Origin of the sequence: Williamsia sp. DF01-3 (assembly GCF_023051145.1) — a bacterium.
In the GTDB taxonomy this organism is placed as follows: Bacteria; Actinomycetota; Actinomycetes; order Mycobacteriales; family Mycobacteriaceae; genus Williamsia.
This window is the reverse complement of record NZ_JALKFS010000005.1, coordinates 2,812,127-3,273,499: the sequence shown is the minus strand read 5'-3', so window position 1 is coordinate 3,273,499 and position 461,373 is coordinate 2,812,127. Positions and strand designations below refer to the sequence as shown.

Below are 461,373 nucleotides of genomic sequence, written 5' to 3'. Positions count from 1 at the left end.
CCTGGGTGATCACCACCGCCCTGCTCGCCAACGCGGCGTCGACGCCGATCTGGGGCAAGCTGGCCGACATCTTCAGCAAGAAGATGCTTGTCCAGAGCGCGATCATCATCTTCGTGGTCGGCTCGATCATCGCCGGCTTGGCGCACAATGTGCCGATTCTCCTCGCGGCCCGCGTTGTGCAGGGAATCGGAATGGGTGGTCTCACCGCGCTCGTCGTCGCAATCATCGGCAGCATCGTGTCTCCCCGTGAGCGCGGCCGGTACTCCGGATACATGGGCGCCACCATGGCCGTCTCGATGTCCGGCGGGCCCATCCTGGGCGGCGTCATCGTCGACAGCCCGCTCGGCTGGCGCTGGTGCTTCTTCGTCTGCGTGCCACTGGCAGTGATCGCCCTGTTCCTGCTGCAGAAGACCCTCCGGATCAAGACCGAGCGCGCCGAGAACATCTCCATCGACTGGCTGGGAGCCACCTTGCTGACCGCAGGCGTTTCCGTGCTGTTGATCTGGGTCTCGTTCGCGGGTAAAGCCGGGTACTACGACTGGATCTCCCGAGAGTCCGCGATGTATGTCGGTGGCGGACTGCTTCTGCTGGTGGCCACCGTGCTGGTGGAATCGCGTGTCAAAGCGCCGATCATCCCGCTCAAGATCGTGACCGAGCGCACCACCGGACTCGCCATCATCGCGTCCATCGCAGTGGGACTGGGGATGTTCGGTTCGACGACGTTCCTGGGCCAGTACTTCCAGACCGCGCGCGGTTTCTCTCCGACCATCGCCGGCATGCTCTCGATTCCGCTTGTCATCGGGATGCTGATCGCCTCGGTGGGATCGGGTCAACTGATCAGCCGGTTCGGCAAGTGGAAGGTGTTCATGGTGACCGGTTCGGTTCTGCTCATCGTCGGCTTCGCTCTGCTGGGGACGATCGACCACGCGACCAACCTCTGGTGGGTGAGTATCTTCACCCTGATCGTCGGGCTCGGCACGGGCATGCTGATGCAGAACCTCGTGCTGGTGGTCCAGAACACGGTCAGCGTTCACAACATCGGGGCTGCCTCGAGCAACGTGGCGTTCTTCCGGACCTTCGGCGGCGCAATCGGCGTCTCGGTCCTCGGGTCGGTCCTGGCCACTCGCGTGGCGGACCTCTCGTCGGGCGGCCTTGCTCGGCTCGGGGTCTCAGGTGGCTCCTCCGGCGGCAGCCTCGACATCGACTCCCTGCCGGGCCCGGTCGCATCGATCATCCGCGCTGCCTACGGTGACGCAACAGGGCGGATCTTCCTGATCGCAGCTGCGGCAGCGGTGGTTGCGCTGATTGCGGTGTCGCTCCTGCCCAATCGGCCGCTGCGCCGGACGATCGATCTCGACTCGACACCCGACGGGACCGAATCCGAAACGCTCGGCGACTCCGAGTCGGCCGATCGGGACGACAACACCCGGGCCGCCGTCAAGGTCTGACACACCGTCCCGATCTGGGCCGAGGGATCCCGTGCACGATGCCGTGCGCGGGGTTCCGCTGTCTGATGGTGTCGAGCGGTGGAGCCCTGGGTACCCGGAGCAGATGAGCGAGACACAACCACTGACCGTGGTGGTCACCGGAGCGACGGGAAATGTGGGCACGAGCGTCATCGAAGCCCTCGGTTCCCGGTCCGAGGTGAGGTCCATCCGCGCGATCGCGCGCCGTCCGACCGACCTCACGTACCCGAAAACAGAGTTCCTCGTTGCCGATACGGGACAGGACGATCTGCGGCCCCTCTTTCGTGGCGCAGACGTTGTCATCCATCTCGCGTGGATCTTTCAACCCACCCATGATCCCGTTTCGACATGGGAGAACAACGTCGGCGGCGCGATCCGGGTGTTCGAGGCCGCTGCGGCCGAGGATGTGTCGGCTGTTGTGTACTCATCCTCGGTCGCCGCCTACTCGCCTGGTCCGAAAGACACCCCCGTCGATGAGAGCTGGCCGACCAACGGCTGGCCGGGTGCTGCCTACCCGCGCGAGAAGGCGTATCTCGAGCGATGGCTGGACGGCTACGAGCACAACAACCCCGAGATGCGAGTCGTGAGGATGCGGCCTGGTTTCATCTTCAAACGGGAGGCATCCACGGCGCAACGGCGTCTCTTCGTCGGGCCGTTCCTCCCGCGGCAGCTGGTCCGCAGCGCCTTGATCCCAGTGGTTCCGAGGACGCCGGGGCTGTCGTTCCAGGCGTTGCACAGCGCGGATGTGGGCGAGGCATTTGCCGAGGCGACCGTCCGGCCGGTCCGCGGGGCATTCAACCTCGCCACCGAGGAGAAGGTGGACGCCAAGTACCTGGCAAAGATGCTCGGGGCGCGTTCGATCCCGGCGCCGGCGCCGTTGCTGCGTGCGGGGGTATGGGCAGCGTGGCACGCCCATGTCATCCCCGCCTCACCTGGCCTGTTCGACACCGTCTTACGACTGCCCCTGATGGACATCACTCGCGCTCGACGAGAGCTCGGCTGGTCCCCGCGCTACACCGCGAAAGACGCGCTGGAGGAGTTCATCGAGGGGGTCCGGGAGGGTTCGGGGATGGATACCGAACCGTTGGCACCGGACGGGCCTGCCCGCAGGATCGCAGAACTCTCTCAGGGTGTCGGCAGGCGCGATCGGTGACGGCCGCAGTATGCGTTCGTGATCGGTGATCACAAGCGGAAGTGAACCCCCGGCGCGTAGATTGGGCCCCTGTCAGGGGGCATCATCGTGGTGATGGGTTGCGGCACGATGCCGCGCGTACTGCCGAACGGTATCGGCACGTCGATCGACGCCGACCGCGTCGAGTCCCTGGCTCTATCGCGACAGGAAATCCTTCAATGACTGCACTGAAATACGTGGATCTGCACGGCGACCATGTCGCATATCGGGACGAGGGGAGCGGTTCGGAGGTTCTCCTGCTGATCCACGGGATGGCAGGGAGTTCGGAGACGTGGAATGCGGTACTTCCGTCCCTTGCCGCGAGACACCGGGTCATCGCACCGGATCTGCCCGGTCATGGGCAATCGTCGAAACCGCGTGGCGACTATTCGCTGGGTGCGTTCGCCGCGTTCCTCCGTGACTTGCTGCGGGAATTGGGGATCGATCGGGTGACGGTGGTCGGGCAGTCTCTCGGTGGTGGGGTGGCCATGCAGTTCACCTATCAACATCCGGAGTATTGCGAGCGCCTGATCTTGATCGGCAGCGGTGGACTCGGGCCCGACGTCAACTGGACCCTGCGGGTGCTCTCGGCTCCTGGGGCCGAGTTCGTGCTCCCGGTGATTGCGCCGCAACCAGTTCTTCGGGCAGGCAACAAGATTCGCTCGTGGTTCGCGTCCGCCGGAGTGCACTCGCCGCGGGCGGACGAGACGTGGCGCGCATACTCTTCGCTCGGCGATCGCGAGACGCGGCAGGCGTTCCTGAGGACTCTGCGGTCGGTGGTGGACTACCGCGGTCAGGCTGTGAGCGCCCTGAACCGGTTGTACCTGAACTCAGCCCTGCCCACACTCCTCATCTGGGGCGATGCAGACAAGATCATTCCGGTGGCGCACGGCTACGCGGCCCACGAAGCGATTCCGGGCAGTCGACTCGAGGTTCTCAGCGGCGTCGGCCACTATCCCCACGCAGAAAGCCCCGATCAGGTCGTCGCTATCGTCGAAGACTTCCTCGCCGTACCGGAGGCCCGAACGCGCACGACGAGCTGATCACCAGCTCGGTTTGAGTCTGCCCGGTACCGCAATGACCTCCAAGGCTCGGGCCAGTGCCTTGAAGTCCCTGTCCGACAGCTCATCTCGCCATACCTGAACGCATCGCTCCGCGGATTCGCGGGCTGCGACCATGCACTCGCGACCGCGGTGAGTCAGTGTCACCAGTTGGGCGCGACGGTCGTTCGGGTCCGGGTGTTTGTCTAGATAACCACGCTCGACCAGATAGACGATCAATTGGGCCGCGGCCTGCTTGGTGATCTGCAACGCGGTGGCGAGATCGGCTGCGGTAGAGGCGTTGTCGGACAACTCCGCGAACACGAACCCATGAACGGGTCGTACGTCGGGGTAGCCCCGCTCGGCCAGTCCGGCCGAGATGTCATCCACCAATTGTGCGGACACTCGCAGCACGGCCGTCGCAGTTGCCCAGTCGGAATCGGTCACAGTCGAAGTATGACCCAGTGCGTCGAGGATGGACAGACAAGACGCTTGTCTATATGGTCAAGTGGCTTGTCTATTAATATTCAGGAGGAGAGCATGCCGATCATCCAACCCGACGACGCCGAGGTGTTCCCGGCCCACGGGAGCACCTTCCACTCGTATGTCAGTTCGCGGCGAGGGAGCGAAGAGCTCTGCGCCTGGAGGCTGACGGTTCCCGCCGGCCAGATCGGAGTGGCGCACAGACCCAGTCGGGAAGAGGTCCTTCTCGTGCTCGACGGGGAACTGATGGTCGGTTTGGGCGGCGTGCAGGAGTTGGCCGGCGACGACACGGTCATCGTGGTTCCGGCCGGGACCGAGGTGCGGATCGATGGTGGCGCCACCGAATCAACAGCATGGGTGACGACCACCCCCGGTCTGCAGGCGACCACTGCCGACGGTGCGGTCATCACGCCCCCCTGGGCTCAATGAGACGTCGAATTGCTCGACGGTCGTTGTGGTCCAGCTCCGCCGTGCCTGCCGATTGATGGTTCTGTGACGTGGACCCACGATCGCGGATAGTCTGTGGCGCAGTCGTCGGGCGATCGAGAGGCACTACCTGTCATGACGTTCGACGAACCATCCTCAACCCCCTCGCACCTCACACGTCGGCGGCTGCTGCAGGGAACTCTGGCCGGCGGTCTGGCAGTTGCCGTCGCGGGTGGCACCGGAACAGCCTGGGCCGCCCCACGGTCGTCGGACTGGGCGGCGCTCGCGGCATCGATCAGTGGCCAGGTGATCTTGCCCGCGCAACGCGCCGCATTCACGCAGGCCAAACAGATCTTCAACACGCGTTACGACGGATCGACTCCGGTGGCCGTCGTGGCGCCGAAAACTGTCGCCGATGTTCAGCGGTGTATGGCTTTTGCCGTGAAGCACAGGCTGCGGGTGGCCACTCGCAGCGGCGGGCATTCCTACACCGGTGCGTCAGCAGCGAGTGGGTTGTTGGTGGTGGATCTGCGCAGGCTCGACGGAGGAATCGGCTATGACGGTGGAAGCGGCCTGGCCACCGTCACGCCGGCGAGCACGCTGTATGCAGTGGCCGGCGGTCTTGCCCAGCAAGGCAGGTCGGTTCCTGTCGGAACATGCGCAACGGTCGGTGTCGCCGGCCTCACGCTCGGCGGAGGGCTCGGTGTCGACTCGCGGCTACACGGGCTCACCTGTGACTCCCTCGCGGCCGCGACGATGGTGTTGCCGAACGGGGAAGCCGTCACCGTTGCGCCAGGAGAACGGGACGACCTCTACTGGGCGCTGCGCGGCGGAGGTGGCGGGAACTTCGGGATCGTCACGTCGCTGACCTTCCGCACCACGCCATCGGTTGGCAAAGACGTTGTGACCATGAACTTTCCACCCGCGTCGTCGGCCACGGTGATAACGGGGTGGCGGCGCTGGCTTTCGGTCGCTGAACCGTCGGCGTGGGCGAACGTCAACATCGGTTCCGATCGACGGGGTGGCGTCACCTGTTCGGTGTTGCTCGTCTGCGCGTCCGGCGCGGGTCGCCGCATCGCGGCCGACATCTCGGCGGCCGTCGGGGTGGTGCCGAGTGGAAGCGACTACTCGACGCTTGATCCGATGGCGACGTTCCTGCGGCTGTCGGGCGGCGCGACCGCGCCGCGACATGGATTTGTCGCCGGGTCCGACATCCTCGCCCAGATCACCGACCCCATCGCTGCAGCGATCGTCACCGCGGTGCGGAACCGTTCCAGGTCCGGCGGTCCCGGGCTGGTGATCATCGACCCGCTCGACGGCGCGATCAGCGGGGTCGCTACCGGTGCCACAGCCTTCCCGTGGCGCACGCACGCGGCGAGCCTGCAGTGGTTCACCGACGTCGCCCCCGGTGCTTCGTATCTGTCGCCGACGTCGTGGGTGAAAAGTGCACACAGCACGATTGGCGTGGCGTCCTCGGGTGCCTATGTCAACTACATCGAATCCGGGGTCGCACCGTCGCGTTACTTCGGTGCCAATCTGCCGCGCCTGCGCTCTGTCCGTACCAAATATGACCCCGCGCGCACGATGTACTCGGGCCTCGACATCTGACGAGTTGAGCAGAGTTCGCAAATCGGACTCGGACCTACACCGCTGATTAATGGTGTGACCGGGCTGAGCTGGAGTTGATACCGTCGAACCTGTGACTGCCCCATGCTGACCCGCCTTCTGCGTACCTACATGGGCGCCTACCGTCGCGAACTGAGTGCGGTGGTGATCCTCCAATTCGTGGCCACCGCGGCAATGCTCTACCTGCCGACTCTCAATGCCGACATCATCGACAACGGTGTGGCACAAGGCGATACCGGCTACATCCTGCGGGTGGGGGCCGTGATGGTGGTCGTCTCGCTGATTCAGATCCTGGGATCGATCGTGTCGATGTACTTCGGTGCACGCGCGTCACTCGGTGCCGGCCGCGACATCCGGCACGACCTGCTGCACCGCGTCAACGCCTTCTCCGCGCGCGAGGTCGGCGCATTCGGGGCGCCGTCGTTGATCACGAGGACAACCAACGATGTTCAGCAGGTCCAGATGCTCGGCGTGATGGCCTGCACCATCTTGGTCACAGCGCCCATCATGTGTATCGGCGGCATCGTCCTCGGCATCGGGGTCGGGGGCCAACTCGCGTGGGTTCTCGTGGTTGCGGTCCCCATACTCGGGGTGACCATGGCGGTGATCATCTATCGGATGATGCCTGGTTTCCGGGCCATGCAGGAGCGCATCGACACGGTCAATCGCGTCCTGCGCGAGCAGATCACTGGGATCCGGGTGGTTCGTGCCTTCGTGCGGGAAACCCACGAACGCAGGCGATTCGCCGCCGCGAACGACGACCTGACCGATGCCGCACTGCGGGTCGGGCGTCTGATGGCACTGATGTTCCCGTCGGTGATGCTCATCAGCAACGTCACCATCGTCTTCATCATCTGGTTCGGCGGTCACCTCATCGAAGACGGTGACGTCCAGATCGGCGCACTCACCGCGATGATCGCCTACGTGATGCAGATCCTGATGGCGGTCATGATGGCCTCGTTCCTCGCGATGATGGCGCCGCGGGCATCGGTGTGCGCCGAGCGCATCTACGAGGTTCTCGACACCGAGACGTCGGTGGTCCCGCCCACCGATCCGAAGCCGCTCCGTACCTCGGCGGGCATCGTGGAGTTGCGCTCCGCGTGCTTCAGGTACCCAGGGGCAGACGAATCGGTGTTGCGCGACATCAGCTTCCGAACCGCGCCGGGCACCACCACGGCTGTTGTCGGGTCGACCGGCTCGGGTAAGACCACGTTGGTGGCGCTGCTGCCTCGTCTGATCGACGTCACCGATGGCGCCGTGCTCATCGGGGGCACCGACATACGTGAGCTCGACCCCGCCGTCTTGCGCGAATCAATCGGCCTCGTTCCCCAGAAGCCCTATCTGTTCTCGGGAACGATCGCGTCCAACCTGCGGTACGGCAAGAAGGACGCGACCGAAGCCGAGATGTGGGAGGCGCTGACCGTCGCGCAGGCCGCAGACTTCGTGCGGGACATGCCAGATCAGCTCGAGACCAAGGTTGCGCAGGGCGGGACGACGGTCTCGGGAGGGCAGCGTCAGCGGCTGGCGATCGCGCGCGCCCTCATCCGTAAACCGAGCATCTATCTGTTCGACGACTCGTTCTCGGCGTTGGACCTGAGCACGGACGCACGCCTGAGAGCAGCGCTCAAACCTGCCACCGGCGACGCCTGTGTCATCATCGTGGCCCAGCGGATCACCACCATCGCCGACGCAGACCAGATCGTGGTACTCGACCGCGGAACCGTCGCCGGCATCGGCACACACGAGCAATTGCTCGCCGACTGCCCCACGTACATCGAGATCGCCGAGTCCCAGCTCTCCGTGGAGGGACGGAGATGACCCGCCCCGGTGGCGGAGGCGGACCGTCGATGGGTGCGATGCCCGCTGAGAAGGCACGCGATTTCGGTCCGTCGGTGAAGCGGCTGATCGCCGTGCTGTCCGCCCATCGCATCGCGTTGTGGGCCGTGCTCCTCTGCGCTGTGGCGTCGGTGGTCCTCAACGCCGTGGGCCCGTTGTTGCTCGGCCATGCAACAGATCTGATCTTCTCCGGGGTGATCGCCGACCGCCTGCCCGCAGGCGAAACGAAGGCCGAGGCCGTGGAGGCGCTACGACAAGACGGCGACGGGACATTCGCCGACATGGTCGCAGCGATGGACCTGACGCCGGGCGTCGGAATCGATTTCGACGCCGTCGGCCGCGTGCTGATACTGGTTCTGGTGCTCTATGCGGGGTCATCGTTGCTCAGCTGGCTGATGGGGCGTCTGCTCAACGTCGTCACCCAGCGCACCGTGCAGGGGATGCGCTCGGATGTCGAGAACAAGATCCACCGTCTGCCGCTGAGCTACTTCGACGGCAATCAGCGGGGTGACCTACTGAGCCGGGTGACCAACGACCTCGACAACGTCTCGCAAAGTCTCCAGCAGACAATCGCCCAGTTGCTCAACTCGGTGTTGATGGTGCTCGCCATCCTCGTGATGATGCTGTGGATCTCACCGCTGCTGTCGCTGATCGCCATCGTCACGATCCCCGCCGCGGTGATGGTGACAACCCTTGTGGCAAAACGCTCCAAACCGCACTTCTTGGCGCAGTGGTCGAGCACCGGACGCCTCAACGGTCAGGTCGAGGAAGCGTTCACCGGACACGAGGTGATCAAGGCCTTCGGCATGCAGGACGACGTCGAGGCAAGATTCGACGACCGGAACGAGAAGCTCTACGAGTCGAGCTGGCGGGCCCAGTTCATCTCCGGGATCATCATGCCGGCGATTATGTTCCTGGGAAATCTGAACTACGTGGCAGTCGCTGTGGTCGGCGGCCTGCGGGTGGCCTCGGGTTCGCTGAGCCTTGGTGACGTCCAGGCCTTCATCCAGTACTCGCGACAGTTCACCCAGCCACTGACCCAGATCGGGTCGATGTTCAACCTCATGCAGAGCGGTGTCGCGTCTGCCGAACGCATCTTCGACATCCTCGACGCGGACGAGCAGGTACCCGATCCCTCCGACCCGATCAGCCCCGGAACGAGCAAGGGTCGCATCACGTTCGACGACGTCTCGTTCCGCTACGCCCCGGATCGGCCGCTGATCGAGCAACTGTCGCTGGTGGCCGAACCCGGGCACATGGTCGCGATCGTGGGGCCGACGGGAGCGGGCAAGACCACCCTGGTGAATCTGATCATGCGGTTCTATGACGTCGATTCGGGAACGATCAGTCTCGACGGCGTGGACACCTCGTTGATGACCCGGGATGACCTTCGCGAACGCACCGGGATGGTGCTGCAGGATTCCTGGTTGTTCGGCGGAACGATTCGCGACAACATCGCGTACGGCGATCCCGAAGCCGACGACGAGGCGATCATGGAGGCGGCGCGGGTCAGCCACGTCGACCATTTCGTGCGGATCTTGCCGGACGGATACGACACGGTCATCGATGAGGAGGGTGGCGGTGTCAGCGCAGGCGAAAAGCAGCTGATCACCATTGCGCGGGCGTTCCTGGCGCGGCCGACTCTGCTCATCCTCGACGAGGCGACCAGTTCGGTGGACACCAGGACCGAATTGCTGATCCAGAAGGCGATGGCCGCGTTGCGCTCCGATCGCACCAGTTTCGTGATCGCCCACCGACTTTCCACGGTCCGCGATGCCGACACCATCCTGGTGATGGAGGAGGGACAGATCGTCGAACAGGGCTCGCACGACCAACTCCTCGCGGCGCAGGGGGCGTACTACCGGCTGTACAACAGTCAGTTCGTCGGGCCCATGGATGCCGACGACATCGACAGTCCGCAGATGTCCAAGAGCTGATCGACGAATCAGACAGGGGGCTCGGTGTTCCGACCTGTCCTGCGTGCGAGTGCCCGAGAGACTTCCGCCTGAACGGGACTTCCGGGGCGGATCGGCCCGGCCGAGGATGTACTAGAGTCGCGGACGTGACCACTCGGGGGATGGTGACCGCAACTGTTGTCGCGGCGTGGATATGCATGATGATGGTCGGCGGATGTGCCAGGGGTGTTGATGGTCGAGCGGTGCCAGTCGCTGATCCCAGACCGGTCGGTTTCATCGAGTTCGCGGACGCCGGGTTCAGCATCACCGCGCCTCCGGGCTGGACGGTCCGAGACGATTCCGACGAACTCATCTATGGGGATGTCGCGCTCACGAAGAAGGGCGACGATGCGTCGATGATTCTCATCGGAGTGCTCGACGGGTCCATCTTTGCGTCCGCTCGGTCCGACAATCGCGTTGCCGCACAAGAACTCGGTTCGGGCATGGGGGAGTTCTTCTTCCCAGATTCGGGTACTCGTGTGGACCGCGAGGGCGGAACGCTGAGCGGTGCCCAGACCACCGGGGCCTTCGAGTTCTACCGCGTCGAGTTCGATGACCGGTCTCGATCAGATGCCGAAGTGTTCTCAGCCGTCGTCGAAAAGGCGGGCGAGCGTTGGTGGATGACCTGGTTGAGCAACAAGAATGCTGTGGACGTGGATGAAGCCCGCGAGCTGGCTGAATCCATCACCCCGATGTGATCAGGTCACCAAGACCTCTGGCCTGGCGGACGGAATGGTGATCGTAGCCCGCGTATGCAGGGTGTTGCCGGGATCGGCGATCGATTCGGCCACCCGGAACGTGGCTTCCCAACTCGACCTCGACAGTGTGTTCAGAACATATCCCCGTTGAGAGTTGCCGAACTTGACGTGCGGGGATGCCGCCTTCAGCTCGCGATCCCCCTCGTCACTATCAGAGCCGTCGGCTCCGGATGCGATTGACGTGCCGGCGATCTCGACGCCGACTGCGGGCGCGGGCCTTGTATAGGTGGTCTTGAGTTCGGACACCACGGACCGATGGATGTCGCCGACGATCGACACGAGATTCTCGACGCCCCGGGCTCTCACGCCGTCGAGGACGCGCTTGCGCGATGCCTCGTATCCGCTCCAGGCGTCCATGCTCACAGCACGGGATCCCCGCCGCGAGCGGGCGAGGTCTGCCATGGGTGTCTGGTGGGCCAGTACGTTCCATCGCGCTGTGCTGGAGCCGAGACCGTCGAGTATCCAGCGCTCCTGGACATCGCCGGTGATGGTGCGAGCGGGATCTGCGGTCAGTCTGTTCAGCGGGCCGTCGGTGTCCCCGTTGACCTGATCGCTTCGGTATTGGCGGGTGTCGAGCACGCTGAACTCGGCGAGGTTGCCGAACGTGAATCGGCGATAGATTCGGATGTCACCGCGCGTGGGATGAACGGTCGCCCGGACGGGTGTGTTCTCCCACCACGCCTTGAGTGCGCCCGCCCGCCGTGTCAAGAACTCCGGCAGAGGTGCGCTGTCCTCAGAAATGTCTGCGGCCCAGTTGTTCTCGATCTCGTGGTCGTCGAACGTGACGATGAACGGGGACGTGCGGTGTGCCGCTTGCAGATGAGGGTCGAGTTTGTACAGAGCGTATCGATCGCGATAGTCATCGAGGCTGTGTGCCTCGGAATGGCACGAGCTCGGCATGGCAGACGATCCGCGTCGCCCACCGTCCGCCGGTATCGGCTTCTCGTAGATGTAGTCCCCGAGGTGGAAGACGACATCTGGTGCAGCCGAGGCCATGTCCCCATAGGCGTTGAAGAATCCATCGGCCCAGGCCTGGCAGGATGCCCAGGCAAACGTCATGCCGGCCACATCGGCACTCGCCGCCGGTGCGGTCCGTGTCCTTCCCACGTCGGAGATGTGGCCGCCGGACCGGAAACGGTAGTAGTACTCGGTGGATGGCTCGAGGCCACGAACATCCACGTGCACGCTGTGCGCGTCGCGTGCAGTTGCGTTCACGGTGCCGCGTCGAACCACGTTTGCGAACTTGTTGTCCAGGGCGATCTCCCAGTCGACCGGCACATCGGACTCGGACATCCCTCCCCGCGGGGCCAGGGGTTCTGGAGCCAACCTGGTCCACAGGATCACCGCGTCGGAGAGTGGATCGCCAGAAGCGACGCCGAGGGCGAACACGTGATCGCCGCGAGCAGCGGGCGAGGGGAATGCGGTGGGGGAACTGACCAAACCGGGAGTGAAGGCAAGGGCACCGGCCACGCCTGCCCAGGTCAAGAACCTGCGACGGGTGGTCCCAGCCCGCAGAACCTTGTTCCGGTCGATCGACAGCTCGGGTGACGCCACAGGAGTACTCGACCAGGATCAACTGTCTGTCCGAGGTCCCCGAGGTGACGCCGACACGAAGGACACCTGACGTTGTGGTGGGCCGCCGAGGACTCTCGTTGTCGGGTTCGTCTGGATGGAAGGCCTGCCGACGTTCTCAGATGGCCGTTCAAACTCTGCCGTTCAGGCTTTAGGTGACCAGCCGATCTTCGGGCCGAGGTGGGTGGCCATGTCGGTGATGATCTGTAGATAGTCGGTCTCGTCGAACGAGAAGGGCAACGCGAACGCCACCTCGCCGGCTCTCTGGAAGCCGGCGTGGGCGAACAACCGTTCCGCTATTTCATCCGAGGTCCCGACGATGTCAGGGGCGAAGAGCATTCGGCGCGGGCCCTGAGGCGAGAGAGTCCGGTCGAACCGGGCATCGGCGTAGTCGCGGTATCTGCGTCGCTGCTCCGGGGTCGCCGAATCGGTCGGGATGACAACCAATCCCTGTGACACCCGGGCCTTTTCGGGGTTCGGGTGATGCGCGCGGTAGGCGTCGATGTGCTCAGCCTGTATCGCGGCGAAGTCGGTGGAGGATGTGCCCTCGGTGGTCACCACCGAGCTGGTCAGGTAGTTCAATCCTTGCTGTCCGGCCCAGATCGCCGAGGACATCATTCCGCCGTACCACAGGCGGTCGATCAGCCCGGGTGAATGTGGCTGGACGATTCTCGAGTACTGCTCGATGCCAACCGTGCCCTCGAAGTCACTCACCGGTACTCCGCGGATGTTGTCCATCAGCCGGATCACCCGGTCTTTGCTGAAGTTCTCCTGCGCATGGGTTTCGGGATAGAGCTTGTGTTTGAAGTCCTCGTACCGCATCGGGGTTCCCACCGAGACCCCAGGATTCAACCGGCCCCCGGACAGCAGATCCACCGTCGCCAGGTCTTCGGCGAGTCGCAAGGGATTCTCGAGTCCGAGTGGGATCACCGCCGTACCGAGTTCGATCCGGCTCGTGCGCTGGCTTGCCGCAGCCAGTACCGCGACGGGGGAGGAGATGCCGAACTGCAGGTGCCGGTGTCGAAGCCACACGCTGTCGAAGCCGAGTTCTTCCGCGACTTCGATGGTTCGCAGCAATTCCTCGTGGCCGGTTCCGGGATCAGCCGGATCAAACCGCCCGATGGTCAGAAAACCCATCTTGTGGAGTGGTTCGCCCTCACGTGGCACTGTCTGCCACCTTCTGGCCGCCTCGGGTGATCGCCGGGGGCGAAATGCCATGCAGGATCAGCTCGGTGGTCTGATCGACCCACTCATCGTCGAGGTCGTCGCCTGGTCGCATGATCAACCGGATGATCGTTGTCCCGCCGACGACTTCGAGTAATCGGTCGGGATCCGCGCCCGCCCGGACCTCACCTCGAGCCACAGCTTGCGCGAGACGCGTACGCATGGCGGCGAACACGCCGTCTTCGAACCGCCGCATGACGAGTTCGTTGAGTTGCGGGTCGGCCCCGATCTCGGCGAGAAGCCCTGGCAGGGCGGCCCGTGCAACCGGGTCGGTGAACATCCTCCGTGAACCGTCGATCATCGCCCGGATGTCCGTGGCGAGATCCCCGGATTCCGGGATGAGGGTTGTCCACGTTGCGGGAAACGCAGCCTCATGGACCAGGTGCGCCTTGCCCGACCAACGCCGGTACAGGGCGGTCTTGGTTGTACCGGCTCTCTCGGCAACCGCGGCAAGGGTCAGGGCGGGGTAACCGATGGTGACGAGCAGTTCTGCGGTGGCGGCCAGTATCGATTCGTCGATGCGGGGGTCACGTGGCCGTCCGGCGCCGGCGGTCTTGTCTTCCACTGTCTCGTCTGCTTTCATTACGCAACCGACCGTACCGTAATCTGCGTCACATTTCTGGTGGGGCGTACGAGTTTCCGGAGGGGCACCTTGGCCGCTGAACAACCACTTGCAGACATGAAACTCCAACGCTCGAGTCGTGATGTCACCACTCTTCCAGATCGACTGGCGTCCTGGCTGTGCACCGTGGTTCCCGGTGGCGCGAAGCCGCAGATCACGGTGGAGAGCGGGATCGATTCGAATGGGATGTCGTCGGAGACCATCGTGTTGAACGCGGTGTGGACCGACGGCGTCGAGCAGAAGAAGCAGCGGTGGGTGGCCCGGGTGACGCCGTCGGACGAAGACATCCCGGTGTTCCCCAGCTATCGCCTTGACCATCAGTTCGAGGTCATGCGTCTGGTGGGTGAACTGACGGACGTTCCCGTGCCCAGGGTGCATTGGATGGAGGCGACGGGGGACGTACTCGGAACGCCCTTCTTCCTGATGGATCACGTGGAAGGCGTGGTGCCCCCGGATGTGATGCCCTATACGTTCGGCGACAACTGGTTTCATGACGCCCCGGTCGAACGCCAACGGCACCTGCAGGATGCGACAGTCGCGGTTCTGGCGAAATTGCACTCCATTCCTCAGCCCGTGGAGACCTTTGCGTTCCTCGGCGACGGGTTGACGGGCGATACCGCGTTGCGGCGCAACGTCAACTGGTGCAAGTCCTGGTACGAATTCGCTGTGCCGGGCATCGGGCGCTCGTCGTTGCTCGATCGCGCATTCGTCTGGCTCGAAGAGAACTGGCCGGCACAAGCCGATGCGGCCGAACCGGTCTTGCTCTGGGGCGATGCCCGGCTGGGGAACACGGTGTACCGAGACTTCGAGCCCGTGGCCGTACTGGATTGGGAGATGACAGCACTCGGTCCACGTGAGCTCGACTTGGCATGGATGATCTTTGCGCACAAAGTGTTTCAGCACATTACGACGTCTCTCGGATTGCCGGGAATGCCGACGACGTTGCGCGAAGAAGATGTGCTGAGCACGTACACAGAGCTCACCGGGGTCGAGCTGGGTGACCTGACCTGGTTCTACGCGTATTCCGCAGTCATCTGGGGATGTGTGTTCATGAGAACGGGAGCTCGGCAGGTTCACTTCGGGGAGATCGAGATGCCGGAAGAAGTCGACGGCCTGTTCCATCATCGACAACTGCTCGCCGACCTCATCGGCGACAACACGAGGGATGCACTGTGATCGGGCCGCTGGACGAGTACCCCATCCACCAGGCGCCCCTACCGATCGGGTTGGTGGACGCGAGCGATCGCAACTTCTACGACCGGTGCTATCTGAACGCGCACGACAGGACCGGCGACATCTTCGTGATCACCGGGGCCGGGTATTACCCCAACCTCGACACCAAGGATGCCTTTGTCCTCGTGCGGCGCGGTGACGTACAGACCGCGGTCCACCTCGGTGAGGCCATCGACTCCGACCGGCTCAACCAGCGCGTCGGCAATTATCGGATCGAGGTCGTGGAGCCACTGCGGAGATTGCGTCTGATCTTGGAGGAGACCGAGGGCATCGCGATGGACATGACCTGGGAAGGGTCATTCGACGTCCTACAGGAGCAGCCTCACATCATGCGCACCGGCAATCGGATCACGTTGCAGGCTCAGCGTTTTGCTCAGGTCGGCACGTGGAGCGGAACTCTGACCATCGACGGAGAGGACATTGCTGTGGACCCGGAGAAATGGGTCGGGACCCGTGACCGCTCGTGGGGCATACGTCCGGTCGGGGAAGCCGAACCCGCCGGTAAACCGGCCGACCCGCCCTTCGACGGAATGTGGTGGCTCTATGTGCCGATGCGTTTCGACGACTTCGCCATCGTTCTCATCATCCAAGAGAACCCGGACGGTTACCGGATCCTCAACGACTGCACGCGGGTGTGGAAGGACGGCCGAGTCGAGCAACTGGGCTGGCCGCAGGTCGATATACGGTACGAGTCAGGAACCCGAACTCCCACCGGCGCAACCATCATGTGCACCACCCCAGATGGACAGCAGTTGCGGCTCGAGATCGAATCACGGCTGGCGGTACCGATCCACCTCGGCGGTGGATACGGCGGTGACCCGGACTGGACCCATGGGATGTGGAAAGGGGAGAAGTTCACCGAACGACGCACCTACGACGTCACCGACGAAAGCGTCGCGGGACGAATCATGTTCGGGGTGATCGATCACGTCGGGCGGGCGGTGTGTCACGGCCCTGGAGCGGACGGCTCGGAAGGTTTTGGCTTGTTCGAGCACGGAGCTCTCGGGCGTCACGACCGATCGGGCTTTGCCGACTGGTTTTCTGTGGCTCCGTGACCCGTTGGCCGTGGCGATTGTCGGGCCTCATCGGGACGGTGGGCCGCCGTCGTTGATCCGCCGTCCGATGGCGGCGAGTTGTCGTAGCTGGGCGCGAGTGAGCGGGTCGATGACCAGTCTGCGGACGTTCTCGGCGTAGCCCGGTGCTGTCTGCACCACTTTTTCCCACCCGGCGTCGGTGAGGACGGCGTTGGTGAACCGACCGTCTTCGGGGCAGGCGGAGCGGTACACCCACTGGCGTTGTTCAAGCCGTTTGACGACATGGGACAGGCGAGAAAGGGATCCGTTCGCCAACTCGGCCAGGGCGCTCATCCGGAGTGTTCGTCCGGGTGCTTCTGACAGTGCGGCCAGGACCTCGTACTCGAAGTGGGTCAACTGGGCATCGCGTAACAGCTGGGCGTCGAGTGCATGCGGGAGTCTGGACAGCAGAACAGCCACCTGCAGCCAGGCCTCCATCTCCTGCTCGTCGAGCCATCGTGTCGGCGGTCGGCCAGTCATGGAACGAGTGTAAACCCGCGCTGCGTACTTGATGCTTCAGTTGACGCTTCAATTATCGCCCCTCTAAGGTTCACTTGAAACATCAAGTGATTCACGAGTCGATCGAGGGTGATATGAACTATTCCATCGTGCGGAGTGTCGGAATTCTGCTGGCGCGCATCGGTATTGGGTCGGTGTTCCTGGCGCATGGACTCCAGAAACTGAACACCTATGGGTATGCCGGCACCAAGGCCAGCTTCCAGGGTATGGATGTGCCCATGGCGTCGGTGTCAGCATTTGTGGTCACGTGGCTCGAGATCCTCGGCGGAATCGCCCTCATCATCGGTGTGCTCACCCCGATCGTCGGTGCCCTGTTCGCGCTCGACATGCTCGGCACCTACTTCTTCGCGCACATCGACATGGGCCTCTGGGTGGTCGACGGCGGGTATGAACTGGTGTTGTCGCTGGGGATGGGATCGCTGCTCTTGGCGGTGGTCGGCGCGGGTCGTCTCAGCGTGGATGCCCTGCTGGCTCCGCGTGTTCGATGGCTGGCTGCAGGTTCGACACAACCACGCAACCCCGTGGCCGCGTCGAACTGATCGCGGTACACGCCACACGGGTGGTGACATGTCCGGTTTGCGTTTACGTTGCACGGGGTACTGACGGAGGATGCGTCGTGCCGGCTCAGGCCGCGCGTCCCCTAGTCGGGGCCAACAGTTAGGACCTTCCACGTAATGGCTGACCGCACATCTGAGCTCGGGGGCGATCGATCCGACGGTGACAGTGCGGACAGCGGGGGAGACCAGCGCACCCCGCTCATTGCGCCGCCTAGGCTGCGTACCGAAGATGATCGAGCTGCGACAAGACTCGAGCTGTTCTTCGACCTCGCGTACGTTTTGGTCATCCACCAGCTCGCGCTGGCGCTGAAGGACGATCTCGGGTGGCACGGTGTGGGGGTCTTCGCCGGTCTGTTCGCGGTCACCTGGTGGTCGTGGGTCACCACCACCCTGTATGCGAACAGATTCGACACGAACGACGTCCTCTACCGAGTGCTGAAGCTGGCTGCCACGTTCGCGGTCGCGGTCATGGCGGCGAGCGCGTCCGCGGCCGTCGGTGGCGACGGCACAGTGGCTTTCGCAGTCGGGTACATCGCCACCCGAGTGATCCTCGCCGGCCTCTACCTGCGGGCATGGCGACACATCAGCGAAGTCCGCGTCACGATCAACCTGTATTTCGCCGCGACGGTTGTCAGCGCTCTGATCTGGACGGTCTCATTGCTGACCCCGTCGCCGATCACCTACTGGCTCTGGGCGTTGGGGATCGCGATCGAAGCGATGGCGCCGTTCGCAGCCACCCGGTGGGGTCCTGACGTCCCACTGCACCTCGAACATCTGCCGGAACGCTTCGGTTTGTTCGTGATCCTGGTTCTCGGTGAATCGATCTCGGCCATCGTGCTCGGAATGCACGAGACCCATTGGGCGTGGTCGTCGCTCAGTGTTGCTGCTCTCGGCTTCACCATCGCGGCTGCCGTGTGGTGGATGTACTTCGACATCGGTGGCGCAGAGGCGAAGACCCTGCTGCAGGACGACGAGAGTGCGGTCGGAAGCGGCCGCGCCGATGGGTACATCTACGGGCATCTGCCGCTCACCCTCGGTGCTGCACTTCTCGGGGTCGGCATCGAACAGTACGTCTTGCACCCTGTAGGTGAACTGACGGCAACCGGGCGGTGGGTGCTGTGCGGTGGCCTGGCGCTGTTCATCAGCGGTGTCTGCTGCATCGTCGGCTGGAGTTCGAGCAACTGGAAATCCATCTTCCCGTGGCCGGCACTGGCCATCCCTGCCGTCATCATCGTCGGGTTCGTCGACAATGCCCTTCCCTTCGCGTCGGCCATCGTCCTGGCCGTCGGCGCGATCGTTGCGGTGGTCACCGGGACCGTCCGGCGGCGCAGAAGCACCATGGACACAACCGAGACATGACGGCTGCGATGCCGCTTCTCCCGTGAGGTGAAGCTGTTGTGAGTAGCCTTGTTCCGGTGGGGATTCTGACGCCGGTGGCGATTAAAATAGGTGCGGTCTCGTGGATGCCGAAATTGCTGCCGCAGATCGAGAAGTGGGACACCCGGCTGCAGCGGGTCAGCAATGGGCGGCTCAGTGCGCTCGACATCGCCGGTCTACCGAACATCACGTTGACCGTGCCGGGCCGGAAGTCGGGAGTCCCGCGATCCACACCGCTTCTCTGTGTGCCCCAGGACGGCGGCTGGCTGATCGCGGGCTCGTACTTCGGGGCCAAACAAATGCCGGTATGGGTTCTGAATCTCCGTGCCTGCGAGAAAGCCGAGATCGTCTATCGCCGCGAGACCATCCAGGTCTCGTGGCGCGAGGTGACCGGAGCCGAACGGGACCAGGCCTGGCAGAGGATGCTCGCGGTGTGGCCGAACTTCGCCGTCTATGAGAAGCGCACGGAGCGGACGATTCCCGTATTCTTCCTCTCGCCGCTCGCCTCCGGCTCGTAGGGCGGGGCACAGGAAGTCGACCGGTGGACATCGACGAGGTCGCCGACGAGCTGTACGGGCTCGACCCGGCCGAGTTCGTGGAAGCGCGCAAGGCTCGTGTCACACAGGCGCGCAAAGAAGGTGATCGCGAACTCGCGACCGCGATAGGCAAGATGCGCAAGCCGACTCTGGTCGCCTGGGTGGTGAACAACTTCGCTCGAGAAGAACCCGAGCAAGTGGAAGAACTACTCGAACTGGGCGAGGCCCTCCGCGACGCACAACGTCATCTGTCGGGCGACGACCTACGCGCACTGACCACTCAACGACAGCGCGTGATCCGGGCGATGGCGCGCCGAGCGGGTGAGTTGGCGGCAACACGGGGGCAGCAGGTGAGTGAGACGGCGGCCCGTGAGGTCGGGCAATCGCTGCACGCCGCACTGGCCGACCCGGAGATCGCCGATCTGGTACGGGCCGGACGCCTCGTCACCGCAGCGAGCTACAGCGGTATGGGTCCTGCGGGCATGACGGTGGTGGGCGGTAGATCGAAGCCGCCGACTTCTGGGAGGAAGCCGGACACCACGAAGCTGAAAGCCGACGCGCAAACCGAAGTGGACGCAGCCGAACGTGCTGAGCTCGAAGCTCGAGAAGCCGTCGGCACGGCCCAGGCCGACGCGCAAGAAGCCGCCGATCGGGTTGCCGAATTGGATTCGCGAATCGAAGACCTGCGCAGCCAGCTGGCACAGGCGGAGCAGGAACGGCAGTTCGCGCACAAGTCCGAACGTACCGCCGCGTCGAATGTGACTGCGGCAGAACACAAGGCCGAACAAGCGCAAGCGCGACTGGAGACCGCCCGCAAGAAACTCGCCGACATCTGATCGGTTGTCAGCGCACCGACTTTGCGGTCGCTGGACGTGCATCCGAGGCCATTCGCTGAGCGATCAGCGACGACCCCACACCGTGGATGACCAGACTGCCGATGATGGTGATGGTCATCGCGTAGAGGGTCTCCCCGGCGAAGTCGTCGTCGAGAGCGTTGAAGGCGAGAAGCCCGAACACGATCGACGCTGTCCCGCGGGGGCCGATTGCGCCGACGAGTAATCGGTCCGGCCGCGAGAGGTCGGACCCGGTGAGTGCGATGTAGACGGGCACGATTCGTACGACGGTCAAGGCGAGCAGCACGTACAGCACGATCAACCACTCGATCCCGAGCGACAGCAACAGCACCGACGTGCTCCCGAAGACAAACCACATCACCAGGCCGGCCAGAATGCCCACTTCGTCGAGCAGGCCCAATTGTTCGTCGCCCAGCTCTTGGTGATTTCGGGCCGCCCGGTAGGCGATGCCGCTGATGAATGCGGCCACAAAACCATTGCCGCCCAGGGTGACCGAGCACCCATAGGCGAGCAGTGGGATCATCACGATCCCGATCCTGAGTGACTGAGCTGTGGTGAGGTGTAGGCGCACAGCCGAATTGGTCAGCCACGCGCTGATCAGGCCCACGGCGGCGCCGGCCAGGATGGCGAATGCTGCCGCAGGAAACGCCGACTCGAGCGCTTCGATGGGCGTGGCGGCGTGCTCGTGGTCGCCGGCGAGCGTGAGAGCGAAGACGAAGATCGGTGCGACGATGCCGTCGTTGTATCCGCTCTCCACATTGATCACGTGGCGAACGCGCGTCGGAAGGCGTTTGTCACGCAAGATCGAGGACGCCGGCGAGAAGTCTGTGGGTACCACCACGCAGGCCACGATGAGCACCACGGCGACCGATAGATCTGGCAGGAGAAGGACTCCCAGCACCGTGGCGAGAATGAGCGAGAGAGGCAGGGCAATACAGAGCAGTCGTGCGGTGATGGCACGCTCACCTCCGAAGTAACCGCCTTTGACCTCAGTGGCATCGACGAACAGGAGCAGAGCCAGGATGAGTTCCACGGCTCGTTCGGCGATCACGGTGTTGAGTGTGTTGCCGATCTCGTTGCGAGTGCTGAAACCGATGGCGATGCCGGCGATGACCATCAGCAGGGGACCGGGTATCCGCCACCGTTCGAGCCGTCCGGCGAGAAGCGACCAGCCGATGATGACCACCATCGCGATGAGAATCGACGGCGTCATCGGGCGTTCCCATCAGGCTTCGGCACCTGAAAAGCGTAAATGCCTCAGCCCGGCGATGGGTGGGTCGCAACTTATTGATGTGCAGGTGCAGCTTGCGGCAGGTGTGGCCGGAGCTCACGCATGATTGCCTGCCGCGACTTTGCACCCACGATGCGCGCCCGCTCTTGGCCGTTGTGGAACAACACGAGCGTTGGCATACTCATGACCCGGTAACGCGCTGTCGTGACGGGATTTTCGTCGACATCCATCGCCACCACATCCACGACGTCCGCTTCGTCGACGGCGATGTGGTCGAGTACCGGCGCGATCATCCGACAGGGTGGGCACCAGTGGGCGGTGAATTCGACGAGCACAGGGCGGTCACCACCCAGGACGTCGCTGTCGAACGACGAATCCGATACGTGGACGAGGGGCATGATCAGTCCTCCAAAGGTGCAGACGGTTGATGCAGGGCTGTGGTCACAGTCGATTGACCTCGGCTACGAGGCGGTGGCGCGGATCGGCGTGGTCGCCACATTCACATCGCAGGACTGCGGTGATCCGGCCACCGCAGCCGCTGTGCCGGTAGACGACGTCGGGGAGCGCGCCGGACCCGAGGTGACGCTCGCCCCAATCGGACAGTGCGGACAGGACGGGCAGCAGATCGAGCCCCGCCTCCGTCAGCACGTACTCATCGCGAGATCGCCGCCGCGGTACCGAGTAGGGGCGGGTTGCGAGGATGCCGGCTTCGGTCAAACGGCGAAGGCGATCGGAGACCACCTGCCGGGGTGCGGTGGTGGCGCGCTGGATCTCGTCAAAACGTCGCAGACCCAGGGACACCTCCCGGACGATGAGCAGAGCCCAGCGATCACCCACGGTTCCGAGGACTGCTGCCACGCTGTCGATCATGGTTCACAGTCTAGACTATGAACCCAGCTGGAGATGAACTTCCGGCCCTGACTGGGTCAGGGCCGGAAGTGGGGTGTGAAAGACGGTCAGTTGCCGGCGAGTTTCGCCGAGTTCTGCGTGCAGTACGCGGGAACGGCGATGTTGATCAACGTTCGAGCCTTGTCTTCGCTGATGCCGGCATCCTCGGCCACCTTCTTTGTGGTGTCGGCGATGCTCGACCCGTTGGACAGTTCCGTGCAGGCCAGTTTGCCGGTCTCGATCTGCTTGGTGCGATCACCGAACGTCACATCCTGAGTCTTCAGAGCTTCGATGTAGCCGTCGTCCCGTAGATCCCCCGTGGCGTCCGAGACGTCACCGGCCACCTGCTTCGCGCTGTCCGTAGCTCGATCGGTGGCTTCCTGCACATCATCGCTGCTGCATGCGCCGGCGAACAACATGCAACCGATGAATGCCACCAGTGCCGCGAACTTCTTCATGTCTGCCTCATTTTTCCTTTGTGGGTGGTGCAAGAACGATAAAGGATCGCGGGGCGGGATCGATCCCGAACGGTTCGCGGCCGCACGCGTGGCCGCGCGATAGGAGACCCACCGCGCGGCACCCCACGTCACTTCTGTTGGTCGGCAACCTTGTTTGTCGCGTCCTTCGCATGCTCCTGCACGCCTTGGGCCGCAGATGTGCCCTCCTGCTTGACGGTGTCAGCAGCGTCGGTTGCTGTCTCCTTGACCGCTGCGGCCGCGTCCTGTGCCGGGCCCTGCAGATTCTGTGCGGCCTGCTTGGCCACCTCGGTGACCTCGTCTGTGAGGGGCTGAGCCTTCTCTTGGAGGGCCACTGCCGCCTGCTGCTCTTTCTCGCTGGCGGGGATGAGCGCAGACACCAGCAAGCCCGCGCCGAAGGCAATCAAGCCGGCGGCCAACGGGTTGCCCTGGGTCTGGGCCTTTGCCGCACCGGGTGCCGACTGCACGGCATCCTGAACGGTGCCGGACGCGGACTGAACCGCACCCGTCACCGACGATGCTGCCGAACTGGTTGTGGCCGAGGCATTCTGGGCGGAGTCCTGAGCCGAACCCATGACGCGCTCACGGACGCCGCTGAGCCGACCGGTCACGCGACCGACCTTTCGCTTGGCCATGGTGGCCGGATTGGCCTCGTACGCAAGGGTATCCACGTCTGAACTGAGCGCCGCGCGGGTGCGCTCGATCTCGGCACGAATCTGATCGGGGTCTGAACTGCTGGTCATGATCTCTCCTGGGGATGGGGCGTCAGTGCGCCGGGAATGTTCTTGACTGTGTCGGTGGTTTGCGGGAGTCCTTTGGCCTTGCGCAGTGCTGTCCGACCGAGGACGGCCAGAACACCGGCGATGATGGCCCAGATCAACATGACCACAAGGGCCGACCATGCGTGCCCGATCGCGTTGCCGAGCCCCCACCACAGGGCGATGGACAGGAACAGGAGTACGAAGTAGCCGGCCACCGCAGCGCCTGCCAGCATTCCTGAACCCTTGCCCACCCGGCTGGCGGTCTGAGTGGCTTCGGCTTTCGCGAGTGCGAGTTCCTGACGGACGAGAATGGACAGGTCTTCGCTCACATTCGAGAGCAGTTCGCCTATCGATGGCGGGTTTGTCTCGGCTCCCTCTCCGGCGTGTGCGCCGTACGGGGCGCTCATGGGTTCACGCCCGGGGCCGGCGGCTGCTGGTAGCCGGGCTGCTGCTGGTAACCCGGCTGTGCCTGGTAACCGGGCTGCGTTTGATATCCCGGCGCGACGGTGTACGGGGAGGCTCGGGTACGTAACCGGGCTGCGCAGGCGGCGCTGCATGCTGTCCGCTGCCGTAGCCGGCGACCGGGGGAGCTGCCTGGATCGGCGGGATGGGCGCGGTTTGCGTGTTGTCGGGGAGGTTCGCCGCACTGGGCGTTCCGCCCGCATTGGAGCCGCTGTCACTGTTGGCTGCGGTCAGTCCTCGACCGAGCCTCCCGGCCACGAGACCGGCACCTGCAGCCAAAGCCAAGAACATGCCGGGCTTGCGCCGGGCAAATCGGGTCACCTCGTCCAGGATCTGGCCGGGCTCCCTGTCGTCGAGCCACGATGCGACCGTCTGCGCGTGCTGGGCGGCCTGACGCGTGAGATCGGTTGCCATACCCTGATTCTCGGACTTGTCGGCCATCGATCCGAACTCGTCGGAGAGTGCCCGCAGACCACCGGCAACACGCTTCTGCTGCTCGGAAGCCTGCGTTGTCAGTTCGCCCTTGGTCTGGTGCAGCAGGTCTTTCGCCTGGGTCTTGGCCTCGCCGGCGACCTGCGACGCCTGATCGCCTGCGACCGATGCAACATGCTTACCGGCATCTGTCGCGCCACTTGCAACATCGCCTGCTTGCTGCTTGGCGACGTCCGCGGTTGACGTCTCACCAGAAGTCGGCGATGGCCCAGAACTCGGCGTCATCTGATCGTGGATGGGAATACCACTTGAAGATGTCATTGTGTGTCTCGCGTTCTCTCTAGTAAGTAGATGCAGAGATAGGCCGTCGGCTCCAACCTAAGGATCGATGTACCCAGATTTGCGAGCGTCAATCATCTGTCCGAAAGGCAACTTCTACGGAATCAGTCTGTTGCGCCATCTCTTCGAGATGAAACCGCGGCCTGGGTTCTGTCGTCTGAGGTAGGTGTCCAGTGTCGACACCCGAACCAGTCCGTGCTCGACTGCGAACAGGATCTAACGCTTTGACCATCCGTCACGATAGAAGGTGAATGAGGCTTCTCCGCGGGACCGAGCGTGGACAGCCTCGTCTGCCACAGCCATCTCGCAAACACCGTTGGGCTGTTGTTTTTCGCCTTGTGCGCTGGTGGTACACCCAGCCCTACGACTACGAATGGGCGCACACCTACGGTGAGTCGCGCACGTGGCTGTTGGTCACCCGTGTCTGCGCGATGATCTGCTGCCTCGTGTACGCGTTGTTCGGGGCACTCGTCATCTTGATCAACCCCTGCGGGTGCTTGTTGACCAACGGTCTTGTGCTGGCGGCAGCGATGGGCTTCGCGGTCTGTTCGGTCGCATGGTGGTTTGGTCCGTGGCCCCGCGAGAAGACCTCGGCATGGTTCGTCGTTTTCGTCGACGCGGCCATCACCACCTATTTGTTCGTCGGGGAGCCACTCGTGGCCCTTGCCCTGCTGAATCTGTTTGTGGTCCCGGGGATGTACGTGACTTTTGTTCACGGGCCCCGATTGATGTCCGCGCAGCTGGCCTACCTTTTTGTTGTCATCGTTGCCACGTACACGTACTCGGTGATGTCGCCTGGCACGTCCGTCCTGGTGGCCTCCGCGCTCGCACTCACCGCAATGTGCGCCGGACTCTCGACGAACATCCTCGCGCAGATCGCGCTCACATTCCTGCGTCGCGACGCGAAGGAGTCGTTCACGGACGCACTCACCGGCGTGTTGAACAGGCGTGGTCTGGCCGAGGCGTTGCAGCAGTCGCATGCTGTCTATCCGCCGTGGTCACCACTCACCGCGTTTGTGGTCGACATCGACAAGTTCAAATCGATCAACGACGCGCACGGCCACATCACCGGGGATGCCGTTCTGACGCGCACAGCGAACTGCCTTGCCGATTTGTGCCGGGGAGCTGACGCTCTCGCGAGAATCGGAGGCGACGAGTTCGCGATCTTCGCGCACCTCGATGCCAAGCAGGCCCAGGCCTTCGCCGAACGGATCCGGCAGAGTCTTGCGGGGGAGAAGGCACCGATTTCGTCTCCGTCAGCATCGGGACGGTCACGACGTTTGTGCCCTCGTGGCCCCCGCCGAACGGCGACATCGTCGATGTGATGGTCGGTAACGCCGACGCGGCGATGTACCGGGCCAAGAACGCAGGCGGCGGTCGGATCGTCGGTACGAACATGTGACTCGCTGGTGATCGCCCGGCGGGTAGGTCGCCGGGAATATACAGAACCGGGAGTTGCTGGGCGATCTGTTGACCTACCCTCGTTACCGACGAGTAACGCGCGCCGACAGCCGAGTGTGAACGATGAGCGTGGAGGTCGAGGTCTGATGGCATACATGGTGAGCGGTGGAACCGGCTTCCTTGGTCGGAACGTATTGCCAAAACTTCTCGAACGAGATCCCAAGTCTCAGGTCTATGTGCTGGTGCGCAAAGCTTCCGTCGAGCGGATGGAGCGGCTGGCAGCCACCTGGGTGGGCGGCGATCGGGTGGTTCCGATCGTCGGGGACCTCACCGCGCCGGGACTGGGCCTCGAGAAGCCGCCGCCGGCAGCAGATCACGTCCTGCATCTCGGTGCGGTGTACGACATGACCGCAAGCGCCGAGGAATCGAAGGCGGCCAATGTCGACGGCACCCGATCGATGATCGACCTGGCTCACGAACTCGACGCCACGTTCCACCACGTGTCCTCGGTGGCGGTGGCGGGCGACCATGCCGGAGTCTTCACCGAGGACGATTTCGACCTGGGGCAAGGGCTTCCCTCGCCGTACCACGAGACGAAGTTCATCGCCGAGCAGTTGGTTCGTCAATCACCGGGACTGAAGTGGCGGGTGTACCGGCCTGCAATCGTCGTCGGTAACTCGGAGACCGGCGAGATGGACAAGATCGACGGTCCGTACTACTTCTTCACCGCACTGAGAATGCTCAGCCGACTGCCGTCGTTTCTGCCCACCGCGGTACCTGACATCGGCACCACCAACATGGTGCCTGTCGACTACGTAGCCGCGGCGCTCGTGGAGCTCATGTTGCAGCCCGGCCTCGACGGGCGGGCCTTCCATCTGGTCAACCCGAAGCCCCAGTCGGTCCGCGAGGTCTACGGAGCACTGGCGCGTGCCGCAGGTGCGCCGATGGCGGTGGGCTCTGTACCGGCGCCGATCGCACGTCCGCTTCTCGGGCTCGGCGATCTACCGGGCGTGAAGATCGCGCGCGATCTCGTGCTCGACCAGATCGGGATACCGCCCGTGGTCATCGAACATCTCACGTTCCCCTCTCTGTTCGCCTCGGCGACCACAAGAGCTGCTCTGGCCGACAGTGGTCTGACAGTACCGAAGTTCGGATCGTATGCCGACAAGCTCTGGCGGTACTGGTACGACCACCTGGATCCGGATCTGGCCCGAAGGCCCAGTCCCGCAGGAGAACTCACAGACCGGGTCGTGATGATCACGGGTGCATCGTCGGGAATCGGTCTGGCCTCCGCGCACAAGATCGCCCAACGCGGAGCGACGGTCCTGCTCATCGCTCGCGGCGCAGAGGACCTACAGGCGGCAGTGGAAGACATTCGAGCAGAGGGAGGTTCGGCGTTCGGCTACCCGTGCGACATCACCGATCACGAATCGGTGGAGACCATGGTCAAGACGGCCCTCGACGAACACGACCACGTCGACTACCTCGTCAACAATGCCGGTCGTTCCATTCGGCGGAGCATCGCGCAGTCGACGGACCGGATGCATGATTTCGAACGAACCATGGCGGTCAACTACTTCGGGGCCGTTCGGTTGGTCCTCGCGCTGCTGCCATCGATGCGCGAACGTCGTTTCGGCCACATCGTGAACATCTCGTCCATCGGGGTGCAGAGCAAGGTGCCGCGGTTCTCGGCTTACGTCGCGAGCAAAGCGGCGCTTGATGCGTTCAGCGACGTGATCGCGTCGGAAACCCTGGACGACGGGATCACGTTCACCTCGATCCGGATGCCGTTGGTGCGGACTCCGATGATCGCGCCCACGACGATCTATCAATCGCTTCCTGTGGCCTCACCCGACGACGCGGCGAAGATGGTGGTCCGCGCGCTCGAGAAACGTCCCGACAGGATCGACACCCCGGTCGGTACCGCTGCCGAGTTCACCGGGTTGTTCGCGCCCCGCTTCAAACATCTCTTGTTGCATCAGGCCTACCGCCTGTTCCCGGACTCCGCCGCAGCCAAGGGTGCACCGGCGGATGACGGAGCCGCTTCGGCGGAGCCGTCGGCAGATCGTCAGGCGCGGTCGAGCCTGCCGGTCACCCCGCCGATCCCCAAGTCCGCGAAACGGATTGCGCGTCTCGTCCCCGGAATCTACTGGTAGGCGGTCAGCCCTCCATCCCTGTCATCCGAATGGTGATGTTGATCCGGCCCTGGGTCAGACCGCAACCGGATGGTGCGGTTTGCGGGTATATCTTCGTGACCCCGTGGTAGGCCAGCCGCGAAGGCCCCCGAAGACGAACAGATCGCCGGATTCGAGGTCGATGTCGGTGTACGGGCGAGTCCGGCTCTCGGTGTTCCCGAATCGGAATCGGCATGTGTCACCGATCGACAGGGAGACAACAGGCGCTCTGGAGAGCTCGTCCTTGTCCTGGTGCATTCCCATGCGAGCAGAGTCGTCGTAGTAATTGACGAGGGCGACGTCCGGCTCATAGGCCTCCCCGGACGGCGTGTGCTCGGCAGCGTCTGCGACTGCCTTGCGGCCGAGTCGGGCCATCCAGTCCGGGAAGTCGAGGACTCGCGCACCGTTGACATCGGTGGCCGTCCGACTGTACCGATACGGCTGCCAATGCCACCCGAGACACACCATCTGCACCGACATCTCACGACCACGCACCCGCGCCGCGCGGATGGGTACCGGTCCGGTCGCCCACTCGTTGAACTGCGCCACGAGCCACCGCTGCTGCTCGAGCGTCAACCAGGCCGGGATATGGACCGCGCCGGGTGCGAGCTCCCGGCGAGGCCGGTGGGGAAATCCCTCGCCGAGCAGGAGCTGATTCAATTGGTGGGCTCCTTTCAAGTCATTGCCGACGCCGGCCGGGCGGTACAAACGATTGTTCCGCCCCGAGGCGGATTCTGGCGATGAGCGGTTGACCGAGGTTCGGTTCGAACTGTGAACGCGTGTTCAGTAGCGTATTGGCATTCGGCAATTTGCCGACCGATGGTTGAGGAAGACGGGGAAGTCGTGCACGTCGAGGAGAAGTCTCCACGAGCTGTGACACCGCGGTGGAGTTTGCGCCGTGAGCTTGTTGTCACCGCCAGGCTCAACGCCGACAACGTCTGGGTCGCAAGCCTGCCGCCGGTGCTCTTCACGTTGACTGCCGCGCTGCGATTCGATCTCGATGCGATCGATCTGGCCGTCGCGATAGTCGCGAGTGTGCTGTGGTCGATGCTCTTCATCTATGTCTTCGACACCGCCAATCAAGCGGGCGGCTCCGAAGAAGACCATGCGAACAAGCCCTACCGCCCGATTCCGTCAGGCCTGGTCACGCCGGCGGGGATGTGGCGCAGGAACTACGCCGGCTCGGCCATCTTTGTCGGCCTCTCGGCAACGCTCGGTCTCACCACCTTTGTTGCCGCCGTCGTCTGGATAGCGACGGTGCAGATCACACACCGTTTCCTCAAGCCCCGGTTCTACATCTTGTGGAAGCCGGTCACGACGTGGGTAGGTGTGATCGCTCAGCTCGGGGGTTCGTGGGCGATAGCGCATTCACTGGACGCCACAGCCTGGTTCTGGATAGTCGCGTTGGCCACGATGTTCATCATCCCTCTCTCGATCGAAGATGTCCGGGACATGGGTGGTGACCGGATCATCGGACGGGTGACCCAGCCGCTGCTCTTCGGAGCCACCGCTGTGCGCACCTGGTTCGTGGTGATGATGGTGATCTGGCCGGCGGTCGGTTACCTGGTCCTGTTCCGCACCAGCGGAGGATCCGATGTCGCAGTCGCGATCGCCTCAGGCCTCATGGCGCTGTTGTGTTGGCCAACGGCCGTTCTCACCGCGATCCGCAACACTCGGTCACGGAACCGTCTGGCCTACAAGTTGTACAGCCTCGTCCACGTGGCGCTCACGATGTGCGCGGTGATCGTTCTGGCCTGAGCCCGCTTCGGCGGGATCGGCAGGAGGCCATGATGGTCGATTTACGGCACCGGTGGGATCGGTACTGGCATCATCAGACCTCGTGACGAAGACAGCATCACTCGTACGCATCGCAGCGGCCTACTCCATCGCCATCCTCGTGGCGGTCCTCTGGTTGGGATGGGGCCCGAAGACGGCATGGCTGTGGCTGGACACGTTGATTGCCGACGTTCTGGCGACCGTGGTCATCTTCGGGTTCAGCCGGTTCTATCGCAACTCCAGTTTTTACGACGCCTATTGGAGTGTCGTTCCGCCTCTCCTGATGATCTATTGGTGGGCCGGCGGCGATCTCGGCGTCGACGAGGTGCATTGCTGGTTGATCGCGATCGTGGTGACGCTCTGGGCAGTACGGCTGACGGCGAACTGGATTCACGGTTTTCCCGGCCTGCACCACGAGGACTGGCGGTACGGGATGCTGCGCGGTCAGGCCGGCCGATTCGAGTTCGTCACCGATCTTCTTGCCATCCACGTGATCCCCACCTTGCAGGTCTTCGCGGGAATGCTCCCGGTCTACATCGCCGTCACCCGTCCGGGTGACGACATCAGCTGGCTCACCGCGATCGCGTTCGTCGTGGGACTGGCCGCGGTGGGGCTCGAGCTCGTCGCCGACGCTCAGCTACATCGATTCGTTCGGGACGGAAGACCCGGAGAGGTGATGGACCGGGGTCTGTGGGGCTGGTCGAGACACCCGAACTACTTCGGGGAGTTCGGTTTCTGGTTTGCCTTGGCGCTGTTCGGGGTCGCTGTGTCGCCGTCTGATGCGTGGTGGTTGTTCCTGGGCGCCGCCGCAATGCTCGGGATGTTCTTGGGAGCCAGCATTCCGATGATGGAGAAGCGCAGTCTGGAACGCCGGGCGGGATACCAGGATGTGATCGACCGCGTACCGAGATTTGTCCCATGGCGTCCGCGACGGGTGACCGTGTGACACGCAAGCGAGTTGTCGTGGCCGGCCTCGGCGACAGCGGGGTGCTGACGGCGATTCACCTGGCGGGGCACGTCGATGTCGTGGGTATCTCGGTCAAACCTGGTCTCGTCAGCGGGCAGGAATTGGGAACGCGGTTGAGCCGACCGGACGACTGGTCTCGTGACTACTGGGTCTCCTTCGACCGCTTTCGGGGCCTCGATGGCGTTCGCACGGTCCACGGCACGATCACCGACGTCGACCTGGTGGCACGAAACCTGGCCGTGAGGAGTGCGGACGACTCGACGTCGATCGAATCGTATGACGCTCTGGTCATCTCGACAGGAGTCAGCAACGGATTCTGGCGTACACCCGTGATGCAGTCGCCCGACGAGGTCAGGGCCGGTCTGCTCGCAGCGCATGAACGGCTCGCTGCGGCACCATCTGTGATGGTGATCGGAGGCGGCGCGGCAGCTGTCAGCAGTGCGGCCAACGTGGCAGGCAGGTGGCCGGAGAAAAAGGTCAGCTTGTGGTACCCCGGCGAGAGAGCTCTTCCCCAACACCACATCCGAACCTGGCGCCGTGTTCGAGGCCGTTTGATGGACCTCGGAGTTCAGCTCCACCCTGGCCATCGTGCCGCCTTGGACGACGGGTTCGTCGGCGATGAGATCACTACGGGATCCGTCACGTGGACCACCGGGCAGGCTCCTGAGTCAGCTGACGCAGTGTTGTGGGCGGTCGGCCGCGTTCGTCCGAACACCGGCTGGCTGCCCGAAAGCGTGCTCGACGCTGAGGGATTCGTTCGCGTGAACGACCAGCTGCGAGTACCGGGGCACCCGGGTGTTTTCGCTGTGGGGGATGTGGCTGCAAGCGATCCCCTGCGTGGTTCGGCTCGGAACAGGGCCGACCGCCTCGTCGCTCGCAATGTTCGTGCGGAATTGGCGGGGCGTTCATTACGTGGTTACCGTCCGCGCAATCGGAGGTGGGGATCAGTCCTAGGCGTCCAACCGGACGGGCTCGAGGTGTTCACACCCTCAGGCCGCCCGTTTCGCTTCCCGGCCTGGTCGATCGACCGTGTGCTGCAACCGTGGATCGTCAGGCGTGGAATTTACGGGGGAGTGCGGGATCGTGACCCGGAAAGTTCCGGCGTCATCTCATGAATGGCCGTGTTGCATATAGCAAATCGGTCCGTCGCCATGAGGCGACGGACCGATTCGGGCGAACAATTGCGCTGCGGGCGCGAAGCCCGATCAGCGACTGATCAGGGCAGGCCGTTCAGGAAGAACTGGAGGACGTCGATGGCCCAGGGGTTGGTGTTGAGGAAAGTGTCGATGGCAGCGTCGAGCGACGTGTAGGTACTCATAGGACACATCTAAGCAAGAGTCTCCGAGACGCGCGACCGCTGCCCCGTCGACACGCCGGTTGGTCGGCGCGGTGCCCGCATGTCTCCCGCGTGTCCCGGGCCGAAATCCATTCACCGAGAACGCACCAGCTCCAAGATGGTGACCTCTGGCGGCGCGCCGACACGGGTTGGTGGCCCCCATGCTCCGGCGCCGCGTGTTGTGTACAAGGTGGTCTCGCCCACTCGGTCCAGGCCTTCTACGGACGGCTGTTGCAGCGGCACGAGGTAGCGGATCGGCCACATCTGACCTCCGTGGGTGTGACCGGAGAGCTGGAGATCGACACCCATGTCGGATGCCTCGAACGCCTGGCGCGGTTCGTGGGCCAGGAGTAGACCGAAGCGTTCGCGGTCCAGCCCGTCGAGTGCTCGGCCGAGGTCGGGCTCGTAGGGCTTCGGAGATGAGTAATCGTGGATGCCGATGATGTCGATGCGTGCGCCCCCTCGTTCGACCACGGCGTGCTCGTTGCGAAGCGTCCGGATGCCGAGCCTGTCCCACACGTCGAGCCACTGCCCCCCGTCGTCGGCATAGAACTCGTGGTTGCCACTGACGCCGTACACCCCGAGAGGCGCCGACAGCCGTTGGAGTGGTTGCAGGTCGCCGGCCACCTTCTCGACCGTTCCGTCGACGAGATCGCCCGCGATGGCAATGAGGTCTGGGCGTTCGGCATTCACTGTTTCCACCACGCGTGCGGTGAACTCGCCGCCGCGGGTGGGCCCCACGTGGAGATCGGAGATCAGAGCCACCCGCAATCCGTCGAACTCGTCGGGAAGCGCCGCGAGCGGCACGGTGACACGGACGACCTCAGGTCGTACCGCTTCGACCACTCCGTAGCTCGTCGTGGCAACGGCAGCTATCACCACTCCCACGGTGGCAATCCGGATCGCGCGAAGACGGGACGAATCGAACGACTCGCTCCGCGAGCCCCGAAGGCGCCGAACCATCCGCGCGACAAGGGATGCCAAGCCGATGATCGCAAGTCCGAGTACGAGGTAGAAGACCGTTCCCAGCCACACCCATCCGGCGAACCCGGGGGTGCGAGCCCACGACGGATCGAGCAGCTCGCCGCTGCCGACACCGATCATCGCCAGTACCCACAGCAGTCCGAGGAAGATGTCGACGATGATCGACCACGGGCGGGCAACGCCGGTGGCTCGGACAAGTCGCCGATGGAGCCAGTAGGACACCAGCGCCAGCAGTAGTGCGAAAACAAGAAACCGCGTCATGAATGCTCGGCGAGACAATCAGAGCGGGAGGCGGTGATCCGGGACGTCATTGTTCGAATTGTCGCAGACGGTTGACTGCATCCGAGACGCCCGAGGCGGTCAGCCCCGTCCGGCAGCAGCCCGCAACGGGGTGGGCGGGGCGTTGTCCACGAGATCATGGTTGACCCGATAGGCGGCCCGCATCCGATCCATGTCCTCGTCGCGCGCGAGATAGGCACTGCGGGTCAGCCGGTCAGGGTCCCCGGCCACGGCCAGCCGGACACGCGCGGCGACAGCCAGGAGTGGACCGACGCGACCCACGACGTGCTTGAGTCGCCCGTCGGGAATGTGCAACTCGTCGGCCGCGTCGTCGCCGATGAACACCCTCTGCAGCGATCGCATCAGCGTGGAGGCGGCCGCGTGGCGGATCCGTTGCGGTCCAGGCAACGCATTGGCGAGTTCTGGGATCAGATAGTCGTCGGTGAGTGCCACGACGAAGTCGCGGTCGTCTTCACCGGGCCCGGGTGAGGTCAACCGGTACAGTTCCTCGATCCGGATCTGATCGGACTCGCTGACCGGGTTGAGCCGCTCGTCCATCCCGACGACATGTCCGACGTATCTCCACAGGTGGTAGATGTCTGCGAGTTCGCGGTCTGTGAACCGAACGCCCAACTTGTGCATCGCATCGATGGCGATGTGGCCGAACTCGGCGAGCGTGAACGCCATGTAGGGCTGGGGGATGGGTACTCCCCATGCGGCCTGGTCCCACACCTCCAGATCCCGAAGAGCGCGGCGCACATGCGCATGGATCATCCGAACCCGCACGGTGTACGCAAAGCCGTCGCCGCCACGACGCATTCCCCCGGGTGTGATCACATTGCGCAGCCACTCGCCGACCTCGACCGATCGAATGGCCGGCTGAGATACGTACCGGCCTGTCAGTGCCAGCGGCTTCCCGGCGATGGTGTTACATGCACCTCGCACCAGAGATGCTGCCCCCAGCACGATTCCCAGCGCGGCGGTGTGACGTATCAGTGCATCTGCGGCATGGTCGAGCCGCTCATGGTCCACCCAGTCGGGTTCGGTGTCCAGGAATGTGAACAGATCCTGCAGAGACCGCGGGGCGTCCGGCATCGCCCGAACACCGTCGGCGAGTGCAGTCCACACCGCTTCGGTTGCCGAGGAGGCCGACGTCCCAGAGAAGTCGTCGTTCACGACGGCATCCGCCAGGTCGTCGCCCAGCCACATGGCCTCGAGCCATACCCGACCGGCGTCGCCGAATCGAGCTACCGCCACATCGGTATTCACCAGGTCATTCGGTGGAACTGAAGTCATGATCTCAGTCAAACACGAGGAATCCTCACTTACTATTCACTTTTGTGACCACCCAGAAGGCCCGTGCGACTCCGCCACATCGACGCGTGACGCCGCGACAGAAACGCGGGGTCGAGATGCGTGAGGCGCTGCTGGAGGGAACCGTCGAGCTTCTCCGGCGCGAGCCCGCGCGTCGACCGACAACCCAGCAACTGGCGCAGTTTGCACACGTCAGCATCGGTACGGTGTATCGCTACTTCGCGGATATGGACGCCATCATCGACGACCTACGAAAGACCGCGGTTCACGAGATCACCACAGAGCTGGCAACCGGCGTCGGTAGCGCGATGGACAAGGATCCGATGGATGCCATGGTGATCGTGGTGGAAACCCTCACTTCTGCGTTCGAGAGACACGCCCCTGTGCTCCGCGCTTCATTTGCCTCGGATGAGGCGGAGTTCGGTGACGCCTGGCGCGAGGTCGAGGGCCCTCTGATACCGCTGGCCCGTGTCCTCCCCGCCCGTCTGCGTCCCGACCTCGAGGGCGGGGCGCTCGACGACCTCGTCTTCCTCACGATGGGCGCGACCGCAAGCCTCTGTCTGCGCATCGCTCTACTGCGACCTGATCGATCAGACCGACAAAATCTGATCTCGACCGGCGCGCGAATGTTGCTCGCCGCTTTCGATCCCACCTGACACGTAATCGGAGACGTATTTTCACGGTCCGGCCCGGTCATCTGATGGTCGTGGAGAGGGCTGATGTCTTCGCAGCCACAGTTTTTCGGGAAGCGAATTCGACACAACACCGAATGCCCTCGACCTCAACGTCGATCTGTCCACTAGTGTCGAATCAGACATTTCGTTTTTCGGGAAAGGGAGTTCATGCCGCAAGGCTCTCTTCGCCACCGATTGGGTGTGGATCGACCTTCACCTCTCCTGAAACAACTCCCGTTCGTTGCGCTCTTTTCGGTGGCGGTGGTCCTCAGTGGGACCATCCCGACGCTGGTCGTCAGCGATGCGCGGGTGCTGGTGAGCGCTGTGGTGGTCACAGTGATCGCAACCGTTCTCGCAGTTGCCTTCTCCCGAGACGAGTCGTTGTACAGGTATGGCTTCATAGTTCCCACGCTCGATCTGTTCGCATGTGGCGCGCTTCGCTTCTCGACGGGAGAGAGCAGGTCGATCTTCGCTTCTCTGCTGATACTCCCGGTGATCTGGTTCGCCAGTTCAGAGGGCCGTCGATTCATCTTCTATTCGTTCCTGGGCGTGTGTGCGGCTCTTCTTGTGCCGTTTGCACTGGGCACGAGTGTGTCCGACAATCCCAACGAGTTGTGGCGCGGATTGTTCAGTGCGTTCGCATTCACATTCGCAGCGACCGTGGTGAACGAATTGTCGCGGTTGTCGAGAAAGAAACTGTCTGTCATCCAACGGCGAGAGCGTGCGACGACCAGTGAACTCGACCAGGCTTCGCGGGTTCAGCAGGCACTGTTGCCGAAGAGCGGAACACCACTACCGAGCTATCAGGTTGCGGGCGCATGCATTCCGTCCACCGCGATCGGAGGCGACTTCTTCGACTGGTATCCCATACGCGGGGGTCTGGGTTTCACTCTCGGGGACGTGATGGGCAAGGGTGTCGGTGCGGGCATCATCGCGGCGACAGCCCGGGCTGTCGTGCGAAGCGCCCGCAACGATGAGGACCCGGTTGTCGCTTTTACACGAACCGCAGATTGCCTTGCAACCGATCTGGGTGACACCGAATCGTTCGCAACCCTCTTCCACGCCAGGATTCGCGCCGAGGACGGCCGGATGCTCTACGCCGATGCCGGGCATGGACTGACACTGGTCGCTCGTGCCGACGGATCGTGGGAGCGACTCGGGTCTCATGACCTACCGCTCGGGCTCGGACTCGACGACGATTGGACGATGCAAGAACTGTTCCTCCAGCCGGGGGACATGGTGGTGTGCTTCAGCGACGGTGTTCTGGATCTGTACGACGGATCGATGGCCGCGGTCGACCACGTCGCAGCCGTTGCCGTGGCAGCATCGTCCGCCAGCGAAATCGTGGATGCGATCTCTGGTATGGCATCCCGGACGAACAATCCCGACGACGTGACCGTGGTGGCACTTGCCAGGCTCCCGGCACCGACGGGCCTGCCGACAGGGGACTCACACGCCTAGAGCCTGTTGGATCGTCGGCCACGAACGATGCAGATCGCCGTTCCAATAGCCCCAGGAATGCAGGCCTTCTCGGTAGTCGAACGTGATGTCTACGCCCGCCGCCTCGGCCTTGGTCTCGAAGGTACGGGTGCAGGCCAACGCAGCTGCCTCGAGAGCTCCGCCGACGGGTGAGGCAAGCCCCGCCACGCCCATCGACCAGTCCGGCACGCCGCTTCCGACCGCGACGTACAGCGGTTTGCCGCGCAGGGCACCGATATTCGCGCCTGGATCGTGGGCGAGCCACGCCTCGTTGTACGCCGGGCCCCACATGTTGGCCGGATTCCCGCCGCGAGTCATCACGCTTGCGGTGGTGGCATTCTGGGCGGCCTGGTCTCCGAGGTCGAGGCAGCCGCTGAAAAGCGCAGCGCCGCTGTAGAGATCAGGGTTCCGCACGGCCAGCATCAATGCGCCGGTGGCACCCATCGACAACCCTTCGATGGCATTGCGCCCGTTGCCCTCGAACGTCGAGTCGATGAGCGGGGGAAGTTCGCGGGTGAGGAATGTTTCCCACTTGTTCCTGCCCAGCGCGGGATCGTCCTGTTTCCAATCGGTGTAGTAACTGCCGGTGCCGCCGATGGGAAGCACGACGTTGACGTTCTTGTCTGCCATGAACTCCACGACGTCCGTGTACTGGGTCCATCCGCTCTGGCTGTAGCCCGAGTAGATACCGGCGTCGATGCCGTCGAGCATGTAGAGCGCCGGGCGTGGGGTAGCGGCTCTCGGCCGCGCCGGCAACAGCACATCAACACGAACGGTCCGGCGCATCATCGGCGAGTAGACGGTGAGCTTTGCTCGTTGAGGCGTCACCATCACCAACGTGTCGATGCGCGCAGGCGCCGCAAGGCCGTCAGCCATCGGTGCCGTCATCGCCGCAGGGGCTGCCGCAAGCTCACTTATGACACAGAAGATCACAATGGCCACAATGGCCGAAAACCGCCGTCTCACTTACTGATTCCCCCGTGCCGTCGATACTGGGCTCCCGACCCCGCGACAGTAAACCACGTGCCCAGGTCGACTGCCTGAAGGTCGCGACAACCGATCAACCGCACGGTGCAGCGATAAACGTCGGACAACAGATGTGCTCACATGAGCTGCATGGTGCAGAGCGGTTGCCTACGCTGGTTGAGCAGCCACTTCGGCTACCTCGACTCGAAGGTGAATCCAATGACGAATCGGCCAAACCCTCTGACGGTGTTTCTCGCCGACTCTCCTTCGGCTGAAGAGCCGGCGCGCGCTGTCGCACGCATTGCGCTCGGATCGGCCTTGGTGTTCGCGGGTATCGGACACCTGACGTTTGCGCGCCAGGACTTCCAAGCGCAGGTACCGGACTTCGTGCCATTCGGCCCGGACGTGACCGTTCTCGCATCAGGTGTGGTCGAGATCGCGTTGGGAACCTCGACCGTCTTCCTCAAACGCCGCCGAGCCGCTGTCGGTCTGGTGCTGGCCGCGTTCTTCGTCGCGGTGTTTCCGGGCAACCTGGCGCAGCTGATCAACCACCGTGATGCGTTCGGGCTCAACACCGACCAGGCCCGTGCCACACGTCTGCTCTTCCAGCCGGTGTTGATCGCGTGGGCGCTCTGGTCCACCGGAGCGTGGTCGGCGCTTCGCAGGCAGCGGGCGGGTCACCCCTCGTAGCTCGCCTACGTCCGACGGTGGACCGTCGATCCGTCAGCGATCGCTGTCACCCGCCCGCTGAAGCCTATGGAGCTGCCGGTGCCGAAGACGCTCCACTCATGGCCGGGGGTGTGGTCGTCGCCGAAGGAATGTCCAACGCAGGTACCTCGGTGCTCACTTGCGACTGTTCTGCAGTGGGCGTGGTGGTTGCAGGGCTGTCGGTGGGCGTGACGGTCCCAGTCGCCGCCGGCCCCGTCGCGGACGTCGGCCCGCTGGGCGCGGAGTCCGTCGCCGATGGGTCGGAGCTCGGATCAACGCTTTCGGGCGCGGTTGCCGTCTCAGGGATGTCGGACGGAAGCACCGATGGGGTTTGCGCCGCCAGCAATGCGGCGTCGGTGACCTTGGCCGATCCGTCCGGCACCGGTGAGCCCGAGGCGGTGACCACCTGGGTCTTGGCGGTGACAGGCGGGGTGCTGCGTAGCGCCTGCGTCACCTCTTCTCGCCCATCGCGGAGTCCGCGGCCCCAGTTCTCCCAGGTGTGCCCGCCGTAATTGGGTAGGACGACCACGTTGGCGCCGCTTTGTCTGGCCTGCATCTGCATCAAGATGGTCGACACCGCCGACAACATCTCCAAGGCGATGGCGCTGATCTGATCCTGCGGCGCCAGGTGGGCGAGTTCACCGGGTGTCAGCAAGCCGTTACCCGAGGAGATGATCAGGACCTGCCCGTTGTCCTTCAACTTGCTGACGTTCTTCGAAGGGTCGTTCTCGGTCCACTGCGCGCTGCCGGGGGACCCCACATGTTGAGGATGCCGTTTGTGTAGTTGGAGACCAACGTCTGAGACGCGAAGACACCGAGAGCGCCCAGCGGATTGTCGGTTTGGTAGTAACCCGACATCGCCTGCACGACTTTGAACTGCTCGGGGTGACGTTCGGCCAGGGTGACCGCCGGTCCGGCCGACATCGACAAGCCGATGATTGCGTTGTTGGACGGGCTCACGCCGAAGTTCTGTGCGAGATAAGCGGGCAATTCATCGGTCAGGAACGTTTCCTGCCTGATGGTGCTGTTCTGGTCGCCCGCGCCGCCGTTCCAGTCGGTGTAGAAGGAGGATGCGCCGCCCACGGGCATCACCAGCGTGGTGTCGGTGGTGTGGTCGTAGACGTCCGCGGCTCTCACGTCGGTTGTCCACGCCGAACGATCCTCGCGGGCCCGCATGCCGTCGAGCAGATACACGCCCTGGTCACTGCCCTGCGACGCGCGGATCTGGACCGTGACCCACTTGTTCTGCGACGGGGACCAGACCTGGCAGTTCTGGACGAAGCTGCCGGATGAGTCCCACGAACAGCCATCTCGCAGCACTTCTGGATGGCCGGTCAGCGCGGATGCGGACGTGAATGTGAACAAGAACGAACTCGCGGCCGTCAACCCGATACTGAGCACGGCCACAACGGCACTCATGACCAGCACGCGGGGCCTGCGACGCCCACCGGACCTGCCGGGCTGCTTGTCGGTCGAGTCGATTTCCCAAGCTGGAACGACATTGCCGCTGGGGATTGCAGGTGAGGGCATGCGGGGACTGGCTCCTTGATCTCGGTCCCCGACGACTGAGGCACTGTATTAGATGTCGTCTTCGGGCGGTGACGCGTTACCCGTCGAACGGAATCTTCTCTGGTGCCGCCAGTGCCGTCGCTCGACACTGGAGATTTGCCCACTATAGGGCCCAGCACGCCGACACAGGTCGTCGATCCGCAAATTCGTGCGCTGGATTGTTCGATGGCGTGGATGAGACACCACGAGGTCCGGTGCTCGCGGACGGCGTATCCGTTGCTACTCCGGATGCGTGCTGCCGTCGGGCGACGTTGAAACGGGCGGGTTTGTCACTCGATTTGGAGCGCGAGCGAACCCGGATTGCATATTTGTAATCACCCCGCGAAGGCCCGGCGACGACGCAGACATCACTGCAGGAAACGCCGCCCGTCGTCGAGCCGGTAGCCGGCCAAAGCTGCGAACCCAGTTGAACGACCTGTCGGCGCCTGCATTCCCTGCAATCGCCGAGGCATTGCGAATGCAGATCAATGATCGCGAAACTGGGTTCTTGGACGTGTATCACCCTTGCTGGTCGATCGGCGAGACGAGTAGACATGAGCTTTGGTGTCTCACAAGGATTCTCGTGGACATGATCGACGCAACTGTCATTCAACTGGTCGTGAACCCTGGCTCATCGCTGACTGTATGCGGCAGGGTCATGAGCCTGACGCGCTGGTTCGCGGACCCAGTCGCTAGCACAGCTCGTTACCAGAACGATGTTTCCGAACCTGCAAACACGCGTGAAGAGGTTCGGTAAATCACAGTTCGACCAGCATGACCGAATTGGCGATCTGGTAGCGGACTTTCTGTGTTTAAATTGCGCATCAGACGATTAGTGGGGAATTGCATTTGGTGAACGGCGAGACGGACTGGCAGCGGCCGCTGCGGGCGAACCAGTCCTGACGTCGAACAACCGGGTTTTGGGGTATGCAGTGCCACGGAAGGGATCCGTGAGTGTGAAGACGCGTGAAGATTGCGGGCGAGGTGGCTGTGCTGATACACCACACCCAGCTCAGAGCTGAAGTCGAGGACCGGGGTATGTCGGATACTCGCACCTGGAAGGATCCCAAACGCCACCTGTGGCCGCTTTGTCTACTCGTGCCTGCCGGGCCGTTCATCGCGTGCCTCCTGGCGAACACCGTGTCGGGGCTGCTCTGGGGTTTCGGTGGTTACCTGCTGCTCGTGGTCGTCCCTCTCCTCGACCTGATCCGCGGGCCCGACCGTGCCGGACCGCCGGATGATGCGGTGCGGACGCTGTCCGCGGACCGGTACTACCGGTGGTGCACCTACATCTTCGTCCCGCTCCAGTACGCGGGTCTGTTCTTCGGCTTCTGGTGCCTTGCCTTCGCGGACATGACCAGGGGTGAGCGCGTTGGCCTTTCGATCACACTGGGCATGAGTGCTGCAATCGGTATCAACGCCGCTCACGAGTTGGGCCACAAACGCGAGAAATTGGAGCAGAGCCTGGCCAAGATCGCGTTGGCGCAGTCGGTATACGGGCACTTCTACGTCGAACACAACGTCGGCCACCACGTCAAGGTCGCAACCCCTGCAGACCCGGCGAGCGCGCGATTCGGCGAGTCTTTGTTCGCGTTCTATCCCCGCGCGCTCTATGGAGGACTCGTCTCGGGTATCGAGCTCGAAACCGCTCGTCTACATCGTCAGGGCCACCGATTCTGGAACTGGCGCAACACAATTCTGCAGTCCTGGTCGGTGAGTGTCGCGATTGTCGTTGTCATCGTCGCAGCCTTCGGGTGGGCGATGCTGCCATATTTCGCGCTGCAGGCGGTCATTGGCATGCTTGTACTCGAAGCCGTGAACTACATCGAGCACTACGGATTGCTGCGAATGCCCACTCCGGACGGGAGATTGGGAAAGGTTCGTCCCGAGCACAGTTGGAATGGTGACCACCTCGTCAGCAACGTGGTCTTGCTCAACTTGCAACGGCACTCCGATCACCACGCGCGCGCCGGACGGCGGTACCAGGCCCTTCGTAGCTGCAGCGAGGCCCCTCAATTTCCTGCGGGCTACGCCATGATGGTGGTTCTGGCGTTCTTCCCGCCGCTGTGGCGGAAGGTGATGGATCCCCGCGTGCTCGGTCATTACAACGGCGACCTTTCCAAGGTGAATGTTCACCCGCCGAAGGCCGACAAAATCGAGCAGCGCTACGGCGCTGCGTTAGCCGGGAGTTCTGCCAGATGAGCGCAGTCAACGCGGTGCGCGGAACTGTCCGCTCAGGTCGGCGATTCGGACAACGTGGCGATGCACGTCATCAGCCTGTGGCTGAAGCAACGCACGTCCGCTTCGCCGACGAGGACGAAATCGCGCGGTGGGACGAACTGATCCTGCTGAGCCCAGACGAGGGCACCGTCTATCGCGGTCGCGCCAACATCGACGGCATGGCCTTACAGGGTGCCAGGCCCATCTATCTCATCGTGGGCGGTTACGCAGTGACGGCGTTCCAGGTGGACGTGCCGCTGGTGGGAGCGCTCTGGGTGCTTTTCGGACCACCTGTCCTCGACGTTCACGATCTGATCCGGTCTGGCCGCGCAGTTGCTGCGTTCGGGGCAGAGAACGGGATCACCGCGGTTCGGGTGCGTTCCCAACTGAAGGCGAATGCAGACGACGCCAAAATCCTTCGTGCCCAAGGTTTTATCCGGGTGCCGACGTGGTTGGACGACAGCACGGTCATCGTGGATCTACGCGGCTCCGAACTCGACGTGCAGGCTCGCTTCAAGAAGCGAGCGCGAAAGTCGATCCGTCGTGCAGCGCAGGAAGGTGTCACGGTCGAACGGGTCCCGGCCACCGACGAGAACTGCCGCATCCTGTACGAGATGCTCGACGCCACCAGCGGTGGCCGGTTCAGGATCCCCGGCCTCGAGACGTCGACTGCGCTGTTCCAGCAGTACGAAGCGTCGGGCGACGGTCAGCTGTTCCTGGCTCGGCACCAGGGCGAGGTGGTGGTCGGCGCATTCGTCTCGAAATTGGGCAAGAATGCGCTGTACCTGGGGGCGGGCTCGATTCGCAAGCGCCCTGGCGACCCGTTCCTGTGTGGACTGGGAGGTAGCCGCGCGGCGTACGCGCTGCAGTGGGAGATCATGCAATGGGCGCGGGAGCAGGGATGCGAGCGATATGACCTCGACGGGACACCGTCGACGTCGACCATTTCCGATCCATCTCACCCCCGCCACGGTGTGGGCCAGTTCAAGACCGCGTTCAGTGAACAAATCACCGACTACCTCGGCGCCTACCAGATAGCCGTTCGTCCCCGGCGGGCATGGACGCTGCGGCAACTCGAGATACTCACGTCACTGATCGACGAATCGCCACGGCTGAATCGGCTACGCGGTCGTCCGGTGCGTCCGAATCCGGACTACGTGTGGCTCGAGCATGGACCTGTCTGGAGCAGGTTACGTCGCCTGGGATGAGCTGCCGTTTCCCGGCCGTTCAACTCGAGTGTTGCTGCGCAACACTTTCGAGAACTTCGTGTGACGGTTTGGCGCAGGGGCGCAGCTGGAGCTGTGGGCCCATCGAGTATTGAGGGCATACTGACTCCCGTGTCTGCGCCCGTTCCCGCACCGGTTGTTCTCGTCCACGGGATTCGTGTCAGCGGGGCATCGTTGCACCGAATTGCTGCCGCGCTCCCCGACCGCGAAGTGGTGTTCCCGGATCTGCCCGGTCATGGCAGACGGGTGGGGGAGACGTTCACGCTCGCAAGTGCCGTTGACACGGTGGTCAAGGCCATCGAAAAGCTCGGGCCACCCGCGATCGTTGCAGGCATGTCGATGGGCGGCTACGTCTCGATGGCCGTCGCGGGCAGGCGTCCAGATCTGGTCAGTGGGTTGGTGGCGATGTGCGCGACCGCACAACCCAGTCCGTTCTATGCGGCCCCGTTTCGGGCGTTCGGGGCGGCGACCGCGTACCTACCCGAGCAGGCAGCGGCCATCAGCAGGTGGCTCACCCGAGCATCGGTCGGGCGCCGAGTCGCTGACGACATGGAAGTCGGTGGCCTCGCATTGGCATCGATCAAAGATGTTGTCGCCGAGGTCTCCCGTTTCGATGCTCTGGGCGAACTCGCGCGGTATCCAGGTCCGATCGAATTCATCAATGGCGGCTGGGACCAGTTTCGCGTCAATGAACGCCGCTTCGAAGCGATTTCGCCCCGTGCTCATCTGACCGTGATACCGCGCGCCAGTCATTTGTTCCCGCTCATCCAGCCGGATGTCACGGGCAGAGCGATCGCCACGTTTGCACGAGCGGTCGACGCAGGCGCCCTCAGATCCGTTTCAACGCCGGACGCGTTCCGGCGGACATCCGGTGGCGGCTGACGTGGCAGTGGTCAGGCGACTGTCGAAAAGCGTTGCTACACCGAATCTCTCACACGGAGCTAGCTGTGGGGGAGAGGTCGGCCCAGCGCTGTCCCCAGGGCATGGCTTGTTCGAGGTGTCCTGCGAGACGCAGGAGCATGGCTTCACCACCGAGCTGAGCGGTGAACTGCACACCCATCGGAATGCCTTGCGGGGTCCAGTGGAGTGGTAGCGACAGCGCGGGACGCCCGGTCAGGTTCGCCAATTGTGTGTAGGGCACCCAACTGAGGTTGTCCTGGATCATGTTGTCCACCAACGGGGCATGCCGCAGAAGGCCGGCTGTACGAGTTCTCAGAAGAGCGGCCGCCGCCATGCGCGCTGGGCGGGGAGTGTCGAACGCCCCGATGCGTGGCGGAGGCTCGGCCAGCGTTGGCGTCATCAGCAGGTCATGCTTGTCGAAGTACGCTGACAACTTTCGTACATGGTCGTGTCGGCGCATGACCGCATCGACGTACTCGACACCGCTGTGGGCTCGCCCCAGCGCGGCCATCACACGCGTGTCGACTTCGAAATCGGAGTCGCTGCAACCGGATCGGCGCTTGGCGTCGTCCATTTCCCAAGCCAGGTACACAAACCAGGTCAGCAGGAAGTCGCGGGCCAACGCCAGGTCGTCGAACGGCTGCCGGTCCAGGATCTCCACGTCGTGTCCGAGGTCGCCAAGAACTTTCGCGGTGGCGTCGACCGCCGCCACCGCTTCTGAATGGGGATCGGGATTGATGCCCGATGTGGAGCAGACGCCGATTCGTAGCCGTCCGGGATCGGCACCCACCTGTGAGAGGTAGGTGTCAGGCGGGACGGAAGGCAGGAACGGGCCGCTCGGCTCGCCCCCGGCGAGTACATCGAGCATCGCCGCAGTATCCCGTACCGAGCGGGAGACAACGCCTTGTGCGGCGGCGCCGTGCATTGCCTCACCGATGGCTGGACCCATGGGGAGGAGCCCGCGGCCCGGCTTGAGACCGACGAGTCCGCAGCAGGCGGCCGGGATCCGGATAGAGCCACCGCCGTCGTTGGCACCGGCGACCGGAACAATGCCGGCAGCAACAGCCGCGGCGGATCCGCCCGACGAACCTCCAGGTGTCCGGGTCAGATCCCATGGGTTGCGCGCGGGCCCGAACAGTTCGGGCTCGGTGATTCCCCTGGCGCCGAACTCGGGGGTGTTGGTCTTGCCGAAGATGACGAGTCCGGCGTCGAGCCATCGCTGGACCACGGTGGAATGCTCGCTCGCGAGAACGTTTGCGAGTGATCGCGAGCCGCTGCTGCTCGGAAGGCCACGATAGTCCTGAGCCAGGTCCTTGATCAGGAACGGGACGCCGCTGAATGGGCCCGCCCGTTCATCGACAACGTGATCTTCGGCCTGTGAGTTCATGAAGCGGACGATTGCGTTGATCTGAGGGTTCACCTCATGTGCCCGCTGCTGCGCGATATCGAGGAGCTCGCCGGCCGTCACGTCACCGTCTTTGACGAGTTGAGCGAGTCCGAGTGCATCGAAATCCTGATACTCATCAAAGCGCATACAGCGAACGATAGTTCCCCGCCGTCAAAGCCGTTCGGGTGGACCGGAGAGCGCTTTTCAAGAGTGGTCCAGCGACTTCTCGGGGGGCCAACGGTCGGTGATCATCTTGGTCATCTCGTCCACCCAGGTGTCGTCGAGGGCCGCGTCGCTTCGGATGAGAATGCGAAAGATCGCAGTGCCGGCGACCACCTCGGCGAGCATGGGCAGGTGGTCGTCGTCGCGGCGCTCTTGTCCGAACCGAGATTCGAATGCCGGGAGATTGCCGCCCAATCGCGCGATCATCATGGCGTGCAGCTCAGGATCGGCAACGGTGTCCGCGATCAGACCCGGTAGCGCCAACCGCACCTCCGGTCTGTCGAAGATGACCCGGACCGTCTCGACCAGACCCCGGATCTCCGCGCGGATGTCGCCGGAACCATCTGGCACGGGTATCGATTCGGCGTACAACACGGCTTCGTGAACGAGCTGTGCCTTGCCCGACCACCGGCGGTAGATGGCTGCAGTGGTGGTTCCGGCCCGCGCAGCGATCGCCGACAGTGACAACGCGGAGTAGCCGGTCTGGAGGATCAGTTCGCGTGTGGCAGCGATGATCGCGGCATCGATCCTGCCGTCACGCGGTCGCCCGGGTGTGGACTGCGCAGAGCTCTTGTTTTCACTGCGGCTTTCTGCTGTCATGGCTTCACCATAGTTCCAATACGGTACGCATCGTATTTGAGGAGAGCTAGTGCATCTGAGCCCGCTCGACGAGTTCCCCATTCACCAAACGCCCGCGCCTCTGACCTGGCCGGCTACGTCTGATCGAAATTTCTACGACCGGTCGTACTTCAACGTGCTCGACCGGGCAGGCCGTTTCATGGCACTGACCGGTATCGGCTATTACCCGCGACTCGGCGTCAAGGACGCCTACTTCGTCGTTCGTCGCGGCGACACCCAGACCGCGGTGCACCTCAGCGACGCCATCGACGACGATCGCCTTCATCAGAACGTCAACGGCTACCGCCTCGATGTCATCGAGCCGCTACAGCAGGTGCATCTGACGTTGGCACAGACCGAAGGTATTTCCGCCGATCTCACCTGGCGCGGGTTGTTTCCCGCCGCGCTCGAGGAGCCGCACCAGATGCTCACCGACAGGCGGGTGACCCTGCAGGCGTCTCGCTTTGCGCAGGTCGGTTCGTGGCAGGGCTGGATCGATGTCGATGGCGAACGACTGGAGGTCAGTCACGACAGCAGTGTGGCGAGCCGTGACCGCTCGTGGGGCATCCGACCTGTCGGCGAGGCCGAGCCGGCCGGACGGCCAGACGCTTCGTTCCGTGGAATGTGGTGGCTGTACCTGCCGTTGGCGTTCGACGACTACCAGCTGTTCTTGATCCTGCAGGAAGATCCCGACGGCCACCGCAGCCTGTACGACTGCACACGCAGGTGGCGAGACGGTCGTGTCGAGCAACTCGACGGAGTTCGGGTGAGCATTGACTACCAGCCCGGCACAAGGATTCCTCGGAGCGCTCATGTGGAGTTCATGAACCGCGCCGGAGACAGGATCGAGTTGGACGTCGAGTCAAAGTTGTTTGCGCCTATCGCTTTCGGGTCAGGCTACGGTGGCGACTCATCGTGGGCACACGGCAGCTGGAAGGGTGCACCATTCGCTGAACGCGTCGACTTCGACCTGACGGATCCAGAGGTGATGGCCCGGGCGCCATTCAGTCTCATTGACCATGTCGGGAAGGCCGTGTGTACCGAGGCTGACGGATCGGTTCGCGAGGGCGCGGGTTTGTTCGAGCACGGCGTCATCGGGCCGCACCACCCGTCGGGATTCTCCGACTGGACCGACGCGGCGAGCTAGGCGCCAGGTATGAAGATCATGACAGCGCTGTTCGGGCCAACCGATGCACTCGAACGGGCGCACGTGCTCAAGGAAGCCGGCGCATCAGGCGTGTTCACCTTCGAAGGACCGTTCGACGTCTTCACCCCGCTGGTGCTGGCATCGTCGGTGAAGAATCTCGACGTCATGTCGAATGTTGCGATTGCATTCCCTCGCAATCCGATTCAGCTCGCCCATCAGGCCAATGACCTCCAGCTGATCAGCGAAGGACGCTTCATCTTGGGTCTGGGCACGCAGGTTCGCGCGCAGATCGAGAAGCGTTATGGAGTCGAGTTCGATCATCCGGTCGCGCGGATGAAGGAATTGGTGGGGGCGCTGCGAGCCATCTTCGCCACGTGGAACGAGGGCGAACGACTCGACTTCCGCGGCGAGTACTACCGGCACACCTTGATGACGCCGACCTTTGTACCCGGCCCGAACCCGTTCGGTCCGCCGCCGATCTATCTCGGCGCGCTCGGACCCCGGTTGACCAGGGCCACTGCAGAAGTGGCCGATGGTTTGTTGGTGATGCCTTTCGGGTCGAAGCGGTTCCTCCACGAGTCGACACTGCCTGCGGTGCGCGAGGGATTGGCTGCTGCAGGCCGTAGTGAGAGCGACTTCGAGGTGGTGCCCGAGATCATCGTGTCGGTGGATACCGGCCGCGATGACGATCACGCCTCGACTCGAATGTTGCTGGCGTTCTACGGTTCCACACCGGCGTACCGGCCGGTCCTCGACGCCCACGGATGGGGCGATCTGCAGCCAGAACTGAACGCGATGTCCAAGCAGGGCCGCTGGCAAGAGATGGCCACGCTCATCGACGACGAAATACTGCACACCATTGCCGCATGTGGCACCCCATCTGAGGTGGCCGCGCACATCCGCGACCGGGTCGACGGTGTCTCCGACCGGATCTGCCTCTACCAACCGGGCCCCATCGAGGTCGACGCACTCGCGGAGATCGTGGATGAATTGGGGGGATCATCATGACGTTGACCGCGATCGAGTTCGACGAGGTCGTCGACGGCCGCTACGGCGGAAAAGCGGCCGGCCTCGCACAGTTGCGCCGGCTGGGACTTCCTGTGCCGGTGGGATTTGTCATCGCTGACGCTTCCGAGCAGATCGCCGCCGATGATGTGGCTGAACGCTTCTCCCAGATGGCTTCGGCCGGTGCGACTCCGGTGGCCGTGAGGTCCTCGGCAGTCGGCGAAGACGGCGACGACCAGTCCTTTGCGGGACAGTACGACACCGTGCTGGGAGTCGACTCCGTCGATGACTTTGCTGCGGCTGTTCACACGTGTGCGGCGTCGGTTCATTCCCGACGGGCGTCGTCGTACAGTGGACAGACCACGGCCACAATGCATCTGGTGGTGCAGCACATGGTCGATGCGCGAGCCGCAGGCGTCGTGTTCACCGCAGATCCGGCCACCGGCCGGCGCGACCTCATGGTGATCGATGCCATCGCCGGGCTCGGCGAAGCGCTTGTCGACGGGTCGGCGTCCCCAGACCACATCGTTTTGGATTCCGAGGGCAACCCCGCCGTTCGTGAGATTGGTGAGACGCCGGTCCTGTCGTCCGACGAAATCTCGGACATCCGGGCGGGCGCCCTGCGCGCTGTCCACCATTGGGCCAAACCGATGGATCTCGAGTGGGCCATAGACCAATCGGGGAAGCTCTGGTGGCTGCAGGCTCGTCCTATCACCACTCTGCCCGGCGATCTTGGCGAGATGGATTCACCACTCGCGGGTGCAGACCATGTGTACACCCGCTGCAACATCGGCGAGATGATGCCCGGGGCGTTCTGCCCGTTGACTGCTTCGGTCTCCGGTTTTGCCATCGACTACGCGATGCAGATGACGCAGGTGGTGGCGCGAGCGCAGCCGAAGTACGAGAAGCCGTGGCTGCAGGTCGGCTATTTTCAGGGGCACATGTTCTTGAACCTGACCGAGGGCACCGGTCTGAGCTCGGGGATCCTGGGCAATTCGCTCGAACAATTCTCCACCTCGATCTGCGGTCGGGTGGTTGACGAGTTGAAACCGAAACCACCAAAGCCGTTCTTGCGCAGACTGGTCAACACCGTGCGGCTCACCACGTACGCGTTGTCTGCCGGGCCCGCGATCCGGCGATTGAAGGAGCAGATCGCCGAGTTCGAGGTGCCGACCGGTGATGACCCTCGGCAGGTGTTGCGGCAGCTCGAACGCGGGGTGGAACAGTACTGCGACATCACCTTGACCCATGTGCGATCGTCGTCGCGCGCGGCGGTCGCCGCAAACGTCCTCGAGAGCGTTTTGATGCGACAAGCAGTCAAAGAAGGACGTAGCGAAGACGAGGGTCGCGCCGAGGCGACCAGGCTCATGGCGGCGCGTCCGATGTCGAGAGCGCGCTCATGTTGGAAGAGCTCGACTCGGTGGTACAGACCATCGCGGCCGACGACGTGGCTGCCACGAAGTTCTTGACGGGGGAGCCGGGTACCGCGGTCGGGGAGTTGCGCGCCACCGGCAGCGCAGCCGGGGTAGCGCTGGAGAAATTCCTGGAGCGCCACGGCCACCGTGGATACCGCGAGCTGTGCATGCGCGATGCCTCGTGGGCCGAGGACCCGGAAGGGCTGGGCGCGATGATGCAGGTGATGGTGCGTTCCGCGCTCGATCCGTCCGACCGCGGTTCGGCCAAGAGCCGGCCCGAAGTGCCCAGCGCAGCGTCCATCAGACTTCTCGCCAGGTTGGCGCAAGGAGGCGCACGAGGGCGCGAGGAGACCAAATCGAAGATGGCGCTGATGGCGCATTCACTCAAGCTGGGCTACCGGCATCTGGGTGAGGTGCTGGCCGCGGCCGGGCGACTGTCTGATTCGGATCTCGTGTTCTTCTTCGACCGGGCAGAACTGAACCGCGTCGTCGATTCCGCCGATAACGGCGATCTTGTGCATCGAGCGGTCAAGCGCCGGCAGGCGCTGGCATTCCAGGACTCGCTGGAGTTCGACGACGTGTCTGTCGGGCGGCCGATACCGCTCATCGTCCGGCCTCAGCGAGGTGTCACCGACAACGAGATCATCGGCCGGCCGGCGAGTCGTGGGACTGTCGAAGGCGTTGTGCGCGTCGCCAAATCGATCATCGAGGCGCGCGACGTGCAACGTGGAGAGATTTTGGTCGCACCGGTCACCGACGTCGGTTGGACGCCGTACTTCACCGTCATCGGTGCACTTGTCACCGATATCGGCAGCTCGGTGTCCCATGGTGCTGTGGTGGCGCGCGAATACGGTTTGCCGTGCGTCGTCAACACGTTGGTGGCCACGCAGACGTTGAAGACCGGTGATCGTGTTCGCGTGGATGGAGACCGAGGGGTGGTTACCCGTCTCGACCGCTCTTGAGCTGGTGGTCGCGGCACGCGGCGCACGCGAAGACCTGACCGACGATCAGCCTGACCTGCGTAGATCCGGGCGAAATTGCGCGTCAATGTTGCGCATCTGGGAGCAGTGAACGCCGCGGCGCCGGCATCGCTCGCCGGCGCCGCGGCGCGAAGTCAGGCGTCTGCAGACGACAGCACGTTGGCCACGAAGGCCTCGACGCGAACGCGCAGCCCCGTCACCGCCTCGGCCCGTATCGCGTCGAGATCGGTATGCCGGTGGAAGGCGGGTGGGAGCCGGCGGACGTTGCGTGAACAGCTGAAGTCCTCGCAGGCGAGGACACCGATCGTGTCGCCGCGGCGCCCAGCAGAACCCATCCGGCGCGTGGAGAACATGACCGCTGCGCTCGTCAGAGTGACATCGCGACACCATGTACACATGGCCCGTCGCTTGGGGACGGCCTCAGCCTGCGTCAACAGCAAGGTGATGACGTCGCCCTGATGTGGGACGCAGATGTAGCCACGACGGGGGATCTTGCGATCCCGCCATCCGTAGAAGTTGAGCGCCTCGAAATCGGTGTCGTCGAAGTCGGCCGGGAACGTGACCCGCTTGATCTCGCTGCGCGTCGCACCGCGAAATGAGTCGATGATCTGCTGATGGGTAAGAGGTTTCATGGTGGATCCGTCCGTGCAGGTACGGCCCCTGTTGGGACCTGCAGTGAGACCGCGTCCGGGACGCGGTGAGTCGATTCCCCGAAACATCGGGGCGAGGACATGACTGAGCTGCCGACCATCACGGTCGGCTGCGGGGCGCAGTCATCTCATAGAGGCGCGCGCGGCGCCAGTACCTGCTTCGACTCGACGGAACACGAAAACACCGTACCGGTTTCTCAGCGGTCGTTGCATCCCAATTTGCCGGCGCATCATCGGCCGACGCAGCGGGTAGTCGGTGGACTGCCGGCATCCGGTCTCGTACGGTTCGTGTATGCAAGCGGTAGCGACTCGGCAGCGCACTCAGCCGCCCCCGCCGTGGGTGGTGTTCGAGGACCTGGCCAATCCCGGCCGCGCTTCCCAGCGGCCGTGGTTGCATCTGCTCGACGACGAGACGCCACCGCGCGTTCTTGCCACCCAGCGCCCGACACTTGTTGTGTGGTCATCGATCTGGGCGAAGCGACCCGATGCAAATATCCAGTTCGACCTGACGGGAAGCGGCAGCGAGACGGCACTTCGATGGACTCTGCTGGTCGAACCACCCGCTCCAGATGACCGCCTGTTCCGGCACATGTGTCAGCGGATCGGGAAGCTCATCAATGCTGGTCTCCGCTATACCTATGGACACTGATGCTGGATGACGACAGCACGGCGGCGCAGAGCTAGTCGGGTGGTGCGTTGGTACCGGTGTCTCAATTCTGGTCTGCCCGAGGACCGCGCGTGGGGTCGCATTGTTCGATCCGTCCGGCAACCATCTCGACCCATTCGCCGATGATGCGGTCGTCTTGAATCGAAAGTGGTTGTAGGCCCAGGAAGTGCGGCATTGTCCGGTGCGCGAACAATGCGTTCATCGCGATTGTTGCGATGTTTTCGGCCCGCTCCCTCTCGATGCCGGGGACATTCCGTTGAACCCAGCTCGCCATGCCCGCGTACGACTGGTCAACAAGATCGGCCAGGGTGTCGGCCAGTTTGGCCGGTCGGTTACGAAGTTCGGAAGACACGATGCGCAGGAGTTGACTTTCTTCGTCGATGACCTCGAGCGTGTACCGGCCCATGACGGTGAGCTCGGAGCGGATGTCGGTGAGCCCCTCGAAGATATGCCCGATGTCGCGCAGCGCGCGCAGGCGGTCGAGTTGACGGTCGATTCCCGCTTCCAGGAGCTGTTCTTTGGACCGAAAGTGGTGGTAAAGCCCGCCTGAACCTGGCGTGAGGCCTGCTGCTTCCTCGATCTGGGCCACGCTCGTCGCACGGTAACCCTGTTCTCCGAAGAGGCGCATCGCTTCCTCGATCAATCGGTCGCGCGTTGCTGTGCTCATCACCCTCATTCCGTACGGTCACACGCCGTGTGGTCGCCCCGATAGCGTCAACGCCGTTGACACGCCCCAAGTGTGCACTTAGTGTAGCCAAGTGAGGTCCTAAGTAACCACTTAGGAGTCTGAGGAGGCGCATATGAATGCGGTTACCGATCCGTCAGCACTGCAGAGATGGAAGTGGCCAGACGGCACAACGTCGGTGCTGTCTCGGCCTTGGGATCACGGCCGCCGGCCCATTCATTTCGACGAACAGACTCAATCGTGGGTGATCAGTGGATACAACGCGGCCCGCGAGGTGTTGCTCGGCACTGGATGGAGCAGCGATCCGTTGGCTGCCGAGGTCAGTCGCCAGGCGTTGCGGGCCAATGGTCTTGAGGACGCGCCGCTCGCGCAGACCATGCTCTCCCTCGACCCACCCGACCACGGAAGGGCCCGCGGCGCACTTCGCGACGTCTTCACGCCGCGCTACATCGCGTCGATGAGTGACGGGATTGCGGCGATCGCCGCCGAAGTCATTGGTGATGTCGCGTCAGGGGTAACTTTCGACTTGATGTCGAGGATCGCCGAACCACTGCCTATCGCTGTCATTGCGGAGTGGTTGGCGCTCGAACCTCACGTTGCGCAGTTGATGTGGGACAAGACGAGTGAGTTGGTGCTCGGGTTGGAAGGGACAATCCTTCCTTCCGATGACGTGCCATCGATATCGGGGCTGACTGCGGTGCTGGCCGAGTTCCTGCCTGTGTGCGCCGAGCGCCGGCAACAGCCCGAGAATGATCTGCTCAGCTTGTTGGCCACCGACCCCCAACTCGAACTCGACGAAGTGGTGTCCAACGCGATTCTTCTCGCCGTCGCCGGTCACGAGACAACTGCAAAACTGTTGGGAACGAGTATGATTCGTCTTTGCGCCGGGGACGTCGGCGATAGGTTGATAGACACGCTCGACGACGTCGGCGCCGACCGGGTGATTGACGAACTACTCCGCCTGGACGGGACAGCCCAGATCGTCGTGCGCGCCGCGACCGGTCGCCGCGAGATTGACGGACACACAATTGAACCGGGTGCGCGGGTCATCGTCGCCATCGCGGCAGCCAACCGGGACCCAGAAGTGTTCGAGGCGCCGGACGAGTTCCGTCCCGACCGCGACAAGGGGCGGCCGCATCTAGCCCTCGGCTACGGCCGACATCGCTGTCTGGGTGCAGCATTGGCAAAGCTGGAACTGGCTATCGCCCTAAGGCAGTTGTGCGCTCGTCGACCACAGCTCGCCGGACCAGTGACCTGGCACGCCTCGGGAATCCTGCGCGGACCCACCCAGGTCCCCTTGGTCTTTACCGATAGGGCAGAACGATGAATGACGAAAGCTCCATCCCCGATGAAGAAATCCGATTTGGATCTGTGCAAGCCGGCAGAGTTCGCCGCACCGTCCCTGTCGTCGGTTTCGCTGCGCGCGCAGCCGGCGGACGAGTCGTGGCGGGCCTGCGCTCGCGTGCAGGAGACACCGAGGCCCTCGGCCGATTCCACGAGCGCACCGCTCAACGCTACGCAGACCTGCTCGGCCACTCAAAAGGCGTGTTGATGAAGGCAGGCCAACTCGTGTCGACCTACGACGTCGATCCCGACGTCGGTGGGCCGTTCGCCGCCTATCAGGCTGCGTTGCAGCGCCTTCAGTCCGACGCCCCGCCGATGGACGTCGCTACGGTCCGGGAAATCATCGAAGTTGATCTCGGTCGCCCGGTCGAAGAGTTGTTCGTCGAGTTCTCCCCGGAGCCGGTCGCTGCGGCGTCCATCGGACAGGTGCACCGGGCGCGGCTCGCCGATGGACGAGAGGTCGCGGTGAAAGTCCAGTACCCCGGTGTGGCCCGCGCGATCAGAGATGACCTCGCCAACACTGAATTGCTGGCCACGTTCCTCAAACTCGGGATGTCGTTGACACCGCGGGCGATGCGCACCGACCAGCGATCCGCTGCCGCTGAAGTGGCCGAGCGAATCGCTGACGAACTCGACTACCGCCTCGAAGCACGCAGCATCCGACGATTCGCCGACCTGTACCGCGGACACCCCTTCATCCGAGTGCCGGACGTGGTCGACAGTCATGTCGGCGATCTGGTGATAACCATGACTTTTCTCGATGGGGTGGGGTGGGCACAGGCCCGCACCGCCGACCAGGAATTGCGTAACCGCTGGGCTACGGCGATCGGCTATTTTGGTTTCGGGGCGTACCGCCACAGCAACCTGTTCAATGCAGACCCGCACCCGGGCAACTACCGATTCGGCAACGACGGGACAGTAGGTTTTGTCGACTTCGGTTGTGTCAAACAGTTCCCCGAGTGGGTTCGCCGCGGAATTGTCACAATGTTTCGGGCCACCTGCGAAGGCGACCGCCACGAGTTGTACCGCCTGATGATCGACAACGGCTTCATCACTGCCGACACGGATCTCGGTGTCGACGATGCCTTTCAGTGGTGGGCAATGATGGCCTCGAGCGTGAACACTGAACAGCCGCATACTTTCGTTCCGGCAGACAGCACCGGCTTAATGCAGTCCATGTTCGACGACGGGCCGATAGGTATTGCGGTACGCAAAATGCAGATTCCCAGCGATTTCGTCATGCTCGCCCGAATCAACCTGGGTATCAATGCAATTCTCAGCGAACTAGGAGCCACTCTCGACACCCGCGAGCAACTCGATTGCCTCGACGGTATCGGAACACCCAACACCGACGCCGGTCGTGCTCACGCCGACTGGGCCCGGCGCAGAGGACTACCGTTTGGTCTCACCCCTCGCTGAGCAACACACCGTTCTCAGCAGGCCTGCGCAAATGTAAGGCTGGTGTCGGACGCTCTTGCCTTTCTGGATTGGCGTTTGGTGCGGTGGTGCAGCCCGCGACCAGCACCAGCAGCGTCGGGATGGCTGGGGGATCGGCCGTCCCACGTCTCCACAGACAGTGACGCACCAGCGTGACCGGCTCCTACTTCTTGGTTGTATACCGGAGGAGCACCGCGCCGGATGGAAACGTCCGGTTCTCAGTCAGCTTTAACGAGATCCAGCTGTCCAAGGCTGGAAAGAACGGCAGCCCGCCGCCCACCGCGGCGGGGGTGACCACCATGTGGAACTCGTCAATGAGGCCGGCCCTGACCAACGGCGCGGCGAGCGTGGCACCGGCAACGTCGATCACCCCGTCGGTGTCCGCCTTCAGTCTTGCGGCGAAGTCGACGACATCGCCTCGCTCCAGTCTCGAGTTCCAGCCGACCGAACCGAGGGTGTTCGAGAACACCACTTTCGGCATCGCACGCCACAGCCGGGCGTACTCGGCCTCCACCGGCGACACGTCGGGGGCCTCGTCGGCGGTCGGCCAGTGGGCGGCCATTAGCTCGTACAGCTTTCGCCCGTACAACGACACCGCCGTGTTGCGGACCTGGTCGTTCCAGTACTGGTGCAGTTCGGCATCAGGGTCGCTCCACCCGATATCGCCGTTCCCGTCGGCGATGTAGCCGTCCACTGAGATATTCATGCCGTAAGTGAGTTTGCCCATGCGAGTTAGACCACCCCAAGGACCGAAACTCATCGGACTCGCAGTGGGGCCGGGTTCGGGTTTCGCGATTCGCCGCCTGACATCCGGAATTTGAAGGTAGGGAGGAGCGAGCAGATGTCGGAGCCCGCCGATCGATGGAGAAATCACTCATGACGCAACCAGAAGCGATGGCGGGCGGCGGGCAGTACAACGAGCACTCGACGGCGCAGTTGAGTGCCGCGGCACGAGCCTTTCCGCTGCTTCGCTCGGCAGCCGCAGTCGTGCCACCGACCTCCGACGGGTCGCTGACGATCGCTGACTACGGATGTTCAGAGGGACGCAATTCGCTGGCCCCCATGCGCGCCGCGATCGACGAAATGCGCCGCGTTCATCCGGCCGACATGCCGATCAGCGTGGTCCACACTGACCTCCCGCTGAACGATTTCAGCTCGTTGTTTGCCACTGTCGCAGACGATCCGGGCACCTACGCTGGTCCCGGTGTCTACACCAGCGCGGTCGGGAGGTCGTTCTACCGACATATACTCCCGCCGCGATCTGTCTCTCTGGGGTGGAGTTCGATTGCGCTGCATTGGCTCAGCGCAGCTCCGGGGCCGCTCGACGGCATGTGGTACACCGACGGGACGCAGTCGCAGCGTGACCGGTGGGCCCGGCGGGCGGGCGATGACTGGGCCCGGTTCCTCGACGCCAGAAGTCGTGAGTTGTTGCCGGGTGGACGCCTCGTCATCGTGGTCGGGTCGGCTGATTCGGCCGGCTACAGCGGGGCCGAAACCGTGATGACAACGCTCAGGCGCGTCGCCGACGACATGACCGAAACAGGACGCCTGCCCACGATGTCGCTAACTCCCATCCCGGCGTGGTACCGCACCACAGCCGAGTGGCATGCGCCATTCCCGCACGCCGCCTTCACACTTGATCATTTCGAAGAGGTAGTCCTGGGTGATCCGATTGCCGAGCAGAACGTGGAGGGCGACCGGGGGCAGTACGCCCGCGACGTTGCCGAGGCCATTCGGGTGTCGTTCGGCCCGTCATTGCTCGCGGCCATACCGCACGAGGACCGCGCGGCGATCGAGCACGAATTGTTCACCGAGCGGCTGACGGACGCCATCAACCAAGACACCACGGTCGGCTTCGACTGGCGGCTGGCGATCATGATGTTGAGCAGGCGTGACGCCGTCGGCGAATAGCGCGATCCATGCGGGACCAACCGAACTGCGCGTCGACGCAATCAGTGCCCACCGGGGCTACGCGACAGAACAACTATTGGCGCTCACCTAGGGAGCCTCACACGGTGAACGAAGCTGCTCGCGATTAAAGCCGTCGATATGGACCCTAAGGCACTGCACAGCCAGTAGCATTCGACGGAATTCGGGGATCTGTGTGTGTGGACGATGCGTCGCATTCGTCGCGCACTAGGGGGTTGATGAGGAAACGTCTACGCTTAGTTGCAATTTTGATGTTGGCAATCTGCTTTGTCGCTGCGTCGCCCGCCACGGCGACCGCCGCGCCGCTGCCAGTCAGCTACGACTTCAACACGGGGATCGTCGCCGAGTTGACCAACCCGAACGGCTCATTGCCCGGTACCAACGATTGGTCGTGCCGGCCAAGCCCGGCGCACCCGCGACCCGTGGTGTTGGTACACGGAGGATTTGCGAGCCAACAGGTCAATTGGGGAGTGTACGGCCCGCTGCTGAAGAACGAGGGGTACTGCGTTTACGGTTTGACATATGGCCAGATCGACAATGCGCCCTGGCCTCTGTCCGCAATAGGTGCTCTTGATCCCTTGGAAGACGATGCCGCCGAACTCTCGGTGTTCGTCGAACGCGTTCGCACGTCAACACGGGCTTCGGAAGTCGACATTATTTCCCATTCGCAGGGAAGCTTGGTGTCGGGATATTACGCGAAGTTCCTAGGGGGAAAAGACATCGTCGCCAACTTGGTTGCCCTTGGCGCGCTCTGGAACGGCACTGCTGGACCCGCGGGGGAAGACTATCTCCAGGAGATGCACGAACAGCTCGGACTATCAGGTGCGCTCTCGATTCCGTTGTGCCCGGCCTGTTTACAGGCAGTAGAGGGATCTGACTTCATCACGACACTGAATGCCGATGGCTCGCCGTATGTTTCAGGCGTCCGGTACACGAACATCGCCACGAAATACGACGAGCTCGTGATTCCGTACACGGCGGGTTTGACGCCTGGGCCCGCAGGCACAGCAGTGCACAACATCGTGGTCCAAGATGGGTGCGCGATCGACCGAACAGCGCACCGAGGCCTTGCGGCAACACGCCGGGTCGCAACATTTGTACTCAACGCTCTCGATGACGCTTCGCACCGTCCAGCGCCATGTGCGGTTGTCGAACCGAACTCCGGAGTCGGCTAACACCCTGTCCTCTGCGGATGACGCGCAGTATGGGCTGGCGGTCAGACGATGACCAGATTCCGCGACAGCGGTGTTCATGCCACGGTGGTACCGCTCGCCGAAACGTGGGCCAGCGAAGCGGTGTTCGGGGTGTGGAACAGTGCTTACGCGCGGGTGCCCAGCTGGAGTCGCGCAGCCCAACATATCGCCGAACATCCCAACTTCACCAAGATTCTCGAACGCCCGACCGAAGCGCATCGACAACGAAAACCGCCGACGTCGCCACGGCTTGGGTTGAGTGCTCCGATCGTCCGGTCTCGCCGTTCGCGCAGCAGTTCTGAACGGCGTGTCCGTCGCTGAATGTGGCGAAAAATTCCCATTACGCCAGTAACCTTCAGGCGCGCCCGCTGCTGCCAAGCGGGGTTCAGTCGAGCACACCGAGGCGATCGCGCAACCAATCGTCGATGTCGTTCAGAGCCGCCCGAGCCATCGACGTTGAGTGCCCGCTGAAGGCATGTGGTGAGGCAGGGTAGAGGCGTAGATCGACCTCGACGCCGGCGGCCGCGAGTCGTGTTGCCATAACCAAGTTGTCCTCCAAGAGGATGTCTTCGGTGCCGATCACGAGCATGACGGGCGGTAAGTCGTCGAGGTCAGCGAATGCGGGTGACAGATCTGGGTGGGTCCGGTCAGGTGCATCACCGGCGTACGCGCCGAGGAAGTACTCATCTGCGATCAACCTGCCCGCTGGTGTTTGTGCGGAAAGGTCGTATGTTCCACATTGGAGTACGCCTCCGCTGAAGACTTCGAGGCCACGGTCGCGGAATCGGAGAAGGGTTGCCATGGCCAAGGTCGCGCCGGCGGAGAAGCCGACCACTGCGAGGTTCGTTGTGCCGAAACGTGCTTGGGCATGCTCGGCCAGCCAGAGCGCGGCGGTTTCGCAGTCGTCAGCTGCGGCCGGCCATGGGTTCTCGGGCGCGAGGCGGTAGTCGACGCTCACCACAGCGACCCCGAGCGTCTCCACAAGTCGACGGTTGCGGATGTCGCCGCCGGCCGCTGAGCCCATGAAGAAGCCACCGGTGTGGATTTCGAGGATCACGCCGGAGGGCGGCCGTCCGGCGGGGCTGTGGATCCTCACGGGAACGGTTGCGCCATCGGCCGACACCTGCTCGAGGTGCGGCGGCGGTTCGCAGACCGCCGGGGCGGGTGCTTGCAACCGGAAAGCCCGCAACTCGTCGACGTTACGTGCGCCGCGGCCGGACTGTCGGCGGGCATAAAAGGCTCGCGACTCATCGGCCAGGGACCAGAGCTCAGGATCGATCATTGAAGATAAGTCGAACCGCACGAGTCAACAGTAGATCCATCGTTGGTTCTACCCGAAGGTCGGGCATGAATCACTAAGGAGTGTGCGAGACAACGATCGAATGGCCTCCTTAGCCCGCTGTCGAGGGGTCCTCGGTCGGGAGTGGAGTTGACTCGGGCATGTTGTTCGGTCACAGTCTGGCGCTGAGGCATCGTGCAAGCTTGCTGGTTTACTGGGTCCAAATCCGAGCGCCATCAGTACTTCTGTCCGCACCGGGTCGGACAGTCCGGCTCCGAAGGCTGCGAGCACGTCCCGGGTGATCGAGGTCTCCATTTCGCGAACACACCGCCTCACTGTTGACGGGCTTTTAGATCACGTCTGGGTTGTTGCCAGATTCAACGAAGTCGGTCCAGTGGGGAATGCGGACTGTTCTGGGGGAGAGGTGCCGACGACCGCCGCCGGTCATCTCGTTGTCGAGGTACTCAAGCAGATTGGCTCCGTAGTAGATGATGTCTGTTTGCCATACAGAGAACACCGGCGACCCGGAAGGTGAGGGAGCTGCAGGTGTCATGCGATGGGCGTAGATAGGTATGAGGCGCGGCCATTTCGCGAACTCTCGCCGCACCACGGCGGCAACATCGGCGGCGGTCGTCGGTCTGGGGCCCCACGAGGCGCCCCAGAACGGCGGATCCTGGTGCAGGGCGTCATAAATCAGTCCACTGACGGCCTGGTCGAGAAGTAAGCGCAGACATCTGTCGTCACCGTCTCGCCAATTGGGCCAGCGGTCACCGAGCGGCAACGCCGTCGCAAGCAAACTACGATGGTCAGGGTTGAAATCGACTCCGTAGTGTGCCGCGATCTCGTTGAACTCGGTGTCGGTGAGACCCGGACCGAGTTCAACTCCCGCTGTCCGGAGGATCCCCACTGCATGGTCTCCAACGCCTTTCGCCGCCCCCACGTGGCGAGTATCGCAGAGCGTTGCCCATCATGGCGTCACCTGGCGAGAAAAGTCTTCACGCTTTTGCTGATGTCGGTGGGCGGGCACGGCCCAATCAGCGCATAGTCATGCTTACTTGACATATAGTTCAGGTCTCGAATCCACCCGTTGTCCTGCAACGTGTTTCGTTAGAAAAGACGAAAGCCCGTGGTGTACCGACGGTGTAGGGGAGACCATCAAGTCCTCGGCGATTTGTTGAGTCGCCAGGCCTGCGGCGATGCGTTCTGCGACTTGTGCTCGCGTGGGTACAACCTCATCCCGGACTATGACAAGCCGTTCCGCCGGAATCACCCTTCTCCAACTATAGTGGTGATACTCTAACTTTAGTTAGAGAAGGGGGTTGACCATGCAGCTCAGCAAGCCGTTCGCCACGGTAACGCCGACGTTGGATGGCGACGTGCTCGCGGTCCTGGCGAGCGCGGAGGTCACGTTCACGATCAGCCAGGTCCAGCGCATCCTGAACACCGCGTCGGGGGAAGGTATCCGCAAGGTCCTCAACCGGCTCACCGCTCAGGGCGTGGTGCTGCACGACGAGGTGGGTCGGACCCACACATACCGCCTCAACACCGACCACCTTGCGGCCGAGCCGATCATTCGACTGTCGCGGCTGCACTCCACGTTCCTAAGACGCCTCGAACAGCACCTGGACGAGTGGGGGACCGCGCTGCGCTACGCCGCGGTGTTCGGGTCGGCCGCGACCGGGCGCATGAAGCTCGACAGCGACATCGACCTGTTCCTGGTGCGCGGGACCGACTCCGACGATGAGAGGTGGGAGCAGAGGCTGACCGAACTCGCCCGGCTGGTCACCGCGTGGACTGGAAACGACAGCCGCATCGTCGAGTACGCCGAGGATGAGTTCCGCGCCGCGGCCATCGCCGGTGAACCCCTGCTCGACGACGTGTCGAAGCAGGGACTGACTGTCGCGGGCACACGGGCCTGGCTCAATACCCAACTGCGCTCGGCGAGGAGGTCCTGATGGCGGGACAGCGGAACTGTGACTCCGTGGTCACCGCGGGGCGTATGTCCAAAGCGAACGAGTTCTTCGCCGCTGCGGAACGCCTCGGCGAGGAGATGCCCAACGCTGCCGGGGACCTCTACGTGGACGCCGGAATCGCCGCTTCGGACGTCATCTGTTGCATACGCCTCGGCGTGCACTCCAACACCGGTAGTCACAGCGAGGCCGTCGCCATGCTCAAGCGGGCGGACGGCGGATCTGAGCGTCACCTGAACGTCCTGCTCAACTTGAAGAACAAGGCTGCCTACACGCACCAGCACCTGACCGCTGTGGAGTTGAAGAAGATGAACCGCGCGGCCGAGCACTTGGTCGAGGCGGCCAAGCGTGCACTGGCCGCCCGCGGATAGTTCGCGGACCCCCGGCCACCAGTTCAACCCGCATCTGGGCGTGAAGGCGTCCGACCTCATCCCGGACTAGCCCTGAGCGCTGAGCGCTGCATTCCCACCGATCTCGGAGAGCCCGTAGGCGCTGCGGGCGTCGGTTGCCGCACACTCCAACTCCAAACGCGTCGTGGGGTACTGAACCTGCCCACCGGCCCATAGTCAATGCCAGTGTAATCGGTTGTCTACCGGCAACTTTCGACCACTACGCCCAGAAATAATCTCTCGGACTCGACGAGCCGATGCAAAATGGCGATCCGCCGCGGCGAAGATTGTTTCGCGATTCTGTTGCGCGTCGGCGCGTTCTTTGCGTCACGGCCGTCTCGACGCCGACAACGGTGAGTGACCGGACCTCTATCTCGGCCTGCGTACACGGGTCCTCTGGGTTGCCTCGGCCGACGAACGTGCCGACGACGCCCAGGACAAAGGCCAGGGGGATCGACACGAGACCGGGACTCGACAGCGGGAGCCACGCGAAATCCGCACCCGGAGAACATCGACGACGACGAACCCGAGACCGCCGGAGAAAGCACGATCAAGTTCAGACTTGGCGCTTCTCTGCGCAAACGTCCAGGAATGCCGTCCCCTGCTGGCGGCGCCGCTGAGCCGCAGCCTTGGCCTTACGCCTGTTGAGTTTTGCGCGCCGCCGCCAGCGATTGCCGCAGCGCTTCAGCGAGACGGTCGAGGTCGTTATCCGCTGTCGTCCAATTGGAGAAGGACACGCGTATCGCCGCTCGACCGTGCCATTCGGTTCCCGCGACCCACGCCTCTCCGCTGCGGCGCACGAGTTCTGCCACACGCCAAGTGCGCTCGTCGCTGTCGTCAGCGCGGATCAGGACCTGGTTGAGCACCACGTCGTTGCATACGGAGAAGCCGTCGGTGGCTTGCATCGTCTCGGCCAGGCGGCGGGCATGCTCGCAGCAGCGTTCGATCAGTTGTCGCAACCCCAGCCTGCCTAGCGAGGCGAGCGCTGCGTAGACAGGTACCGCGCGTGCACGCCGGGACATCTCGGGCACCAGGACGCCGGGCTCGCGCTCGCTACTCGTGGGCAGATAGCTGGTGTTGGCACCTAGTGCGGAGCGAGCAGCTTGGGGGTCGGCGACAATGGCCAGGCCGCAGTCGTAGGGGACGTTGAGCCACTTGTGTGCGTCGGTCGACCACGAATCGGCCAACTCGACACCTCGAACGAGTGCCGACAGTCGCGGCGATGCGCTAGCCCAAAGTCCGAATGCGCCGTCGACGTGAACCCAGCCGCCGTGCTTGTGGGTCGCCGCGACGATCTCTGACATTGGGTCGCACGCTCCGGAGTTCACGTTGCCGACCTGCGCGCACACGATGGCGGGGTCGGAGTCGGCGGCGAGCGCGTCGGCGAGCGCGTCGGCTCTCATCGCTCCTTGTGCGTCGACCGCCACGCGCTCGACGCGGCGCGATCCAAGACCGATCATCTGCAACGCCTGCAGTACGGAGGGATGGACCTCGTCGCCCACGAGTACGCGAACACGGGGCGCCTGGGCGAGCCCATCGGCCTCAACGTCCCAACCTTGCCGCGCCAAGAGAACGTGCCGTGCGGAAAGCAACCCGACGACGTTTCCCGCCGTGGCTCCGGTGACGAACCCGACCGCCGCGCGCGTGGGCAACCCAAGACCGTCGAGAACCCAGCGCTCGGTGACGGCATCGATCGCAGCGCCGGCCGGCGACGACATCCGGCTGTACGCGGTCTGGTCCCAGGTCGATACCAGCCAGTCGGCAGCCAGGGCCGCGGGTAGCGTTCCTCCGACGACGAGGCCGAAGTAGCGAGGGCCGGCGCACGCAATGGTTGCCGGACCGAGAGTGGCGGCCAATCGCTCGACTACCGTGACCGCATTCGTACCTTGGTCGGGCAACGGCCCGCTCAGTGCGTCGACGACCTCGTCATAGCTCGTACTCGCATCGACCGGCCGGTGTGGCATTCCCTGCAGGTATTCGGTCGCCAGTTCCAACGCCCTTGGCAGAGCCGCGTACACGTCGTCGGTTCCAACCGGGGCGGAATGCTGATCCATTGAAACCATCCTCGCTCTCGAGTTCGTGTCGTGCGAGCGTCGACCTCACCGATGCCGACCTGGCAGCGGATTCACTTATCGAAGCGACTCCAGTGGCCGTCAAGCCAACCCAGAATTGGCAATGGGTCAAGCCTGCCAGACGCCGCCGCAGTCCGCGATGTGTCCCTACCTGCGGCATGTCCAGTTTACTTGACATAATGTTTCTTATCGGCGTCGGCGTGAGGGAAGTTGAGACTGGTGGTGACCAGTTTCTCCTCGTTCGCTGCGTGTACCGATATGACGAGTTCGCTTCGCTGCACGCATGAAACCTTGCGCACCCTTAACGGCGCGCCTGTGGCCTGGCTTCGCCTCGAACTACCGCTCACGGTTTACAGCGCGGGCTCGATGCGAACCGCGGCGGCGTGCTGAATTCGTGTGGCCGAGCTTTGGGTTGGCCGCGCGTACTGCCCAAAGTCCTGCGTCTACGGTCGCCCAAGGCTGTGTGTGACGACATGCCTGGGTTCTCGCCTAGGTGGCACGGCCCTGCGGCACATCTAGGCAGGCGCCCGCTCCACTCGTTTCGTCACACGTGACGAAACACTAGGGCGCGGCGGGCGCGAGGCTACTCGTAGTCAGAGCCCTCCGCCTGAACCTCAAGATGTGCAAGCATGGCTTTTGCTGCTTCGAGCTCCTGGCTCAACTCGTCAATCCTTTTCTGGGCCGCCGTCCGTGCCGACTCGATCACTGCATTGACGGCTTGGATTGCGGCGTCGTCACCGAGCACCTGCATCGCTCGCGCCACCCGGTCTGAGGTGACCTCGGTGGCCTTGCCCTGCTTCTTGGTTCCGTGCGACAACGACACCGTCCACGCGGTGTCGCCAGCCGACGTGATGGTGACACTTACTGCGCTGGAAGGTTTAGGGCGTCGCACCGGTTTTGGCGGCGCAGGGTTCGGTTGCGCCGATGTTGGTTTCGCAGGTTCGGATGTCGTCTTTGCCTGCGATGCAATGGGTTTCGGTGCGGTCGACGCGCCTGATGGTCTGGGTGATGCGGGCGTCGCCTTGACCGGCCGCTGGCGCGCTGGTGTCGGTGTTGCTGCCGTCCGGGTCTTCAGCAGTTCATCGGCCTCGAACGGCAATTGGTCGTCGACACCTTTCGGCCGCACTGTCACCGTCGACCCGTCGACGGATATCACACGCGCTGATGCTCCCGCGGGCAGATCAAGCGATGGCATCGGATCACGGAGGTAGACGGTGACCCGCTTGCCGGCGGTAAGTGCCGTGGTCAGCGATGCCAGGTCCTCGGTACTCAGTCCGGTCTTTCCGCGCGCGTTCATCGTGACCATATTCGCACATGTGTGCGAATAATGCGACCATGGCAGCCGAGCGGAGTCCCAATCAGGTCATCGACCGGCGGCCGTCAGGCGACATGACCGATGGGCCGGCAAATCGACGGTGCTTGTCCGCTAAAATCCCGATGGCGAAAGACCCGTTCTACCGGAGAGGCGTTGTGATGACATCTATTGATCCGAGTCTCGCAAATGTGCGATACATCGTCACTGACGTGGATGCTGCGATCGCCTTCTATACCGAACACTTCGGCTTCACTCTGCGTTACAGCGCAGCTCCCGCATTCGCCGATGTGGTTCGAGGTCCCCTGCGTCTGTTGCTCTCCGGGCCGACGAGTTCCGGCGCACGCACCCAGCCGGACGGTGCAGTGCCTACCGCGGGCGGTTGGAACCGGATCCATCTGATCGTCGAAGATTTGGCCGCGGAAATCGACCGACTTCGAGCTGCCGACGTCCCATTTCGCAGTGACATCGTGAGCGGCCCGGGAGGTCAGCAAATTCTCGTCTCTGACCCCTCAGGCAATCTGGTCGAGCTGTTCCAGCCTGCGTGACTCAGACCTCCAGACTCGAAGTCACTGCTCCTCGAAGCAGCAGATAGCCAGGGTTTTCGCTCGCGGGCAGACGAGCCCGCGGAACGTCCACCGATGCCGGCGGCCGGCCGGCTGATCGCCGACCATGCGCCGGCACGTCGGTAGACACTGCCGTTCCTTGAGCTGAACGTGAGGCACGCCCTCACCGCTTCTCTAGCGCGGCACGTGCCGGGCCGGTGTACTCGCGGCCGGTACGTCTCACTCGCGCAATCGACGCTCCCTATCGCCATCGCTCCGGCTCGTCTGCTCGGAGAAACTGACTCCAGACCGCCTCGGTACGAGGCAGCCACGAGCGGGTCCTGATAGTTCTGGCCCGTTCCGAAGGACGGAGTGCTTCGATGACCGCCACCACGACGCCACCACAGGCACCAGCGTCTCTGAAGGCGCGGATGCAGACGTTCATCACGGACGAAGTGATCCCGGTCGAGATCGACGTCATCCGCAACAACCTGCGGGTAACCGACGACATGCGTCTCGACCTTCAGGAAAAAGCGCGAGCTGCAGGAGTTTTCGGTCCGCTGTCCTCGCGTGAACATGGTGGGTTGGATCTGAGTTTGACGGAAGTGATCGACGTGATGGAGGTGGCGGGCACCAGCCTCCTCGGTCCGATCTCGGTGAACTGCTCGGCACCGGACGACGGCAACATCCATCTCTTGGAGCACGCCGGAACACCGGAGCAGAAGGAGCGGTACCTCGCTCCCCTGGCGTCCGGCACGGTTCGATCGTCAATTGCGATGACAGAACCTGCGCCCGGCGCCGGCTCGGATCCGTCGATGCTCATGACTTCTGCGCTACAGACGTCGACCGGATGGATCATCAACGGAGACAAGCACTTCACCACCGGAGCAGATGGCGCGGCGTTTTTCATCTGTATTGCCGACACTGCGCACGGCGCCACGATGTTCATCGTCGATGCCGACAACCCCGGTGTCGAGGTCGTGGAACGGATGACCACGCTCGACCGATGTGTACCCGGCGGACACTGCATTGTTCGTTTCGCCGACTGCGAGGTCGGTGACGACGCGCGCCTCGGTGAGGTGGGTAGCGCGATGGTCTACGCGCAGGCCCGTCTTGCTCCCTCCCGTGTCATCTTCTGCGTCAATTGGCTGGGCGTCGCGATCCGGGCTCATCACCTGGCCTGCCGGCATGTGACCAAGAGGACCTCATTCGGATCACCGATTGCGGAGAGCGGCTTTGCACAGGCAATGATCGCGGACACCGAAATCGACATTGCGGCGAGCCAGGGGCTGATCCGGCGGGCGGCGGAAGTGATCGATGCTCAAGGGCCCGCTGCCTCTGATGCTCGTCATGCCGCGTCGGTGGCCAAAGCATTTGTGGCAGAGGCGGTGTGGCGCATCCTCGATCGTGCTGTCCAGCTGCACGGCGGGCTCGGCGTCTGTGAGGACCACCTGGTTGCCAGGTTCCTGGTGGAGGCCAGGGCATTTCGGATCTACGAGGGACCGACGGAGGTGCTGCGCTGGTCGATTGCCCGGCGTGCACTACGCCGGCTACCCAACTGACCAACATCGACTCCAGGAGAATAATGTCAACCAGCACCACAGTTCCTGTCGGCAGCTTCGGCGCGGCTTTCGGCGACATCGACTACGCCGATCCCGACTTCGAAGCGCTCCGATCACGCTCTGACGAGATCGTGCCCTTCGGCAAGCATGTGGGCACCACGATCACCGTACTGACCCCAGAACACGCCATAGTCGAAATTAGCGGCGAGGCATCGGGTATGAACCACATGGGTACCGTGCATGCGGGCGCGATCTACACGGCGGCGGATATCGCAGGCGCGGCCGCATTTGTCGGCGCCGCCGCGACCAAGCTGAACACAATCGAACGTCTCGTGCTCAAGTCCGCCACGGCGTCGTACCGCAAGCCTGCGATGGGTGTCCTGCGAACCGTCGCGACGGTCGACGAGCGCGAACTCAGGGTCATCACGTCGTCGGTCAGCACCGGCCGTCACGACATCTCGGCCAAAGCGGTGGTCTTGAACGCCGACGACGTCACCGTTGCGAAGTTCACGTTCGAGTACGTGTGCGATGTGGTGCACGGAGAGGTCGTCCGATGACGCAGACAACCGGGCGTCCGGACGCGTTCAAACAGCAGGAGTCGATCGTCGTCGAGCCGGTACCGGGCATCACGATCACCCTGCGTGTCTGGCCCACGACCGACGCGCAGGCACCCGTTGTCCTGATCATCCCCGCGATGGCGATGAAGGCCAAGCACTATGCGCCCTTGATCAAAGCACTCAACAAATCTGGCGTGCAGGTTGCCACCTGTGATCTCCGTGCGCAAGGTGAAGCGCGGCCGGCACTCGCGGACTGTCCCGACTTCGGTTACCGAGAGATGCTCGAAGAAGATCTCCCCGCGATCATCGACGCTGTTTGTCAGCGATTCGAGGCGACCCGGATACACCTCTTCGGACACAGCCTCGGTGGCCAGCTGGCTCTGCTGCGAACCGCTGCACAAGGCACGCAGGGCCCGGTCGCCTCTGTCACGATCATCGGGACCGGCACCGTCTTCTGGCGCGCATTCGGGCCTCGACGCTGGATCGAGGCGCTGTCGACCATCCAGTGGATCGGGCTGCTGGCTCGAGTCAAGGGATCCTGGCCGGGCGGGATCCTGATACCTGGTCCGATGGCCGGCGGAGTGATGATCGACTGGTCGCGGCATTCGTTGACCGCCCGTTACAGGCCGAAGGGCACCAAGCTGAACTACGACGAGCTCATCAGCAAGCTCGACCTCCCGGTGCTGGCCATCTCGCTGGACGACGACACCCTCGGGCCGAAATCGAACGTCGACTTCCTGGTGCGGAAGCTGTCTTCTGCCAAAGTAACTCGCTGGCACATCGAAGGCGACTCTTCGATCACCCATCGCGGTCACGTCGATTGGCTGGCCGATTCGCGACTGCTGGCGCCCGTGGTGCGACAGTGGATCGAGACCGGCGAGCTCGCCACACCCGGGCCCGTCGAATGAGCGAACTGTTCCTCGATGGGGTGACCAAGCGATTCGACGGGACGACGGTACTCGAGTCGATTGATCTGACCGTACCGAGCGGCGAGTTCATGGTGCTCCTGGGACCGAGCGGATGCGGCAAATCGACTCTGCTGCGCATCATCGCCGGTCTGGAGACACCGACCGAGGGAAGCGTGGTGATCGATGGCACCGATGTCACAGAAGTACCACCCCGAGAACGCAATCTGGCGATGGTGTTCCAGAGTTACGCGCTGTACCCACATCTGACGGTGGCAAAGAACATCGCTTTCCCCCTGCGTACCGCAAAAGTGGCCAAGCAAGAGGCAAAACAAACGGTCGACCGCGTGGCCGCTTCGCTGGGCCTGACGGAACTACTCGACCGGCGACCGGGACAGTTGTCGGGCGGTCAGCGACAGCGTGTCGCATTGGCACGGGCCATGGTTCGCGATCCGGGCGCGTTCCTGATGGATGAACCACTGTCGAATCTGGACGCCCGACTGCGTGCGGTCACCCGTACCGAGCTCATCGAACTGCACAAGCGCGTCAACAAGACCTTCCTGTACGTCACCCATGACCAGGTCGAGGCGATGACGATGGCTGACCGAATTGCGCTGCTGAACAAGGGGCGTGTCGAGCAGGTCGGTACTCCCGAGGAGCTGTACGACACCCCCCAGTCGGTGTTTGTCGCAGCTTTCCTCGGCGCCCCACCGATGAACCTCATAGACGTCGACATCGTGGCCCAAGCCGGTCGACTGGTTGCTCACGTCGGAAAATCGGTTGTGCCCCTCGGCATCGAGGCCACGCAGGCAGAGGTGAACACCGCTCGCTTGACCCTCGGTGTCCGGCCCGAGCGTCTCCGACTGGACGACCGCTTCGAGGGGCGCGTCCAGGACCCGGCCAGCAACGTGGTGCGACTTCCTGCCGTGGTGACGCTCACCGAAAATCTCGGTGGGGACGTCCTGCTGCACTGCTCGGTCAACTCGGTCGCGCTGTGCGCCCGGGTGTCTCGGATCGGCGGTGTTCGCGACCTCACCATCGGATCAGAGATCACTCTTGTCGCGGACAGCTCTGATCTTCATCTCTTCGATCCCGAAAACGGCCGGAGGCTGCAGTGGCAGCACCCGGCGGCACGACCCGTCCATCCTCAACTCTCTTTTACGTAGGAGCACTGCCGTGAAGGCCAGACTCAAGATCGCCGTGCCGTTGATCGCGTCACTGTTGACGCTCACCGGCTGTTTGTCGAGTACGTCGGACGAAACAGAAACCTCAGCCATTCCCGAATTGGCGGACGACCAGAAGGTCTCGATCGTCTTCGAGAGCTACAACTACGGACTGGCGGGTGCGTGGACGGACACGTTCAACAGCTTGCTCGCAGACTTCTCCAAAGAGCATCCGAACATCACCGTCACCCCGCAGAAGCCGGCTGGAAACAGCCCCAATCCGGCCACTGACACCATTTCCAGCATCCGCAATCAGATGACCGCCGGCAATCCCCCTGACGTTGCACAGCTGGGATTCTCCGATCTCGACTTCACGGTGAATCAACTCCAGGCAAAGTCGCTGGATCAATTGGTCGGCGAAGAGGCAGTGGACAAGAACTTCGAGGGCACCACGCATCCGTTCGCTCCGACTGCCCGAACCTTGAGCGACTGGGACGGCCAGACGTACGGCGTTCCGTTCGTCTTCTCGACGCCGGTGTTCTACTACAACGCAACACTTTTCCAGCAAGCCGGCCTGGACCCGAACAACCCGCCGCGTACCTGGGACGAAGTTGCGGTCGCTGCCAAGACCATTGCTGACAAGACGGGCAAGGGCGGTGCCTACATCGACTGCCTGACCAAGGCCGCAAAGGATTGGTGCTTCCAGAGTCTCGTGCGCTCGAACGGTGGCCGGGTGATCTCCGAGAACCGGGACGCGCTGACATTTGCCGATCCGGCTGCGGTCGAGGTGGTCAGCATGGCACAGCAGATGGTCAACTCGGGAGCCACTCCCAAGCTGACACAAAAGCAGGGTTATGAAGCATTTGCTCGCGGCGAGATGGGAATGCTACTGGAGACAAGCGCCATTCAGGATCAGTTTGTCAAGGGTGCCAAAGACAAATGGGACCTGCGATCCACGACGATGCCGAGCTTCGGCGACAAGCCCGTCGTGCCGACCAACTCCGGTGCGTCGCTGTTCATCTTCTCGCAGGACCCCGCCAAACAGCGTGCTTCGTGGGAGCTGATCAAGTTCCTCACCAGCGAACAGGCCTACGTCAAGATCTCCAGTGGCATCGGCTATCTCCCGCTGCGCACAGGTTTGATGGACGACCCGGCCGGGTTGCAGGAGTGGGCGGCCCAGAACCCGCTCCTCGAGCCGAACCTGGAGCAGCTGAAGTCGATGGAACCGTGGATCTCGATGCCCGGCAATGAATACCTGCAGATTCGGGACGGCGTGATGTCTGCCGTGGAGTCCGCGGTGTTCCAGGGTGCCGATCCGGCGACCGCCTTGACGGCCGCGCAGGAGCAGGCGAACACGCTTCTGCCGGTGTCATGACCGGGCCCGACCACACCGTCATCCAGCTCACCGACACGCATTTGAGCGGCGGCGGCGATCTGATGCACGGGATGATGGACACAACACGGAATCTGCGTAAGGTTCTCAACCACCTAGACGCGTGGGAAGGGTCGGTGGACGCGATCATCGTGTCCGGCGATCTCGCCGACGCAGGGTCTCCCGAGGCTTACCGAACGCTGCGGACGATGTTGGAGCCCACTGCGGCGAGGCTCGGCGCCACGCTGTGTTACGCGATGGGAAATCACGATGACCGCGCCGGGTTCCGCATCGGCCTGGACTTGAGTCGCAATGGGTCGACCGACCTCGGCGCGCCGTTCGATGCGGTCCATCACATCGGTGGACTGCGCATTGTGATACTCGACAGCACCACGCCGGGGCGTCATGACGGCAGTCTCGAGGATGTCCAGCTGGACTGGCTGGCAAAGGTATTGGAGGACAGGGCCCCGCGCGGAACGCTGCTGGTGATGCACCATCCGCCGGTTCGGTCGCCGGTCGCCACGGTCGACTTCCTTCGGCTGACGGATCCGAGCGCGCTCGAGTCGGTCATCGCCGGCTCGGATGTGCGGATGATCCTCTGCGGCCATGCGCACTACACCGGTGCCTCGGCGATATCGGGCATCCCGGTCTGGATCGGGCCGCCGCTGTCGTACCGCACCGATCCGGTACCGCCGCAGGGAAGGCACCGGGCGGGTGTCGGTTTCGGGTTCAGCCGAATCGACCTGTTCGGTGAATCTGCGGTTGCCACGTCCGTCGACGTCGTCGGCGTGGAGGATGTGTACAGCGAACCGCAGTCGGTGGCCCTCGAACGACTGTGGTCGCTCACCCCGAACGCGAACTGATCCACGATGTTCGTTCCGGTCCAGACACCGACGCCCGTACACAGTTCGACGACCACCCCGGTACCGCCTGTGCGGTCCCGGCGGTGGTCGCGGCTCACGCGGGGCGTCGTGCCCTATCTGTACCTCACCCCGGCGTTGATCCTCTTGGTGGTGTGGACCTACCGGCCGCTTGTCCAAGCGGTGCAGTTGTCCACCGTGTCATGGAACCTCCTTCCGGCAAGTCCCATGAAGTCGGTGGGCACCGACAATTACGAGCAGTTGTTCGAACTGCCGGCACTCGGTGATGCCGTGTGGCTGACGGTTGTACTCATCATCGGTCTGCTGCCGTTCACCGTGGTGGTTCCGGTCGTGATCGGGTTCGCGATGCGGGGTGTCTCGGTACGAAGCTCGCGGATCTACCAGGGGTTCATCTTCGCGCCCTTCCTGGTGGCGCCGGTAGCAGGGGCAGCAGTGTGGCGCTGGCTGCTCGATCCCAGTGGCGGAATCGTCAACAGGGTCTTGGGAACCGACCACAACTGGATCTACGACAAGAACACGGCGCAACTGGCGATCATCGTCATCACCGGATGGCACTTGATCGGATTCGCGGTGCTGGCAGTGGCCGCCGGTCTCGCCGGCATCAGCTCGGATTACGACGAGGCCGCACAGCTCGACGGAGCAACCCGGCTCCAGATCGGCCGGCGGATCACCCTGCCACTGCTGTCGCCGACTCTCGTGTTCCTCACTCTCATGACCATCCTGCTCAGCGCCCAGTGGAGTTTCCCGCTGATCGACACCCTGACCCAGGGTGGGCCGGCCGGTGCGACCACAAACATCTATTACCTCCTCTGGGACTACGGATTCCACTCATTCAATGCCGGCCTGAGCGCGGCGGCAGGCATCGTCCTGTTCCTCGGATTCGGCGTTGTCGCCGGCTTCTTGGTCTGGCTGTCGGAACGGATCACCTTCCATGACAACTGACAGCATGTTGAAGGCAGAGGACACGGCGGAGCCTGTCCGTCCTCCCCTGCCGACATCGCCCGCCTCGACCGTGGGCGCGGGGCGTGGTGTGCTCGCGCGCATCTGGGGGCACCTCACACTGGCGGTCATCGCACTCGCGTGTATGTTCCCGATCTACTGGCTGGTCGCGACGTCGCTCCGACGGCCCGGCGACGTCAGCTCTTTGACGCCACTGCCGTGGCCGCTGTCGGTCGAGAACTATTTCGACGCCGCCGACAAAGTCGATGTGACGAGGTTGATGCTCAACACTTTTGGTGTTGCGCTTGCATCTACCTGCGGCCAGCTTCTCATCGCCATCCTCGCGTCGTACGCGTTTGCGGTCTACCGGTTCAAGTTCCAGGGCCTGCTGTACCTGGCGTTCGTCGGCACGTGGTTGGTGCCTTACCAGGTCACCATGCTGCCGAATTACTTTCTGCTGAACCAGTTGGGGCTGCTCAACACGCTGTCCGGGGTGGTTGTCCCAACTCTCAGTTCAGCGCTCGCCGTCCTGATGATGCGCACGCACATGTCCGGGTTCCCGAAGGAACTGATCGAAGCGGCACGGATGGACGGACGGTCCTCGTGGTCGATCCTGTGGACAGTCGTGGTTCCGAACCTGCGCCCGGCGTTGGCGGCGCTGGCCATCTTGTTGTTCATCAACTCCTGGAACGAGTACTTCTGGCCCGCAGTGGTACTCCAATCCAGCAACGACGTCTTGCAACTCGGCCTGCGGAGTTTCATGGGCACCGAAGGCGATCAGTGGGGGCCGATGATGGCTCTGGCCGGTCTGGCCTGCCTGCCGATCTTCGTTCTCTATGTCATCCTGCAGCGCCACATCGTCAACGCCTTCGTGCGAAGCGGTCTCAAGTGAATCAGCTCCGGCGATAGCACTGCCCGATCGGTCCATGACAAAGAGCCCCGTCACCCCCGCCGGCGGCGGGCCCGCAGAAGACTGGAACGCGAGATGAGGACACTACAGAGCGCTTCTGCCACCGACATCGACAACTTGCTGCGCGCAGTGTGCGACTACAGCATCAACTATCTGGCCGACGACAACTCCGAGCGTGTGACGGCCCGCGCCGAGCTGGAGGCCTCCTTCGCCGGGCCACTACCGGACCAGGGTCTGGACCCGTGGTCCGTGCTCGGTGAGCTGTTCACCAAAGGTGAACCAGGACTGCTGCATTCAGGTGCTCCGACATTTCTCGGCTTTGTCATGGGAGGCGCATACCCGGTGGCCATAGCCACCGAATGGGTCACCTCTGTGTGGGATCAATGCGGCGCGCTCTACGCAACCAGTCCGACAGCGTCAGTTGTCGAGGAGACGGTGGCGCGGTGGCTGGTCGACATGTTCGGCCTACCGGAGGGCACATCGACCGGTATCACCTCCGGTTGCGCGATGGCCAACCTCAGCGGCTTGGCCGCCGCCCGCCACGCCGTGCTGGCCAGGGCCGGATGGGATGTGGAGCGCCACGGTCTGTTCGGTGCTCCGGTGCCCCGGGTGCTGGTCAGCCGGGGTTGCCACACGACCGTCTATCGGGCGCTTCGGCTTCTCGGCATGGCCGGGCAGATTCACCCCGTGGATGTGGACGATCAGGGCCGGATGTCGATTCCGGCACTGGAAGCGACTCTCGAGAACACAACCGGGCCCTTGATCGTCTGCGGTCAGGTGGGGAACGTCGACTCCGGATCGGTCGACCGGTTGGACACCATCACCGAACTGGCGCATGCACGGGACGGGTGGGTGCATCTCGATGCCGCCTTCGGAATGTGGGCGGCCGCGAGTGCTACTGCGCGACAACATGTCGAGGGTTTGGCGTCGGCCGATTCGTGGGCCACAGACGCTCACAAATGGCTCAACGTGCCCTACGACTGCGGTTTGGTCTTCTGCGCCGATCCCGAGGCCCATCGCGCCGCGCTGCGCACGACTGCCGACTATCTCACCGTCGCACCCGATGGTGCCCGTGATCCCGCCGACTACACACCTGATCTGTCTCGCCGTGCCCGCGGATTGGTGGTGTGGTCCACGTTGCGGCACCTCGGAACACGTGGTGTTGCCGAGCTGATCGATCGGTGCTGTTCGCTGGCAAGGCGATTGGCCGATCAGTTGGTACTCGTCGACGGGATCTCGATAGTCAATGACGTGGTACTGAATCAGGTGCTGGTCGTATTCGACACCGACGACCCTGACGATCCCTCGATTCGTCTCGACCACATCGTCGAAGCCCTGCAACGCGGCGGCACGGGCTGGGCAAGTCCCACCGTCTGGCGCGGCACCCCCACGTTGCGGCTGTCGGTGTGCAACTGGCAGACCACTGCCGAGGACGTAGACGCCTGCGCAGCGGCAATCATCACGGCATACACCGACACCACCGAAAGGCCTTTGGTTCCATGACCATTGCTCAACCTCCATCAACTGATCCCATAGTCACCTCGGACCCCGATCTGGGCGCAGTCGTCGCCACGTTATCCTGCGCCTTCGCCGACGATCCGGTCATCAAGTGGGCCATCCCGGAGGATGTCCCGGAGCGGGCGCGTTACCTGGATGCGTTCTTCGACATCACCACACGGCAGCTGCTCGACAACGGGGGTGCCGTCGCGGCGACGGCGTCCTATGACGGCGTGCTCGTCTGGTCGGGGACGGAGGCAACGAGCGAAGAGGACGACATCGCGGTCCTGGCCGAGTTGGAACAGGCATGCGGACCGTGCGGTCCCAAGGTCAGTACGCTCATGCAAACTCTTGATGCGCACCACCCCACTGATCTTCCGCTGCACGTTCACGCGTTGTACGCGGCGATCCGACCGGAAACCCGCGGTAGCGGAGCGCGCGAGATGTTGATCGGAGCCTTCCGTGAACTCCGTGTCACGCATGGTTTCGGGGTGTACGCCGAGGCTTCGTCGCTGCGCAGCCTCCGGCTGTGGGAACGTCTCGGATCGAAGCGAATCGGCGGCGAGATTACACTTCCCGGGGGCCCCAGCCTGTATCCCATCTTTCGGTCCGCGTAGGCAGGGACCCAGATGACCGACAATCACCTCGCACCGCAGGCCCCGCGAACCAAGACCGTGAGCAATGCGTATCTGCACCGGCTGCAGCGTCGGCACTTTCTGCTGTTCGACATCCTCCCGATCGTCGGAACCGTAGCGGCTCTGGCGTTCCTCTTCGTACACCCCCTCGGACTCACCGAGCTCGTCTTGTTCTTCTCGCTCTGGTTACTGACGGGACTGGGAATCACCGTTGGTTACCACCGGCTCTTCACTCATCGCACCTTCAAGGCGAAGCAATCGGTGATCACCGCGCTGGTGATCTTCGGATCCATGGCGGGTCAAGGCGGAGTCGTCTCGTGGGTCGCCCTGCATCGCCGACACCACGAATGCGGTGACCGGGACGGAGACCCCCACTCCCCCAACCTTTATGGTTCCGATGTCAAGGGACGTCTCCGAGGTCTGATGCACTCACACTTCCTGTGGATGCGCCGCCATGAGTATCCGAACGTGGTCCACTACGCGCCGGACCTCATCAAGAATCGTGCCCTTGTCCGCGTCGCGCGCCAGTACTACTACTGGGTTGCCCTGGGTCTCGTCTTGCCCGCCGTGATCGGCGGTGTGGTGTACCAGAGCTGGACCGGGGTGATCAGTGGGCTCCTGTGGGGTGGGTTGGTCCGGATGTTCGTCCTCGAGCACATCGTCTGGGCCATCAACTCCTTCCTGCACATGTTCGGTACACGGCCCTATGCGTCGAGGGAGAACAGCCGCAACGGAGGAGTGTTTGCCCTTGTGACGCTGGGCGAATCCTGGCACAACAACCACCACGCTTTCCCGGAGTCGGCTTCGTTCGGATTGGACTGGTACCGGCTGGACCCGGGTTACTGGCTCATCAGGTTGCTGGCAGCGTGCGGGCTCGTGTGGGATCTCGGCCTACCGTCCGACGAACGTAGGGCAGCAAAACGCATCACGGACAACACCTGTGACACCTCGACGAGTGGAGTGCCGGCATGAGTGACAAGAGTTCGAACACTCGCAGCGACGAAATTGTCAGTTGGTGCCAGGACTACGTCGGCAACATCTTGGGAGTGGCGGGCGACAGAGTGAATCCCGACGCGACCTTCGACCGGCTTGGCATCGACTCGGCCCTGGCGGTGTCTCTACTCATCGATGTCGAAGGACATTTCGGGGTCGAGGTTCCGCCAGAGGCGCTGTTCGACAATCCGACTCTCCGGGCAGTGGCCGGATACGTACACGAGAGGTCCGTGCGACTGTGATCGCTCGGGTCGACGAGATCGCCGGAGAGGAGCGGAAGTCCGCCGCCACGCGCGCCATTCGTCATCACTACGACGTCGGTGACGATTTCTACGGGCTCTGGCTGGATCCGTCGCTGTCGTACTCGTGCGCCATGCCCACCGACGCCGCGGACACACTCGATGTCGCGCAGCAACGCAAACTCCGATTCCACCTCGAGGCGGTGCGGGCCGACACGGCGCGTTCGATCCTCGATGTGGGATGCGGATGGGGCGCGATACTCGAGCAGGCGTCGGTGAAGTACGGCGCGACACGTGCGGTGGGCCTCACGTTGAGTGCGACGCAAACTCGGCACATTCGGGAGCTCGCCTTACGCGGCGTGGAAGTGCGCACCGAGAACTGGATGGACTTCGCGCCGGATGACCGTTTCGGCGGAATCATCTCCATCGGTGCGTTCGAACATTTCGCTCGGCCAGACGACACCCCCGCGGAGAAGATCGGGATATACCGCGAGTTCTTCTCCCGGTGCCGCACCTGGCTCAACAGTGACGGGACGTTGTCGCTGCAGACCATCGCTTACGCGAACATGTCCCGGAGCGACGCCAATTCGTTCATGCAACAGGAGATCTTTCCCGACGCCGACCTCCCGACGTTGACTGAGATAGTCAGCGCGGCCGACGGATTGTTCGAGGTGCAGTCGGTTGCCAACGGCCGACTCGACTACGCCTGGACCTGCGAACAGTGGGCTCAGCGGCTTCGCGCCCGTCGCGAGGAAGCCAACGCCCTCGTCGGTGAGGATGTGGTTGCTCGCTACGAGCGGTACCTGAAGATGTCCGCAATCGGCTTCCGGATGAACAAGATCTGTCTCCTGCGCCTGGTTCTACGGCCTTATGCCGGGGGCCACTTCGGCGGGTTGCCGAGATGACCGGCACCACATCATCGGTAGCTGGCGGAGGTCCGACCTCCGTCACTCCCCCCGGCGCCGTTCGGGACGTAGCACGGTTCAACCCGTTCAGCGCCGCGTTTCGCGACGATCCATATCGTCAGTACCGCACCCTTCAACAGCAAGCGGCACCGCACAGGACCCTGGGTATGTGGGTGCTGACCCGACATGCAGATGTCGAATCGGTGTTGACGGACCGGACGTTCAGCTCAGCGGTGATACCACAATTGGTGAATCGGCAAGCAGATCGTCTGTCGCAGTGCAACGTTGCGCGGATCGAGCGGCTGGGCGAGAAGTCGCTGGTGTTCACCGACAATCCGGACCACGCGCGGATACGCGGCCTGATCAATCAGGCGTTCAGCAGTAAAGCTGTCGCCTCGCTACGGCCGCGAATTGTCGGTGTCGCGCAGAAGTTGTTCGAGCAGACGCGGCACGACGGCATGGACATCATCGGTGACTATGCCGCACCTTTGCCCGTGACCGTGATGTGTGACTGGATGGACGTTCCGGAGAGCATTCGTGCACAGGTCGGGCCGTGGACTCGGGATATCCGGTTCCTGTTGGAACCAGGCCTGATGAGTGCCGCGGTCTTCAGTCGCGTGTGCGACGTGGTGGAGGAGTTCACCACTGCGTTCGACGACCTGGTGGCTCACCGCAAAGCGCACCCCGGCACGGACCTGATCAGCAATCTACTGGCCGCGAAGACCTCAGGGGGCGACGCCTTCGCATCCGAGGAGATCGTCTTTCTGTGCATCATGTGTTTTGTCGCCGGCAACGAGACCACCAAGTCACTGATCGGGAACGCTGTGCTGGCCCTGTTGCAGCACCCCGAGCAACGAAACCTGCTGACGTCGGACCGGTCCCTGGCAACCGCTGCGGTGGCAGAGACCCTCCGCTTTCAGAGCCCGCTACAGATGACCAAACGAGTCGCCACCCGCGGAGTCGAGATCAGCGGGAGCGAGGTGGAAGCCGGCGACCAGATACTGCTCTGTATCGGGGCTGCGAACAGAGACCCCGCTGTGTTCGAGAAGCCAGATGAGTTCGACTTGACCCGCACCGGTCAGCGTCACCTCGCGTTCGGTCACGGCATGCACGGCTGTCTCGGCGGCCTCCTCGCGCGGCTACAGGCAGAGGTTGCGATCGGCGTTCTCTTCGGCGATTCCGGACGGCGCCTGGAACTGGTGACCGAGCACGTCGACTGGCAGACAGACAGTTTGATCGTCCGCGGGCTCTCCCAGCTCCCGGTTCGACTGATCGATGAGGCGGCATGACCACGTCCGTGCTGTTGAGGGGCGCCGACGACTCCCCTGTCCATTTGATATGCGTCCCGCACGCCGGCGGAGGCGCGGCGTCCTTCAATCGATGGCTCGGCCTGTTCCCCACCACCATCGCAGTGGTGCGAACCCAACTCCCTGGCCGAGAGGATCGAGCGTCCGAGCCGCACTTTCGCCGGGTCGGCGAGGCGGTCAGTGCATTGGTCTCCGACATCTGTCTTCTCGACTCACGGTTTGCGCTGTACGGCCACAGCATGGGGGCACTGGTGGCGTTCGAATTGGCGCACGAGCTGTGTGCTGCCGGTGCCGCGCCTGTCCACCTGTTTGTGTCGGGACGTCGTGCACCTCATCGTTCCCCGAGTAGGACACCGATACATGACGCCTCAGAACCGGACTTGATCACAGCGCTGCGCACGATGGGGGGCATGGGTGATATCGAGGCAACGAGCCCCGAGTTCCGCCAGTACGTGCTGGCTCTGATCAGAGCCGACCTGGAACTGTCGGAGAAGTACACGTTCGGGCGCACAACAACACTGCCGTGTCCGATCACGGCCTTCTACGGGACAGGAGATCCGGTGGTTGACCCCGAGGAAGTTCGAGCTTGGGCAGCACACTCACACAATGCATTTCGATCGCATGAGTTCACAGGGGACCACTTTTTCCACCAGCAGCACCGCGACGCCATCGCTGCCCACATGGTCCGCGCGCTCGACAACGTGGTGCCCGCGAAGTGAATGTAGCGCAACGGTCCCTTACCGAATCGCCGACGTTGCCGCAGCTGCTGCGTGAACGTGCAGACTCTGATCCGGACAGGAAAGCGTATGTCTTCCTTGATGATTCGGGTGTCGAGACGGTGACGCTGACCTACGGGGCACTGTACCGGCAGGCCACGGAGGTGGCGTGGCGACTGCTGTCGTGCTGCCGACCCGGCGATCGCGCGGTTCTGGTGTTCCCTCAGGGTCCGGACTTCATCGTCGCCTACTTCGGGTGCCTGTACGCAGGAGTTGTCGCTGTGCCGGTTGTTCCGCCGGGAGCACACGGGCAGCGGACCACCACAGCGAACATCGTGCGGGACTGTGAACCCACGACTGTCCTCACCGTGAGCTCGATGCTGGAGCCGGCGCGGGCGCTGCCGGCGCTGATGGTGCAGGCGATCAGCTGGATCGTCGTCGACCAGATGCAACCTACAGGCATCGACTTCACCGACCAGATGGATGCCGAACTGGAGGCGCGGCGCCCCGCGATCGGCGACATCGCCTTTCTGCAGTACACCTCTGGCTCGACCTCAGACCCCAAAGGGGTGATGGTCACGCACGGCAATCTTGTCGCCAATCAACGGATGATCCAGGCGGCGTTCGGTCATGACGATCAGTCGACCGTGGTGGGGTGGGCGCCCTTCTTTCACGACCAGGGGCTGATCGGCAATGTCTTGCAGCCGCTCTACGTCGGCGCCACCAGCGTCCTGATGTCACCGTCCGCGTTCATCCGACGGCCACTGATGTGGCTGTCGGCGATCTCGCGTTATCGCGCGCACACGAGTGGAGGCCCGAACTTCGCCTTCGATCTGTGTGTTGCGCGGGCTACGGACGCCGTGGTCGCCGGACTCGACCTGAGCCACTGGAAAGTTGCCTTCAACGGAGCCGAGCCGATCCGCGACGACACCGTGCGACGATTCGCCGAACGATTCGAACCCGCGGGGTTCACCGAAGCCGCGTTCATGCCTTGTTACGGCCTGGCCGAGGCGACGCTTCTGGTGACGGCAGCGAGAAAGGGCAGGGGCTCTTGCCACATCGTGGTCGATCCCGCGGAGCGCAGTCGTAAACGCCTTGTGCCGGAGACGAATCACAGTCCCGAGCCATCGTCGCCCACCCTCGTCGGATCGGGAACGGTCTTGCTCCGAGAGGATGTTCGCATCATCGATCCAGATACCCGACGGCCGTGCCGCGCCGATCAGATCGGTGAGATCTGGGTTGCCGGAGACCATGTGGCACAGGGATACTGGCGTCGACCAGACGAGTCGGCGGCGACCTTTGCTGCCCACATCGACGGCTCGCCCGCTTCGAGGTACTTACGCACCGGCGATCTCGGCGCATTCATCGACGATGAACTCTTCGTTGTGGGACGCCTCAAAGACATGGTGATCATCCGCGGGACGAACTACTACCCTCACGACATCGAGCACACAGTACAGTCGGCACATCCGTCGGTCCGGCCTGGTGGTTGCGCTGCGTTCTCCACGGTACGAGACAGTGTGGAGAGCCTGGTGGTGGTAGCGGAGATCAGAGGTGAAGACCCGCTGCCCGAGTCGCGGTGTCACGACATCTCGTTCGCAATTCGAAGCGCGGTCACGCGCGAACACCAGGTGACCGTCAGCGATGTGCTCTTGGTGACGCCGGGACAACTCCACAAGACCACCAGCGGGAAGATCATGCGAGCCTCAGCTCGACGTCGCTACCTCGCAGGTGATTTCGAATGTGTACGGCCACAGACCTCAACACCCGATCCGCAGCGCATCGACTCGGACTCAGTAGTCCCAGAAAAGGACGGTAGAGATGGAAGCTCCAAACCCTGATTTCGAGCAGGCGGTGAGGGACGTCGTCCTCAGCATGCCCGCGGCCAAACATCTGGGTTTCGATTTCACCCGCATCGAACCCGGGGATGTCGAACTCGTGGCGCCCTACCGCCAGGAGCTGACCCAACACAACGGATTCTTTCAGGGTGGCGTCATCGGCTCACTGGCAGACTTCGCCGGCGGTTCGGCCGCCGGAACTCTGCTTGCACCCGGCTGGATCAACATGACGGTCGACTACACGATCAAGATCTTGGCACCGGCAAAAGGCGACAAACTGGTGGTCCATGGTCGAGTACTCAAGGCAGGCAGCACCATCACGGTGGCTGCCGCAGACGTGTTCACTTCAACCGCAGTCGGTGACACGTTATGTGCCACCGGGCTGGTGACCATGCGCAACATCCGACTGATGAAAAACTGACGCGAGCAATCTAGCTGTCGTCCTCGGGTTGATCACTGGGTTCGGGGCACCTCGGCGAGGAAGTCCGCAAGATGAGCTGAAATCGCCGCCGGCTGTTCCACGGTGCTGCTGTGACCGCAGTTGTCGATCACCTGCAGTCGGGCCGTCGGTATCGACGATGCGATGTGTTCGGACTCCGACGGTGGCGTGGCGGCGTCATCCGCACCGACGAGTACAAGCGTCGGTACGGCGATCGCGCCGATCTCGTGATCTACCGAGGCGCGTTCGGCAACCCCGTACACCGCCTTGCGCACGCTACTGCGTTTCCGTTGTCCCACCGCTTGTCGCCAGCGATCGAGCGATGCTTTGTTCCGCGGATCTCGGCGATACGACGGGCCGAACATGTGAGGCGCGACCATCGATGCGATCGGTCCGAATCCGATCAATTGCTGCGTCCACGCCAGTCGTTTGTACTCCCGGACTGTGCCGGGCGTTTCGGCGCGGGCGCTGGTGTCCAGCAGAGTGAGGGACAGAAGCATCTCGCCGTGGCGGGCGCCGAGGCGCAAACCGACAAATCCCCCCATCGAGAGCCCCACCCAGTGCACGGGCCCGATGTCGAGAGCCCGGAGCAGGCCCAGCGCATCCCTGGTGAGGGTTTCGATGTCGTACCCGTCGACTGTCGGGGGCGAAATTCCTTGCCCCCGCCAATCGAAGGCAACACACCTGTAGCGTCCCCGCAGCACCTCGACCTGCGCCTCGAACATCGTGCTGTCGAACAACAATCCGTGCGCAAACACGACTGTCTGCGCGCCGGGCACGCCCGCCGGCGCACCCGTGTCGTGGTACCCGATGGTTGTACCGCCCACCACCACCTCGGACATGGCTACTCCCTCGTCGAATGTGACTACAGGGACGGCCAGTAGGTCGCACACTGCGGCGGGAAGTGCACACCCGCACCGCGCAGGATGCTCACCCGGGTGTGGAATGCGGCACCGGTCATGACGTGATGCGCGATGTCCGCGGCGCGACGGTTGCGGGCGGACGCCAGATGCGTTCCGGCCGCCCAGGAATTGAACGCTCCCATGGCCGGGCCGCACCACACTTGGTAGTCCGCTGTTCGGGTCTCGTCCCCACCGATGCTCCATCCTGACGAGAGGCCGAGGTACCACCGGAACACCAGCGCCATCCGGCGACGCGGGTTGTTCTGGGCAGCCGCGATCTGGTTCGGGTCACGTTCGGTGAAGTAACGCACGCACTCGTCCCAGACCGATTCCAGCGGCCGGCGGAAGATGTCGCGTTCGAGCCCGTCGCGCACCTTCTGCGGGATCGCGTCGATCGAGTCGTAAGCGCGGTACGCGTCGTACAGCTGAGCGGCGCGGCCGGCGAACATGGTTCCTCGCCGCAGTACCTGCACCTGCACGCCCATCTCGAACATGTCCGAGGACGGGGCCATCACGCAATCGGCTGAACCCGCGGTTGCCAGAAGCTCTTTCGTGGCCGCGGAGGTACCCGCCTCCACGCTTGCCTGATTGATCGACCCGGTCACGACGTACGCCGCTCCAAGTCCGAAAGCCGCCGCGGCGGCCGCAGGCGTCCCGATGCCGCCCGCCGCCCCGATTCGAACATTCGCGGCGAGAGGCGATTCCCCGGCGATGCGGTCGCGCAACGCGATGATCTCAGGTAATGCCACCAGCAACGGCCGGCGATCGGTGTGACCACCCGAGTCCGCCTCGACGGTGACGTCATCGGCCATCGGTACCGTTGCGGCCAGGTGGGCCGACTCCGCGGTGATGTCACCCGATTCCATGAGCTGGCGCAGCAACGCGGCGGGCGCCGGCCGCAAGAAGGCCTCCGCCACCTCGAGCCGGGACACCTTCGCCACCACCCTGTGCCCCCGGACGATTTCCCCGTCGGGAGCGGATCTGAGCCCGAGAACTCGATAGCGGACCAGTTCCGCCGTCATGGACATGAACGCGGACGCCTCGACGCAGGTCACCCGATGGCGCAGGCACGCATCCACGATGGCGCGTTCGAGTGCGGGTTCGCTCGGACTGTGGATGACGTTGCAGGCAAACGGGGTATCGCGCAGTGTTGCTGTCAGCTCGGCCAGCGCCGCATCGACCTTCGCCGGTACGACGCCTGCAGCGCCGTAGGAGGCAAGGTATCCGGCTTTGGCAAGCGCGCTGACCAGATCGGGCGATGCGATTCCATTGGCCATCGCGCCGGCCATGTATCCGTATCGCACACCGTGAAAATGCTGGAAGGATCGATCGCCGAGACGGTCAGGCGTCAACGGCCCGACGGCAGCGAGCACTTCTGACCGAGCAGCGACTGCCTCGTCGGACGTCACCCGGATGTCTTCTCTGTCCCGGATCACCCAGCACGGTCGCGAGAGGTCTGACAATGCCGCTGTCGTCTGGGCGATCTCATCGGTCCCGGATGTTGTGGACGGCGCAACCATGTCAGATCCCTTCTCTGAGTTCAACCGAAATGTCGATGAGTTCGTAGATGCGCAAACCCGGTTTCCACAGCGACGCGTCTGCGACGACAACAACCGAGCCGGGCTGAGGGCGAATGTCTTTCACGTGGACCTCCAGCTCACAATGACCGTCGTCTGGGACGAACTGGCCGCGGTACTTCCAGTTGAAGGGCACGTTCACGGGAATGTGGAACTGGGGGTCACGCCATTGCCGGTGCATCCCGGCATCCACCATCCACTCTTGGATGCACTGAATCACCGACTCGACGCCGAGTGAACCCGGTATCACCGGGTCGAGGTAGAAATGGCAGTCGAAGAACCACTCGTCTGCCTCGATGTCGCGGGTCATGTGCAGATACCCCTTGCCGTACTGGCCACCCCCGTCGACCACATCGACTCCGTCGACCAGAGCCAACGCCCCCATGGAGCACAGCGGTTCGCGTCGGTCCCGACGTGCCGCCACATCTATGGTGCGTACCTGTGGTGCCGAGTCCAATGTCTCGAGCCAGTTCGGTCGATGGCGTCCTGCGTCGAGCCCGGTTTGATTGTCCAGGGCCGAATCGCTGAAGTACCCGAACATGGTCGTGCCGCTGTAGAACTCATCTCCGTCCATCCGAAGGGAGTAGTCGAAACTCTGCAGCGATGACCCAGGCATGAGCGTCGTCGACACGAGCGTCGAGCTCTGGTCGACCGTCTTTCCCCGGAGGTCCAGTCTGCGACTGACGGTGGCGGTTCCGCCGAGGTTTCGAAGTCGCAAGGTCTCAGTGGACCCGAGCGTGGGGCCGAGGTAGTAGCCCATCAGCAGAGCGGCCTGCAACGATGTCTCCATGTAGACGAAGTGCGGCACGGATCCGTTTGCAGTGTCCTCCAGGTACCACGCGTCGGCAGGCACGTCGTATTCGGTGCGATAGTCCGCACCGGCGTCCCAATTGCCTCGTGTGCCGGAGAACTCTGTGACCCGGTCAACCAGCAACAGCCCTCCGGTGGGCAGCCGAGTGGCCCGGTTGCCGGTGTAGCGCGAGAACTCGGGTCCGAACGCGATCCCCTGATCACCGCGGGCCAGATGCGCCATGTGGAACTCGCTCAACAGTGCCTGCCGGCCGGTTGTCGCCACGCGTCCGGTCCAGCCCTGCAGGTGACCGTTGGTACCGGGGCCCAATGCGACACCATCGCGAGGTATGAAGTCAACGGTGACATCGAAGCCGTTGTCCCGGGACGGCTCTGACCCAGAGATACTCACGCGCGCCCGTAGATGCGGAATCGGGACGAGATCGATCTCCACCACGCGCAATGACAATCGTTGTGAGGAAGGTGGATTCGGTGCAGTGCCGTGTGCCTGCGATTCGGCCACACAATCGGACATGCACAGATGCAGGCCAACGAACACACCGAAAACCTCGGCCGCGGACCGTGCGGCCGCAACGGGGTCACCGTTGTACCTCACTGTGAGGCCGCCGAAGTCGGCCCCGCGTGCCGACGACTCGAGACCTTCGATGCTCTGTACCTGTCCGTGGGACGCGACTGTCAACATGCTGTTCGCGGCGATGGTTCGGCCTGTTGCATGATCGGTGGCGGTTTGGCAGTGCGTCGGACCGAACACCTGCTCGATCCCGCCGCGGGTGAGTACATCGATGTCTTCAGAGGACAGCTCCCGTTTGGCGGATCGGGCCAGAGGTCGAAAACAACGCACAGCAGCGAGTTCGGCAGCGCGAGTGGTGGAGAACGTTTCTACGGTCTCGGGCCACCTCTTTTCACCCAGTTGTTTCGGTGCCGGGTTGAGGCCATCGTGCAGTGTCGCCCGTGCGACAGCCGACGCGGCAGCAATGGTGGCCTGGTGAGCACGGACAACGCTGTCTCGGACTGCGGCCAGCGGTGCCATCGTCCCCACCGGCACAGTTTCTCGCGGTGCGAGCAATTCGCGGGTCCGGTTGCCGGCGGATCTCGGCACGGCCTCCACCACGTCCGCGGGTCGGGCAGGTACGGGATTGAACACAATGCCGTCAAAGCGGATGTGTGCCATGTATCTTCCTGTCTTCGATGCGTGGTTCCGGGTGGTCAGTTCCACTGCCGGGCCGACTCAAGAAACATTGCTGAAAGGTCAGGCGCGGTGACCACCGAAACGTCGTTCCAGCGTTGCAAGACTGTGTTGTCTTGCGCGATCGCCACCGCATCAACAGTGGCCGACAACGCATCGCGCCTGAGATTGTCGGCGACGACGGTGAATGCCTCGCCGGTCGGCAGTTGGTGGTAGAAGTCAATGGAACCCACGCCCATCGGCAGGCACGCCGCTCCCAGCGCGCTGTGTGCGAGTACCGGTGGCACCTGCAGGATCAGGTCGGCTTGCACCGGATTGTGCAACATTCCCTGGTACGCTCCAAGCGCTACAACCGCTTCGGGTAGCGAGGCGGTGACCACCAATCGCGATTCGGACAACTCCAAGACCTCCGCGAGCCCACGAAGGGCCGGTCCGTGGAACTGCTGTCCCTCGTCGTAGATGAACTGAGCGTCCTTCCCGACGTGGCCCCAGTCGGGATCGACTGTGGTCATCGGCGGCTCGTTGTCGGCCAACAGGAGTTGAGCGACGTAATGAGGGATGAGGCGTTCGCCATCAACACTCGTGACCCGGACCGACAACGTGGTCGCGTCGCGCGTCGGCTCGGCATGTACCAGCAGCTGCGGGACCGTCGAACCCGACGGAAAGGAGACGCCATTGAGTACACGGAAGTCTCTGACCCCTCGGACGCATCGACCCGGCAACGCTCTCTCCGCCACGTTGATCATCGCGCCGAGTGCGAAAGTGGCAGGGAGTACCACCTTCTCGCCGATCCGGTGCGCCTCGATGATCGGGTGGCGCGCCAGATCCTCGATGACGCGGCGTGCGGTGAAGGCAACCGGATCCGGGGCGGATCCGGAAGCCAACGGACGCGTCGGCCCGATCAAGACCACTACATCGTCCCTGCGTTCTACCGAGAACTGCTCTGCGAAAGCCACTGCGCCTGCCCGTGGGTGGAGTAATTCGACCCCGTTGTCGCGGAAGTGCGCCCGTAACACGTCATCGACCATGCCGGCGTCCCACGCTCCCCAATCGATCGCGGTGACGTGACGTTCCGGGTGCCGACGCTTCGTGGCAACCGCGAATCGTCCAAGGGCTTCGTTGGCGGTGGCGTAATCACTCTGGCCCCGATTGCCGAAGAGCCCGGCCACGGACGTGAACAACACCAGGTGTTCGACGGGCGAGTCGTCGGCGGCTGAGTCCAAAGAGTCCATCAGTGCGTCGATCCCACGCAGTTTCGGAGTGAGGACCCGCGCGATCTCTGAATCTTCTTTCGACGCGATCAGTGAGTCGGCAAGGACGCCCGCACCGTGAATGATGCCCGTGACCGACTGCCTGTAGGGCGCAAGCGCAGTGCGCAGTGCGTCGGCGTCGGTCACATCGACGCTCAGGTATTGCCCACGTTCTCCCAGCGCGTTCAGAGTTTCGCGGATCTCGCGTCCCGCCCGTACGCCAGCGCAGCGAGAGTTGATGTCGCGGGGCGTCAGTCCACTTCCGGCCAACGCCCTGATCGCCGCACCTTGTAACGAGGCGTCGTCGACTCCTTGTGCCCAATCTGGGTCCGGTGAAGGATCGGTGCGCCCCAGAAGGATGAAGCGAGCTTCAGTGCGGGCGGCCAGTTCACGAACACAGAGGGCGGTCACGCCACGGGCTCCGCCGGACACCACCAGAAGATCGTTCGCGCCTACCGACATGTCGTGGAGCGGGTCCTCACCGACCGCAGACAACTCTGTGGCCGGGGCCCCGTGCCCGCTGGGAACCAGGGTGTGCCGCTCCCCCAGCTCACCGACACCCACCTCGAGGGTGTCGACCGCCGAATCGTGTGACTCGTCGATGATCGTCCGGGCGAACTGGTCCGGATCTACCAGTGGATTGACATCCACTGCGCGGCAGAACAGCTCGGGGCGTTCCGCTGCCAGTGTCTTCACTGCACCACCGATGCCGGCGGCCATTGCCGCCACCGGGTCGACATCGAGGTCGCCGAAGCCGAGGGCACCGTCGACGGTGGTGACTGCCAGCAACGCGGCGCGCCCGCCCGTCGGGATCAGTGCTTTGGAGGCTGCCTTGATGGCGAGGATCGAGTCGGAGAGGACTTGTTGAGCCTCCGAGATCGTTGTCGGCTCACCCAGGATCACCACGCAGAGGTCAGCCTGCGAGTCCGTCGGCTGATCCGTTGCAGTCTCGGACGAACCGGTGGTGCCGGAGTGCGCTTGTGAGCCCGTCACCCGCCAGCGCTGTGCTCGCAGTGCTTCGGACAGCGCGTCGACGAGCCGGGAGCTGACGTTCCCGACGATGAGCAGGGATGCGGTCGGATCAGTGGTGAATACGTCGACAGCGCGGTCGATCCGAGGCAGGGCCACGAGTTCGACCGGTGTTCGTTCGGCCGATGGAAGTTCGTCGGTCGAATCAGTCTGCTCTGAGGTCAGGGCGTGATCAGTGAGCCGCGGCGCCACCGCGGCCGGCGCTTTTGGGTAAGCATCACTCCCCTCGGAGATGACCTCGACGATTTGGTCGATCGTTCGAAGCTCACCGAGTTGCTCGGGGCCCAGACTCGGGAGGTGCGGGAACCGCTCCTGTACCGCTCCGAGCACCTGAACCCGTTTGATCGAGTCGACGCCCAGGTCGGACTCCAGATCCATCGTGCTGCCGATCATCTCGACCGGATACCCGGTCTTTTCGGCGATGACCTCCCGAAGGGCGGTGTGGAGATCGTCGGCAGCAGCCTCGTGTCCGTCCACTGCCGGCACGCTTGGGGCCGCGGAAGGCTCGGCGGCCGGCTCCGACAGATCTGAACCGGGTATCGAGGGCTCGGCCGGAGGCGTCGAGGTGGTGCTGACCGGTGCGGCATTGTCCTGACGAGCAGTGTGCGCGGCCGGGGCGTTCGACGTCTGATCGGACCGTGCCGACTCCGTGTCAACTGGTGCGGAGATGGCGGGCACCGGCGACGACTGAACGGTGACGGACCGCCGAGCGCGGGCCGGGACCGCAGTTGTCTCGGGCGACAGCCCTGCTTCGAGTTCGGCGAGCCCGACCAACACGTGTGCTGCTTGGGAATGGCTGTCGCTCAACGCCACCGACTGATTGCTGACCGCTTCGATCGCCCGGATCGATCCGTCGTCGAGGTTGCCGCGACGCAGCGCGTCAGCGAGGTCGCGAGCGATTCCGAGTTGGGCCCCCAGGAACTCGCGGTGGGTGTCGAGGTGCTGGTTCAATGCCGAGTTCAGGTGACCGTCATTCGGGTCCCCGGCGCGGGAAAGGTGTTGTGTCACTGTGAACTCCTCAGGACGTTCTGCGGGTGTGTGTGGTGTGGTCGTCGGATGTTCGTCGGCACCGAGCGGATTGGGCTGGACCGGATCGGGTCGAACGGGATCATCGATGTCGTCGGCGCCGACCGTGTTGATCCGATAGCCGTTGGCCAGTACGTCGGCGTACGCCTTACGACGGGTTTCCGGAACGTATTCCGGTGCTGAGATGGTGACCGCCATCGCCGACGTGCGCGGTGGGGCCGGCGGGTCGGCCTGATACCGATTGATGCCGGACAACGGCATCCCCAACACCGCCAGAGCGACCGCGGCCCGTTTGAGCCCGAGGTCTCCGTCTCCCATCGGTCCGATGTCGGTGGGAATCGCGATGACCTGATCACCCAGCGTGCGCCGAACCAGAGACGTGAGCACCTGTTTGGGTCCGAACTCGACGAAGGCCGTGCAGCCCGCGTCGCGCATTCCTCGGAGCACCGCCACGAACTCGACCGGGTGCATCAATTGGTCGACGAGGATGTCGGCGTTGCCTGCAGCATCGGGTCCGTAGACACGTTCGGGATCGTTTCCGTACACCGCGCCCTGGGGGGCACCAATGGTGACCGAGTCCACCGCCTCGCGGAACGTGCCGGTGGCGTGTGCGACGTACGGCGTATGGAACGCTGCCGACACCGGCAATGTCCTTGTGTTCCAGCCGAGCTCAGCGCATTGTTCGGCGAAATCCGCCACGGCGTCATTGCCACCACCGACCACCACTTGGTCAGGGGCGTTGTGATTGCACACGTAAACGTCGTCGGTGCGGTCGACCAGCTCGTCGACGTCGGAGCGCGAAGCGCGAACGGCCAGCATCGCTCCCCGGTCTGAGCCCGATTCTTTGGCCATCGCGGCGCCGCGAGCGCGCGCCAGCCGGAAGTAGTCCCCGGTCTCCAGTGCGCCGGACGCCCAGAGCGCGCCGAGCTCCCCGAAACTGTGTCCGCCGAACGCTTCGGCGGCGAAGCCCAGTTCTGACAGGAATCTGTACTGACCGACCGATACCGCACCGATCGCCGGTTGCGCATGCTCGGTGAGCTTGAGGAGCTCCTCCTGCTCGGCCCGTTCATCGTCGTCGAAGGCCGGAGGCGGGAACACGATGGAGCCGAGTCGGCGCTCCACACCTTCGAAAGCGGCGTTGGCGTCATCAAAGGCCCCTGCCACCGGCGGTAGGTTCATGGCCGAGGAGGCCGCCATGTTGACGTACTGGCTGCCCTGCCCAGAGAACAGTGCGCCCACCTTGAGGTCGGCCTGCGCCTGTCGGCGAAAGTATATGCCCTCTGGGTGATTCCAGGCCGGTGAGTCAGCGTCGCGCGCCAATGTCTCCAACGCGACCTCGATGAGCCGGCTGCGCTGCTCCTCGTCGACCCACACGAAGCCGATTCTGGCGTCGGTTGCCGGGATGGCGCCCCCATCGACCGGCGAACCGCTCTGGAGTTCCTCGATGAGCGCCGGCACATCCTGCGCGTGCCAGAGCGAAGCCGTCGGCGTCTGGTGCCAGGTCCGCACCCCGCTTCGGTCCGTATCGACTTCCTCGAGAACCATGTGAAAGTTCGTGCCGCCGAATCCCATTGCCGAGACCGCCGCCCTACGCACCGGGCGATGTGGATCGAGCACCCATGGACGGGTGAGACTGTTGACGTAGTAAGGCGCGCCATCTGTGATGACCGGGTTGGGACGACTCACGTTGATGGTGCCCGGCAGGATCTTGTGATGCAGACCCAGTGCCAGTTTGATCAGGCTGGCTGTACCGGCTGCGCCCTTGGTGTGCCCGATCTGCGATTTGACACTACCGAGCGCAGCAAACGCCTCCTCATCGGTGTTGGCACGCAGCATCTTTCCGAGTGCTGTGAGTTCGGTCTTGTCGCCGACTGCTGTACCGGTGGCGTGTGCCTCGAACAGTTCGACCGACGAAGGCTCGCAGCGGGCATCGTCGTACGCACGTTGGAGCGCCACTCGCTGGCCATCGGCGTGGGGAGCGTAGATGCTGTTGGATCGTCCGTCACTCGATGACCCGATTCCCTTGATGACCGCATAGACCTTGTTGCCGTCCCGACGTGCGTCCGACAGTCGACGCAGGGCAAGCATGCAGATGCCTTCACCGAGCAGCGTGCCGTCGGCGTTGTCGGAGAAGGGGCTGATCTGCCCGGTAGGCGACAGCGCGCCCACCTTGGAGAAACAGAGGTAGATGAAGATCGAATTCTCGGTGTCGACACCACCGGTGATCATCGTGTCTGCTCGGCCGTCGACCAGCTCCGCGATCGCGGTACGAATGGCTGCGAGCGAGGCGGCGCAGGCGGCATCGACGGTGCAGTTCATACCGCCGAGTCCGAACCTGTTCGCGATCCGCCCTGCGACGACGTTGGCGAGGAGGCCGGGAAACGAGTTCTCCTCCCACGGTGCGAAGGCGGCCACGTACTTTTCGGCAACGGCCTCGGTGTCGGCCTCGCTGAGGCCACAGCTACGAGCGGCCGCCTTGAGGACCGGTGTCGACAGCCGGGCGGCAAGAGGGTGCATCAGCGGTACCGGACCGGTGGTACCGATGACGACGCCGGTGCGGGAAGGGTCGTACCAGGAGGAATCCTGGGCGCCGGCGTCGCCGAGGAGGTCACGGACAACACCGAGACTCAGAGTCTGCATGGTGCTGGTCACCTCGAGCTGATTCGGTGGCATACCGAACTCGACGGGATCGAACTCGACGTCCGGGATGAACGCACCCCGATTGGAATAGGTCTTGTCGGGCGCAGTCCTGTCGGCGTCGTAGTAGTCCTCCAGGTCCCATCGCGACTGCGGCACCTCGGTGGTGCAGTCCGTCCCGTCGACGATGTTCTGCCAGTAGTCTCGGATGTTCTTGGCGCCGGGTAGCAGTGCTGACATGCCGACGATCGCGATCGGGGTGTCGGCCAGCCGCCGGTTCACATATTCGGTGTCGGGTACATCGGACGGCGGCGAATCGTTTCTGGGATTGCTCGATTCGGGGCCGTGGCCCGCCGTGTCGTGGGGTGATGCGAGTGTCACGTCTGTCTCCACTGGAGTTGGTGGTGCGAGGATCGATCGGGTCAGGCCGCGAGGTCCGTGTCCGCACGCCGTGCGATGGTTGCCGCGATGGATTGCGCAAAAGTGCTGTGTCCCAGCGCATTGGGGTGCAATCCGTCTGCCGACCAGAGGTCACTGCGCGCCCACTGCCGGTCGGCAGCGATGTCAAGCAGTACTGTTCCGGTCCGGTCGCACACGTCGGCCAGTACGGTGTTCGCGTACTGGAAGCGTTCGCGGAGCAGGTCGGCGAACGATGCGGGAACCGGCAGACGAGCCGGGATATCGGGGTAGGTGGCCGTGAACACGGTCGGTGATACAGCGCTCAATGTCTCGAAGATGGTGTTCACGTTGTCGCTGAATCGATTTCGATCGAAGTCGCTGACAAGATCGTTGACACCCACGATGACTCCGGTCAATGGTGCCCGCGCACTGAGTGCCCGATCGAGTTGGTCGCTGACCACAACGGTGGTGGTGGCGCCGTGCGCGCCAAGGTTGCAGACCTTGGCCGAGCGGAGGCCGAGTTGGCCGGCAAGTCGCGGAACCCATCCGCGGAAGCCGCCACCGGCATTCTCATCACCCCGGCCTTCGACGAAACTGTCGCCGATGGCACATAGCCCGTAGCCGCTCATGCCTGGACCAGGTGCCGATCGCCGACCGGCAGATCGACGGTCGCGTACAACTCTGCGAGATTGTCAGGCGCGAAGAACTCTTCACCCGGGTATCCACCGGCAATGAGACCGAAGAACTTCGTCGTGTAGTCAGGGCTCTTGCTCGCAGCCCGGAAGACCGAGTCGTAGTACGGGGTCAAGGAGAGCTCCGAGATGCTCTTGGTGAGTTCGTACGTTCCGGCACTCTGGGCGTCCCGGTCGGCTTGGTAGGAGGCGAGGGCGTCGTACAACGGGCGCTGGCCGCCCAGGCCTTCCACCAGGCGATGCGCGAGCATCTCGCCGTACTTGAAGGCGTCGGTGATACCCCAGCCCGTGAACGGGTCCTTGTGATAGCCGGCGTCGCCCACCAAGGCCCACCCCGGACCGAAGGAGGTGCGGCGGTAGTTGTCCGGGTAGGTCATCGGTCGCAACCGCTCCACCCGGGTGCCGTTGTCGCGGAGGCTCTCTCCGTATTTCGGATCGATGGCGTCCACGATCTCCTGGATGTTCGCGTCGGGGTCCTTACGGAACTCCTTGAGACGGTCGCGCTTGCGCATCACGGCAACAAGGTAGAGATCGTCATTCGTCGGCCATGCGGCGAACTGCTGTTCCCCGAAACCGGTGCGATGTTGCATACCCCAGTCGAGCCCGGAGTAGTACGAGTAGTAGACGAAGCACGCGCCGGCCGATTGGTCGTACTTCTGGGCGTCGACACGCTTGGCCACGGTGGAGTTCGCGCCGTCGGCTCCGACCACGAACGCGGCTCTGAACTCTTCGGTGGATCCACCGGCGCGGCTGCCGCGGATACCCACCACCTGATCACCTTCGAAGATCAGATCGCGCACGGTGAATCCCTCGATCATCTCGGCGCCGGCTTCGCGCGCGGCGTCGACGAGAATGGAGTCGAGCACAGTCCGGCGAGGGCAGTACACGGCGTCGATTCCGTCGATCGGGTCTGCCATTCCGCTCAGTGCGATGTCGGTGTAAGAGAAGTTCAGGTGCCGAATGGGCGGGCAGCCGCTGGCGATCACCCGGTCGAGCAATCCCCAATCCTGCAGTCGGGACAGCCCGGCCTGGTGGATGTAATGGGTGGAGACCGTGTCGCTCGGGAATGTTGCCCCGTCGACCGCGAGTACCTTGAGCCCACTGCGTGCCAACAGCATTGCCACCGACGATCCCGAAACCCGGGTGCCGACCACGATTACGTCGTACATGCGATTCTCCCTGCGATCAGTGCGATCTGATGTGTGATGACTTCAGTCTTCTGCGGAACGGATGAGGGCTCCAGGCCGTCATGCGTAGTCTCATCGGTCTATCGACGTAAGCTATTGCCAGCTAACAGGTTTCAGAATTCATCCGGCGTTCATGCTGCTACGAACTGGTTACACCCGGATTGCGTACAGCTCATCGACAAGATGCCGATGTGTGTCGATGATGTTGGTGCGCCTGAGTTTCAGCGATGAGGTCAGGAGGCCTTCTTGCACCGTGAAGTCACCTTCGACGATTCGGAACTCGCGAATGGACTCGGCACGCGACACCAGGCTGTTGGCATCGTCGATCGCCTGCTGCACAGCGTGGGTCAACCGTGTATCCCTGAGGTCGCCGGTGGCGTCCGTCGTTTCTTTTCGCCATCGCGCGTACTGGGCCTGATCCAGCGTCACCAGTGCGGTGACAAATGGTCGGCCGTCGCCGATGACGATGCAATTGCTCACCAACGGGTGCAGGCGGATCCTGTCCTCGAGTGGCGTGGGGGCGACGTTCTTTCCCCCGCTGGTCACCAGGATCTCCTTCTTGCGGCCCGTGATGACGAGATACCCGTCGGCGTCCAGCTCGCCGATGTCGCCGGTGTGGAGCCATCCCTCCGCGTCCACGGCGGTCTTGTCCGCGGCGGCGCCCCAGTACCCACGGCTGACGTTGGCTCCTCCCACCAGCACTTCGCCGTCGTCGGCGATCGCGACCGTCGTCCCTGGAATCGGGCGTCCCACAGTGCCGACCCGGTTGGTCGCGGGCTCGTTGACCGTCACTGCGGTGGCGGTCTCTGTCATGCCGTAGCAGTTGAGTAGTCGCACACCGAACCCCGCATAGAACGCAACTGTCGTCGCATCGAGCGATGCACCACCTGAGATGACGTTGGTCAGGCGACCGCCGAGCAATCCGGCAACGGGTTCGGCGGCTTCGAGTTCGGTCGACGTCAACGCCGTGTGACCACGCGCGATCGCTCCGGCCTCGTCTGCCGGGGTGAGGCCTTGCCGGGCGATCTTGCGGATCTTCTCCAGTGCGTACGGCACCAGGGCGAGAAAGCTCGGTGAAATCGCCGGGAGTTGCGGGATCAGCTCAGGGATGCTGCTGATGAAGTGGGTCTTGGTGCCGCCCAGCAAACCGGCGAACAAGATCGTCTGACCGAACACGTGCGACAGGGGCAGAGCCAGAGCTGTCACCGCGGTTGGATCGACGAACATGTCACCGGTCCTCAGCACGGTGTTCGACGCGGCTGCGAACATGTTGCGGTGGGAGATGACACATCCCTTTGCGGGACCCGTTGTGCCGCTCGTGTATACGATCATCGCGACGTCATCGGCCACACACGCTGCCAAGGTGTCCTCGATGTCGAGTGCGGACGCCGACGCGTCGATCAGATCGTCGAAGGTGATCGACGGTACTCCCCCTTCGACGAGTCGATCGCTGTCCGTGACGGTGTCGGCAATGCCCAGTACCGCCCCTGAATCGGCCAGAATGTGCGCGATCTGCTGGGCGGACGAGGTCGGGTACACCGGAACCACCACGGCTCCGAGCGCGAGAACAGCAAGGTCGGTCAGCACCCAGTCGAGGCTGGTTGTCGACAGGATCGCGACCCGATCACCCCGGCGCACACCACGCTGGGACAAGATCCCCGCACGCTGGCGAACCTCGTCGTCGGCCTGCGCGCCGGACAGCGCGGTTCCATCCGCACCCGAGACAAGTATTTGTCGTAAAGAATTGCTTCCGAACACCTTTCGAACCCGGTCGTACAGGTTCTCGTCGGCCAGGAGGTCAAGGCCGGTACCGCCGTGCGATATCTGCTTCATGAGAACAATGGTTGTTCGTGGCCTTCCGGCAGGGCAGTACGGGCGTCACTTTCCGACCGTGCCAGAGGTTTTGCCTATGGCAGTCAGTGAACGACAGCAATCCGGTGGCCCGGGCCGGCCGGAGATTGTGCCGGAACCCGCGACGACGACGTCCTGGACAACACGTTCTGCGACTTCGCATCTGGAGGATTGTTCTGTGACTGAGCTGCCAACGTACCGGCGCGCCTGGCTGTTTCGTCTTCGTCACATATCTCGTCGACGCATTCGACGAAGGCATCCACCGCGCTGTTCACCGTGGAAGCCGACCACACCATGTACAGGTCGATGGTGGGAATCGGGTCGATGAGTTTGACCGCCACGGAGGACGCACCCGCGGTGCCCATACCCACTGCCGCCGCCCGCGACAGCGATGCGAATGCGACATACGGTTTCACCGCAACCATGTGCGCTGTCCCACTCGGGTCGTCCGAGGTCTGCGCGATCGTCAGGGAGACCCCTGCCTCGGTCGCTGCCGCGACGATCACGTCATACATCGCGGGGCACTGTTCGCGAGCGAACAGCACGCACCGTTCGGCGGCCAGCTCCGCGCATTGCACGCTCGACCGGCCGGCCCACGGATGCGAGCGACCGACCACGGCCACGATGGGAACCTTGGACAACAGCAACCTGGCCCGCAATCCCGGCAGCTGCGGCCGGCCATAGACCAGGGCGACGTCGAGCGAACCGTCCTGGAGTCCGCCGAGTTGTGGTCCCGTGCGCTTCTCCCACAGCGACACTGCCATCCTGGGGTGCCGCTCGTTGAGCCTGGTCAGCGCCGCGGGCAAGACGTGTCTGCTCGCCGGGAAGTTGTAACCGATATTCAGGGATCCGACCTGGCCGGCGGCCGTCGACTTCGCGACATCGACAGCCTTTTCCATCTGTGCGACCACCACTCTGGCTTGCTTGGCGAACTCGACACCCGACGACGTCAACTGGACCTCGTGTGACGTGCGGACCACCAGCGTGACACCCAGTGACTTCTCCAGCTTTTGCAGTTGTGCACTGAGCGACGGCTGTGACAGATGCAGACGTGCGGCGGCCCGGCCGAAATGCAATTCTTCAGCGAGCGTGATGAATGACTTGAGATGTCGAAAATCCATTGCGCCCCCTTACCTGGACTCGCTCGGAAGACTAGCGAGGCCGGGTGACCCACGGTGAAACGTCAGGTGCCCCCTCGGTGTCGAAGGGACCAAGCCGACACGGGAACTGAGAGCCGTGTGCCCAGTCACCTGAGGCAGTACTCAGGGTGTGTCTTATTTCGTCCGCATATGGGTACAAATCGCAGGTGTCGAAAAATCATGAATCCGCACCCCTCGATCAGCGCCGGCCCGAAGGGGTCACCGATGCAACCGTGTCGGCCGTCGGCAAAGTATCCGAAGCGCTCGAATATGCCGATCGGGCGCGTGGGCACCTCTACTCGTTCCACCAGCTCACAGGTCACGCAGACCTCCTACTCGGTGAGGCGGTCGAGGCACTTCGCGATGCCGGTCACCATGAGCAGGCCGACCGACTGCAGGAAGACATGGTCGGTCGGAATGTGATCGAAGACAGGTGGACCTTCCAGATCGTCGAAGACTTCGACGACAACTACTGGTCGGAGTTTCGGAGGCACGACCAACAGATCAGGGATGAACTCCAGAGCGGTGTTCGACATGTGTTCGAGGCGGAGATGAAGCAGCGTCGGCGCACCCACGGCCGACGCCATCACGAAGAGAAGCCCTGACCAGCGAAACCATTATGTGGTCCCGGTCACAATGGCGGGTCATATCCGGTTCAAAAGGCCCGGCGTGGGGAACCACTTGTCCGCAGACACCCGCCGAGACTCACACCGAGTACTCGAATAGAAGTCACCAGAAGGAGTCTCTCAGATGAATGAGGACAGCAAGGCCGACCAGGCCCGCAAGGGCCTCTTCGACTCGGTCAAAGGCAAGGCCAAAGAGGTCGCCGGTGCCGTGACCGGCAACGACTCGCTGACTGCCGAAGGCCAACTCGAACAGACCCAGGCCCAGGAACGCAAAGAAGCCAACAGCGTCGAGGCGGTCGCGGATGCCGAGGCCGAGCAGGCGCGAGCGCAGGCCCAAAAAGCCCGGGCCGAGAGCGCTGAGGAGCGCATCGAGGTCAGCGCAGAGACGGCGGCAGCGGAGCGCGCCGCTCATGAGGCGCAGCAATCTCAGAAGCGTGCCGCAGAACAGCAGGAACAAAAGAAGGTGGCGGTCGAGCAGACCCAGGCCGAGCTCGACGCCCGTGCCAAGGAGCAGCAGGCAAGGGCCGAGGAGCGCGTCGAGCTCGCCGATGCTGCCGACGATGTGGTCGAGGCCGCCGATGAGCATCAGGAATCGGTGAAAGAGGCTTCTGACGCGCAGGCAGAGGCCGATCGAATCCGTCGGCAGGCCGACAGCCTCACCGATCAGGCAGACCTTTCCTAGAGCAACGCGCTCATCAGACCCAGGAGTACACCCATGAACGTCATCCAAGTTCCGTTCGCAGTACTGCGCGTGCAGTACAAGATCGCCCGATTCCCGTTGCAGTTGATCGAGGACCGGGTCGTCTCACGGCTCGACTCCGAAGCACCCGCACGCCTGCTCTACGAGCGCTCCCTCGGAGTGCTCGATGCCACGGTCGGCGGTCTGCTCGGAGATCCGGCCATCGAGAAGCGCGGTTCGGCCCTGACCGAGCGCAGTGAGAAGCTGGGTCGGGCGGCGCAGCTCGAAGAAGAGGCGACGCGCAAGCGTCAGCAGGCCGACGCTGAACTGAAGGCCAAGCGCGACAACGCGATCGACGAGCAGAAGCAGGCCCGCGAGAACAAGCAGCGCGAGATCAAAGAGGCCGAGCAAACAGCGGCCGAGCGCAAGCAGGCCGCAGAAGAGGCCGCCGAGGAAAGAACTGCCAAGGCGAAACAACAGGCCGACGAACTGGCCGCCAAACGCAAGCAGGCAGCCGAGGCCGCAAAACGCGATGAGCAGGCCAAGATCAAGGCCGCCGAAGACAAGGCGACCGCAGCTGCCAAGGCGAAGGCGCAGGACGCCGCCGAGAAGCGTGATGACGCCGCGAGCAAGCGTGCGCAAGCTGATCGTGTCGAGGAACTGGCCGACGCCGAGAAGTCGAAGCGGCAGGCAGAGCGCGCGAACAACAGCAAGAACTGAGAATGGGCCCGGGCTCACGGCGCAGGTCACCGAGTAGATGATCGAGGCGCATGAGCCCGAACCCGGCCAGAATCCTCGGCATACTCACAACTACATGACACTCGGGGACGTCGCAGAATTCCTGCGTGTACCGCTGAATGTCGACGACAATCCACTGACGCCAGAGCTCCTCGCCTCTGGCGTCAGTGTCGATTCGAGGCAGGTACGGCCGGGCGACATCTATGTGGCATTGCCTGGTGACAGATTCCACGGAATCGACTTCGTCGGCGAAGCTGCCAGACGGGGGCCGTCGCGGTGGTCAGCGATGTGCCCACATCGGTTTTGCCTGCGCTGGTGGTGGACAGACCGCGGGCGGTGCCCGGTCCACTTGCCTCGGCTGTATACGGAAACCCCTCACGTGACATGGACGTCTACGGCGTAACCGGCACGAACGGTAAGACGTCGGTTGCCTACCTGATCGATGCCGCACTCACCGGAGGCCATCGCACCACCGGGCTCATCACGGGTGTTGTTGTCCGGGGTCCGCGGTCAAACTGTCCCGGGCTCCTGACCACTCCCGAAGCGCCGTCACTGCAGGAGACGCTCGCATCGTTTCGTGATCAGGGCGTCGATGCGGTGGCGTTCGAGGCCTCGAGTCACGGCTTGGCGTATGGCAGGGTTGATGGCACGTACCTGCGCGCCGGCGTCTTCACCAACCTCTCCCCGGACCATCTCGACTTCCATCCGAACATGGACGAGTACTTCAGGGTCAAGGCTTCTCTCTTCCGCGCCGAGCGTTGCCGGTTGGGTGTGGTCAACATCGACGACGCATACGGCAGTCGACTCGCCGCCCAGATCGGTATCGAGATGGTCAGTGTGTCCACTGCCGATCCAGCAGCCGACTTCTTCGCGGCGGAGGTTCGAGCCCACGCGCTGGGAACCTCCTTCACCCTGCACAGCCCCTACGGCCGCTTCACTGTGAATCTGCAGCTGCTGGGATCCAAACAGGCAGACAATGCGTTGTCGGCGATCGCGGCGGTCGCGGCCACCGGGAACGACATCGTCTCCGCGATTCGTGGAGTCGAAGCACTCAGCGGCATACCGGGTCGGCTCGAACCCATCGATGCGGGACAGCCGTTCCTGGCGTTCGTCGACTACATGCACAACGCCGCAGGCCAGCGGACCGTCTTTCCATTCCTTCGGTCCTTGACCTCTCGGCGGGTCATCGCAGTGATCGGGGCGACCGGCAACCGAGACCCCGGAAAGCGGTTCCCACTCGGCTTCAACGCCGCCGGCATGGCAGACATCGTGATAGTCACCGACGAGAGTCCCCATTCGGAAGACCCTGCTGAGCTTCGCGCGCCCGTGGTCGCCGGAGCCCGGGCAGCTCGTGCCGCCCACGTCTTCGAACAACCGGGTCGCGCCGCGGCAATCGAACTCGCTGTCGACTTCGCGGAGAAGGGCGACGTTGTGGTGCTGGCCGGACGTGGTCACTCGCCCACCCTCGTCTCTGGTGAGCGGAATCAACCCTTCGACGACCGAGCGGTGGTACGAGAAGCGATTCTGCGCCGTACCTCACCGAGCACACAACTGCCGGCCGGATGAACCGGCCGGCAGCTGGCGGTGGATCACGACACTCTCAGTCCGGGATCGCGTCCTTCAGCTTGCCCATGACTCCTTTTTCGGTTCCCAATTGGGCGTTTTGAGGCGTGCCCTTCGAACCGTCGTACGTTGAGTACAGTTTCGGATCCGGCGGCGGTGCGGACGCCTTGTTTCCGAGCGGTTGGGGATCGGCGAGGAACCCCATCTGGTGAATGCCGTCCGGAGCAGTTCGATTCGCCCAGCCGCCGGTCGACGAGAACTCGCCGTCAGACAGATGCCAGAGGTCGGTGGCGTGCTCTGCGTGCTCTTCGTCGAGGAGCGCATCAGGAGCGACCACACTGGCCAGACCATCGGCCTGAAGTTCTTCGATCGCAGCCAGCCAGAGGTTCTGATGGTGTGTGTCGCGAGCCAGGTTGAACTTGAGCATGGCCTTCACGCCCGGGTCGTCAGTCATGTTGTAGAGACGTGCAGTTTGCAGCCGACCCTGCGACTCCGCGGTGACGTTGGCGCGGAAGTCGGCAAGCAGATTGCCGCTTGCGATGACGTAGCGGCCGTTCCAGGGGTAACCGTTGCTGTCGGCGGGAAGTGCACCGCCGCCGGCGACAATCGCCTGCTGCGGGTCCATTCCGCCCATCACAGCGGCGACAACGGGGTCGCCGCCGGCGGCCTTGCTGGACTCGGTGGCGGCGCACCCTCGAGAAGGCGCGCGACCATGACCGCCAACATCTCGACGTGGCCGATCTCCTCGGTGGCGATGTCCATGATCAGATCCTTGTACTTGCCCTCCATGCGGCAGTTCCAGCCCTGGAAGAGATACTGCATCGTCACTGTCATCTCACCGAACGCGCCGCCGATGAGTTCCTGGAGTTTGTGCGCGTAGACCGGGTCCGGCTTTTCGGGCTTGACATCGAATTGCAGGTAATCGGTGTGTTTGAACATGGGTCCTCTTTCAATCGGAATCTGGGGTTCCTGATTGCAAGGTCAGGTCTGGCAGGTCGATACAGATGTACCGTCCCCGACAAAACGCATGAAGCGTCCGGCGAACCCGACCTTGCGGCGATGCCCGGCCATGCGCTTTTCTGGACTCCGGGTTGCGTCGAACACCACCTGGCGGCCGTCTGCTGCGCAACCGGACACGACAACCGCTGCAATCGGCGATACCCGGCTTCAGATGCGGTCAAACCACCGATCTCCGCTACGACGAATGCGGCCATGTCGAGTCGGCGGCGGTACGGTGAACTGATCGTGAGCATGGTCTAAACCTGGCGTTGCTTGCCCGCACGTAGGTGGTCCGGGAACGATGCAGATGCCTGCGTCGAGTGAAACATCAACTTGGATCAACTATCTGCAATCTCCAACAGGCGGTGACGGCTCGATGTCGCGTCGGCAGACGGGGCCATCTGCGGCGGGGCGCAGAGAATCGACGACGTCCAACAGACACCTGCTCGACGGCCAGATGGCCCAAGGAGGCGACCATGACCAACCAAACCGACGGTGCACGAAGTGTTCATGCGGCCATCGCGGAGTTGGCCCGACAACTTCACGCCGGCGAACAACGCGATCTCCAGGAAGTGCTAGAAAACGTCGCCGAGGGTGCGGTGTCGAATGTGCCGGGTGCGGAGTATGCCGGCATCACCGTCACCACCAATCGGGACACCTTGACCACCCAGGTGGCCACGGATCCGATTGCCGAGCTGCACAACGATATACAAATCAAACACGGGCAGGGTCCGTGTTTGGTCGCCGCCTGGGACCAGCCCGTTGTTCGGGTGAACGACCTCACTTCCGAGACTCGTTGGCCGGCCTACGCGGCAGACGCGGTCGCGCTCACTCCCTTTCGTTCGCTCATGTCTTTTCGGCTATACACACACAGCGAGACGCTGGGTTCGTTGACGCTCTACTCGCGCGCCCCACTCGCGTTCACCGAAGAATCGGAGGAGATCGGTCAGGTCTACGCTGCACACGCCGCGGTGGCGTGGGCGGCGACCGAACGAGGTTCGCAGTTCATGAGTGCTCTGGCCAGTCGCGACATCATCGGCCAGGCAAAGGGCATGATCATGGAGCGTTTCGATATCGATGCCGTGCAAGCATTCGAGTTGCTGCGCAAATTGTCGCAGGACACCAACACTCCCCTTGCTCGATTGGCAGCTGATCTGGTCCACAAAGATCATCCGCCGAAGTAGGGAAGCCGACGCCCACACATAGGATCGAACAATGACCGACAACAAGAAGAAGCCAAAAGACAGCAAAGTCGAGGAGCCCAAGGGTGGGCGTCCAGGACCTGTCGACGAGGGAGGCTCGGGCGGCATGGCGACACGCGAGGTGACTCCCGAACTGGTCCATCGCGACGGCGAAGACAACGACGACTGACCCTCACGCAAGCAGCGGGTCCAGGGCGCCAATGGTTGGCATCCGCCGGAACCGTCACGATTGCTGTTGCCGCGCTTGGGCAGTGCCCTATTCCATCCGCGTGGATCGATCGGGTGGGTGATCGTCAAGTCCACTCAAACGGTGCCCGACGACGGCTAAGCTCAGGCGGCGGACACCGGGGAGAAGACTCGGTTGTGCCGTGGCAGACCCAGTGCAATAAGCGCTTTCCGGCGCTCACCGACACGTCGTTCACACAGCCCCGTGGACGACGTGCCACGTCGACCAACAACTGGAGTGATCATGTCCACAGACGCAATCGTTATCCTCAAACAGGACCACAAAGACATCAAGAAACTCTTCCGGGAATTCCGCGCCGCCGGTGAAGGCGCGACAAAGAAGAAGGGCGATATCGTCAACAAGATCATCGAGGCCCTCACCGTTCACACGTACATCGAGAACGAGGGCATGTACCCCGATGTGCGCAAGCGCGTGCCTGATGTCGAAGACGACATCCTCGAGTCCTACGAGGAGCACCACGTCGCGGACGTGTTGGTGATGGAACTCGCCGCCCTGAGCCCCGACAGCGAGCGGTTCGATGCCAAGACAACCGTACTGATCGAGAACGTCGAGCACCACATCGACGAAGAGGAATCAGAGTGGTTTCCGAAGGTCCGAGAGGCGTTGGGGCGCAAGGAACTTCAGGAGCTGGGCGAGCACCTGCTCGAGCTCAAGAAAAAGGCGCCGCGTAGTCCGGCGCAGCCTTCGGCTCTCAAGAAGACGATCGACGCCGTCATCAAGTAACGCGCCTTCGCGCCAACGGCTCCGGCCACCGACCGACAGGTCGGTGGCCGGAGCCTGTTTCAATCGGCGGCAGTGCGGCGCAGGGACCGCACGAGACGGGTGAGACGAGGGTGCTCTGCCAAGTCATCCACCAGCACCGCCTTGCCGTCCCCGTCGGCCAGCGGTACCGACCAGTTCGCGTACTGGCTCGAGTCGGTGCCCGGCTGGTTCTGGATGCGTCGCTCACCGACCGCGTCGGTGAGGGCAACACCGAGCAGCAGAGATGGGCTGCATGCGATGAGCGAGTGCAGGGCAGCCACCGTCTGCTCCTCATCTGCATCGGTTGGCAGCAACCCCCGCTCTCTGGCGACGTCGAGGATGGCCTCACGGTCGCGGGCATCGTTCGCTCGCTCGGTCGCCTCGTCCTGCTCCAGCAGGCCGAGTTCGGACCGAAGCCTGATGTGTTCTGCTGCGAGATATCCGGCAGTCGGCGGCAGGTCGTGCGTGGTGACCGAGGTCAGGCACAGACGCCGGTACTCTTCCGGGGGAACGGGCGCCTCCGGTCCGTGTTCGAACCAGAGAATGGATGTGCCGAGGACGCCACGTTCACTCAGGTAGTCCTGCACGATCGGTTCGAACACACCCAGGTCCTCGCCGATCACCACTGCTCCGGCCCGTTCGGCTTCGAGAACGAGAACTCCGATGAGTGCCTCGTAGTCGTAGTGCACGTACGCACCTGCTGCCGGCGACTCGCCTTCGGGAATCCACCACAGCCGGAACAAACCCAGGATGTGGTCGATGCGCAAACCTCCGGCACGTCGCAGGACTGTTCGGAGCATGTCGCGGAACGGGAGGTAGCCTTGTTCCGCCAACTTCCATGGGTGCCAAGGCGGTTGGTTCCACAACTGGCCCTGCTGATTGAACGCGTCAGGTGGGGCGCCAACCGACACACGAGGCGTCAGAGCGTCTCCGAGTGCCCAGACGTCGGCGCCGCCGTGCTGAACTCCCACCGCGAGGTCGTGGATGATGCCGATGTCCATACCGGCCGCTACCGCCGTTGTCTGTGCGGTGGCGAGTTGCTCGTCACAGATCCATTGCAGCCAACTGTAGAAGGCTATCCGGTCGGCCAGTTTGTCGCGGAGCTCGGCAACACGTTCCGGATCCCTCAGGGACTTACGCCATTTCGGACTGTCGGCACCGTATTTCTCGATGAGCGCGCACCATGTGGCGAACCCGAGTAGGCCTTCGCCTTCCTCCTCGAGGTAGCGGTCGAACTCGCCACGTCTGCGCGGGCTCAGTGGTACTGCGTGAATGGTCTCCAGCACTTCGAGTTTGGATCCTCGGGGGGGGGGGGGGGGGGGGGGGGGGGGGGGGGGGGGGGGGGGGGGGGGGGGGGGGGGGGGGGGGGGGGGGGGGGGGGGGGGGGGGCGGCCCGCCGCGCGGCGGCGGGGGGGGGGGGGGGGGGGGGGGGGGGGGGGGGGGGGGGGGGGGGGGGGGGGGGGGGGGGGGGGGGGGGGGGGGGGGGGGGGGGGGGGGGGGGGGGGGGGGGGGGGGGCCGGGCCCGGCCCCGGCGAGGGGGGGGGGGGGGGGGGGGAGACAGAACAAACCAACCCCCCCCCCCCCCCCCGCCGCCCCGGCCGAAAACACGGCGGCGGGGGGGGCGGGGGGGGGGGGGGGGGGGGGGCGGGGGGGGGGGGGGGGGGGGGGGGGGGGGGGGGGGGGGGGGGGGGGGGGGGGGGGGGGGGGCGGCCCCCGGGGGGGGGGGGGGGGGGGGGGGGGGCGGGGGGGGGGGGCGGGGGGGGGGGGGGGGCGGCCGGCCCTCCCCGGCTCGGTTCTCCTCCGCCCCCCCCCACAAAGCCGGGGGGGGGGGGGGGGGGGGCGCGCCCCGGGGGGGGGCCACCCAAAAAAAAAGAGCCGCGCCGGGGGGGGGGGGGGGGGGGAGAGAGAGAGAAACCCCCCCCCCCAAAAAAAAAAAAAAGGGGGGAGGAGGCCCCCGCCCCGCGGCCACAAAGGAAAGCGGGGGGGGGGGGGGGGCCCCCCCCGCGGCCCCCCCCCCCACACAGGGGGGGGAAAAAAAAAGAGGGGGGGGGGGGGGGGGGGGGGGGGGGGTTTTTTTTCCCCCCCCCCCCAAAGGGGGGGAAGCCCCACGGGGGGGGGCCAGTTTTCTCAACCGCCGGGCGAAACCCACCGCGCCGATGCTGCCAGGTTTCGCAGGTCCCCGCTCGCCCACCGGGGTGCCCTCAGCCGTCTCGTCGTGGTCGCTGCCGACGGTGTTCGCTTCAGTCGCGGTGTCGCGGGTCAAGTTGCTCCATAATCTTGTCCGGGCGCACGGGCAGGTCCCGCACGCGTACCCCTGTTGCATTGAAGACGGCGTTGGCGATGGCGGCGGCTGAACCGACGTTGCCGATCTCGCCGATGCCCTTGCTGCCCATGGGATTGATGTTGTCGTCCACCTCGTCGATCCAGACGGCCTCGATGTCTCGCACATCTGCGTGCGACGGCACGTGGTAGTCCGCGAGGTTCTCGTTCCCGAAACCGCCGTATTGCGCGTCCGGATGTCCTTCTTCCATCAGAGCCATCCCCAGGCCGAAGGTCATTCCGCCGATGAGTTGGGAGCGGGCCAGACGAGGGTTCAGGACCTTGCCGACCGCGAACACGCCGAGCATGCGATCAACTGTCACCTCGCCGGTGTCCACGTCGACCGCGACCTCCGCGAAGTGCGCACCGAACGCCTCACGATGGAGATCCGAGGCGGCTTCGACGTCGGCGGTGGTGTCGGCGAACTGCTCGACGGGGCGATCGACCGGCCCGCTCCCGATGTTCTCGCGCAGGCCTTCACACGCCTTGTGGACAGCAAATCCCCAGGAAGACGTTCCCGCCGACCCGCCGGCGCCCGGCGCCTTCGGGAGTGCACTGTCGCCCAGGTGAAGTCGAACCCTGTCCGCCAGCACTTGCAGTGCGTCGGCAGCGATCTGGGTCAGTACGGTGCGAGCGCCGGTCCCGATGTCGGACGCGGCCACCGACACGTCGAAACTGCCATCAGGTTGAGCGACCGCCAGTGCCGTACTCGGCGAGGTCATCGTCGGATATGAGGCCAGTGCCACACCCATCCCCACCAGTTTGCGTCCCCGCCGAATGCTGCCGGGTGTGGGGTCACGCCGCTCCCAACCGAATTGGTCCGCGCCCTTACGTAAGACCGACACCACGTTCCGGGAACTGAAAGCGGTCCCCGACGCCGGATCGACGTCGGGTTCGTTGCGGATACGCAAGTCGATCGGGTCGAGCCCCAGTTCATGAGCGAGTTCGTCCACCGCCGACTCGAGCGCGTAGATGCCGGGGGATTCGCCGGGTGCGCGCATCCACCGCGGGGTCGACACGTCCAGTGGTGCCACTTCGTGGGTGGTTCTGATGTGCTCGGTGTCGTAGATGTGGCGCGTCGCCTCGGCGGTCTGTTCCACGAACTCGACGATCTTCGATGTCTGTTGCACGGTGTCATGACAGACGACCTCGAGGTTGCCATTCCCATCGGCGCCGAGGGCGACCCGGGAAAACGTGGGCGTCCGGTAGCCGACAAAGGCAAACGTTGCCGATCGGGGAAGCACAACCCGGACCGGCCGGCCGACGAACCGGGCGGCCATGGCAGCAAGAACGGCGTTGGGCCTGGTGCTCCCCTTGCCGCCGAATCCTCCCCCGACATGCTCGGCGATGACGCGGACATTGTCGGGCTCGACATCGAACAGGGTCGCCAGATCGCCCTGCACACCCGAAGGTGCCTGCGTCGAGTCCCAGACGGTCAGGGCCTGTCCGTCGTCGATCTGTTCCCAGGTCGCAATGGTGGCGTGCGGCTCCATCGGTGCGTTGTGCATCGCGGGGGTGGAATACCAGTTGTCGACCACATGGTCTGCATCTGCGATGGCTGCCTCGGGATCCCCGCGGCGTGCCTCGGCAGGGAATCCCGCATTGACCTCGTCGGGCGCGTAACGAGCCGGGTGAGTGGCGTGCAGTACGTTGTCGAAACCCTCGGCCCGCTCGTAGTCGATGTCGAGCGACTCGGCGGCAGCGCGCGCCTGCTCGACGGAAATCGCGATGACTGCCGCCACGATCTGCCCCCGGTAGTGCACGTCCGGTCCCTGCAGGACATGGAGCTCGGCGTCCTCCGATTCACCCAGCCGCGGAGCGTTCCCATGCCACATCACGCCCAACACCCCCGGCATCTGCATGGCGGCGCCATCGTCCACGCCTATCACCCGGCCGACGTTGATCTCCGCGCCGACGTGCACGCAGTGGACGACCTGCTGACCAGGCGGCACTCGGTCGGCGGTGTAGTGCGCCGTGCCCCCCACCTTGTCCTGGGCTTCTATCCGAGCGTGCGCGGTTCCGAGTGAGGTCATCGCGATGCCTCCTGCTCATCGACCAGACCCATCAAGGCCTGTGTCACCACAGAGCGCACCAGCGGGATCTTGAAGCCGTTGGAGGACAACGGTTTCGCGTCGGAGAGTTCGGAGTCCACAGCGCGGGCGAACTCGGCGCGGCCGACGGCCTTCCCCCGCAGCTCCTCCTCCGCTCGCCGAGCGCGCCAGGGTTTGTGCGCCACTCCGCCCAGCGCGATCCGCACGTCGGCGACAACCCCGTCCTCGATGTCGAGGATTGCGGCAACCGACACGAGCGCAAACGCGAACGAGGCGCGATCGCGGACCTTGCGATAGGTCGAGAATTGCGCGGCTGGGTTGTCCGGGATGGTCAGCGAGGTGACCAGATCGTCTCGGTCCAAGATCGTGTCCAGCTGTGGCTGCTCGCCCGGCAGCCGGTAGAGGTCGTCGAAGCGAACCGAGCGCGGTCCGGCCGGTCCGAGTACATCGAGATCCGGCTCCAGGACGGCCATTGCCACGGCCATGTCCGAGGGATGCGTCGCGACGCATTTGTCGGACGCACCCAGGATCGCCATGTCGCGGTTGAGGCCGTTGACGGCCGAACATCCCGTACCCGGTTCGCGTTTGTTACACGCCTTACCCGGGTCCATGAAATAGGGGCACCGGGTGCGCTGGAAGAGATTTCCCCGGTGGTCGCCATGTTGCGGAGTTGTCCCGACGCGCCGGCCAGCAGCGCTTGCGACAGCACCGGATACCGCGACCGTACGAGCGGGTGGGCAGCGAGATCACTGTTGGGAACGTTGGCGCCGATGCGGAGTGCTCCGGTCTCGGTGATGGTCACGTCGTCGAGTGAGAGTCCCCCGATGTCGACCAAGGTGGTGGGCGCGACAACACCCAATTTCATGAGGTCGACGAGGTTGGTGCCACCGGCGAGTATTCGTGCCCCGGGATCGGACCCGAGACGCAGCATCGCCTCATCAGTGTTCTGAGGCGCCGTGTACTCGAAGGTTTTCATGATGCGTCCTGCTCGGCGAGAACGTCTCCGGCGACAGAGCGCACAGCGGCCAGAATGTTCACGTAGGCGCCACACCGGCAGATGTTGCCGCTCAACCGCTCGCGGATCTCGTCGTCGTCGAGCACACCGTCGTCCACGCCGGATGTCGGTGTCACCGCGCTGGGCCACCCGCGTTTGGCTTCGTCGAGCATGCCGACTGCCGAGCAGATCTGCCCGGGAGTGCAGTAGCCGCACTGGAAGCCGTCGTGGTCGACAAACGCCTGCTGCAGATCGGTTCCGGACTCGAGGTCGGCGATGCCCTCGATGGTGGTGATGCGACGGTTCTGTGCCGCCACGGCAAAGATCAGGCAGCTCACCACCCGGCGCTCATCGATCAGAACCGTGCAGGCTCCGCACTGACCACGATCGCAACCCTTCTTCGAGCCCGTCAGGGACAGGTTGTCGCGTAATGCATCCAAAAGTGTTGAGCGCGAATCGCATCGAACGTCGAGATCGCGTCCGTTGACGTTCAGGGTAATAGTTTCGAGCGAGGTGTCGGAGGAATGATGGCACGATGAGGGCTGGTCGTCCATTGGGGTGGTCTACCCACGCGCACCTGGGCATAAACAGTTCTCGAATGGCGCCGGCCTTCTCACTTGTCGGCGCGCGTATCCCGTCTCAACGGGTGGTCTGCGGGTACCTCGACGATGATGATCTTCAGTCCGTCCGGGTCGGCGATGTGCATCTCCACCAGTCCCCACGGCTCGATGCGGGCTTCGCGGAGGATCGCGACGCCCCGACCTTCCAACTCCGACCTCGTGCCGGCGATGTCGCGGACCTGCAACCACAGGACGCAGCCCGGCGACGGCTTGTCGCCTCCGCCCATGTGTGCCGCGACTTCGATGAGGGCGCTGCCCGCGTGGAAGACGACGCCGCCGGGGTACTCCCGTGCGATCGCCAGACCCAGCTGATCCCGGTAGAAGCGGAGAGCCGCTTCGGGGTCGGACGGCTGCACGATGACTCGACCGCTGAGTACCTCCATGGGTCATGTCTACCGGACCGTACCGGTCCCCGAATGGTGCATGCCCCGAAGGCGATGGACGGGGCTGGTATTGATGGAAGGGTGAGACAAACGGGCGACGCAACGTTGTGTTCGTCCGACCTGCTCGAACAACCCTGAGGAGTCCGACCATGGGACAACCGATTCCCGCCCCGGACCGACCGATTCCCGAACCGGGGACCGAGCCGCCCACACCCCCGGTGCCGTCGCCAGAACCCCCGCTTCCGACACCGGACCCGGTGCCGTCTCCTTCGCCGCAGCCGCCTAATCCCGACCCTTCCCCGGGCCCGACGATCATCTGAACGGCAGACCGGACCGTCGAGTCCGTACGTTGAGCCCGGTCAGCGGTAGACGGTGAGCGCCAGCGGTTCCAGGTCCAGATCGATGTGGTCGACCGGTCCGGTGACCTCGCCGTCGTGGGCGGTGAGGATCGGTCCCGTGTGGGACTCGATCACCAGATGATCGGCTTGGATCGCGCCGAGCACCCGAGTTCGCTCGACCGTGCCGAACAATGATGCGGCGATGGCAGTCGTCCGCCCGAGACGGCGGTCGGCCCGGAGGTATTGGACGTCGAGGACGCCGTCGGCAAGGCTCGATCGATTCGACGGGGTGAGCCCGCGGGGTCGGTATTCCCCGTTCCCGATGAAAATCGCCCAGACCGAGCGTCGCTTGCCGTTGATGACGAGATCAATCGGTTTGGTGCCGCGTAACGTCCGGAACAAGGCCACGGCGGCGGCGGGCCATTTGCCGATCCGGTGCTCCAAGCGCTCACGAAGCCGCACCATCTCCGGATATCCTCCCAGGCCCGCGGTGTTCAGGAACAGGCAGCCATTGATTCGTCCGACATCAACAGTGCCTGCCGAGCCGGCGACCACTGCCCTTGCGGTATCGGCGTACGTCTCGAGGCTCAGCGCGCGAGCAAAATGGTTCAGGGTGCCGGCCGGAAACACCGCGAGAGGGAGATCTCTGTCGATGGCGATCTGCGCCACGGTGGCAGCAGTTCCGTCTCCCCCGGCCACTCCCAGCGCCCGGGCGTGATCTGAAATCTGTTCGTCGAGTGGGTAATCGGGATCCCAGTGCACAATTTTCGCGTCAGGTAAGAGAGCGAGGATTCGAGTGTCTGCGCCTGCCGATGACCCGGATTCCGAATTGAGGACAACGGTCAGCCCCGCACCTCGCGGGAGCGCGGGAGCCGACCCGGGACCCGTCTGCGCAGCTGTGGTGGGGACCGCCGGCCACAAGCGCTGACCGGCCAGGGCGACACCGCCACCGATGGCCGCCCCGGCGATCACGTCACTCGGGTAGTGGACGCCGACATGCACCCGTGAGTACCCGACCGCGGCTGCCAGCGGGAACAGCACGGTAGCAGTCCGGGGGCGCTCGAGTGCTGCGCCGACGGCGAACGCTGCGGCTGAAGCGCTGTGTCCGCTGGGAAACGACGACGTCCACGGCATCCGAACCAGCGGATGCGGACGGGCGGGGTCCAACGTCGGTCTACGCCGCCCGATCAGCGGTTTGAGAACGGTGTTGGACACCAGACTGGCGCCGGCAAGTGAGCCGAGGCCGCGCAGACCTGCACGCCTCTGTCGTTTTCCGATCAGCGACATCACCACCGCGATGGTCATCCACAATTTACCGTGGTTGGCCGCCAGGGTGAGCTGTCGCAGAGCGGTGTCGGACCAACTGGGGGCGATCACCGTACGCCTTGCGTCTTTGGGTGAGAGCACCCTCGGAGTCTATGGCGCTGTCGGGCAATCGCAATGTTTTCGCCGGTTCCGTACTCAGGCGGTCAGCGCGGCAGGTCGGCCGAGTCGTCGTACCTGGGCAGGACTTCGTACACCACCAAGTCCTTTGGTGTCCCTTTTGCCCGAAACCGTCTGCGCCGCTTGATGTACTTGGACTGGTCGGTGGCTGCGAGTGTTGCCTCTGTGGCGAGCACCTCGCCGCCGGACGCCGCGTCGGCGACGCGGGCGGCAATGTTCACGTCGACGCCCAGGTAGTCGTCACCGACGTGGCGTGGCTCGCCGGTGTGCAGACCGGCACGCAACGCCGGACGATATCCGTCCAACGTGATGGCGCTGACGGCAAGGCCCGCCTCATGTGCGGCTTCGATCGCCTCGGCACCGTCGGCGAACACCGCCATCAGACCGTCACCGAGGTGCTTTGTGACGATGCCGCCCCGCCGCTTGATGACTGCCGCGCTGGCCTCGTTGACCTGACGCAGAAGTTCGAGGACCGCATCGTCACCCGCACTCAGCGCCCACGTCGAGAATCCGACGAGGTCGGTGAACAGGATGGTGACCGGGCCATCGGATCGTGGTTTCCCGCTGCGGCGGCGGGTCACGATCGCCTGCCACGACTCGACGGCTGCCAGTGCCAACTCGCGGGTTGCACTGGCCCGCTCTCCGCGCGCCTGCGCGATCAGACTGGCAACTCGTTCCGAGTGCCTGAGCCGAGCAGGGTCCACGTCGGGACTGGCACCGGGTACCGCCCGGCGTGCGGCACGGGCGACGCGGAGGACGTTGTCGTTGCTGTCGGCGCGAGACAAGAAGTCAGCAACCCGCCCTATGGACGGTCGCTGCCCTTGAGGGCGGTCGCTGCCGCGGTTGTTGGCCTTACTCACAGCTCGAAGTCTAGGTGCACCGGTGTCCTAGGCCGCCTTCACCTTTGACTCGCGCAATTCACGCAGAGCGGTTCTAAGACCGCGCCGAGCGCCTGTCTGGGCTTCGGAGGCGAAGCCGGATTGCATGCCTTCGCGGATGTTGAAACGAAGTTCCGAGGCCGTTTCCGGCGCGTCGTCCGCGCCGGCAGACAGCAGAGCATTGGGCAGCGCAAGTTTCGCGATGGTCCGGAAGGTCAGCATGTACTGGTGCCATAAGGTCCCGGTGGTGTACGGCAGGTCGTACTTGTCACAGAGCTCGCGGACCCGGACGCCGATCTCTTCGTACCGATTGCTCGGGAGGTCGGGGAACAGGTGGTGCTCGATCTGGTGACTGAGATTTCCGCTCATGAATCGCATCAGGGTTCCGGCCCTGAAGTTGGCGGACCCGAGCATTTGACGCAGGTACCACCGCGCCTGGTCCTCGTTTTCGTACTCCTGCACGGTGAACTTCTCGGCCCCGTCAGGGAAGTGACCACAGAAGATGACCGCATAGGTCCAGTAGTTGCGGATGAAGTTCGCGGTGACGTTGGCCGCGATCGTGTGTTTCCAGTTCGGTCCGCTCAACGCCGGGAAGATCAGATAGTCCTTGGCCGCCTGTTTGCCGACCTTGCGTCCGATCACCCGGAGGTCACGACCCACCTCGTGCAGGCTCTTCTCGCGTTTGCGAACCTTCTCGGTCTCGACATGATGTAGCGCGACGCCGTATTCGAAGAATGTGCCGAGAACGAGGTTGTACACCGGGTTTCCGATGTTCCACCACTCCCACGGTTGGTCACGGGTGACCCGAAGGATGCCGTAGCCCACGTCGTCATCCATCCCCACGATGTTCGTGTACTTGTGATGGATGAAGTTGTGTGAGTGCTTCCATTGACTGCTCGGGCACGTGGTGTCCCACTCCCACGACGATGAGTGGATTTCCGGGTCGTTCATCCAGTCCCATTGCCCGTGCATCACGTTGTGCCCGAGTTCCATGTTCTCGATGATTTTCGCCAAACCGAGCATCACGGTGCCCGCGGCCCACGCCGGCTTCTTGTTGCTCGCGAAGAGCATCGCCCGCCCACCGACTGCCAGTCCACGCTGGATGGCGATTGCGCGACGGATGTACCGAGCGTCGGCCTCCCCGCGAGACTCCTCGATGTCTCGCCGGATGGCGTCCAACTCCGCGCCCAGCGCGTCGACGTCGGCTTCAGTCAGGTGTGCGTATCGGTCGATATCGGTGATCGCCACTGGTGGGATACCTCCTGTTGATCCGGATGTGCAGGTCAGAGGTCGAGCGTGCATTCACCGGAGACCGTGCTGATGCACGTCTGGATCCGGTCTCCTTCTCGACGCTCATCTCCTGAGCGCAGATCCCGTACGTAGCCGCCGCTGAGCGGGACCACGCACGACTGGCAGATGCCCATTCGGCAGCCAAATGGCATCTGGATGTCCAGGCCTTCTCCGGCTTCGAGAAGAGTTGTCGCGCCGTCGATTTCGGCGGTCTTACCGGACTTGGCGAAGGTGACCGTGCCGCCCTCTCCGCCCTTGTCGGTGCGGGCGATCGCAAAACGCTCGATGTGGAGGTGGTCTGAACGGCCGGCTTCTTCCCAGACCTGTTCGGCAACGTCGAGCATTGCAACGGGACCGCAGGCCCAGACCTCGCGGTCACGCCAGTCGGGAACCAGCGGGGTGAGGTCGGCGAGGTCAACCTTGCCGTTCTCCCCCGTGAACTGCATCATCAGTTTGTAGTTCGGCGAATTCTTCTGCAGCGCAACGAGTTCGTCATGGAAGATGACACTCTCGCGGTCCGGTGCCGAGTGGACGTGGACGACGTCCGGCATGTCCCCTCTGTGCTGTAGCGCTCGCAACATCGCCATCACGGGTGTGACGCCGGAGCCGGCGGTGACGAACAGGATCTTCCGCGGCGGCGGATTGGGTAGCGAGAAGTCACCTTTGGGTGCTGCCAGGCGAATCACGGTGCCAGGCGAGACACCATCGACCAGATGGCTGGACAGGAAGCCATCAGGATTGGCCTTGATGGTCACCGAGATCACCTTGGCGCCACCGGCGATCGAGGTCAGCGAGTAGGAACGCCAGTGCCAACGGCCCTCGACCTGCAATCCGATGCCGACGTACTGCCCGGGGCTGTATCGGTGACTGAAACCCCAGCCGGTCTCTATGTCGACGGTGGCTGTGTCGTCGGTTTCCTTGCGAACGGCCACGATTCGACCACGCAGTTCCCGAGCCGACCACAACGGATTGAGCAGATGCAGGTAGTCGTCGGGCAACAGCGGTGTGGTGGCACGCGCCACCAGCCCCCGCAAAACGTTCACCTGGGGCTTGGTTGCATCGACCTCGGCCGCCGGTCGCTTGCTCCACTTCAGCAGGTCCACATGCACTCCGTTCGCAGGCACGGTGTCGTGGCGGAGGCTGAGAGCGAGATTGGCCGCGACGGTGCAATGTGATTCGAGTGTACACGTGTACACCGTGCAAACGGCCGTTTCGGATACCGGGCAGATATCCGAAACGGCCGTGTACGGGACTACGTGGAAGGGACTACGTGGTGGTGACTGCGTTCTTTTCGGCTGCGTCTGTGGACGCTCCTCCGTCGCCGCCTTCACGCCTGTTCGCAAGAATGCTGGAGATGGCGGCTGCACCGATGAATGCAACACCGACAAGGCCGGTGATGACCTCATTGATGTGGTATTCGATGCTGACGAACAAGATGACCGCCAGCGCGCCGATTGCCCAATGCGCACCGTGCTCAAGGTAACGATATTCGGACAGTGTTCCTGCTCGCACCAGGTAGACCGTGATGGAACGGACGAACATCGCACCGATGAAGCCGAGACCGAGAGCAATGATGATCGGATCCGCCGTGATCGCGAACGCACCGATGACACCGTCGAACGAGAACGAGGCGTCGAGGACCTCGAGGTAGAGGAACAGGAAGAAGCCGGCCTTGCCGGTTGCCTTCACCAGCTGGGACGGGCCACCATCTGCTGCCGCTTGGTGTTCCTCATCGAACTGCTCGGTGTGGAACAGCGATCCCAGGCCGTCGACCGCGATGTAGGTGATCATGCCGAGCACGCCGGCAACCATGATCGTGGACCGGTGCTCGTCGTCGGCGAGGAACTCGGCTACGAGGACCAGGGTGCCTCCGGCGATGACAACTGCCAGTTGGTCGAGCTTTCCGATCGTGGCCAGCGGCTTCTCGAGCCAGGACAGCCAGGTGATCTCACGATCCGCGAGGATGAAGTTGAGGAACAGCATGAAGAGGAACATGCCGCCGAATGCTGCGATCTGAGGATGCGCGGCGGTGAGTATCTCCTCGTAGGACTGCTGTCCCGAACCCTCCTCGGGGACGTTCATCGCCAGATCGAATGCATCGACGGGGTTGAGCCCCGCGGTGACCCAGACGATCACGAGCGGGAATGCCAGGCGCATACCGAAGACGGCGATGAGGATGCCGATGGTCAAGAAGATCTTCTGCCAGAACTCGCTCATCCGTTCCAGCACGGTGGCGTTGATGACCGCGTTGTCGAACGACAGCGACACCTCGAGAATGCCGAGGATCGCGCACAGCGCGAGCGCCGTCCAGCCGCCGTACAGGAACGCCACGACAAGCGAGACGAGCGTGACCACGATCGAGATCCCGAATACGCGGATGACCACGCGGACTCCTTCTTTTGTTACGTATGAACAGCGCTATCGCGGACCCGCTGGGGTTCCGCGATAGCGCTGGCGTTCAGATTCTGGCGTCGTTCTGGCCAGTCGAACTAGACGTTGACACCGTAGTCGCGTGCGATTCCGGCCAGACCGGAGGCGTACCCCTGGCCGATTGCCCGGAACTTCCACTCGGCCCCATTGCGGTACAGCTCGCCGAAGACCATTGCCGTCTCGGTGGACGCGTCCTCAGAGAGGTCGTAGCGGGCGAGTTCGGTTCCGTTGGCACGGTCGACAACGCGGATGTAGGCGTTGCGAACCTGGCCGAACGACTGCGAGCGGGCGTCGGCATCGTAGATGGAGACAGGGAAGATCACGGACTCGATGTTCGGGGGCATCGCAGCCAGATCGACGTTGATGACCTCGTCGTCACCCTCACCCTCACCGGTGGTGTTGTCACCGGTGTGCTCGATCGCACCGTCGGGCGAGCGCAGGTTGTTGAAGAACACGAAGTGCTGGTCCGAGACGACCTTCTTGTCGCCACCGGCGCCGATGGCGCTGGCATCGAGGTCGAAGTCCGTGCCGGTGGTGGAACGGATGTCCCAGCCGAGTCCGACCGCGACTGCGGTCAGGTTCGGAGCCTCCTTGGTCAACGAGACGTTTCCACCCTTGCTCAAGCTGACGCCCATGTCAGTAACCCTTTCGTGAGGTTGTTCCAAAACTTCGTAGAAGCAGACCACGATGAGCGGGTCCCTCCGGAGCCGCTCCTTGTGAGTAACCGTACGTGAAAGTGGACATCGGCGGGAGTGTGAGGACCATTCGCCGGAGCCGTTCGAATGACACGCCGGTGAGCACAACTGTCCTGGGATCGCGTTCGGCTCACCGGGTACCGGGCCCTGGTCCCAGTAGGATGCGGCTGTGGCCCGGGGCTGGTTTCGACGAGAGGACCGAAGCGTCGGTGGCAGGCCCACTGACGCCATCGACCGTGCGCGCAGCGACATGGTCAGTGCGTTTCTCCAGCTCGATCAGCGCTTGTCCATCATCACCGACGGGGTCGAAGCCGCGGCGGCACTCGGCATGTCGGCCGAACTGGTCCGGACGTTCGCTCCGGTTCGCGAGGCCTGTTACGAGACCATCAACGACTATCTGACAGTCAGCGGCCATGATGCGGACACCACAACTCTGGGCGATGTTCAGCGCACGATGGCCCGGATCGTCGAAGCGATCCAGCTTCTCGACCGGTTCTACGAACGTAACTCCACCCAGATCGAACACGCCCGGATCTCCTACGCAGCGGTCCCCGATGAAGCTGCCAGGGCCCGAACGCAGTCGGATCAACTGCTCACCCGGCTGAGCACGCTCCCCGCCGAACAACTCTCGTATTCGTCGGTCAAAACAGCTCGCGAACAACACGATCGAGCTCGATCGCAGCTGGAGGCGGCTCAACTCGATGTGTCGGGAGGGGGCGGTGACCGGGCCGGCTTGAGGAACAGGGCTGCCGCTCTGGTCGCCGCGACCGAGAAGTTGAGTCAGGCAGTCGACCGTGCTCCGACGAGGGTCGGCGAGGCCACCGCCGCGCTCGCCTCGGTCCGGACAAGGTTGTCTGCGGTACGAAACCGCAGCGCACGCATGCCCGAGGCGTACTCGGCACTGCTTCGGGAGTTCAGCGCGGCGTGTTCGAAGGACCTGATCGGCCACGACCAGCGCAGCGCTCGGGACATCGACGCGGCAGCAGTTGAAATCGACACCGCCGCAGAGGAAATGAAGTCCGATCCGGAAGCTGCCCTGGCGGCGATCACCCGCGCCCGTTCGGCTCTGGCAAACGCCGAGCAACTGGTGGACGGCGTCACCGATCGATTGAATGAACTTCGTGTGGTCCAGAAGGATCCGCCGGCTGCGGCCGGTAGGGTTCGCTTCCAGATCCGAGACGCCCAACTCCTGGCGGTGAATCTCGGACTGGTCGAACAGTGGGGCTCGGTCCTCGACGCCCAGGTCTTGCGCGTGGACCGGGCCGTTGCCACACTGACCGGGCGGCACCCCGACTACTGGGGCTATCTGGTGGACCTACGGGCCATCTCCGACTTCGTGACCGGAGTCGTGAACAAGATGAAGGACGAGGCGCGGCGTTCATGACCGAGAGAACACTCACCGACGGGACAGACAGCAGCCGTGGTGACGGGGCGCAGGCCCAAACTGGGCCGATCAAACAGATCGAGCATTTCGCCGATCTCGACCCGAATGAGCGAGAACGCCTGTTTCACCGGTTGCCCGAGCGAATCGATGTGGATGCGACCCCCGAACTCCTCAGCGTGGCCCTCGGTGCAACCCTGTACATCCCGGCCAATCGGGAGCGTCTGGCCGAGCTGATCCTCCGCCAGGCACGAAGTGGATCCACGTCCATGGTGATCGATCTCGAGGACGCGATCGCCGACCACGACGTGGAACTCGCGATGAGCAATCTTGCAACGGTGCTGGACGACCTGGCCCGTCGCGACGAACGGGTACCTATGCTGTTCGTCCGGGTGCGACGCGCCGAGCAGATCGATGAACTCGTCGGCAGACTCGCTGCAGGGGTCGGCGTGCTCTCCGGTTTTGTGCTGCCCAAGTTCACCGCAACCGATGGTGGTGACCACCTGGACCGGATCGGTGCCGCGAGCACACGGATCGGACGGGTGCTGTACGCGATGCCGATCATCGAGTCGACCTCGGTCCTGCATCTCGAGTCGCGGGCATACGCTCTGGAGACGATCCGCCAGGTACTGGCCCGGCACCGTGACAAGGTGCTCGCGGTGAGGATCGGTGGCACCGACATGTGTGGCGCGCTCGGGATCCGGCGTGACCCGGACCTGACCATCTATGACGTTCACCCGGTCGCCGAGGTCATCGGCTCGATCGTGAACGTGCTCGGGCGCGCCGATGGCACGGGGTTCACCATCACCGGACCGGTCTGGGAGTACTACAACACTCACGACAGGATGTTCCGCCCACTGTTGCGCCACACGCCTTTCGAGCAGATCGACGCAGTCCGATTCCGCACGCACCTCGTCAGCCGAGACCTCGACGGGCTGCTGCGTGAGCTGGTCCTCGATCGGGCGAACGGTCTGCAGGGAAAGACGGTGATCCATCCATCGCATGTGAACGTCGTCCACTCGATGAGTGCGGTGCCGCACGAGGAGTATGTCGATGCGGTGGCGGTGCTCGGGGTCGACGACGCGGGCGGGGTCGAGCCGTCGGCGTACCGGAACAAGATGAACGAACGGCGGCCCCACCGGAACTGGGCGGTCAAGACTTTGATCAGAGCGCAGATCTTCGGGGTGCTGCAACCGGAGGTCGGGGTCGTGGATCTGCTCACCTCGGTGGTCGACCGATGAACGTCCCGACGATCGGCGGCAACTCGACAACGTCTGAAACCCCCTACGCCACAACCAGATTTGGTCTGGACGCCACCCACGGGTCCGGGTACCGATCGTGGCGGGTCGAGAATCTGATCCGGCCTGGCCTCCGGCGCAATCCCCGGCGGGCACACCTCTGGGTGTCCACTGTCCTCGGCAAGCACATACCGGTCGCCCCGTCGAGCATCTTCTCCGCGGCAGACGATCTCGGCGATCTGGCCGTGCGGGCACTCGCGGATCGAGGGCAGCGAGACGGGCTCGTCTTCGGATTCGCGGAGACGGCCACCGGGCTCGGTCACGCAGTCGCTCGGCGGATCGACGCGACGATGTACCTACAATCGACGCGACGTCACGCGGCCGATGTGCCGGTCGCGGCGCGTTTCGAGGAAGGGCACTCGCACGCGACCGACCATCTCATCGTCCCCACCGATTCCGCGGTTCTCTCCACCGAACTTCCTGTTGTGCTCGTCGACGACGAGATCTCCACCGGGGCAACTGCTTTGGATGCGATCCGCTCGATGCAAGAAATTCACCCGCGGTCGCTGTATGTCGTCGCATCGCTGGTCGACATGCGAACGAGTGACGACATCGTGCGATGTGAGCAGCGCGCTGACGCGCTCGAGGCATCTGTCCACTTCGTCAGCCTTGCGCAAGGGGCGACGTCGATCCCGCCCGACCTGACCGATCGGGTGTTGCAACTCCCGGCACCCTCACCGCCCGCTGTGCGCGAGAGAGGCCACGTCGAGCGACTGGACGTGGCATGGCCATCTCACGTTCCCGACGGCGGACGGTACGGGTTCTCGAGGTCCGACTGGCCGCACTTCGATCGCGCGGTCACGGAGGTGGCGCAGCGAGTCGTCAGTCGCCTCGACGCCACCCGGCCGACAGTGGTCATCGGGCATGAGGAGCTGATGTACCTCCCCCAGCGGATCGCGGCCGAGTTGTCCGTGTGGAGCCAAGCCCCGGTCTTGAGTCAGACCACAACCCGTTCACCGGCCCACGTGATCGACGACCCCACCTACCCCCTGCGCCGGGGGTACCACTTCCAAGCTCCGGAGCCCGATGACGCTCGAGATAGGTATCTGTACAACGCAACTCACGACCACGACGGCGCCCGCGTCGTGATGATCGTCGATTCTCCCGCGGACACACCGGCATTGAGCGGGCCCGGAGGTCTGGTGGATGTGGTGAGCGCACGCGGCGACGACCTGCTCCTCGTCGTCGTCCCCGCGACCGACTACCGGTTGCTGTGTGCGGCGAGGACGGGCCGATGACAGAGCAGAGCGCCGTGACGTACCAAGAGCCCCTCGTCGGGCCCGATTTCGGCAGTTACGCCGCCGATGAGGTTCGGTGGCTGCTCAAAGACCTCTCGCACGTTCCGCTCGAGGGCGACGTCGCCCTCCGCGAGAAGAGGATTCAAGCGGGCGTGGCTCACTACGCGGAGTCTTTACCGGTGGAGTTCCAGCCGGACGCGGCATACCAGGAGTTGTTCCATCGAGTCCTGGCTGACAGTGCGCGACGATTGGCGGTAGCGGTCGGCGCGGTGACCGATCTGGTGCTGGCCGAACGAGGCTCTGACATCGTGCTGGTGTCGTTGGCCAGAGCCGGAACCCCGGTGGGAATACTCATGCGGCGCTGGGCGCAACGCCATGGTCTGGAGCTCCCTCACTATGCGGTCTCGATCGTGCGCGACCGGGGGATCGACGCGAACGCGATGAGATATCTGGCAACCCACCATGACCCTGCGTCCGTGGTGTTCGTCGACGGATGGACAGGGAAAGGAGCGATCGCACGCGAACTCGATGAAGCGCTGGCGCAGTTGGCCGCCGATGGTGGCCCTGTGTTCGACCCCGAGCTCGCTGTACTCGCCGACCCCGGCTCCTGCGTGCGCACCTTCGGAACGCGAGACGACTTCCTCATCGCCTCGGCGTGCCTCAATTCCACGGTCTCCGGGCTGGTTTCGCGCACCGTTCTGAACAACGAGCTCATCGGTCCCGCCGACTTCCACGGGGCGAAGTTCTATGCCGAACTCGCCGATCAGGACGTCTCAGAGGTGCTGCTCGACGCGGTTGCCCGCGAGTTCGATGCCGCCGCCGACGAAGCGGCGATCCGTCGGGCGGCGATCGAGGCATCTGATCGAACGCCGACCTGGTCGGGCTGGCAATCGGTAGAGGCCGTACGCGCGCACTACGGGATATCGTCGGTCAATTTCGTCAAACCAGGGGTGGGTGAGACAACGAGGGTCCTTCTCCGCCGGGTACCGTGGCGTGTTCTCGTCCGGACCCCGGACGACCCCGAACACGAACACATCCGAGTTCTCGCCGACGCACGCGACGTACCCGTCGAAGTGGTGCCTGACCTCGCGTACAGCTGCATGGGATTGGTGAAAGAACTCCGGTGACACCCACAAGCACCACGCCATCGACCACCGCGTCTCGACGCGCCCTGGTGACGCTGGATCTCGACCGCACCCTGATCTACTCGGCCCATGCGATCGCCGAGGGTGCCGGCCCGGGGGAAGATGCCGATGCGGCGCTGTCTGCAGCGCAGTGTGTGGAGATGTACCAGGGCCGTCCGCAGTCGTTCATGTCGACGATGTCGATGACCCTCCTCGGCGACCTGCACGCCGCCTCGGACGTGGTGCCGACCACCACCCGCACGATCGAGCAATATCGGCGGATCCGATTGCCGATCGGCGTTCCCCGCTTCGCCATCACCAGTAACGGCGGCAACATTCTCGTCGAAGGCCACCCCGACCCGGAATGGAGCAGGCGGGTTGCCTCTCTGCTGGACCGGCTCGCAGTGGGAGTGGACGAGGTGTTCGCCCGCCTCGCGCAGGATGCGGCCGACGCCCCATGGCTGCGGACCATGCGGATCGCCGACGGTCTGTTCTGTTACGTGGTGGTGGAGCTCGATCTCCTTCCGCCGCACGTTGTTCCGGCATGGGCGAGCTGGGCTGCAGAGCTGGGTTGGAACGTGTCCCGCCAGGGCCGCAAGGTGTACGTGATGCCCGACCCCGTGACCAAGCAACTGGCCATCGACGAGGTTCGGACGAGACTCGACTCGCCCCCTGACGTGACGTTCGCCGCAGGCGACGGGGTGCTCGATCAACCGATGCTCGTCGCAGCGGATGCGTCGATCCGCCCACGTCACGGCGAACTGGAAGAACTCGGCTGGGTTCATCCGAATGTCGCCGTCACCACAGGGCGCGGTCTGGCCGCGTCGGAAGAGATGTTGGTCTGGATGCTGGAGCAGACAGGCACAATGGGGGGCATTGGCGAATCGGACATCCGCGCGAGCGCGCTCCCGGCCCCCGGTATCGCGAAACAATCCACACCCAACGAAGGGCTCAGGCGATGACAACAACTCTGGTCAAAGGACAAAACGGGCCGCTGTCCGCACCGACGGTGGAGATCACGGTCGACCTTGCCACCGCCGGCGACCTATCCGCTCTGCTCGTCACCGACAGCGGCAAAGTCCGGACCGACGCAGACTTCGTCTTCTACAACCAGCCGTCGGGGCCGGGTGTCACCTTGCAGCCGGGCGCCGGGATCGGCACGTTGTCGATCTCGCTGGCTGCGGTGCCCGCCGACATCAGCCAGGTCCGAGCAGTGATAACGCTGGAGAACGGCACATTCGGCGCGGTCGCGCCGCCGGTCGCGCGGGTTACCGCGGGTGGACAGCCGCTGTACGAATACCGCATCGACGGCTTGTCGAGTGAGTCCATCGTCATCGCGCTCGAGGTGTACCGCCGCGGCGGCGACTGGAAGGTTCGCGCGGTCGGACAGGGTTACGCGGGAGGATTCGCCGCACTCGTGACCGATCACGGTGTGTCGGTGGACGATGCCCCGTCGCCCGCCGCAGCGCCGCCTCCTCCCCCGCCTTCTCAGCCGGTGCAGAACACCGCACCCCCGAGCTATACCCGCCAACCGACCCCGCAGAGCCCGCCGCAACAGAACTTCCCACCGCCCCAGCAGGCCGCCCCCCAGCAGCAGCCTGCATACAACCAGCAACCTGGGTATGCCGCACCCGCAGCGCCGGCGAGCGCCCGCCGGCAGGCCAGAGGTGAGTCTGAGCAAAGACCGCCCGGTCAGTCTCGCCAAGGGCCAGCGGGTGTCGCTGAACAAAGATGGCGGCGTGGCACTGACGAACATCCAGATGGGGCTGGGCTGGGACCCGGTGACCGTCAAGAAGATGTTCGGCAATCGCAGCGCCGACATCGATCTGGACGCGTCGGTGGTCATGTACGCCGATACACAGGTGGCCGACGTCGCCTACTACGGTCAGCTCACATCCAAGGACGGCTCGATCCGCCATCTCGGTGACAACCTCACAGGCGAGGGCGAAGGCGACGACGAGGTGATCACGGTGGATCTCACGCGGGTTCCGATCCACGTGAACGCCCTGATCTTCATCGTCACCTCGTACCAGGGGCAGACCTTCGAGCAGGTGCAGAACGCCTTCTGCCGTCTGGTCGACCAGACCAACAAGGCCGAATTGGCCAGGTACACACTGGCCGGTGGGATGCCTTACACCGGCGTGGTGATGGCCAAGGTGTTCCGCGAGGGTGGCACGTGGAAGCTGCAGGCGATCGGCGAGGGCATCACCGCCCGTCATGCCGGTGAAGCGCTTCCGCAGCTGCAGCGATTCCTCTCCAACGACTACATGAGATAGCACGCAAGGATCGAGGCGAGATGAGGAAGCTGGTCGCCGGCCAAAATGCGCCGATCGAGGTGTCGGACATCAGCTTTCGGGTGGCGGCCACCGGTGCGGACGTCGACCTCGTCGGCCTTGTCGTGGATTCCGACCTCCGAGTCCTCGATTCCGCTGATGTGGTGTTCTACAACCAGCCGGCGACAGTCGGGGTCCGGCTGGACGGCCCGCGGCTCACGGTCGACCTGGACGGCATCCGGAGTGGCGCAACCGTACTGTGCGCCGTCAGCGTGGAGCCGGCCCCGGGCTCGGGGGTGTATGCGGAACTGACCGGGCTAGCTGTAATGACCAGGGACGTTGTGAACGGTGTGGCACCAGTAAATAGGTGAGGACCTCCGGTATCGGTGTGGTTACCACAACTACAGCGACTACCAAGAGGTCCTCATGTCCCACGCTAATGCCTTGCTCGCTCCGAAGGGCAGATTGAAACTCGCAACAACTATCGTCGTAGACGGTTGGACGATCCGGCGAGCTGCCGAACGGTTTCAGTGCTCGCCCACCACCGCCAAGAAGTGGGCCGATCGGTACCGGGTCGGTGGCGAGAAGGCGATGGTCGACCGCTCCAGCCGCCCGCACCACAGCCCTGGACGTACCCCGAGCAAGACTGAACGGCGAATCATCAACCTGCGCTTCACACGCCGCTGGGGACCGCACCGCATCGCCTACCACCTGCACCTGCCCCGCAGCACCGTCGGCGCGGTCCTACGACGCTTCACGATGCCCTTGTTGCGGAATCTGGACCAGAACACCGGCCTGGCGGTCCGCCGACCGACACCGCGCCGATACGAGCACGACGCCCCGGGCGACCTGATCCACGTCGACATCAAAAAGCTGGGCAAGATTCCCCACGGCGGCGGACACCGCAAACTCGGACGCCAAGAAGGCAAGCGCAACAACAAACGACAGGGCCTGGGCTACGCATTCATCCACCACGCCGTCGACGACCACTCCCGGCTGGCCTACTCAGAGATCCTCGGCGACGAAAAGAAGGAGACCGCCTCAGCGTTTTGGATCCGCGCCAACGCCTACTTCAACCTTCACAACATCACCGTCAAACGAGTACTCACCGACAACGGATCCTGTTACCGCTCAACGCTATTCGCTCAAGCACTCGGCGAGACCATCAAGCACAAACGGACCCGCCCATACCGGCCGCAAACCAACGGTAAGGTTGAACGATTCAACCGAACACTCAACCAAGAATGGGCCTACGCCCACACCTACCTCTCCGACGAAGCCCGCGCCGCGACCTACCAACACTGGGTCCATGAATACAATCACCACAGACCACACACAGGCATCGACGGCAAATCACCCATCGACCGCATCACTGTGCACAACGTCCCCGGGAAGAACAGCTAGCCGACGGCGAGGTCCTGTTCGGCTTTGATGTCCGGCCGGCGCATGGCGAGACGGCGCTGCTCTGTTTCGAGCTCTACCAACGCGCCGGGCGCTGGCGGGTTCGTGCTCTGGGTCAGGGCTACAGTGGCGGGCTCGCCCAGTTGCTCACACGTCATGGCGTGGACGTCGACGATCCGCCGGAAGCGAAATCGAGCGCGCCGACACAGAATCCGAGTGCTGCTGCAGCACAACCTGATTCACGTGGCGAACTGGACCCGGCATCCGTGGTCTTGGGATCGGACTACACCGCAGCCATTGCCCGCGCGCAGGTGGTCTTCGAAGATGCGGCCCGGTCGGCAGCGGGATACGTTCAGGCTGAGGCATTTGCGATGGATCGTCTCGACCAGGAGCTGAGCGACGCGATCTCCGATCCGGCACAACGTAATTCGCCCGCAGCCTCACACCAGCGCGAACGGGCGCAACGTCGCTGCGACGAGCTGATCGCCGCTGCTCGACAGCGATTCGATGCCGATTCACAAGTCCTGATCGCCGAACTGGCAGCCCTCGATCCCCAATTGCCACCTGCGATGGCGTCGTGGACATCGCCGGCCTGGACACGGTTGAACGGACCACCTGCGAGCGGTGTGCGCATCGGCGAGTTCGCAGCTCCCGAACGTGGTGAGCTACGACTGCCGTTCTGCGTGCCGACACCCATCGCGCGCCCGATCTGGGTGCTGGACGGCGACCTGCCGGCTCTGTCCGCGGTCACGTCCTTGGTGTTGCGACTGGTCGTCGCTGCGCGGGCCGTACCGAGCTCCTCGACAACCGCGGCCAGGTCCGTGGCGGTCGATGTGTTCGACCTCACCGGTTCGCTTGCCCCGCTGTCGGATCTACTCACGCCGCTGCTCGGCTCCGCGGCAGTCACATCCGCGGACGTGATGGTCGATCGTCTGGGCGCCCTGGAGTCGTCTCTGGAACTGGCGCAGATGGCGTTGGAAGCCGGGGACGTCGCCGACGTCTACAACAGGGTTGTTGTCATCGCGGACCTTCCGTTCGGATGGGATGCGGCAACGATGGCCCGATTGCTGCGCATCATCGACAGAGGCGGCAGGCTGGGCTGGTCGTTTGTATTGTCGGGCGCGGTCGATGAGCATGACGCCGACCCGCTGGTCAGCATGATCGCCGACCGCACGCTGATGTTCCCGATGTCCGCGGACGCCACGGCGCACGACCCGTGGGTGGGTCTGCAATGGTCGGTGAGGCCCGAACAGATCGAGCCACAATCGCCGCAAGCGCGTCAGATCGTCGCCCGCCTCGCCGACCCGGCGCCGCAACCCGGAGCACGGCGACAGCTGTAGCGAAAACCAGCCGTCGGGGCCCGTCAGCGCCACCGCTCGGCTTCTTTGGCCAGAGCCACCAACTCGGCGCCCAGCTCGGCGAGTTCGGATCTGTCGGCCTCCTCGGCAACCGCCGTAGCAACGTCCTCGGCGGCGCACCTCAACCGGAACAACCGTTCGATCAGTTCATCGGCTTCGCCCGCGCTCAGAACCACTGCATCGGCCGGGATGGAAGAACCGGCGACCAGACTGCGTTGCTCGTATGCGCGTTGGCGGCATGACTGCTTGCAGTACTTGCGACGACGGCCCATGTCCGACTCGATGACCTCGCGGCCGCACCATGAGCAGGAGTTGCGGGTCCGGCTTCGTCTCGCCGTGGTGGACGAATGATCCATAGACGATGACGGTACCGGGCCGCAGACCCGAACTCGCGGAGCGACCGCGCCGTCTCGAGGACGTATTTCGCACGTGGTCCCGCAACGCGCGTAAGATGGATAGGTAATCCAACGAGAGGACAGTAGTTATGGCAGATCGAGTCCTACGCGGCAGCCGTCTCGGAGCGGTGAGCTACGAGACCGATCGCGATCATGACCTTGCTCCCCGGCGCATCGTCCAGTACCGCACCGACAATGGTGAGATCTTCGACGTCCCGTTCGCGGATGACGCCGAGATCCCGTCGACGTGGCCGTGCAAGAACGGTATGGAAGGCACCATTCTGGAAGGTGCCGAGCCCGAGGAGAAGAAGGTCAAGCCGCCGCGTACCCACTGGGACATGCTGCTCGAACGTCGGAGCGAAGAGGAGCTCGAGGTGTTGCTCGCCGAGCGCCTGGACCTGCTCAAAGCTCGTCGGCGGGGCGCCAGCTAGATCCGGTCAGTTCACGACATCGCCGCGGCACCTCACGGTGCCGCGGCGTTTTGTCATTTCCGGCGGAGCTTGGCCATCCGGTGGGCCAGTCCCCAGCGAGGGACCTTGAAGGCCGCCTCTCGGACGATGCTTCCGCTCATCTTCGACTCCCCCAGCTCGCGCTCGGTAAACGTGATGGGTACTTCGGCCACATCGAACCCGGCCTGGACCGTTCGCCACCCGAGGTCCACCTGGAAGCAGTAGCCGTGCGATTCGATCGACGACAGGTCGAGCGTTTCCAGCACATGGCGGCGGTACGCGCGGAATCCTCCGGTGATGTCTTTGATCTTGACCCCGAGCGCCAGCCTCGAGTAGACATTGCCACCCCGCGAGAGGATCTCGCGTCGCCGCGGCCAATTGACCACCGTTCCTCCCGGAACGTACCGAGACCCGATCACCAGGTCCGCACCCTCGTTGAGGCGGTCGAGCAATCGATGCAACTGCTCCGGAGCATGACTGCCATCGGCATCCATCTCCACCAAGACGGTGTAGTCGCGAGCCAGGCCCCACTTGAAGCCGGCGATGTAGGCGGCGCCGAGACCGTCTTTCACGGTGCGGTGCATCACGTGGATGCGGTCAGCGCCGTCGGTTGCCGCCAGCTTGTCGGCGAGTTCGCCGGTGCCGTCGGGACTGCTGTCGTCGACGATCAGGATGTGCACTGCGGGCTGCGCTGCGTGCACACGCTTGACGATCAACGGCAGGTTCTCGATCTCGTTGAACGTCGGGATGATCACCAGGGTGCCCGCCCCGTCGGCCCCGACCGGCCGCGCAGCCTGCGAGTTGTGCTCAGGCTCCGTCACCATGCTCCTCCTTTGACCATCCCCTGAACCTAATGCCTGGCGCCAGCAGGAACAAAAAGGCGCAGACGCCCAAGAGTACGGCCAATCGCTCGGGCCACGGCCCGATTTTCGTGGCGATGGTCTCGCCTGTGTGCAACGGAATCGTGCCCTCCAGGGTCGCGGGTTCGAAGAACCCGCTGCGTGAGCTGGTATGACCGTCGGGCGCGATGATCGCGCTCACACCGCTGGTTGCTGCCACCACCACGGCGCGCCCGTGCTCGACGGCCCGCAGCTGTGACATCGCCAACTGTTGGTAGGTCATCTGCGTGCGCCCGAAGGTGGCGTTGTTCGTCGGTACCGAGAGGAACTGGGCCCCCGATTGCACCGCCTTACGTGCCGAACGGTCGAACGCGATCTCCCAACACGTCGACACCCCCACGGTCACGCTCTGCCGACCGGTGGTCTCGACGGCGACAACACCTGGGCCGGTGCCCGCGCGGAAATTACCTGCCTGCTCGGCATACGAGGAGAAGAGGGTGAAGAAGCTTCGCCACGGCAGGTATTCGCCGAATGGCTGGATGATCTGCTTGTCATACCGGCCACGTATCTGGTCTCCGGAATCGCGCCGTCCGTCCCACACCAGCACGGTGTTCGTCGGGCGTCCGTCAGCGTTCCGGACGAGCGTGCCCACCAGGATCGGGGCGCCGACAGCTGCTGAGGCCGCCGTGATCTCTTCGGCTGCATCCTCATTCGCGGTGGGGTCGATGTCCGAGGCGTTCTCGGGCCACACCACGATGTCGGGACGGGCGGCGTCACCGGCGTCGACCGCGGCAGCCAGACGGAAGGTCTCGCGTACGTGGTTGTCCAGAACCGCCCGACGCTGATCGTTGAAGTCGAGGCCCAGCCGGGGGACGTTGCCCTGAATCGCGGCAACGGTGATCTCGTCGTCCGAACTGTTTCGGCCGTCCACAGAGGGCCACAGGGCGGCCGCGACAATCGGTGTGATGAGCGCGAGCACCAGGGCCGGCACCACGGTCTGCCATCTGACCGGCCGTCGGATCACCGCGCCGATCACTGCGGTCAGCGCTGCCCCCGTCAAAGCCACCGAGAACGACACCAGAGGTGCGCCCCCGATCGAGGCGAGCGACAGCATCGGCCCACCGACTTGGCCGAAAGCTGTACGACCCCAGGGAAACCCGCCAAATGGGAATGATGAACGTGCCCACTCGACGGTGACCCACATGATCGCGAACCACAACGGTGCCGCAGGCCAGGTGGTGGTACGGCAGGCGATCACGCCGAACAACCCGGTGTAGAGCGACATCACCACTGCCAACGCCACCCACGGGAGCGGCCCCACGTACACCCCGATCCACGGCAGCAGCGGGAGAAAGAACCCGAGGCCGAAGACGAATCCGTACCAGAATCCCTCGCGGAATCGAACAACGCCTCTGAGCGCGGCGGCCAGCAACGCCAGCGACAGGATGCCCAGGAACCAGAGATCGCGCGGCGGGAATGCGGCCCACATGAGCACTCCTCCGAGCGCACTGACGGCGGTGCGGATCACCCATGGCCGCTGCGTCGCGTCTCGGAGCCGGGCGATCGTTCCGCCCTCGGACTCCCCTGGCGCGATTGCCGTCGTCACAGCCCCGCCCGGTCGTAGATCGTCACGCCTGCCCTCACAGTACGAATGCACTCCGGGAGCCGGCTGCCTGCACTGAGGTCGGGAAGTGCAGGTACCCGCGACCGCGGGTCGGTGGACCAGCGGGCCACTGCCGGATCAGCCGATCCGGCAACCACCAGGTTGTCCACATCCCAGACGGCGTAGTCGGCGGGCGCGCCGGGAACGAGGGTTCCGGCCACACCGTCGCGGTGACCGCCGGCCCGCCACGCCCCTCGGGTGACCGCTGCAAAAGCTGCTCGGACGGAGATGGCGCTGGACGGGTTGTTGTGATGCGCGGCCGCAGCGATTGCCTCCCACGGACGCATCGAGGTCACCGGTGCATCCGAGCTGAAGGCGAGGCCGACGCCCGCCTTGGCCAACTGGGCGAAGTTGTTGAGTGAGCGGCCACGATCAGGGCCGAGCCGCTGCTCGTACAACTGGCCCGGGCCACCCCAGAGGGCGTCGAACAATGGCTGCATACTGGCGATGACGCCGCAGGCAGCAAGAGTGGTGGCCTGGTCACCGGTGATCATCTCCGCGTGCTCGATGCGGTGTCCCAATCGGGCCATCGCCGGACCGCCGAACTCCGCCGCCACTTCGCGGAACGCATTGACCACCACGTCCATCGCGCCATCGCCGATCACGTGGAAGCCCGACTGGATACCGGCAGTGGTGCAAGCACGTAGATGAGTGGTGACCGTGTCTTCGTCGAGGTAGCAGACGCCGTGGGTGTCGGCGTCGCTGTAGGGCTCTCGGAGCAGCGCGGTGTGCGACCCGATGGCCCCGTCGATGAAGAGGTCGCCACCGAGGCCGTGTGCGGCCGTCTCGGTCTGCAGAGCACGGGCGTGCTCGGAGTCGGTGACGGCTTCGCCCCAGTATCGACGGATCTCGACGGGGTGGTCGAGGTGGGCCAGTGACAGGAAGTCGTCGCGTCCGCTGATGTCCGGGCCGCCGTTCTCGTGGACCGCCACGATGCCGTGGGCGGCTGCATCGTCGAGAGCAGCACGCTGGGCGCGATGTCGGCCATTGGCGCTCAACAACATCCGGGCCGCGGCACGAACCCGGTGGTGGGCGTCGGCGGTCAGCGGTCCCTGCTCGTCATAACCGTGACTGCCGACCAAACCGTCGGCCCGAGCCCGCAGCGCAGTGGACACCACGGCCGAGTGTTCGTCGATGCGTGCCAAATACACCGGTCGATTGCCGACCACGGCATCCACTTCGGCTGTTGAGGGGCAGGTCAGATCCGGCCACGTCGATTCATCCCAACCCAGGCCCCAGATCAGGTCGGTGTCGGTGTGTTCGGCGGCGTACCGGCGGATCTGTTCGAGACAGTCGTCCCGGCTCACGGCGTCACTGAGGTCCAGGCCACGCAGAGCCAGACCGGCCGACGTCAAGTGCACGTGCGAGTCGACGAAGGCGGGCGCCACCAGTGCGCCGTCGAGATGGATCACCTGCGCGTCGGGGTGCAGGGTACGGCCGACATGATCCGAACCCACCCAGACGATGGTGCCGTTCGCAACTGCCATGGCTGTCGCGTCGGGGGCACTCGGGGTGTAGATATGGCCACCGATCAGCAATTGACTCTCCACGAGCGTCCAGTCTGCCTGTCGAACCGATCGTCAGTCGCTGCAGGTCCGTGAACAAGCTGCCGCCGCGGCCGGATCCGTTCCGATGGGCAAACGTTTCAGAGCTCGTTGTAGGGCTTGCGGAGTTCGGGACGTGCCGGGTCGAAGCCGGTGGTTCCCGTGGTTCCCGCACCGGAGCTATCGATGACCTGGCCGTCCACCACGGTGACTCCTGCCATGCCGCGCCCATACCGTGCGTAGTTCTTCTCCATGGCGCTGACCACCTTGCGTGTGCCCACGGCGATGACCATGGGCCGCAACAGAACGCGAATGGGCTTGAGTAGCAAGAGGATGCCGACGGCACTCGACACCAGGCCGGGGATGATCATGAGGATTGTCGCCGCGGCCAGCAGTGCGGTGTCGGCAACGGGTGCTGATGAGCTGGCCGGATCGACGGGGCTGCCACCTGCTGCGTTGCGTCCGGCGTCGCGCAGATTGGCGAGGGTCTTGGCACCCTGACGACGCAGCAACCAGAACCCGCCGATGACCGTTGCGACCACCAGTAGCAGTGTCCAGCCGAAGCCGATGGCGTAACAGAGTCCGACGAACGCGGCGATCTCGATCGCCACATAGAGCAAGAAGAGTGCGAACTTCATGATGTCAACCGTCCCGACTATCGGCATGTGCGTACACGGGGACAACGAACGAGATGCCCGATTTTCTCCCGACCCGTGGGATCGATGATCTCAACGGTGTTCACCAGCGCAAATCGACGCCGTTGAGATCAGGCGCCCTCGATGTCACCCTCGGTCTCCAGGTACACGCGGCGCAGTTCGTTGAGCATCTCCGCCGGCGGCGCAGACCACATCTGGCGTTGGGCCGCTTCCAGCAGTCGCTCGGCGATGCCGTGCAGCGCCCACGGGTTGGATTTGGTCATGAAGTCCTTGTTGGCCTCGTCGAGGACATAGGACTCCGTGAGCTGCTCGTACATCCAGTCGGCCATCACGTTGGTGGTGGCGTCGTAACCGAAGAGATAGTCCACGGTGGCGGCCATCTCGAAAGCGCCTTTGTACCCGTGCCGCTGCATTGCACCGATCCACCGTGGGTTGACGACTCTCGCACGAAAAACCCGTGTCGTCTCCTCGGACAGGGTGCGCGTGCGCACATTGTCGGGCGTGGTGCTGTCCCCGATATACGCCTCCGGGTCCTGTCCGGTCAGAGCGCGAACGGTTGCGACCATACCGCCGTGATACTGGAAGTAGTCGTCCGAATCGGCGATGTCGTGCTCGCGGGTGTCGGTGTTCTTGGCGGCCACCGCAATTCGCCGATACGCCGACCGCATGTCCTCGACGGCGGCGACACCGTCACGACCACGCCCGTACGCGTAACCTCCCCATGCCGTGTACACCTGCGCCAGGTCCTGGTCGGTGCGCCAATCCTTGGAATCGATCAACTGCAGCAATCCCGCGCCATAGGTGCCGGGCTTCGAGCCGAAGATCCGGGTCGTGGCCCGGTCGACGTCACCGTGCTCTGCGATGTCTGCCCGGGCGTGTGCGGCAACGAAGTTCACATCGTCGGGTTCATCAAGAGCGGCCACCATCCGGACCGCGTCGTCGAGGATGGTCACGACATGGGGGAAGGCATCGCGGAAGAATCCGGAGATGCGCACGGTGACGTCGATACGCGGTCGGCCGAGTTCGGCGGGCTCGATCAGGTCGAGGGCGGTGACCCGTCTCGAGGCTTCGTCCCAGATCGGCATCACCCCGAGGAGGGCGAGTACCTCCGCGATGTCGTCGCCCGATGTGCGCATGGCACTGGTCCCCCACACCGACAACCCGACCGACTTCGGGTACTCGCCATGGTCTTTGAGGTAACGCTCGAGTAGTGAGTCGGCCATGGCGCGGCCCGTCTCCCACGCGAGCTTGGACGGGACCGCCTTGGGGTCGACGGAATAGAAGTTTCGGCCGGTGGGAAGAACGTTGATCAAGCCGCGTAACGGCGATCCACTGGGACCGGCGGGGATGAAACCGCCGTCGAGAGCGTGCAGTATCCGCGGTATCTCCTGGTCGGTCTGGCGCAGCCGTGGAACGATCTCCGTTCCGGCGAACTCGAGGATCTGGGCAACCTCGCTGGGGTGCCCGGCGGCCACCTCCGCGACGGTTGTCATGTCCCAGTTGCTCTTCGCGCATGCGGCCACGAGTTCGCGTGCCTGGGCTTCGATGTCGTCGGTGGCACCGCGGCCTGCCGTGCCGTCCTCGACCAGACCGAGTGCCTCCCGTAGCCCGGGCAGGCTCTGTTTCCCGCCCCAGAGCTGACGTGCGCGCAGCATCGCCAGCACCAGATCCACTTCGACGTCATCGGTCGGCGGCTGGCCGAGGATGTGCAGGCCGTCGCGGATCTGTACGTCCTTGATCTCGCACAACCAGCCATCGACATGCAGCAGCATGTCGTCGAAGACGTCTTCCTCTGGTCGTTCGGACAGCCCCAGGTCGTGATCCATCTTCGCCGCCTGCAGCAGCGTCCAGATCTGCTGTCGAATCGCCGGCAACTTGCCCGGGTCGAGCGCGGAGATGTTGGCGTGCTCGTCCAGCAACTGCTCCAGACGTGCGATGTCTCCGTAACTCTCGGCTCGGGCCATCGGCGGGATCAGGTGGTCGACCAGCGTCGCATGGGCACGACGCTTGGCCTGGGTGCCCTCGCCAGGGTCGTTCACGAGGAACGGGTAGATCATCGGGAGGTCGCCCAGTGCCGCGTCGGTTCCACATGACGCTGACATCCCGAGCGTCTTGCCGGGCAGCCACTCGAGGTTGCCGTGTTTGCCGACGTGCACCACTGCGTCGGCACCGAACCCGTTCTCTGCGGCAACCCACCGATAGCAGGCCAGGTAGTGGTGGCTCGGTGGCAGGTCGGGATCGTGATAGATGGCAACGGGGTTCTCGCCGAATCCGCGTGGCGGCTGGACCATCAGGACGATGTTGCCGAATTGCATTGCCGCGATGACGATATCGCCTTCGGGATTCGCCGATCGGTCGACGAACAACTCGCCCGGAGCAGGCCCCCAGTGTTCGATCATCGATTCTTGCAGGTCGGCGGGCAACGTCGCGAACCACTCGCGGTAGTCCCTCGCCGACAGACGAATGGGATTGGCCGCCAATGCTTCCTCGGTGAGCCAATCGGGATCTTGTCCCCCCGCCGCGATCAGCGTGTGGATCAGCTTGTCCGAATCGTTCTCTGCCAAACCGGGTACGGCGCTGTCGCCGATTTCCGGACCGATGTCGTACCCGGCGGCACGCATGGCCTCGAGAAGCCGCAGCAGACTCTGGGGCGTGTCCAGGCCGACGGCATTGCCGATGCGGGCATGCTTGGTGGGATAGGCCGAGAGCATAACTGCGATACGTCGTTGTGCGGTAGGAATATGCCGTAACCGTCCGTGCCGCACTGCGATTCCCGCCACTCGCGCACAACGCTCGGCGTCGGGTCGGTACCAGGGCAGTCCGTCGTCGCCGATCTCCTTGAAGGAGAACGGGACCGTGATGATCCGGCCGTCGAATTCCGGGACCGCCACCTGCGTCGCCACGTCGAGCGGTGACATCCCGTCGTCGTTGGCCGCCCAGCTCTCACGAGACGAGGTCAGGCACAGGCCCTGCAGGATCGGCACGTCGAGCCGTGCGAGCTGCTCGATGTTCCAATTGTCGTCATCGCCACCGGCGGACGCCGTTGCCGGTGTGGCTCCTCCGGCCGCAAGGACGGTGACCACCAGCGCGTCGGCAACCGCCAGTTGTGCCAGCAGATCGTCGGGAGCAGTGCGTAGCGAGGCGCAGAAGATCGGCAGGGCACGGCCGCCCTTGTCCTCGATGGCATCACACAGGGCATGGATGTACGCCGTGTTCCCCGCAAGGTGCTGAGCCCGGTAGTACAGCACCGCGATGGTCGGCCGTCCGTCGGTGTCGGATGGCACCGAACGCTCGAGCAGTCCCCATTGCGCGGTCGCGACGGGACCCTGGAAGCCGTGTCCGGTCAGCAGGACGGTGTCGGACAGGAACGCGTGGAGGTTGGCGAGGTTGTCCGGCCCGCCTTGGGCGAGGTAGTTGTGCGCGTCGGCGGCAACACCGGGGGCAACCGTGGACAACGACATCAGGTCAGGATCTGGCAGCTGCTCGCCCGAGAGCACCACTGTGGGCAGCCCCGCGGCGAGAACGGCGTCGAGGCCTTCCTCCCACATCCGTCGGCCACCGAGGATCCGGACCACGACGAGATCGGCGCCGTCGAGCAGGACCGGCAGATCCTCGCTGACCAGTAGTCGCGATGGGTTGGCCAATCGGAAGTCCGCGCCACTGGCCTTGGCCGTCAGCAGATCGGTGTCCGAGGTGGACAGCAGCAGGATCACGGGTTCCTCCTTGCCGGGATCTCGCGCCCAGCGGGTTTATGTGGCGGTACGGCAACGAGGGTCTGACTCCGGGTCTCCCCGACACAGTGGCGCGACCGCGCCGGATTTCCACCGGCTTCCCCGTTGCGGGTCGGGCTCAGCCTATAGAAGCCGGTAGTCAAGTGACCACGTCTGGTCGTCGATGGGCCGGCCGCCGGTGACCTGCCGATCCGCCATCACCCCACGTACGGCCAGTACCGTGGACCCATGTCCCGTCCCGCCGATCGTTGTCCGGGCGTGTTCTCGGCGCATCCCGCAGCCGATGGTCATCTGGCGCGTATCCGACTTCCCGGCGGCCGGATAACCCCCGCCCAGTTGCAAGCTCTGGTCGTGGTGGCGGACGAGTTCGGGGACGGGCACATGGAACTCACCTCGCGCGGGAATCTGCAGCTACGCGGAATAGCGGACGTGGCAGGCGCTGCCGACATGATCGTCGACGCGGATCTCATCCCGACGCCGAGTCATGAACGGGTGCGCAATTTGCAACTGTCGGCGTTGAGTGGTCGCCGCGGCGGGCTACTCGACGGCCGACCGGTTCTCGACCGACTCGATGTCGCCCTTCGCGGGGACAACGTGTTGGCTGCACTGCCGGCTCGTTTTCTCTTCGGCGTCGACGACGGGCGCGGCGACGTGCTGGCCGAGGCACCCGACGTCGGCGTCGTCGCGGTCGACAGCGAGCATCTCGACCTCGTGGTCGCCGGAAACACCACCGGCCGGCAGGTCACAGCAGGTCGCGCGGCCGCGACGATGCTCGATGTGGCTCACGCGTTTCTCACCGACCGTGCGGACGAGTGGCGAGTACAGGACCTTGATGCTTCGCCGTCGATCACAGAATTGCTCGAAGGTCTTCCCCGAACTCGACCGCATACCCCGCCTACCCCGCCGTCGGAGCCGCTGGTGGGGTGGCTCGCGCAGGACGACGACCTCATCTCGTTGGGTTCGGTGGTGCCTCACGGTCGATTGTCTGCGCGCATCGCAGAGTTCCTTGCCGCCATCGAGCGCGACATCTACCTCACGCCGCGCAAGGAAATCCTCGTCTGTGATCTGACGGATGGAATGGCGGACACGGTGGTGCGGGTGCTGGCCCCCATGGGTCTGATCTTCGATGCAACGTCGCCGTGGACGCGGGTGAGCGCCTGCTCTGGATTGCCGGGATGCGACAAATCGCATGCCGATGTGCGCGGGGATCTCGAGCAATATCTGGCGATCGGCGACCAGTCCGTTGACAACCGCGAGCACTGGGTGGGCTGCGAACGCGGCTGTGGATCGCCGCACGCTGCTCACATCCGGGTGCAGGCGACCCCGGCGGGGTACGAACGCCGAGCGTTCTGATCGACCAACTATGGTGGCTTTCACCATGTACACCTACATCCGTGACGGCGCAGAGATCTACCGTCAGTCGTTTGCGACCATCCGCGCCGAGTCCGATCTGGCCGAGTTCGATGACGATCTGTCCCAGGTCGTCGTGCGGATGATTCATGCCTGCGGTCAGGTGGACCTCACCGACGATGTGCGCGCATCCCCGGGGCTCGTCACGGCGGCGCGCGGCGCGCTGGACGCCGGCGCCCCCGTGCTGTGCGACGCGAACATGGTTGCGTCCGGAGTCACCCGCAAACGTCTGCCTGCCGACAACGATGTGCTCTGCCTGCTGACCGACCCGGCGACGCCGCAGCTGGCGGTCGACCTGCAGACCACCAGAACCGCTGCATCGGTGGAATTGTGGCGGCCTCGACTGGAAGGCGCGGTTGTGGCCATCGGAAACGCGCCGACGGCTTTGTTCGCCCTGCTCGAACTGATCGATGCCGGCGGGCCTCGACCTGCCGCTGTGATCGGGGCCCCGGTGGGTTTCATCGGCGCCGCCGAGTCGTGTGCAGCGCTGGCCGAGCGAGACGGCATCGAATTCTTGACCGTGCTCGGCCGCCGCGGCGGCTCGGCCATCACGGCTGCAGCCATCAACGCGTTGGCATCGACGGTGGAGTGACATGGCAGTACAGGGAAAGCTCTGGGGCGTCGGGATCGGTCCGGGTGACAGTGAACTCGTGACGGTGAAGGCAGCCCGCATCATCGGTGACGCAGACGTTGTCGCCTATCACTGCGCTCGACACGGCAGGTCGATCGCGCGATCGGTGGCCGAACCTTATCTGCGCTCGGGCCAGGTCGAAGAAAAGTTGATGTACCCGGTGACCACGGAGACGACCGATCATCCCGGTGGGTACCGAGGGGCGCTCGACGACTTCTACACAGAGGCGGCCGAGGTTCTCGCGCAGCACCTTTCGGCCGGCCGCTCGGTGGCACTGCTGGCTGAAGGAGACCCTCTCTTCTACAGCTCGTACATGCACATGCACAAACGGTTGGCGAGCCGGTTCGAGACCGAGATCATCCCCGGTGTCACATCGGTCAGCGCATCGGCGGCGGCCACCGGATTGCCGCTCGTGGAGGCCGACGAGACGTTGACGGTGTTGCCCGGGACGCTGCCGAAGGACGAATTGGTGCGCCGCCTCGAGGACAGCGACGCCGTCGCGATCATGAAACTCGGGCGCACCTTCCCAGATGTTGTTGCGGCCCTTGAGGAGTCCGGACGTATCGATCACGCCTGGTATGTGGAACGTGCTTCGACGGGCGCACAGAAGGTCCTGCCCATACCTGATGTGGACATCACCTCTGTCCCCTATTTCTCGATGGTGGTGATACCAGGCCGGCTGAACAGCCCACCCCTGGCAGAACCGGCTGTCCAGGGCGAGGTGGTGGTGGTGGGTCTGGGGCCCGGCGCGGCGCGCTGGACCACGCCAGAGGTTCGGGCGGAGCTCGCAAGGGCCACCGACCTGGTGGGTTACAAGACGTACCTGAACCGCATCAACCCACGGCCTGGCCAGCGAATGCATGCCAGCGACAACCGCGTCGAATCCGAGCGGGCCTGCCTGGCCCTGGATCTCGCCAAGAACGGCGCCCGCGTTGTCGTGGTGTCGTCGGGCGATCCCGGCGTGTTCGCCATGGCGGCCGCGGTTGTCGAGGAGTCCGCCGACGACCAATGGCGCGATGTGCCGGTCCGAGTGGTTCCAGGGGTCACCGCAGCCAATGCCGTGGCGAGTCTCGCCGGTGCACCATTGGGCCATGACTATGCGGTGATCTCACTGTCGGACAGGCTCAAAGGGTGGGACGTCATCGTCGAGCGGGTACGGGCAGCGCTACGTGCCGATCTGGTGATCGCGATCTACAACCCCGGTTCCGCCAGCCGAAACTGGCAAGTCGCCGAGCTCAAAGGAATTCTGTTGCAACACAAATCGCTTTCGACGCCCGTGATTCTGGGGCGAGACGTGGGCGGACCGGAGCAGTCTGTTGCCATCACCACGGTCGCCGATTTCGATCCGGCTGCTGTCGACATGCGGACGCTGCTCATCGTGGGGTCGTCCACCACCACGGTGATCGAGCGGGCCGGCGGCCGGGCAGTGTTCACCAACCGACGTTACGACAGCACCCGCTGACGGACCCAGCGGGCCGCGTCCTCAGGCCTTTCCACAGCCGTACCGGTCAGGGTGACCGGTCGCTGCACCATGACGACCGGCAATTCGAGCTCGCGAGCCGCATCCAGTTTTGCCCGAACCAGATCTCCGCCGCTGTTCTTGGTGACGATCACGTCAATACGGTGCTCGCGCAGAAGCTTGCGCTCACCTTCGAGCGTGTACGGCCCGCGGTTGCGCAGGATCAAGTTCTGCGGCGGAGTCTTGCGCTCGGGTGGGTCGACAAGACGGATCAAAAACCAGGCGTTCTCGACGTGGGCGAACACATCAACATCCTGGCGACCTGTGGTGAGGAAGACCCGAAGACCCGGCTGTCGGTCGGCGTGCTCGGCGACTTTTGCGGCCGCACCGGCGATGTCCGGAACGTCCAGCCAATGGTCCCCGGCCTGCGGTTGCCATGGGGGCCGACGAAGCGACAGCAACGGCAGTCCCGCCGACATCGTCGCTGCCGCTGCGCTGGCGGAGATCTTCCGGGCAAAAGGATGCGTGGCATCGACCACACCTAGGCACTGTTGCTCGCGCAGCCAGGTCAGGAGCCCGTTCACTCCCCCGAAGCCGCCGATTCGAACCTCACCTCTCGGCAGCGCCGGGTTCTGGACGCGGCCGGCCAGCGAGGTGATGATCGGGATGCCGTCCCGATCGAGTATCTCTGCCAGAGCACGTGCTTCCGCGGTGCCCCCGAGAATGAGAACGGGGCCGCTCACGACGACACGTCGTCGTCACGGAGCTTGGTCATGCGAGCCGACGAGTACAGGTAGCTATCCGGAAAGTGTTCAGCAGCAAGTACTCTGCCCACAAAGATCACCGCGGTACGCCGGACATCCGCCTGTGCGAGGCGGCCAGGAAGTTCGCGTAGAGCGCATCGGATGATCTGCTGGTTGTCGCGGCTGGCAAAAGCAACCACCGCGACGGGGCAGTCGAATCCGTAGTGCGGCCCGAGCGCATCCGTGATCTGTTCGGCTTGATGCGCCGCCAGGTGAAGTGCCATCGTTACACCTGTTCGCGCCAGTTCCGCCAGTTGCTCGCCCTTCGGCATGTCCGTCGAGAGTGTCGACACGCGTGTGATCAACAGAGACTGACCGACGCCTGGAACCGTCAGTTCCTGACCCAGTGCGGCGGCCGCCGCGGAGAACGCCGGGACGCCGGGAACGATCTGGTAGGCCACGCCGTGTTGCTCGAGGAGCCGCACTTGTTCTGCGACAGCCGAATACAAGCTCGGGTCGCCGCTGTGCAAGCGCGCTACATCGTGACCGGACCTGTCCGCCGACACGATGTGCTCGATGATCTGGGACAACGGCATCTTTGCGGTGTTGATGAGGGTGGCGTCGGGTGGGCAGTGCTCCAGCATCTCGGCCGGGACGAGAGAGCCCGCGTAAAGGCATGTGCTGCATTGCGATAGGAGTGTCGCACCACGCAGGGTGATGAGATCGGCGGCTCCTGGTCCGGCGCCGATGAAGTAGACGGTCACTCGACGCTCCTGGGTTTGTCTGCGATCCACTGCGTCACAGGCAAAGTGGGACGCCATGTTGTCATCGTGCCGAGTTCTTCAGCATGGTCGATGTGGAAACGTCGTAGCGTTCCGCCCACCAGAGATCGCCATTTCACGAGCACTGCCTCTGATTCGATCGTCACGGCGTTGGCGACTATTCGGCCGCCGTCGAGAAGGGCTTCCCAGCAGCCATCGATGATGCCTGGTGCCGTGACTCCCCCGCCGATGAAGATCGTGTCCGGGTCGGGCGCCTGTTCGAAATCGTCGGGCGCTCTGCCGAGTACGGTCAGATTGCCGCTGACCCCCATGTCTGCCGCGTTCCGGGCGATTCGCCCGCGCCGCACCGGGTCGGATTCAAACGCTATCGCTGTGCAACTGGGATCGGTGCGCAACCACTCGATGGCGATGCTGCCCGCACCCGCGCCCACATCCCACATCAACTGGCGTGGGGCCGGGCGTAATGCGGTGACCGTCAGGGCACGAACGGCCTGTTTGGTGAGCTGTCCGTCGTTGGAGAAATCGGTGTCGGGAAGTCCTGCCTGACTGCTCACCGAAGGTCCCACACACTGCACGGCCACAAGGTTGAGTCGGTCGACGACCGGTGCTCCCCACGTTCGCGCAATTCCGGTGACATGCCGTTCGCGGTCTGACCCTAGTTGCTCGAGCACCGTGACTTGCGACCAGCCGAATCCATGCGTGGTCAGCAGTTCTGCGATGTGGGCCGGCGAGGTCTGGTCGCGACTCAGGATGAACAATCGTACGTTGTCGGTGACCGCCGAGAGGATCGAGTCCAATGGGCGGTCGACGATGCTGCGTACCGACGTGGTGGACAGGTCCCAGCCCAGTCTAGCGGCGGCGAGACTGGCGCTGGACACCGCCGGAATGATTCGGACGTGTTGCGCGCCAACTTGTTTGACGATGGATGCACCGACGCCGTGAAACATCGGGTCGCCTGAAGCGAGGATGTGGACCGGTTTCGGTTCTGCACCGGCGAGGACATCGTGAAGATGCCTGGACATGGGGCTCGTCCACGGACGCAATTCAGCCTGGACGGGTGCGAGAAGGTCGATCTGGCGGGCCGATCCATAAATGACGTGGGCGGACCGCAGTTCCCGCTGGGCTGCCACGGTGAGACCGTCCCAGCCATCGGCTCCGATCCCCACCACGACAAACCGCGGGTCGGTCATCGTGGCATCCGACGCCAGATGGCCCGAGGCAGCAAACGCATGACGAAGAACACGGGGCGTAGTGCAGCCGGTATCCATACCTCTGTTTTGCCGGCATGCAGAGCCTTGACCACGGCGTCAGCTACCTGAGGAGCTGTTCTCGACATCGGTGCGGGTTTGACGCCCGACTCCATCAGTTCTTTGGTCATGTTCCCGATGACGAATCCGGGGCGTGCCAGCAGTAGGCGAACACCGGTGCCGTGCAACGCGTCCGAGAGACCGGAAGCGAACCCGTCCAGTCCTGCCTTGGTCGATCCGTAGACGTAGTTCGCCCGACGGACCCGGACGCCGGCGGCCGAGGAGAAGACGATGAGGTCGCCGCGTCCCTGTGTCTTCATCGCTGCGGCCAGGGGGGTCATCACACTGATGTGCGCCAGGTAGTCGGTGTGGGCGATCTGCAGTGCGTGCTGGCTGTCCACCTCGGCGCGGGCCTGGTCGCCGAGGATGCCGAACGCGATGATCGCCACATCGATCCTGCCGAACTCGGCGACTATTTTCCTGATCAGCTCGTCGTGCTGCGCCGTGTCATTCGCATCGAACTCGATGGTGTGTACCTCAGCGGCGTTCTCACCAAGCATCCGTTCGCGCTGATCAGCCAAGTCATCGGACCGACGCGCGGCCAGGATCACTGTCGCTCCCCCGGCGAGACGGGCAGCGACCTCGACACCGATCTCGCTACGTCCTCCGAACAGAACCACCACTCGACGATTGCTCACCGGACGAGTATCCCAAATCGGACGCGGACTCTTGTCGGTCAGGCCTCTGAGCGGCTCGTGCTCAGGGATGACGTCAAGTTGACTATTCTCTGTAGATGTCCAAAACAGCAGCCGACCTCACCTCTGATGCGCTCGAGTTCCTGAGCGCACGCCATCTGGGAAGCCTGACCACCGTGCGGCAGGCCGGGACGCCCCACGTTGTTGCGGTCGGCTTCACCTACGACGAAGACGCCGAGGTCGTTCGCGTGATCACCTTCGAAGGAAGCCAGAAGGTACTCAACGTGGAGCGTGCGGGGTATGCGGCGGTCTTCCAGGTGGATGGCCCACGCTGGCTGACCCTCGAGGGCCCGGCGTCGGTGCACCGCGACCCCGACGCCGTCGCCGAAGGTGAACGCCGCTACGCGAATCGCTACAAGCAACCAAAGGTCAACCCCCGACGTGTTGTCGTTCAGATCGAAGTCAAGCGCGTACTCGGCTCACGAACCCTCCTCGGATCCACTGACTAGTTCATAACGCAAGGCCAGAACGCATTGGCTGCCAATACCTATCAGTCTGACGGATCGGGTTTCTTGGCGTCGTCGTCCCCGGTGGCCATTGACTCGTCAGCACTTTGTTGCTGGAGCTGCATGCGTTCTTGGCGTTCGTTGAGTGTTTGTTGGCGTTCGGCGATGATGTTCTGCCATGCCGCCTCGATGGTGTGGTCGGTGTGGTGGGCTCGGTTGATGCGTGGTTGTTGGTCGGGGTCGATGTATGTGGGTGGGATCCAGGCGACTCGGCCGGCGTCGGGGCCGTCGCGGAGCATGATGGTTTGCCATTGGTCTTCGCCGGGTCCGATCATCGCGTGATGCGGGATGCACGCCGGGGCCAGCTCGTCGATGTCGGTGTGTCCGCCGTCGGCCCAGGCGGTGGTGTGATGGATTTCGGTCCAGGAGATGGGGTTACGGCAGCCTGGGCTGGTGCAGCCTCGGTCTTTGGCGAACAACGCCATCCGTTGGCCTTGCTGGGCGGTGCGTTTGGCCCGGGCGAAGTAGAGAACGTCGGCGGAGTGGTTGGCGAACACCGCCAGCGACATATCTGCCTGGGCCGCGAGTTCCAGGGCATCTTTGACCGGCAGGTCAACCCCGGAGGCGGTGTGGGCGATGCCCGCGGCCTCATCAAGCTGTTGTTTGGTCATGGTGATGATGACCTGCACCGGCAACCCACGATGGGACGTACCGAGCAGCTTGTACTCCAGAATGGTCTTGAGGATCGCTTTGAATGCGTCGTGTTGACGTTGGGCGCGGGAACGGGTGTCGCGGCCGGCCGCGGCTTCGATGATCGCCGGGTCCATGCTCGGGTCGTCGACGGCACCCACGGGTGAGTTGGGATCATCAGGATTGTTCATACCCGGTGCTGCCCACACATCCATCACCGTCCGAAACAAAGCCAACGTCGCCGGGTCAAGGTTGCCACTGAGCTTGCTCATCATGTCCAACCCTTGGGGACCGTCCGACAAACCCCGGTTGCGTCTGCGGTCAGCGTCATCGGTCAACGATCCGTCCGGATCAACCCGAGCCAACACTTCCCGACCACACACTTCGAGCTCAGTCGGAGTCGACGTGCGGGCGTTGTCGGTCATCCAGGCATCGACCACGTCATACACTTCCGGTGCTGACTTGTGCGGAATGCGGTCGCGGACTTTGAGCATCACATCCATGTGCGCCAACCCAATCGCACCCTCGGCCAACGCTTCGGCCGCGGCCGGACATTTCGGGGGCAACGCCTCGCCCTGCATCGACAACAACTCACCGGCAGCATCAAGTGCTTTCAACCGTGACGAGGCATCGCCACGAGACACCCGCAGCTCACTCATCACAAACCGGTGCAACGTCGAATGACCAGCCTTACGGAACAAGCCGCGGTCGTTCACCTCCTGCAACCGCTTGAGGCCTTGAAAGGTCAGTGCCCGAACAACTTTCTCGTTCACCCGCACCAACTCAGCAACCTGCACATCATCGACATCATCCGACGACGCGCCAGCAATCCGCTGCAGCACCGCATCGAGATCGCGATACAACCCCACCAACGCCGGCATTGACGGTGGATCCACCGTCACCGAATCAGTCATCGACAAGCCCCCCAGCCCTCGAACCCCTTTCACCAAGTCTACCAACAGAATACGATAAAGTCGAACATGCGTTCGATACCAGGTTGGCGGGCAACACCGATCAAACGAGGAGTCGGAAAGTGGGCCGTCAGACCGACTTCAGCTCGTGAGGCCGCTGATTGAGTGATTCGCATCCGTCGGCCGTGACCACGACGATGTCTTCGATCCGTGCACCCCATCCTCCTGGGAAATAGATCCCGGGTTCGACGCTGAAGGCCATTCCGACCTGCAGCTCGATGTCGTTTCCCTCAACGATGTAGGGCTCTTCGTGGACTGACAGGCCGATTCCGTGACCGGTCCGATGGACGAACTTGTCGGCCAGTCCGGCCTCGGCCAGCACGTCGCGGGCCGCTGCATCGATCTGCTGGGCACTGACACCCGGCCGTACTGCCGCCACCGCTGCACGCTGGGCTTCTTCCAGTATCCGGTACTGACGGGCCATCTCCCCGGAAGGTTCTCCGACACAATAGGTTCGAGTGCAATCCGAGTTGTACCCGGGCTCGACTGGACCGCCGATGTCGACGACCACCACATCGCCGTCTTCGATCACCCGATCAGACACCTCGTGGTGGGGGTCGGCGCCGTTGGGGCCGGAGCCGACGATGATGAACTCGGCGCCGGTGTGGCCCTCGGCGACGATCGCGGCCTCGATGTCGGTGGCGACCTCGCGTTCTGTCCTTCCCGCCGAGAGCCATTCGCCGACGCGAGCATGAACACGATCGATCGCCGCACCCGCTCGGCGCAAAGCGTCGATCTCCGCGTCGTCTTTGATCATCCGTAACTGACGTAGAACGCCGGTGGCCAATTCGGGGCTCGAACCGAACCGAGCTGCCAACGGAACGGTGTGAAGTGCGGGCGCCGCATCAGAGACGCCATAGCGACCTGCACTCACACCTGCTGCTTCGACGGCAATGGCATACGGGTCCTGGCCGTCGACCCACTCGTGGACAACCAGGCCCAGCTCGCCGACCGCTGACTCCCGCAGGGCCGCGAGTTCCAGCCTCGGAACCACGACCTGCGGATCCCTGTCGGGACTGATCACCAACGCAGTGAGACGCTCGAACGTACTGGCGCGGGAACCGGTCAGGTACCGCAGATCGGGTCCGGGCGTGATGAACAGAGCAGACAATCCGGCTGAGGCCGTCAACTGCTGCGCGCGTTGCAGTCGGGACCGATACACCTCTGCTGAGAATCGCTCGTGAGCCATGCCCACCAGGCTAACGGGCCCTCGAAAAGGCTGTCCTCCCGGTGAGAGGTCGCTGAACGGGCGAAAACGGCCGGTTCGACGGAAAATGTACAGATGGGATCGAACGACGGCACTGTGAACAGTGGACGCGAGCCGCGCAGGCTCCGTGCTGTCCCGAGCGCGCAAATCGACCCGCAGTTCGCGACTCTGCACGGTTACAAGCGCGCATTTCGGATGGCGGGGAGCGGTCCGGCCGTCTTGTTGCTGCACGGAATCGGTGACAACTCGCTCGCCTGGGAGCCGGTGTTCGAGCAGCTGAGCGAGAAATACACGGTGATAGCACCCGACCTTCTGGGTCATGGACTGTCTGACCGGCCCCGAGCCGACTACTCGGTCTCGGCATTCGCGAACGGGATGCGTGATCTGCTCACGTACCTCGATATCGAACGCGTCACCGTGGTCGGACACTCGCTGGGCGGGGGCGTGGCCGGCCAATTCGCCTACCAATACCCGGAGATGGTGGAGCGGCTGGTTCTCGTCGGCACCGGTGGCGTCACCAAGGGGGTCAACCCAGCTCTTCGAGCGTTGTCGCTGCCCCTCTCCGAACTCGCCTTGGGCGTGATCTCTGTACCCGGAGTGTTCCCGACCTTCTCGACTGTCGCCCGGATGATGCAGAACCTGTTGCCCATGGCGATGTTCCGCGACAACACCGAGGTGGTCCGTGTTCTCGAGCGCATGCCGGAGAAGGGCTCGGCCGAGGTGTTCGCGCGGACTCTACGATCGGCTGTCGACTGGCGCGGCCAAGTGGTCACCATGCTCGACCGCTGTTACCTCAGCGCTGCCATCCCGACTTTGATCGTGTGGGGGTCCGACGACCAGGTGATCCCGGTGAGCCACGCCCATATGCTGCACAGTGCGATGCCTGACTCGCAGCTCGAGATATTCGAGAAGTCAGGCCATTTTCCGTTCCGCGACGAGCCTGCCCGGTTCGTCGATCTCTTCCTCCGATTCGTCTCGGCCACAAACCCTGCGTCGATCACTCGCAACGACGTGAAAGTGGCCCTGCGACAAGGCCCTCCGCCCAGGCCGCTGACGGGCGATCCTCATACGCGAATCGCAGTTCTCGACGCGATAGACAGCGACGAACGAAGCGCGACGTAGAACTGCCGCCGACCGTCGTCCGCGGACATCGTTCGGATCCACTGGGATCACCGGGACGCGCGATCACCACTCGGTGGATCTGGCATGGTTTACGGCATGAGCCAACCAGTGATGCTGCTAGACGGTGCGAGTCTGTGGTTCCGGGCTTTTCACGCTTTGCCGGAGAAGATGACCGCTCCTGACGGACGTCCGGTCAACGCCGTCCGCGGATTCCTCGACATGATCGCCGCCCTGGTCACGCGCGAGCATCCCCATCGATTGGTTGTGTGTCTGGACCTCTCGTGGCGACCCACATTTCGCACGGACCTCATCCCCTCGTACAAGGCGCACCGTGTCGCCGACGCGGCGGGAGACGGATCGGAAGAGGTGCCCGACACGCTGACACCCCAGGTCGACATGATCATGAACGTTCTCGCAGCAGCCGGGATCTCGACCGCCGGCGCAGAAGGCTGCGAGGCCGATGACGTGATCGGTACCCTTGCCCACACCGAAGCCGTGGATCCGGTGGTGGTGGTCAGTGGAGACCGAGACCTCCTGCAAGTGGTGGCAGACGACCCGGTTCCGGTGCGGGTTCTGTATGTGGGGCGCGGGCTCGCGAAGGCCGAGATGTACGGCCCTGCCGAAGTCGCCGAACGATACGACGTGCCGACTTCCGATCCGGGTTCGGCGTATGCCGAAATGGCGATCCTCCGGGGCGACCCATCCGACGGACTGCCCGGGGTGGCCGGAATCGGGGAGAAAACGGCGTCAAAACTGTTGCAGGCGTTCGGGACTCTGGACGAACTGGAGCGTGTCGCTGCCACGACCGCCGACAAGCGGATCTCCACCCGCCAGCGCACATCTCTCAAAGCTGCCGCCGACTATCTCAGCGCCGCTCGCACGGTGGTGTTCGTCCGAACCGACGCAGAGATAATCAGCAGCGGGGACGACCGGTTGCCCAGCGAGCCGGCAGATCCGGCCGCGTTGGCCGATCTGATCGAAGAGCTCGGCATCGGCTCGGCGGTCTCCCGACTCGGGAAAGCACTGGGTTGGCAGTTCCCCTGATCAACTAGCAACAGGCGAGCGACCGCAGGCGTCAGCCGGCGGTCGGCTGACCCACCTCGTACTTGCCGTCATCGTCGAGGAACGTGATCTTGACCTGCTGATTGGCGCCGCTCACCGTCACCGTGCAGGTGAAGCTGTCGCCCTTCTTGATCTCTTTGTCCTTGGGACACTTGACGTTTTCGACGCCCTCTGCCTGATAGTCGTTCTCCAGAACGGTTTTGACACCCTCCTGGGCCGCCTCCTGGCTGAGTACCTTCGTGACGGCGAATCCGGGTGCGAGAAACGCTGTGACGGCCAAGATCACCGCGATCAACGCCACCACGGACGCCCCGATGATGAGGGGCAGCTTCTTTCCCGACTTCGGCTGAGCCATCGCCGAGAACTGATCCGAGCCGCCGGGTCCCGGCTGTCCGTACTGGCCGGGCTGGCCGTACGGACCGGGTTGTCCGTACTGGCCCTGGGGCTGGCCGTAACCGGGCTGACCTTGAGGTTGGCCGTAATTGCCCGGCTGTCCCTGGGGTTGGCCGTAGTGGCCGCCCTGCTGCGGGTAGTTGGGCGGCTGATACTGGCCGGGCCCCTGCTGACCCGGGTTCTGCTGAGGCGGGTACTGCTGCGGTGGCTGTTGCTGACCCCACCCCTGCCCCGGTGGCGGGCCCTGTGTCGGTTGACCCCACGGGCCCGGTTGCTGACCCTGCTGCCATTGTTCAGGCGATCCGGGGTTGTTGGGGTCGTTGGGCCCGCTCATGTGTTCCCTCCGCTTGTCCGCACCGTGGAAACTCGCGGTGCCAGAATTACCGACCCCGAACATACCGCACACCCATCGAACGGTTCAGCAGACGCGACCGGCAAACGCAGAGGTAGACCGGCCGGAGCCCACGGTTCAGCCGAGTTCGACGGCCACCACACCTTTTCGGATACTGGCGATGGCTGCGGAAGCGGAACGGGTCAGACGCGACTGCCCGGATGTCTGCAGGCTTGCGGCGGTTCTGATCTGTTCGAGCAGGTCGATGACCTGGCGGCTCCATCGGACGAAATCACCGGCCGGAAGTGAAGTGCCGCGCTCCCCGGCCGCCGCGAGCACCTCGGTGAGCCCTCGACCCGATGCCCACAGATAGATTGCCGTGGCGAACCCGGCGTCCGGCTCCCGCGTGGGTTCCACGAGATGCTTCATCTCCAGGCGGGTCAGGTCATGCCAGGCCGAGTGGGTCCGGTGCAGCGCGTCGCGCACACTGACCACTCCGGTCACGAGCTCGGCGCCACCGTACGAGTCGCGCCGGGATTCGTAGACCACCGACGATGCGACAGCCGCGAGTTCGGACGGACCCAGCTCATCCCACAACCCGTCTCTGATGCACTGACAGATCAGCAGGTCGCTCTCGCTGTACACACGGCTCAGGGTGTCGCCTGCCGACGTGATGTTCAGCTCGTCCTCCGCCTCCGCCTTCTCGAGATAACCCAGTTCGATGAGCACCGCCACAATGCGGTTGAAGTTGATCGACAACGTCGAGGTTCGCTGCGCAACCGACTCTTCGAGCGCCGAGATCTCACGCGCAACCCGGTTTCGTCGTTCGGCCAACCGAAAGAGCTCGTCGTCTTGAGGTATCTGATGCGCTGGGTGATTGCGCAGTTCGCCACGCAGACGACTCAATTCACGGTCATCTGCCGCGCGGGCGCGCTTCGCTTGTTTACCGCGGGGCATGTCGATGCCCGACGACCGCAACGCGGACGCGAGGTCTCGCCGACCGCGCCCCGTACGCCTGTCGATCTGCTTGGCGAGCCGCATGTTGCCGAGCACCTGGGGCGGGTTCAGGAAGTCGCGGGGACCGACCCTGCCACACCAGGCGTCCTCGCAGATCACAAGGGGCTTGGGATCGCGAATGTCTGTCGCCGGTTCGAGAACCACCGCGAGCCCTCGGTGCCGGCCACCGTGCAGGCCGATGACCTGACCACGCTTGAGTGCGGACAGATCTTCGACCGTGCTCTGCTGCGAGGCCATCCGTGACTCGAACTTGAGCGAGCGCTCTCGAGACCGGATCTGCTCGCGCAGCCTGGTGTAACCCAGGAACCCGTCGATGCCTTCGTCGAGGCCGCGGCCATCGGCGCGGCCTTCCAGTTCGACCTCGATCTTGCGCAGTTGACGGCGCGCGGTGTCGATCTGCCGGGCTTGACCGACCACCGACTTGTCCGCCTGGAACTGTGCGAACGATCTATCCAGCAAATTCCGTGCACCGGCCAAGCCCAGCCGCCCGATCAGGTTCACGGCCATGTTGTATTCAGGCGCAAAAGAACTGCGCAGCGGGAACGTGCGGGCACCAGCCAGGCCTGCGACGCGCGTCGGTTCGAGATCGTCGGTCCACACGACCACCGCGTGGCCCTCGATGTCGATCCCTCGACGCCCGGCTCGTCCGGTCAGCTGGGTGTACTCTCCCGGCGTCAGGTCGACATGCGCCTCGCCGTTGAACTTGATCAACCGTTCCAAGACGACCGATCGTGCCGGCATGTTGATGCCCAAAGCCAGTGTCTCGGTGGCGAAGACAGCTTTGACGAGACCTTTGACGAACAATTCTTCGACGGCATGACGAAACGCGGGCAGCAGTCCGGCGTGGTGGGCGGCGAACCCTCGCGTGAGACCTTCGCGCCAGGCGGGCACACCGAGTATGTCCTGGTCGGCTGCCGAGAGTTCGGCAACGTACTTGTCGACGATGATGTCGACCTGCTTGGCCTGGTCGGGCTCGAGCAACCGGAGGCCTGAACGCAGGCACTGGCTCAGTGCACCCTCGCATCCTGCTCGCGAGAAGATGAAACTGATTGCGGGCAGCAGACCTTCACGATCGAGTCGCGCGATGAGGTCGGGCCGGGAAACCGGTCTCGGAACGCCCCCACGGCGCCCCTCACCACGTTGGGGTCCGCGCCGACCGCGTCCGCGTGGAGGAAAATCGTCGTCGCGTCGCGCCGCGAGTTCACGATGCCGGATGTAGCGGGTGAGTTCTGGATTGACCGCCGGCTTCTTGTTCGGTGCAGCGGCATCACGGTGATCGAACAGGTCGAAGAGTCGGTTGCCGACCAGCATGTGCTGACTGAGCGGCACGGGCCGATGTTCGTCGACGATCACCGTGGTGTCCCCACGGACGGTCTGGATCCACGCACCGAACTCTTCGGCGTTGCTGACCGTCGCCGACAGGCTCACCACGCGAACCGAGGGAGCGAGGTGCAGGATGACCTCCTCCCACACCGCGCCGCGAAAGCGGTCGGCCAAGAAGTGGACCTCATCCATCACCACATGCGAAAGACGGTCGAGCGCGGGCGAATTGGCGTAGATCATGTTCCGCAGCACCTCGGTGGTCATGACCACCACGGGTGCCGCGGAATTGATCGACGAATCGCCGGTGAGCAGACCGATGGACTCCGCACCGTGTGCCCGAACCAGATCCGCGTACTTCTGGTTGCTCAGCGCCTTGATGGGGGTGGTGTAAAAGCACTTGGTGCCGGCGGCCAGGGCGAGATGCACGGCGAACTCGCCGACGATCGTCTTGCCCGCGCCGGTGGGCGCGCACACCAGGACGCCGTGTCCGTCGGCGAGCGCCGAGCAGGCATCACGCTGGAACGGATCGAGGGCAAATGGCTGACGCCCCGCAAATGTGTCCAGCTCGAGTTGCGCCTCAGAGAGTGTCATCGAAGTGATCGGCTCCGCTCATCGAAGGGGCCGTCGACACCGGCGCGGGGCGCTCGACCGGGCCGGAAGCGGGTACCGATGCCGTCGGGCCGCCGATCGGTGAGGCCTCGTCATCACTGACGTCTCCCCATTCGGCTTCCTGACGTTTGGCCTTGCGGTAGTCGTGCAGATGCGCGATCTGGATCGCCATCTCGAGCAGGATCGTCAATGCGCCCGCCAAGGCGAGCATCGTGAACGGATCAGACCCCGGTGTGAAGAAGGCGGCGAACACGAACATGCCGAAGATCAGTCCGCGACGCCAGGCCTTGAGACGCTCGTAGCTGAGCACGCCGATCATGTTCAGGGCCACGATCAGCAACGGGAGTTCAAAACTCACCCCGAAGATGATCAGCAGATGCAGCAGGAAGTTGAAGTACTGGTCGCCGGCGAGCGCTGTGATCTGCACGTTGTCACCGATGGTCAGCAGGACCTCGAACGCCTTGGTCATGACGAGATAGGCAAGCACGGTTCCGGCGAGGAACAGCAGGGCCGCGCAGCTGACGAACGAGACCGCGTACTTGCGTTCCTTGTCGTGCATGCCCGGGGTGATGAACTCCCACAGTTGGTAGAACCAGATCGGGCACGCCATCACGAACCCGGCAGTCAGCGCCACCTTCAATCGCAGCATGAACTGGTCGAACGGGCCGGTCGCGAGAAGACGGCAGGCATCGTCGCCGGTGAGGTTGGCGCGTGACGATTCCGGCAGATTGCAATAGGGCTCCCGCAGGAGATCGCCGAGCGAGTCGATACCCAGGAAGCCATGGGAGTACCACACGAAACCGAGGATCGTGGTGAGTGCTATCGCGGCCACCGAGATCAGCAGCCGGGTCCGCAATTCACGCAGGTGATCCACCAACGACATCGTTCCGTCGGGGTTCACCTTGCGCTTGCGGCGCCGAGGGTCAAGAGGAATGCGCACGGTATGAACTATTCAGGTCAGTGAGAGGTGCGCCGAACAGAAAGCGACCTCTCCGGTCCGCAGTGTGGTCCATGAAGAGGTCGTCGTCCTGTGCCGGCCGTACGGCGGTGGAAACGCTCAGGCAGATCTGCGTTCGGATTCGGTGCCGGTGGCCGAAGCAGCGTCCGTTCCCGTGGTGATCTGTCGTGGGTCCGGGGTCGCGGCGGTCGTCGGGGGTGTCTCCGTGTCCGACTTGCCGTCGTTCTGCATCTCCTTGACCTCACTCTTGAAGATGCGCATCGACCTGCCCAGTCCGCGCGCGGCGTCAGGAAGCTTCTTTGATCCGAAAAGGATCAGAAAAACGACCACCACCAGGATGATGTGCCAAGGCTGTAATGCGTTCATGGTGCGGTTACCTCTCCCAATCGAGTATGTCTGCGATGCTACCCGGAAACCGGGCAGTCGACGTGTGAGTGCCGGCGCCTGGCTGTTGCTCAGCTGTACATCGCCAGCGTTGCAGCTGCCCTGGCCTGGATGTCCGTGGCCATCTCGTCGGCATTGAGCACCTTGATCTTGCCACCGAAACCGAGAACGAACCGGGTGAGCCATTCGGATGACCCGTACGTCATAGTCGCCAGCACCGGCTGATCCGAACCGGCGATCCCGTCAGGATCGACCGGCTCGATGAGGTAATAGTCGAGAACCCAGACCACCTCCGGATCGATCTCGATCACCGCCTGCGGCAACGTGGGGTCGGATTCGAAGAGCGCGAGCGTCTGGTCGGACTCCGCGGTCGCCGGTGGCCGAGCCACCTCGTCGAGTACCGATGCCTCGTCGATCCGGTCGAACCGGAACAACCGGATACCCCCGCTGGAACGGCACCAGCCCTCGAGGTATCCGCGACCGTCCACCGCCTGGATACGGATGGGGTCGACGACCCGCTCGGTGACCTCGTCGCGGGATGCGGAGTAGTACCGCAGCCGCACGGCATGACGCCGACGTACTGCATCCCGCACGGCGATCACCGCAGGTGACTCCGCCGGATCGGAGTCAGAGGTGGGTGTCTCGGTGACGGCTTCCCCTATCGGGGTACCCATCGCATTCTCGATCTTCGCGATCGCCCGCCGCGCAGCAGCAGCATCCACGACGCCCGATGCGTCGATCAGCGAGCGCAGGGCCACCAGCAGAGGTGCGGCTTCGGCGGCGGTGAGCTTGAGCGGTCGGTCGATGCCCGCTGAGAAGGTCACCTCGACGCTGTCCTCGGTGAACGACAGGTCGATGAGGTCGCCGGGCGAATACCCCGGCAGTCCGCACATCCACAGTTGATTGAGGTCGTCCATCACTTGCTTCGGCGTCGTACCCAGGTCACGAGCCGCTTCTGCAGCGCTGACCCCAGGGTTTGCCAAGAAGTACGGCACCATCACGAGCAGGCGGGTGAGCCGGCTGGTCCCCGAGCTCATGAGCTCACTCCCGCAAGGCTTTTCAGACCGTCGATCACCGTATTGCGTAGTTCGGGGGGATCGATCACCACCGCGTCGGTTCCCGCTGCGAGAACCTGGCGGGTCAATCCGTCCACCGACCTCATCTCGATCTGGAGGACGGATCCCTGTCGGCCGTTGTGATCGCCTGGCTCCTCGACCTTGGCCATCCGCCGCAGCCCGGCAGCGCGGTCCGCGGCGACCCACACATGGGCGGTGACCGCAGGACCCGAACGGTCGACGGCCGCACCCACGATGGCCCGCAGGTCCACGTCCCCGGGGCGGGCGACGTCGCCCGCCTTACCGAACGGGGTGACCGTTGCGATACGGGTCAACCGGAACGTGCGGGTCTGTCCGCGGTCGCGGTCATGGCCGACGAGGTACCACCGACCTTGATGGGTGACCACTCCCCACGGTTCAACCGTGCGGGTGACGTAGGGCGCGGTACGCGATGAGCGATGTTCGAACCGCACCGGCCGGCTCTCCTCGAGAGCGGCCAGCAACGTTCCGAGGACTTCTGGCGACCCGATCCCGCGAGGGGCACTCGAGTGAATCGACGTGGCGCCGGCGTCGAACGCGGATTCGGAATCCATCTGCACACCTGCGGCCCGCAACTTCATCAGAGCGCTGTTGCTGGTGGCCGCCAACTCCGGGGTGTCCCACAGCGCGGCGGCCAGCGCAACAGCGGCGGCCTCATCGGTGTCGAGGTCGATGTCGGGTAGCTCGTAGGATTCGCGGTTGATCCGGTAACCGTCGACCGGCGAGAACCCAGAACTGCGCCCCGTCTCCAGCGGGATGCCGAGATCACGCAATTCGGTCTTGTCCCGCTCGAACATCCGATTGAATGCCTCATCGGATTTGGAGTCCTGGTATCCGGCGACACTACTGCGGATCTGGTCGGCCGAGAGGTATTGCCGGGTGGCCAGCAGACAGATGACCAGGTTCATCAATCGTTCAACCTTATTGATCGCCACCCGGACAGCTTAGTGTCGGCCTCGCTACATGGAGGCAATCAGGCGATCGACGCGCTCATCGACATTGCGGAACGGGTCCTTGCAGAGCACCGTTCGCTGCGCTTGGTCGTTCAGTTTCAGATGCACCCAGTCGACGGTGAAGTCGCGGCCGGCCTTCTGCGCAGCCGCAATGAAGTCGCCACGAAGCTTGGCGCGCGTGGTCTGAGGCGGTGTGTCCACCGCCGCGGCGATGGCCTCGTCGGTGGTGACGCGCGCGGCCAGGCCCTTGCGCTGAAGCAGATCGAAGACGCCGCGACCTCGTTTGATGTCGTGGTACGCCAGGTCCAGCTGAGAGATCTTGGGATCGGACAGATCCATCGAGTAGCGGTCCTGGTAGCGCTGGAACAGCTTGCGTTTGATGACCCAGTCGACCTCGGTGTCCACCTTGGCGTAGTCCTGCTGCTCCACCGCATCGAGCATCCGGCCCCACAAGTCGACGACCTGGGTCATCTGCTGATCTGGCTTACGGGTGCGCAGGTGCTCGACGGCCCTCGCGTGGTACTCCCGCTGGATGTCGAGGGCACTGGCCTGGCGGCCGCCGGCCAGGCGAACCGGGCGACGCCCCGTGAGGTCGTGGGACACCTCGCGAATCGCCCGAATCGGGTTGTCCAAGGCGAAGTCACGGAAGGCGACGCCGGCCTCGATCATCTCGAGGACCAGGGCCGCCGACCCCACTTTGAGCATCGTCGTGGTCTCGGCCATGTTCGAATCGCCGACGATCACATGCAGCCGGCGATACTTCTCGGCGTCGGCGTGCGGTTCGTCGCGGGTGTTGATGATCGGCCGGCTGCGGGTGGTGGCCGATGACACGCCCTCCCAGATGTGCTCGGCGCGCTGCGACAGACAGAATGTGGCCGCCTTGGGCGTTTGCAAGACTTTGCCTGCGCCGCAGATCAATTGCCGGGTGACGAGGAACGGGAGCAGGACGTCCGAGATCTTCGAGAACTCACCGGCACGCACCACCAGGTAGTTCTCGTGGCAACCGTACGAGTTGCCTGCGGAGTCGGTGTTGTTCTTGAAGAGGTAGATGTCCCCACCGATACCCTCGTCGGCCAATCGACGTTCGGCGTCGATGAGCAGGTCTTCGAGTACGAGTTCGCCCGCACGGTCGTGCTCGATCAGTTGTTGCAGGTTGTCGCACTCGGCAGTGGCGTACTCGGGGTGCGAACCGACGTCGAGGTAGAGCCGTGCCCCGTTCTGCAGGAACACGTTCGATGAACGGCCCCACGACACCACTCGGCGGAACAGATACCGAGCGACTTCATCGGGGCTGAGCCGGCGGTGCCCATGAAAAGTACATGTGACACCGAATTCGGTTTCGATACCCATAATTCGTCGCTGCACGATTTCAACCCTACCGCCGAGTGTCCGAGTGGGTACGGATTCAGCTTTCGGTTCCATTGGAGCCACCGGCACCGGTCGCGCCGTCGGCGCCATCGGAGTCGGTGGAAGGACGTTCTGGCAACAGGTCCACCAAAGCGGTTCCGGTCAGCCGTCGGAACGCTCGTCGAGGCCGTCCGTGATCCAGAATTGCCACCTCGAGGTCGCCCGGTTCGAGCTTGCGCGGTTCGGCGGCGACTGTGGTGCTCGAGCCCGAGCCGGAGCTCGAACCGTTGGGCGCAGGCGGGGTTTCGAGCGCCTTGATCGCCGAAGCCAACGCGCCTCGTAGATCGGCATTCCCGTCGTAGGCGTCCTTCATGGACGCCGAGATCGCCTCGGTGGCGCCACCCATGACCAGGAACCGAGTCTCGTCGACGATGGATCCGTCATAGGTGATCCGGTACAGCTGGGACGGGCCCGGCTTCCCGGGCCGACTCACCTCGGCCACACACAGTTCGACCTCAAACGGTTTCGGCTGCTCGGTGAACACCGAACCGAGTGTGTTGGCGTAAGCGTTGGCGAGCGACAACCCACTCACGTCGGCACGGTCGTAGTTGTACCCACGCATGTCGGCGTGCTGGATGCCGGCCTTGCGCAGGCTCTCGAACTCGTTGTACTTGCCGACCGCGGCAAACCCGATGCGGTCATAGATCTCGCTGACCTTGCGCAGTGTGTTCGAGGGGTTCTCGGCGACGAAGAGAACTCCGTCGGCGTAGGTCAACGCGATGACGCTGCGGCCCCGGGCAATACCCTTGCGCGCCAGTTCGGACCGGTCGCGCATGATCTGCTCGGCGCTGGCGTAATACGGGAACGTCATGACTGCGTCCCTTCGACGGCGGAGCGACGGGTGATCACCGATCGCGCCGCCTCTTCGATCTGGGCGGCAGACACCTCACCTGCTCCTTCGGCGGTTACCACCGCGGCAGTCGGGTACAGCCCCCGGACCATGTCGGGACCACCGGTGGCGGAGTCGTCGTCGGCAGCGTCGTACAGCGATTCGACAGCGATCTCGAGAGCTTGGGGACCGGTCAGGTCATGTCGATACAGCTTCTTGATGGCCGACTTCGCGAACACCGAGCCCGACCCGATCGCCTGGAACCCGCCGTGTTCCTCGTGGCGGTCCCCTGCGACGTCGAACGAGAAGATGCGACCCGGCCGCTGTGGGTCGATCGCATCGGAGTCGTAACCGACGAGCAGAGGGATGGCTGCGAGTCCGGCCATGGCCGCCTGGAGGTTGGAGCGGACCATCGAGGCAAGTCGATTGACCTTGCCGTCGAGGGTGAGCGAGACGCCCTCGATCTTCTCGTAGTGCTCGAGTTCGACGGCGAAAAGACGGATCATCTCCACGGCGACACCCGCTGTGCCGGCGATGCCTGCCGCCGAGTAGTCGTCGGTGATGAACACCTTGCGCATGTCGCGACTGGCGATCATGTTGCCCGCGGTGGCTCGGCGGTCGCCTGCCAACACCACGCCACCCGGATACGCGATGGCGACGATGGTGGTTCCGTGCGGGATGTTCGCAGTTACCCCCTCGGGAAACCGATCGACCGGCAACAGGTCTGGCGCGTGGTTACGCAGGTAGTCGGAGAACGACGAGATGTCCTGGCCAAGTGACTGGATTCGATCGGTCACTGGCCGCCCTTCTGGACATAGGCGCGCACAAAGTCTTCGGCGTTCTCCTCGAGCACGTCATCGATCTCGTCGAGCAGGTCGTCGGTGTCGTCGGCCAGCTTCTCGCGACGCTCTTGACCCGCACCCGAATCCGAACCGGCATCGTTGTCGTCGTCGTTTCCGCCTGAACGCTTGGTTTGCTCCTGCGCCATCGCTGCCTCCTTCAGAACACGGCCCCGCCGGGGCCGTCCGTATATTCACACTACCGTTCAAAGCCGACACCGCTCGGGATATACGAGTCGTGCCAGATCCTCAATTCGTGAGCTGATCCACGAGTTCGGCGGCTGAGTTCACCGAATCGAGCAGTTCCCCGACATGCGCGCGACTGCCTCGCAGCGGCTCCAGGGTCGGGATGCGGACCAGGGACTCGCCACCCAGATCGAAGATGACCGAATCCCAGCTGGCGGCGGCTATGTCGGCGCCGAACCGCCTGAGACATTCACCGCGGAAGTACGCGCGGGTGTTCTCCGGTGGATTGCCGACGGCGTCCATCACCTGCTGCTCGGTGGTGAGCCGCTTCATCGAACCGCGCGCCACCAGTCGGTTGTACAGGCCTTTGTCGAGACGGACGTCGGAGTACTGCAGATCGACCAGCTGCAACCGGGGTGCCGACCAGGCCAGGCCCTCACGGTTGCGGAAGCCCTCCAGCAGGCGCAGTTTCGCCGGCCAGTCGAGCAGGTTTGCGCACTCCATCGGATCGCGTTCGAGCTTGTCCAGGACGTCGGCCCACGTGTCGAGAACGTCCCTGGCCCTGAGGTCATCGCTGTTGTTCTTGTCGTGGAAGGCGACACAGCGCTCGTGATAGATCCGCTGGATCGCCAGCGCGGTCATCTCTCGCCCATCGGCCAGCGCGACCGTGGTCTGCAGCGTGGGGTCGTGGCTGATGACGTGTACGGCGTGGACCGGGCGGGCCAGTTCGAGGTCACCCAGTTCGACACCGGCCTCGATCAGATCCAGCACGAGTGAGGCAGTGCCCACCTTGAGGTACGTCGCGGTCTCGGCAAGGTTGGCGTCGCCGATGATGACGTGCAGCCGGCGATAACGCTCGGGGTCGGCGTGCGGCTCGTCGCGGGTGTTGATGATGCCGCGCTTGAGGGTCGTCTCCAGACCCACCTCGACCTCGATGTAGTCGGCACGCTGGCTCAGCTGGAACCCGGCATCGTCACCGGACTGACCGATACCGACGCGGCCGGATCCGGTGATCACCTGTCGGGATGCGAAGAACGGGGTGAGTCCGGTGATCACCGAGGTGAAGGGCGTGGACCGGGCCATCAGATAGTTCTCATGGGTGCCGTAGGAGGCACCTTTTCCGTCGATGTTGTTCTTGTAGAGCTGCAGTTTCGGCGCCCCGGGAACGCTCGCGACATGTCGTGCTGCCGCTTCCATCACGCGCTCCCCCGCCTTGTCCCAGATGACGGCGTCGAGTGGATCGGTCACCTCGGGCGCCGAGTACTCGGGATGGGCGTGGTCGACGTAGAGCCGGGCGCCGTTGGTCAAGATCATGTTCGCTGCGCCGACCTCGTCGGCGTCGATGATGGGTGCCGGGCCCGAACTGCGACCGAGGTCGAAGCCGCGTGCATCGCGCAGCGGCGACTCCACCTCGTAGTCCCAGCGAGTGCGCTTGGCGCGGGGCACCCCGGCGGCCGCTGCATAGGCCAGTACCGCCTGCGTCGACGTCATGATCGGGTTGGCACCGGGATCGTTCGGAGCCGAGATTCCGTACTCGACTTCGGTTCCGATAATTCGCTGCATTCCCCGAGCGTAGCCGGGGGTGGCAGGGCCCATGCCGAGCGCTCCCGCCGAATTGTCCGGCCGTCCGATGACGAGCTGATGTACACAAGTTTTCGGGGGTCGCGAACCCGCTGTCGCGTGGGTAGGGTTTGCTCGGTGAAAGCACTGCGCCACTTCACCGTCCGCGCCCACCTCCCAGAGCCCCTTTCAGCCCTCGCCGAATTGTCGACCAACCTTCGATGGTCGTGGCACCCGGCCACCCAAGATCTGTTCGCATCGATCGATGCGGATCTGTGGGCGACCGGCAAGGATCCGGTGCGGCTGCTGGCCGATGTCGGACCGCAGCGGCTGTCCGCACTTGCTGCCGACGACGGTTTTCTTCGCCGCTTGGACGACTTGGCGTCCGATCTGCAGAACTATCTGAACCGACCTCGCTGGTTCCAGGAGCAGGTGGCCTCGGGCAATCGATTCCCTCGCTCGATCGCCTACTTCTCGATGGAGTTCGGTGTGTCGGAAGTGCTGCCGATCTACTCCGGTGGTCTCGGCATCCTCGCGGGCGACCACCTCAAAGCCGCCTCTGACCTGGGCTTGCCGCTGATCGGGGTAGGACTGCTCTACCGCTACGGATATTTCCGTCAGTCGCTGACGTCGGACGGATGGCAGACCGAGCGCTACCCGAATCTCGATCCCCAAGGCCTGCCTGTGCGAGCGGTGCTCGACGCCGAGGGCAATCCGGTGACGGTGCGGGTTCTGATGCCCGACAACCGCGTGTTGCACGCCAAGGTCTGGATTGCCGACGTGGGTCGAATCCCCCTACTGCTCCTGGATTCCGACATCCCCGACAACGACACGGATCTCCGGATGATCACCGACCGGCTCTACGGAGGCGATCAGGAACACCGGATCAACCAGGAAATCCTTGCCGGTGTCGGTGGAGTGCGCGCGGTGCGGGAGTACACCCGGATCAACGCCCTGCCCGACCCCGACGTCTTCCACATGAACGAGGGGCACGCGGGTTTCCTGGGCGCCGAGCGGATTCGTGAGCTGGTGGGTCCGGCCGGCGCCGGGCTCGACTTCGACACGGCCCTCACCGCGGTGCGTGCATCGACCGTGTTCACCACGCACACACCGGTTCCGGCCGGAATCGACCGGTTCCCGATCGACATGGTGCGCCGCTACTTCGGCGACGACGGCGGGCAGTCGACGTTGCTGCCCGGGATCGAGCTGGCGAGGATCCTCGAACTCGGCCGGGAGAAAGACCCGACCGTGTTCAACATGGCGCACATGGGTTTACGGCTGGGCCAGCGCACCAACGGTGTGTCCAAACTCCACGGGGCGGTCAGTCGCGAGATGTTCGGTCCACTGTGGCCAGGCTTCGACGCGGCCCAGGTACCCATCGGATCGGTGACCAACGGGGTACACGCACCCACGTGGTCGTCGCGGCGTTGGGCGGAATTGGCCACTGACGGCCAGTCAGGCGGTCTCACCGAGATCGACGCACTTGCCGCGATGAAAGATGTTCCGGCAGAGCAGATCTGGAAGACCAGAAATGAACTGCGCACCGAGTTGATCGCCGAGGTCCGCAGGCGCCTGCGCAAGTCGGGCCTCGAGCGCGGCTACTCGGCCGCCGAGCTGGGCTGGACTGCCGGCGTGTTCTCCGCGCGAGTGCTGACCATCGGTTTCGCCCGACGGGCGGCGACATACAAGCGGCTCACCCTGATGCTGCGCGACACCGATCGCCTCAAAGCGCTGTTGCTCGACAAAGAACGTCCGGTGCAACTGGTGGTGGCGGGCAAGGCCCATCCGGCCGACGAAGGCGGCAAGGCACTCATCCAGAAGATCGTTCGCTTCGCCGACGCCAACGATGTGCGGCACCGGATCGTGTTCTTGCCTGACTACGACATGTCGATGGCTCGATACCTGTACGGCGGATGCGATGTGTGGCTGAACAATCCGCTACGGCCGATGGAGGCGTGCGGTACCTCTGGCATGAAGTCGGCACTCAACGGTGGGTTGAACCTGTCCATCCTCGACGGATGGTGGGATGAGATGTCCGACAACGAGAACGGATGGGCCATCCCGACAGCGGACGGCGTCACCGACGAAGTCCGGCGCGACGATCTCGAGGCAGCCGCACTGTACGAGTTGCTCGAGAACGTGGTGGTGCCCAAGTTCTACGACGTGGGGCCAGACGGGGTTCCGACCCGATGGGTGGAGATGGTTCGCCACACGTTGCATACCCTGGGGCCACAGGTCCTGGCCTCGCGCATGGTCCGCGACTACGCCGAGCAGTTCTACGCGCCGGCGGCCATCTCTGGCCACGCGGTGTCGGACAACGACTTCGCCGGGGCCCGCGAACTGTCCGGATTCCGGGCGCAGGTGGACGAGGCCTGGCCTTCGGTGAGGGTGCGCCACGTCGACACAGCCGGTCTGCCCGACACTCCCCTGCTCGGCTCGACCATGACGATCACCGCCCATGTCGACCTCGCCGGTCTGAGTCCGGAACAGGTGCTGGTCCAGGCCGTGGTGGGTCGGGTCGATGAGGAGGAGAACTTGTCGGAGGTTGTCACCACGACGATGTCGGTGAGCTCCGGTGGCAATCTGTCCGACGATTCGACGATCTTCGAGGTCGCCGTGCCGCTTCCGATGACCGGACCGGTGGGATACACCGTACGAGTGATGCCCACCCATCCCTTGCTGACCAACACTGCCGAACTCGCGAAGGTGGCCTTCGCCGATTAGGCCGCAAGGCCGGCGTCGGCTGGAGAGACTTGGTCTTCAAGACAGGGACTTCTTCTTCAAGACCAGGCGGCGGTAGGTGAACCAGGCCAGGATCAACGCGATCACCGTCATCGCGCCGTAGGCGAGGGCGGCGTTGGCAACCGTCTGGTCCCAGATGGTCTCTTTTTGTGTGGACGGCGAGGACGGTGAGACAGCGCGCAGGTCAACGGCATTCGCGGCAGCGGCGTACCCCCACCGGGCCGGGAAGATCCACGACAACTGCTCGAGGCCGACCCGCCCGGCGAGGGGGAACAACCCGCCGCAGAAGACGAGTTGCACCATCACCACCACCACGAGTGGTGGCATCGTCTGTTCACTCGACCGGACCGCCGCCGAGATGGCGAGTCCGATCAGTGTGCTGACGCATCCCAAGAAGGCGATGGCGACGAACAATTCGAGGGCACCGGCGGTGAACAGGCCAGACCCGGGAGTCCCCTTGCCCGCGTACGTGATTGCGACCATCACCGCACACTGCAGCACGGAGACGACAAAGAAGACCACGACTTTCGCCAACAGGTAGGCGCCGGGGCGAAGGCCCACTGCCCGTTCCCGGACAAAGATGGCCCGCTCCCCGACCAGGTCACGCACAGTCAGAGCCGCGCCCATGAAGCTCGCCCCGACCACCAGCACGACCAGGATCTGGACTGTCTCACCAAGACTCGTACTGCTGTTCACATCGAAGCCCGCGGTGCCGGGGATCACCAGCGACAGGAGCCCGAGCACGATCGGCAGCAGCGCCAGAAACACCAGGTAACCGGTGTCTGCGAGGATCAGCCGAACCTGTCGTCGCGAGACCGTCGACGTCTGGCGCGTGACACTGGTCTGGGGCGGGCGTATCGGCGACCCGGCCCGCCGACTCGGTGGTCTGGCCGGCGGGCGTCGATTCCGGGCCCGATAGCGCTCATGAGCGGCGTCCGGTTGCTCTGCGACGTACGCGAAGATCTCAGCCCAGTCCTCTGTGCCCATCGCCGGGCCGACTGCCCCAGGACTGCCGCAATAGGCGGTCTTCCCGCCGGGAGCCAGCAACAGCACCTGGTCACACATCGACAGGTACGTCAAGGAGTGGGTCACCACGATCACGACACGTCCGGCGTCGGCCAGTCGGCGAAGAGTCGACATGACCTGACGGTCCAGCGCGGGGTCGAGCCCAGAGGTCGGCTCGTCGAGGATGAGCAGAGAAGGGCCGGTGAGCAACTCCATCGCCACCGACGCCCGTTTCCGTTGCCCGCCGGACAGCTTGTCCACCCTGGTGTCGAGGTGCTCGATGAGCTGCAGTTCGGCCAACACTCCGTGAATGACGTTGTCGCGGTCGGCCTTGCTCATGTCCGGTGGCAATCTGAGTTCAGCTGCGTAGCGAAGCGCCTGTCGCAAGGTGAGCCGTCGGTGTAGCACATCGTCCTGTGGCACCATTCCGATGCGCGTGCGCAGCGCCTCGTACTCGGCGTGCACACTGCGGCCTTCGAAGGTGACGGTTCCGGTGGACGGGTTCGCCCCGCCGGCGACGATCTTCGACACCGTCGATTTACCCGCCCCAGAAGGTCCGATGACGGCGGTGAGGCTCCCGGGCCCGGCCGCGAACTCGACTTCCTGGAGCAATTGTTTGCCGTCGATGTTCAGCCCGATCGCTTGCACGTGGAGACCGTCCGCGACCGCGGCCTGAGACTGTCCCCGGACAATCGTGCCGCCCTTGACCACGAAGTCGCTGTTTCCGATGGTGACCACGCTGCCCTCGGTGAGCAGCTGCCTGCTGATCCGCCGGCCGTCGACGTAGGTGCCGTTCACCGATCGCAGATCCTCGATGACCAGCCCCTGCGGCGTTGCGGTCAATTGGGCATGGCGACGCGAAGCGAGAACGTCACTGACGACGATGTCGTTGTCCGGGGTGCGGCCGATACTCATTCGCGCCGAAGCCCCGATATCGATGGCCTCTCGCCGCCCGGAGCCGGCCTGCGGGCTGATCTGGCCGTCCGGACTGATCCGGTAGACCGCCGACACGTTCTGATGCAGTGCCTGCAGGTGTGGCGCCGCTGAGGCCCCACTGAATCCTGGGGGTGCCGGACGCATCGGCGACGGATTCGCTCGAGGGGGCGGCTGGGCACCGCGGTGTGGAATCGGGGCCGACCGGTGCTGGGCCGGCCCAGCATGTCCGCCGGTCGCCGGGTGCATCACCGCGATGTCGACCAGAGGCCCGGACACGTTGTCACCCACACGAATTCGATGGTTGCCCGACAGCATCATGCCGGTCAACCGCACGCCGTCCGCGTAGAAACCGTTGGTGCTGCCCACATCGACTATTCGCCAGGCGTCACCCGACCACTCGATGGCCAGATGGTGGCGCGAGACCATGGGGTGGACGATGGGTATGTCATTGTCCGGGGTGCGCCCGATGGTGAGGCGGCCGGCCTGTCTCAGGCGCTGCTCGGTGCCGTCTACCCAAATGCGGAGCGGCGTAGGCGATGCGTTCATTAACGCATCACTGTAGACGGCCCCGACCGCGGCGCCGCGGTTCGTGCAGGCAAACAAGCATCCGCCGTCGGGAGACAGAAAAGCGGTGGGGACGAAGTCTCGACTTCGTCCCCACCGCTCTTGACTCTGCGTGAGGTGTTACAGGTACTGACCGGTGTTGGTCTCGGTGTCGATCGCCCGGCTCGCACCCGAGCTCTTGCCCGTGACCAGTGTGCGGATGTAGACGATCCGCTCACCCTTCTTGCCCGAGATCCTCGCCCAGTCGTCGGGGTTGGTGGTGTTCGGCAGGTCTTCGTTTTCAGCGAACTCGTCGAGGATGGAATCGAACAAGTGCTGGATCCGAAGGCCTCCCTGGCCCGTCTCCAACTGCGACTTGATGGCGTACTTCTTGGCGCGGTCCACCACGTTCTGGATCATGGCTCCGGAGTTGAAGTCCTTGAAGTACATGATCTCTTTGTCGCCATTGGCGTAAGTGACCTCCAGGAAGCGGTTGTCGTCACTCTCCGCGTACATTCTCTCGACGACACGCTCGATCATCGCCTTGACGCACGCGGCCCGGTCCCCGCCGAACTCGTTGATGTCGTCGGGGTGCACAGGCAGTGTCGGGACCAAGTACTTGGAGAAGATGTCTATCGCCGATTCGGCATCGGGACGCTCGATCTTGATCTTCACATCGAGGCGACCCGGACGCAGGATGGCCGGATCGATCATGTCCTCGCGGTTGGAGGCACCGATGACGATGACGTTCTCCAGCCCCTCCACACCGTCGATCTCGCTGAGCAACTGAGGAACGACTGTGGTCTCGACATCAGAGGAGACGCCGGAACCGCGGGTACGGAAGATCGAGTCCATCTCGTCGAAGAAGACGATGACCGGGGTGCCCTCGGACGCCTTCTCGCGAGCCCGCTGGAAGATCAGGCGGATGTGGCGTTCGGTCTCGCCGACGAACTTGTTGAGAAGCTCGGGACCCTTGATGTTCAGGAAGTACGACTTCGCCTCTTTGGCATCATCACCACGCGCCAGCGCGATCTTCTTGGCCAGCGAGTTGGCAACAGCCTTGGCGATGAGGGTCTTGCCGCAACCGGGAGGGCCGTAGAGCAGCACGCCCTTCGGCGGCCGCAGCGAGTACTCGCGGAAGAGGTCTTTGTGTAGGAACGGCAGTTCGACAGCGTCGCGGATCTGTTCGATCTGACGGCCGAGCCCACCGATGTCCTCGTACCCGACATCGGGCACCTCTTCCAGAACCAGGTCCTCGACCTCGGCCTTGGGAACCCGCTCGAAAGCGAAACCGGCTTTGGTGTCGATGAGCAGGGAGTCGCCGGGGCGCAGTTTGCGATTGCCCTCGACCTCCGAGAGCACACTCTCGCTCAGCGGTTCGGCCAGCCACACCACCCGTTCCTCGTCGGCATGACCGACGACAAGCGCTCGCTGGCCGTCCTCGAGGACCTCGCGCAGGGTGCTGATCTCACCCACGGAGTCGTAGGACCCGGCCTCGACGATCGTGAGGGCCTCGTTCAGACGCACGGTCTGACCGCGACGAAGCGTGTCGAGATCGATGTTGGGAGAGCACGTCAGTCGCATCTTGCGGCCCGAGGTGAAGACGTCCACCGTCGAGTCCTCGAAGATCTCGAGGAGTACGCCGTAGCCACTGGGCGGTTGGCCGAGCCGATCCACCTCTTCGCGCAGCGCGATGAGCTGTGCCCGGGCCTCTTTGAGGGTCTCGAGCAGCTTGGCGTTGCGCGTCGTGAGCGTGTCGACACGTGCCTGCATGTCGTCGTCTCCGACTTTGCCGTACGAGCCGCCTCCCCGCGTGGGGCCGGCCCCGGTGGCAGGGCGCGAAGATGATCCCCACTCGGCATCGGTCGCGGCCGAATCTTGTGGACCGCGACTCTGCCGAGGCTCGTCGTTGCTGGAATCCGTCATTTCTGACTCCTCTCCCCGAGTCGACTCTGCGCCACCACCACGTGGTGTCCGAGCGATCGACTCGTTACCCGAGGTTACCGGCGAATCGACCGGCTTGCCTCACGCCCCGCGGCACGTGGTGTTGTCGATGTGTTAATAGTGTGTCGCCGCAAGGTTTTCCGACGCTACACCAAGCAGGTCAGCCCTTGCTGGGACGCCGATGGGGCCTGGGCGGTGCGGTACCCTCCGCCAGGCGTCGGGTGGTCACCAGAAATGCGGTGTGACCTTGCATTTTGTGTCCGGGGCGGACGGCCAGACCGACCACGTTCCAATCGCGTACCAGTGACTCCCAGGCGCGCGGTTCGGTCCAGCACTGTTGCTCACGGATCGCTTCGACCACTCGGGACAATTGGGTCACCGTCGCCACATAAACGGTCAGCACCCCGCCCGGCTTCAGGGCTCGACGCACCGTGTCGAGCGTTTCCCACGGCGCCAGCATGTCCAGCACCACGCGGTCGACGTCGGCCGTCCCGGGGTGGTCGGACAGATCGGCCAGGGTCAGATCCCAGTTCGGCGGTGGTCCGCCGAAGAACTCGTTGACATTGCGGACCGCATGCTCGGCGTGGTCCTCGCGCACCTCGTAGGACAGGACCCGGCCGTGCTCGCCGACAGCGCGCAGCAGCGAGCAGGTCAGGGCGCCCGACCCCGCACCCGCCTCGAGAACGGTGCACCCGGGATGGACGTCGCCCTCCATCACGATCTGTGCCGCGTCCTTGGGGTAGATGACCTGGGCTCCACGAGGCATCGACAACACGTAATCGATGAGCAACGGGCGCAGCGCAAGGTACGGCGTCTGCGACGTGGACTTGACGACGATTCCCTCGTCCGACCCGATGAGGTCGTCATGCGCGATGGCGCCCTTGTGCGTGTGGAAGCTCTTGCCGGCTTCGAGCCGGACGGTGAACTTCCGGCCCTTGGCGTCGGAGAGCTGCACGCGGTCGCCGACGGCAAACGGACCTGTTGTTGACATGGGGCGGTGAGCCTTCCCTCGATGCGCGGATCTGAACCTGAGCGGCATCGGATACCCACGGACTCGAAATGATCGTTGTTGTCGTTGGTCAGGCATACCCTGCCAGGTGTGAGTCTCAGTACCGAATTGTGCCCCGACACGAGTGCAGCAGGCCAGCCGCCTCGAGGAGTGCCCACGCAGACCGGCACCACTGCCAAGGCGGTCCGGGCCCCGGCGCTCTCGCCCAGCCGTGCAGGTGACTACAAGCAGTGTCCGTTGCTCTATCGGTACCGGGCGATCGACCGACTTCCGGAGAGCCCGACCCAGGCCCAGGTCAAGGGCACCGTGGTGCATGCTGCTCTGGAGAACCTGTTCGACATGCCGGCTGGGCTGCGGGTGCCCGAGTCAGCCGAGCTACTCGTGGACGGCGCGTGGGGTGCCCTGTGCGAGGAGACACCCGAACTACGCGATCTGGTTCCCGATGACCAGGTCGACCGGTTCCTTGCCGACGCGCACAAACTCATCTCCACCTACTACACGCTGGAGAACCCCACCGCCTTCACACCGGAATCGTGTGAACTGCGTGTGGAGGTCGACCTGACCGAGGACGACGACGACCCCGAACGGGTGTTGTTGCGCGGCTTCGTCGACCGGATCGACGTCGCACCCGACGGCCGCGTACGTGTGGTCGACTACAAGACCGGGCGCTCCCCCGGCGAGAGTTTCGAATCACGCGCGCTGTTCCAGATGAAGTTCTACGCGCTGGCGATCTACCGGCTCCGCGGGATCGTTCCGGCCCGCCTCCAACTCCTCTACCTCGCAGATGGTCAGAGCCTGATCTACACGCCCGAGAAGGCCGAGCTCGATCGATTCGCCAGGACACTCACGGCGATCTGGAAGGCCATCCTGAAAGCCGGTGCAACAGGCGACTTCCCACCCAAGCGCAGTCGGATGTGTCAGTGGTGCGACCACAAGGCCCACTGCCCGGAGTTCGGTGGGACGCTACTGCCCTACCCCGGATGGCCGTCGTCGCCGGGTGAGACGAGCCATGCGGAGGCTGTGTCGGAGTAGGTGGTTGAATCACCCCTTGTGTCTGCGCAACCCGCCTACTTCATCCCTCTGGGCCATGACGGCGAATTCGATCGTTTCGAACCCACCGAACACACGGTCAGCGTGTGGGGTGCCGATCTGCAACACGGCGGCCCACCGACCGGATTGCTGACTCGAGCACTGCTGCGTCACGAGCCGGACGCGTCACATTCGTTCACACGCATCGCAATCGACATTCTCGGTCCGGTCGGGATGACCGAGAACCGGGTATCGACGACCGTGCTGCGGCCGGGTAGGCAGATCAGTCTGCTCGCGTCAGAACTGTCGGTGAAACAACCCGACGGCAGCTTTCGGATTGCCGCGCGAGCCACGGGATGGCGCCTTGCCACGGCCGACACCGCGACGGTGGAGCATGCCGTCACGCCGGCACTGACGCCGCTTCCGGACGAGCTCGAGGGATCGATCGGCCTGGCAGGCGTAGGGCCACTCGATGCTGCGGACTGGGGTTCTGTCGGGTTCGTGGGCACGCTGGAACATCGTCTGATCGACCGGGCCGCACACGGCCCTAGTCGCGCCTGGGTCCGTCCGACCCTGCCGCTCGTCGCCGGCGAGGAGACAACCGACCTCGAGAAGTTCTTCACGGTCCTCGACGTCGCGAACGGTGTGGGATCGCGACTGGCGATCGGCGACTGGACGTTCATGAACACCGACACCACCGTCCACCTCCATCGCGAGCCGGTCGGAGACTGGACGGGTATCTCCGCGGAGATGGCTGTGGGCCCGAACGGCTCCGGCGCGACGTTCGCCGATCTCTACGACACGGCTGGGCCCGTCGGGCGATCCGCGCAGACCGTACTCATCCGCCCGGTGTAGGGCGTCGCTCAGAAGCGGCAGGACCGGATGTCGGAGGCGAGGATCGCCTTGGCACCCAGTTCGGACAGCTCGTCCATCAGGTTCTGGTGCTGTTTGCGTGGTACCAGCGACCGGACGGCAACCCACTTGTCGTCGGCCATGGGAGCAACCGTGGGCGACTCGAGTCCAGGGGTGATCTTGATCGCCGCGTCGAGCAGACCCTTCGGGCAGTCGTAGTCGAGCATGACGTACCGCTGGCCGAAAACGACGCCCTGCACGCGGGCGATGAAGCGGTCGGCGGCCTTGGAGCGGTCGGCACCCGCCCGTTGCACCAGCACTCCCTCGGAGTCGCAGAGTGAGTCACCGAACGCGGTCAGATCGTGTTGCCGGAGTGTGCGACCGGACCCCACCACGTCCGCGATGGCGTCGGCGACGCCCAGCTGAATCGAGATCTCGACAGCGCCGTCGAGCCGGATGATGGTGGCCTCGATGCCCTTCGACGCGAGGTCACCGCGAACCAGGTTGGGATACGAGGTGGCAATGCGCTTGCCCGCAAGGTCGGCGACCGACCATTGCTGCTCGGTCGGCGCCGCGTAGCGGAACGTCGACGAACCGATGCCGAGAGCAAGGCGTTCTTCGACGTCCGCACCGGAGTCGAGTGCCAGATCCCGTCCGGTGAGACCGAGGTCCAGCTCGCCCGACCCGACGTAGATCGCGATGTCCTTGGGTCGCAGGAAGAAGAACTCCACCTCGTTCGCCGGATCGAGAACGGTGAGGTCTTTCGCATCCGAGCGGCGCCGGTAGCCGGCCTCACTGAGGATCTCGGCGGCGGACTCGGAAAGCGCCCCCTTGTTGGGAACGGCAACGCGCAGCATGGGTGGTCCTATCGGGGAACGGGCGATTCGGGAAGACGGCAGGGCCGTCTCACAGGTGTTTGTAGACGTCGTCGAGGGTCAGGCCGCGTTTGATCATCATCACCTGAAGCCAATAGAGCAACTGAGATATCTCTTCGGCGGTTGCCTCCGCACTCTCATGCTCGGCGGCGAGCCACACCTCGCCGGCTTCCTCGATGATCTTCTTGCCGAGGGCGTGCACTCCCTTGTCGAGAGCGGCAACCGTTCCGCTTCCCTCGGGACGGGTGGCGGCCCGATCGGTCAACTCGGCGAACAGCTCATCGAAGGTCTTCACGGTGCTCAAGTGTTCCATTGGACGCCGCAGCGAGGTCGTCGAGGGTCAGTCCGACGAGGCTCTCACGCAATGTGCGACGCGGACCACCTGGAACCGGTGCCTCCGACGGGATGACGATCACCGCGCAGCCGGCAGCGCTCGCCGCTTGTGACCCGGTCGGCGAATCCTCCACGGCCAGACACCGCGACGGGTCGACGCCGAGCAGCCGTGCCGCCTTCAGGTATGGGTCGGGTCGCGGCTTGCCGAGCGGCACCTCGTCGCCGCACACTGTCGCCTCGAACCGGTGTCTCCCGATCGTCTCGAGCGCCTCGTCGGTCAACTCGCGCTCGGTGTTGGTCACCAACGCCATCGCGATGCCCTGCTCACCGATGAGGTCGAGGGCCTCGCGAGCTCCCGGCATCCAGGGAATCCCGAGCTTGAACAGCGCCGACACCCGCGCGCGGAGCCAGGCAGCCCGGCCGGGATAGTCGCGTTCGCCGTCGGGCACGCCCGCGGCCACGAACACCTTGGTCAACGCGTCGGTCATCGAATTGCCGAGCGTCGATTGCCGGAGTGCATGGTCCATCTCGATGCCCAGGTCGGCAGCGAGGTCGGCCATCGCGACGTCCCACAGCTTTTCCGAGTCGAGCAGTGTGCCGTCCATGTCCCAGAAGACGGCGTCGGGTAGATCGCTCACCACGTCATCCTTCCCGACACCGGCCCAGGAAGAAAATCGTGCTGCTTGCGTAGGCTATCGCTCCGAGCCGGACCCCACCTTTGCTAACGCTTGCCGGCACTCCACGCATAGGGCAGCTCGGTGCCGTTGAGAACGAACGCCCCGACCGCCTGCGATTTGAAGATCGACGGATTGTGCGTGGAGATCGTCCGCGCATTGCGCCAGTGCCGATCCAGGCGCAGGCTCTCGGAGGTGATGGAAGCCCCGCCGACCTCGAAGAGCTGTGTCGTCGCGGCCAGGACCAGATCGATGACGGTCAGTTGGGCTTGTGCCGCAGCGAGTTCGGCGCGATCGAGCAACTCCGGATCCTGAGCGGTCGAACTGTCGGCAAGCACCTCGTCGAGGACGTCGGCAACTGCCAGCACCGCAGCGCGCGCAGTGAACGCGGCACTCGACAGCTTCCCGATGACCTGCTGCACCAGCGGATCCTCCCTGGGCAGATCCGCGGCGGCATGGGTGTACGAGCGGGTCCGATCGCGAACCCATGCCGCGGCGTCATCAGTGGCGCGCTGGGCGATACCTGCAAGCACGGCCAATTGCACCAGCTGCAGATACGACGTGGCGTAGGTCTTTCCCGCGCCACCGTATCCCGGCCCCAGGATGCGGTCTGGGCTCACCCCGACATTGTTGAATTCCGTTGTGCCGCTGGCCGTCAGCCTTTGTCCGAAGCCATCCCAGTCGTCATGCTGGGTGACACCGTCGGCGTGTGCGTCGACGAGCACCGACACACGTTCGCCGTCCTGGTCCGCGGCGACCAGGACGTGGTCTGAATACAGCGACCCGGTGCTGTAGTACTTCGTGCCGTTGAGCACCCACTGGTCGCCGTCGCGGGTCAGGCGCGTCTGATACCGGTCCACGGCACCCACGCCCGGCTCGGTGATCGCGTTGCCGACGAGAACACCACCGGCAGTCGCACGAAGCCAGTTGTCACGGGCGTCGCTAACCTCGGCGAGCCGCTGATCCTCGACGAAACTGAAGTGGACACGCAACGCCTGTGGAAGGTTCGATTCCGCCGCGGCGAGGTCGATGAGAAGCCGGAACTGTTGGCGCACAGTGGCCCCGAGCCCGCCGAACTCAACGGGCACCCGCAGCGCTCCGAAACCCAGTTCACGTAACCGGCCGACCTCTGCGTACGCCAACCTTCGATCCACCTCGCGCTCGGTCGCACCGGCGGCGATGCTTTCGAAAGCCGGACGAAAACGGTCGTCGAGTTCGGTGTCGGTGAAGGCTCCGGCAGCAGCAACAGTTGATGTCATGGCATGAAGTGTTGGCCACGACCGCGCCAGAAGCACCAGTTCGACTCACGCTGAATCGAACTGGTGCCCACCTGACGAGCTGCCGCCTACGTGTTGAAGTACTTCGCCTCGGGGTGGTGCAGCACAAAGGCATCCGTGGACTGCTCCGGGTGGAGCTGCAACTCGTCCGACAATTCGACGCCGATGCGGCCCGGGTCGAGCAGATCCATCATCTTGGCCCGATCCTCCAGATTCGGGCAGGCGCCGTAACCGAACGAGAAGCGCGCGCCCCGGTACTTGAGGTCGAAGAAGTCCTGCGGGTTGTCCGGATCCTCCGCGGCCATGGCGGTGTCACCGAAACGCAGTTCCTCGCGCACCCGCTGATGCCAGAACTCGGCGAGCGCCTCGGTCAGCTGCACACCGATGCCGTGCACCTCGAGGTAGTCGCGGTAGGCATCCTCGGCGAACAGCTTGTTGGCGAAATCGGCGATCGGCTGCCCCATGGTGACCAGCTGGAACGGCAGAACGTCCACCTCGCCGGTCTCGATCGCGTCGGCGCGCGACCGGATGAAATCTGCGATGCAGAGGAAACGCCCTCGCTGCTGCCGCGGGAACTCGAAGCTGTGCCGGATCGGTGCGTCCGGGCGCGGCTCGGTGAGCACATGCACCACGTCGCCCTCGCTGACGGCCGGGTAGAAACCGTAGACCACGGCGGCGTGCTGCAGGATGTTCTCCGTCGCCAGCCGGTCGATCCAGTACCGCAGACGAGGACGCCCGTCGGTCTCCACCAGATCTTCGTAGCTCGGCCCCTCACCGGCCCGGGCGCCGCGCAGACCCCACTGCCCCAGGAACAGGGCACGCTCGTCGAGCAACGACAGGTACTGAGCCACCGGCACACCCTTGACGATGCGTGACCCCCAGAACGGAGGCGTGGGTACCGGAAGCCCCGCGGCGACATCCGAACGCTCGGGCACCACCACCGGTTCTGCCTCGGCCTTACGCTTTTCGGCGATGCGCTTGGACCGGTCGTGGCGCTTCTTGCGTTCGGCGGTCTTCTCCGCCGCTGCCAGCGCCTCGGGACTGTCGGGTGCCGGGGCACCGCCACGCTTGGTCAGCATGATGTCGTCCATCAGCCGCAGGCCCTCGAAAGCGTCTCGCGCGTAATGCACGTCGCCCTCGTAGGTTTCACTGAGGTCGTTCTCCACATAGGAGCGGGTCAGTGCTGCACCGCCGAGCAGTACGGGGAACTTCTCGGCCAGACCCCGGCTGTTGAGCTCCTTGAGGTTGTCCTTCATCACCACCGTGGACTTCACCAGCAGGCCGGACATCCCGATGACGTCGGCGTTCTTGTCCTCGGCGGCCTCGATGATGTTCGCGATCGGCTGTTTGATGCCGATGTTCACCACTTCGTAGCCGTTGTTCGACAAGATGATGTCGACGAGATTCTTCCCGATGTCGTGCACATCGCCCTTGACCGTGGCCAGCACGATGCGGCCCTTGCCGTCTTCTCCCGTGGCCTCCATGTGTGGTTCCAGATGCGCCACAGCCATTTTCATGACCTCTGCGCTCTGAAGGACAAAGGGCAACTGCATCTGCCCGGACCCGAAGAGCTCACCGACCGTCTTCATGCCGGAGAGCAGCGTCTCGTTGATGATCTCGAGCGGCGGCACCTGCGTCATGGCTTCGTCGAGATCGTCGGTGAGGCCGGCTCGTTCGCCGTCGACGATCCGGCGTTCGAGACGCTCGAAGAGCGGTAGCTTTGCCAGTTCCTGCGCGCGGCTCTCCCGCGCCGACGCCGCCGAGACGCCCTCGAACAGCTGCATGAGCTTCTGCAGCGGGTCGTAGCCTTCCCGGCGCCGGTCGTAGACCAGGTCGAGGGCGATCTCCCGGTGGTCGTCGGGGATACGGGCCATCGGGAGGATCTTCGAAGCGTGAACGATGGCCGTGTCGAGACCTGCCTCCACACACTCGTGCAGGAACACCGAGTTGAGCACCTGACGGGCGGCGGCATTGAGTCCGAAGGACACATTCGAGATGCCGAGGGTGAAGTGGACGTCGGGATGACTCGCCTTGAGCCGGCGGATCGCCTCGATCGTCTCGATGCCGTCGCGTCGGACCTCTTCTTGACCTGTCGAGATGGGGAACGTGAGGGCATCGATGATGATGTCCTCTTCGTTGAGGCCCCAGTTCTCGGTGATGTCGGTGATGAGGCGCTCGGCGACCTTCACCTTCCAATCGGCGGTTCGGGCCTGGCCCTCTTCGTCGATGGTCAGCGCGACCACCGCGGCGCCGTGCTTCTTGACCAGCTTCATCGTGCGGGTGAACCGCGATTCGGGGCCGTCGCCGTCCTCGTAGTTCACCGAGTTCACCGCACAGCGTCCACCCAGGTGCTCCAGCCCGGCCTCGAGCACCTCGGGCTCGGTGGAGTCGAGCATGATCGGCAACGTCGAGGAGGTGGCAAGTCGGCTGGCGAGCGCGGACATGTCGGCGGCGCCGTCGCGGCCGACGTAGTCGACGTTGAGGTCGAGCATGTGTGCACCGTCGCGCGTCTGATCCTTCGCGATGTCGAGGCACTTCTGGTAGTCCCCGGCGAGCATCGCGTCGCGGAATGCCTTCGACCCGTTGGAGTTGGTGCGCTCACCGATCATCAGGATGCTGGCGTCTTGATGGAACGGCACCGAGCTGTACAACGACGAGATCTCGGCGGCATGTTCCGGATGTCGTTCGGCCTTGTCGGCGCCGCGTACCGCTTCGGCGACCTGACGGATGTGCTCGGGTGTGGTGCCACAGCACCCACCGACGAACGACAGTCCGTACTCCTCGACGAAACCCTTGAGTGCCTCGGCGAGTTCTTCCGGCGTGAGCGGGTACTCGGCACCGTCCTTGCCCAGGGTCGGCAGTCCGGCGTTGGGCATCACGGACACGGGCACCCGGGCATGCCGGGTGAGATACCGGAGGTGTTCGCTCATCTCGGCGGGACCGGTGGCGCAGTTCAGGCCGATCATGTCGATGCCCAGAGGCTCCAGCGAGGTGAGTGCGGCCCCGATCTCCGAGCCCAGCAGCATGGTGCCGGTGGTCTCCACGGTGACGTGGGTGATGATCGGGATCCGGCGGCCGAGTTCGTCCATCGCCTGCTGGGAACCGAGAACGGCGGCCTTCACCTGCAGGAGGTCCTGCGAGGTCTCGATCAGGATGGCGTCGGCACCGCCTTCGACCATTCCCAGCGCGCATTGCTGGTACGCATCGCGGATCGCCGCGAAGGTGGTGTGGCCCAGAGTGGGGAGTTTGGTACCCGGCCCGATCGATCCGAGAACAAAGCGAGGGATGCCGTCGGCGCTCGGTCCGACCTCGTCGGCGACCTCCCGGGCGAGCTTGGTGCCCTTGAAGGCCAACTCCCGGATGCGGTCGGCGATGTCGTAGTCGCCGAGGTTCGAGAGGTTGCAACCGAACGTGTTGGTCTCGACCGCATCCGCGCCTGCCTCGAAATAGGCTCGGTGGATCTCCCGCAGGACGTCCGGACGGGTGTCGTTGAGGATCTCGTTGCAACCCTCGAGTCCCAGGAAATCGTCCAATGTCAGGTCCGCTGCCTGCAACATTGTTCCCATGGCACCGTCACCGATCAGGACGCGTTTGTTCATCGCGGCGAGCAATTCGGTATCGAATGATGCTGAAGTTGCGGCAGACATGGTTAACAGGGTAGTTCGCTCTCCATCGGTGTTCGGTCGTAGGCTGGATCAGTGAACGCTGAGCAGAGCGCAAACCTTCCACGATTGCGCCGCCCCACGCTGGTTGCTGCCTTCGAAGGGTGGAACGATGCCGGTGATGCGGCCAGCGGAGCGGTCGAACATCTCGAACTCGTCTGGGATGCTGTTCCGCTCGCCGACATCGACTCCGACGACTACTACGACTTCCAGGTCAACAGGCCGACCATCAAACAGATCGACGGCGTGACCCGGCGAATCGATTGGCCGACAACATCGATCTCGTACTGTACGCCGCCGGGATCGCACCGGGACATCGTTCTGCTGCGCGGTATCGAGCCGAACATGCGCTGGCGAGGGTTCTGCGCCGAGATCCTCGACATCGCCCGCAACCTCGAGGTGGACACCGTGGTCATCCTGGCGGCACTGCTCGCCGATACGCCGCACACTCGTCCGGTCCCGGTCACCGGGGCGGCCTACAGCAGTGAATCGGCCAAGCAGTTCAAGCTCGAGGAAAGTCGGTATGAAGGGCCTACCGGGATCACCGGTGTGCTGCAGGACGAATGTGTGAAGGCGGGGATACCGGCCATCTCCTTCTGGGCCGCCGTTCCGCACTATGTGTCCACCCCACCCAACCCCAAGGCATCGGCAGCACTGCTCAGTCAGCTCGAGGAAGTGCTCGACGTCGAGGTCCCACTCGGCGAACTGCCGGAACAGGCAGAGGAATGGGAGCGCGCGGTCACCGAGATGACCGAGGACGACGAGGAGATCGCCGATTACGTCCGCGGCCTCGAAGAGCGCGGCGACGCCGAGGTCAGCGTGGACGAGACACTGTCGAAGATCGACGGCGATGCGCTGGCCGCCGAGTTCGAGCGCTATCTCCGCAGGCGCGGTCCGGGCGGCAGTTTCGGCGCCTGAGGGCGCGGAACCGACCTTGATCACCGCCCGCCGGGCGATGCGGTGAGTTCTCGACAATCGAGATGTAACGCGGCTGCAAGTAATGGTTCATCGAGTTCACGTTTAGTGACGGCATGTCCAGTACTCCGAAGTTCTTGCAGGGTGTCTTCTCGTTCACCGGTACCGGATTGACCAAGGCAGCGCCGTTGGATCCTTCCTTGACATATCAGGTGCCGGCCGGGATGACCGTTCAACCGCTGTATTTCCGGGGAGGGAACAGCAGTTCGGAACTCGTCTACGTGGCATTGCACCGTGACCAGCAGCCGATGAGATGGTTCCCGTTGGGAGCGAGGGCATCGGTGAACGTTCCGTTGCGCGTGGTGGAGGACGTGGATCCGGACAGCTTGCTCGAGCTCGTCTTCGCCGCGCCCGAGGGGTGCAGCGGCGACATCGTCGTCGACTTCGGATTCGTGGAGTTCTGATGGAACGCCTGGTGGTGGTCGGCAACGGGATGGCGGCGCGCGAACCGTGGAAGAGATACTCGAGCGCGGTGGGGGGACGCGATTCGAGATCACGATGATCGGCGACGAACCGTACGGAAACTACAACCGCATCATGCTCTCGCACGTACTCGCGGGTGAGAGTTCCATCGACGACGACGATCTGATGCTCAACCCGATGGCTTGGTACCGCGAGAACGACGTCAAGCTCTACGCCGGTGACCGCGCGGTCGCGCTCGATCGCTTCGCCAAGACCGTCACCTGCGAGAGCGGGCGCGAAATCGACTACGACACCTTGGTGATCGCGACCGGCAGCAACACCTTCTTCCCGAACATGGACGGTCTCCGAGCACCCGACGGACACCTCGCCCGCGGCGTGTTCGGGTTCCGCACCATCGAGGACACCAACGGCATGTTGCAGATGGCGTTGTCCAAGGACGACATGCGGGCAGTGGTGATCGGTGGCGGACTCCTCGGCCTCGAGGCGGCCTACGGACTGCGGACACAAGGCATCGACGTCGACGTGGTGCATTCCCCCGGTCACCTGATGAACCAGCAATTGGACGAACGCGGCGGCCGGGTACTGCGCAACAAGATCGAGGAGCTCGGTGTCGGCGTCCACACGTCCAAGCGCACCACGGCTGTGCTGCGCGACGACGAGGGCAGGGTGACCGGAGTCGGCTTCAACGACGACACCTCGCTGCCGGCCGACATGATCGTGGTGACTGCCGGCATCAGACCCAATGTCGAGTTCGCTCGTCTCGGCGGGCTGGTGGTCGAGCGCGGAATCGTCGTCGACGACCAGATGCGTTGTGAGGACGAAGGTTCTATCTACTCGGTCGGCGAATGCTGTCAGCACCGCGGCGAGGTATACGGTCTCGTCGCACCACTGTGGGAGCAGGCGGGTGTACTCGCAGACGTACTGACCGGAGCCGATCCCACAGCGGCTTACCACGGTTCGCGTCTGACGACCAAGCTGAAGGTGGCCGGAGTCGATGTCGCGGCCATGGGTGTGAAGGGTCCCGAACGCGACACCGACGAGTTCGTCCAGTTCTACGAACCTCGCAGCGGCACATACAAATCCGTTGTGGTGCGAGACAACAAGCTGATCGGCGCGATGTTGCTCGGCGACATCAGCAAGGTCAGCTTCCTCACCCAGGCCTTCGACGAGAAGGTGCCGCTGCCCGACGAGCGCATCAGCATGCTCTTCGACATGGGCACGCCCAGCGCGGCGACAGGTGCAGCCGAACTGGCCGACGAAGTACAGGTGTGCAACTGCAACGGCGTCACCAAAGGCGACATCGTGGCGTGCGTGCACGCCGGGGCGAAATCGGTCGGCGAAGTCGTTGCGAAGACACGCGCCGGAAAGGGTTGCGGCTCGTGCAAAGGCCTGGTCGCCGATGTTGTCGCCTGTGCCGCGGGTGGAGCGCTGGCCGAAGACCCGTCTGCGGACTGGTACGTACCTGCCATTCCGTTGAGCAAGCCCGAGCTGATCGAACAGATCCGGGAACGCAATCTGCGATCGGTGTCGGCGATTCTCGCCGAACTCGCACCCGACGGCGAAGACGTCACAGCCAAGATGCCACTGGCATCTCTGCTCCGGATCATCTGGGGCAACGAGTGGGAGGACGAACGCGGCGCGCTGTTCATCAATGACCGCGTGCATGCCAACATCCAGCGCGATGGCACCTTCTCGGTTGTGCCCCAGATGAAGGGCGGCGTCACCAATCCCACGCAGCTGCGCAAGATCGCCGATGTGGCCGACAAGTACGACATCCCGATGATCAAGGTGACCGGTGGTCAGCGGATCGACCTGCTCGGTATTCGCAAAGAAGACCTGCCCAAGGTCTGGGAAGACCTCGACATGCCCTCGGGATACGCCTACGGGAAGAGCTTCCGGACGGTGAAAACCTGTGTGGGAACCGATTTTTGCCGGTTCGGTCTCGACGATTCCACCGGCCTCGGGATTGCGATCGAGGAGCGCTACCAAGGGCTCGAGTCGCCCGCCAAGCTGAAACTGGCGGTCACGGGGTGCCCTCGCAACTGCGCCGAAGCTCTGTGTAAGGACTTCGGTGTGGTGGCTGTCGGCGATGGCCGTTGGGAGATCTATGTCGGCGGGGCTGCCGGTGCCCACATCCGTAAAGGTGATCTGCTCGCGACCGCGAACGGCGCCGAGGAGGTCATCCGCATCTGCGGCGTCTTCATCCAGTACTACCGCGAGACGGCCAAGTGGCTCGAACGGACCTACTCCTGGGTGCCCCGAATCGGCATCGAGGAGCTGCGGGCGATCCTGATCGACGATCGTGACGGCATCGTCGACGGATTGCTCGAACGTATCGGCATGTCCATCGCGGCCTACAGCGATCCGTGGAAGGAGCGGTTGGCGCCGAAGTCGCCGGCACAGTTCACTCCGGCCCTGCCGCTCATCAAGCTGCCTCTGGTGCCGGTCCGATGAGCGCGCCCGCATCCACGGTGGTGGGCCCACTGAGCGACATCACGGTCGGAGAGGGCCGCGCCTACGTGGTGGACGGCAGCCAGGTGGCCGTCTTCCGGATGTCGGACGGCACTGTGCGGGCGTTGGGCGCGGTCTGTCCGCACCGCGGCGGGCCGATCGCCGACGGCCAGACCGACTCGACGAAGGTGATGTGCCCGTTGCACCAGTACACCTTTTCGTTCGAGGACGGCAGATGCACCAACAGCGACGACATCGAAGCGCTACCGCACTACCGAGCAGAGGTCAGGGACGGGATGATCCACGTGTGGGCCTGATGGCCGTCGATCAGGTCTCTCGTGCGAACGAGGGCCCGGTCGGCAAGTCTGACGGCGCGGTCGAGGGGTTCCGGGCACGGTCGGGGTGGCGTCCGGGGGCGGGTCAGGAGATCCGCTCGATCGAGACGACCGGTGTGGTGATACGCCAGGTGCGCACATCGGGGTCGTCCGCGGCGCGCACCCAGAACTGCGCCGACTCCCCCACCCGGCACGACTTCACACCCAGGAGAGGGATGTCCTCGGAGTCGCGGCGCAATCGACTGACGGCCCAGTCCTCGTCGTCGGTGCCACCGACGCCGGGAGCCCGTAACAGGGTCATCTCACCGAAGTCCAGCAGATAGGTCGACGTGCGGGTCACCACGGTCCAGACGCCATCGTCGGTGCTGGGATCGATCTCTCGAACGTTGGCCACGAGAGAAACCTTACCGAAGCCGTCAGTGGGATTCGCTGTCGGTGAGAACAATTGGCGACCCTTCGGCCCCGGTGTCGGTGAGTGGGACACCGAGGAGAGCGTCAACGGCGGCGCCGAGATCCGCAGGCGCGGAGGCGACACTGCCCAGACCGTCGAGACTGTCGGCCGCCCAGGCATCGATTGCCGCGAGAGCCTTGGGGGTGTCGAGGTCGTCTGCGAGGTGCTGACGTAGTCGCTCGATCGTCGGGGCGGCGTCCGGTCCTGCGCCACGCTGCACGGCACGACGCCACCGGTCCAGGCGCGACGTCGCCTCCGCGAGCACGTCGTCGGTCCAGGCGCGGTCTGTGCGGTAGTGCCCGGCAAGCAGGCCCAGCCTGATCGCGGCTGGATCGACTTGTGCCGCCCGCAGTTTGGACACGAAAACGAGGTTGCCCCGCGACTTCGACATCTTCTCACCGTCGAGTCCGATCATTCCCGTGTGCACATAGTGTTTGGCGAATCGCCGCACACCGGTCAGCGCCTCTGCGTGCGCCGCGGAGAACTCGTGGTGCGGGAAGATCAGGTCGTTGCCCCCACCCTGCACATCGAACTCGGCACCGATCCGGTTCAAAGCTATTGCAGCACACTCGATGTGCCAACCCGGACGGCCTCGGCCATGCGGTGAGTCCCACGACGGTTCGGACTCGCGGGCGGCACGCCACACCAGGGCGTCGAGGGGGTCACGCTTGCCTGGACGATCGGGGTCACCGCCGCGTTCGACGAAGAACCGTTGCATCGTCTCGTGGTCGTAGCCCGATTCGTATCCGAATTGCTCTGTGGCGTCGGTCCGGAAGTAGATGTCCGGGTATTGCGGGTCGTCGACGATGTAGGCGGCGCCTGAGGCCAACAACTTGTCGACCACCTCGACCACCTCGCCGACAGACTCCACCGCACCGATGTAGTCGCGGGGAGGAAGCACCCGCAACGCGGCCATGTCTTCTCGGAACAGGTTGATCTCGCGTTGACCGAGATCCACCCAGTCGATCCCGTCGCGGTTCGCTCGTTCGAACAGGGGGTCGTCCACGTCGGTGATGTTCTGGACGTAGTGGACATCATGACCGAGGTCGCGCCACACGCGGTTGACGAGGTCGAAGGTCAGGTAGGTGGCTGCGTGACCCAGATGTGTTGCGTCATAAGGTGTGATGCCGCACACATACATGGTCGCCGTGGGGCCGGGGCTCACCGGCCGCACCTGACGGTCCGAGGTGTCATAGAGCCTTAGAGCCGGCCCTCTACCGGGTACTGGCGGAACGGCGGTGTCAGACCACGACTGCATGACAACACCTTAGGGCGGGGACGGGGGAAACCGATTTCAGGGCCGAACTTCCGCGCGGGTGGAGCGGGCTCGGCGCGGCGTCGGCGCTCAGAACGCCGGCCAGGGAATCGGCCTGGACCTGTTCGCGTCAGGCATCACCGGGTCACCGAGCATGATGGCCGCACGCATCGCGAGGGCCTCGATCTCGGCTGCGGTGATGAGCCCGCGGAGGTTCTCCCGAAGCGGTGAGGTTTCCTCTCGCAGCGCGTCGAGCAGGCCGCCGACGTCCTCGAGGAGGTGCGCCGGGATGTTGTCCCCTGCCCAGCCCCACAGGACCGTGCGGAGTTTGTCGTCGCTGTGTAGGCAGATGCCGTGATCGACGCCGTACACCTGACCGTCGAGGCCTTCGAGAACGTGCCCGCCCTTGCGGTCGGCGTTGTTGATCAGCACGTCGAGTACGGCCATCCGTTGCAGGCGCGGGTCGTCGGCATGCACGAGCACCACGTCCTCGCCCCGGGCATCGATGGCCGACAAGATCACTTTCCAGCCCTCCGGAACAAGGTCCGGCGAACAGAGGTCGACCACATCGAGCCGCGTGGGCAGTCCGTCGCTGGGCTCGGGGGTGTCGATCCAGCGCTGCACCATCCCGGGACCGAAGGGGCCGTCGCGTAGCAGCGTCACCGGGATCACCGACCATCCCAACGCCTCGGACACCAGATACGACGCGACCTCGCGGCCGGCCAGCGTGCCGTCGGGGAAGTCCCACAGCGGTTGTTCGCCCCGCACCGGCTTGTAGACGCAGCGGACCGAGGTCTCCCCGACCACTGCGTCGCACACGAGGGTGGCGTTGCTGGCGGACCGGATCTGCCCGATCAGTTCGAGGTCGCCCTCGGCGAGCACCTCGGCCACATCGACGGGTTTCTCACTGGGTGCTGCCACCGTGGACTACCGACTCGGCTCGTCGCCGGAGGCGGGCCCGGGCTCGTCGCCGGGTTCGTCGTCTTCGATGCCCTCAAGGAGATCTGGATCGATGAACTCGAGCGAGGGGCCGAACTCGGTGTCCCGGCGGTACCCGTTGGTGCGGACGCAGATGTGCCCGGCGTTGTCGAGCGGTTCGCCGCAGAGCGGGCAGGGTTCGCGTCCGGCAGAGATGACGCGGCTGGAGCGGGTCGCGAACTCACGCGCGGCGCCCGTGCTGAGGAACACGCGGACGGCATCGGGCCCGTCCTCGGTGTCGTCGAGCACCACACTCTCGTCGAACTCACCCTCGGTGATGGCCAAGAGCTCTACCACCACGGCCTCGGATTCCGAGTCCCAGCCGAGTCCCATCGTGCCGACCCGGAATTCGGCGTCGACCGGCATGACGAGGGGGCTGAGGTCTTCGACCCGGGACAGTTCTGCGGGCAGTGGCGTGCCGAAGCGGCGGTGCACTTCTTCGAGCAACGCGCCGATCCGGTCGGCGAGTATCTGGACCTGCTGCTTCTCGAGCATCACGCTGATCACGCGTGTCTCGTGGACAGCCTGCAGGTAGAAGGTCCGGTCGCCCGGTTGGCCCACCGTTCCGGCGATGAAACGGTCGGGACTACGGAAGACGTGTATCGCTCTGGCCATGGCACCTCCCTTTTCCGAGTTCGATTATCCCCATTTGATGGCGGTTCGCCCACGACACGAGGTCGCCGCTGGATGCGGCCCACGCGCCGTGGCGGTCAGGTGCCCGTCGAGCCACCCACCACCGCCTCGTCGGACTGTGGTTCGCCGGAGTCGGAGGGTTTCTGTTCCGCGGCTTCGCTCGGTTTCGGCGCACTCGGGATCGACGGCAGCGTAGAAGTGCAGTTCACCGCGTGTACGTACGGCCTGGCGAGGCTGTACCGGATCACACTCACCGACGCGGGTTCGACCACGATCCGCTGGAATGCGTCGAGATGCATGCCCATCGCGTCGGCCAGCACCGCTTTGATGACGTCGCCGTGCGTGCATGCGATCCACACACCGGCGCCGTCTTCGCCTGCGAATCTGGCGTCCAGTTCACGAACTGCCGCCACCGCACGCGACTGCACCTGCGCGAGCCCCTCCCCGCCCGGGAAGATGGCGGCGGACGGTTGTTGCTGGACCACGCGCCACAGCGGTTCGGACAGGAGCTCCTTGATCGGCCGCCCCGACCACTGACCGTAGTCGACCTCCACGAGCCTGTCCTCGACGATCTCGGGACAGCCGAAGTGTTCGACGAGTGGCGCCACCGTCTGTTCACAACGCTGCAGGGGTGATCGGACGACGGCGGCGAGTCCGCTGAGCCCGCCCAATCGTTCGATCAGCGCGGCGGCCTGGGTGCGGCCGTGATCGTCGAGGTTCACACCTTCGGTACGACCGGCCAGGACCCCGGATGTGTTGGCCGTCGATCGACCATGGCGAAGCAGAATGACCGTCACACGAATCAGCTTAGGCGGACGAGGGCACTGCGCCCGGTTGTGGACGCAGCGCCGAACAGGAACGGATCCTGTACAGGTGACTCAGGTGGCACTGATCGCCCCACCGGCGAGCAGGCCCATGACGACCAATCCGAGGATGATCCGGTAGGCGACAAACCAGTTCAGGGAATGGTTCGCGACGAACTTCAGCAGCCAGGCGATCGAGGCGAAGCCGATGACGAAGGCAACCAGGGTGGCGACCAGCAGCTGTGGCCCACTCGCCTGCATGCCGTCGCCACTCGGACTGAATGCATCCGGCAGGCTGAACAGCCCCGACGCGGTCACGGCCGGGATGGCCAGCAGGAAGGAGAAGCGCACCGCGGCCTCCCGCTCGAGGCCCAGGAACAGTCCGGCGCTCGAGGTGGCACCGGAACGCGAGACACCCGGGATCAGAGCCAGGCACTGCGCGAATCCCATGACAAGACCGTCGCGCCGGGTGAGTTGTTCGATCGGTCGTTTCTTGGCGCCGTACCGTTCGGCCAGAAAGATCACCAACGAGAAGACGATGAGCATGGTGGCGATCAGCCACAGGTTGCGTGCGCCGGTGCGGATCTGGTCTTTGAACAGGAAGCCGAGGACGCCGATCGGAATGGTGGCGATGATCACATACCAGCCGATCCGATAGTCGAGATCCCGGGCATCGGGGCGGCGCAGGCCCCGGAACCACGCCGCGATGATGCGGACGATGTCCCGGGCGAAATAGACCAGCACCGCGGCCTCGGTGCCGAGCTGGGTCACCGCGGTGAACGACGCGCCGGCATCGTCGCCGAACCACACCTCCGAGACGATGCGCAGGTGGCCGGATGACGATACGGGCAGGAATTCGGTCAGGCCTTGCACGGCACCCAGGACGATCGACTGGGCCCAGCTCATCGAGTCGGTCACGGCAGCCGATGCTACGGGACGTGCGGCCCCGCCCCTGTCGAGCGACGCGCACTCCCCCGGCCGTCCATGCCCCGGTCGTCAACGAGCAAGATGGTTCCCATGAATGTGCGCGGCAGAGGCCTGATCGTGGCAATGGTGGTCGCGGCACTCGTGGTGACGGGTTGCTCGGATTCGGAAGAGACCCCGGACGTCCCGACGATCACCCCGCAGACCCCGATCGCCGCACCCGCGGCAGATGGGTCGGAACGGCCCGCAGGTGTTGTCGTACCGGTACCCGGAGCCGGGACTGCACTGGCGTTCTGCCCGAGCACTTCCCAGCTCGCGCTGCTGTCCGACGACGGGCGGACGATTCTCTTCTACCCCACCGCCGGCCTGGCACCCGGGAGTGCGCCTGCTCGCACAGTCACGTTGCCCGACAGGGCATCCGGGTTCGGGACGTTCAGTGGCGGGAAGCTGCAGGTGCTTGTGGCCGACGCGATGTTGACCGTCGATTCGGCAGACGGCGCGATCACGACCACCGACGTGCCGGGCACCCCGTTGTCGTCGTTGTTGAGCTCGACCGGAGAGACCTTCATCGGTACCGAGGGCGGTGAGATTCTCCGTGTCGATGCCCAAGGCGCGGTCACGGGGACGATCGACGGACTCGTCCGGGCGGATGCACTCGCCGAACACGGTGGGCAGGTGGTTGTTCTCGACCGTGCGCAGTCGTCGGTGACCGAACTCGACTTGGCGGATGACGACCTCGGGGTCGCGATCCGTGCGGGCGACGGTGCGACAAATCTCACGGTGGATCACTTCGGGCGTTTCCTGACCACCGACACCCGCGGAGGCGAGTTGCTGGCGTTCAACGGCGACCCGTTGGTCAACAGGTTCCGCTATCCGGTGGCCTTCGGACCGTACGCCGTAGACTACGACGACACCCACAACCTGGCGTGGGTGAGCACCACCGGAAACAACAAGGTCACCGCCTACGAGTTGTCCACCGGGACCCCGGTTCAGCAACGCCAGTTCCAGACAGTCGGGCAGGCGAACTCGATGGTGGTGGACCCGAAGACGGGAACGGTGTATCTGCTCTCGGCCCGTGGTGAGGGTCTGCAGATCATCGGCCCCGACCAGCAGTGAGGTGACTTTCGATTGGCAGGTAAGCGCAACCGCGGATTTCCGCGGGAATGGGATATGTCGGCAGACGACTACGAATACGTCCCCCTGCGCCTCCCGCCCGACGTGACGCGGGTGACGGCATCGATGCAGCTGTCGATCCAGGCGGAGTTCGGGGGTGGGAGCTGTCGCGGGTGCGGTTGTATTCGGACGGTAGCCGCAAGGTCCTGCTCCGTCGGCGCCGGCCGCGGCTCGCGCCGACCGATCTTCCCGACACCGGGGTGAGCGCGTGATCGAGTCGCTGTATCGGCGGCTGTATCCGCTGCTCCTCGCACTGATGTTCCGTGTGCCGGCAGAGCGGATCCACCGCGTCGCAGCGGCGATCATCATCTTGGTCGGCCGGGTCAAGCCGCTCCGCCTCGTTGCCGGTCGGGTCTTGCTGACCCACGATCCGGTCCTGCGGTCGCGCGTCTTCGGCATCGACTTTCCCGCACCGCTCGGACTGGCGGCGGGATTCGACAAGAACGCGGAAGCGATCGACGCCTGGGGCGCACTCGGTTTCGGATTCGCCGAGATCGGTACGGTCACCGGTGCCGCTCAGCCCGGAAACCCGGGACCTCGGCTGTTCCGTCTGCCAGCCGACCGTGCGCTGATCAACAGGATGGGCTTCAACAATCATGGGGCGGGCGCGGCGGCCAACCTGCTCAGACAACGTAAGACGACAACGACGATGGTGCCCATCGGAGCCAACATCGGCAAGACCAAGGTTGTCGCGGCCGAAGATGCGGTGGAGGACTACCTCATCAGCGCTCGACTACTCGGACCGCTGGCGGACTTCCTCGTCGTGAACGTCAGTTCGCCGAACACGCCGGGCCTGAGGGATCTTCAGGCCGTGGCCTCCCTGCGTCCGCTGCTTGCCGCGGTACAGGAGTCGGTGGACATTCCGGTGCTGGTGAAGATCGCTCCCGACCTGGTCGACGACGACATCGACGACATCGCGGACCTGGCAGTCGAGTTGGGGCTGGCGGGAATCGTCTGCACCAACACCACCATCAGCCGGGACGGGTTGGCCACCCCCGCGCATGAGGTCGAGGCGATGGGCGCAGGCGGGTTGTCGGGCGCTCCGCTCGCAGACCGCTCGCTCGAGGTCCTACGCCGACTGCACGCCCGGGTGGGCGGCAAGTTGACGCTGGTCAGCGTCGGCGGCATCGAGACCGCGGATCAGGCCTGGGAGCGCATCCGGGCCGGTGCCTCGCTGATCCAGGGTTACACCGGCTTCATTTACGGTGGTCCGTTGTGGGCCAAGCACATTCATCAAGGACTGGCCGACAGGGTGCGCGCTGCCGGGTACACGTCGATCACCGAAGCGGTCGGCAGCGCGGCACCCCGGTCCGACTAGTCTCCGGCCGGCTGCTCGTACGTGCCGTGGATGACCGCACGTCCGATCGCGTGGCTGAACAGATTGAATCCGAGGTAGGCCGGCGTCGCACCATCGGGCAGTCCGAGGCTCTCGACATCCACTGCGTGCACAACGACGAAGTACCGGTGCGGGCCGTGTCCGGGCGGCGGGGCGGCGCCGATGAACCGCGGCGCCGAAGCGTCGTTGTTGAGGGTCACGGCTCCGGACGGGAGAGACCCCTCGGCGCCATCACCGACGCCGGCGTCGAGCGACGTGACCGACGCCGGGATGTCCGCGACTGCCCAATGCCAGAATCCCGACGCGGTGGGAGCATCCGGGTCGTAGACGGTGACCGCGAAGCTCTTGGTGTCCTCTGGGAAGCCGGACCAGCTGAGCTGAGGCGAGACGTCCTCGCCGCCGGCTCCCATGATCCCGGAGACCTGCGCCTTGCCGAGCGGTGCGCCGTCGGTGATGCTCTCGGACGTCAGGGTGAAACCGGGCAGGTGAGGTAGTGCGTCGTACGGGTTGTAACTCGACATGTCGTTCGCGTCCTTTCCGTAGGGGTCAATCCGTGAAGCGTGCGGGCCATCAACTGTGGAGCAAGAAGTGCTCGAGGACATCGGTACCGAACAGAACCGACTCCACCGGTACCCGCTCGTCGATCCCATGAAACAGCGCGGCGAAATCGAGGTCGGTCGGCAGTTTCAGCGGAGCGAAGCCGAAACACCGGATACCAAGGCGCGCAAAAGCTTTGGCATCGGTGCCGCCGGACAGCATGTACGGCACGGTGCGGCCTTCGGGATCGTGGGCCAAGATCGCGTCATTCATCGCATCGACGAGGTCACCGTCGAACGTGGTCTCGTACGAGTCGAGTTTCGTGACCCATTCCCTGGTGACCTGTGGCCCGATGAGGGCGTCGACCTCGGCTTCGAATGCAGCCTGGCGGCCAGGTAAGACCCGGCAGTCCACCACGGCGGTGGCTTTCTGCGGGATGACGTTTGCCTTGTACCCGGCATTGAGCATCGTGGGGTTGGCCGTGTCCCGCAGGGTTGCTCCGATGATCCTGGCGATCGAGCCGATCTTGAACAGGGCGGTTTCCAGATCCGGTGTGTCCGGGTGCAGTTCGAGCCCGGACTCCTCAGACACCGCGGCCAAGAACTGCGACACCGATTCGGTCATCACCAACGGGAACGTGTGCCTGCCCAACCTCGCAACAGCTTCGGACAAGATCGTGACGGCGTTGTCGTCGTGCAGAAACGATCCGTGGCCGGCTGTGGCGGTTGCCGTCAGCCGCATCCAGGCAATTCCCTTTTCCGCGGTCTCGACGAGATACAGGCGCTTTTGTCCGCCGTCGGGCCGGTCGACGGTGAGAGAGAAACCGCCGACCTCACCGACAGCTTCGGTGACCCCTTCGAAGAGATCGGGCCGGTGTTCCACCAGCCAGTGCGAACCCCACTTGCCACCGGCCTCTTCGTCGGCGAGAAAGGCGAACACGATGTCGCGAGGAGGAACGGTGCCGTCGCGTTTGAACTGCCGGGCAAGGGCCAAAGCCATTCCCACCATGTCTTTCATGTCGACCGCGCCCCTGCCCCAGATGTAGCCGTCCTCGACAGACCCGGAGAACGGATGGACGCTCCAATCAGCAGGCTCGGCCGGTACGACATCAAGATGGGTGTGCAGCAACAACTTGCCTCGGGTGGAGTCGCTGCCTGGCAGGGTTGCGAAGACGTTGCCCCGGCCGGGCTGGCCGGATTCGACATACTCGGTCCGGTAGCCCACGTCCTCGAGTTGCTGCTGCACCCAGCGGGCACATTCTTCCTCGCCCTTGGTGGTCTCGAGCTCACCGGTGTTGCTGGTGTCGAAGCGGATCAGCCTGCTGACCAGGCCGACAACTTCATCGGTTGCGGTGGGAGTGTCGGTGTCGGGGCTCACCTGCTCATTCCTATCATCCTGACGACGTTCGGACCGGGTGCTCAGCGGAGTCGACGACTCCAGCGTCAGGTCAGATGGTCGAAATCACCCCGCACCCAACCGATGTGGCGTTGCGCCGAGTGCTGGACCGCAGTGGCGGCGTCGGCGGCGATGAACTCGGCGAAGTTTCCGTACAGGCGATCAAATCGGAACCTCCCGAGGTCTCGGGCCAACCGGTCCACCACCGCCGCCGACAGTGGGATGCGGTTCGGATAGCTCCGCATGAAGGACACCGTGGCCCGGTCGGGATTGGGCAGCACGGTGTCTCCGGAAAGCAGCACACCGCGCCCTTGCGCTCCGTCGCCCCAATGCGCCACGGCACTGCCCGGAAAGTGCCCGCCCGGTTGCGCGAGTGTGACCCCCGGCAGGACTTCGAGGTCACCGCTCCACGATTCGATGACCGGATCTGCCCGGGCCAGCCACTCGAGATCGGCGTCGGCCACCAGGACCGGTACCCGCCCCAGTGCATGGCTCCACTCCACCTGGACGCCGAACATGTGCGGATGACTGGCCACGATGGCCACCACATCTCCCCGATTGCGTACCGCGGCAACCGATCGCTCATCGATGAAACCGAGGGGGTCCCACAACAGGTTTCCGGCCTGGGTGCACAGCAACTTGCTCCGCTGACCGATGCCGACACCCGGTACGGCGCGCAGCTCGTGGAGCCCGTGTTCGAGCTGATTGATCTCGACGTGATGACCTTCCGCCGTCAACTCGGCGAGAGAGGCCCACTGTTGCCCGCCTGGCGGTACGTATTGGCGTTCGTCGGCACAGATCCGGCATGTCTGTGGTCGCCCACTGCCGTGCTCCACGGCGCAGGTACGGCAGATCACCGTGTCCAGGTCCATGAGACAGATTGTTAGCACCTTGCCCGCATCGGTAGACGAGAATCGTCTCGAGATGGTCGTGTCCTGGGGATTTGGGTTGCGGGCCGGCAGTCGGCTAATGTTATCCGGCGCTGGCAGGTTGACTGCCGGCGTGACTGGTCCGAGTGGCGGAATGGCAGACGCGCTAGCTTGAGGTGCTAGTGCCCTATTAACGGGCGTGGGGGTTCAAGTCCCCCCTCGGACACACTTTGCCGGTACAGCGAGATGCTGCACCTGGTTGTCGATCAAAAAGCAGCTGTCGGTGCACTCGCGCACCGCCTACTGTGCTGGGCATGGATCAATCCGCGTTTTATGGCGTCGTGGCGGCCACCAATTTCACCCTGCTGGGCCTCTGGTGGGTCGCGGTCAAAGACCGCGACGATCTCACCGGCCGAGACGGCCGCGGCAGCAACATGGCGTATCTCGTCTCGCTGCAATTTGTCGTCGCCGCCGCGGTGTCGTTGTTTGCCCAGGTGGCCCCCGAGATCACCGCTGTGTGGCGCACCGGATTCTCGATCGCCGGACTCATCGGTGCAATCGGGATCGCGATGCTCGCGGTGCAGTTCCGCACCCACACCGACGCGAAGGTGATGCCGTGGGTGCTCGGCGGTGCGGGTGTGCCGCTGTACGTCTTGGTGTTTGTCGTCGCACTGTTCCCCGACGTCGTCGGTGCGATGAACCTCAGCCTGTCCCCCATTGAGGCCGAAGGACTGCTGCTGTCGATCATCGTGGTCCTCGGTGTGCAGGAAGCCTGGTTCGTCTCGATGACGCCTTCGCGGGCGCTGCCGCCGACGACATTGCCGAAGAGGCGAGGCCCACCGGCACCACTGTCCCCGGAGCCGCCGCAACCGGACGCTGACAGCCACGCGCTCGGCCGCGTCACAGGACCCATCGCGGGCGGTCAGTGTGGTCGACCGGGCGCACTACAATACTCGGGTGCACGCCGACCTCATCGATCCCGCCGACCTGGCGGTCTTCCACCGTGTCCTCGACCAGGTGACCGAACTCGACGCAGATCATCCTGATTCGATCACGGTGCAGCGGGCCGTGGCCTTGATGTTCAAGCGAGCCAAGCGGCGCCGCAAGAGACAGGCTCATCAGACCCGTCTCGACGCCGACCGGAAGGTGCTGGCGGCCACCGCGACCGGTTCGCCGGACCGCATCGACGACGAGACCGCCGGCCTACCGCTGACGGGTGCGCCCGGCAGCACCGCCGGAACGCTCATCCGCCCCCAGCCGTGCTACATCTGCAAGCAGGATTACACCCGGGTTGACGCGTTCCACCATCAACTCTGCCCACGATGCGCGGCCGCCAACCGCGACAAACGCAACCAGCACACCGACCTGAGCGGCCGCCGCGCACTTCTCACCGGCGGCAGGGCAAAGATCGGCATGTACATCGCGCTGATGCTGCTCCGCGACGGTGCCGACCTCACCATCACCACCCGGTTCCCCAAGGACGCGGCCCGGCGATTCGCCCGGCAGCCGGATGCGGACGAGTGGCTGCATCGCCTGAGCATCGTCGGTATCGACCTCCGCGATCCCGCACAGGTGACAGCGCTGGCGGATTCTGTTGCGGCGCAAGGACCCCTCGACATCCTCATCAACAACGCCGCACAGACGGTGCGGCGCACCGCCGGCGCGTACAGTTCGCTCGCCGACGCCGAACGAGCACCGCTCACCGGCCCCGCGGCAGCGGTACCGGTGCTGACCATGGGCGACAGCAGTGAGCTGCATCCACAGTCGCTCGCCTCAGGCGGCGATTCGGACTCGGCGGCCAAGACGCTCGCCTCCCTGGCCATGACCGCGGGATCTGCGGCTCCCGCACGCATCGCCGACGGAACCGCCATCGACGCGGGCGGATTGCTGCCCGATCTGGTCGACAGCAACAGCTGGGTGGAGACCGTCGACCAGGTGGACCCGCTGGAGTTGCTGGAAGTCCAGCTGTGCAACAGCGTGGCTCCATTCATCCTGCTGTCACGGCTCACCCCGGCCCTCCGTGCATCGACGGCACGACGCAAGTATGTGGTGAATGTGTCGGCGATGGAGGGCATCTTCTCGCGTGGGTACAAGGGGCCCGGTCATCCTCACACCAACATGGCGAAGGCGGCGCTGAACATGTTGACGCGCACGAGTGCCGGCGACCTCTACGAGGACGGGATCCTGGTGACCGCCGTCGACACCGGGTGGATCACCGACGAACGGCCGCACACAAGCAAGATCCGACTGGCAGAAGAGGGCTTCCGTGCTCCCCTCGACCTCGTCGACGGAGCGGCCCGGGTGTACGACCCTGTGGTGCAGGGCGAAGCCGGTATCGACCTGTACGGCTGTTTCCTCAAAGACTTCGAGCCGTACCCATGGTGACGTCGCGGCAAGACGCCGAAGGTCGTTTGGCTGAAGCCACTCTGGTGATCATCGGCGAGAGTTTGTCGTCGATGACGGAGATCCTGCGGGGTCTCGGAGACGAGCTGGCCAACACCAGGCCGGATCTGCCGGGCGCCAACAGTCCGTACGCCATCGTGTTCCACTGTGTCGGCGTGATCGAGCACTGGGCGGGCTCGGTGATCGCCGGCCTGAGGATCCCGCGGGACCGCGCCGCCGAGTTCACTGCCGCCGGTCGGGTCGATGACCTGATCACACGGGTCGATGATGTTCGTGCGCGTCTGCCCGAGTGGGTGGATATCGCACTACGCGAAGGGATCCGCGATCGGACTGTCACCGGTTCCACACGCCCCGAGGCCGCAACCGCCACCGCGGAGTGGGTGTTGACACACGTGGTGCGCGAGCTGGCCCAGCACCTCGGCCAGCTCGAACTCACACGCGACGTCCTTCGTCAGGCGTGAGACTTACCGACTTTGTATGCGGCACCGCCTAATTCGCGCTTTTTCATCGCCTGGATGGCGGCGTGGTGGCGGCGGGCGTGGTACGCCAGCGGGAAGTAGGTCAGTCGCTCGGGCAGCACCTTGTACGAACCACGGATCACGGCATGCATCCGCTCGAGGTCACGCTGCTCGCGGTCACTCCACGTGAGGCCGAGAATCTCGCGGACGCGTGGATCCATCACCCCGACCGTGGTCAGGTAGTTCAGGTTCTGAACCGGTGACATGGCGAACTTGGCGGCCTTCTTCGCCGCCGGTCGCAGTGCGGCCGGGACGGAGTCGGGAATCGGGGGCGCTTCGCGCATCTGGCCGATCAGCTCCAGCGCGACCTTGTGCGCGACCAGCTTGTTGTTGACGAAGTCTTCGTAGTACTCGCCGAACTCCTCGATCGTTGTCGGGTACCCCTTCATCGGCACCTGCACGATCTTGGCGATGCGACGATTGTCGCGGAAGATCTCCTGCTTCTCTTCGGCGTTGAACTCTCGACCGATCAGAAGTGGTCCGGCCTTGATGGTGGTGGGGTACGCGGTGGCGATGACCCATTGATACGCCTCGGGATTGAGTGCGCTGATGTGTTTGCCCTGCGAGTTCTTCATCTGCAGCGGCTGGTGCATCCGGCGCAGCCTCTTGCCTTCTTCGATCGCCTCCTGTCCGCCGTAGATCCAGCGGAGAACAGAATCCACCGACCGGATCGCGCGCCCGGCCGGGTCGGTGCGGAACACCGAATACTTGTCCACCACATCGCCGATCACAGGGAGCATCACCTGCATCACAAAGGCCGCGCCGTTGACCGGCAGGAACGTGAAATGTCCGGTCAACTCTGCAGTGATCGAGTCCGGCGGGATCAGCTCGATGTCGCCGTCGATGTTGTTGATCAGAGAATCTTCGCCCTCGCCGGGCGCAGCGATCCGGGGACGTGCCGGCGCGGCAGTGTTGGTGGAAACGGACTCGGCAATCGTCATCGGAAACCTTCCATCGGGAAACGCTCGTGATCAGATTAACACCAAAACGAGAACACGTGACAGTTCCCGAGCACATTCTCTGGACCATTCCGGTCATCCACTAGGGTCATCAGGTGGTTACAGTCCCCCTGATCTTCGATTGCGACACGGGTATCGACGACTCGCTGGCCCTGCTCTACCTGCTCGCCCATCCGGCCGCAGACCTGCGGGCTGTCCTGTCGACCGGGGGCAATGTGCCGACGGATGTGGTGTGTGGGAACAACCTGGCGTGGCTCGAACTGTGCGGCCGGGACGACATCGAGGTGTGTCTGGGAGCGTCAGGCCCACTCGCCGGCTCACTGATGACCACCGAGGACACCCACGGGCCGCTCGGGGTCGGTTACGCGCAGTTGCCGGCGCCCACGTCGTCCCCCTCGCACCGCGATGCGGCCGACGCCTGGATCGAACTCAGCGAAGAACACTCGGGTGACCTCGTCGGACTCGTCACCGGGCCCCTGACCAACCTTGCGCTGGCCATCCGACGCGACCCGGCCCTGCCGACCCGACTTCGGCGGCTGGTGATCATGGGCGGGACGTTCCATCACCCCGGTAACACAACGCCCACGTCCGAATGGAACATCGCCGTTGATCCGGAGGCAGCCAAGGAGGTGTTCGCGGCGTTCGGTATGGATGGTGCCCCACGGCCGATCATCTGCCCACTCGATCTCACCGAGACGATCCGGATGACGCCGGACCACCTGGGCCGCCTGGCCGCGCTTGCCGAGTCCAGTCCCGTCGAACAGCCAGGACCCGATGATGAACAGGGGGTCCGGTCGGTTGCGAGCAATGTCGTCATCCGGCATCTCGTCGACGCCGTCCGGTTCTACTTCGAGTTCCACGAGGCCCACGCCGAGGGGTACATCTGCCACATGCACGACCCGTTCGCGGCCGCTGTTGCGCTTGATCCTGCCGTCGCGCGTACCCGGCCTGCGTGCGTGGACGTGGAGACCGAGGGTTCTCTCACACGTGGAACGACCATTGCCGACGAACGGCAGTTCTGGGGTCGGGAGAACAACGCGGACATCGCCGACGCAACCGATCCCGAACTGTTCTTCGACGCGCTCATCGAACGCGTGGCGGCGTTTGCGGTGACGGTGCAGCAGCTACACGACTAGCCGTCGAACGCCTCGACGATCCTGGTCGCGGCCAGCGCCGGCGTCAGGGTGCCTGCCCGTACCTCTTCCTCGATACGGCCGCGGATACCCCGTACTGCCTCGCTCGAGTCCAGTCGGCGGAGCAACTGGTCGGTGACCATCGACCACATCCAGTTGACCTGCTGTTTGTTGCGCCGAGCCTGGAACTCCCCCGCTTGCTCGAGCACGTCCTTGTGCTTGAGGACCGTCTCCCAGAACTCCCGGACCCCGACATTCTCCATCGCACTCATGGTGAGCACCGGAGGCCGCCAGAGGGCGTCATGTGGCGACAGCAGTCGGAGCGCACCCTGGAGTTCTTTTGCGGCACTGCGTGCCTCGCGTTGGTGCTTGCCGTCGGCCTTGTTCACCACCACGATGTCGGCGAGTTCGAGCACGCCTTTCTTGATGCCCTGCAACGAATCTCCTGTGCGGGCGAGGGTGAGGAAGCAGAATACGTCGACCATGTTCGCGACGGTCACCTCCGACTGGCCGACACCGACGGTCTCCACCAGGACCACGTCGAAGCCCGCGGCCTCGAGCAGCACGATGGTCTCGCGAGTGGCCTTGGCGACACCGCCGAGCGTTCCCGATGTCGGTGACGGCCGAATGTAGGCGTTCGGGTTCACCGACAGCCGACCCATCCTGGTCTTGTCGCGAAGATGAGCACTAAATTTTTTTGGCGGACGGTATCGAGCGCGTGGATCGTGCCAACACCCTGTTTATGTGACTTGTAACAGACGGAGGACGCTTGCATTTGCGACGGAATCGGCCTCGTTGGACTTGCCAGCTTCCCGGCTGGTGATGCCAGGCTGCAAATGCCAATCGCTGGGACTCGAGGCTGGCGCACCAGAGGCCATCTTTGGCCTGCCCAGGCCGGTGGCCTCGTGTAGGCTTCAGGCCAAGTAGGCTTGGCTTGAGCAGGAATTAGGCAGGTGCTCTCTGCCAGTCAAAAATCAGCCTTAGCCCCTTGATCAATGGTGATGCAATAACACCTGCCTTGGTGCCTCAAGAACACTCAGCTATCTGTTTTTGAATTCTGGGCATGGGCACTGGCGTGCGGCTACAAATATGGAGTCAATAATGACTTAGACCAGCTGGTGGGCTAGCAAGCGGCACTGCGTCTTGACTCCTGGGCTCTACATGGAGTGCTCCTGGCTCACGATCTCATGATCCTGCCTTGCCTTGGCTGCTGGCCAGCATCACTGCAACCTCCAGCCTGCAAGTCAAGTGTTCCACCAAACAACATTAAGTTTACAGGCATGAGCAATCGTGTCCAGCCACTCTGCCTGGGCTCTCGTCAGGAGATTCTTCTAGGAACAGAGCCATCCCGGCAATCAGGTAGGATCAAGCAGTGACCAGCGATGGTACTCCAGCCATGATCAAGCGAGCTTGTGATCCTGCCCGCTATATTTGCTGCTGTTTTTTTTGAGACGGGCTCCTGTTTCTGGGCCTCGCGTGATATTAGTACAACCGCATCAATCAACTGCCTGTCCAGCCTCGCTGCTAATTTTTATAATCTAGTGGGTCTGCACTGGCTGTTGTGACACTGTCTGAGCACCTGGGATATTGCATTAACACAGTGCGCCGCGCCTGTCGTTCATTTGTGCCATCAAGTTGTTGTCCATGCCGCCCTTGTCGTCGGCGGCGGCGCGGGTGAGATTTGACAGCGCAGCCTCGACCGCGTCGGAATCCCGGTTCGCGCGAAGGGTTTTCAGCTTCTCGAGCTGCTCTCCGCGCACCTTGGAGTTCTCGACCTTGAGGACCTCGACCTCCTGGTCCTCGTCGACCTGGTATTTGTTGATGCCGATGACGGGCTGCTGACCCGAATCGATCCGCGCCTGGGTGCGGGCAGCCGCCTCCTCGATCCGGAGCTTCGGGATGCCCTCGTTGATGGCCTGGGCCATCCCGCCTGCCTCTTCGACCTCGGCGATGTGCGCGCGGGCCTTGTTGGCCAGCTCATGCGTGAGCCATTCCACGTAATTCGAGCCCGCCCATGGGTCGATCGGTCGGGTGGTACCCGACTCCTGCTGCAGCAGCAGCTGAGTGTTACGCGCGATGCGGGCCGAGAAGTCCGTGGGCAGCGCGAGGGCCTCGTCGAGTGCGTTGGTGTGCAGCGACTGGGTGTGGCCCTGCGTCGCGGCCATTGCCTCGATGCACGTCCTGGCCACGTTGTTGAATGCGTCCTGTGCCGTCAGCGACCAGCCCGATGTCTGCGAATGTGTGCGCAGTGACAGCGATTTGGCGTTCTTCGGATCGAACTTCGCGACCAGCTCACTCCAGATCAGGCGGGCGGCCCGGAGTTTGGCGACCTCCATGAAGAAGTTCATGCCGATGCCCCAGAAGAAGGACAGGCGCGGTGCGAACTTGTCCACGTCGAGGCCGGCTTCCATGCCCGCCCGGATGTACTCGACACCGTCGGCGAGGGTGTACGCCAGCTCGAGATCGGCTGTGGCCCCGGCCTCCTGGATGTGGTAGCCGGAAATGGAGATCGAGTTGAAGCGCGGCATCTTGGTGCTGGTGTACTCGAAGATGTTCGAGATGATGCGCATCGACGGTTTCGGCGGATAGATGTAGGTGTTGCGCACCATGAACTCTTTGAGGATGTCGTTCTGGATGGTCCCGGCCAGCTTCTCCGGGGGCACACCCTGTTCCTCCGCGGCCACCACGTACAGCGCCAGGATCGGGAGTACGGCGCCGTTCATGGTCATCGACACCGACACCGACCCCAGATCGATACCGTCGAACAACTGGCGCATGTCGAGGATGGAGTCGATCGCCACGCCCGCCATCCCGACATCACCGGCCACACGTGGATGGTCGGAGTCGTAACCGCGGTGGGTGGCCAGGTCGAAGGCGACCGACAGGCCCTTCTGGCCGGCAGCGAGATTGCGGCGGTAGAAGGCATTGGACTCTGCGGCGGTCGAGAATCCCGCGTACTGCCGGATGGTCCACGGCTGGTTCACGTACATCGTCGGGTACGGCCCGCGGAGATACGGAACGGCACCGGGCACGGTGTCCAGCGGATAGGGATGCTCGCCGTCGGTGGTGATGGCATCACGGTCCGAGCGGGTGTACAACGGGCGGACGTCGATCTGCTCGGGGGTGGTCCACGTGACCTGCTCGGTCGAATAGCCGTGTGCCCGAGCGAGATCGGCCACGAGTTGATCGCTGTCTCCCGGTGCGGCGACCGCAGCCTCTCCCGTCAATGGGACGTCGGCGAAACTGTTCGGCACCGACTGCCCGGACGGAGCGGTGGTCGACTTGTTCTGAGTACTGGTCATGTCAGCTCTCCGCCTCGATCGTGTCCAGCAGTTCTGTCAGCGTCGAGATCGCGTCGATCCCGATCTGCAGGTACCCGTCCGGCGCGTTCTGCTCATCAGTCCACGCCTTGGCCGGCCCGGCGAGCAGGACGGTGTTAAATCCGGCCTCGCGAGCGGCCGCGAGGGCGCCTGCGCCGTCGCTCTCGTAGCGCGGGTTGGCCGCGCACAGGACCGCGACAACCGGATCTCCGGACGTCGCCCTCGCGGCAGCGATGGCGTCGGCGGTCAGCGGTCCCGGATTGATCGACTCGATGCCGCCGCCGCCAGCAGGTTCGCGATGAACGTCGTACGGGCGTTGTGTTCGGCGACCGACCCGAGTGGGAGCAACATGGCGATCGGCCGTTTTCCGCGGGATGCGAGAAACGCATCGGAACGATCACGCAGACGCTCGAACGGCCGAGCGGTGCGGGCCAGATTCGGCGCTGCGGTCGGCAGGTCGACGAAGTCGGCCGAATCTGGTGTGGTGAGCGGCTTCTCGGCCAGGTTGGGGAACTCGTTGATGCCGGTGAGCGAGGTGGTCCGGTGGGCGACGGCCTCATCTCGGGCGGCCAGGGAGATGGAGACCTGCTCGCCGATCCACCCGTCGTCGAGGGCCTTCTGGTACCCGCCTTTGGCCTCGATCTCCTGGAACAGTGCCCACGCCGACGCAGCGAGGTCGTCGGTGAGCGACTCGACGAACCATGCACCACCCGCGGGGTCGAGCACTTTGGCCACGTTCGACTCCTCGATGAGGAGCAGCTGGGTGTTGCGTGCCATCCGGCGGGAGAAGCTCGGGCTGGTGGTTCGGTCTGCCGGTGGCAGGGCCACGTCGAAGGGCAGCACCGTGATCTGATCGGCACCGCCGACTCCGGCGCCGAAGGTGGCCGTGGTCACTCGCAACATGTTCACCCAGGGATCACGCTGACTCATCATGCTCAGCGCGGTCACCCCGTGGGTCACCGCTCCCCCGGCCTCAGGTGCTCCACTGACCTCGGCGACCCGTCCCCAGAGGCGGCGGATCGCGCGGAACTTGGCCACCGTTCCGAACTGGTCGTCGGTGGCCGACAGTGCGAACGTCAGCTGGTTCAGGGCCTTGTCGACAGCCAGTCCGGCCGCGGTGAGGGCCCTGAGGTACTCGACGCCGGCGGCGGTGACCAGGGCGAGTTCCTGCACGTCGGTGGCGCCACCGAGGGCGAAGTCGGTGCCATCCACACGGATTGACCGCACGGCCCCGCCGGCCGATGCCGCCACCCCGATCGCATCGGCGAGTGCAACCGCCGGACGCCCGGAGAACGCGGCAGTCAGAGGTGCTAGGCCATAGGAGCTGACCGTGCCGACCGTCGCGGAGTCCGGGAGGAGTGGCTGGAGGACCTGCGCGGCCTCGATGCCCGCGGCACCGGCGTCGAGTGTGACCGGAACCAGATCGAGGTAGACGCCGTCGAGAACGGCGGCGAGATCCTTCGGGGCGATGACAGAGTCACCGACCGTCAGCCACAGCCCGCTGGCCCCGTTGTTCAGCGCCTCGAGAATCGCCTGGTTCAGGGCCGCCGGATCCTGGGGCTCGCCGACCGGGTCGCCGAAGCGCTCGGTGACGCGCCACCCCATGTTGACGTCCCGGACGCGGTCGCTGCCTCGGACGAACGGGTAGGACCCGGGCAACCCTGGCTCGTCGAGTTCGTCACGCCGCGTGTAGAGCGGCTTGATGGTCAACGCATCCGGGGTGGTGGTCGACAAGAGCGCCTCTGGGGTGTCGCGCAGATCGGCGACGTCGACGCGCTTGGACTTCGCGAGCACCTGTGCGGCGGAGTCGGACCATTGCTGGTAACTGGACTCCAGGTCGTGGAGGTCTGGTCGGGTATCCGGCATTCGGCGTGAGCCCTTCGATCTGCTTGTGACGTCGTGATCTCTATCGCATCTTGAGGTGAATCGACACTATCCGATCAAACGCTCGGCCCGGTACGGGGAGTCGATGCCCGAACAGTGGCGTCGCGCACATCTTTGCGACTTTTTTCGCCCGTATCCTTGAGACCGTGAAATTCAGTGGCCGGCTCACCGGGCGAACCGCGGTGATCCGGGCGCTCGGCGGACTGGTGGTGGTGCTCGCCGTCCTGCTCGGCGCCTACCTGATCCCCTTGCCCTCGGTGGGCAGGCTCCGGGACTGGGCCGACTCGTTCGGGCCGAACTTCGTATGGATCTTCTTCATCGGCTATGCCGTCATCGCGATCGGACCCGTACCCCGCTCGGCGTTCACGGCAGCATCCGGTTTGCTGTTCGGTCCGCTGGTGGGTTTCGTCGGCGCGATGCTGGCCACCATATTCGCGGCTTTGATGGCTTTTGTACTGGTCAGACGCCTGGGACGAGAACGTATCCGGCCTTATCTACGCCACCCGGTTGCTCGGTCGGTGGAGCTGCGCATGGAACGCCGGGGATGGCTTGCGGTCGGATCACTCCGGCTGATCGCCGCGTTTCCGTTCTCTGTCACCAACTACGTCGCAGCTCTGTCTGCCATCAAGTTCGTGCCTTATGCGCTTGCCACGGTGATCGGTGTGGCACCTGGAACAGCAGCCGTGGTGATCCTCGGCAATGCGCTCGCGGGAGACGGCGATCCGATCATGCTGGCCTTGTCGGCGGGCCTGTTCAGCCTCGGCGTGTTCGGTCTGATCCTCGACACGAGGCTGTCGGTGAGGAAACCCACCGATGGCGATGTGGAGAACACCGTCAAGCCTGCAGATGAACTCTCGAACCGTGCTGGTTGAGCCAAGGTTGCCCCTGCGTCACGGGTGAGTCCACCGAGGGCCGCCCGACCGACAAGTCTGAGAGCGGAATTCCTTGAAGTAAAGGCTCCAGGCTTGATACCCTCCGATCAAGGTTATGTACTTGATAAACGGACGGGAAGCCCGATGTACGTCGTCACCATCGACCAACGGCACAGCCGACGAGAAGCCGACCGTGTACCCCACGCGCTGCAGTCGCTGACCCACATCCCGGTCATCCGCCCATTCGATCGAACCGCGGGAGACGAGTTCCAGGCAGTACTCGACGACCCCGCCGCAGTCGTCGACACCGTGCTCACCCTCGCCGAAGAAGGTGGGTGGAGTATCGGGGTCGGGATCGGCACCGTGGAACTCCCGTTGCCATCCATCACTCGCGCCGGGCGGGGACCCGCGTTCGAACGCGCACGCGACGCGGTCAATGCCGCGAAGACCAATCCTTACAGCGTCGCCGTCGTGGGGCCTGACCCCACGCCCTGCACATACGCCCAGACCGGGCTTCGATTGCTGGTCCGCACGGTCGCCGGACGATCGGATGCCGGACACGCCGCGGCTCGCCAGATGCGTTCGGGACAGACTCAGTCGGTGGCTGCTGCCACACTCGGGATCACCCCGCAGGCGCTGTCGCAGCGATTGCGTGCCGCGGACTGGTACATCGAGGAGGAGACGCGTTTGCTGGCCACACATCTACTGCAGTCGGCACATTCATGATCATCGCTGCGCTTGTCCTGCTCGGGGTCACCGTTGTGCTGCCGCTGATCCTTGCTGCAGCGCCGATCGGACATCGGACCGGTCCGAACCTCATCGCCGCAGTGGCCACGCCCCTGGCTCTCGGTGGGGTGGCAGTGCTCGCCCTGCTCGCGGACCGGGCCTCGGGCGCGGCCGCGGTGATCACCCACGGCCTCACCGTTCTGGCCGCGGTCACCGGCGGCACCCTGCTGGTTCGCGGCGCCTTGCTGCTCGGGGGTATAGAACCGTGGCAACTGGACACCCGGCCACCGGAACCGGAGACGGCCGGCTCCGGAGATGCACCGGAACCACCAGCGCCGACGCCACTGCGAGGAGGCCGCGTCATCGGATACCTGGAGCGAATCGCGGTGGTGGCAGCACTGGGTCTACGATGGCCCGAGGCGATAGCAATTGTGCTGGCGGTCAAGGGACTCGCTCGCTACCCGGAACTCCGCGAACCGGGCGCCGCCGAACAGTTCATCATCGGGACGTTGGCATCGGTGCTGTGGGCTGCCGCGGTGGCCGGCACCGGATATCTACTGCTGCACTGAGATCTTGGACTATTGCTCAACCCTGCCGGGGTCGATTGCCGGCGTCTGCCAGCCGGGTTGGTCCGAGGCCCCGGCCTGATCGATGCCCGGATCGGTGCGGGGACGGGCCAGCAGTGGATCGTCATCGACCGGCTTGCGGGCCACTGCCTCAGCCTCGGCCACGGCCTGGGCCACCTTGGGATCGGCTGCGGTTTCGAACCAGCTGGACATGTCTGTGTCGTCCGGCTGGGCGCTGCCGTCGTCGGCGGTCGGCTCGTAACGGAACACCCCGTCATCGGACTGGACACCAAATGATCTCGCGAATCCCTGTAGCGCCGAGCCGAAGTCACTCGGGACCACCCACACCTTGCTGGCTTCGCCCTTGGCCATCTCCGGTAGTTGCTGGAGATACTGGTAGGCCAGCAGTTCCGGGGTCGGTTTTGCGGCTTTGATCGCGGCAAAGACCTTCTGGATCGACTTGGCTTCACCTTCGGCACGGAGGTACGTGGCGGCGCGATCGCCTTGCGCCTGCAGGATCCGTGACTGCCGTTCGCCCTCCGCGGTCAGGATCGCCGCCGCCTTGGCGCCTTCGGCGTAGAGGATCTGACTCTGCTTGTTACCCTCGGCGGTCTTGATCGCCGATTCCCGCTGACCTTCTGCGGTCAGGATCGTTGCCCGCTTCTCGCGATCTGCCTTCATCTGTTTTTCCATCGACTCCTGGATGGACGGCGGAGGGAGGATGCTCTTGAGTTCGACCCGGGCGACGCGCAGACCCCATCGACTGGTGGCCTCATCGAGCACCCCACGCAGCTGAGCGTTGATGGAGTCCCGTGAGGTCAGGGTCTCTTCGAGCGTCATCCCACCGACGACGTTGCGCAGCGTCGTGGTGGCCAACTGTTCGACGCCGACGATGTAGTCGTTGATCTCGTACACCGCCGCCTGCGGCACCGTGACCTGGAAATACACCACGGTGTCGATCAGAACGGTCAGGTTGTCCTCGGTGATGACAGGTTGCGGGGCAAACGACACCACGCGTTCTCGCAGATCGATCCGGGCACGGATGCGGTCGACGAACGGCACCAACAATGTCAGCTGACCCGACACCGTCTTGGTGTAGCGGCCAAGGCGTTCGATCACCGCCGCCTCGGCCTGCGGGATGAGTGCGATGGACTTGACGAGGATCACCCCGACCACCAGCACGAGAACGGCGATGATGATGAGTCCGACTATCACTGCGTTCATCCTTTCCACACGACGGCGGTCGGACCGTCGATCTCGAGTACCGTCACCGATTCGCCCTCTGCGAAGTGGTCACCCGGGTGGCTGCGCGGGCCGACCAGACCTCGCCGCCGAACTTGACCTGTCCACCACGTTCGTCCACCGGTGTGATCACCAGGGCTTGTCGGCCCACGAGTGCTTCGGTGTTGGTGGCAAGGCGGGGGCGGGTGAACATGTGCCTGCGCGCGACCGGGCGTACGGCGAAGAGCAGGAGCAAGGACACCACTGCGAACACAACCCCGTCCACCCACAGCGGGGGTCGAGCACCGCGCTGACACCCGCCGCCGAGAGCGCACCACCGGCGAGCATGAGCAGGATCAGATCACCGCTGAGGGTCTCGGCACCGACCAGGATCAATCCCGCGACCAACCACAGGAGTGCGCCCATTTCTCCAGTCTGCCATGCTCACGACCGGTCGGTGCGGCTTAAGGATTCGATGGCGGTGACGAAGTCGATCAGCTCTTCCACCGCGCGGATGAGCGGCACCTCGATGTCCCGAAAACTCGAGACCGAACTGTTCACCTTCCGCCAGCCGTCACGTGGTGAACCCCAGCCCAGTTCGTTGCACACCCCTGTCTTCCAGTCGATCCCGCGCGGGATCTTCGGCCACGCACTGATGCCGACCGCTGCCGGTTTCACTGCCTCCCACACATCGATGTAGGGATGCCCGCAGACCAGGACATGCGGACCGACACGTTCGGTGAGCCGCGATTCCTTCGACCCGGCGACGAGGTGGTCGACCAGGACGCCCGCCCGCCGGGTCGGCCCGGGCTCGAATTCGGCGAGGGCTTCACCCAGATTGTCGAGGCCGTCGAGGCTGGCGACCACCACACCTTCCACCCGCAAGTCGTCGCCCCAGATGCGTTCCATCAACGCGGCGTCGTGTACGCCTTCGACGAACAACCTGCTGGCGCGGGCCACCCGGGCTCTCCTGCTGACCGGGGCAACGGAACCCGAGGCGGTGCGGGCCGGCGCCCCAGGCGCTTTTCGAACCGGTTTGATCAGGGTCACCGGCGACCCATCGATGAGGAATGCCGCGGGGCGCAATGCGAAGATCCGGGTGGACCCTCGCCGGTCTTCCAACCGCACGAACTCCCCGTCGTAACTGCGTTCGAAACCGACCACCGCGCCGCAGAATCCGCTGGCGGCGTCCTCGACGACCAGGTCCCGTTCGGCCGTCACCTCGGGAACCGCCGGGCGAGTGGACCGCCGGGGCTCGGAGAGTACATCGCGACCGTAACGATCCGGGACTCGGCGATGTGGTCCAGTGCTGTTCACCGCCACCACGTTAGGGCCCGTTCCGGGTGCATTCCGCCAGGCACGCCGCGTACCCGTTTTCGGCGCTAAAGTGGCCGGGTGAACGGGCAGAGCGTGGCTCGCAGAACAGCAACCAGGAAGCACGATGACTGACGCGGATTTCGACTACCCGACCGACACGCAGGGAGTGAGCAGCGCTCTGGGTGCGTGGGGTGCAGCCTGGCAGTCGGGCCGATGCTCCCCCGACGACCTACTCGACGTCCTCGGCTGGTGGAGCGCGCGACATCGCGTACTGGCTGCTGATGCCATTGCGGCGCAATCGCTTTCGCTCGACCCCCGAGGTGAGGAGAGCGACGCCCTGCTTCGGCTCGTTCGAGGTGGCAGCTCGGCGCAGGGACTGGCGGTACTGCTCGTGGCTCCCGGCGACATGCTCGGCTTACCGCCTCGCGGACCGATCACCAACGCAGCACTCGAGTCGGGTGAACTCCTTGTCGTCCCTGGAAGGTACGCCCTCGTCCCCCGCCGGCTCGACCGGTACACGATCGGCTGGGGTGTGCACACCGTCGAGACGGCGATGATCCCCGTCATCCATTCCCTCGGCGCCGTCGAATACGACCTACGGGAGGGTATCCGCTCTGCAGCCGACCTTCTGGACGGCTTGCGGATGCCGCGATCCACAGCAACGGACTCATCGACCGACCCCCGCAAGAAGGTCGCAGAACTGACCCGGTTGGCAGCTCAGCAGTTGCCTCCGGGGGTCAACGCGCGCGCCGAACGGATCCTCGAACAGGCGGCACATGTGGCGGCCATTCTCTCCGTGGCGCAGCAGGCGGCCCCGGATTTCGGCTACAGCGTCGGCGAACAGCACACCGGCGATTCAGCCCTCCGTGATCTCGCCCGCACCGTCCGGGTGGCCCGGATGAGTGCGACCAATGCGGTGATCTCAGAGTTGTTGTCGAACAACCGGGTCTGAGGTCAGGCCGGCCGTCGCACCGGCGCGCAACACCCCTGCGCACAGGGGGACCCGTTCTCGGTCATCCCCGGCCGAAACGGCACTTCACCGGCAAGCTGTTCGCTGATCAGCGAGACGATCATGGAGATGAACCGCGGATCGGTGCCGACGGTGGCGGCTCGCTCATACGTCAGCCCGAGTTCGTCGGCTTTGTCCTTGCCCTCGTTGTCCAGATCCCAGAGCACTTCGAGATGATCCGACACAAACCCGATCGGGCATACGATCACCGATGGGACACCCTGGGCGGCAACGTCTTCGAGATGGTCGCAGATATCGGGATCCAGCCACGGGATCTGGGGTGGTCCCGACCGCGACTGCCAGACCTGGTCGAACACGTCGAAACCCGCAGCGGCCGCGGCCAATCGGGACGCCTCGGCGACCTGCTTGCTGTAGAGCCTTCCCCCGTCCTCGGGCGGCCCGGCCGCCTTGTCGGCCGAGTCGGGGATCGAGTGGGCGGTGAAGATCAGCCGCACGTCATCACGTTCGTCTTCCGGTACACGTCCGAGCGCAACGCGGATCGCGTCGGCGCAAGCAGCTGTCATCGCCGGGTGATTCCAGAAATGGGGCAATTTGCGCAACACCATCGAATCCGCATCCGGCCCCAACGAGTCCAGGGCACGGGCGATGTCCTCGTCGTACTGTCGGCAGCCCGAATACCCACCCCACGCCGACGTCGGGAACACCAGCACCCGACGGTGCCCGTCCGAATGGATGCGCGCGAGGGTGTCCTCGATCATCGGGTGCCAGTTGCGGTTGCCGAAATAGACGGGTAGATCGATGTCCGACCGTGCGAGCTCGGCCTCCAACGAGGCGATCAGGTCGCGGTTGAGCGCATTGATCGGCGAGACACCACCGAAGTGGTAGTAGTGCTCGGCGACCTCGTCGAGCCGTTCCGGGGGCACACCCCTACCGCGCGTGACGTTCTCGAGGAACGGCCGAACGTCGGCGGGCTTGTCGGGCCCGCCGAAGGACAACACCAGAACAGCATCGAAGTCTGCGCTCATCCGGTGGACCTACATGTCTTCCGGGAACCAGGTGTTGTGGCTGGCCCCGCCGTCGACGTAGACGATCGACCCTGTTGTGCCCGGCAGCCAGTCCGACAGCAGCGCGCAGATCGACTTCGCCACAACGGTCGCGTCATCGACATCCCAGCCGATCGGGGACGCACCATCCCAGTACTCGTTGAGCTGGTTGAGCTTCTTCGCGTCGCCGGTGGCCGTACCCGCGATCGCTTTGGCGGCAAGGGTTTTGATGGGGCCTGCGGCCACCAGGTTGGAGCGGATGCGCTTGGCCTCGCCCACCTCACGCGCCACATACCGATTGACCGATTCGAGGGCGGCCTTGGCCACACCCATCCAGTTGTAGTACGGCATCGCCGTGCGCGGATCGAAGTCCATCCCCACGATCGAGCCACCCTCGTTCATCGCAGGCAACACTGCTCGCGCAAGTGCGGCATAACTCCAGGCCGACACCTGGAACGACTGCGCCGCATCGGGCCCGGGACCTTCCAGGAACGACTTGGCCTCCGGGCCCATCAGGGTCCTGGGCGCAAAGGCGATCGAGTGCAGCACACCGTCGATGCCCTCGGGCGCAAGCTCTTTGAGCCGGTCGGCCAGCGTGCCCAGGTGCTCCTCGTCGGTGATGTCGAGCTCGACGGCGGGAGGGACCTCCTTGGGGAGTCGCTGAGCGATCCGGTCGATCAGCCGCAGGCGGTCGAATCCGGTGATGATGACCCGCGCGCCCTGCTCCTGCGCCATTGCGGCCGCGTGGAACGCGATCGAGGAATCGGTGATGATCCCGGTGATCAGGATGGTCTTGCCGTCGAGAAGTCCGCTCACTGGTGCTCCCTTGCTTTGGATGTGGGCTGTTACAGGTCAGACGGTCAGTGGCCCATGCCCAGACCGCCGTCGACAGGGATCACGGCACCGGACACGTACGCCGAATCGTCGGACGCCAGCCAGCTCACCACGGCGGCCACTTCTTCAGGCCTGCCGACGCGCGCCGCGGGGATCAGCTTCACGGCCTGTTCCTTGTATTCGTCCGGCAGTTCGGCGGTCATGTCGGTGTCGATCAGTCCGGGCGCCACGACGTTGGCGGTGATCGATCGAGATCCGAGTTCACGGGTGAGCGATCGGGCCATTCCGATCAGTCCCGCCTTGGACGACGCGTAGTTGATCTGGCCGGGGGTCCCCATCATCGCCACCGCGGATCCCAGAAAGATGAAGCGGCCGAATCGCTTGCGCAGCATGGACCGGCACGCGGCCTTGGCGACGCGGAACGAACCGGTGAGGTTGGCGTCCACGACCCTCTCGAACTGCTCCTCGGTCATCCGCATCAGGAGGGTGTCGTCGGTGACGCCGGCGTTGGAGACCAGCACCTCCACCGGGCCCTGGTGTTCTTCGATCGCCGCGAAGGCCCGGGTGATCGATTCGGTGTCGGTGACGTCGCATTCGACGCCGAACAAACCCTCGGGCGCGCCCGAACCACGATGTGTGACGGCCACTTTGTGCCCGTCCGCGGCCAGCCGTTGCGCGATCGCCAATCCGATTCCACGGTTGCCCCCGGTCACCAGAACCGACCGGGACACCTGTTCGTTGCTGTCAGCCATGACGGTCAACCTATCGCCTTGTTGTCGGTGGAGGTGTACGTGGTCCCATCAGGGCAGGCGCCGGTTGATCGCCACGGCACTGCCGACCGCGAGGAGTACGAGCAGCGTGCCGGCGATCAGCCACGGGCGGGACGCGTCGCCGCGCCGGGTCTCGTAACCGATCTGGTCCTGGAGATTGCCGTAGACCTGGTTGAGTTCATCAAGGCTCGAGGCGGTGAAGAACTTACCCTCCGACAACTGCGCGATCTTGCGGAGCGAATCGTCGTCGACGGGCACCGGGATCCGGTCGCCTTCCAGTTCGACTGTGCCGCCGCGGGTTCCGAACGAAATGGTGTTGACCGGAATCCGGTCCTCTTTCGCCTTACGGGCCGCGGTAAAAGCTCCTCGCGGGTCGTCGGGGTCGTCGGGCACCGTTTCCTTGCCGTCCGACAGCAACACCACCTGCGCGGGCGGAGCACCCTTGTCGCCGCCGAGCACGGCATTGAGGGTCTTGATCTGCGTGACCGCGGCGAGGATACCTTCACCGGTGGCGGTCTTGTCGTCGAGGCGCAATTTGTCGATCGCGTCCTTGGTGGCGGCACGATCGGGTGTCGGCGACACCAGAGTGGTCGCCGTTCCGGCGTATGAGATCAACCCCAGGTTGATGCCCTCGGTGAGTTCGTCCGCGAACTTCTTACCGGCCTCTTGAGCAGCCTTGAGCCGCGACGGTGCCACGTCGGTTGCGTCCATCGATCGGGACACGTCGATGACAAGCATCACGGTGGCCTTGTTACGCGGCACTTTTCGGTCGGCCTGAGGACCGGCCATCGCCACCGTCAGCACGAGCAGGGCGATCACCATCAGCACGATCGGAATGTGCTGCGTCCGGTTGCGCGTTTGTGGGGCAACCGTGTTCAGCAGGTCCAGATTGGCGAACTTCAGGGCACGGTTCTGCCGTCGCCGCTGCATGTAGATGTATCCGGCCACCAAGGCGGCCACGACGAGGATGATCAGCAACCACCAGGGTGACGCGAAGTCGAGCCAACTCATCGGGTGGCCCCCGCGTTCATTCCCCGCCTCCGCTGCGCGATGAATCGCACGACGTCGGCGATCCAGTCGCGGTCGGTGCGAAGCGCCAATGTCGGTGCACCACACTGCCTCAACGCGCGCTGCACCGCCATCCGGTGGTCTTCGGCGGCTCTGGCGAAATCGGCCCGCACCTTGTCGGTGATCGTCAATTCGCGGATCTGCCCCGATTCGGCATCGCGTAGCACCACCTCACCCACCGCAGGCAATTCCATGTCGCGTGGATCGAGGACCTCGACACCGAGGACATCGTGGTGACCGGACACGGCCCGCAGTGGGCGGTCCCAGTTGAGCGGCCCGAGGAAGTCGCTGACCACCACGGCCAGACCCCGGCGTCGCTCGGGCCTGCGCAGGGCGTCGATTCCGGCGAACAGGTCGCCGCGCACACCGTCGTTCGCGCGGGTGGTGGTGGCAATGGTCTTGAGCGTGCTCAAAGCGTGCGCCCGGCCACCGCGGGCAGGGATTCGCACCACCTGATCGCCGGTGCACACCACCGCGCCCAACCGGTTGCCTCCGCCCAGAGTGAGGTGAGCGATGGCCGCGCAGGCCGCCACCGCCAGATCACGTTTGGTGGTGTTGACCGTGCCGAAATCCAGACTCGCCGACATGTCGACGACGAGCCAGGTCTCGAGTTCGCGATCGGCCACCATCTGCCGGACGTGAGCATGGGTTGTCCGGGCCGTCACCGACCAATCCATCCGGCGCACGTCGTCGCCGGGCTGGTACTCGCGAGCCTCCCCCGGCTCGGTCCCCGGTCCCGGGATGAGCCCGAGGTGTTCACCCTGCAGCACCCCGTCGAGCTTGCGGCGAACCACGATTTCCAGGGTCTTGAGTGCTGCGGTCAGCTTGGGGTCTTCGAGGGTGCCGGCGCCGAACGACGGGAGCGTGCTGTTATCCGCCATAGTGCGACTGGTTGCCCTGCGCCGGGTTGGCCTGCGCGGCAGCAGGTTTGGTCAGAGGACCGGGCCCCTGCGAGTACGCCGGCTGGCCTTGCTGTGGCGACTGCTGCGGCGGGGCCTGTCCACCCACGGTGGGCGGGGTGGACAGCGGCTGCGCGCTGACCTGGGGCAGACCGACCGTCTGCAACACCCGGGTGATGACGGCATCTGCATCCACCTCGTCAGCCAGCGCGTCGTAGCTCAGTACCAAACGGTGGCGGAGCACGTCGGGAATGAGCTCGACCACGTCCTGGGGAATCACGTAGTCGCGACCACGCACCAGCGCGAGTGCGCGCGAAGCCGCAACGATGCCCAGCGTGGCTCGGGGGGATGCGCCGTATGCCAGCCATCCCGCGACATCGTGCATGCCGAGTTCGGCCGGTCGCCGGGTCGCATTGATCACACGGACCACATAATCGACGAGGGCGTGATGCACAAAGACATTCGCTGCGGTGTTCTGCAGCCGGACCATCGTCTCCGCGTCGAGAACGCGGGATGCCTTGGGCGGGACGTTACCCATCCGGTAGACGATCTCGCGTTCTTCCTCCACCGCCGGGTAGTCGACCAGGATCTTGAACAGGAACCGGTCACGCTGTGCCTCGGGCAGCGGGTACACGCCCTCGTTCTCGATGGGGTTCTGCGTCGCCATCACCAGGAACGGGTCGGGCATCGGATAGGTGGTGCCGCCGATGGAGACATGCCGCTCGGCCATCACCTCCAAGAGCGCCGACTGCACCTTTGCGGGTGCACGGTTGATCTCGTCGGCCAGAAGGAAGTTGGCCACCACGGGTCCGAGTTCGGTGTCGAACTCCTCACGACCCTGGCGATAGATACGGGTACCGATGAGGTCGGTGGGCACCAGGTCGGGGGTGAACTGCACCCGCGAGAAGCTGCCACCGATGACGGTCGCGTACGTCTCGACCGCAAGGGTCTTTGCCACGCCCGGCACACCTTCGAGCAAGATGTGACCGCGGGCCAGGAGACCGACCAGGATGCGTTCGACCAGGCGGTCCTGACCGACGATGACCCTTTTGACCTCGAACATCGCCTTCTCGAGCAACGCGACGTCGGACTGCGTGAGCTTGAAATCCTCTGCCGAGGTCTTGCTGTCGTCCTGCGCTGAGGTCACCGATACCCTCCGGGGTCTGTTCGATCGTTGTACTGACTGCACCGAGGGTACTGGGCCGCCGGTGGAGCCAGCCACGTCCGGCATCTGCGGCGGGTCGACATACGGCCCCAGGCTGGATCGATCAGATCAGGCGAGCCGCACCACGTAGGGCATCGCTCCGCTGGTCCGCAACGGCGAGATCTTCACGACGTCACCCGACTGCGGGGCCTCGATCATCGTGTTGTCGCCGAGGTAGAGGGCGACGTGCTGGCTCGCGTTGGGCCCGTAGAAGATCATGTCGCCGCGCTGCATCTCCGAGAGCGGGAACTGTGGACCCGACGTGTATTGATAACCCGTGTAGTGCGGTAGCGAGATCCCGATGCCGGCGAATGCGTAGATCATCAGCCCGGAGCAGTCGAAGCCGACCTTGTTGTAGTCGCCGTACGAGTCGGCCACGCCACCGTCACGGATACCGAGGGTGGGACCGTTCGCGTCACCACCACCCCACGAATAACTCACACCCAGCTGCGACATCGCGCGGTTGACCACGATCTCCACCGCAGCGGGGCCTTCGGCGCCCGGGTCGACCGTCCCCGGTGACGGGGTCGTCGGCGTGGTGGGCTCGGTCGGGGTGGTGGGGTCCACCGGGGTGGTCGGATCGGTCGGGTCGACCGGGGTCGTCGGATCGACCGGAGTGGTCGGGGTCGTCGGGGTCGTCGGCTCATCGATGTCGGTGTGCGGCGGGGTCAGCGACCCGACCAGCGCGGCGAGCATCTGCTGGCTGGTGTTCAATGCCAGCTTGCCTGCTGCATCGGCCGCAGCACGCAACGCGGCCTGGTGCGCCTGGTCCTCGATCGCGGCCTGCTGATCGGGCAGGATCGATCCCGGCGTACCCGGCGAGATGACAGGTGTCGGCTGTCCTCGGAGCGCCTCGAGCTGCCGCTGCGCCTCGTCCCGATCGGCCTGCAGTTTCTGGCGCCGGGCGTTCTCGGCTTTGACTGCCTCCATCGCCTCGGTGATCGCGCTCTGCGCGTCGGCCTGGCGGGTCTCGGCGGTGGTGGCGGCGAACGAGGCCTGCTGTTCGGTGGCCTGCGCGGTGGCCGCACGGTTGGCCTCTTCGTTGCGAGCCTGCTGCAGCCGGGCGATCGTCTCCTGCTGATCTTTGCTCAGCTGATCGATGACCGAGGCGCGATCGAGGACCGCACCGGGATCTCCCGAGAGATAGGCAGCCATCGATCCCTGACTGTTGCCCTGGGTGTACAGACTCCGGATGAACCCGTCGAAGTCGGTCTCCGCGAGCGCAATTGCCCCGGCAGCGCCCTGTAGCGCCTCTTGGGCGCCACGCACGGCGATGGCAGCCAGTCGCTGCGCTTCCCTGGCGTTCTGGAGGTCGACGAGAGCGCGGTTGACCGCTTCGCGCTTCACCGCGACGTCGCCGTCCAGGTTGACCAGGTTCTGATTTGTATCGGCGATCTGATTGATCAGCGTGGCGATCTTGTCAGCACTGCTGGGTGGCTCGGCGACCGCTGTCCCTGCGGACAACTGCCCGAAACCCACTGCGACCGCCGCAACAAACGCGACTGCCACCGATGTTCGGGCACCACCACGCCGTCGGGTGGACACGGAAAAAGGTCGACGGCGTATGCCGAATGCAGTGCGTCGCCTCACAAAGAACTCCCTCGCAGATCTGACATTGCGCCGGTCGCCGCCGACCGGCGGCATACCTGGCCATCGCCACGATGGTGATCAACTTCCCCATTAGCACCACCGATGACATACGGAACCGTACGCCACAAGAACCCCGAAGGAAACAGCAGTCACAAATTACATTAGCGTCATTACCTGCGGAAACGCCGTGAACTCGGACAATGCCGAAGGTCACAAATTGGATATCGCAGAACTACAATTGTGTAGTTCTGGCGTCAATTCAAACGTCAGTGGCAGAAGAGCCGCCGGCGCGCGGCGTGGCCGACGACTCAGCGGCGGTGTGCACGGTCGCCGGATCGGCCTCGGTGGGAGTTCCCTTGCGCAACTGCAGCTTGCGGGCCACCACCGCGCCCACGGCGACCACGGCGATCAGCACGACCGTGACAACGGTCCACGGAACCTGGGTCTGCTCGGTCATCCGGTCCACCATCTGCTCGGCTGCGACGGGCGGATTCGAAATCGTCAGATTGTCTGTGGCCTGTTCCAATTGCACTCGGCTGAACTCGTCACTTGCCGAACCGACGTAATTGCCGCCGAGAACGATGACGGTGCCGCCTGTGTCCTGCTGCAATTCGGTGGCGATGTCGCGGTAGTACGTGATCCGGGGATACACCTTGTCCGTCACCACGAAATGCACGTCGTAGCCCTTGTCCTTCGCCTCGGCGACAACCTGCAGGATTCGCGGGGTCATCTCCGGTGGCGCCACGACTCCGTCATCGGCCAGTCCGGCCTGCAGCTCGGGCAGGTTCACATCCGGCGGGATGATGGTCAAGCTCGGCGTGGGTGCCACGTGTTCTCCGAATCTGTGGATCGGGGGCATTGCTGGCAGAAGCCAACCTACGGCTGCACATTACGACACAATTGGGGAGTCCCAGCATCACCGCGCCTGTCCGACACACCGGACATGCCCGGAACCGACCCGGCAGCTTTACCAGTACGCTCGTACTGCTAGAATCGTCGGTAGAGCGCATGCGGTGCAGCCCACTGCTTGCGTCCAGATCGGTGAAGTTGCCGACAACTATCCGGACCGGCGCAGCCCCCGCCGGCCGACAACACGAAGAGTGGAGCTGACGTAAAGCGATGAGTATCGATTCCTTTGGCGCCCGCGGCACGCTGACGGTCGGTGAGAACTCGTACGAGATCTTCCGTCTGAACGCTGTCGAGGGAACCGACAAACTCCCCTACTCCCTCAAAGTTCTCGCCGAGAACCTGCTTCGCACCGAGGACGGCGCGAACATCACCAAAGACCACATCACCGCGATCGCGAACTGGGACGCCACCGCCGACCCCAGCATCGAGATCCAGTTCACGCCTGCGCGCGTGATCATGCAGGACTTCACCGGCGTGCCGTGCATCGTCGACCTCGCCACCATGCGCGAGGCAGTCAAGGAGCTCGGCGGCGATCCGAACAAGGTGAACCCGCTCGCTCCGGCGGAGATGGTGATCGACCACTCGGTGATCATCGAGGCCTTCGGTAACGCCCAGGCCTTCGAGCGCAACGTGGACATCGAATACCAGCGCAACGGCGAGCGCTACCAGTTCCTGCGCTGGGGCCAGGGCGCGTTCGACGACTTCAAGGTCGTCCCGCCCGGCACCGGCATCGTGCACCAGGTCAACATCGAGCACCTCGCACGCTCGATCATGGTCCGGCCGAACGCCGACGGCGTACAGCAGGCCTACCCCGACACCTGCGTCGGCACCGACTCGCACACCACCATGGAGAACGGCCTCGGCGTTCTCGGCTGGGGCGTCGGTGGCATCGAGGCAGAGGCAGCCATGCTCGGCCAGCCCATCTCGATGCTCATCCCCCGCGTGGTCGGCTTCAAGCTGACCGGCGAGACGAAGCCGGGCGTGACCGCCACCGACGTGGTGCTCACCATCACCGAGATGCTGCGTAAGCACGGCGTGGTCGGCAAGTTCGTCGAGTTCTACGGCAAGGGTGTCTCGGCGGTCCCGCTGGCCAACCGCGCCACCATCGGCAACATGAGCCCGGAGTTCGGCTCCACGTGCGCGATGTTCCCGATCGACGAAGAGACCATGAAGTACCTGCGGCTCACCGGTCGTAGCGAGGAGCAGCTCGCGCTCGTCGAGGCCTACGCCAAAGAGCAGGGCATGTGGCTCGACGCAGACACCGAGCCGGTCTTCTCCGAGTACCTCGAACTCGACCTGAACGGCGTGGTTCCCTCGATCGCGGGACCGAAGCGTCCGCAGGACCGGATCGGACTGTGGGATGCCAAGACGGCATTCCGCAAGGACATCTACAACTACGTCGAGAACGGTGATTCGGCGCATCACACCCAGCTCGACGAGACGGTGGAAGAGAGCTTCCCGGCTTCTGACCCGGCCACTCTGCAATTCGCCGACGATGGCGCCGATCTGCCGCGCAGCCAACAGGAGATCCTCTCCGCGGCCAAGGGGGCAGAGGGACGGCCGACCAAGCCTGTCGAGGTGGAAACCGAGAACGGCAAGATGGTCCTCGACCACGGCATCGTGTCGATCGCCTCGATCACCAGCTGCACGAACACCTCGAACCCCTCGGTGATGCTCGGTGCCGGCCTCCTGGCCCGCAACGCCGTGGAAAAGGGTCTGACGTCCAAGCCGTGGGTGAAGACATCGATGGCCCCGGGTTCGCAGGTCGTCACCGGGTACTACGAAAAGGCCGGTCTCTGGCCGTACCTGGAGAAGCTCGGCTTCTTCCTGGTCGGCTACGGATGCACCACGTGTATCGGTAACTCCGGCCCGCTGCCCGAGGCGATCTCCAAGGCCATCAACGAGAACGACCTGACCGCCACCGCGGTGTTGTCGGGTAACCGCAACTTCGAGGGTCGCATCAACCCCGATGTGAAGATGAACTACCTGGCCTCGCCACCGTTGGTCATCGCTTACGCACTTGCGGGCACGATGGACTTCGACTTCGAGTCCGATCCCCTCGGCAACGACACCGACGGAAACCCCGTCTACCTCAGGGACATCTGGCCGTCGGGTGAGGAGATCGAGCAGACCATCACGGACTCGATCTCACCCGAGCAGTACGCATCCGATTACGCAGACGTCTTCAAGGGCGACGAGCGCTGGCAGAACCTGCCCACCCCGGACGGCAAGACGTTCGAGTGGGACGAGGACTCCACCTACGTGCGTAAGCCTCCGTACTTCGAGGGCATGCAGCGAGATCCCGAGCCCGTCACCGACATCAAGGGTGCACGTGTGTTGGCCAAGCTGGGCGATTCGGTCACCACCGACCACATCTCACCTGCATCCACCATCAAGCCGGGCACTCCTGCCGCCCAGTACCTGGACTCCAAAGGTGTTGAGCGTAAGGACTACAACTCGCTCGGTGCCCGACGCGGAAACCACGAGGTGATGATCCGGTCGACGTTCGGCAACATCCGTTTGCAGAACCAGCTGCTCGACGGTGTCTCCGGCGGCTACACCCGCGACTTCACCCAGGACGGTGCGCCGCAGTCGTTCATCTACGACGCTGCGCAGAACTACGCGGCCCAGAAAACCCCTCTGGTGGTGCTCGGCGGCAAGGAATACGGCACCGGATCGTCTCGTGACTGGGCGGCAAAGGGCACCTCGCTGCTCGGTGTGCGTGCGGTCATCACCGAGAGCTTCGAACGTATCCACCGGTCGAATCTCATTGGTATGGGCGTCATCCCGCTGCAGTTCCCCGAGGGTGAGTCACACGGCTCGCTCGGCCTGGACGGCACCGAAGTGTACGACATCAGCGGCATCGAAGAGCTCAACAACGGCGCCGTTCCGCAGACGGTGAAGGTGACGGCCACCAAGGACGACGGCAGCACCATCGAGTTCGATGCCAAGGTTCGCATCGACACGCCCGGTGAGGCAGAGTACTACCGTAACGGCGGCATCCTGCAGTACGTCCTGCGCAGCATGCTCAAGAGCTGACCAGAGGACTCCGCGGGTGCCCAAGGTAAGCCAAGACCACCTGGAAGCCCGGCGACGTCAGATCCTCGACGGTGCGCGCCGTTGTTTTGCCGAGTTCGGTTACGACGGCGCCACCGTGCGTCGGCTCGAGGAGGCAACCTCCTTGTCCCGGGGAGCGATTTTCCATCACTTCCGGGACAAGGAGGCGCTCTTCCTCGCGCTGGCGCACGAGGACGCCGAGCGAATGGCCGACGTGGCCGCGAACGAAGGTCTTGTCCAGGTGATGCGCGACATGCTCAACCATCCCGAGGAGTTCGATTGGCTGGGAACACGTCTGGAGATCGCCCGTAAGTTGCGCACCGACGCGGCGTTCCGTTCTGGCTGGAAGGAACGTTCCGCCGAGCTCGAGTCGGCCACACTGGCTCGCCTCGAGCGGCAGCGGACAGCCGGACGGTTGCGCGACGATCTGCCCACACGCGTTCTGGTGGCCTATCTCGATCTCATCCTCGACGGGCTCACCACCCGGCTGGCATCGGGTGCCGCGACCGACGATCTGCACGCGGTTCTCGACCTCGTGGAGGAATCGGTCCGCCGTACCCGCTGACGGCGCCGACCCTGGCCCCCGTCCATCGTGCCCCTGGCGCGGTGGACGGGGGCTTTGCGTGCCGCGTCCACGACATCTGTTACGCCGGCCTCATGACTCCTCCGGATAACTCCTCGGAAACCGCGAGGAATGTGATAGTTCTGGTTAACATATCGCGGCCGTTCGGGCCGCCTCGTGGATTCGCTGAGCCGGAGGTCCTTGATGTTCCCGGGCAATTTTGTCGCCACCACCCCTGACAAGGTCGCCGTTGTGCGACCGGCGACCGGTGAGTCGATCACCTACGCCGAGCTCGACAGGCGATCGACCCAAGTCGCCCACTACCTGCGTGACGACCTCGGCCTCGGCCGCGGCGACAACGTTTCCATCGTCTCCAACAACGACATCCGGGTGCTCGTGATCTATTGGGCGGCAGTGCGTTCGGGGATGTACGTCACCGCGATCAACAACCACCTCACACCCGACGAGGTCAACTACATCCTCGGCGACTGCAGCGCGGTCGCCCTGTTCGCCTCCGCCGAGGTGGCCGATGCGGTCAGCGCCGCGGATCAGGTGCCCGGAGTGACGCACCGAATCGCCTGGGGTGGCGACATACCGGGCTTCGAGTCGTTCGACGAGATCCTCGCCAACGCCTCCGACGAGCCCCTGACCGACCAGCCCCGCGGTCAGGACATGCTGTATTCGTCCGGTACCACCGGCCGGCCCAAGGGCATCAAGGTACCGCTGCAGGACGGGCAGGTGAACGAGATCCCCGACCCGTACACGGCGGTGTTCTCGCTGCTGTACGGGTTCGACCAGGACTGTGTGTACCTGTGCCCCGCTCCGCTGTATCACGCTGCGCCGCTGCGTTATTGCGGCATGGTCAACTCCGTCGGGGGCACGATCGTGCTGATGGACAAGTTCGACGCCGAAGGTGCGCTCGGCCTGATCGACGAGTACCGGGTCACCCACAGCCAGTGGGTGCCCACGATGTTCATCCGCATGCTCAAACTGCCCGAGGACGTCCGCGCCAAATACGACGTCAGCAGCATGAAGATCGCAATCCATGCGGCGGCGCCGTGTCCTCCCGAGGTCAAGCAGGCCATGATCAAGTGGTGGGGACCGGTGATCCACGAGTACTACGCCTCCACCGAGGGTGCCGGCGCCACATTCATCAACAGCGAGGAAGCCCTGACCCACCCCGGTTCGGTGGGCAAACCCCTGCTGGGAGTGGTCCGCATCTGCGACGACGACGGCAACGAACTGCCCACCGGCGAGATCGGCACGGTCTTCTGGGAACGCGACGAACTGCCGTTCGAGTATCACAATGATCCAGAGAAGACGAAGTCTGCGCAGCACCCCGAGCACCCGGCCTGGACAACAAGCGGCGATGTCGGTTACGTCGACGCGGAGGGTTTCCTCTATCTCACCGACCGTAAATCGTTCATGATCATCTCCGGCGGAGTGAACATCTACCCGCAGGAAGCCGAGAACGTCCTCATCGGCCACCCTGACGTCTTCGACGTCGGCGTGATCGGGGTGCCCGACCCAGATCTGGGTGAGGTCGCCAAGGCATGCGTCCAGCTCGAGCCGGGCGTGAACCCGTCCCCTGAGCTGGGTCGGCAGATGATCGACTTCGTGCGGGAACGCCTTGCGCATTACAAGGCACCCAAGTCGGTCGACTTCGTCGACGAACTCCCCCGCACGCCCACCGGAAAACTGGTGAAGCGCGAACTGCAGAAAAACTACGTCTGACGAAGGACCCGGAAGTGGTGGGTTTGTGCGGGCGCGACCTGGGCACATGCGCGCCCGAACCCACCATCTTCGGGGTTTGGGTCAGGCTAGTTCGATGAGCTCCTGGTACTCGGCGGACCAATGGTCCTCGGTACCGTCTGGCAGCAGGATCACCCGTTGCGGGTCGAGCGCTGCCGCGGCACCCGGGTCGTGGGTGACCAGCACCACCGCGCCCTTGTAGCTCCGCAGCGCGTCGAGCACCTGTTCCCGCGAGATCGGGTCGAGGTTGTTCGTCGGTTCGTCGAGTAGCAGGACATTCGCCGCCGACGAGACGAGCCCGGCGAGTGCCAACCTGGTCTTCTCGCCGCCGGAGAGTGTCCCCGCGGGCTGATCGAGCTGGGGCCCGGTGAACATGAACGCGCCGAGCAGGCCACGTAGATCTTGCTCGCCGGCGTCGGGCGCCGCATGACGGATGTTGTCCCACACGCTCGCGTTGTCGTCGAGGGTGTCGTGCTCCTGCGCGAAATAGCCGATCTTGAGTCCGTGGCCGGGTTCGAGTGTGCCGTGCTCGGCCTTCTCGGTGCCCGCCAGCAAACGCAGCAACGTGGTCTTGCCTGCGCCGTTGAGCCCGAGCACCACCACCCGGCTTCCGCGGTCGATGGCGAGGTCCACACCGGCGAAGATCTCCAGCGATCCGTACATCTTCGTCAGGCCCGACGCCATCAGCGGCGTCTTGCCGCAGGGTGCCGGCTCGGGGAACCGGATCTTCGCGGTCCGGTCGGCAACCCGCTCTTCATCGAGGTTGTCGAGCATGCGTTCGGCGCGCTTGAGCATGTTCTGGGCCGCAACGGCTTTGGTTGCCTTGGCGCCCATCTTGGCCGCCTGCACCCGCAGTGCGCCCGCCTTCTTCTCGGCGTTTGCACGTTCACGCTTGCGGCGCTGTTCGTCGGTCGCCCGCGCGTCGAGGTACTTCTTCCATCCCATGTTGTAGATGTCGGGCTCGCCGCGTACCGCGTCGAGGAACCACACCCGGTTCACCACGTCGGCGAGCAATTCCACATCGTGACTGATCACGATGAGTCCACCGTCGTGGTTCTGTAGGAAACCGCGTAGCCAGCCGATCGAGTCGGCGTCGAGGTGGTTGGTCGGTTCGTCGAGCAACAGGGTGGTGCCCGATTTGCCGCCGCTGCCGTCCGAGGCGGCGAACAGGATGCGGGCCAGCTCGATCCTTCGCCGCTGACCGCCGGACAACGTCTTGAGGGGCTGCGCCAGCACCCGGTCGGGAAGGCCGAGGCTGTTGCAGATGCGGGCCGCCTCGGATTCTGCGACGTAACCGCCGAGCGCCGAGAAACGGTCTTCCAGCTGTCCGTACCGATTGACAGCTTTGTCGAGCACCTTGTCGTCGACGGCCTCGGCCATCAGCGCCTGCTGTTTCTCGAGGTCGCGCAGCAGCGTGTCCAGACCCCGCGCGGAGAGGACACGGTCCTTGGCGATGACCTCCAGGTCACCTTCCCGGGGATCCTGAGGGAGATATCCGATCTCGCCGCTGTTGGTCACCGAACCGGCGTAGGGTTCGCCTTCGCCGGCCAGTATTCGCATCGTCGTGGTCTTGCCGGCGCCGTTTCGACCGACCAATCCGATGCGGTCACCGGGTTGCACCCGTAGCGCCGGACCAGGGGCGCTCAGTAGGGTGCGTACGCCCGCGCGTACCTCGAGGTCGGTTGCCGTGATCACGACGCGCCAGTGTACGCCAAAACGATACCGTGCCCTTATGAGCGAGGCGGGCGACGATCACCACGAAGGTCGTACATATGACGTGGCAGTCGTCGGTGCGGGTCCGGCCGGTCGGGCGGTCGCCGCACGATCGGCGGCCGCGGGCCTCGACACCGCAGTGGTCGATCCGGCACCGGACCGGGCCTGGCACGTCACCTACGGGGCGTGGTCAGACGAACTCCCCACCTGGGTCAGCGCGGAAATCATTGCCGCGCAATCGGACACGGTCGCCGTGTTCACCCCTGGCCGTCACTTGATCGATCGTGCGTACGTCACTCTGGACACCCGCGCTCTGCAGCAGAGCCTCGACATCTCGGCTGTGACGACCTTCGCAGACACGGCCACATCCGTGAGCGCCGACAACGTCAGCCTGCACGATGGCCGAAAAGTGACGGCACGCACAGTCATCGATGCGCGCGGTTTGCGGGCTCCACACGCGCCGGCGCAGTCGGCGTTCGGGATCTTTGTCGACAGTGAGATCGCAGCGCCCTATCTCGGCTCCGACAACGCTGTGCTGATGGACTGGCGAGGTGTCGAGCCCGGTCGAGCCCCCTCGTTCCTCTACGCGATCCCCGTGGCCGATGGCCGGGTGCTGCTGGAGGAGACCTGTCTCGCCGGCGCCCCGCCGGTGCCACTGATCGAACTCCAGGATCGACTACGGGGCCGCCTCGAACACATGGGGATCACCTGGCCGACCGTCGACACCGCGCCGACCGAGCGGGTGTACTTCGCGTTGTGTGGTGACAGCTCAGTGCCGCCATGGCGGTCCGATCCGCTCCTGTTCGGCGCAGCGGGCGGAATGATCCATCCGGCGACCGGGTACAGCGTTGCGGCATCGTTGTCGGCGGCCGACGCAGTGGTCGACGCCATGGCGAACGAACGTGATCCGAAGGCCGCGCTGTGGACCGCTCAGGCCCGCGCCGTCCATCGGTTGCGCCGTCGCGGCCTGTCCTCACTTCTCGGACTGGCCCCCACCGAGGTGGTCAGGTTCTTCGACGGGTTCTTCGAGATGTCGCTCGAACGCCAGCGGACATATCTCAGTTCGCGCGACGACCTCGCTGGGGTGGCCTTGTCGATGAGTCGCATGATCGGGCTCACCGACCGCACTCTCGCCCTGCGCATCATGCGCGGTGCTGTGCTTTCCCGCTCCTGACGTCGGTTCGCCGGCCGGCGATCCTACTTCTCAGTGATTGGGTTCGCGATGCAGCAGCATGCGTACCTCGACGTCGCTGCCCCGCAGTGACGACAGGAGCAGCTCCCTCACCCCGCTCACGGCAGCGCCGAGATCGTGGTCGTCGGCGGTCGGAGAAGCCGTCACCGTGATCTCGACGACAGGGGTCACGCCGTCGACGTAAGACCGAACCGCCGAGGAGCGAACATGACGATGCCGTTCGAGAGACCTGGCCGCCGCCCGGGCCACGTCGGCCACCGCGATGTCGATCTCGCCGACAAACGGTTCAGCCTGCGGTCGCACGGTCACCGACCGCAAGCGATTCGGCGAAATGTTGGCCAACAACAGCCACGCACCACCGATCCCCAGCAGGACGGTCGCGGCCAGCAGTGCCCAATCCCACCACGATTGTCCCGACGCCGAGTAGATCTGATCGGTGTCGACGTTGCCGACCGCATCGGTCACCGGTCCCACGCCCGCCCAGCGGAGCAGAGCGATCAGGCCGGCCGCGGCGAGAAGCACGCCGATCAGGCCCACCGCAAGGCGGTCAAGGGCGTTCAGGGTGCGTCGCATCAGGCTCCCTCTCGTCGATCGCGGTCATGTTCGGGTGGGAGACGCCACGAAGATCCACGCTCACGCGGGGCGGCCGGGCCAACGTTGCCGTCGATGCCTCGATGCGGTCGGAGAGGTCGCTCTCCGTCGGGGAGGAGACGAACACACGTACATGGGCGCGGCCCGACGTCACCTTGGTGGTGGCCGACACGGTGTTGTCATCGTCGAGTGCGATGGCGCTGAGCCGGCGGGCGACGTCGGTGTCTCGCGTCCACACACCGGTGGCCCGTAGTGGTCGGTGGGTGCGACGCCGAGGCCGTACGGCGGCATACATGAAGTAGAGCCCCACCAGGACGCACACGACGGCGACCGCGACCATCCACGGTCTCCACTCGGTTCCCGACACCCAGCGAGCGGAGTGTTCGATCCAAGCCTCGGACCGGTAGTGGCCTTGGACAACGGCATACTCCCGGCCGGCCACAACGGCGAATGCAAGCAGTCCGAGCCCCAGCACAGGCGCGAGCCATCCCGCAGTCGGAGAGCTTCGCGGCGGCCCACCCTCGGCCCTGGTGCGGCCGTGCGTCGGCGCCGCCTCCGTGCCCGTGTCCGGGCCGGGTTCGGCAGCGGACACGTGGGCCAGCTCCTCCCCCAGCAACATCCTCGATTGGACGACCTCGGTGACCTCGACATCCACTCGCGCCGGCCGGCGTCCGGTCAACCGGGTGACAACCTCGATGACGTGTTGCTGAACGCGCTCGGCGACGTCAACTGCCGGCATCGGCCAGCTCACCGCGATCTCCACGGTGATCGCCGGATGGCGCGGATCGGAATCAGCAAGGGCGCGAGGGAGATTGCGACCTGTGAGAGACCCCAACGTCACCGAGTACGGCACCACGCCGTCGACCTCGAGCGCCGCCTGGCGTGCGATTTGAGAGATCACGCGCGATTCGATCTGCAGGGAGCCTCGGTGCTCGGGCGCCGGTAGGTGGGAACCGCCGATGCGCTCGGCCGTTGCTGCCTCAGCCACGGCCCTTGCTCCGTAACAGTGCACCGAGGTCGATGCGGCCGTCACGATGGGCGCCGACGGCCACGCCGATGGCCGCGAACACCACCGCGACCATCAGACCGGAGAACCCTCCGGTGGTGACCGCCAAAGCGAACAGCAGGCCGACGAACAGCCCGATCACGGAATTGTTCATGATTGACTCGTTTCTGTGGAGGTACCCCGGCCGGTATCCGGAACTGCGACTCGAAAATCTTGGCGCGCAACAACATCCTCGACGACGACGGTGTAGCCGATCGCCCCCGGCGCGGCCGACACCGCGGCCGCACGGACGTTGCGGGCCACCCCCGCGACATCGACATCGAGGTAGGTGACCACATGGATTTCGACGCCGGAACGGCCGACTCGCACACCGTTCACCCGCCGGCCGGGCAGATGTGTGGCGATTTCGCCGAAGGTGCCCGCGTGCAGGTCTGCCACGCCGTCCACAGACAGCACCCGTTCACGGATGAGCACTGCGGAGGCCGCTGTGATCGTCACTGGACCCGGGGTGTCTGGCCGTCGAGCGCGGTGGTCGGGTCGTCGGTGTCGAGGTGGACGTCGTGCACGGTCACATTCACCTCGGTGACCTCCAGACCCGTCATCTTCTCGATCGCTTCGATCACGTTGGTCCGGATGGATTCGGCAAGCTGGTGAATCGCCACGCCGTAGTAGGCAACCAATCCGACATCGACTGCCGCCTGCTTCTCCCCGACTTCCACCGACACGCCCTGGGTGACGTCTGCACCGGTTCCCGGCAGGGTTTCACGCAACTTGCCGACCGCGCGCGCCGCGCCGCCGCCGAGGTCGTAGACGCCGTCGATCTCGCGAGTCGCGATTCCGGCGATCTTGGCCACCACGACATCGGCGATCGACGTCTTGCCCCCCGCGTCGCTCTGGTCGGGCCCATGGCCGTCGCTGTCACGGTGTTTGTCCACGGCAATGGTCGGCTCGTCATCCTGCCTGGAGGTCGTGGTGGTCATAAGGTGCTCCCTCGTCGGTTCGGTGTCCGGATGGCAGACCGGGTGATCTGGTCTCCCACCCCTTTGACGAGGTGAGAACCGCATGTTGCACGCACGACTTTCTGGCACGCTGAACAAATGGATGCGCGCGCCGAAGAATCATTGATTCGCGCGGCTGCCCTGGGCGATCGCCAGGCGTTCGACCAGCTGATGCGTTGCCATCTGACACCCGTCCTCCGGTACACGACCCGGCTGACCGGATCTCCGACAACAGCGGAGGACATCACTCAGGAGACGTTCCTCGCCGCGTGGCGCGGAATGGACCGGTTCGGTTTCCGGTCGAGCTTCCGCACATGGCTGTTCACCATCGCCTCGCGCAAGACGGTCGATCTCCAGCGACGGCAGACCGCGGTCGTGATTTCCGACAACACCTTCGAGGCGATGGAAGTGCGGACCCCCGGCCCAGCTGCTCGCACGGTTGAACACTCGTTTTTCGTCGCACTCCAGACCGAGCTCGGCAAGCTCGGCTACCAGGCGCGCGCATGCTGGTGGCTACGCGAGGTCGAAGGGCTGTCGCACGATGAGATCGCCACCGCGCTCACCATCTCGCGCGGCTCGGTGCGTGGACATCTGCAGCGTGCACGCTCACAGTTGGCCGAACGCCTCTCCGCGTGGCGACCCGACGGCTCCGATGTTCACAAAGCCCGATCACCCGGACGCATTCGACATCAGATCCCGCGACCGACGACGAAAGGAAGGCGAGATGACAGTCCAGCGCCCCGATGAAGCGGATACCTGGATCAGCGATGCCGCCGCCCACCTCGAGCACGGCGACGAGGGAATGGTCCTGGAACGGCTCGGGCCCAGGCTTCGGTCGGCCACGCGGTTGGGTGTCCCGATCGTCACCGATGAACCGGGCATCGAGATCAACGAGCGCGCGATCCGCCAGCTGCTTGCCCGCGCGATCGACCGATCGTGTCGGCGCGACGTCGCCGCGATCCACATCACCACCGACCACGGATCCGTCCGCAAGATTCACGTGCAGATGGTCGCCCGGTACGGCGATCGGATCGGCGCGATGAGCGAGCTGGTCCGTGATGCCGTCCGCAGCCAGCTGGGGTCACTTCGGATCGCGGTGGCCGACTGCGTCGACGTCACCTGGGTGGACGTCCAACCGGTTGACCCACCGAACCCGCCAGATCAGCCGCACTCCATCCCCGGGTGACGTCAGAGTCGGGGATCCACCGGCTCACTCTCCAGCGCCAGGATCGCGAAAACACACTCGTGGATGCGCCAGAGTGGCTCAGAGCGTGCCTGGCGGGCGAGGGCCTCACGCCCCAGTTGATACTCGCGCATCGCCATGGACCGCTTGTGCCGCAGATCGCGTGACCGGAGGTTCGGCAGATCATCCAGGTAGCTGGGACCGTAGACCATCCGCAGGTACTCGCGACCGCGGACCTTCACGCCCGGATCGATCAGCTTGCCGCCGACACGGGTGACGTTCCCGGCCGGTTTGACGACCATCCCTTCGGACCCGGCCGCGGTCAGATCCTCCCACCACCGAGCTCCTTCCAGACACGAGGTCTCCGAGCCGGTGTCGACCACGATGTGCCGCGTCGGCCGGAAGAGAACAGGGTTGGCCGCAGCGAGCCGCGCGGCCACCTCGAGGTGCCAACCGTGCGACGACCCGCCGTATTCGCTTGCCGCACTTGCCAGTACTTCGAACGGGGCGAGCGACACGGTGTCCGGCCGCGCGTCGACATCGACGTAGCGAAGATACGCATTGGTGTACGCCTCGACATCCGCACGCCGTTTCGTGTTCGCGTCGATCATGGTCTGGACATCCAGACCTCGGTCTGCGGCCCTCGCCAGTTCTGCGCCGAGTGCACGCAGCTCGGGGCCCGCCGCTGCCGCGACGGAGGCGAACTGGTCGCGGATCAGGCCTTCCCCCTTGACGTTCCATGGCAGCAACTCGGCATCGAGGATCAGCCAGTCGGAGTCGAGCTGATCGAACAACTCAGCGCACGCTCGCCGGATTCGGACGACCAGTTGCTCGGTGACCGATGGATCGAAGAAGCTGCGGCCTGTCCGGGTGTAGACGGCGCCACTGCCCTGTGTGACGCCGAACGCCTGCGCTGCTGCGGACTCGTCCTTCGCGACCACGATGATCGCCCGGGAACCCATGTGCTTTTCCTCGCAGACAACCTGTGAGACACCGCGTTGTGCGTACGACTCGAACGCTGCACGGGGGTCCTCCAGCAGATCGGCACGCCCGGGAGAAACCGGGGCCATCGTCGGCGGCAGGTACCGGATCCAGCGTGGATCAACCGCGTACCGCGACATCACCTCCAATGCGGTGGCGGCGTTGTCCTCTCGGACGGTGATCGGTGGCCCGAATCCGGTGTCGATGATCCGCTTACCCACCACGTCCGACAGGTTCAGTGTGGTTCGCACGCGGACGTCCGCGCGTGTGGTCCCGAAACCCATCGGTCGGCCGGGGTCGAAGTAGGTCTGCTCGGCGGGCACGGCCGTCAAGACCATCTCCGGGTAGTGCAGCGCCGTCAATCGACCCCCGAACACGCACCCGGTGTCCAGACACATCGTGTTGTTGATCCATGCCGCGTCCGGGACCGGGGTGTGGCCGTACACAACCCGAGCCGAGCCTCGATAGTCCGCTGCCCAATCGACCCGTACCGGGAAGCCCCAACGATCGGTCTCCCCGGTCGTCTCGCCGTACATCGCCTTGTCGCGGACGCGGCCCGATGCCCGCCCGTGGTACTTCTCTGCCAGTCCCGCGTGGGCGACGACGAGCCGGCCGTCGTCGAACACGTAGTGCGACACAAGGGAATCGAGGAAGTCGACAACCTCTCGGACGAACTCGGGAGGCTGCGCGTCGAGTTGCGTCATGGACTCCGCAAGACCGTGGGTCAGCGCAATCGGCTGCGCATCTCGGGCGCGGCCGCTGCGCTGACGAAGGACGCGGAGCAACTTGTCCTCGTGATTTCCGCGCACGCAGAACGCAATGCCGTCGCGAACCATCGACATGACCAGTCGCAGGACAGCCGGCGTGTCCGGGCCCCGGTCCACCAGATCCCCGACGAAGATCGCTGTTCGTCCGGGCTCGGGAGGTACGGCGCCGACAACGATGCCGTCCGTGTCGGTCTGCAGACGCCACCCGACCTTGCCGAGCAGTGTGGTCAACTCGGTGAAGCAGCCGTGGACGTCACCGATGATGTCGAACGGGCCGTGCCGATCGTTGAGGTTGCTGAACAAGGGGGTACGCACGATGGTCGCGGCATCGATGTCCGCAACACCATCGAGCTGATGGACGTGTCGAAACCCTTCTTTGCGCAAGCCCTTCCGATTGCGCTGCAGGTGCGCGTACTGGCGTTCGACAACGCCGACCGTGATGTCTGTTCGATCGTGGGCACGCCCCCGCAGCTCGTCCGGAGGGACGTCCAGGACGATGGCGACAGGTAAGACGTCATGGGCCCTTGCAAGCGCGACAAGCCGCTTACGGTCCTCGACGCGGACGCTGGTCGCATCGATCACGGTCAGGCGCCCGGCCGCCAATCGTTTGCCCGCAACCAACTCGAGCACCTCGAACGCGTCGCCGGTCGCCTCCTGTGACGTGGGGTCATCGGCGACCAGGCCTCGGAACCGATCGGACGACAACACCTCTGTCTCACGAAAGTTGTTGGCTGCGAACGTCGACTTGCCTGCGCCGGTGACTCCGATGAGCACCACGAGCGACAGTTCGGGGATCTCGAGTGCCGTCATCGCTGGGCCTCCGGTGTCTCTGCGTCGATCCGGCGGAAGACTGCCAGCTGACTCGATGAGCCCACATCCATGTCCATCTCTCCGATCGCGCTCACCGTCACCGAATACCGGTATTCGTCAGCTACGCGTTCACACCAGTGCTTGAACTCGGCGCAGGTGAACTCGAACCGGTGATCAGGATGGCGGAACTCGTTGCTGCCCAGCCCATAGAGAGGGTTGTAGTCGCGGTTGGGAGTCGTGACGATCACCGACGACGGAGCCATGGTCTCGAACACGGACGACTCGAGTGTGTCGAGGCGATCGGGCTCGACGTGCTCGATCACCTCCATCAGCACGACGGCATCAAATCCTCGGCACCGGTTGTCCGAGTACATCAGCGACGACTGCCACAGTTCTACCGCTGCGAACCTGGACAACGAGTCACTGGCCCGGCCAAGAGCGGCAACCGACACATCCACTCCTGCCAGTCGGCCGATGCCCGGCTCGGTGACGAGCTCCCGCAAGAGGCTGCCTTCACCGCATCCCGCGTCGAGGACCGACCGCGCGCCGACCCTACGAAGCGCGTCGACCACTGCGGTACGGCGCAGCTCCTGCATCGATGTGCGGCGTTTCGGCAGTGGTTCGTGCGACGCGCTGTCGGGTATCAGCCGTGCCAGCGCGTCGTTGGTGAGCGAATGCAGTCCCTTCAGGTACCGCCTTGTGATCTGTTCGCGCGCAGGATGATTCGCCAGCCAACGGGAGCCCAGCCGCAACAGCTTGTCGACCTCGTCCTCGCCGATGAAGTAGTGCTTGTCCGCCGCGAGCGCGGGGATCAGCACGTACATGTGCGACAGTGCGTCGCGCAGCGTGAACTCGCCACTCATCTGCAACTGCACAAACCGGGACGGGCCCCATTCATTCGGCCGCAACATGCTGGCAGTGGAAAGCACCGACCAGCCCAGTGGTTCGAAGAAGCCGTGGGTGAGATCGGCGCCGCCGGTGGTGGGCACCGAGCTCACCGTCACCTGCAGCTGCCACACCGTGTCGACCAGGTCAGGGCGGTGTGCACAGCGGCCACCGAGCGCATCCGACATCACCTTGGCCATCGCGACCATCAGTCGAGACGATCCCGCGTACGGCAGCGTGTTCACGTAGCGGTCAGCAGCCCCCAGCGTGGACCGTGACGGGTCTTCACCCCCGACGTGCAGAACCGCGCGGCATCGCGAGGTGTCGGCGACCGGGTAGAAGACAGTTGCGGTTCCACTGGAGGTGGCGAATTGCTGGACCCGGTCGGGGTGCTTGTGCAGCAGGAACCCGAGATCGGTCGCAGGAATGCGGTGATCAGACGATGATCCGGTCGTTTCGATGGTCAGCAACACTCTGAGAACAGTATCGGTGACCAAACCGATTTACGACGATCGGAACTCGGCGATCGACGTCATCTGCGTCGGCGGAGTTCGCGCCATCGCTCCACCATCGCCTCGACATCCAAGGTGCGGGCGATCACATAGGACGCCGGCCCGAGACTCGGTACGAGCCGATCTCGCCGGACCCGTCGATTGAAATCCTCGAGGACATGACGCACCGCCGACTCCTCACGCAGGGAGGCAAGCGACTCCGGAAACCCTTGGGCCTCCCGGCGCAGTTGAAGCGTCGGAGGCAACAGCGCCGAGCTGTCGAGGTTCTCTTCCTTGATCTTGCGCTTCGCCCACCATTCGGGGTCGTCGGCATCGCTGAGATCAAGCGGGCGGCCGGCACCGCGCAGGTTGTCGAACTCGCCGCGTTCTTGTGCTTCCCGGATCAGCCGATCGATCCGGGTCTCGAACGTTTCTGCCACTGCCCAGAAGGGTCAGACGGTGAAGCCGAGCGCCCGCAGCTGTTCGCGGCCGTCGTCGGTGATCTTGTCGGGACCCCACGGCGGCAGCCACACCCAGTTCAGTTCGATGTCGGTGCACAGCCCGGATGTCACCAGGACCGACCGGGTCTGATCCTCGATCACGTCGGTCAACGGGCAGGCCGCCGAGGTCAGTGTCATGTCGATCTTGGCGACCGCATCACTGGTGACGTCGAGTCCGTAGACCAGGCCGAGGTCGACCACATTGATGCCGAGTTCGGGGTCGACCACGTCGCGCATGGCCTCCTCGATGTCCTCGATCTTCGGCAGAGAGGTCTGAATTTCCTCAGGCGGCTTGGTCTCTGTCGGCGGGGCTTGATCGCTCATGCTGACTCCCTAGCGGAATTGTTGTTGTCGGCCGGTGCTTCTCTGTTGACCACCGTCTGTGCCAACGCGTCTTTGAATGCCATCCATCCCAGGAGCGCGCACTTGACGCGCGCCGGGTACTTGCTCACTCCGGCGAAGGCCACTCCGTCGCCGATGACCTCTTCGTCACCGTCGACAGTGCCCCGCGACGTCATCATCTGGTTGAACGCGTCGACGGTCGCCAGGGCTTCCTGGACGTTCTGGCCGACCAGCTGCTCGAAGAGCACCGACGTGGACGCCTGAGAGATCGAACATCCCTGGCCGTCGTACGAGACATCGGTGATCTTGTCTCCGTCGTCGGAGAGCTGTACGCGCAAGGTGACCTCGTCCCCGCACGTCGGGTTGACGTGGTGGACCTCGGCACCGAACGGGTCACGCAGACCTCGCCCCTGCGGATGTTTGTAGTGATCGAGGATCACTTCCTGATACATCTGCTCCATCCGCATCAGGCACCGACCCCGAAGAACTCCTTGGCACGGACGATCGCCTTGGCGAGCGCCTCGACCTCGTCGAGGGTGTTGTACGCGGCGAACGAAGCGCGCGCTGTCGCGGCGACCCCGAAACGCTTGTGCAGCGGCCACGCGCAATGGTGACCCACTCGGATCGCGACACCCTCGTCATCGAGGATCTGCCCGAGATCGTGTGCGTGGATGCCGTCGACCACAAAGGACACCGCACCTCCGCGCCGATCTGCGGTGGCCGGCCCGATAATGCGTACTCCGTCGATCTCCGCCAACGCCTTCAAGGCTGCTTCGGTCAGCGAAAGTTCGTGTGCCGCAACGGCCGCCATACCCAGTCCCTGCAGGTAGCGCACGGCGGCGCCCAAACCGATGACCTGAGAGGTCATCGGTACGCCCGCCTCGAACCGTTGGGGCGCCGGCGCGTAGGTCGAGACCTCCATCGTGACGGTCTCGATCATGGAGCCGCCGGTGATGAAGGGCGGTAGCTCGGCGAGCAACGCACGTTTGCCGAACAGCACACCGACCCCCGAGGGACCGAACATCTTGTGGCCGGAGAAGGCGGCGAAGTCCACGTCGAGCTCGGTGAAGTCCACCACCATGTGAGGAACCGACTGGCAGGCATCAAGAACCACGAGGGCACCGACAGCGCGAGCGCGACGAACCAGTTCCGGGACATCGGCGATGGCACCGGTGACGTTCGACTGATGGGTGAACGAGAGGACCTTGACCGAGTCGTCGAGCACCAGCGAGTCGAGGTCGATCCGGCCGTCGTCGGTGACGCCGTACCAGCGTAGCGTCGCCCCGGTCCGGCGGCAGAGTTCTTGCCACGGAACGAGGTTCGCGTGGTGCTCGAGTTCGGTGATCACCACGGTGTCGCCGGGTCCGAGTGGTTTGCCGCCCAGGACGCCCGCGCTCCGCTCGTCACCCAAGGTGTACGTCACCAGATTCAGCGACTCGGTGGCGTTCTTGGTGAAGACCAACTCGTCGAACTGGGCACCGACGAACTCGGCGATGATCGCGCGTGCGTTCTCGTACGCGTCGGTGGCCTCTTCGGCCAGTTGATGCGCACCACGGTGAACCGCAGCGTTACGGGTCACCAAGAACTCGCGCTCGGCGTCGAGGACCTGTACCGGTCGCTGGCTGGTGGCCCCCGAGTCGAGGTAGACGAGCGGCTTGTCGTCCCGCACGGTCCGTCCCAAGATCGGGAAGTCGGCACGAACCGCGGTCACGTCCAGCGCGGTGACCTCATGCGATGTCGGGGCTACAGCCTGATCGATGCTCGTCACGTCTGGCCTCCTGGAAGTTCGAACCTCAGGCGTTCGCAGCCTGGGTGAATCGGATGTATCCGTTTTCTTCGAGCTCGTCGGCGAGCTCGGGTCCGCCGGATTCGACGATCCGGCCACCGACGAACACATGCACGTGGTCGGGCTGGATGTAACGCAGGATCCGGGTGTAGTGGGTGATGAGCAGCACGCCACCGTTCTCGTTCGCCTTGAAGCGGTTCACGCCCTCGGAGACCACGCGCAATGCATCGACGTCGAGGCCTGAGTCGGTCTCGTCGAGGATGGCGATCTTCGGCTTGAGCAGCCCGAGCTGCAGGATCTCGTGGCGCTTCTTCTCACCACCGGAGAAGCCTTCGTTCACGCTGCGCTCGCCGAACGACGGATCGATCTCGAGTTCGGTCATGGCCTCTTTGGTCTCTTTGACCCAGTGACGCAACTTCGGTGCCTCACCACGTACGGCGGTGGCAGCGGTCCGCAGGAAGTTCGACATCGACACACCGGGAACCTCGACCGGGTACTGCATCGCGAGGAAAAGACCGGCCCGGGCGCGCTCGTCGACGGTCATCTCGAGCACGTCCTCACCGTCGAGGGTGATCGAACCCTCGGTGACCTCGTACTTCGGGTGGCCGGCGATCGCGTACGAGAGCGTCGATTTGCCCGACCCGTTGGGGCCCATGATGGCGTGGGTCTTGCCCGACTCCACGGTCAGGTTCACACCTTTGAGGATGGAGATCGGTTCGGCGTCGGTATCGGTCTGCTTCACGTTGACGTGCAGATCGCGGATTTCCAAAATGGCCACGGTTATCGAATTCCTTGCTGGTATGGGCTGAAGTGTTGGGCTGGGTGCGGCTCAGGCGCCTGCGACCTCGAGTTCGGCTTCCACAGCCGCCTCGAGACGCTCGCGCAGTTCCGGCACACCTATCTTGGCGATGACCTCACCGAAGAACCCACGGACCACCAGTCGGCGGGCCTGGTCCTCGGGAATGCCACGAGCCTGGAGGTAGAAGAGCTGCTCGTCGTCGAATCGGCCGGTGGCACTTGCGTGTCCGGCTCCGACGATCTCGCCGGTCTCGATCTCCAGGTTGGGGACGGAGTCGGCGCGGGCGCCGTCGGTGAGGATCAGATTGCGATTGAGTTCGAAGGTGTCGGTGCCCTCGGCCTCGGCTCGGATCAGCACGTCGCCGACCCACACGGTATGGGCTTCGCGGCTGCGGTCACCCGCCACGCCCTGCAACGCGCCCTTGTAGACGACGTTCGACCGGCAGTGCGGCTGCGAGTGGTCCACCAGCAGGTGCTGTTCGAGATGCTGTCCGGCGTCGGCGAAGTACAGGCCCCACAGCTCAGCGTCGCCGCCGGGACCGTCATAGTGCACCACCGGGCTCAACCGGATGAAGTCTCCGCCGAGGCTGATCGCGAAGTGCCGGAGCACCGCGTCACGTCCGAGCCTGGAATGGTGGGCTGCGACGTGGACCATGTCGTCGGCCCAGTCGTGGATGTTCACCACGGTCAGGTGCGCGCTGTCACCGATCACGAACTCGATGTTCTCGGCGTACGTGCCGCTGCCCCGCTGGTCGATGACCACCACGGCTTTGGCGAACGCACCGAGCCGGACCTGCACATGACCGAACGCGGTCTCGCCCTCGCCCGGGCCATCGATGGTGACCGTGATCGGTGAGGCGATCGCGGTCTCCTTGTCCACGGTTACGACGGTGGCTTCGGTGAACGACGAATACGCCTGTGCAGCAATGCGATCGAAGGGAACGCCACCCTGTCCGAGACGGGCGTCGTCGCGCCCTACGGTCTCGACGCGAGCTCCCTCCACCAGACCGTCCACGGTGACCGTGGCCTGTCCGGTCGGCTGCGCCGAGCCGTCGTGCAGTCCACGAAGGCGCCGGAAAGGCGTGAAACGCCAGGCCTCGTCCTTCGACCGCGGGATCTCGAATGCGTTGACGTCGAACGAGGTGAACTGCTCACCCTTGTTGACCGCCGGGCCCTGATTCTCGCCGGAGACAGCGCCGACCACACCAGTGGGAGAACTCATCCGACCGAACCCTCCATCTGTAGCTCGATCAGGCGGTTCAGCTCGAGGGCGTACTCCATGGGCAATTCCTTGGCGATGGGCTCGACGAACCCACGGACCACCATGGCCATGGCTTCGTCCTCGGTGAGGCCGCGGCTCATCAGGTAGAACAGCTGATCGTCGCTGACCTTCGAGACGGTCGCCTCGTGACCCATCGTGACGTCGTCCTCGCGGATGTCGACGTACGGGTAGGTGTCACTGCGCGAGATCTGGTCGACCAGCAACGCGTCGCATTTCACGGTCGACCGGCTGCCGTGCGCGCCCTTGTTGATCTGGACCAGCCCACGGTAGGATGCCCGGCCACCGCCACGGGCAACCGACTTGCTGACGATGTTCGACGACGTGTTCGGCGCGAGGTGCACCATCTTGGAACCGGTGTCCTGGTGCTGGCCCGGTCCGGCGAATGCCACGGACAGAACCTCGCCCTTGGCGTGCTCGCCGGTCATCCATACGGCCGGGTATTTCATGGTGACCTTCGAGCCGATGTTCCCGTCGACCCACTCCATGGTGGCGCCCGCCTCGGCCTTGGCCCGCTTGGTGACCAGGTTGTAGACGTTGTTCGACCAGTTCTGAATGGTGGTGTACCGGCAGCGACCACCCTTCTTCACGATGATCTCGACGACGGCCGAGTGCAGCGAGTCGGTCTTGTAGATCGGCGCGGTGCAGCCCTCGACGTAGTGCACGTATGCACCTTCGTCGACGATGATCAGGGTGCGCTCGAACTGACCCATGTTCTCGGTGTTGATGCGGAAGTAGGCCTGCAGCGGGATGTCGACGTGCACGCCCGGGGGGACGTAGATGAACGAGCCACCGGACCAGACGGCGGTGTTCAACGCGGAGAACTTGTTGTCTCCGGCCGGGATGACCGTTCCGAAGTACTCCTGGAACAGTTCGGGCTGCTCACGCAGGGCCGTGTCGGTGTCGAGGAACAGCACACCCTGGGCCTCGAGATCCTCACGGATCGAGTGGTAGACGACCTCGGACTCGTATTGCGCGGCCACACCCGAGACCAGACGCTGCTTCTCGGCCTCGGGGATGCCGAGCTTGTCGTACGTGTTCTTGATGTCCTCGGGCAGGTCGTCCCAGGTCGCTGCCTGCTTCTCGCTGGAGCGGACGAAGTACTTGATGTTCTCGAAGTCGATGCCGTCGAGGTTCGAGCCCCAGTTCGGCATGGGCTTGCGCTCGAAGATCGACAACGCCTTCAGACGTGCGGCGAGCATCCATTCGGGCTCGCTCTTCTTCGCCGAGATGTCGGCGACCACGGCTTCGGAGATGCCGCGCTTGGCGCTGGCGCCCGCAACGTCGGAATCCGCCCAGCCGTACCCGTACGCGCCGAACGAATCGATCGTCTCTTCCTGCGTCAGCACTGCCGCAGCGGCTGTTGCCTGTGTGGGTGTCGGGTCTGTGACCGTCATGAGTGACTCCTTCCGGAGGCTGCCGGTGCCGACGCGGGCTGGGCGTCGACCTGATTTGCCACCTGCGGATTCGCAAGCGGCACATGAGTGGTGCATGCGCAGTCGCCGTTGGCGATGGTCGCCAGACGCTGCACGTGTATACCGAGGACTTTGGTGAAGACCGCTGTTTCGGCCTCGCAGAACTCAGGGAACTCCGCTGCCACGTGTGCGACCGGGCAGTGGTGCTGGCAGATCTGCACACCATTACCAACGCGACGAGTGGTCGCAGAAAATCCCGCTTCGGTCAAAGCTTCGGCAATTTCTTGCGCGGTGCCCTCCCGATCGGCGGCAGAATCCCCCGCCACCGGCACTTCGGCAACGATCTGCTCGGCACGCTCGAGGGCGAAGTCCTCGACCGCTGCGTCGCCGCCGATCCGCCGCAGACGCCGCATCACAGCGCCGGCGAGGTCGTCGTAGGCGTGCTTGAGGCGACCACGACCTGCGGCGGTGAGCTGGAAATGCTTGGCAGGACGACCCCGGCCCCGTTGGGCGTAACGGGGGCTGCGGTCGCGACGACGTCGCCCGAGGCGATCATGGCGTCGAGATGACGGCGTACCGCGGTGGGAGTGATCCCGAGAGCTTCTGAGATGTGACCCGCCGTCACCGGGCCCTGCTCGAGGATGAGAGTGACCACTGCTGACCGGGTCTGTCCGTCGTGCGTGACCGGGACCGGGCTGTGCACGTCGTCCGCAATGTGGATTGCCGGCGCAGCGTCGATCGATGCCACGTCCGAGGCATGCGAGATTTCGTGAGCCGTTTTCACAACACAAGTGTTACCGAATTACGAGCCGATTTCCACCAAGGGTGCCCTTGCCTGGTCGAGCCGACCGTTCGGAGCCACTTTCTCCGACCATCCAGGCGGCGATGATCAACGAACTCGCAGGCCCGGGCCGGTGCCCATGAGCGACCACTACAGTCTCTGCTGTGCCGGAAACCACAGTCACCGAACCCGAGCCGAAGGCAACAGCGCCGGCCCGATCGACCCCTGTGCGCACCGGTTTCCGACGATCCCTCGATTACCTGGGGCTTCGGAACGGGGACGGCCCGCCTGACCGCGACGCCACCGGCGACTACGGGCTCACCGTTGCGCGACTGCACGGCGACGAGGGCGAGGTGGGTCCACTCAACCGCGAGGAGTCCAAGCGACTGCTGCGGATTCGTCTGTTCGGCGCAACCGGCGCGGTGCTGGTTCTGGTCGGCTCGCTGGGGACCGGTGCATTGCCGGTGCTGCAAAACCCTCTTGCCGGTGCTCGCGTTTTGTCGCTGCCGTCGCGAATGTGGCCCACAGCGCTGACCTTCTCTCTCGCCGGCACGGTGATCCTCGTGCTCGCGTGGCTTCTGCTAGGCCGATTTGCCGTCGGCCGAGTGGGCGGCGACGTCATGAAAGGGCATGCCCCGCCGCGCCGGATGACCCGCAGGCAAGCCGACCGCACGTTGCTGGTCTGGCTGATGCCGTTCGTCGTGGCCCCGCCGATGCTCAGCAAGGACGTCTACTCCTACCTCGCGCAGAGCGAGATCGCCGCCCGCGGCCTCGATCCCTACGTCGTCAGTCCCGCCGCCGGATTGGGCATCGACCATGTCTTCACCAGATCGGTCCCCAACCTGTGGCGCGAGACGCCTGCGCCCTACGGGCCGCTGTTCCTGTGGCTCGGCGACAACATCACCCACGTCACCGGCGAGTACATTCCCGCGGCGTTGGTGGCGCATCGGGCGCTCGCCCTGTTCGGGGTCGGCCTGATCGTGTGGGCGCTTCCGCGATTGGCCAAGCGGTGTGGGGTGTCGCCGGTGGCCGCGCTGTGGCTCGGCGCGATGAATCCGCTGCTCATCCTGCATCTGGTGGGTGGCATCCACAACGAAGCCCTGATGCTCGGGATGATGCTCGCGGGTATGGAACTGTGCTTCCGGGGACTCGACTCACCCGACCGGCTCCGAAGACCCGGTTCGGTGTGGCCCAGCCGGGCGGGGCTGCTGCTGATCGCGGGCGCTGTCGTGATCGCCGCCTCCTGCATGATCAAGATCGCGTCCATCCTGGCCTTCGGATTCGTAGGCATCGCGCTGGCCCGTCGGTGGGGTGCCACCCTTCCGGCGTTACGGCATGCGCCTCCCCGCGAGTACTGGCAGCGGTCCAGACGCAGTCTCGGAGCCTTGTCGGCGTCGGCCGCGTTCCTCGGCGTCATCCTGGTCGCGGTGATGGTGGCGATCTGTGTCGGCACCGGCCTCGGATTCGGATGGACCAAAACCCTTTCCACCGGTGATGTGGTGCGCTCGTGGATGTCCATGCCCACGTTCCTGTCGGTGACGACCGGACGGATCGGGGTCTTGCTCGGGCTGGGCGACCACACCCAGGCGATGCTCGATGTCGCGCGCCCGGCCGCCCAGGCGGTTGCTGCAGTCCTCGTCGTGCGCTGGCTCCTGGCGGCACTGGCCGGCCGATTGCACCCGGTCGGCGCACTGGGATTGGCGATGGGAACCGTCGTCCTTTTCTTCCCCTTCGTCCAGCCGTGGTACCTGCTGTGGGCCATCATCCCGCTCGCCGCATGGGCGACCGGGCGGTGGTTCCGGATCATCTCGGTGTCGATCTCGGCGATCATCTCCGTCGTGGTGTTGCCCACCGGGGCGGCACCCGCGGCTTCCAGCTGGCCGAGGCCATCGTCGCCGCGGTCCTGTTGGTGGCCGTTCTCACAGCCCTGTTCTTCGAAGAGATGCCCTGGCAGCGCCGGCGGCGCGCCAAAGTCGCCCAGGCGGCACCGGCCGCGGTCGACAACTGATCGCCGACGCCGCCGGTTTCGCCTCACCCGTGTACCGAGCCGGGCAAACGGGCGCTTACTCTTGGTGGTTGTGAGCAGCCCGTCGTCCGCCCCCGGTATCGCCGGCGTCGGAGTCGATGGACCCGCGCTGTCAGTCAAGGGACTCGTCAAACGCTTCGGTGATACCACTGCCGTGGGCGGCCTCGACCTCGAACTGCAGCGCGGCGAGATCCTGGCAATTCTCGGTCCGAATGGAGCGGGTAAGACCACCACCGTCGAGATCTGCGAGGGTTTTCAGGCCCCTGACGAGGGTGAGGTGAGTCTCCTCGGCCTGGACCCACTCGCCGACAACGACCAGGTGCGAAGCCGGATCGGTGTGATGCTCCAAGGTGGCGGAGCGTATCCGGGCGCCCGGGCCGGAGAGATGCTGCGCCTGTGCGCGTCGTACTCGGCGGACCCCATCGACACGGACTGGCTTCTGAAGAACCTCGGACTGGTCGACGCCCAGCGCACCTCCTACCGGCGACTGTCGGGTGGGCAGCAACAACGACTTGCCCTGGCCTGCGCGTTGGTGGGTCGTCCCGAAGTGGTGTTCCTCGACGAACCGACTGCCGGCATGGACGCCCACGCCCGGATCATGGTGTGGGAGCTGATCGATCGTCTGCGGGCCGACGGGGTCTCGGTGCTGATCACCACCCACCTGATGGATGAAGCCGAGGAGCTAGCCGACCAGGTGCTCATCATCGACCACGGTGTCGAGGTGGCCAAAGGCACGCCCGCCGAACTGACCAGCCGCGGCGCCGAGAACGAGCTGCGATTTCAAGCACCACGGGGACTGGACCTCACTCTGCTCAGAACTGTTCTGCCCGAAGAGTATTCGTGCACCGAGGTGACTCCCGGCGGTTACCTGGTGACCGGCCAGGTGACGCCGCAGGTGCTGGTCACCGTGACGTCGTGGTGCGCCAAGATCAATGTCCTCGCCACCGACCTGCGGGTCGAGACCAGGAGTCTGGAAGACGTGTTTCTCGAGCTGACCGGCCGGGGCATGCGCGGATGAGCACGCCGAATCGTTTCGCAGCCGGCACATTCAGCCCACGTCCGCGACCCGCCCCCATTCGTCAGATGATCGTGGCGCAGTCCCGGATCGAGCTGATGTTGCTGCTGCGCAACGGCGAGCAGCAACTCCTCACGATGTTCATCCCGATCACATTGCTGATCGGGTTATGTCTGCTGCCGATCGGTGACTTCGACGAATCTCGTACGGACACCTTCGTTCCCGCCATCATGACCGTGGCCGTGATGTCCACCGCATTCACCGGTCAGGCGATCGCGGTCGGATTCGACCGTCGGTACGGCGCACTGAAACGTCTGGGCGCCACGCCCCTCCCGCGATGGGGTGTCATAGTAGGCAAATCCGTCGCGGTGGCCATCGTGGTCAGCGGGCAGGCCGTCGTACTGGGTCTGATCGGTGCAGCACTGGGCTGGAGACCGTCGATCGGCGGGCTGTTGCTCGGCATCATCGCGATCGCGATCGGAACGCTGGCGTTCTCGGCGATGGGACTGCTGCTCGGAGGCACGCTCAAAGCCGAGGTGGTGCTGGCTCTGGCCAATCTGCTGTGGTTCGCGTTCATCGGCATCGGATCCATCGTGGTGATCGGGGACCGCGTTCCCGACGTCGTCGAATGGTTTGCGCGATGCACTCCGTCCGGAGCCCTCAGCGAGGCGCTACACCAGGCCACCGCGGGCTCTGTCGACGTGTTCGGACTCGCCGTCCTGGCGATCTGGGGCGCCGCGGCAGGCATCGCCGCCGTCCGGTATTTCCGCTTCACCTGATTGCCTCACCTGGACCCAGGTCACATTCGCCCTGCCCCTACCATCGAAGGCGTGTACCGCCTGTTTGTCCGGCTAGTCGACCGGCTCCCCCTCCCCTCGCTCCGCGTCCAGACCCTGCTGGCGTTGGCGGTGGTGCTCACCCAGGCGGGAATCGCGGTCACCGGATCGGTGGTTCGCGTGACGTCCTCAGGCTTGGGATGCCCGACGTGGCCCCAGTGCTTCCCGGGCAGCTTCACACCCACCGCGCACCCCGAGGTCGCCGCGATCCATCAGGCCGTCGAGTTCGGCAACCGGCTCCTGACGTTCGCGGTGGTGCTCACCGCCGCGTTGATCGTCATCGCGGTCACCAGGGCACGACGCAGGTACGAGGTTCGTGTGTACGCCTGGCTGATGCCGGCGTCCACCGTGGTCCAGGCCGTTGTCGGCGGCATCACCGTGCTCACCGGATTGCTGTGGTGGACGGTCGCCATCCACCTGCTGTTGTCGATGGCCATGGTGTGGCTGTCCGTACTCCTGCTCGAGAAGGTCCGCGAGCCAGACGACGTGCAAGCCGTCCCCGTGGTCCCGGCTGCCCTCCGGTGGCTCACCGTCCTGTCGGCTGTGGTGATGACCGGAGTTCTGATCGCCGGAACAATGGTGACCGGAGCCGGCCCGCACGCCGGTGACAAGAGCATCGACAAGCCGGTTCCCCGTCTGAAGATCGAGGTGACCACACTGGTCCACCTACACGCCGATCTCCTGATCGCCTACCTGTCGCTGCTCCTGGCGATCGGTTTCGCGCTGTTCGCCGTCGGCGCTCCGAGCAGGCTCAAACGCCGGCTCTATGTGGTGGTGGCCGTGGTCGCAGCACAGGCGGTCATCGGGATCACCCAATACCTCACCGACATCCCCGCGGCGCTGGTGGTCATGCACGTCGCTGGAGCAGGAGCCTGCGTTGCCGCAACAGCAGCTCTCTGGGTGGGAATGCGTCCCCGATCAACCGGGAATCCACTGACGGCATCGCCGGCCGAGCCACGAACGGCCGCAGCGGTCTGACGCCCCCTCCGGAAGGGGGCGGCTGCCGTGTCTAGGTGTTGGCCACCCAGCCCGCCATCTTGCGATAGTGCCCGGGACGGACATCGACCGCCGACGTGAGGTCGCGATCCCACTCGCCGATCTCGACCCCGTCGACCTGTTCCACGATCTGCTTTGCGGTCTCCATGTCCCGGACCACCTGATCGCCCAGGATTCCGCCCGCCCCGCCCACCAGCGTGATGCGGACGCCTGAGGCGCCGATCCCCTGCAGGACAGCGGTGGCCGAACCACCCTCGCGGGCCACGAACTTCGAAATAGCCGAGATGACACCCTTGTGGTCGCTCATGTGTCACAGCATATTGCGCACCGCGACAGGGCCGATCACCGGACACTCTGATGGGCTCGGTACAACTGGAGTCATGCATGCGATCCAGGTCAGTCAGCACGGTGGGCCCGAAGTGATGGATGTGGTCGAGACCGCAGACCCCGAACCCGGTCCTGGTGAGGTCCTGGTGCGCGTCGCGGCGATCGGCGTGAACTTCATCGACACGTACCAGCGGTCCGGCATGTATCCGATGACGCTGCCGTTCATCCCGGGCAGTGAAGGCGCCGGTGAGGTCGTGGCGGTCGGCCCCAATGTGGACTCGATATCGGTCGGCCAGCGGGTCGCGTGGTGCGATGCACCCTCGAGCTACGCCGAACTCGTTGTGGTGCCGGCAGCGCGCGCCGTGGCCGTACCCGACACCATCGCCGACGACGTCGCGGCGTCCGCTCTGCTGCAGGGGATCACTGCGCACTACCTGCTCGATGGTGCCGCCCACCCGCGCCCGGGCGACACCGTCCTCGTCCATGCCGGCGCAGGCGGCGTCGGCCTGGTGCTCACCCAGATGGCCAAGGCCAGAGGACTGCGGGTCATCACCACCGTGTCGAACGACGCGAAGGAGGACCTGTCCCGGCGGGCCGGGGCCGATGAGGTACTGCGATACGGGGACCACGTGGCCGAACAGGTACGCGACCTCACCGGTGGCGCAGGCGTGCCGATCGCCTACGACGGCGTGGGTGCCGACACGTTCGAGCAGAGCCTCGCCGCGACCGCAGTCCGGGGAATCGTTGTTCTCTTCGGAGCGGCCAGCGGACCGGTCCCACCCTTTGATCTGCAACGACTGAACGCCGCCGGGTCGTTGTCGGTCACCCGGCCGACCCTCAAGCACTTCATCTCCGACCCCGAAGAGTTGGCGTGGCGCGCCGGTGAGGTGATGAGCGGGATCGCCGACGGCACCGTCACCGTTCGGGTCGCGCACTCGTATCCACTGGCCGAGGCGAGGCAGGCGCACATCGATCTGGCCGCCCGCGCGACCACGGGGTCGGTTGTCCTGACGCCGCAGCCGAGCTGAAGCGCAGGCCGGTCATCCCTCGGGTGTGAACACCGGCGGATTCTGGGCCAGGTCGACGGTGCCGTACAGGTAGTCCGTGACGGTCTCCGTCTTGGTCTCGGCCGGTCGTGAACCCGACGCGGTCGTGCGGAAGGTCACCGACCACTCCATCTCGCCGTCCACCGACACTTCCTCGGGGTTGTCGTATCCCAGGCGGTAGTCGAGGGCAGGCAATTGCGCCGGCGCAGTCCATTTCGCCGAGCCCGGTTCGGCGTTGTAGGCGTACGTCCGCTGGCCGCAGTCCGGCTTGTCCGTTGCCGCGTCGACCTGCACGGACAGCGCGCACTCGTCGAGGTGCGCCTGAACTGCCGTGTTCACAGCGTTCTGTCCTTTGCCGCTGAGTTCAGCGGTCAGGTCCGGGAACGACCCGTAACTGGTCCCCGCCACCGGGAAGTCCTTTTCCTTGCCGTTCACGACCGCGAAGTTCTCGTCGGCACTGCCCCACTTCACGGGCCCGGGGAACACATACACCTTGGCCTCGCCGTCGACAGGAACACCGAAGGCGGTGAGCCCCGGGATGCCTCCGAGGCTGCTGATGTCCACTGCGACGACGCCCTCGTCCAGCCGCCAGGAATCCCCGGTCTTGTGCAGGACAAAACTCTCGTCGGCTTTACGGTCTCCGAATTGGTAGGTGGCCTGGACCGTGGCCATCTCGCCCATCTTCTGGACATCGACGATCGAGATGTCCGAGATCTTGGCGATCTCCTGCTGTTGTTTCAGGATGTCGTCGGTCAGCAGGAGTTCGGACGCGGGCGACTTGGACAGGTCCAGCGCCTTGGCTGCATCGCCGTCGGACAGCGCCGTGAGATACCCCTCCACCGCTGAGTCCGGATCACTGCTCGCGCCTCCCCGCCCAGCGCCACAATTAAAGCGACCACAACAGCCACAACGACGAGCACTGCGACCGCGACGAGACCGATGATCAGGGGCGTGCGGGATTTGCGGGGCTGGGGCGGGCCCCACTGTCCACCCGAGGCCGGGTAGGGCTGGTACGGGTTGTAGTTGGGATCATGCTGGCCGTAGAACTGGCCGCCCTGGCCGTTGTCCTGAGGCGGCTGCTGACCGTATTGCGATGGGCCGAACTGGGGCTGGCCGACCTGGGTCGGCTCCGAATAGGGCCGCCAGTCGTTGTTTCCGGGCCCCTGACCCTGCCCAGGCGGGTACGACATGTTTCCCCCAAATCACCTCGCACCGGCCAGTGGCCGGTGGTGCCCGTCAGAACAGGCTTGTCAGCGTCGGCAATCCGATCACCGAATCGATCGCCAGTCCGCAGAAGACTATCGCGAGATATTCGTTGGACTGCAAGAAGACCTTGAGCGGGGTGACTTCCTCGCCGCGCAGGGTGGCGCGGTAGAGCTTGTGGACCACGAAGATGAACCAGCCGCCTGCGGCGAGTGCCACGGCCGTGTAGATCCAGCCCGTGGCCAGGCACAACACCAGCGTGCTCAGCACCGTCGCCCAGGTGTAGAACAGCATCTGCCGGGTGACCTGGATCTCGGTGGCGATGACGGGGAGCATGGGCACACCCGCCGCCCGGTAGTCCTCCTTGTAGCGCATCGCGAGCGCCCAGGTGTGCGGTGGCGTCCAGAAGAAGATCACCATGAACAGCACAACGGGCTGCCAGCTCAGACTTCCGGTGACCGCAGCCCAGCCGACCAGGGTCGGCATGCAGCCGGCCGCTCCGCCCCACACCACGTTCTGCCACGTACGGCGCTTGAGCACCATCGTGTAGACGAAGACGTAGAACGCGATCGTCGCCATCACCAACAGGGCGCTGAGCAGGTTGGCCATCGTCGACAGCACCGCGAACGACGCCGCGCCCAGCACGATCCCGAAGATGAGTGCGCTTCTGGTGGACACCGCGTGGCGAGCGAGGGGCCGACGTTCGGTGCGCTTCATCTTCTGGTCGATGTCGGCGTCGACCACCATGTTGAGGGTGTTGGCGCTCGCCGCTCCGAGCCAGCCGCCCAGCAGGGTCCAGGCCATCAGGGCCAGGTCCACCCGACCACGATCGGCCAGCAGCATCACGGGGATGGTTGCCACGAGGAGCAACTCGATGACCCGTGGCTTGGTGAGGGCGAGATAGGCCAAGGCCGTTCCCGAGATCCTCCCGCGCATGCTGGTGGGGCGCTGCATGGGCGGAGCCTCACCACCACCTGACGCTGGGGAGGAGGCGAAACCGTGTCCGCTCACACGTTCCCCAATCCGCACTAGATCTCCTGACTCACTCATCTACTACAGGGAATGGTAGACGGCCGGTACCCCAGAACGGCAATCGAGGTCCGATCCGGCGCCTGACCTCGCCGGTCAGGCCCCGGAAGGTGAACCGCAGGATTATTCAGTCCCGTATCGCGCCATGGGACCGGGAGACGTCTAGGCTTGACGTGGGCTGTTCGCAGCCTGCCATGTACGGGAAGTCGAGCTTGGAGGAGTCCACACAATCGTGTCAGCAACAGATGAGATTCGCGCGCTAACACAGCCCTCACACCCTGCTGACTGGAGCGAGGTGGACACCAAAGCCGTTGACACAGTGCGCGTTCTGGCCGCAGACGCTGTTCAGAAATGCGGCAGTGGACACCCCGGAACAGCCATGAGCCTGGCGCCGCTGGCCTACACGCTGTTCCAGCGTGTGATGCGGCATGACCCCACGGATACGGACTGGATGGGCCGCGACCGCTTCATCCTGTCGTGCGGTCACTCGAGCCTGACGCTGTACATCCAGCTCTATCTAGGTGGATTCGGCCTCGAACTCGACGACCTGAAGGCGCTGCGCACCTACGAGTCCAAGACGCCCGGCCACCCCGAGTACCGCCACACGCGTGGCGTGGAGATGACCACCGGACCACTCGGTCAGGGACTGGCGTCGTCGGTCGGGATGGCGATGGCCGCCCGCTACGAGCGTGGTCTGTTCGACCCGGATGCACCGGTCGGCCAGAGCGCGTTCGACCACTACATCTACGTGATCGCGTCCGACGGCGACATCGAGGAGGGCGTCACCTCGGAGGCAAGCTCACTGGCAGGCACCCAACAGCTCGGCAACCTCATCGTGTTCTACGACAAGAACCACATCTCGATCGAGGACGACACCGACATCGCACTGTCCGAGGACGTCGCCGCGCGCTACGAGGCATACGGCTGGCACGTCCAGCACGTCGAGGGCGGCGAGAACGTGACCGCGATCGAGGAGGCCGTCGAAAAGGCGAAGGCTGTGATCGACAAACCGTCGATCATCGTGCTGCGCACCATCATCGGCTACCCCGCACCCAACAAGATGAACACCGGCAGCGCCCACGGCAGCGCGCTTGGCGATGATGAGGTCGCCGAGACCAAGAAACTCTTGGGGTTCGACCCCGACAAGACGTTCGAGGTCGCGGACGAGGTCATCGCACACACCCGGCAGCTGGTGGACCGCGGCGCCGAACGGCGCAAGGCCTGGGAGAAGTCGTTCGACGAGTGGGCCGAGGTGAACCCGGATCGCAAGGCTCTGCTCGACCGCCTCGTGGTCAACGGACTGCCGGACGGCTGGACCGACGCCCTCCCCAAGTGGGAGGTCGGCGACAAGGACGTGGCCACCCGATCAGCCTCGGGCAAGGTGCTCTCTGCGCTCGGACCCGTTCTGCCCGAACTGTGGGGTGGCTCTGCTGACCTCGCCGGCAGCAACAACACCACGATGGACGGAGCCGCATCCTTCGGCCCCAGCGGGATCAGCACCAAGAACTGGAGCGCGAACCCGTACGGGCGCACGCTGCACTTCGGCATCCGTGAGCACGCGATGGGCGCGATCCTGTCGGGCATCGTGCGGCACGGCCCCACTCGTGCATACGGCGGAACCTTCCTCCAGTTCGCCGACTACATGCGTCCGGCCGTGCGCCTGGCGGCACTGATGAAGACGGATCCGATCTACGTGTGGACCCACGACTCGATCGGACTCGGCGAAGACGGACCCACGCACCAGCCGATCGAGCATCTGGCGGCGCTTCGCGCGATTCCCGATCTCGACGTGGTGCGTCCCGGCGACGCCAACGAGACGGCGTACGCCTGGCAGGCCATCATGACCCGGCGGCACAATCCGGTCGGGCTGGCACTCACCCGGCAGAACATCCCGATCCTCGAGGGAACCTCGGCCGAGGGCGTGGCGAAGGGCGGATACGTCCTCGCGGACGCCGAAGGCGATCCTGAGGTCATCTTGATCGGCACCGGCTCCGAGGTGTACCTCGCTGTCGACGCGCAAAAGGCCCTGAAAGACAAGGGAATCAATGCCCGCGTGGTGTCGATGCCGTGCGTCGAGTGGTTCGACGAGCAGGACAGCAGCTACCGCGATTCGGTGCTGCCGCCCACGGTGAAGGCCCGAGTGGTGGTCGAAGCCGGCATCGCGATGCCGTGGTACCGCCTGGTCGGCGACGCCGGTGAGATCGTGTCCATCGAGCACTACGGCGCCTCGGCCGATTACAAGGTGCTCTACGAGAAGTTCGGTATCACCGCTGAGGCCGTCACCGCGGCCGCCGAGCGGTCGGTCGCGAAAACCAAATGAGATCTGCACAACAATTGAATTGGAGCGCAAAATGAGCGAACAGAACGCCAATCTTGCCGCACTGTCCCAGGCCGGGGTTTCGGTCTGGCTCGACGATCTCTCCCGCACCCGTATCCAGTCCGGCAACCTCGCCGAGCTGATCGCCACCAAGTCGGTGGTGGGTGTCACCACCAACCCGTCGATCTTCCAGGCGGCGTTGTCCAAGGGCGACGCCTATGACGACCAGGTCAACGAGTTGGCCGCACGAGGTGCCGATGTGGATGCCACCATCCGCACGGTCACCACGGACGACGTACGCAACGCGTGCGACGTTCTGGCCCCGCAGTACGAGGCGTCCAAGGGTGTCGACGGGCGGGTGTCGATCGAGGTCGATCCCCGCCTCGCCCACGATTCCGACCAGACTGTCGCCCAGGCAGTGGAACTGTGGAAGATCGTCGATCGCCCCAACCTGCTGATCAAGATCCCGGCGACCGAGGCGGGCATCCCGGCCATCACCAAGGTCATCGCCGAGGGCATCAGCGTGAACGTGACGCTGATCTTCTCGGTCGAACGCTACGAGCTGGTCATGGACGCCTACATCGAGGGTCTCGAGAAGGCGTCTGCCGCCGGCCACAACCTGTCCAAGATCCACTCGGTCGCGTCGTTCTTCGTCTCCCGGGTCGACACCGAGATCGACAAGCGACTCGATGCCATCGGCACCGACGAGGCCAAGGCACTCAAGGGCAAGGCCGGTCTGGCCAACGCGCGTCTCGCTTACGTTGCGTATCAGAAAGTGTTCGAGGATCAGCCGCGCTTTCGTGCACTGGCCGCGGCCGGCGCCAACGCCCAACGCCCGCTGTGGGCTTCGACGGGCGTGAAGGACCCGAGTCTGCCGGACACCCTCTACATCGGTGAGCTGGTGGCCCCGGGAACGGTGAACACCATGCCCGAGAAGACCATGGATGCCTTCGCCGACCACGGGAAGGTCAATCCGAACTCGATCATCGGGCAGGGTCCTGCGTCGCAAGAGGTGTTCGACGCGATCTCGGCGATCGGGATCGACCTCACCGACGTCTTTCTGACGCTGGAGAACGAGGGCGTGGAGAAGTTCGAGGTGGCGTGGGGGGAACTGCTCGACGCCACCGCAGAACAGTTGGCAGCCGGCTCGAAAGCCTGATCCGTTGGCCAAGGACGCAGCCGGGCAGTGGACGAATCCGCTGCGCGACGACCGTGACAAGCGTCTGCCCCGGATCGCCGGGCCCAGCAGTCTTGTCATCTTCGGCGTGACCGGCGATCTCGCGAAGCGCAAGTTGATGCCTGCGGTGTACGACCTCGCGAACCGGGGGCTTCTACCCCCCGGTTTCGCGCTGGTCGGCTTTGCCCGCCGGGACTGGGACCACGAGGATTTCTCGGAGGTGGTGCACGACGCAGTGCGTGCTCATTCCCGTACCCCGTTTCGCGAGGACGTCTGGGAACGGCTCAGCGAGGGCTTCCGGTTCGTCCAGGGCACATTCGACGACGACACGGCCTTCGAGAAGCTCCGGGACACCCTCGGTGAACTGGACGAGAAGCGAGGAACCGAGGGCAATCACGCCTTCTACCTGTCGATCCCGCCGGCGGCCTTCCCTGTGGTGTGCGAGCAGCTGTCGAAGTCGGGGCTCGCCGAACAGTCCGACGACCATTGGCGGCGTGTGGTCATCGAGAAGCCGTTCGGCCACGACCTGGAGAGTGCCAAAGAGCTGAACGCGGTGGTGAACACCGTTTTCCCCGAGCACTCGGTGTTCCGCATCGACCACTACCTCGGCAAAGAAACCGTGCAGAACATCCTGGCGCTGCGCTTTGCCAACCAGCTGTTCGATCCGGTGTGGAGCTCGCACTACGTGGACCACGTGCAGATCACGATGGCCGAGGACATCGGACTCGGAGGCCGGGCCGGCTACTACGACGGGATCGGCGCCGCCCGGGACGTGATCCAGAACCACCTGATCCAGCTGATGGCCCTGATCGCGATGGAAGAGCCCATCTCGTTCGAACCGCACGAGCTGCAGACCGAGAAGATCAAGGTCCTCTCGGCCACGCGCAACATCCTGCCGCTCGACGAGAACACCGCGCGCGGACAGTACGAAGCCGGCTGGCAGGGCAGCGAAGAGGTGCCGGGGCTCAAGGACGAGAAGGGCTTTGCCGCGGACTCGACCACCGAGACCTTCGCCGCCATCGCACTCGAGGTCGACAGCCGGCGGTGGGCAGGCGTGCCCTTCTACCTACGGACGGGAAAACGCCTGGGCCGCAGGGTCACCGAAATCGCCCTGGTGTTCAAGCGCGCCCCGCACCTGCCGTTCGATCAGACGATGACCGAAGAGCTCAGCCAGAACGCACTGGTGATCCGGGTACAGCCGGACGAGGGCATCACGTTACGTTTCGGCTCGAAGGTGCCGGGGTCGTCCATGGAGGTCCGAGACGTCAACATGGACTTCAGTTACGGGCAGGCGTTCACCGAGTCGTCCCCCGAGGCGTATGAGCGTTTGATCCTCGACGTCCTGCTCGGCGAGCCATCGCTGTTCCCGGTCAATGCCGAGGTCGAACTGTCCTGGAAGATCCTCGACCCGGTGCTCGAACACTGGGCGGCGAACGGAAAGCCCGACGGCTACGAATCGGGCACCTGGGGTCCGAAATCGGCCGAGGAGATGCTGGCCCGGCACGGACGGACCTGGCGACGTCCGTGATCGGTGTCGGGCAGATGGAGCAGCAGCGCTGCGAGGGCGACCAAGGAGTTGTAGTCATGCCGACGAAGGAGTTCCAGTCGTGATTGTCGAACTGCCCGATACCAGCACCACCGCGATCAGCAAGGAACTCATCAAGATCCGTGATGCCGGCGGTGCTTTCACGTCGGGCCGGGTGTTGACCCTGCTCGTCTGCTCGGACGAGGGCGAACCCACCGAAGGCGCGATCGACGCGGCCAACGAGGCCAGCCGCGAGCATCCTTGCCGGGTGATCGTGGTGTCGTGCGGCGACCGTCGGATGAAGTCGCGACTGGACGCACAGATCCGGGTCGGCGGCGACGCAGGCGCGTCGGAGGTGGTGGTGCTGCATCTCTACGGCGAATTGGCGAATCACGGTGAGAGCGTGGTCATCCCGTTCATGCTGCCGGACACGCCGGTGGTGACGTGGTGGCCGGGCCGGCCGCCCGAGAATCCTGCCGCCGATCCGATGGGGCAGCTCGGCAGGCGCCGGATCACCGACACCAACAAGGCTTCCGATGTGCCCACCGCTCTCGCCGAACGACTGAGAACGTACTCCCCCGGCGACTCGGACATCGCGTGGTCGCAGATCACCCCGTGGCGCGCCCTGCTCACCTCGGCGCTCGATCAACCGCCGCACAGTGCCGCGGTGTCGGCTGAGGTGGAAGGCCCCGCAGGATCTCCCGCGGTCGACCTGCTCGCCGGTTGGTTGCATGCCGTTCTGAAGGTGCCGGTGACCCGATCGGTCGGCAGCTTCAAGGTCACCCTCGAACGCGAGGCCGGACCGTTGGTGCTGTGCGTGGGTATGAGCAATCAGGCCATCATCTCCATTCCCGGTAAGCCCGACGGCAAGGTAGCCCTACCCGGACGTGACATCCGCGACTGCCTTGCAGAGGAACTGCGGCGCCTCGATCCGGACGAGATCTACCACCTCGCACTCCACGGCGTCGAGGGCCTGACCCGAGCGAAAGACAAGGTGCACGCATGAACGCCGATGCGCAGGTCATCCACTGTGCTGACAAGACCGCGCTGGTCGAGTCGGTGGCGGCGCGGTTCATCGCCACGGTCACCTCGGCGCAGGCGGCGCGCGGGAGTGCGTCGGTGGTGCTGACGGGCGGTAGCAATGGCATCGCATTGCTCGAGGCACTCGCGAAGGACTCCGGCGGCATCGACTGGTCCGCAGTGGACATCTACTGGGGTGACGAACGGTTCGTCACCGCCGACGACCCCGAACGGAACGCCGGGCAGGCTTACGACGCGCTACTGCATCACGTTCCGGTGCAACCGGATCGGGTGTTTGTCATGGCTGCGTCCGATGGCGAGTTCGGCGACGACATCGAAGCGGCAGCAGCCGACTATGCGGCAGCCTTGTCGTCGAAAGCCGGCGATGGCCATCTGGTGCCGGAGTTCGACGTCCACCTGGTCGGGATGGGCGGTGAGGGGCACATCAATTCGCTGTTCCCGCACACCGCCGCGACCGCTGAGACCGACGCGACCGTTGTCGCCGTCACCGATTCCCCCAAGCCGCCTCCGAAGCGGATCACACTGACGTTCCCGGCCGTGGCCAGGGCACGTGAGGTGTGGTTCCTCGTGTCCGGCGCCGAGAAGGCCGAGGCGGTCGCCGCCGGGGTCGGTGGGGCCGATCCTCTGGACTGGCCGTGTGCCGGTGCACACGGCACGGACGCAACCGTGTGGTTCGTCGATCCGGACGCGGCGTCCCAGCTCACCTGACGTGGGTCCGGGTACACCGGTAGTCGCGCACGGAGACGTCGGCACGTGGTGGCCGACCGAGTCGCAGCCCTAGCTCAGGGCGACCAGTTCGTGAAGGGTTGTCCCCGATCTCGTCACAGCGCCATCGGACGTGTGCACGGTGAGCTCGAAATCGGAGTAGAACCGAAAATATCCCGGGTGGCCGATGAGGCGATGAGCCAGCGGCCGCAGCGGGGCGCTACCCACGACCGGGATCCCCCGCACGATGTCCTCGGCGTGAATGACGTTGCGCACCTGCAGGGTCAGCTCCAATTCGCCGGGAACATGCAGGGTCACCGATGTCGGGTAGGTGCGGCCTGCGGCCTCGTCGAACGCCGGCGGTCCCTCGATCAGGTTCGTCTCCCCCGTGCTCAGGACCACCTCGTTGTCGCGCGCCAGCATGAGCGGGCTGATCACGTGGGAATCGAACCGCCGCTGCGTCATGACGGTGGCGTAGAGCAGCGAATAGTCCGCCGAGTACAGCCGGCCCCAGTGCCAGCGGTCGATGACCCTCTTCATGTCGCCGGTGCCCCAATTGTGGTCGGCGTACCCCTTGCCCAGGACGTCGAATACGTTGTCGCCGAGGCTGACCCGCCCCGTCACCGTCGCGCGTGGAGCACCGACCACCCAGCCGAACGACTCGGTGTCGGTGAAATGCGTCTCGCCGCTGCCAGGCATCCAGGGCCTCATCACGCTGTCGAAACGGAGATCCAGTTCGATTCCGCCGACCGCCGCGTGGACCAGATAACTCGGCAGAGGCGCCGAGACGGATTCGATGTGGGCCCGGTTGTCACCGATGGTCACATCCGCCCGGTCGGCGGTGAACGTTGCCTTCGATCGTGAATACCTCTTGGAGAACTGCTGCCGAGATCCATCGGGTGCATACAGCGTGATCTCCACCCAGGGACGCGCCCATGGCATGTCTTCCGGGCGGCGCTTGTTGAAGAACACCACGACCGAATACCCGTTGTCGAACGTGGCGTCGAAGTACCAGTGCTCGAAGGGCTTTCCGCGCGATGGGAGATGGACTCCGTTGTCGGACGGACGCACCACGGTGAGTTCACCGTCGCGACGGCCCGGACCGTTCCACGCCTCGACCACACTCAACGCCGCAACCCCCGACCGGTGTCGAACGTCGCTTCGCGACCTTCCATCTGCGCCGCGTGCCAGTTCTCACGGTGGCGCCGCATCAAACGTTCGTGGAACCGCGAGACCGGCGGACACACCCGGCGGGCGGTTTCGACCACCGTCACCAGAGGGAGGCGAACCACGATCCAGACGATCCCGGGCAAGGCGCTGGGCATGTCGTACCCGCGCCGCGTCCACGGCATCATGAACAGCGCCGAGTAGGCCGCGTAGATCCGGGCGTTGTACATCTCTCGAAGTCTACGTAGTCCGGAGTGTCCGTCCCGAGGCGCGAATGCCGCCGGGAACGATTCGATCAACTCGGCACCGTGTGGGCCGGAATCGTAACTGCGAGTGGCGTTTACCAACGCGAGCAGTCGAAGCGAATCAGCGATGGTCGAGGGGTACCACTGCGTTCGAACGCCCAGGAGGTGGCCGAGATAGCGCTGGTAGTGCAACAACACCCGGATCTCCCGGAGCGATGTCTGCACACCCACCATCCAGAGGGCCATCGCCGGGACCACGCTCCCACCGAGCAGCGTCAGCAACTGATACGACTGGCTGATCGGCACACCCCACCGCTCGGTGTCCCATTCGGGATGCTCGGCCACTGTTCGCCGGACCCACACGTGCATCACGCGAACCCGCATGGCTGTGGCACGGCCGGCCGATCCCGGCGTCAACAAGGCGTCGGGTTCGGACACGTCGATCCAGAAACGGGCCGTCTCGAGGAACCTACGCAGGGCGTTGTCCCCGGCGTACCCGCCCGCCAGCGACAGCGGGGTGGCCACAGCCGCTTCTGTGTACATCTCCAAGGTGATGCCGCCCGCCACACTGAACAGCGATGTGCCCCAGCGGCGCCAGATGGCCTCTCCTTCTGCGATCATCGCCGGGTCCACCCACTCGGGGACGGTCTCGAACTCCTCGAACAGCGCCTTCATCGCTGTCGGAGGATTGTCGATGGAATCGAGCCCCTCGGTCAGGGCCTTGTCGAGCAGGGCACGGGCAGCGGGCGCTCCGAGCTCGCCGTACACCTCGTCGACAAATCGTTCGGCCACCGGATCGCTGCGGAACATGTCTTCGGCGAATGTCCGGATCTGCTCTTCCGTGGGAAAGAGGTCGCGACCAGTTGTCTTGACAGCTACTCGACGGACGGTCCCGAGCCATCGGTTGTTCTGAGCCGCGCCGTACTTGACGGCCGTCGGGAAACCGGGGACGGGTACACGCTGGTCTGGCAGTGTCGCGGACACAGGTTCTCCTCGGGGGTAGAGCAAGAGTTGAGACTGTTTTGCGTAATCGTCTCACATCGTCCGGCTCATTTTCTGAATTCATGGACAAGCCGATGTCGAGAACCACCGAGCGACTCCGTCCCCGTAGTGAAACGGCCACAATGGGCCGTATCCACCAAGGAGAAGACGATGGCCAAGTACCTGTTGCTCAAGCACTACCGGGGTGGCCCGGCACCGCTGTTCGACACACCGATGGACCAGTGGAAGCCCGAGGAGGTGTCCGCCCACATGCAGTTCATGGAAGATTTCGCGACCCGCCTGCAACGCAACGGCGAGTTCGTGGACAGCCAGGCGTTGTCGATGGAGCGAACGTTCGTGCGATACGACGGTGAGGGTCGCCCGCCGGTCACCGACGGCCCGTTCGCGGAGACCAAGGACCTGATCGCCGGCTGGATGGCGATCGATGTCGACAGCTACGAGCGTGCTCTCGAGCTCGCTGCCGAATTGTCTGCGGCGCCTGGAGCGGGCGGCGAACCTCTTCGCGAGTGGCTGGAGGTGCGCCCCTTCCTCACCGCACCCACGGCGATCACGGAGTGACACGCGGTGGATGAGGCTCTCTTACGGAACCTCACGCCTGCTGTGATCGGCGTCCTCGTACGTCGCGGAGTCGACTTCGCGACGGCCGAGGACGCCGTGCAGGACGCACTGGTGGAGGCGATGAAGCTGTGGCCGACTGATCCTCCACGGGATCCGAAAGGCTGGCTGATCACGGTCGCCTGGCGTAAGTTCCTCGACTCGGTGCGGTCGGAAAAGGCTCGGCGTGACCGTGAGGTCCGTGCGGAGAACGAGCCGCCGCCCGGCCCTGGCCAGGTTGCCGACGACACACTCCACCTGTACTTCCTCTGCGCCCACCCGTCTCTCACGCCGGCGTCGGCCGTCGCGCTGACCCTGCGGGCGATCGGCGGCCTGAGTACCCGGCAGATCGCGCAGGCCTATCTTGTCCCCGAGGCAACGATGGCCCAACGGATCAGCCGAGCCAAACGAACCGTGTCAGACGTCCGCTTCGACCGGCCCGGTGATCTCGCGACGGTGCTCCGGGTGCTCTATCTGGTGTTCAACGAGGGTTATTCCGGTGACATCGACCTGGCCGGTGAGGCCATTCGACTGACACGTCAGCTCGATGCGATGGTGCGGCAGGAGGAGGTCTCCGGCCTTCTCGCGCTCATGCTGCTCCATCACGCCCGGCGGCCGGCACGTACCGGCCCCGACGGTGGCCTGGTGCCGCTCGCCGATCAGGATCGGGGCCTCTGGAACACCAGCATGATCGCCGAGGGTGTCGAGGTGCTCCAGAACGCACTCGCCCGCGACAATCTCGGCGAGTTCCAGGCGCAGGCCGCGATCGCTGCCCTGCACGCCGACGCCCGATCGGCCTCGGAAACCGACTGGGTGCAGATCGTGGAGTGGTACGACGAACTGGTGCGACTCACCGACAGCCCGATCGTTCGGCTCAATCGCGCCGTGGCGGTCGGTGAAGCCGACGGCCCGCGAGCCGGGCTGGCCGCCCTCGCCGGGCTCGACACCGCACTGCCCCGGTATACGGCTGTCTGCGCCTACCTGCACGAACGCGACGGCGACATCAAGACCGCGGCGCGACTGTATGCCGACGCTGCCCGACTAGCGCCCAGCATGCCTGAACGTGACCACCTCACGCGCCAAGCGGCACGATTGAACGCGGGCCTGCGCAACTGACGGACGCCCGGTCACGGCGGCCCCAGCCCGCCAGGCGAGCCGTCAGCCGCTGTTGCGCAGAGCGGTTGCGAGACCGTTCATCGTGAGCTGGATGCCGCGGCGGACCAGCTCGGAGTCGTCCCCGCCGCGGTAACGCCGCAGAAGCTCCACCTGGAGGTGATTCAGCGGCTCGAGGTACGGAAAACGGTTGAAGACCGACCGTTTGAGCGCTGGGTTGTCGGCCAGGAGATCGTCCGTCTTGGTGATCTTGAAGTACATGGCCGTTGTGCGTTCATGCTCGGCAGATATCATCCCGAAGACCTTGACGCGCAGGTCCTCATCGGGGACGAGTCGCGAATAACGTTCGGCCAGACCGAGATCCGACTTGGCCATCACCTGCGCCATGTTCGACATCACCGTTCGGAAGAACGGCCAGCGCTCGTAGTAGTCCGACAACGTCTCCAACCGGCTGCTGTCGTCCCCCACCCACTGCTCGAACGCCGAACCCGTGCCGTACCAGCCGGGCAGCATCACGCGCGCCTGCGACCACGACAGGACCCACGGGATGGCACGGAGGTCTGAGATCTTCTCTGTTTGTTTGCGAGACGCCGGGCGGCTGCCGATGTTGAGTGACCCGATCTCCGACAGGGGTGTCGAATTCACGAAATACTCGACAAATCCCGGTGTCTCGTGGACCAGTTCGCTGTACGCCTGGCGTGCCAGAGCCGCGAGTTCATCGAGCACCGCGTACGCCGCTTCCGCCTCCTCTCCAAGCCCCTCGGTGTCCAGGAGCGACGACTCGATCGTCGCGGCCAGCAAAGTCTCGAGGTTCCGCCGGGCGACAACGGGTTCGGCGTACTTGGCCGCGATCACCTCACCCTGCTCGGTGATACGCAGCGACCCCTGGACGGCGCCCGGCGGCTGAGCGAGGATCGCGTCGTAACTCGGCCCACCCCCGCGGCCGACGGTACCGCCCCGGCCGTGGAAGAGCCGCAACCGGATTCCGGCCTTCTCGGCAGCTTCGACGAGGTCGAGTTCGGCACGATATAGCGCCCAGTTCGCGGCGAGATACCCTCCGTCCTTGTTGGAGTCCGAGTACCCGAGCATGATCTCCTGCATGCCCTCCTGCTGTTCCACCAACGCGCGGTACAGCGGAACATCCAGTGCCGCAAGAAGAGTGGCCGCACCCTGCTGTAGATCCTCGATGGTCTCGAAGAGTGGGACGACCCGGACGGTCGACGTCGGAGGAGTCTTCGCATCACCGGGGTCGAACAGGCCTGCTTCCTTGAGCAGCACGATCGCCTCGAACAGATCGCTGACCGATGTGCACATGCTGATGACGTAGTTCGGAACGGCCTGTGGACCGAAAGCGGCGACCGCAGAGGCGGCGGCTCGAACGATCGCCAGTTCCTTGTCGGCGAGCTCCGACAGTGTGGCGCCGGGTCCGACCAGCGGTCGACGGTTGCTCAGTTCCGCCGTCAACAACTCGACCCGCTCGTGCTCGGACAACGACGTGTAGTCGTGGTGGACCCCGGCCCACGCGAGCAGTTCGGCCACCACCTCCTCGTGCATGTCCGAGTTCTGCCGCATGTCCAAGCCGGAAAGGTGGAACCCGAACGCGCGCACGGCTTCGCGAAGAGTCAGCAGTCGGTCATCGGCGAGTTCGTCGTCGCCGTTCGCGCGCAGTGATGCATCGATGATGTCGAGGTCCGCCAGCAACTGCTCGGCATCGGCGTACGTCTCGGCACCGTCTTTGGGGAAGCCCCCGTCGTTGACGGCCACAAATCGATCGTCGAACAACGAACCGGCGGTTGCAGCCAATCGACGCCGAATGGCCCGCAATGCCTGGCGATAGGGTTCGTCGGCGTCGGGGGTGCCCCGCTCCACGCCACCGAGCGCGAACACCTCGTCGTCGACCTCGGTCAGCCGCGACGTCAGGCTCAATTCCTGTGCCAGGGTGGTCAATTCGGATAGATGATGCGCCACAGCGGTTTCCGCGGCACGCCGGGTGGCCATGCCCACGATCTCACCGGTGACAAATGGATTCCCGTCGCGGTCTCCACCGATCCATGAGCCCATCCGAAGAATTGGATCGCCGGCGATGCCCGCAGTTGGATAGTGCTCTTGGAGCCATGCCCGTAGCTCGGCATTGACCCGGGGAATGACCTCGAAGAATCCGGCATCGTAATACCGCAGACCCACCTCGATCTCATCCTGGATCTGGAGACGCTCTAGTCGGATCAACGCGGTTTCCCACAGCGTGAGGATCTGCCGGTTCAGCGCGGTGTGCACCTCGTCGCGCTCTGCGGGTGTCAATTCCGTACGCCCGGCGAAGCGCATCAGATCAGTGATGCGACGCTGCACCTCGAAGACCGTGCGACGTCGGGTCTCGGTGGGGTGGGCGGTGATCACGGGCACCACGGTCGCATCTGCCAACGCAGATCCCACCTGCTCGTCGGTCAGACCCGCGGCAGACAGCTTGGAATATGTGGCGGCGAGACTCGAGTCCTGCGGAGGATCGCCGGCGCGCACGTGGATGGCGCGGCGACGCTCGCGATGAATGTCTTCGGCGAGGTTGGCGAGCAAGGCGAAATGGCTGAACGCCCGGATGACCGAGATCGCGTCCTGGACGTCGATGTCGCGGAAGAGCTCTTCGAGTTCGGTGCGGTCGATTTCGTCGCGGCGGATCCGGAACGACTCGACACGCGCTTTCTCGACCAGTTCGAAGGTCGCTTCGCCTGCATGTTTGCGCACGATCTGCCCGAGGATCCCGCCGAGCAACCGGATGTCCTCGCGGAGTGGTTCGGTGAGCTCGCGGTCGGTACTGCCGGCTTCCGGACGGGGCACGATGGGGCGCTTGTCAGTCACCGGTCAAGTATCTCTGGCCGGTCCGTGCTCGCGCATCTCGGACATGGCCCGTGTCGGCCGAAGTTACGAGAGTTTGATGTCCAGACCGATGCCGAGGATGAAGATCAGCCAGATGACGCCGACGAACACGGTGAGGCGGTCGAGATTTCGCTCCACAACACTGGAGCCGGACAAACTTGACTGCACACCGCCGCCGAACAGCGACGAGAGTCCGCCGCCCTTTCCGCGGTGCAGCAGGACCAACACGATCAACAAGACGCTGGTGACCACCAGTCCGATGTCCAGGGCAAGCTTCACGTGTCGTTTCCTATCAAAGAGTTGTACTGACGGCCGATGTTCAACTGTACCGGCCGCGTCCCCCATCCCAGAATTGTGCCCTTCTGGCGAACAAACCCGCAGGCCAGCACCGCCAAAAGGGCACAAAATCGGTTGGTCAGGGCAGCGGTCCCCCGGCGGCGATCGCCGACAGGGTGGCGAACTCGTCGGACTTCAGCGACGCGCCACCCACCAGGGCACCGTCGACGTCGGTCTGTCCGACGATCTCGCCGACGTTCTTGGCGTTCACAGATCCGCCGTAGAGGATGCGTACAGAGTCGGCGACCTTGGCGTCGGCCAGTTCGGCGAGCGTGGTGCGTAGCGCCGCGCACACCTCCTGGGCGTCGGCGGCACTGGCAACGCGGCCGGTACCGATGGCCCAGACGGGTTCGTACGCGATGACAACCTTGCTGATCTCGTCGGCGGACAGGCCCGCAAGCGATCCCTTGAGCTGCGCGATGTTGTAGTCGACGTGGTCGCCTGCCTCGCGCACCTCGAGGCCTTCGCCGACACAGACGATGGGGGTCAGCTCGTACTTGAGCGCTGCCTTGGTCTTCGCGAGGACCACGTCGTCGGTCTCCGCGTGCATCGTGCGCCGCTCGGAATGCCCGACCACCACGAACGTGCACCCGAGCTTGGCCAGGAATGCGCCGCTGATCTCACCGGTGTACGCACCCGAATCATGCGCGGAGAGGTCCTGCGCGCCATAGGTCAACAGCAACTTGTCGCCGTCGACGACGGTCTGGACACTGCGGATGTCGGTGAACGGCGGGATCACCGTGACGTCGACCTTGTCGAAGTACTTGGCGGGCAACGCGAATGCGATCTTCTGCACCAGCCCGATGGCCTCGAGGTGATTGAGGTTCATCTTCCAGTTGCCCGCGATCAGCGGCTTACGATTGGCCATCTCAGTTCTCCAACACCTTCAGTCCGGGCAACTCTTTGCCTTCGAGATACTCCAGAGACGCACCGCCGCCGGTCGAGATGTGCGAGAACCCGTCCTCGGGGAGACCGAGGGTTCGGACCGCCGCCGCGCTGTCGCCGCCGCCGACCACGGAGAACGCTCCCCCGCTGGTGGCTTCGATGATGGCCTGGGCCAGGCCCTTGGTGCCGGCGGCGAACTTCTCGAACTCGAAGACGCCGGCCGGACCATTCCAGAACACGGTCTTGGCCTCGTGCAACACCGCTGCGAAGCGCTTGACCGACTCGGGACCGATGTCCAATCCCATCCAGCCGCCCGGGATCTCTTCTGCCGACACGGTTTGGGCCTCGGCGTCGGCCGCGAACTTGTCGGCCACGACCACGTCCACCGGCAGGTGGATGACGTCTCCGAACCGCTCGAGCAAGGACTTGCAGACCTCGATCTGGTCTTCCTGCAGCAACGACGAACCGACCGACAGCCCACGTGCGGCGAGGAAGGTGAACGCCATACCTCCGCCGATCACCAGGGTGTCGACCTTGGGCGCCAGGGCCTCGATGACGCCGATCTTGTCCGACACCTTGGAGCCGCCGAGCACCACGGCGTAAGGCCGGGCGGTGTCGGTGGTCAGCTTGGCCAGAACCTCGACCTCGGCTGCGACCAGGCCACCGGCGTAGTGCGGCAACAGCTTTGCCACGTCGTACACCGATGCCTGCTCACGGTGCACCACACCGAATCCGTCGGAGACGAACGCACCCTCATCGCCGGTCAACTCCACCAGCGCCTTGGCGAGCTTCTCGCGCTCGGCTGCGTCCTTGGAGGTCTCGCGCGGATCGAACCGCACATTTTCGACCAACAGCACGTCGCCGTCGGTCAGACCTTCCGAGCGAGCCAGCGCGTCCCCGCCGACCACGTCACCGGCGAGCTGGACGTTACGGCCCAGCTCGGTGCCGAGACGCTCGGCGACCGGCGCGAGGGAGAACGCCGGGTCGGGCACCCCCTTCGGACGGCCCAGGTGCGCGGTCACGATGACCTTGGCACCTGCGTCGGACAGAGCCTTGATGGTCGGCGCCGACGCAACAATGCGTCCGGCGTCGGTGATCTTGCCGCCGTCGAGAGGCACGTTGAGGTCGGAACGGACCAGCACGGTCCTTCCTTCCACTCCGGTCTCGAGCAAATCGGCGAGGGTGGGAACCGAGGTGGTCACGGGTACGTCGTCTCCTGGCGCTGGAAGGACCGGATTACAGTGACTTGCCGACCAGGCCGATGAGGTCGACGAGGCGGTTGGAGTAGCCCCACTCGTTGTCGTACCACGACACGATCTTGACCTGGTCCTCGATCACCTTGGTCAGCGGCGCGTCGAAGATGCTCGAGTGCGGATCGGTGACGATGTCGGAGGACACGATCGGGTCGGTGCTGTACTTCAGGATGCCCTTGAGGGGGCCCTCGGCGGCAGCCTTCATCGCGGCGTTGATCTCGTCGACGCTTGCCGACTTCTTGAGGTTCGCGGTGAGGTCGGTGACCGAGCCGGTCGGGATGGGCACGCGGAGTGCGTAGCCATCGAGCTTGCCGAGCAGCTGCGGGAGCACGAGCCCGATCGCCTTGGCGGCACCGGTGCCGGTCGGGACCACGTTCAGAGCGGCAGCGCGCGCACGACGGAGGTCACTGTGCGGTCCGTCCTGGAGGTTCTGATCTTGCGTGTAGGCGTGGATCGTGGTCATCAGACCCTTGACGATGCCGAATTCGTCGTCGAGGACCTTGGCGATGGGGCCGAGACAGTTGGTGGTGCACGAAGCGTTGGAGATGATGTTCTGGCTGCCGTCGTACTTGTCGTCGTTGACGCCCATCACGATGGTGATGTCCTCGCCCTTTGCAGGCGCGGAGATGATGACCTTCTTGGCGCCGGCGTCCAGGTGGCCCTTCGCCTTGGCAGCATCGGTGAAGATTCCGGTGGACTCGACGACGACGTCGACACCGAGGTCACCCCACGGCAGCGCCGACGGGCCTTCGCGCAGCGACAGCGCCTTGATCTTCTGATCGCCGACGACGATGGTGTCGTCACCTTCGAGCGAGACGTCCTGCGGCAGGCGGCCCAGGATGGAGTCGTACTTGAGCAGATGAGCCAGGCTCGCGTTGTCGGTGAGGTCGTTGACGGCGACGATCTCGACGTCGGTGGTGCCCAACGCCTTTTGTGCTTCCACGGCACGGAAGAAGTTGCGGCCGATCCGGCCGAATCCGTTGACGCCTACCCGAACGGTCACTGTGAGCTCCTTAGCTATGCGGTGTGCTGGGCCATTGTGTGGCTCCCGCCTCTGCGGCAGTGATCAGCCTAGTCGGCCCCGAACAGCCAGGCACGCCCGGTCCTGGCACCGGGTGTGGTGGGACGCCGAAGCGCCCGGCCCCGCTCGTCAGTCGTCGTCGAGCAGGTCAGCGGTGACCGCCGACTCGGTGTCGGGGATGCCTTCGGTCCGTGCCTTTTTGTCGGCCATCGACAGCAGACGCCGGATACGGCCCGCCACAGCGTCTTTCGTCATCGGCGGATCGGCGAGCTGGCCCAGCTCCTCCAGCGATGCCTGCCGGTGGGTGATCCGGAGCTGTCCCGCCGAGATCAGGTGGTCCGGCACCTGGTCGCCGAGAATTTCGAGCGCGCGCTCCACCCGGGCGGCAGCCGCAACAGCGGCGCGCGCCGACCGACGCAGATTGGCGTCGTCGAAGTTGGCCAGGCGGTTGGCGGTGGCACGCACCTCGCGGCGCATCCGCCGCTCCTCCCAGGTGAGCCGGGTGTCCTGCGCTCCCATCCGGGTCAGCAACGCGCCGATGGCCTCGCCGTCGCGGATCACCACGCGGTCGGCGCCGCGGACCTCACGGGCCTTGGCGGTGACACCGAGCCGCCGAGCTGCACCCACCAGGGCCAGCGCGGCCTCCGGCCCGGGGCAGCTGACCTCCAGGGCCGAGGAACGGCCGGGCTCGGTCAACGATCCGTGCGCGAGAAATGCTCCGCGCCAAGCAGCTTCGGCATCACCGACGGTGCCGCCGACCACCTGGGCCGGTAGGCCGCGCACGGGCCTGCCACGCATGTCCAGCAGGCCGGTCTGACGGGCCAGAGCCTCGCCATCCTTGGTGACGCGAACGATGTACCGGGCGCTCTTGCGGATGCCGCCGGCACTGAGGACGTGGAACTCGGAGTTGTACCCGTAGAGGTCGAAGATCGCCTGGCGCAGCCGCCGTGCGACGTTGCCGAGGTCGACCTCGGCCTCCACCACCACACGTCCCGCGACGATGTGGAGTCCGCCCGCGAAACGCAGCAGAGCCGAGACCTCGGCCTTCCGGCTGCTCACCTGCGTGACCGCCAGACGACTCAATTCGTCTTTGACCGCGGATGTCATCGCCACCGGACGCCGTCTCCCTCTGTGGTTGTTGGAACTATCGATCTGTAACTGGCGGCTTCACTATCGCACAGGCCGGCGATGAGAGCCGCCACGCGAGCGGGGTCGTGGGTGTGGGTGCCAGGGACTGCCAGTTCGCCGTCGTGCAACGTGGCACCGAACTTCGCGGCAGCTCGTTCCACGTGCTCGCGTTCGCGACCGAACGGCACCGACGCCGAGTCGACGACCACGTGGTCGACCCGGAAATCGTCGGCGTGGGCGAGCAGGACGTGCAGGTGGCGTTCAACCGAAAAACCGGCCGTCTCACCGGGTTCGGGGGCGAGGTTGACGATCAGGATCTTGCGGGCCGCCGTCCGTTTGAGGGCAGCGAGCTGCTCGGGCACCAACACATGCGGGATCACGCTCGAGAACCAGGACCCCGGGCCGAGGACCACCAGATCGGCTCCGTCGATGGCGTCGACGGCCTCCCGGCACGCCGGCGGCTGGTGCGGCAGCAACCGGACCCGGCGCACCTTGCCCGGCGTGGTCGCGACCGCGACCTGACCGCGGATCGAATGGCTGATCCGCGGGTCGGCTTCGAGCCCGGACACATCGGCTTCGATGTCGAGGGCGGTGGCCGACATCGGCAACACCCTGCCCTGCACACCGAACAATGTGGTGATCATCTCCAGCGCCTTGACCGCGTCACCGGTTACCTCGGTGAGCCCGGCGAGCAACAGATTTCCGATCGGATGGCCGGCCAGAGCTCCGCGTCCGCCGAAACGGTGCTGCAACAGTGCGGCCCACTCCTCGGGTGGCTGCGCACCGGGGACCCCGCCGACATTCCGACCCTCTGGATCGGTGGCAGCGAGCAAGGCGGCAATGGCCATCCGGAGGTCACCGGGCGGCAGGACGCCGAGTTCAGACCGCAGACGTCCGGACGACCCGCCGTCGTCGGCGACCGTCACCACGGCGGTCACGTCGCCGCTCAACCGGCGCATGGCGGTGAGGGTGGCGTACAGACCATGCCCCCCACCCAGCGCGACGATCGAGGGGTCTCGGCCGGTCATTCGCGGCCCAGATCCCGATGGGCCACCCGTACCGCAAAAGCGGCCGCGCCATCGGCCGGGCACGACAATCGGGCGGCGATGGCCTCGCTCATCGCGACGCTTCGGTGTTTTCCACCGGTGCACCCGATGGCAACCGTCATGTACCTCTTGCCCTCGCGCCGGTATCCCGCACCGACCAGTCTCAAGATCTGCTCGTATTTCTCCAGGAACTCATCGGCGCCCTCTTGACCCAACACGTAGTCCCGCACCGGCTCCTCGAGACCGTTGTGGTCGCGGAGCTCGGGCACCCAGTGTGGATTGGGCAGGAAACGAACGTCGGCCACCATGTCCGCGTCGATCGGCAGCCCGTATTTGAACCCGAACGACTCGACCACCACGCTCACGTCCGCGACCGACGCGTTCGCATATGCGCCCTCGATGATCACCCGCAACCTGGCCACCGACAGGTTCGAGGTGTCGATGACAAGATCCGCGCGTTCCTTCACCGCAGCCAGCATCGCCCGCTCGGTCGCGATGGCCGAGATCAGAGTGCCGTTGCCTTGCAGAGGATGTCGGCGACGTACCTGCTCGAACCTCTGTACCAGCACCTGGTCTGACGCCTCGATGAACACCACTTTGGGATCGACACCGGTCAGGGCCAGTTCGGAGCGCAAGGCATCGAGGGCCGAGGCGTAGGAGTCGATCTGGATACGCATCACGATGGCCATCCGGGAGATGGCGGAGTCGTCGCGGCGGGCCACGTCCACCATCGACCTGATCAAGGTGTGCGGGACGTTGTCGACCACGTACCAGCCGGCGTCTTCGAGCAGGTTCGCAACAGTGCTGCTGCCGGCACCGGACAGTCCGGTGACCAGCAACACCTCGGTCAGCCCTGGGGCGCCGGTTGTGGTGCCGGCCTGCGATTCACTCACCTGGCGGATCCTGTCTGTTCACTGCCCTGATTATGTTCGACAAGTGCCTCTTGCACCGCTCGAGCGGTGGTCTGGCCGATCCCGGGGACCTCGGAGATCTGTTCGATGGTGGCCTGCCGGAGATTGGCCACCGACCCGAAGTGCGCGACGAGAGCGGCACGCCGGGTTGCTCCCAACCCGGGCACGCCGTCGAGTGCCGAGGCGGTCATCCGTTTGCTGCGCTTGCTGCGATGGAAGCTGATCGCGAACCGGTGCGCCTCATCGCGTACGCGCTGCAGCAGGAAGAGGGCTTCGCTGGTCCGGGGGAAGATGACCGGATCGTCGTCGCCGGGCACCCATACCTCTTCGAGCCGTTTGGCCAGACCGATCACCGCGACATCGGTGATGTTCAACTCGTCCAGGACCGCCGCGGCCGCATGCACCTGTGGCGCGCCGCCGTCCACGACAAACAGATTCGGTGGGTAGGCGAACTTGCGCGGGCGCCCCGTCTTCGGGTCGATCGCCGCTTCCGGCGCCATGTCTCCCCCGTTCGGATCCACCTCGACGACGCCGTTGGCCGCGATGCCCCCGCCGATCGCCGCGGTTGTCACCGGAGCCGCGGCCGCGACATCGGCACGGTGGCGCAGGAAGCGTCGGCGCGTGACCTCGGCAATCGACGCGACATCGTCGGACCGGCCGTCCCCGGCGGCCTCACGGATCGCGTAGTGCCGATAGTCGGACTTGCGTGGCAGGCCGTCTTCGAACACCACCAACGATGCAACCACGTCCGTGCCCTGCACGTGCGAGATGTCGATACATTCGATTCGCAGCGGCGCGGTGTCGAGGCCGAGGGTGTCCTGGATCTCGGTGAGGGCAGCCGACCGGGTCGTCAGGTCGCCCGCACGCTTGAGCTTGTGCTGGTTGAGGGCGTCGGCGGCGTTGCGCGCCAGGGTCTCCATCAGCGCCCGTTTGTCACCGCGTTGGGGGATGCGCAGGTCCACATTGCTCCCCCGCAGGCTCGAGAGCCACTCACGGACTTCGTCGACGTTCGGGGGCAGCGTCTGGACCAGCACCTCCCGGGGTACCGGGTCGGCCTTCGCGTGGCCCTCCTCCACGTCGATCGAGTCGGCTTGATCGACCTGCTCGCCGTAGAACTGCGTGAGGAACTGTCCGACCTGTTCGGCCATCTGGTCGTCGCCGGACTTCTCCACGATCCACCCCCGCTGACCACGGACGCGGCCACCACGAACATGGAAGACCTGCACCGACACCTCGAGCTGGTCGCCGTCCATGGCCACGAGATCGGCATCGGTGCCGTCTCCGAGCACCACGGCCTGCCGTTCGAGTGCCCGCCGCAGGGCCCCGATGTCGTCGCGCAGCCGGGCTGCGCGCTCGAAGTCCAGCTCCGCCGAGGCGCGTTCCATCTGGCCCTGGAGGTTGTTGATCATGCGATCGGTGCGCCCGGCGAGGAAGTCGCAGAAGTCCTCGACGATGGTTCGGTGTTCTTCTGCGCTGACGCGCCCGATGCACGGGGCCGCGCACTTGTCGATGTAACCCAGCAGACAAGGTCGGTCGATCTGCTTGTGCCGCTTGAACACTCCCGAGGAACACGTGCGCGCAGGAAATACCCGGGTGAGCAGATCGAGCGTCTCGCGAATCGCCCAGGCATGCGAATAGGGTCCGAAGTAGCGGACCCCCTTGCGACGTGGTCCGCGGTAGACGAACAACCGTGGGTATTCCTCGGCCATCGTGACGGCGAGCATCGGGTAGCTCTTGTCGTCGCGGTAGCGGACGTTGAAACGCGGATCGAACTCTTTGATCCAGTTGTATTCGAGTTGCAGTGCCTCGACTTCGGTGGACACCACGGTCCACTCGACCGACGCCGCCGTGGTCACCATCTGGCGCGTACGGGGGTGCAGTGAGGACAGGTCCGCGAAGTACGAGGTCAGTCGCGAACGAAGACTTTTCGCCTTGCCCACGTAGATCACCCGATGGTGGATGTCCCGGGATTTGTACACACCGGGCTCGGTGGGAATGCTCCCCGGAGCCGGGCGGTACGTAGACGGGTCAGGCACGATTCCAGGCTAGTACCCCGCGCCGACAAGTCCGCACACGCGGCCGCCGCCCCCGGTGAGGACCCGCGTTACCCAGGTCAGCGTTCAGGGTCGCGGGTGTATCGGTCGCGCAGAGCTCGGAACTCGTTCATGGCCGCGATCGCCTTCTCGCCGTCGTTGGCCTGGATGGCCAGAACCGGGACGTGTTCGTCGTCCGGGAGCTCCAGGCGTGCCCAGTTCGCACTGTCCGGATACCAGACACCACGCACGATGCTCCAGTCGAAGATGCGCTCCTGCAACAGGTTCCGAACCGCGACGCCCTCGGCCCCGACTCTGATGCGGGCGCGGGTCATGGTCAGGAGCGACCCACCGATCACACAACCGATCAACGCCATGGCGACCTGGTCGGAGGTGCGGAAATACGCCCCCGTATCCGAGACCCGCAACAGCGCTGCGATCACGATGAAGGCGATGATGATGGCCGCGGCAGCAACGATCGCGTAGCGCGGTGACTTCCGCGGTTTGTACACCAGCTGCCAACGATCCTCGCCCTGGCTGCCGGACGTGTTCGTGGTCACGGTCGAACGCAGTCTCATCGGACCTCGGCCGGGTTGTCGTCTCGGGCGAGTGTCCGCAAGGTCAGCGCCGACGCGATCGCCGCGGTGGCAGCCTGGGCGCCCTTGTCCTCTTTCGACTCGGGAAGTCCGGCGCGGTCGAGTGCCTGCTGTTCGTCCAGCGTGGTCAGCACCCCGTTGCCGACGGGGGTCGATTCGTCGAGTGACACCCGGGTCAGACCTGCGGTGACCGCATCGCAGACGTATTCGAAGTGAGGCGTCTCGCCCTTGATGACCACTCCGAGGGCCACGACGGCATCATGGGTACGTGCCAGCGCCTGCACGATGACGGGCAATTCGATGGCACCGGCCACTCGGATCACCGTCGGGGCATCGATCCCGGCCTTGGCCGCGGCCGTGGTGGCGCCGCTCAGCAGCGATTCGCAGATGGTCGAATGCCATTGCGAGGCAACGATCGCCAAGCGCAGACTGCTCGCGTCACCGAGTTCGAGTTCGGGTTCTCCGGCGCCGCTCATGCGGGGTTGCCTCCACTCACGTTGAAGGGGTGGCCCGGGTCGTCTTCGAGTCCGACCAGGTCGTGACCCATCCGGTCACGCTTGGTCCGCAGGTACCGCAGGTTCTCGGCGTTGGGACGCACGGGCATCGGCACTCGTTCGGTGACGTGCAGGCCGTAACCGTCGAGGCCCACCCGCTTCGCCGGGTTGTTCGTCAGCAACCGCATCGACGACACACCCAGATCGACGAGAATCTGTGCCCCCAGACCGTAGTCGCGAGAGTCGGCAGGCAGACCCAGCTCGAGGTTGGCGTCGACCGTGTCCGACCCGGCATCCTGCAGCTGATAGGCCTGCAGCTTGTGCAGCAGACCGATGCCGCGACCCTCGTGGCCCCGCATGTAGAGGACGATCCCCCGGCCTTCGTCGGCCACCATCTCCAGGGCGGCGTCGAGCTGGGGACCGCAATCACAACGCAGCGACCCGAAGACATCGCCGGTCAGACATTCGGAGTGGACGCGTACCAGCACGTCGTTGCCCTCACCGTCTGCGCCGGCGATGTCGCCCAGTACCAGCGCGACGTGTTCGACATCGTCGTAGATGCTGGTGTAACCGACGGCCCGGAAAGTGCCGTGCGCCGTCGGGATCCTGGCATCGGCCACCCGCACCACATGCTTCTCATGGCGACGCCGCCAGGCGATCAGGTCGGCGATGGAGATCAGCGCGAGGTCGTGTTCGTCGGCGAACACGCGCAGTTCCGGGGTCTGGGCCATCGCGCCCTCGTCCTTCTGGCTGACGATCTCGCAGATCACCCCGGCAGGCGACAGATCGGCCATCCGAGCCAGATCGACCGCGGCCTCGGTGTGGCCGGGGCGACGCAGCACGCCGCCCTCCTTGGCGCGCAGGGGAACCACGTGACCGGGCCTGGTGAAGTCCCCCGCCGTGCTCGCCGGGTCGGCCAGCAGGCGCATGGTGGCGGCGCGGTCCGATGCGCTGATGCCTGTTCCGATTCCCTCGCGGGCATCAACCGTCACTGTGTAGGCGGTGCCGTGCTTGTCCTGGTTCATCGAGTACATCGGCGGAAGCCCGAGGCGGTCACAGTCGGCACCGTCGAGTGGCACACACAGGTAACCCGAGGTGTAGCGGACCATGAAGGCCACGAGTTCGGGGGTGGCCTTCTCGGCCGCGAAGATCAGATCGCCTTCGTTCTCCCGGTCCTCGTCGTCCACGACGACAACGGCTTTTCCGGCAGCGATGTCGGCGATGGCGCGCTCCACCGTGTCGAACCTGGTGGTCTGGCGCAGGTCGTCGACCTCGTCCGTTGGACTGTTCATCGCTGTACTCCGATCGCGGCTAGCCGTTCGACGTATTTGGCGATCACGTCGACCTCCAGGTTAACGACCACCCCCGGGACGGCCGCACCCAGCGTCGTCAGATCGAGAGTGGTTGGGATGAGCGAGATCTCGAACCAGTCGGGTCCGATGGCCGAAACGGTCAGTGACACGCCGTCGACGGTGATCGAGCCCTTTTCGACGATGTAGCGGGCAACCGCTGTCGTGGTGCCGATCCGCACGACGGTCCAGTTCTCGGCCTGGTTCACGGTCTGGACGGTGCCGACACCGTCGACGTGCCCCTGCACGATGTGTCCGCCGAAACGGCCACCGGCAGGCATCGCACGCTCGAGGTTGACGGGGCTGCCGGGACTGACGGTGGCCAGTGAACTGCGACTGAGGGTCTCGGCCATCACATCGACGGTGAACTCCCCGCCGGGCCGCAGTTCGACCACGGTCAGACAGACGCCGTTGACGGCGATCGAGTCACCGTGACCGGCATCGCTGGTGACCAGCGGCCCGCGAACGGTGAACCGCGCCGCGTCGGACAGGTCTTCACGCTCGACGATACTGCCGCGTTCTTCGACGATTCCGGTGAACATCGCCAACTCCTCACATCGCTGCTGCGATCTCAGGGCGGCGTCGCACGTGCCGATCCATCGGACCGGCCGTGGTGTTCTCTTTCATCCGGACTATCACCGTCGGCTCCGGAATCTCACCGGAATCTGCTGACCCCGCATCGGTTGATGCGGGCGCTCGCGGGCTCCGCGGACGAACTGTCGCCCACGATCACCGCCGGTGGGGAATTGCACCCCGCCCCGAGAACTTCCACTTACGAAGTTAGCACATCCATCGATCCCGCTGACCAGCGAGAAGACCATGAAATGGCCGGTCAGCGGGTTGCGGTCAGGGTGAGCAGAACGTCGTCACCGAGTGTCTCCACACGATCGGTCGAAAATCGCCTCGCCTGTTGCAGGGTGGTGACGGTGTTGTCCGTGATGGCCGCGAGTCCCCCGCCGATCACCAGGGGGGCGACATACGCCTGCACCCGGTCGACCAGACCCGCCGCGAAGAACGCACCGAGCAACCGTGATCCGCCCTCGATCTGCACATTGCTCAGCTCGGCCAGGGCCTCCACCACGGCTGCCGGTTCGTGCTCACGAACGCGGATGGTGCGCGCTCGACCGTCGAACACCTTTGCCTGTGGCGGGATGGCCGACGATCCGACGACAACTCGCAGCGGCTGGTGTTCCCGGAGTGAGCCGTCGGGGTACCTCGCGGTGAGGCTCGGGTCGTCGGCCAGTACTGTGCCCGTGCCGACGACGATCGCGTCGATCTGCGCACGTTCGTCGTGCACACGCTCACGTGCGGCCGGACCCGTGATCCACTGACTCGAGCCGTCGGGCGCAGCGACCCGTCCGTCGACGGATGCGGCGAACTTGGCGGTCACCATCGGACGGCCGTGCTCCTGACGGAACAACCATTCGCGCAGTGGGCCGGCGGCAACCGTGTCGGCGCACACGCCGCCGTGGACCTCGATCCCCGCAGCCTCGAGTCGCTGATGTCCTCCCGTGGCAACGGGGTTGGGGTCGGCGACCGCGTAATGAACGACTCTGATGCCGGCGGCGATCAGTGCCTCAGAACACGGTCCGGTTCGCCCGGTGTGATTGCACGGCTCGAGGGTCACCACCGCGGTCCCACCCGCAGCTCTGTCTCCTGCCTGCCCGAGAGCGACCACCTCGGCGTGCGGGCCCCCGGCCTCCCTGGTGTGTCCGACCCCGGCGACGTTTCCGTCCGCGTCCAAGATCACCGCGCCGACCGGCGGGTTCGGCGTGCTCAGTCCGCGCGCACCGATCGATTCACTCATCGCGCGGTGCATCGCCGCTGAGACAGGTCCGGTCACGGGAGTCGCGGCGCTCGTCACTGTCGAGCGCTGAGCGCCTGTGCGCGAAGCGATTCGACGGCTTGTGCGGGGTCATCGGCCCCGTAGACCGCCGACCCTGCAACAAAACAATCGACACCGGCCGCGGCCGCTTGTTCGATGGTGTCCGCGTTGATGCCCCCGTCGATCTCGACGAGCACCCGCAATTCTCCGGAGTCAACGAGCTTTCGGATCCGCCGGACCTTGTCGAGCACGTCAGGGATGAACGACTGTCCGCCGAAACCGGGTTCGACACTCATCACCAGCAACGTGTCGAACTCTTTGAGGATCTCGAGGTACGGGTCGAGGGACGTGCCGGGTTTGATACTCAGACCTGCCTTCGCTCCGGCGGCCCGGATGTCGCGCCCCACGGCCACGGGATCGTCGGTGGCCTCCGCGTGAAAGGTGACGTTGTGTGCCCCCGCCTCGGCATAACCCGGGGCCCACCGCTTCGGGTCCTCGATCATCAAGTGGCAGTCGATCGGTATGTCCGTGCTCTTGAGCAGGCTTTGCACCACCGGTAGGCCGAGAGTGAGGTTCGGGACGAAGTGACCGTCCATCACATCGACGTGTAGCCAATCGGCACCGGTGACCGCATCTGCTTCGGCTCCGAGCCTGGCGAAGTCGGCGGACAGGATGGACGGCGCGATCATCGGCTGATTCGACATGCAGTCATCCTAATGTCGGGTCGAGACCCAACCCAACGGACCGGTCCGGACTGCTGCACACGCGTTTTGGCGCGAAGTATCCGCCGATCAGTTCTTGCGGAGCGCCGCGAAGAACATGGCGTCGGTGCCGTGCAGGTGAGGCCAGAGCTGCACGTACGGCCCTCCGGTCAGATCGTCGACGGGTACCAGGTCACGGGTGTCCAGTGCGGTCACCGGCAACTCGGCGACCGCCCAATCCGCCACCTCGCGGGTTTCGGCCGGGTGTGGTGAGCACGTGGAGTAGACCACCACACCACCCGGCCGCAGCTGGTCCACCGCCGACGCCAGCAACTGCTTCTGCAGCGCGACGAGATCGGGAACGTCACCTGGGTTGCGTCGCCACCGGGCCTCTGGCCGGCGCCGGAGGGCACCGAGGCCGGTGCACGGGGCGTCCACCAGTACACGGTCGAAACCGGACTCCAGGCCTGGGTCACGCCCGTCGCCGACGATCACGTCGACGGGTAGCTCCCGGGTTGCCTTACGGATCAATTCGGCGCGGTGCGGGGCCTTCTCGACCGCGGTGACCCGTGCACCGTCTATGTCGGCAAGAGCGCCGAGCAAAGCCGCCTTGCCACCGGGACCGGCGCACAGATCAAGCCATCGACCGGCGTCGTCGCCGTCGAGTGGAGCGATCGCCAGCGCGCGGGCCACCAGTTGACTGCCTTCGTCCTGGACGCCGGCCAGACCTTCACGGATCGGTTCGATGTCGCCGGGATCGCCGCTGTCGAGGTACACGCAGTAGGGCGAGTAGCGACCCACGTCACCTCCGGTGACGGCGGCGAGTTCGTCGGCGGTGATCATGCCCGGCCGGGCGACCAGATGGGTCGACGGGCGCTCGTCGTCCGCAGCCAGCGCGGCCTGCAGAGCACCCGCCGAACCACCGAGCGCGTCGGCGAACACCTCGGCGATCCAGCGCGGATGAGCGTACTGAAATGCCAGATGACCGACGACGTCTTCACTGATCGACGGTGCGAGCGCGTCCACCCACAGCTCTTCGGTGCGCTGAGAGATCTTGCGTAGCACTGCATTTGCGAAACCCACAGGTCCGTGACCGGCGCGGGACCGGACGAGATCCACCGACGTCGAGACGGCGGCATGCGCGCCGATCCGCGTCCGCAACAGTTGGTATGCACCCAACCGCAGCACATCGAGGACCACCCCGTCGATCTCCTCGACAGGCCTTTTCGCGACGTCGGAGATAATCTGGTCGAGCAACCCCACCGCACGGCTGGTGCCGTAGGTCAGTTCGGTGGCCAGGGCAGCGTCGCGGCCGGTGATCTTGCGGTCCCGCAGCATCTTCGGCAGTACCAGGTTGGCGTAGGCGTCGCGCTCGCGCACAGCGGCCAGCACCTCCACGGCAGCCTGCCGGGCCGGATCTATCGGGGTGTGTTCCTGATCGTCAACGGGGCGGTTCATGTGAGTGCCTGTCCATCGGTGAGCCTGGCCCCGCGCGCCCAGTCGGGACCGGCCATAGCTTTTTGCCTTGCGGCTGAACGGAATCCAGTCGAATCGGCACCGTCTTGGTACCCACGTACAGGGCCTTCTTCGTCACGGCCAGCTCGCCCGGGGCCGGCGCCACATCAACAGGATCGGTGACCATCGACGAACGTAACACCTTGACCCGCAGATCATCCAGCGTGGTCCAGGCGCCCGGGTGGGGTGTCATCGCCCGGATGTGCCGATCGGTCAGGTGCGCCGGTAGGTCCCAGCGAATGCGTGCGTCGTCGATGGTGATCTTCGGAGCCGTGCTGATGCCATCTGCCGGTTGCGGTTTGGCCTCGAGGTAGCCGTCCTCGATGCCGTCGAGGGTGGTCACCAGCAAGTGCGCCCCCGTCTCGGACAGCCGACCCAGCAGGTCGCCGGCGGTGTCGGTGTCGCGGATCCGTTCGGTCACCACGCCGAAGACCGGGCCGGTGTCCAGGCCCGCTTCGAGCCGAAAAGTGCTCGCTCCGGTCATCTCGTCGCCCGCAGCGATCGCCGCCTGCACCGGCGCAGCGCCACGCCACGACGGTAACAACGAGAAATGCAGATTGACCCAGCCGTGGGTGGGAAGATCCAGCAGCTCCGGCGGTACCAGTCCGCCGTAGGCCACCACCGGGGCGCACTCGGGCGCCCACGCTCGTAGTTGCTCGACAGCCTCGGGATCTTTGAGCCGTCGCGGTGTGATCACGGGGATGGCGTGCTCGTCGGCGAGGGCAGCCACCGGTGACCGGGTGATCTTCCGTCCCCGGCCCGCTGCTGCATCGGGCCGACTGATCACGCCCACGACCTCATGCCGGGGCGACTCGATCAATGCTTTGAGAGACGCAACCGCGGGTTCGGGCGTGCCTGCGAACACCACCCGCATGTAGTACCCCAATCTCCGAGTTCTGTCCGCGTGTTCGCGGCCGACCAACAGCCTAGTCACCCAGAAGCCCTAGCCGATGGTGGGCGGATCCATCTGCACCCTGATCGGCTGTGAATCGTGTTGTGCATTCCGGCCGACCTGAGCTGCATGAAGCGCAGCAGCCAGTTCTCGACCTTGAGATCTCTTACAGCGCAGCAGTATTCGCTGCGGGTCGGAGATCTCGTCGCGATTGAGACCAGAGGGCAACCGCACGCCGGCGGGTAGCTCCACCGGACCGAGCACCTCACCACCCGGCGGGAGGTGGACGGTTTCGGCAAAGGCGACGATGGCCGGACCGGCGCCGTCGATCGAGGCCATCGTGACCGCAGGCGGGAAGCCGAGTTCGGTCCGCTGCGCCACCTCGTTCTCGGCGAAGCCGACGGGGTCCCAACGGATCACCGACTGCACCGGGCCGAGTCCCGCGTCGGCGACGATCACCACTGCTCCCCCACGCCCGTGGGGACGTACGAGCATGGCGGCGGACAGCCAGCGGCGAACCGCCTCTTCGCCGGCTCGCAGTTCGGTGCGGTCGAGCTGCGCCCACGTGTCCAGCAGGATGGCGGCGCCGTAACCGTCTTCGGCAACGGGCTCGGCGCCCGGGGTACTGACCACAACACGGGGACCGCTGCCGATGCTGTCGACGATCTTGTCTCCGCCCGAGGTCAGGACGGGAACCCCCGGGAATGCGCGGCCCAGTTCTTCGGCCGTCCGGCGAGCCCCCGTCGTCAGCGCCCTCACCTTCGTGAAACCGCATTCTGTGCAACGGAAGTCGGCATCGGGATGACCACACCACCTGCAGCTCAACAAACCCACCGAGTTGCTGTCGGGCCCGGCACCATCGGTCGGCACCGGCCCGTCTGCCTGCATCGGTCCGTGGCATCGACGGCAACGTACATGCGAACGGCACCGTTCACAGGCCAGCGACGGTAGATAACCGCGCCTGGGCACGCTGAAGAGCACGGGGGCGTCGGCGGCCACGGCGGCGCGGGCCGCATCGAACGCGACGGCCGGGATTCGGGCCGAGCGAGCAAGCGGATCACGGGCCACCCGGTTGTCCTCGTCGGAGAGGGCCGAGATGCGGGGGGATCGTTCACGGACCACCGAACGTGACGCGGTGAGGTCGTGAGCCCAGCCGGCATCGACGAGGGCCTGTGTCTCGGCCGTACGAGCGACACCACCGAGGACCAGTGCGCATTTGTCGCTGTGCGACCGCAGGACCGCCACTTCGCGGGTATGGGGATACGGCGCACGGGGATCGCACAGGCTGTCGTCCCCGTCGTCCCACACGCAGATCAGTCCGAGGTCGGGAATCGGCGTGAACACTGCGCTCCGGGTGCCGATCACCACCGAGGCCTGCCCGCGCAGTGCTCGCAACCACCGCCGATACCGTGCCGAAGGGCCCAATCCCGCGGACAACGACACCACCCGGTCACCCAAGATCGGCTCGCACGCTGCTTCGAGCCGTACCAGATCGCGCTGGTCGGGCACCACGATGATGGCGCTGCGGCCGGCGATCACCGTGTGGCATGCGAGCTCGGCCAGTCGCCGGGGCCAGTCCTCCCCGGGCACCGCCTGCCATGCCGCCCGCGCGGCTTTGCCATCAGCGACAGCAGCAAGGTACGACTCTGCATGCTCGTATGGTTTCCATCCGTCTACATCGACGGTCGGGGGCCTGGGGGTGCCTGGCGGGGCACCCACGGTCTGCTCGGTGCGCGCATGGCGGGGCGGGATGGCCAGCCGCAGAACATCTGTCATGGTGCCCGCGTACCGATCGGCGACCGCCCGCGCCAACGTGGCCAACTCCGGGGTCAGAACCGGTTCCGGCGACACCACCCTCTCGAGCCACCCGAGCTTGCCGGGATGGTCGCTGGCCTCGATGCGGTCGAGTATGTACCCGTCGACGAGACGGCCGGAAAAACGCACCCGCACCCGGACACCCGGCTGGGCGTCCAGGTGCTGGGCATCTTGTACCTGGTAATCGAACGGCCGGTCCAGATGGGCCAGCCCGAGCATCGGCAGAACACGCGCGACCGGCAGTTCAGGTGCGAGCTGCCGCTCTGGTTTCACGCGCCGGCAGCAGCCTTCAGCTTGTCGGCCCGGTCGGTGTGCTCCCACGGCAGATCGATGTCGGTGCGACCGAAATGTCCGTAGGCGGCGGTCGGGGCGTAGATCGGCCGAAGCAGGTCGAGGTCGCGGATGATCGCGCCCGGACGCAGGTCGAACACCTCGGAGATGGCCGACTGGATCTTGGCAGGGTCGACGGTCTCTGTGCCGAAGGTCTCGACGAACAGGCCCACGGGGGCAGCCTTGCCGATGGCGTAGGCGACCTGCACCTCGATACGACCGGCCAGACCTGCCGCGATTGCGTTCTTGGCGACCCAGCGCATGGCGTATGCAGCACTGCGGTCGACCTTCGACGGGTCCTTGCCCGAGAAGGCGCCGCCACCGTGACGGGCCATGCCGCCGTAGGTGTCGACGATGATCTTGCGCCCGGTGAGTCCGGCGTCGCCCATGGGCCCGCCGAGGACGAACTTGCCGGTCGGGTTGACCAGCAGACGGACATCATCGGTGTTGAGGAACGGCAGATCGAGATCGGCGAACACCGAATCCAACACCTTGCTGCGGATGTCGGGGGTGAGGAGGTTCTCGAGGTCGATGTCGGCGGCGTGCTGGGTGGAGACCACCACGGTGTCGAGGCGAACCGGCTTGTCACCGTTGTACTCGATGGTGACCTGGGTCTTACCGTCCGGCCGCAGGTACGGCAGCACACCTTCTTTACGTACCTCGGTGAGGCGTCGGGCGAGACGGTGAGCAAGTGCGATCGGAACCGGCATGTACTCGGGGGTCTCGTTGGTCGCGTATCCGAACATCAGGCCCTGGTCGCCGGCGCCCTGGCGAGCGATCTCGTCCTCGGTGATGCCTTCCACGCGCGACTCGTACGCGTTGTCGACACCCTGGGCGATCTCCGGGGACTGCGCGCCGATGGCGACGTTGACACCGCAGGAGTTGCCGTCGAATCCCTTGGCCGACGAGTCGTAGCCGATCTCCAGGACCTTCTCGCGCACGATCTTGGGGATGTCGGCGTACGCCGTCGTGTTCACCTCACCCGCCACATGAACCTGACCGGTGGTGACCAGGGTCTCCACCGCAACCCGGGCACGCGGATCCTCGGTCAGCAGGGCGTCGAGGATCGAGTCGCTGATCGCGTCACAGATCTTGTCGGGATGGCCCTCGGTGACGGACTCGCTGGTGAACAAACGGGTATCGGTCATGTTTTCCTCTCGGAGGCGGTGGTCCTGAAGAGTTCGGTACGGTGCGCGACTACCCGCGGACCTCAAATTACACACGTGGGTCGAGCTACGGACATCGACCTTCTGCGCCAACACCATCTGTGCGTACAGCGTTGATCGCGTCAAGTATTCGGGTCGCCATGAGTGTTTTGGACCCGAGTGGCAGGGCAGTTTCTTCGCCCCCTGCGGCCAGGATCCAACCGGTGTTGTGGTCCATGCCGAATGCCTTGCCCTCGCCCACCGCGTTGACGACCAAGAGGTCGCATCCTTTGCGGGCCAGTTTTGCCCGGCCGTGGTCGAGAACCCCGTGCTGGAGGTCGCCGGTTTCGGCAGCAAAGCCGACGATGGCCGTCGACCGTGGGACCGAGCCACTGCGGCGAGCGGCGACCAGACCGGCGAGAATGTCCGGATTGGTGGTCAATTCGATGGGCGCCGGTCCGCTGTCTGACTTCTTGATCTTGGCGTCGGAGACCTGAACGGGCCGGAAATCGGCGACGGCCGCGGCCATGATCACCACGTCGGTCTCGGGAGCTCGCTTTCCTATCTCATCGGCCAGCTGCGCTGCGGTGGCGATGCGGATGATCTCCACTCCCGCGGGATCAGGCAGGTTCGAGGTGGCACCGGCGACCATGGTCACCTGAGCCCCTCGCTGGGCAGCGGCACGGGCGAGGGCGTACCCCTGCTTCCCGGAGCTGCGATTACCGAGGTAGCGGACGGGATCGAGGGGTTCGCGCGTGCCGCCGGCACTGATCAGGAACTTGACCCCGGCGAGGTCGTACGGGAGGGCGTCGGGACGATCGAGCAGCAGCTCACCCAGCAGCGATATCTCCTGCGGATCGGGCAGACGTCCGGCCCCGGTGTCGACACCGGTCAAACGGCCCGATGCGGGAGTCATCACGGTGGCGCCGTGCTCCCGGAGGGTGCTCACATTCGCTTGCGTGGCCGGGTGCTCCCACATCTCCGTGTGCATCGCCGGGACGAACAGGACCGGGCACCGCGCGGTCAACAACGTCGACGTCAACAGATCGTCGGCGCGTCCACTCGCAGCGCGAGCCATCAGATCGGCGGTCGCCGGCGCGACCAACACCAGGTCCGCTTCCTGACCGAGACGGACGTGAGGCACGCGCGGCACATCAGCGAACACCTCGGTGCTGACGGGGTTACCGCTGAGCGCCTCGAATGTTGCCGCACCGACGAACTTCAACGCCGATTCGGTGGGGATGACACGCACGTGATGTCCGGCCTCGGTGAAATGACGCACCACCGAGCCGACCTTGTACGCGGCTATGCCGCCACCGACCCCGATGACGATGTTCTTACGCGTCGTACCGACGTTCTCGCCCACGAACTCTCGCCTCCGGACCGGGTTGGGGAAGCTACTCGCCTTCGGTGTGCTCGAGAAGGTCCGCGTGGATCTCGCGCATGGCGATGGAGAGAGGCTTCTCCTGGAGGCCCGGCTCGACGAGGGGGCCGACGTACTCGAGGATGCCGTCACCGAGCTGGTTGTAGTAGTCGTTGATCTGACGCGCACGCTTGGCGGCGTAGATGACCAGCGCATACTTCGAAGAAGCGCGTTCCAGCAGCTCGTCGATCGGCGGGTTCGTGATGCCCAGGGGTGTGTCGTACGCGGTTGCGTCGACCTCGCCGATGAACTCGTCTGGGGTGGTCAAGCTGCTCACATTGCTCCTACGAATTATTCAAATGGGATTCAACCAGCAAGGATACCAAGTGCTTGGCCACCGAGTCGACTTCGTCGTTCACCACGACGTGGTCGAACTCGTCGGCACTGTCCAATTCGGCCCTCGCGGTCTGCAGTCGCCGCTCGATCACCTCGTCGGATTCGGTCCCCCGGCCGCGTAGCCGGGACACCAGTTCTTCCCAACTCGGCGGCGCCAAGAAAACTGTCACAGCCTCTGGTACCGCTGCCCTGATGTTGCGGGCTCCGGCCAGATCGACCTCGACAAGCGTGGGCCTACCCTGCTCCATCGCCTCGAACACCGGCCGCGAGGGTGTGCCCGAACGTTGCAGTCCCCCGTGGATCTCGGCCCACTCCAGCAGTTCGCCGTCGGCGATCAACCGGTCGAACTCACCCGGGGTGACAAAGAAATAGTCGCGTCCATCCACCTCACCGGCGCGCGGGGCGCGGGTGGTTGCGGAGACGCTGAACATCAGGTCGGGCAGCAGTTCGCGCAGCCGCCGGACCACGCTGGACTTTCCGACAGCAGAAGGGCCGGCCAAAACGAGAAGCCGGCCCCTCTGTCGTTGTTCTGGGCTCACTGAGCAGCACTCAGGCAAAGTCGAACTTGGCCAACAGCGCCTTCTTCTGGCGATCACCCAGCCCGCGCAGACGGCGGGTAGGAGCGATCTCGAGCTCGGTCATGATTTCCTGCGCCTTGACCTTGCCCACCTTGGGCAACGCCTCGAGCAGTGCCGACACCTTCATCTTGCCCAGGATCTCGTCGTTCTCGGCATCCTTGAGAACCTGCTGGAGATCGGTGCCGCCTCGCTTCAGGCGCTCCTTGAGCTCGGCACGGGCCCGGCGAGCGGCAGCTGCCTTCTCCAATGCAGCGGCGCGCTGCTCATCGGTCAACTGGGGAAGGGCCACGGTTCCTCCGATTTCGTCTGTGTGATTCTCTGCCCCGCGCCGGTGGCGTCAGGGCGTCCGCCTCTGTGGGGAGGCAGCGAAAGCGACCGTACCCACGCACGTCGCCTTTTGCGACCCCCACCCCGGCATTCCCCCACTAAAACGGGTGTTGTAAGCCTTTCGAACGAGCTTCCCCGCCGCCGCGCATCAGTGGCAGTTAAATCTGTCTAGTATCTGATTGATAGGGCGAATGTTGTTGCCCGACAACGGTATTCGAGACAATCAACGAAAATGCGACACTGCATGACGTAGGTCACATCCGTGGTGCAGCTGTGACGGGTGTTCCGCACAGGGATTTTTCGAAGTTTTTTGTCGGTGCGCGCGTGTCGGAGGGCCGTGTGACCTGTGCGAATGCCCACCCGGCCGCATCGATGGCCTCGTGAACCGCGTTCAGCGCCTCGTGTTAGATGTGGATCGCACACACTGACAATTCTCAGCCGGGACGGGGTTTCATCATCGTGACCAACCAACAGACTCCGCGAGAGAGTCTGCTGCCCGATCGGCTCCGGAACCTCTACGCACTGACCCTCGGTGACGGCATCCGCGATGAGGTGTCGACCGAGAACGTCCTGCTGCACGACGAACCGCACCGTCGTCTGCGCCGGTTCGGGAACGCCGAGCAGCTCCGTGCCGCTCGCCGCGCCGGGCACCCGCCGGTGGTACTCGTTCCACCCATTGCCGCGCCCGCCAGCTGCTACGACCTCGACCCAGATCACTCGTTGGTCAAGCATCTGCTCCAGACCGGACGCATCCCGTACGTGCTCGACATCGGCGAGATCCGGAGAAGCGACCGGCACCTCGGTTTCGAGGACTTCTTCGACGACATCGTCCCGCAGGCGGTCACCCGCGCGCAGAGCGATTTCTACGCCGCGGATCAGGACGTCTCGAGCCGCACCGACGGCCCCGGTCTGGTGGACCTGGTCGCGTGGAGTCTCGGCGGAACGATCAGCCTGCTCACCGTTGCTGCCGATCCCGCCCTGCCCGTCCGATCGGTCACAGCCGTGGGCACTCCCCTGGACTACGCGCTGGTGCCCCCCTATCCCCTCGTACGGCAGTTGACCCGGCCGACCAAGGGTCTGGCGGTCACCGGCATCCTCCGGCTGCTCGGAGGCATACCCGCGCCTCTGGTGCAGATCGGCTACCGCGGCACGGCATGGCAACGCGAGCTGAAGAAGCCGGCCTTCATCCTGTCCAATCTCGGTAACACCGAGAAACTCGCACGGATGGAGATCGTCAATCGCTTCCAGCGCGAGTTCCCCGGCTACCCGGGCCGTCTGGCCGAACAGATGTGGGAGTGCTTCATCTATCGGGGTGAACTGGCGACGGGTGTGCTCGATCTCGGAGGGCGCCGCATCGATCTGACGAGCATCAAGATCCCGGTCCAGCTGTTCGGGAGCCACCGCGACGCCATCGTGCCGTGGGCAGCTGCCCGGCACGGTGTCGACCTGCTGGAGGAATCATCACAGGTGCACTTCGACACCGTCGAGACGAGTCATCTGGGACTGATCGCCGGACCCGAAGCAGTGTCCGGCACGTGGCCGCGCATCGACGACTTTCTGGAGTCGTTGTCGGTGGACTCTGCACCGGCCGACGACGCCAGGCCCCACCGCGACGACCAGGCCGAGGCGGTGGAGCAAGAGGTCTCGGGCTAAGCCTGGTCCCCGAACGCCGCCTCGATCTCGTCCCGGGTGCGGCGCGCGGCATCGCGCAGTGCGGTCACGTCGGGACCGTGGCGCAGCACCGATCGAGAGCTGGCCGGCAGCACCCACCGCTGATCGGCGTCGGCGAACACACCGGGTAGATCGCTCGCCGCAGCTCCTTGGGCACCAAGGCCCGGGGCCAGGATCGGCGCCCCGAGCTCCCCCAGCTGCAGGCCGTGGTGCCGGGTCGCACCGACCACCAGTCCGACGGTCGCGCGACCATCGGAGTTCTCTGCCGCAGCCGCATCGACGATGCTCTGGGCCACCGTCAGGCCACCGTCGCCCCGGGCCAGCTGGAGCGACTCCCCCTCAGGGTTGGAGGTGCGGGCCAGCGCGAACACGGCCCTTCCCTCCGAGCGCGCGAGTTCGATGGCGGGGCTCAGCGATCCGAAGCCGAGGTAAGGCGAGACGGTCAGGGCATCGGCGCACAGCGGTGATGCCGGCTCGAGCCAAGCCCGTGCGTACGCGGCCATCGTCGATCCGATGTCGCCGCGTTTCCCGTCGGCGATGACCAGCGCGCCACCGGCCTGACAACCGCTGATCACGGACTCCAGAGCCGCGAAACCTGCCGAACCGAACGTCTCGAAAAACGCCACCTGGGGCTTGATCACCGCGACGGACCCGGCAAAGGCCTCGACACAGATGTCACCGAACGCACGGACGCCCGCAGCGTCGACCGACAGGCCCCACGCCTCGAGCAGTTCCGGGTGGGGATCGATACCCGCGCACAACCGGCCGCGGTCGGTGACCGCCGCCCGGTAGCGGTCGGCAAACGATGTGTCGCCGACCGCACCCGATCTCGCGTCCACCTACGCGCCCAGCATCGTCCGGTGCCGCTTCTGCAGCGACTGCACACCCATGGCCCCGCCCAACGCGGCTTCGATGCCCTGGATCGCCGCGCTCGCGCCCTGCACCGTGGTGATACACGGGATGTTCACCGACACAGCGGCACTGCGGATCTCATAACCGTCGATACGCGGGCCGGAGTTGCCGTAGGGGGTGTTGATCACCATACCGATCTCCCCCGCCCGGATCCGCTCGACCACGCTGACCTCGCCCTCGGGCAGATCGCTGTCAGAGTGCTTGTACACCTGGGTGCACTTGATTCCGTTGCGCCGCAACACATGCGCGGTGCCCTCGGTGGCCAGGATGTCGAACCCCAGATCAGCGAGCCGCTTGACCGGGAACACCAGAGCGCGCTTGTCCTTGTTGGCGACGGACACGAACACCTTGCCTGACACGGGCAGTGAACCGTAGGCGGCCGTCTGCGATTTGGCGAAGGCACGGCCGAAGTCCGCGTCGATACCCATCACCTCACCGGTCGACTTCATCTCCGGGCTGAGCAGAGAGTCGACACCGGTGCCGTCGGCTCGGCGGAACCGGTTGAAGGGCAGAACGGCTTCCTTCACCGACACCGGCGAGGTGTCGGGCAGTTCGGAGCCGTCCCCTTCGGCAGGCAACATGCCGTTGGCACGGAGCTCGGCGATGGTGGCGCCCAGCATCACCCGCGCACAGGCCTTGGCCAACTGGACCGCGGTGGCCTTGGACACGAACGGGACCGTTCGGCTGGCCCGCGGATTGGCCTCGAGGACGTACAGGATGTCGTCCTTGAGCGCGTACTGGACGTTGAGCAGACCACGGACACCGATGCCCTTGGCCAGCGCCTCGGTGGACTTGCGGACGTTCTCCAGGTCCGAGCGGCCGAGTGTGATGGGCGGCAACGCACATGCGGAGTCACCCGAGTGGATGCCTGCCTCTTCGATGTGTTCCATGACCCCGCCGATGTAGCAGTCGGTGCCGTCGTAGAGCGCGTCGACGTCGATCTCGATCGCGTCCTCCAGGAACCGGTCGACGAGAACGGGGTGCTCGGGCGTGATCTCGGTGGCCCGGGAGATGTAACTGGCGAGGGAATCCTCGTCGTACACGATCTCCATACCCCGCCCGCCGAGCACATACGAGGGCCTCACCAGCACCGGGTACCCGATGTCACCGGCGATGGCCTTGGCCTGATCGAACGTGGTCGCCATGCCGTACTTCGCAGCGGGCAGACCCGCCTCGCTGAGCACGTTGCCGAACTCACCGCGATCCTCGGCGAGATCGATCGCCGCCGGGCTGGTGCCCACGATCGGAACACCCGCAGCTTCGAGCCGATGGGCCAGACCCAGCGGGGTCTGCCCGCCGAGCTGCACGATGACGCCCTTGACGGTGCCCGACTCCGACTCGGAGTGGAACACCTCCAGCACGTCTTCGAAGGTCAATGGCTCGAAGTACAACCGGTCGGCGGTGTCGTAGTCGGTGGACACGGTCTCTGGGTTGCAGTTGACCATGACCGTCTCGTAACCCGCCTCCGACAGCGTCATGGCGGCGTGCACACACGAGTAGTCGAACTCGATGCCTTGACCGATCCGGTTGGGGCCGGACCCGAGGATCAGCACCTTCGGCCGCTCGCGTTGTGGCGCGACTTCACTCTGTGCGGCGGGATCGAGCTCATAGGTCGAATAATGGTACGGCGTGACCGCCTCGAACTCGGCGGCACAGGTGTCGACCGTCTTGTAGACCGGACGCACGCCCAGCGAGTGCCGTAGGTCGCGGATCGCGGTCTCGTCGTCCACGTCGTCGCGCAGCGCGGCGATCTGCCGGTCGGACAGCCCGTTGCTCTTGGCCTCGCGGAGCAGGTTCTCGTCCAGGGTGTCCGCCTCGCGGACCCGTTGACCGAGTTGGTGGACGGCTTCGATCTCGGCGAGGAACCACGGATCGATGGCGGTCGACTCGAACAACTGCTCCACGGTCGCGCCCATGCCGAATGCCTGCATCAGGCCGTACAACCGACCGTCCTTGGGCGTGCGGAGCCGTTCGAGCAGTTCGGGGAGCAACGGAGCCGGTTCGTCGGTCTCGGGTTCGGTCCAGAACCCGGCGGCCTTGGTCTCCAGCGAACGCATCACCTTTCCGAGTGCCTCGGCGAACGATCGGCCCAGCGACATGGCCTCACCCACCGACTTCATCGTGGTGGTGAGGGTGTCGTCGGCGCCGGGGAACTTCTCGAACGCGAACCGCGGCGCCTTCACCACGACGTAGTCGAGGGTGGGTTCGAAGCACGCCGGGGTCTTCTTGGTGATGTCGTTGAGGATCTCGTCGAGGCTGTAGCCGACCGCGAGCTTGGCCGCGATCTTGGCGATCGGGAACCCGGTCGCCTTCGACGCGAGCGCCGACGACCGCGACACCCGGGGATTCATCTCGATGACCACCATCCGGCCGTCGGCGGGATCCATCGCGAACTGGATGTTGCAGCCGCCCGTGGCGACACCGACCTCACGGATGATCTCGATGGAGAGGTCGCGCATCTTCTGGTACTCACGGTCGGTCAACGTCATCGCCGGCGCCACCGTGACCGAGTCACCGGTGTGGACGCCGACGGGATCGACGTTCTCGATGGAGCAGACCACCACGACGTTGTCGCGGTTGTCACGCATCAGCTCGAGCTCGTATTCCTTCCAGCCCAAGATCGACTCCTCGATCAGGACGTTGGCGCTCGGCGACGCCGCCAGCCCACCCCCGGCGATCCGGTTGAGGTCGTCGGCGTCATAAGCCATCCCCGAACCGAGCCCACCCATGGTGAACGAGGGGCGAACCACCACCGGGTAACCGAGGTCGGCCACCGTATCGTGGACCTCTTCCATGGTGAAACACACTCGGGAACGGGCGCTTTCGCCGCCGACCTTGGCAACGATGTCCTTGAACTTCTGCCGGTCCTCGCCGCGCTGGATGGCCTCGAAGTCGGCGCCGATGAGCTCGATGTCGTACTTGGCGAGGATGCCCTGGTCATGCAGATCCACTGCGGTGTTGAGCGCGGTCTGCCCGCCCAGCGTCGCGAGCACGGCGTCGATGGGATATCCGGCGTCACGCTCGGCCTCGATCACCTTCTCCACGTAGGCGGCGGTGATGGGCTCGACGTAGGTCGCGTCGGCGAACTCCGGATCGGTCATGATCGTCGCGGGGTTGGAATTGACCAGGCTCACCCGCAGGCCTTCGGCCTTGAGGACCCGGCAGGCCTGTGTGCCCGAATAGTCGAACTCGGAGGCCTGACCGATGACGATCGGTCCGGATCCGATGACCAGGACGTGCTTGAGGTCGGTACGGCGGGGCATCAGGCACGCGCTCCTTGCAGCAGAGAGACGAACTTCTCGAAGAGGTACGCGGCGTCGTGGGGTCCTGCCGCGGCCTCGGGGTGATATTGGACGGAAAACGCTCGGCCGTCGATGAGTTCGATGCCTTCCACCGTGCCGTCGTTGGCGCAGGTGTGGCTGATCCGGGCGCGCCCGAAGTCGCTGTCGAACTCTTCGCCGGCCTCACCCTCCAGGGCGAACCCGTGATTCTGGGCGGTGATCGACACGGCTCCGGTCGTATGGTCGACCACCGGGATGTTGATTCCGCGGTGGCCGAACTTCATCTTGTAGGTGCCCCGGCCGAGTGCGCGGCCCAGGATCTGGTTCCCGAAGCAGATGCCGAACAGCGGGATCCCGTCACCGAGCACGCTGCGGGTGAAGTCCACCGGGTGGTCGGCGGTCGCGGGGTCCCCCGGTCCGTTGGACAGGAACACGCCGTCCGGTTTGATGTCGGCGATGGCGTCGTACGAGGTGCCCGCCGGCAGTACGTGCACCCGCACACCGTGCTGGGCGAACATGCGCGGGGTGTTGGTCTTGATCCCCAGGTCGAGCGCCGCCACCGTGAACCGGGTTTCGCCCTCGGGTTCGACGACGTACCCGTCGGTGGTCGACACCTCACCGGCCAGATCGGCACCGGACATCTCAGGCGCCTCGACCACCCGTCGGAGCAGTTCGTCGGACCCGGCGAGCGCATCGCCGGAGAAGATCCCGGCCCGCATCGACCCGTGGTCGCGCAGGGTGCGCACGACAGTACGGGTGTCGATGCCGGCGATGCCGACGATGCCCTGGTTGATCAACTCGTCTTCCAAGCTGCCCGTGGCGCGCCAACTCGACACTCGTCGGCTCGGGTTGCGCACGGCGTACCCACTCACCCAGATCTTGCCGGTATCGTCGTGGGTGGCACTGGGATCGTCCGCGCCGTAACGACTTTCGCCGTCCTCGGTGTTCCATCCGGTGTTGCCGATCTGCGGCGCGGTGGCCACCACGATCTGCCGGTGGTAGCTGGGGTCGGTGAGTGTCTCCTGATATCCGGTCATCGCCGTGCAGAAAACTGCTTCTCCGAGCGTCTGGCCGAGCGCTCCGAAGCTCGTCCCGACGTAACGTTCACCGTTCTCGAGTACCAGCACCGCGGTGGTGGCCGGTTGTTGCTGTGTCACTGCTTCTTCTTTCCGTCCTGCTCGAGAGGTTTGACCCATTCTGGGTAGATGGTCTTGTCGTCGGCGCGAATGCCCGAATCGATCTCGGTTCCCGACGGGAGGAGCCAGCGGATGACGAGGACGCCGTCCGCGGTCATCACCTTGCCTGCCAGGCCCCGTTCGGTGCGGATCGCGGTGATCTGGTCGTCCGGTATCCAGATCGGGTTGGCACCGGTGCGGTCGATGAGGATCCCGGTGTCGAAGCGGCTGATCTCCGCGACGGCACGGTCCCCGTAGTCACCGACGGCCACCCGGTCCTGCCAGCTGGGCGCGATGGTCGATCCGACATACAACCCGGTGTGCGGGCCCAGCCGGCGTGGTCCGAGAGTGGCTGGCACCTCGGGGAACGCACCGAGGAGCAACTCCTGTCGGCGGCCACGGCCTCGCCAGCCGAGCAGCATCAGGCCGACAATGCCGCCCCAGGCGAGAACGACGATCAGGATCACCACAACACCGGTCATCGGGGCGCCCGGACCTTGCCGCCGTGGTTGGTCACCTCACCGCGCAACACCGTCGCGACCACAACGCCGGGCAGGGTGAGACCGTCGAACGGCGAGTTCTCCGAGAGGCTGGCCAGCGCACCGGATTCCACTGTCCATTCCGTCTCCGGATCGACCAGGGCCAGGTTCGCCGGTTCGCCGACCGCGATCGGGCGGCCGTGGTCGGACAGCCCGGTGATCTCCGCGGGCCGTTCGCTCATCACCTTGGCGACCCCGCGCCAGTCGAGAAGACCGGGTTCGACCATCGTCTGCACGACAATCGAGAAGGCGGTCTGCAGTCCGAGCATGCCCGGCCTCGCGTTGGCGAACTCGCAGCACTTCTCCTGCGCGGCGTGGGGCGCGTGGTCCGTGGCCACACAGTCGATAATCCCGTCGGCGAGAGCCTGCCGCAGGGCCGCCTTGTCGCGACCCTCACGAAGGGGCGGATTGACCTTGTTGACGGGGTCGTAGGTCTCCAGGCGGCTGTCATCGAGGAGCAAATGATGGGGTGTGACCTCAGCGGTGATCGAAATGCCCTGTCCACGAGCCCATTTGAGCAGTTCAACCGTACCCTCGGTCGATGCGTGGCAGATGTGCACCCGTGCGCCTGCGTCGCGGGCGAGCAGCGCGTCGCGCGCGACGATCGACTCCTCGGCCGCCCGTGGCCAGCCGGTGAGCCCGAGCCTGGCCGCGACGGCACCTTCGTGCGCGATGGCCCCCTCGGTGAGCCGCGGTTCCTCGGCGTGCTGGGCGATGAGTACGCCGAGACCCTTCGCGTACTCGAGCGCACGGCGCATGATCAGTGGATCGAAGACACACTTGCCGTCGTCGCTGAACATCCGCACCCCGCCGACGCCGGCGGCCATCGCGCCCATCTCGGCGAGCTGGGTGCCCCCGAGCCCGACCGTGACGGCGCCCACCGGATGGACATCCACGAGGCCCACCTCCTGGCCGCGACGCCAGACGAAATCGGTGATGACGGCACTGTCGGCGACCGGGTCGGTGTTGGCCATAGCGAACACCGCGGTGTAGCCACCCAAAGCCGCAGCCGCCGAACCGGTCTCGATGGTCTCGGTGTCTTCCCGGCCGGGTTCACGAAGGTGGGTGTGCATGTCGACGAAACCGGGCAGCAGCACAGCACCCGCTCCGTCGAGCACATCGGCCGCCGCATCAGGGTCGATCGAGGCGCCGATCTCGACGATCTCGCCGCCGTCGATCAGAATGTCCACGGCGTCGTCGCCGTATGGCCGCACATTGCGGATCAGGAGCTGCGCACTCATGCCACGCCGTCGCTCTCGGTTCCGACCAGCAACGTGAACAGCACCGCCATCCGCATATGCACTCCGTTCGAGACCTGTTGCAGCACAGTTGCTTTGGGTGAATCCGCCACAGAGAACCCGATCTCCATGCCACGCAGCATCGGGCCCGGGTGCAGCACCACGGCGTGGTCGGCGAGCAACGCCGACCGACGGTCGCTGAGCCCGTATCGAATGGAGTACTCACGCGCAGACGGGAAGAAACCACCGTTCATCCGCTCGGCCTGAACGCGCAGCAGCATGACCGCGTCGACGGCGGCGAGTTCGGCATCGAGACTGTGTGACACCTCGACGGGCCACGCCTCGACACCCACGGGCAGCAGCGTGGGCGGAGCGACGAGAACCACCTGCGCCCCGAGCATGGCCAGGAGGTGCGCGTTGGACCGGGCCACCCGCGAGTGCAGCACGTCGCCGACGATCGCGATCCTGCGGCCCTCGAGCGAGCCGAGCCGCTGCCGCAGCGTCAACGCATCGAGCAATGCCTGGGTCGGGTGTTCGTGGGTTCCGTCACCGGCGTTGATCACCGATGGTCCGGTGCCCTCTTCCCAGGTCCACTGCGCGATCTGATGAGCTGCACCCGATGCGGGATGTCGGACGATCAACGCGTCCGCCCCGGCTGCGCGAAGGGTCTTGGCCGTGTCGCGCAACGACTCCCCCTTGTTCGCCGAGGAGCTCGAGGCGCTGACGTTGATCACGTCGGCGCTCATCCACTTGCCCGCAACCTCGAAGGACACGCGGGTGCGGGTGGAGTTCTCGTAGAACACGGTCATGATGGTCCGGCCGCGCAACGTCGGTAGCTTCTTGATCTCGCGGCCCACCAGGGCCTGCTCGAACCGTTCGGCCTCGTCGAGGAGTTCGGTGGCCGACTCGCGGGTCAGGTCGGACACCGACAGCAGATGCCGCATCAGATGTTCCCGGTTCGCAGGATCACGCGGTCCACACCGTCGTGTTCGCGTAGATGCACCTGCACGTCTTCGGTACGGGCGGTCGGGATGTTCTTGCCCACGTAGTCCGCGCGCAGGGGCAGCTCCCGATGCCCGCGGTCGACGAGCACGGCCAGTTGCACCGCGGCAGGTCGGCCCAGATCGCGCAGGGCATCGAGCGCGGCGCGCACCGTACGACCCGAGTAGAGGACGTCGTCCACGAGGACAACCAGTGCACCGTCGACGCCGCCGGCCGGAACCGCGGTCGGTTCCAGGGCACGGTGCGGTTTCGCACGCAGATCGTCGCGGTACAGCGTGATGTCGAGGTACCCGACCGGCACGTGGACGCCGGCGAACTCGGCGATGTTCTCAGCGAGCCGGCGGGCGAGAAAGATACCGCGGGTGGGAATTCCGATGATGACCACTCGAGGCGCATCGGCGTCGTCCAATGCGGTCTTCTCGATGATCTGATGCGCTATGCGCGCTATGGTCCGTCCGACATCGGCGTCGTCGAGTAGCTCGCGACCCGTGTCGGTACCGTCGCCCTCGGGAGTCGGCACAGTAATCGGGACCTCCTTCTCCGCCTCTCTGGACGGATCGTTAAAGGATGTCGGTCACTGCCGTGGACACCGACATCACAATGCCTTCGTCCGGAACAGTTCGTGCATCAGGTTATCAGGCCGGGACCGCCGCACCGCGACGGCACCGGCCGGGGTCTCACGCGTCCTCGGACGGTGACTGCTGCCCCAGCGACGCACGTACCTGCGGCGCGAGGAGCACGATGCGGCCGAGCACACCGTTGACGAATCCGGGGGAATCGTCGGTCGATAGTTCCTTGGCCAATTCGACGGCTTCGTCGACGACAACGGCGGTCGGGACGTCGGTGGTGTTGAACAACTCCCAGGTGGCGAGCCGCAGGATCGCGCGATCCACGGCGGGAAGCCTCGGAAGCGTCCACTCACGCAGATGCGACTCGATCACCGAGTCGATCTGGCGGGCATCACCCGCGACACCCTCGATGATCTGAGCGGTGTAGTCGTGGATCTTGCCCACACTGTCGTCGCCGAGCGCGATCTCACGCCGCTGAGCGATCAGCTCGATCGGGGACTCGTTCTTGACCTCGGCCTCGAAGAGCAGGTCGACCGCACGTTTGCGGGCCTTGTGGCGGGTGCCGGATTTCTTGACCAATGTCACGAGTTGACGCGGCCGAGGTAGCTGCCGTCGCGCGAATCGACCTTCAGCTTGTCGCCTGTGTTGATGAACAACGGCACCTGGATCTCGGCACCGGTCTCCAGGGTCGCGGGCTTGGTGCCACCGGTGGAACGGTCGCCCTGGACGCCGGGATCGGTCTGGGACACCAGGAGTTCGACGGTGACCGGGAGCTCGATGTACAGCGGCACGCCTTCGTGCGTGGCCACCTGCACGGTCATGTTCTCGAGCATGAACTTGGCTCCGTCGCCCACGGTCTCCGGGCTGACGTTCAGCTGCTCGAAGGTCTGCCCGTCCATGAACACGTAGTCGCTGCCGTCGTTGTACAGGTACGTCATGTCGCGGCGGTCGACCGTCGCCGTCTCCACCTTGACCCCGGCGTTGAACGTCTTGTCGACGGTCTTCCCCGAGAGCACGTTCTTGATCTTGGTCCGCACGAAGGCAGGGCCCTTACCGGGCTTGACATGCTGGAACTCGAGGATCTGCCAGAGCTGACCCTCCATGTTGAGCACCAAGCCGTTTTTGAAATCCGAAGTGTTGGCCACGTCTGTTCTTCCTCTCACCCGCCCCGGGCATCTTGTTGCGCGACGTCCTGCTCGCGCCGGGGCGCACGGTCAGATGACGGTGAATGTCTTGTCGGTGGTGGTGAGCAGATCGGGTTCGCCGTCGCGGATCACGAGGGTGTCCTCGATCCGAACGCCACCTCGGCCCGGCAGATAGACGCCGGGTTCTACGGTCACCGCTGCACCGCAAGGTAGTGTACCCGTGCTCAGCTTCCCGATGGACGGCGCTTCGTGTATCTGCAGACCGACGCCGTGTCCGAGACCGTGCACATACTGCTCACCGAACCCCGCCGCGTCGATGATCGATCGGGCTGCCGCATCCACCTCGCCGGCGTCGACGCCAGGTGCCAGCGCCTCCCGACCAGCCTGCTGTGCCTGGGCCACCAGGTCATAGATCTCCCGTTGCCAGGACTCGGCCTTCTCCAAGACGTACGTGCGGGTCATGTCGGAGTGGTAACCACCGACCACCGCACCGAAGTCGATCTTGAGCAGGTCGCCCGCGCCGAGCACGGCATCGGTCGGCCGGTGGTGAGGCACGGCGGAATTCGCCCCGGTCGCCACGATCGTCTCGAACGACACGGCCTCGGCACCGCGCTCGAACATCGCCCATTCGAGTGCCCTTGCGACCTGACGTTCGGTTTTGCCCGGAACCACGAGGCCGTCACCGAGGATGTCGGCGAGGGCCAGGTCGGCCGTCTGGCAGGCGGTCCGGATCTGTTCGATCTCGTCGTCGTCCTTGACCATCCTGAGGTCCTCGACCAGCGCCCCCACCGGCTTCAGTGTCTCGGCGCCGGTGAGGATCGGCAGCAGTCGCTGATGTGTTTCGACGGTCACCACGTGTTTCTCGAACCCGATCCGGGCGCCGGACCCCACCAGGTACTCGGTGAGCGCGGAAGGGCAATCGCGGGCGATGATCGCGGTGAGGTCCGGGGCCTGTTCGGCGACTTGGGTGAGATACCGCCCGTCGGTACTGATCCGGTCATCACCGGATGCAGTCACCACAAGAGCGGCATTGGACCCGGTGAATCCGGACAGATAACGAACATTTACCAGGTCCGTGACAAGAATCGCATCGACGCCGGCCGCACTGAGTCCCGCTCGAAGGCGGTCCCGCCGCCCTGCGTGGGCCGCGTTCGCGGGATCTGCGGCCACTCGACTGATGGGGGCGGCGGTCTGCGCCGAGGTGTCGGATGTAGCGCTCATGGCGTACAGGCTAGTGCGACTTCGCCCCCCGGGGATGGTCAATGCATCCCCGCGTCCGGCGACGCCGACATCCGAAAACGTCGGTTTTGTGGGCCCTGCCACAAAAAGACGTGGCGCATCGGTACGCTGCTCACATGATTGCGTGGTTGCTTCGTGGCTTGGTGATGTCGGCGGTGCACATCGGTGCCCGGGTTCTGCTTGCTTTGGCGATCGTGCAATGGCCACTGGAAGCCACCTATTGGAAGACCATCGCCATCGCGTCCGTGGTCCTCGTGGCACTCATCTGGGGCGGAATCGACGGCCTGATCGACGGCCGTGCGCACGCCGACCCTGACGACTACGACGACCTGACCATGCGCTGGCTCAAGGCCGGCCTGCTCGCGGGGCTGATTGCCGCGATCGTCGGCTGGGTTCTCGGCAACTGGGTGTTGGCCGGAATGGGCCAGAACTCGCTGGCAATCGAGATTTTCGCAGGCGGCGCGTTCACCACGCTTCTGATCTTCGTGCCCGCGCTTGTCGGCGCCGCGCTGGGTCGGTACCTCACGCGTCGTCAGCATCGCAAGAACGAGGCGAACCGCGAACGTCAGGACGATAACCGCCGCGACCAGCGATACGCGGATGACGACGATTCCGCATACCAGCGCACCCAGCCAGTCGGCCTGAACAAGTAACCGGTCCAGCGGGTACCCGGCGTGGCCGAGCGGCCCGCCGTCAGGGCCGGCCGGTCGATCGGTCGCCTAGATGAAGATCGCCCCGCCGGACGGTTCATCTTTGGCGACGGTCGAGTACGCGGCCGCGAGCAGTGCGGGGTCGGGCGCTTCCAGACGGCCCGGTTTCGCCAGACCGTCGAGCACCACGAAACGTAGCATTCCGGACCGGTTCTTCTTGTCCCCCGCCATGCCTTCGAGCAGATCGGGAAGCGCGTCCGGGTCGTAGGCGACCGGCAGTCCGACACTTTCCAGAACCGCCTTGTGCCGGTCTGCGGTCGCGTCGTCGAGCCGTCCGGCCAGTCGGCCGAGTTCCGCAGCGAAGACGAGTCCGACCGACACCGCGGCACCGTGGCGCCAGCGGTACCGCTCCCGGCGTTCGATGGCGTGTCCCAGCGTGTGACCGTAGTTGAGGATCTCCCGGAGCGCGGACTCTCGCAGATCGGCCGCGACGACCTCTGCCTTGACCCGCACCGATCGCTCGATCAGCTCGGTCAGGATCGGCCCCGCGGGGTCGAGCGCGGCCTGGGGATCTGCCTCGATCAGGTCGAGGATCACCGGGTCGGCGATGAACCCGGTTTTGATCACCTCTGCCATGCCGGCCACGATCTCGTTGTGCGGCACGGTTTCCAGGGTTGCCGTGTCGATCAGGACCGCCCGCGGTTCGTGGAAGGAGCCGACCAGGTTCTTGCCGGCGTCGGTGTTGATCCCGGTCTTGCCGCCGACCGCGGCGTCGACCATGGCCAGCAACGTGGTGGGCACATGAACGATCGGGATGCCCCGCATCCAGGTGGCGGCGACAAAGCCGGCGAGGTCGGTGGCCGCTCCACCGCCGAGGCTGACCACGACGTCGTTGCGTTTCATGCCGATCCGGCCGAACACTTCCCAGCAGAACGCGGCGACGGAAAGGTCCTTGCCGTCCTCTGCATCGGGAATCTCGACCCGGTGCGCGTCGAAGTCGTTTTCTGCCAACGTCTTTCGGATCACTTCAGCGGTCTCGGCGAGCGTCGGCTGGTACAGGATGGCCACCGAGTCGGCACCGGCGACCGACTCGACGAGTTCGCCGAGCAGGCCCTTTCCGATGATCACCTCGTAAGGGCTCTCGCTGTTCACCGGCACCCGGATCGGTGTGGAGTCCGCGGTCATTGTCTCGCTTCCTGCGTGGTGAGTTGACTGATGATCTCGTCGGCCACGAGCCGTTGATGGGGCTGTGCGTCCACGACGATCGTTGCGATGTCTCGATAGACGGGGTCTCGTTCGGCGAGCAGATCGGCATAGACCTGTGCCGGATCGGGAGCCTGTAGCAGTGGACGCTTGGATCCCGAGACACGGGCGAAGCCCTGCGCCGCCGTCACGTGAAGGTAGATGACGTTGTGACCGGCGAGCCGTCGCCGAGTCGATTCGGAGAGCACCGCGCCCCCGCCCAGCGACACGACGCCCCGCTCACCGGCGAGCAGGTCCGCCACCACATCTTCTTCCAGAGCCCGGAACGCGGGCTCGCCGTCTCCCGAAAAGATCTCGGGAATCGTTCTGCCACTTCGCCGTTCGATCTCGCCGTCACTGTCGATCCAGGCGACACCGAGCAAGCGGGCCAGCTGCTGACCGACCGTTGTCTTGCCGGATCCCATGAAGCCGATCAGCACGGCCCGTGGCCCGGAAGTCACGGCTGCGGTAGATGCGCGGCGACGCGTTTGAGGTAGCCCGCCAGGTTGTCAGCGGTCTCGTGAGCCGAGTCGCCACCGAACTTCTCCAGCGCCGCCTGAGCGAGGACCAGTGCGACCATCGACTCGGCAACCACTCCTGCTGCGGGAACCGCACACACATCCGACCGCTGGTGGATCGCGGTGGCCTGCTCGCCGGTGGTCATGTCCATGGTGGACAGCGCCCGAGGCACCGTCGAGATCGGCTTCATCGCCGCCCGTACCCGGATGAACTCGCCGTTGCTCATGCCGCCCTCGAGGCCGCCGGCCCGGTTGGTCGACCGGACGGCACCATGGGGTCCGGGCACCATCTCGTCGTGAGCCGCGCTCCCCCGGCGACGGGCGGTTTCGAACCCGTCGCCCACCTCGACACCCTTGATGGCCTGGATGCCCATGAGTGCGCCGGCCAGACGGGAATCGAGTCTGCGGTCTCCGCTGACGTGTGAGCCAAGGCCGATCGGGACTCCGGTGGCGACCACCTCGACGACGCCGCCCAGGGTGTCGCCGTCTCGCTTGGCTGCCTCGATCTCTGCGATCATCGCGGCCTCGGCAGCGGTGGAGTACGCCCGCACGGGGCTGGCGTCGATCTGCGCGAGATCGGCGTGGGTGGGGGCTGCCCCGATGTACGGATCGGAGGCGCCGATGGAGATGACATGCGAGAGCACCTCGATGCCGAGCACCTGACGCAGGAAGTTGCGGGCAACCGTGCCGATCGCGACCCGGGCCGCTGTCTCACGTGCACTGGCCCGTTCCAGCACCGGCCGCGCGTCGGTGAATCCGTACTTGAGCATGCCCGCGTAGTCGGCATGGCCCGGACGTGGGCGGGTGAGCGGCTCGTTGCGGGCGATCCCCTCGAGTTCTTCGGCGGGCACCGGGTCGGCAGACATGACCGACTCCCACTTGGGCCACTCGGAGTTGGCGACCTCGATGGCGACGGGTCCACCCATGGTCACGCCGTGGCGCACACCGCCGATCATGGTGACCTTGTCGGCCTCGAACTTCATCCGCGCACCACGTCCGTAACCGAGACGGCGACGAGCCAGTTGGTCGGCGATCTCGGACGACGTCACCTCGACACCGGCAACCATTCCTTCCAGAACGGCAACCAATGCGGGCCCGTGGGATTCTCCGGCAGTACTCCAGCGCAACACAGTGGTCAATTGTTCCACGCGTCGCCCGCCAGGCCCTCACCAGATCCCACAGACGAGTGCCGTGGCCGCGCACAGCGCCGGGCCATGGGGCTGTGGCCGTCGATCTCCGGCGACCACCGCGGGCACCACGGTGAAGATGTGGGCCAGGACGATCACGGCCAGTACGGCTGCGACGGAGCCGGCCAGTGCGCCCACGGTGATGGCGAGCTTCACGTCCCCGCCCCCGCAGGCATGCAGCGAGAAGGCCACGAGGTAGATGCCGACGGCGACGACCAGACCCGGTGTGGCGGCGGGGTGAATCGCGACCGCCACGAAGGAGCCAACTGCAGCGGGCACGGTCAGTGCGTTCGGCAGCCGGCGCGTTCGGACATCGGACACGGACAAGGCCACGAACCAGATCGCGAGCACGGGCATCAGCATCTGCACAACGCCAACAATGGACGGTGTCACCGGCCGCGAGAGCTCCGATGAGCGCGGCCTGTGGACGGCTGCGCATCTGTGGACAGATCAGGCCAGTACCGCGGCCATCGCCTCTCGGGGTGCCGGTCGGCCCGTAAATTGTTCGACTTGGCCGTACGCCTGGTTCAGCAGCATCACCAGGCCACCGACAACTGCGCCACCCCGTTCGGCGACCGCGATTGCCAGTGGGGTGGGCCACGGACTGTAGATCACGTCGAAAAGGCGGGGCGCGGCGGCAGCGACATCGACGAGGGGTTCGGCGGCTGCCGCAGGGACGGTGTTGACCAGCACCGCGCACTCGCGCGAACGCCTTGCCAGTTCCGGCCCGGGTTCAAAAGCGATCACCTCGGTCCGCAGGCCGAACGCATCCGCGACGGCAATGGCTTCCTCGGCCCGCGCGGCGCTGCGTGCAACCACCGTCACGTGTCCCACGTGGACTCCCGCTAGTGCTGCGAGAACGGGCGCAGCGGTGCCACCGGCGCCGAGGACCACGGCAGACGCACCGCCGAGGTCGCCGACACCGAGTTCGGTCAACGCTGCCGCCGCCCCGTCGATGTCGGTGCAATCGGCCCGCCAGCCACCATCGGTCCTGACCAGGGTGTTGGCCGAACCGACCTTTGCTGCCCGCTCGGTCCGGGTCTGCGCCACGTCCAGGGCGGCCCGTTTGCCGGGCATGGTCACCGACAGACCGATGTACCGATCGTCGAGCCCGCTCACCAGAGCGGGTAGCTGTTCGGCCGTGCACTCGATACGTTCGTACGTCCAGTCGCTGAGGCCCAGGGCCCGGTACGCCGCCAGATGGAGGTCGGGCGAACGTGAATGGCTCACCGGCGACCCGAGGATCGCGGCGGCCCGACTAACCACAGTTCGTCTGCAGCACGCCGTTGTCGCAGGCCTGCTGCCGATTGCGCTTGTGCTGCTCGAAATCGTCGGTGAACAGGGTTGTGCCCTGCTGATCGATGGACACGAAATAGAGCCAATCGCCCACCGGCGGGTTCAGCGACGCCTCGAGTGCCGGCTGACCGACCGCACCGATCGGTGTGGGCGGCAGCCCCTTCTGCTGGTAGGTGTTCCACTTGGTGTCCGGGGTGAAGTCGTCGCCGGCGACGTCGATGTTCTGGATCGCCGAGGTGTAGTTCACCGTGGAGTCCATCTGCAGTGCCTGATTGTCGTCGAGCCGATTCACCACGACCCGGGCGACCTTGGGGTAGTCGTCGGCCCGGTTGACCTCGCGTTCGACGATCGAGGCGGTGACCAGCGTCTGATAGGGGGTCATGTTGCTCGACGTGGTGCCCGATTCCGGCAGGCCCCACTGCGCGAAAAGGGAGGCGCTGCGCGAGATCAGGTAGTTCAGCATCTGCACCGGGCTCAGATTCGGGTCGATCGCTTCCCACAGTGTCGGCGCGATGAGCCCCTCGATCCTGCGGTGGTCGCCGGCCAGCGCGGTGACCGCGTCGGTCGCCCATGCCGGGACACCCAGTTCCTGAGGTGTCGCGGTGGCTGCCGCCTGGGCCAATTCCTCGACGGTCAACCCTCTCTCCTGTCCATTCAGGGTGACCGAGGTGGCTTCGGCGACGCGAGCGAAAACCCCCGGCGTCGTCTTGCCGTCGATGCCTTCTTTGGTGTCGAGCTGCAGGCCCTCGGGAATGACCACCCGGCCCACCCGGTTGTCGTCGGTGAGCATGGAAACCGCTGTGCTGGCGGGGATCTCGGTGCGCAGCTTGTAAAAACCCGCCGAGATCGGCTTCCCGTCGGCAGCGGTGGTGAAGGCGCCCACACTGGCCACCACCTTGTTCTCCTTCAAGATCTCGCCGAACGCGGTGAGCGATGAGTCCGGCGGGATCTGCACCACCACATCCGACGTGCCCGCGGTGTTCGAGAAGTCCGAGTTGTCGGGTCCGCCGAACTGTCCGGCCAGCCGGAGTCCGGCATAGCCGATCCCGCCGACGAGAAGCACCATGAACGCCACCGCAGCAGCGATGACAACCCTTTTGCGTTTGCGGCGCCGTTCGGCTGCGGCACTGCGTTTGGGCGAGCGGTCCCGCGTGGGCAGTGCGGATCTGGGATCCGGGCGTCGTCGCGACGGGGCGGATGCCGGATCCACACCCGCAGCGGCCACGCGGTCGCGATCGGCGCGTTGACGCCTGTCGTAATCTTCACGACCGGGGTCCACATACGGACCGGTCGCATCGTGTGTTGCCAGGGGATCGTATGCACGGGGGTGGCGAGAGCCATGTGGATCGGGCGGAACCGGGTTCGGTGGCGGCGCGTCGAATGGCGCGTCCATCCGCGGGCCACTGCCCGGCGCGGATCCGGCGGGCGGCGGCGGGACCGGTGGACGGGTCGACCCGGGTGGAGCCCACGACGGATCGGGCGAAGGTCCGCGGCTGGGCCGCTGTTGACCGGTCGGCGGAGCGTCGGCTTCCCCTGGACGGATGGCGCGCGGCCCGTGACGCCCAGAACGATTGCCGCCACCGTCTCCGCCGCGGGTGAAGTACTTCAGCCGTTCCGGGTCGTAGTCCTGTGCCGAACGGCTGCGACGGTGACCGGGCGGTTGCTGCTGTTCCCGGCGGTCGCCGTGACCGCGGCCGGTGGCCCGTTCATCGGATCGATCGTCGCTCACCCGCGTCCTTCCTGACGGCCCGCCTGCATGTCTTGACGGTTTGCCTGTAAATCCAACCATCCCTGCAAGATCGCTGTGGCGGCCGCCTGGTCGACAACCGATTTCTGCGCCTTTGCCCGCACACCGGACGTGCGAAGGGCCTGCTGTGCGGTAACCGTCGAGAGGCGTTCGTCGCTGTAGAGCACAGGGATGGGTGAGATTCGGTCTGCCAGCGTGTTTCCGAACTCGGTCGCCAGTTTCGCAGCGTGGCCGTGCTCGTCACGCAGGGTTTTCGGTAGCCCGACGATGACCGCAACCGCCTCGTACTCCGCGATGATCTCTTCCAGCCGACGAAGGTCCCCGTCGCCGCCGGCAGTTCGCGCCACGGTCTCCACCGGAGTCGCGAGGATGCCATCGGGATCGCAGGACGCGACCCCGATCCGGACGCTCCCGACGTCGATGGCCACGCGCCGCCCCCGCGGCGTGAGCGTCATCGATTCGCGCCGACCAGGTCGCGCAGCCGAGACAACGCGGCATCGATGCCGGCGGCGTCGGTACCCGACCCCTGGGCGAGATCCGGCTTTCCGCCGCCGCGACCTGAGACCAAAGGCGCCAGATCCTTCACCAGGTCGCCGGCCTTGATACCCGCGTCACGGGCTGCAGCGGTGGTGGCGATCGCGAAGGGGACCTTGTCATCCGACGCCGAGAAGAGGGCGACGACCGCAGTGTCCGAGCCGACACGGCCACGCAGGTCGCCGGCGAGAGTCCGCAGGTCACCGGCGTTCATCCCGTCGAGTTTGCCGGAGACCACCAGCACGTCACCGACCCGGACCGCGTCGTCGATGAGTGATCCCACCGAGGCCTTCGCGGCGTCGGCGCGCATCTTCTCGATCTGCTTCTCCGCGTCGCGCAGTTTGCCGACCAAGGTCTCGACCCTGGCTGGGACCTGATCCGACGGCACCTTGAGGCTCGAGGCCAGACCGGCCAGCAACGCCCGCTCCTTGGCGAGGTAGCGGTAGGAATCAAGACCGACGTAGGCCTCGATCCGCCGCACACCCGACCCCACCGAGGACTCCCCCAGCAACGTGACCGGACCGACCTGAGCTGACGCACCGACGTGGGTGCCGCCGCACAGTTCCATCGAGAACGGCCCGCCGATCTCCACCACTCGCACCACGTCGCCGTAGTTCTCGCCGAAGAGTGCCATGGCACCCATCGCCTTGGCCTCGGGCAGGTTGGTCTCGAAGGTGTTCACCGGGTAATTGGCCTCGACCGCAGCGTTGGTGATCTCCTCGATCTCGCCGCGCTGGGCCTCGGTGACCGGGCCCTGCGCACTGAAGTCGAAACGGAGATAACCCGGTCGGTTCAGGGAACCGGCCTGGGTCGCCGTGGGCCCCAGGACCTGCCGGAGCGCTGCGTGCACGAGGTGGGTTCCGGAATGTCCCTGGGTGGCGCCGTGACGCCAGGCGGTATCCACCTGGGCGAGCACCACATCGCCTTCCGCGACCTCACCTTCCTCGACCACCGCCCGGTGCAGCCACACCGTCTTCCCGAGTTTTTGGACGTCCTTGACCTTGATCCGGAGTCCTGATGACGTCGTGATGCTACCGATGTCGGCGATCTGGCCACCGGATTCGGCATAGAGGGGGCTGCGGTCGAGAATGACCTCGACCGCTTGGCCCGCCGAAGCACTGCGAACCTTGCCTCCGTCGGCCACGAGTCCCAATACCGTTGCCTCAGAGACCAATTCATCGAAACCGGTGAAGACGGTGGGTCCGCGGTCGAGGAACTCCCGATAGACGCTGAGGTCGGCGTGGCCGGACTTACGTGCGGTGGCATCGGCTTTGGCGCGCTGACGCTGTTCCGCCATCAGTTCGGTGAAGCCCTGTTCGTCCACCGACAGTCCGGCCTCGGCGGCCATCTCCAAGGTGAGGTCGATCGGGAAGCCGTAGGTGTCGTGCAGCGCGAATGCATCTCGTCCACTGATCCGGGTGGCACCCGACGCCTTTGTCGTCGCCGCGGCGTCGTCGAACAACTTCGAGCCGGCGGTCAGGGTCTTGAGGAACGCGTCCTCTTCCCCGACGGCCAGGGACACGATGCGCGAACGCTGTTCGGCCAGTTCGGGATACGACGTCGACATCGTGTCGATGACTGCCTCGGTGAACTTTCCGACCGTGGCGCCGCCGGCACCCAGGAGACGGGCCGATCGCACGATGCGACGGAGGAGGCGGCGCAGGACGTACCCGCGGCCGTCGTTACCGGGTGTGATGCCGTCGGCGATGAGCATCACCGCGGTGCGCGCGTGGTCGGCGATCACCCGGAATCTGACATCGTCCTCGTGGTTGCCTGCGCCGTAGGTGCGGCCGGTCAACTGCTGTGCGATCCCGATGACGGGGGCGAGCAGGTCGGTCTCGTAGACGTTCTCCACCCCTTGCAGCAGGCACGCGACACGCTCGATGCCCATGCCGGTGTCGATGTTCTGCTTCGGCAGTGGCCCGAGGATCTCGTAGCCGTCCTTGCCCCCACCAGGTCCACGCTGGTTCTGCATGAACACCAGGTTCCAGATCTCGATGTAGCGGTCCTCGTCGGCTTCGGGTCCACCTTCGACTCCGTAGGCGGGCCCGCGGTCGTAGAAGATCTCCGAACAGGGTCCGCAGGGCCCCGGGACACCCATCGACCAGTAGTTGTCTTTCATCCCGCGGCGCTGGATGCGTTCGGCGGGTACGCCGATCTCGTCGCGCCAGATGGCCTCGGCCTCGTCGTCGTCGAGGTACACCGTCGGCCACAGCCGGACCGGGTCGATCCCGAATCCACCGTCGGCCACCGGGTTGGTGAGCAACGTCCACGCGAATGTGATGGCCTCGCGCTTGAAGTAGTCGCCGAACGAGAAGTTGCCCGCCATCTGGAAGAAGGTGTTGTGGCGGGTGGTGATGCCCACCTCTTCGATGTCGAGTGTCCGGACGCACTTCTGAATGCTGGTGGCCCGGGTGTACGGCGGGTTCTGCTCGCCGAGGAAGTAAGGCTTGAACGGCACCATGCCGGCGTTGACGAAGAGCAGGTTGGGGTCGTCGAGGATCAGTGACGCACTGGGTACCTCGGTGTGCCCGGCCTTGATGAAGTGATCCAGGAAGCGCTTCCTGATCTCATGCGTCTGCACTGGTTCAGTCCTTACTCATCGGGGCGTGCCGCTCGGCGTGTCGCCGGTAAACGGCCGTGTTCACACTACCGGTGTCGGCCCCGGAATCAGGTGTTGGAGCGGCCGCGGCCGCGAATGATGTTGCGGAGCCGTCCGAGACGTGGGCCGATCTCGCGTTCGTAGCCGTGATCGGTGGGTTCGTAGTAGTCGACGCCGACCAGTTCGTCCGGCGGGTATTGCTGCCCGACGACGCCGCCGGGTGCGTCGTGGGGGTAGCGGTAACCCACGGCATTGCCGAGTTTCGCCGCGCCGGCATAGTGCCCGTCACGCAGGTGCGCGGGCACCGCGCCTGCCCGGCCGCCCTCGACATCGGCGATCGCTGCGCCGATGGCCGCCACCACACCTGGGGATTTGGGGGCCGTCGCCAGGTGAATCGTCGCCTGCGCCAAAGCGAGCCGCGCCTCGGGCATCCCGATGAGTTGAACCGCCTGCGCCGCAGCGGTCGCCGTCTGCAGCGCCGTGGGGTCGGCCATCCCGATGTCCTCACTGGCGTGCACGACCAACCTGCGTGCGATGAACCGTGGGTCCTCGCCTGCCGTGATCATGCGGGCCAGGTAGTGCAGTGCGGCATCCACATCCGATCCGCGGATCGATTTGATGAATGCGCTGATCACGTCGTAGTGCTGGTCGCCATCACGGTCGTATCGAACGGCAGCGCGATCGACTGCTGACTCGACATGCGCGAGGGTGACCTTTGTCGGTGCGCGGGAGGTACCGCCGTCGGCCATCGAATCGGCAAGTGCCGCATCGGCTGCCGCCTCCAGTGCCGTGAGGCCGCGACGCGCGTCGCCCGCCGAGATCTTCTCCAGGTGGTCGAGGGCATCGTCGTCGATCGTGACCGCCCCGTCGTAGCCGCGAGGGTCCGATGCCGCCCGCTGTAGCAGCTTCCGGATGTCCGGCCCTTCCAGGGACCGCAGTTGCAGCACCAGGGACCGCGACAGCAACGGTGCCACCACGGAGAACGACGGGTTCTCGGTGGTGGCCGCAACGAGCAGCACGATTCGGTTCTCCACCGCATCGAGCAAGGCGTCCTGCTGCGTCTTGGAGAAGCGATGGACCTCGTCGATGAAGAGCACGGTTTGAGTGCCCGCGATCAGGCGGCGGCGCGCCGCATCGATCACCGCGCGGACTTCCTTGACCCCCGACGACAGGGCCGACAGTGCTTCGAACCGTCCGCCCGCTGCAGTGGAGATGAGCGAGGCCATTGTCGTCTTGCCGGTACCGGGTGGGCCGAACAGCAGTACCGATGCGGCCCCCGAACCATCGATCAGCCGGCGCAACGGAGATCCGCTCTCCAGCAGATGTTCCTGTCCGACAATCTCTTCCAGTGTCTGTGGTCGCATCCGCACGGCCAGGGGTGATCCCGCGGAGGCGCCGGGCAGACCCTTGGTGATCGTGTCGGGCGGCGCCTCGGGTGCGGCGAAGAGCCCACCCTGTTCGTCGGTCATGGCCAAGGCCGGATGTCGGTCATCTCGTGCGGCCCCGTCAGTGCAGCCAGGACGAGTCCAGCGCCTGGCCGACCGTGTCGGCGAACTGGGCAAGATTCGGTGCATCCGCCCGGCGAGCGGCGTCGGCGAGGCCGGCCCAGCGGTCGACGATCACCCGCGGGTCCGATGTGCTGATCGCGAGCCCGTGCGGCTCGTCGGAAGCACCGACGTCGGTGTCGTCGGCAGGCAACATCCAGACGGTGGAGAGCCATACCCACGCCAGCCGGGCGAGCACGGCCTTGCGGGCCAGCTCACGGTCGGACGCCAGGCTGGGCCAGATGCCCTGCACTTCCGAGCGCCACGCGTCCAGCATTGCCGTCTCGAGTTCGACTATGCGCGCGGCATTGTCGGCGGCGAGCCACGGTCGGAACGTCACCAACGCATAGGCGATGTCGAGCGAGGCGTCGCGGAAACCGCCCCATTCGTAGTCCATGAACTGGACGCCTTCATCGTTGATGAGGATGTTCTCCGGACCGACGTCAGAGGGGCTGAATGCGCGGTGTTCTCCTTCGCCGAACAACGCTCGGGCTTTGCCCAGGGCATCGAGCACTTCAGGGTCCACGGTCAGCCCGAATGTGTCTGCGATCACCCGCGGCGCGGCGCTGACCGCCGCCTCGAACTGCGCCCGGAGGGCATCGACGGCGATCCCCGCTGCACCTTGGCGGAGCAGCGCGGCAAAGTCGCCTTCGCCGCCCACGGTGGCAGCGTGCATGCGGCCGAGCGCCTGACCCCACGCGCTCACCGCGTTGCTGGTGGCGGCGCGGTCGTCACTGCCCAGCAGCTCGGTCATGGATCGTCCATCTCCGAGGTCGCTCAACACCAGAACACGAGCGGAGAGGTCGAATGCGATCAGTTGAGGACCCGGACGCGACTCCAGGGGCAGCGCGGTCGCGTATTTGTACGATGCAACCTCGCGAATGAATGCTTCGCTGGACTCGGCGTCGTCACCGTCGCCGAGGACCTTGATCACCAGGGTGCGGTCGCCGGAGAACGGATTCTGGGCAACCCGGACCCGCACCACCTCGGTACGACCGCTGCCACCGAGGTCCTCAGGATCGGCTAAGGACACCGCGGAGCCGGCCCGAGCTGCGAGAATACGCTCGGCTGCCTGCACCGCGCCGGTGATCTGGCTATCGGCAAGAACAGTCATCGCCTCCAACTTACCCAATGGTGGTCTTACCCGGGCCCACCCGACGAGACACGTCAGATTTGTGGCGACACATCGACGGAGACCTCGATCCTGCTCTTGCGTGATTCGGTGTAGATGACCCCGCGCAGGGGCGGCACGTCGTCGTAGTCCCTGCCCCAGGCCACCGTGACGTGACGTTCGTCGACCAATTTGTCGTTGGTGGGGTCGAATGCGATCCACGAGTCCCCGGGCAGCCAGACCGCGGCCCATGCGTGTGAGGCATCGGCACCGAAGATCCGTTCTTTTCCTGGTGGCGGGTCGGTGGCGAGGTAACCCGACACATACCGGGCAGCCAGACCCTGGGACCGCAGGCATGCGATCGCGACCCGCGCAAAGTCCTGGCATACGCCTTCGCGGCGCTCCATGACAGTGCCGACACGGGTGGAGATGGCCGTGGACCCCGAACGGTAGGTGAAGTCCTGAAAAATGCGCGTGGTGAGGGTGGTCACGGCTTCGAGGAGTGGTCTGCCCGGGATGAAGATGGCCGACGCGTAATCCCTCACCGCGGGCGTGATCTCCGGAGGGTCGAGGTCGAGGCGGAACTCGGCCGCCCTGGCGCCGGCCATCCCGGTCGGGCGGGCTGATTCCCAGGGGGCCTGCGCGGCAGACGATTGCAGCACATCGTCGTCGATCGGATCCACCTCGACAATCGATCGGCCGGTGACCTCGAGCCGCCGATGTGGGGTGCGGACATGGAAATAGCAGTCGTGGTTGCCGTATGTGTCGACACCAGTGGACCGGTCGGCGGGTTCGGGGTCGATCTCGACCTCGCTCGAGAGCACCCGCTGCCCGGGCATGTCACGGGGTTGCAGGTGTCCTCGTCCGTAAGAACTGGTGACCACGTCGTCGTAGTCGTAACGGGTGCGGTGCAGAACGGCGTACCGCCGACTCGGCGAGGCGCTCGCGGAGCTCTCCCCCGCCGGCGCTGGTGGCTCGAACTCGCCCTCCCGGTTCACAGTTGGTCCTCCGATCCGGCGCCCCAGAGCGGCTGCATCTCGACCGGGTAGGCGAAGCGGGTCCGGCCGAGGACGTCGGATATCTCACGCAATCCGGCGCCGAGAGTGCTCATCAGTTCGGCGAGTTCGACTCGACGACCACCGGCACCGATCGCGGCGAGATCCGCGGGGTCGACTCTGCGCAATTCGGTGACGAGGTCTTCGACCAGCCGCTCGGCAGCGGCGGACCGTACGTCGGTGGGCAGCGCCGTCAGATCGGCACGCAGAGTGTCCAATTGGTAGATCATCGCCCTGGGGTTGCCCTCGTCGAAGAGCAGCAGACCCGCGACCGGGCCCAGCCTGACGATGCCGCGGTTGCGGCGGCGATAGATGATCGCGGACTCGTTGGCAACGAGGTATGCCTCGAGCAGACCCTGCTCGGTGTCGGCGTCGTGCTGCTGGACCAGAACAGCGGACGTGAGCGCGGCCAGCATCTGAGCTCGTTCGATGCGCCGCCCGATGTCCATGAACAGCCAGCCCGCGTCATGGACCATCGATTCGGCCTGCAGCCCGGCCAGCGCCAGGAGCCCGTGCAGGATTTCCTCGTGCGCACGGCCGAGCTCGGACCCGTCGACGTCCAGTTCCTCGTTCGTCTCCGCGCCCGAACCGGACAAGATGGCCGGCGGACTGCCCAATTCTGCGATCGCTCTGTCGATCGCACCGAGCACCATCCATGTGCTGGTGGACATCTGATCCCGCACCGCGCGCGGAGTTGCTGCAGGCGTTCGACGGCAAAAGCCACCGAACCCGATGCCCTGCGCGAGCTGGTCATCGAGTGCATGCGCGCCGTGGCCGCCATCACCTCATCGGGCTCGGGCGGTCGGCTGCTGTCGAAGTCGGCGATACCCTCGGTGTCCTCGAGGGCGGCCTCGCTGCCGGTGGCCGCTGCGATCGCGGACAGGAACAACGGGATAGACGCCGTCCCCGACATCCACGGCCGGTAGCGATAGTCCTCGTAACGTTCCCTGGCCACCTTGACCATTCGGGTGGTCAGTTCTGCTCGTTCTCCGTATCGGCCGAACCAGAACAGATCCGACAGCACCCTCGGAGAGCTCACGACGGCACTGTCGGTCACCGGTCGGTGGGCGCGAGCAGATCGGCGGTCCACCTGGTCTCCGTCCGCCGTCATGACGGTTGCCACTCGGTCGTGGTGGTCCGGCGACTCGGGGACACGGGCCGTGGGCCCGGCCGGCTCGGTGGTGGTGACCCAGACGTCTTTTCCGGCAACCGAATCCCAGGAGGCTCCGGCAGTTCCATCGGCGAGCACGTGGCCCAGGCCGCCCGGCATCACGGCATAACCCGCACCCTGGGCAACGCTGAACACACGAAGGCCCACCGGCGCCGGACGCAGTCCCGCCCCGCCGGAGCCGGATTGCACAGCGGCCGGGGTGGCTGACGGGGCCACCGAATAGTCCTCGAGCCGACGCCCCGCCCACGGCCAGGGCTCGGCCTCGATCCGGGCGACCAATTCATCGCGCGCTGCGGAGGTCAGACCTGGCCCCGAGATCTCTTCTCCGGTGCGGAAATTGGAGATCTGCAGGTAGGCCACGTCGGCGACCATCTTGGACCGGTCGAGATCTGTTCCCGCCCAATATGTCTCGACAGAATCGAGAAGCAGGTCCTCGTCGAGCAGGTGTCGGCTGACAGCGTGCAACACGGTGTGCAACGCCGGGTTCTCGAGGACCCCCGCGCCCAGGTGGTTGACCACCGAGACCGTCCCGCGCGACACGGCCTCCACGAGCCCGGGAACCCCCAGCCGCGAATCGGTGCGCAGATCGAGCGGATCGCAATAGGCCGCGTCGACGCGCCGGAGGATCACGTCGAGCCGTTTGAACTTGCCCAGCGAACGCATGTACACACTGCCGCCGCGAACGACGAGGTCGGCTGCTTCCACAAGCGGGAAGCCCAGTGCGGAAGCCAGGTAGGCCTGGTCGAATGCGGTCTCGGACAACGAGCCCGGTGTCAGCACCGCCACCGTCGGGTCCTCGGTCCCCTGCGGCGCGTACTCGAACAGCGACAGGCGAAGGGTCGCCGAGAACGCTGTCAGCGGCCGGGGTACACATCGCTGGAACAACCGCGGGAATGCCCGCGACATCAGTCGTCGATCGGCGAGGGCGTATCCGACGCCAGAGGGGGCACCGGAGCGGTCGGCATACACGGTGTGCACCCCACCCGGGCCCCGCCCGACGTCGCAGGCGTGCAGGAACAATGAGTGCGGCCCAGCCTGAGGGAATCCCGCAGCCTTGCGGATGTACCCCGGGTGTCCATAGACCATTTCCGGTGGCACGATCCCGTCCGTGATCACCCGTTGGCCCGAATAGATGTCGGCGAGCAGGGCGTCGAGAACCCTGGAGCGCTGGGCGATCTTTCGGTCGAGTTCGGCCCACTGCGCGCCGTCGATGAGCAGCGGCACACAATCCAGCTCCCAGCGCCGCCGCCGGGTGGAATCACCGTCCGGGGCGTTGTACGTGATGCCGTCGTCGTCGACCAGTGTGCGTACGCGCCGTTCGGCCCGGTGCAGTCCCGACCGGCCAAGACGCGAATAACCGTCGACGAGCGGTTCCCACTGCCTACGCACGGCCCCCGAGGCATCGAGCAGTTCGTCGTACGGGCCTGGGGCCGAAGCCCCGGGGATCCGGGCGAGATCGAACAATCCGAACCGGTCAGACCGATATCGGTCCAGGACTCCGGTGGGTTCGACCTTGGGCGATGTCACCGCAGAACTGTACGTGTGCGCCCCAGGTCGGAGATCATCGGTACGCCCGGGCCGGTCGCCGCCGTGGCCCGCGATCGTGGGCGACGAGTGGCCCCGCTACTGCGTGTCACCGCTACGCGCGGACTTGCGCACGAGGGCCGACTTTCCGCGCCGTCGGCTGTGGGCCCGATGGATGAGGAGCACCGCGACTCCGGCAACCACGATCCCGATCAGGTTGATCACCAGCTGCGCGGTGGATTCGGCGGCGACCCGCCACTGCCCCAAGGTGGCGGCGACCACCGCATACCCGGCAGCGGGCACCGTCGTGACCGAGATGAAGACGCCGACCAGCGCCGCGGACTTCGAGGACACCAGTGACAACATGCCTGCGGCGCCGGCGAGCAGTGCGACCACCAGCGAGAACGGTCCGACCTGATAGATGAAGTCGAGCTGGTCGGCTGTGGTCACGTCGCGCATCGTCATCCAGCCGAGGCTCTGGGCGGCCAGGGCACCGAGCCCGGTCACCACCATGGCGAGCGGAAAACCCACCGCCAAGGCCACCACGGATCGCCGGGCCAGGGCGTATCGGCGGCGCACGATCGCCACGGCGATGCCGCCGAGTGGACCGAACTCGGGCCCGACGACCATCCCACCGACAACCGTGACGGGGGAATCGGTCACCACCCCGACGGCCGCGAGCAGACAGGCCAGGCACAGGAAAGCCAGGAACGTACCGCTCAGCGTCGAATCCTCGTTCGTGCGCTCGAGTAGTTCGTCCCACACCACCGCGTCCTCGGGATCTCCCGGGGCGTCGTGCTCAGCCCGATCGGCGGCCTCGGACAGCACCATGTCGAGCAGTTCGACGGTGATGGCACCTTCGGTCCGAAGCTCCAGTGCCCTGAGCTCTTTGAGCAGTTCGTTCGCGGCCTCACGGGTGACGTCGGCTTCGATCAGGTCTCCGGCCGGCTCCACTGCGACCCCGGGAATCCGGACCACGTGAGCGACCCCGACGTAGTCGCGCAAGGTCTCCACCACGGCATCAGACCGCTCGTGCGGGCTGATGATCCGGATGTGGAGCACAGGCCGGCTACGTTCAGGACTCGGCGGGTGTCGGTGACTTCACGGCCTGTTTGTCCTTGGGCGCCGGAGGTTTCGCGTCGATTCCCGACTCCTTGCGTTGGGCAGGCGTGATCGCGGCGGGCGCGTCGGTGAGCGGATCGATCCCACCCCCGGACTTCGGGAACGCGATGACGTCGCGGATCGACGGTTGCCCGGCGAGCAGTGCCGTGATCCGGTCCCATCCGAAAGCGATGCCGCCATGGGGCGGGGCTCCGTATGCGAAGGCGTCCAGCAGGAATCCGAACTTCTCCTGCGCTTCCTCGGCACCGATGCCCATGATCTGGAAGACGAGTTCCTGGACCTCGCGCCGGTGGATACGTATCGATCCACCACCGATCTCGTTGCCGTTGCAGACGATGTCGTAGGCGTAGGCCAACGCGGATCCGGGGTCGGATTCGAGCACCCCGAGCGATTCGGGCTTCGGAGAGGTGAAGGCGTGGTGCACAGCGGTCCATGCGCCCGAGCCGACGGCCACGTCACCGCTGGCGGTGGCATCGTCGGCCGGCTCGAACAGTGGCGCGTCCACCACCCACATGAACGCCCAGTCGCCGTCCTTGATCAGGCCGAGACGTTGGGCGATCTCGCCGCGCGCTGCACCGAGCAGTGCGCGCTGTGCCTTGGCGGGCCCGGCGGCGAAGAACACACAGTCGCCCGGGGTCGCGCCGACGTGGGCGACCAGACCGGCCCGCTCGTCCTCGGACAAGTTCTTGGCCACCGGCCCACCGAGCGAACCGTCTTCTTGGACAAGCACATACGCCAACCCTTTGGCGCCGCGCTGCTTCGCCCACTCCTGCCAGGCGTCGAGCTGTCGCCGTGGCTGGCTTGCGCCGCCCGGCATGACGACCGCACCCACGTAGGGAGCCTGGAACACCCGGAACGGAGTGTCCTTGAAGTAGTCGGTGCACTCCACCAGCTCGAGTCCGAATCGCAGGTCCGGTTTGTCGCTGCCGAACCGGCGCATCGCCTCGGCGTAGGTGATCCGCGGGATCGGCGTCGGGAGGTCATAGCCGATCAGCTTCCACAGCGCGACGAGGATCTGTTCTGCCACGGCGATCACATCGTCCTGCTCGACGAAGCTCATCTCGACGTCGAGCTGGGTGAACTCGGGCTGGCGGTCGGCGCGGAAATCCTCGTCGCGGTAGCAGCGGGCGATCTGGAAGTACCGCTCCATCCCGGCGACCATCAGCAGCTGCTTGAAGAGCTGGGGACTCTGCGGCAGCGCATAGAAGGTGCCGGGCTGCAACCGTGCCGGCACCAGGAAGTCGCGGGCGCCTTCGGGTGTGGATCGGGTCAACGTCGGGGTCTCGATCTCCACGAAGTCCTGATCGAGCAGGACCGTGCGCGCGGCGTTGTTCACCTTCGAACGGAGCCGCAGGGCCGCGCCCGGGCCTTCGCGGCGGAGATCGAGATACCTGTACTTCAGACGCGCTTCCTCGCCGGGGCTCTCGTCGAGTTGGAACGGCAGTGGCGCAGATTCGTTGAGCACAACGAGTTCGGTGGCATTGATCTCGATCGCGCCCGACTCCAGGTTCGGGTTCTCACTGCCCTCGGGCCGCTGCTCGACGAGTCCGGTGACCTGCACGCAATACTCTGCGCGGAGCCGGTGCGCCGGCGTGGCCACCGCCTCGTCACGGAAAACCACCTGTGCGAGCCCGGAGCTGTCGCGCAGATCGATGAAGATGACCCCGCCATGGTCGCGGCGTCGCGCCACCCAGCCGGTCAGCGTCACGGTCTGTCCGGCGTTCTCGGCCCGTAACGATCCGGCGAAATGGGTGCGGAGCACAGTGTTCCTCTCGATTGCGGTCAAACACTTCGGTGGCTGAAGGGTTTTGTATCGTGCAACATCCTACGGGCGCCGCATTCGAGAGAGAACGCACCTGCTCGTGCCATGCTTGGCGAATGACTTTCCAAGGTGGCGGCCCACTCGACACAGGCAACGTCTCCGGCGGCGGCGGAGGTCGTGGCCGACTCGCCCTCGGAGGCGGCGCGGGACTGATCGTCATCGTCGTGGCCGCTCTGCTCGGGATCGATCCGAACGCGATCGGCCTCGGTGGCGACGACACCGGTTCGAGTACGTCCTCGCAGCAGTCGGCGATCGACGAGCACATCCAGAGCTGCACCATCGAGAAGGCCAACGTCGACACCGTGTGCCGAATCGTTGCGACCACCAACAGTCTCGACCGCGTGTGGAGCAACATCATGCCGGGATACGAACCGCCGCAGACGAAGATCTTCTCCGGCAGCGTCGACACCGCCTGCGGGCCGGCCACCTCCGACGTCGGACCGTTCTACTGCCCCGGTGATCAGACCGCCTATTTCGACCCGACCTTCTTTGACGTACTGAGCGATCAGCTCGGTGGTAGCGACGGCCCGCTGGCACAGGAATACGTGGTCGCCCATGAGTACGGCCACCACATCGAGTACCTCACCGGGGCTCTGGAGAAGGGTCAGCGCATGGGTGCCGCCGGCCCGACGTCGGGATCGGTGCGGATCGAGCTGCAGGCCGATTGCCTGGCCGGCGTGTGGGCGTTCAACGCAGACAAGGGTCCGGACGCGATGCTGGCGCCGCTCACCCAGCAGCAGATCTCCGATGTGATCCAGACCGCGAAGGCAATCGGAGACGACGCCATCTCGGGCGACAGTTCCAATCCGGAAGGGTGGACACACGGTTCATCGGACCAGCGGGTGCGATGGTTCAACGTGGGATATGACCGCGGCGATGCAGCGGCATGCGACACCTTCGCGGCGGGCCGCCTGTGACCCGGGAGGCCACCGGGATCGACCGGATCGCGGAGGGATTCCTGGAACGGTCGTGCGCACTCAATCCCATCGAGGCCACGCATCTCGGTGTTGTCGGCCACGATCACCGGCTCACCGACTTCTCGCCTGCCGGTGAGGACGAGCGGGCCATCGCCAGGCGGGACACCATCGCGGCACTCGCGGCCGAGGCACTCGCCGACGATGTCGACCGGGTGACCGTGGCAACCATGACCGACCAGTTGAGCCGGTCGCTGGCCGTCGATGACGCCGGATTACGGACGGGTGAGGTGAACGTCATCGAATCGCCGTTGCAGGCGGTCCGCGACGTGTTCGACCTGATGTCCACCGACTCGCCCGCCGACCAGGACGTGTTCTTGGCCCGGCTGGATCAGGTCCCGAGCTGCGTGGAGACCATCATCGAAGGGATCCGGGCCCGCCTCTCGTCCGGACCCGCCCTGACCAGACGCCAGGTCGATTTGGTTGCGGCTCAAGCCGATACCGCCACCTCGTCGATATTCAGCAATGCGACGGCGATCGAGTCCACGGACCGCGTCGATCTGCTCGACGACCTGCGCGGACGAGTGGGTGCAGCGATGACGCGGCTGGCGGCCGTCCTACGCGACGACGTGCTGCCCCACACCACCGACGCCGATGGCGTGGGACGCGATCGCTACCGCCTGCATTCAGCGGAGTTCGTCGGTGCCGACATCGACGTCGACGACGCGTACGCGTGGGGCGTGGACCTGCTCGATTCCATTGTTGCCGAACAACAGACGCTGGCCGAGGTGATCGCGCCGGGAGCTGGGGTGAACGGCGCACTCGAGGCCCTCAATGCCGATCCGAGATACCAGATGACCGATCGGGATGCGTTCGTCGCCTGGATGCAGGAGTTGTCGGACCGGGCCACCGCCGAAGTGGGACGCGAACACTTCGACATCCCTGCCGATCTCACCGCACTGGAATGTCGCCTGGCACCGGCGGCCACCGGGATCATCTACTACACGACACCGAGCGAAGACCTCAGCAGGCCGGGGCGCATGTGGTGGTCGGTTCCACCCCAGCAGAAGGTCTTTCACACGTGGCAGGAGACCACCACCGTCTTCCACGAGGGCGTTCCAGGACATCACCTGCAGCTCGGTTCGGCGATGGTCAGTCCCGACCTCAACCGGTGGCGCAAACTGGCCTCGTTCACCTCCGGTCATGGAGAGGGCTGGGCCCTCTACGCAGAACGACTGATGGGGGAACTCGGCTGGCTCGAGGATCCGGGTGACCGGATGGGGATGCTCGACTCGCAGCGACTGCGCGCCGCCCGGGTTGTCGTGGACATCGGGGTGCACTGCGGTCTCACCGCGCCGGAGTCGGTGGGTGGAGGGACATGGGATGCCGACAAGGCGTGGACGTTCCTCACCTCGGCCGTCGCGATGGACCGCACCGTCCTCCGGTTCGAATTGGACCGTTACCTCGGCTGGCCCGGCCAGGCGCCGTCGTACGCGCTCGGACAACGGGTGTGGCAGCAGGCCCGCGACAACTACTTGCACCTCAACCCCGGCGGCTCACTCAAGGACTTCCACCGCAAGGCGCTGGCGCTCGGCGGGGTCAGTCTGGATGTGCTGCGGTCCGAACTGACCTGACCACCGATCGCGGCGCCGGCCGCCACCGACCGCGACCTTCCGCCGCTCGGAATGCCCGTTCGGCGGGTTACTCGGGCGGGTTCTCGGCGACCGGCAGACTCGGGGTGTGGGCCTGGCTCCCCCATGTGCGTCCGGTGAACGGTGCCGGTTCGGGGTCTCCGCTCACCGTGAAGGTGCAGGCGACCGACCCGGTCATGACCAGTGCGGTCAGCCCGGCCGCGCACCAGAGCCGGGCCCGACGGCTCATCGGCCTGCGGCCAGCTGCGAAGTCAGTTGCTGGACAACATCATCCAGCCCCAAGCGCTGCTGATTCCCGTTGCTCAGGTCCTTGAGCTCGACCTCGCCGGAAGCCAGTTCGTTCTCGCCGAGAACCAGTGCGAATCGCGCGCCCGATCGGTCCGCCGCCTTCATCGCTCCCTTGAGTCCGCGACCGCCGTAGGCGATGTCGACCCTGACCCCGGCCGCCCGGAGCCGACCGGCAACCTCGACGAGGGCATCTTTGGCGGCGTCACCGAGTGGCACCCCGAACACCTCGCACCGTGCGTCCGTTGCCGCGGCGATCCCTTCGGCCTCCAACGCCAGAACGGTACGGTCCACGCCGAGCCCATAACCGATACCGGACAGCTCCTGCTTGCCGCCCAACTGCTTCATCAAGCCGTCGTAGCGACCGCCGCCACCGATGCCCGACTGCGCACCGAGCCCGTCGTGAACGAACTCGAAGGTGGTCTTCGTGTAGTAGTCCAGGCCGCGGACCAGCCTCGGGTTCTTCTCATATGCCACGCCGAGGCGGTCCAGGTGTCCGATCACCGCATCGAAGTGTTCCCGGGCCGAGTCCGACAGGTAGTCGATCATCAGAGGGGCACCGGCCGTCGCCTCACGGATGTGCGGCCTCTTGTCGTCGAGCACCCGCAACGGGTTGATCTCCGCTCGGCGCCGCGTCTCTTCGTCCAGATCGAGTCCGAAGAGGAACTGCTGCAAGGCTTCCCGATACTGAGGCCGGCAGGTGTCATCACCGAGCGAGGTGATCTCGAGGCGAAAGCCGCTCAACCCCAGGGCGCGGAAGCCCTCGTCTGCGATCGCGATGACCTCCGCGTCGAGCGCCGGGTCGTCTATCCCGATCGCCTCGACACCCACCTGCTGCAACTGGCGGTACCGGCCCGTCTGAGGCTTCTCATAACGGAAGAACGGCCCTGCGTAGGACAGCTTCACCGGGAGTTGACCCCGATCGAGGCCGTGCTGGATCACCGCCCGCATCACGCCCGCGGTTCCTTCCGGACGCAACGTCACCGACCGGTCACCACGATCGGCGAACGTGTACATCTCTTTCGAGACCACGTCGGTGGATTCTCCGACGCCCCGGGCGAACAACGCGGTGTCCTCGAAGATCGGCAGCTCGATGTGTGAGTATCCGGCCAGTCGCGCCGCCCTGGTCAATGCGTCACGGACGGCGACGAACTGGGCCGATGACGGCGGAACGTAGTCTGGTACGCCCCGCGGCGCCTGGAATCCGGCATTCACAGTCCGTGACGTCCCTTCGATCGGTTGGTGGCCGGTCCATCCTGCCCGGGGTGGGACAGATCGGCCAAAAATGGGTTGCCGGCACGTTCGCGACCGATGGTCGTCTGCTCGCCGTGCCCTGGCAGGACCAACGTCTCGTCCGGCAACCCCAGCATCCGGTCGGCGATGGAATCGAGCAGTTGTTGGTGGTCTCCGCCCGGCAGGTCCGTGCGGCCGATGGAACCGGCAAAGAGCACGTCGCCCGCGAAGCAGACCGGAACAGTCCCCTCCGGGGTGTCCACGTCGATACCGAACAGCACCGAACCCTGCGTGTGACCCGGCGCGAGGTCCACCGAGAACGACAACCCCGCGACGTCCAGATCTTCGCGATCGGCGAGATCGATCACCTTCTCCGGCTCCCGGAAGACGGTGTCGCCGATCATCGCTCCGAGTGCCCGTCCGATTCCGGCCGCCGGGTCGGCGAGCATGTGCCTGTCAGCCGGATGGATGAATGCCGGAATGGCGTATTCGTCGCACAATTCGGTGGCGTTCCAGGTGTGATCGAGGTGCCCATGGGTCAGCAGCACTGCCACCGGGGTCAGTGAATGCTCGGCCAGCAGTTTGCGCACTCCTGGAGCGGAGTCCTGACCTGGGTCGATGATGATCGCCTCGCTACCGGGGGCGGGCGCCACCACATAGCAGTTGGTGGCGAACATGCCCGCGGGGAAGCCCGTGATCAGCATGGTCTGCACTCCTGGGTCGGGGAAGGTGTTCCTTCATCATCCCAGCACGGCAAAACATGATCGCCCCGGCCACGTGCCGAAGTCGGCGCGCCAACGCCGCACCCATATAACGTGCTCTCAGCATTTGCTGGCAGACTCGCACCGGATGCCCCGCGCCCGGGGTGCAGCGAGACGGACGATTTATACGGAGGATCTCTGCGGTGTCGAGCAACGAGCAACGACGGCAGGCGGCGAAACGCAAGCTGGAGCGGCGGTTGGAGCGGCAGCAGCAGGCCGCGCGCAAGCGCAAGATCATCATCATCTCGACGTCCGTGGTGCTGGTCGTCGCCGTCGCCGCGGTGGCGACCACGCTCATCGTGAAAAAGGTCGCCGACGACAACGAGAAGGCCCGCTGGACCGCGTGCAACTACGTCGAGGACACCGCCGACCCGTTCGAAGGCCTGCCGGACACCGTGCCGGCAGAGGTCCCGGCTGACCAGCAGCCCAAGTTCCAGCAGTTCCTCGGTGAGCTCAAAGCCGGTGCCGCCAAACAGCGTAAAGCGCCCATGCCCGGCGACAAGCAACTCAAAGAGGGCACGGTCGACGTCGTCTTCGACACCAGCCAGGGCGCAATCCCGGTTCAGCTGAACCGAAAGGACGCCCCCTGCAACGTCGGCGCGTTCGAGAGCCTCATCAAAGAGAACTACTTCGACAACACCTCCTGCCACCGGCTCACCAGCGATCAACTCAAGGTGCTCCAGTGCGGAGACCCCACCGCCACCGGTCGCGGTGGGCCCGGCTGGCAGAGTCCTGACGAATTACCGACGGGCTTCGCGCCGGCCGGCGAGGCCGACCCGACCACCGGAGCGCAACCGGTGACGTATCCCCGCGGCACCATCGCGGTGGCCAACAGCGGCACCAACCAGGAAACGGGCGCGGGAACCGGCGGAAGTCAGTTCTTCATGGTGATCCAGGACGGCGTACTGCCTGCCGATTACACGGTGATCGGCAAGGTCGAGGAGCCCGGCCTGCAGGTGCTGGACAAAGTGCTCGCCGGCGGCATCGTGCCCGGCTTGCGTCCGAACCAGTCCACCGGGTCGCTCGACGAGAACCCGTCAGATGGCAAACCTGTTCTCCCGGTGGACATCACCACCGCCACGATCGGAAGCTGAGAGCCACCTCGGCCGTCTCGACCCGGTGAGCGACCAGGGTCGACTACGCGGCCGAGGTGACCCGGTAGACGTCGTAGACGCCTTCGACATTGCGGACCACGTTGAGGACGTGGCCGAGATGCTTCGGGTCACCCATCTCGAAGGTGAACTTGCTGATGGCCACGCGATCACGTGATGTGGTCACCGACGCCGACAAGATGTTCACCCGCTCGTCTGCGAGGACGCGGGTGACGTCCGACAGCAGACGCGACCGGTCGAGGGCCTCGACCTGGATGGCGACGAGGAATACCGACGACGGCGACGGCGCCCATTTGACCTCGATGATCCGTTCGGACTGCTCGCGCAGTGCTCCGGCGTTGGTGCAATCGGTGCGATGCACGCTCACTCCCCCACCGCGGGTCACGAATCCCATGATCTCGTCGCCCGGAACGGGAGTGCAGCACTTCGCGAGTTTGGCCAGGACGCCGTCCGCGCCGGGGACCACCACACCGGCATCGCCCGTCTGGCGGGCCGGGGACGGCATCGTCGACGGGGTGGACCGTTCGGCGAGCTCTTCCTCGGCGTCTTCGAGTCCACCGAGCTGGGCCACCAGACGACTGACCACGTGGCGCGCGGAGACATGCCCCTCACCGACAGCGGCATAGAGCGCCGACACGTCCGTGAAACGCAGCTCATGGGCAATCGCGCCCATGGAATCGCTGTTCAGCAGCCGCTGAATCGGAAGTCCACCTCGCCGAACCTCTTTGGCGATGGCATCCTTGCCGGACTCGAGAGCTTCCTCTCGGCGTTCCTTCGCGAACCACTGCCGGATCTTCGCCTTGGCGCGCGGACTGACCACAAACGACTGCCAGTCCCGCGATGGCCCCGCGGTGGCAGCTTTCGAGGTGAAGACCTCTACGACTTCCCCGTTCTCGAGGGTGCGTTCGAGCGCGACGAGTCGACCGTTGACCCGCGCCCCGATACAGCGGTGGCCGACCTCGGTGTGGACCGCGTAGGCGAAGTCCACCGGTGTCGATCCGGTGGGGAGGGTGATCACGTCGCCCTTGGGTGTGAAGACGAAGATCTCCTTGACCGCGAGGTCGTACCGCAGCGATTCGAGGAACTCGCCGGGATCGGCAGCCTCTCTCTGCCAATCAAGCAACTGCCGCATCCACGCCATGTCGTCGATCTCGGCGGAGTCGGAACTGTGCTTGCCCTTCGTCTCCTTGTATCGCCAGTGGGCCGCGATCCCGAACTCCGCCGTGCGGTGCATGTCGCGGGTGCGGATCTGGACCTCGAGGGGCTTGCCCTCGGGACCGATGACGGTGGTGTGCAGCGACTGGTAGACCCCGAATCGAGGCTGGGCGATGTAGTCCTTGAAGCGGCCGGCCATCGGTTGCCAGAGTGAATGCACCACGCCCACAGCGGCATAGCAGTCCCGTAGGTCGTCGCACAGGATGCGCATACCCACGAGGTCGTGGATGTCGTCGAACTCGCGTCCCTTGACGATCATCTTCTGATAGATCGACCAGTAGTGCTTGGGCCGGCCCTCGACGGTCGCCGTGATGCGAGATCCGGTGAGCGCGTTGATGATGTCGGCACGAACCCTGGCCAGATAGGTGTCTCTGGAGGGGGCCCGGTCGGCGACGAGACGGACGATCTCCTCGTAACGCTTTGGGTGCAGGATGGCGAAGGCGAGGTCTTCGAGTTCCCACTTGACGGTCGCCATGCCCAGTCGATGAGCTAGTGGCGCAATGACTTCCAGGGTCTCGCGGGCTTTGCGCGCCTGCTTCTCCGGTGGCAGGAAGCGCATGGTGCGCATGTTGTGCAGGCGGTCGGCGACCTTGATCACCAGGACCCGCGGATCGCGGGCCATCGCGATGATCATCTTGCGGATGGTCTCGGCCTCGGCCGCGTTGCCGAGAGCGACCTTGTCGAGCTTGGTCACACCGTCGACGAGGTGGGCGACCTCTTGCCCGAAGTCCTCGGACAGCTGTTCCAGGGAGTACCCCGTGTCCTCGACGGTGTCGTGCAGCAGCGCCGCCACCAGTGTGGTGGTGTCCATTCCGAGGTCGGCGAGGATGGTGGCCACCGCGAGCGGGTGCGTGATGTACGGGTCGCCGGACTTGCGGAACTGCCCGCTGTGCTTGGCCTCCGCGGTGTCATAGGCGCGCTGGAGAACGGTGACGTCGGCTTTCGGGTAGCCATCGCGGTGAAGGGCGACAAGGGGCTCGAGCACCGGCCGGATCGAACTCTTGGTCGCGGTCATCCGTCGGGCCAGGCGAGCCCTGACACGGCGGGAGGCCGATGTCGAGACAGCACCGTTCGACCCTTTGACCGGGGCGACGTCCGCAGCCGGCGGTGCCTCGGGGGCGACGCTGTCGCCGGTCGGGGCCTGCGTCAGAGCACCAGGCGTCTCTTCGGCCATCGGTCACCTCCTGTGACGTGAAGGATCGAAAATTACCAGTCAGATCATGTCCATCAACCCTAGACCTCAGCCCGGAGCCAGGGCAGACAGCCCGATGTCACCGACCGCCTCGCCGATTGCCGCCCGTCCACCGAGCGCGCCGAGTTCCATCACCACGGCCACCGCGACCGGTATCGCCCCGGCTTGGCGCAGCAGCTTGATCGCGGCGATGACCGTTCCTCCGGTCGCGAGCACGTCGTCGACGATCAGTACCCGCATCCCCGTGAGGTCGAGGCCGTCGGCCGGGATCTCCAGGCAGGCGGATCCGTACTCGAGGGTGTACTCCTGCATCAGCACCGGCGGGGGCAGCTTGCCGGCCTTGCGGACCGCCAGCACCCCGGTGCCGAGCTCTAGCGCCACACCTGAACCCAACAGAAATCCCCGCGCGTCGATTCCCGCCACCAAATCGATCCGACCGGCGTCGCAGTCCGCGAGTGCGGCGATCACCGCACGAAGCCCGGCCGGATCGGCCAGCACGGGTGACAGATCTTTGAACTGGACTCCCGGCGACGGAAAATCGGCCACCTTGCGAGTGAGCCGCTCGATTGCCGACGAGGCCTCGCGAGCGGTGTGTGCCTCGCGGCCGGCCTGGGTGGGGCTGTCCATCTTCTCAAGTCCTCATCTGTTCGATTACCACCGGTCGACGTCGTGCGCCTCGGTGGGCCTGCGTGGTCTGTAGAACGCGGGTCAGGTGTCCGACAGCATCCAGCGATCAATGTTCCATCCCGTACCGACGCGAGCGTTCCCGGGCACCACGTTGTCCACATTGTCTCCCGAAAGCCGCGTTCGCGGCTCGACGAACAACGGGAGAGCCGGCATGTCCTGCCACAGCAACAACTCGATCTCGCGAAGGAGAGGGAGCTGACCCGCGGGCCGAACTGTCACCGCGAGCTGGTCGATCAGCGCCGAGACCCTCGCGTTCGAGTACTTCCCGATGTTGCTCGGATCGCTTCGATGGAAGGCGTAGGAATCCCGGATGGGATCGGCTGCGCCCGTTGCGGCGAATCCGTTGCCGGAAGCGGTGACCAAGGCATCCACGTCGGCGCCGAGACTCGCCGGACCGATGGTCTCGGAGGCGGCGTCGACCACCGTGATGCCGGCACGCTGGCAGCTGGCCGTGATGGCGGCCACCATCTGACCCCTGCGCATATCCGGTCCGAGATATCCGATGCGGACGGTCATGGGAGCGCCTGCCCCTGACTCGCGGGCTTCCCGTGCGGCACGCTCGGGGTCGGCCCGCAGATAGTCGCGACCGAACTCGGCGTCGAGTGCACCGGTGAGCAGGTCACCGGGCCCGAGCAGATGGTTGTTGGCGATGGGTGCCCCGCGGCCGAACTCACGGGCGAGACCGTCACGGGGCACGCACGCGGCGAACGCGCGGCGCGCTGCCGAGGTGGCGAACACACCGCGACCGGCCATGACGATCCGCTCGACCCCCAGCGAGGCCGGTGGCATCGGTCCAGCGGGTGGTGCCGCGGTGGTGCTGGACTGTCGGCGCGGCGCCGGGTCCACGGCGCTGTAGGTTCCGGCCCCGATGTCGAGCACGTCGACCTTCGAGTCACCTTTTCCGTCTGCGAAATCGTCACTCATCGCAGTGGACCGCGGCCACAGGGTCAGCTGTTGTTCACCGGCGGGTTGGCCCCACCATCGGTCGTTGGCCGACAGCACCAGTCCGCCGCCTCGGGTGTAGTCCTGCACCCGATAGGGGCCCAGTGCAGGGAAGTCTGCGGGTTCGAACTCGCCGGGTGTCATCGACAGACCCGTGTTCCAGATCCGGGCCATCTGTCCCAGGACGCGGCGGTCGCCTCGGCTGATGGGCCCGACGACGTCCGGCACACCCGACGCCCGGGCGACCACCTGAGGAGGGATCAGCGTTCCCGCCCCGAACAGTCCCTTCCAGTCGCGATAGGCGCGGCCTGGCCGGAACGTCACGGTCGCCGTCTTGGCGCCGGGGGCGCACTCGACGCGTTCGATGTCGCGATAGCCCGCGGTGGTGACGGGTTCGAATCCGGAGAAACGCCCGCTGTGGGCAGCCCACGCCAACGTCATCGCATCGCAGGTCAGCGGTACCCCGTCGGAATACACGGCCCGGGGATTGATCTGGTAGTTCACCGTCAGACGAGAAGGATCAACCGGCTGTGGCGTCGCGGTTCCGATGTCGGTGTCCGCGATGACGCGTCCATCGGGCCCGAGGTAGCTGAATCCGGGCAACACCCGCGCCAGAGCCATCTGTCCGCCGCCGATGCCACCGTTCAACGTCTCGGTGTTGTATGTGGTGACCGCACCGTCGATCAGGTAGTTCACCGAGAGTTCGGTGTCTTCTGAGCAACCCGCGACCACTGCCGTCCCACACACCATCGCCAGCGATGCGGCAAGCAGTGCGCGGGTTCTCATCACCGCACAGGTTAGCGTTTGCGGCGCCGCTTACCCGACGGACGCGCCCCTGCATGTGGGGCGCTTCCCGACCGCTGCGCTCGAACCGGCGCGGGGGCGGTCTTGGTCAACGTGGTGGTGCTACCGACTGCGGGTGCGACGTCATCGGTTGCCGGCACCGATCGACCCTCACGCTCGCTCCGACGGGCCAGCACCTTCCGGGTGTGGGAGCCGATGTCCTTACGCCGTTCTTTGAGCGTGGCGAGCAGCGGGGTCGCCAAGAAGATCGACGAGAACGTGCCGGTGACGACACCGACCATCTGGACCAGTCCGAGGTCCTTGAGGGTGCCCACTCCCAACACCCACACCGCGATGACCATCAGGGACAGCACCGGGAGTACCGAGATGACCGTGGTGTTGATCGATCGCATCAGGGTCTGGTTCACCGCGAGATTGGCCTGCTCGGCATAGGTGCGCCGGGTGGTGTGCAGCACCCCGCGGACGTTCTCTTCCACCTTGTCGAAGACCACTACGGTGTCGTAGAGAGAGAAGCCCAGGATCGCCAGGAAACCGATCACCGTCGCCGGTGTCACCTCGAAGCCGACAAGGGAGTAGATGCCCGCCGTGGTGGCGATGTCGAAGAACAGCGCAGCGATCGCTGCCACCGCCATCTCCTTGTCGAAACGGATGGCGATGTAGATCGTGACCAGCACCAGGAACACCGCCAGCGCGATCAGTGCCTTCTCGGTGATCTCCCCGCCCCAGGTGGAGCTGACGTCGGACGAACTCACGTCGTTGGGCGCGAGCCCGAACTCGTCCGACAACGCATCGGTGACCTTGATCAGCTGCTGTGCGTCGAGGGTCTCGGTCCGGATCTGCACGGTCTGACTTGCCCCCGACCCCGCGGTCTGGACCGATTGCGGATCCTCGCCCATGGCCTCGGAGTAGGTCGACTCGACCTCGCTCGTCGACACCTCACCGGTCTTGGGGAACGAAATCTGCGTTCCGCCCTCGAACTCGATCCCGAGCGTGAATCCGCGGATCCCGATACTCGCGAGCGAGATGAGCACAAGCGCGGTGGTGATCATGAACCACATGCGCCGGCGGCCGACGATCTCGAAGGCACCGGTACCCGTGTAGAGGCGGGACAGCAGCGACCGGTTGGTCGCGGCGGTGAAGTCGGCGTCGCTGGTGGGTGCCCGGCGGTCGGTGTCAGCCATTGCGCACTCCTCCCGAAGTCGTGGTGGGACGCTCGGCTGCCGCCTGGCGCCGCTCCTTCGCCACCTGGGTGACCCCGCCGAGACCGTTCACGCTCGGCTTGGACAGGAAGTTCGACCGGGATGCGTAGACCACCAACGGATAGGTCACGAGGAAGACCACCGCGACGTCCAGGATGGTCGTCAATCCCAAGGTGAACGCGAATCCCTTCACGTCACCGACGGCGAGGAAGTACAGCACACCGGCCGAGATCAGGCTGACCGCGTTGCCCGACCAAATGGTGCGCTTGGCTCGCGCCCAGCCGCGTGGAACAGCCGAGCGGAAGCTCCGGCCTTCACGCATCTCGTCCTTGATGCGCTCGAAGTAGACGACAAAGGAGTCCGCGGTCATGCCGATACCGATGATCAGACCGGCGATGCCGGCGAGATCGAGGGTGAAGTTGATGTACCTGCCGAGCAGGACCATGATCCCGTAGACCATGATCCCCGACAGGGTCAGCGACAGAACCGTCAGGATCCCGAGCATCCGGTAGTACGCCAAGGCGTAGATGAAAACCGCGATCAGACCGATCAGGCCTGCGATCAGACCGGCCTTGAGCGACGACCAGCCGAGGGTCGCGGACACCGTCTGGGCGTCAGATGCCTTGAACGACAGGGGCAACGACCCGTACTTGAGGACGTTGGCAAGATCTTTGGCCTCGGTCTGGGTGAAGTCGCCACTCACCTCGGTGGTGCCGTTGATGGCGCCGTTGATCTGCGGGGCGCTGACCACCTTGGAGTCCAGGGTGAAAGCTGTTGCCTTGCCGATGTTCTGGGCGGTGTAGCTCGACCAGAAGTCGCGGGCGCCACCCTTGTAGTCCAACCGCACGATCCATGCGCCTGCACCCTGGGTGGTCCCGGCCTCGGCCTTGTCGATGTCGCTGCCCTTGATGATCTGCGGTTCGAGCAGATACACCTGGGTGCCGTCCTCGGAGCAGGTCACCAGGAACTGCTCGGGATCGTCGTTGCCCTGCAACGGATCCGGCGCTGAGGGATCGCAGTTCATCTTTGCCATCTGTGCTCTGAGGGCATCCGTGTTCGCGTCCTTGGGCGCCTGCCGCAGTGCCTTGGCCTCTGCGATCGCCTGTTCGGACGTCTGTCCCTCGGGAGCGGGCGGAGCGTTGGGCTGGGGGGTGGCCGCCTGGACATCGGCGACGGGGCGCACATAGAGCAACGCGGTTTGCCCGAGGGTGCGGGCCTGTTTGCCGTCGTCACCGGGAACTGTGATCACCAGGTTGTCACCGTCGATGATCACCTCGGACCCGGAGACGCCGAGGCCGTTGACCCGCTGCTCGATGATCTGTTTGGCCTTGTCGAGCTGGTCCCGGCTCGGTGCGCTGCCGTCAGGGGTACGTGCGGTGAGGGTGACCCGCGTCCCGCCCTGGAGGTCGATACCGAGTTTCGGGGTCGCTTCTCTGCTGCCGGTGAAGAACACCAGCCCGTACACCACGATCATCAACAGGAAAAAGACGATCAACATCCGTGACGGAGGTACTTCACGGTTTGACGACGATGCCACGCTGCCTACGTCTCCTCAGTTGTCCTACGAACCCCGTGCAGACCGCAGGGGCGTCCGTCACGGTACGTGCTCCGACATCGACGATGTCGCGCACGTCCGTGTGACGCCCCCTCGGCCGGGAGAGCTCTATGACTTGTCTTGGTCTCCGCGAGACTTCTCGAGAGTGATCGAGTCGTCGTGATCGGCATAACTGTCCGCGGTGCCGTGGTCGGCAAAGCCGAAGTCGTCGTCGTCGGATTCGGTGTTGTCGATCAGCCCGACGCCGGGGTAGCTGTCGGCGAGGTCGTCGGCATGGACGACCTCACGGATCGCCAGCCGGTTCCAGCGAGTGACAACGCCATCGGCGGTCTCGAGGTCAACGGTTCCGTCGGCCAGCCCGGCAACAGTGCCGTAGACGCCCGAGGTGGTCTGGATACGTGCGCCGATCTGGAGCGAGTCTTGCATCTCCTGAGCCGCGGACATCGCCTTCTTCTGGCGACGAACGGACAGGATCATGAAGCCGACCAAGAAGACCAGCAGGATAGGAAATATCAATTCCATGGTGGTGTGTTCAGTCCTTGATTGTCATTCGTGCACACGAGCAGCGCTCGCCATCACACCCAGTGTGCCATCCCGGGCGTGCCGGACCCGAATTCGCCGCTGAGCTCCGGCTGAGAAATGTCAGATCGCGGCCGGGTCGTCGTCACCGAACAGCGACATCATGGCGGACCCGTCCTCGCGCACGCGCACACCGAACGAACCGTTCAGGGCGCCGGCAGGCGGCGTGAGACCGAGGTGGTGCCACGCAGCGGCGGTCGCGACCCTTCCCCGCGGGGTGCGGGCGATCATCCCGGCACGCACGAGAAATGGTTCGCACACCTCTTCCACCGTGGCCGGCTCCTCCCCGACCGCGACGGCCAAGGTGGACACTCCTACCGGTCCGCCGCCGAAGCCACGGACCAGAGCACCGAGAACAGCCCGGTCGAGCCGATCGAACCCGAGTTCGTCGACGTCGTAGACGGTCAGGGCAGCCCGGGCCACCGCGAGGTCGACGACGCCGTCCGCCCTTACTTCCGCGTAGTCGCGCACCCGCCGCAGGAGACGGTTGGCGATCCGGGGGGTACCGCGGGAGCGGGATGCGATCTCGGCACCGGCGTCCGGCTCCATCGTGATCCCCAGGATGCCCGCCGACCGGCTCAGGACACGCTCGAGTTCACTTTCCTCGTAGAACTCCATGTGTGCGGTGAAACCGAATCTGTCCCGCAGTGGGCCCGTCAGAGCGCCCGAACGCGTGGTGGCGCCGACCAAGGTGAACGGTGCGACGTCCAGCGGGATGGACGTGGCACCCGGCCCCTTGCCCACCACCACGTCGACGCGGAAATCCTCCATCGCGAGATACAGCATCTCCTCGGCGGGCCGAGCGATGCGGTGGATCTCGTCGATGAAGAGAACGTCTCCTTCGACCAGGTTCGACAGCATCGCGGCGAGGTCCCCGGCCCGCTCGAGCGCGGGGCCGGACGTGACCCGCAGGGCGGCACCCATCTCCCCCGCGATGATCATTGCCAACGAGGTCTTGCCCAGGCCCGGTGGACCCGACAGCAGAATGTGGTCGGGGGTGCCACCACGGCCGCGCGCCGCCTGCAGCACCAGCTCCAGCTGTTCGCACACCCTCGGCTGACCGATGAAGTCGCCGAGCGACTTGGGACGAAGGCTGTTGTCGAGGTCGCCGTCTGCCGTGATCCGGCCGGCGTTGACGGTTCGGTTGACCGGTTCCGGGTCGGTGATCGGGTAACCCGATTCGCCGATGCCGTCGAAGTCGTCGATGTCGTCGTGAGTCATCGGGTCTTACCCAACGACGCAAGCGAGGCACGCAGGACTGTCGCGGAGTCGGCGTTCGGCTGATCCGCCAGGACTGCGATCACCGCCTTCTCGGCGACGGGAGCCGCAAAGCCAAGGCCCACAAGCGCTTCGGCGACCTGGTCGCGCACCGACGAACTCGGCAGGCTCGACGCGTCGCCCCCTGTTGTGTGCGGTCGGTCGACTTTGTCCCGCAGTTCGACCACCAATCGCTCGGCGACACGCTTCCCGATGCCGGGAACGGTGATCAATGCCTTGGTGTCGCCGCCTGCCAGAGCCTCACGCAGGGCGTCGGGCTCGAGCACAGCCAGTGTGGCCATCGCCAGACGTGGTCCGACGCCGGTCACGGTCTGCAGAAGCGTGAACAGCGAACGGGCATCGGGCTCGGTGAACCCGTACAGGGTCATCGAGTCCTCGCGCACGATCATGGTGGTGAGCAGCGTCGCCTCCGAGCCACGCCGGACCGAACCGGCTGTGCTGGGGGTGACGAGAACCTGATATCCGACGCCTGCGCAGTCGATGACGACGTGATCGAGCGCCACGTCGACCACCGGTCCACGTACCGACGCGATCACCGTCCCGCCGCCTTCTTGGCCAGGGCGACCCGATCGCGATACGCCTTCTGCTGCGCCAGCGCGACCGCCTGGGCCTGCTCCATCCGTTCCTGGATCGGCCCACGCCAGCAGTGGCAGATCGCAAGGGCGAGTGCGTCCGCGGCATCGGCGGGCCGCGGTGCCTGCTGCATGCCGAGGATGCGGGTGACCATCGCCGTCACCTGGGCCTTGTCGGCCCGTCCACTTCCCGTCACCGCGGCCTTCACCTCGCTCGGTGTGTGAAATCGAACGGGTACCCCGCGCTGGGCCGCGGCCAGGGCGATCACGCCACCGGCCTGAGCGGTGCCCATCGCGGTGCTGACCTGGTGCTGGGCGAACACACGCTCGATCGCCACGACATCGGGCCGGTGGGTGTCGAGCCAGTGCTCGGCAGCGGTGTGAATGGCGAGCAAGCGATTCTCCAGTGCCATGTCGGGTGGGGTACGGATGACGTCGACATCGAGCGCGGTCACCGAGCGGCCCGTGCCCGACTGGATGAGCGCGATTCCGCACCTGGTCAGCCCGGGGTCCACACCCATCACCCGCATGCAAACCCGCTTTCGGCTACGACTCGAATCTGCTCGGCACGAACAGTTGTTCGATATCGTAACCGGCGGTCACGACGGTCTCAGGCATCAACACGCGCCACCGGTGATGTCACTCCGATTCGAGCTCGGCGAGCACCTCATCGCTGATGTCGACGTTGGAGTAGACCTCTTGCACGTCGTCGGAATCCTCGAGTGCGTCGATCAGCTTGAACACCTTGCGGGCGCCATCGGCGTCGACCGGTACCTCCACCGACGCTCGGAAGCTGGCCTCGGCGGATTCGTAGTCGATGCCCGCATCCTGCAGTGCCGTCCGGACCGCGACCAGATCTGTGGGTTCACTCACGATCTCGAAGGTGTCGCCCAGGTCGGTCACCTCTTCTGCGCCCGCTTCGAGGACCGCCATCAAGATGTCGTCCTCGCTCTGGCCGTTCTTCTCCAGGGTGACCACACCCTTGCGCGCGAACAGGTACGAGACCGAGCCGGGATCGGCCATGTTGCCGCCGTTGCGGGTCATGGCGGTGCGCACCTCGGTGGCGGCGCGGTTCCGGTTGTCGGTGAGGCACTCGATCAGGATCGCGACGCCGTTGGGGCCGTATCCCTCGTAGGTGATGTTCTGCCAATCGGCGCCGCCGGCTTCTTCGCCGCCACCACGTTTGCGGGCGCGCTCGATGTTGTCGTTGGGTACCGACGACTTCTTGGCCTTCTGAATGGCGTCGTACAACGTGGGGTTACCACTCGGATCTCCGCCACCCGTGCGCGCGGCGACCTCGATATTCTTGACCAGCTTGGCAAACATCTTGCCGCGCTTGGCATCGACCACCGCCTTCTTGTGCTTGGTGGTGGCCCATTTTGAGTGGCCGCTCATTCAGCAAGCCCCTTTCGTACTGCTCGGGTGTGTGGCGTCGAGAACTGCGGACCGATCCTACTCGCCACCGGCGGTGCGGCGACGAGGCTCACTGCTTTGCTTGCGCCGCCCTGACCATCCCGACGAAGTACTCGTGGACCCGCCGGTCCCCGGTGACCTCTGGATGAAAGGACGTCGCGAGCACATCGCCCTGCCGGACCGCGACGACACGGCCCGCGGCCGGGCCATCGGGAACCGTGCCCAGAATCTGGACCGATTCGCCGGCAGACTCGACCCAGGGAGCCCTGATGAAGACAGCGCGCATCGGTCCGCCATCGATCCCGTCGATGTCGAGGTCGGTCTCGAACGACGCGACCTGGCGACCGAATGCGTTGCGCCGCACTGTGATGTCGAGGGCGTCGAGATGCTGTGCGTCCGGTCTTGTGTCCAGGATGTCGCGCGCGAGCATGATCATCCCCGCACACGATCCGTAGGCGGGCAACCCATCGGCGAGAGCCTCGCGGAGCGGTTCGAGCAGCCCCAGCACCACGAGCAGCCGGCTCATCGTCGTGGATTCACCGCCCGGGATGATGATCCCGTCGATGGAGTCGAGTTCGGAGGCCCGGCGGATCGACACGGGTTCGGCGCCGATCTCGGCGAGGGCGGCGTGGTGTTCGCGGACATCGCCTTGCAGCGCGAGGATGCCGATCCGCACCGGCGTGCTCAACTCTCCCTCTTCGCGTGCTGGTCCGCAGGCAACTTTCGTCCGGTCCGCGCGAGACCTTCCTGGGTCACCGCCGCCACCATCACCCCGTTGCGGTCATAGATCCGGCCCTGGGTGAGGGCCCGGCCACCCCCGCCGACGGCGATGTCTGGTCGTACAAGAGCCACTCGTCGGCGCGGAACGGCCGTAGGAACCACATCGCGTGATCGAGCGAGGCGGACTGGGCGTCCTCGTCGGGGTGAGCCACCTTCGCCGAACCCAGCAACGTCATGTCGCTCATGTAGGCGAGTGTGCAGATGTGGAACACGGGCTCATCGGGGAGCTGATGGCGGTACCGGAACCAGACACGTTGCTGAGCGGCCAGATCGCGGCTACGGACGAGCTGGTCGTCCGGGACGATCCGGACGTCGAAGTTCTCCCACTCGCGAAAAGGTGACATCGCCTTGCGGTCCTGGGCGGTGAGGACGTCGACCAGATCTTCCGGATCAGGCACAGAAGGCATCTTGTCCTGATGCTCGAATCCCTGGTCCTGAACATGAAATGACGCGGACATCGTGAAGATCGCCATCCCGTCCTGCACCGCTGTCACCCGACGGGTGCAGAACGAACGGCCGTCGCGGATGCGGTCGACCAGATAAACGGTCGGCTCCTCGGGGTTGCCTCCGCGCAGGAAGTAGCCGTGCAACGAATGGACCACAAACCGAGCGTCGACCGTCTTCGTCGCCGACACCAGGGCCTGCCCGGCGACCTGCCCACCGAAGGTGCGCTGCAGGTGGCTCGGGTGGGCGAGCCCACGATAGATGTCTTTTTCTATCGTTTCGAGCTGCAGAATCTCTTCGATCGTCGCCATGAGGTGGCACCACCTTTCCGACGACGATTATGGCTCACCGGGGGCGCAGGCCCGTCACGGCTCCCCGCCGGCGGTCAGAGGTCGTCGATCGACACGATCCCGTCTTGGATCGCGCGGGCCACGAGTGCGGCTTTGGTCGGGGCAGGCCGACCGACTTCGTTGTATTTGACCCGGATCCGGGCGAGATGGGTGTTGACGGTGCCCAGTGAGATGAACAGCGATTGGGCAACCGCCGACTTGGAATCGAGGTTCAGCCACGCACGCAGTACCTCGATCTCGCGCTGCGACAGTTTGGGCGCGCGGTAAACGGTGGTTGCGCCGGTGTCGGCAGCCCCCTCTGGCCGCCCGCTGCGACCGTGACCCGACATGGGAACCGCAGGAGTCGCACAGATGACCCCGGGCTGCGAGTGCGGCGCCGCGCGACCGGGCAGAGGCATCGTGCGCTGCTTGAGACGAGCCAGCGCCTCCTCCCTGGTCATCCGGACCGGGGTCGCCGGCCGGTAACCGACCCGCGTGCGACTGGGAGCGCCAAAGGTGTTGTGCAGTACGGTCATCGGTGATTCTCCTGGTCTGGGGGGCCGGTTTTCTCCTGCCCTCTGTCGAGTGTCTAAACACTAAAACCGGCACACCGGACATGTCGATGGGTAGAACTACCCACCACATGAGCCCAGCTCAGGAAGGGTTTTGCGGAAGACTGACCATCAACTCACCACAGAGGCCGCCAGATCCGCTCACCGGCAGCCCAGCAGCGGCCCACGCTCTCGATTAGCCGATTAGCCGATCACGCCGTTGCGGCGTGCCTCGGCATCGATCAGCACCAGATCCTCGCGTGTCACCAATCGGGCGGCCACCGCATATTCGACCAGCTTGACCCGCCGGTTGCTGGCCAGTCGCCCCGAGCCACCGCGGACACCGGACACCCCGATCTGGTCGAACTTGTCACACACGTTGTCGAGTTTGCGGTTGAACTTGGTCAGCGACCAGCCGAGCCTGGCCGCTGCCTGCGCCGACGACGGGATCGAACTCGCGCCGGTTCCGTTGCGCCGCAACACCTCTTCGGCCAAGACAACGATCAGCAGCTTCTGACTCTCCGTCAGGGACACCACCCCGATGGTGGTTTCGCCGCTGCGTGCCGGCTCCTCCACCGGCGCAAGATTCAACGGCATTGCGCCTGAATGGATTTCGAGCTCGTACGTCGTGGGGCCTGCCGAGAACACCACAGCGGTCACGCCGAACACCAGCGGCACCCGGGCACCGGGAGCCAGCGTCGCCTGGAATCCGGCGTCACCCGCCACGACCCCTGCGGACAGATGCGACCCCACATTGGACAGCCACCACAACCCGTCTTCGTGGTGCAGCATGAGGAATCTGCGGTGCAGATAAGGGTTGTCGTCGATGTCGAGATCGGCCTCGCGGCCGATGTGGAACGGCTCGTCCGGACTGACCGCCACCCGCTCGCCGCAGAACTCCACGAAGGTCTCGGCGATCGTGCGTTTGACGCCTTCGGGCTGACCGGGTTCTCCCGCCGGATCGGTGATCGTCATCGCCGGATCACGACGCGGGGTCGGAGACGTCCGGAACCGCCTTCACGTCGGCGATCGCCACGGTGACATTGTCACGGCCACCGGCCTCCAGAGCGGCCGAGACCAGCGCCTGCGCGGCCGCTGTCGGGTCATCGAAGCCGGCCAGGATCGCGGCGATCGCGTCGTCAGCCAACTCACCGGTGAGACCATCGGAGCACACCAGGATCCGGTCATCTCGTTCCACCGGGAACGTGAAGAAGTCGGCCTCCTGCTCCATCCCGGCACCGAGTGCCCGGGTGATCACGTTGCGGCGTGGGTCGACTCGGGCCTGTGCGGCGGTCAGGAATCCCGCATCCACAAGCTCCTGCACCTGAGAGTGGTCGACGGTCACCTGGTCGAGCTTCGAGTGGGCAAAACGGTACGTCCGCGAATCCCCGATGTTCAACACCAGCCAATGCGGTCGCCCATCGCTGTCGACGAGCATCGCCCCGGTGACGGTGGTGCCGGCACGGCGACCCGAGTCGGAGTCGATGTTCTCGATCTGGCGGCGCGCCTCCCCCAACAGGTCCACCACCGAATCGCGTGTGCGGTTCACCCCTGTCACCGTTGTATCCGACAACGCCGACAGCGCCGCCTCACTGGCGAGCTCACCGCAATCATGACCGCCCATACCGTCGGCCACCAAGATCATCCCAGGGCCGACCAGAGCCGCGTCCTCATTGGTCTCACGCAGCAGGCCGACGTCGCTCACCACAGCCCAGCTCACCTCGACCTGTCCGAACTCGCCGACCCCACTGCGTGTCTCGTCCCGGACGGTCCCGGTAGCTTCCATCGTCATGTGCCCTCCGCGCTCACGCCCAGGATCGAGTACCGCGTCTGTTTCACGGTCGAGCTCCGCCTTCGGCTTCGTCTCCGATTCACGGTCGAGCTCCGCCTTCGGCTTCGTCTCCGATTCACGGTCGAGCTCCGCCTTCGGCTTCGTCTCCGATTCACGGTCGAGCTCCGCCTTCGGCTCCGTCTCCGATTCACGGTCGAGCTCCGCCTTCGGCTCCGTCTCCGATTCACGGTCGAGCTCCGCATCCTGGCTCATCTCGCCACCTCGAAACTGCACTGCCCGAGATGCACCACGGTGCCCGGACCCACCTCGTACGGATGTCCGGGTCGCATCGCGGTCACCGACTCGCCGGTGTCCAGAACCGATCGGACATCCGGGCCCGTACTGATCATCCACAATTTCCCGTCCGCCACGCTGAACTGGACCTGCGTGTCGTCCGAAGGTGGCGCCTCTATGGGGGTGACAACGATCTGTGGGCGACCCTGCGACCACTCGACGGCCGGCACCCCCAGGTATCCGGCACCGGACAGATCGGTGTAGCTGCCGTCGTCGAGTCGAAGCCGCAAACCGGCGCCGGCCCGTCGCAACGGCAGGGTGCGGGCGCCCGTGCTGGGGTCGATGCAATCGGTGACCGAATCTGCCGCCCCCTCGCCGAACCCGGCCACGCGTGCGTCGGGCGCCGTGATCACCTCGTACCCTGCCGAACCAACACTGCTCGCAGTCGTTGTGCCGGAAAGCTTCTCGTGGCAACCGCGACGGGGACGGCCCCTGTCGATCAATACCGACATCGCTCCGGCGAACAACAGGACGTTGCTCAGATGAAGTACGGCGGTGCGGGTCAGATGCCGCCAGAAACCGATCGGACGGCCCGGCCGGCCTGTGGTGATCGTGGTTCGCGCCAACACCTGGCCCGGGGTACGGATGCCGTTGGCCCGCGCGAGTGCCGACGAGATCCAGGTCGCAGCGGGCACCGCCACGCACACAACCAGGGCCACGTCGAGGCCGAAGACAAGACCGGTGACGAGCAGGGCTGCAACCGCAGCCAGCAGGATGGCGACATCAACGAGATAAGCGGCCACCCGCGAACCGTTGGAGGCGGGGATTCGACCCGCAACCAGGGCCTCACGCGGCGACCTCGGTACTGCGCCACCCCTGGTGACGAACATCTGCTGCCCACATTCGGGACAGCGGGCGGACGCGGACGGGATCTGGGTTCCGCAGCGGCCGCAGCCGAGCGGAATCGCTTCGAAATCAGCGGACGCGCTGGTCATCTCCGATTCCCCGCCCCCGCGTCCACGTCAATTCACCAGCCGCGCTCGGCAAGTCGATGGGGTTGTGGGATGTCGTCGACATTGATACCGACCATCGCCTCACCCAGTCCACGCGACACCTTCGCGAGCACATCGGGATCGTCGTAGAACGTCGTTGCCTGCACGATCGCGGCAGCGCGCTCCGCGGGATTGCCGGACTTGAAGATTCCCGATCCCACGAAGACGCCCTCGGCGCCCAACTGCATCATCATCGCCGCGTCCGCAGGGGTGGCGATGCCCCCGGCGGTGAACAGCGTGACGGGCAATTTGCCCAGCTCGGCAACTTCGACGACCAGGTCGTACGGCGCCTGCAGCTCCTTGGCGGCCACGAACAGTTCGTCCTTGGGCAATGAGGTCAGCCGCCGGATCTCGTCGCGGATCTTGCGCATGTGTGTGGTGGCGTTCGAGACGTCGCCCGTGCCCGCCTCACCCTTGGACCGGATCATCCCGGCGCCCTCGGTGAGCCTGCGGAGCGCCTCGCCCAGGTTGGTTGCACCGCACACGAACGGCACGGTGAACTGCCACTTGTCGATGTGGTTGGCGTAGTCGGCCGGGGTCAGCACCTCTGACTCGTCGATGTAGTCGACACCGAGGCTCTGGAGGATCTGGGCTTCGACAAAATGTCCGATGCGAGCCTTGGCCATCACCGGGATGGACACTGCCGAGATGATCCCGTCGATCATGTCGGGGTCGCTCATCCGCGAGACCCCGCCCTGTGCACGGATGTCGGCCGGTACCCGCTCGAGGGCCATGACTGCGACAGCGCCCGCGTCCTCGGCGATCTTGGCCTGCTCGGCTGTCACGACGTCCATGATCACGCCGCCCTTGAGCATCTCGGCCATGCCACGCTTGACCCGCGCGGTACCGGTGCGGCACTTTCCGCTGGCACCGATGAACCTGGATCTGGGGCACTGCTCACGTCTATAGCTCCTGTGGTCTAGTCGATTGCTGAGCTTCCAGTCTAGGCTTTCTCGGCGCCGCGTGGTCCGGCGGCATGACACGCCCCTTTTCGACGTCGGGCGGGCAGGTCAGACGGGCGCTCGCTCGACGATCTCGAAGTACAGCGGGGTCGGTGCGGTGCCACCCAGGTGCAGCCATCGCACCGGTCGCCGATTGCGGAGGGCCAGGGTGTCGCGAACGGCATCGTTGTGGAACCGGCGGGCGATCATCACGCGGGTCTCGGCGTCGGCAAGCTCGGTGACCAGCTGCGATCGCAGCGACGAGAGGTCGATCTGGGCCAGCGCCGCCGACACGACGTTCTCGGCGGATTCACGATCCGGCCGCGCCGAACCCTCCGCTCGATCGGCGGCGATGATCAGTTCCCGGCCCTCCGGCCCGAGGCCGGCCCCGATGGATCGGGCCACCACCGCCCGGCGGGCAAGCGCGGCGTCGAGCGCCTGCCAGCACAGGTCCACCCGCACGTGGAGTCGGTCGAGCCGGTTGGCGGTTTTGTAGGCCCAGCCCAGACCGAGCAACACCAGCACCGTGATGACGCCCAGGATCAGGACGGTCAGGGCGGAGATGGTCATGAAGTCCTCTCAGAAGGGGTCAATCGGAGACGACGACCTTGCCGGCCCCGACGACGACGGTGTCGTACACACGCAGGATCTGGTCGGCGACCTCGGACCAGTCGTAGCGGGCGGCACGATCGCGTGCACGGCGGACCATCGCGGCCCGGCCGTCGTCATCACCGAGAACGGAGATGATCCCCTGAGCGAGTTGGTCGGCGTCCCCCACCTCGACCAGCACACCGGCCTGCCCGTCGTCGAGCACCCGCCGGAACGCGTCCAGCTTGCTCGCCACCACGGCGGTACCGGCGGCCATGGCTTCCACGAGCACGATGCCGAAACTCTCACCGCCGAGGTTGGGAGCGCAGTACACGTCCGCGGAACGCAGGGCGCGGGCTTTGACGTCGTCATCGACCTGGCCGAGGAATACGAGGTGGTCGGCAAGGTCGCCGGCTTTGCCCCGCAACGTTCGCTGGTGACCTCCGCCGACGACCAGGACACGCACGTCCGGGAAGCGTGCCACCACAGCGGGCAGTGCCCTGATCAACACGTCGACACCCTTGCGTGGTTCGTCGAATCGACCGAGGAACAGCACGGTTCTACCGGGGTGCGGATACCCGTCAAGCGGTTGGGCCCCGGCGAACATGGCCGTGTGAACCCCGTTCGGGATCTCCACCGCGTCCGAACCCAGAGATTCCATCTGCCAACGTCGGGCGAGTTCGGAGACGGCGATCTTACCGGCGATGCGTTCGTGGTAGGGACGAAGGATTCCCTGAAAGATGCTGAGTATCAACGACTTCGTCGTGGATGTGTGAAAAGTGGTGACGATCGGGCCCTGAGCGACCATCAGCGACAACATCGAGACACTCGGCGAGTTCGGCTCGTGCACATGGAGGACGTCGAACTTCTCGTCCCGAAGCCAGGATCGCAATTTGTGATAGGCCTTGGGGCCGAAGGCGATCCGGGCGACCGATCCGTTGTACGGAATGGCCAGCGCCTCACCGACCGACACCACATAGCCGGGCAGTTTCTTGTCGTGTCCGGCGGGCGCGAGAACGCTCACCGTGTGTCCACGATCGATGAAGACCTGCGCCAGTTCCATGACGTGGGCCTGCACACCGCCCGGGATGTCGAACGAGTACGGGCAGATCATGCCGATCTTCATCCCGCGGCGCCCTCGACATCCTCGTTGCTCCGGGAGGTGTCGGCCCCCTTGATGCGCTCACGGCGCTCATCGGACCAATCGGCCTCCCAGAGCGGTTGCAGCATGTGCCAGTCCTGCGGATGGGCGGCGATGTTGGTCTCGAACACCGTTGCCAGCGCCTGCGTTGCCGCCTCCACTCCCCCGGACGTGTCGATCGGTCCGGTGAGCGATATCTGCGAGGTGTCCGGGCCGGTGTACCAGTGGTGCACCCCGACGAGGGCGGCGCCGGTGTCGATGGCGAGCTTCGCCGGGCCCGCGGGCATCCGCGTCGGCTCGCCGAAGAACTGAACGGGGACACCGTGTCGGGCCAGGTCCCGCTCGCCGAGGAGACACACCACCCCGCCGCTGCGCAGCCGCTTGGCCAGCTGGCCGTACGGGGGTTGTTCGCCACCGCTGAGCGGGAAGATCTCGAATCCGAGGGTCTCGCGATATCGCACGAAACGTTCGAAGAGCGAATCCGGTTTCAGCCGTTCCGCCACCGTGGAGAAGTCCCCGATGTTCTGCACGAGCCACACCCCGGCCATGTCCCAGTTGCCGCTATGGGGCAACGCGAACACCACGCCCTTGCCCTTCGCAAGGGCTTCGTCCAGCAGTCGTCGATCCGGTGGGGGAGGTCGACCCGCGACGCGGCCGCCTGAAAATCCATGGCGGGCAGCCGAAATGCCTCGCGCCAGTAGCGGGCGTAGGACCGCATGGCATCCCGCATGAGGTCGTCGGGTACCTCCGCGGGTGCACAGCCGACCACCCTGGCGAGGTTCTTGCGCAGCTGGGCCGGTCCGCCACCCCGGCCGCCGACGTAGCCTCCCGCGCTGTCGAACACCGTGCGCGCGACACCCTCGGGCAGGCGCCGCACGAGCGACCACCCCGCCGCGTACCCCAGGTCGGCAATACGCTCGCCGGCCGTCGTCACGACTCCGGTCCGTCCTCGACCTGGGTCGCCCCACCGGCGGGGGAGCGGCGATCGGCTGCAGATCGGTGGCTCCGGGCGACTTGTAGACCGACCACATCCGCTGGAACACCGTGATGATGCTGCCGACCGCGAGAAGCCACATCGCGATGTGGATGGCCCACGACAGCCCGATACCGGTGAGGCCCGCGCCGACGAGGACGATGACGAGGCGGTCCGGACGTTCGATGAGGCCGCCGTCACCGTTCAGTCCGCTGGCCTCGGCACGTGCCTTCGCGTACGAGATGACCTGCGAGGTGACCAGGCAGATCATGGTTGCCACGAACAGCCACTGGTGCGGCTTCTCCACCAGGCACCACCAGCCGAGGCCGGCGAAGATCGCGCCGTCGGCAAGCCGATCACACGTCGAGTCGAGCACCGCACCGAACTTGGTGCCGCCACCGCGTGCCCGCGCCATCGCGCCGTCGAGCATGTCGAACATCACGAACAGCCAGATCACCAGGGTGCCGACGAACAGGTGACCCATCGGGAACAGCGTTACCGCTGCCGCGATGGTCGCCACCGTTCCGATGACGGTCATCGCATCGGGCGTCAGGCCTGTCTTGATCAGGGCCCGCCCCAAGGGCAGGGTGACCTTGGACACCGAGGCGCGACCCAGGACGCTCAGCATGGATCGTTCACGCTCTTTTTGGTCATGTTCCGTCCTCGAGTCGTCGCCAGGCGTCGGCGAGCAGAGTCCTGGTGTCGCGCAGCAGCTGCGGCATCACCTTTGTCTCCCCGACCACCGTGATGAAATTGGCGTCGCCACCCCAGCGCGGAACCACATGCTGGTGCAGGTGTTCGGCCAGCGAACCACCGGCTGCGGCACCGAGATTGAGTCCGACGTTGAACGCGTCCGGATTGGAGACCGCTTTGATCGCGCGAATCATCTTCTGCGTGAACACCATCAGTTCACGGCTCTCGACCTCTGTGAGGTCTTCGAGGTCGGCGACCTGCCGGTACGGCACGATCATCGTGTGCCCGGGGTTGTAGGGATAGAGGTTGAGCACCGCGTAGACCGATTCACCTCGGGCGACCATCAGCCCGGCCTCGTCCGACATCCGAGGGATGTCGAGGAATGGGTGGACGGACTTGGCGGACGTGGTGTCGTCGCCGTCCGGGTCCACACCCGATCGCGGGGCAGCCGTGATGTACGACATCCGGTGCGGGCTCCACAGCCGCTGAAGCCGGTCCGGGTCGCCCGGCCCCTGGTCGCGGATGACGCCGGGGTTGTCGGTGTGGGTCACCGGGCCTCCCCGGCAGCGTCGGCGGCAGGCGTCGCGACCAGTTCGGCGGTCGGGGACTCGTTGCGACGCTGGGCGACCCAGTCGGCGATCAGGGTGACCGCGTCTGCGACCGGAACCCCGTTGACCTGTGTGCCGTCACGGAAACGGAAACTGACGGCGCCGGCCTCCACGTCACGTTCGCCAGCCAGCAACATGAACGGCACCTTGCCGGTTGTGTGATTGCGGATCTTCTTCTGCATCCGGTCGTCCGAACCGTCGACCTCGGCACGAACGCCGAGCGACCGCAGCTGTGCCACAACGCCGTCGAGATGGGGAACGAACGCGTCCGCGACCGGGATCCCGACAACCTGTACCGGGGACAGCCACGCCGGGAAGGCACCGGCGTAGTGCTCGGTGAGCACACCGAAGAACCGCTCGATAGAGCCGAACAACGCTCGGTGGATCATCACCGGCCGGTGCTTGGACCCGTCGGCACCGGTGTACTCCATCTCGAATCGCTCCGGCAGATTGAAGTCGAGCTGAATGGTCGACATCTGCCAGTTTCGGCCCAGTGCGTCCTTGACCTGCACCGAGATCTTCGGACCATAGAACGCGGCGCCACCGGGATCGGGCACCAACCGCAGACCGGATGCCTCGCCGACCTCGGCGAGGGTGGCCGTCGCCTCTTCCCAGACCTCGTCCGAACCCACGGACTTCTTCGGATCCCTGGTCGACAGTTCGAGGTAGAAATCGTCGAGGCCGTAGTCCTTGAGCAGCCCGAGTACGAAGTTCAGGGTGGTGGTGAGCTCGGCCCGCATCTGTTCGCGCGTGCAGTAGATGTGCGCGTCGTCCTGAGTCATCCCGCGAACCCTGGTGAGGCCGTGGATGACTCCTGACTTCTCGTACCGGTACACCGACCCGAACTCGAAGAGCCGCAGTGGCAACTCCCGATAGGAGCGGCCTCGCGCATTGAAGATCAGGTTGTGCATCGGGCAGTTCATCGGCTTGAGGTAGTAGTCCTGGCCGGGCTTGCGCACCTCGCCGTCGTCGTCCAGTTCGGCGTCGAGGTGCATGGCCGGAAACATGCCATCGCGGTACCAGTCGAGGTGACCGGAGATCTCGTACAGGTTGCTCTTGGTGATGTGCGGGGTGTTCACGAACTCGTAGCCCTCGGCGATGTGCCGCTGACGGGAGTAGTCCTCGAGCTCCTTGCGGATGATGCCGCCCTTGGGATGGAACACGGGCAGCCCCGAGCCCAGCGCGTCGGGGAAGCTGAACAGATCGAGTTCGGCACCGAGCTTTCGGTGGTCGCGGCGTTCGGCCTCGGCCAGCAACTCGAGGTAGGCGTCCATCGCCTCGGCCGATTCCCAGGCCGTGCCGTAGATGCGCTGCAGGTCCGCGTTGTCCTGGTCGCCGCGCCAGTATGCCGCCGAACTACGGGTCAGCTTGAACGCGGTGATGTACTTCGTGGTGGGCACGTGCGGACCCCGGCAGAGATCGCCCCAGATCCGTTCGCCGGTGCGAGGATTGAGGTTGTCGTAGGCGGTGAGTTCGCCGCCCCCGACCTCCATCACCTCGGGGTCGTCGGCCGAACCCTTGTCGTCGACCAATTCGAGCTTGTAAGGTTCCCCGGCCAATTCGGCCTTCGCCTCGTCGACCGACTCGTACACGCGCCTGGAGAAGCGCTGACCGGACTTGATGATCTGCTTCATCTTCTTCTCGAGCGCGGTCAGGTCGTCGGGCGTGAACGGGTCCTCGACATCGAAGTCGTAGTAGAAACCGTTCTCGATCGGCGGTCCGATCCCGAGTTTCGCCTTGGGGTCCAGATCCTGAACCGCCTGCGCCAGCACATGTGCAGCCGAGTGCCTGATGACGCTGCGTCCGTCTTCGGTGTTGGCCGCGACCGGCTCGACCACGGTGTCGCTCGTGGGCGACCACGACAGGTCGCGAAGCGTCCCTTCCGCGTCGCGGACCACGACGATCGCCTCCGGCCCCTTGTTGGGATGACCGCTGTCGCGCAGAGCCGCCCCCGCAGTGGTCCCGGCCGCCACCGTGATCGTGGCGGGGGGCGTGGCGGCGGCGTTCTCGGGCACCAGGAAACTCCTTGTCGAGGCAGACCACTCGACCGGCACGGCCGAGCTGGCGTATCAGTCCATGATCGTAGTGCCCGACGGACCCACGACCCCCTACCGGTCGCCGAGACGTTCGGGCCCGGTTACAGAATCGGGCTCTTCAGCCACGACCAATCGAGACCGATCCAGCCGGCCGCCATCTCGAGGGCGCCGAGGAGCCAGAGCGTCAGGAGCACGATGGCGCAGGTCAGGATGGCGAACGCCGCCTGGACCGTCCAGTGCTGCTTCTTGATCCAGTCCATCCATGCGTCGTACTTGCTGCGCGCGAAATGGAGCAGGCGGCGCGCCCAGTCGAACTCGGACGCGAGGATGCCCAGACCGGCGAACACGATCAGCCATCCGGGACCGGGGTACGGGATCGCCGCGATGCCCACGAGAAGTACGCCCGTTCCGACCACACCGACACAACAGCGGTAGATGAGATTCAGGCGGCGCTGCTCCCGAATCTGGTCACGCTTGTTGCCGATCGCGGAGAGTATCCCGCCCTGGGGCCGTTCTTCGTCGACATCGACTTTCGCGTCATCAGGCATGACGTTCCTTTGTCCGAAATTGACCGTTTGCAAACCTTTTCCGGCAACTCTACGGAAGTCGGCAACACGGGAGATGCAACAGGACTGCGCACGAACGTCAGTCGATTGAACGGGAGATGAAGTGGTCCCGGCTGGGATCGAACCAGCGACCTTCCCGGTGTGAACGGGACGCTCTTCCACTGAGCCACGGGACCTGACGTCTACCCCGGCTGAACCGGGGTCTGCGACCGAAAGACATTAACACGCACACCCCGCCGGAACCCAAATCACATCCACTCGATTCACCCCGGGTGTCGCCGCCGCACGTTACCTGGGGATCGTTCTGCAACCGACCGTTTGACCAGCGGATTTGTTGCTTTGCGGGTACGTCCGATAATGTTCACGTTCGCACCCAGAGCAGCAGTTTTCAGGGTGCATGCGGATGTAGCGCAGCTGGTAGCGCATCACCTTGCCAAGGTGAGGGTCGCGGGTTCGAATCCCGTCATCCGCTCGGAGCACGATATTTCCACCGTGGCGGTGTGGCCGAGTGGTGAGGCAACGGCCTGCAAAGCCGTGCACACGGGTTCGATTCCCGTCGCCGCCTCCAGATCAGTTCGACAACTGAACACAATCTCGCGCGATTAGCTCAGCGGGAGAGCGCTTCCCTGACACGGAAGAGGTCACAGGTTCAATCCCTGTATCGCGCACCACCTGCACCACAGAATGACCCGGCAACCCCGGGTCATTCTCATGTGACGGGTACGGACGGATTGTTCATCACATCGAGTCACAGGAATTCCATGAACGACACTCTCGACCGCGACGTCTTGCAGTACACCCTCAACTGGGCGAGCACCAATGGGTACACGGTCAGCGGAAGCCAGATCCTGATCGAGTTGCTGCCGATCAGCCGTGAGTACAGCAACATCGACGAACGGGAACGGGCCCTGCACGCCGCTGCGCAGCAAATCGTGTCCGGCCAGGCGGAGCTGGCCACCAGCTCACGCTGAGAGGCCGCGCGCCGCTGAGCGGCTCGCGTGACGCCCGTGTTGAGATGATCGTCGTGAGCGGTCCCGAAATACTGGTGAACTTCACCGACGATCCCACCGACGCCGACCAATTGGCGGAGGTCGCGGCCGCGACCTTCCCACTGGCCTGCCCGCCGGATCTGAGCGCCGACGACGTCGCGCACTTCATCGCGACCACATTGTCGGGCCAGCACTTCGGCACATATCTCAGCGAGCCCGATCACCACGTCCTGAAGGCAACGGACAGCGCCTCCGGTGCCATCGTGGGCTACGCACTCCTCATCGACTCCGAACCCGAGGACACCGACGTCCTGGCGGCCATTCCGGAACGTCCGCTGACGATGGTGTCGAAGTTGTACGTGCTACCCGGCTTTCACGGCGGAGCGGTGTCCGCGGCGTTGATGTCGGCAGCGCTCGCGCACGCCGCGGAGCAGGGCAGCGCGCGCATCTGGCTCGGCGTGAACGAGCAGAACCGCCGAGCACAACGGTTCTACGAGAAGATGGGTTTCACGATCGTGGGGCGCAAGTCATTTGTCGTCGGCGGCAAGCGCTGCAACGATTACGTGCTGGCGCGCACTCCCCCGCCGACGTCCGATCTGCATTGACCCTGACGGGCTACGCCGATTCCGCGAAGCGTGACAGTGCGAGCAGACGCGATGTCGCACGGAGGTACTTCTTGCGGTAGCCGCCGGCGAGCATCTCCTCGGTGAAGATCTCGTCCAGCTTCGAACCCGAGACCATGAGCGGGGTTCCGGCGTCGTAGAGGCGGTCGGCCAACACCACGAGCCGCAACGCGACCGTCTGATCCGCCGCGGGATGCACACCTTCCACGCACGCCAGGGTGACGCCCTCCACGAGCGCCTTGTACTTGGACGGATGCAGCTTGGCCAGGTGTGCGCAGAGTTCGTCGAAGTTGTCCAAGGTGGCGCCAGGAGTGCTCTCGGCCAGGTTCTCGAGCTCTGCGTCGCTGTGGGGTGGCGGGGCCGGCGGCAGGTCGCGGTGCCGGTAGTCGGGGCCGTCGACACGGATGGCCTCGAACACCGCCGCCAACTTCTTGATCTCTCGCAAGAAGTCCTGCGCGGCGAAACGCCCCTCGCCGAGTTGCCCCGGCAGGGTGTTGGACGTCGCGACGATGGAGACGCCCTTGGCCGACAGTTCGGTCAGCAGTCGCGACACCAGCATGGTGTCGCCCGGGTCGTCGAGCTCGAACTCGTCGATACACAGCACGGAGTGGTCCGAGAGCCGCTCGAGGGCATTGGCGAAGCCGAGAGCTCCGACGACGTGGGTGACCTCCACGAACGTCGCGAACGCCTTGGGTCCCGGCATCGCGTGATAGATCGACGCGAGGAGGTGGGTCTTGCCGACGCCGAAGCCGCCGTCAAGATAGAGGCCCAGCCCTTGCTGCGGCGCGGACTTGCGACTGAAGAGGCCACGCTTGCCCCCTTTGCCTTGGTCGCGCGTTCGACGAAGCTGCGCGCGGCCTTGACCGCCTCGGCCTGGCTCGGCTCGTTGGGGTCGGGAATGTACGAGTCGAAACTGACCTCGTCGAACATCGAGGGGGCACCATCTCATCGACGAGGGCCTCGGGCGCGACCTGCGGAGTGCGGTCACTCAAACGTGCTGGCATGCGCCGAGCCTAGCGACGTGACGAGAATGGCTGTGTGTACCCACTGCGCAAAGCGACCCAGCTCACAACCGGCGACCTCGACGACAAGGCGCTCGCCGCCCTCTACGCCTATCCGGAGGGTCAGACGGGCGTTGCCCGGGTACGCGCCAACATGATCGCGTCGATCGATGGGATGGCAACGGTCGCAGGGCGATCCGGAGCCCTGGGGTCGTCGGGTGACCAGCGGTTGTTCTCGGTTCTGCGGGCACTGGCCGACGTCATCGTGGTGGGTGCCCGCACCGCTGTCACCGAGGGATACGGGCCGGTTCGGCCACACCCTTTGCTCGGAGAGCTGCGCACGGCCGAGGGCCGGCCGGCGGCCGCGGCGCTCGCCCTGGTGAGCAACACGCTCACCATTCCGGTTCCCGGAGAGGGTGATTTCACTCTCGCACCGAGCACCATCGTCCTCACCTGCCGTTCGGCCCCCGCAGGCGCTCGCGCTCAGCTGCGCGACGCCGGGGCGACCGTCGTCGACTGCGGCGACGAGGAAGTCGATCCGGCACAGGCGATCGGGTACCTTGCCGACCGCGGCCTGACGCAGATCTTGTGCGAGGGCGGGCCGGCCCTGCTCGGTTCGCTGCTCGACAGAGATCTGGTCGACGAGCTCTGCGTGACGGTCAGCCCCAGCGTCACTGCGGGTGGCGGCAAGCACATGACGGCCGGTTCGGACGCGGTACGTGGAATGCGACGTGCCCACGTCCTCGCCGACGACGAGGACTACCTGTACCTGCGCTGGGTGCGCGATCAGGAGTGATGTCGTTCGCCAGTACCCTCGCCGATATGCAGCGCGCTCTTGTGACCACAGACGACCGCACCGGCCGGATGTGGTCGCTCAGCCGCCCGGATCGTTCAGCCCGTCGACGCTCACTGCGCCTGCTGGCGGCAGCGATGGTGGCGGTGGGCATCCTCACCGGATGTACGGCCGGTCCCGATCCCGGGCCCGATCTGGTCATCGAAGAGAACAACGGCGGAGGGCAGGCCCCGACGACCACGCCGCCGCCACCGAGCCTCGAAGTCCCCAAACAGGATCTGGCATGGCGAGAGTGCGGCGACGATCTGCAGGAGCGGTTTCCCGGGACCGATCTCCCACCGGGCATCACGTTCGAGTGCGGCAATTTCGAGAACTCGGTGACTCCGGGCACCCAGAGCATCGACACCGTGACGGTCTCGGCTGTCCGAGCACGGTCGGCCGACACGCCCGCCGACGCTGCTCCGCTGGTGCTGACCTCCGGCACCGACATACCGTCCACCCGCACACTGCTCAGCTTGGCGCAGGGTGGCGGTCGCAACCTGTTGTCGGCGCATCCCGTGGTCGCTGTCGACCGGCGAGGGACCGGCGCGTCGACGCCGCTCGACTGTATGACGAACCTGGAACGAAACACGCTCCTGAACAACGGCTTCAGCACCTCATCCGCTGACTACCCGGCGCGCGTGGAACGACTGGCCGCCGCGGGGACGTCGGCGTCGGACGGTTGTACGGAAATCCTGAGCCCGCACCAGGTGCAATTCACCGGCAACAATGCGGCAGCCGATCTCGAGAAGCTGCGCACGGTATGGCAGGTGGACCGGATCGGTATCGCAGGCGTCGGGGAAGGCGCAGCTGTGGCACTGGCCTACGCAGGGCTCTACACCGACCACCTGGCCCGGCTCATCCTCGACACGCCGGCGCCGTACTCGACCAACGCCCAGACCACCGGGCAACAGATCGCCGAGGGCACCGGCGCTGCACTCGGCTTGTTCGCCGATCAGTGCCGGGCCATCAGCTGCTCCCTCGGCGCCGACCCCGGCGTCGTCATCGCCGGCCTGCTCGACCGGGCGCGTACCGGCGGCCTCGACGGGATCGCCGATACCGACGTCCTGGCGGCACTGACCACCACCATCGCGCTCGCGCCCGGCGACCGGGCCACCGTCATCACCACAGCCGCCGACATGCTCAGTGCAGCCGACGGCGGCGCTCTCGGCACCCTGCGCACGGCGATAGCTCAGGCCAGGGCCCTGCGTGGCACCGACGGTCAGCTGTTGTCGCAGTGCAACGACACCTCTGAACCCGTCGGGCGCAACCAGATCGACGGGCTGATCGCCGAATGGGGTCGGCAATATCCACTGACCGGTGCCGGCACGGCACTGGGCCTCCTGCGGTGCAACGGCTTCCCCGCCGGCGCCGCCCCTCCGACCATCGGCGAGATCCCCGTGCCGGTGCTGATGTTCACCGGCTCCGGCGACACCATCAACGGGCCCACCGCGTCCGACGGCATCAACGGCGCCTTGATCGGCGCCGGTGCCACGTCATCGATTCTCTCGTGGGAAGGCCTCGGCTACTCGGTGCTGGCGCACTCGGACTGTGCCGGGGAAGCGGCCATCGCCTACGCCCGCTCGGGTGAACCACCCGCTCCCGGTGCGTGTCCGGCCTGACCGGATCAACGGGACCGGCATCTGTTCGTGGTGTCGGGCACGGCGCGGGGCCGCTGCCGTAGTACGGTGCGGCAGTGTCGATCAATGACCCTTCCACCGGAGACCACCAGAAAACTTCCGCTGACGTCGGCCGGGAGCACGGGAAGCGACCCGGGTACGGCCTGGTCAACCGCACGGGAACGGCCGAACGCGTCCTGTTCCCGGGTGTCGACGTAGGCCGCATCATCTCGATGGTGCTCTGGCCCGTCGCAATCCTCATGGTGTTTCAGCGCACGGTGATCCTGGGCGTGGACGGCGACCGCACAGACGACTTCTCGCCGGTATATCGCGCCGCGCTGGCGTTCCTGCGCAACGAGCCGATCTACACCGAGAACTACAACACGGTCGACCCTCACTACCTGTACCCGCCGTCGGGAACGCTGCTGATGGCTCCGCTGGGCTACATCGACCCCGAGCGAGCGCGATGGCTGTTCATCTTCGTCTCCGCCGCCGTGCTCGTACTGTGCGCGTATCTGATCACCCGCATGTTCGGGTACTCGGTCCGGTCGTGGGTGATGCCCGTTGTGCTGTTCGTCTTCTTCCTGTCCGAGACGGTGTCGCACACTCTGATCTTCGTGAACTTCAACGCCTTCGTGTTGCTCGGTGAGCTGCTGTTCATGATGTTGGCGCTCAAGCGGAAAGACCTGTGGGCGGGTGTCCCTCTCGGTCTCACCCTCGCGGTCAAGCCAGTTCTTGCCGTGCTGCTGTTGCTCCCTCTGCTCAACCGTCAGTGGAAGGTGTTCGTGGGTGCGATCGGGGTCCCGCTCCTGCTGACCGCGCTTGCGTGGCCGCTGTCCGCCGACCCCCGGTCTTTCGTGAGCCGCACCGCGCCGTACCTCTTCGAGGCGCGCGACTACTACAACAGTTCGATCGTCGGCAATGCCGCCTACTTCGGCGTGCAGACCTGGCTCGTGGTGTTGTTGCGGATCGCCTTTGTCCTGATGGCCGCCTTCAGCCTGTGGTTCCTGTACCGCTACTACCGCACCATCGACGAACTTCTGTGGATGAGCACTTCGGCCGGTGTACTGCTGTGCACGTCGTGGCTGGTCGGCTCGCTGGGCCAGGGCTACTACTCGATGTTGCTGTTCCCGCTGCTGATGACGGTGTTCATGCGGGGCTCGGCCATTCGGACTTGGCCGGCCTGGCTCGGTGTCTACGGGTGCTTCACATTCGACGGGTTCTACTCGGATCGCTGGGAGGCGTTCGGGCGGGCGATCGAGTACAACAAGGTGACCTGGGGCTGGTCACTGCTCATGATCGCGGTGTTCTGCGCGCTGCTGTTCCGGTATCTGGATCTTCGCAAGTCCGGGGATCACGAGATCCCCGGAACCCGAACGCGGCCCGCAGCCGCCGTCGGCGCATGAACTGAACCCGAATACCAAGCCGCGGACAGCGATTGACTGCTCGAGGGCGGCGACTTCTCAGGGCAGAGCGGTGATGAGCTTGTCGACGTCGACGCGCGGGCCGGTGAAGAACGGGGTCTCCTCGCGCACGTGCATCCGCGCCTCGGTGGCGCGTAGATCGCGCATCAGGTCGACGATCCGATGCAGCTCGGGCGCTTCGAACGCCAACAACCACTCGTAGTCGCCGAGGGCAAACGACGACACGGTGTTCGCCCGGACGTCCTTGTATCCGCGTGCCTGCTTGCCGTGATCGGCGAGCATGGTGCGTCGTTCGGCATCGGGCAGCAGGTACCACTCGTACGAGCGGACGAACGGGTACACGCAGATGTACTTGCCCGGTTCCTCACCCGCGAGGAACGCCGGGATGTGGCTCTTGTTGAACTCTGCGGGCCTGTGCAGCGCCACGTTGCTCCACACTGCGTTGCTGGCACGGCCGAGGATGGTGGTCCGGCGGAAATCGGCGTAGGCGGCCTGGATCTGCTCGACCTCTTCCGAATGCCACCAGATCATGAAGTCTGCGTCGGCCCGCAGACCCGAGACGTCGTACACACCGCGAACCACAACACCTTTGGCTTCGAGCGAGTCGAAGAACTGGCGGGCGTCGCTGATCGCCTCGTCCCGATCGTCGCCCAGCTCGCCCGGCCGAACCGAGAAGACCGAGAACATGAGGTAACGAACAGTGGCGTTGAGTTCTGCATAGTCCAGGCGCGTCATGGTTCCCATCCTGCCATTGCCAGGACAACGCGATGTCAGCGCAGGTGCGTGCTCCGAGGCCCACCAACAGCCAGATCGGCGACGAGTTGCCGGGCCGCCCTGTCTGCACGACCGACACATGCGGGTACCCCCACACCGTCGAAAGTGGCACCGGCGAGCACCAGACCCGGCGGACGACTGCGGTCGACCTCTGCGACCAGGGACGCGTGACCGGGCGCGTATCGAGGCAGTCCGCCGGGCCACCGCTGGACCACGGCGTCCCGCGGTCCGACACGCACTTCTCCCCCGCCGGCCAGAGCGATGACCGTTGCGAGATCCGCCACCGCCCAGTCGATCAGCTGGTCGTCCTCGATGTTCTCGAGATCGGTGCCGTAACGACCGAACGACACCCTCACCAACACCGCGTCCTCGGCGAGATGATTCCATTTGCGCGTACTGAAGGTGAAAGCTTTTGCGTGCACCAGTGATTCGTCACTGGCGACGAGCACCCCCGAGAGCTGGGGCAAGTCGACACCCGCTTCGAGCGCCAGCGACACCACCGCCGAACCCGACAGGTCGACCCGCGTCAGCGGCTCGGCGACCTCGGGAACGGTTGCGCACACGCGGGCCAGGACGGGAGCCGGCAACGCAGCCACCACACCGTCGTAGCGGGCGTCGTCGACCATCCAGCCGGAGCCCGCTCGGATCAGCTGTCGGATTGCCACGCCGGTATGGATCCCTGCGGCACACCGATGGCCGAGTTCGTCGACCAGCTGGCGGTATCCCCCGGCCAAGGCGCCGAACACCGGACCAGAACCACCTGATGCGGCCAGGAGGCCGGTCACCGCCGCGGTCAGGCTGGGAGCACCGGCGTCGAGTCGCGCCGCCAGGGCGGGAACCACGGCCCGCACTCCCAGGTCGTCGGCACGCGCCGAATACACACCGCCGAGCATCGGGTCGACACTGCGATCCACGATCGACCGGCCGAATCGGTCCCCTATCAGGGCCCCGATCGACATGTCCCGTCCTGCTTGCCAATCGAGAGGTCGCTGAGGCTCATCGGCCATGCGCGCAAGGTCGTCCGCCTCGGCGAGGTGGCGTACGGCGTCCGGACCACCGGGGATTCCCATCACCGTCGGACGGGCCATTGCCTTGAGGGTGGAGCCGCTGAGGACATTGGGGCCGAGAACACCGGGATGGACGAGTGACGGGGTCAAGCCGAGTTCGTCCACCAGAGCGGCGACTTCCGGGCGGCGCACCAGGAATGCCTCGGCGCCGACGTCCACATGGTGCCCGTCGAGTTCGGCTGTCCGCAACGTGCCACCGAGGACGGGCGATGCTTCGAAGAGATCGATCACCGCGGCTGGCCCGAGTAGCGTCCGCAACCGGTACGCCGCGGTCAGTCCCGAGATTCCGCCACCGAGCACCGCGACACTGGTCACAGCGAGTGCACCAACTCCACCACCCGGGTCAACACGGTCGGGTCGGTGGCGGGCAGAACCCCGTGACCGAGGTTGAAGATGTGGCCCAGTGCCCCCCTGCCACCGCTCGATCAGCTTCGGCGGCGATGCGGCGGACCTCTTGTTCCACCACCGGCCACGGCGCGAACAGCACCGCCGGATCGAGGTTTCCCTGTAGAGCCCGGCCCGGCCCGATCCGGCGCGCTGCATCGTCGAGCGGGATCCGCCAGTCGACCCCGACCACGTCGGCGCCGGCGGTTCCCATGTCGTGGAGCAACTCGCCGGTGCCAACCCCGAAATGGATCCGGGGAACACCGTACGACGCCAGTTCGGCGAAGACACGCGAAGAATGGGGTCGGGCAAAGGCGTTGTAGTCCGCCACCGAGAGCGCGCCTGCCCACGAGTCGAACAACTGGAAGGCGTCGACTCCGGCATCGAGCTGGACCTTCAGGAAGGCGATCGTGATGTCGGCGAGCTTGCCGACCAGTTCGTGCCAGATGGCCGGCTGCCCGTACATCAGGGCCTTGGTGTTCTCGTAGTTGCGGCTGGGGCCGCCTTCGATCAGGTACGACGCCAAGGTGAACGGGGCGCCCGCAAAACCGATCAGTGCGGTCTCGCCCAGCTCGACCTTCAACAGTTTCACCGCGGCCGAGACCGCACCGACCGCGTCGGCTGTCAGCAAGGGAAGGGCGCGGACATCGGCGTGCGTGCGGATGGGGTGCGCGATCACCGGACCCACCCCGGAGACGATGTCGAGGTCGACCCCGGCCGCCTTGAGTGGAACCACGATGTCGGAGAACAGGATTGCCGCGTCGACACCGTGCCTGCGAACCGGCTGCATGGTGATCTCACAGACCAGTTCGGGATCGAAGCAGGATTCGAGCATCCCGCGCCCGACCCTGATCTCCCGGTACTCGGGCAGTGAGCGGCCGGCCTGCCGCATGAACCACACCGGTCGGCGGTCGGGCTGTTGCCCACGAGCGGCCGCGACCAGCGGCGAAAGGGCGCGGGCATGTTGTTGAGTCATCACCTGACATGCTGCCATGCACTGCGCCCAGGACTCCAAGGACTACCGAATAGGGGCCGATCAAGCCATCGGCGCGCCTACCGTCGGTCCGCCCGGCTTGGACCTACGGTCGACGGGTGACCACATCCGAAGCCTCGAGCGAGCCTGCAGTTTTCCGCAGCGCCATCGAATCGATGCATGCGGCCAAGGTGCGGTCGGAGATCGAGCTCGGCAGCATTCGCCCACCTCAGCGGCTGGCGCCTTTCAGCTATGCAGTGGGCGCCGAGGTGACCCAGCCCGACGACGGCGAGATCGCCACGGACTCCGACGGCAGCGCTTTCGGCCGGCTGATCCTGCTCTACGATCCCGACGGACACGAGGCCTGGAACGGCACCATGCGATTGGTGGCCTTCATCCAGGCAGAGGTCGAAGCCGTCCTCGCCGCCGACCCACTGCTCCCGGAAGTCGCGTGGAGCTGGCTCACCGAGGCGCTGGCGAAACCCACCATCGAGATCACGGCCCTCGGCGGCACGGTCACCTCCACCTCATCGGTGCGGTACGGCGACATCTCCGGACCACCGCGAGCTCATCAACTGGAACTCCGCGCCTCCTGGACAGCGACCAACAGTGACCTCGACGGGCACGTCGAGGCTTTCTGCGAGGTGCTGTCGCTCGCGGCCGGGCTGCCGCCGACAGGCGTCACGCAGCTCGGCTTCACCAAAGCGTGACCCGGGACGCCGATGACCGATCCCACGAGCACTGACCCGACGGCCCACTCCGGCCCGGGCGATCAGTCATCCGGCGAGCCGGAAGTGACGGACGGCGGCACCACGGACGAGCCCGACCATCCCGAACCGATCCCGCTGACAGAACCGGCGGATGGCGTTCCGCCTGTCTTGTCCACCCCAGCCGAGTTCGCCGAGGCCGGCCGACTGCTGTCCGAGGGCACAGGTCCGGTGGCACTCGACACCGAACGCGCCTCCGGCTTCCGCTACTCGGGGCGGGCATACCTCATCCAGATCAAACGAGCCGGAAGCGGATCCTTCCTCATCGATCCCATCGATCACCCTGAGGCGCTGACCCCGGTGATCGAGGCACTCGACGGCCCCGAATGGATCCTCCACGCAGCCGATCAGGACCTGCCATGCCTGCGCGAGCTCGGATTCCGCTGTGCTCGGCTCTTCGACACCGAACTGGCCGGCCGGTTGCTCGGGATCGCCCGGGTCAACCTCGCGGCGATGGTCGAGCACTTCTTGGGGCTGGGCCTGGTGAAGGGACACGGAGCGGCAGACTGGTCGAGGCGTCCCCTGCCGGCCGACTGGCTCAACTATGCCGCGCTCGACGTGGAGGTCCTGATCGAACTGCGTGAGGCGGCTGCGGCCGCTCTGGTCGATGCGGGCAAGGAGACCTGGGCCGAACAGGAGTTCGCCGCCATACTGGCCCGACCGGATCCACCGCCCCGCACCGACAGGTGGCGACGCGTTTCCCGTATCCACACCATCAAGTCGCCGCGCATCCTCGCAGCCGTCCAGCAGCTCTGGAATGCCCGCGAAGAGATCGCCCGGCGTCGCGATGTGGCTCCCGGCCGCATCCTTCCCGACTCGGCCATCATCGCCGCTGCCACCGCGGACCCGAAGTCACTCGACGAACTGTACAGAGTGCCGGTATTCGGCGGCCCTCGCCAACGTCGCCAGGCCGCCCGCTGGCTGTCGGCGCTCGATGCCGCGCGCCGACTGACCGACAAGGAACTGCCGTCGCGTCGTCCGGCAACGGTGGGTCTACCGCCTGTCAACCGATGGGAGAGCAAGGATCCCGAGGCTGCTGCCCGGTTGGCAGGGATTCGGGCCGGCCTCACCGACCTCTCCGAACAGTTCTCGGTACCGGTCGAGAACCTGCTGCTCCCCGAACTGGTTCGCCAGCTGTCCTGGGAGGGAGTCGACCCGCCCACCGTGCAGGCAGTCGAGCAACGGCTGGCCGCGGGTGGCGCACGTCCATGGCAGATCGAGCTGACGGCACCGGTGATCAGCGAAGCACTGGGTCGTCCCCTCGAGGACAAGGATGCCGACGGGCCGTCAATCGACAACGACTGACGGCGAACCCGTCACCGACCGGATTCGCGTGTGCCCGAACTGTTCTCGCTACGTACATCGTCGGAGCCCGCAAAGCCGGAGTCCAGATCGTTCTCGTCCGACGACGACAGCTGCGGTTGCATCCGGGAGACCATCGCAGTGATCGCCCGGGCAACGTCCTGAGCCGTGAGTCCGAGCTCATCGAGCAGCTGCCCACGCGAGGCAGGCGTCAGGAACTCCTGAGCGATACCGACATCACGGACCGGTGTCGAGATCCCCTTGGCCCGAAGGTTTTCCGAGACCGATGACCCGACACCACCATGCACTCCACCGTCTTCCACGGTGATCACCAGACGGTGCTCGATGGCGAGTTCGGAAATGGACTCGGGCACCGGCAGCACCCAGCGAGGGTCGATCACCGTGGTACCGATCCCCTGTTGCGCCAGCCTGGCGGCAGTGTCCATGGCCAATGAGGCGAACGGACCCACCGCGACGATCAGGACGTCTTCGGACTCACCGTGACCCGGCCGGTGCAGCACATCGGTGCCGTCGGCGAGTCGCTCGATTGCCCGGATGTCCTCGGGCACGGCACCTTTCGGAAAACGCAGCGCCGTGGGGCCGTCGTTGATGTCGAGCGCCTCGGCGAGCTCCTCACGCAGCCGCACCGAATCGCGGGGCGCGGCGACCCTCATGCCCGGCACGATGGACATCAGGGACAGGTCCCACATTCCGTTGTGGCTGGGGCCATCCGGACCGGTGACGCCGGCGCGGTCGAGCACGAGGGTCACCGGCTGGCCGAGCAGGGCAACGTCCATCAGCAACTGGTCGAACGCACGGTTGAGAAACGTGGAGTAGATGGCGACAACCGGGTGCATCCCACCGAGCGCAAGCCCCGCCGCCGAGGTGAGGGCATGCTGTTCGGCGATGCCCACGTCGAACATCCGGTCCGGGAAACGCTCACCGAAAGCGGCCAGCCCGGTGGGCCCGGCCATCGCCGCGGTGATGGCGACGATGTCACGACGCTGACCCCCGGCCTCGACCAGGGCAGCCGAGAAGACCGACGTCCAGTCCGGAGCCGACACCGAGGTCGCCTTGCCGGTGGCCGGATCGATGATCCCGGTGGAGTGCATCTGGTCCGCGATGTCGTTCTCGGCGTGGTGATAACCCATGCCCTTGCGGGTCACGGTGTGGACGATGACCGGTCCGCCGAATGCCTTCGCCTGGCGCAGCGCGTTTTCGAGCGCATCCTGGTCATGGCCGTCGACCGGCCCGACGTACTTGAGGCCGAGATCGGTGAACATGGCCTGGGGTGTGAGCGCATCTTTGATACCGGTCTTGAGACCGTGCAGAGCGGAGTACGCCAGTTGCCCGAAAAACGGCAGACGCAACACTGCACGGCGGCCTTCGTCGAGCACCCGCTCGTATGCGGGCTGTAGCCGCAGTCCGGACAGATGTTGGGCGAAACCGCCGATGGTCGGCGCGTACGAACGACCGTTGTCGTTGACGATGATGACCATCTTGCGATCGCCGGCCGCGATGTTGTTGAGTGCTTCCCAGCACATCCCCCCGGTGAGCGCACCGTCTCCGACGATCGGCACCACGTGCCGGTCCTGACCGGTCAGTGCAAACGCCTTGGACAGTCCGTCTGCGTACGACAATGCCGCAGACGCGTGCGATGACTCGATCCAGTCGTGCTCGCTCTCGGCTCGCTCCTGGTAGCCGGTCAGCCCGCCCCGCTGACGCAGGGTGTCGAATGCACCTTTGCGACCGGTGACGATCTTGTGCACGTAACACTGATGACCGGTGTCGAAGAGCAGCGCGTCCTGGGGCGAGTCGAACACCCGGTGCAGCGCCAAGGTCAGCTCCACGACTCCGAGATTCGGTCCGAGGTGGCCGCCGGTCGCCGACACCTTCGCGATGAGGAACTGCCGGATGTCCTGAGCCAGTTCCTGGGTCTGCTCGAGGGAGAGCTCGCGCAGGTCGGCGGGTGAATCGACCGAATCCAGCACGCTCATCCCAGGTCCTTTCATGGCAATGGGCAACGGTGAGAGGTTCGAGACCGTCGCTGCGCCGCCGGGCTGTGGCGGTGCGTGGTCACCCAGTCTACGGACGTATGCCGCTGCGGGCTCGTACCGCAGCCGACTGTGGCGAGGACCGCAGTAGCGCGATCGCTTCGATGTGGTGGGTCAGCGGGAACGCGTCGAAACCGCGCAACCAGTGCACCTCGTAGCCGCCGCGTCGATAGTCCGCCAGGTCGCGGGCGAAGGTGGCCGGATCGCAGCCGACGGCGATGATCGCCGAGGGCGCTGCGGCGACGATCTTGTCCACCACTTCCCTGCCCGCGCCCGCGCGTGGCGGGTCGGCGACGACAACGGTCGGGGCGGGCAGATCCGCCACTGTCCGGGTAACGCTGGAGTGGTGGAAGTGCACGCGCGGGTCGTCGGCGAACGTCTCGGATCCGGCAGCGATCGCCTGTGGGTCCGTCTCCACGACATGGACGGTCACCACCGCGCTAGTGTTGTCGCACTCGTCGACGATCGCGCCTGCCAGTGTTCCGGCTCCCCCGTACAGATCCCAGGCGATCACGGACCGACCCAGGTCGGCCTGCCGGAGCAGCTCTCGGACCGTGTTCGCGTAGCCGGCTGCCGCCAGACGGTGGGCCTGCCAGAAGCCCGACACCGGCAAGAGCCACGTCCGGTTCCCGACCGTGCGCTGAACCGATTCGGTGCCCGAGACGATTTCCTCGATCCGCGGCGCGGCGCGTTTCGAGCGTGACCGCTGCGCCTGACCACGTCGATCGTTTGCCCGGGTCCGCCGCTTCGCGGGTCCACCGCGTTCAGCCTCCGGCGGCGCGATCTGCGAGATGTGCCGCTGTTCGTCGTCACCGATCGTGATGAACAGTTCGGCCCCGGGTGTCAGGCCGGTGTACTCGTCGAGCCCACCGAGCATGCCGGTGACCGGCTGCGCACAGTCCAGTCGTGGGACCACCGCATGCGATCCGAAGGCCGCCAGGCCCGGCCTGCCGTCGTCGTCGACGAACAGCCGTTGCCTGATCCGCCATCCTGTCTCCGGTTCGGATCCGGCATGCGGGTCGAGCGAGGTGACCTCGCCTTCCCAGGTGACCCCACCCATCCTGGACAGCAATTCGGTGAGCACGGATGACTTCAGCTCGCGCGCATGGCTTCCGGTGGTATGAGACAGATCACAGCATCCTGCGCCGCCACCGGGGGCTCCCGCCGGGCAGGCCGGGTTTATGCGGTGATCGGACGAGGTGAGTATGTCCACCACCTCGGCGCGACAAAACCCTTTGCCACGATCCTCGGTGACCTGGACCCGCAACCGTTCTCCAGGCAGCGCGTGCCGGACGAAGACAACCCTGCCTTCATGGCGGCCGACACAGACGCCGCCGTGACCCAGCCGGTCGACGGTGATGTCGAATTCTGTTCCCAGCCAACCGGTGTCGTGGCCTTCTCTGCTCTCGGGGCCGCTCACTCGGGTCCCCGCCCGGTGCGTTCACCGGGTGTGGAGCCGACGCCGCGCCGGGTGTCGCCCGGGGCGATGTAGACCCGGTCGCGTTTACGGCGGTCCGACGAGCTGAGCTGCCACGGAACCGACGTCACCATCACACCCGGTTCGAACAGCAGACGACCCTTGAGGCGCAGGGCCGACTGGTTGTGCAAGATCTGCTCCCACCAATGTCCCACCACGTACTCCGGGATGAACACCGTCACCACATCGCGCGGCGACTCACGCCGCAGTCGGCGCACGTACTCGATGACCGGCCGGGTGACCTCTCGATACGGCGAGGCGATCACCTTGAGCGGCACGGTGATGTCGCTGTCTTCCCACTGCGCCACCAGTTTCCGGGTGTCGCGGTCGTCGACGTTCACGGTGACGGCTTCGAGGGTGTCCGGACGGGTGGCCCTGGCAAACGCTATTGCCCGGCGGGTCGGCAGGTGCAGCGTGGAGACGAGCACGATCGAATGGGTGCGGCTCGGCAACACCGCCTCGTAGTCGGAATTGTCCAATTCGGCCTGCACCGAGGCGTAGTGCCGGTGGATCAGCTTCATCAGGCCGAAGATCGCGACCATCGCCACGATGGCGATCCATGCTCCGGCAAGGAATTTCGTCACCAGCACGATCATCAGGACCGAGCCGGTCATCACCAGACCGATGCTGTTGATCACCCGCGAGCGCAGCATCCGCGACCTTGCGCTGGGATCCTTCTCGGTCTTGAGGTGCCGCGTCCAGTGCCGGACCATGCCGATCTGGCTGAGGGTGAACGACACGAACACCCCGACGATGTAGAGCTGGATCAACGCGGTCACCTCAGCGCCGAAGGCGACGATGAACGCGATCGCCGCCGCAGCGAGGAAGAGGATTCCGTTCGAGAAGGCAAGCCGGTCACCACGGGTGTGGAGTTGCCGCGGGAGGTAGCGATCTTGTGCCAGAACCGAACCGAGGACGGGGAAACCGTTGAACGCCGTGTTCGCCGCGAGTACCAGGATCAGTGCGGTGACGATGGTCACGAAGTAGAAGCCGGGCGTGAACCCGCCGAACACGGCGTGTCCGATCTGAGCGATCAAGGACTTCTGTTCGTACCCGTCGGGGGCGCCGATGAGGTCTTTCGCCGGATCCGATACGTACTTCACACCGATCTGCTTGGCCAGCAGGATCATGCCCATCAAAAGGACGATGGAGATGCCGCCGAGCAGCAGCAGGGTGGTGGCCGCATTGCGGGACTTGGGCTTCTTGAACGCGGGTACCCCGTTGCTGATCGCCTCCACCCCGGTCAGCGCCGCGCAGCCCGACGAGAATGCCCTGGCGATGAGGAACACGAACGCGATACCGACGAGGTGACTCTGCTCGGCCTTGATCTCGTAGCCTGCGGTCTCGGCGGTGAGGTCATCACCGAACACGAGGACCCGCAGGAAACCCCAGCCGAGCATCGCCACCATCCCGAAGATGAAGGCGTAGGTGGGAATTGCGAACGCAGTGCCCGATTCTCGGAGTCCGCGCAGGTTGATCGACGTCAGCAGAACGATCGCCACCACGCAGAACCACACCTTGTGGTCCTGGACCAGCGGGATGGCCGAACCGATGTTCTCGGCCGCCGATGCGATGGACACGGCCACGGTCAAGACATAGTCGACCAGCAGTGCGCTACCGACCGTCAGGCCGGCAGTGGGGCCGAGGTTGGTCGTCGCCACCTCGTAGTCTCCGCCACCGGAGGGATAGGCGTGGACGTTCTGCCGGTAGCTGGCGACCACCACGACCATCACCAAGGCGACGGCGAGACCGATCCAGGGTGTGTATGTATACGCGGACAAACCCGCGACCGAGAGGACGAGGAAGATCTCCTGCGGGGCGTAGGCCACCGATGACATGGCATCGGAGGCGAAGACCGGGAGGGCGATCCGCTTGGGCAGCAAGGTGTGCCCGAGTTTGTCGCTCCTGAAAGGACGTCCCAGCAGCAGCCGTTTGGCTGCGGTGGACGTCTTCGACACCGTGGACACCAAGCAAACAATAGGGCCTGTGCTGCCGTATAGCTACGTCGGTCACGGTAGCGTTCGGGAGAGTGAGTGGACGCGGCCGAGCCGGGCTCGGAGCAACAGTTCACTCAGGTGATGTGAGCGAGGAGTTCTCATGCATGTTGTGGTGATGGGATGCGGTCGCGTGGGTGCGTCCATTGCCCAGGAACTGCAAGGTTCCGGGCACGATGTGTCGATCATCGACCGCGACGCAACAGCGTTCCGGCGACTCCCCGAGGATTTCGGCGGAACCAAGGTCAAGGGCGTCGGATTCGATCAGGAAGTGTTGCGCCGCGCAGGAATCGCCGAAGCCGACGCTTTCGCGGCGGTCTCCTCCGGTGACAACTCCAACATCATCGCCGCACGCGTCGCCCGCGAGACCTTCAATGTGCCCAAGGTCGTCGCCCGGATCTACGACGCCAAGCGGGCCGCTGTCTACGAACGGCTGGGCATTCCCACCGTGGCGACGGTGCCGTGGACCACTGACCGGTTCATCTCCGCGCTGGGCAGTGGCAGTGCCGACGATGTCGCCTGGACCGAACCGTCGGGCGAGGTCGCGATCGTTCGGCTCACCGTGCACGAATCGTGGGTGGGAACCTCGGTGACCCTGTTCCAGGAGAACACGGGGTCCCGGGTCAGTTTCATCAACCGACTGGGCAGGCCCGTGTTACCCAGCCCGAAATCGGTTCTCCAGCAGGATGATCAGGTCTTCGTCGCGGCCCTCACCGACAACCTCGAGGCAGTGCGCACAGTTGCCGCCGGCGTGGCCCCGGAGTTCGACTGAGTTCTGCCCGCATCACCCACCCAGTCACGAACGAGGTCTTTCGACCACAGCCCGTAGGAGAAATCATGAAGGTCGCGATCGCCGGAGCGGGCGCGGTAGGCCGTTCCATCGCACGGGAGCTGATCGCCAACGCCCACGACGTCACGTTGCTCGAGCGCAATCCTGAGCACATCGACGAGGAATCGGTACCGGGGGCACAGTGGGTCGGCGGCGATGCGTGTGAGTTGGACAACCTCGAGCGGGTTCAGCTGCAGCGGTTCGATGTGGTGATCGCAGCCACCGGAGATGACAAGGCCAACCTGGTGGTCAGCCTGCTCGCGAAAACCGAGTTCGCGGTCCACCGTGTGGTTGCCCGGGTCAACGATCCCCGCAACGAGTGGTTGTTCGACGAGGACTGGGGCGTGGATGTGGCCGTCTCCACACCGCGGATGCTCGCCTCACTGGTCGAGGAAGCCGTATCGGTGGGTGATCTGGTCCGGCTCATGACCTTCCGCCAAGGGCAGGCCAATCTCGTCGAGATGACGCTTCCCGACAACACACCCCTGGCGGGCAAGCCCGTGAAGAAGCTGCGACTCCCCCGCGACGCCGCTCTGGTCACGATCCTGCGGGGCGGACGCGTGATCGTGCCGCTCGCCGACGACGCCGTGGAAGGCGGCGACGAGCTGATCTTCATCGTGCCCGCCGAGGCCGAAGGTCAGTTGCGCGCAGCGATCATCGAGCCGGCGGGGCCTGCCCGCTGATCCCGTCCGGCTGCTCCGGGGTGTTGTTTTCGGACACACCGTCGATCACGCGCGTGCCGGTGCCACGGGAAGTGCCTTCGTCCGGGCCCGGTTCGGCTGCGACGGCGTCCTGATCCACGGCCTCTTCTTTGTGTGCCCACCGGACCAGGAAGAACGTGGCAACAACTGCGGCTGCTGTCAGCGGCCACCCCATCCCGATCCGTGCGATCGCGAGAGCGCCGGTTTCGTCGTGGTCGTAGAGGAATGACTGCACCAGGTAGCGCACGCCGAAGAGGGCTGCCCAGATGGCGGTCGCGATGTCGTAGGCGATCAACGTGCGCCGATGACGACGCCAGTCGGTTCCGTTGCCGTTCAACGTGTTCCAGATCACGCCGACCAGGGGCCACCGGACGATGATGGAGACCACGAAGACGCCGGCGTAGAGCAGTGTCGTCCAGATGCCGAAGAGGAAGAACCCTTTCGCATTGCCTGTGCGGTGGGCGATGAACGCGCACACCGCCACGCCGATCACACCTGAGATCGCCGGCTGAATGGGTTCACGCCGCACCAGCCGGACCAGGAAGATGACCAGCGCGGTGGCCAGGGCGGCGTAAATGGCCACCGTCAGATTCCACAGCGAGTTGGCCGGGACGAACACGAGGATCGGCACCGACGAGTAGATCAGCCCCGATACGCCGCCCATCTGCTCCAGCAGCGTCAACGTGGGAGCGTCGGCCTTGTCGGCGTCACCCGGGATGTCGTTGGGCGACACCCGCTCATCGCCATCTGGCTGCGGCCGATGAGCGCTGCCGTCAGCTCTCACCGAGCAACTCGTAGTAGGGGTTGAACATCACCTTGTTGCCGTCGTGCTCACCGATTCGGCCGCGCACGGTCAACGTCCGTCCGGGTTCGATGCCGGGGATGCGATTGCGGCCGATGAACTTGAGGGTCACCACGTCGGTTCCGTCGAAGAACTCGGCGACGATCCCGGTCTTCATGGCCTTCGAGCAGGTCTGGACGGAGCGAAGCTCACCTTGCATGGTCACCTCGTCGCCTGCCGAACAATCGCAGGCACGCTGTGCACCTGCTTGTTGCGACTGCTGCGAGATGTCCTCGGCATCGAGTTGATCGATGTCTTCGGTGAGCCTGCGGGTGAGGCGTTTGAGATATCCGCCTGCGGTCATTGCGCTTATGCACCCTTCGGGGACAATCGGGCTGGTGGGCACGGGGCTGTGCCTCCGCCAGAGTAGACCCCCGCACACCCGACTTCCACCCTCCACGGGAAGATCAACAGATGCGCAGTTCAGAGGGGTCGCGAACGTCCCCTACAAGTGCCGATCCAGTGGTCGTGGCGCTGCCCGGGACGGGGTCGGATGCCGACTACGCCAGCCGCGCATTCGGGTCCACGGGACTGCCGGTCGTCGCGGTGGATCCGGACGAGAACGGGCTGGTCCGGGGCTACGAGCGCGCTCTGGATCGTGCCGCCGCAGACCACACCCAGGTGATTGCGGCGGGGATCTCCATCGGTGCGTGCGTTGCGGTGCAGTGGGCGTTGTCGCATCCGGCCGGGTGCGCCGGGGTGCTCGCGGCCCTGCCCCCGTGGCTCGGTTCTCCGCGCACGGCGCCTGCTGCGCACAGCGCAGCCTGGACCGCAGCGTTGATCCGCACCCACGGGTTGGAGGAGACGATCAGACAGATGTCCGCCGGCAGTCCGGCCTGGCTCTCCGCCGAATTGAACAGATCCTGGCGGGCCGCCGGTCCGCACCTGGTGTCACAGCTGGACGAGGCCGCCAACTATGTTGCCCCGACCGCGGAAATGATTGCGCGACTGCAGGTTCCACTGTCGGTCGTTGCGGTGTCCGACGACCCGGTGCACCCGGCAGTCGTTGCGAAGGCGTGGCACGATGCCGCCGACAGGTCGGTGTCGACCGAGATCTCGATGGCCCGATGGGGTGCGGACCCGGCGCTTCTGGGCCGCCTCGCGATCCGCGGCTGGCGCGACCTCACGGCCGAGCCCGGCTAGCGCTTGGGCTGATTGCGGAGCTGCTGCATGGCCGAACCGCGAGACACCGGACCCGGTTCGACCTCCGGTTCGGCCGGGGCAGGCGGCTCCGATTCGGCGGCAACGGCTTCGGCACCGCCCTGCACCATCACGTTCGCCTGCGCAGACTGGGCCTGGGCCCCCGTGTCGGGTACCGCACCCGGAACATTCTGCTGACCGGTCGCCATCTGCTGCTGTGCGGCCGCAACCTGCTCGGCCAGCACTGGTGGCAGCACGATCGCCAGGGGGTTCGGGGTGGATGTGGTTCGTCGCCGCGGCGGACGACCGTTTCGCTGACCACAGCCCGGGCCACCTTCGACAGGTTTTCCGCACTGGCGGTCGGCGCACTGGCAACACAGCGGATCATCCAGCGCGGACCGTCGACGCCGATGAAACGATGAATGCCGCCGGGCACGGTGGCGACCACCTCACGTCCCCAGAAGCCGGTCTCGATGCTGGTCTCTGCTCCTTCGGCACGCAGGGACTCGGTCAGCTCGCCGACGACCTCACGCCACTGCCCGCTCGATTTGGGCGCGGCGAAGGCTGCCACGGTGATCCGCCCGTGGGGCGTCACCAGATACACGGCCTGGGGCTGGTGGTCGGCGGTCATCTCCACGGTGACCTGACCGCCCTCGACCACGGGCACGAGTACCGAGCCCAGATCGAGATGCGAGTTCTCGAAGCCGGCATCTGCGGCCAGATCGCCGATGTCGTAAGGGCCTTCACCGCTACCGATGACCTTCGGTTCGACTTCGGGCTCAGATGCCGCACCGCGGGCGCGGCGGCCACGCCCGATTCCCTTGTCCCGTGCCATGGTTCAGACTCCCTTCGGCTGCGAGGCCCCCAACATCGCGTGGCCCCCACTCGATCCGTATCCGCCTGCGCCCCGGCTCGTCTCGTCCAGTTCGTCGACCTCGACGAAGTCGAGCAACTCGACCTTCTGGACCAGCAGTTGCGCGATCCGGTCGCCCCTGGCGATCGTGATCGCATCGTGCGGATCCAGATTGATCAGGCACACCTTGATCTCGCCGCGATATCCCGAGTCGACAGTTCCCGGTGTGTTGACGATCGACAGTCCTGCTCGGGCGGCCAGGCCCGAGCGGGGGTGGATCAGTCCGACCGTGCCCATCGGCAACGCTATCGAGATGCCGGTCGGCACCAAGGCCCGATGACCGGGTTCGAGCACCACGTCGATCGTGCTCGACAGGTCCACACCGGCATCACCCGGATGGGCCCGCGTGGGTAGATCGATGCCCGTGTCGAGACGCCTGACGGCGACGAACGGTGCATCGGCGGGGGTGCTGCCAGCGTTGGTTGCCACACCGGAAGACTACGCTGGGGACGTGCCACCTCTTCCATCACCCGACCCTGCCGGTGACGCTGCCGGCACCCGCCCGACCCCATTCGAGGGGGCCCATGACGAGCGGCTGCGCGTCCCTGCCTGGTGGTGGCTGTTGGGCGTCGCGTTGATCGGTTTGCTCGGGTACGAGGTGCAACTGGCCTTGCACCAGGGCTCGCTGAGCTGGATCGCGTACGTGGTCCTCACCCCGCTGGTCTTCTGGGGTCTGTGGTCGATGGGCCGCACGCGCGTACGGGTGGCCGACGGTGAATTGTGGGCCCACAATGCCCATCTGCCGATCGGGGTGATCGACCGGGCCGCCGTGATCCCGGCCGCTGCGAAAAGTGCCGCACTGGGCCGGCAGCTCGATCCGGCCGCATTCCTGGTTCACAAGTTCTGGGTGAAGACGATGGTCTTGCTGGTTCTCGACGACCCCGACGACCCCACGCCCTACTGGCTCGTCAGTACGCGGCACCCCGAAAGCTGGTGGCCGCCCTGGGATTACCAGACGCGGCCACCGAAGCCTCGGACCCGGGGTAGTCGAACCCGCCGGAAATCAGCGCCGTCCGCCACACCGAGGTCGCGGACGGCGTTGTGTCAAGCGCAGTCGACGCAGATACGCGAGTTACCGTTCTCGGTCGCGAGTCGGCTGCGGTGGTAGACGAGGAAGCAGCTGGTGCAGGTGAACTCGTCAGCCTGCTTCGGGATGACCCGCACCGAGAGTTCTTCACCCGACAGGTCGGCCCCGGGGAGTTCGAACGACTCGGCGGTGTCGCCTTCGTCGATGTCGACGGAGGCGGCTTGCGCCTCACTCCGCCGCGCTTTCAGTTCTTCGAGGGAGTCCTCGGATACCTCGTCGGATTCAGTGCGCCTCGGCGCATCGTAATCAGTTGCCATCATTCCGCCTTAAAATAGAAGCGCCTGCGACTTTCAGGTTCCCGATGTGTGCAGGTTCCAAAAGTCCCAACAAGCCGCGTACTTCCCCATCTGCAAAAGTTCCGCGACGATGCCCCTGGGACAACGAGCCATCGATCAGTATTCGTTGCCGAACAGGAGCATGATTTCTGTGATTTTCGCCACAGTTGGTGGATAGTCTCTTTTTGGGCTGTCCAACCGAGGCGGCCGAAGCCTAGCCCAGCCGTTGCTCAGAGTCAATAACAACCGCCGCACGAGAACATTCCCAGAAAAAGCCGCGTGCCGCGCATCATGCGCGACGCGGTCCAGATCCGCTGCGTGTCCAGTTGCGCGGGGTCACCGTGTGTACCGACTACAGTTGACTCGCCCCACAACTGCGCGCGGAAGGCACCTGAGAACCCGTGGTTTCCCAGATCACCTACGGCTACCCCACCGATGATCGCGGTCGTCCCTTCCGGCGACGTCGCTACCTCCCGGCCATCATCGCTGCGGTGGTGCTTGCACTCATCGCTGCGGTGGTGTGGGCCGGTGCGCTGTCCTCGTCCGACACGCAGGCGACCCCGACCGATTGTCCGCAACCCCAATCCCCGTCGGCTGCTCCCGAAGGGCCCACACCCGTGGTGGGTACCCCGGCCGCCGCCGACGAGATACTGCAGGTTCCGCCCGCCGCGTTGAGCAGTTTTCAGATCCGGGTCCTCAACGCGACGGACGAACAGGGCATGGCCCAGACCATCCTCGACGACCTCACCGCACTCGGGTTCCAGGCCGCGCCGGACAATGCCTACGGAGACGATCCCCTCTATCCGGATCGCAATCTCGATTGTTTCGGGCAGATCCGGTTCGGCGAAGGCGGCAAGGCCGCCGCGGCGGCACTGTGGATCGCAGCGCCGTGCACGCAGCTGATCAACGACGGGCGCCCAGGAACCGACGTCGACCTCGCACTCGGCAACCACTACGGCGAGGTGAACAGAATCAGGACGCGCTGGCCGTGCTGGACACGCTGCGGGTGGCCAATCCTCAGGACCCGAACACCGGAGCCGACCCTGCAGTGGTGGCAGCGGTGCACGACGCCCCCTGCTGATCACCGACCGCTCGCCGGCAGCCGTGGACCGGGACTAGTCCGGGATCGGCTCCAGGGCACCCAGCCGCGCCAGCAACTCGCCCAATTCGTCGGCGATACCCGGAGCCATGGCCAGGGTGACGTTGCCCGCTGCGCTCCGAGAGGTGGCGTCGGGGATCGTCACCACGGCGCCCGCCTCTTCAGCGATCAGCGACCCGGCCGCCCAATCCCACGGGCTCAGGCCGTGTTCGAAATGTGCGTCCACCGCCCCGCTGGCCACCATGCAGAGATCTAGTGCGGCCGAACCGATCCTGCGGACGTCGCGGATGTGTGGCAGCAATGCGGAGATCAACTCGCCCTGGACCCGTCGACGCGCCGATCCGTAGCCGAAACCGGTGGCCACCAGTGCGAGCCCGACCTTGTCGATGGGGTTCGTCCGCAGCCGCACCGGACCCGAGCCATCATCGGAGTACGCGCCCTCCCCACGAGTGGCGGAGTAGGTGGTGCCGCGGACGACGTCGACAACAGCTCCGGCGACCGTGCGCCCGTTCACCTGAGCGCCGACCGAGACCGAATACGCGGGAATGCCGTAAAGGAAGTTGACCGTGCCGTCGATGGGGTCGATGACCCACCGGACACCGGAAGGAACCTCGACCGAGCCACCCTCTTCTTCACCGAGCACGGCATCGCCCGGACGCAGCGACGCGAGCATCCCGCGGACCAGGCTCTCGGATTCGGTGTCGACGATCGTGACCGGATCAGTGTCAGTACTCTTTGTCGACACCGATTGCGGTGCATCGGTTTTCGTGACACCAGACCCGAAGACCTCGGGCCTTCGGGTGCGAACGTGCTGTGCTGCCTGTTCGGCAACCTGGATCGCCACCGCGGTCAGGTCGGCCGGCTCGAGTTCCGCCATTGCTACATGTGAGCACACCCCTGGCCGAATCGACGGGGCGACCCGGTGAACCGAACGCGAACAGATCCGCCCGACGTCGCGCAGAACCCTTGCGTGCTGACTAGCCTGAACAACGGCGGGCCGGTTGGTGTCACCGCCGTGTCGAGCCGAAGGAGCCGTTCTCGTGTCCAGTGAACCCGGGGTGTCCACCGAGTCGTTGCCAGAGTCGAACAAGCTGGGGTTCGGCGTCGATGTCGGCGGATCGGGGATCAAGGGCGGGATCGTCGATCTGACCACCGGACAGCTGGTCGGCGATCGATTCAAGGTCCTGACCCCGCAGCCGGCCACCCCTGAGGCCGTTGCCGGCGGTATCCGCGAAGTCGTCGGGCACTTCGATTGGAAGGGCCCCGTCGGCGTCACTCTGCCATGCGTCATCACCGGAGGCGTCGCACGCACCGCCGCCAACGTCGACAAGGGCTGGATCGGCACGGACGTCTACAAGCTGCTCGGTGCCGAACTGGGTGACCGACAGCTGTCGGTGCTCAACGACGCCGACGCGGCCGGCATGGCCGAAGACCGGTACGGCGCGGGCAAGGACTACAAGGGCGTGGTGATGCTGTTGACCTTCGGTACCGGGATCGGCTCGGCGATCATGTTCGGCGGCACGCTCATCCCGAACACCGAACTCGGCCACATGGAGGTCGGTGGCAAAGAGGCCGAGCACCGGGCGTCGTCGAAGGTGAAGGAAGACAACGACCTGTCCTACTCCAAGTGGGCCGAGGAGGTGTCCGCCGTGCTGTCGGCGTACGAGGCACTGTTCTGGCCCGAGGTCTTCATCGCGGGCGGCGGGATCAGCCGAAAGGCGCACAAATGGATTCCTCATCTGACCAACCAGACACCCGTTGTACCGGCCACTTTGCAGAACACCGCCGGGATTGTGGGCGCCGCTATGGCGGTGGAGGCGGGGTTGCGCCCCTAGGTGCCGTTACAATGGCATTCGACTGGCTGTACGCCGGTTCCCCCCAAGCCCCCAGCTTCGCCGAGTGACATCTCGGCGGGACACCGTCTCCGCGGCGAAACCCACCGGTTTCGGTGTCACGGAGATAGCCCGAAAGGTCGTACGTGGCAGCCACGAAAACCCGCCAAACCGAACCGGATACCGAGCAGTCGGAATCGGAGTCGGTGACCGCGTCGCGGGCGCGCAAGGCACCCGCAAAGAAAGCAGCCGCCAAGAAGACAGCCGCCAAGAAGGCCCCGGCGAAAAAAGCCCCGGCCAAGAAGGCAGGCGCAAAGCGCGCGACCAAGAAGGTCGACGGCGCGCCTGATGGCGACATCATCGAAGGCGACGGTCTCGAACCGGATCCCTCGATCGATGACATCGACGTACCCGAGGGCGAACTGACCGACGACGATGTTGTGGTCGTGGTCGACGACGACACCGTCGAGGCCGGAGTCGTCGCACCGGGTAAGGGCAAGGCCAAGAAGGCCGACGAAGATGTCGAAGAACCGTCCGAGACCGACAAGGCCTCCGGTGACTTCGTGTGGGACGAAGACGAGTCCGAGGCATTGCGGCAGGCCCGCAAGGACGCTGAGCTCACCGCGTCTGCCGACTCGGTCCGCGCGTACCTCAAGCAGATCGGCAAGGTTGCGCTCCTCAACGCCGAAGAGGAGGTCGAACTCGCCAAGCGCATCGAGGCCGGCCTGTTCGCCACCGAACGCATGCGGCGGATCACCGAGTCCGGCGAAAAACTCACCGTGGCCCAGCGTCGCGATCTGTCGTGGATCTCGCGCGACGGTGGCCGCGCCAAGAACCACCTGCTCGAGGCCAACCTCCGTCTCGTCGTCTCCCTGGCCAAGCGCTACACCGGCCGAGGAATGGCATTCCTGGACCTGATCCAGGAGGGCAATCTCGGTCTCATCCGTGCAGTGGAGAAGTTCGACTACACCAAGGGCTACAAGTTCTCGACGTACGCCACGTGGTGGATTCGTCAGGCCATCACCCGGGCCATGGCCGACCAGGCGCGCACCATCCGCATCCCGGTGCACATGGTCGAGGTCATCAACAAACTCGGGCGCATCCAACGTGAGCTCCTGCAGGACCTGGGTCGCGAACCCACTCCTGAAGAGCTCGCCAAGGAGATGGACATCACGCCCGAGAAGGTGCTGGAGATCCAGCAGTACGCGCGCGAGCCCATCTCGCTCGATCAGACCATCGGCGACGAAGGCGACAGCCAGCTCGGTGACTTCATCGAGGATTCCGAAGCGGTCGTTGCCGTGGACGCCGTGTCGTTCACCTTGCTGCAGGACCAGCTCCAATCGGTGCTCGAGACACTGTCCGAGCGCGAAGCCGGTGTTGTCCGCCTGCGATTCGGCCTGACCGACGGGCAGCCACGCACCCTGGACGAGATCGGCCAGGTCTACGGGGTCACCCGCGAGCGCATCCGCCAGATCGAGTCGAAGACCATGTCGAAGCTGCGCCACCCGTCACGGTCGCAGGTTCTGCGCGACTACCTCGATTAGGAGCCGACCGCCCGCATCATCCAGGCGATGAGTTCACTGCGTACTTGCGTACGGTTGGTCTCGTTCAGGATCTCGTGCCGGGCGCCGGTGAACACGCGGACGGTGACGTCGGTGAGCCCGGCAGACCGGTAATGGGCTGCCAACTGATCGACCAGTGCTCCCCCGCCACCGACCGGGTCCTGGTCGCCCACCGCGATCAGGATCGGTAGGTCGCGGCGCATCATTCGCACGAGCGCGGGATCGGCAAGTCTGCGGGCCCCGGTGAACATCTCACGGGTTGCCGTTGCATCGATGCCGAATCCGCACAGCGGGTCGGCGACGTAGTCATCGACGATGTCGGTGTCCCTCGACAGCCAGTCGAAGTCGGTTCGTGCCGGGGCAAAGGGTGCGTTGAACATCGACAGGTCCAATTCGCTGTCGACGTCGAGTGCGGGTTCGAGGGCGTCCAGGGCCGCCGTCCCGCTCAGCACCACGGCGTCCACGTCGTCGCTGTGCTCGAGTAGGTGCTGCTGCGCAGCGAACGACCCCATGCTGTGAGCGATCACCACCAGAGGTACCTCCGGACACTCGTTCTTCGCCACATCGATCAGCCGCCCCACGTCGGCCACCAGGGCGTTCCAGCCGTCTGGTCCGAGATCGCCGGGGAGGCGGCCGGGAAGTACCGACGAACCGTGCCCGCGATGGTCGTAGCCGACCACTGCGAAGCCGTCAGCGGTCAATGCATGGGCGGTGTCCTCGTACCGGCGGATGTGCTCACCCATGCCGTGTACCAGCAACACGGTTGCCACCGGCTTTCCGGCAGGCTCCCACCGCAAGCCGGTCAACGCTGCGCCGTGGACCGAATCGACAACGAATTCAGACGGCATCTCGGGTCCTTCCGTCCGGGGATTTCTGCGCTCGCGTCGAGAGCACACGTCTGCAGTTTGAATGATCATGTGGGGTAAATCCGGGTTTCTGCGAGGCCCGGCGCCCTCTGCTGTGCTTCCATATCCGCATGTTCGGTGTGTTGAGCCCATGCGTGGCGCATTTGGATGAAGAGTTGGGCGCGCAGTGGCGTGCGCACTTGTGTGGTGTGTGTTTGGCATTGAGGTCCTCCCACGGACAGTTGTCACGGTTGACGACCAATACCGATGCGGTGGTTGTGTCGGTTCTTGTTGATGCGCAGCGTGAGTCGGCGCCGGAGTTGGTGTCGGCAGGGCGGTGTGCGTTGCGGGGTATGCGGGGGGCGCAGGTGGTCTCGGCGAGTGATGTCAGTGTGCGGTTGGGGGCGACGGCGTCGCTGACGTTGGCCTCGGCCAAAGCTGCTGACGTGGTGGCGGAGCGGGCGGCGGGGGTGGCGTCGCCGTCCGTGGTGCGTGCCGAGGGTGCACGGTGGGCGGAGCCGCGGCTGCGGTCTCGGGCATTGGCCGATGCGCCGGTGTCGGCTGCGATGGGTGGTGGGGAGTTGTTGACGCAGCTGGGTGCTCAGGCGCAGGTGGAGTCGGGGTCGGTGTCGTTGATGAAGATAACCGAGAACGCAGCGTCTGCTGGTGCGGCAGTCTTCGCAGCGACGGCGGAATTGGCGGGAGTGCCGGGCAATCAGGAGATATTGGCAGGAATCGGTCGCGATTTCGGACGGTGTGCCCACTTGCTGGATGCGGTGGAGGACCTCGAGCGTGATCGAGCAGGTGGGGACTTCAATCCGTTGATCGCGACGGGGACCAGTGTGGAGTTCGCGCGGACGGAGTGCGTGCGGTTGGTGGATGCGATCAGGGTGGCGCTTGATGGGGTGCGGTTGCGCGACGACCGGTTGCTGCGGATGTTGTTGATCGGCGGATTGAACCGTGCGCTGGTACGCGTCTTCGGTTCTGGGCCCGATGCCGTGTTCACCAGCCCCGGACAGCGTCGTCAGCCGCAACTGCCACCGTTCTACAAGCGGGTCCTGCCGTGGATGGGCGTGTACTGCACCGGCTACGCCTGCTGCGCGGACCACACCAATCCGTGCAACGGACGCCGGCACCAAGCCGCATGCAACGGGTGCGACTGCTGCAACGTCTGTGATTGCTGCGACTGCTGATCAACCGGCCCGGACATCGGCCAACGACCACAGCGGTCCGACAAGCAGCCAGACAACCGTGATCACCCCTAGCGTGGGGAAGAAGCCATACAAGGCACGTGCCTGATCACCGTCCGCTACGGTCCAGGCCAGCAGGAGAACCGCGGCGATCGACACCGCGGCAGCACAGATCCACCGTCCGAACATCCCCACCTCGTGTCGAAAGGCGTTCCTGCCCTGTGATTGCCGGGCCAGCGGCGGCGGCCCGTCGGCAAACCAGTGCGCGAACCTGACATCGGCCCACCTGATCAGGGGATGGGCGAACGCGACGGTCACCCCCAGATATATGCCGGCAAGGCGATGCACCGTCTCGACCTCGCTCCCCCGCTGCAAGTCCACTGCGACCGCACCGAGCAAAACCACGTCGAGCAGGGGCAGCAGCGCCAGCACGATGATCGAAGCACGTTGTCGGTGCAGGAGATATCGAACCGCCAGTGCACCGAAGACGACCACCCAGAAACCGACTTCACAACCGACGATCACAGCGAGAACAGGCGATTCCATACCGACGAGTCTCGGTCGGTGGCCGCACCCGACACATCGGCCACGAGATCGAGAAAGAGTCATCACTTGGAACGACGACCGCTGTCAGCCGATGTGTTGTCATGGTGGGGTGCAAGGAGGCACCGCGATGACAAAGCTCACCATCGACCCGGACCGCCGGCGCGATGTCGTAGTGGCCGTGGCATTTTTTGTTCTGGGCATCGCACTCTACGTCGGCGATTTGCGCTACTTCTTCGGCGGTGAGCCACTTGTCTCTGTCGTTCCGGAGTGGGTCCCTTATGTCGCACTCGCCCTTGCGTGCGCTTTCCAATCGCTGCGGTCGACCCGCCCGGACATCGCTCTCGGTGGATGCCTGGCCGTCATGGTGGTCGATGCGTTCGCCGGCCCCACGATCGCGGTGTGGATCGTGTACTCCGATGTCGTCTACTCCGTCGCGAGGTACGGTTCCGCCCAGACCCGGCGGGCCATGTTGCTGGCGAACTGGCTGATCGCCGCGGTCGCCCTGACCACAGCGATCGCGGGTTCCGGTGACTGGCGGGTCGCCTTGATGGTCATGCTGCTGGTGACCGCACTGATCGCCTCCCCCGCCTCCTACGGCCACGCGATCAGGCAACATCAGATCGCAGCCGACAGCGAACGCGCCAGGGCTCAGGCGACCGAGGAACTGGCCATCCGGGAACAGGAGGCCGCGATCGCCCAAGAACGCCGACAGCTGGCACGTGATCTCCACGACGTGATCGCGGGCCACTTGTCGGGCATCGCACTTCAGACGGCAGCGGCCCTGGAGACCACCGACTCGGCAACCCGCGAGACAGTGCTGCGTACTGTGCGCGCAAGCAGCATCGACGCACTCGGTGAGATGCGCACGATGATCGAATTGCTCTCCGGGAGCGACGATCTCGATTCTCCGGCCACCGCGACCATGGCCCGGTTGGACCGGTTGATCGACGCCGCACGGGCCGCCGGTTCTCCCGTGCGGGCGACGATCGTCCACCCACGCCTGGCCCCGGCCACCGACATCGCCGCCTTCCGCATCATTCAGCAGGCCATCACCAACGCAACAGTCCACAGTCCCCGCAGCGCCATCGAGATCGATGTGCAGCAAGATGATTCGTCTCTGACGATCGCGGTGACGAACCCGGTACCGGACGGAACCACGGCAGCCGTGTCGGACGCCGGCCACGGCATCACGAACATGAAGATGCGCGCGTCGTCGGTGGGCGGCGTGCTCGAAGTGTCTGTCGCACAAGGACGATGGCGAGTGTTCGCACAGTTGCCGACCATTGTCCTCGACACCACCGCCGACATATCGACCACGTCGGCAGGGTCCCGATGATCCGGGTCGTGATCGCAGACGACCACGCCGCCATCCGCGCGGGGCTCCGCCTCATGCTCGACGGCGTGAACGACATCGAGGTCGTCGGCGAGGCCGTCGACGGAGATGACGCCGTCCGGCTCGTCGCGGAACTCCACCCAGACGTGGTTCTGATGGACATCCGCATGCCGGGCACCGACGGGATCGCGGCCACCGCTCTCATCGGCGCCACCCACGACGCCAACGTGCTGATCCTCACCACCTTCGACATCGACGACTATCTCTTCGCGGCGCTGCGCGCCGGAGCGGCCGGGTTCATGCTCAAAACCGCCACCGCAGCAGAACTGGTGGCGGCCGTCACCGCGGTGGCGCGGGGGGACGCTGCCCTTGCCCCCGAAGTGACCCGCAGGGTCATCGAACGGTTCACCGACCACCACCCGTCGCCGCGACCGGCGGCCGAACCCGATCGTGTCGTGGCACGCGGGCTGGCCGAGCTGACCGAACGCGAACGCGACGTGTTGGCGGCACTGGGACGCGGGCTTTCGAACGCGCAGATCGCCTCGGAGTTGTTCATCGGAGAGACGACCGTGAAGACTCATGTGTCACGTGTGCTGACCAAACTCGGGCTCCGATCCCGTGTGCAGGCAGCGATCATCGCCCGCGAACACGGTGTCGTCAGACCCGACGGCACGCGTTGACCAGACCAGACCTGGCAGTCAGTTGAGTTGTGGATATCGGCCGGAGTCATCCATCTCGTACCGTTCCACTCCGATGACGGCGCTTGTCGGCAGAGAGTCGTAGAGGTGCGGGAACTGCGTTCCGTCATCGCTCGGCGGGTCACCGTCTTCCCACACGATCTCGCCGCCCACGCGCTGCGGATCGATGCTCAACAGAACAAGATCGGAATGATCTCGGTAGAGCAGATTGGCCGGGATGTGGACCTGTGTGCGTTCAGACAGGTGCACGAACCCCTGCTGCGTCAGCGACTCCGGTTCCAGGACGCCACTCGAACGCGCCTCGAGCCAGTCGGATATCGAGCACAGATGAACCAGGTGGACGCCGTCACTCACCCTTACCAGCCTGCCGCATCACCCGGTACCTGCGCCAGAGTCAATCTCGGACGATCGCGCCGTGAAGACGATCGCAGCGACCACCAGCACCATTCCGCACACCTCGGCCCACGAAGGCACCTGCGCCAGTGCGATGGCACCCACCACCGTCGCGGTCAGCGGCAACAGTGCGAGCAGCAAGGCGAACTGGGACCGGCCGAGCCGGGCGAGCACCACCTGGTCGAGCAGATACGGCACGGCGCTCGACAACACGCCGACCGCAACCCCGAGCGCCAGGACCCGCCAGCTCCAGAGTTCTCCGGGCGAGATGGTCGTCGTGATGCCTATCACCACCGGGGCGCAGATGGCCCCGGCGACGCTGAGACCGATGGCCAGGTCGTCGATCCCGTTGCGCCACGCCGGGCCGGCCGGCGCAGACTCGGCATGTACGTTCCCCGTCGACACCATCTTGCCGACCACGATGTAGCCGGCCCACAATCCGGCGGCCACCAGGGCGAACAGCACCCCGAGCGGCGCGCCGGAGAAACTCGCCCCGCTGAGCAGGACGACGCCCATCAGCACCGACACGACCGCAACCCCGTCCGACATCTTCCGCGAACCCGCTGCTGCGACAACGATCGGCCCGAGGAACTCGATCGCGACGGCCACCCCCAGGTCGATATGGTCGATTGCCAGGTAGAAGGCCATGTTCATACCCATGGTGATCAGCCCGAAAGCAGCTGCGATCGCGAGACGGCGAGGTGGATAGGAATCCTGTCCCCTCGGCCATCGCCGCGCTGCGATCGGCCACCACAGTGCCAACAGCACAAGCCCTGCGGCGGTGGCCCGAAGCCAGGCCACCGCTGCCGGATTGAGCTGGGAGAACAGCGGCACTGCCACTGATGCGCCGACGTACTGGCACACCGCCCCGATGATGAAGAGCAGAGGTAGATTGGCGGAGATCCGTTCCGATCGGGAGGGATCGACACGGCTGCTCATGGGCTCACTGTAGGCACGACGACCGCGGTGATGGCCCGGCGAGGTGGCCGTACTGGGACGCATTTCATAGGCCCGCGATACACAGATGTTGCCGATCGAAAGCCTGCTGTTACGGGTGAGTGACGACACACGCCGAGGCACCCGGGAACAAAGCCGAATCCCTGATCGTCTGAAAGAGTGAGAGTGGATGCACCACCCCGGTGTGTTAGCTCGCGAAGGGACCGCGCCAGCGCAGGCCCGGGACGGAGGAAGAAATGTCAGAGACCATCACCACGCCCCCGATCTCCATGCCGTTGACCACTGCCGACCGCTGTGATCGATGTGGTGCAGCAGCCCGTGTACGCGCTGTTCTCTCCACAGGTGGCGAGTTGCTGTTCTGCCGCCACCACTTCAACGAGCACGAAGCCCGGCTGGTGGACATGGGCGCCACCGTGATCACGAACGAGGAAGAGCTCGTCTGACACGTCGACAACACAACACCGCCGCGGTTCACTCAGTGTGAACCGCGGCGGTGTCTTTGCGGGGTCGGTCTGGGCGCAGGGCTTTCTCACAGGTCCTAACGCCAGGTGCGCAGCGCCTCGATCCGAGCCTGCAATTGTTCTGCCGTGGCCATCGCTGTGGGCGGTCCCCCGAGTTTCGCACGCAACTCGTTGTGGACCAGTCCGTGCGGTTTTCCGGTTCGGTGGTGGTGCATAGCGACAAGGCTGTTGAGCTCCCGGCGCAACGCACTGAGCTGATTGCCCACGGTGGGTTCGCGCGGTGTGGCCGGCGCAGCCTCGGGACTGGCACTGCGGGCCTCGATCTGATCGGACTGCCGCTTCTGCAACAGGTCCCGCACCTGGTCGGCATCGAGCAGCCCCGGAAGGCCGAGATAGTCGGCCTCCTCGTCGCTGCCGGAGAACGTTGCAGTACCGAACGAGGATCCGTCGAAGATCACCTGGTCCAACTCGGCGTCGGCGTGCAGGGACTCGAATCCCCGTTCGTCGTCCTTCTCGTCCTTCGTCTTGTTGGCGTCGTTCAGCAGCGCGTCGTCGAGTCCTTCGGACTCGCGGTGGGGTTTGCCGAGCACGTGGTCGCGTTGGGCCTCGAGCTGACTGGCCAGTTGAAGCAGCACGGGCACCGAGGGAAGGAACACACTCGCGTTCTCTCCCGGCCGCCGCGACCGCACGAACCGGCCGATCGCCTGAGCGAAATACAACGGGGTTGATGCACTGGTGGCGTAGACGCCAACTGCCAGGCGCGGCACGTCGACGCCCTCCGACACCATGCGGACCGCGACCATCCACTCATCGTCGGAGTCACCGAATTCTGCGATCCTGCTCGACGACTTGGGGTCGTCGGACAAGACGAGCGCCGGAGCCTTACCGGTGATGGCCTGCAGGAGTTCGGCGTAGTCGCGTGCGACGGTCTGATCGCTGGCGATCACCAGCCCACCGGCATCGGGCATCCCTGATTTGCGGAGCTGCCGCAGCCGGGTGTGCGCGGCCTGCAGCACAGCGGGGATCCAGTCTCCGTGTGGGTCCAGGGCGGTCCGCCAGGCGCGCGCGGTGTGCTCGGCCGACAGCGGCTCACCCAGGCGGGCAGTGAACTCCTCCCCCGCGTTGTTTCGCCAGCTTGCCTCCCCCGAGTACGCGAGGAAGACAACCGGCCGGACCACGCCGTCCGCAAGGGCATCGGAATACCCGTACACGTAGTCGGCGACCGAACGGGCTCCACCGCCCGGCTCGGGTTCGTAGTTGATGAACGGGATGGGGCTGTCGTCGGACCGGAACGGGGTTCCCGTCAGCGCCAGACGCCGGGTCGCGTCCGAGAACGCCTCGCGGATCGCATCTCCCCAACTCTTCGCGTCACCTCCGTGGTGGATCTCATCGAGGATCACCAGGGTGCGGCGGTTCTCGGTTCGCACCCGGTGTCGAGCCGGGTGTGCCGCGACCTGAGCGTAGGTCACCACGACACCCTGGAAGTCCGAACTGGTCTGGCCGGTGCTGTTGCTGAAACGTGAATCGAGAGCGATTCCCGCGCGTGCGGCCGCTGCGGCCCACTGGTGCTTGAGGTGCTCGGTGGGCGCGACGACGGTGACCTGATCCACGGTGCGGTCGGTCAGCAACTCGGTGGCGATCCGCAGGCCGAACGTCGTCTTGCCTGCACCTGGGGTCGCGACCGCCAGGAAGTCTCGCGGTGCCGCGGACAGATATTTGGTCAGCGCGCGTCGCTGCCAGGTACGCAGCGACGACGCGGCGGGCGCGGGCGCTGGGTCGGACGTGACCTGTGATCCGGTGGCGGCAATAGGTCGGGTCACGACAGGGCACAACTCCTAGCTGCGATGAGATCGGATTCCACCCGTCCGAGCTGGTCGGACGGTCGGTGCGTTGCCGAGGGGCAGATCGGCCACTGCACGGGTCCGTCGGGCACCGGCAGAATGTTACCGCGCCCGCAGACGTCCGAGCGACCGCGGCGGCGGCGCGGCATCACGCATCGCATCCGAACTTCGGCAATGCTGGACACCATCGCTCCTCCAACCGATCCCGAATCCGAACCCGCCCCGAAGAAGCCGGCGCGCGGCGCTCACGCAGATCCGCTCGACGCCCCGACGTCGCGGCCGCCGGTCCTCAGAACGATTCCCCGACTGCTCTGGCGCACGATCACGAAATCGTGGGACGACTCGATTTTTGCCATGTCCGCGCAGGCCGCGTTCTGGCAGACGTTGTCCTTGCCTCCACTGCTTCTGGGCATTCTCGGCAGTCTCGGCTACATCGCCGGCTGGTTCGGCCCGAACACCGAACAGATCATCTCCGACCGGATCATCGGCTTCGCGGACCGTACGTTCAGCCAGAACGTGGTCGACGAGATCATCACCCCCACCGTCGACAACGTCCTCGTCAGCGGTCGTGCAGAGGTCATCTCGCTCGGCTTCCTGCTGTCGCTGTGGGCCGGGTCCTCGGCGATGTCCAGCTTCGTCGACTCCATCGTGGTCGCCCACGGTCAACACAACGTCCGGCACGCGGTGACACAGCGGTTGTTCGCGCTCTGGCTCTACGTCTGCTTCCTCGTCCTGTCGGTGTTCACGCTGCCACTGGTCGCCCTGGGCCCCACGTACGTGCGTGAGGTGGTACCCGATGCGTGGCGCGAGACCGGCTCACAGCTGATCGACTACGGCTACTTCCCGGCGGTGGCCGTCCTGCTCCTGATCGGACTGACCACGCTCTACCGGGTTGCGCTGGCCAATCCACTGCCGTGGCATCGCCTGCTGTGCGGTGCGTTGCTCGCCGGCGCGGTGTTCTGGCTCGCCAGCGCGGTGCTGCGCTGGTACCTGTCGATCATCACCCAGACCGGGTACAGCTACGGGGCGCTGGCGACACCTATCGCGTTCCTGCTGTTCACGTTCTTTCTGGGATTCGCCATCGTCATCGGCGCGGAGTTCAACGCCATCGTGCAGGAGACGTGGCCCGCCAACCCGAGCAAGATCGACCAGGTCCGCGACTGGGTCTCGGCGCAGACCAGCGACATCACCGACCAACTCAAAACCGTTCCGAAGAGACTGCCGACGGGCCCGATCCGCAAACCGGATCTCGAGGCGACCGAACCGCCGCAGTCGCCCCCACGACGCAGCCCGGACCGTCCCCTCGACAGTGAGCGGTGATCAGTCCTTTTTCATGCGGGCGTAGATCTTCTTGCATTTCGGGCACACGGGGGACCCTGGCTTCGCCGACTTGGTGACGGGAAACGTTTCGCCGCACAGTGCGACAACGATGTTGCCCATGACAGCGCTCTCGACGATCTTGTCTTTCTTCACGTAATGGAAGAACTTCGGGGTGTCGTCTTCGGTGGTCTCATCGGTGGTGACATCGGGGCGTTCGACGGTCTGCGTATCCATGGGTCCAATTCTGCATCGCTGCGGCGGTGTCGGCCAACGGGCGTGCCGTAGGGGTCACACCGCGCGTGGTGGCTGTCCGGCCGGGAAAGGTGGATAGTGGAGCCGTGGGTCCGAAAGAGCACGCGACCGAGACATATCTGATCACCCAGGCGCAGACATCCCTGGAGGAGCAGCACCGTACTCGAGTACGCAAATACCTGACGCTGATGGCGTTTCGCGTTCCGGCGCTTGTCATCGCGGGGCTCGTCTATGGCGCCACACAGAACGGTCTGCTGGCACTCGGCATCATCGTGCTGTCCATTCCCATCCCGTGGGTGGCGGTCCTGATCGCCAATGATCGACCTCCTCGGGCCAAGGGTGAGGTGCCCCAGTACAAGTACGGCCCGGACAATCACCGGCAGCTCACCGACGGGGCGACCTTCAACGGGCTCGACCGACGACGCGAGTGAGCACCGCTCGATCCGTCGAAGACCTGGAGTCCATTGCGGCCGGTCTACGCTCGGCGTTCCTCCGCACCGACTACACCGCCGACGGGATCCTGAACCTACTGGGAACCGACGCACATGATGCGCTCGGTCGTGGCGAACCCGTACCGGTACGGCGTGCTTGCGCCGACGGGGGCGAGCTGGGCGTCCTCATTCGGCTGCTGTTGTTGGGCGACACGTGCCCGGAGGGTGACGTAGCCGCTGCCCTGAAGCCCGTGCCGGTCGACGATGCGGTGCGCGTCGGGATGCTCGATCACGACGATCACGGTGTACGAGCCGCGATCGATGTCCGGCCCGTGGATTTCGGGACGGGGTCGCGCTGGCTGTTCTCCGACCTCGACGGCAGCATGCGCCGGATCGCCATCACCGAAGATCATGTCCTCGGGGTCGGGCAGGCATCGCTGTCACTGCTCAGGGCAACGGCAACCGAGCCGGTCGGCACACTTCTCGACATCGGGACGGGCTGCGGTGTGCAGGCCATCCACGCCGCCGACTTCGCTCGCCACATCACCGCCACCGACATCACCGGACGATCGCTGGCGATGACCCGCGCCGGCGTGGCCATCAACGACATCGCGCCCGAACGGGTCACAGTGGCGCGTGGTGCCTGGTTCGGACCGGTCGGGGGATCGCGTTTCGACCACATCGTGGCGAACCCACCATTTGTGGTGGGCCTCCCGTCCGTGACGCATTCGTACCGCGACTCCGGCCTCGACCTCGACGGGGCCAGCGAGTTGATGTGCCGAACAGCACCGGACTTCCTTGCCGAGGGCGGCACTGCGTCGATGTTGGCATCGTGGACCATCCGCGGCGACGACTGGCGCGAGAGGGTCGCGCAGTGGATCCCGGACCACGGTGTGGACGCGTGGGTGGTCCAGCGCGACGTCGCCGATCCGGCGCTCTACGTCGGCACATGGCTGCGCGACGCCGGGCATGACCTGCGCGATCCCGCGGCTGCGGAGTTGGCGGACCGATGGCTGAGCCATCTGGACGATGCCGGTGTACGGGGCATCGGTTTCGGCTTCGTCTTCCTGCGCCGCACAGATGAGCCCACCGACCTGCTGGCCGAAGAGATGAGTCAGGCGTTCGACGACCCACTGGGTCCCGAGGCGGCCGAGTATCTGCGTCGGATCGCGTGGTTACGCGACCACGATCTGGGCGAGGAACGCTTCAGCGTGCGTGGGGGCGCCGCACTCGAACGGGTCGCGACGCTCACCGGCGACAACGGCTGGGAAGACGTCGTCACCCGCATCCACCGCGGAGACGGACCCCGGTGGGGTCACGAGATAGATGCACTCGGCCAGTCTCTGCTTGCTGGGCTGCGGCCCGACGGACTGTGCCTCGATGAGGTGGCCGAGCTGCTCGCCATGGCCACCGGGTCGGACCCTCTGGATCCGGGTGATGTGCACGCGATGATCGAGGGTCTGGTGCGTCACGGAATCGTCGTCCCTGCGGGGATGTAGCGGTCCCTGCCGGGAAAGCTCAGTTCACTCTCAGTAACTTCTCAGACCGCCTTCCCAAAGACGCAGGTCAGCGCATCCTGCGCGGGAACACGTCGCGGAACTATCTGGTGAGGCTCAGCCGTTGAACTCTGTGAAGACAATCGCACTCGAGGAGGCCGACATGTCCAGCCCCACCACCATCCGTCCGGCAATGACCGAACAGGACCTGGATGCACAGAGCCCGGCCGCGGACCTGGTCCGCGTTTATTTGAACGGTATCGGCCGCACCGCCCTCCTGAACGCCGAGCAGGAAGTCGAACTTGCGAAGCAGATCGAGGTCGGCCTCTACGCCAAGCATGTTCTGGCCACCCGGAAGCGTCTGTCCGCGGTGAAGAAGCGCGATCTGGCCCAACTGGTCCGCGAAGGTGAGTCGGCCCGCTCGCATCTGCTCGAAGCCAACCTCCGTCTGGTGGTCTCGCTGGCCAAGCGTTACACCGGCCGCGGGATGCCGCTCCTCGACCTGATCCAGGAAGGCAACCTGGGCCTGATCCGGGCGATGGAGAAGTTCGACTACGCCAAGGGCTTCAAGTTCTCGACCTACGCCACCTGGTGGATCCGTCAGGCCATCACCCGCGGCATGGCCGACCAGAGCCGCACGATCAGGCTCCCTGTCCACCTGGTGGAGCAGGTCAACAAATTGGCCCGCATCAAACGCGAACTCCATCAGCAGCTCGGTCGTGAGGCCACCGACGAGGAGCTGTCGTCGGAGTCGGGCATCCCGGCCGAGAAGATCGCCGATCTGCTCGACCACAGCCGCGACCCGGTGAGCCTGGACATGCCGGTCGGCAGCGATGAAGAAGCTCCCCTGGGCGACTTCATCGAGGACGCGGAGGCCACCTCCGCGGAAAATGCCGTGATCGCCGGACTCCTGCACACCGACGTGCGCACCGTGCTCTCCACCCTCGACGAGCGTGAGCAGCAGGTCATCCGCCTGCGCTTCGGACTCGACGACGGCCAGCCCCGCACTCTCGATCAGATCGGGCGGATGTTCGGCCTGTCGCGTGAACGTGTTCGCCAGATCGAGCGCGAAGTGATGTCGAAGCTGCGCCAGGGCGAACGTGCCGATCGGCTTCGCGCCTACGCGAGCTGATCGCGCCGTACGTCTTCACTCGAGCGGAAAGCCGCCACCGATTCGTCGGTGGCGGCTTTTCTCGTCATGGATCCCTTATCACCCCAGACGGCGGGGACCTGAATCGTGTTTGGTGGGAACGGGCCCCACGTGCATGCGTGCCGCGAGCACGGCCACCCCACCCGGCGTGGCATGGATCGGGTCGCACACCACCTCGCGTGCCTCGGGGATGTCGTCGACCAGCGCCGAGATCCGGGTGACCAGGTCGATCAGCGCATCCTTGTCCACCGGCTCCGAACCGCCATAGCCCGACAGCAGTGGTGCCGACCGCGGCGCCTCGATCAGGTCGGCGGCGTCGCTCTCGGTGAGGGGTAAGGCCCGATACGCCCTGTCTCCCAGCAGATCACTTGTCACGCCGGCCAATCCGAACGACATGAGCGACCCGAACGACGGGTCGTCGCGCACCCTGATGACCGTGCTGATGCCCTTGGGTGCCATCTGTTGGACGTGCAGACGGGATTCGCCCGTCACCTCACCCAGTTCCACCACCGCGAGGCGCACTGCATGCTGGTCGGGTAGGTCCAGGCGGACACCCTCGCGGTCGGCCCGGCCGCGCCATTCTTCCGAGAATGCTTTGACGGCAACGGGATACCCGAGCTCGTCCGCAGCCGCGACGCTCTCCTCGACGCTGTTGATCTCCCGGAAGGGAACGATGTGGATGCCGTAGCAGGCGAGCACCTCGGCGGTTGCCGCGTCGTCGAGCTCGGTGACATCCCCGCCCTGTGCGTCGACGGCCTCCCGGACGAGACGGCGAGCAGTGTCGGGGTCCACGTCGGCGGGCCGGCGGACCTGGGACGGTGGCCGCGACCGCCACTGCGAGTATCGCCACGAATATCCGAGTGCTTCGGCGGCCCGCTCGGGCCCTGGATAGGACGGGATCGATCCGCGTGCGGGTGTTCCGTGTGGTCCGAGGACGGTGAGGTTCTGCGGGATGCCTTCCACCGCGAGGAACGTGGTCACCACTGGTTTGTCAGAGTCGGCCATCCCGGTCATCAACGCCTGGGCGTACCGGTCCACGCTCACCGCCACCGGTGGGACGAACACGGCTATCAACGCATCCACCCCGTCATCCGCGGCTGCCGTCCGAACGGCGTCCTCGAACTCTTCCGGGGAGGCACCGGGTCCGAGATCGACCCGCTGAACCGCTTCAAGGCCGAAGTGGCTGCCGGCTTCCTGTGCCAGCACGCCCAGCGCCGTCGAGTTACCGACGATGCTGACCCGGGGGCCACGCGGAAGGGGTTGGTACGCAAAGACCGTCGCGCAGTCGAACAATGCCGATATGGTGCCCACCTGGATGACGCCGGACTGGGCGAGGATGGCCCTGGTGCTCTCGTCGTCAAGCGAATGGTCGGCGGCGGCCATCGCGGGTGGCACGGCACCGCGGCCGGACTTGACCGCGACAACCGGTTTGCCGCTTGCCACCCGCCGGGCGAGGCGGGTGAACTTCCTGGGGTTACCGAAGCTCTCCAGATAGAGCAGCACCACCTCGGTGTCCGGATCGCTGTCCCAGTACTGCAGCAGGTCGTTACCGGACACGTCGGCGCGGTTGCCTGCCGACACAAACGTCGACAGACCCAGTTGCCGTCGGGCGGCGGCGTCCAGGATCGCGATGCCGAGGGCGCCCGACTGGCAGAAGAAGCCGACCGCACCTCGCCCTGGAACCAACGGCGCCAGTGTGGCATTGAGGCCGACAGCCGGATCAGTGTTCGCCACACCGAGCGCGTTGGGCCCCACCAATCGCATACCGTGCTCACGGACGGACTCGACCAGACGGCGCTCGGATTCGAGCCCGGAATCGCTGGTCTCGCTGAATCCGGAGGACAGCACGAGCATCGTCTTGACACCTTTGGACAGACAGTCGTCGAGGACGTCCTCGACCGCGTCGGCCGGAACCGCGACGATGGCCAGGTCCACAGGATCCGGGATGTCGCGCACCGTCGGATAGGCCCGGATGCCGCGCACCGCCCGGTGCTCGGAATTGACCGGATACACGGGCCCGGTGAACCCCGCGGCGATCACGTTCGCCAACACCGCATTGCCGACCTTCAGTCTGTCCACGGAAGCGCCGATGACCGCAACCGACGTCGGCCGCAACAGATTTGCCACACTTCGGGCCTCTGATCCGCGCTCGCGCGCGTTGCGCACCGACAGCAGGGCTTCGGTCGGGTCGATGGTGAATTCAACGTGGATGGTGCTGCCGTCGAAGCTACGTCGCAGCTGATATCCCGCGTCCCGGAACACCGCCACCATGTTGGGGTTCTCGGCCAGCACCTCGGCTTCGAACTTCTCGAATCCGCATTCCGCGGCGGCACCGGCGAGGTGTTCGAGCAGGATCGGGCCCAGTCCCCTTCCCTGGTGCTCGTCGGCCACCACGAACGCGACCTCTGCCGTCCCGGGTTTGCCGTCGCCGGCCAGGCTCTCGTAGATGCCAATGGCGATGATCTCGCCGCCGAGCATGCCGACGAACGCGACGCGGCTGTAGTGGTCCACGGTGGTCATCCGCGCGAGTTCACGGGGCGGGATCTGCGGGAACGGCCCGAAGTAGCGCAGGTACCGCGTGCGCTCGGACAGCCGTGAATGGAAGCGGACGAGACGGTCGGCGTCCTCGGGCACGATCGGGCGCAGATGGACCACGCCGCCGTCGCTCGCGAGAACATCGGCGATCCAGTGACGCGGGTAGTCGTGGGGGCCCCGCTGATCGGGTGGCACGGTGTCAGTCACGGGGGTCCTCCGGATCGAGTCCGCACAGCGGGTACACCGCTCGGCGGGTGGCCATGATGGTGGCGTCTGTTCTGGTTTGGGCGGCATCGGTGACACCCGCCATCAGCGGTCCACCACCATCACCGTCCCACGGGAGGTAGTCGATGTCGCCGCCGTCGGTCATGCTGTTCACGGGATCTCCGCGCAGCGTTTCATCGAGCGCTTGTGCCTCCTCTGTCGCTGCGCGGCACCAGCTTTCATCGATGGTGGTCACCGGATCGATGTCGTGTCCGGTGACCGCCGCGATGAGGTGGGTCCAGCTGCGCGGAACCACGTCCACGATGCCGTACCCCCCACCGCCGACCGCCAGCCAACGCCCTTCGGCGTAGGTGTCGGCGAGGTCACGCATCGCCAGGACCGCGGCGCGCTGACCATCAATCGTCAGCGACAGGTCGGTCAGCGGATCGCGCCGGTGACTGTCCACTCCGCACTGGCTGACGATGATCTGTGGACGGAAGCTCTCGAGCATCCCGGGCACGATGGCGTGAAAGGCGCGCAGCCACAGCTTGTCCGTGGTCTCGGGCATCAGCGCGATGTTGACCGCGGTGCCCCTGCCGTCCTGCTCCCCCACCTCTTCCGGCCACCCGCTGCCCGGCCAGAGCGTCGCCGGGTGCTGGTGCAACGACACCGTCAGAACGCGGGGGTCGGCGGCGAAGACCTTTTGCACGCCGTCGCCGTGATGCGCGTCGATGTCGATGTAGGCGATGCGGTCATACCCCTGCTCGAGCAGCCACCTGATGGCGACAGCGCAGTCGTTGTAGATGCAGAAACCCGCCGCGTGACCGGGCATCGCGTGGTGCATGCCCCCACCGATGTTCACCGCTCGACGTACCGAGCCGGACGCGATCGCCGCGGCGGCCGCCATGGTGCCACCGACGAGAACGCTGGCGGCACCGTGCATTCCCTCGAAGATCGGGTTGTCCGTGCTACCCAGCCCGAACAGTCTCTCCAGCAAATGTGTTGCGCCGCCGACATAGTCGTCGACCGCGGAGGCGCTGCGCACCGCGTCGAGGTAGGCGGAGGTGTGCACGGTCTGCAGCAGCCGGTCGTCGACGTTCATCGGCGGCGTGGTCTCGACACCGTCGAGCACCCCGAGCGACCGCGACAGAGACATCGTCAGGGCCAGCCGCACCGGGTTCATCGGATGCGCCGCCGTCCATCGGTATCCGAGGAAGTCGTCGCTCCAGATCACCGCGGCCGGCGCGGCACCGGTTCGGTCGCCAGCATTGTTCATGCTGCGAGCCTAGTTCGACTGATGCGCAGAGGGGCCCTGTCGGCCTGGTTCACCCGGACGAGGGCACAGGCATATCCCACCCGTCGCCCCGCGCTACAGCTACAACCCACTCGTACAGGTAACCTTACTAGAGGACGAAAGGGATGGGGATCGTGAACGAACTGATCGACACCACCGAGATGTATCTCCGGACGATTTACGACCTCGAGGAAGAAGGCATCGTTCCGCTGCGGGCTCGTATCGCCGAGCGACTGGAACAGAGCGGCCCGACGGTGTCACAAACCGTCGCACGGATGGAACGTGACGGACTGGTGATGGTTGCGGGCGACCGCCACCTCGAGCTGACCGACAAAGGCCGCAGCCTTGCCGTGTCGGTGATGCGCAAGCACCGGCTCGCCGAGCGGCTGCTGGTCGACGTGATCGGCATGCCGTGGGAAGACGTGCACGCCGAGGCATGCCGCTGGGAACACGTGATGAGCGAGAACGTCGAGCGCCGTTTGCTGGAGGTCCTCGACCACCCGACCACCTCGCCGTACGGGAACCCGATCCCGGGCCTGGACTTGCTGGGCTATGAGAACACCGCACCTCCCGGACCGATGACACGCATCTCCGAACTCCCGCAGGGCGAACCGGTCGCCGTGATCGTCCGGCGGTTGTCCGAGCACGCTCAGTCGGACATCGAGTTGATCAGTCAGCTCCGTGAGGCCGGTGTGGTGCCCAACGCACGCGTGACCGTGTCGGTGAAGCCCGGCGCGATCGTCATCATCACCCCGGGACACGAAGGTCTGACACTGTCCGAGGAGATGGCCCACTCGCTACAGGTCGAGAAGGTCTGACCGAACCGCGATGAAGCTCCTGGTCACCGGCGGAGCCGGTTATGTGGGTAGCGTCTGCGCTCGGGTGCTGATCGAGCACGGCCACGACGTCACCATCATCGACAATCTCTCCACCGGCAACGTCGACGCCCTGCCCGACCACGCCGCGTTCATTCAGGGCGACGTGAGTGAGGTCGCGCCGCGAGTACTCGGCTCCGACTCATTCGACGGCGTACTCCACTTCGCGGCGCAGTCGTTGGTGGGTGAATCGGTCGAGTCACCCGAAAAGTACTGGTACGGCAACGTGGTCGAGTCGTTGGCCCTCCTCGAGGCGGTTCGGAAATCGGGGACCCCGCGACTGGTGTTCTCCTCCACCGCGGCCACCTACGGCGAACCTGAGTCGGTGCCGATTCTCGAGTCCTCACCGACGCGACCGACGAACCCTTACGGCGCAACAAAACTGGCCATCGACCACGCCATCACGTCCTACGCGGCGGCCCACGGGCTTGCCGCGATGAGCTTGCGGTACTTCAACGTTGCGGGCGCACATGCCGGCGCCGGCGAGAATCGTCAGGTCGAGACTCATCTGATCCCGCTGATCCTCCAGGTCGCCCTCGGGCACCGGGACCACATCAAGGTCTTCGGTACCGACTACCACACCGATGACGGCACGGCGATACGCGACTACATCCACGTGTACGACCTGGCGCAGGCACATGTGCTGGCGCTCGAATCGGCGATCGCCGGACGTCACGCGATCTACAACCTGGGCAGTGGGACGGGATTCTCTGTGCGGCAGGTCATCTCGGCGTGTGCAGAGGTGACCGGTCTCGACATCCCCGTCGTCGATGCGCCGCGTCGCGCCGGCGACCCCGCCGTCCTGATCGCCTCGAGCGACAAGGCCATCGCCGACCTCGGGTGGTATCCGGAGAAGACAGATCTGCCGGTCATCGTCCGCGACGCCTGGGAGTTCACACGGGCCCTCGGTGATCGGGCGCACTCGGCGGCCGCCGCCGCCGCTCGTTGACGTCCGTTCTCAGGCTGCCGGCCGCATCACGGGTTCCGGAAGTGTCACGCCCAGTGACCGCGCGACGATGAATCCTGATTCGGCGCATTCGCTGATCCTGTGGGGTGGGATCCCCCGCACGAGGGCATCGCTGTACAACACCGCCATCGAGTAGTCCGGGCAGGCGCGCAACGCGACGTCGAACGCGGTGCCTGCCATAGCGCCGTTGCCGTGTACGTAGTAGATGAATCCGAGCAATGTAGCCGCAGATGCCTGTCCGCGACCGCGGAGCCGACGAGCAGCCTGCGTCCACGCCCGCTCGGCGTCCATCCATCGGTCGGTGACCGCCAGCGCCAGCAGTGAGTCGCGCACGTAGAACTCCCGAAGGGCCTTGTCGAAGAACCGGAGATCGGCACACGTCAGCTCACGACCGTCCTCGAGCACGTCCAGGGCGCTCTCGAGGTCGAGCCTCTCCTGGAGGCGGCGAAGGCCATCAACCAAGGTCGGCAACGCAATTCGCTGCGGCCCCGCCGACTCGGCCCACCGTCGCAGTGTCGACGGAGCAACTGTCGTCTGGTCCAGCGACTGCGGGACCCGGTTCACCCAGTGCGCGGTGTCGTCCACTCGACCACACTCCTGTGCGTCCAGCTCGTCGCCCTCCTCTGAGCCGAACAGAGCACTCTCCGCGCGTTCGTCGTGGATCCGCCAGTACGCCCTGTCATCGTCGGCGGCTACGGCGTGGGCGTCACAGGCCGGATCCGCACAGTGCGGAAGGGCTGACAAACTGTTCACCATCTCGTCGCGGGTCATCAGTACTCGCCTGCCGTTCTTGACGGCGCGTGCGATGGCCACCGGGCTGATCGTCGGGTCACCCACCACACCCGTGACCGGGCCGCTCCCCTGTTGTACGTCGGACCTGTTGTCCCACATCGTCATCCAGTGAGAGCCTGCTGTGATGGCAGGCGTCACGAAACCGCCGTACAGTCCGCCGACCGCGGCCAGATGCCGATCGATGATCGCGAACAGGCGCCGATAGTGGGGGCTGTCGGCCGGATGGGCGCCGTCGATCACGACCCCCATCACAAGCTGTGCGTCATACGACTCGCACACGTGCGCGAGGTGCTCGATGAGCGCGAGCATCTCCGAGGTCGGACGACCCCTGTCATCGAGCACAAGATCGTGTCGCATGGTGGTGCCTATCTCGCCATCCTCGCCGTCGAGGGTGATGAGGACCAGAGAACGCTCCGGGATGAAGCCGAGGAGGGCTGGGATGGCGGTGATCAATGCTCCCGGGCCGGATACCGATGTCGCGTAGCTGTCAGATGTCATGCACCGATGTTCGGGGCACCCGACAACAAAGGTGATGGCGCGAGGACCGATTCGGCCGGGTTGTCCACCGTTCCCGGGTTGTCCACAGCGGCCGACTCATCCACGCGAGCGAGAGACCGCCTTGGTGTACAAGTCGTCGAGTGCCAACCCATCCGATCCGGGCCTCGGACCTGCGACGAGGGAGGTGACGTATACGCGTACCCCGTCGTTCTGGGCCACCAGCGCGGTCATCGTCTGAGTCATCGCGCCCGAGACCGTGACCCGGCGGAACGCCATCGACTCGTCGGATTCCGCGGGCGAAGGAGGCAGGATCGTGGTGGTCACGGTGGCGGTCGCACCGAATGCGTCGGTTGTGTACGACGGGCAGTTCTGGATCTGGGTCTGCAGGTCGGCCAGCGGCGAGTTCACCAGAACCGACACCGCGCTGAGGGTTCCCGCATTGGGCCCTGCGCCGGTTGCCACCCACGCCACTGCTTGCCCACCGCCACTGGGCAACGGTCTGGGGGCGCAGTTCGGTGGGTTCACACCGCCGCCGGTGGGAACTCCCGCCGTATCGGCGAGCACGGCGCCCAACTGGTCTCCGGTCACCTCTGTCGGCGAGTAGCCGGCCGGAAAGTCTGCAGCGGTGACGGACCGAGACGCGAGGTCGACGCTCGAACTCGAACTCTGCGGCTCCGCCGATCCCGTCGATGCTGCCGTCGGCTCACCGTCGACCGCGGACGTGCACCCGGCAACCGCGATGACAGCGACCATCGCCAGCAAGGACAACCCCCGTCGCCCCGCTCGAAAACCTGTCACCCGGCTCACCCCGACACCCAACTCACCGGACCCACTGTGCCACCGCGAGCAGGCCATCGGGGCGCGCGACACGATTAGACTGCCCACTAGTGACAGCCGCCGGGGCGACTGCTGCGCGAACATCACCGAAGACAGCGATCAGGCGACGCCGCGAGGAGAACAACGGTTATGGGGATCATCGGCAAGATCAAGGGTGAACTCGTCGACATCATCGAATGGATCGATGATTCGCGCTCCACGTTGGCCTGGCGGTTTCCTCGCTACCACAACGAGATCAAGAACGGCGCCGAGCTCATCGTCCGTGAAGGTCAGCAGGCTGTTTTCGTCTACCGCGGGCAGCTCGCCGATCGGTTCGGTCCGGGCCACTACCAGCTCACCACCGAGAATCTCCCCTCCTGAGCACCCTGCAGGGCTGGAAGCACGGGTTCAACAGCCCCTTCCGGTCCGAGGTGTACTTCATCAACACCCGGCCGGTCACCGACCTTCGCTGGGGTACCGCCAATCCGGTCACCGTGCGCGACCCGGATTTCACCATGGTCCAGGTGCGGGCCAACGGTTTGTGTGTCGTTCGGGTGGCTGAACCTGACATCTTTCTTCGCGAGGTGATCGGCACCGACAGCGAGGTGGACGTGGAGGAGATCTCCGAGCTGTTGAGGCGTGTCATCACACTGGCGTTCTCGGACATGATCATGGAAACCCGTCTCGGCGTGATCGACCTCCAGGGGCGCCAGGTCGAGTTGTCGGAAAAACTCCGGGACTTCGTCGCCGAACGCGTCGACGACGAGTTCGGGCTGTCGATCGACTCGATCACGATGAACATCTCGCTGCCCGACGAGATCACCTCGGCGATGACGCGTGGTGTCGCCCGCGGCGTCGAGGAGGGCGGCTTCTTGAACAACGTCGGCGACCTGGGCCGCTATCAGCAGGGCAGAGCCGCCGACGCCATGCTCGCCGCAGCCCAGAACCCCGGTGGGGGTGCAATGGGCGACATGATGTCGGCCGGGATGGGCGTGGCGTTGGGCAGCCAGATGGCCGGCCAGTTCGGCGGGCAGGCGCAGCAGGCGAATGTGGCTGCGCCACAGGGGCCTCCACCGTTGCCCGGGGCCGTCACGTTCCACATCGACAACGGCGGTCAGCCGGCGGGTCCCTACACCGTCGCCCAGCTGCAGGGTGCGGTCGCGTCGGGGCAGTTCACCGGGGCGACTCTGGTGTGGACCCAGGGCATGCCCGGATGGGCGCAGGCGGCGACCGTTCCCGCTCTTGCCGGCCTGTTCGCGACCCCGCCACCCATCCCGACCACCACACCATCGGTGTAGCCATGAACGACGACGACTTCGGACCGCCGCCGCTGCCTGGTCATGCTCAGCCGGACGCCTCGCCTTCGGGCTACGCCGCGCCGCCGTCCTTCGACCCGCCACCATTGCCGACGCGTGACCCGCGACCGGCCGCGCCCCAGCAACCGGTACCCGGACCATCCGACCCCGAGCGAGCCCAGTTCCAGGTCACCGAGCGGACGCGTACCTATCCGTGCGACACCTGCGGGGCACAGTTGGTGTTCGACCCGGCGTCACAGCAATTGCTGTGCCCGAGTTGCGGTCGTTCCCACCAGATCGTGCTGGATCCGAACCGGCGGGTGGTCGAACACGACCTGGCCTCCACGATGACCCAGCTGCGCGGGCTGATCGCCGAGAACTCGTCGGGTCAGACGGTGAGCGAGCGCGAGATCGTCTGCCAGAGTTGTGGCGGCAGAACAACCTTCAGCGGCACCCTGACCGCCACCCGGTGTCCATACTGTGCCACGCCAATCCAGCGCGACGACATCCACGACGCCCCCACGCGACTTCCTGTCGACGGCATCCTGCCGTTCCAGGTCGACGACAAGCAGGGCCGCGAGGTGATCGAGAAGTGGATCAACAGTCGCTGGTTCGCCCCCACCGAGTTCAAGAAGTACCGCGAGGTGGGCGCGTTCAGCAGCGTGTACGCCGCCTACTTCACCTACGACGCCGACACCACGACGTCGTACACCGGAATGCGCGGCGACAACTACACGGTGACGGTCGGCAGCGGCGACAATCGCCGCACCGAGACCCGCACGCGGTGGAGTCACCGTTCCGGTGTCGTGGGGGTCGACTTCGACGACGTGGCGGTTCTGGCGAACACGGGATTCGACACCGACAAGGTGCATGAACTCGAGCCCTGGCCGACGGCTCAGGCAACGCCGTACACACCCGAGTTCGTCGCAGGCCATTTGTGCCGGACCTACGATCACGACGCGGACCAGTGTTTTCCGGTGGCCCAGGCGCGGATCGACGCCGGGATCGACCACGCGATCCGTCGCGACATCGGCGGTGACCACCAGCGGATCAACAGCAAGGACACCAGGTACAACGCCCTCACGTTCAAGCACGTCCTGCTGCCGATCTGGCTGCTCACCGTGGTCTATGCAGGTAATCCGTTCCAGGTCTTCATCAACGGGGTGACCGGCGAGGTGCAGGGCCAACGTCCGTGGAGCAAGGTGAAGATCGCGTTCGCCGTGCTCGCGGCCCTGATCGTCATCATCGCAGTGGTCGCCACGTGGGCGGCACTGCGATGACCGCATCCGCCGAGATGCCGTCATGACCACCGCGATCGTGGTCGTTGTCCTCGTCGCATGCGTTGCCGCCGCGGTGGGTGTCTTCCTCATGACCCGCCGGATCCGAGACAGCGCGGTGCGCTCGAACGAGATCATCCCCGGCCAGCCCACCAATGCGCCTGCGGCATGGGCAGGTTCGCACGACCCGGAAGCGCGGCTGCACCGGCGCATTCGCGACGCGCTGGCCCTCCTCCGCGCCGACCCGAAGCTCGAGTACGACGGCGAACGTATCGACGCCAGGGTCCGAATCGAGCTGGCCGCAACAGATCTCGACAATTGGCTGATAGCGGTGTCCAAAACGCCCCCACGACTGCGGGAAACCGCGCTTGCTCACGCCGACTCCGCGGTCACCGAGTTGGAGAACGTGGCGGCCGCATTGTCCGGTGGGGCAACAGTGCAGCACGATCGGGTCGACGAGCTGATCACCAGGATCAGCTCGCCGCCGGCACTGGATGCTTGACCTCCCGCGAGGTCAGCTCCCGCGTTTGATCCATTCTTCGAGGTGTGGCGACTCGGTACCCACCGCGGTGGAGTCACCGTGTCCGGTGTGCACTTTCGTCCCTGGATCCAACGTGAAGATCTTGGTCCGAATCGACTCGATGATCGTCGGGAAGTCCGAGAACGAGCGACCGGTTGCGCCGGGTCCGCCCGAGAAGAGAGTGTCGCCGCTGAACAGCACACCGAGTTCTGGTGCGTAGATGCACGACGAACCAGGCGAGTGACCCGGGGTGTTGATCACGACGAGGTCGGTGCCCGCGACACTGATCTTCTGACCATCGGCCAGTTCCTCCGGAGCGACATCGGCGTGCGTCTGGTCCCACAGCATCCGGTCACCGGGGTGCATCTTCATCGGGGCATCGAGCGTGCGCGACAACTCGGGGGCCACCGTGATGTGGTCGTTGTGGCCATGGGTGAGCAGCACGGCCTTGACCGTACGTCCGGCGACCGCCTCGATGATCGGCGCCGACGAATGTGCGGCGTCGATGATGACGACCTCGGAATCGTCACCGACGAGCCAGATGTTGTTGTCGACATCCCACGTACCGCCGTCGAGACTGAACGTGCCCGAGGTGACGACGTGGTCGACGCGAACGGTCACAGGATCACCACCGAACGCAGGACCTCGCCGGCCTCCATCTTGCTGAACGCGGCTTCCACGTCGTCCAGTCCGACGCGCTCGGTGACGAACAGCTCGAGTGGCAACCTGCCCTGCTGGTACAGGTCGACAAGCATCGGGAAGTCACGCTCGGGCAGACAATCGCCGTACCAGGACGACTTGAGGGCCCCGCCGCGAGAGAAGAAGTCGACCAGTGGCATCTCCAGGGTCATCTCCGGCGTCGGCACCCCGACGAGCACGACGACACCTGCCAGATCGCGCGCGTAGAACGCGGTCTTGTACGTCTCGGGACGGCCGACCGCATCGATGACCACGTCGGCACCGTTGCCGTCGGTGATGTCCTGGATGGCGGTGACGACATCGTCGGTCACAGAACCATCGATGGTGTGGGTGGCGCCGAGAGAGGTCGCCCACTCCAGTTTGCGGGCATCGCGGTCGACCGCGATGATCTTGGTCGCGCCGGCAAGCCTGGCGCCCGCGATGGCGGCATCGCCTACTCCACCGCATCCGATCACCGCGACGCTGTCGCCGCGGCCGACGCCACCGGTGTTCATCGCGGCTCCGATGCCGGCCATGACACCGCAACCCAGCAATCCGACCACGGCCGGATCGGCATCGGGGGCGACCTTGGTGCACTGTCCTTCGTGAACGAGCGTCTTGTCCGCGAACGCGCCGATACCGAGTGCGGGGGTCAGCTCGGTGCCGTCTTGCAGGGTCATCGGTTTGCTCGCGTTGAACGTGTCGAAGCAGTACCAGGGGCGACCACGCTTGCAGGCTCGGCACACACCGCATACGGCGCGCCAGTTCAGTACGACAAAATCGCCGGGTTCGACATGGGTGACCTGATCACCGATGGTCTCCACGATGCCGGAGGCCTCGTGTCCCAGCAGGAACGGGTAGTCGTCGTTGATGCCGCCCTCGCGGTAGGCGAGGTCGGTGTGGCACACGCCGCAGGCAAGGATGCGTACCACCACGTCGCGGGGGCCTGGATCGGGGATCGTGATCGTCTCGATCGTGGTCGGGGCCCCTTTTCCTGCCGAGACCACACCACGCACCTGCTCTGCCATGATTGCCTTTCGCTGCACTGACCGTGTTTGTCGGCGGTCTGACCGCCACGTCTTCACCCTAATGTTTGCTTGGTTTCGCTCACGGCGAACTCGCTGGGGAATTGACACCGTTCGAACCCCGTTGAGAACACTAGTCGCCATCGAGCCCGTGGTCAGGGCTGACTCTCGGCCAGGGATTGGTTCGAACGGCCGATCATGGGCGACAATGGAGAACACTTATCCACACGACAGCAGGACTGGGCAGCGAGGAGGTTCGCCATGGACGACAAGTCCACGCTCTACGAGCTCGAGTTTCCAGCGCCACAGGTAACCGGCGATGAGGGTGACGGACCGGTATTGGTCCACGCGCTGGAGGGTTTCGCCGACGCGGGCCACGCGATCAAACTCGCGTCGGACCACTTGCGGCAGAGTCTGGAATCGGAATTGGTGGCGACATTCTCCACCGACGAACTGATGGACTACAGATCGCGCCGTCCGTTGATGACGTTCACCGGGGACCAGTTCACCGACGTGGCGATGCCCGAGCTGACGCTGCATGCCGTGCGCGACAACAACGGCACACCGTTCCTGCTGCTCTCCGGCGCCGAGCCGGACCTGCGCTGGGAACGGTTCGTCGCTGCCATCCAGGGCTTGTCGGATCGGTTCGGGGTGTCCACCGTGATCGGTCTCAACGCCATCCCGATGGGGATTCCGCATACCCGGCCGTCCACCATCACCGCGCATGCGAACGACAAGGACCTGATCGCTTCGCTGCCCCGGTGGGGCTCGGAATTGAAGGTTCCCGCCAGCGCGTCGATGCTGCTCGAACTCCGGTTGGGACAGCACGGTCTGACCACTGCCGGACTCTCCGTCCATGTGCCGCACTATCTTTCGCAGGCGGAATACCCCGCCGCGTCGCACAAGTTGCTCGAGTCGCTCGGCGAGATCACCGGACTGGATCTGCCGACGGCCGCACTGGCCAACGCCGCGGAGAAGGTCCGCAGCCAGGTCGACGCCGAGGTGTCGGGCAACCAGGAGGTCGAGTCTGTGGTCGCTGCGCTCGAAACGCAGTACGACACCTTCAACCAGGCGCAACAGGAGAAGACATCTCTGTTGGCCGCCGAGGGCGATCTGCCCACCGGCGACGAGCTCGGGGCCGAACTGGAACGGTTCCTCGCCACCCAGACCGGGGATGCCGGCAGCGACCGCAACTCAGACGATGATCCGGGCCAGGCGGGCGACGGCACTGCCGGCTGACCGCCGACGGTGGCCTAACCTGCATTGGTGACACAGTCCGCAGAGGCTCAGCCGCTCGCCTTCCCGAATCCCGGGGACGCGGAGCCCGATGGCCTGTACACCGCGTTCGTCGACTGGTGGGCTGCGCGCGGGATCGAGGTGTACCCCCACCAGGACGAGGCGCTCCTCGAGCTCGCCGCCGGGTCGAACGTGATCGTCTCCACTCCCACCGGCTCCGGTAAGTCGCTCATCGCCAGCGGCGGACTCTATTTCGCTGCCGCACAGGGCCGTCGCGCCTTCTACACGGCGCCGATCAAAGCGCTGGTCAGCGAGAAGTTCTTCGACCTCTGCGCCCAGTTCGGCGCCGAGAACGTGGGCATGCTGACCGGGGATGCCTCGGTCAACGCCGGCGCCCCCATCATCTGCGCCACGGCCGAGGTGCTGGCGAACATCGCCCTGCGGGAAGGCGCTGATGCCTCCATCGGCATCGTGGTGATGGACGAGTTCCACTACTACTCCGAGCCCGACCGTGGCTGGGCGTGGCAGGTCCCCCTGATCGAGCTGACGCAGAGCCAATTCGTCCTGATGTCGGCGACACTGGGCAATGTCGACTTCTTCATCGAAGATCTACGGCGTCGTACCGGACGTGACACCGCCGACATCACCGGCACCACTCGCCCGGTGCCGCTGGAATATTCGTACTCCACCCGGCCCGTGCACGAGACCATCGAGGATCTGATCGCCAAAGACCGGGCGCCGGTCTACGTGGTGCACTTCACCCAGGTCTCCGCGATGGAACGCGCACAGTCGCTGCTCAGCGCCAACATCTGCAGCCGGTCCGAACGCGATGCGATCGCAGCGGAGATCGGCGATTTCCGTTTCAGCACGGGCTTCGGCAAAACCCTGTCGAAGACGGTCCGCGCAGGAATCGGGGTGCATCATGCCGGCATGTTGCCGCGCTATCGACGCCTTGTCGAACGCCTTGCCCAGCAAGGGCTTCTGCGCGTTGTGTGCGGGACGGACACCCTGGGTGTCGGCATCAACGTGCCGATCCGCACCGTCCTGCTGACCGGGCTGACCAAGTACGACGGCGTGCGTCAGCGCCATCTGCGTGCCCGCGAGTTCCATCAGATCGCCGGAAGGGCGGGCCGGGCCGGGTACGACGTCCGCGGTTTCGTGGTCGCCCAAGCGCCCGATCACGACGTCGAGAACGCCCGGCTGGTTGCCAAGGCCGGTGACGATCCGAAGAAGCTCAAGAAGATTCAGCGCAAGAAGGCGCCGGAGGGATTCGTCTCCTGGGGTGAGGCGACATTCGACAAGCTCATCGACGCTCCGCCCGAACCCCTGCGATCCCGGTTCGGTGTCAGTACGTCCATGTTGCTGGAAGTGATTGCTCGCCCGGGCAACTGCTTCACGGCCATGCGTCACCTGCTCGAGGACAATCACGAGACCCGGGCCCGTCAGCGCTGGCACATCCTTCGGGCGTTGTCGCTGTATCGGTCCCTGGTCAACAGCGGCGTGGTCCTGCGACTCGATGAACCCGACGACCTGGGCCGCTACGCCGTGCTGGCTGTCGACCTGCCGAACAATTTTGCCCTGAACAACCCGTTGTCGCCCTTCTCCCTGGCGGCATTCGAGCTGCTGGACACCGACTCCGAAACCTACACCCTCGACCTGATCTCGATTGTCGAGGCTACATTGGAAGATCCGCGTCCGGTGCTGATGGGCCAACAGAAGGTCGCAAGGGACGCGGCCATCGCGCAGATGAAGGCCGACGGGGTCGAGTACGAGGAGCGGATGGAACTCCTCACAGAGGTGACGTGGCCACGACCGCTGCGCGACTTCATCTTCGAGGCGTTCGGCACTTATCAGCAGGGTCACCCGTGGGTGATCGACACTCCCCCACGCCCCAAGTCGATACTCCGCGACATGATCGAACAAGGGATGGACTGGGGCGACCTCATCTCGCGTTATGCACTGGCCCGCAGCGAGGGCGTGGTGCTGCGGTATCTGACGGACGCTTATCGCACCCTGCGGCAGAGTGTTCCCAATTCGGCACGGACAGACGAACTCGACGACGTGATCGAATGGCTGGGCGAGCTGGTTCGCCGGGTGGACTCGAGCCTGCTGGACGAATGGGAGCAGCTGACACACCCCGACCAGGCGATCGCCGACCCGCTGGCGTCCGTGACGCCACCGGGCCGGGCGCCGAACACTCGAGCTACCCGAGTCGAATTGCGCAACAACATGTTCCGGTTCGTCAACCTGTTGGCCAACCGGAATTGGACCGCACTGCATGCCGCCTACCCCGATCTCGACTGGTTCGACGAGACCGCTGAATTCTTCGACGAGTACGGCGCTCCGGGCGCGGGGCCGGCAGCCAGGAGCCCGGCCTTGTTCTCGGCGGAGGCCGACGGTGACGAGTGGGTTGCCCGCCAGGTCCTCGACGACCCCGACGGTGACCACGGATGGTCGATCGTTGCCAGGTACAGCAAGCCCGACACCGCCGAGGACGAACCCGAGTTGCTCGACCTGCACATCCAGGCCGGATGATCTATTGACAGCATGCTGTCATATTGACAGTATGTTGTCATGTCCTCAGATCGCGTGACCTCCGTCGTCCACCTCGCCGTCTACAACACACTCGCCGACTGGGAAGCCGGTCACGCCGTCGCGCACATCAACGACCCGGAGCATCAGAAGAGACCCGGTCACTACCGGATTCGTACGGTCGGACCCACCACCGACGTGGTGACCACCGCGGGCGGCGTGCGCATCGTGCCCGACCTAGCGATCGGTGACCTGGATCCCGATGACAGTGCAGTGCTGATCCTCCCCGGAGCGGGCGCGTGGATGACCGGCGACCTCGGCGACTTCACAAACGCCGCGGCCGCCTTCCTGTCAGCCGGCGTTCCCGTCGCCGCGATCTGCGGCGCGACCGTCGGACTGGCCCGAGCCGGGTTGCTCGACGGTCGTCGTCACACCAGCAATGCCGCCGAGGCGTTGTCGTGGACCGGATACTCGGGTGCGGTGAACTACGTCGACGAACCAGCGGTCACCGACACCAGCACGCCCGGCCACCTCATCACCGCCGCCGCCATGCAGCCGGTGGCGTTCGCCCGCGAGATCTTCGCCGAGCTCGACCTCTATACCCCCGAGGTCCTTGCGGCCTGGTTCCGGCTCTACAGCGGCGACCCCGCCGGCTATCACGACCTGATGGCCCTTCAGGCATGACAGATCCTCAGGACCTGCTGAGCGATTCGGCCCTCACCACCTTTCGGCTCAACGGCCAGTTCATGGCCTTGGCAGAACAATTGGCCGAGCCTGCCGGGCTGACCGCGACCCGTTGGCAGGTGCTCGGCGCCATCCTCGGTGAACCGTTGACGGTCTCCGACATCGCACGCACGATGGGTATCACAAGACAAAGTGTGCAACGCACCGCTGATGTGCTTGCCGCACAAGGCCTCGTCGCCTACCACGACAACCCGGCCCACCGGCGGGCCAAGCTTGTGGAGGCCACCGGTGCCGGGCGCGATGCCGTGCGTCGGATCAACCCGGGGCATGCAGCTCTCGCCGCGCAGTTGTGTGGCCACTTGGGTGTCGAACGCTGGGAGGCCGCGCTTGCCGGTCTGCGGGACCTGTCCGCCGCGCTGGAGTCGCTGGAGGCGGCGAAGTCGCCGAACTGACCGGACTCGAACGGCACGCAGCAACTACACGGGGCGCGCAGCACCGGACGCGGTGACCAGGTCGGCAATCAGTGTTGCAAGCGTGCGATATTCGGCTTCTCGTCCGCTTGTCACGCGCCACACCAGACCGATGCGACGCCCCGGGCAGGGCGAGTCGAACCGTGCCGTTGCCAGTGAACCCCGGGCAGTTTCGGTGCGTTCGGCCGTCGCGGGTATCAACGTGACCCCCAACCCACCTTCTACGCACTGCACAGCCGTGGCCAGCGACGCCGCCCGTGTGGGGCCCATATCCGGACGCACCCCCGCGAGGCGGCAGACCTCCAGTGCCTGTTCGCGCAGGCAGTGCCCTTCGTCCAACAACAACAGCGGAAGATCAGCCAGCGCAGCCGGATTGACCTCACGTGCACCGGCGAGTGGATGGCCCGCCGGCAGGGCGAGGACAAAATCCTCGTCGTACATCGGGATCTCCGTCATCCCCGGCACGTCGGACGGCAACGCGATCATCGCCGCGTCGATCGAATTGTGGCGCAGAGCTTCGAGCAACGGGCCCGTCCGGTCTTCGACCACTCTCACCGTCAGAGCAGGAACATGTTCACTCAGTCCGCGCAACACAGTCGGCAAGACATACGGCGCGACAGTCGGGATCAGACCCAGTCGGAGAGTACCTGTCATCGGCTGGGTGACTCCCGCAGCGGCGTGGGTGAACGAGTCAACGGCGTCGATGGCGAACATGGCCTTGGGCAGCAAGGCATTTCCCTCGTTCGTCAAGAAGACACGCCGGGTCGACCTCTCGACCAGTTTGACCCCCAGTCCGGCCTCCAGGGCCGCGAGTGCTTGGGAGAGCGACGGCTGACTGATACCGAGACTGGTTGCCGCAGAGCCGAAATGGCGTTTCTCGGCGACGGCTGCAAAGGCCTTGAGTCCGGCGATGGTCGGTTGATAACTTTGATCGGCCATACCTATCACCTTAGTGCTACTCATCACGTTTCCTTTTCGCCCGTACTTGGGCACGATGGTTCAGTGCGTACTGACGCGTCCGCACACATCGAAGATCTGAAAATCTCGCATCTCTAGTCGAATACCAAGGAGCACCATGGCTTTGCTGACCATCGGCGACCAATTTCCTTCCTACAACCTGACGGCCGTGATCGGTGGCGACCTCTCGAAGGTCGACGCCCAGCAGCCCGATGACTACTTCACCACCATCAGCAGCGACGACCACCCGGGCAAGTGGCGCATCGTGTTCTTCTGGCCCAAGGACTTCACGTTCGTGTGCCCCACGGAGATCGCCGCCTTCGGCAAGTTGAACGACGAGTTCGCAGACCGCGACGCCCAGGTCCTCGGAGCGTCCGTCGACAACGAGTTCGTGCACTTCCAGTGGCGTGCGCAGCACGAAGATCTGAAAACGCTTCCCTTCCCGATGCTTTCGGACCTCAAGCGGGAACTCGCATCGGCAGCCGGCGTGCTCAACGCCGACGGTGTCGCCGATCGTGCGACGTTCATCGTGGACCCGAACAACGAAATCCAGTTCGTCTCGGTGACGGCCGGTTCCGTCGGCCGCAACGTCGACGAGGTCCTGCGGGTGCTGGACGCACTTCAGTCCGACGAGTTGTGCGCCTGCAACTGGAAGAAGGGTGATCCGACCATCAACGCTGGTGAGCTGCTGACCGCAAGCGTCTGACGCTCGCAACAAGGATTGGGTGAGACATGAGTATCGACAACCTGAAGAACGCGCTGCCCGAGTATGCGAAAGACCTCAAGCTCAATCTCGGGTCGATCGCTCGCACAACGGTTCTCAAAGACGAGCAATTGTGGGGCACCCTCCTGTCCACCGCAGCCGCGACCAAGAACGCGGTGGTGCTCAAGGAGATCGCCGACGAAGCAGCCGACACACTTTCGGCAGAGGCGTACAACGCCGCACTGGGCGCCGCGTCGATCATGGGCATGAACAACGTGTTCTACCGGGGCCGGGGCTTCCTCGACGGCAAGTACGACGACCTGCGACCCGGGCTGCGGATGAACATCATCGGCAATCCCGGCGTCGACAAGGCCAATTTCGAGCTGTGGTCGTTCGCGGTGTCGTCCATCAACGGGTGCGGTCACTGTGTGGCCGCTCACGAGAACACCCTGCGCGAGGCCGGCATCGACCGCGAGGCCATTCTCGAGGCACTCAAGGTGGCTTCCATCGTCGCCGGCGTGGCAGCCGCACTGAGCACGGCCGACGCACTCGTCGGATAGACCCAACACACAGAACCCACCCGTTCCGATCGAAGCCGGTCGCCGTTGTCGGCCGGCTCACCGGAACCGGTGGGTTCTGTTGTCGAGTGACTAGCTCAGGGCGTCGGAGATCCGCTCGGCGAGCTCGGCCACCTGCGCGCCTGTCATCACGAATGCCGGCGAGATCTGCAGTGCGCCTTGGCCTGCTGCCCGTCCGCTGACGCCGTGAGCGCGCAGAGCTGCCACGGCAGCAGGTGCCCGCGAAGGCTCCTCGAGCTGGACGGCGCTCACCGCACCGAGCCCGCTGCGGACCTCGCTGACCGCGTCCAGATCAGCAAGCGGCGCAAGCGCCACATGCAGATCGGACTCCAAGCGGGCAGCATCTTCGAGCAGACCTTCGGTCTCGATGATGTCGAGGTTCGCCATGGCTGCTGCCGCGGCCCCGGCGTGACCTCCGTATGTGTAACCGTGGCGCCACCAGGCACCGCCGGAGTAGAACGGTTCGGCGACGTTCGGGGCGATGAACACCGCTCCCATCGGCACGTACCCCGACGTCAATCCCTTCGCGGTGGCGATCATGTCGGGTTGCAGGTCGAAGCGACTCGAGGCGAACCATGATCCGCCGATCCGGCCGAAGCCGGTGACCACCTCGTCGGCGACGAACAGCACATCATGGTCGCGGCAGATCTGGCGCACCTCGGCGAGGTAGCCCTCCGGCGGGAGGTAGATCCCGCCCGCCCCGATGATCGGTTCACAGAAGAACGCAGCGATGTTCTCGGCACCGACCCGCTCGATCAACCCGAGCAGCCCTTTGGCGTCATCCCAGTCGACAGTGGCCGCATCAGCCATGAGATCGCCGTAGTTCTCGCGGTTCGGGGGCAACCCGGACAGCGCGGTGCCGCCGACGTGCATACCGTGATACGCCTTCGTGCGGCCGACCACGATCTTCTTGTCGGGCCTGCCCATCTCATGCCAGTAGCGGCGCGCCAGTTTGACGGCCGAATCGATCGAATCGCTACCGCCCGAGGTGAAGAACACCTTGCTCCCCGGTACCGGAGCGAGGCCGGACAGACGGTCGGCCAACGCCGCCGTGACGTCGGAAGTGATGTCACCGAAGCCGGAGTAGTGCGCCAGTGTGCTCAACTGGTTCGCCACCGCGTCAGCGATCTGCGTGCGTCCGTGCCCGACGTTGGTGAACCACAGGCCTGCTGTGGCGTCGAGATACTTGTTCCCCTTGTCGTCCCAGATGTGGACGCCTTCACCCTTGGTGACCACGAAGGGTCCCGTGGTGCTCACCGCGCCCATGTCGGCGAATCCGTGCCAGAGACCGGCAGAAGTTGAGACTGTCATGTGAACATCATGCCTGGTGTCCACCTGGTTTCCTCCGGGGCCGCAGCCACTCTCGTGTCAATCCGTGTTCGGGCGCGCCGGGAGCGGGGACACGGGTCCGCCCGACATTGCCGGATCCGCCGCTCAGGTAGGCTTGATCAGTTATGTCGACTTCGTCCAACCAGCCGGAACAGTCCGCCCGGCGTAAACGGCGACGACGTCCGACCAGCCGCTCCACTCGCACCGACCGGCCGGATCCGGCCGTGATCGAGCGCCGGCGCGCGCTCGTCCCCACGATCAGTTACCCGCCGCAACTGCCGGTGTCCGAGGCCCGCGATGCCATCGCCGAGGCGATCTCGGAGCATCAAGTTGTTGTCGTCGCCGGTGAAACCGGTTCCGGTAAGACCACACAGCTACCCAAGATCTGTCTCGAGCTGGGGCGCGGACTGGCCGGCAAGATCGGTCACACTCAGCCTCGCCGACTCGCTGCGCGGTCGGTTGCCGAACGGATCGCCGAGGAAACCGGGACCGAACTCGGCGGCGTCATCGGATATTCCGTGCGCTTCACCGACAAGGCAGGCGACGACACGCTGGTCAAGGTGATGACCGACGGCATTCTGCTGCGTGAATTGTCCCAGGACCGAATGCTCCGTGACTACGACACCCTGATCATCGACGAGGCCCACGAGCGAAGCCTCAACATCGACTTCATCCTCGGCTACCTCAAGCAACTGTTGCCTCGCCGCCCCGACCTGAAGATCATCATCACCTCGGCGACCATCGAACCCGGCCGGTTCGCCGACCACTTCGCGACCGATGACGCACCGGTGCCGATCATCGAGGTGTCCGGCCGCACCTATCCGGTGGAAATCCGCTATCGCCCACTCGTGGTCGATGACGAGGACGAAGCCGACCTCGATCAGCTACAGGCCATCGGGGCCGCCGTCGACGAGCTGTGCTCTCACGGCCCAGGCGACATCCTGGTGTTCCTGCCCACCGAACGCGAGATCACCGATACCGCGAAATCGCTTGCGCACCTTGAATCCCGTGGCATCGAGATCGTCCCGCTGTTCGCCCGGTTGTCCGCGGCAGACCAGCACAAGGTGTTCTCCAGTCACCGAGGGCGGCGAATCGTGTTGTCCACCAACGTCGCCGAGACATCGCTGACCGTTCCGGGAATCCACTACGTCATCGACGCCGGCACCGCCCGGATGTCGCGCTACTCCACGCGCACCAAGGTACAGCGGCTGCCGATCGAGCCGATTTCGCAGGCCAGCGCACGGCAGCGGGCGGGGCGGTGTGGCCGCGTCGCCGCAGGCGTGTGCATCCGGCTCTACAGCGAAGAGGACTTCGAGAGCAGACCCGAGTACACCGAGCCAGAGATCCTGCGCACCAACCTCGCGTCGGTGATCCTGACGATGACCTCTCTCGGGCTCGGCGACGTCGGTCGGTTCCCGTTCGTACAGCCGCCGGATCAGCGTGCGATCCGAGACGGCCAGCAACTACTGGACGAACTCGGGGCGCTCGAACCTGCCTCGGCAGAAAACCCCGTACGCCGACTCACCCCGATCGGACGATCACTCGCTCGCATACCTGTCGATCCGCGACTGGCGCGCATGCTGGTCGAGGCCGACAAACAGGGCGTGGTCGGCCCGATGCTCGTGTTGGCGGCCGCACTGTCGATTCCGGACGTACGCGAGCGGCCGGCCGAGCATCGCCAGGCAGCCGATGCCTCGCATGCGCGCTTCGCCGCTCCGGGGTCGGAGTTCCTGACCCTGCTAAATCTGTGGACCTACCTGGACGAGCTCCGCTCGGAGTTGTCGTCGAACCAGTTCCGGAAGCGGTGCGGTCGAGAGTATCTGCACAGCTTGCGAATCCGCGAATGGCGAGACCTGCACGCGCAGCTCGTCCGGATCGCCAAAGACCTCGGGTGGTCGGTTCCTGCGACGGTGACCGCACCCGACCATGAATCGCCATCGGCGGCATCGATTCATCAATCCATCCTGTCTGGTCTGCTCAGCCAGATCGGCGTCCGCGAGGGAGACGCCAAGGAGTTCCTGGGCGCTCGCGGCACGAAGTTCATGATCTTCCCCGGATCTCATCTCTCCTCGAAACCACCACGGTTCGTGATGGCGGCCGAGATCGTGGAGACCTCTCGGCTCTGGGCGCGTACCGCCGCCCGCATCGAACCGGAATGGGCCGAGCGCCTGGCCGGGCACCTCGTCAAACGTCAGTACAGTGAGCCTCATTGGTCCGGGAAACACTCAGCGGCCATGGCCTACGAGCGGGTCACCCTCTACGGCGTCCCGTTGGTCACCAAACGACGGGTGAACTACGGCTCGATCGATCCCGCGGTTGCCCGCGAGTTGTTCATCCGCCACGCGCTCGTGGAGGGCGACTGGCGTACACAGCACCCGTTCTTCCACCGCAATCGCGCGTTGCTCGAGGACGCCGAGGAGTCGGTGCACCGGGTGAGGCGCACCGACGTCATCGTCGACGACGACCAGCTCTTCGCCTTCTACGACCGTCATATCGGCGGAGAAGTGGTGTCGGGCAGACACTTCGACACGTGGTGGAAGACCGCACGCAAAGCTGACCCCACCTTGCTGGATCTGGATCCCGCCGACCTCGTGGCCGACACTGCCGCCACCGACCCGGCCGGGTTTCCCGACCACTGGCGTCAGGGAGACACGAGTTACGCCTTGAGATACCGGTTTGAGCCCGGCACCGTCGATGACGGCGTGAGTGTGCTCATCCCGTTGTCGCTGCTCGTGCGTGCCCGGCCCTCTGGATTCGACTGGCTGGTCCCTGGTATGCGCTTGGAACTGATCACCGAGCTGATCCGCACACTGCCGAAATCCCTACGGCGGCAAGTGGGACCGGCCCCCGACCTGGCCGCGAAAATACTGGAGTCGGTGACACCGAGGAGCAAGCCTCTCACCGAGGCGGTGGCCGCTGAGATCCGTGCGCGCACGGGAGTCGACGTCGCAGCATCAGATTTACGACTTGCCGCACTCCCCGACCACCTGCGTATGACCTTCACCGCGGTCACCACCGACGGCGAAGTTCTCGGACGTTCCAGTCGCTGCGCGAACTCCAGGATCGACTGGCCGGTAGATCTCGCGCGGCTCTGGAGAGTGAGGCCGGCACCGCATCCCGACCTGTGGCCACCACGTGGACCGCTGACACCTTCGGAGACATCAGCCGTACACTGCGCAGTTCTGTTGCTGGGCAAGACATCACAAGCTATCCTGCGCTGACCCGCCGAGGCAGTGGTTTCACGGTGGTCGCCGTGCCCACCCAGGCCGAGCAGGCTGCGAACATGTACGACGCTGTTGTCGAGATGATCGTCTCCAGCGTTCCGCCACTACGACCGTCGGTGACATCGACACTGAGCACCGCCGAGAGACTCGCACTCAGTCAGAGCCCCTACCCGGACACCGCCGCTCTTCTGGCCGACTGCGTTCGGGCTGCCGTGGTGGACCTTGTGCCCAACCCGCCAAATGTCTGGACGCCAAGCGAATTCGCTGCACTTCGGGAGAATGTGGCCCGCCAGGTAGCCGGGAGGGCAACGGACAAACTACGCAGGGTGGCGACGATCCTGACCCGCGTGGCGCCCCTACGCACGGCGATTACCGCGGCCGGTAGATCGATCGCCGCCGACGACGTGCGGGACCAGCTGGAGGAGCTGTTGTTCGACGGATTCGTCTCTGCGACACGCGACGAACACCTCGCGGAGATCCCCCGCTACCTCGATGCTGCGAGGTCGAGACTCGAACAGCTCCCGGCAGGCGCCGCTCGCGATGCCCAGGCGATGGCTGCCATCGACCGGGTGGTGTCGGCGTGGACTGATCACCTGCGACACGTTCCGCCCGGTCGGCGGGACGCAGTCAACGAGCAAGCTGGATGGATCGTCGAAGAACTGAGAGTCGGATTGTTCGCACAGCACCTGCGTACTGCGTATCCCGTGTCGGAGAAACGGGCGATCAAAGCCATCCGGGAACTGCGCTGATCCGGCGGCACGACATGCCGGACGAAACCCGTCAGGGTCTGGCGGCTCGCAGATCGTCGATCTCTTTTTGGAAGTCTTCGACTGAGTCGAACGAGCGATACACCGACGCAAAACGAAGGTAAGCGACCTCGTCGAGATCCCGTAACGGGCCCAGGATCGCCAGGCCCACTTCGTTGCTGGGAACTTCGGCCGATCCTGAGGCGCGGACAGCCTCTTCGACCTGCTGCGCGAGCAGGTGCAGACGGTCATCGTCTACCGCGCGGCCCTGGCAGGCGCGCCTCACGCCCCTCATCACCTTCTCGCGACTGAAAGGTTCGGTGACACCGTTGCGTTTGACGACCGCAAGGACTGCGCTCTCCACCGTGGTGAACCGCCGTCCGCATTGCGAGCAGGCCCGCCGACGACGAATCGCCTGGCCCTCGTCGGCCACCCGTGAGTCGACGACCCGCGTGTCCTCGTTCTTGCAAAACGGGCAGTGCATGCAGGGTTCCTCGGACGTCAGCGGCCCCGTCGGAATGACCGGACACTCTGTTGTAGAGGATACCGCCCGGCCGATTGCTTGCCCCAACACTGCGGCTACCGCGCGTAGATCGGCGTCACCAGGGATTGCCCCGGCGACAACGCTGAATTGCTCATCGCGTTGAGGTCCATGATCTTCTCCACCACCGCTTCGGTCGGCATCTCGGGTGCGATTCGAGAGGCGATGTCGCCCAACGATTCTCCCGACTGCACATGGACGACAGCGGTCCCGGTGTTCGCCGGAGCGGCACCGCTCTCGACCACCCGGCCGAAGAACATGAGGAACAACACGAGCATCATCAGGCCGATTCCGACCACGGCGGCCCCGGCCCAGGCACGTCGGCGGAAATACACATCGCGCTCGACGGCGACCGTCGGTGCGGAACTGCCCGGCTCGGCGCAGCCAACCACAACACGGCGGTCGGCGGCGAGCCTGCGGTCGGCCGGCCGACGAGTACTGTCGACACGCGCTCGCGCCGTGCGGGTGTACTGATCGGAGGCGACGGGCCCACCGACTCGGGCGAGGCGGCGACGGGGCCGCTCAGCGGCCGGGCGGCTGATGGTGGTGGCTGCAGTCATTGTTCGATCCTCGGGTCAACAGTTCGATCACTCGTTCGATTGAACGATTGTTCGAGTTGTATCACGGTGGTCCGACACACGCCACGCCCAATCGAACAAATGTTTGAGAGTTGTGACAGATTGCATTAGCGTGATCCCCATAATCCAACGAACAACGTGTGCGTTTACCTCTCTCGACAGCTACGACACCTTGGCCGGACACCATACGAACTGGAGGACCTGATGGCCGATACGACAGACACCCGGACGCCGCCGGACGCGGCGGCCGCGACGGTGGTCACTTCCGAACCGCTGGCCGAGGGGTCGCTGACCCCGCGCCAGAAAGCCGTGCTGGAGGTGATCCGGGCGTCGGTCCGCGAACGCGGCTATCCCCCGTCCATCCGCGAGATCGGTGATGCTGTCGGCCTCACCTCCACGTCGTCGGTCGCTCATCAGCTCCGAACCCTCGAGCGCAAAGGATTCCTCCAGCGCGAGAACAACCGTCCCCGGGCGGTCAACATCCAGGACACCGACCTCAATCCGGCCACGGCTGCCGGCCAGGTCCAGGTCCCCGACGAATCCCTGCCGACACCGACGTTCGTTCCGGTCCTCGGCCGCATCGCGGCCGGCGGGCCGATCCTGGCCGAGGAAGCCGTCGAAGACGTGTTCCCGCTACCGAAAGAGCTTGTCGGGGAAGGATCTTTGTTCCTCCTGCGAGTGGTCGGCGAGTCGATGATCGATGCCGCCATCTGTGACGGCGACTGGGTGGTCGTCAGGCAGCAGAATGTCGCAGACAACGGCGACATCGTTGCGGCCATGATCGACGGGGAGGCGACCGTCAAGACGTTCAAACGCACCAAGGATGCGGTGTGGCTGATGCCGCACAACCCAGTGTTCGACCCCATCCCCGGCGACAACGCCGTGGTGTTGGGGAAAGTTGTCACGGTGATGCGGCGCCTCTGAGGCGTCCGGCAACATCCTCGGTAACCGGGCAGACGCGGAGACTACGCAGACACGAGTGGGGTGCACCTTCCGGTGCACCCCACTTCGCGTAGTTCTGAAACTCGTACTCAGACGCCGAGGCTTCGGCCGATGACTTCCTTCATGATCTCGGTGGTGCCGCCGTAGATGGTCTGAACTCGTGAATCGAGGAAGGCCTTGGCCACCGAGTACTCACGCATGTAGCCGTAGCCGCCGTGCAGCTGCAGGCAACGATCGATGAGGTGGACCTGGTTCTCGGTGGCGTAGTACTTCGCCATCGCCGCGTCCGGAACGGTGAGCTTCTTCTCGTTGAGCAGTTCGATACACCGATCGACGAACACACGGGTGGTAGCGGTGGACGTCGCCAGTTCGGCGAGCAGGAACCGCGAGTTCTGGAAGCTACCGATCGGGCGGCCAAATGCCTTGCGGTCCTTCGTGTACTGGATTGTCGTCTCGAGAACCGACTCCATGGCGCCGGCCGCCACAACAGCGATCGACAGGCGCTCCCGCGGAAGGTTCTGCATCAGGTAGATGAAGCCCATGCCCTCCTCGCCCAGCAAGTTCTCGGCGGGCACCTTGACGTTGTCGAAGCTCAGCTCGGCGGTGTCCTGCGCCTTCATCCCGACCTTGTCGAGATTGCGGCCGCGTTCGAATCCCTCCATACCGCGCTCGACCACCAGCAGGCTGAACCCCTTCGCACCGGCCTCAGGGTCGGTGCGGGCCACCACGATGACGAGGTCGGCGTTGATGCCGTTGGTGATGAACGTCTTGGAGCCGTTCAGCACCCAGTTGTCGCCGTCTTTCTTGGCGTTGGTCTTGATGCCCTGCAGATCGGAACCGGTGCCGGGCTCGGTCATCGCGATCGCGGTGATCAGCTCACCGGAGACGAAGCCGGGCAGCCAACGTGCCTTCTGCTCGTCGTTGCAGAGGTCGAGCAGGTACGGAGCCACCACGTCGTTGTGCAGCGCGAAGCCGATACCGCTGTAGCCGCCGCGGACGGTCTCTTCGTCGATGATGGTGTTGTAACGGAAGTCGTCGACTCCCCCGCCGCCGAACTCCTCGGGAGCCTCCACCGCGAGGAATCCGTTCTTGCCTGCTTCGACCCAGACATCCCGGTCCACCAGGTTCTGCTCTTCCCAGCGTTCGTGGTTCGGTGCCACGTGCTGTTCGAGGAAGCTCCGGTACGAATCGCGGAAGAGAAGGTGCTCGGGCTCGAAAAGGGTGCGTTCCATCGTCAGGTCTCCATTACAGGTGGCATTGGTTGGATATCCAACTGTAACCGGATTCTACATCTGGCCCAAAGCTGCAGTTCGGAGCGCTATTCGGCCGCCTCCGGGATGGCCAGAGATGCCAGCTGGCGCGACAGCGCGGCGGGCACCGTGGCGGTGATCGCAGTCCCGTCCGGCTCGTGACGTTCGGTCAATACGTCACCCTCGGCATGGATCCGCGACACGAGGTCGCCACGCTCATACGGCACCCGGACGCTGACGTGCACGTCATTCCTGGCCACCGACTCCCGGATGCGATCGAGGAGTACGTCGATGCCCTCGCCGGTGGCCGCCGAGATGAACACGGCTGTCGGGAACAATCCTTTCAGCTGCGCGAGTACCAGCGGGTCGGCGGCATCGATCTTGTTGATCACGAGCAGTTCGGGAGGAGCCGTTGCCTTCTCCTCCACGAGCACGGATTCGATCACCTTCCGCACCGCCATGATCTGGTCGGTCGGAACCGGGTCCGAACCATCAACGATGTGCAGGAGCAGATCGGCGTCGGCAACCTCCTCGAGGGTCGAACGGAAGGCCTCGACCAGCTGGGTGGGCAGATGCCGGACAAATCCGACGGTGTCGGTGATGACCAGTTCACGGCCATCCTCGAGGGACATCTGACGGGTTGTCGGATCGAGGGTTGCGAACAGGGCGTTCTGGACCAGCACGCCCGAGCCGGTCAGCGCGTTGATCAAACTCGACTTGCCGGCATTCGTGTACCCGACGATGGTCACCGCTGACGCGGCAGCCTGCTTTCGCTTGGCCCGCTTGGTGGTTCGTGACGTCTTCATCTCGCGGATCTCGCGCCGCAGTTTCGCTGTGCGTTCGCGGATCCGTCGACGGTCGGTCTCGATCTTCGTCTCACCGGGTCCGCGCAGTCCCACGCCGCCATTGCTGCCGGCACGGCCACCCGCCTGCCGGGACATGGATTCACCCCAGCCACGAAGCCGCGGGAGCATGTACTCCATCTGCGCCAGCGCGACCTGCGCCTTGCCTTCTCGCGACGTCGCGTGCTGGGCGAAGATGTCGAGGATCAGCGCAGTTCGATCGACGACCTTGACCTTGACCACTTTTTCCAGAGCAGTCAGCTGAGCAGGGGTCAGCTCGCCATCGCAGATGACGGTGTCGGCGCCGGTGGCCAAGACGATCTCACGCAGCTCGTGAGCTTTGCCGGACCCGATATAGGTTGCCGGATCCGGCTTCTCACGACGCTGGATGAGACCTTCGAGAACTTCCGACCCTGCCGTCTCGGCGAGGGCCTTGAGCTCGGCGAGACTGGAATTGGCTTGCGCAGTGGTGCTGCCCTGCGTCCAGACCCCGACCAGGACAACCCGTTCGAGTCGCAGCTGGCGGTACTCGACCTCGGTGACGTCGGTGAGCTCTGTGGACAATCCGGCGACGCGCTGCAGCGAACTGCGTTCGTCGAGTTGGAGTTCGCCGATCGTCGGCGCGTCGCGCTGGTCGTTGCCGGCTTTGTTGATTTCGGTCATGAGATCACCATGGTGACACTCGGGTAGGTGTGGTGCATACCGATTTTAGAGCCATCCCTCGTTGAGCACTCCGGCGCCGACGAGTACCGACGGGCCGCGCAGCGTTGTGTTCTCGTCATCGACCGTCACCGTGATCTGACCCCCGGGAACGTTGACGAGTACCGTCCCCTCGGACCTTTCCATGAACCGCAGAGCAGCGGCGCCGGCGGCGACGACTCCGGTACCGCAGCTGCGGGTTTCACCGACTCCGCGTTCGTGGACCCGCATCGTGATCTCGGCGTCCACCGTGTCCACGGCGTCCGCAACGCCTGCGGACAACGGTGCGGTGATCAGTTCGATATTCACACCATCGGGAAAGACTGCGTTGTCGAACGTGATCGACCCGCACAGGTCGATGTCCGCCAAATCTTCTGGCGTCAGTCCGTCGACCACGCACGCCAGATGGGGATTGCCGACATCCACCGACACCCCGGCGTACCGCCGGCCGTCGATCTGGGCTTTGCTGTCGACGCCGAGACGGGCGGGGCCCATGTTCACGGTGACGTCGGCCGACGAACCCGTCACAGCGTGCACCGTCACCGGACGCGCACCCGCGCGCGACCCGACAGTGAAGGAGCGTTCGGACACGAGCTCGTGCGCGGCAAGGAAATGCGCGAACACCCGGACACCGTTGCCGCACATCTCCGCGATCGAGCCGTCGCCGTTGCGGTAGTCCATGAACCAGTCGTCGTCGGCTATGCCGGCGCCGAGCGCTGTGAGCACACCCGCGTCGCGGAGTGCCCCGGCTGTGGCGACCCGGAGGACCCCGTCCGCCCCGATGCCACGGTGACGATCACACAGCGCCGACACGAACTCCGGGGTGAGGTCCAACTGCACGCCGGGGTCGGGCAACAGCACAAAATCGTTCTGTGTGCCGTGCCCTTTGACGAAATCGACGCGTGCGAACATTCTGTCAACGATACGCGCCCGACCTCCTCATCTGCCTGCCGCGCGCAGCGCTGACCCGTGAGGCCCGGCGACGAGGCGTCGAGCCAGTGGATGCGAGGGTCACGGCGGAACCAGGACCGTTGCCTGCGTACGTAGCGCCGCGTACCGATGAAGGTCAGCTCCTGCGCGCGGGCCACGTCGTATTCACCGTCGATGGCCGCCATCACCTGTGCGTATCCGATCGCGCGAGCAGCGGTGACACCGTCCCGGAGGCCGGCCGACAGCAGTGTCTCCACCTCGTCGACGAAACCCGAACCGAACATCGCACTCGTGCGTCGCTCGATCCGTTCGTCGAGCTCTGCGGTGTCGCGATCGAGCGCGATCACCGTCGTGTCCCACCTGGGGGCACCGATCGTCGGCGCCGACGCGGCGAAGGGCTGACCCGTCAGTTCCACCACTTCCAACGCCCGGACGATCCGGCGACCATCGGTGTCCAGGATCTGCCGGGCGGCTTCCGGATCCACCTGCGCCAGCCGGTCATGCATTGCCCGTGTCCCGATTCGCTCCAGTTCGTCCTCGTGGCGCCGTCGGACGGCCGGATCAGTGGCCGGGAAGTTCCAGTCGTCGAGGAGTGCCTGGATGTACATCATCGATCCACCCACCACCACCGGCGTTCGCCCCTGCGCCAAGAGACGCTCGATGTCCTCGCGGGCGGCCTGCTGATACCTGGCGACCGTCGCCGTCTCGGTGACGTCGAGGACGTCGATCTGATGATGAGTGATCCCGCGACGCTCGTGCACGGGAACCTTGGCCGTACCGATGTCCATCCCCCGGTACTGCTGCATCGCGTCGACGTTCACGATGTCCCCGCCCAGCTCGACCGCCAGATCGAGCGCGAGGTCGGACTTGCCGCTCGCCGTGGGCCCGATCACCGCGATGGGCTTCGCCCCGGCGGTCACGTGTTCCACCAGGCCACTGTGTAACCCACACCGAACGGCGCCCCCGAGTAGCGGACCTCGGACGCCAGAGATGGTCCGGCAAAGGCTCCAGATGCCACCTGCCACGCTGCCCTGCCCTCGACGCCGAACTCGGTACACCGCGATTCGTCGAGCCCCGAGATCGTGTTGTGGTCGGCCGCTGCGAGCGCGCCGTCGATCATGTCCTGGAACTCGACCGCACCGCGCTTCTGGCCACCGGGCGACTTCTCGGTGATCGTTGTTGCACCGTCGGCCACCACGAGCAGACCCACAGGCTCCGGGGTCGAGGCGAGCCTCGACCGCAGATCGGAACCCTGCCGTAGACACGACTGGGCGGGCGCAGCCGGGTCCACGACCTCCACCGTGAGCGCAACATGGGGAGCCGTCTGGGTCCGGAGCCATCCCCCGATCAACACTGTCGTGGGCATACCGGCATCGGTCGGCTCATCAGATTCCGGGACCAATTCCACTGCCACATCGACACCGAAACCCGCCAGGGTTCCCCGCGGAGACATCTCACGTCGAGCGTCTCCGGCGCCGACAAGTACCCAGCGACTGCACATTTCGGCGAGTCGTCCACAGACGTCGAATGCCGCGGCCCGCACCGGCGCGACTTCCGAGAGCGCCGGCCCGGACAGTTCTGGCACCAATACCGGCGCGCCCGGGACAAATGCAGCGGCAACCAACACCTGCGCCACGCTAGCCGACGCGCGTGAACCCAGAATGCGCCCGACCGGCCGATTGTCCACGAGTGTCCACACACAAGCCGGTGACCTGCTTCAATGATAGGGGCGGTGCGCCGCCACCCGGGTGTGGAGACCGTTCACCGCCGGTAGACAAACGCAACTGGCAGCCGTGTCGCGCGGCAGGAAACTAGGTACTGAGATGACCGAGCAGCACACGCCCGCACCGGCCGCACCAGAGACACCGGCGCCCGCCCCGGGACCCAAGCCTGGTCCCCGGCCCGGCCCGCGACCGGGCCCGCGCCCCGGTCAGCACCCCCGGCCAAAGTCCACCCGGCACCTGCGGATGTGATACGTCCGGCGTCGGATCCCTCGAAGTTCGGGCGTATCGACGATGACGGCGCCGTGTGGCTCAAAACCTCCGAGGGCGAACACCAGATCGCCTCGTGGCAGGCGGGCACAGCCGCCGAAGGCCTGGCGCACTTCGGTCGGCGATTCGATGACCTCGTGGTCGAGGTCGAGTTGCTCGAGGAGCGCCTTGACGCCGGTACCGGTGATCCCCGCAAGACCAAGACCGCAGCGGCCGCACTACTCGACACGTTGCCCACGGCAGCGGTCATCGGAGATGTCGATGCCGTCGCATCGCGACTGAAGCTGATCATCGACGGCGCGGACGGCGCCGCCGAAAAGGTCAAACACGACCGGGACGAAGCCCGTGCAAAGGCCGTCGCCCGCAAAGAAGAGCTCGCTGCCGAAGCAGAGCAGATCGGGTCGGAGTCGACCCAGTGGAAAGTCGCCGGCGACCGCATGCGGGTCATCCTCGAAGAGTGGAAGACCATCAAAGGCGTCGACCGCAAGACCGACGACCAGCTGTGGAAGCGCTACTCCAAGGCCCGTGACACCTTCAACCGCCGTCGCGGTGCACATTTCGCCGAGATGGACCGCGAACGCGCCGGCGCCCGTTCGCGCAAGGAAGAGCTGATCGTCGAGGCCGAGGCCTTGTCGTCGTCGACCGAATGGGCCGACACCGCAGCGAAGTTCCGCGACCTGCTGACCCAGTGGAAGGCAGCCGGACGCGCACCACGCGACCAGGACGACGCATTGTGGGCGCGGTTCAAGGCCGCCCAGGATGTCTTCTTCAGCGCCCGCAACGCCGCGTCGTCACAACGCGATGCCGAGTTCGAGACCAATGCGAAGGCAAAGCTCGAACTACTTGCGCGGGCCGAGAAGTCCATCGATCCGCAAGCTGATCTCGAGGCGGCTCGTCGCGAGTTCCGCACCATCCGGGACCAGTGGGACGAGATCGGCAAGGTCCCGCGCGAACAGATGCACTCCCTCGAGGCACGAATCAAGGCTGTGGAGAAGCGGATTCGCGACGCCGAGTCCGCTCAGTGGCAGCGCACCGATCCCGCGGTGAAGGCGCGTGCACAGCAATTCGCCGACCGCGTGGCCCAGCTCGAGGATCAGGCTGCCAAGGCGGAAGCCAACGGCAAGAGCAAGGATGCGCGCAAGCTACGCGAACAGGCCGAACAGTGGCGCGAATGGGCGCGTGCAGCCGAAGGCGCCATCGGGGACTGACGTCGGCCTGGCATCCTCACGGATGCCGGCCGGCCGGCGGCTTGCTAGAGGTCGTCGCCCTCTGAGCGACGGCTTTCACGCCGGCGTTCGGATGTTCGCCGCTGGAGCGCGAGCGCCCGCTCTTCCTCGGCCGCGGCCTCGTCGCGACGCTGCGCCTCGAGAGCCAACTGGTAGTTGGTACGGGCCCACACCACGCGCGACCAGTGGAAGGTGATCACGAACATCGCCACCCATCCGATGATCAGGCCGATGCCGACGCCGCTGGGCGGCTCCTCTCCGGACACTCCCGGAGTGTTGCGCGACCACCACGCCAACAGACCCGCGAAACAGGACACCGCACTGCCGCACAGGGCGATCCAGGCGAAGACCCATCGGCGGGTGAGCAGCGCGAGCGCCGAGAAACCGATCCCGAAGACGAGCTGCAGGACCACGAACACGCGCGAGGTGATGGTCACCCGCTCGGCCGCCGCGTCCGAGCTGAACGTGATCACGTCGATGCCGGTCACAGACCCGGTGTGGGGCAGGACGAAGGACAGAATCGCCACCAGTACCGCGACCGCCACCACCACGGCGCGGGCCCCGGGGTCGATCTCGCCGGCGACCTTGCGTTCGGCCTTGCGTAGATCGCCCTTGAACTGATCGAAACCCGCTGGGTCCGGTCCGTTGTTCTTCTCGGTCATCAGAGCTCGCATCCTGCGCCACAGGTAGATTCAACCGGCGCTTCGACAGGCTTCCCGATCGGTGGCAGACCGAGTCCGACTCCGATCGGCGGGGTTTGGGGGGTGGTACCGGCCGCGTGCGCGTCGCCGGCCCGGGTACGCCGATGGCCACGGATACCGTCATCGGCCAGCAGATAGTGCGGTGCCGCACCGGTCAAGATCGTGTCCACCAGATCGCCCGGGCGGACGGCGTCGCCCTCGGTGACGAAATGGACGAGCCTGCCATCGCGCGCACGGCCGGTCATCCGGCCCTGATCTTTTCGGCCGTCGGCGGTTACCAGGACCTCCACCGGCGCCCCGATGAGCTTCTGGTTCTCCTCCAGGCAGATCCGGTCCTGTAGGTCGGTCAGTCGCATATAGCGCTCGCTCACCACATGTTTGGGTACCTGGTCGGCCATGTCGGCCGCGGGTGTCCCCGGCCTGGGCGAATACTGGAAGGTGTACGCACTGGTGAATCTGGCCTCGGCGACCACGTCGAGGGTCGCCTGGAAATCCTCTTCGGTCTCACCGGGAAATCCGACGATGATGTCGGTGGTGATGGACGCATGCGGCATCGCCGCCCGCACCCGCTCGATGATCCCGAGGAACTTGGTGCTGCGGTAGCTGCGGCGCATCGCCTTGAGGATCCGGTCAGAACCCGATTGCAACGGCATGTGCAGTTGGGGACAGACGTTCGGGGTCTGCGCCATCGCCTCGATCACGTCGTCGGTGAACTCTGCGGGGTGCGGCGACGTGAACCGCACACGTTCGAGACCCTCGATGTCACCGCAGGCACGCAGCAACGCGGCGAATGCTCCCCGATCGCGTCCCAGATCCGGATCGGCGAACGACATCCCGTAGGCGTTCACGTTCTGGCCGAGCAAGGTGACCTCGACGACCCCTTCGTTCACCAGCGCCTGCACCTCGGCGAGGACGTCTCCGGGCCGGCGGTCGACCTCCTTGCCGCGAAGAGCCGGAACGATGCAGAACGTGCAGGTGTTGTTGCAACCGACCGAGATCGACACCCACCCCGAATACGCGGACTCGCGTTTGGCGGGCAAGGTGGACGGAAAGGCTTCCAGTGCATCGATGATCTCGACCTGGGCCTGCGCATTGTGGCGAGCGCGTTCGAGCAGCACCGGCAGGGATCCGAGGTTGTGTGTTCCGAACACGACGTCGACCCACGGGGCCTTCTCGAGGACGGTGCCGCGATCCTTCTGGGCAAGACAGCCACCGACAGCGATCTGCATTCCGGGACGACTCGCCTTGACCGGTGCCAGGTGCGAGAGGTTGCCGTAGAGCTTGTTGTCGGCGTTCTCCCGGACGGCGCAGGTGTTGAAGACCACCAGGTCGGCATCACCATCGTCGGATGCGCGGACATAACCGGCGTCTTCGAGGAGGCCGGAAATACGCTCGGAGTCGTGGACATTCATCTGACAGCCGTAGGTGCGGACCTGGTAGGAGCGCCCCAGGGTGTCGGGGTGCCCGGTCTGCGGATCCGTCATCGAGATTGTCACTCCTCCCAGGGTACTTGGCCCATCAGACCAGGTGAAATTGGCGGCTGAGCTGCGGCGATCCACCCCGCCAGCCGGCGATGTTCCCGGTCCCCCGCTGCTCGCCCACACCGGCACCTTAAGGTCGACAGTTATGACAGCACCTCGAGCGGGCTCGTCCGCGCCTCACCCCGACGGGCCGGCCGCCACACAAACCGCCCCGCCGATGATCACTCTGCGCGACGTGCAGAAGCACTTCGGCGACCTCCACGTGCTCAAGGACATCGACCTCGAGGTGCCCGCCGGCCAGGTCGTGGTCATCCTCGGTCCGTCGGGATCGGGCAAGTCGACCCTGTGCCGCACGATCAACCGGCTCGAGCCGATAGACAGCGGCGAGATTCGTATCGACGGCAAGTTGTTGCCCGCCGAGGGCAAGGCGCTCGCCGCCCTGCGCGCCGACGTCGGAATGGTCTTCCAGTCGTTCAACCTGTTCGCGCACAAGACAATTCTCGACAATGTGACGCTGGCACCGATCAAGGTGCGTGGCAAGGACAAGGCCGCGGCGAACAAGCGCGGGATGGAATTACTGGAGCGAGTCGGCATCGCGAGCCAGAAGGACAAGTACCCGGCGCAACTCTCCGGCGGGCAGCAGCAACGCGTTGCCATCGCACGTTCACTGGCGATGGATCCCAAGGTCATGCTGTTCGACGAGCCGACATCCGCTCTGGACCCGGAAATGGTCAACGAGGTCCTCGATGTGATGGTCTCACTCGCGAAAGAGGGCATGACGATGCTGGTTGTCACCCACGAGATGGGGTTTGCCCGCAAGGCGGCCGACCGGGTGGTCTTCATGGCCGATGGCGCCATCGTGGAGGACACCGACCCCGAGTCGTTCTTCACCCGGCCCGAGTCCGGGCGCGCCCGTGACTTCCTCGGCAAGATCCTCGGCCATTGAAAACGTCGGCAACGAGGGAGCGCACCATGCGCCAGAACTCGAAACACTGGATCCTGCTCCCGGTCCTGGCCATCGTGGTGCTCTGCACAGCACTCACCGCATGCGGTAACACCAGCCCGCGCAACCTCATGGAATCGATCGAGAGCGGCTCGGTCATCCTCGGCACCAAGTTCGATCAGCCCGGCTTGGGTCTGCGGCACCCCGACAAGTCGTTCACCGGATTCGATGTCGCCGTGTCCGAGTACGTGGTCAACACCATCGCGCAGAACAACGGATGGAAGAAGCCGAAGATCACATGGCGGGAAACCCCGTCTGCGCAACGCGAGACGCTGATCGACAACGGTGAGGTCGACATGATTGCCGCCACCTACTCGATCAACGCGGCCCGCTCGAAGAAGGTGAGTTTCGCCGGCCCCTATCTGATCAACTATCAGGGGCTGCTGGTCCGTGAGGATGACGACAGCATCACCACGCTCACAGATCTGAACAAAGGCAAGAAGCTGTGTTCGGTGACAGGCTCCACATCGGCCCAGAACGTGAAGAACCAATTGCCCAAGATCCAGCTGCAGGAGTACGACTCGTACTCGTCCTGCGTGGAGGCTCTGCGCCGCAACAAGGTTGACGCCCTCACCACCGACGAGGCCATCCTTGCCGGGTTCTCCGACTTCTTCCCCGATGAGTTCAAGATCGTCGACATGACGTACCCCAAGGACGCGTGTGTGACCTCGAGCGGGAAGAAATCGCTCAAGAAGGCCGGCACCCCGTTCTCGACCGAGCGATATGGCATCGGGATGCCCAAGGACTACCCCGAATCCGTGACAGCGGTGAACGAGGCACTCGAGTCGATGCTGGCAAAGCCCGCCGACGGCGGCGAGTCGGCCTGGGAGATCGCCTTGCGTGACGAAATCGGCGACAGCGAAGTCGATTCGATGATCGAGCGTGCGCAGGGTCCCGATTCCAAATACCAGTTCACCCCCGTGCCAGGAGACCTCGGCTTCCTCGAGTCGACGTCCACCCCATGCCCGGCGGAGCTGTCATGAGTGAACTCTGGTCCGACATCGGACCGCAGCTGTGGCCTGCCTACTGGGTCACGCTCAAGCTCACCTTCTACTCCGCCATCGGATCCCTCATCTGGGGCACCGTTCTGGCCGGCATGCGGGTCTCTCCTGTCCCCGTCATGCGTGTGTTCGGAACCTGGTACGTCAACATCGTCCGGAACACTCCTCTGACGCTCATCGTCATCTTTGCCTCGGTCGGCCTGTACCAAAACCTCGGGCTGAAGCTGGCCCAGGAGAACGACGAGTTCATCACCAACAACAACTTCTGGCTCGCCGTCCTGGCCTTTGTGCTCTACACGTCCACGTTCGTATGCGAGACGCTGCGGTCGGGGTTCAACACCGTGCCACTCGGACAGGCCGAAGCGGCTCGCTCCCTCGGCCTGCCGTTCAGCAAGGTGTTCGGGATCATCGTGCTTCCCCAGGCGGTCAGATCGGTGATCGGTCCGATGGGGAGCGTGCTGATCGCACTGACCAAGAACACCACGATTGCTTCGGCGATCGGCGTCGCCGAGGCCTCGTTGCTGATGAAAGAACAGATCGAGAATCACGCAGATCAGGTGGTGGGGATCTTCGTCATCATCGCCATCGGGTTCATGGTGATCACCCTCACCGAGGGATATGTCTTCGGTTTCCTCGCAAAGCGTCTGGCGGTCAAGCGATGAGCAGTGCAACAGTTCTCTACGACGCCCCGGGGCCCAGGGCACGGCGTCGCAATCAGCTCATCGCTATCGGATTCGCGGTGGTGCTGCTCGCCATCGCGATCTACGTGATCGTGGCACTGGCCGGCAACGGGCAGCTGACCAGCGAGAAGTGGAAGCCGTTCCTGGAACCGGACACGTGGACCACCTACCTGCTGCCAGGTTTGTGGGGAACACTCTCCGCTGCGGTTCTGTCGATCGTGTTGGCTCTGTTGCTCGGCGCGGTTCTCGGTATCGGCCGACTGTCCGATCACCGTGCGATACGCGGACTCAGCGGAGCGGTGGTCGAGTTCTTCCGGGCCATTCCCGTACTCATCCTGATGATCTTCGCCTACTACCTGTTTGCCGAATACGCCGTCTTCCCAGCCGAAGACCTGGCCTTCGCTGCTGTGGTGACCGGACTGACGCTGTACAACGGCTCGGTCATCGCAGAAATCCTGCGGGCAGGCATCACATCGCTACCGAGCGGCCAGCTCGAGGCGGCGAACTCACTCGGCCTGCGCAAATCACAGACCATGCGACTGGTCTTGCTTCCGCAGGCGGTGACAGCCATGTTGCCTGCACTGATATCGCAGATGGTCATCGCTCTGAAAGACAGTGCACTCGGATACGCGATCGGTTATGTCGAGGTGGTCCGGTCCGGCATCCAGTCGGCATCGTTCTACGGCAACTATCTGCCGGCCCTCGTGGTGGTCGCCGCCGTGATGATCCTGCTGAACTTCGGGCTCTCCACGTTGGCCACCGTCATCGAGCGGAGACTGAGGGAAGGCAAGAATCGCGGACCGGTCGCAGATGTGAAAGTGGACGAGCAGGCCGCTGCTATCTGACCTTTACTCGGCAGTGAGCTGGTTCAGTTCCTCGTTCACCAGACTCATGGCTAAAGACGGTGCGTACCCACGTCTGGCCAGCATTGCTACCAGACGCCGAACGTGTTTGTCCCGCTGGGCCCGGTCGGTGATGTCTTCGGCCGTCAGGCGAGACGTCTTGCGGCGCAACAGGTCTGCTGCCCGTTGGCGTTCGGCGTCATCGTCGATCTGATCGAGTGCGTGCTCGATCACGGTGTCGGCGACGCCTTTCTGCCGGAGCTCGTGCCGTAGAGCAGTGCGTCCCTTGCCGCTGTGGCGGTGTCGGGAATGCACCCATTGCTCGGCGAAATCGACATCGTCGAGCAGACCGGCCGCAGCGAGCCGAGTCATCACTGATTCAACCTCGGTGGGCGCAAAGTCTTTGTCGTGCAACCGTTTGCGCAGTTCTGCCTGACTTCGTGCGCGGACGCCGAGCAACCGCAATGCGGCGTCATACGCCGATGCGGTGGTAGCGGTGCGGCCGCCGGAACTCTCCGGGGCAGGCTGCGTGGCCGGCGGACCGACCGGGACAGAACTGCGGGAGAGGATGTCTGCGATCGCGGACCGCAGCTCGGCGGTGCTCTCGTGGACGTCCTCTCCCGCAGGCCTGTTCACCTGAATCGGCGTCCTAGAACTCGACCGGTGCCGGCGCGACGGCATCTTCGGTCAGGACAGCGCCGATCCCGAGCTTTTCCTTGATCTTCTTCTCGATCTCGTCACGCACCTCGGTGTTCTCGAGCAAGAACTTACGAGCATTCTCCTTGCCCTGGCCCAGCTGTTCACCTTCATAGGTGAACCAGGAACCGGACTTGCGGACAAAGCCGTGCAACACGCCCATGTCGATCAGCGAACCCTCTTTGCTGATGCCCTGGCCATACAGGATGTCGAACTCTGCCTGCTTGAACGGAGGGGCAACCTTGTTCTTGACAACCTTGACGCGAGTGCGGTTACCGACCGCCTCGGTACCGTCCTTGAGGGTCTCGATCCGGCGCACATCCAGACGGACCGATGCGTAGAACTTCAGCGCCTTACCACCGGTGGTGGTCTCGGGAGACCCGAACATCACGCCGATCTTCTCGCGCAGCTGGTTGATGAAGATCGCGGTGGTACCCGAATTGCTCATGGCACCGGTCATCTTCCGCAGTGCCTGGCTCATCAATCGCGCCTGTAGACCGACGTGACTGTCGCCCATCTCGCCTTCGATCTCCGCACGCGGCACGAGCGCCGCGACCGAGTCGATGACCAGGATGTCGAGAGCACCCGACCGGATCAACATGTCAGCGATCTCGAGTGCCTGCTCACCGGTGTCCGGCTGTGACACCAGCAAGGCGTCGGTGTCGACTCCCAGTCGCTGGGCATAGTCGGGGTCGAGAGCATGCTCGGCGTCGATGAAGGCCGCGATGCCGCCCGCGGCCTGCGCATTGGCGACCGCGTGCAGCGCAACGGTGGTCTTACCCGACGATTCCGGGCCGTAGATCTCGACGACGCGGCCACGCGGGAGACCACCGATGCCGAGCGCGACATCGAGTGCAATCGAGCCGGTCGGGATGGTCGCGATCGGCTGGCGGGCGTTCTCACCGAGACGCATCACCGAACCCTTGCCGTAGTTCTTGTCGATCTGGGCCAATGCCAGGTCGAGGGCCTTCTCGCGGTCTGGTTGGGCTGCCATGGTTTCCCCTAGTGTTTGCGCCGAGTTGTCGGCGGTGGTGGTGCCGCCGGTCTGGCGGGATCGGGCTTTCTTTCGCGTATTCGGCATCTCTTTGCGCACTGACATCACGCTAGATCAGCCCTCTGACAATCCCGGATCTCGACGTTTCCCATCGTCGCGTCGAACACCACCCACTGTAGGCGAACGCTTGTTCGAGTCAATGACCCGGACATCCGACACGCCGGGGCAAAAGAACAACCCGCTACCAGCGGTCCCGCGGAACATCGAAGTCTCGGCACAGCGCTGTCCACACATCCTTGGGGTCGATCCCCGCATCGAGGGCCTCGGCGGCCGTTCGACCACCGAGATCGGTCAGGACATGGTCGACAAGCATCGAATTCGCGGTGGTCGTCCCGAACTCCGTGGTGATGAGTTCGGAGAATTCGGTCAATCGCACGTGATCGAGCGTAGCGAAACGATCAGGGTCGCGCTGCCCCGACACATACCGCCACCGGGTCGACAACGTCGACACCGGTCCGTGCGCCGCGCCGGGCGGCGTCGGTGAATGACTTGTTGTCCAGCACCTTTCGGCACTCGGCTGCCAACGACTCGACGGTGGTGGGCCTGACCACCGCGGCACTTCCCCATCGGCGGGCACGCTGGGCCAGCTCCCATTGATCGCCACCTCCGGGTACGAGAACCTGCGGTACACCGGCCAGCATGGACTTCGCCAGCATTCCGTGTCCTCCACCGCAGATGACGAGCGCTGCGTCGTGGAGGAGCTCGTCTTGCCTGCCGTGTCCGGCCACGGCCCACGACGGCAGATCACCGACATCGGGATCGAGTCCCGAGACCACCGCCCGCACCGGGCGTCCTAGTACGCGCGGGTCGAGGGCAGCCAGCGCCGCCTCCACCAGACCTGTCGAACCGGTCACCGCGGTGGACGGGGCGATGACAACCAACGGGGCGTCACCGGGCGGGCGTGGGAGAACGGTGTCGGTGGGCTCCCACAGTAGGGGGCCGACCACCTCGGCTCCGTCGGGCCAGTCCGGGCGCGGCACCTCCAGCGCCGGAAGGGTGGCGATCAGCCGCGCTCCCGGATGCGGTTGCACGGGATGGAGTCCGATCCCCACCCGGGCGGCCGCACGCTGTTGTTGTCCCACTCGGATGGATCGGCCGGTGGCCGCGCGCATCAGCGCATCACGCACCCTGCCGGACAGGCCCGTGCCCGGTTCCAGGCCGCTGCCGACAGGGGGAAGCCCCACCGAGGGTTGGTACAGCGGATGGGGCGAGAGTTCCACCCATGGGGCACCGATCGTCTCGGCGGCCCAGCCGCCGCACACGGTGATGACGTCGCCGACCACCAGATCGGGTTCGAGTTCGGCGAGCACCGGCGCCAGTTGCAGGCTCATCCGCGCCGCGCGTGCACTGAGTTTGTCACCCGCATCGGTGTCGTCGTCAGCAGCCGACGCCGTCAGACCCGGGAGCTCTCGGACGTCGAGGCCGCGAGTCGTTGCCTTCTCGATCCACCGCGAACCCGTGTACACCACTGCTTCGATGTCGTTGTCCTGCAACAACTCCGCCAGCGCGAACACCGGAAAGGCATGACCGGCGTCAGAGCCTGCCACCAGAGCTGCCCGCACGCGTGTCCCCCGTACCGCCGATCACGAACCGATCTTGGTCGAACTCTTGTCAGAAGCTGCCCACTTGATCACCGCGACGATCCCGATCACGACGAGCCCGATCACGAGCACCGTGAGCAGACCCTTCACCACGGCCATGATCAGCCCGAAGGCCAGCCACACCACAAGTATCGCGAGAAGAACTTTCCACCACATGACATCTCCTGTCGTCCGAGTGACCTCAACGGTGCCAGTGCTCGGTCCCGATGTCAGTCGAAAACGACCAAGATGGGGGGAAGTTCAGGGACTACCCTGACCCCGGAGACGTCAGTTGGCCTGCGGCTTCTCGATGTTCGTCTTCGCCTGGTCGACGGCCGGCGTCGCGGCCGAGTCTCCGGCAGCCAGTGATTCGCCCGCCATGGACGCGCGGATCTGCTCGAGACGTGAGTGTCCTGCCATCTGCACGCTGGCCTGCTGCACTTCGAGCATCCGGCCCTGAACCGAATTGCGCGACAACTCGGCCGATCCCAGTGCATTTGCGTAGCGCCGCTCGATCTTGTCCCGCACCTGGTCGAGGCTCGGCGTGTTGCCGGGGGCAGAGAGTTCACTCATCTGGTTGAGCGATGCCGAGACCTGCTCTTGCATCTTGGCCTGCTCGAGCTGACTGAGCAGCTTGGTGCGCTCGGAGAGTTTCTGCTGCAGCGTCATCGAGTTCTGTTCCACCGCGCGCTTGGCCTGTTCAGCCGCCTGCAGCGACTGGTCGTGCAGTGCCTTGAGGTCCTCGACGCTCTGTTCCGCGGTGACCAGCTGAGCGGCGAACGCCTCTGCGGCATTGGTGTATTCGGTCGCCTTGGCGGCGTCGCCGGAGGCGGCGGCCTTGTCGGCCAGCGTCAACGCCTGACGGGTGTTGGCCTGCAGGCGTTCGATGTCCTCGAGCTGACGGTTCAGCTTCATCTCCAACTGGCGCTGGTTGCCGATGACCGCCGCAGCCTGCTGCGACAATGCCTGGTGCTGACGCTGCGCGTCCTCGATAGCCTGCTGGATCTGAATCTTCGGGTCGGCGTTCTCGTCGATCTTGGCGTTGCCGAACGCCATCAGGTACTTCCACGCCTTCACGAATGGGTTAGCCATTGCCCCGCCTTGTCTTGAAGTCCGAATCCGAGCAGTCTCGATCTAATCTATCGTCTGGCCCGGCCCGGCGGCACAAGACATCGATCACGCAGCCGCCAGAGCCGATGCCGGCTGCGGGATGACCACCTTGGTCTCGGTGGCGATCGTCGTGTGCGTGGGCGGGGTCGTGGGCTGGTCGTGGCCGGTACGGAGCGTATCGCGGACATCGAGCAACACGTCGGCGATCTCGACTTCCAGCGCATCGCAGATCGCAGCCAGCAGTTCGCTCGACGCTTCCTTCTGGCCGCGTTCGACTTCCGACAGATAACCCAGGCTGACCCGGGCACTGGTTGATACCTCACGCAACGTACGGCCTTGATCCATCCGGACCCGCCGTAGGCTGCCACCGAGTGCTTCCCGCAGGAGCAGTGCCATATGAGTCCTCCTCAACACGTCAGTCAGTCCAACGCCGCACGGGCCGAATCCGTTCCCGAACCGCCGAGCGCTGTGCAGCAGATCCTCCCGAGCGCTTCGTCCGTCGACCGTGTGGTCGAGACTAGACGAAGATCCCGGCCATCGCCGCGTAGCGACACCGGTAGAACCCCGATGCCGAACGAACCGCGGATCACCTACCGGTTCGGTCCGTCCGGCGCGCGGCAGCTGCGTCACGGCGACGCTGTGCCCGCTTCGCCAGCGCCTGCCAGACATAGTCGACACCGGTGACGACGGTCGCCACCAGCGCGGCGGCCATCACGGCGATCGCCAGCCAGTGCAGCGGCCCGGGCAGCGGCAGGATGAACAGTCCGATGGCGATGGCCTGGAGCAGCGTCTTGAGCTTTCCGCCCCGGCTCGCCGGGATCACGCCATGTTGCAGCACCCAGAAACGGAGCACGGTGATGCCCAGTTCCCTGGCGAGAATGACGATGGTGACCCACCACGGGAGCTCACCGAGCACGGACAACCCGATCAGGGCCGAACCGATCAGCGCCTTGTCCGCGATCGGGTCAGCTAGTTTGCCGAAGTCGGTGATCAGGCCCCGTTGACGGGCGATACGACCGTCGTAGTGATCCGTCACGGCGGCGAGGGCGAACACGCCCCACGCCGTCGTGCGCCACCACGGGTTGTCGCCGTCGTCGATGAACAGGACCACGACGAAGACGGGGACGAGAACGATGCGGAACATCGTCAGCACATTGGCAAGGTTCATCACGGGCACATCAGTGCTGACCGGATCAGAGATCGGGTCGGGCTCCGGCTCGTTCACCTGCCGCCGTAAACGATCAGCCACGGGCTGCACCTGATTCCGGTGATAAGAATTGCCCAATGCCCACGACCACAGGATAGGCGGAGGCCCCGTCGCCCAGGGCCCTGGGTATCGGCCCGGCGCGGACGACGGCCCACCGGCCCCGATGTGCCCGCGTATTACTGTTCATCCATGGCACCTCCCGACAGCTCGGCACACGAGCATGCCGCGACATCTGGACCGGCCGACCTTGCCGGTCACCACGATTCCCCCGTTTCACGAGGCGACGTGAGTGTGCGCCGTGCCCGCACATCTGACGTGCCCCGTATCAAGGAACTCATCGATCAGTACGCCGGACGGATTCTGCTCGAGAAGAATCTCGTGACACTTTATGAGGCCGTCCAAGAGTTCTGGGTCGCCGAGATCGATGGCACGGTGGTCGGCTGCGGCGCACTCCACGTCTTGTGGGCAGACCTCGGTGAGGTCCGCACGGTCGCGGTCGACAAGTCCTACGCGGGGCGCGGGATCGGCCATCAGATCGTCAGCCGGCTGATGGGCATGGCACGGGAGTTGCAGCTTTCTAGGGTGTTCGTCCTCACCTTCGAGACCAGCTTCTTCGCCAAACACGGCTTCTCCGAGATCGCGGGCACGCCGGTGACCGCCGAGGTGTACGAGGAGATGTGCCGTTCCTATGACGCCGGCGTCGCGGAGTTCCTGGACCTCAGTTACGTCAAACCCAACACACTCGGCAACACCCGAATGCTCGCCAACCTCTGAAAGGTCGAACAATGCCGCTGTTCAGCGTCGAATACACCTACCCCGTCCAGTTCGCCGACGGGCGCGACACCACTCGACCCGACCACCGCGCCTGGCTGTCGAAGCTGAACAGCGAAGGTGTTGTGCGGATGGCCGGTCCGTACGCCGATGGAAGCGGCGCGCTGATCCTGCTCGACTGCGCCGACGAGCAGGCGGCCAAGGACATCTTGGCCGCCGACCCGTTCGCGGTTGCCGGCTACGTCGGTGAGGTCCGGATCAACAAGTGGGTCAGTGTTTTTGGTCCGTTTTCTGACTGACCGCCTGTTTGTCGGCGCGTCCCTCGTCGAATCGCGTCTTCGCCAGGCTGGCAATGGTGGTGATCACGAGGGTTCCGACGATCACGCCCAGCGACAGCGGGGTCGAGATTTCCGGCACCTTGACGTGTTCGCCGCCATTGATGAACGACAGCGTGTTCTCGTGCAAAGCGTGCAACACCAGCTTGACGCCGATGAAGCCGAGGATGAACGACAGTCCGAACGACAGGAAGACCAGCTTGTCGAGCAAGCCGCCGAGCAGGAAGTACAGCTGGCGTAGACCCATCAGCGCAAAAGCGTTGGCGGTGAAGACGATGTACGGCTCCTCCGTGAGACCGTAGATGGCCGGGATCGAATCCAGGGCGAACAGGACGTCGGTGAACCCGATGACGATCAGGACCATGAGCATCGGGGTCGCGAGGCGCTTGCCGTTCTCCTTTGTGAACAGCTTGTCGCGGTCGTAGTTGTCGGTGGTCCGGAGCGCCTTCTTCACGAAGCGCTGGATGCGGCTTTCCCGTTCCTCTTCGACCTCTTCTTCGTGCCCGGACTCACGCAGCAGCTTCACCGCGGTGTAGATGAGGAATGCACCGAAGAGGTAGAAGACCCACGAGTAAGCGTTGATGGCGGCCGCACCGACGGCGATGAAAGCACCGCGCATCACCAGGGCCATCACGATGCCCAAGAGCAGAACCTTCTGCTGGTATTCACGCGGTACCGCGAACTTCGCCATGATGATGACAAAAACGAAGAGGTTGTCGACCGACAGCGCCTTCTCTGTGATGAATCCGGCGTAGTACTCGGTGCCCGAGGTGCCACCCCATTTCCACCACACGAAGCCACCGAAGATCAGGGCGAGCGCGATGTACACGGCCGACCACGAGCCTGATTCCTTCAACGAGGGAGCGTGTGGGGTTCTCACGTGGGCGAAGAAGTCGAATATGAAGAGTCCCAGGATCACCAGACAGGTGATAATCCACACGAGTGGTGATACGTCCACGCAGCCTCCAGCAGCAGTTTCGGAAAAGTAAAGACCACTTTACCGAAGGATCGAACCGGCCACGGACACACTGATACCGTCGCCCACTCCGCCCTCGCAGTGCAGGTGTGGGCCAGACCCGAGGCATGAACGGCTACGTCTGGGATTCTCCTGCAGCAGAGCATGTTCCGGCGGTCACAGCGCAGTTACGCTGCGACCCCCGTGACATCACCCGGTCAGACTTTTCGGCTGGTGAGACTTTGCCAACACAACAAAACGGCCACCGCAACGAAATGGGTACGGCTAATCGTCCGCGTCGTCCGACGTGTCACCGCCGCCCGTGATCGAGGCGATCACCCCGGCCAGGTCTTCGGGTTTGACGAGCACATCTCGTGCCTTCGAACCCTCGGAGGGTCCGACCACTCCCCTGGTCTCCATCAGATCCATCAGCCGTCCGGCCTTGGCGAATCCGACGCGCAGTTTGCGTTGCAGCATGGACGTCGAGCCGAACTGACTGGACACGACCAGTTCGATCGCCTGCAGCAGGTCGTCGAGATCGCCGCCGATATCGGAGTCGATGTCCTTCTTGTCCGAGACCTTCTGAGCCGTCACACCCTCGGTGTAGTCCGGTTCGCTCTGGTCCTTGGCGAAGTCGACGACGGCCTGGATCTCTTCGTCGGTGATGAACGCACCCTGCATACGTATGGGTTTGCTCGCGCCCATCGGGAGGAAGAGTCCGTCGCCCATACCGATCAGCTTCTCGGCGCCCGGTTGATCCAGGATGACCCGGGAATCGGTGAGCGACGAGGTGGCGAACGCCAGCCGCGACGGGACGTTGGTCTTGATCAGACCTGTCACCACGTCGACGGACGGCCGCTGCGTGGCCAGCACGAGGTGGATACCAGCGGCACGCGCCTTCTGGGTGATACGGACGATGGCGTCCTCCACATCACGCGGAGCGGTCATCATCAAATCGGCGAGCTCGTCCACGATGGCGAGGATGTACGGATACGGCTTGTAGACCCGCTCCGATCCCAGCGGTGTGGAGATCTCCCCCGAGCGCACCTTGCTGTTGAAGTCGTCGATGTGACGAACGCGCGAAGACTTCATGTCCTGGTAGCGCTGCTCCATCTCCTCCACGAGCCACGCGAGTGCCGCGGCAGCTTTCTTCGGCTGCGTGATGATCGGGGTGATCAGGTGCGGGATGCCCTCGTAAGGGGTGAGCTCGACCATCTTGGGGTCGATGAGGATCATCCGTACCTCGTCGGGAGTGGCCCGGGTCAACAGCGAGACCAGCATCGAGTTGACGAAGCTCGACTTACCGGAACCGGTGGAACCGGCGACGAGCAAGTGGGGCATCTTCGCGAGGTTGGCGGTGACGAAATCACCTTCGATGTCTTTACCCAGACCGATGACCAGCGGGTGCTTGTCCTTGCGCGTCGACCCGGCGGTCAGGACGTCGGCGAGCCGCACCATCTCGCGGTCGCTGTTGGGGACCTCGATCCCCACCGCGGACTTACCCGGGATGGGTGCCAGCAGCCGCACGTTGTCGGTTGCCGCAGCGTACGAGATGTTGCGCTGCAAGGCGGTGATCTTCTCCACCTTCACACCTGGTCCGAGTTCCACCTCGTACCGCGTGACCGTCGGCCCCCGGGTGAACCCCGTGACGGCCGCGTCGATCTTGAACTGCTCCAGGACTGCCGAGATGCGGTCGATCATCTCGTCGTTGGCCGCGCTGCCGAGCTTGGGCGGGTCACCCTCGATCAGCAGGCTGGCCGGCGGAAGCCGGTAGTCACCTTCCACGGCCTTGTCGACGACCAGTGCATCGTGGCCGCTGCCGGAGTCGAGATCAGGTTCGGGCTCGGGCTCGGGCCGCACCGGTTTCGGCGCAGGTTTGGGCATCGCGCGCTTGCGGACCGGCTGGGCGCCGACCGGCGGTGTGCTCAGCGCTTCGGTCACGGCAGCAGGCACCGGCTCGTCTTCGATGATGGGTTCGGTCAGTGCCTCACCCGCCGTGACCGCAGTGGACTGGCGTCGACGCGCCGGCCGTCGCAGAGTTTCGGTCGCCCGGGTCGCGTTGTCGTCGGGCGGATAGTTGTCGTACGGATCGCCGAAAGCTGTGTCTGCGTAACCACCGTCTTCGTCGTCGTCCACGTCTTCGTCCCAGTGGTCGTCGACACCGAGCCCGAGGTAGGCACGGGTGACGTCGACCAGTTCACGCACCGTGAGACCGGACAGGAGCAAGAGCCCGAAGGCCAGGCAGAGCAGGAGGATCGGCACCGACAACCACGCCGTCAGGCCGTCGGTCAGCGGACCACCTGCGGCCATTCCGAAGAATCCGCCGGCGTGCTGTCGCTCGGAGAAGTCCGTGGGTGCACCGGCAAAGATGTGCCACAGCCCGACGATGGGCAACGCGATGAGCAGGCCTGCGCCGATGCGCCGAGCGCGACCCGAGGGATCGGGTCCGTGACGCATCAGGATGAAACCGCCCACCAGGAGAACGATCGGGAGAAGTACCGCAGCCGACCCGATCAGCGCGCGAGTCGCCGAGTCCACGAAAGCACCCACCGGGCCGCCCGCGCTGAACCACACCGACGCGACCACGACGATCGACAGTGCGATCATCACGAGCGCAACACCGTCGCGTCCCTGTGTGTGAGGGTGCTCAGGTCGCGGGGAGAACGATCCGTCCGCGTCCCCGCCCTCGTCCCATCCGTCGTCGGCTCCGTACACGCGCTCGTCGTAGTCGGGATCGCCACTGCGTGAGCCGGCGCGTGCCATCGCGCCGACACCCTTGGCGAGCAGACCCCACCCGGCGCCGACGCCGCTGCCAACGGACTTCACCACGGACTTGCGCGGGCGGGCCGAGGCACGAGATGTTGCGCCGGAACGCGTGGTGGGGGCGCGCTTCGCTCCAGCCGACGTGCGGGTGGACGGCCGGCTCGCAGCCTTCTGCGCCGGCTTTGTGCGGCTCCCGGCGCCCGCCGACGACCCCTTCTTGGGAGAGGCCTTCCGGGGTGCAGCCTTGGTGGCACCGGCCTTCTTGGCCGGGGCGGCGCCGGAGCGCGCGGAACTACGACCCGACGCACCAGAACGACGGGCGGTGGACTTGGTTGCCATGGCTGACAGCCTAGTCGGCAACTGTCACAGCTACCTCATCTGCAACACGCGTATCGGGCTATGTGTTGAAATCGAAACGCTAGAGTCCGCGTTTGGCCGATTTGACCGCAGCGACAGCATCGGCGTCGCCGGCGTATTCGACCAGTGTCTCGTGACGCCCGAACGCGAACAGCAGCAGCTCGAGGGGACCACCGGTCACCGTGACCTGCGGCCCCCGGCCGCCGGTGGCCAGTTTCTCTCCGTCGGTGGTGATCATCTCAACGGTGGCGGGCGACTTCGCGATCGCGCGCTTCCCCATCGCCTTGAGCGGTACCCGAATCGCTTTCTCGGTTGCCGGGTCGAGGTCTCTGGGTTCCCAGGGTCCGCCCGCACGCCGGACGTCCTCGTGGTGGACGAACATCTCTGTCACGTTGGCGAAGCGGTCCACCAGCTTGAGCGGCGAGTACAGCGGAGGACCCGCCGCGAACTTGGCGAGCATCGCGTCCCAGTCGTCGCGCGCGGCCTGGTCCTGGGCCGATCGGGTCCGGCCCGCCAGCGCCGGGACGAGGATGCCGGGCATCGCATCGAGCCGGTACTCGCGGACGATCATGTGAGCGGTCAGGTCTCGGGTGGTCCACCCTTCGCACAGCGTCGGGGCATCGGGGCCGACGCTGCGCAGGGTGGACACCAGCGCGGCGCGTTCATCTCGGGCAATGGTCATGCACACACCCTATGAGGTGCGGCGTCGTCAGTCCGTCGAAGACTCGCTGACGGTCATCACGGTCGGCACGATCATGGGGCGTCGCCGGTACTTGTCGGCGACCCAGCGACCCACCACACGACGAATCGTCTGGGCGATCCGATGAGTGTCCGTGACGCGTTCGACCGCCATCTGCGCCAACGCCTGATCGACGAGGTCGCCCGCCTCTTTCAGCGCGGTCGGATCATCCGAGAATCCTCGTCCGGAAACCTCGGCCGGATTGATCGCCCGGCCGGTGTCGGCGTCGATCACCACGGCGATCGCGATGAAGCCGCCTTCGCCGAGCACCAAACGCTCCGACAGCGTCGACTCCCCCACGTCTCCCACCGAGAGTCCGTCGACGTAGACGTAGCCGACAGGGACACGGCCGGTAATCTGGGCGCGACCATCGATCAGATCCACCACCACACCGTCCTCGGCGAGGACCACGGCCTCCGGCTTGACGCCGGTGGCAACCGCCAGTGCTGCGTTGGCGCGAAGATGCCGCCACTCACCGTGCACGGGCATCACATTGGAGGGCCGGACGGCGTTGTAGAGGTAGAGCAGCTCACCGGCCGATGCGTGACCCGACACGTGCACCTTGGCGCTCTGTTGGGTGACCACGGTCGCCCCGCGGCGCGCCAGGCCGTTGACCACCGCGAACACCGAGTTCTCGTTGCCCGGGATCAGCGAGGACGCCAAGACGACCAGGTCATCCGCGCGGATGTTGATCTGCCGATGCTCACCGCGAGCCATCCGTGACAGTGCCGACAGCGGTTCGCCCTGCGATCCGGTGGAGATCAGGACCAGCTTGTGGTCGGGAAGTGTTGCGGCCGTGTCGAGATCGACCACCACACCGTCGGGCACCCGCAGGTAGCCGAGCTCCTGGGCGATCTGCATGTTGCGAACCATCGAGCGTCCGACGAAGGTCACCCGGCGCCCGTGTGTGTGGGCCACATCGACGACCTGCTGGATGCGGTGCACATGGCTGGCGAACGAGGCGACGATCACGCGCTGACGGGCCTTGCCGATCACCTGGTCGAGCACCCCACCGATCTGGCGCTCCGGTGTGACGAACCCGGGTACCTCGGCGTTGGTCGAGTCGACGAGGAAGAGGTCGACGCCTTCGTCGCCGAGGCGGCTGAACCCTGCGAGGTCGGTGAGCCTGCCGTCCAGCGGCAGCTGGTCGAGCTTGATGTCACCGGTGTGCAGAACAACGCCTGCGCCGGTCCGGATCGCCACCGCGAGAGCATCGGGGATCGAGTGGTTGACCGCAAAATATTCGCATTCGAAAGGTCCGTGCGTTGTTTTCTCGCCCTCGACGACCTCGACCAGTTTCGGACGCTGGCGATGTTCGCGGCACTTGGCAGCGAGCAGGGCGAGGGTGAACTTCGACCCGATGACGGGGATCTGCGGACGCAGTCGCAACAGGAACGGGACCGCACCGATGTGGTCCTCGTGGCCGTGGGTGAGGATGATCGCCTCGACGTCGTCGATGCGGTCTTCGATGTACCGGAAATCAGGAAGGATCAGGTCGACACCGGGCTGGGCGTCCTCGGGGAAGAGCACACCGCAGTCGACGATGAGCAGACGCCCGTCGTACTCGAAAACGGTCATGTTCCTGCCGATTTCACCGATGCCGCCGAGGGCGACGACCCGCAGGCCACCGGCCGGCAGCCGCCGCGGAACCCCGAGTTTCTCGGTGGGATCAACGATCTTCGGCTCGGACCGCTTGTCTGCGACGGCTTTGCGTCCGCCGCCTTTGCGGTCTCGCGAAGGCCGCTTGTTGCCGGAGGTGTTCGAACCGGCGGCCTTCGGGGCCTTGGTCGCCGGCGCCGACTGTTCCCTCGGAGCAGAAGGAGCGGATTGCGGGTTGTTCACGGGTTCTTGGGCTTTGGCCACAGGTTGCTTCGACTCGATTTTCTCTACACGGGGCTCTGCCGGCGGTCCGGCCTTTCGGATGACTCGTCCCCGGCGGCGGGCTGGCTCGGCGGATTCAGCGCCGGACTGTGAGGTCATGACAGCACCTTCGCGACGCGCAGATCGGCGATCAGGGCTTCGATCTGGGGGCCGGTGGCGGCACCTGCGGCAGCCTCGGGTCTCCGACATCGAGACCGAGGATGCGCAGTGCGGCCTTGACCATCGTGACGCCGCCGAGTCGGCCCATCGCATTGACGAGCGGGATCATCGACACGTTCAGTTCGCGGGCGCGGACCAGGTCGCCTTTGTTCACCGCGTCGAGCATGTCGCGCAGCCGATCGGGTACCAGGTGCCCGATGACGCTGACGTACCCCGCCGCGCCGATCGACAGCCAGGGCAGGTTCAGCGCGTCTTCTCCGGACAGGTACTGCAGCCCGGTGTCGGTCATCAACGACGCCGCCGAGTTCAGATCGCCCTTGGCATCCTTGACACCGACGATGTTCGGGTGGCGCGAGAGTTCGAGCAGTGTGCGGTGTTCGATCGGCACCACCGAGCGCGGCGGGATGTCGTAGAGCATCACCGGTAGGTCGGTGGCATCGGCGACCGCTGTGAAGTGTGCGAGCAGTCCGGTCTGCGGCGGCCTCGAGTAGTACGGAGTCACCACCAGGAGGCCGTGCGCGCCGAGTGCTGCCGCCTCTTTCGCGAACCAGACGCTTTCGCGCGTGTCGTAACTACCGGCGCCCTGCACGATGCGGGCCCGGTCGCCGACCGCGGCGAGCACAGTCTTGAGCAGATCGAGTTTCTCAGCGGGCGTCGTCGTCGGAGACTCGCCGGTGGTCCCGGAGACCACCAGCCCGTCACACCCGCCGTCCACGAGCTTCACGGCGAGTTCGCCGGCCCGGTCCAGGTCGAGCTTTCCATCGACGGTGAACGGGGTAACCATGGCAACACTGACAGTCCCGAAAGGGAAGCTCTGCGGTTGCGTCTCACCGGTGGTCATGGTGGCTAAGGTTACCGGAGGCCCTGTGCCGATCCCGCATCCGCGGCGCCGTCAGAGGTCGGCCGGGCTCGGCCCGACTCTCACCCCTCCAGGACAAACGGAGACGTCGCCACTTCCGACCCATCGGAGAGCCGCCCGATCTCGAAGTCCCCGAACACGGTTGGGGCGATATCGAGCAGCTGACGCAGGCACTCGATGGCCAGCTGACGGATCTCCACGTCGGCGTGTTCGGTGGCCCGCATACCGATGAAGTGCCGCCAGGCGCGGTAGTTGCCGGTGACGACGATCTTGGTCTCCGTGGCGTTCGGCAGGACCGCACGTGCGGCCTGACGGGCCTGCTTACGCCGCAGGATGTTGTTGGGCACATCGGAGAACTTCTCTTCGAGTGCCGTCAGCAGTTCGGCGTAGGCCGCGCGGCTGGCATCGGTGGCCGAGACGAACAGGGCTTCGAGTTCGGCGTCGCCCCGGATCGCCGGAGGGCAGACGACATTCGAATCATGTTCGGGCACAAAGCGTTGCGACAGCTGCGAATAGGAGAAGTGTCGGTGGCGGATCAGCTCGTGGGTGCACGACCGGGAGATCCCCGAGATGTAGAACGTGACCGTGGCGTGTTCGAGCAGTGACAGATGCCCGACTTCGAGGATGTGACGCAGATATCCGGCGTTGGTCGCGGTCCGCGGATTCGGCTTGTCCCAACTCTGGTAACAGGCGCGCCCGGCGAACTCGACGAGGGCTTCACCGCCGTCCGCATCTGTGGTCCACGGCACGTCGGTCGGCGGGTCGAACGACGACTTCGCCACCAGTTGCACCTTCAATGGCACCAGTTCGGACACCGCATTCCTCTTTCTTCGTGTTGGAGCACCGATTGTCCCCTTCACCGCCCCGGACCCGATGGTCGGGCCGAGGACGGGTTCAGAGTCGAGCGTGCACGGCGGCGGTGAGAGAGGCTGCCAGATCGCCCCGCGAACCGACCTCGATCCTGCTGACGCCGAGCCACTGTGCCATGTCCAGCAGGTCCGCGGCCAACGCGGCGGCCACCTCCAACGGATCGGCCCGGCTCTCACAGAACGCGCCGAGGACCAACAACTGATCACCTGCCCGGTCGGTCTTGAGGTCCACCCGAGCCACGAGCCGCTCGCCCATCAGATACGGGAAGACGTAATAGCCGTGCACGCGCTTGGCCTCGGGAACGTAGATCTCGATCCGGTAGTGGAAATCGAACAGCCGCTCGGTACGGGGCCTGAAGAACACCAACGAATCGAACGGGCTGAGCAGGGCCGTACGTTCGACCTTTCGCGGTAGTCGCGCGGCGGGGTCGAGGAATGCCGGCTTCGCCCAGCCCTCGACCTCCACCTGCTGAACACGCCCGGCGGCGACGAGATCGTCCAGTGCCTCGCGGGCCGCCTGCGGCTTGAGACGGTAGTAATCGCGGATGTCGACCTCGGTGCCGACACCGAGCGCGGTCACCGAACCGGCGACCAATTCGCGGATTGCCTCGTCCCGAGGCACGGTGACCTCGGCGTGCTCCCCGACGATGTTCTCGGTGAGGTCGTAATACCTGGCGAAGCCACTGCGTCGCACCGCAGCCAGCTCACCCGCAGCGAACATCACCTCGCACAGGTACTTCACGTGGCTGCGGTCCCACCAGGTGCCTTTGCGCGTCCGCTTCGCGTGGCCGAGATGATCTTCGAGCATCCCGCTCGTGCAGGGCCCCAACTCGGCGACCGCTTCGCGGATCTGCGTGCGCATCGCGGCGGCTTGTGGGTCACCGACTGCTTCCCTGTAGCGCCCGTGCTGGAAATCGTCCATCCGCCAACGGAAGAGCGGCCAATGCTCGATGGGAATCAGTGCGGCTTCGTGTGCCCAGTACTCGGCCAAGAGCGCGGGACGACGGGCGGTGGGTTCCCACGCGGCCTGTTCGAGGAGGCCGCGATCGTAGAAACCGAGCCGGCTGTACAGCGGCATGTAGTGAGCCCGTACGGCCACGCTGACCGAGTCCATCTGGAACAGGCGGATTCGGTCCAGGACGCGCTGCAGGTGACGCCGGGTCACCGGACCCGCTGGTCGGCGGTCCGCGAAACCCTGTGCGGCAAGGGCGATTCTGCGTGCCTGCGCCGCCGACAGCGATTCAGCCCGGGTTCGTCGAACGGTTGTCACGGCGACGCCGAGTACCGAAGGAATCGATAGCGGACACCGGTGGGCGACTCGAGCCAGCCTCCGTCGGATTCCAGCACCCATCGGCCGGGATCGATCGCGGGCGCCCAGGTGTCGGCATCAGACACCTCGAGGTCGATCTCGGTGACATACGCCTCGTGCGCCGATTCCATTGCTGCGCGGTAGATCTCACCACCACCCATGACAAAGACCGTGTCGTCGAGGTGGAGTCCGGCGTCAAGGGCGTCGCGCACGGTCGGGTGGGTCTGCGCCCCGTCTGCGGACCATTGAGCATTGCGGGTGACAACAAGATTGGCCCTACCCGGCAGAGGACGGAAGCGAGCCGGGAGGGAATCCCAGGTACGCCGCCCCATCACCACCGGGTGCCCGCCGGTGATCTGCCGAAAGTACCGTTGGTCCTCGGGCAGATGCCACGGTATGTCGCCACCACGACCGATTGCCCCGTCGGCAGCCTGAGCCCAGATGAGTGCGATTGTCATCGGCGAACTAGACCGCCACCGGCGCCTTGATGCCCGGGTGGTAGCGGTAGTCCAGGACCTCGATATCGGAGTATTCGTAGTCGAAGATGGAGTCCCGCCGCGCCAGTGACAAGCGTGGGTAGGGGTACGGGTCGCGTTGGAGCTGGGTCGTTACCTGCTCGACATGATTGTCGTAGATGTGGCAGTCGCCGCCGGTCCAGACGAACTCGCCGACGCCGAGGCCCGCCTGCTCGGCCATCATGTGGGTCAGCAGCGCGTACGACGCAATGTTGAACGGCACCCCGAGAAACAGATCAGCGCTGCGCTGATAGAGCTGGCACGAGAGTTTGCCGTCGGCGACATAAAACTGAAAGAACGCGTGGCAAGGAGGCAGAGCCATCTGCGGTATCTCGCCCACGTTCCACGCGGAGACGATGTTGCGCCGGGAGTCGGGGTCGCTGCGCAGCAGCTCGAGCGCGGCGGAGATCTGGTCGATGTGTTCGCCGGACGGGGTCGGCCAGCTGCGCCACTGCACGCCGTAGACCGGTCCGAGCTCGCCATCGGCATCGGCCCACTCGTCCCAGATGGTCACGCCGCGGTCCTGCAACCACCGCACATTCGAATCGCCACGGAGGAACCACAGGAGCTCGTAGACGATCGACTTCAGGTGCACCCGCTTGGTGGTGATGAGCGGGAAACCCTCGGCGAGGTCATATCGGAGCTGATGACCGAACAGGCTCCGGGTGCCGGTACCGGTGCGGTCGGCTTTGGGCGTTCCCGTGTCGAGCACGAGCCGAAGCAGGTCCTCGTACGGGGTTGGGATCTTGGCCGCGTCCGTCACGGGGTCAAGTCTAGGGTGCGCCGGACTCGGCATCGTTTCCGCGTGTCGCCGCGACGAACCATCCAGTCTTCGCACACCGTTCAGCAAGACTCAGGCTCAAGCGATTGTGGCCGCCAGCACTGCGCCCAGCTCATAACACGCCTCCCGCGTGGACGGGTCGATTGCCGTGATCTCGAGCGGCGCAGCCGCAGGCTCGAGTTCCAACCCCGTTGCAAGGCGCTGAACGGACGCCACCGCCCCAGCCGTGTCGTTGTTGCCGTGTACCCACAAGCCGTACGGCTTACCGGTCACCGATCCGAGCACCGGGTAGTAGACGGTGTCGAAGAAGTGCTTCAGCGCGCCCGACATGTACCCGAAGTTGGCCGGGGTGCCGAACAAGAAGCCGTCGGCGTCCAGCACGTCGGGCACGGTGGCCGCAAGCGCCGCGACGGGTCGCACCCGCACACCGGAGATCTCCGGGTCGGCTGTGCCGTCGAGCACCTTCTCCAGCAGCTCACGGGTCGGTGGCGAGGGCGTGTGGTGCACCACGAGCAATGTCCGCGCGTCAGCCATCAGCACGGCCGTCGGCGGTACTCGATTCCTTCTCTTGCGCGACAGCGCGTTTCATCATCTCGCGCGCACGGGAACGGTCACCGGCGTAGTCATATGCCCGGGCGATGCGGTAGGTGGCGCGCCAATCGCTGGGGTCTGCTTCCCATTCGGCCTTGACCTGCGCGAACAACTCGTCCGCCGCCTCGCGTTCGATTCGGCCGGACGGGCGCCTGGGCAACGCGGAGACGTCCAGCTCGGTGCCCTCTTCTGCCATTCGTCTGGCGAGCCGCTGATGGGCGAGCCCGGCCCGCAGTGTTGCGACCACCATCCAGACACCCAGCAACGGCAAGATGAGCACTCCGATTCCGAGACCGACTCCTACGGCCTCGCCACTGGTCAGCAGATCGACACCCCGCGTGCCCAGCAGAACGAAGTAGAAGCAGAGCACCAGAACCAGGGCCGCGATCGCGAGGACGATGGGCCGGGCATCTGCGCGCTTGTCACTCACCGGCGTTGCTCACAGGTCCATCAACTCGTCGAGACCCACGGTGAGGCCGGGCCGTGACGCTATCTGACGGACACCGAGCAGCACTCCGGGCGCAAACGATGTCCGGTCGATCGAGTCATGCCTGATGGTCAACGTCTCCCCTTGCGTCCCGAGGAGCACCTCCTGGTGGGCGACCAAGCCCGCCAGACGAACCGAGTGGACACGAACACCTTCGACGTCGGCCCCACGTGCGCCTTCGAGTTCGGTGCTGGTGGCATCCGGACTGAGCGGCACGCCCGAAGCTGCGCGGGCTTCGGCGATGAGTCGTGCGGTCCGGTAAGCAGTCCCGGATGGGGCATCGGCCTTGTGTGGGTGATGTAGCTCGACGACCTCGACAGAGTCGAAGAAGCGGGCTGCCTGCTGGGCAAACCGCATGCTCAGCACGGCGCCGATCGCGAAGTTGGGTGCGATGAGCACACCGACGTCCGGCTTCTTCTCCAGCCAGCCGCGAACGGTGGCGAGCCGATTGTCGTCGAAACCCGTTGTCCCGACCACGGCGTGGATGCCGCTGTGGATCAGGAACTCGAGGTTGTCCATCACCACGTCGGGATGGGTGAAATCGACCACCACCGACGTACCGGTTTCGACGAAACGCGTCAACGGGTCGTCCTTATCGACGCCGGCGCTGAACTTCAGGTCCGCGGCGGCCTCGACCGCATCGACGATGGCCTGCCCGACTTTGCCGCCGGAACCGAGTACGCCGACATTGATCTGGTCATTCACCCGGCCGAGTCTAGTCAGTGGGCGTCTGGTCAGTGGGCCCGACGGTGGCGCAGGCCGTTCACGTTGCCTTGATCAGCTCGGCGCACTTCTCTCCCATGGCCATCACGGTGATGTTCGGGTTCACCGCTGGGAGCTTGGGCATTGCCGACGCATCCACGACCCGGAGCCGCTGGGTGCCGCGGACGCGCAACTGCGGATCGAGCACGGCCATCGGGTCGCCGTCGGGACCCATCCGCGCGGTGGCCGCCGGGTGATAGACCGTGTTGTGCGTCTTGTGGATGTAATCGAGGAGTTCGTCATCGGTGACGGCGTCCGGCCCCGGGGCCAACTCGCGCGCGATCCACTGCTTGAGCGGTGATTGCTCGGCAATGGTGCGTGCGAGCTTCACACCGGCCAGCATCACACGGTCGTCGTGGCCATCCGGATCGGTGAAGTACCGCGGGTCCACTTTCGCGCGGTCACGGAAGTCGCGACTGCGCAGCCGCACGGTTCCACGCGAAAGACCCTGTGTGACATTGGGAGTCAGACAGAAACCGTTGTCGGTGGTCGGATAACCCCACCGGAGGGTGTTCATGTCGAACGGCACACTCCCGTAGTGCATCATCAGGTCCGGCAGCACAAGATCCGGCTCGGTGGTGGCGAACAATCCGATCTCCCACCACTGGCTCGACGTGGTGACCATCGGGCGCGAGGATTCCCAGAACACCAGTCCCTCGACGTGATCGTCGAGATTTGCACCCACACCGGGCACGTCGACGCGGACCTCGATACCCATCTCCCGTAGGTGCTCCGCCGGACCGATCCCCGAGAGCATGAGCAGTTTCGGGGTGTCGATGGCCCCGGCGGTCACGATCACCTCGCGCGTCGCGGACACCACGTCGTATCCGGTCAGGTCTGGCCGCTGGTAGCGCACCCCGACGGCGGCGGTGCCTTCGAAGACCACCTCACTGACGAAACACCCGGTGCGTACCTCGAGGTTCGGCCGCGACCCCAGAATGGGATGCAGATAGGCGTGCGAGGTACTCATCCTGGTGCCGTCCTCGTCGGCGTTGATCTGGAACCACCCGGCGCCGTTCAGCACGGTCTCACCGCGGTTGAATCCCACGGTGGGCAGGCCGACCTGGGCCGCCGCCTCGAGAACGGCTGCGCCGCAAGGGTCACCCGGTGGCACGTCCCGTAACCGGACCGGGCCGTCGTGTCCGTGTGAGCCCTCGGCGTCGTTGCGTTCGAGCTTGCGCACCAGGGGCCAGATCGAATCCGGACCCCACCCCGTCAGTCCCGACGCCTCCCACTCCGCCAACCCCTCGGCCGGCGGCCAGAACGCGATACAGGAATTGTGAGAGGAGCAACCGCCCAACACCTTTGCGCGAGCATGACGCAGGAACGAGTTACCGATCTCTTGCGGTTCGACCGGGTAGTCCCAGTCATAGCCCGAGTCGAGCAGGTGCATCCACGCCGCGAGTTCCAGGATGTCCTTGTTGTCGACATCGGTGGGCCCCGCCTCCACCAGGCACACCGTCACCGACGGATCCTCACTCAGCCGGGCCGCGAGCACACATCCCGCTGTGCCTCCCCCGGCGATCACATAGTCGAAATGCTGCTGCGGCACAGGGATTCACTCCTTGGTGGACGATGCGTGAGATCGGAGCACCCCGATGTGGTGACGTCCTTTGAGGCCGTACCACAGCAACCCGGCGGCCAGGATGATGCCGATATACACGAACGCACCCCAGGTGTTGTACCAAGGGGTGCCGTACACCGCTTCCCGCGGCCAGGCGAGGTTCAGCGCCATCGCGGCTCCCCAGACGACGGCGACGATGTTGACGAACATCCCCCACCGCCCCATGGTGAAGTAACCGTCCTCCTTGAGGTCCTTCGGCGGCCACTGTCCCTGCAGACGCTTCTTGAGCAACGGACCGGTCACCATGAGGTACGCGAGATAGATCATGATGATGGCGATCGAGGTCAGGACCGTGAAGATCTTCGGCTGGTTGATGTTGATGACCAGGATCAGTACGGCCAACACGCCGATCACGATGGCCGGCACCACCGGGGTCTGGGTCTTGGGGTGGACGCGGGCCAGGGCATTGCCGAACGGCAGTGCATTGTCGCGCGCCATCGCGAACGTGAGTCGGATCGCCGCAGTGTGCACGGCAAGCGAACACACGATGACCGCGATCACGATGCACACCAGGAAGATGTCGCCGAGCGGCCCCCACATCACGGCCTCGACGATGCCCTGCAGGCTGCCCGATTGCTCGCCGAGCGCCGGATCGTCGAGGTCGGGCGCAGCCATGACCGCGAACACGAGGATGGCGCCGCCGATGACAAAGGACGCCAGGATCGCTCGGAAGATGGCCTTGGGCGCCGTGCGCCGCGGCTCCATCGTCTCCTCGCCGAGTGAGCTGGCCGTGTCGAATCCGTACATCACATATCCCGACGCAAGCGAGGCGATCAAGAACGCACCGAGGTAGCCACCGCTCTCTCCGGTGCCGTAGCCGTTCGTGGAGAAGAACACATCAGGGCCACGTTCGATGTTGGCCGCCAGGATGATCGCGATCAGAACAGCCGCGATGAGTTCGATGAACACACCCGCGCTGTTGATCATCGCCATCAGCTTCACGCCGAGCGCGTTGATGACCGTGGTGATGATGATCAGGATGGTGCCGAGGATGACCGCGTTGCCCGCGTAGTCGTACTCTCCGGTGCCATCACCGATGATCTGGAAGCCACTCCACAAACGGGGCAGGTTGAGTTGCAGTGCGAGCACCACGGCCGCGAGCGTGACGATCGACGCCGTGAGCATCAGCCAACCCGATGACCATCCGACGATCCTGCTGCCCAACAGTTTTGACCAGTTGTAGACCGAGCCCGCGACAGGATACTTCGCGGCCAGTTCCATGAAACACAGAGCCACAGCCATCTGTCCGATGAACACCAGCGGCCAGGACCACAGGTACGCCGGACCGGCGGTACCGAAACCGAAGTAGAACAACTGGAAGGTGCCGGTCAGGATCGAGATGTAGGACACGCCGGCCGCGAAACTGGCGAATTTGCCGATACTGCGATCGAGGCTGGGCTTGTATCCGAAATGCTCGATCCCGGTGTCGGCAGACGACGATGTCGATCCGGGCGGGGGCGCGCCCCCGGGTTGCGTTGTGGTCATTGGGCCATAACCTTTCGAAGGACGCCTCGCCTAGCCGGAAAACCATCCCGCGGCGGGCGCCGCGGTGTTATTCCAAATATGCTTGAGCTCTTGGTATTCCGACAGCCCTGTCGGTCCGAGTTCGCGTCCGTTGCCGGATCGCCCGAAACCACCCCATTCCGCGGCCGGGGTGTAGTAGCCGAAATCGTTGACCCACACGGTGCCGTGACGCAGCCCGCGGGCCATGCGCTCGGCCTTGGCGGCATCAAAGGTGCGGACACCTGCAGCGAGGCCGTACTCCGTGTCGTTGCCGAGTTCGAGCGCCTCGGCCTCGGAGCTGAATCGCTCGACGGTGAGGATCGGACCGAACGTCTCCTCCCGGATCAGCCGCATGCTCCGATCGCAGTGGTCGAAGATGGTCGGCAGGAAGAAGAATCCGGACGCGAGTTCCTCGTCATCGGGCTGTCGTCCGCCGGCGACGAGGGCGGCTCCCTCCTCGACGCCCACCCGGACGAACTCCTGCATCTTGCGCAGCTGCGCTTCGGACACCAGGGGGCCGGTCCTGCTCGCCGGATCGAGGCCCGGACCCATCACGATCTGCTCGGCCGCGGTGACCAGCGCGTCGACGAAGTCGTCGGCCACCGACTCTTCGATGATCAATCGGGTTCCGGCCGAGCACACCTGGCCGGAATGAAGGAACACACCTGTGAGCACCTGGTCCACCGAATTGGCGAACGCCTGGTCGTCGGCGAGCGCATCGGCGAAAACGATGTGCGGGTTCTTCCCGCCCAGTTCGACGAGCACCCTGGTGACATGCTTGGCCGCCACCTCGGAGATCTTGGAACCGGTGGCGAGTCCACCGGTGAACGAGATGAGATCGACGTCTGGGTTGTCGGTGAGCGCCCCGCCGACCGCAGCGCCGCTCCCCTGGACCAGGTTCACCACTCCGTCCGGGACACCTGCCTCCGACATCAGCTTTGCGAACTCGATGGTCGAAAGGGGGGTCACCTCACTGGGTTTGAGCACCATGGTGCAACCTGCAGCCAGCGCCGGAGCCACCTTCCACGAGATCTGCAGCAGCGGGTAGTTCCACGGAGCGATCATGACGCAGACCCCTGCGGGTTCGGCCACCACCCGCGAGATCACCTCCGGGTTGCCGACATCGACGACCCGGTCGGCCTGGGTGCGTGCCAGATTCGCGTAGTACCGGAACACCGAGATCACATCGTCGATGTCGATGTGGCTCTCTGCCAGGGTCTTCCCCGTGTCGAGGGTCTCGATACGGGCCAGCTGCTCGCGGTCGCGCCCGAGGAGCTCCGCGATGCTGTCGAGAGCAGCGGCGCGCTCGGCGACAGCAGTGGCAGACCATACCGGGAAGGCGGCGCGGGCCGCGTCGACGGCAGCACGAGCATCATCGGCACTCGCCTCGTCGACCGTCGCCACCACCGAACCGTCTGCGGGATTGATGCAATCGCGTCGCTCGCCCGAGGACGAGGCGACCCACTTGCCTCCGATCAACAGATCTGCCACGCGGTCGGACTCCTCTCGCCCTGGGCCGATCTCGCGCGGCCGGGTGTGTCGTGGAACAACTATGACGCCGGATCGACCTCCGCACGTACCCAATCATGAAACTCGCCGATGTGGTGCTCGGCGGGAACCAGTACGCCGCCGCGGCGGTAGGCACGAGAGGACATGCCCGGCTGAGTGCGCTCACACGCGGCGAAGTCCTGGAGATTGACCCGATGGAACAACTCGACCGACTTGTCCAGGTCCGCACCTGAATCCACCACTTCTCGCCGATAGAGCCAGTCGCATTCGACAATCGTGGCGTCGACCGCCACCGGGTACATCCGGTGCACGATCACATGGTCGGGGACGAGGTTGATGAACACCTGCGGCCGTACCGTGATCGCGTAGTACCGGCGATCTTGCGCATCCGACAACGCCGGCAACGTCCCGTGGCCGGGTGAACCGTCAACGGTGAATCCTTCGACATCCTCGCCGAACAGTGCGCCGTGGCCCACGTAGTACTGGGCCGCCAGACCGTCGGCGAACTCCGGCAGCACCTCGGTCAACTCCGGGTGGATCGTGGCGCAGTGATAGCACTCCATGAAGTTCTCGATGATGAGCTTCCAGTTCGCGGCGACCTCGTACCGCTCACGTCGGCCCAGTACCAACTGATCGACCTCGTATCGCTCGATCGACTCGGTGCTCCCGAGCCTGTCCGTCACGGCGCCGACGACCTCGTCGGCAAACGACGGCGGGGTGTCGGCCAGACAGACCCACAGGTAGCCGAGCCACTCGGTGGCGGCGACGGGGATCAGACCGTAAGCGGCTCGGTCGATGTCACCGAGATCGGCCAGGTTGGGTGCGGCGACGAGTTTTCCGTCCAGCCCGTAGGTCCAGGCGTGATACGGGCACTGCAGATTGCGCCGCACCTGCCCCTCGGGCTGGTCACAGATCAGTGCACCGCGGTGGCGGCAACTGTTGAGGAACGCACGTAACGTCCCGTCGCGTCCCCGGACGACCAGCACGCTCTCTCGGCCGATGACGACTGTGCGGAACGCACCGGCAGTGGGCACATCGGCGGCGAGCACGGCACAGAACCACATCCGCTCGAAGATCCGTTCCTGTTCGGCCGCGAAGAAGCCCGGATCGGTGTAGGCCTCGCCTGCCAACGTGGGAATCAACGCCGGTCGCGAAGACGCAGACGAGGGGTCGGGGGCAGGCCGCCCAGACGTGGGCGAATCCGCCGGCTCGGTGACGGTCATGCGCTTGCCAGTCTGGCCGGATCGAACAGAGCGATGGGATGGTCGGTGGTGCCGTGCTCGACCAGATCGGCGAGTATCTCCCCGACCACTGGCACGAACTTGAACCCGTGACCCGAGAATCCGCAGGCGACCGAGACATTGGTGTGCAGCGGGTGGCGGGCGATGACAAAATTCTCGTCCGGAGTTGTCGAGTACATACACGTGGCCGTGTCCAGAACCGGACCGCTCAACCCGGGAAGCAGCTGCGAGACCCGGTCCAGCATGTCCCTGCGCTCATCCGGGTGGACTTCCCGGTCGATCGTGTCCGGTGTGCATTCGGTTCCCTTGCGGAAGAACGCCACCTTTGCTCCGCCGGCAGGACCGTCGATCGGCGGGAACCCGTAGATCTGCTCGACGTTGTTGTTCTCCTGGATGTAGATCGGGCCACCTTCCATCGACGGCGACCCCGGCGAGTGATCGATCCAGTACATCACCTGTCGCTCGATCTTGATCCCGATCCCGATGTCGGACAGTACTTTCGGCGCCCACGCGCCCGGGCACACAACGAGCTGCGCGGCGTGATAGGTACCGGCTTCGGTGTGGACGATCACCCCGCGGACGTCGTCGGTCCACGAGAGCGCCGGTTCTCCGAAGCGGAGGTCGGCACCCGCCTGCTCTGCCAGCCCGATGTGCGCACGGACGGTGAACTCCGGTCGTGCGAAACCCGCCATACGCTCATAGAGTGCGAACTGTCCCGCGGGCGGCTCAAAGGCCGGAAAGCGTTGGTGCACCTCACGATCGGTCAGTACCTCGTGGTCCAGACCCCACTGCTCCGATGCCCGCAGTGAACCAGAGAACGTCGTCGAGTCGGGTGGGCCGATGAACAATCCACCGGTGATCGAGTACACGTCGACACCGCTGTTCTGTTTGAGCTCCTCCCACAGTTCGTACGACCGCAGCAGCAGTGGCACATACGCCGGGTCTTCGAAATACGACTGCCGGATGATCCTGGATCCGCCATGGCTGGACCCCTTGTCGTGCGCGGGCGCGAACCGCTCGAGCCCGAGGACCCGCATACCTCGGCGCGCCAGGTGATAGGCGGCCGATGATCCCATCCCGCCCAGACCCAGGACGATGACGTCGTAGTTCCCCGCGCTGCGGTGACTCAATTGTTCACTCCGATCAGACCTTTGACACGTGCTCCCTCTGGGTCGACGAGCACCGGTTCGGTGATGGCGAAGTCGAGGAGCTCCCCGAAGTACTCCACGGCGACGGTGTCTCCGACAGACAGGTGCGGCGCCAGTCGGGCATAGCAGATCGTCCGGCCCACCAACGCAGAGAAGGCAGCCGAGGTGACAAAGCCGACCACCTGACCGGTCGCGGTCACCGGCTCGCCGCCCACGACGATCGCCTGTGGGTCTCGAGCGACGAGGGTGTGGAGCCTCGAGCGCACCACCCTCGCCTCGAGCGCGTGCCTGCCGAGGAAGTCGTGCTTCTTCCCCACCGCGAAGGACAACCCTGCTTCCTCGGGAGACATCTCGGCATCCACGTCGGTGCCCCAGGCGCGGTACCCCTTTTCCAGGCGCAACACGTCCAGCGCCCCGCGCCCTGCCCACACCGCACCGAGTGGTTCTCCCGCGTCTGCCAATGTGTCCCACAACAATTCGCCGTGGGCAGCGTCGGCGTATATCTCCCAACCCAGCTCGCCGACGTAGGAGATACGCATCATGGTCACCGGAATGCCGCCGATGATCGCGCGTGCAGCCCGGTAATAGCCAAGTGTGGTGTCGTACAGATCGATCGAGCACAGAGGCGCCACGAGATCACGGGCCAGCGGCCCCCATACACCCACGCAACAGGTGGCGGCGGTGATGTCGGTGATGGTGACGTCGGCGTCGGCTCGATGCCGTTGCAGCCAGTCGATGTCCATCGGTCCATTGATACCGAGTTGAAAGGTGTTCTCGCCCAGCCGGGCAACCGTCACATCACTGCGAACACCGCCGGACTCGTCCAGGAGCAACGCGTAGATCACCGTCCCGATCGGTCGCCGCACCGTACGGGTCAGCATCCTGTCGAGGAAGTTCGTGGCGTCTGCACCCGTGACCTCGATCCGCATGAGCGACGTCATGTCGTACAAGCCCACCCGGCGGCGGGTTGCGAGGGCTTCGGCCGGCACGATCGGCGACCAGTTCCTTCCGGCCCACCCGTCGTGAGGGTATGTGACGTCGCTGTCGACCATGCCCGCGTTGCTCTCGAACCAGGCCGGCCGTTCCCACTCGCGGCCGGCGTGGAACACCGCGCCCGCGTCCACGTGCCTCGCATGGAACGGGCTTGTGGCGAGACCGCGCTGCACCGAACGTTGGTCGCGGGGATGGATGATGTCGTACACCTCGACGAAAGCTTGTGCACTCGTGTCGCCCACGTAATCGGCCGAAAGCTGAGGAGTGGTGAACCGGGCGAGGTCACAACCGTGGAGATCGAGGTCGGGGGTTCCGTCGGTGATCCACCGGGCCATCGTCCTGGCCACACCGGCCGAATGCGTGACCCACACGGCCTCCGCCACCCAAAATCCGGACAGCGCGGGATGTTCGCCCATCATCGGGCCCCCGTCCGGGGTGAACGAGAAGATGCCGTTGAACCCCTCGACCACGCCGACTTCGGCAAGCGCGGGCAGAAGACGCATCGATTCGGTCCAGGCAGGAGCGAAGTCGGTATCGGTGAAGGGCAGCATCGAGGGCATCGGCTGGGCCGCGGTCAATTCCTCGAGAGTGGCCATGTCCACCGGCATCGGCCGATGCCCGTAGTAGCCGATGCCCATCGCCTCGCCGTGCTGGCGATAGTAGAGGTCGGCGTCCTGATGCCGAAGAATGGGCAGTCTCGCATCGGCGTGGCCTCGCGCTTGATCACGATGATCCCGAAGAACAGGCAGCGCAGTGGTTTTGGCATACTGGTGCCCCATCGGGACCAGGGGTACCCGCAGTCCGACGAGGTTCCCGAGTTCGGCGCCCCAGAACCCGGCACACGAGACCACGACGTCGGCCTCGAATGTGCGCTCGGTGGTGCGGACACCGGTCACCGCACCAGCCCGTTGGTTGATCTCGATCACGTGCTGGCCACCGAAGAACATTGCGCCCCGGTCAATTGCCCGCCGCATCTGCATCCCGATCGCGGCCGGGGCACCGGCCAGGCCATCGGCGGGTGTGTGCAGGCCGCCCAGAACGATGTCTCGATCGATCAGCGGATGGAGCCGCACGCACTCATCGACATCGACGACCGCGGCTTCGATTCCCTCGACCTGCGCCCAGCCCGCCTTCCGGTGCAGGTCGGCCAGTCGCTCGGGCGTGGTGGCAACCTCGAGCCCGCCGACAGTGTTGAAACACAGGTTGTCCGCCGTGTTCAGCGACCTGAGCTTGGTGGCCGTGTAGTGCGCGAACTCCGCCATGGTCCGCGACGGGTTGGTTTGGAACACCAATCCTGGTGCGTGCGAACTGGACCCACCTGTCATCGGCGTGTGTCCAGGGGCGAGTGGACCGCGGTCGAGGACGGTCACCTCTGTGTATCCCAGCGCCGTCAGCTCGTCGGCCAAGGCCGATCCGACCACACCCGCACCGATGATCAGAAATCGCGGTTGCACCACCCGGGGACTCCAAACGTTTACGGGGCGGCCCGAACGTTGCGTATCACGCAACACGTTCGTGCCCTACGCAACAAATGGTGAAGCCGCGCCCAGCATGTGTCAAGCGGACAGCCCAATCGGGCAGCTCAGCCCGGGAAGCCGAGTCGCCGGCTCACATCCAGCGCCGCACCACGTAACCGCGGCGAGAACGCATCCATCGCCTCAGGCGTGAGCCGAAAGCTGGGTCCGGAGATACTCAGTGCCGCAATCACATCGCCGGTGTGGTCACGAACCGGCGCGGCGATCGCATTGAGGCCGTCCTCGAGCTCTTCGACTGCGCAGGACCACCCGCGCGCGGAGATCAGTTGCAGCTGCTCGCGCAACTCGGTCAGGTCGGTGATGGTGCGAGGGGTGAACCGCTCGAGCTCGTCACCGAGGGTCTGCCCCAACCGCCCTTCCGGCACGGCGGCGAGGAGGACCTTGCCGCTGGACGTCGCGTGCGCAGGCGAACTCTGCCCGACCCAGGTTCGCAGCGCGATCCCGAGCGGGCCGCTCGCCTCGGTGATGTTGATGGCCCGATCACCTTCCAGGATCGCCAGATTCACCGTCTCCCCGGCCTCGTCGGCAAGTGCCTCACAGATCTCGCGACTCTCTTTGCCCAGATCGCGGGTCGCCATCGTCGCCCCGGCCAACCGCACGATCGTGAAGCCGAGCCGGTACTTGCCACGATCAGACAACTGCTCGACGAACCCCCGCGCCTCGAGGACCGAGACGATCCGGGACACCGTCGACTTGTGGACTCCGAGGGTGTCGGCGATATCCGACACCCCGCCCTGACCCTGGCGGGCAAGGATCTCCAGCACCTGGAGGGCGCGGTCCACCGACTGGATCGATGCGGGACGGGTTTCACTCTCGGCTTCAGTCATCGTCGCTCAGCCTAGTGCGGCGCTCCCGGGACACCGCCGGAACCGGCCGGTCGGCTTGACTGACGCTTCGCCGGGTGGGACGCTGTTGCGCATACCGAACTTAGTTGCCACTGATGCAACTCGATCGGCGTGAGTTGTACACCGACTTCATCGAGGCTGCCATGACAATCACTCCTGACCAGGACGTTCATCACTATTTGGTGTCCACTCTCGACGCCCTGCCGGCCGGGGAGGTCGTACGTGTCACTCCCCCGGGTCAACCACCCATCGCCGTGTTCCACACCGACGACGGGGTGTTCGCAATCGACGACACCTGCACCCACCAGGAGACGTCGCTGGCCGACGGCTGGGTGGAAGGCTGCGCGGTGGAGTGCCCGCTGCACGAAGCCTGCTTCGACCTTCGAACCGGAATGCCATCGGGACCCCCGGCGAAGACCGCGGTCCGCACTCATCGGACCCTGGTCGACGACGGCCGGATCTACCTGCAGCTCTCCGGGCACGACGCCGCGTGAGCGGGACGCCATCGGACACCACGGCCGAACCATCGCTCGGAGACCCGTCCACCGCCTCCGTGGCGATCGTCGGGGCCTCGCTTGCCGGTCTGTCGACCGCCCGGGAACTACGCGCACTCGGGCACACCGGCGAGATCACCCTCATCGGGGCGGAGGACCATCTGCCCTATGACAGGCCGCCGCTGTCGAAAGCTGTTCTGTGCCAAGGCGTGACCAGCGCACCCGTCGGCCTGACCGACGACGAGGACCTGACCGCGTTCCGGTGGCGCCTGGGGTTGTCGGCGATCGGCATCGACCATCACGCAGCCGGGCACGATGTTCTGCTCGACGACGGCACTTCGGTCACCGCAGCGACCGTGGTGCTGGCGACCGGCGCTCGGCCGCGCACCCTGATCGGCGTAGACATGCCCGGTGTACACACCCTCAGAACCCTTGACGATGCTCTCGAGCTCCGCGAATCCATGCGGCGCGGCGGTCACATGGTTGTGATCGGTGCCGGTTTCGTCGGATGTGAAGTGGCGTCGAGTGCGACAGCAGCAGGCATGTCGGTGACCATCGTCGAGGCGTCCGAGGCCCCCGGTGCGGCCCTGCTCGGTGCGCGACTGGCGCACTGGCTACACAGCGTGCACGCCAGGCACGGGGTGACCTTGCGTACCGGGACAGCGATCGAGACGATCAACGGAACCGCCCGGGTGGAGTCGGTGACGCTCGCCGACGGCACCGAACTACGGGCAGACGCTGTGGTGATCGGAATCGGAGCCCTCCCCAACACCGAGTGGGCTGCCGCATCCGGGATGGCGATCGACCGCGGCTTCCTCACCGACGAGCAGTGCGCCACCGCGGTGGCCGGCGTATACGCGGTCGGAGACTGTGCCCGCGTGTACAACCCCATCACGGCTACTCATGTGCGACAGGAACATTGGGCAGCGGCACTCGATCATGCACGACGAGCGGCGCGATCGCTGCTGCGCCTGCCTCCACCGAAGTGCACGGCGCCGTACTTCTGGTCGGATCAGTATGATCTGAGGCTCCAGGTGTGCGGGACCATACCCGCGGGGCAATCGCCCAGCATCGTCGAAGGCAATCTGGAGTCGGATCGCTTCGTGGCGGTATACGGCGACGTCGACGAGCCCGTCGCAGTGGTCGCGGCGGGCGGTGGTCGCACTTTCACCCGACTACGCAAACACATCGACCGTTCAGAAGATCGGCGCCGAACCGCGCAGGTGCTCGAACACCAATGACGTTGTCGTCCCGGCCACCTCGGGACGCGAGTTGAGCATCTCCACGAACTGACGAAGCGTCTCGGTGTCGGCGGTGGCCACATGGAGCAAGTAGTCGTCCGTACCTGCGAGGAAGAAAACGTCGATCACCTCGTCGTGCTTGCCGATCTCCGCCACGAAGCGACGGATCTGGCCGCGCGCGTCCGATTGCAGACTCACCGCCACCATCGCCCGCAGCGGTCGCCCCACGGCAGCCGGATCGATATCGGCAAAGAACCCGCGCACCACTCCTATGTCGACCAACCGGCGAATCCGGCCGTGGCAGGTCGAAGCGGCGATGCCCACCTCGGCAGCCAGCGCACTGTTGGACATACGCGCATCGGCTTGCAGCAACGCCAAGATCTTGCGATCGACGTCATCCAGCCCAGCCGCCCGCGGTCGAACAATATTCGGCTCAGGTGCCACGAGAACCTCCAAGATCGAAGAATTGTCGGAACAAGACCAACTCTAGAGAATTATCGTCACATATATTGCGCAGGAATCGAACAAGTTTCACGCTTGGACCTACCTCAATCACAAGGAGAACGTCATGCGTGTCGGAATCCCACGCGAGATCAAGAACAACGAATACCGGGTCGCGGTGACCCCGGCAGGCGTGGCCGAACTGACTCGGC

Annotated in this window: 395 protein-coding genes, 5 tRNA genes, 31 pseudogenes and 2 riboswitches (2 of these 433 only partly in view); of the genes and pseudogenes, 169 read left to right on the top strand and 262 right to left on the bottom strand. The window is 65.0% G+C overall.

Going from position 1 to position 461,373, the window contains the following annotated elements; genetic code table 11:
* The 3 genes from MVA47_RS17525 to MVA47_RS17515 form a co-directional block, all read left to right on the top strand.
* Window positions 1-1,448, top strand: the 3' portion of a protein-coding gene (locus tag MVA47_RS17525) for an MDR family MFS transporter (RefSeq protein WP_247210872.1). Its footprint begins 136 nt before the window's first position; only the last 1,448 of its 1,584 coding nucleotides appear in the window; its start codon lies off the left edge, out of view; its stop codon occupies window positions 1,446-1,448.
* 103 nt (window positions 1,449-1,551) lie between these two features.
* The gene (locus MVA47_RS17520) at window positions 1,552-2,619 is read left to right on the top strand and encodes an NAD-dependent epimerase/dehydratase family protein (RefSeq protein ID WP_247208939.1); all 1,068 of its coding nucleotides are present in this window, start codon (window positions 1,552-1,554) and stop codon (window positions 2,617-2,619) included.
* Window positions 2,620-2,816: 197 nt separating this feature from the next.
* Window positions 2,817-3,680 carry an alpha/beta fold hydrolase gene (locus MVA47_RS17515; protein WP_247208938.1) on the top strand — a complete coding sequence of 288 codons (864 nt, stop codon included), beginning with the start codon at window positions 2,817-2,819 and terminating at the stop codon, window positions 3,678-3,680.
* Here the strand turns inward: MVA47_RS17515 and MVA47_RS17510 are convergent, their stop codons facing one another.
* Window positions 3,681-4,124, bottom strand: coding sequence for a MarR family winged helix-turn-helix transcriptional regulator (locus MVA47_RS17510; RefSeq protein WP_247208937.1), 444 nt, complete (start codon window positions 4,122-4,124; stop codon window positions 3,681-3,683). It abuts the gene before it with no gap.
* 93 nt (window positions 4,125-4,217) lie between these two features.
* Between MVA47_RS17510 and MVA47_RS17505 the strand changes: the two genes are divergently transcribed.
* The 5 genes from MVA47_RS17505 (at window position 4,218) to MVA47_RS17485 (ending at window position 10,701) form a co-directional block, all read left to right on the top strand.
* On the top strand, window positions 4,218-4,589 hold the full coding sequence (locus MVA47_RS17505; protein WP_247208935.1) for a cupin domain-containing protein: 372 nt from the start codon (window positions 4,218-4,220) through the stop codon (window positions 4,587-4,589).
* Between the two features lie 132 nt (window positions 4,590-4,721).
* Entirely contained in the window at window positions 4,722-6,194 is a 1,473-nt protein-coding gene (locus MVA47_RS17500; RefSeq protein ID WP_247208933.1) for an FAD-binding oxidoreductase, read from the top strand.
* Window positions 6,195-6,296: 102 nt separating this feature from the next.
* Window positions 6,297-8,030, top strand: a complete 1,734-nt coding sequence (locus MVA47_RS17495; protein WP_247208931.1) for an ABC transporter ATP-binding protein — start codon at window positions 6,297-6,299, stop codon at window positions 8,028-8,030.
* Window positions 8,027-9,985, top strand: a complete 1,959-nt coding sequence (locus MVA47_RS17490) for an ABC transporter ATP-binding protein (RefSeq protein ID WP_247208929.1) — start codon at window positions 8,027-8,029, stop codon at window positions 9,983-9,985. Before MVA47_RS17495 ends, MVA47_RS17490 begins: the two co-directional genes overlap by 4 nt.
* Window positions 9,986-10,110: 125 nt before the next feature.
* Window positions 10,111-10,701, top strand: coding sequence for an alanine and proline-rich secreted protein Apa (locus tag MVA47_RS17485; RefSeq protein WP_247208927.1), 591 nt, complete (start codon window positions 10,111-10,113; stop codon window positions 10,699-10,701).
* On the opposite strand, the gene MVA47_RS17480 is transcribed toward MVA47_RS17485, so the two are convergent.
* The 3 genes from MVA47_RS17480 to MVA47_RS17470 form a co-directional block, all read right to left on the bottom strand.
* Window positions 10,702-12,315, bottom strand: coding sequence for an alkaline phosphatase (locus tag MVA47_RS17480; protein ID WP_247208925.1), 1,614 nt, complete (start codon window positions 12,313-12,315; stop codon window positions 10,702-10,704).
* 162 nt (window positions 12,316-12,477) lie between these two features.
* A complete protein-coding gene (locus MVA47_RS17475) occupies window positions 12,478-13,500 on the bottom strand; it encodes an LLM class flavin-dependent oxidoreductase (RefSeq protein WP_247208923.1) in 1,023 nt (340 codons plus the stop codon).
* Window positions 13,490-14,140 (bottom strand): TetR/AcrR family transcriptional regulator, encoded by a 651-nt coding sequence (locus MVA47_RS17470; RefSeq protein WP_247208921.1) that lies wholly within the window; start codon window positions 14,138-14,140, stop codon window positions 13,490-13,492. The genes MVA47_RS17475 and MVA47_RS17470 overlap by 11 nt, the downstream gene beginning before the upstream one ends.
* 96 nt (window positions 14,141-14,236) lie before the next feature.
* On the opposite strand from MVA47_RS17470, the gene MVA47_RS17465 reads away from it, so the two are divergent.
* Window positions 14,237-15,355 (top strand): phosphotransferase family protein, encoded by a 1,119-nt coding sequence (locus tag MVA47_RS17465; RefSeq protein WP_247208920.1) that lies wholly within the window; start codon window positions 14,237-14,239, stop codon window positions 15,353-15,355.
* Window positions 15,352-16,467, top strand: coding sequence for a hypothetical protein (locus MVA47_RS17460; protein WP_247208919.1), 1,116 nt, complete (start codon window positions 15,352-15,354; stop codon window positions 16,465-16,467). The genes MVA47_RS17465 and MVA47_RS17460 overlap by 4 nt, the downstream gene beginning before the upstream one ends.
* 27 nt (window positions 16,468-16,494) lie before the next feature.
* Here MVA47_RS17460 and MVA47_RS17455 read toward each other — a convergent pair whose 3' ends face one another.
* Window positions 16,495-16,965 carry a MarR family winged helix-turn-helix transcriptional regulator gene (locus MVA47_RS17455; protein WP_247208917.1) on the bottom strand — a complete coding sequence of 157 codons (471 nt, stop codon included), beginning with the start codon at window positions 16,963-16,965 and terminating at the stop codon, window positions 16,495-16,497.
* Between the two features lie 113 nt (window positions 16,966-17,078).
* On the opposite strand from MVA47_RS17455, the gene MVA47_RS17450 reads away from it, so the two are divergent.
* From MVA47_RS17450 to MVA47_RS17435, 4 genes are all read left to right on the top strand, one after another.
* Entirely contained in the window at window positions 17,079-17,543 is a 465-nt protein-coding gene (locus MVA47_RS17450) for a DoxX family protein (RefSeq protein ID WP_247208915.1), read from the top strand.
* A 135-nt stretch (window positions 17,544-17,678) separates the two neighbouring features.
* Window positions 17,679-18,920 carry a low temperature requirement protein A gene (locus tag MVA47_RS17445; RefSeq protein WP_247208914.1) on the top strand — a complete coding sequence of 414 codons (1,242 nt, stop codon included), beginning with the start codon at window positions 17,679-17,681 and terminating at the stop codon, window positions 18,918-18,920.
* Window positions 18,921-18,976: 56 nt separating this feature from the next.
* Window positions 18,977-19,456, top strand: coding sequence for a nitroreductase family deazaflavin-dependent oxidoreductase (locus MVA47_RS17440; RefSeq protein ID WP_247208912.1), 480 nt, complete (start codon window positions 18,977-18,979; stop codon window positions 19,454-19,456).
* 23 nt (window positions 19,457-19,479) lie between these two features.
* A complete protein-coding gene (locus MVA47_RS17435; protein ID WP_247208910.1) occupies window positions 19,480-20,310 on the top strand; it encodes a hypothetical protein in 831 nt (276 codons plus the stop codon).
* A 7-nt stretch (window positions 20,311-20,317) separates the two neighbouring features.
* On the opposite strand, the gene MVA47_RS17430 is transcribed toward MVA47_RS17435, so the two are convergent.
* From MVA47_RS17430 to MVA47_RS17400, 7 genes are all read right to left on the bottom strand, one after another.
* Complete coding sequence (locus tag MVA47_RS17430) at window positions 20,318-21,541, bottom strand: sodium:proton antiporter (RefSeq protein ID WP_247208908.1); 1,224 nt, start codon at window positions 21,539-21,541, stop codon at window positions 20,318-20,320.
* Between the two features lie 71 nt (window positions 21,542-21,612).
* The gene (trxA, locus tag MVA47_RS17425) at window positions 21,613-21,957 is read right to left on the bottom strand and encodes a thioredoxin (RefSeq protein ID WP_247208907.1); all 345 of its coding nucleotides are present in this window, start codon (window positions 21,955-21,957) and stop codon (window positions 21,613-21,615) included.
* 43 nt (window positions 21,958-22,000) lie between these two features.
* The gene (locus MVA47_RS17420; RefSeq protein WP_247208906.1) at window positions 22,001-22,429 is read right to left on the bottom strand and encodes a helix-turn-helix domain-containing protein; all 429 of its coding nucleotides are present in this window, start codon (window positions 22,427-22,429) and stop codon (window positions 22,001-22,003) included.
* Between the two features lie 86 nt (window positions 22,430-22,515).
* Window positions 22,516-22,905, bottom strand: a complete 390-nt coding sequence (locus MVA47_RS17415) for a DUF732 domain-containing protein (protein WP_023958213.1) — start codon at window positions 22,903-22,905, stop codon at window positions 22,516-22,518.
* A gap of 128 nt (window positions 22,906-23,033) precedes the next feature.
* Complete coding sequence (locus MVA47_RS17410) at window positions 23,034-23,666, bottom strand: DUF3618 domain-containing protein (RefSeq protein WP_247208904.1); 633 nt, start codon at window positions 23,664-23,666, stop codon at window positions 23,034-23,036.
* Entirely contained in the window at window positions 23,663-24,091 is a 429-nt protein-coding gene (locus MVA47_RS17405) for a phage holin family protein (RefSeq protein ID WP_023958217.1), read from the bottom strand. The genes MVA47_RS17410 and MVA47_RS17405 overlap by 4 nt, the downstream gene beginning before the upstream one ends.
* Window positions 24,092-24,095: 4 nt before the next feature.
* Window positions 24,096-24,899, bottom strand: coding sequence for a hypothetical protein (locus tag MVA47_RS17400; RefSeq protein ID WP_247208902.1), 804 nt, complete (start codon window positions 24,897-24,899; stop codon window positions 24,096-24,098).
* A gap of 356 nt (window positions 24,900-25,255) precedes the next feature.
* Here MVA47_RS17400 and MVA47_RS27075 point away from each other — a divergent pair, with 356 nt between their 5' ends.
* Both MVA47_RS27075 and MVA47_RS17390 read left to right on the top strand, forming a co-directional pair.
* Entirely contained in the window at window positions 25,256-26,242 is a 987-nt protein-coding gene (locus MVA47_RS27075) for a diguanylate cyclase domain-containing protein (RefSeq protein ID WP_247208900.1), read from the top strand.
* A gap of 219 nt (window positions 26,243-26,461) precedes the next feature.
* Window positions 26,462-28,474, top strand: coding sequence for an SDR family oxidoreductase (locus tag MVA47_RS17390; protein WP_247210870.1), 2,013 nt, complete (start codon window positions 26,462-26,464; stop codon window positions 28,472-28,474).
* Window positions 28,475-28,478: 4 nt separating this feature from the next.
* Here the strand turns inward: MVA47_RS17390 and MVA47_RS17385 are convergent.
* Window positions 28,479-29,140 (bottom strand): annotated as a pseudogene (locus MVA47_RS17385) (alpha-ketoglutarate-dependent dioxygenase AlkB).
* A gap of 171 nt (window positions 29,141-29,311) precedes the next feature.
* On the opposite strand from MVA47_RS17385, the gene MVA47_RS17380 reads away from it, so the two are divergent.
* The 3 genes from MVA47_RS17380 (at window position 29,312) to MVA47_RS17370 (ending at window position 32,350) form a co-directional block, all read left to right on the top strand.
* On the top strand, window positions 29,312-30,250 hold the full coding sequence (locus tag MVA47_RS17380; RefSeq protein WP_247208899.1) for a UbiA family prenyltransferase: 939 nt from the start codon (window positions 29,312-29,314) through the stop codon (window positions 30,248-30,250).
* Between the two features lie 82 nt (window positions 30,251-30,332).
* Window positions 30,333-31,214 carry a DUF1295 domain-containing protein gene (locus MVA47_RS17375; RefSeq protein WP_247208898.1) on the top strand — a complete coding sequence of 294 codons (882 nt, stop codon included), beginning with the start codon at window positions 30,333-30,335 and terminating at the stop codon, window positions 31,212-31,214.
* Window positions 31,211-32,350: an FAD-dependent oxidoreductase gene (locus MVA47_RS17370; protein WP_247208897.1), complete on the top strand. Its 1,140-nt coding sequence runs from the start codon at window positions 31,211-31,213 to the stop codon at window positions 32,348-32,350. The genes MVA47_RS17375 and MVA47_RS17370 overlap by 4 nt, the downstream gene beginning before the upstream one ends.
* Before the next feature lie 314 nt (window positions 32,351-32,664).
* Here MVA47_RS17370 and MVA47_RS17365 read toward each other — a convergent pair whose 3' ends face one another.
* The gene (locus MVA47_RS17365; RefSeq protein WP_247208895.1) at window positions 32,665-33,816 is read right to left on the bottom strand and encodes a metallophosphoesterase; all 1,152 of its coding nucleotides are present in this window, start codon (window positions 33,814-33,816) and stop codon (window positions 32,665-32,667) included.
* Between the two features lie 99 nt (window positions 33,817-33,915).
* On the bottom strand, window positions 33,916-35,130 hold the full coding sequence (locus tag MVA47_RS17360; RefSeq protein ID WP_247208893.1) for an oxygenase MpaB family protein: 1,215 nt from the start codon (window positions 35,128-35,130) through the stop codon (window positions 33,916-33,918).
* A 116-nt stretch (window positions 35,131-35,246) separates the two neighbouring features.
* On the opposite strand from MVA47_RS17360, the gene MVA47_RS17355 reads away from it, so the two are divergent.
* Both MVA47_RS17355 and MVA47_RS17350 read left to right on the top strand, forming a co-directional pair.
* Complete coding sequence (locus MVA47_RS17355; RefSeq protein ID WP_247210867.1) at window positions 35,247-35,804, top strand: TetR/AcrR family transcriptional regulator; 558 nt, start codon at window positions 35,247-35,249, stop codon at window positions 35,802-35,804.
* Window positions 35,805-36,023: 219 nt separating this feature from the next.
* Window positions 36,024-37,283, top strand: coding sequence for a PP2C family protein-serine/threonine phosphatase (locus tag MVA47_RS17350; protein WP_247208892.1), 1,260 nt, complete (start codon window positions 36,024-36,026; stop codon window positions 37,281-37,283).
* Here MVA47_RS17350 and MVA47_RS17345 read toward each other — a convergent pair.
* Complete coding sequence (locus MVA47_RS17345; RefSeq protein WP_247208891.1) at window positions 37,272-38,189, bottom strand: alpha/beta hydrolase family protein; 918 nt, start codon at window positions 38,187-38,189, stop codon at window positions 37,272-37,274. The two genes, MVA47_RS17350 and MVA47_RS17345, sit on opposite strands and share 12 nt — an antisense overlap.
* Window positions 38,190-38,486: 297 nt before the next feature.
* Here MVA47_RS17345 and MVA47_RS17340 point away from each other — a divergent pair, with 297 nt between their 5' ends.
* A complete protein-coding gene (locus tag MVA47_RS17340) occupies window positions 38,487-38,957 on the top strand; it encodes a hypothetical protein (RefSeq protein ID WP_247208889.1) in 471 nt (156 codons plus the stop codon).
* Between the two features lie 64 nt (window positions 38,958-39,021).
* Here the strand turns inward: MVA47_RS17340 and MVA47_RS17335 are convergent.
* Window positions 39,022-40,505 (bottom strand): annotated as a pseudogene (locus tag MVA47_RS17335) (alpha/beta hydrolase-fold protein).
* 1,056 nt (window positions 40,506-41,561) lie between these two features.
* Here MVA47_RS17335 and MVA47_RS17330 point away from each other — a divergent pair.
* The 3 genes from MVA47_RS17330 to MVA47_RS17320 all read left to right on the top strand — a co-directional run bounded on the left by MVA47_RS17330 (window position 41,562) and on the right by MVA47_RS17320 (window position 44,851).
* Window positions 41,562-42,725, top strand: a complete 1,164-nt coding sequence (locus MVA47_RS17330) for an alkane 1-monooxygenase (RefSeq protein WP_247208887.1) — start codon at window positions 41,562-41,564, stop codon at window positions 42,723-42,725.
* Entirely contained in the window at window positions 42,722-43,951 is a 1,230-nt protein-coding gene (locus MVA47_RS17325) for a peptidoglycan bridge formation glycyltransferase FemA/FemB family protein (protein WP_247208886.1), read from the top strand. Before MVA47_RS17330 ends, MVA47_RS17325 begins: the two co-directional genes overlap by 4 nt.
* A 129-nt stretch (window positions 43,952-44,080) precedes the next feature.
* The gene (locus tag MVA47_RS17320; protein ID WP_247208885.1) at window positions 44,081-44,851 is read left to right on the top strand and encodes an alpha/beta fold hydrolase; all 771 of its coding nucleotides are present in this window, start codon (window positions 44,081-44,083) and stop codon (window positions 44,849-44,851) included.
* Between the two features lie 49 nt (window positions 44,852-44,900).
* Here MVA47_RS17320 and MVA47_RS17315 read toward each other — a convergent pair whose 3' ends face one another.
* Window positions 44,901-46,403, bottom strand: a complete 1,503-nt coding sequence (locus tag MVA47_RS17315) for an amidase (RefSeq protein WP_247208884.1) — start codon at window positions 46,401-46,403, stop codon at window positions 44,901-44,903.
* A 57-nt stretch (window positions 46,404-46,460) separates the two neighbouring features.
* Complete coding sequence (locus MVA47_RS17310) at window positions 46,461-47,078, bottom strand: TetR-like C-terminal domain-containing protein (RefSeq protein WP_247208883.1); 618 nt, start codon at window positions 47,076-47,078, stop codon at window positions 46,461-46,463.
* 49 nt (window positions 47,079-47,127) lie between these two features.
* On the opposite strand from MVA47_RS17310, the gene MVA47_RS17305 reads away from it, so the two are divergent.
* From MVA47_RS17305 to MVA47_RS17295, 3 genes and pseudogenes are all read left to right on the top strand, one after another.
* Window positions 47,128-48,243 (top strand): hypothetical protein, encoded by a 1,116-nt coding sequence (locus MVA47_RS17305; RefSeq protein ID WP_247208882.1) that lies wholly within the window; start codon window positions 47,128-47,130, stop codon window positions 48,241-48,243.
* A gap of 9 nt (window positions 48,244-48,252) precedes the next feature.
* Window positions 48,253-49,251 carry a TIGR03617 family F420-dependent LLM class oxidoreductase gene (locus MVA47_RS17300; protein WP_247208881.1) on the top strand — a complete coding sequence of 333 codons (999 nt, stop codon included), beginning with the start codon at window positions 48,253-48,255 and terminating at the stop codon, window positions 49,249-49,251.
* Window positions 49,248-51,625: pseudogene (locus tag MVA47_RS17295) on the top strand (PEP/pyruvate-binding domain-containing protein). Before MVA47_RS17300 ends, MVA47_RS17295 begins: the two are co-directional and overlap by 4 nt.
* A gap of 152 nt (window positions 51,626-51,777) precedes the next feature.
* Here MVA47_RS17295 and MVA47_RS17290 read toward each other — a convergent pair.
* A complete protein-coding gene (locus tag MVA47_RS17290; protein ID WP_247208880.1) occupies window positions 51,778-52,275 on the bottom strand; it encodes an FBP domain-containing protein in 498 nt (165 codons plus the stop codon).
* A gap of 310 nt (window positions 52,276-52,585) precedes the next feature.
* Between MVA47_RS17290 and MVA47_RS17285 the strand changes: the two genes are divergently transcribed.
* Window positions 52,586-52,942 carry a hypothetical protein gene (locus MVA47_RS17285; protein WP_247208878.1) on the top strand — a complete coding sequence of 119 codons (357 nt, stop codon included), beginning with the start codon at window positions 52,586-52,588 and terminating at the stop codon, window positions 52,940-52,942.
* A 61-nt stretch (window positions 52,943-53,003) separates the two neighbouring features.
* Here the strand turns inward: MVA47_RS17285 and MVA47_RS17280 are convergent, their stop codons facing one another.
* Window positions 53,004-53,627: a TetR/AcrR family transcriptional regulator gene (locus MVA47_RS17280; RefSeq protein WP_281504793.1), complete on the bottom strand. Its 624-nt coding sequence runs from the start codon at window positions 53,625-53,627 to the stop codon at window positions 53,004-53,006.
* Between the two features lie 133 nt (window positions 53,628-53,760).
* Here MVA47_RS17280 and MVA47_RS17275 point away from each other — a divergent pair, with 133 nt between their 5' ends.
* Both MVA47_RS17275 and MVA47_RS17270 read left to right on the top strand, forming a co-directional pair.
* Window positions 53,761-54,972, top strand: coding sequence for a cytochrome P450 (locus MVA47_RS17275; protein WP_247208875.1), 1,212 nt, complete (start codon window positions 53,761-53,763; stop codon window positions 54,970-54,972).
* Entirely contained in the window at window positions 54,969-56,408 is a 1,440-nt protein-coding gene (locus MVA47_RS17270) for an AarF/ABC1/UbiB kinase family protein (RefSeq protein ID WP_247208874.1), read from the top strand. Before MVA47_RS17275 ends, MVA47_RS17270 begins: the two co-directional genes overlap by 4 nt.
* Window positions 56,409-56,589: 181 nt before the next feature.
* On the opposite strand, the gene MVA47_RS17265 is transcribed toward MVA47_RS17270, so the two are convergent.
* The gene (locus tag MVA47_RS17265; protein ID WP_247208873.1) at window positions 56,590-57,153 is read right to left on the bottom strand and encodes a dihydrofolate reductase family protein; all 564 of its coding nucleotides are present in this window, start codon (window positions 57,151-57,153) and stop codon (window positions 56,590-56,592) included.
* 149 nt (window positions 57,154-57,302) lie between these two features.
* Here MVA47_RS17265 and MVA47_RS17260 point away from each other — a divergent pair, with 149 nt between their 5' ends.
* Window positions 57,303-58,337, top strand: a complete 1,035-nt coding sequence (locus MVA47_RS17260) for a class I SAM-dependent methyltransferase (RefSeq protein ID WP_247208871.1) — start codon at window positions 57,303-57,305, stop codon at window positions 58,335-58,337.
* 236 nt (window positions 58,338-58,573) lie between these two features.
* Window positions 58,574-59,530, top strand: coding sequence for a triacylglycerol lipase (locus MVA47_RS17255; RefSeq protein ID WP_247208869.1), 957 nt, complete (start codon window positions 58,574-58,576; stop codon window positions 59,528-59,530).
* Window positions 59,531-59,933: 403 nt separating this feature from the next.
* Here MVA47_RS17255 and MVA47_RS17250 read toward each other — a convergent pair whose 3' ends face one another.
* On the bottom strand, window positions 59,934-60,851 hold the full coding sequence (locus tag MVA47_RS17250; RefSeq protein ID WP_374474240.1) for an alpha/beta hydrolase: 918 nt from the start codon (window positions 60,849-60,851) through the stop codon (window positions 59,934-59,936).
* Between the two features lie 325 nt (window positions 60,852-61,176).
* Window positions 61,177-61,734 carry a hypothetical protein gene (locus MVA47_RS17245; RefSeq protein WP_247208866.1) on the bottom strand — a complete coding sequence of 186 codons (558 nt, stop codon included), beginning with the start codon at window positions 61,732-61,734 and terminating at the stop codon, window positions 61,177-61,179.
* A gap of 418 nt (window positions 61,735-62,152) precedes the next feature.
* On the opposite strand from MVA47_RS17245, the gene MVA47_RS17240 reads away from it, so the two are divergent.
* The gene (locus MVA47_RS17240; RefSeq protein WP_247208865.1) at window positions 62,153-62,782 is read left to right on the top strand and encodes a nucleotidyltransferase domain-containing protein; all 630 of its coding nucleotides are present in this window, start codon (window positions 62,153-62,155) and stop codon (window positions 62,780-62,782) included.
* Window positions 62,782-63,168, top strand: a complete 387-nt coding sequence (locus MVA47_RS17235; RefSeq protein WP_247208863.1) for a hypothetical protein — start codon at window positions 62,782-62,784, stop codon at window positions 63,166-63,168. Before MVA47_RS17240 ends, MVA47_RS17235 begins: the two co-directional genes overlap by 1 nt.
* A gap of 343 nt (window positions 63,169-63,511) precedes the next feature.
* On the opposite strand, the pseudogene MVA47_RS17230 reads toward MVA47_RS17235, so the two are convergent.
* The 3 genes and pseudogenes from MVA47_RS17230 to MVA47_RS17220 form a co-directional block, all read right to left on the bottom strand.
* Window positions 63,512-63,746 (bottom strand): annotated as a pseudogene (locus MVA47_RS17230) (cation acetate symporter); the annotation flags it as partial.
* A 75-nt stretch (window positions 63,747-63,821) separates the two neighbouring features.
* Entirely contained in the window at window positions 63,822-65,240 is a 1,419-nt protein-coding gene (locus tag MVA47_RS17225; protein WP_247208861.1) for an aminotransferase class V-fold PLP-dependent enzyme, read from the bottom strand.
* A 601-nt stretch (window positions 65,241-65,841) separates the two neighbouring features.
* Window positions 65,842-66,564, bottom strand: coding sequence for a DUF6319 family protein (locus MVA47_RS17220; protein ID WP_247208859.1), 723 nt, complete (start codon window positions 66,562-66,564; stop codon window positions 65,842-65,844).
* Between the two features lie 167 nt (window positions 66,565-66,731).
* On the opposite strand from MVA47_RS17220, the gene MVA47_RS17215 reads away from it, so the two are divergent.
* The 18 genes from MVA47_RS17215 to MVA47_RS17130 all read left to right on the top strand — a co-directional run bounded on the left by MVA47_RS17215 (window position 66,732) and on the right by MVA47_RS17130 (window position 83,955).
* Complete coding sequence (locus MVA47_RS17215) at window positions 66,732-67,118, top strand: VOC family protein (RefSeq protein WP_023959116.1); 387 nt, start codon at window positions 66,732-66,734, stop codon at window positions 67,116-67,118.
* A gap of 377 nt (window positions 67,119-67,495) precedes the next feature.
* The gene (locus MVA47_RS17210) at window positions 67,496-68,677 is read left to right on the top strand and encodes an acyl-CoA dehydrogenase family protein (RefSeq protein WP_247208858.1); all 1,182 of its coding nucleotides are present in this window, start codon (window positions 67,496-67,498) and stop codon (window positions 68,675-68,677) included.
* Window positions 68,678-68,700: 23 nt separating this feature from the next.
* The gene (locus MVA47_RS17205) at window positions 68,701-69,234 is read left to right on the top strand and encodes a YiiD C-terminal domain-containing protein (RefSeq protein WP_247208856.1); all 534 of its coding nucleotides are present in this window, start codon (window positions 68,701-68,703) and stop codon (window positions 69,232-69,234) included.
* Entirely contained in the window at window positions 69,231-70,142 is a 912-nt protein-coding gene (locus MVA47_RS17200) for an alpha/beta fold hydrolase (protein WP_247208854.1), read from the top strand. Before MVA47_RS17205 ends, MVA47_RS17200 begins: the two co-directional genes overlap by 4 nt.
* A complete protein-coding gene (locus MVA47_RS17195; RefSeq protein ID WP_247208853.1) occupies window positions 70,139-71,305 on the top strand; it encodes an ABC transporter ATP-binding protein in 1,167 nt (388 codons plus the stop codon). The genes MVA47_RS17200 and MVA47_RS17195 overlap by 4 nt, the downstream gene beginning before the upstream one ends.
* A 10-nt stretch (window positions 71,306-71,315) precedes the next feature.
* The gene (locus MVA47_RS17190; protein ID WP_247208851.1) at window positions 71,316-72,677 is read left to right on the top strand and encodes an ABC transporter substrate-binding protein; all 1,362 of its coding nucleotides are present in this window, start codon (window positions 71,316-71,318) and stop codon (window positions 72,675-72,677) included.
* Window positions 72,674-73,537 (top strand): metallophosphoesterase, encoded by an 864-nt coding sequence (locus tag MVA47_RS17185; RefSeq protein ID WP_247208849.1) that lies wholly within the window; start codon window positions 72,674-72,676, stop codon window positions 73,535-73,537. The genes MVA47_RS17190 and MVA47_RS17185 overlap by 4 nt, the downstream gene beginning before the upstream one ends.
* Window positions 73,538-73,543: 6 nt before the next feature.
* Window positions 73,544-74,497 (top strand): carbohydrate ABC transporter permease, encoded by a 954-nt coding sequence (locus MVA47_RS17180; protein WP_247208847.1) that lies wholly within the window; start codon window positions 73,544-73,546, stop codon window positions 74,495-74,497.
* Between the two features lie 142 nt (window positions 74,498-74,639).
* Window positions 74,640-75,386, top strand: a complete 747-nt coding sequence (locus MVA47_RS17175; RefSeq protein WP_247210865.1) for a carbohydrate ABC transporter permease — start codon at window positions 74,640-74,642, stop codon at window positions 75,384-75,386.
* Window positions 75,387-75,479: 93 nt separating this feature from the next.
* Window positions 75,480-76,907: a pyridoxal-dependent decarboxylase gene (locus MVA47_RS17170; protein ID WP_247208846.1), complete on the top strand. Its 1,428-nt coding sequence runs from the start codon at window positions 75,480-75,482 to the stop codon at window positions 76,905-76,907.
* The gene (locus tag MVA47_RS17165) at window positions 76,904-77,518 is read left to right on the top strand and encodes a hypothetical protein (RefSeq protein WP_247208844.1); all 615 of its coding nucleotides are present in this window, start codon (window positions 76,904-76,906) and stop codon (window positions 77,516-77,518) included. Before MVA47_RS17170 ends, MVA47_RS17165 begins: the two co-directional genes overlap by 4 nt.
* A 12-nt stretch (window positions 77,519-77,530) precedes the next feature.
* On the top strand, window positions 77,531-78,508 hold the full coding sequence (locus MVA47_RS17160; RefSeq protein ID WP_247208843.1) for an acyl-CoA desaturase: 978 nt from the start codon (window positions 77,531-77,533) through the stop codon (window positions 78,506-78,508).
* Window positions 78,505-78,771 (top strand): acyl carrier protein, encoded by a 267-nt coding sequence (locus MVA47_RS17155; RefSeq protein WP_247208841.1) that lies wholly within the window; start codon window positions 78,505-78,507, stop codon window positions 78,769-78,771. Before MVA47_RS17160 ends, MVA47_RS17155 begins: the two co-directional genes overlap by 4 nt.
* Window positions 78,768-79,673, top strand: coding sequence for a class I SAM-dependent methyltransferase (locus MVA47_RS17150; protein ID WP_247208840.1), 906 nt, complete (start codon window positions 78,768-78,770; stop codon window positions 79,671-79,673). Before MVA47_RS17155 ends, MVA47_RS17150 begins: the two co-directional genes overlap by 4 nt.
* 248 nt (window positions 79,674-79,921) lie before the next feature.
* Entirely contained in the window at window positions 79,922-80,962 is a 1,041-nt protein-coding gene (locus tag MVA47_RS17145) for a cytochrome P450 (protein WP_247208838.1), read from the top strand.
* Window positions 80,959-81,699, top strand: coding sequence for a thioesterase II family protein (locus tag MVA47_RS17140; RefSeq protein ID WP_247208837.1), 741 nt, complete (start codon window positions 80,959-80,961; stop codon window positions 81,697-81,699). The genes MVA47_RS17145 and MVA47_RS17140 overlap by 4 nt, the downstream gene beginning before the upstream one ends.
* Complete coding sequence (locus MVA47_RS17135) at window positions 81,696-83,537, top strand: fatty acyl-AMP ligase (RefSeq protein WP_247208835.1); 1,842 nt, start codon at window positions 81,696-81,698, stop codon at window positions 83,535-83,537. The genes MVA47_RS17140 and MVA47_RS17135 overlap by 4 nt, the downstream gene beginning before the upstream one ends.
* The gene (locus MVA47_RS17130) at window positions 83,518-83,955 is read left to right on the top strand and encodes a PaaI family thioesterase (RefSeq protein WP_247208834.1); all 438 of its coding nucleotides are present in this window, start codon (window positions 83,518-83,520) and stop codon (window positions 83,953-83,955) included. Before MVA47_RS17135 ends, MVA47_RS17130 begins: the two co-directional genes overlap by 20 nt.
* Window positions 83,956-83,987: 32 nt before the next feature.
* On the opposite strand, the gene MVA47_RS17125 is transcribed toward MVA47_RS17130, so the two are convergent.
* From MVA47_RS17125 to MVA47_RS17090, 8 genes are all read right to left on the bottom strand, one after another.
* Window positions 83,988-84,815 (bottom strand): alpha/beta fold hydrolase, encoded by an 828-nt coding sequence (locus tag MVA47_RS17125; protein ID WP_247208833.1) that lies wholly within the window; start codon window positions 84,813-84,815, stop codon window positions 83,988-83,990.
* Window positions 84,816-84,838: 23 nt separating this feature from the next.
* Window positions 84,839-86,395 (bottom strand): PfaD family polyunsaturated fatty acid/polyketide biosynthesis protein, encoded by a 1,557-nt coding sequence (locus MVA47_RS17120; protein WP_247208832.1) that lies wholly within the window; start codon window positions 86,393-86,395, stop codon window positions 84,839-84,841.
* Window position 86,396: 1 nt separating this feature from the next.
* Complete coding sequence (locus tag MVA47_RS17115; RefSeq protein ID WP_247208831.1) at window positions 86,397-88,433, bottom strand: beta-ketoacyl synthase; 2,037 nt, start codon at window positions 88,431-88,433, stop codon at window positions 86,397-86,399.
* Between the two features lie 35 nt (window positions 88,434-88,468).
* The gene (locus MVA47_RS17110) at window positions 88,469-94,771 is read right to left on the bottom strand and encodes a type I polyketide synthase (RefSeq protein ID WP_247208829.1); all 6,303 of its coding nucleotides are present in this window, start codon (window positions 94,769-94,771) and stop codon (window positions 88,469-88,471) included.
* 41 nt (window positions 94,772-94,812) lie between these two features.
* Complete coding sequence (locus MVA47_RS17105) at window positions 94,813-95,418, bottom strand: SGNH/GDSL hydrolase family protein (RefSeq protein WP_247208827.1); 606 nt, start codon at window positions 95,416-95,418, stop codon at window positions 94,813-94,815.
* Window positions 95,415-96,650: an NAD(P)/FAD-dependent oxidoreductase gene (locus MVA47_RS17100; RefSeq protein WP_247208826.1), complete on the bottom strand. Its 1,236-nt coding sequence runs from the start codon at window positions 96,648-96,650 to the stop codon at window positions 95,415-95,417. Before MVA47_RS17100 ends, MVA47_RS17105 begins: the two co-directional genes overlap by 4 nt.
* 168 nt (window positions 96,651-96,818) lie before the next feature.
* Window positions 96,819-98,501 (bottom strand): long-chain fatty acid--CoA ligase, encoded by a 1,683-nt coding sequence (locus MVA47_RS17095; protein ID WP_247208824.1) that lies wholly within the window; start codon window positions 98,499-98,501, stop codon window positions 96,819-96,821.
* A gap of 83 nt (window positions 98,502-98,584) precedes the next feature.
* Window positions 98,585-99,640, bottom strand: a complete 1,056-nt coding sequence (locus tag MVA47_RS17090; protein ID WP_247208823.1) for a LysR family transcriptional regulator — start codon at window positions 99,638-99,640, stop codon at window positions 98,585-98,587.
* A gap of 185 nt (window positions 99,641-99,825) precedes the next feature.
* Between MVA47_RS17090 and MVA47_RS17085 the strand changes: the two genes are divergently transcribed.
* The 5 genes from MVA47_RS17085 (at window position 99,826) to MVA47_RS17070 (ending at window position 103,267) form a co-directional block, all read left to right on the top strand.
* Window positions 99,826-100,263 (top strand): hypothetical protein, encoded by a 438-nt coding sequence (locus tag MVA47_RS17085; RefSeq protein ID WP_247208821.1) that lies wholly within the window; start codon window positions 99,826-99,828, stop codon window positions 100,261-100,263.
* 145 nt (window positions 100,264-100,408) lie between these two features.
* Window positions 100,409-100,966 carry a CsbD family protein gene (locus tag MVA47_RS17080; RefSeq protein ID WP_247208820.1) on the top strand — a complete coding sequence of 186 codons (558 nt, stop codon included), beginning with the start codon at window positions 100,409-100,411 and terminating at the stop codon, window positions 100,964-100,966.
* Between the two features lie 33 nt (window positions 100,967-100,999).
* Window positions 101,000-101,683: an IF2 family translation initiation factor gene (locus MVA47_RS17075; protein WP_247208818.1), complete on the top strand. Its 684-nt coding sequence runs from the start codon at window positions 101,000-101,002 to the stop codon at window positions 101,681-101,683.
* Window positions 101,684-101,720: 37 nt separating this feature from the next.
* The gene (locus MVA47_RS27300; protein WP_374474235.1) at window positions 101,721-102,104 is read left to right on the top strand and encodes a Mur ligase domain-containing protein; all 384 of its coding nucleotides are present in this window, start codon (window positions 101,721-101,723) and stop codon (window positions 102,102-102,104) included.
* Window positions 101,990-103,267: a Mur ligase family protein gene (locus MVA47_RS17070; protein WP_247208816.1), complete on the top strand. Its 1,278-nt coding sequence runs from the start codon at window positions 101,990-101,992 to the stop codon at window positions 103,265-103,267. Before MVA47_RS27300 ends, MVA47_RS17070 begins: the two co-directional genes overlap by 115 nt.
* Window positions 103,268-103,301: 34 nt before the next feature.
* Here MVA47_RS17070 and MVA47_RS17065 read toward each other — a convergent pair.
* Window positions 103,302-104,203: pseudogene (locus tag MVA47_RS17065) on the bottom strand (manganese catalase family protein).
* A gap of 536 nt (window positions 104,204-104,739) precedes the next feature.
* Here MVA47_RS17065 and MVA47_RS17060 point away from each other — a divergent pair.
* The 3 genes from MVA47_RS17060 to MVA47_RS17050 all read left to right on the top strand — a co-directional run bounded on the left by MVA47_RS17060 (window position 104,740) and on the right by MVA47_RS17050 (window position 106,435).
* On the top strand, window positions 104,740-105,447 hold the full coding sequence (locus MVA47_RS17060; RefSeq protein ID WP_247208814.1) for a GAF and ANTAR domain-containing protein: 708 nt from the start codon (window positions 104,740-104,742) through the stop codon (window positions 105,445-105,447).
* A 31-nt stretch (window positions 105,448-105,478) separates the two neighbouring features.
* Window positions 105,479-105,634 carry a hypothetical protein gene (locus MVA47_RS17055; RefSeq protein WP_247208812.1) on the top strand — a complete coding sequence of 52 codons (156 nt, stop codon included), beginning with the start codon at window positions 105,479-105,481 and terminating at the stop codon, window positions 105,632-105,634.
* 300 nt (window positions 105,635-105,934) lie between these two features.
* Complete coding sequence (locus MVA47_RS17050) at window positions 105,935-106,435, top strand: hemerythrin domain-containing protein (protein ID WP_030162860.1); 501 nt, start codon at window positions 105,935-105,937, stop codon at window positions 106,433-106,435.
* A 59-nt stretch (window positions 106,436-106,494) separates the two neighbouring features.
* Here the strand turns inward: MVA47_RS17050 and malQ are convergent.
* From malQ to MVA47_RS16985, 11 genes and pseudogenes are all read right to left on the bottom strand, one after another.
* Window positions 106,495-107,760 (bottom strand): annotated as a pseudogene (gene malQ, locus MVA47_RS17045) (4-alpha-glucanotransferase); the annotation flags it as partial.
* A 933-nt stretch (window positions 107,761-108,693) separates the two neighbouring features.
* Entirely contained in the window at window positions 108,694-110,805 is a 2,112-nt protein-coding gene (locus MVA47_RS17035; RefSeq protein WP_247208811.1) for a xanthine dehydrogenase family protein molybdopterin-binding subunit, read from the bottom strand.
* Window positions 110,802-111,799, bottom strand: a pseudogene (locus MVA47_RS27295) (xanthine dehydrogenase family protein subunit M). The gene MVA47_RS17035 and the pseudogene MVA47_RS27295 overlap by 4 nt, the downstream one beginning before the upstream one ends.
* Window positions 111,796-112,371 carry a (2Fe-2S)-binding protein gene (locus MVA47_RS17020; RefSeq protein WP_247208810.1) on the bottom strand — a complete coding sequence of 192 codons (576 nt, stop codon included), beginning with the start codon at window positions 112,369-112,371 and terminating at the stop codon, window positions 111,796-111,798. Before MVA47_RS17020 ends, MVA47_RS27295 begins: the two are co-directional and overlap by 4 nt.
* Window positions 112,372-112,430: 59 nt before the next feature.
* Window positions 112,431-112,820, bottom strand: coding sequence for a VOC family protein (locus MVA47_RS17015; protein ID WP_247208809.1), 390 nt, complete (start codon window positions 112,818-112,820; stop codon window positions 112,431-112,433).
* A 359-nt stretch (window positions 112,821-113,179) separates the two neighbouring features.
* A complete protein-coding gene (locus MVA47_RS17010) occupies window positions 113,180-114,565 on the bottom strand; it encodes a phosphatase PAP2 family protein (protein ID WP_247208807.1) in 1,386 nt (461 codons plus the stop codon).
* A gap of 62 nt (window positions 114,566-114,627) precedes the next feature.
* Window positions 114,628-115,461 carry an adenylate/guanylate cyclase domain-containing protein gene (locus MVA47_RS17005; protein ID WP_247208805.1) on the bottom strand — a complete coding sequence of 278 codons (834 nt, stop codon included), beginning with the start codon at window positions 115,459-115,461 and terminating at the stop codon, window positions 114,628-114,630.
* Window positions 115,462-115,488: 27 nt separating this feature from the next.
* Window positions 115,489-116,727: an acyl-CoA desaturase gene (locus MVA47_RS17000; RefSeq protein WP_247208804.1), complete on the bottom strand. Its 1,239-nt coding sequence runs from the start codon at window positions 116,725-116,727 to the stop codon at window positions 115,489-115,491.
* Between the two features lie 35 nt (window positions 116,728-116,762).
* On the bottom strand, window positions 116,763-117,872 hold the full coding sequence (locus MVA47_RS16995) for a ferredoxin reductase (protein ID WP_308280634.1): 1,110 nt from the start codon (window positions 117,870-117,872) through the stop codon (window positions 116,763-116,765).
* Window positions 117,873-118,035: 163 nt separating this feature from the next.
* A complete protein-coding gene (locus MVA47_RS16990) occupies window positions 118,036-119,154 on the bottom strand; it encodes a DUF475 domain-containing protein (protein ID WP_247208803.1) in 1,119 nt (372 codons plus the stop codon).
* A gap of 104 nt (window positions 119,155-119,258) precedes the next feature.
* Window positions 119,259-119,834 (bottom strand): TerD family protein, encoded by a 576-nt coding sequence (locus MVA47_RS16985; protein ID WP_247208802.1) that lies wholly within the window; start codon window positions 119,832-119,834, stop codon window positions 119,259-119,261.
* 229 nt (window positions 119,835-120,063) lie between these two features.
* On the opposite strand from MVA47_RS16985, the gene MVA47_RS16980 reads away from it, so the two are divergent.
* The 10 genes and pseudogenes from MVA47_RS16980 to MVA47_RS16935 all read left to right on the top strand — a co-directional run bounded on the left by MVA47_RS16980 (window position 120,064) and on the right by MVA47_RS16935 (window position 129,949).
* On the top strand, window positions 120,064-121,278 hold the full coding sequence (locus MVA47_RS16980; RefSeq protein WP_247208801.1) for a hypothetical protein: 1,215 nt from the start codon (window positions 120,064-120,066) through the stop codon (window positions 121,276-121,278).
* Window positions 121,275-122,516 carry an HpcH/HpaI aldolase/citrate lyase family protein gene (locus tag MVA47_RS16975; protein WP_247208799.1) on the top strand — a complete coding sequence of 414 codons (1,242 nt, stop codon included), beginning with the start codon at window positions 121,275-121,277 and terminating at the stop codon, window positions 122,514-122,516. Before MVA47_RS16980 ends, MVA47_RS16975 begins: the two co-directional genes overlap by 4 nt.
* On the top strand, window positions 122,513-123,811 hold the full coding sequence (locus MVA47_RS16970; RefSeq protein ID WP_247208798.1) for a phosphoribosyltransferase family protein: 1,299 nt from the start codon (window positions 122,513-122,515) through the stop codon (window positions 123,809-123,811). Before MVA47_RS16975 ends, MVA47_RS16970 begins: the two co-directional genes overlap by 4 nt.
* The gene (locus MVA47_RS16965) at window positions 123,808-124,938 is read left to right on the top strand and encodes a cysteine protease StiP family protein (protein ID WP_247208797.1); all 1,131 of its coding nucleotides are present in this window, start codon (window positions 123,808-123,810) and stop codon (window positions 124,936-124,938) included. The genes MVA47_RS16970 and MVA47_RS16965 overlap by 4 nt, the downstream gene beginning before the upstream one ends.
* Window positions 124,935-125,897 (top strand): HAD family hydrolase, encoded by a 963-nt coding sequence (locus MVA47_RS16960; protein WP_247208796.1) that lies wholly within the window; start codon window positions 124,935-124,937, stop codon window positions 125,895-125,897. The genes MVA47_RS16965 and MVA47_RS16960 overlap by 4 nt, the downstream gene beginning before the upstream one ends.
* Window positions 125,894-127,211 (top strand): annotated as a pseudogene (locus MVA47_RS16955) (TerD family protein). The gene MVA47_RS16960 and the pseudogene MVA47_RS16955 overlap by 4 nt, the downstream one beginning before the upstream one ends.
* Window positions 127,212-127,231: 20 nt before the next feature.
* Window positions 127,232-127,579, top strand: a complete 348-nt coding sequence (locus MVA47_RS16950; RefSeq protein WP_247208794.1) for a hypothetical protein — start codon at window positions 127,232-127,234, stop codon at window positions 127,577-127,579.
* A gap of 55 nt (window positions 127,580-127,634) precedes the next feature.
* Window positions 127,635-128,612 (top strand): IS481 family transposase, encoded by a 978-nt coding sequence (locus MVA47_RS16945; RefSeq protein ID WP_247208793.1) that lies wholly within the window; start codon window positions 127,635-127,637, stop codon window positions 128,610-128,612.
* Window positions 128,522-128,752, top strand: a pseudogene (locus MVA47_RS27070) (TerD family protein); the annotation flags it as partial. The gene MVA47_RS16945 and the pseudogene MVA47_RS27070, both read left to right, overlap by 91 nt.
* 18 nt (window positions 128,753-128,770) lie before the next feature.
* Window positions 128,771-129,949 (top strand): hypothetical protein, encoded by a 1,179-nt coding sequence (locus MVA47_RS16935; protein WP_247208792.1) that lies wholly within the window; start codon window positions 128,771-128,773, stop codon window positions 129,947-129,949.
* 23 nt (window positions 129,950-129,972) lie between these two features.
* Here MVA47_RS16935 and MVA47_RS16930 read toward each other — a convergent pair whose 3' ends face one another.
* Window positions 129,973-130,323, bottom strand: coding sequence for a hypothetical protein (locus MVA47_RS16930; RefSeq protein WP_247208791.1), 351 nt, complete (start codon window positions 130,321-130,323; stop codon window positions 129,973-129,975).
* 128 nt (window positions 130,324-130,451) lie between these two features.
* Between MVA47_RS16930 and MVA47_RS16925 the strand changes: the two genes are divergently transcribed.
* Window positions 130,452-130,793 carry an RNA polymerase-binding protein RbpA gene (locus tag MVA47_RS16925; RefSeq protein WP_023959187.1) on the top strand — a complete coding sequence of 114 codons (342 nt, stop codon included), beginning with the start codon at window positions 130,452-130,454 and terminating at the stop codon, window positions 130,791-130,793.
* 53 nt (window positions 130,794-130,846) lie between these two features.
* Here the strand turns inward: MVA47_RS16925 and MVA47_RS16920 are convergent, their stop codons facing one another.
* The 5 genes from MVA47_RS16920 to cobN form a co-directional block, all read right to left on the bottom strand.
* On the bottom strand, window positions 130,847-131,635 hold the full coding sequence (locus tag MVA47_RS16920; RefSeq protein ID WP_247208790.1) for a polyprenol monophosphomannose synthase: 789 nt from the start codon (window positions 131,633-131,635) through the stop codon (window positions 130,847-130,849).
* Window positions 131,619-133,256, bottom strand: a complete 1,638-nt coding sequence (lnt, locus tag MVA47_RS16915) for an apolipoprotein N-acyltransferase (RefSeq protein ID WP_374474233.1) — start codon at window positions 133,254-133,256, stop codon at window positions 131,619-131,621. The genes MVA47_RS16920 and lnt overlap by 17 nt, the downstream gene beginning before the upstream one ends.
* Entirely contained in the window at window positions 133,253-134,863 is a 1,611-nt protein-coding gene (locus MVA47_RS16910) for an amidohydrolase (protein WP_247208788.1), read from the bottom strand. Before MVA47_RS16910 ends, lnt begins: the two co-directional genes overlap by 4 nt.
* Before the next feature lie 95 nt (window positions 134,864-134,958).
* The gene (locus tag MVA47_RS16905) at window positions 134,959-135,495 is read right to left on the bottom strand and encodes an FxsA family protein (protein WP_247208784.1); all 537 of its coding nucleotides are present in this window, start codon (window positions 135,493-135,495) and stop codon (window positions 134,959-134,961) included.
* A gap of 128 nt (window positions 135,496-135,623) precedes the next feature.
* On the bottom strand, window positions 135,624-139,226 hold the full coding sequence (gene cobN / locus MVA47_RS16900; RefSeq protein WP_247208782.1) for a cobaltochelatase subunit CobN: 3,603 nt from the start codon (window positions 139,224-139,226) through the stop codon (window positions 135,624-135,626).
* 58 nt (window positions 139,227-139,284) lie between these two features.
* Window positions 139,285-139,351, bottom strand: a riboswitch (cobalamin riboswitch).
* Between the two features lie 121 nt (window positions 139,352-139,472).
* Between cobN and cobG the strand changes: the two genes are divergently transcribed.
* From cobG to MVA47_RS16885, 3 genes are read left to right on the top strand one after another with little or no spacing between them, the layout of a single operon-like run.
* Window positions 139,473-140,597 (top strand): precorrin-3B synthase, encoded by a 1,125-nt coding sequence (cobG, locus tag MVA47_RS16895; protein ID WP_247208780.1) that lies wholly within the window; start codon window positions 139,473-139,475, stop codon window positions 140,595-140,597.
* Between the two features lie 25 nt (window positions 140,598-140,622).
* Window positions 140,623-141,246: a precorrin-8X methylmutase gene (locus MVA47_RS16890; protein WP_247208779.1), complete on the top strand. Its 624-nt coding sequence runs from the start codon at window positions 140,623-140,625 to the stop codon at window positions 141,244-141,246.
* Between the two features lies 1 nt (window position 141,247).
* A complete protein-coding gene (locus tag MVA47_RS16885; RefSeq protein ID WP_247208778.1) occupies window positions 141,248-142,747 on the top strand; it encodes a precorrin-2 C(20)-methyltransferase in 1,500 nt (499 codons plus the stop codon).
* Here the strand turns inward: MVA47_RS16885 and MVA47_RS16880 are convergent.
* From MVA47_RS16880 to MVA47_RS16865, 4 genes are read right to left on the bottom strand one after another with little or no spacing between them, the layout of a single operon-like run.
* Window positions 142,729-143,487, bottom strand: a complete 759-nt coding sequence (locus MVA47_RS16880) for a cobalt-precorrin-6A reductase (protein ID WP_247208777.1) — start codon at window positions 143,485-143,487, stop codon at window positions 142,729-142,731. The genes MVA47_RS16885 and MVA47_RS16880 overlap by 19 nt on opposite strands.
* On the bottom strand, window positions 143,484-144,251 hold the full coding sequence (gene cobM / locus MVA47_RS16875; RefSeq protein ID WP_247208776.1) for a precorrin-4 C(11)-methyltransferase: 768 nt from the start codon (window positions 144,249-144,251) through the stop codon (window positions 143,484-143,486). The genes MVA47_RS16880 and cobM overlap by 4 nt, the downstream gene beginning before the upstream one ends.
* Complete coding sequence (gene cbiE, locus MVA47_RS16870; RefSeq protein ID WP_247208774.1) at window positions 144,248-145,459, bottom strand: precorrin-6y C5,15-methyltransferase (decarboxylating) subunit CbiE; 1,212 nt, start codon at window positions 145,457-145,459, stop codon at window positions 144,248-144,250. Before cbiE ends, cobM begins: the two co-directional genes overlap by 4 nt.
* Complete coding sequence (locus tag MVA47_RS16865) at window positions 145,456-146,214, bottom strand: SDR family NAD(P)-dependent oxidoreductase (RefSeq protein WP_247208773.1); 759 nt, start codon at window positions 146,212-146,214, stop codon at window positions 145,456-145,458. Before MVA47_RS16865 ends, cbiE begins: the two co-directional genes overlap by 4 nt.
* A gap of 95 nt (window positions 146,215-146,309) precedes the next feature.
* On the opposite strand from MVA47_RS16865, the gene MVA47_RS16860 reads away from it, so the two are divergent.
* Window positions 146,310-146,720: a PPOX class F420-dependent oxidoreductase gene (locus MVA47_RS16860; protein WP_247208771.1), complete on the top strand. Its 411-nt coding sequence runs from the start codon at window positions 146,310-146,312 to the stop codon at window positions 146,718-146,720.
* 41 nt (window positions 146,721-146,761) lie between these two features.
* On the opposite strand, the gene MVA47_RS16855 is transcribed toward MVA47_RS16860, so the two are convergent.
* Together MVA47_RS16855 and MVA47_RS16850 are read right to left on the bottom strand one after the other, a co-directional pair.
* The gene (locus MVA47_RS16855) at window positions 146,762-148,321 is read right to left on the bottom strand and encodes an HNH endonuclease signature motif containing protein (RefSeq protein ID WP_247208770.1); all 1,560 of its coding nucleotides are present in this window, start codon (window positions 148,319-148,321) and stop codon (window positions 146,762-146,764) included.
* A gap of 127 nt (window positions 148,322-148,448) precedes the next feature.
* Window positions 148,449-149,567 (bottom strand): Xaa-Pro peptidase family protein, encoded by a 1,119-nt coding sequence (locus tag MVA47_RS16850; RefSeq protein ID WP_247208768.1) that lies wholly within the window; start codon window positions 149,565-149,567, stop codon window positions 148,449-148,451.
* 93 nt (window positions 149,568-149,660) lie between these two features.
* Between MVA47_RS16850 and MVA47_RS16845 the strand changes: the two genes are divergently transcribed.
* The gene (locus MVA47_RS16845; protein WP_247208766.1) at window positions 149,661-150,707 is read left to right on the top strand and encodes an alpha/beta fold hydrolase; all 1,047 of its coding nucleotides are present in this window, start codon (window positions 149,661-149,663) and stop codon (window positions 150,705-150,707) included.
* 111 nt (window positions 150,708-150,818) lie between these two features.
* Entirely contained in the window at window positions 150,819-151,751 is a 933-nt protein-coding gene (locus MVA47_RS16840) for a 5'-3' exonuclease (RefSeq protein ID WP_247210858.1), read from the top strand.
* A 31-nt stretch (window positions 151,752-151,782) separates the two neighbouring features.
* Here MVA47_RS16840 and MVA47_RS16835 read toward each other — a convergent pair whose 3' ends face one another.
* From MVA47_RS16835 to dop, 11 genes are all read right to left on the bottom strand, one after another.
* Window positions 151,783-152,496 carry a DUF4333 domain-containing protein gene (locus MVA47_RS16835; RefSeq protein WP_247208765.1) on the bottom strand — a complete coding sequence of 238 codons (714 nt, stop codon included), beginning with the start codon at window positions 152,494-152,496 and terminating at the stop codon, window positions 151,783-151,785.
* A gap of 135 nt (window positions 152,497-152,631) precedes the next feature.
* On the bottom strand, window positions 152,632-155,424 hold the full coding sequence (locus MVA47_RS16830; RefSeq protein WP_247208763.1) for an RNA helicase: 2,793 nt from the start codon (window positions 155,422-155,424) through the stop codon (window positions 152,632-152,634).
* Window positions 155,411-156,382 carry a twin-arginine translocase subunit TatC gene (gene tatC / locus MVA47_RS16825; protein WP_247208762.1) on the bottom strand — a complete coding sequence of 324 codons (972 nt, stop codon included), beginning with the start codon at window positions 156,380-156,382 and terminating at the stop codon, window positions 155,411-155,413. The genes MVA47_RS16830 and tatC overlap by 14 nt, the downstream gene beginning before the upstream one ends.
* A gap of 117 nt (window positions 156,383-156,499) precedes the next feature.
* Window positions 156,500-156,766, bottom strand: a complete 267-nt coding sequence (tatA, locus tag MVA47_RS16820) for a Sec-independent protein translocase subunit TatA (protein ID WP_099382309.1) — start codon at window positions 156,764-156,766, stop codon at window positions 156,500-156,502.
* Between the two features lie 89 nt (window positions 156,767-156,855).
* Window positions 156,856-157,821 carry a YafY family protein gene (locus MVA47_RS16815; RefSeq protein WP_247208760.1) on the bottom strand — a complete coding sequence of 322 codons (966 nt, stop codon included), beginning with the start codon at window positions 157,819-157,821 and terminating at the stop codon, window positions 156,856-156,858.
* Window positions 157,818-158,813 (bottom strand): YafY family protein, encoded by a 996-nt coding sequence (locus MVA47_RS16810; RefSeq protein WP_247208759.1) that lies wholly within the window; start codon window positions 158,811-158,813, stop codon window positions 157,818-157,820. Before MVA47_RS16810 ends, MVA47_RS16815 begins: the two co-directional genes overlap by 4 nt.
* Window positions 158,814-158,837: 24 nt before the next feature.
* Window positions 158,838-160,196 (bottom strand): Pup--protein ligase, encoded by a 1,359-nt coding sequence (gene pafA / locus MVA47_RS16805; protein WP_081729813.1) that lies wholly within the window; start codon window positions 160,194-160,196, stop codon window positions 158,838-158,840.
* 40 nt (window positions 160,197-160,236) lie between these two features.
* The gene (gene prcA / locus MVA47_RS16800; RefSeq protein ID WP_247208758.1) at window positions 160,237-161,049 is read right to left on the bottom strand and encodes a proteasome subunit alpha; all 813 of its coding nucleotides are present in this window, start codon (window positions 161,047-161,049) and stop codon (window positions 160,237-160,239) included.
* The gene (gene prcB, locus MVA47_RS16795) at window positions 161,046-161,864 is read right to left on the bottom strand and encodes a proteasome subunit beta (RefSeq protein ID WP_247208757.1); all 819 of its coding nucleotides are present in this window, start codon (window positions 161,862-161,864) and stop codon (window positions 161,046-161,048) included. The genes prcA and prcB overlap by 4 nt, the downstream gene beginning before the upstream one ends.
* Complete coding sequence (locus MVA47_RS16790; protein WP_023959236.1) at window positions 161,861-162,055, bottom strand: ubiquitin-like protein Pup; 195 nt, start codon at window positions 162,053-162,055, stop codon at window positions 161,861-161,863. Before MVA47_RS16790 ends, prcB begins: the two co-directional genes overlap by 4 nt.
* A 100-nt stretch (window positions 162,056-162,155) precedes the next feature.
* Window positions 162,156-163,655 carry a depupylase/deamidase Dop gene (gene dop, locus MVA47_RS16785; RefSeq protein ID WP_247208756.1) on the bottom strand — a complete coding sequence of 500 codons (1,500 nt, stop codon included), beginning with the start codon at window positions 163,653-163,655 and terminating at the stop codon, window positions 162,156-162,158.
* Between the two features lie 135 nt (window positions 163,656-163,790).
* Here dop and glgP point away from each other — a divergent pair, with 135 nt between their 5' ends.
* Window positions 163,791-166,376: an alpha-glucan family phosphorylase gene (gene glgP, locus MVA47_RS16780; protein WP_247208754.1), complete on the top strand. Its 2,586-nt coding sequence runs from the start codon at window positions 163,791-163,793 to the stop codon at window positions 166,374-166,376.
* A 36-nt stretch (window positions 166,377-166,412) separates the two neighbouring features.
* On the opposite strand, the gene MVA47_RS16775 is transcribed toward glgP, so the two are convergent.
* The 3 genes from MVA47_RS16775 to MVA47_RS16765 all read right to left on the bottom strand — a co-directional run bounded on the left by MVA47_RS16775 (window position 166,413) and on the right by MVA47_RS16765 (window position 171,813).
* Window positions 166,413-168,881: an FHA domain-containing protein gene (locus tag MVA47_RS16775; RefSeq protein ID WP_247208752.1), complete on the bottom strand. Its 2,469-nt coding sequence runs from the start codon at window positions 168,879-168,881 to the stop codon at window positions 166,413-166,415.
* Between the two features lie 138 nt (window positions 168,882-169,019).
* Window positions 169,020-170,804, bottom strand: coding sequence for a proteasome ATPase (gene arc / locus MVA47_RS16770; protein WP_247208751.1), 1,785 nt, complete (start codon window positions 170,802-170,804; stop codon window positions 169,020-169,022).
* Between the two features lie 178 nt (window positions 170,805-170,982).
* Window positions 170,983-171,813, bottom strand: a complete 831-nt coding sequence (locus MVA47_RS16765) for a tRNA (adenine-N1)-methyltransferase (RefSeq protein ID WP_030162962.1) — start codon at window positions 171,811-171,813, stop codon at window positions 170,983-170,985.
* A 108-nt stretch (window positions 171,814-171,921) separates the two neighbouring features.
* Here MVA47_RS16765 and MVA47_RS16760 point away from each other — a divergent pair, with 108 nt between their 5' ends.
* Both MVA47_RS16760 and MVA47_RS16755 read left to right on the top strand, forming a co-directional pair.
* Window positions 171,922-172,863 carry a RecB family exonuclease gene (locus tag MVA47_RS16760; protein ID WP_374474230.1) on the top strand — a complete coding sequence of 314 codons (942 nt, stop codon included), beginning with the start codon at window positions 171,922-171,924 and terminating at the stop codon, window positions 172,861-172,863.
* Between the two features lie 18 nt (window positions 172,864-172,881).
* Window positions 172,882-173,715, top strand: coding sequence for a thioesterase family protein (locus MVA47_RS16755; RefSeq protein WP_247208749.1), 834 nt, complete (start codon window positions 172,882-172,884; stop codon window positions 173,713-173,715).
* An 8-nt stretch (window positions 173,716-173,723) separates the two neighbouring features.
* Here the strand turns inward: MVA47_RS16755 and hisG are convergent, their stop codons facing one another.
* From hisG to metH, 5 genes are all read right to left on the bottom strand, one after another.
* Complete coding sequence (gene hisG, locus MVA47_RS16750; RefSeq protein ID WP_247208748.1) at window positions 173,724-174,569, bottom strand: ATP phosphoribosyltransferase; 846 nt, start codon at window positions 174,567-174,569, stop codon at window positions 173,724-173,726.
* A 49-nt stretch (window positions 174,570-174,618) separates the two neighbouring features.
* A complete protein-coding gene (locus MVA47_RS16745; protein WP_030162968.1) occupies window positions 174,619-174,882 on the bottom strand; it encodes a phosphoribosyl-ATP diphosphatase in 264 nt (87 codons plus the stop codon).
* Complete coding sequence (locus tag MVA47_RS16740) at window positions 174,866-175,558, bottom strand: HAD family phosphatase (RefSeq protein ID WP_308280562.1); 693 nt, start codon at window positions 175,556-175,558, stop codon at window positions 174,866-174,868. The genes MVA47_RS16745 and MVA47_RS16740 overlap by 17 nt, the downstream gene beginning before the upstream one ends.
* 83 nt (window positions 175,559-175,641) lie before the next feature.
* Entirely contained in the window at window positions 175,642-176,853 is a 1,212-nt protein-coding gene (locus tag MVA47_RS16735) for an acyl-CoA dehydrogenase family protein (RefSeq protein ID WP_247208746.1), read from the bottom strand.
* A gap of 86 nt (window positions 176,854-176,939) precedes the next feature.
* Window positions 176,940-180,518: a methionine synthase gene (gene metH / locus MVA47_RS16730; RefSeq protein WP_247208745.1), complete on the bottom strand. Its 3,579-nt coding sequence runs from the start codon at window positions 180,516-180,518 to the stop codon at window positions 176,940-176,942.
* 51 nt (window positions 180,519-180,569) lie between these two features.
* Between metH and MVA47_RS16725 the strand changes: the two genes are divergently transcribed.
* The 4 genes and pseudogenes from MVA47_RS16725 (at window position 180,570) to MVA47_RS16710 (ending at window position 184,699) form a co-directional block, all read left to right on the top strand.
* A complete protein-coding gene (locus tag MVA47_RS16725; protein ID WP_247208744.1) occupies window positions 180,570-181,451 on the top strand; it encodes a PAC2 family protein in 882 nt (293 codons plus the stop codon).
* A gap of 113 nt (window positions 181,452-181,564) precedes the next feature.
* Window positions 181,565-181,912 carry a molybdopterin oxidoreductase gene (locus tag MVA47_RS16720; protein ID WP_247208743.1) on the top strand — a complete coding sequence of 116 codons (348 nt, stop codon included), beginning with the start codon at window positions 181,565-181,567 and terminating at the stop codon, window positions 181,910-181,912.
* Window positions 181,912-184,385 (top strand): annotated as a pseudogene (gene nirB, locus MVA47_RS16715) (nitrite reductase large subunit NirB). Before MVA47_RS16720 ends, nirB begins: the two are co-directional and overlap by 1 nt.
* Window positions 184,382-184,699, top strand: a complete 318-nt coding sequence (locus MVA47_RS16710) for a Rieske (2Fe-2S) protein (RefSeq protein WP_247208742.1) — start codon at window positions 184,382-184,384, stop codon at window positions 184,697-184,699. The pseudogene nirB and the gene MVA47_RS16710 overlap by 4 nt, the downstream one beginning before the upstream one ends.
* Window positions 184,700-184,802: 103 nt before the next feature.
* Here MVA47_RS16710 and MVA47_RS16705 read toward each other — a convergent pair whose 3' ends face one another.
* From MVA47_RS16705 to MVA47_RS16680, 6 genes are all read right to left on the bottom strand, one after another.
* The gene (locus MVA47_RS16705; RefSeq protein ID WP_030162983.1) at window positions 184,803-185,111 is read right to left on the bottom strand and encodes a hypothetical protein; all 309 of its coding nucleotides are present in this window, start codon (window positions 185,109-185,111) and stop codon (window positions 184,803-184,805) included.
* Window positions 185,112-185,133: 22 nt separating this feature from the next.
* Window positions 185,134-186,426 (bottom strand): cysteine--1-D-myo-inosityl 2-amino-2-deoxy-alpha-D-glucopyranoside ligase, encoded by a 1,293-nt coding sequence (mshC, locus tag MVA47_RS16700; protein ID WP_247208740.1) that lies wholly within the window; start codon window positions 186,424-186,426, stop codon window positions 185,134-185,136.
* Between the two features lie 87 nt (window positions 186,427-186,513).
* Window positions 186,514-187,344: an SCO1664 family protein gene (locus MVA47_RS16695; RefSeq protein WP_247208739.1), complete on the bottom strand. Its 831-nt coding sequence runs from the start codon at window positions 187,342-187,344 to the stop codon at window positions 186,514-186,516.
* A gap of 6 nt (window positions 187,345-187,350) precedes the next feature.
* The gene (locus MVA47_RS16690) at window positions 187,351-188,016 is read right to left on the bottom strand and encodes a DUF3090 domain-containing protein (protein WP_023959276.1); all 666 of its coding nucleotides are present in this window, start codon (window positions 188,014-188,016) and stop codon (window positions 187,351-187,353) included.
* 95 nt (window positions 188,017-188,111) lie between these two features.
* Window positions 188,112-188,831 carry a histidine phosphatase family protein gene (locus tag MVA47_RS16685; protein WP_062798117.1) on the bottom strand — a complete coding sequence of 240 codons (720 nt, stop codon included), beginning with the start codon at window positions 188,829-188,831 and terminating at the stop codon, window positions 188,112-188,114.
* Window positions 188,832-188,912: 81 nt separating this feature from the next.
* The gene (locus tag MVA47_RS16680; RefSeq protein ID WP_247208737.1) at window positions 188,913-189,755 is read right to left on the bottom strand and encodes an undecaprenyl-diphosphate phosphatase; all 843 of its coding nucleotides are present in this window, start codon (window positions 189,753-189,755) and stop codon (window positions 188,913-188,915) included.
* 99 nt (window positions 189,756-189,854) lie between these two features.
* On the opposite strand from MVA47_RS16680, the gene MVA47_RS16675 reads away from it, so the two are divergent.
* The 3 genes and pseudogenes from MVA47_RS16675 to MVA47_RS16665 all read left to right on the top strand — a co-directional run bounded on the left by MVA47_RS16675 (window position 189,855) and on the right by MVA47_RS16665 (window position 192,252).
* The gene (locus tag MVA47_RS16675) at window positions 189,855-190,877 is read left to right on the top strand and encodes a YncE family protein (protein ID WP_247208736.1); all 1,023 of its coding nucleotides are present in this window, start codon (window positions 189,855-189,857) and stop codon (window positions 190,875-190,877) included.
* A gap of 54 nt (window positions 190,878-190,931) precedes the next feature.
* Window positions 190,932-191,146 (top strand): annotated as a pseudogene (locus MVA47_RS16670) (DUF5703 family protein).
* A gap of 20 nt (window positions 191,147-191,166) precedes the next feature.
* Window positions 191,167-192,252 carry a quinone-dependent dihydroorotate dehydrogenase gene (locus MVA47_RS16665; protein WP_247210853.1) on the top strand — a complete coding sequence of 362 codons (1,086 nt, stop codon included), beginning with the start codon at window positions 191,167-191,169 and terminating at the stop codon, window positions 192,250-192,252.
* Here the strand turns inward: MVA47_RS16665 and MVA47_RS16660 are convergent.
* The 3 genes from MVA47_RS16660 to MVA47_RS16650 form a co-directional block, all read right to left on the bottom strand.
* Window positions 192,249-192,791, bottom strand: coding sequence for a YbhB/YbcL family Raf kinase inhibitor-like protein (locus MVA47_RS16660; RefSeq protein WP_247208734.1), 543 nt, complete (start codon window positions 192,789-192,791; stop codon window positions 192,249-192,251). The genes MVA47_RS16665 and MVA47_RS16660 overlap by 4 nt on opposite strands.
* Before the next feature lie 49 nt (window positions 192,792-192,840).
* Window positions 192,841-194,184 carry a M20/M25/M40 family metallo-hydrolase gene (locus MVA47_RS16655; protein WP_247208733.1) on the bottom strand — a complete coding sequence of 448 codons (1,344 nt, stop codon included), beginning with the start codon at window positions 194,182-194,184 and terminating at the stop codon, window positions 192,841-192,843.
* A 65-nt stretch (window positions 194,185-194,249) separates the two neighbouring features.
* On the bottom strand, window positions 194,250-195,074 hold the full coding sequence (locus MVA47_RS16650) for an MBL fold metallo-hydrolase (RefSeq protein ID WP_247208731.1): 825 nt from the start codon (window positions 195,072-195,074) through the stop codon (window positions 194,250-194,252).
* Window positions 195,075-195,211: 137 nt separating this feature from the next.
* On the opposite strand from MVA47_RS16650, the gene MVA47_RS16645 reads away from it, so the two are divergent.
* From MVA47_RS16645 to MVA47_RS16630, 4 genes are all read left to right on the top strand, one after another.
* Window positions 195,212-195,297, top strand: a tRNA-Leu gene (locus MVA47_RS16645).
* Window positions 195,298-195,385: 88 nt separating this feature from the next.
* Entirely contained in the window at window positions 195,386-196,117 is a 732-nt protein-coding gene (locus tag MVA47_RS16640; RefSeq protein ID WP_247208730.1) for a hypothetical protein, read from the top strand.
* The gene (locus MVA47_RS16635) at window positions 196,029-197,456 is read left to right on the top strand and encodes an SDR family oxidoreductase (protein ID WP_247208729.1); all 1,428 of its coding nucleotides are present in this window, start codon (window positions 196,029-196,031) and stop codon (window positions 197,454-197,456) included. The genes MVA47_RS16640 and MVA47_RS16635 overlap by 89 nt, the downstream gene beginning before the upstream one ends.
* Before the next feature lie 26 nt (window positions 197,457-197,482).
* Window positions 197,483-197,935 (top strand): DUF664 domain-containing protein, encoded by a 453-nt coding sequence (locus MVA47_RS16630; RefSeq protein WP_247208728.1) that lies wholly within the window; start codon window positions 197,483-197,485, stop codon window positions 197,933-197,935.
* Here the strand turns inward: MVA47_RS16630 and MVA47_RS16625 are convergent.
* Complete coding sequence (locus tag MVA47_RS16625; protein ID WP_247208727.1) at window positions 197,926-198,933, bottom strand: oxygenase MpaB family protein; 1,008 nt, start codon at window positions 198,931-198,933, stop codon at window positions 197,926-197,928. The two genes, MVA47_RS16630 and MVA47_RS16625, sit on opposite strands and share 10 nt — an antisense overlap.
* Before the next feature lie 113 nt (window positions 198,934-199,046).
* Here MVA47_RS16625 and MVA47_RS16620 point away from each other — a divergent pair, with 113 nt between their 5' ends.
* Window positions 199,047-200,087 carry a nucleoside hydrolase gene (locus tag MVA47_RS16620; protein ID WP_247208726.1) on the top strand — a complete coding sequence of 347 codons (1,041 nt, stop codon included), beginning with the start codon at window positions 199,047-199,049 and terminating at the stop codon, window positions 200,085-200,087.
* Here MVA47_RS16620 and meaB read toward each other — a convergent pair.
* From meaB to MVA47_RS16605, 3 genes and pseudogenes are all read right to left on the bottom strand, one after another.
* A pseudogene (meaB, locus tag MVA47_RS16615) lies at window positions 200,084-200,764 on the bottom strand (methylmalonyl Co-A mutase-associated GTPase MeaB); the annotation flags it as partial. The gene MVA47_RS16620 and the pseudogene meaB overlap by 4 nt on opposite strands.
* Before the next feature lie 912 nt (window positions 200,765-201,676).
* Window positions 201,677-203,386 (bottom strand): methylmalonyl-CoA mutase, encoded by a 1,710-nt coding sequence (gene scpA, locus MVA47_RS16610; protein ID WP_247208725.1) that lies wholly within the window; start codon window positions 203,384-203,386, stop codon window positions 201,677-201,679.
* A 1-nt stretch (window position 203,387) separates the two neighbouring features.
* Window positions 203,388-205,270, bottom strand: a pseudogene (locus tag MVA47_RS16605) (methylmalonyl-CoA mutase subunit beta).
* 164 nt (window positions 205,271-205,434) lie between these two features.
* Between MVA47_RS16605 and MVA47_RS16600 the strand changes: the two are divergent.
* From MVA47_RS16600 to MVA47_RS16590, 3 genes are all read left to right on the top strand, one after another.
* Window positions 205,435-206,160: a TVP38/TMEM64 family protein gene (locus MVA47_RS16600; RefSeq protein WP_247208724.1), complete on the top strand. Its 726-nt coding sequence runs from the start codon at window positions 205,435-205,437 to the stop codon at window positions 206,158-206,160.
* Window positions 206,161-206,304: 144 nt separating this feature from the next.
* Window positions 206,305-206,886 (top strand): SatD family protein, encoded by a 582-nt coding sequence (locus tag MVA47_RS16595; RefSeq protein ID WP_247208723.1) that lies wholly within the window; start codon window positions 206,305-206,307, stop codon window positions 206,884-206,886.
* The gene (locus MVA47_RS16590) at window positions 206,883-207,455 is read left to right on the top strand and encodes a hypothetical protein (protein ID WP_247208722.1); all 573 of its coding nucleotides are present in this window, start codon (window positions 206,883-206,885) and stop codon (window positions 207,453-207,455) included. Before MVA47_RS16595 ends, MVA47_RS16590 begins: the two co-directional genes overlap by 4 nt.
* A gap of 9 nt (window positions 207,456-207,464) precedes the next feature.
* Here MVA47_RS16590 and MVA47_RS16585 read toward each other — a convergent pair whose 3' ends face one another.
* The 3 genes and pseudogenes from MVA47_RS16585 to MVA47_RS16575 form a co-directional block, all read right to left on the bottom strand.
* Window positions 207,465-208,676, bottom strand: a complete 1,212-nt coding sequence (locus MVA47_RS16585; protein ID WP_247208721.1) for an SPFH domain-containing protein — start codon at window positions 208,674-208,676, stop codon at window positions 207,465-207,467.
* Window positions 208,673-209,099, bottom strand: a pseudogene (locus MVA47_RS16580) (NfeD family protein). Before MVA47_RS16580 ends, MVA47_RS16585 begins: the two are co-directional and overlap by 4 nt.
* An 18-nt stretch (window positions 209,100-209,117) precedes the next feature.
* The gene (locus MVA47_RS16575) at window positions 209,118-209,996 is read right to left on the bottom strand and encodes a DUF3097 domain-containing protein (RefSeq protein ID WP_374474415.1); all 879 of its coding nucleotides are present in this window, start codon (window positions 209,994-209,996) and stop codon (window positions 209,118-209,120) included.
* Between the two features lie 118 nt (window positions 209,997-210,114).
* Here MVA47_RS16575 and MVA47_RS16570 point away from each other — a divergent pair, with 118 nt between their 5' ends.
* Window positions 210,115-210,942 carry a hypothetical protein gene (locus MVA47_RS16570; protein ID WP_247208719.1) on the top strand — a complete coding sequence of 276 codons (828 nt, stop codon included), beginning with the start codon at window positions 210,115-210,117 and terminating at the stop codon, window positions 210,940-210,942.
* A gap of 2 nt (window positions 210,943-210,944) precedes the next feature.
* Here the strand turns inward: MVA47_RS16570 and MVA47_RS16565 are convergent, their stop codons facing one another.
* The 8 genes from MVA47_RS16565 to MVA47_RS16530 form a co-directional block, all read right to left on the bottom strand.
* Complete coding sequence (locus MVA47_RS16565; protein ID WP_247208718.1) at window positions 210,945-211,985, bottom strand: ferrochelatase; 1,041 nt, start codon at window positions 211,983-211,985, stop codon at window positions 210,945-210,947.
* Between the two features lie 9 nt (window positions 211,986-211,994).
* Window positions 211,995-212,819 carry an NADH-dependent enoyl-ACP reductase InhA gene (gene inhA, locus MVA47_RS16560; RefSeq protein WP_247208717.1) on the bottom strand — a complete coding sequence of 275 codons (825 nt, stop codon included), beginning with the start codon at window positions 212,817-212,819 and terminating at the stop codon, window positions 211,995-211,997.
* Window positions 212,820-212,863: 44 nt separating this feature from the next.
* Window positions 212,864-213,589, bottom strand: a complete 726-nt coding sequence (gene fabG1 / locus MVA47_RS16555; RefSeq protein WP_023959325.1) for a 3-oxoacyl-ACP reductase FabG1 — start codon at window positions 213,587-213,589, stop codon at window positions 212,864-212,866.
* 48 nt (window positions 213,590-213,637) lie between these two features.
* Complete coding sequence (locus MVA47_RS16550) at window positions 213,638-214,618, bottom strand: VWA domain-containing protein (RefSeq protein ID WP_247208716.1); 981 nt, start codon at window positions 214,616-214,618, stop codon at window positions 213,638-213,640.
* Window positions 214,615-215,556, bottom strand: a complete 942-nt coding sequence (locus MVA47_RS16545) for a DUF58 domain-containing protein (protein ID WP_247208715.1) — start codon at window positions 215,554-215,556, stop codon at window positions 214,615-214,617. Before MVA47_RS16545 ends, MVA47_RS16550 begins: the two co-directional genes overlap by 4 nt.
* On the bottom strand, window positions 215,546-216,805 hold the full coding sequence (locus tag MVA47_RS16540; RefSeq protein WP_374474227.1) for an AAA family ATPase: 1,260 nt from the start codon (window positions 216,803-216,805) through the stop codon (window positions 215,546-215,548). Before MVA47_RS16540 ends, MVA47_RS16545 begins: the two co-directional genes overlap by 11 nt.
* 42 nt (window positions 216,806-216,847) lie before the next feature.
* Window positions 216,848-218,287 (bottom strand): NlpC/P60 family protein, encoded by a 1,440-nt coding sequence (locus MVA47_RS16535; protein WP_247208713.1) that lies wholly within the window; start codon window positions 218,285-218,287, stop codon window positions 216,848-216,850.
* Window positions 218,288-218,627: 340 nt separating this feature from the next.
* Window positions 218,628-219,197 carry a DUF6676 family protein gene (locus tag MVA47_RS16530; RefSeq protein ID WP_247208712.1) on the bottom strand — a complete coding sequence of 190 codons (570 nt, stop codon included), beginning with the start codon at window positions 219,195-219,197 and terminating at the stop codon, window positions 218,628-218,630.
* A gap of 290 nt (window positions 219,198-219,487) precedes the next feature.
* On the opposite strand from MVA47_RS16530, the gene acnA reads away from it, so the two are divergent.
* The 3 genes from acnA (at window position 219,488) to MVA47_RS16515 (ending at window position 224,630) form a co-directional block, all read left to right on the top strand.
* Window positions 219,488-222,316: an aconitate hydratase AcnA gene (gene acnA / locus MVA47_RS16525; protein WP_247208711.1), complete on the top strand. Its 2,829-nt coding sequence runs from the start codon at window positions 219,488-219,490 to the stop codon at window positions 222,314-222,316.
* Window positions 222,317-222,332: 16 nt separating this feature from the next.
* The gene (locus MVA47_RS16520) at window positions 222,333-222,899 is read left to right on the top strand and encodes a TetR/AcrR family transcriptional regulator (protein ID WP_023959339.1); all 567 of its coding nucleotides are present in this window, start codon (window positions 222,333-222,335) and stop codon (window positions 222,897-222,899) included.
* A 201-nt stretch (window positions 222,900-223,100) separates the two neighbouring features.
* Entirely contained in the window at window positions 223,101-224,630 is a 1,530-nt protein-coding gene (locus tag MVA47_RS16515; RefSeq protein WP_247208710.1) for an AMP-binding protein, read from the top strand.
* Window positions 224,631-224,711: 81 nt separating this feature from the next.
* Here the strand turns inward: MVA47_RS16515 and MVA47_RS16510 are convergent, their stop codons facing one another.
* Window positions 224,712-226,343: an ABC-F family ATP-binding cassette domain-containing protein gene (locus MVA47_RS16510; protein WP_030163052.1), complete on the bottom strand. Its 1,632-nt coding sequence runs from the start codon at window positions 226,341-226,343 to the stop codon at window positions 224,712-224,714.
* Between the two features lie 37 nt (window positions 226,344-226,380).
* On the opposite strand from MVA47_RS16510, the gene MVA47_RS16505 reads away from it, so the two are divergent.
* Window positions 226,381-227,535, top strand: a complete 1,155-nt coding sequence (locus MVA47_RS16505) for a lycopene cyclase family protein (RefSeq protein ID WP_247208709.1) — start codon at window positions 226,381-226,383, stop codon at window positions 227,533-227,535.
* Between the two features lie 30 nt (window positions 227,536-227,565).
* Here the strand turns inward: MVA47_RS16505 and MVA47_RS16500 are convergent, their stop codons facing one another.
* The 5 genes from MVA47_RS16500 to MVA47_RS16480 are packed head-to-tail and all read right to left on the bottom strand — an operon-like array spanning window position 227,566 to window position 230,130.
* Complete coding sequence (locus MVA47_RS16500) at window positions 227,566-228,126, bottom strand: hypothetical protein (RefSeq protein ID WP_247208708.1); 561 nt, start codon at window positions 228,124-228,126, stop codon at window positions 227,566-227,568.
* A complete protein-coding gene (locus MVA47_RS16495; protein WP_247208707.1) occupies window positions 228,101-229,132 on the bottom strand; it encodes a DUF6286 domain-containing Asp23/Gls24 family envelope stress response protein in 1,032 nt (343 codons plus the stop codon). The genes MVA47_RS16500 and MVA47_RS16495 overlap by 26 nt, the downstream gene beginning before the upstream one ends.
* On the bottom strand, window positions 229,125-229,304 hold the full coding sequence (locus tag MVA47_RS16490) for a DUF2273 domain-containing protein (RefSeq protein ID WP_030163059.1): 180 nt from the start codon (window positions 229,302-229,304) through the stop codon (window positions 229,125-229,127). Before MVA47_RS16490 ends, MVA47_RS16495 begins: the two co-directional genes overlap by 8 nt.
* Window positions 229,301-229,648 carry a hypothetical protein gene (locus MVA47_RS16485; protein WP_247208706.1) on the bottom strand — a complete coding sequence of 116 codons (348 nt, stop codon included), beginning with the start codon at window positions 229,646-229,648 and terminating at the stop codon, window positions 229,301-229,303. Before MVA47_RS16485 ends, MVA47_RS16490 begins: the two co-directional genes overlap by 4 nt.
* Window positions 229,645-230,130 carry an Asp23/Gls24 family envelope stress response protein gene (locus tag MVA47_RS16480; RefSeq protein ID WP_308280561.1) on the bottom strand — a complete coding sequence of 162 codons (486 nt, stop codon included), beginning with the start codon at window positions 230,128-230,130 and terminating at the stop codon, window positions 229,645-229,647. The genes MVA47_RS16485 and MVA47_RS16480 overlap by 4 nt, the downstream gene beginning before the upstream one ends.
* 117 nt (window positions 230,131-230,247) lie before the next feature.
* On the opposite strand from MVA47_RS16480, the gene MVA47_RS16475 reads away from it, so the two are divergent.
* Entirely contained in the window at window positions 230,248-230,895 is a 648-nt protein-coding gene (locus MVA47_RS16475; protein WP_247208705.1) for an RNA polymerase sigma factor, read from the top strand.
* A complete protein-coding gene (locus MVA47_RS16470) occupies window positions 230,873-231,334 on the top strand; it encodes a hypothetical protein (protein WP_247208704.1) in 462 nt (153 codons plus the stop codon). Before MVA47_RS16475 ends, MVA47_RS16470 begins: the two co-directional genes overlap by 23 nt.
* Window positions 231,335-231,336: 2 nt before the next feature.
* Here MVA47_RS16470 and MVA47_RS16465 read toward each other — a convergent pair whose 3' ends face one another.
* The 10 genes and pseudogenes from MVA47_RS16465 to MVA47_RS16420 all read right to left on the bottom strand — a co-directional run bounded on the left by MVA47_RS16465 (window position 231,337) and on the right by MVA47_RS16420 (window position 242,106).
* Window positions 231,337-233,889: a polynucleotide kinase-phosphatase gene (locus tag MVA47_RS16465; RefSeq protein ID WP_247208703.1), complete on the bottom strand. Its 2,553-nt coding sequence runs from the start codon at window positions 233,887-233,889 to the stop codon at window positions 231,337-231,339.
* Window positions 233,886-235,247 carry a 3' terminal RNA ribose 2'-O-methyltransferase Hen1 gene (locus MVA47_RS16460; RefSeq protein WP_247208702.1) on the bottom strand — a complete coding sequence of 454 codons (1,362 nt, stop codon included), beginning with the start codon at window positions 235,245-235,247 and terminating at the stop codon, window positions 233,886-233,888. The genes MVA47_RS16465 and MVA47_RS16460 overlap by 4 nt, the downstream gene beginning before the upstream one ends.
* Window positions 235,248-235,306: 59 nt before the next feature.
* Window positions 235,307-235,705: a DUF1992 domain-containing protein gene (locus tag MVA47_RS16455; protein ID WP_247208701.1), complete on the bottom strand. Its 399-nt coding sequence runs from the start codon at window positions 235,703-235,705 to the stop codon at window positions 235,307-235,309.
* A gap of 12 nt (window positions 235,706-235,717) precedes the next feature.
* Window positions 235,718-236,089 (bottom strand): metal-sulfur cluster assembly factor, encoded by a 372-nt coding sequence (locus MVA47_RS16450; RefSeq protein WP_247208700.1) that lies wholly within the window; start codon window positions 236,087-236,089, stop codon window positions 235,718-235,720.
* Window positions 236,086-236,574: a Fe-S cluster assembly sulfur transfer protein SufU gene (gene sufU, locus MVA47_RS16445; RefSeq protein WP_099382360.1), complete on the bottom strand. Its 489-nt coding sequence runs from the start codon at window positions 236,572-236,574 to the stop codon at window positions 236,086-236,088. The genes MVA47_RS16450 and sufU overlap by 4 nt, the downstream gene beginning before the upstream one ends.
* Window positions 236,574-237,875 (bottom strand): SufS family cysteine desulfurase, encoded by a 1,302-nt coding sequence (locus MVA47_RS16440; RefSeq protein ID WP_374474224.1) that lies wholly within the window; start codon window positions 237,873-237,875, stop codon window positions 236,574-236,576. Before MVA47_RS16440 ends, sufU begins: the two co-directional genes overlap by 1 nt.
* 25 nt (window positions 237,876-237,900) lie before the next feature.
* Window positions 237,901-238,671, bottom strand: a complete 771-nt coding sequence (gene sufC / locus MVA47_RS16435; RefSeq protein WP_247208699.1) for a Fe-S cluster assembly ATPase SufC — start codon at window positions 238,669-238,671, stop codon at window positions 237,901-237,903.
* A 51-nt stretch (window positions 238,672-238,722) separates the two neighbouring features.
* Window positions 238,723-239,913, bottom strand: coding sequence for a Fe-S cluster assembly protein SufD (sufD, locus tag MVA47_RS16430; protein WP_247208698.1), 1,191 nt, complete (start codon window positions 239,911-239,913; stop codon window positions 238,723-238,725).
* Complete coding sequence (gene sufB, locus MVA47_RS16425) at window positions 239,910-241,367, bottom strand: Fe-S cluster assembly protein SufB (RefSeq protein WP_247208697.1); 1,458 nt, start codon at window positions 241,365-241,367, stop codon at window positions 239,910-239,912. Before sufB ends, sufD begins: the two co-directional genes overlap by 4 nt.
* Window positions 241,364-242,106, bottom strand: a pseudogene (locus tag MVA47_RS16420) (helix-turn-helix transcriptional regulator). The gene sufB and the pseudogene MVA47_RS16420 overlap by 4 nt, the downstream one beginning before the upstream one ends.
* 287 nt (window positions 242,107-242,393) lie before the next feature.
* Here MVA47_RS16420 and mptB point away from each other — a divergent pair.
* The 4 genes and pseudogenes from mptB (at window position 242,394) to MVA47_RS16400 (ending at window position 247,021) form a co-directional block, all read left to right on the top strand.
* Window positions 242,394-244,174 (top strand): annotated as a pseudogene (mptB, locus tag MVA47_RS16415) (polyprenol phosphomannose-dependent alpha 1,6 mannosyltransferase MptB).
* A 64-nt stretch (window positions 244,175-244,238) separates the two neighbouring features.
* Complete coding sequence (locus MVA47_RS16410; RefSeq protein WP_247208696.1) at window positions 244,239-245,210, top strand: ABC transporter ATP-binding protein; 972 nt, start codon at window positions 244,239-244,241, stop codon at window positions 245,208-245,210.
* Window positions 245,207-245,986: an ABC transporter permease gene (locus MVA47_RS16405; RefSeq protein ID WP_247208695.1), complete on the top strand. Its 780-nt coding sequence runs from the start codon at window positions 245,207-245,209 to the stop codon at window positions 245,984-245,986. The genes MVA47_RS16410 and MVA47_RS16405 overlap by 4 nt, the downstream gene beginning before the upstream one ends.
* A gap of 51 nt (window positions 245,987-246,037) precedes the next feature.
* Complete coding sequence (locus tag MVA47_RS16400) at window positions 246,038-247,021, top strand: heme A synthase (RefSeq protein WP_247208694.1); 984 nt, start codon at window positions 246,038-246,040, stop codon at window positions 247,019-247,021.
* Window positions 247,022-247,052: 31 nt separating this feature from the next.
* Here the strand turns inward: MVA47_RS16400 and MVA47_RS16395 are convergent, their stop codons facing one another.
* Window positions 247,053-247,346, bottom strand: a complete 294-nt coding sequence (locus MVA47_RS16395) for a hypothetical protein (protein ID WP_099382366.1) — start codon at window positions 247,344-247,346, stop codon at window positions 247,053-247,055.
* A gap of 73 nt (window positions 247,347-247,419) precedes the next feature.
* On the opposite strand from MVA47_RS16395, the gene MVA47_RS16390 reads away from it, so the two are divergent.
* Window positions 247,420-248,394: a quinone oxidoreductase gene (locus tag MVA47_RS16390; protein WP_247208693.1), complete on the top strand. Its 975-nt coding sequence runs from the start codon at window positions 247,420-247,422 to the stop codon at window positions 248,392-248,394.
* Between the two features lie 12 nt (window positions 248,395-248,406).
* Here the strand turns inward: MVA47_RS16390 and MVA47_RS16385 are convergent, their stop codons facing one another.
* Window positions 248,407-249,252, bottom strand: a complete 846-nt coding sequence (locus tag MVA47_RS16385) for a hypothetical protein (RefSeq protein WP_247208692.1) — start codon at window positions 249,250-249,252, stop codon at window positions 248,407-248,409.
* Window positions 249,253-249,648: 396 nt separating this feature from the next.
* The gene (locus MVA47_RS16380; RefSeq protein WP_247208691.1) at window positions 249,649-250,569 is read right to left on the bottom strand and encodes a heme o synthase; all 921 of its coding nucleotides are present in this window, start codon (window positions 250,567-250,569) and stop codon (window positions 249,649-249,651) included.
* Window positions 250,570-250,876: 307 nt separating this feature from the next.
* Here MVA47_RS16380 and tkt point away from each other — a divergent pair, with 307 nt between their 5' ends.
* From tkt to pgl, 5 genes are all read left to right on the top strand, one after another.
* Window positions 250,877-252,964, top strand: a complete 2,088-nt coding sequence (gene tkt, locus MVA47_RS16375) for a transketolase (protein ID WP_247208690.1) — start codon at window positions 250,877-250,879, stop codon at window positions 252,962-252,964.
* A 31-nt stretch (window positions 252,965-252,995) separates the two neighbouring features.
* A complete protein-coding gene (gene tal, locus MVA47_RS16370; protein WP_247208689.1) occupies window positions 252,996-254,120 on the top strand; it encodes a transaldolase in 1,125 nt (374 codons plus the stop codon).
* 4 nt (window positions 254,121-254,124) lie between these two features.
* Window positions 254,125-255,666, top strand: coding sequence for a glucose-6-phosphate dehydrogenase (gene zwf / locus MVA47_RS16365; protein ID WP_247208688.1), 1,542 nt, complete (start codon window positions 254,125-254,127; stop codon window positions 255,664-255,666).
* A 79-nt stretch (window positions 255,667-255,745) separates the two neighbouring features.
* On the top strand, window positions 255,746-256,669 hold the full coding sequence (locus MVA47_RS16360; RefSeq protein WP_247208687.1) for a glucose-6-phosphate dehydrogenase assembly protein OpcA: 924 nt from the start codon (window positions 255,746-255,748) through the stop codon (window positions 256,667-256,669).
* On the top strand, window positions 256,666-257,412 hold the full coding sequence (pgl, locus tag MVA47_RS16355) for a 6-phosphogluconolactonase (protein ID WP_247208686.1): 747 nt from the start codon (window positions 256,666-256,668) through the stop codon (window positions 257,410-257,412). Before MVA47_RS16360 ends, pgl begins: the two co-directional genes overlap by 4 nt.
* A gap of 69 nt (window positions 257,413-257,481) precedes the next feature.
* On the opposite strand, the gene MVA47_RS16350 is transcribed toward pgl, so the two are convergent.
* Both MVA47_RS16350 and MVA47_RS16345 read right to left on the bottom strand, forming a co-directional pair.
* A complete protein-coding gene (locus MVA47_RS16350; protein ID WP_247210849.1) occupies window positions 257,482-258,531 on the bottom strand; it encodes a lipocalin-like domain-containing protein in 1,050 nt (349 codons plus the stop codon).
* Window positions 258,532-258,533: 2 nt separating this feature from the next.
* Complete coding sequence (locus MVA47_RS16345) at window positions 258,534-259,805, bottom strand: oxygenase MpaB family protein (RefSeq protein ID WP_247208685.1); 1,272 nt, start codon at window positions 259,803-259,805, stop codon at window positions 258,534-258,536.
* A 168-nt stretch (window positions 259,806-259,973) separates the two neighbouring features.
* Here MVA47_RS16345 and MVA47_RS16340 point away from each other — a divergent pair, with 168 nt between their 5' ends.
* Together MVA47_RS16340 and MVA47_RS16335 are read left to right on the top strand one after the other, a co-directional pair.
* On the top strand, window positions 259,974-260,381 hold the full coding sequence (locus tag MVA47_RS16340) for a YciI family protein (RefSeq protein ID WP_247208684.1): 408 nt from the start codon (window positions 259,974-259,976) through the stop codon (window positions 260,379-260,381).
* A gap of 6 nt (window positions 260,382-260,387) precedes the next feature.
* Window positions 260,388-261,533 (top strand): RNA polymerase sigma factor, encoded by a 1,146-nt coding sequence (locus MVA47_RS16335; protein WP_247208683.1) that lies wholly within the window; start codon window positions 260,388-260,390, stop codon window positions 261,531-261,533.
* 42 nt (window positions 261,534-261,575) lie between these two features.
* On the opposite strand, the gene ppc is transcribed toward MVA47_RS16335, so the two are convergent.
* The 23 genes and pseudogenes from ppc to mihF all read right to left on the bottom strand — a co-directional run bounded on the left by ppc (window position 261,576) and on the right by mihF (window position 286,299).
* Window positions 261,576-264,380: a phosphoenolpyruvate carboxylase gene (ppc, locus tag MVA47_RS16330; RefSeq protein WP_247208682.1), complete on the bottom strand. Its 2,805-nt coding sequence runs from the start codon at window positions 264,378-264,380 to the stop codon at window positions 261,576-261,578.
* Window positions 264,381-264,443: 63 nt separating this feature from the next.
* The gene (gene secG / locus MVA47_RS16325; protein WP_023959413.1) at window positions 264,444-264,677 is read right to left on the bottom strand and encodes a preprotein translocase subunit SecG; all 234 of its coding nucleotides are present in this window, start codon (window positions 264,675-264,677) and stop codon (window positions 264,444-264,446) included.
* 136 nt (window positions 264,678-264,813) lie between these two features.
* The gene (gene tpiA / locus MVA47_RS16320) at window positions 264,814-265,602 is read right to left on the bottom strand and encodes a triose-phosphate isomerase (RefSeq protein WP_247208681.1); all 789 of its coding nucleotides are present in this window, start codon (window positions 265,600-265,602) and stop codon (window positions 264,814-264,816) included.
* 1 nt (window position 265,603) lies between these two features.
* The gene (pgk, locus tag MVA47_RS16315; protein ID WP_247208680.1) at window positions 265,604-266,821 is read right to left on the bottom strand and encodes a phosphoglycerate kinase; all 1,218 of its coding nucleotides are present in this window, start codon (window positions 266,819-266,821) and stop codon (window positions 265,604-265,606) included.
* A gap of 34 nt (window positions 266,822-266,855) precedes the next feature.
* Window positions 266,856-267,875, bottom strand: a complete 1,020-nt coding sequence (gene gap, locus MVA47_RS16310; protein ID WP_023959417.1) for a type I glyceraldehyde-3-phosphate dehydrogenase — start codon at window positions 267,873-267,875, stop codon at window positions 266,856-266,858.
* Window positions 267,876-268,022: 147 nt separating this feature from the next.
* Window positions 268,023-269,006 carry a DNA-binding protein WhiA gene (whiA, locus tag MVA47_RS16305; RefSeq protein WP_247208679.1) on the bottom strand — a complete coding sequence of 328 codons (984 nt, stop codon included), beginning with the start codon at window positions 269,004-269,006 and terminating at the stop codon, window positions 268,023-268,025.
* Window positions 268,997-270,049, bottom strand: a complete 1,053-nt coding sequence (gene yvcK, locus MVA47_RS16300; RefSeq protein WP_247208678.1) for a uridine diphosphate-N-acetylglucosamine-binding protein YvcK — start codon at window positions 270,047-270,049, stop codon at window positions 268,997-268,999. Before yvcK ends, whiA begins: the two co-directional genes overlap by 10 nt.
* Window positions 270,046-270,969, bottom strand: a complete 924-nt coding sequence (rapZ, locus tag MVA47_RS16295; RefSeq protein WP_051406560.1) for an RNase adapter RapZ — start codon at window positions 270,967-270,969, stop codon at window positions 270,046-270,048. Before rapZ ends, yvcK begins: the two co-directional genes overlap by 4 nt.
* Entirely contained in the window at window positions 270,957-273,014 is a 2,058-nt protein-coding gene (uvrC, locus tag MVA47_RS16290; RefSeq protein ID WP_247208677.1) for an excinuclease ABC subunit UvrC, read from the bottom strand. Before uvrC ends, rapZ begins: the two co-directional genes overlap by 13 nt.
* 77 nt (window positions 273,015-273,091) lie before the next feature.
* On the bottom strand, window positions 273,092-273,571 hold the full coding sequence (locus MVA47_RS16285) for a PH domain-containing protein (protein ID WP_247208676.1): 480 nt from the start codon (window positions 273,569-273,571) through the stop codon (window positions 273,092-273,094).
* Window positions 273,572-273,585: 14 nt separating this feature from the next.
* Window positions 273,586-274,083, bottom strand: a complete 498-nt coding sequence (gene ribH / locus MVA47_RS16280) for a 6,7-dimethyl-8-ribityllumazine synthase (protein ID WP_062798011.1) — start codon at window positions 274,081-274,083, stop codon at window positions 273,586-273,588.
* Entirely contained in the window at window positions 274,080-275,393 is a 1,314-nt protein-coding gene (locus MVA47_RS16275) for a bifunctional 3,4-dihydroxy-2-butanone-4-phosphate synthase/GTP cyclohydrolase II (protein ID WP_247208675.1), read from the bottom strand. The genes ribH and MVA47_RS16275 overlap by 4 nt, the downstream gene beginning before the upstream one ends.
* Entirely contained in the window at window positions 275,390-275,992 is a 603-nt protein-coding gene (locus MVA47_RS16270) for a riboflavin synthase (protein WP_247208674.1), read from the bottom strand. Before MVA47_RS16270 ends, MVA47_RS16275 begins: the two co-directional genes overlap by 4 nt.
* A 69-nt stretch (window positions 275,993-276,061) precedes the next feature.
* Window positions 276,062-276,220: riboswitch (FMN riboswitch) on the bottom strand.
* 62 nt (window positions 276,221-276,282) lie between these two features.
* The gene (gene ribD / locus MVA47_RS16265; protein WP_281505357.1) at window positions 276,283-277,269 is read right to left on the bottom strand and encodes a bifunctional diaminohydroxyphosphoribosylaminopyrimidine deaminase/5-amino-6-(5-phosphoribosylamino)uracil reductase RibD; all 987 of its coding nucleotides are present in this window, start codon (window positions 277,267-277,269) and stop codon (window positions 276,283-276,285) included.
* Between the two features lie 41 nt (window positions 277,270-277,310).
* Window positions 277,311-277,979, bottom strand: coding sequence for a ribulose-phosphate 3-epimerase (gene rpe / locus MVA47_RS16260; RefSeq protein WP_030163134.1), 669 nt, complete (start codon window positions 277,977-277,979; stop codon window positions 277,311-277,313).
* Between the two features lie 87 nt (window positions 277,980-278,066).
* Complete coding sequence (locus tag MVA47_RS16255; protein WP_247208672.1) at window positions 278,067-279,434, bottom strand: RsmB/NOP family class I SAM-dependent RNA methyltransferase; 1,368 nt, start codon at window positions 279,432-279,434, stop codon at window positions 278,067-278,069.
* Window positions 279,431-280,365, bottom strand: a pseudogene (fmt, locus tag MVA47_RS16250) (methionyl-tRNA formyltransferase). Before fmt ends, MVA47_RS16255 begins: the two are co-directional and overlap by 4 nt.
* A 69-nt stretch (window positions 280,366-280,434) precedes the next feature.
* Window positions 280,435-282,417, bottom strand: coding sequence for a primosomal protein N' (locus tag MVA47_RS16245; protein WP_247210846.1), 1,983 nt, complete (start codon window positions 282,415-282,417; stop codon window positions 280,435-280,437).
* A gap of 50 nt (window positions 282,418-282,467) precedes the next feature.
* Complete coding sequence (gene metK / locus MVA47_RS16240; RefSeq protein WP_116915402.1) at window positions 282,468-283,676, bottom strand: methionine adenosyltransferase; 1,209 nt, start codon at window positions 283,674-283,676, stop codon at window positions 282,468-282,470.
* Between the two features lie 85 nt (window positions 283,677-283,761).
* A complete protein-coding gene (coaBC, locus tag MVA47_RS16235; RefSeq protein WP_247208671.1) occupies window positions 283,762-285,039 on the bottom strand; it encodes a bifunctional phosphopantothenoylcysteine decarboxylase/phosphopantothenate--cysteine ligase CoaBC in 1,278 nt (425 codons plus the stop codon).
* A gap of 31 nt (window positions 285,040-285,070) precedes the next feature.
* Window positions 285,071-285,388, bottom strand: a complete 318-nt coding sequence (gene rpoZ / locus MVA47_RS16230) for a DNA-directed RNA polymerase subunit omega (RefSeq protein ID WP_369792635.1) — start codon at window positions 285,386-285,388, stop codon at window positions 285,071-285,073.
* The gene (gmk, locus tag MVA47_RS16225; protein ID WP_116915404.1) at window positions 285,381-285,971 is read right to left on the bottom strand and encodes a guanylate kinase; all 591 of its coding nucleotides are present in this window, start codon (window positions 285,969-285,971) and stop codon (window positions 285,381-285,383) included. Before gmk ends, rpoZ begins: the two co-directional genes overlap by 8 nt.
* Window positions 285,972-285,981: 10 nt before the next feature.
* A complete protein-coding gene (gene mihF, locus MVA47_RS16220) occupies window positions 285,982-286,299 on the bottom strand; it encodes an integration host factor, actinobacterial type (protein WP_023959453.1) in 318 nt (105 codons plus the stop codon).
* Between the two features lie 497 nt (window positions 286,300-286,796).
* Between mihF and MVA47_RS16215 the strand changes: the two genes are divergently transcribed.
* A complete protein-coding gene (locus MVA47_RS16215) occupies window positions 286,797-287,990 on the top strand; it encodes an alpha/beta hydrolase (RefSeq protein ID WP_374474221.1) in 1,194 nt (397 codons plus the stop codon).
* Here the strand turns inward: MVA47_RS16215 and pyrF are convergent.
* From pyrF to MVA47_RS16165, 10 genes are all read right to left on the bottom strand, one after another.
* Entirely contained in the window at window positions 287,987-288,847 is an 861-nt protein-coding gene (pyrF, locus tag MVA47_RS16210) for an orotidine-5'-phosphate decarboxylase (RefSeq protein WP_247208670.1), read from the bottom strand. The genes MVA47_RS16215 and pyrF overlap by 4 nt on opposite strands.
* A complete protein-coding gene (carB, locus tag MVA47_RS16205; RefSeq protein ID WP_247208669.1) occupies window positions 288,848-292,183 on the bottom strand; it encodes a carbamoyl-phosphate synthase large subunit in 3,336 nt (1,111 codons plus the stop codon).
* Entirely contained in the window at window positions 292,183-293,358 is a 1,176-nt protein-coding gene (gene carA, locus MVA47_RS16200; RefSeq protein ID WP_247208668.1) for a glutamine-hydrolyzing carbamoyl-phosphate synthase small subunit, read from the bottom strand. Before carA ends, carB begins: the two co-directional genes overlap by 1 nt.
* Window positions 293,355-293,858 carry a transporter gene (locus MVA47_RS16195; protein WP_247208667.1) on the bottom strand — a complete coding sequence of 168 codons (504 nt, stop codon included), beginning with the start codon at window positions 293,856-293,858 and terminating at the stop codon, window positions 293,355-293,357. The genes carA and MVA47_RS16195 overlap by 4 nt, the downstream gene beginning before the upstream one ends.
* On the bottom strand, window positions 293,855-295,156 hold the full coding sequence (locus tag MVA47_RS16190; RefSeq protein ID WP_247208666.1) for a dihydroorotase: 1,302 nt from the start codon (window positions 295,154-295,156) through the stop codon (window positions 293,855-293,857). Before MVA47_RS16190 ends, MVA47_RS16195 begins: the two co-directional genes overlap by 4 nt.
* On the bottom strand, window positions 295,153-296,097 hold the full coding sequence (locus MVA47_RS16185) for an aspartate carbamoyltransferase catalytic subunit (RefSeq protein WP_247208665.1): 945 nt from the start codon (window positions 296,095-296,097) through the stop codon (window positions 295,153-295,155). The genes MVA47_RS16190 and MVA47_RS16185 overlap by 4 nt, the downstream gene beginning before the upstream one ends.
* Window positions 296,097-296,675, bottom strand: coding sequence for a bifunctional pyr operon transcriptional regulator/uracil phosphoribosyltransferase PyrR (pyrR, locus tag MVA47_RS16180; RefSeq protein ID WP_062798000.1), 579 nt, complete (start codon window positions 296,673-296,675; stop codon window positions 296,097-296,099). Before pyrR ends, MVA47_RS16185 begins: the two co-directional genes overlap by 1 nt.
* Window positions 296,676-296,832: 157 nt before the next feature.
* The gene (gene nusB, locus MVA47_RS16175) at window positions 296,833-297,309 is read right to left on the bottom strand and encodes a transcription antitermination factor NusB (protein WP_197037543.1); all 477 of its coding nucleotides are present in this window, start codon (window positions 297,307-297,309) and stop codon (window positions 296,833-296,835) included.
* On the bottom strand, window positions 297,306-297,869 hold the full coding sequence (efp, locus tag MVA47_RS16170) for an elongation factor P (RefSeq protein ID WP_030163170.1): 564 nt from the start codon (window positions 297,867-297,869) through the stop codon (window positions 297,306-297,308). Before efp ends, nusB begins: the two co-directional genes overlap by 4 nt.
* A gap of 69 nt (window positions 297,870-297,938) precedes the next feature.
* The gene (locus MVA47_RS16165; protein ID WP_247208664.1) at window positions 297,939-299,090 is read right to left on the bottom strand and encodes a Xaa-Pro peptidase family protein; all 1,152 of its coding nucleotides are present in this window, start codon (window positions 299,088-299,090) and stop codon (window positions 297,939-297,941) included.
* Window positions 299,091-299,224: 134 nt separating this feature from the next.
* Here MVA47_RS16165 and MVA47_RS16160 point away from each other — a divergent pair, with 134 nt between their 5' ends.
* Complete coding sequence (locus tag MVA47_RS16160) at window positions 299,225-299,761, top strand: B-4DMT family transporter (RefSeq protein ID WP_247208663.1); 537 nt, start codon at window positions 299,225-299,227, stop codon at window positions 299,759-299,761.
* A gap of 66 nt (window positions 299,762-299,827) precedes the next feature.
* Here the strand turns inward: MVA47_RS16160 and aroB are convergent, their stop codons facing one another.
* From aroB to aspS, 14 genes and pseudogenes are all read right to left on the bottom strand, one after another.
* On the bottom strand, window positions 299,828-300,943 hold the full coding sequence (gene aroB, locus MVA47_RS16155; RefSeq protein ID WP_247208662.1) for a 3-dehydroquinate synthase: 1,116 nt from the start codon (window positions 300,941-300,943) through the stop codon (window positions 299,828-299,830).
* Window positions 300,940-301,425: a shikimate kinase gene (locus MVA47_RS16150; protein ID WP_247210842.1), complete on the bottom strand. Its 486-nt coding sequence runs from the start codon at window positions 301,423-301,425 to the stop codon at window positions 300,940-300,942. Before MVA47_RS16150 ends, aroB begins: the two co-directional genes overlap by 4 nt.
* Window positions 301,426-301,457: 32 nt before the next feature.
* On the bottom strand, window positions 301,458-302,666 hold the full coding sequence (gene aroC, locus MVA47_RS16145) for a chorismate synthase (RefSeq protein ID WP_308280558.1): 1,209 nt from the start codon (window positions 302,664-302,666) through the stop codon (window positions 301,458-301,460).
* Between the two features lie 18 nt (window positions 302,667-302,684).
* Complete coding sequence (locus MVA47_RS16140) at window positions 302,685-303,098, bottom strand: A24 family peptidase (protein ID WP_247208661.1); 414 nt, start codon at window positions 303,096-303,098, stop codon at window positions 302,685-302,687.
* A 57-nt stretch (window positions 303,099-303,155) separates the two neighbouring features.
* Complete coding sequence (locus MVA47_RS16135; RefSeq protein ID WP_247208660.1) at window positions 303,156-303,935, bottom strand: shikimate dehydrogenase; 780 nt, start codon at window positions 303,933-303,935, stop codon at window positions 303,156-303,158.
* A gap of 28 nt (window positions 303,936-303,963) precedes the next feature.
* On the bottom strand, window positions 303,964-305,730 hold the full coding sequence (gene mltG / locus MVA47_RS16130; RefSeq protein ID WP_247208659.1) for an endolytic transglycosylase MltG: 1,767 nt from the start codon (window positions 305,728-305,730) through the stop codon (window positions 303,964-303,966).
* Complete coding sequence (ruvX, locus tag MVA47_RS16125) at window positions 305,727-306,203, bottom strand: Holliday junction resolvase RuvX (protein WP_247208658.1); 477 nt, start codon at window positions 306,201-306,203, stop codon at window positions 305,727-305,729. Before ruvX ends, mltG begins: the two co-directional genes overlap by 4 nt.
* Window positions 306,200-308,866 carry an alanine--tRNA ligase gene (alaS, locus tag MVA47_RS16120; protein ID WP_247208657.1) on the bottom strand — a complete coding sequence of 889 codons (2,667 nt, stop codon included), beginning with the start codon at window positions 308,864-308,866 and terminating at the stop codon, window positions 306,200-306,202. The genes ruvX and alaS overlap by 4 nt, the downstream gene beginning before the upstream one ends.
* 86 nt (window positions 308,867-308,952) lie before the next feature.
* A complete protein-coding gene (locus MVA47_RS16115; protein WP_247208656.1) occupies window positions 308,953-310,353 on the bottom strand; it encodes a replication-associated recombination protein A in 1,401 nt (466 codons plus the stop codon).
* Between the two features lie 37 nt (window positions 310,354-310,390).
* Window positions 310,391-311,542 (bottom strand): hypothetical protein, encoded by a 1,152-nt coding sequence (locus tag MVA47_RS16110; protein ID WP_247208655.1) that lies wholly within the window; start codon window positions 311,540-311,542, stop codon window positions 310,391-310,393.
* A 53-nt stretch (window positions 311,543-311,595) separates the two neighbouring features.
* Entirely contained in the window at window positions 311,596-312,453 is an 858-nt protein-coding gene (locus MVA47_RS16105; protein ID WP_247210838.1) for a transglutaminase family protein, read from the bottom strand.
* A gap of 80 nt (window positions 312,454-312,533) precedes the next feature.
* Window positions 312,534-315,292 (bottom strand): annotated as a pseudogene (locus tag MVA47_RS16100) (circularly permuted type 2 ATP-grasp protein).
* A gap of 96 nt (window positions 315,293-315,388) precedes the next feature.
* On the bottom strand, window positions 315,389-316,351 hold the full coding sequence (locus MVA47_RS16095; protein WP_247208654.1) for a DUF389 domain-containing protein: 963 nt from the start codon (window positions 316,349-316,351) through the stop codon (window positions 315,389-315,391).
* Between the two features lie 13 nt (window positions 316,352-316,364).
* Window positions 316,365-318,173, bottom strand: coding sequence for an aspartate--tRNA ligase (gene aspS / locus MVA47_RS16090; protein ID WP_247208653.1), 1,809 nt, complete (start codon window positions 318,171-318,173; stop codon window positions 316,365-316,367).
* Window positions 318,174-318,289: 116 nt separating this feature from the next.
* Here aspS and MVA47_RS16085 point away from each other — a divergent pair, with 116 nt between their 5' ends.
* Together MVA47_RS16085 and MVA47_RS16080 are read left to right on the top strand one after the other, a co-directional pair.
* Window positions 318,290-319,150: a neutral zinc metallopeptidase gene (locus MVA47_RS16085; protein ID WP_247208652.1), complete on the top strand. Its 861-nt coding sequence runs from the start codon at window positions 318,290-318,292 to the stop codon at window positions 319,148-319,150.
* On the top strand, window positions 319,120-320,781 hold the full coding sequence (locus MVA47_RS16080; protein WP_374474217.1) for a DUF885 domain-containing protein: 1,662 nt from the start codon (window positions 319,120-319,122) through the stop codon (window positions 320,779-320,781). Before MVA47_RS16085 ends, MVA47_RS16080 begins: the two co-directional genes overlap by 31 nt.
* Before the next feature lie 67 nt (window positions 320,782-320,848).
* Here MVA47_RS16080 and MVA47_RS16075 read toward each other — a convergent pair whose 3' ends face one another.
* The 3 genes from MVA47_RS16075 to MVA47_RS16065 are packed head-to-tail and all read right to left on the bottom strand — an operon-like array spanning window position 320,849 to window position 323,021.
* Window positions 320,849-321,028, bottom strand: a complete 180-nt coding sequence (locus MVA47_RS16075; RefSeq protein ID WP_247208650.1) for a hypothetical protein — start codon at window positions 321,026-321,028, stop codon at window positions 320,849-320,851.
* Window positions 321,025-322,299, bottom strand: a complete 1,275-nt coding sequence (hisS, locus tag MVA47_RS16070) for a histidine--tRNA ligase (RefSeq protein ID WP_247208649.1) — start codon at window positions 322,297-322,299, stop codon at window positions 321,025-321,027. Before hisS ends, MVA47_RS16075 begins: the two co-directional genes overlap by 4 nt.
* Window positions 322,296-323,021, bottom strand: a complete 726-nt coding sequence (locus MVA47_RS16065) for an MBL fold metallo-hydrolase (protein ID WP_030163211.1) — start codon at window positions 323,019-323,021, stop codon at window positions 322,296-322,298. The genes hisS and MVA47_RS16065 overlap by 4 nt, the downstream gene beginning before the upstream one ends.
* Before the next feature lie 200 nt (window positions 323,022-323,221).
* Between MVA47_RS16065 and MVA47_RS16060 the strand changes: the two genes are divergently transcribed.
* The gene (locus MVA47_RS16060; protein ID WP_247208648.1) at window positions 323,222-324,172 is read left to right on the top strand and encodes a peptidylprolyl isomerase; all 951 of its coding nucleotides are present in this window, start codon (window positions 323,222-323,224) and stop codon (window positions 324,170-324,172) included.
* Window positions 324,173-324,215: 43 nt separating this feature from the next.
* Here MVA47_RS16060 and MVA47_RS16055 read toward each other — a convergent pair whose 3' ends face one another.
* The 25 genes and pseudogenes from MVA47_RS16055 to MVA47_RS15935 all read right to left on the bottom strand — a co-directional run bounded on the left by MVA47_RS16055 (window position 324,216) and on the right by MVA47_RS15935 (window position 348,569).
* Window positions 324,216-326,579 (bottom strand): bifunctional (p)ppGpp synthetase/guanosine-3',5'-bis(diphosphate) 3'-pyrophosphohydrolase, encoded by a 2,364-nt coding sequence (locus tag MVA47_RS16055; protein WP_247208647.1) that lies wholly within the window; start codon window positions 326,577-326,579, stop codon window positions 324,216-324,218.
* A 66-nt stretch (window positions 326,580-326,645) separates the two neighbouring features.
* On the bottom strand, window positions 326,646-327,224 hold the full coding sequence (locus tag MVA47_RS16050) for an adenine phosphoribosyltransferase (RefSeq protein ID WP_247208646.1): 579 nt from the start codon (window positions 327,222-327,224) through the stop codon (window positions 326,646-326,648).
* Window positions 327,225-327,305: 81 nt separating this feature from the next.
* A complete protein-coding gene (locus MVA47_RS16045; RefSeq protein WP_247208645.1) occupies window positions 327,306-329,012 on the bottom strand; it encodes an ABC transporter substrate-binding protein in 1,707 nt (568 codons plus the stop codon).
* A gap of 11 nt (window positions 329,013-329,023) precedes the next feature.
* Window positions 329,024-330,211 (bottom strand): protein translocase subunit SecF, encoded by a 1,188-nt coding sequence (gene secF / locus MVA47_RS16040; RefSeq protein ID WP_247208644.1) that lies wholly within the window; start codon window positions 330,209-330,211, stop codon window positions 329,024-329,026.
* The gene (gene secD / locus MVA47_RS16035) at window positions 330,204-331,727 is read right to left on the bottom strand and encodes a protein translocase subunit SecD (RefSeq protein WP_211339056.1); all 1,524 of its coding nucleotides are present in this window, start codon (window positions 331,725-331,727) and stop codon (window positions 330,204-330,206) included. Before secD ends, secF begins: the two co-directional genes overlap by 8 nt.
* A 165-nt stretch (window positions 331,728-331,892) precedes the next feature.
* Window positions 331,893-332,306, bottom strand: a complete 414-nt coding sequence (gene yajC, locus MVA47_RS16030) for a preprotein translocase subunit YajC (RefSeq protein WP_247208643.1) — start codon at window positions 332,304-332,306, stop codon at window positions 331,893-331,895.
* Between the two features lie 120 nt (window positions 332,307-332,426).
* Entirely contained in the window at window positions 332,427-333,584 is a 1,158-nt protein-coding gene (ruvB, locus tag MVA47_RS16025; RefSeq protein WP_247208642.1) for a Holliday junction branch migration DNA helicase RuvB, read from the bottom strand.
* On the bottom strand, window positions 333,581-334,177 hold the full coding sequence (ruvA, locus tag MVA47_RS16020) for a Holliday junction branch migration protein RuvA (RefSeq protein WP_247208641.1): 597 nt from the start codon (window positions 334,175-334,177) through the stop codon (window positions 333,581-333,583). The genes ruvB and ruvA overlap by 4 nt, the downstream gene beginning before the upstream one ends.
* Window positions 334,174-334,743, bottom strand: coding sequence for a crossover junction endodeoxyribonuclease RuvC (ruvC, locus tag MVA47_RS16015; protein WP_030163235.1), 570 nt, complete (start codon window positions 334,741-334,743; stop codon window positions 334,174-334,176). The genes ruvA and ruvC overlap by 4 nt, the downstream gene beginning before the upstream one ends.
* Window positions 334,744-334,852: 109 nt before the next feature.
* On the bottom strand, window positions 334,853-335,608 hold the full coding sequence (locus MVA47_RS16010; RefSeq protein ID WP_023959531.1) for a YebC/PmpR family DNA-binding transcriptional regulator: 756 nt from the start codon (window positions 335,606-335,608) through the stop codon (window positions 334,853-334,855).
* 88 nt (window positions 335,609-335,696) lie between these two features.
* Complete coding sequence (gene pdxT / locus MVA47_RS16005) at window positions 335,697-336,314, bottom strand: pyridoxal 5'-phosphate synthase glutaminase subunit PdxT (protein WP_247208640.1); 618 nt, start codon at window positions 336,312-336,314, stop codon at window positions 335,697-335,699.
* Window positions 336,311-337,041, bottom strand: a pseudogene (locus MVA47_RS16000) (acyl-CoA thioesterase). The gene pdxT and the pseudogene MVA47_RS16000 overlap by 4 nt, the downstream one beginning before the upstream one ends.
* A 194-nt stretch (window positions 337,042-337,235) precedes the next feature.
* Window positions 337,236-337,715 carry a response regulator transcription factor gene (locus tag MVA47_RS15995; protein ID WP_247208639.1) on the bottom strand — a complete coding sequence of 160 codons (480 nt, stop codon included), beginning with the start codon at window positions 337,713-337,715 and terminating at the stop codon, window positions 337,236-337,238.
* Between the two features lie 219 nt (window positions 337,716-337,934).
* Complete coding sequence (locus tag MVA47_RS15990; RefSeq protein ID WP_247208638.1) at window positions 337,935-338,705, bottom strand: hypothetical protein; 771 nt, start codon at window positions 338,703-338,705, stop codon at window positions 337,935-337,937.
* 7 nt (window positions 338,706-338,712) lie between these two features.
* Window positions 338,713-339,774 carry a PP2C family serine/threonine-protein phosphatase gene (locus MVA47_RS15985; RefSeq protein ID WP_247208633.1) on the bottom strand — a complete coding sequence of 354 codons (1,062 nt, stop codon included), beginning with the start codon at window positions 339,772-339,774 and terminating at the stop codon, window positions 338,713-338,715.
* Entirely contained in the window at window positions 339,771-340,790 is a 1,020-nt protein-coding gene (locus MVA47_RS15980) for an RDD family protein (RefSeq protein WP_247208630.1), read from the bottom strand. Before MVA47_RS15980 ends, MVA47_RS15985 begins: the two co-directional genes overlap by 4 nt.
* 32 nt (window positions 340,791-340,822) lie before the next feature.
* Window positions 340,823-341,722, bottom strand: a complete 900-nt coding sequence (pdxS, locus tag MVA47_RS15975) for a pyridoxal 5'-phosphate synthase lyase subunit PdxS (protein WP_308280632.1) — start codon at window positions 341,720-341,722, stop codon at window positions 340,823-340,825.
* A 147-nt stretch (window positions 341,723-341,869) separates the two neighbouring features.
* Window positions 341,870-342,358, bottom strand: a pseudogene (locus tag MVA47_RS15970) (exopolyphosphatase); the annotation flags it as partial.
* 19 nt (window positions 342,359-342,377) lie between these two features.
* Window positions 342,378-343,502: a glycosyltransferase family 4 protein gene (locus tag MVA47_RS15965; protein WP_247208629.1), complete on the bottom strand. Its 1,125-nt coding sequence runs from the start codon at window positions 343,500-343,502 to the stop codon at window positions 342,378-342,380.
* Window positions 343,499-344,451, bottom strand: a pseudogene (locus tag MVA47_RS15960) (phosphatidylinositol mannoside acyltransferase). Before MVA47_RS15960 ends, MVA47_RS15965 begins: the two are co-directional and overlap by 4 nt.
* Window positions 344,452-344,482: 31 nt before the next feature.
* A pseudogene (gene pgsA / locus MVA47_RS15955) lies at window positions 344,483-345,118 on the bottom strand (phosphatidylinositol phosphate synthase); the annotation flags it as partial.
* A 22-nt stretch (window positions 345,119-345,140) separates the two neighbouring features.
* On the bottom strand, window positions 345,141-345,734 hold the full coding sequence (locus tag MVA47_RS15950) for an HIT domain-containing protein (protein WP_247208628.1): 594 nt from the start codon (window positions 345,732-345,734) through the stop codon (window positions 345,141-345,143).
* Window positions 345,731-347,806: a threonine--tRNA ligase gene (thrS, locus tag MVA47_RS15945; RefSeq protein WP_247208627.1), complete on the bottom strand. Its 2,076-nt coding sequence runs from the start codon at window positions 347,804-347,806 to the stop codon at window positions 345,731-345,733. Before thrS ends, MVA47_RS15950 begins: the two co-directional genes overlap by 4 nt.
* A gap of 122 nt (window positions 347,807-347,928) precedes the next feature.
* Complete coding sequence (locus tag MVA47_RS15940) at window positions 347,929-348,375, bottom strand: TIGR02611 family protein (protein ID WP_247208626.1); 447 nt, start codon at window positions 348,373-348,375, stop codon at window positions 347,929-347,931.
* A gap of 122 nt (window positions 348,376-348,497) precedes the next feature.
* A tRNA-Val gene (locus tag MVA47_RS15935) sits at window positions 348,498-348,569 on the bottom strand.
* Window positions 348,570-348,792: 223 nt separating this feature from the next.
* On the opposite strand from MVA47_RS15935, the gene MVA47_RS15930 reads away from it, so the two are divergent.
* From MVA47_RS15930 to MVA47_RS15910, 5 genes are all read left to right on the top strand, one after another.
* Window positions 348,793-348,865: transfer RNA gene (locus tag MVA47_RS15930), tRNA-Gly, on the top strand.
* Window positions 348,866-348,887: 22 nt separating this feature from the next.
* Window positions 348,888-348,961 (top strand) — tRNA-Cys (locus MVA47_RS15925).
* A 28-nt stretch (window positions 348,962-348,989) separates the two neighbouring features.
* A tRNA-Val gene (locus tag MVA47_RS15920) sits at window positions 348,990-349,064 on the top strand.
* A gap of 90 nt (window positions 349,065-349,154) precedes the next feature.
* Complete coding sequence (locus tag MVA47_RS15915; protein WP_247208625.1) at window positions 349,155-349,364, top strand: hypothetical protein; 210 nt, start codon at window positions 349,155-349,157, stop codon at window positions 349,362-349,364.
* Between the two features lie 53 nt (window positions 349,365-349,417).
* Window positions 349,418-349,987, top strand: coding sequence for a GNAT family N-acetyltransferase (locus tag MVA47_RS15910; RefSeq protein ID WP_247208624.1), 570 nt, complete (start codon window positions 349,418-349,420; stop codon window positions 349,985-349,987).
* A gap of 10 nt (window positions 349,988-349,997) precedes the next feature.
* On the opposite strand, the pseudogene zapE reads toward MVA47_RS15910, so the two are convergent.
* Window positions 349,998-351,009: pseudogene (gene zapE / locus MVA47_RS15905) on the bottom strand (cell division protein ZapE).
* Between the two features lie 34 nt (window positions 351,010-351,043).
* Here zapE and MVA47_RS15900 point away from each other — a divergent pair.
* The 3 genes from MVA47_RS15900 (at window position 351,044) to MVA47_RS15890 (ending at window position 354,863) form a co-directional block, all read left to right on the top strand.
* Complete coding sequence (locus tag MVA47_RS15900) at window positions 351,044-351,802, top strand: pyrimidine reductase family protein (protein WP_247208623.1); 759 nt, start codon at window positions 351,044-351,046, stop codon at window positions 351,800-351,802.
* A 26-nt stretch (window positions 351,803-351,828) separates the two neighbouring features.
* Window positions 351,829-353,460 carry an alpha/beta hydrolase gene (locus tag MVA47_RS15895; RefSeq protein ID WP_247208622.1) on the top strand — a complete coding sequence of 544 codons (1,632 nt, stop codon included), beginning with the start codon at window positions 351,829-351,831 and terminating at the stop codon, window positions 353,458-353,460.
* A 230-nt stretch (window positions 353,461-353,690) separates the two neighbouring features.
* A complete protein-coding gene (locus MVA47_RS15890; RefSeq protein WP_247210837.1) occupies window positions 353,691-354,863 on the top strand; it encodes a glycosyltransferase family 87 protein in 1,173 nt (390 codons plus the stop codon).
* 57 nt (window positions 354,864-354,920) lie between these two features.
* Here the strand turns inward: MVA47_RS15890 and hemQ are convergent, their stop codons facing one another.
* The 3 genes and pseudogenes from hemQ to hemE form a co-directional block, all read right to left on the bottom strand.
* The gene (gene hemQ / locus MVA47_RS15885; protein WP_247208621.1) at window positions 354,921-355,616 is read right to left on the bottom strand and encodes a hydrogen peroxide-dependent heme synthase; all 696 of its coding nucleotides are present in this window, start codon (window positions 355,614-355,616) and stop codon (window positions 354,921-354,923) included.
* A gap of 35 nt (window positions 355,617-355,651) precedes the next feature.
* Window positions 355,652-357,037 (bottom strand): protoporphyrinogen oxidase, encoded by a 1,386-nt coding sequence (hemG, locus tag MVA47_RS15880; protein WP_247208620.1) that lies wholly within the window; start codon window positions 357,035-357,037, stop codon window positions 355,652-355,654.
* Window positions 357,034-358,100, bottom strand: a pseudogene (gene hemE, locus MVA47_RS15875) (uroporphyrinogen decarboxylase). The gene hemG and the pseudogene hemE overlap by 4 nt, the downstream one beginning before the upstream one ends.
* A gap of 98 nt (window positions 358,101-358,198) precedes the next feature.
* Here hemE and MVA47_RS15870 point away from each other — a divergent pair.
* On the top strand, window positions 358,199-358,789 hold the full coding sequence (locus MVA47_RS15870; protein WP_247208619.1) for a DUF3000 domain-containing protein: 591 nt from the start codon (window positions 358,199-358,201) through the stop codon (window positions 358,787-358,789).
* Between the two features lie 12 nt (window positions 358,790-358,801).
* Window positions 358,802-360,151 (top strand): ribonuclease D, encoded by a 1,350-nt coding sequence (locus MVA47_RS15865; protein ID WP_247208618.1) that lies wholly within the window; start codon window positions 358,802-358,804, stop codon window positions 360,149-360,151.
* 11 nt (window positions 360,152-360,162) lie between these two features.
* Here MVA47_RS15865 and dxs read toward each other — a convergent pair whose 3' ends face one another.
* The 3 genes from dxs to MVA47_RS15850 form a co-directional block, all read right to left on the bottom strand.
* Complete coding sequence (dxs, locus tag MVA47_RS15860; RefSeq protein WP_247208617.1) at window positions 360,163-362,145, bottom strand: 1-deoxy-D-xylulose-5-phosphate synthase; 1,983 nt, start codon at window positions 362,143-362,145, stop codon at window positions 360,163-360,165.
* An 88-nt stretch (window positions 362,146-362,233) separates the two neighbouring features.
* The gene (locus tag MVA47_RS15855; RefSeq protein ID WP_247208616.1) at window positions 362,234-363,622 is read right to left on the bottom strand and encodes a class I SAM-dependent RNA methyltransferase; all 1,389 of its coding nucleotides are present in this window, start codon (window positions 363,620-363,622) and stop codon (window positions 362,234-362,236) included.
* Entirely contained in the window at window positions 363,619-365,646 is a 2,028-nt protein-coding gene (locus tag MVA47_RS15850) for an APC family permease (protein WP_247208615.1), read from the bottom strand. The genes MVA47_RS15855 and MVA47_RS15850 overlap by 4 nt, the downstream gene beginning before the upstream one ends.
* Window positions 365,647-365,776: 130 nt before the next feature.
* Here MVA47_RS15850 and MVA47_RS15845 point away from each other — a divergent pair, with 130 nt between their 5' ends.
* The gene (locus MVA47_RS15845; protein WP_247208614.1) at window positions 365,777-366,445 is read left to right on the top strand and encodes a TrkA family potassium uptake protein; all 669 of its coding nucleotides are present in this window, start codon (window positions 365,777-365,779) and stop codon (window positions 366,443-366,445) included.
* A 65-nt stretch (window positions 366,446-366,510) separates the two neighbouring features.
* Entirely contained in the window at window positions 366,511-367,185 is a 675-nt protein-coding gene (locus MVA47_RS15840) for a TrkA family potassium uptake protein (protein WP_030163327.1), read from the top strand.
* Here MVA47_RS15840 and MVA47_RS15835 read toward each other — a convergent pair.
* Complete coding sequence (locus tag MVA47_RS15835; RefSeq protein WP_247210835.1) at window positions 367,157-367,867, bottom strand: DUF3159 domain-containing protein; 711 nt, start codon at window positions 367,865-367,867, stop codon at window positions 367,157-367,159. The genes MVA47_RS15840 and MVA47_RS15835 overlap by 29 nt on opposite strands.
* Window positions 367,868-367,976: 109 nt before the next feature.
* A complete protein-coding gene (locus MVA47_RS15830; protein WP_023959592.1) occupies window positions 367,977-368,348 on the bottom strand; it encodes an OB-fold nucleic acid binding domain-containing protein in 372 nt (123 codons plus the stop codon).
* 110 nt (window positions 368,349-368,458) lie between these two features.
* Between MVA47_RS15830 and MVA47_RS15825 the strand changes: the two genes are divergently transcribed.
* The gene (locus tag MVA47_RS15825; RefSeq protein ID WP_247208613.1) at window positions 368,459-369,187 is read left to right on the top strand and encodes an alpha/beta fold hydrolase; all 729 of its coding nucleotides are present in this window, start codon (window positions 368,459-368,461) and stop codon (window positions 369,185-369,187) included.
* Here MVA47_RS15825 and MVA47_RS15820 read toward each other — a convergent pair.
* Window positions 369,184-370,019, bottom strand: a pseudogene (locus MVA47_RS15820) (DUF3710 domain-containing protein). The gene MVA47_RS15825 and the pseudogene MVA47_RS15820 overlap by 4 nt on opposite strands.
* Before the next feature lie 3 nt (window positions 370,020-370,022).
* Entirely contained in the window at window positions 370,023-370,526 is a 504-nt protein-coding gene (dut, locus tag MVA47_RS15815) for a dUTP diphosphatase (protein WP_247208612.1), read from the bottom strand.
* Between the two features lie 22 nt (window positions 370,527-370,548).
* On the opposite strand from dut, the gene MVA47_RS15810 reads away from it, so the two are divergent.
* Complete coding sequence (locus MVA47_RS15810) at window positions 370,549-371,205, top strand: DUF3093 domain-containing protein (RefSeq protein WP_374474214.1); 657 nt, start codon at window positions 370,549-370,551, stop codon at window positions 371,203-371,205.
* On the opposite strand, the gene MVA47_RS15805 is transcribed toward MVA47_RS15810, so the two are convergent.
* Complete coding sequence (locus MVA47_RS15805) at window positions 371,142-371,441, bottom strand: DUF4193 domain-containing protein (RefSeq protein ID WP_030163338.1); 300 nt, start codon at window positions 371,439-371,441, stop codon at window positions 371,142-371,144. The genes MVA47_RS15810 and MVA47_RS15805 overlap by 64 nt on opposite strands.
* 419 nt (window positions 371,442-371,860) lie before the next feature.
* Between MVA47_RS15805 and cei the strand changes: the two are divergent.
* A pseudogene (gene cei, locus MVA47_RS15800) lies at window positions 371,861-372,540 on the top strand (envelope integrity protein Cei).
* A 34-nt stretch (window positions 372,541-372,574) separates the two neighbouring features.
* Here the strand turns inward: cei and MVA47_RS15795 are convergent.
* Complete coding sequence (locus MVA47_RS15795) at window positions 372,575-373,435, bottom strand: inositol monophosphatase family protein (RefSeq protein ID WP_247208611.1); 861 nt, start codon at window positions 373,433-373,435, stop codon at window positions 372,575-372,577.
* A gap of 163 nt (window positions 373,436-373,598) precedes the next feature.
* Here MVA47_RS15795 and ppgK point away from each other — a divergent pair, with 163 nt between their 5' ends.
* Both ppgK and MVA47_RS15785 read left to right on the top strand, forming a co-directional pair.
* Window positions 373,599-374,393, top strand: coding sequence for a polyphosphate--glucose phosphotransferase (ppgK, locus tag MVA47_RS15790; RefSeq protein WP_247208610.1), 795 nt, complete (start codon window positions 373,599-373,601; stop codon window positions 374,391-374,393).
* Window positions 374,394-374,536: 143 nt separating this feature from the next.
* Window positions 374,537-375,934, top strand: a complete 1,398-nt coding sequence (locus tag MVA47_RS15785) for an RNA polymerase sigma factor (RefSeq protein ID WP_023959608.1) — start codon at window positions 374,537-374,539, stop codon at window positions 375,932-375,934.
* On the opposite strand, the gene MVA47_RS15780 is transcribed toward MVA47_RS15785, so the two are convergent.
* Complete coding sequence (locus MVA47_RS15780) at window positions 375,931-376,800, bottom strand: alpha/beta hydrolase (RefSeq protein ID WP_247208609.1); 870 nt, start codon at window positions 376,798-376,800, stop codon at window positions 375,931-375,933. The two genes, MVA47_RS15785 and MVA47_RS15780, sit on opposite strands and share 4 nt — an antisense overlap.
* A gap of 128 nt (window positions 376,801-376,928) precedes the next feature.
* On the opposite strand from MVA47_RS15780, the gene MVA47_RS15775 reads away from it, so the two are divergent.
* The gene (locus tag MVA47_RS15775) at window positions 376,929-377,990 is read left to right on the top strand and encodes a DUF5685 family protein (RefSeq protein ID WP_247208608.1); all 1,062 of its coding nucleotides are present in this window, start codon (window positions 376,929-376,931) and stop codon (window positions 377,988-377,990) included.
* Here MVA47_RS15775 and MVA47_RS15770 read toward each other — a convergent pair whose 3' ends face one another.
* Complete coding sequence (locus MVA47_RS15770) at window positions 377,991-378,533, bottom strand: hypothetical protein (protein ID WP_247208607.1); 543 nt, start codon at window positions 378,531-378,533, stop codon at window positions 377,991-377,993.
* Window positions 378,534-378,660: 127 nt separating this feature from the next.
* On the opposite strand from MVA47_RS15770, the gene MVA47_RS15765 reads away from it, so the two are divergent.
* On the top strand, window positions 378,661-379,869 hold the full coding sequence (locus MVA47_RS15765; RefSeq protein WP_247208606.1) for a sensor histidine kinase: 1,209 nt from the start codon (window positions 378,661-378,663) through the stop codon (window positions 379,867-379,869).
* A complete protein-coding gene (locus MVA47_RS15760) occupies window positions 379,866-380,546 on the top strand; it encodes a response regulator transcription factor (protein ID WP_247208605.1) in 681 nt (226 codons plus the stop codon). The genes MVA47_RS15765 and MVA47_RS15760 overlap by 4 nt, the downstream gene beginning before the upstream one ends.
* Window positions 380,547-380,564: 18 nt before the next feature.
* Here MVA47_RS15760 and MVA47_RS15755 read toward each other — a convergent pair whose 3' ends face one another.
* Window positions 380,565-380,918: a DUF952 domain-containing protein gene (locus MVA47_RS15755; RefSeq protein WP_099385013.1), complete on the bottom strand. Its 354-nt coding sequence runs from the start codon at window positions 380,916-380,918 to the stop codon at window positions 380,565-380,567.
* Between the two features lie 18 nt (window positions 380,919-380,936).
* Window positions 380,937-381,896, bottom strand: a complete 960-nt coding sequence (locus tag MVA47_RS15750; protein WP_247208604.1) for a DMT family transporter — start codon at window positions 381,894-381,896, stop codon at window positions 380,937-380,939.
* Between the two features lie 254 nt (window positions 381,897-382,150).
* On the opposite strand from MVA47_RS15750, the gene MVA47_RS15745 reads away from it, so the two are divergent.
* A complete protein-coding gene (locus tag MVA47_RS15745) occupies window positions 382,151-382,357 on the top strand; it encodes a hypothetical protein (RefSeq protein ID WP_030163359.1) in 207 nt (68 codons plus the stop codon).
* A 95-nt stretch (window positions 382,358-382,452) separates the two neighbouring features.
* Here MVA47_RS15745 and MVA47_RS15740 read toward each other — a convergent pair whose 3' ends face one another.
* Complete coding sequence (locus MVA47_RS15740; protein ID WP_247210834.1) at window positions 382,453-384,183, bottom strand: DEAD/DEAH box helicase; 1,731 nt, start codon at window positions 384,181-384,183, stop codon at window positions 382,453-382,455.
* Between the two features lie 207 nt (window positions 384,184-384,390).
* On the opposite strand from MVA47_RS15740, the gene MVA47_RS15735 reads away from it, so the two are divergent.
* Window positions 384,391-385,536 (top strand): YihY/virulence factor BrkB family protein, encoded by a 1,146-nt coding sequence (locus MVA47_RS15735; RefSeq protein WP_247208603.1) that lies wholly within the window; start codon window positions 384,391-384,393, stop codon window positions 385,534-385,536.
* Here MVA47_RS15735 and MVA47_RS15730 read toward each other — a convergent pair whose 3' ends face one another.
* The gene (locus tag MVA47_RS15730) at window positions 385,537-385,770 is read right to left on the bottom strand and encodes a DUF3039 domain-containing protein (RefSeq protein WP_062797911.1); all 234 of its coding nucleotides are present in this window, start codon (window positions 385,768-385,770) and stop codon (window positions 385,537-385,539) included.
* 68 nt (window positions 385,771-385,838) lie between these two features.
* Here MVA47_RS15730 and MVA47_RS15725 point away from each other — a divergent pair, with 68 nt between their 5' ends.
* The 3 genes from MVA47_RS15725 to MVA47_RS15715 all read left to right on the top strand — a co-directional run bounded on the left by MVA47_RS15725 (window position 385,839) and on the right by MVA47_RS15715 (window position 388,847).
* Window positions 385,839-386,219, top strand: a complete 381-nt coding sequence (locus MVA47_RS15725) for a DUF3099 domain-containing protein (protein ID WP_051406576.1) — start codon at window positions 385,839-385,841, stop codon at window positions 386,217-386,219.
* Window positions 386,216-387,718, top strand: coding sequence for a methyltransferase (locus tag MVA47_RS15720; protein WP_247208602.1), 1,503 nt, complete (start codon window positions 386,216-386,218; stop codon window positions 387,716-387,718). Before MVA47_RS15725 ends, MVA47_RS15720 begins: the two co-directional genes overlap by 4 nt.
* Window positions 387,719-387,878: 160 nt before the next feature.
* Entirely contained in the window at window positions 387,879-388,847 is a 969-nt protein-coding gene (locus tag MVA47_RS15715; protein WP_247208601.1) for a sigma-70 family RNA polymerase sigma factor, read from the top strand.
* A 78-nt stretch (window positions 388,848-388,925) separates the two neighbouring features.
* Here the strand turns inward: MVA47_RS15715 and MVA47_RS15710 are convergent, their stop codons facing one another.
* Entirely contained in the window at window positions 388,926-391,694 is a 2,769-nt protein-coding gene (locus MVA47_RS15710) for a GNAT family N-acetyltransferase (protein WP_374474211.1), read from the bottom strand.
* Window positions 391,600-392,880, bottom strand: coding sequence for an acetoin utilization protein AcuC (locus MVA47_RS15705; RefSeq protein ID WP_247208599.1), 1,281 nt, complete (start codon window positions 392,878-392,880; stop codon window positions 391,600-391,602). Before MVA47_RS15705 ends, MVA47_RS15710 begins: the two co-directional genes overlap by 95 nt.
* A 152-nt stretch (window positions 392,881-393,032) precedes the next feature.
* On the opposite strand from MVA47_RS15705, the gene MVA47_RS15700 reads away from it, so the two are divergent.
* Window positions 393,033-393,716: a metal-dependent transcriptional regulator gene (locus MVA47_RS15700; protein WP_247210832.1), complete on the top strand. Its 684-nt coding sequence runs from the start codon at window positions 393,033-393,035 to the stop codon at window positions 393,714-393,716.
* Window positions 393,717-393,726: 10 nt separating this feature from the next.
* Window positions 393,727-394,722 carry a UDP-glucose 4-epimerase GalE gene (gene galE / locus MVA47_RS15695; protein ID WP_247208598.1) on the top strand — a complete coding sequence of 332 codons (996 nt, stop codon included), beginning with the start codon at window positions 393,727-393,729 and terminating at the stop codon, window positions 394,720-394,722.
* A gap of 9 nt (window positions 394,723-394,731) precedes the next feature.
* Here the strand turns inward: galE and MVA47_RS15690 are convergent, their stop codons facing one another.
* Both MVA47_RS15690 and MVA47_RS15685 read right to left on the bottom strand, forming a co-directional pair.
* The gene (locus tag MVA47_RS15690; RefSeq protein ID WP_247208597.1) at window positions 394,732-396,030 is read right to left on the bottom strand and encodes a DUF4192 domain-containing protein; all 1,299 of its coding nucleotides are present in this window, start codon (window positions 396,028-396,030) and stop codon (window positions 394,732-394,734) included.
* Between the two features lie 96 nt (window positions 396,031-396,126).
* The gene (locus tag MVA47_RS15685; protein WP_247208596.1) at window positions 396,127-396,828 is read right to left on the bottom strand and encodes a hypothetical protein; all 702 of its coding nucleotides are present in this window, start codon (window positions 396,826-396,828) and stop codon (window positions 396,127-396,129) included.
* A 168-nt stretch (window positions 396,829-396,996) separates the two neighbouring features.
* Here MVA47_RS15685 and MVA47_RS27290 point away from each other — a divergent pair.
* The 4 genes and pseudogenes from MVA47_RS27290 to MVA47_RS15665 form a co-directional block, all read left to right on the top strand.
* Window positions 396,997-397,640: pseudogene (locus tag MVA47_RS27290) on the top strand (SPFH domain-containing protein); the annotation flags it as partial.
* The gene (locus MVA47_RS27285; protein ID WP_374474408.1) at window positions 397,641-398,144 is read left to right on the top strand and encodes a GYF domain-containing protein; all 504 of its coding nucleotides are present in this window, start codon (window positions 397,641-397,643) and stop codon (window positions 398,142-398,144) included. It begins immediately after the preceding pseudogene.
* Window positions 398,145-398,146: 2 nt separating this feature from the next.
* Window positions 398,147-399,421, top strand: a complete 1,275-nt coding sequence (locus MVA47_RS15670) for a hypothetical protein (RefSeq protein ID WP_247208594.1) — start codon at window positions 398,147-398,149, stop codon at window positions 399,419-399,421.
* Between the two features lie 22 nt (window positions 399,422-399,443).
* Window positions 399,444-399,920 carry a hypothetical protein gene (locus tag MVA47_RS15665; protein WP_247208593.1) on the top strand — a complete coding sequence of 159 codons (477 nt, stop codon included), beginning with the start codon at window positions 399,444-399,446 and terminating at the stop codon, window positions 399,918-399,920.
* 12 nt (window positions 399,921-399,932) lie between these two features.
* Here MVA47_RS15665 and MVA47_RS15660 read toward each other — a convergent pair whose 3' ends face one another.
* Window positions 399,933-400,559, bottom strand: a complete 627-nt coding sequence (locus MVA47_RS15660) for an MBL fold metallo-hydrolase (RefSeq protein WP_023959653.1) — start codon at window positions 400,557-400,559, stop codon at window positions 399,933-399,935.
* Window positions 400,556-401,644 (bottom strand): S-(hydroxymethyl)mycothiol dehydrogenase, encoded by a 1,089-nt coding sequence (locus MVA47_RS15655; protein WP_062798541.1) that lies wholly within the window; start codon window positions 401,642-401,644, stop codon window positions 400,556-400,558. The genes MVA47_RS15660 and MVA47_RS15655 overlap by 4 nt, the downstream gene beginning before the upstream one ends.
* A 258-nt stretch (window positions 401,645-401,902) precedes the next feature.
* Here MVA47_RS15655 and MVA47_RS15650 point away from each other — a divergent pair, with 258 nt between their 5' ends.
* The 4 genes from MVA47_RS15650 to MVA47_RS15635 are packed head-to-tail and all read left to right on the top strand — an operon-like array spanning window position 401,903 to window position 406,545.
* Complete coding sequence (locus MVA47_RS15650) at window positions 401,903-402,880, top strand: proteasome assembly chaperone family protein (RefSeq protein WP_247208592.1); 978 nt, start codon at window positions 401,903-401,905, stop codon at window positions 402,878-402,880.
* Between the two features lie 27 nt (window positions 402,881-402,907).
* A complete protein-coding gene (locus MVA47_RS15645; protein WP_374474209.1) occupies window positions 402,908-405,412 on the top strand; it encodes a DEAD/DEAH box helicase in 2,505 nt (834 codons plus the stop codon).
* A gap of 39 nt (window positions 405,413-405,451) precedes the next feature.
* Window positions 405,452-406,093 (top strand): DJ-1/PfpI family protein, encoded by a 642-nt coding sequence (locus MVA47_RS15640; protein WP_247208591.1) that lies wholly within the window; start codon window positions 405,452-405,454, stop codon window positions 406,091-406,093.
* On the top strand, window positions 406,090-406,545 hold the full coding sequence (locus tag MVA47_RS15635) for a MarR family winged helix-turn-helix transcriptional regulator (protein WP_247208590.1): 456 nt from the start codon (window positions 406,090-406,092) through the stop codon (window positions 406,543-406,545). Before MVA47_RS15640 ends, MVA47_RS15635 begins: the two co-directional genes overlap by 4 nt.
* A 24-nt stretch (window positions 406,546-406,569) precedes the next feature.
* Here the strand turns inward: MVA47_RS15635 and MVA47_RS15630 are convergent, their stop codons facing one another.
* Window positions 406,570-407,502 (bottom strand): hydrogen peroxide-inducible genes activator, encoded by a 933-nt coding sequence (locus MVA47_RS15630; RefSeq protein WP_247210828.1) that lies wholly within the window; start codon window positions 407,500-407,502, stop codon window positions 406,570-406,572.
* A 136-nt stretch (window positions 407,503-407,638) separates the two neighbouring features.
* Here MVA47_RS15630 and MVA47_RS15625 point away from each other — a divergent pair, with 136 nt between their 5' ends.
* Both MVA47_RS15625 and MVA47_RS15620 read left to right on the top strand, forming a co-directional pair.
* The gene (locus MVA47_RS15625; protein ID WP_030163409.1) at window positions 407,639-408,226 is read left to right on the top strand and encodes a peroxiredoxin; all 588 of its coding nucleotides are present in this window, start codon (window positions 407,639-407,641) and stop codon (window positions 408,224-408,226) included.
* Window positions 408,227-408,252: 26 nt separating this feature from the next.
* Window positions 408,253-408,783, top strand: a complete 531-nt coding sequence (locus MVA47_RS15620; protein WP_247208589.1) for an alkyl hydroperoxide reductase — start codon at window positions 408,253-408,255, stop codon at window positions 408,781-408,783.
* Between the two features lie 90 nt (window positions 408,784-408,873).
* On the opposite strand, the gene MVA47_RS15615 is transcribed toward MVA47_RS15620, so the two are convergent.
* Window positions 408,874-410,112 carry an aspartate aminotransferase family protein gene (locus MVA47_RS15615; protein ID WP_247208588.1) on the bottom strand — a complete coding sequence of 413 codons (1,239 nt, stop codon included), beginning with the start codon at window positions 410,110-410,112 and terminating at the stop codon, window positions 408,874-408,876.
* 143 nt (window positions 410,113-410,255) lie between these two features.
* On the opposite strand from MVA47_RS15615, the pseudogene hrpA reads away from it, so the two are divergent.
* Window positions 410,256-414,103: pseudogene (gene hrpA / locus MVA47_RS15610) on the top strand (ATP-dependent RNA helicase HrpA).
* A gap of 31 nt (window positions 414,104-414,134) precedes the next feature.
* Here hrpA and nrdR read toward each other — a convergent pair.
* Window positions 414,135-414,584 (bottom strand): transcriptional regulator NrdR, encoded by a 450-nt coding sequence (gene nrdR, locus MVA47_RS15605; RefSeq protein ID WP_247208587.1) that lies wholly within the window; start codon window positions 414,582-414,584, stop codon window positions 414,135-414,137.
* A gap of 95 nt (window positions 414,585-414,679) precedes the next feature.
* Window positions 414,680-415,201, bottom strand: a complete 522-nt coding sequence (locus MVA47_RS15600; protein WP_247208586.1) for a LysM peptidoglycan-binding domain-containing protein — start codon at window positions 415,199-415,201, stop codon at window positions 414,680-414,682.
* Between the two features lie 222 nt (window positions 415,202-415,423).
* On the opposite strand from MVA47_RS15600, the gene lexA reads away from it, so the two are divergent.
* On the top strand, window positions 415,424-416,143 hold the full coding sequence (lexA, locus tag MVA47_RS15595; RefSeq protein ID WP_023959664.1) for a transcriptional repressor LexA: 720 nt from the start codon (window positions 415,424-415,426) through the stop codon (window positions 416,141-416,143).
* A 107-nt stretch (window positions 416,144-416,250) separates the two neighbouring features.
* On the opposite strand, the gene MVA47_RS15590 is transcribed toward lexA, so the two are convergent.
* The 5 genes and pseudogenes from MVA47_RS15590 to MVA47_RS15570 all read right to left on the bottom strand — a co-directional run bounded on the left by MVA47_RS15590 (window position 416,251) and on the right by MVA47_RS15570 (window position 421,509).
* Window positions 416,251-417,393, bottom strand: coding sequence for an acyl-CoA dehydrogenase family protein (locus tag MVA47_RS15590; protein ID WP_023959665.1), 1,143 nt, complete (start codon window positions 417,391-417,393; stop codon window positions 416,251-416,253).
* Window positions 417,394-417,479: 86 nt separating this feature from the next.
* Complete coding sequence (hflX, locus tag MVA47_RS15585; protein ID WP_247208585.1) at window positions 417,480-418,916, bottom strand: GTPase HflX; 1,437 nt, start codon at window positions 418,914-418,916, stop codon at window positions 417,480-417,482.
* Between the two features lie 45 nt (window positions 418,917-418,961).
* Window positions 418,962-419,864 carry a diaminopimelate epimerase gene (dapF, locus tag MVA47_RS15580; protein ID WP_247208584.1) on the bottom strand — a complete coding sequence of 301 codons (903 nt, stop codon included), beginning with the start codon at window positions 419,862-419,864 and terminating at the stop codon, window positions 418,962-418,964.
* A 50-nt stretch (window positions 419,865-419,914) separates the two neighbouring features.
* Window positions 419,915-420,802, bottom strand: a pseudogene (gene miaA, locus MVA47_RS15575) (tRNA (adenosine(37)-N6)-dimethylallyltransferase MiaA); the annotation flags it as partial.
* On the bottom strand, window positions 420,799-421,509 hold the full coding sequence (locus MVA47_RS15570; protein ID WP_247208583.1) for a hypothetical protein: 711 nt from the start codon (window positions 421,507-421,509) through the stop codon (window positions 420,799-420,801). The gene MVA47_RS15570 and the pseudogene miaA, both read right to left, overlap by 4 nt.
* 196 nt (window positions 421,510-421,705) lie before the next feature.
* Here MVA47_RS15570 and MVA47_RS15565 point away from each other — a divergent pair.
* Window positions 421,706-423,081: pseudogene (locus MVA47_RS15565) on the top strand (DUF349 domain-containing protein).
* Between the two features lie 44 nt (window positions 423,082-423,125).
* On the opposite strand, the gene MVA47_RS15560 reads toward MVA47_RS15565, so the two are convergent.
* A complete protein-coding gene (locus MVA47_RS15560) occupies window positions 423,126-423,761 on the bottom strand; it encodes a hypothetical protein (protein WP_030163432.1) in 636 nt (211 codons plus the stop codon).
* Window positions 423,761-425,284, bottom strand: coding sequence for a tRNA (N6-isopentenyl adenosine(37)-C2)-methylthiotransferase MiaB (gene miaB, locus MVA47_RS15555; RefSeq protein ID WP_247208582.1), 1,524 nt, complete (start codon window positions 425,282-425,284; stop codon window positions 423,761-423,763). Before miaB ends, MVA47_RS15560 begins: the two co-directional genes overlap by 1 nt.
* A 214-nt stretch (window positions 425,285-425,498) precedes the next feature.
* On the opposite strand from miaB, the gene MVA47_RS15550 reads away from it, so the two are divergent.
* From MVA47_RS15550 to MVA47_RS15535, 4 genes are read left to right on the top strand one after another with little or no spacing between them, the layout of a single operon-like run.
* Window positions 425,499-426,227, top strand: a complete 729-nt coding sequence (locus MVA47_RS15550; protein ID WP_247210826.1) for an amino acid ABC transporter ATP-binding protein — start codon at window positions 425,499-425,501, stop codon at window positions 426,225-426,227.
* Window positions 426,228-426,253: 26 nt separating this feature from the next.
* Window positions 426,254-427,267, top strand: coding sequence for a glutamate ABC transporter substrate-binding protein (locus tag MVA47_RS15545; protein ID WP_281504776.1), 1,014 nt, complete (start codon window positions 426,254-426,256; stop codon window positions 427,265-427,267).
* Window positions 427,264-427,947, top strand: a complete 684-nt coding sequence (locus MVA47_RS15540) for an amino acid ABC transporter permease (protein ID WP_030163440.1) — start codon at window positions 427,264-427,266, stop codon at window positions 427,945-427,947. The genes MVA47_RS15545 and MVA47_RS15540 overlap by 4 nt, the downstream gene beginning before the upstream one ends.
* A complete protein-coding gene (locus tag MVA47_RS15535) occupies window positions 427,944-428,810 on the top strand; it encodes an amino acid ABC transporter permease (protein ID WP_247208581.1) in 867 nt (288 codons plus the stop codon). Before MVA47_RS15540 ends, MVA47_RS15535 begins: the two co-directional genes overlap by 4 nt.
* 3 nt (window positions 428,811-428,813) lie before the next feature.
* Here the strand turns inward: MVA47_RS15535 and MVA47_RS15530 are convergent, their stop codons facing one another.
* The 8 genes from MVA47_RS15530 to pgsA (MVA47_RS15495) all read right to left on the bottom strand — a co-directional run bounded on the left by MVA47_RS15530 (window position 428,814) and on the right by pgsA (MVA47_RS15495) (window position 434,496).
* Window positions 428,814-429,443 (bottom strand): regulatory protein RecX, encoded by a 630-nt coding sequence (locus tag MVA47_RS15530; RefSeq protein ID WP_247208580.1) that lies wholly within the window; start codon window positions 429,441-429,443, stop codon window positions 428,814-428,816.
* 13 nt (window positions 429,444-429,456) lie between these two features.
* Entirely contained in the window at window positions 429,457-430,497 is a 1,041-nt protein-coding gene (gene recA, locus MVA47_RS15525) for a recombinase RecA (RefSeq protein WP_099385068.1), read from the bottom strand.
* 241 nt (window positions 430,498-430,738) lie between these two features.
* Window positions 430,739-430,933 carry a DUF3046 domain-containing protein gene (locus MVA47_RS15520; protein WP_247208579.1) on the bottom strand — a complete coding sequence of 65 codons (195 nt, stop codon included), beginning with the start codon at window positions 430,931-430,933 and terminating at the stop codon, window positions 430,739-430,741.
* Between the two features lie 22 nt (window positions 430,934-430,955).
* Entirely contained in the window at window positions 430,956-432,119 is a 1,164-nt protein-coding gene (locus tag MVA47_RS15515) for a glycosyltransferase (RefSeq protein ID WP_247208578.1), read from the bottom strand.
* 21 nt (window positions 432,120-432,140) lie between these two features.
* On the bottom strand, window positions 432,141-432,314 hold the full coding sequence (locus tag MVA47_RS15510; RefSeq protein ID WP_169805145.1) for a hypothetical protein: 174 nt from the start codon (window positions 432,312-432,314) through the stop codon (window positions 432,141-432,143).
* 111 nt (window positions 432,315-432,425) lie between these two features.
* The gene (gene pspA, locus MVA47_RS15505) at window positions 432,426-433,229 is read right to left on the bottom strand and encodes a phage shock protein PspA (RefSeq protein WP_023959686.1); all 804 of its coding nucleotides are present in this window, start codon (window positions 433,227-433,229) and stop codon (window positions 432,426-432,428) included.
* A gap of 84 nt (window positions 433,230-433,313) precedes the next feature.
* Window positions 433,314-433,643 (bottom strand): helix-turn-helix domain-containing protein, encoded by a 330-nt coding sequence (locus tag MVA47_RS15500; RefSeq protein ID WP_023959688.1) that lies wholly within the window; start codon window positions 433,641-433,643, stop codon window positions 433,314-433,316.
* Between the two features lie 190 nt (window positions 433,644-433,833).
* Entirely contained in the window at window positions 433,834-434,496 is a 663-nt protein-coding gene (pgsA, locus tag MVA47_RS15495; RefSeq protein ID WP_247208577.1) for a CDP-diacylglycerol--glycerol-3-phosphate 3-phosphatidyltransferase, read from the bottom strand.
* Between the two features lie 147 nt (window positions 434,497-434,643).
* On the opposite strand from pgsA (MVA47_RS15495), the gene MVA47_RS15490 reads away from it, so the two are divergent.
* Complete coding sequence (locus tag MVA47_RS15490; RefSeq protein WP_247208576.1) at window positions 434,644-435,228, top strand: amino-acid N-acetyltransferase; 585 nt, start codon at window positions 434,644-434,646, stop codon at window positions 435,226-435,228.
* 11 nt (window positions 435,229-435,239) lie between these two features.
* On the top strand, window positions 435,240-435,524 hold the full coding sequence (locus MVA47_RS15485) for a YciI family protein (protein WP_247208575.1): 285 nt from the start codon (window positions 435,240-435,242) through the stop codon (window positions 435,522-435,524).
* On the opposite strand, the gene MVA47_RS15480 is transcribed toward MVA47_RS15485, so the two are convergent.
* The 19 genes and pseudogenes from MVA47_RS15480 to MVA47_RS15390 form a co-directional block, all read right to left on the bottom strand.
* The gene (locus MVA47_RS15480) at window positions 435,496-436,518 is read right to left on the bottom strand and encodes a TerC family protein (RefSeq protein WP_247208574.1); all 1,023 of its coding nucleotides are present in this window, start codon (window positions 436,516-436,518) and stop codon (window positions 435,496-435,498) included. The genes MVA47_RS15485 and MVA47_RS15480 overlap by 29 nt on opposite strands.
* Window positions 436,519-436,800: 282 nt before the next feature.
* Window positions 436,801-439,617: a DNA translocase FtsK gene (locus tag MVA47_RS15475; RefSeq protein WP_247208573.1), complete on the bottom strand. Its 2,817-nt coding sequence runs from the start codon at window positions 439,615-439,617 to the stop codon at window positions 436,801-436,803.
* Window positions 439,618-439,696: 79 nt separating this feature from the next.
* Complete coding sequence (locus MVA47_RS15470) at window positions 439,697-440,317, bottom strand: TIGR03085 family metal-binding protein (protein WP_247208572.1); 621 nt, start codon at window positions 440,315-440,317, stop codon at window positions 439,697-439,699.
* Between the two features lie 27 nt (window positions 440,318-440,344).
* Entirely contained in the window at window positions 440,345-442,354 is a 2,010-nt protein-coding gene (locus MVA47_RS15465; protein WP_247208571.1) for a ribonuclease J, read from the bottom strand.
* Window positions 442,351-443,255: pseudogene (gene dapA / locus MVA47_RS15460) on the bottom strand (4-hydroxy-tetrahydrodipicolinate synthase). The gene MVA47_RS15465 and the pseudogene dapA overlap by 4 nt, the downstream one beginning before the upstream one ends.
* An 80-nt stretch (window positions 443,256-443,335) precedes the next feature.
* Window positions 443,336-444,088: an FAD-dependent thymidylate synthase gene (thyX, locus tag MVA47_RS15455; protein WP_062797859.1), complete on the bottom strand. Its 753-nt coding sequence runs from the start codon at window positions 444,086-444,088 to the stop codon at window positions 443,336-443,338.
* Window positions 444,089-444,167: 79 nt separating this feature from the next.
* Entirely contained in the window at window positions 444,168-445,412 is a 1,245-nt protein-coding gene (locus MVA47_RS15450; protein ID WP_247208570.1) for a winged helix-turn-helix domain-containing protein, read from the bottom strand.
* Window positions 445,409-445,909 (bottom strand): dihydrofolate reductase, encoded by a 501-nt coding sequence (locus MVA47_RS15445; RefSeq protein ID WP_247208569.1) that lies wholly within the window; start codon window positions 445,907-445,909, stop codon window positions 445,409-445,411. Before MVA47_RS15445 ends, MVA47_RS15450 begins: the two co-directional genes overlap by 4 nt.
* A gap of 7 nt (window positions 445,910-445,916) precedes the next feature.
* Entirely contained in the window at window positions 445,917-446,762 is an 846-nt protein-coding gene (locus tag MVA47_RS15440) for a thymidylate synthase (protein WP_247208568.1), read from the bottom strand.
* Between the two features lie 63 nt (window positions 446,763-446,825).
* Complete coding sequence (locus MVA47_RS15435; protein ID WP_247208567.1) at window positions 446,826-447,281, bottom strand: flavodoxin family protein; 456 nt, start codon at window positions 447,279-447,281, stop codon at window positions 446,826-446,828.
* Window positions 447,274-447,768, bottom strand: a complete 495-nt coding sequence (locus MVA47_RS15430) for a hypothetical protein (protein WP_023959716.1) — start codon at window positions 447,766-447,768, stop codon at window positions 447,274-447,276. The genes MVA47_RS15435 and MVA47_RS15430 overlap by 8 nt, the downstream gene beginning before the upstream one ends.
* Before the next feature lie 9 nt (window positions 447,769-447,777).
* Entirely contained in the window at window positions 447,778-448,530 is a 753-nt protein-coding gene (gene dapB, locus MVA47_RS15425; protein WP_247208566.1) for a 4-hydroxy-tetrahydrodipicolinate reductase, read from the bottom strand.
* 58 nt (window positions 448,531-448,588) lie between these two features.
* Entirely contained in the window at window positions 448,589-450,139 is a 1,551-nt protein-coding gene (locus MVA47_RS15420; RefSeq protein WP_247208565.1) for a GMC family oxidoreductase, read from the bottom strand.
* 6 nt (window positions 450,140-450,145) lie between these two features.
* Entirely contained in the window at window positions 450,146-451,696 is a 1,551-nt protein-coding gene (locus MVA47_RS15415) for an APC family permease (protein WP_247208564.1), read from the bottom strand.
* Window positions 451,697-451,726: 30 nt separating this feature from the next.
* The gene (locus MVA47_RS15410) at window positions 451,727-453,205 is read right to left on the bottom strand and encodes an aldehyde dehydrogenase family protein (RefSeq protein WP_247208563.1); all 1,479 of its coding nucleotides are present in this window, start codon (window positions 453,203-453,205) and stop codon (window positions 451,727-451,729) included.
* 59 nt (window positions 453,206-453,264) lie between these two features.
* A complete protein-coding gene (locus MVA47_RS15405; RefSeq protein ID WP_247208562.1) occupies window positions 453,265-454,446 on the bottom strand; it encodes an aromatic ring-hydroxylating dioxygenase subunit alpha in 1,182 nt (393 codons plus the stop codon).
* The gene (solA, locus tag MVA47_RS15400; RefSeq protein WP_247210821.1) at window positions 454,443-455,540 is read right to left on the bottom strand and encodes an N-methyl-L-tryptophan oxidase; all 1,098 of its coding nucleotides are present in this window, start codon (window positions 455,538-455,540) and stop codon (window positions 454,443-454,445) included. Before solA ends, MVA47_RS15405 begins: the two co-directional genes overlap by 4 nt.
* Window positions 455,541-455,590: 50 nt before the next feature.
* The gene (locus tag MVA47_RS15395) at window positions 455,591-458,059 is read right to left on the bottom strand and encodes an FAD-dependent oxidoreductase (RefSeq protein ID WP_374474403.1); all 2,469 of its coding nucleotides are present in this window, start codon (window positions 458,057-458,059) and stop codon (window positions 455,591-455,593) included.
* Window positions 458,060-458,187: 128 nt separating this feature from the next.
* On the bottom strand, window positions 458,188-458,967 hold the full coding sequence (locus MVA47_RS15390; RefSeq protein ID WP_247208560.1) for an IclR family transcriptional regulator: 780 nt from the start codon (window positions 458,965-458,967) through the stop codon (window positions 458,188-458,190).
* Between the two features lie 161 nt (window positions 458,968-459,128).
* Here MVA47_RS15390 and MVA47_RS15385 point away from each other — a divergent pair, with 161 nt between their 5' ends.
* Window positions 459,129-459,479 (top strand): bifunctional 3-phenylpropionate/cinnamic acid dioxygenase ferredoxin subunit, encoded by a 351-nt coding sequence (locus MVA47_RS15385; protein WP_247208559.1) that lies wholly within the window; start codon window positions 459,129-459,131, stop codon window positions 459,477-459,479.
* Window positions 459,476-460,720: an NAD(P)/FAD-dependent oxidoreductase gene (locus tag MVA47_RS15380; RefSeq protein ID WP_247208558.1), complete on the top strand. Its 1,245-nt coding sequence runs from the start codon at window positions 459,476-459,478 to the stop codon at window positions 460,718-460,720. The genes MVA47_RS15385 and MVA47_RS15380 overlap by 4 nt, the downstream gene beginning before the upstream one ends.
* Here the strand turns inward: MVA47_RS15380 and MVA47_RS15375 are convergent.
* Window positions 460,676-461,164, bottom strand: a complete 489-nt coding sequence (locus MVA47_RS15375) for an Lrp/AsnC family transcriptional regulator (protein ID WP_247208557.1) — start codon at window positions 461,162-461,164, stop codon at window positions 460,676-460,678. The two genes, MVA47_RS15380 and MVA47_RS15375, sit on opposite strands and share 45 nt — an antisense overlap.
* 124 nt (window positions 461,165-461,288) lie before the next feature.
* Here MVA47_RS15375 and ald point away from each other — a divergent pair, with 124 nt between their 5' ends.
* On the top strand, window positions 461,289-461,373 hold the 5' end (the start) of the coding sequence (gene ald / locus MVA47_RS15370) for an alanine dehydrogenase (protein ID WP_247208556.1). It continues 1,070 nt past the right edge of the window; the window shows 85 of its 1,155 coding nt (coding positions 1-85); the start codon lies at window positions 461,289-461,291; its stop codon lies beyond the right edge, outside the window.

Excerpts from the sequence above, each read along its gene's own strand:
- MVA47_RS16585 (WP_247208721.1), bottom strand. The coding sequence starts at position 208,676 with ATGAACGCAGTGATAGTCGGACTCATCATCATCGCCGTTCTCGTGCTG.
- MVA47_RS17315 (WP_247208884.1), bottom strand. The coding sequence starts at position 46,403 with ATGCGCTTTGATGAGTATCAGGATTTCGATGCACTCGGACTCGCTCAA.
- MVA47_RS17105 (WP_247208827.1), bottom strand. The coding sequence starts at position 95,418 with ATGAGCGGCTACGGGCTATGTGCCATCGGCGACAGTTTCGTCGAAGGC.
- MVA47_RS15825 (WP_247208613.1), top strand. The coding sequence starts at position 368,459 with ATGCGCAGTTCAGAGGGGTCGCGAACGTCCCCTACAAGTGCCGATCCA.
- MVA47_RS17060 (WP_247208814.1), top strand. The coding sequence starts at position 104,740 with ATGACCAACCAAACCGACGGTGCACGAAGTGTTCATGCGGCCATCGCG.
- MVA47_RS17080 (WP_247208820.1), top strand. The coding sequence starts at position 100,409 with ATGAATGAGGACAGCAAGGCCGACCAGGCCCGCAAGGGCCTCTTCGAC.
- MVA47_RS17455 (WP_247208917.1), bottom strand. The coding sequence starts at position 16,965 with ATGACTGGCCGACCGCCGACACGATGGCTCGACGAGCAGGAGATGGAG.
- MVA47_RS16885 (WP_247208778.1), top strand. The coding sequence starts at position 141,248 with ATGGCAGTACAGGGAAAGCTCTGGGGCGTCGGGATCGGTCCGGGTGAC.
- scpA (WP_247208725.1), bottom strand. The coding sequence starts at position 203,386 with ATGACCAGTACTCAGAACAAGTCGACCACCGCTCCGTCCGGGCAGTCG.
- MVA47_RS17220 (WP_247208859.1), bottom strand. The coding sequence starts at position 66,564 with ATGGTCACGATGAACGCGCGCGGAAAGACCGGACTGAGTACCGAGGAC.
- MVA47_RS16390 (WP_247208693.1), top strand. The coding sequence starts at position 247,420 with ATGCATGCGATCCAGGTCAGTCAGCACGGTGGGCCCGAAGTGATGGAT.
- MVA47_RS16405 (WP_247208695.1), top strand. The coding sequence starts at position 245,207 with ATGAGCACGCCGAATCGTTTCGCAGCCGGCACATTCAGCCCACGTCCG.
- MVA47_RS16625 (WP_247208727.1), bottom strand. The coding sequence starts at position 198,933 with ATGACGATTGCCGAGTCCGTTTCCACCAACACTGCCGCGCCGGCACGT.
- pgl (WP_247208686.1), top strand. The coding sequence starts at position 256,666 with ATGAACGCCGATGCGCAGGTCATCCACTGTGCTGACAAGACCGCGCTG.
- MVA47_RS16860 (WP_247208771.1), top strand. The coding sequence starts at position 146,310 with ATGTCCAAAACAGCAGCCGACCTCACCTCTGATGCGCTCGAGTTCCTG.
- hisG (WP_247208748.1), bottom strand. The coding sequence starts at position 174,569 with ATGCTGCGCGTTGCCGTTCCCAACAAGGGGGCGCTTTCCGAGTCCGCC.
- MVA47_RS15545 (WP_281504776.1), top strand. The coding sequence starts at position 426,254 with ATGCGCCAGAACTCGAAACACTGGATCCTGCTCCCGGTCCTGGCCATC.
- tatA (WP_099382309.1), bottom strand. The coding sequence starts at position 156,766 with ATGAACGCATTACAGCCTTGGCACATCATCCTGGTGGTGGTCGTTTTT.
- MVA47_RS15735 (WP_247208603.1), top strand. The coding sequence starts at position 384,391 with ATGCTGGACACCATCGCTCCTCCAACCGATCCCGAATCCGAACCCGCC.
- MVA47_RS15805 (WP_030163338.1), bottom strand. The coding sequence starts at position 371,441 with ATGGCAACTGATTACGATGCGCCGAGGCGCACTGAATCCGACGAGGTA.
- MVA47_RS16055 (WP_247208647.1), bottom strand. The coding sequence starts at position 326,579 with ATGGCCGAAGAGACGCCTGGTGCTCTGACGCAGGCCCCGACCGGCGAC.
- MVA47_RS15510 (WP_169805145.1), bottom strand. The coding sequence starts at position 432,314 with ATGTGGTGGAAAGTTCTTCTCGCGATACTTGTGGTGTGGCTGGCCTTC.
- MVA47_RS15715 (WP_247208601.1), top strand. The coding sequence starts at position 387,879 with ATGTCCAGCCCCACCACCATCCGTCCGGCAATGACCGAACAGGACCTG.
- MVA47_RS17330 (WP_247208887.1), top strand. The coding sequence starts at position 41,562 with ATGTCGGATACTCGCACCTGGAAGGATCCCAAACGCCACCTGTGGCCG.
- MVA47_RS16775 (WP_247208752.1), bottom strand. The coding sequence starts at position 168,881 with ATGAACGCATCGCCTACGCCGCTCCGCATTTGGGTAGACGGCACCGAG.
- MVA47_RS17050 (WP_030162860.1), top strand. The coding sequence starts at position 105,935 with ATGTCCACAGACGCAATCGTTATCCTCAAACAGGACCACAAAGACATC.
- lexA (WP_023959664.1), top strand. The coding sequence starts at position 415,424 with ATGGCCGATACGACAGACACCCGGACGCCGCCGGACGCGGCGGCCGCG.
- MVA47_RS15630 (WP_247210828.1), bottom strand. The coding sequence starts at position 407,502 with ATGGCCGATCAAAGTTATCAACCGACCATCGCCGGACTCAAGGCCTTT.
- MVA47_RS15770 (WP_247208607.1), bottom strand. The coding sequence starts at position 378,533 with ATGGAATCGCCTGTTCTCGCTGTGATCGTCGGTTGTGAAGTCGGTTTC.
- MVA47_RS17500 (WP_247208933.1), top strand. The coding sequence starts at position 4,722 with ATGACGTTCGACGAACCATCCTCAACCCCCTCGCACCTCACACGTCGG.
- MVA47_RS16190 (WP_247208666.1), bottom strand. The coding sequence starts at position 295,156 with ATGAGTGCGCAGCTCCTGATCCGCAATGTGCGGCCATACGGCGACGAC.
- MVA47_RS17035 (WP_247208811.1), bottom strand. The coding sequence starts at position 110,805 with ATGACCTCACTCGGAACCGCGCACGCTCGGATAGAAGCCCAGGACAAG.
- MVA47_RS17175 (WP_247210865.1), top strand. The coding sequence starts at position 74,640 with ATGTTCCCGATCTACTGGCTGGTCGCGACGTCGCTCCGACGGCCCGGC.
- MVA47_RS16550 (WP_247208716.1), bottom strand. The coding sequence starts at position 214,618 with ATGAGTTGGCTCGACTTCGCGTCACCCTGGTGGTTGCTGATCATCCTC.
- MVA47_RS27300 (WP_374474235.1), top strand. The coding sequence starts at position 101,721 with ATGATCGAGGCGCATGAGCCCGAACCCGGCCAGAATCCTCGGCATACT.
- rpe (WP_030163134.1), bottom strand. The coding sequence starts at position 277,979 with ATGTCGAATCAGCCGATGATCGCGCCGTCCATCCTGTCCGCCGACTTC.
- MVA47_RS17140 (WP_247208837.1), top strand. The coding sequence starts at position 80,959 with ATGACCACGTCCGTGCTGTTGAGGGGCGCCGACGACTCCCCTGTCCAT.
- MVA47_RS15835 (WP_247210835.1), bottom strand. The coding sequence starts at position 367,867 with ATGGGCGGCGTATCGGGGCTGATCTACTCGTCGGTGCCGATCCTCGTG.
- MVA47_RS16840 (WP_247210858.1), top strand. The coding sequence starts at position 150,819 with ATGCTGCTAGACGGTGCGAGTCTGTGGTTCCGGGCTTTTCACGCTTTG.
- fabG1 (WP_023959325.1), bottom strand. The coding sequence starts at position 213,589 with ATGGCTGACAGCAACGAACAGGTGTCCCGGTCGGTTCTGGTGACCGGG.
- MVA47_RS17210 (WP_247208858.1), top strand. The coding sequence starts at position 67,496 with ATGACCGCCACCACGACGCCACCACAGGCACCAGCGTCTCTGAAGGCG.
- MVA47_RS16270 (WP_247208674.1), bottom strand. The coding sequence starts at position 275,992 with ATGTTCACCGGAATCGTCGAAGAACGCGGCAGTATCGTCGAGCGTGAA.
- MVA47_RS15640 (WP_247208591.1), top strand. The coding sequence starts at position 405,452 with ATGTCCTCAGATCGCGTGACCTCCGTCGTCCACCTCGCCGTCTACAAC.
- MVA47_RS17100 (WP_247208826.1), bottom strand. The coding sequence starts at position 96,650 with ATGTACGACGTAATCGTGGTCGGCACCCGGGTTTCGGGATCGTCGGTG.
- MVA47_RS15750 (WP_247208604.1), bottom strand. The coding sequence starts at position 381,896 with ATGAGCAGCCGTGTCGATCCCTCCCGATCGGAACGGATCTCCGCCAAT.
- MVA47_RS16640 (WP_247208730.1), top strand. The coding sequence starts at position 195,386 with ATGGATCAATCCGCGTTTTATGGCGTCGTGGCGGCCACCAATTTCACC.
- MVA47_RS15780 (WP_247208609.1), bottom strand. The coding sequence starts at position 376,800 with ATGCCGTCTGAATTCGTTGTCGATTCGGTCCACGGCGCAGCGTTGACC.
- MVA47_RS16965 (WP_247208797.1), top strand. The coding sequence starts at position 123,808 with ATGACAGAGCAGAGCGCCGTGACGTACCAAGAGCCCCTCGTCGGGCCC.
- MVA47_RS17520 (WP_247208939.1), top strand. The coding sequence starts at position 1,552 with ATGAGCGAGACACAACCACTGACCGTGGTGGTCACCGGAGCGACGGGA.
- MVA47_RS15980 (WP_247208630.1), bottom strand. The coding sequence starts at position 340,790 with ATGACCAGCGCGTCCGCTGATTTCGAAGCGATTCCGCTCGGCTGCGGC.
- sufD (WP_247208698.1), bottom strand. The coding sequence starts at position 239,913 with ATGAGTTCTCCCACTGGTGTGGTCGGCGCTGTCTCCGGCGAGAATCAG.
- MVA47_RS16975 (WP_247208799.1), top strand. The coding sequence starts at position 121,275 with ATGACCGAGAGAACACTCACCGACGGGACAGACAGCAGCCGTGGTGAC.
- pspA (WP_023959686.1), bottom strand. The coding sequence starts at position 433,229 with ATGGCTAACCCATTCGTGAAGGCGTGGAAGTACCTGATGGCGTTCGGC.
- MVA47_RS15665 (WP_247208593.1), top strand. The coding sequence starts at position 399,444 with ATGACCACCGCGATCGTGGTCGTTGTCCTCGTCGCATGCGTTGCCGCC.
- MVA47_RS17115 (WP_247208831.1), bottom strand. The coding sequence starts at position 88,433 with ATGGCACACATCCGCTTTGACGGCATTGTGTTCAATCCCGTACCTGCC.
- MVA47_RS17130 (WP_247208834.1), top strand. The coding sequence starts at position 83,518 with ATGGAAGCTCCAAACCCTGATTTCGAGCAGGCGGTGAGGGACGTCGTC.
- MVA47_RS15445 (WP_247208569.1), bottom strand. The coding sequence starts at position 445,909 with ATGACAATCGCACTCATCTGGGCTCAGGCTGCCGACGGGGCAATCGGT.
- MVA47_RS17470 (WP_247208921.1), bottom strand. The coding sequence starts at position 14,140 with ATGAAAGCAGACGAGACAGTGGAAGACAAGACCGCCGGCGCCGGACGG.
- secD (WP_211339056.1), bottom strand. The coding sequence starts at position 331,727 with ATGTTGATCGTCTTTTTCCTGTTGATGATCGTGGTGTACGGGCTGGTG.
- MVA47_RS17280 (WP_281504793.1), bottom strand. The coding sequence starts at position 53,627 with ATGAGCACAGCAACGCGCGACCGATTGATCGAGGAAGCGATGCGCCTC.
- MVA47_RS15650 (WP_247208592.1), top strand. The coding sequence starts at position 401,903 with ATGGACGACAAGTCCACGCTCTACGAGCTCGAGTTTCCAGCGCCACAG.
- MVA47_RS17445 (WP_247208914.1), top strand. The coding sequence starts at position 17,679 with ATGGCTGACCGCACATCTGAGCTCGGGGGCGATCGATCCGACGGTGAC.
- ruvX (WP_247208658.1), bottom strand. The coding sequence starts at position 306,203 with ATGACGCTCACGCCGCGGGGGCGGCGCGTGGCCATCGACGTCGGGAGC.
- MVA47_RS15690 (WP_247208597.1), bottom strand. The coding sequence starts at position 396,030 with ATGACATCTGACAGCTACGCGACATCGGTATCCGGCCCGGGAGCATTG.
- ribH (WP_062798011.1), bottom strand. The coding sequence starts at position 274,083 with ATGAGCGGCGCCGGAGAACCCGAACTCGAACTCGGTGACGCGAGCAGT.
- MVA47_RS15465 (WP_247208571.1), bottom strand. The coding sequence starts at position 442,354 with ATGACCTCACAGTCCGGCGCTGAATCCGCCGAGCCAGCCCGCCGCCGG.
- MVA47_RS16855 (WP_247208770.1), bottom strand. The coding sequence starts at position 148,321 with ATGACTGATTCGGTGACGGTGGATCCACCGTCAATGCCGGCGTTGGTG.
- dxs (WP_247208617.1), bottom strand. The coding sequence starts at position 362,145 with ATGAGCGTGCTGGATTCGGTCGATTCACCCGCCGACCTGCGCGAGCTC.
- MVA47_RS15705 (WP_247208599.1), bottom strand. The coding sequence starts at position 392,880 with ATGAACAATGCTGGCGACCGAACCGGTGCCGCGCCGGCCGCGGTGATC.
- MVA47_RS17465 (WP_247208920.1), top strand. The coding sequence starts at position 14,237 with ATGAAACTCCAACGCTCGAGTCGTGATGTCACCACTCTTCCAGATCGA.
- MVA47_RS17430 (WP_247208908.1), bottom strand. The coding sequence starts at position 21,541 with ATGACGCCGTCGATTCTCATCGCGATGGTGGTCATCATCGGCTGGTCG.
- MVA47_RS15600 (WP_247208586.1), bottom strand. The coding sequence starts at position 415,201 with ATGACTGCAGCCACCACCATCAGCCGCCCGGCCGCTGAGCGGCCCCGT.
- MVA47_RS15540 (WP_030163440.1), top strand. The coding sequence starts at position 427,264 with ATGAGTGAACTCTGGTCCGACATCGGACCGCAGCTGTGGCCTGCCTAC.
- MVA47_RS15670 (WP_247208594.1), top strand. The coding sequence starts at position 398,147 with ATGAACGACGACGACTTCGGACCGCCGCCGCTGCCTGGTCATGCTCAG.
- MVA47_RS16380 (WP_247208691.1), bottom strand. The coding sequence starts at position 250,569 with ATGCAGCGCCCCACCAGCATGCGCGGGAGGATCTCGGGAACGGCCTTG.
- MVA47_RS15710 (WP_374474211.1), bottom strand. The coding sequence starts at position 391,694 with ATGCCGCCCAAACCAGAACAGACGCCACCATCATGGCCACCCGCCGAG.
- MVA47_RS17200 (WP_247208854.1), top strand. The coding sequence starts at position 69,231 with ATGACGCAGACAACCGGGCGTCCGGACGCGTTCAAACAGCAGGAGTCG.
- MVA47_RS16850 (WP_247208768.1), bottom strand. The coding sequence starts at position 149,567 with ATGGCTCACGAGCGATTCTCAGCAGAGGTGTATCGGTCCCGACTGCAA.
- MVA47_RS17300 (WP_247208881.1), top strand. The coding sequence starts at position 48,253 with ATGAAGATCATGACAGCGCTGTTCGGGCCAACCGATGCACTCGAACGG.
- hemQ (WP_247208621.1), bottom strand. The coding sequence starts at position 355,616 with ATGACGCGCCTGGACTATGCAGAACTCAACGCCACTGTTCGTTACCTC.
- MVA47_RS16245 (WP_247210846.1), bottom strand. The coding sequence starts at position 282,417 with ATGCTCGGGCTGGCCCATCTGGACCGGCCGTTCGATTACCAGGTACAA.
- MVA47_RS15845 (WP_247208614.1), top strand. The coding sequence starts at position 365,777 with ATGCATGTTGTGGTGATGGGATGCGGTCGCGTGGGTGCGTCCATTGCC.
- MVA47_RS17120 (WP_247208832.1), bottom strand. The coding sequence starts at position 86,395 with ATGGTTGCGCCGTCCACAACATCCGGGACCGATGAGATCGCCCAGACG.
- MVA47_RS16545 (WP_247208715.1), bottom strand. The coding sequence starts at position 215,556 with ATGGCGGATAACAGCACGCTCCCGTCGTTCGGCGCCGGCACCCTCGAA.
- MVA47_RS17265 (WP_247208873.1), bottom strand. The coding sequence starts at position 57,153 with ATGGGCAAACTCACTTACGGCATGAATATCTCAGTGGACGGCTACATC.
- MVA47_RS17160 (WP_247208843.1), top strand. The coding sequence starts at position 77,531 with ATGACCGACAATCACCTCGCACCGCAGGCCCCGCGAACCAAGACCGTG.
- MVA47_RS17275 (WP_247208875.1), top strand. The coding sequence starts at position 53,761 with ATGAATGCGGTTACCGATCCGTCAGCACTGCAGAGATGGAAGTGGCCA.
- MVA47_RS17180 (WP_247208847.1), top strand. The coding sequence starts at position 73,544 with ATGTTCGTTCCGGTCCAGACACCGACGCCCGTACACAGTTCGACGACC.
- MVA47_RS17270 (WP_247208874.1), top strand. The coding sequence starts at position 54,969 with ATGAATGACGAAAGCTCCATCCCCGATGAAGAAATCCGATTTGGATCT.
- MVA47_RS16835 (WP_247208765.1), bottom strand. The coding sequence starts at position 152,496 with ATGAGCGGGCCCAACGACCCCAACAACCCCGGATCGCCTGAACAATGG.
- MVA47_RS17310 (WP_247208883.1), bottom strand. The coding sequence starts at position 47,078 with ATGACAGCAGAAAGCCGCAGTGAAAACAAGAGCTCTGCGCAGTCCACA.
- MVA47_RS15550 (WP_247210826.1), top strand. The coding sequence starts at position 425,499 with ATGATCACTCTGCGCGACGTGCAGAAGCACTTCGGCGACCTCCACGTG.
- solA (WP_247210821.1), bottom strand. The coding sequence starts at position 455,540 with ATGGGATCATCGGCCGCCTATCACCTGGCGCGCCGAGGTATGCGGGTC.
- MVA47_RS16045 (WP_247208645.1), bottom strand. The coding sequence starts at position 329,012 with ATGAGAACCCGCGCACTGCTTGCCGCATCGCTGGCGATGGTGTGTGGG.
- MVA47_RS15435 (WP_247208567.1), bottom strand. The coding sequence starts at position 447,281 with ATGGCTGACGCGCGGACATTGCTCGTGGTGCACCACACGCCCTCGCCA.
- secF (WP_247208644.1), bottom strand. The coding sequence starts at position 330,211 with ATGGCTGACACCGACCGCCGGGCACCCACCAGCGACGCCGACTTCACC.
- MVA47_RS17170 (WP_247208846.1), top strand. The coding sequence starts at position 75,480 with ATGAGGACACTACAGAGCGCTTCTGCCACCGACATCGACAACTTGCTG.
- MVA47_RS16065 (WP_030163211.1), bottom strand. The coding sequence starts at position 323,021 with ATGCTGATCACGGGCTTCCCCGCGGGCATGTTCGCCACCAACTGCTAT.
- MVA47_RS16160 (WP_247208663.1), top strand. The coding sequence starts at position 299,225 with ATGATTGCGTGGTTGCTTCGTGGCTTGGTGATGTCGGCGGTGCACATC.
- MVA47_RS15765 (WP_247208606.1), top strand. The coding sequence starts at position 378,661 with ATGACAAAGCTCACCATCGACCCGGACCGCCGGCGCGATGTCGTAGTG.
- MVA47_RS17325 (WP_247208886.1), top strand. The coding sequence starts at position 42,722 with ATGAGCGCAGTCAACGCGGTGCGCGGAACTGTCCGCTCAGGTCGGCGA.
- carB (WP_247208669.1), bottom strand. The coding sequence starts at position 292,183 with ATGCCCCGCCGTACCGACCTCAAGCACGTCCTGGTCATCGGATCCGGA.
- MVA47_RS16505 (WP_247208709.1), top strand. The coding sequence starts at position 226,381 with ATGAGCGAGGCGGGCGACGATCACCACGAAGGTCGTACATATGACGTG.
- MVA47_RS17495 (WP_247208931.1), top strand. The coding sequence starts at position 6,297 with ATGCTGACCCGCCTTCTGCGTACCTACATGGGCGCCTACCGTCGCGAA.
- MVA47_RS17285 (WP_247208878.1), top strand. The coding sequence starts at position 52,586 with ATGCAAGCGGTAGCGACTCGGCAGCGCACTCAGCCGCCCCCGCCGTGG.
- MVA47_RS16080 (WP_374474217.1), top strand. The coding sequence starts at position 319,120 with ATGCGACACCTTCGCGGCGGGCCGCCTGTGACCCGGGAGGCCACCGGG.
- cbiE (WP_247208774.1), bottom strand. The coding sequence starts at position 145,459 with ATGACCGACCCGCGGTTTGTCGTGGTGGGGATCGGAGCCGATGGCTGG.
- MVA47_RS16165 (WP_247208664.1), bottom strand. The coding sequence starts at position 299,090 with ATGAGCGCTACATCCGACACCTCGGCGCAGACCGCCGCCCCCATCAGT.
- MVA47_RS17185 (WP_247208849.1), top strand. The coding sequence starts at position 72,674 with ATGACCGGGCCCGACCACACCGTCATCCAGCTCACCGACACGCATTTG.
- sufU (WP_099382360.1), bottom strand. The coding sequence starts at position 236,574 with ATGCGGATGGAGCAGATGTATCAGGAAGTGATCCTCGATCACTACAAA.
- miaB (WP_247208582.1), bottom strand. The coding sequence starts at position 425,284 with ATGACGGATCCGCAGACCGGGCACCCCGACACCCTGGGGCGCTCCTAC.
- MVA47_RS15915 (WP_247208625.1), top strand. The coding sequence starts at position 349,155 with ATGAACGACACTCTCGACCGCGACGTCTTGCAGTACACCCTCAACTGG.
- MVA47_RS15865 (WP_247208618.1), top strand. The coding sequence starts at position 358,802 with ATGACCGATCCCACGAGCACTGACCCGACGGCCCACTCCGGCCCGGGC.
- MVA47_RS17410 (WP_247208904.1), bottom strand. The coding sequence starts at position 23,666 with ATGACCAGCAGTTCAGACCCCGATCAGATTCGTGCCGAGATCGAGCGC.
- yvcK (WP_247208678.1), bottom strand. The coding sequence starts at position 270,049 with ATGACCGGCCGAGACCCCTCGATCGTCGCGCTGGGTGGGGGGCATGGT.
- metK (WP_116915402.1), bottom strand. The coding sequence starts at position 283,676 with ATGACCGATACCCGTTTGTTCACCAGCGAGTCCGTCACCGAGGGCCAT.
- ribD (WP_281505357.1), bottom strand. The coding sequence starts at position 277,269 with ATGCACCGCGCGATGAGTGAATCGATCGGTGCGCGCGGACTGAGCACG.
- MVA47_RS15490 (WP_247208576.1), top strand. The coding sequence starts at position 434,644 with ATGGCACCTCCCGACAGCTCGGCACACGAGCATGCCGCGACATCTGGA.
- dapF (WP_247208584.1), bottom strand. The coding sequence starts at position 419,864 with ATGTTCGCACGCGTCGATTTCGTCAAAGGGCACGGCACACAGAACGAT.
- MVA47_RS15590 (WP_023959665.1), bottom strand. The coding sequence starts at position 417,393 with ATGGAACGCACCCTTTTCGAGCCCGAGCACCTTCTCTTCCGCGATTCG.
- MVA47_RS15895 (WP_247208622.1), top strand. The coding sequence starts at position 351,829 with ATGCAGCGCGCTCTTGTGACCACAGACGACCGCACCGGCCGGATGTGG.
- yajC (WP_247208643.1), bottom strand. The coding sequence starts at position 332,306 with ATGGAATTGATATTTCCTATCCTGCTGGTCTTCTTGGTCGGCTTCATG.
- MVA47_RS16710 (WP_247208742.1), top strand. The coding sequence starts at position 184,382 with ATGAGCGCGCCCGCATCCACGGTGGTGGGCCCACTGAGCGACATCACG.
- MVA47_RS16150 (WP_247210842.1), bottom strand. The coding sequence starts at position 301,425 with ATGGGATCCGGCAAGACAACGGTCGGTCAGCAGCTGGCCCGCTTGCTC.
- MVA47_RS16195 (WP_247208667.1), bottom strand. The coding sequence starts at position 293,858 with ATGACCGGTGTTGTGGTGATCCTGATCGTCGTTCTCGCCTGGGGCGGC.
- MVA47_RS16925 (WP_023959187.1), top strand. The coding sequence starts at position 130,452 with ATGGCAGATCGAGTCCTACGCGGCAGCCGTCTCGGAGCGGTGAGCTAC.
- MVA47_RS17090 (WP_247208823.1), bottom strand. The coding sequence starts at position 99,640 with ATGGATTTTCGACATCTCAAGTCATTCATCACGCTCGCTGAAGAATTG.
- MVA47_RS17405 (WP_023958217.1), bottom strand. The coding sequence starts at position 24,091 with ATGAGCGCCCCGTACGGCGCACACGCCGGAGAGGGAGCCGAGACAAAC.
- MVA47_RS17290 (WP_247208880.1), bottom strand. The coding sequence starts at position 52,275 with ATGAAACCTCTTACCCATCAGCAGATCATCGACTCATTTCGCGGTGCG.
- MVA47_RS16590 (WP_247208722.1), top strand. The coding sequence starts at position 206,883 with ATGATCATCGCTGCGCTTGTCCTGCTCGGGGTCACCGTTGTGCTGCCG.
- MVA47_RS17260 (WP_247208871.1), top strand. The coding sequence starts at position 57,303 with ATGACGCAACCAGAAGCGATGGCGGGCGGCGGGCAGTACAACGAGCAC.
- MVA47_RS16275 (WP_247208675.1), bottom strand. The coding sequence starts at position 275,393 with ATGAACAGTCCAACGGACGAGGTCGACGACCTGCGCCAGACCACCAGG.
- MVA47_RS17155 (WP_247208841.1), top strand. The coding sequence starts at position 78,505 with ATGAGTGACAAGAGTTCGAACACTCGCAGCGACGAAATTGTCAGTTGG.
- MVA47_RS16815 (WP_247208760.1), bottom strand. The coding sequence starts at position 157,821 with ATGAGCTCGGGGACCAGCCGGCTCACCCGCCTGCTCGTGATGGTGCCG.
- MVA47_RS17240 (WP_247208865.1), top strand. The coding sequence starts at position 62,153 with ATGCAGCTCAGCAAGCCGTTCGCCACGGTAACGCCGACGTTGGATGGC.
- MVA47_RS17380 (WP_247208899.1), top strand. The coding sequence starts at position 29,312 with ATGGTTGAGGAAGACGGGGAAGTCGTGCACGTCGAGGAGAAGTCTCCA.
- MVA47_RS16075 (WP_247208650.1), bottom strand. The coding sequence starts at position 321,028 with ATGAGCCGTCGGGCCCGGCTCTGGTGCGCGGCCGGGCTGACCGCACTG.
- MVA47_RS16450 (WP_247208700.1), bottom strand. The coding sequence starts at position 236,089 with ATGAGCGATCAAGCCCCGCCGACAGAGACCAAGCCGCCTGAGGAAATT.
- MVA47_RS15995 (WP_247208639.1), bottom strand. The coding sequence starts at position 337,715 with ATGACCGTACTGCACAACACCTTTGGCGCTCCCAGTCGCACGCGGGTC.
- MVA47_RS17225 (WP_247208861.1), bottom strand. The coding sequence starts at position 65,240 with ATGGATCAGCATTCCGCCCCGGTTGGAACCGACGACGTGTACGCGGCT.
- MVA47_RS15840 (WP_030163327.1), top strand. The coding sequence starts at position 366,511 with ATGAAGGTCGCGATCGCCGGAGCGGGCGCGGTAGGCCGTTCCATCGCA.
- MVA47_RS16490 (WP_030163059.1), bottom strand. The coding sequence starts at position 229,304 with ATGAACAATTCCGTGATCGGGCTGTTCGTCGGCCTGCTGTTCGCTTTG.
- MVA47_RS15560 (WP_030163432.1), bottom strand. The coding sequence starts at position 423,761 with ATGACCGAGAAGAACAACGGACCGGACCCAGCGGGTTTCGATCAGTTC.
- MVA47_RS16845 (WP_247208766.1), top strand. The coding sequence starts at position 149,661 with ATGGGATCGAACGACGGCACTGTGAACAGTGGACGCGAGCCGCGCAGG.
- MVA47_RS17235 (WP_247208863.1), top strand. The coding sequence starts at position 62,782 with ATGGCGGGACAGCGGAACTGTGACTCCGTGGTCACCGCGGGGCGTATG.
- aroB (WP_247208662.1), bottom strand. The coding sequence starts at position 300,943 with ATGACCGCGGACTCCACACCGATCCGGGTGCCGGTGAACAGCGAGAGC.
- MVA47_RS15385 (WP_247208559.1), top strand. The coding sequence starts at position 459,129 with ATGACAATCACTCCTGACCAGGACGTTCATCACTATTTGGTGTCCACT.
- MVA47_RS15775 (WP_247208608.1), top strand. The coding sequence starts at position 376,929 with ATGTTCGGTGTGTTGAGCCCATGCGTGGCGCATTTGGATGAAGAGTTG.
- MVA47_RS17490 (WP_247208929.1), top strand. The coding sequence starts at position 8,027 with ATGACCCGCCCCGGTGGCGGAGGCGGACCGTCGATGGGTGCGATGCCC.
- tal (WP_247208689.1), top strand. The coding sequence starts at position 252,996 with ATGAGCGAACAGAACGCCAATCTTGCCGCACTGTCCCAGGCCGGGGTT.
- MVA47_RS16085 (WP_247208652.1), top strand. The coding sequence starts at position 318,290 with ATGACTTTCCAAGGTGGCGGCCCACTCGACACAGGCAACGTCTCCGGC.
- MVA47_RS17340 (WP_247208889.1), top strand. The coding sequence starts at position 38,487 with ATGACGAATCGGCCAAACCCTCTGACGGTGTTTCTCGCCGACTCTCCT.
- MVA47_RS15475 (WP_247208573.1), bottom strand. The coding sequence starts at position 439,617 with ATGGCAACCAAGTCCACCGCCCGTCGTTCTGGTGCGTCGGGTCGTAGT.
- MVA47_RS16985 (WP_247208802.1), bottom strand. The coding sequence starts at position 119,834 with ATGGGCGTCAGCTTGAGCAAGGGTGGAAACGTCTCGTTGACCAAGGAG.
- MVA47_RS15440 (WP_247208568.1), bottom strand. The coding sequence starts at position 446,762 with ATGCCGAGTCCGGCGCACCCTAGACTTGACCCCGTGACGGACGCGGCC.
- MVA47_RS17515 (WP_247208938.1), top strand. The coding sequence starts at position 2,817 with ATGACTGCACTGAAATACGTGGATCTGCACGGCGACCATGTCGCATAT.
- MVA47_RS15620 (WP_247208589.1), top strand. The coding sequence starts at position 408,253 with ATGAGTATCGACAACCTGAAGAACGCGCTGCCCGAGTATGCGAAAGAC.
- MVA47_RS16765 (WP_030162962.1), bottom strand. The coding sequence starts at position 171,813 with ATGTCAACAACAGGTCCGTTTGCCGTCGGCGACCGCGTGCAGCTCTCC.
- sufB (WP_247208697.1), bottom strand. The coding sequence starts at position 241,367 with ATGACGGTCACAGACCCGACACCCACACAGGCAACAGCCGCTGCGGCA.
- mshC (WP_247208740.1), bottom strand. The coding sequence starts at position 186,426 with ATGCAGTCGTGGTCTGACACCGCCGTTCCGCCAGTACCCGGTAGAGGG.
- recA (WP_099385068.1), bottom strand. The coding sequence starts at position 430,497 with ATGGCAGCCCAACCAGACCGCGAGAAGGCCCTCGACCTGGCATTGGCC.
- MVA47_RS17420 (WP_247208906.1), bottom strand. The coding sequence starts at position 22,429 with ATGATCGACAGCGTGGCAGCAGTCCTCGGAACCGTGGGTGATCGCTGG.
- MVA47_RS17400 (WP_247208902.1), bottom strand. The coding sequence starts at position 24,899 with ATGACATCTTCAAGTGGTATTCCCATCCACGATCAGATGACGCCGAGT.
- MVA47_RS16950 (WP_247208794.1), top strand. The coding sequence starts at position 127,232 with ATGAGGAAGCTGGTCGCCGGCCAAAATGCGCCGATCGAGGTGTCGGAC.
- MVA47_RS16650 (WP_247208731.1), bottom strand. The coding sequence starts at position 195,074 with ATGGACCTGGACACGGTGATCTGCCGTACCTGCGCCGTGGAGCACGGC.
- MVA47_RS16475 (WP_247208705.1), top strand. The coding sequence starts at position 230,248 with ATGGATGCGCGCGCCGAAGAATCATTGATTCGCGCGGCTGCCCTGGGC.
- MVA47_RS15485 (WP_247208575.1), top strand. The coding sequence starts at position 435,240 with ATGCCGCTGTTCAGCGTCGAATACACCTACCCCGTCCAGTTCGCCGAC.
- MVA47_RS15615 (WP_247208588.1), bottom strand. The coding sequence starts at position 410,112 with ATGACAGTCTCAACTTCTGCCGGTCTCTGGCACGGATTCGCCGACATG.
- MVA47_RS16790 (WP_023959236.1), bottom strand. The coding sequence starts at position 162,055 with ATGGCGCAGGAGCAAACCAAGCGTTCAGGCGGAAACGACGACGACAAC.
- MVA47_RS16255 (WP_247208672.1), bottom strand. The coding sequence starts at position 279,434 with ATGAACCGCCCCGTTGACGATCAGGAACACACCCCGATAGATCCGGCC.
- MVA47_RS15745 (WP_030163359.1), top strand. The coding sequence starts at position 382,151 with ATGTCAGAGACCATCACCACGCCCCCGATCTCCATGCCGTTGACCACT.
- MVA47_RS16660 (WP_247208734.1), bottom strand. The coding sequence starts at position 192,791 with ATGTCGAGTTACAACCCGTACGACGCACTACCTCACCTGCCCGGTTTC.
- MVA47_RS27285 (WP_374474408.1), top strand. The coding sequence starts at position 397,641 with ATGAACATCTCGCTGCCCGACGAGATCACCTCGGCGATGACGCGTGGT.
- MVA47_RS16515 (WP_247208710.1), top strand. The coding sequence starts at position 223,101 with ATGTTCCCGGGCAATTTTGTCGCCACCACCCCTGACAAGGTCGCCGTT.
- MVA47_RS16890 (WP_247208779.1), top strand. The coding sequence starts at position 140,623 with ATGTACACCTACATCCGTGACGGCGCAGAGATCTACCGTCAGTCGTTT.
- MVA47_RS15890 (WP_247210837.1), top strand. The coding sequence starts at position 353,691 with ATGGTGCTCTGGCCCGTCGCAATCCTCATGGTGTTTCAGCGCACGGTG.
- MVA47_RS15625 (WP_030163409.1), top strand. The coding sequence starts at position 407,639 with ATGGCTTTGCTGACCATCGGCGACCAATTTCCTTCCTACAACCTGACG.
- MVA47_RS17095 (WP_247208824.1), bottom strand. The coding sequence starts at position 98,501 with ATGAAGCAGATATCGCACGGCGGTACCGGCCTTGACCTCCTGGCCGAC.
- MVA47_RS16480 (WP_308280561.1), bottom strand. The coding sequence starts at position 230,130 with ATGACCACCACGACCTCCAGGCAGGATGACGAGCCGACCATTGCCGTG.
- trxA (WP_247208907.1), bottom strand. The coding sequence starts at position 21,957 with ATGCCCCTCGTCCACGTATCGGATTCGTCGTTCGACAGCGACGTCCTG.
- MVA47_RS16690 (WP_023959276.1), bottom strand. The coding sequence starts at position 188,016 with ATGGCCAGAGCGATACACGTCTTCCGTAGTCCCGACCGTTTCATCGCC.
- MVA47_RS17075 (WP_247208818.1), top strand. The coding sequence starts at position 101,000 with ATGAACGTCATCCAAGTTCCGTTCGCAGTACTGCGCGTGCAGTACAAG.
- MVA47_RS16185 (WP_247208665.1), bottom strand. The coding sequence starts at position 296,097 with ATGCGGCATCTGCTGTCGGTGTCCGACCTGACCCGCGAGTCGGCCACC.
- cobG (WP_247208780.1), top strand. The coding sequence starts at position 139,473 with ATGTCCCGTCCCGCCGATCGTTGTCCGGGCGTGTTCTCGGCGCATCCC.
- MVA47_RS17360 (WP_247208893.1), bottom strand. The coding sequence starts at position 35,130 with ATGACTTCAGTTCCACCGAATGACCTGGTGAATACCGATGTGGCGGTA.
- MVA47_RS16500 (WP_247208708.1), bottom strand. The coding sequence starts at position 228,126 with ATGCGACGCACCCTGAACGCCCTTGACCGCCTTGCGGTGGGCCTGATC.
- MVA47_RS15415 (WP_247208564.1), bottom strand. The coding sequence starts at position 451,696 with ATGACCACAACGCAACCCGGGGGCGCGCCCCCGCCCGGATCGACATCG.
- nrdR (WP_247208587.1), bottom strand. The coding sequence starts at position 414,584 with ATGCACTGCCCGTTTTGCAAGAACGAGGACACGCGGGTCGTCGACTCA.
- MVA47_RS15795 (WP_247208611.1), bottom strand. The coding sequence starts at position 373,435 with ATGGCGGAACTCGAGCCGGCCGACCTGACCGCGGTGGCGATCCAGGTT.
- MVA47_RS17015 (WP_247208809.1), bottom strand. The coding sequence starts at position 112,820 with ATGGAGGTACTCAGCGGTCGAGTCATCGTGCAGCCGTCCGACCCCGAA.
- MVA47_RS15470 (WP_247208572.1), bottom strand. The coding sequence starts at position 440,317 with ATGACCATTGCCCGAGATGAACGCGCCGCGCTGGTGTCCACCCTGCGC.
- MVA47_RS15655 (WP_062798541.1), bottom strand. The coding sequence starts at position 401,644 with ATGGCAGAGCAGGTGCGTGGTGTGGTCTCGGCAGGAAAAGGGGCCCCG.
- MVA47_RS17415 (WP_023958213.1), bottom strand. The coding sequence starts at position 22,905 with ATGAAGAAGTTCGCGGCACTGGTGGCATTCATCGGTTGCATGTTGTTC.
- MVA47_RS16945 (WP_247208793.1), top strand. The coding sequence starts at position 127,635 with ATGTCCCACGCTAATGCCTTGCTCGCTCCGAAGGGCAGATTGAAACTC.
- MVA47_RS16540 (WP_374474227.1), bottom strand. The coding sequence starts at position 216,805 with ATGCCGGACGTGGCTGGCTCCACCGGCGGCCCAGTACCCTCGGTGCAG.
- MVA47_RS16565 (WP_247208718.1), bottom strand. The coding sequence starts at position 211,985 with ATGAGCGCAGACTTCGATGCTGTTCTGGTGTTGTCCTTCGGCGGGCCC.
- MVA47_RS16595 (WP_247208723.1), top strand. The coding sequence starts at position 206,305 with ATGTACGTCGTCACCATCGACCAACGGCACAGCCGACGAGAAGCCGAC.
- MVA47_RS16830 (WP_247208763.1), bottom strand. The coding sequence starts at position 155,424 with ATGACACTCTCTGAGGCGCAACTCGAGCTGGACACATTTGCGGGGCGT.
- MVA47_RS15940 (WP_247208626.1), bottom strand. The coding sequence starts at position 348,375 with ATGCCTGATGACGCGAAAGTCGATGTCGACGAAGAACGGCCCCAGGGC.
- MVA47_RS15965 (WP_247208629.1), bottom strand. The coding sequence starts at position 343,502 with ATGAAGATCGGCATGATCTGCCCGTACTCGTTCGACATCCCGGGCGGT.
- MVA47_RS16920 (WP_247208790.1), bottom strand. The coding sequence starts at position 131,635 with ATGGTGACGGAGCCTGAGCACAACTCGCAGGCTGCGCGGCCGGTCGGG.
- MVA47_RS16970 (WP_247208798.1), top strand. The coding sequence starts at position 122,513 with ATGAACGTCCCGACGATCGGCGGCAACTCGACAACGTCTGAAACCCCC.
- MVA47_RS17215 (WP_023959116.1), top strand. The coding sequence starts at position 66,732 with ATGACATCTATTGATCCGAGTCTCGCAAATGTGCGATACATCGTCACT.
- MVA47_RS17345 (WP_247208891.1), bottom strand. The coding sequence starts at position 38,189 with ATGACGGCACCGATGGCTGACGGCCTTGCGGCGCCTGCGCGCATCGAC.
- MVA47_RS16930 (WP_247208791.1), bottom strand. The coding sequence starts at position 130,323 with ATGGATCATTCGTCCACCACGGCGAGACGAAGCCGGACCCGCAACTCC.
- MVA47_RS17365 (WP_247208895.1), bottom strand. The coding sequence starts at position 33,816 with ATGACGCGGTTTCTTGTTTTCGCACTACTGCTGGCGCTGGTGTCCTAC.
- MVA47_RS16115 (WP_247208656.1), bottom strand. The coding sequence starts at position 310,353 with ATGACCGACGAACAGGGTGGGCTCTTCGCCGCACCCGAGGCGCCGCCC.
- MVA47_RS17055 (WP_247208812.1), top strand. The coding sequence starts at position 105,479 with ATGACCGACAACAAGAAGAAGCCAAAAGACAGCAAAGTCGAGGAGCCC.
- MVA47_RS16675 (WP_247208736.1), top strand. The coding sequence starts at position 189,855 with ATGAATGTGCGCGGCAGAGGCCTGATCGTGGCAATGGTGGTCGCGGCA.
- MVA47_RS15985 (WP_247208633.1), bottom strand. The coding sequence starts at position 339,774 with ATGAGCCAGGATGCGGAGCTCGACCGTGAATCGGAGACGGAGCCGAAG.
- MVA47_RS17205 (WP_247208856.1), top strand. The coding sequence starts at position 68,701 with ATGTCAACCAGCACCACAGTTCCTGTCGGCAGCTTCGGCGCGGCTTTC.
- metH (WP_247208745.1), bottom strand. The coding sequence starts at position 180,518 with ATGTCTGCCGCAACTTCAGCATCATTCGATACCGAATTGCTCGCCGCG.
- ruvB (WP_247208642.1), bottom strand. The coding sequence starts at position 333,584 with ATGACTCACGACGACATCGACGACTTCGACGGCATCGGCGAATCGGGT.
- MVA47_RS17125 (WP_247208833.1), bottom strand. The coding sequence starts at position 84,815 with ATGTCCGAGGTGGTGGTGGGCGGTACAACCATCGGGTACCACGACACG.
- MVA47_RS16735 (WP_247208746.1), bottom strand. The coding sequence starts at position 176,853 with ATGACATCAACTGTTGCTGCTGCCGGAGCCTTCACCGACACCGAACTC.
- hflX (WP_247208585.1), bottom strand. The coding sequence starts at position 418,916 with ATGACCGAAATCAACAAAGCCGGCAACGACCAGCGCGACGCGCCGACG.
- MVA47_RS16465 (WP_247208703.1), bottom strand. The coding sequence starts at position 233,889 with ATGACGGCACTCGAGATCCCCGAACTGTCGCTCGTGGTGCTCATCGGA.
- MVA47_RS17165 (WP_247208844.1), top strand. The coding sequence starts at position 76,904 with ATGACCATTGCTCAACCTCCATCAACTGATCCCATAGTCACCTCGGAC.
- MVA47_RS16720 (WP_247208743.1), top strand. The coding sequence starts at position 181,565 with ATGTCCAGTACTCCGAAGTTCTTGCAGGGTGTCTTCTCGTTCACCGGT.
- MVA47_RS15405 (WP_247208562.1), bottom strand. The coding sequence starts at position 454,446 with ATGACCGTCACCGAGCCGGCGGATTCGCCCACGTCTGGGCGGCCTGCC.
- MVA47_RS15760 (WP_247208605.1), top strand. The coding sequence starts at position 379,866 with ATGATCCGGGTCGTGATCGCAGACGACCACGCCGCCATCCGCGCGGGG.
- MVA47_RS16905 (WP_247208784.1), bottom strand. The coding sequence starts at position 135,495 with ATGAAGTTCGCACTCTTCTTGCTCTATGTGGCGATCGAGATCGCCGCG.
- MVA47_RS16470 (WP_247208704.1), top strand. The coding sequence starts at position 230,873 with ATGACAGTCCAGCGCCCCGATGAAGCGGATACCTGGATCAGCGATGCC.
- MVA47_RS17505 (WP_247208935.1), top strand. The coding sequence starts at position 4,218 with ATGCCGATCATCCAACCCGACGACGCCGAGGTGTTCCCGGCCCACGGG.
- MVA47_RS16570 (WP_247208719.1), top strand. The coding sequence starts at position 210,115 with ATGACTGACGCGGATTTCGACTACCCGACCGACACGCAGGGAGTGAGC.
- MVA47_RS15730 (WP_062797911.1), bottom strand. The coding sequence starts at position 385,770 with ATGGATACGCAGACCGTCGAACGCCCCGATGTCACCACCGATGAGACC.
- MVA47_RS15500 (WP_023959688.1), bottom strand. The coding sequence starts at position 433,643 with ATGGCACTGCTCCTGCGGGAAGCACTCGGTGGCAGCCTACGGCGGGTC.
- MVA47_RS15635 (WP_247208590.1), top strand. The coding sequence starts at position 406,090 with ATGACAGATCCTCAGGACCTGCTGAGCGATTCGGCCCTCACCACCTTT.
- prcA (WP_247208758.1), bottom strand. The coding sequence starts at position 161,049 with ATGACGTTCCCGTATTACGCCAGCGCCGAGCAGATCATGCGCGACCGG.
- MVA47_RS17255 (WP_247208869.1), top strand. The coding sequence starts at position 58,574 with ATGAGGAAACGTCTACGCTTAGTTGCAATTTTGATGTTGGCAATCTGC.
- MVA47_RS16110 (WP_247208655.1), bottom strand. The coding sequence starts at position 311,542 with ATGACTGTTCTTGCCGATAGCCAGATCACCGGCGCGGTGCAGGCAGCC.
- MVA47_RS17195 (WP_247208853.1), top strand. The coding sequence starts at position 70,139 with ATGAGCGAACTGTTCCTCGATGGGGTGACCAAGCGATTCGACGGGACG.
- MVA47_RS16395 (WP_099382366.1), bottom strand. The coding sequence starts at position 247,346 with ATGAGCGACCACAAGGGTGTCATCTCGGCTATTTCGAAGTTCGTGGCC.
- MVA47_RS15390 (WP_247208560.1), bottom strand. The coding sequence starts at position 458,967 with ATGACTGAAGCCGAGAGTGAAACCCGTCCCGCATCGATCCAGTCGGTG.
- dop (WP_247208756.1), bottom strand. The coding sequence starts at position 163,655 with ATGCAGCGAATTATCGGAACCGAAGTCGAGTACGGAATCTCGGCTCCG.
- MVA47_RS15990 (WP_247208638.1), bottom strand. The coding sequence starts at position 338,705 with ATGACGATCACCGATCCGGCGGGAGAACCCGGTCAGCCCGAAGGCGTC.
- galE (WP_247208598.1), top strand. The coding sequence starts at position 393,727 with ATGAAGCTCCTGGTCACCGGCGGAGCCGGTTATGTGGGTAGCGTCTGC.
- tpiA (WP_247208681.1), bottom strand. The coding sequence starts at position 265,602 with ATGGCCAATCGTAAGCCGCTGATCGCGGGCAACTGGAAGATGAACCTC.
- ruvC (WP_030163235.1), bottom strand. The coding sequence starts at position 334,743 with ATGCGGGTGATGGGTGTGGACCCCGGGCTGACCAGGTGCGGAATCGCG.
- MVA47_RS16340 (WP_247208684.1), top strand. The coding sequence starts at position 259,974 with ATGGCCAAGTACCTGTTGCTCAAGCACTACCGGGGTGGCCCGGCACCG.
- MVA47_RS15535 (WP_247208581.1), top strand. The coding sequence starts at position 427,944 with ATGAGCAGTGCAACAGTTCTCTACGACGCCCCGGGGCCCAGGGCACGG.
- MVA47_RS15830 (WP_023959592.1), bottom strand. The coding sequence starts at position 368,348 with ATGACCGCAGGCGGATATCTCAAACGCCTCACCCGCAGGCTCACCGAA.
- acnA (WP_247208711.1), top strand. The coding sequence starts at position 219,488 with ATGAGTATCGATTCCTTTGGCGCCCGCGGCACGCTGACGGTCGGTGAG.
- MVA47_RS17450 (WP_247208915.1), top strand. The coding sequence starts at position 17,079 with ATGAACTATTCCATCGTGCGGAGTGTCGGAATTCTGCTGGCGCGCATC.
- arc (WP_247208751.1), bottom strand. The coding sequence starts at position 170,804 with ATGACGGATTCCAGCAACGACGAGCCTCGGCAGAGTCGCGGTCCACAA.
- MVA47_RS16010 (WP_023959531.1), bottom strand. The coding sequence starts at position 335,608 with ATGAGCGGCCACTCAAAATGGGCCACCACCAAGCACAAGAAGGCGGTG.
- MVA47_RS17355 (WP_247210867.1), top strand. The coding sequence starts at position 35,247 with ATGCGTGAGGCGCTGCTGGAGGGAACCGTCGAGCTTCTCCGGCGCGAG.
- MVA47_RS16050 (WP_247208646.1), bottom strand. The coding sequence starts at position 327,224 with ATGGACAGCCCCACCCAGGCCGGCCGCGAGGCACACACCGCTCGCGAG.
- MVA47_RS17020 (WP_247208810.1), bottom strand. The coding sequence starts at position 112,371 with ATGGACGACCAGCCCTCATCGTGCCATCATTCCTCCGACACCTCGCTC.